At 69.0% G+C, this 324,159-nt stretch carries 310 protein-coding genes, 2 tRNA genes and 4 riboswitches; of the genes, 108 read left to right on the top strand and 204 right to left on the bottom strand.

The window, feature by feature from the left end:
* Positions 1-127 precede the first annotated feature (127 nt).
* From glyA to ACIA8G_RS39815, 8 genes are all read right to left on the bottom strand, one after another.
* Complete coding sequence (gene glyA, locus ACIA8G_RS39850) at positions 128-1,393, bottom strand: serine hydroxymethyltransferase (RefSeq protein ID WP_396423965.1); 1,266 nt, start codon at positions 1,391-1,393, stop codon at positions 128-130.
* Between the two features lie 13 nt (positions 1,394-1,406).
* The gene (gene gcvT / locus ACIA8G_RS39845; RefSeq protein ID WP_396423964.1) at positions 1,407-2,501 is read right to left on the bottom strand and encodes a glycine cleavage system aminomethyltransferase GcvT; all 1,095 of its coding nucleotides are present in this window, start codon (positions 2,499-2,501) and stop codon (positions 1,407-1,409) included.
* Positions 2,502-2,597: 96 nt separating this feature from the next.
* Positions 2,598-2,689, bottom strand: a riboswitch (glycine riboswitch).
* Positions 2,690-2,780: riboswitch (glycine riboswitch) on the bottom strand.
* A gap of 45 nt (positions 2,781-2,825) precedes the next feature.
* Complete coding sequence (locus ACIA8G_RS39840; protein ID WP_396423963.1) at positions 2,826-3,128, bottom strand: DUF3817 domain-containing protein; 303 nt, start codon at positions 3,126-3,128, stop codon at positions 2,826-2,828.
* A gap of 15 nt (positions 3,129-3,143) precedes the next feature.
* Entirely contained in the window at positions 3,144-3,512 is a 369-nt protein-coding gene (locus tag ACIA8G_RS39835) for a hypothetical protein (protein ID WP_396423962.1), read from the bottom strand.
* Positions 3,513-3,794: 282 nt separating this feature from the next.
* Complete coding sequence (locus ACIA8G_RS39830) at positions 3,795-4,289, bottom strand: helix-turn-helix transcriptional regulator (RefSeq protein ID WP_396423961.1); 495 nt, start codon at positions 4,287-4,289, stop codon at positions 3,795-3,797.
* A 161-nt stretch (positions 4,290-4,450) separates the two neighbouring features.
* The gene (locus ACIA8G_RS39825) at positions 4,451-4,633 is read right to left on the bottom strand and encodes a hypothetical protein (protein WP_396423960.1); all 183 of its coding nucleotides are present in this window, start codon (positions 4,631-4,633) and stop codon (positions 4,451-4,453) included.
* Between the two features lie 337 nt (positions 4,634-4,970).
* A complete protein-coding gene (locus tag ACIA8G_RS39820) occupies positions 4,971-6,095 on the bottom strand; it encodes a CaiB/BaiF CoA transferase family protein (protein ID WP_396423959.1) in 1,125 nt (374 codons plus the stop codon).
* On the bottom strand, positions 6,092-7,228 hold the full coding sequence (locus ACIA8G_RS39815) for an acyl-CoA dehydrogenase family protein (protein WP_396423958.1): 1,137 nt from the start codon (positions 7,226-7,228) through the stop codon (positions 6,092-6,094). Before ACIA8G_RS39815 ends, ACIA8G_RS39820 begins: the two co-directional genes overlap by 4 nt.
* Before the next feature lie 106 nt (positions 7,229-7,334).
* Here ACIA8G_RS39815 and ACIA8G_RS39810 point away from each other — a divergent pair, with 106 nt between their 5' ends.
* The 5 genes from ACIA8G_RS39810 (at position 7,335) to ACIA8G_RS39790 (ending at position 11,662) form a co-directional block, all read left to right on the top strand.
* Positions 7,335-7,769 (top strand): GNAT family N-acetyltransferase, encoded by a 435-nt coding sequence (locus ACIA8G_RS39810; RefSeq protein WP_396423957.1) that lies wholly within the window; start codon positions 7,335-7,337, stop codon positions 7,767-7,769.
* Between the two features lie 56 nt (positions 7,770-7,825).
* On the top strand, positions 7,826-9,028 hold the full coding sequence (locus ACIA8G_RS39805) for an acetyl-CoA C-acetyltransferase (RefSeq protein ID WP_396423956.1): 1,203 nt from the start codon (positions 7,826-7,828) through the stop codon (positions 9,026-9,028).
* A gap of 1 nt (position 9,029) precedes the next feature.
* The gene (locus ACIA8G_RS39800; protein ID WP_396423955.1) at positions 9,030-11,060 is read left to right on the top strand and encodes a 3-hydroxyacyl-CoA dehydrogenase NAD-binding domain-containing protein; all 2,031 of its coding nucleotides are present in this window, start codon (positions 9,030-9,032) and stop codon (positions 11,058-11,060) included.
* 76 nt (positions 11,061-11,136) lie between these two features.
* Complete coding sequence (locus tag ACIA8G_RS39795; protein ID WP_396423954.1) at positions 11,137-11,292, top strand: hypothetical protein; 156 nt, start codon at positions 11,137-11,139, stop codon at positions 11,290-11,292.
* Positions 11,293-11,410: 118 nt separating this feature from the next.
* A complete protein-coding gene (locus ACIA8G_RS39790; RefSeq protein WP_396423953.1) occupies positions 11,411-11,662 on the top strand; it encodes a hypothetical protein in 252 nt (83 codons plus the stop codon).
* Between the two features lies 1 nt (position 11,663).
* On the opposite strand, the gene ACIA8G_RS39785 is transcribed toward ACIA8G_RS39790, so the two are convergent.
* Positions 11,664-12,614: an AraC family transcriptional regulator gene (locus tag ACIA8G_RS39785; protein WP_396423952.1), complete on the bottom strand. Its 951-nt coding sequence runs from the start codon at positions 12,612-12,614 to the stop codon at positions 11,664-11,666.
* Between the two features lie 206 nt (positions 12,615-12,820).
* Positions 12,821-13,321, bottom strand: coding sequence for a DM13 domain-containing protein (locus tag ACIA8G_RS39780; protein ID WP_396423951.1), 501 nt, complete (start codon positions 13,319-13,321; stop codon positions 12,821-12,823).
* A gap of 106 nt (positions 13,322-13,427) precedes the next feature.
* On the opposite strand from ACIA8G_RS39780, the gene ACIA8G_RS39775 reads away from it, so the two are divergent.
* Together ACIA8G_RS39775 and ACIA8G_RS39770 are read left to right on the top strand one after the other, a co-directional pair.
* Positions 13,428-13,778, top strand: a complete 351-nt coding sequence (locus tag ACIA8G_RS39775) for a hypothetical protein (protein WP_396423950.1) — start codon at positions 13,428-13,430, stop codon at positions 13,776-13,778.
* Between the two features lie 137 nt (positions 13,779-13,915).
* Positions 13,916-14,302, top strand: coding sequence for a hypothetical protein (locus ACIA8G_RS39770; protein WP_396423949.1), 387 nt, complete (start codon positions 13,916-13,918; stop codon positions 14,300-14,302).
* A gap of 77 nt (positions 14,303-14,379) precedes the next feature.
* Here the strand turns inward: ACIA8G_RS39770 and ACIA8G_RS39765 are convergent, their stop codons facing one another.
* Entirely contained in the window at positions 14,380-15,399 is a 1,020-nt protein-coding gene (locus ACIA8G_RS39765) for a LacI family DNA-binding transcriptional regulator (RefSeq protein WP_396423948.1), read from the bottom strand.
* 83 nt (positions 15,400-15,482) lie between these two features.
* On the bottom strand, positions 15,483-16,505 hold the full coding sequence (locus tag ACIA8G_RS39760; RefSeq protein WP_396423947.1) for a GNAT family N-acetyltransferase: 1,023 nt from the start codon (positions 16,503-16,505) through the stop codon (positions 15,483-15,485).
* Positions 16,506-16,577: 72 nt separating this feature from the next.
* Here ACIA8G_RS39760 and ACIA8G_RS39755 point away from each other — a divergent pair, with 72 nt between their 5' ends.
* On the top strand, positions 16,578-17,777 hold the full coding sequence (locus ACIA8G_RS39755; RefSeq protein WP_396423946.1) for an esterase-like activity of phytase family protein: 1,200 nt from the start codon (positions 16,578-16,580) through the stop codon (positions 17,775-17,777).
* A gap of 88 nt (positions 17,778-17,865) precedes the next feature.
* Here the strand turns inward: ACIA8G_RS39755 and ACIA8G_RS39750 are convergent, their stop codons facing one another.
* The 11 genes from ACIA8G_RS39750 to ACIA8G_RS39700 all read right to left on the bottom strand — a co-directional run bounded on the left by ACIA8G_RS39750 (position 17,866) and on the right by ACIA8G_RS39700 (position 33,725).
* Positions 17,866-19,287 (bottom strand): GH1 family beta-glucosidase, encoded by a 1,422-nt coding sequence (locus tag ACIA8G_RS39750; protein WP_396423945.1) that lies wholly within the window; start codon positions 19,285-19,287, stop codon positions 17,866-17,868.
* A 4-nt stretch (positions 19,288-19,291) separates the two neighbouring features.
* Positions 19,292-20,116: a carbohydrate ABC transporter permease gene (locus ACIA8G_RS39745; RefSeq protein ID WP_396423944.1), complete on the bottom strand. Its 825-nt coding sequence runs from the start codon at positions 20,114-20,116 to the stop codon at positions 19,292-19,294.
* Positions 20,117-20,118: 2 nt separating this feature from the next.
* Positions 20,119-21,018 (bottom strand): carbohydrate ABC transporter permease, encoded by a 900-nt coding sequence (locus tag ACIA8G_RS39740; protein WP_396423978.1) that lies wholly within the window; start codon positions 21,016-21,018, stop codon positions 20,119-20,121.
* Positions 21,019-21,095: 77 nt separating this feature from the next.
* On the bottom strand, positions 21,096-22,358 hold the full coding sequence (locus tag ACIA8G_RS39735; protein WP_396423943.1) for an extracellular solute-binding protein: 1,263 nt from the start codon (positions 22,356-22,358) through the stop codon (positions 21,096-21,098).
* Positions 22,359-22,820: 462 nt separating this feature from the next.
* Positions 22,821-25,337 carry an ABC transporter permease gene (locus ACIA8G_RS39730; RefSeq protein ID WP_396423942.1) on the bottom strand — a complete coding sequence of 839 codons (2,517 nt, stop codon included), beginning with the start codon at positions 25,335-25,337 and terminating at the stop codon, positions 22,821-22,823.
* Positions 25,338-25,344: 7 nt separating this feature from the next.
* Positions 25,345-26,097 carry an ABC transporter ATP-binding protein gene (locus ACIA8G_RS39725; RefSeq protein WP_396423941.1) on the bottom strand — a complete coding sequence of 251 codons (753 nt, stop codon included), beginning with the start codon at positions 26,095-26,097 and terminating at the stop codon, positions 25,345-25,347.
* 119 nt (positions 26,098-26,216) lie between these two features.
* Positions 26,217-29,204, bottom strand: a complete 2,988-nt coding sequence (locus ACIA8G_RS39720; RefSeq protein ID WP_396423940.1) for a helix-turn-helix transcriptional regulator — start codon at positions 29,202-29,204, stop codon at positions 26,217-26,219.
* A gap of 11 nt (positions 29,205-29,215) precedes the next feature.
* Entirely contained in the window at positions 29,216-29,371 is a 156-nt protein-coding gene (locus ACIA8G_RS39715) for a hypothetical protein (RefSeq protein ID WP_396423939.1), read from the bottom strand.
* A gap of 137 nt (positions 29,372-29,508) precedes the next feature.
* Positions 29,509-32,343, bottom strand: coding sequence for a BTAD domain-containing putative transcriptional regulator (locus tag ACIA8G_RS39710; RefSeq protein WP_396423938.1), 2,835 nt, complete (start codon positions 32,341-32,343; stop codon positions 29,509-29,511).
* Between the two features lie 318 nt (positions 32,344-32,661).
* On the bottom strand, positions 32,662-32,844 hold the full coding sequence (locus ACIA8G_RS39705; protein WP_396423937.1) for a DUF397 domain-containing protein: 183 nt from the start codon (positions 32,842-32,844) through the stop codon (positions 32,662-32,664).
* Between the two features lie 32 nt (positions 32,845-32,876).
* On the bottom strand, positions 32,877-33,725 hold the full coding sequence (locus ACIA8G_RS39700) for a helix-turn-helix domain-containing protein (RefSeq protein WP_396423936.1): 849 nt from the start codon (positions 33,723-33,725) through the stop codon (positions 32,877-32,879).
* Between the two features lie 148 nt (positions 33,726-33,873).
* Between ACIA8G_RS39700 and ACIA8G_RS39695 the strand changes: the two genes are divergently transcribed.
* Together ACIA8G_RS39695 and ACIA8G_RS39690 are read left to right on the top strand one after the other, a co-directional pair.
* Positions 33,874-34,191 (top strand): hypothetical protein, encoded by a 318-nt coding sequence (locus ACIA8G_RS39695; RefSeq protein ID WP_396423935.1) that lies wholly within the window; start codon positions 33,874-33,876, stop codon positions 34,189-34,191.
* 379 nt (positions 34,192-34,570) lie between these two features.
* Positions 34,571-36,784, top strand: coding sequence for a SulP family inorganic anion transporter (locus ACIA8G_RS39690; protein ID WP_396423934.1), 2,214 nt, complete (start codon positions 34,571-34,573; stop codon positions 36,782-36,784).
* Between the two features lie 75 nt (positions 36,785-36,859).
* Here ACIA8G_RS39690 and dacB read toward each other — a convergent pair whose 3' ends face one another.
* Positions 36,860-38,389 carry a D-alanyl-D-alanine carboxypeptidase/D-alanyl-D-alanine-endopeptidase gene (gene dacB, locus ACIA8G_RS39685; protein ID WP_396423933.1) on the bottom strand — a complete coding sequence of 510 codons (1,530 nt, stop codon included), beginning with the start codon at positions 38,387-38,389 and terminating at the stop codon, positions 36,860-36,862.
* Complete coding sequence (gene gndA, locus ACIA8G_RS39680; RefSeq protein ID WP_396423932.1) at positions 38,386-39,816, bottom strand: NADP-dependent phosphogluconate dehydrogenase; 1,431 nt, start codon at positions 39,814-39,816, stop codon at positions 38,386-38,388. Before gndA ends, dacB begins: the two co-directional genes overlap by 4 nt.
* A gap of 121 nt (positions 39,817-39,937) precedes the next feature.
* Here gndA and ACIA8G_RS39675 point away from each other — a divergent pair, with 121 nt between their 5' ends.
* A complete protein-coding gene (locus tag ACIA8G_RS39675) occupies positions 39,938-40,249 on the top strand; it encodes a DUF2218 domain-containing protein (RefSeq protein WP_396423931.1) in 312 nt (103 codons plus the stop codon).
* Here ACIA8G_RS39675 and ACIA8G_RS39670 read toward each other — a convergent pair.
* Positions 40,232-40,861, bottom strand: coding sequence for a LysE family translocator (locus ACIA8G_RS39670; RefSeq protein WP_396423930.1), 630 nt, complete (start codon positions 40,859-40,861; stop codon positions 40,232-40,234). The genes ACIA8G_RS39675 and ACIA8G_RS39670 overlap by 18 nt on opposite strands.
* 29 nt (positions 40,862-40,890) lie before the next feature.
* Between ACIA8G_RS39670 and ACIA8G_RS39665 the strand changes: the two genes are divergently transcribed.
* On the top strand, positions 40,891-41,397 hold the full coding sequence (locus ACIA8G_RS39665) for an Lrp/AsnC family transcriptional regulator (RefSeq protein ID WP_396423929.1): 507 nt from the start codon (positions 40,891-40,893) through the stop codon (positions 41,395-41,397).
* 7 nt (positions 41,398-41,404) lie between these two features.
* Here ACIA8G_RS39665 and ACIA8G_RS39660 read toward each other — a convergent pair whose 3' ends face one another.
* From ACIA8G_RS39660 to pyk, 4 genes are all read right to left on the bottom strand, one after another.
* Positions 41,405-42,295, bottom strand: a complete 891-nt coding sequence (locus tag ACIA8G_RS39660; RefSeq protein ID WP_396423928.1) for a nucleotidyl transferase AbiEii/AbiGii toxin family protein — start codon at positions 42,293-42,295, stop codon at positions 41,405-41,407.
* Between the two features lie 32 nt (positions 42,296-42,327).
* Positions 42,328-43,041, bottom strand: coding sequence for a type IV toxin-antitoxin system AbiEi family antitoxin domain-containing protein (locus tag ACIA8G_RS39655; protein ID WP_396423927.1), 714 nt, complete (start codon positions 43,039-43,041; stop codon positions 42,328-42,330).
* A 70-nt stretch (positions 43,042-43,111) separates the two neighbouring features.
* Positions 43,112-44,023, bottom strand: coding sequence for an acyl-CoA thioesterase II (gene tesB / locus ACIA8G_RS39650; protein WP_396423926.1), 912 nt, complete (start codon positions 44,021-44,023; stop codon positions 43,112-43,114).
* 83 nt (positions 44,024-44,106) lie between these two features.
* A complete protein-coding gene (gene pyk / locus ACIA8G_RS39645) occupies positions 44,107-45,531 on the bottom strand; it encodes a pyruvate kinase (protein ID WP_396423925.1) in 1,425 nt (474 codons plus the stop codon).
* A gap of 64 nt (positions 45,532-45,595) precedes the next feature.
* Here pyk and ACIA8G_RS39640 point away from each other — a divergent pair, with 64 nt between their 5' ends.
* Positions 45,596-45,937: a VanZ family protein gene (locus ACIA8G_RS39640; protein ID WP_396423924.1), complete on the top strand. Its 342-nt coding sequence runs from the start codon at positions 45,596-45,598 to the stop codon at positions 45,935-45,937.
* Here ACIA8G_RS39640 and ACIA8G_RS39635 read toward each other — a convergent pair.
* Entirely contained in the window at positions 45,888-46,532 is a 645-nt protein-coding gene (locus ACIA8G_RS39635) for a DUF2461 domain-containing protein (protein ID WP_396423923.1), read from the bottom strand. The two genes, ACIA8G_RS39640 and ACIA8G_RS39635, sit on opposite strands and share 50 nt — an antisense overlap.
* Positions 46,533-46,607: 75 nt before the next feature.
* Here ACIA8G_RS39635 and ACIA8G_RS39630 point away from each other — a divergent pair, with 75 nt between their 5' ends.
* On the top strand, positions 46,608-48,527 hold the full coding sequence (locus ACIA8G_RS39630; protein ID WP_396423922.1) for a helicase-associated domain-containing protein: 1,920 nt from the start codon (positions 46,608-46,610) through the stop codon (positions 48,525-48,527).
* 3 nt (positions 48,528-48,530) lie between these two features.
* Here ACIA8G_RS39630 and ACIA8G_RS39625 read toward each other — a convergent pair whose 3' ends face one another.
* Both ACIA8G_RS39625 and ACIA8G_RS39620 read right to left on the bottom strand, forming a co-directional pair.
* Positions 48,531-49,658, bottom strand: coding sequence for a sensor histidine kinase (locus tag ACIA8G_RS39625; protein WP_396423921.1), 1,128 nt, complete (start codon positions 49,656-49,658; stop codon positions 48,531-48,533).
* Between the two features lie 8 nt (positions 49,659-49,666).
* Positions 49,667-50,326 carry a response regulator transcription factor gene (locus tag ACIA8G_RS39620; RefSeq protein ID WP_396423920.1) on the bottom strand — a complete coding sequence of 220 codons (660 nt, stop codon included), beginning with the start codon at positions 50,324-50,326 and terminating at the stop codon, positions 49,667-49,669.
* 136 nt (positions 50,327-50,462) lie between these two features.
* Here ACIA8G_RS39620 and ACIA8G_RS39615 point away from each other — a divergent pair, with 136 nt between their 5' ends.
* From ACIA8G_RS39615 to ACIA8G_RS39600, 4 genes are read left to right on the top strand one after another with little or no spacing between them, the layout of a single operon-like run.
* Positions 50,463-50,993 carry a hypothetical protein gene (locus ACIA8G_RS39615; RefSeq protein WP_396423919.1) on the top strand — a complete coding sequence of 177 codons (531 nt, stop codon included), beginning with the start codon at positions 50,463-50,465 and terminating at the stop codon, positions 50,991-50,993.
* Positions 50,990-52,060, top strand: coding sequence for a peptidoglycan-binding protein (locus tag ACIA8G_RS39610; RefSeq protein ID WP_396423918.1), 1,071 nt, complete (start codon positions 50,990-50,992; stop codon positions 52,058-52,060). The genes ACIA8G_RS39615 and ACIA8G_RS39610 overlap by 4 nt, the downstream gene beginning before the upstream one ends.
* A gap of 14 nt (positions 52,061-52,074) precedes the next feature.
* The gene (locus ACIA8G_RS39605; protein WP_396423977.1) at positions 52,075-52,785 is read left to right on the top strand and encodes an ABC transporter ATP-binding protein; all 711 of its coding nucleotides are present in this window, start codon (positions 52,075-52,077) and stop codon (positions 52,783-52,785) included.
* Positions 52,778-53,992: an ABC transporter permease gene (locus ACIA8G_RS39600; RefSeq protein WP_396423917.1), complete on the top strand. Its 1,215-nt coding sequence runs from the start codon at positions 52,778-52,780 to the stop codon at positions 53,990-53,992. Before ACIA8G_RS39605 ends, ACIA8G_RS39600 begins: the two co-directional genes overlap by 8 nt.
* A gap of 52 nt (positions 53,993-54,044) precedes the next feature.
* On the opposite strand, the gene ACIA8G_RS39595 is transcribed toward ACIA8G_RS39600, so the two are convergent.
* On the bottom strand, positions 54,045-54,380 hold the full coding sequence (locus tag ACIA8G_RS39595; protein ID WP_396423916.1) for a hypothetical protein: 336 nt from the start codon (positions 54,378-54,380) through the stop codon (positions 54,045-54,047).
* 328 nt (positions 54,381-54,708) lie between these two features.
* On the opposite strand from ACIA8G_RS39595, the gene ACIA8G_RS39590 reads away from it, so the two are divergent.
* Together ACIA8G_RS39590 and ACIA8G_RS39585 are read left to right on the top strand one after the other, a co-directional pair.
* Positions 54,709-55,305: a MerR family transcriptional regulator gene (locus ACIA8G_RS39590; RefSeq protein WP_396423915.1), complete on the top strand. Its 597-nt coding sequence runs from the start codon at positions 54,709-54,711 to the stop codon at positions 55,303-55,305.
* Positions 55,306-55,368: 63 nt separating this feature from the next.
* Positions 55,369-58,230, top strand: a complete 2,862-nt coding sequence (locus ACIA8G_RS39585) for an NACHT domain-containing protein (RefSeq protein ID WP_396423914.1) — start codon at positions 55,369-55,371, stop codon at positions 58,228-58,230.
* Positions 58,231-58,245: 15 nt separating this feature from the next.
* Here the strand turns inward: ACIA8G_RS39585 and ACIA8G_RS39580 are convergent, their stop codons facing one another.
* Together ACIA8G_RS39580 and ACIA8G_RS39575 are read right to left on the bottom strand one after the other, a co-directional pair.
* Positions 58,246-59,070: a DNA/RNA non-specific endonuclease gene (locus tag ACIA8G_RS39580; protein ID WP_396423913.1), complete on the bottom strand. Its 825-nt coding sequence runs from the start codon at positions 59,068-59,070 to the stop codon at positions 58,246-58,248.
* Between the two features lie 84 nt (positions 59,071-59,154).
* Complete coding sequence (locus ACIA8G_RS39575) at positions 59,155-59,604, bottom strand: hypothetical protein (protein ID WP_396423912.1); 450 nt, start codon at positions 59,602-59,604, stop codon at positions 59,155-59,157.
* A gap of 226 nt (positions 59,605-59,830) precedes the next feature.
* Here ACIA8G_RS39575 and ACIA8G_RS39570 point away from each other — a divergent pair, with 226 nt between their 5' ends.
* Positions 59,831-61,027: a CHRD domain-containing protein gene (locus ACIA8G_RS39570; protein WP_396423911.1), complete on the top strand. Its 1,197-nt coding sequence runs from the start codon at positions 59,831-59,833 to the stop codon at positions 61,025-61,027.
* Between the two features lie 87 nt (positions 61,028-61,114).
* On the opposite strand, the gene ACIA8G_RS39565 is transcribed toward ACIA8G_RS39570, so the two are convergent.
* Genes ACIA8G_RS39565 through ACIA8G_RS39555 form a run of 3 tightly spaced genes read right to left on the bottom strand, consistent with a single transcriptional unit; the run spans position 61,115 to position 63,403 of the window.
* Positions 61,115-62,443, bottom strand: coding sequence for a SulP family inorganic anion transporter (locus tag ACIA8G_RS39565; RefSeq protein ID WP_396423910.1), 1,329 nt, complete (start codon positions 62,441-62,443; stop codon positions 61,115-61,117).
* A gap of 11 nt (positions 62,444-62,454) precedes the next feature.
* Complete coding sequence (locus ACIA8G_RS39560) at positions 62,455-63,033, bottom strand: carbonic anhydrase (RefSeq protein ID WP_396423909.1); 579 nt, start codon at positions 63,031-63,033, stop codon at positions 62,455-62,457.
* A 55-nt stretch (positions 63,034-63,088) separates the two neighbouring features.
* On the bottom strand, positions 63,089-63,403 hold the full coding sequence (locus ACIA8G_RS39555) for a hypothetical protein (RefSeq protein WP_396423908.1): 315 nt from the start codon (positions 63,401-63,403) through the stop codon (positions 63,089-63,091).
* 248 nt (positions 63,404-63,651) lie between these two features.
* Here ACIA8G_RS39555 and ACIA8G_RS39550 point away from each other — a divergent pair, with 248 nt between their 5' ends.
* On the top strand, positions 63,652-67,251 hold the full coding sequence (locus ACIA8G_RS39550) for a TIR domain-containing protein (RefSeq protein ID WP_396423907.1): 3,600 nt from the start codon (positions 63,652-63,654) through the stop codon (positions 67,249-67,251).
* Positions 67,252-67,261: 10 nt separating this feature from the next.
* Complete coding sequence (locus tag ACIA8G_RS39545; RefSeq protein ID WP_396423906.1) at positions 67,262-68,164, top strand: phosphate/phosphite/phosphonate ABC transporter substrate-binding protein; 903 nt, start codon at positions 67,262-67,264, stop codon at positions 68,162-68,164.
* Between the two features lie 102 nt (positions 68,165-68,266).
* Here ACIA8G_RS39545 and ACIA8G_RS39540 read toward each other — a convergent pair whose 3' ends face one another.
* The 3 genes from ACIA8G_RS39540 to dctA all read right to left on the bottom strand — a co-directional run bounded on the left by ACIA8G_RS39540 (position 68,267) and on the right by dctA (position 76,171).
* Entirely contained in the window at positions 68,267-69,772 is a 1,506-nt protein-coding gene (locus ACIA8G_RS39540; protein ID WP_396423905.1) for a glutamate synthase subunit beta, read from the bottom strand.
* The gene (gene gltB, locus ACIA8G_RS39535; RefSeq protein WP_396423904.1) at positions 69,765-74,288 is read right to left on the bottom strand and encodes a glutamate synthase large subunit; all 4,524 of its coding nucleotides are present in this window, start codon (positions 74,286-74,288) and stop codon (positions 69,765-69,767) included. The genes ACIA8G_RS39540 and gltB overlap by 8 nt, the downstream gene beginning before the upstream one ends.
* Before the next feature lie 533 nt (positions 74,289-74,821).
* Positions 74,822-76,171, bottom strand: a complete 1,350-nt coding sequence (gene dctA, locus ACIA8G_RS39530; RefSeq protein WP_396423903.1) for a C4-dicarboxylate transporter DctA — start codon at positions 76,169-76,171, stop codon at positions 74,822-74,824.
* 112 nt (positions 76,172-76,283) lie between these two features.
* Here dctA and ACIA8G_RS39525 point away from each other — a divergent pair, with 112 nt between their 5' ends.
* The gene (locus ACIA8G_RS39525) at positions 76,284-77,183 is read left to right on the top strand and encodes a TAXI family TRAP transporter solute-binding subunit (protein WP_396423902.1); all 900 of its coding nucleotides are present in this window, start codon (positions 76,284-76,286) and stop codon (positions 77,181-77,183) included.
* On the opposite strand, the gene ACIA8G_RS39520 is transcribed toward ACIA8G_RS39525, so the two are convergent.
* The 3 genes from ACIA8G_RS39520 to lgt are packed head-to-tail and all read right to left on the bottom strand — an operon-like array spanning position 77,173 to position 80,283.
* A complete protein-coding gene (locus tag ACIA8G_RS39520) occupies positions 77,173-78,522 on the bottom strand; it encodes a sensor histidine kinase (RefSeq protein WP_396423901.1) in 1,350 nt (449 codons plus the stop codon). The two genes, ACIA8G_RS39525 and ACIA8G_RS39520, sit on opposite strands and share 11 nt — an antisense overlap.
* 59 nt (positions 78,523-78,581) lie before the next feature.
* A complete protein-coding gene (locus tag ACIA8G_RS39515) occupies positions 78,582-79,244 on the bottom strand; it encodes a response regulator transcription factor (RefSeq protein WP_396423900.1) in 663 nt (220 codons plus the stop codon).
* A 4-nt stretch (positions 79,245-79,248) separates the two neighbouring features.
* A complete protein-coding gene (gene lgt, locus ACIA8G_RS39510; RefSeq protein WP_396423899.1) occupies positions 79,249-80,283 on the bottom strand; it encodes a prolipoprotein diacylglyceryl transferase in 1,035 nt (344 codons plus the stop codon).
* Positions 80,284-80,604: 321 nt separating this feature from the next.
* On the opposite strand from lgt, the gene ACIA8G_RS39505 reads away from it, so the two are divergent.
* Complete coding sequence (locus ACIA8G_RS39505) at positions 80,605-81,753, top strand: FAD-dependent monooxygenase (protein WP_396423898.1); 1,149 nt, start codon at positions 80,605-80,607, stop codon at positions 81,751-81,753.
* A gap of 13 nt (positions 81,754-81,766) precedes the next feature.
* Here ACIA8G_RS39505 and ACIA8G_RS39500 read toward each other — a convergent pair whose 3' ends face one another.
* The 6 genes from ACIA8G_RS39500 to ACIA8G_RS39475 all read right to left on the bottom strand — a co-directional run bounded on the left by ACIA8G_RS39500 (position 81,767) and on the right by ACIA8G_RS39475 (position 87,856).
* A complete protein-coding gene (locus ACIA8G_RS39500) occupies positions 81,767-82,327 on the bottom strand; it encodes a Uma2 family endonuclease (protein ID WP_396423897.1) in 561 nt (186 codons plus the stop codon).
* Between the two features lie 615 nt (positions 82,328-82,942).
* On the bottom strand, positions 82,943-83,734 hold the full coding sequence (gene trpA, locus ACIA8G_RS39495; protein WP_396423976.1) for a tryptophan synthase subunit alpha: 792 nt from the start codon (positions 83,732-83,734) through the stop codon (positions 82,943-82,945).
* Complete coding sequence (trpB, locus tag ACIA8G_RS39490) at positions 83,731-84,951, bottom strand: tryptophan synthase subunit beta (protein ID WP_396423896.1); 1,221 nt, start codon at positions 84,949-84,951, stop codon at positions 83,731-83,733. The genes trpA and trpB overlap by 4 nt, the downstream gene beginning before the upstream one ends.
* A gap of 33 nt (positions 84,952-84,984) precedes the next feature.
* Positions 84,985-85,794 (bottom strand): indole-3-glycerol phosphate synthase TrpC, encoded by an 810-nt coding sequence (trpC, locus tag ACIA8G_RS39485; protein ID WP_396423895.1) that lies wholly within the window; start codon positions 85,792-85,794, stop codon positions 84,985-84,987.
* 132 nt (positions 85,795-85,926) lie between these two features.
* Positions 85,927-86,328 (bottom strand): hypothetical protein, encoded by a 402-nt coding sequence (locus ACIA8G_RS39480; protein WP_396423894.1) that lies wholly within the window; start codon positions 86,326-86,328, stop codon positions 85,927-85,929.
* Positions 86,318-87,856, bottom strand: coding sequence for an anthranilate synthase component I (locus ACIA8G_RS39475; RefSeq protein ID WP_396423893.1), 1,539 nt, complete (start codon positions 87,854-87,856; stop codon positions 86,318-86,320). Before ACIA8G_RS39475 ends, ACIA8G_RS39480 begins: the two co-directional genes overlap by 11 nt.
* Before the next feature lie 55 nt (positions 87,857-87,911).
* On the opposite strand from ACIA8G_RS39475, the gene ACIA8G_RS39470 reads away from it, so the two are divergent.
* A complete protein-coding gene (locus ACIA8G_RS39470) occupies positions 87,912-88,505 on the top strand; it encodes a TetR family transcriptional regulator (protein ID WP_396423892.1) in 594 nt (197 codons plus the stop codon).
* Here ACIA8G_RS39470 and hisI read toward each other — a convergent pair.
* The 3 genes from hisI to hisF are packed head-to-tail and all read right to left on the bottom strand — an operon-like array spanning position 88,502 to position 89,975.
* Positions 88,502-88,852 (bottom strand): phosphoribosyl-AMP cyclohydrolase, encoded by a 351-nt coding sequence (gene hisI, locus ACIA8G_RS39465; protein WP_396423891.1) that lies wholly within the window; start codon positions 88,850-88,852, stop codon positions 88,502-88,504. The genes ACIA8G_RS39470 and hisI overlap by 4 nt on opposite strands.
* Complete coding sequence (locus ACIA8G_RS39460) at positions 88,849-89,220, bottom strand: hypothetical protein (RefSeq protein WP_396423890.1); 372 nt, start codon at positions 89,218-89,220, stop codon at positions 88,849-88,851. Before ACIA8G_RS39460 ends, hisI begins: the two co-directional genes overlap by 4 nt.
* Positions 89,217-89,975 carry an imidazole glycerol phosphate synthase subunit HisF gene (hisF, locus tag ACIA8G_RS39455; RefSeq protein WP_396423889.1) on the bottom strand — a complete coding sequence of 253 codons (759 nt, stop codon included), beginning with the start codon at positions 89,973-89,975 and terminating at the stop codon, positions 89,217-89,219. Before hisF ends, ACIA8G_RS39460 begins: the two co-directional genes overlap by 4 nt.
* Before the next feature lie 45 nt (positions 89,976-90,020).
* On the opposite strand from hisF, the gene ACIA8G_RS39450 reads away from it, so the two are divergent.
* Both ACIA8G_RS39450 and ACIA8G_RS39445 read left to right on the top strand, forming a co-directional pair.
* A complete protein-coding gene (locus tag ACIA8G_RS39450; RefSeq protein ID WP_396423888.1) occupies positions 90,021-90,398 on the top strand; it encodes a PPOX class F420-dependent oxidoreductase in 378 nt (125 codons plus the stop codon).
* A gap of 56 nt (positions 90,399-90,454) precedes the next feature.
* Positions 90,455-91,156, top strand: a complete 702-nt coding sequence (locus ACIA8G_RS39445) for a Clp protease N-terminal domain-containing protein (protein ID WP_396423887.1) — start codon at positions 90,455-90,457, stop codon at positions 91,154-91,156.
* Here ACIA8G_RS39445 and priA read toward each other — a convergent pair.
* The 5 genes from priA to ACIA8G_RS39420 form a co-directional block, all read right to left on the bottom strand.
* On the bottom strand, positions 91,122-91,853 hold the full coding sequence (gene priA / locus ACIA8G_RS39440; protein WP_396423886.1) for a bifunctional 1-(5-phosphoribosyl)-5-((5-phosphoribosylamino)methylideneamino)imidazole-4-carboxamide isomerase/phosphoribosylanthranilate isomerase PriA: 732 nt from the start codon (positions 91,851-91,853) through the stop codon (positions 91,122-91,124). The two genes, ACIA8G_RS39445 and priA, sit on opposite strands and share 35 nt — an antisense overlap.
* A gap of 9 nt (positions 91,854-91,862) precedes the next feature.
* Positions 91,863-92,498, bottom strand: coding sequence for an imidazole glycerol phosphate synthase subunit HisH (gene hisH, locus ACIA8G_RS39435; RefSeq protein WP_396423885.1), 636 nt, complete (start codon positions 92,496-92,498; stop codon positions 91,863-91,865).
* Positions 92,499-92,507: 9 nt separating this feature from the next.
* Positions 92,508-93,320: a hypothetical protein gene (locus ACIA8G_RS39430; RefSeq protein ID WP_396423884.1), complete on the bottom strand. Its 813-nt coding sequence runs from the start codon at positions 93,318-93,320 to the stop codon at positions 92,508-92,510.
* 169 nt (positions 93,321-93,489) lie between these two features.
* Positions 93,490-94,383 carry a transketolase family protein gene (locus ACIA8G_RS39425; RefSeq protein WP_396423883.1) on the bottom strand — a complete coding sequence of 298 codons (894 nt, stop codon included), beginning with the start codon at positions 94,381-94,383 and terminating at the stop codon, positions 93,490-93,492.
* Complete coding sequence (locus tag ACIA8G_RS39420; protein ID WP_396423882.1) at positions 94,383-95,045, bottom strand: thiamine pyrophosphate-dependent enzyme; 663 nt, start codon at positions 95,043-95,045, stop codon at positions 94,383-94,385. The genes ACIA8G_RS39425 and ACIA8G_RS39420 overlap by 1 nt, the downstream gene beginning before the upstream one ends.
* A gap of 73 nt (positions 95,046-95,118) precedes the next feature.
* Here ACIA8G_RS39420 and soxR point away from each other — a divergent pair, with 73 nt between their 5' ends.
* The 7 genes from soxR to ACIA8G_RS39385 all read left to right on the top strand — a co-directional run bounded on the left by soxR (position 95,119) and on the right by ACIA8G_RS39385 (position 98,835).
* Positions 95,119-95,565 (top strand): redox-sensitive transcriptional activator SoxR, encoded by a 447-nt coding sequence (soxR, locus tag ACIA8G_RS39415; protein ID WP_396423975.1) that lies wholly within the window; start codon positions 95,119-95,121, stop codon positions 95,563-95,565.
* A gap of 49 nt (positions 95,566-95,614) precedes the next feature.
* Complete coding sequence (locus ACIA8G_RS39410; protein WP_396423881.1) at positions 95,615-96,139, top strand: RNA 2'-phosphotransferase; 525 nt, start codon at positions 95,615-95,617, stop codon at positions 96,137-96,139.
* On the top strand, positions 96,136-96,741 hold the full coding sequence (locus ACIA8G_RS39405) for a class I SAM-dependent methyltransferase (RefSeq protein WP_396423880.1): 606 nt from the start codon (positions 96,136-96,138) through the stop codon (positions 96,739-96,741). Before ACIA8G_RS39410 ends, ACIA8G_RS39405 begins: the two co-directional genes overlap by 4 nt.
* A 75-nt stretch (positions 96,742-96,816) precedes the next feature.
* Positions 96,817-97,143 (top strand): hypothetical protein, encoded by a 327-nt coding sequence (locus tag ACIA8G_RS39400; protein WP_396423879.1) that lies wholly within the window; start codon positions 96,817-96,819, stop codon positions 97,141-97,143.
* Positions 97,133-97,687, top strand: coding sequence for a DUF6879 family protein (locus ACIA8G_RS39395; RefSeq protein ID WP_396423878.1), 555 nt, complete (start codon positions 97,133-97,135; stop codon positions 97,685-97,687). The genes ACIA8G_RS39400 and ACIA8G_RS39395 overlap by 11 nt, the downstream gene beginning before the upstream one ends.
* 14 nt (positions 97,688-97,701) lie before the next feature.
* The gene (locus ACIA8G_RS39390; protein WP_396423877.1) at positions 97,702-98,520 is read left to right on the top strand and encodes a helix-turn-helix domain-containing protein; all 819 of its coding nucleotides are present in this window, start codon (positions 97,702-97,704) and stop codon (positions 98,518-98,520) included.
* A 57-nt stretch (positions 98,521-98,577) separates the two neighbouring features.
* The gene (locus ACIA8G_RS39385; RefSeq protein WP_396423876.1) at positions 98,578-98,835 is read left to right on the top strand and encodes an AMED_5909 family protein; all 258 of its coding nucleotides are present in this window, start codon (positions 98,578-98,580) and stop codon (positions 98,833-98,835) included.
* 10 nt (positions 98,836-98,845) lie between these two features.
* Here ACIA8G_RS39385 and ACIA8G_RS39380 read toward each other — a convergent pair whose 3' ends face one another.
* From ACIA8G_RS39380 to hisD, 5 genes are read right to left on the bottom strand one after another with little or no spacing between them, the layout of a single operon-like run.
* On the bottom strand, positions 98,846-101,521 hold the full coding sequence (locus ACIA8G_RS39380) for a TIR domain-containing protein (RefSeq protein WP_396423875.1): 2,676 nt from the start codon (positions 101,519-101,521) through the stop codon (positions 98,846-98,848).
* Between the two features lie 24 nt (positions 101,522-101,545).
* Complete coding sequence (locus ACIA8G_RS39375; RefSeq protein ID WP_396423874.1) at positions 101,546-101,701, bottom strand: hypothetical protein; 156 nt, start codon at positions 101,699-101,701, stop codon at positions 101,546-101,548.
* Complete coding sequence (gene hisB, locus ACIA8G_RS39370; RefSeq protein WP_396423873.1) at positions 101,701-102,300, bottom strand: imidazoleglycerol-phosphate dehydratase HisB; 600 nt, start codon at positions 102,298-102,300, stop codon at positions 101,701-101,703. Before hisB ends, ACIA8G_RS39375 begins: the two co-directional genes overlap by 1 nt.
* Entirely contained in the window at positions 102,297-103,403 is a 1,107-nt protein-coding gene (locus ACIA8G_RS39365) for a histidinol-phosphate transaminase (RefSeq protein WP_396423872.1), read from the bottom strand. Before ACIA8G_RS39365 ends, hisB begins: the two co-directional genes overlap by 4 nt.
* Positions 103,400-104,716: a histidinol dehydrogenase gene (gene hisD / locus ACIA8G_RS39360; protein WP_396423871.1), complete on the bottom strand. Its 1,317-nt coding sequence runs from the start codon at positions 104,714-104,716 to the stop codon at positions 103,400-103,402. Before hisD ends, ACIA8G_RS39365 begins: the two co-directional genes overlap by 4 nt.
* A 134-nt stretch (positions 104,717-104,850) precedes the next feature.
* Between hisD and ACIA8G_RS39355 the strand changes: the two genes are divergently transcribed.
* A complete protein-coding gene (locus ACIA8G_RS39355) occupies positions 104,851-106,146 on the top strand; it encodes a M14 family metallopeptidase (RefSeq protein WP_396423870.1) in 1,296 nt (431 codons plus the stop codon).
* Here ACIA8G_RS39355 and ACIA8G_RS39350 read toward each other — a convergent pair.
* The gene (locus ACIA8G_RS39350) at positions 106,130-107,251 is read right to left on the bottom strand and encodes an aminotransferase class V-fold PLP-dependent enzyme (protein WP_396423869.1); all 1,122 of its coding nucleotides are present in this window, start codon (positions 107,249-107,251) and stop codon (positions 106,130-106,132) included. The two genes, ACIA8G_RS39355 and ACIA8G_RS39350, sit on opposite strands and share 17 nt — an antisense overlap.
* Positions 107,252-107,278: 27 nt before the next feature.
* Here ACIA8G_RS39350 and ACIA8G_RS39345 point away from each other — a divergent pair, with 27 nt between their 5' ends.
* Complete coding sequence (locus ACIA8G_RS39345) at positions 107,279-107,767, top strand: hypothetical protein (protein WP_396423868.1); 489 nt, start codon at positions 107,279-107,281, stop codon at positions 107,765-107,767.
* A gap of 10 nt (positions 107,768-107,777) precedes the next feature.
* Entirely contained in the window at positions 107,778-108,269 is a 492-nt protein-coding gene (locus ACIA8G_RS39340; RefSeq protein WP_396423867.1) for a hypothetical protein, read from the top strand.
* On the opposite strand, the gene ACIA8G_RS39335 is transcribed toward ACIA8G_RS39340, so the two are convergent.
* Positions 108,262-109,761, bottom strand: coding sequence for an ABC transporter substrate-binding protein (locus ACIA8G_RS39335; protein WP_396423866.1), 1,500 nt, complete (start codon positions 109,759-109,761; stop codon positions 108,262-108,264). The two genes, ACIA8G_RS39340 and ACIA8G_RS39335, sit on opposite strands and share 8 nt — an antisense overlap.
* 25 nt (positions 109,762-109,786) lie before the next feature.
* Here ACIA8G_RS39335 and ACIA8G_RS39330 point away from each other — a divergent pair, with 25 nt between their 5' ends.
* Genes ACIA8G_RS39330 through ACIA8G_RS39320 form a run of 3 tightly spaced genes read left to right on the top strand, consistent with a single transcriptional unit; the run spans position 109,787 to position 111,439 of the window.
* Positions 109,787-110,560 (top strand): carbon-nitrogen hydrolase family protein, encoded by a 774-nt coding sequence (locus ACIA8G_RS39330; protein WP_396423865.1) that lies wholly within the window; start codon positions 109,787-109,789, stop codon positions 110,558-110,560.
* A gap of 5 nt (positions 110,561-110,565) precedes the next feature.
* Positions 110,566-110,973, top strand: coding sequence for a cupin domain-containing protein (locus tag ACIA8G_RS39325; RefSeq protein ID WP_396423864.1), 408 nt, complete (start codon positions 110,566-110,568; stop codon positions 110,971-110,973).
* A gap of 40 nt (positions 110,974-111,013) precedes the next feature.
* On the top strand, positions 111,014-111,439 hold the full coding sequence (locus tag ACIA8G_RS39320) for a hypothetical protein (protein WP_396423863.1): 426 nt from the start codon (positions 111,014-111,016) through the stop codon (positions 111,437-111,439).
* On the opposite strand, the gene nadC is transcribed toward ACIA8G_RS39320, so the two are convergent.
* Genes nadC through nadA form a run of 3 tightly spaced genes read right to left on the bottom strand, consistent with a single transcriptional unit; the run spans position 111,410 to position 114,872 of the window.
* Positions 111,410-112,243, bottom strand: coding sequence for a carboxylating nicotinate-nucleotide diphosphorylase (nadC, locus tag ACIA8G_RS39315; RefSeq protein ID WP_396423862.1), 834 nt, complete (start codon positions 112,241-112,243; stop codon positions 111,410-111,412). The two genes, ACIA8G_RS39320 and nadC, sit on opposite strands and share 30 nt — an antisense overlap.
* The gene (locus ACIA8G_RS39310; protein WP_396423861.1) at positions 112,240-113,853 is read right to left on the bottom strand and encodes an L-aspartate oxidase; all 1,614 of its coding nucleotides are present in this window, start codon (positions 113,851-113,853) and stop codon (positions 112,240-112,242) included. Before ACIA8G_RS39310 ends, nadC begins: the two co-directional genes overlap by 4 nt.
* On the bottom strand, positions 113,853-114,872 hold the full coding sequence (gene nadA, locus ACIA8G_RS39305) for a quinolinate synthase NadA (protein ID WP_396423860.1): 1,020 nt from the start codon (positions 114,870-114,872) through the stop codon (positions 113,853-113,855). The genes ACIA8G_RS39310 and nadA overlap by 1 nt, the downstream gene beginning before the upstream one ends.
* A gap of 100 nt (positions 114,873-114,972) precedes the next feature.
* Between nadA and ACIA8G_RS39300 the strand changes: the two genes are divergently transcribed.
* The 4 genes from ACIA8G_RS39300 (at position 114,973) to ACIA8G_RS39285 (ending at position 118,565) form a co-directional block, all read left to right on the top strand.
* Positions 114,973-115,641: an NUDIX domain-containing protein gene (locus ACIA8G_RS39300; RefSeq protein ID WP_396423974.1), complete on the top strand. Its 669-nt coding sequence runs from the start codon at positions 114,973-114,975 to the stop codon at positions 115,639-115,641.
* Positions 115,642-115,651: 10 nt separating this feature from the next.
* Positions 115,652-116,332 (top strand): LON peptidase substrate-binding domain-containing protein, encoded by a 681-nt coding sequence (locus ACIA8G_RS39295; protein ID WP_396423859.1) that lies wholly within the window; start codon positions 115,652-115,654, stop codon positions 116,330-116,332.
* Positions 116,333-116,601: 269 nt separating this feature from the next.
* Entirely contained in the window at positions 116,602-117,846 is a 1,245-nt protein-coding gene (locus ACIA8G_RS39290) for an MFS transporter (RefSeq protein ID WP_396423858.1), read from the top strand.
* Positions 117,843-118,565: a putative hydro-lyase gene (locus ACIA8G_RS39285; RefSeq protein WP_396423857.1), complete on the top strand. Its 723-nt coding sequence runs from the start codon at positions 117,843-117,845 to the stop codon at positions 118,563-118,565. Before ACIA8G_RS39290 ends, ACIA8G_RS39285 begins: the two co-directional genes overlap by 4 nt.
* A 65-nt stretch (positions 118,566-118,630) precedes the next feature.
* On the opposite strand, the gene ACIA8G_RS39280 is transcribed toward ACIA8G_RS39285, so the two are convergent.
* From ACIA8G_RS39280 to bioD, 4 genes are all read right to left on the bottom strand, one after another.
* On the bottom strand, positions 118,631-119,221 hold the full coding sequence (locus tag ACIA8G_RS39280) for a DUF2567 domain-containing protein (RefSeq protein ID WP_396423856.1): 591 nt from the start codon (positions 119,219-119,221) through the stop codon (positions 118,631-118,633).
* A 13-nt stretch (positions 119,222-119,234) separates the two neighbouring features.
* Positions 119,235-119,423, bottom strand: coding sequence for a hypothetical protein (locus tag ACIA8G_RS39275; RefSeq protein WP_396423855.1), 189 nt, complete (start codon positions 119,421-119,423; stop codon positions 119,235-119,237).
* The gene (gene bioB, locus ACIA8G_RS39270) at positions 119,423-120,439 is read right to left on the bottom strand and encodes a biotin synthase BioB (protein WP_396423854.1); all 1,017 of its coding nucleotides are present in this window, start codon (positions 120,437-120,439) and stop codon (positions 119,423-119,425) included. Before bioB ends, ACIA8G_RS39275 begins: the two co-directional genes overlap by 1 nt.
* A 69-nt stretch (positions 120,440-120,508) precedes the next feature.
* On the bottom strand, positions 120,509-121,228 hold the full coding sequence (bioD, locus tag ACIA8G_RS39265) for a dethiobiotin synthase (RefSeq protein ID WP_396423853.1): 720 nt from the start codon (positions 121,226-121,228) through the stop codon (positions 120,509-120,511).
* Between the two features lie 36 nt (positions 121,229-121,264).
* On the opposite strand from bioD, the gene ACIA8G_RS39260 reads away from it, so the two are divergent.
* Entirely contained in the window at positions 121,265-121,507 is a 243-nt protein-coding gene (locus ACIA8G_RS39260; RefSeq protein ID WP_396423852.1) for a glutaredoxin family protein, read from the top strand.
* Here ACIA8G_RS39260 and ACIA8G_RS39255 read toward each other — a convergent pair.
* From ACIA8G_RS39255 to dnaE, 3 genes are all read right to left on the bottom strand, one after another.
* On the bottom strand, positions 121,480-122,682 hold the full coding sequence (locus tag ACIA8G_RS39255; RefSeq protein WP_396423973.1) for an adenosylmethionine--8-amino-7-oxononanoate transaminase: 1,203 nt from the start codon (positions 122,680-122,682) through the stop codon (positions 121,480-121,482). The two genes, ACIA8G_RS39260 and ACIA8G_RS39255, sit on opposite strands and share 28 nt — an antisense overlap.
* A gap of 64 nt (positions 122,683-122,746) precedes the next feature.
* Positions 122,747-123,952: a cytochrome P450 gene (locus ACIA8G_RS39250; protein WP_396423851.1), complete on the bottom strand. Its 1,206-nt coding sequence runs from the start codon at positions 123,950-123,952 to the stop codon at positions 122,747-122,749.
* Between the two features lie 68 nt (positions 123,953-124,020).
* Positions 124,021-127,533 (bottom strand): DNA polymerase III subunit alpha, encoded by a 3,513-nt coding sequence (gene dnaE, locus ACIA8G_RS39245; protein WP_396423972.1) that lies wholly within the window; start codon positions 127,531-127,533, stop codon positions 124,021-124,023.
* A 269-nt stretch (positions 127,534-127,802) separates the two neighbouring features.
* On the opposite strand from dnaE, the gene ACIA8G_RS39240 reads away from it, so the two are divergent.
* Positions 127,803-128,648: an AsnC family protein gene (locus tag ACIA8G_RS39240; protein ID WP_396423850.1), complete on the top strand. Its 846-nt coding sequence runs from the start codon at positions 127,803-127,805 to the stop codon at positions 128,646-128,648.
* A 30-nt stretch (positions 128,649-128,678) separates the two neighbouring features.
* On the opposite strand, the gene ACIA8G_RS39235 is transcribed toward ACIA8G_RS39240, so the two are convergent.
* The 4 genes from ACIA8G_RS39235 to ACIA8G_RS39220 form a co-directional block, all read right to left on the bottom strand.
* Positions 128,679-129,563, bottom strand: a complete 885-nt coding sequence (locus ACIA8G_RS39235; protein WP_396423970.1) for an RluA family pseudouridine synthase — start codon at positions 129,561-129,563, stop codon at positions 128,679-128,681.
* Between the two features lie 41 nt (positions 129,564-129,604).
* Positions 129,605-130,300, bottom strand: a complete 696-nt coding sequence (gene lspA, locus ACIA8G_RS39230; protein WP_396423849.1) for a signal peptidase II — start codon at positions 130,298-130,300, stop codon at positions 129,605-129,607.
* A 23-nt stretch (positions 130,301-130,323) separates the two neighbouring features.
* Positions 130,324-131,655, bottom strand: coding sequence for an aminotransferase class V-fold PLP-dependent enzyme (locus ACIA8G_RS39225; protein WP_396423848.1), 1,332 nt, complete (start codon positions 131,653-131,655; stop codon positions 130,324-130,326).
* Between the two features lie 35 nt (positions 131,656-131,690).
* Positions 131,691-131,805, bottom strand: a riboswitch (SAM riboswitch).
* Between the two features lie 74 nt (positions 131,806-131,879).
* Entirely contained in the window at positions 131,880-133,367 is a 1,488-nt protein-coding gene (locus ACIA8G_RS39220; RefSeq protein ID WP_396423847.1) for a potassium/proton antiporter, read from the bottom strand.
* 125 nt (positions 133,368-133,492) lie between these two features.
* Between ACIA8G_RS39220 and ACIA8G_RS39215 the strand changes: the two genes are divergently transcribed.
* A complete protein-coding gene (locus ACIA8G_RS39215) occupies positions 133,493-134,425 on the top strand; it encodes a M28 family metallopeptidase (RefSeq protein WP_396423846.1) in 933 nt (310 codons plus the stop codon).
* Here ACIA8G_RS39215 and ACIA8G_RS39210 read toward each other — a convergent pair.
* Positions 134,398-135,000 carry a TetR/AcrR family transcriptional regulator gene (locus tag ACIA8G_RS39210; protein ID WP_396423845.1) on the bottom strand — a complete coding sequence of 201 codons (603 nt, stop codon included), beginning with the start codon at positions 134,998-135,000 and terminating at the stop codon, positions 134,398-134,400. The two genes, ACIA8G_RS39215 and ACIA8G_RS39210, sit on opposite strands and share 28 nt — an antisense overlap.
* Positions 135,001-135,031: 31 nt before the next feature.
* Here ACIA8G_RS39210 and ACIA8G_RS39205 point away from each other — a divergent pair, with 31 nt between their 5' ends.
* Positions 135,032-135,490: an SRPBCC family protein gene (locus ACIA8G_RS39205; protein WP_396423844.1), complete on the top strand. Its 459-nt coding sequence runs from the start codon at positions 135,032-135,034 to the stop codon at positions 135,488-135,490.
* On the opposite strand, the gene ACIA8G_RS39200 is transcribed toward ACIA8G_RS39205, so the two are convergent.
* From ACIA8G_RS39200 to ileS, 3 genes are all read right to left on the bottom strand, one after another.
* The gene (locus tag ACIA8G_RS39200; protein ID WP_396423843.1) at positions 135,472-136,449 is read right to left on the bottom strand and encodes a hypothetical protein; all 978 of its coding nucleotides are present in this window, start codon (positions 136,447-136,449) and stop codon (positions 135,472-135,474) included. The two genes, ACIA8G_RS39205 and ACIA8G_RS39200, sit on opposite strands and share 19 nt — an antisense overlap.
* A gap of 159 nt (positions 136,450-136,608) precedes the next feature.
* Positions 136,609-137,745 (bottom strand): trypsin-like serine protease, encoded by a 1,137-nt coding sequence (locus ACIA8G_RS39195; RefSeq protein WP_396423842.1) that lies wholly within the window; start codon positions 137,743-137,745, stop codon positions 136,609-136,611.
* Between the two features lie 439 nt (positions 137,746-138,184).
* The gene (ileS, locus tag ACIA8G_RS39190) at positions 138,185-141,289 is read right to left on the bottom strand and encodes an isoleucine--tRNA ligase (protein WP_396423841.1); all 3,105 of its coding nucleotides are present in this window, start codon (positions 141,287-141,289) and stop codon (positions 138,185-138,187) included.
* Positions 141,290-141,543: 254 nt separating this feature from the next.
* On the opposite strand from ileS, the gene ACIA8G_RS39185 reads away from it, so the two are divergent.
* Together ACIA8G_RS39185 and ACIA8G_RS39180 are read left to right on the top strand one after the other, a co-directional pair.
* Entirely contained in the window at positions 141,544-141,888 is a 345-nt protein-coding gene (locus ACIA8G_RS39185) for a DoxX family protein (protein ID WP_396423840.1), read from the top strand.
* Positions 141,885-143,045, top strand: coding sequence for a BTAD domain-containing putative transcriptional regulator (locus ACIA8G_RS39180; protein ID WP_396423839.1), 1,161 nt, complete (start codon positions 141,885-141,887; stop codon positions 143,043-143,045). Before ACIA8G_RS39185 ends, ACIA8G_RS39180 begins: the two co-directional genes overlap by 4 nt.
* Before the next feature lie 5 nt (positions 143,046-143,050).
* Here the strand turns inward: ACIA8G_RS39180 and ACIA8G_RS39175 are convergent, their stop codons facing one another.
* Positions 143,051-143,941 carry a hypothetical protein gene (locus ACIA8G_RS39175; protein ID WP_396423838.1) on the bottom strand — a complete coding sequence of 297 codons (891 nt, stop codon included), beginning with the start codon at positions 143,939-143,941 and terminating at the stop codon, positions 143,051-143,053.
* Positions 143,942-144,176: 235 nt separating this feature from the next.
* Between ACIA8G_RS39175 and ACIA8G_RS39170 the strand changes: the two genes are divergently transcribed.
* Positions 144,177-144,572, top strand: coding sequence for a hypothetical protein (locus ACIA8G_RS39170; protein WP_396423837.1), 396 nt, complete (start codon positions 144,177-144,179; stop codon positions 144,570-144,572).
* Between the two features lie 197 nt (positions 144,573-144,769).
* On the opposite strand, the gene ACIA8G_RS39165 is transcribed toward ACIA8G_RS39170, so the two are convergent.
* The 8 genes from ACIA8G_RS39165 to ftsZ form a co-directional block, all read right to left on the bottom strand.
* Positions 144,770-145,210 carry an ester cyclase gene (locus ACIA8G_RS39165; protein ID WP_396423836.1) on the bottom strand — a complete coding sequence of 147 codons (441 nt, stop codon included), beginning with the start codon at positions 145,208-145,210 and terminating at the stop codon, positions 144,770-144,772.
* On the bottom strand, positions 145,197-145,709 hold the full coding sequence (locus tag ACIA8G_RS39160; protein WP_396423835.1) for a hypothetical protein: 513 nt from the start codon (positions 145,707-145,709) through the stop codon (positions 145,197-145,199). Before ACIA8G_RS39160 ends, ACIA8G_RS39165 begins: the two co-directional genes overlap by 14 nt.
* Positions 145,710-145,724: 15 nt before the next feature.
* Positions 145,725-146,540, bottom strand: a complete 816-nt coding sequence (locus ACIA8G_RS39155; protein WP_396423834.1) for a DivIVA domain-containing protein — start codon at positions 146,538-146,540, stop codon at positions 145,725-145,727.
* 47 nt (positions 146,541-146,587) lie between these two features.
* Positions 146,588-146,863 carry a YggT family protein gene (locus tag ACIA8G_RS39150; RefSeq protein WP_167977901.1) on the bottom strand — a complete coding sequence of 92 codons (276 nt, stop codon included), beginning with the start codon at positions 146,861-146,863 and terminating at the stop codon, positions 146,588-146,590.
* 18 nt (positions 146,864-146,881) lie between these two features.
* Entirely contained in the window at positions 146,882-147,538 is a 657-nt protein-coding gene (gene sepF / locus ACIA8G_RS39145) for a cell division protein SepF (RefSeq protein ID WP_396423833.1), read from the bottom strand.
* A 67-nt stretch (positions 147,539-147,605) separates the two neighbouring features.
* On the bottom strand, positions 147,606-148,304 hold the full coding sequence (locus tag ACIA8G_RS39140; RefSeq protein WP_396423832.1) for a YggS family pyridoxal phosphate-dependent enzyme: 699 nt from the start codon (positions 148,302-148,304) through the stop codon (positions 147,606-147,608).
* Entirely contained in the window at positions 148,301-149,005 is a 705-nt protein-coding gene (gene pgeF / locus ACIA8G_RS39135) for a peptidoglycan editing factor PgeF (protein ID WP_396423831.1), read from the bottom strand. The genes ACIA8G_RS39140 and pgeF overlap by 4 nt, the downstream gene beginning before the upstream one ends.
* Before the next feature lie 119 nt (positions 149,006-149,124).
* The gene (gene ftsZ, locus ACIA8G_RS39130; protein WP_396423830.1) at positions 149,125-150,435 is read right to left on the bottom strand and encodes a cell division protein FtsZ; all 1,311 of its coding nucleotides are present in this window, start codon (positions 150,433-150,435) and stop codon (positions 149,125-149,127) included.
* Positions 150,436-150,758: 323 nt separating this feature from the next.
* Here ftsZ and ACIA8G_RS39125 point away from each other — a divergent pair, with 323 nt between their 5' ends.
* A complete protein-coding gene (locus tag ACIA8G_RS39125; RefSeq protein WP_396423829.1) occupies positions 150,759-151,631 on the top strand; it encodes an RICIN domain-containing protein in 873 nt (290 codons plus the stop codon).
* Here ACIA8G_RS39125 and ACIA8G_RS39120 read toward each other — a convergent pair.
* Together ACIA8G_RS39120 and crtI are read right to left on the bottom strand one after the other, a co-directional pair.
* Entirely contained in the window at positions 151,628-152,122 is a 495-nt protein-coding gene (locus ACIA8G_RS39120; protein ID WP_396423828.1) for a DinB family protein, read from the bottom strand. The two genes, ACIA8G_RS39125 and ACIA8G_RS39120, sit on opposite strands and share 4 nt — an antisense overlap.
* 27 nt (positions 152,123-152,149) lie before the next feature.
* A complete protein-coding gene (gene crtI / locus ACIA8G_RS39115; protein WP_396423827.1) occupies positions 152,150-153,565 on the bottom strand; it encodes a phytoene desaturase family protein in 1,416 nt (471 codons plus the stop codon).
* Positions 153,566-153,659: 94 nt separating this feature from the next.
* Here crtI and ACIA8G_RS39110 point away from each other — a divergent pair, with 94 nt between their 5' ends.
* On the top strand, positions 153,660-153,782 hold the full coding sequence (locus ACIA8G_RS39110) for a hypothetical protein (protein WP_396423826.1): 123 nt from the start codon (positions 153,660-153,662) through the stop codon (positions 153,780-153,782).
* 276 nt (positions 153,783-154,058) lie between these two features.
* Positions 154,059-154,418, top strand: coding sequence for a hypothetical protein (locus tag ACIA8G_RS39105; RefSeq protein ID WP_396423825.1), 360 nt, complete (start codon positions 154,059-154,061; stop codon positions 154,416-154,418).
* Here ACIA8G_RS39105 and ACIA8G_RS39100 read toward each other — a convergent pair.
* The 8 genes from ACIA8G_RS39100 to ACIA8G_RS39065 are packed head-to-tail and all read right to left on the bottom strand — an operon-like array spanning position 154,415 to position 164,567.
* Complete coding sequence (locus ACIA8G_RS39100) at positions 154,415-155,164, bottom strand: cell division protein FtsQ/DivIB (protein WP_396423824.1); 750 nt, start codon at positions 155,162-155,164, stop codon at positions 154,415-154,417. The genes ACIA8G_RS39105 and ACIA8G_RS39100 overlap by 4 nt on opposite strands.
* Positions 155,161-156,543, bottom strand: a complete 1,383-nt coding sequence (gene murC / locus ACIA8G_RS39095; RefSeq protein ID WP_396423823.1) for a UDP-N-acetylmuramate--L-alanine ligase — start codon at positions 156,541-156,543, stop codon at positions 155,161-155,163. The genes ACIA8G_RS39100 and murC overlap by 4 nt, the downstream gene beginning before the upstream one ends.
* Positions 156,540-157,643: an undecaprenyldiphospho-muramoylpentapeptide beta-N-acetylglucosaminyltransferase gene (gene murG, locus ACIA8G_RS39090; RefSeq protein ID WP_396423822.1), complete on the bottom strand. Its 1,104-nt coding sequence runs from the start codon at positions 157,641-157,643 to the stop codon at positions 156,540-156,542. The genes murC and murG overlap by 4 nt, the downstream gene beginning before the upstream one ends.
* Positions 157,644-157,674: 31 nt before the next feature.
* The gene (gene ftsW, locus ACIA8G_RS39085; RefSeq protein WP_396423821.1) at positions 157,675-159,138 is read right to left on the bottom strand and encodes a putative lipid II flippase FtsW; all 1,464 of its coding nucleotides are present in this window, start codon (positions 159,136-159,138) and stop codon (positions 157,675-157,677) included.
* Positions 159,135-160,499, bottom strand: a complete 1,365-nt coding sequence (gene murD / locus ACIA8G_RS39080) for a UDP-N-acetylmuramoyl-L-alanine--D-glutamate ligase (protein WP_396423820.1) — start codon at positions 160,497-160,499, stop codon at positions 159,135-159,137. The genes ftsW and murD overlap by 4 nt, the downstream gene beginning before the upstream one ends.
* A 2-nt stretch (positions 160,500-160,501) precedes the next feature.
* The gene (mraY, locus tag ACIA8G_RS39075; protein ID WP_396423819.1) at positions 160,502-161,587 is read right to left on the bottom strand and encodes a phospho-N-acetylmuramoyl-pentapeptide-transferase; all 1,086 of its coding nucleotides are present in this window, start codon (positions 161,585-161,587) and stop codon (positions 160,502-160,504) included.
* A complete protein-coding gene (murF, locus tag ACIA8G_RS39070) occupies positions 161,584-163,044 on the bottom strand; it encodes a UDP-N-acetylmuramoyl-tripeptide--D-alanyl-D-alanine ligase (protein WP_396423818.1) in 1,461 nt (486 codons plus the stop codon). The genes mraY and murF overlap by 4 nt, the downstream gene beginning before the upstream one ends.
* The gene (locus ACIA8G_RS39065; RefSeq protein ID WP_396423817.1) at positions 163,041-164,567 is read right to left on the bottom strand and encodes a UDP-N-acetylmuramoyl-L-alanyl-D-glutamate--2,6-diaminopimelate ligase; all 1,527 of its coding nucleotides are present in this window, start codon (positions 164,565-164,567) and stop codon (positions 163,041-163,043) included. The genes murF and ACIA8G_RS39065 overlap by 4 nt, the downstream gene beginning before the upstream one ends.
* A 263-nt stretch (positions 164,568-164,830) precedes the next feature.
* Between ACIA8G_RS39065 and ACIA8G_RS39060 the strand changes: the two genes are divergently transcribed.
* Positions 164,831-165,985, top strand: a complete 1,155-nt coding sequence (locus ACIA8G_RS39060) for an RNA-guided endonuclease InsQ/TnpB family protein (protein ID WP_396423816.1) — start codon at positions 164,831-164,833, stop codon at positions 165,983-165,985.
* Between the two features lie 284 nt (positions 165,986-166,269).
* Entirely contained in the window at positions 166,270-167,019 is a 750-nt protein-coding gene (locus tag ACIA8G_RS39055; RefSeq protein WP_396423815.1) for a universal stress protein, read from the top strand.
* 15 nt (positions 167,020-167,034) lie between these two features.
* Here ACIA8G_RS39055 and ACIA8G_RS39050 read toward each other — a convergent pair whose 3' ends face one another.
* From ACIA8G_RS39050 to mraZ, 5 genes are all read right to left on the bottom strand, one after another.
* Positions 167,035-168,120, bottom strand: a complete 1,086-nt coding sequence (locus tag ACIA8G_RS39050; RefSeq protein WP_396423814.1) for a putative glycoside hydrolase — start codon at positions 168,118-168,120, stop codon at positions 167,035-167,037.
* 309 nt (positions 168,121-168,429) lie between these two features.
* Positions 168,430-170,340, bottom strand: a complete 1,911-nt coding sequence (locus tag ACIA8G_RS39045) for a peptidoglycan D,D-transpeptidase FtsI family protein (protein WP_396423813.1) — start codon at positions 170,338-170,340, stop codon at positions 168,430-168,432.
* Positions 170,340-170,921 carry a hypothetical protein gene (locus tag ACIA8G_RS39040; protein WP_396423812.1) on the bottom strand — a complete coding sequence of 194 codons (582 nt, stop codon included), beginning with the start codon at positions 170,919-170,921 and terminating at the stop codon, positions 170,340-170,342. Before ACIA8G_RS39040 ends, ACIA8G_RS39045 begins: the two co-directional genes overlap by 1 nt.
* On the bottom strand, positions 170,918-171,871 hold the full coding sequence (gene rsmH / locus ACIA8G_RS39035) for a 16S rRNA (cytosine(1402)-N(4))-methyltransferase RsmH (RefSeq protein WP_396423811.1): 954 nt from the start codon (positions 171,869-171,871) through the stop codon (positions 170,918-170,920). The genes ACIA8G_RS39040 and rsmH overlap by 4 nt, the downstream gene beginning before the upstream one ends.
* 165 nt (positions 171,872-172,036) lie before the next feature.
* Entirely contained in the window at positions 172,037-172,468 is a 432-nt protein-coding gene (mraZ, locus tag ACIA8G_RS39030) for a division/cell wall cluster transcriptional repressor MraZ (protein WP_109633654.1), read from the bottom strand.
* A 404-nt stretch (positions 172,469-172,872) separates the two neighbouring features.
* Here mraZ and ACIA8G_RS39025 point away from each other — a divergent pair, with 404 nt between their 5' ends.
* From ACIA8G_RS39025 to ACIA8G_RS39015, 3 genes are read left to right on the top strand one after another with little or no spacing between them, the layout of a single operon-like run.
* Positions 172,873-173,922, top strand: coding sequence for an AAA family ATPase (locus tag ACIA8G_RS39025; RefSeq protein ID WP_396423810.1), 1,050 nt, complete (start codon positions 172,873-172,875; stop codon positions 173,920-173,922).
* 2 nt (positions 173,923-173,924) lie between these two features.
* Entirely contained in the window at positions 173,925-175,190 is a 1,266-nt protein-coding gene (locus ACIA8G_RS39020) for a DUF58 domain-containing protein (protein ID WP_396423809.1), read from the top strand.
* A 1-nt stretch (position 175,191) separates the two neighbouring features.
* Positions 175,192-177,657 carry a transglutaminaseTgpA domain-containing protein gene (locus ACIA8G_RS39015; RefSeq protein ID WP_396423808.1) on the top strand — a complete coding sequence of 822 codons (2,466 nt, stop codon included), beginning with the start codon at positions 175,192-175,194 and terminating at the stop codon, positions 177,655-177,657.
* An 80-nt stretch (positions 177,658-177,737) separates the two neighbouring features.
* On the opposite strand, the gene ACIA8G_RS39010 is transcribed toward ACIA8G_RS39015, so the two are convergent.
* Positions 177,738-178,133 (bottom strand): DUF3040 domain-containing protein, encoded by a 396-nt coding sequence (locus tag ACIA8G_RS39010; protein WP_396423807.1) that lies wholly within the window; start codon positions 178,131-178,133, stop codon positions 177,738-177,740.
* A gap of 279 nt (positions 178,134-178,412) precedes the next feature.
* Between ACIA8G_RS39010 and ACIA8G_RS39005 the strand changes: the two genes are divergently transcribed.
* Together ACIA8G_RS39005 and ACIA8G_RS39000 are read left to right on the top strand one after the other, a co-directional pair.
* A complete protein-coding gene (locus ACIA8G_RS39005; RefSeq protein ID WP_396423806.1) occupies positions 178,413-178,919 on the top strand; it encodes a hypothetical protein in 507 nt (168 codons plus the stop codon).
* Positions 178,919-180,457 carry an alkaline phosphatase D family protein gene (locus tag ACIA8G_RS39000; protein ID WP_396423805.1) on the top strand — a complete coding sequence of 513 codons (1,539 nt, stop codon included), beginning with the start codon at positions 178,919-178,921 and terminating at the stop codon, positions 180,455-180,457. Before ACIA8G_RS39005 ends, ACIA8G_RS39000 begins: the two co-directional genes overlap by 1 nt.
* Positions 180,458-180,778: 321 nt before the next feature.
* On the opposite strand, the gene ACIA8G_RS38995 is transcribed toward ACIA8G_RS39000, so the two are convergent.
* On the bottom strand, positions 180,779-183,928 hold the full coding sequence (locus tag ACIA8G_RS38995) for a S8 family peptidase (protein ID WP_396423804.1): 3,150 nt from the start codon (positions 183,926-183,928) through the stop codon (positions 180,779-180,781).
* A gap of 239 nt (positions 183,929-184,167) precedes the next feature.
* Between ACIA8G_RS38995 and ACIA8G_RS38990 the strand changes: the two genes are divergently transcribed.
* Positions 184,168-185,673, top strand: coding sequence for a M48 family metalloprotease (locus ACIA8G_RS38990; protein WP_396423803.1), 1,506 nt, complete (start codon positions 184,168-184,170; stop codon positions 185,671-185,673).
* 17 nt (positions 185,674-185,690) lie between these two features.
* Positions 185,691-186,788: a DUF4034 domain-containing protein gene (locus tag ACIA8G_RS38985; protein ID WP_396423802.1), complete on the top strand. Its 1,098-nt coding sequence runs from the start codon at positions 185,691-185,693 to the stop codon at positions 186,786-186,788.
* Between the two features lie 290 nt (positions 186,789-187,078).
* Here the strand turns inward: ACIA8G_RS38985 and ACIA8G_RS38980 are convergent, their stop codons facing one another.
* The 3 genes from ACIA8G_RS38980 to ACIA8G_RS38970 all read right to left on the bottom strand — a co-directional run bounded on the left by ACIA8G_RS38980 (position 187,079) and on the right by ACIA8G_RS38970 (position 190,227).
* Positions 187,079-187,738 carry a hypothetical protein gene (locus ACIA8G_RS38980; protein ID WP_396423801.1) on the bottom strand — a complete coding sequence of 220 codons (660 nt, stop codon included), beginning with the start codon at positions 187,736-187,738 and terminating at the stop codon, positions 187,079-187,081.
* Positions 187,739-187,824: 86 nt separating this feature from the next.
* Positions 187,825-189,099, bottom strand: a complete 1,275-nt coding sequence (locus tag ACIA8G_RS38975) for a DNA polymerase IV (protein WP_396423800.1) — start codon at positions 189,097-189,099, stop codon at positions 187,825-187,827.
* A gap of 33 nt (positions 189,100-189,132) precedes the next feature.
* Positions 189,133-190,227 carry an amidohydrolase family protein gene (locus ACIA8G_RS38970; RefSeq protein WP_396423799.1) on the bottom strand — a complete coding sequence of 365 codons (1,095 nt, stop codon included), beginning with the start codon at positions 190,225-190,227 and terminating at the stop codon, positions 189,133-189,135.
* A gap of 12 nt (positions 190,228-190,239) precedes the next feature.
* On the opposite strand from ACIA8G_RS38970, the gene ACIA8G_RS38965 reads away from it, so the two are divergent.
* The gene (locus ACIA8G_RS38965) at positions 190,240-191,550 is read left to right on the top strand and encodes a glutamine synthetase (protein ID WP_396423798.1); all 1,311 of its coding nucleotides are present in this window, start codon (positions 190,240-190,242) and stop codon (positions 191,548-191,550) included.
* On the opposite strand, the gene ACIA8G_RS38960 is transcribed toward ACIA8G_RS38965, so the two are convergent.
* The 6 genes from ACIA8G_RS38960 to ACIA8G_RS38935 form a co-directional block, all read right to left on the bottom strand.
* Entirely contained in the window at positions 191,531-192,106 is a 576-nt protein-coding gene (locus ACIA8G_RS38960) for a sigma-70 family RNA polymerase sigma factor (RefSeq protein WP_396423969.1), read from the bottom strand. The two genes, ACIA8G_RS38965 and ACIA8G_RS38960, sit on opposite strands and share 20 nt — an antisense overlap.
* A gap of 167 nt (positions 192,107-192,273) precedes the next feature.
* Positions 192,274-192,984, bottom strand: a complete 711-nt coding sequence (locus ACIA8G_RS38955) for a sigma factor-like helix-turn-helix DNA-binding protein (protein ID WP_396423797.1) — start codon at positions 192,982-192,984, stop codon at positions 192,274-192,276.
* An 86-nt stretch (positions 192,985-193,070) separates the two neighbouring features.
* Positions 193,071-193,637, bottom strand: a complete 567-nt coding sequence (locus ACIA8G_RS38950) for a sigma-70 family RNA polymerase sigma factor (RefSeq protein ID WP_396423796.1) — start codon at positions 193,635-193,637, stop codon at positions 193,071-193,073.
* An 85-nt stretch (positions 193,638-193,722) separates the two neighbouring features.
* Positions 193,723-194,439 carry a methyltransferase domain-containing protein gene (locus tag ACIA8G_RS38945; protein WP_396423795.1) on the bottom strand — a complete coding sequence of 239 codons (717 nt, stop codon included), beginning with the start codon at positions 194,437-194,439 and terminating at the stop codon, positions 193,723-193,725.
* Positions 194,436-195,005, bottom strand: a complete 570-nt coding sequence (locus ACIA8G_RS38940) for a sigma-70 family RNA polymerase sigma factor (RefSeq protein WP_396423794.1) — start codon at positions 195,003-195,005, stop codon at positions 194,436-194,438. The genes ACIA8G_RS38945 and ACIA8G_RS38940 overlap by 4 nt, the downstream gene beginning before the upstream one ends.
* 111 nt (positions 195,006-195,116) lie before the next feature.
* Entirely contained in the window at positions 195,117-195,836 is a 720-nt protein-coding gene (locus ACIA8G_RS38935; RefSeq protein WP_396423793.1) for a class I SAM-dependent methyltransferase, read from the bottom strand.
* A 33-nt stretch (positions 195,837-195,869) separates the two neighbouring features.
* On the opposite strand from ACIA8G_RS38935, the gene ACIA8G_RS38930 reads away from it, so the two are divergent.
* Genes ACIA8G_RS38930 through ACIA8G_RS38920 form a run of 3 tightly spaced genes read left to right on the top strand, consistent with a single transcriptional unit; the run spans position 195,870 to position 198,740 of the window.
* The gene (locus ACIA8G_RS38930; RefSeq protein ID WP_396423792.1) at positions 195,870-196,715 is read left to right on the top strand and encodes a ParA family protein; all 846 of its coding nucleotides are present in this window, start codon (positions 195,870-195,872) and stop codon (positions 196,713-196,715) included.
* The gene (locus tag ACIA8G_RS38925) at positions 196,708-197,469 is read left to right on the top strand and encodes an Fpg/Nei family DNA glycosylase (protein ID WP_396423791.1); all 762 of its coding nucleotides are present in this window, start codon (positions 196,708-196,710) and stop codon (positions 197,467-197,469) included. The genes ACIA8G_RS38930 and ACIA8G_RS38925 overlap by 8 nt, the downstream gene beginning before the upstream one ends.
* 32 nt (positions 197,470-197,501) lie before the next feature.
* Positions 197,502-198,740: a cytochrome P450 gene (locus ACIA8G_RS38920; protein ID WP_396423790.1), complete on the top strand. Its 1,239-nt coding sequence runs from the start codon at positions 197,502-197,504 to the stop codon at positions 198,738-198,740.
* On the opposite strand, the gene ACIA8G_RS38915 is transcribed toward ACIA8G_RS38920, so the two are convergent.
* Both ACIA8G_RS38915 and ACIA8G_RS38910 read right to left on the bottom strand, forming a co-directional pair.
* The gene (locus ACIA8G_RS38915; RefSeq protein ID WP_396423789.1) at positions 198,737-199,162 is read right to left on the bottom strand and encodes a hypothetical protein; all 426 of its coding nucleotides are present in this window, start codon (positions 199,160-199,162) and stop codon (positions 198,737-198,739) included. The two genes, ACIA8G_RS38920 and ACIA8G_RS38915, sit on opposite strands and share 4 nt — an antisense overlap.
* The gene (locus ACIA8G_RS38910; protein ID WP_396423788.1) at positions 199,155-199,724 is read right to left on the bottom strand and encodes a GntR family transcriptional regulator; all 570 of its coding nucleotides are present in this window, start codon (positions 199,722-199,724) and stop codon (positions 199,155-199,157) included. Before ACIA8G_RS38910 ends, ACIA8G_RS38915 begins: the two co-directional genes overlap by 8 nt.
* Before the next feature lie 100 nt (positions 199,725-199,824).
* On the opposite strand from ACIA8G_RS38910, the gene ACIA8G_RS38905 reads away from it, so the two are divergent.
* Complete coding sequence (locus ACIA8G_RS38905) at positions 199,825-200,802, top strand: quinone-dependent dihydroorotate dehydrogenase (protein WP_396423787.1); 978 nt, start codon at positions 199,825-199,827, stop codon at positions 200,800-200,802.
* Here the strand turns inward: ACIA8G_RS38905 and ACIA8G_RS38900 are convergent.
* The 10 genes from ACIA8G_RS38900 to ACIA8G_RS38855 all read right to left on the bottom strand — a co-directional run bounded on the left by ACIA8G_RS38900 (position 200,783) and on the right by ACIA8G_RS38855 (position 210,375).
* Positions 200,783-202,006, bottom strand: coding sequence for a glycosyltransferase (locus tag ACIA8G_RS38900; RefSeq protein ID WP_396423786.1), 1,224 nt, complete (start codon positions 202,004-202,006; stop codon positions 200,783-200,785). The two genes, ACIA8G_RS38905 and ACIA8G_RS38900, sit on opposite strands and share 20 nt — an antisense overlap.
* Before the next feature lie 171 nt (positions 202,007-202,177).
* Positions 202,178-203,362 carry a uracil-xanthine permease family protein gene (locus tag ACIA8G_RS38895; protein ID WP_396423785.1) on the bottom strand — a complete coding sequence of 395 codons (1,185 nt, stop codon included), beginning with the start codon at positions 203,360-203,362 and terminating at the stop codon, positions 202,178-202,180.
* A 235-nt stretch (positions 203,363-203,597) separates the two neighbouring features.
* Complete coding sequence (locus ACIA8G_RS38890; RefSeq protein ID WP_396423784.1) at positions 203,598-204,419, bottom strand: hypothetical protein; 822 nt, start codon at positions 204,417-204,419, stop codon at positions 203,598-203,600.
* Between the two features lie 34 nt (positions 204,420-204,453).
* Positions 204,454-205,305, bottom strand: coding sequence for a PspA/IM30 family protein (locus ACIA8G_RS38885; RefSeq protein ID WP_396423783.1), 852 nt, complete (start codon positions 205,303-205,305; stop codon positions 204,454-204,456).
* 334 nt (positions 205,306-205,639) lie between these two features.
* Entirely contained in the window at positions 205,640-206,062 is a 423-nt protein-coding gene (locus ACIA8G_RS38880) for a helix-turn-helix domain-containing protein (RefSeq protein ID WP_396423782.1), read from the bottom strand.
* 102 nt (positions 206,063-206,164) lie between these two features.
* On the bottom strand, positions 206,165-206,641 hold the full coding sequence (locus tag ACIA8G_RS38875; protein ID WP_396423781.1) for a CinA family protein: 477 nt from the start codon (positions 206,639-206,641) through the stop codon (positions 206,165-206,167).
* Positions 206,638-207,216, bottom strand: a complete 579-nt coding sequence (gene pgsA / locus ACIA8G_RS38870; RefSeq protein ID WP_396423780.1) for a CDP-diacylglycerol--glycerol-3-phosphate 3-phosphatidyltransferase — start codon at positions 207,214-207,216, stop codon at positions 206,638-206,640. Before pgsA ends, ACIA8G_RS38875 begins: the two co-directional genes overlap by 4 nt.
* A complete protein-coding gene (gene rimO / locus ACIA8G_RS38865; RefSeq protein ID WP_396423779.1) occupies positions 207,213-208,613 on the bottom strand; it encodes a 30S ribosomal protein S12 methylthiotransferase RimO in 1,401 nt (466 codons plus the stop codon). Before rimO ends, pgsA begins: the two co-directional genes overlap by 4 nt.
* Before the next feature lie 39 nt (positions 208,614-208,652).
* A complete protein-coding gene (locus ACIA8G_RS38860; RefSeq protein ID WP_396423778.1) occupies positions 208,653-209,255 on the bottom strand; it encodes an RloB family protein in 603 nt (200 codons plus the stop codon).
* Entirely contained in the window at positions 209,185-210,375 is a 1,191-nt protein-coding gene (locus ACIA8G_RS38855) for an ATP/GTP-binding protein (RefSeq protein WP_396423777.1), read from the bottom strand. Before ACIA8G_RS38855 ends, ACIA8G_RS38860 begins: the two co-directional genes overlap by 71 nt.
* A gap of 145 nt (positions 210,376-210,520) precedes the next feature.
* On the opposite strand from ACIA8G_RS38855, the gene ACIA8G_RS38850 reads away from it, so the two are divergent.
* The 7 genes from ACIA8G_RS38850 to ACIA8G_RS38820 all read left to right on the top strand — a co-directional run bounded on the left by ACIA8G_RS38850 (position 210,521) and on the right by ACIA8G_RS38820 (position 215,587).
* Positions 210,521-211,021, top strand: a complete 501-nt coding sequence (locus tag ACIA8G_RS38850; protein WP_396423776.1) for an amino-acid N-acetyltransferase — start codon at positions 210,521-210,523, stop codon at positions 211,019-211,021.
* A gap of 63 nt (positions 211,022-211,084) precedes the next feature.
* On the top strand, positions 211,085-211,936 hold the full coding sequence (locus ACIA8G_RS38845) for a MerR family transcriptional regulator (RefSeq protein ID WP_396423775.1): 852 nt from the start codon (positions 211,085-211,087) through the stop codon (positions 211,934-211,936).
* On the top strand, positions 211,920-212,711 hold the full coding sequence (locus ACIA8G_RS38840) for a hypothetical protein (protein WP_396423774.1): 792 nt from the start codon (positions 211,920-211,922) through the stop codon (positions 212,709-212,711). The genes ACIA8G_RS38845 and ACIA8G_RS38840 overlap by 17 nt, the downstream gene beginning before the upstream one ends.
* A gap of 94 nt (positions 212,712-212,805) precedes the next feature.
* Positions 212,806-213,216, top strand: coding sequence for a hypothetical protein (locus ACIA8G_RS38835; protein ID WP_396423773.1), 411 nt, complete (start codon positions 212,806-212,808; stop codon positions 213,214-213,216).
* Positions 213,213-214,367: a YcaO-like family protein gene (locus ACIA8G_RS38830; protein WP_396423772.1), complete on the top strand. Its 1,155-nt coding sequence runs from the start codon at positions 213,213-213,215 to the stop codon at positions 214,365-214,367. The genes ACIA8G_RS38835 and ACIA8G_RS38830 overlap by 4 nt, the downstream gene beginning before the upstream one ends.
* A gap of 3 nt (positions 214,368-214,370) precedes the next feature.
* On the top strand, positions 214,371-215,036 hold the full coding sequence (locus tag ACIA8G_RS38825; RefSeq protein WP_396423771.1) for a nitroreductase family protein: 666 nt from the start codon (positions 214,371-214,373) through the stop codon (positions 215,034-215,036).
* An 83-nt stretch (positions 215,037-215,119) separates the two neighbouring features.
* The gene (locus ACIA8G_RS38820; protein ID WP_396423770.1) at positions 215,120-215,587 is read left to right on the top strand and encodes a phospholipase; all 468 of its coding nucleotides are present in this window, start codon (positions 215,120-215,122) and stop codon (positions 215,585-215,587) included.
* On the opposite strand, the gene ACIA8G_RS38815 is transcribed toward ACIA8G_RS38820, so the two are convergent.
* On the bottom strand, positions 215,588-217,972 hold the full coding sequence (locus tag ACIA8G_RS38815; protein WP_396423769.1) for a DNA translocase FtsK 4TM domain-containing protein: 2,385 nt from the start codon (positions 217,970-217,972) through the stop codon (positions 215,588-215,590).
* A gap of 64 nt (positions 217,973-218,036) precedes the next feature.
* Between ACIA8G_RS38815 and ACIA8G_RS38810 the strand changes: the two genes are divergently transcribed.
* Complete coding sequence (locus ACIA8G_RS38810) at positions 218,037-218,864, top strand: lysophospholipid acyltransferase family protein (RefSeq protein ID WP_396423768.1); 828 nt, start codon at positions 218,037-218,039, stop codon at positions 218,862-218,864.
* Here the strand turns inward: ACIA8G_RS38810 and ACIA8G_RS38805 are convergent.
* Both ACIA8G_RS38805 and ACIA8G_RS38800 read right to left on the bottom strand, forming a co-directional pair.
* Positions 218,761-219,441 (bottom strand): hypothetical protein, encoded by a 681-nt coding sequence (locus ACIA8G_RS38805; protein WP_396423767.1) that lies wholly within the window; start codon positions 219,439-219,441, stop codon positions 218,761-218,763. The genes ACIA8G_RS38810 and ACIA8G_RS38805 overlap by 104 nt on opposite strands.
* 48 nt (positions 219,442-219,489) lie before the next feature.
* Complete coding sequence (locus ACIA8G_RS38800) at positions 219,490-222,267, bottom strand: BTAD domain-containing putative transcriptional regulator (RefSeq protein WP_396423766.1); 2,778 nt, start codon at positions 222,265-222,267, stop codon at positions 219,490-219,492.
* 138 nt (positions 222,268-222,405) lie between these two features.
* Here ACIA8G_RS38800 and ACIA8G_RS38795 point away from each other — a divergent pair, with 138 nt between their 5' ends.
* Positions 222,406-223,020 (top strand): class I SAM-dependent methyltransferase, encoded by a 615-nt coding sequence (locus ACIA8G_RS38795; RefSeq protein ID WP_396423765.1) that lies wholly within the window; start codon positions 222,406-222,408, stop codon positions 223,018-223,020.
* Here ACIA8G_RS38795 and atpB read toward each other — a convergent pair.
* The 8 genes from atpB to thyX all read right to left on the bottom strand — a co-directional run bounded on the left by atpB (position 223,017) and on the right by thyX (position 230,154).
* On the bottom strand, positions 223,017-223,820 hold the full coding sequence (gene atpB, locus ACIA8G_RS38790) for a F0F1 ATP synthase subunit A (protein WP_396423764.1): 804 nt from the start codon (positions 223,818-223,820) through the stop codon (positions 223,017-223,019). The two genes, ACIA8G_RS38795 and atpB, sit on opposite strands and share 4 nt — an antisense overlap.
* A 59-nt stretch (positions 223,821-223,879) precedes the next feature.
* Positions 223,880-225,559 (bottom strand): ribonuclease J, encoded by a 1,680-nt coding sequence (locus tag ACIA8G_RS38785; protein WP_396423763.1) that lies wholly within the window; start codon positions 225,557-225,559, stop codon positions 223,880-223,882.
* Positions 225,556-226,452, bottom strand: a complete 897-nt coding sequence (dapA, locus tag ACIA8G_RS38780; RefSeq protein ID WP_396423762.1) for a 4-hydroxy-tetrahydrodipicolinate synthase — start codon at positions 226,450-226,452, stop codon at positions 225,556-225,558. Before dapA ends, ACIA8G_RS38785 begins: the two co-directional genes overlap by 4 nt.
* A 19-nt stretch (positions 226,453-226,471) precedes the next feature.
* Complete coding sequence (locus ACIA8G_RS38775; protein WP_396423761.1) at positions 226,472-227,083, bottom strand: TIGR03085 family metal-binding protein; 612 nt, start codon at positions 227,081-227,083, stop codon at positions 226,472-226,474.
* Between the two features lie 23 nt (positions 227,084-227,106).
* Positions 227,107-227,520 (bottom strand): hypothetical protein, encoded by a 414-nt coding sequence (locus ACIA8G_RS38770; RefSeq protein WP_396423760.1) that lies wholly within the window; start codon positions 227,518-227,520, stop codon positions 227,107-227,109.
* Between the two features lie 10 nt (positions 227,521-227,530).
* Positions 227,531-228,970, bottom strand: coding sequence for a serine/threonine-protein kinase (locus ACIA8G_RS38765; protein ID WP_396423759.1), 1,440 nt, complete (start codon positions 228,968-228,970; stop codon positions 227,531-227,533).
* 72 nt (positions 228,971-229,042) lie between these two features.
* On the bottom strand, positions 229,043-229,444 hold the full coding sequence (locus ACIA8G_RS38760) for an ACT domain-containing protein (RefSeq protein WP_396423758.1): 402 nt from the start codon (positions 229,442-229,444) through the stop codon (positions 229,043-229,045).
* 5 nt (positions 229,445-229,449) lie between these two features.
* A complete protein-coding gene (gene thyX / locus ACIA8G_RS38755; RefSeq protein WP_396423757.1) occupies positions 229,450-230,154 on the bottom strand; it encodes an FAD-dependent thymidylate synthase in 705 nt (234 codons plus the stop codon).
* A gap of 69 nt (positions 230,155-230,223) precedes the next feature.
* On the opposite strand from thyX, the gene ACIA8G_RS38750 reads away from it, so the two are divergent.
* Together ACIA8G_RS38750 and ACIA8G_RS38745 are read left to right on the top strand one after the other, a co-directional pair.
* Positions 230,224-230,745 (top strand): toxin-antitoxin system HicB family antitoxin, encoded by a 522-nt coding sequence (locus ACIA8G_RS38750; protein ID WP_396423756.1) that lies wholly within the window; start codon positions 230,224-230,226, stop codon positions 230,743-230,745.
* 5 nt (positions 230,746-230,750) lie between these two features.
* The gene (locus ACIA8G_RS38745) at positions 230,751-231,644 is read left to right on the top strand and encodes a DUF4097 family beta strand repeat-containing protein (protein ID WP_396423755.1); all 894 of its coding nucleotides are present in this window, start codon (positions 230,751-230,753) and stop codon (positions 231,642-231,644) included.
* Between the two features lie 28 nt (positions 231,645-231,672).
* Here the strand turns inward: ACIA8G_RS38745 and ACIA8G_RS38740 are convergent, their stop codons facing one another.
* From ACIA8G_RS38740 to ACIA8G_RS38725, 4 genes are all read right to left on the bottom strand, one after another.
* Positions 231,673-232,167 (bottom strand): hypothetical protein, encoded by a 495-nt coding sequence (locus ACIA8G_RS38740; protein ID WP_396423754.1) that lies wholly within the window; start codon positions 232,165-232,167, stop codon positions 231,673-231,675.
* 18 nt (positions 232,168-232,185) lie between these two features.
* On the bottom strand, positions 232,186-232,794 hold the full coding sequence (locus ACIA8G_RS38735; RefSeq protein WP_396423753.1) for a TetR family transcriptional regulator: 609 nt from the start codon (positions 232,792-232,794) through the stop codon (positions 232,186-232,188).
* A 5-nt stretch (positions 232,795-232,799) separates the two neighbouring features.
* Complete coding sequence (locus ACIA8G_RS38730) at positions 232,800-233,786, bottom strand: aldo/keto reductase (protein WP_396423752.1); 987 nt, start codon at positions 233,784-233,786, stop codon at positions 232,800-232,802.
* Between the two features lie 74 nt (positions 233,787-233,860).
* Complete coding sequence (locus ACIA8G_RS38725; protein ID WP_396423751.1) at positions 233,861-235,066, bottom strand: winged helix-turn-helix domain-containing protein; 1,206 nt, start codon at positions 235,064-235,066, stop codon at positions 233,861-233,863.
* A gap of 61 nt (positions 235,067-235,127) precedes the next feature.
* Here ACIA8G_RS38725 and ACIA8G_RS38720 point away from each other — a divergent pair, with 61 nt between their 5' ends.
* Together ACIA8G_RS38720 and ACIA8G_RS38715 are read left to right on the top strand one after the other, a co-directional pair.
* Positions 235,128-235,670: a GNAT family N-acetyltransferase gene (locus ACIA8G_RS38720; protein ID WP_396423750.1), complete on the top strand. Its 543-nt coding sequence runs from the start codon at positions 235,128-235,130 to the stop codon at positions 235,668-235,670.
* Between the two features lie 56 nt (positions 235,671-235,726).
* Positions 235,727-236,239 carry a hypothetical protein gene (locus ACIA8G_RS38715; RefSeq protein ID WP_396423749.1) on the top strand — a complete coding sequence of 171 codons (513 nt, stop codon included), beginning with the start codon at positions 235,727-235,729 and terminating at the stop codon, positions 236,237-236,239.
* A 174-nt stretch (positions 236,240-236,413) separates the two neighbouring features.
* On the opposite strand, the gene ACIA8G_RS38710 is transcribed toward ACIA8G_RS38715, so the two are convergent.
* Entirely contained in the window at positions 236,414-237,289 is an 876-nt protein-coding gene (locus tag ACIA8G_RS38710) for an SRPBCC domain-containing protein (protein ID WP_396423748.1), read from the bottom strand.
* Positions 237,286-237,828, bottom strand: coding sequence for a helix-turn-helix domain-containing protein (locus ACIA8G_RS38705; protein WP_396423747.1), 543 nt, complete (start codon positions 237,826-237,828; stop codon positions 237,286-237,288). The genes ACIA8G_RS38710 and ACIA8G_RS38705 overlap by 4 nt, the downstream gene beginning before the upstream one ends.
* A gap of 65 nt (positions 237,829-237,893) precedes the next feature.
* Between ACIA8G_RS38705 and ACIA8G_RS38700 the strand changes: the two genes are divergently transcribed.
* Complete coding sequence (locus ACIA8G_RS38700; RefSeq protein WP_396423746.1) at positions 237,894-238,355, top strand: DNA topology modulation protein FlaR; 462 nt, start codon at positions 237,894-237,896, stop codon at positions 238,353-238,355.
* 5 nt (positions 238,356-238,360) lie between these two features.
* On the opposite strand, the gene ACIA8G_RS38695 is transcribed toward ACIA8G_RS38700, so the two are convergent.
* The 18 genes from ACIA8G_RS38695 to rimP all read right to left on the bottom strand — a co-directional run bounded on the left by ACIA8G_RS38695 (position 238,361) and on the right by rimP (position 258,184).
* Positions 238,361-238,798, bottom strand: coding sequence for a hypothetical protein (locus ACIA8G_RS38695; protein WP_396423745.1), 438 nt, complete (start codon positions 238,796-238,798; stop codon positions 238,361-238,363).
* The gene (gene dapB, locus ACIA8G_RS38690; RefSeq protein ID WP_396423744.1) at positions 238,795-239,532 is read right to left on the bottom strand and encodes a 4-hydroxy-tetrahydrodipicolinate reductase; all 738 of its coding nucleotides are present in this window, start codon (positions 239,530-239,532) and stop codon (positions 238,795-238,797) included. Before dapB ends, ACIA8G_RS38695 begins: the two co-directional genes overlap by 4 nt.
* Positions 239,529-240,821, bottom strand: coding sequence for a M16 family metallopeptidase (locus ACIA8G_RS38685; protein ID WP_396423968.1), 1,293 nt, complete (start codon positions 240,819-240,821; stop codon positions 239,529-239,531). Before ACIA8G_RS38685 ends, dapB begins: the two co-directional genes overlap by 4 nt.
* A gap of 104 nt (positions 240,822-240,925) precedes the next feature.
* A complete protein-coding gene (locus ACIA8G_RS38680) occupies positions 240,926-243,172 on the bottom strand; it encodes a polyribonucleotide nucleotidyltransferase (RefSeq protein WP_396423743.1) in 2,247 nt (748 codons plus the stop codon).
* 228 nt (positions 243,173-243,400) lie between these two features.
* Positions 243,401-243,670, bottom strand: coding sequence for a 30S ribosomal protein S15 (gene rpsO / locus ACIA8G_RS38675; RefSeq protein WP_045318466.1), 270 nt, complete (start codon positions 243,668-243,670; stop codon positions 243,401-243,403).
* A 238-nt stretch (positions 243,671-243,908) separates the two neighbouring features.
* Positions 243,909-244,388 (bottom strand): helix-turn-helix domain-containing protein, encoded by a 480-nt coding sequence (locus tag ACIA8G_RS38670; RefSeq protein WP_396423742.1) that lies wholly within the window; start codon positions 244,386-244,388, stop codon positions 243,909-243,911.
* A gap of 84 nt (positions 244,389-244,472) precedes the next feature.
* Entirely contained in the window at positions 244,473-245,405 is a 933-nt protein-coding gene (locus ACIA8G_RS38665) for a bifunctional riboflavin kinase/FAD synthetase (protein WP_396423741.1), read from the bottom strand.
* Between the two features lie 51 nt (positions 245,406-245,456).
* The gene (truB, locus tag ACIA8G_RS38660; protein ID WP_396423740.1) at positions 245,457-246,344 is read right to left on the bottom strand and encodes a tRNA pseudouridine(55) synthase TruB; all 888 of its coding nucleotides are present in this window, start codon (positions 246,342-246,344) and stop codon (positions 245,457-245,459) included.
* 11 nt (positions 246,345-246,355) lie between these two features.
* The gene (locus ACIA8G_RS38655; RefSeq protein WP_396423739.1) at positions 246,356-247,681 is read right to left on the bottom strand and encodes a nitrate/nitrite transporter; all 1,326 of its coding nucleotides are present in this window, start codon (positions 247,679-247,681) and stop codon (positions 246,356-246,358) included.
* Between the two features lie 110 nt (positions 247,682-247,791).
* A complete protein-coding gene (locus ACIA8G_RS38650; RefSeq protein ID WP_396423738.1) occupies positions 247,792-249,093 on the bottom strand; it encodes an MATE family efflux transporter in 1,302 nt (433 codons plus the stop codon).
* An 870-nt stretch (positions 249,094-249,963) separates the two neighbouring features.
* Entirely contained in the window at positions 249,964-251,097 is a 1,134-nt protein-coding gene (locus tag ACIA8G_RS38645; protein WP_396423737.1) for an ROK family protein, read from the bottom strand.
* On the bottom strand, positions 251,094-252,080 hold the full coding sequence (locus ACIA8G_RS38640; RefSeq protein ID WP_396423736.1) for a bifunctional oligoribonuclease/PAP phosphatase NrnA: 987 nt from the start codon (positions 252,078-252,080) through the stop codon (positions 251,094-251,096). The genes ACIA8G_RS38645 and ACIA8G_RS38640 overlap by 4 nt, the downstream gene beginning before the upstream one ends.
* A 115-nt stretch (positions 252,081-252,195) precedes the next feature.
* Complete coding sequence (gene rbfA, locus ACIA8G_RS38635; RefSeq protein ID WP_396423735.1) at positions 252,196-252,645, bottom strand: 30S ribosome-binding factor RbfA; 450 nt, start codon at positions 252,643-252,645, stop codon at positions 252,196-252,198.
* A 13-nt stretch (positions 252,646-252,658) separates the two neighbouring features.
* On the bottom strand, positions 252,659-252,955 hold the full coding sequence (locus ACIA8G_RS38630) for a DUF503 domain-containing protein (protein WP_396423734.1): 297 nt from the start codon (positions 252,953-252,955) through the stop codon (positions 252,659-252,661).
* 69 nt (positions 252,956-253,024) lie between these two features.
* Complete coding sequence (gene infB / locus ACIA8G_RS38625) at positions 253,025-256,195, bottom strand: translation initiation factor IF-2 (protein WP_396423733.1); 3,171 nt, start codon at positions 256,193-256,195, stop codon at positions 253,025-253,027.
* A gap of 76 nt (positions 256,196-256,271) precedes the next feature.
* On the bottom strand, positions 256,272-256,523 hold the full coding sequence (locus tag ACIA8G_RS38620; protein ID WP_396423967.1) for a YlxR family protein: 252 nt from the start codon (positions 256,521-256,523) through the stop codon (positions 256,272-256,274).
* 126 nt (positions 256,524-256,649) lie between these two features.
* On the bottom strand, positions 256,650-257,663 hold the full coding sequence (gene nusA, locus ACIA8G_RS38615) for a transcription termination factor NusA (protein WP_396423732.1): 1,014 nt from the start codon (positions 257,661-257,663) through the stop codon (positions 256,650-256,652).
* A complete protein-coding gene (gene rimP, locus ACIA8G_RS38610; RefSeq protein WP_396423731.1) occupies positions 257,660-258,184 on the bottom strand; it encodes a ribosome maturation factor RimP in 525 nt (174 codons plus the stop codon). The genes nusA and rimP overlap by 4 nt, the downstream gene beginning before the upstream one ends.
* 128 nt (positions 258,185-258,312) lie before the next feature.
* On the opposite strand from rimP, the gene ACIA8G_RS38605 reads away from it, so the two are divergent.
* Positions 258,313-258,756: a hypothetical protein gene (locus ACIA8G_RS38605; protein WP_396423730.1), complete on the top strand. Its 444-nt coding sequence runs from the start codon at positions 258,313-258,315 to the stop codon at positions 258,754-258,756.
* A complete protein-coding gene (locus ACIA8G_RS38600) occupies positions 258,753-259,181 on the top strand; it encodes a ferritin-like domain-containing protein (RefSeq protein WP_396423729.1) in 429 nt (142 codons plus the stop codon). Before ACIA8G_RS38605 ends, ACIA8G_RS38600 begins: the two co-directional genes overlap by 4 nt.
* A gap of 59 nt (positions 259,182-259,240) precedes the next feature.
* Here the strand turns inward: ACIA8G_RS38600 and ACIA8G_RS38595 are convergent, their stop codons facing one another.
* The 4 genes from ACIA8G_RS38595 to ACIA8G_RS38580 are packed head-to-tail and all read right to left on the bottom strand — an operon-like array spanning position 259,241 to position 262,397.
* The gene (locus ACIA8G_RS38595; RefSeq protein ID WP_396423728.1) at positions 259,241-259,996 is read right to left on the bottom strand and encodes a hypothetical protein; all 756 of its coding nucleotides are present in this window, start codon (positions 259,994-259,996) and stop codon (positions 259,241-259,243) included.
* 25 nt (positions 259,997-260,021) lie between these two features.
* The gene (locus ACIA8G_RS38590; protein WP_396423727.1) at positions 260,022-260,975 is read right to left on the bottom strand and encodes an aminotransferase class V-fold PLP-dependent enzyme; all 954 of its coding nucleotides are present in this window, start codon (positions 260,973-260,975) and stop codon (positions 260,022-260,024) included.
* Positions 260,968-261,432 (bottom strand): DUF4442 domain-containing protein, encoded by a 465-nt coding sequence (locus tag ACIA8G_RS38585; RefSeq protein ID WP_396423726.1) that lies wholly within the window; start codon positions 261,430-261,432, stop codon positions 260,968-260,970. The genes ACIA8G_RS38590 and ACIA8G_RS38585 overlap by 8 nt, the downstream gene beginning before the upstream one ends.
* 11 nt (positions 261,433-261,443) lie before the next feature.
* A complete protein-coding gene (locus tag ACIA8G_RS38580; protein ID WP_396423725.1) occupies positions 261,444-262,397 on the bottom strand; it encodes a glycosyltransferase in 954 nt (317 codons plus the stop codon).
* A gap of 32 nt (positions 262,398-262,429) precedes the next feature.
* On the opposite strand from ACIA8G_RS38580, the gene ACIA8G_RS38575 reads away from it, so the two are divergent.
* Entirely contained in the window at positions 262,430-262,987 is a 558-nt protein-coding gene (locus ACIA8G_RS38575; protein WP_396423724.1) for a sugar O-acetyltransferase, read from the top strand.
* Between the two features lie 4 nt (positions 262,988-262,991).
* Complete coding sequence (locus ACIA8G_RS38570) at positions 262,992-263,399, top strand: YjbQ family protein (protein WP_396423723.1); 408 nt, start codon at positions 262,992-262,994, stop codon at positions 263,397-263,399.
* On the opposite strand, the gene ACIA8G_RS38565 is transcribed toward ACIA8G_RS38570, so the two are convergent.
* Positions 263,295-264,254 (bottom strand): ABC transporter permease, encoded by a 960-nt coding sequence (locus tag ACIA8G_RS38565; RefSeq protein ID WP_396423722.1) that lies wholly within the window; start codon positions 264,252-264,254, stop codon positions 263,295-263,297. The genes ACIA8G_RS38570 and ACIA8G_RS38565 overlap by 105 nt on opposite strands.
* 121 nt (positions 264,255-264,375) lie before the next feature.
* Between ACIA8G_RS38565 and ACIA8G_RS38560 the strand changes: the two genes are divergently transcribed.
* Positions 264,376-265,308, top strand: coding sequence for a hypothetical protein (locus ACIA8G_RS38560; protein ID WP_396423721.1), 933 nt, complete (start codon positions 264,376-264,378; stop codon positions 265,306-265,308).
* A 1-nt stretch (position 265,309) separates the two neighbouring features.
* On the opposite strand, the gene ACIA8G_RS38555 is transcribed toward ACIA8G_RS38560, so the two are convergent.
* Positions 265,310-268,297, bottom strand: a complete 2,988-nt coding sequence (locus ACIA8G_RS38555; RefSeq protein ID WP_396423720.1) for a BTAD domain-containing putative transcriptional regulator — start codon at positions 268,295-268,297, stop codon at positions 265,310-265,312.
* 787 nt (positions 268,298-269,084) lie between these two features.
* On the opposite strand from ACIA8G_RS38555, the gene ACIA8G_RS38550 reads away from it, so the two are divergent.
* Positions 269,085-269,327, top strand: a complete 243-nt coding sequence (locus tag ACIA8G_RS38550) for a hypothetical protein (protein WP_396423719.1) — start codon at positions 269,085-269,087, stop codon at positions 269,325-269,327.
* 43 nt (positions 269,328-269,370) lie between these two features.
* Positions 269,371-271,938, top strand: a complete 2,568-nt coding sequence (locus tag ACIA8G_RS38545) for a BTAD domain-containing putative transcriptional regulator (RefSeq protein WP_396423718.1) — start codon at positions 269,371-269,373, stop codon at positions 271,936-271,938.
* 239 nt (positions 271,939-272,177) lie between these two features.
* Here the strand turns inward: ACIA8G_RS38545 and ACIA8G_RS38540 are convergent, their stop codons facing one another.
* A complete protein-coding gene (locus tag ACIA8G_RS38540; protein ID WP_396423717.1) occupies positions 272,178-273,923 on the bottom strand; it encodes a proline--tRNA ligase in 1,746 nt (581 codons plus the stop codon).
* 155 nt (positions 273,924-274,078) lie between these two features.
* Here ACIA8G_RS38540 and ACIA8G_RS38535 point away from each other — a divergent pair, with 155 nt between their 5' ends.
* Positions 274,079-274,444 (top strand): VOC family protein, encoded by a 366-nt coding sequence (locus tag ACIA8G_RS38535; RefSeq protein WP_396423716.1) that lies wholly within the window; start codon positions 274,079-274,081, stop codon positions 274,442-274,444.
* Positions 274,445-274,852: 408 nt separating this feature from the next.
* On the opposite strand, the gene ACIA8G_RS38530 is transcribed toward ACIA8G_RS38535, so the two are convergent.
* Entirely contained in the window at positions 274,853-275,818 is a 966-nt protein-coding gene (locus tag ACIA8G_RS38530; RefSeq protein WP_396423715.1) for a GNAT family N-acetyltransferase, read from the bottom strand.
* Positions 275,819-275,904: 86 nt separating this feature from the next.
* Here ACIA8G_RS38530 and ACIA8G_RS38525 point away from each other — a divergent pair, with 86 nt between their 5' ends.
* A complete protein-coding gene (locus ACIA8G_RS38525; RefSeq protein ID WP_396423714.1) occupies positions 275,905-276,657 on the top strand; it encodes an SAM-dependent methyltransferase in 753 nt (250 codons plus the stop codon).
* Here the strand turns inward: ACIA8G_RS38525 and ACIA8G_RS38520 are convergent.
* The 3 genes from ACIA8G_RS38520 to ACIA8G_RS38510 all read right to left on the bottom strand — a co-directional run bounded on the left by ACIA8G_RS38520 (position 276,658) and on the right by ACIA8G_RS38510 (position 278,163).
* A tRNA-Lys gene (locus ACIA8G_RS38520) sits at positions 276,658-276,729 on the bottom strand. It lies immediately after the preceding gene.
* Positions 276,730-276,736: 7 nt separating this feature from the next.
* Positions 276,737-276,809 (bottom strand) — tRNA-Gln (locus ACIA8G_RS38515).
* 16 nt (positions 276,810-276,825) lie between these two features.
* The gene (locus ACIA8G_RS38510; RefSeq protein WP_396423713.1) at positions 276,826-278,163 is read right to left on the bottom strand and encodes a hypothetical protein; all 1,338 of its coding nucleotides are present in this window, start codon (positions 278,161-278,163) and stop codon (positions 276,826-276,828) included.
* 60 nt (positions 278,164-278,223) lie between these two features.
* Here ACIA8G_RS38510 and yaaA point away from each other — a divergent pair, with 60 nt between their 5' ends.
* The 4 genes from yaaA to ACIA8G_RS38490 all read left to right on the top strand — a co-directional run bounded on the left by yaaA (position 278,224) and on the right by ACIA8G_RS38490 (position 283,238).
* A complete protein-coding gene (gene yaaA / locus ACIA8G_RS38505; RefSeq protein ID WP_396423712.1) occupies positions 278,224-278,952 on the top strand; it encodes a peroxide stress protein YaaA in 729 nt (242 codons plus the stop codon).
* A gap of 196 nt (positions 278,953-279,148) precedes the next feature.
* Positions 279,149-280,114 (top strand): serine protein kinase RIO, encoded by a 966-nt coding sequence (locus ACIA8G_RS38500; protein WP_396423711.1) that lies wholly within the window; start codon positions 279,149-279,151, stop codon positions 280,112-280,114.
* Between the two features lie 234 nt (positions 280,115-280,348).
* A complete protein-coding gene (locus tag ACIA8G_RS38495; protein WP_396423710.1) occupies positions 280,349-281,887 on the top strand; it encodes a DEAD/DEAH box helicase in 1,539 nt (512 codons plus the stop codon).
* 118 nt (positions 281,888-282,005) lie between these two features.
* Positions 282,006-283,238 carry an MFS transporter gene (locus tag ACIA8G_RS38490; RefSeq protein WP_396423709.1) on the top strand — a complete coding sequence of 411 codons (1,233 nt, stop codon included), beginning with the start codon at positions 282,006-282,008 and terminating at the stop codon, positions 283,236-283,238.
* Here the strand turns inward: ACIA8G_RS38490 and ACIA8G_RS38485 are convergent.
* The 15 genes from ACIA8G_RS38485 to ACIA8G_RS38415 all read right to left on the bottom strand — a co-directional run bounded on the left by ACIA8G_RS38485 (position 283,151) and on the right by ACIA8G_RS38415 (position 299,839).
* A complete protein-coding gene (locus ACIA8G_RS38485; protein WP_396423708.1) occupies positions 283,151-284,053 on the bottom strand; it encodes a ricin-type beta-trefoil lectin domain protein in 903 nt (300 codons plus the stop codon). The two genes, ACIA8G_RS38490 and ACIA8G_RS38485, sit on opposite strands and share 88 nt — an antisense overlap.
* An 83-nt stretch (positions 284,054-284,136) precedes the next feature.
* Positions 284,137-285,345, bottom strand: coding sequence for a uroporphyrinogen-III C-methyltransferase (gene cobA / locus ACIA8G_RS38480; RefSeq protein WP_396423707.1), 1,209 nt, complete (start codon positions 285,343-285,345; stop codon positions 284,137-284,139).
* A gap of 51 nt (positions 285,346-285,396) precedes the next feature.
* Entirely contained in the window at positions 285,397-286,110 is a 714-nt protein-coding gene (locus tag ACIA8G_RS38475) for a PIG-L deacetylase family protein (RefSeq protein WP_396423706.1), read from the bottom strand.
* The gene (locus ACIA8G_RS38470) at positions 286,103-286,999 is read right to left on the bottom strand and encodes a cation diffusion facilitator family transporter (RefSeq protein ID WP_396423705.1); all 897 of its coding nucleotides are present in this window, start codon (positions 286,997-286,999) and stop codon (positions 286,103-286,105) included. Before ACIA8G_RS38470 ends, ACIA8G_RS38475 begins: the two co-directional genes overlap by 8 nt.
* A gap of 76 nt (positions 287,000-287,075) precedes the next feature.
* Positions 287,076-287,852 carry a S1 family peptidase gene (locus ACIA8G_RS38465; protein ID WP_396423704.1) on the bottom strand — a complete coding sequence of 259 codons (777 nt, stop codon included), beginning with the start codon at positions 287,850-287,852 and terminating at the stop codon, positions 287,076-287,078.
* A 123-nt stretch (positions 287,853-287,975) separates the two neighbouring features.
* Positions 287,976-289,346, bottom strand: a complete 1,371-nt coding sequence (locus ACIA8G_RS38460) for a M36 family metallopeptidase (RefSeq protein WP_396423703.1) — start codon at positions 289,344-289,346, stop codon at positions 287,976-287,978.
* 103 nt (positions 289,347-289,449) lie between these two features.
* Positions 289,450-290,706, bottom strand: coding sequence for a cobalamin biosynthesis protein (locus ACIA8G_RS38455; RefSeq protein ID WP_396423702.1), 1,257 nt, complete (start codon positions 290,704-290,706; stop codon positions 289,450-289,452).
* Entirely contained in the window at positions 290,703-291,527 is an 825-nt protein-coding gene (locus ACIA8G_RS38450; RefSeq protein WP_396423701.1) for a hypothetical protein, read from the bottom strand. Before ACIA8G_RS38450 ends, ACIA8G_RS38455 begins: the two co-directional genes overlap by 4 nt.
* Complete coding sequence (locus ACIA8G_RS38445; protein WP_396423700.1) at positions 291,527-292,561, bottom strand: SAM-dependent methyltransferase; 1,035 nt, start codon at positions 292,559-292,561, stop codon at positions 291,527-291,529. Before ACIA8G_RS38445 ends, ACIA8G_RS38450 begins: the two co-directional genes overlap by 1 nt.
* Before the next feature lie 30 nt (positions 292,562-292,591).
* Positions 292,592-293,968: a cobyrinate a,c-diamide synthase gene (locus ACIA8G_RS38440; RefSeq protein ID WP_396423699.1), complete on the bottom strand. Its 1,377-nt coding sequence runs from the start codon at positions 293,966-293,968 to the stop codon at positions 292,592-292,594.
* A complete protein-coding gene (cobO, locus tag ACIA8G_RS38435; protein WP_396423698.1) occupies positions 293,965-294,579 on the bottom strand; it encodes a cob(I)yrinic acid a,c-diamide adenosyltransferase in 615 nt (204 codons plus the stop codon). Before cobO ends, ACIA8G_RS38440 begins: the two co-directional genes overlap by 4 nt.
* A 12-nt stretch (positions 294,580-294,591) precedes the next feature.
* Positions 294,592-296,493 (bottom strand): putative cobaltochelatase, encoded by a 1,902-nt coding sequence (locus tag ACIA8G_RS38430; protein ID WP_396423697.1) that lies wholly within the window; start codon positions 296,491-296,493, stop codon positions 294,592-294,594.
* Positions 296,494-296,530: 37 nt separating this feature from the next.
* A riboswitch (cobalamin riboswitch) is annotated at positions 296,531-296,667 on the bottom strand.
* A gap of 16 nt (positions 296,668-296,683) precedes the next feature.
* Positions 296,684-297,823 (bottom strand): MFS transporter, encoded by a 1,140-nt coding sequence (locus ACIA8G_RS38425; RefSeq protein ID WP_396423696.1) that lies wholly within the window; start codon positions 297,821-297,823, stop codon positions 296,684-296,686.
* Entirely contained in the window at positions 297,796-298,755 is a 960-nt protein-coding gene (locus ACIA8G_RS38420; RefSeq protein WP_396423695.1) for a threonine aldolase family protein, read from the bottom strand. The genes ACIA8G_RS38425 and ACIA8G_RS38420 overlap by 28 nt, the downstream gene beginning before the upstream one ends.
* A gap of 22 nt (positions 298,756-298,777) precedes the next feature.
* Positions 298,778-299,839, bottom strand: coding sequence for a hypothetical protein (locus ACIA8G_RS38415; protein ID WP_396423694.1), 1,062 nt, complete (start codon positions 299,837-299,839; stop codon positions 298,778-298,780).
* Between the two features lie 43 nt (positions 299,840-299,882).
* On the opposite strand from ACIA8G_RS38415, the gene ACIA8G_RS38410 reads away from it, so the two are divergent.
* Entirely contained in the window at positions 299,883-301,076 is a 1,194-nt protein-coding gene (locus ACIA8G_RS38410) for an 8-amino-7-oxononanoate synthase (RefSeq protein ID WP_396423693.1), read from the top strand.
* Here the strand turns inward: ACIA8G_RS38410 and ACIA8G_RS38405 are convergent.
* Complete coding sequence (locus ACIA8G_RS38405) at positions 301,030-301,488, bottom strand: GNAT family N-acetyltransferase (protein WP_396423692.1); 459 nt, start codon at positions 301,486-301,488, stop codon at positions 301,030-301,032. The two genes, ACIA8G_RS38410 and ACIA8G_RS38405, sit on opposite strands and share 47 nt — an antisense overlap.
* A 13-nt stretch (positions 301,489-301,501) precedes the next feature.
* The gene (locus ACIA8G_RS38400; RefSeq protein ID WP_396423691.1) at positions 301,502-302,233 is read right to left on the bottom strand and encodes a S1 family peptidase; all 732 of its coding nucleotides are present in this window, start codon (positions 302,231-302,233) and stop codon (positions 301,502-301,504) included.
* A gap of 121 nt (positions 302,234-302,354) precedes the next feature.
* Between ACIA8G_RS38400 and ACIA8G_RS38395 the strand changes: the two genes are divergently transcribed.
* A complete protein-coding gene (locus tag ACIA8G_RS38395) occupies positions 302,355-302,990 on the top strand; it encodes a LysE family translocator (RefSeq protein ID WP_396423690.1) in 636 nt (211 codons plus the stop codon).
* A gap of 3 nt (positions 302,991-302,993) precedes the next feature.
* Here ACIA8G_RS38395 and ACIA8G_RS38390 read toward each other — a convergent pair whose 3' ends face one another.
* Positions 302,994-303,902: a hypothetical protein gene (locus ACIA8G_RS38390; RefSeq protein ID WP_396423689.1), complete on the bottom strand. Its 909-nt coding sequence runs from the start codon at positions 303,900-303,902 to the stop codon at positions 302,994-302,996.
* A 51-nt stretch (positions 303,903-303,953) separates the two neighbouring features.
* Positions 303,954-304,400: a GNAT family N-acetyltransferase gene (locus tag ACIA8G_RS38385; protein ID WP_396423688.1), complete on the bottom strand. Its 447-nt coding sequence runs from the start codon at positions 304,398-304,400 to the stop codon at positions 303,954-303,956.
* A 53-nt stretch (positions 304,401-304,453) separates the two neighbouring features.
* On the opposite strand from ACIA8G_RS38385, the gene ACIA8G_RS38380 reads away from it, so the two are divergent.
* Entirely contained in the window at positions 304,454-306,667 is a 2,214-nt protein-coding gene (locus ACIA8G_RS38380) for a tetratricopeptide repeat protein (protein WP_396423687.1), read from the top strand.
* Here the strand turns inward: ACIA8G_RS38380 and ACIA8G_RS38375 are convergent.
* The 3 genes from ACIA8G_RS38375 to ACIA8G_RS38365 are packed head-to-tail and all read right to left on the bottom strand — an operon-like array spanning position 306,648 to position 309,204.
* Positions 306,648-307,370 (bottom strand): S1 family serine peptidase, encoded by a 723-nt coding sequence (locus ACIA8G_RS38375; protein ID WP_396423686.1) that lies wholly within the window; start codon positions 307,368-307,370, stop codon positions 306,648-306,650. The two genes, ACIA8G_RS38380 and ACIA8G_RS38375, sit on opposite strands and share 20 nt — an antisense overlap.
* A 22-nt stretch (positions 307,371-307,392) precedes the next feature.
* Positions 307,393-308,166, bottom strand: a complete 774-nt coding sequence (locus ACIA8G_RS38370; RefSeq protein ID WP_396423685.1) for a S1 family peptidase — start codon at positions 308,164-308,166, stop codon at positions 307,393-307,395.
* A 15-nt stretch (positions 308,167-308,181) separates the two neighbouring features.
* Positions 308,182-309,204: a M48 family metallopeptidase gene (locus ACIA8G_RS38365; protein ID WP_396423684.1), complete on the bottom strand. Its 1,023-nt coding sequence runs from the start codon at positions 309,202-309,204 to the stop codon at positions 308,182-308,184.
* Between the two features lie 69 nt (positions 309,205-309,273).
* Here ACIA8G_RS38365 and ACIA8G_RS38360 point away from each other — a divergent pair, with 69 nt between their 5' ends.
* From ACIA8G_RS38360 to ACIA8G_RS38340, 5 genes are all read left to right on the top strand, one after another.
* The gene (locus tag ACIA8G_RS38360; RefSeq protein WP_396423683.1) at positions 309,274-310,167 is read left to right on the top strand and encodes an alpha/beta hydrolase; all 894 of its coding nucleotides are present in this window, start codon (positions 309,274-309,276) and stop codon (positions 310,165-310,167) included.
* Between the two features lie 34 nt (positions 310,168-310,201).
* Positions 310,202-312,076, top strand: a complete 1,875-nt coding sequence (locus ACIA8G_RS38355; RefSeq protein ID WP_396423682.1) for an ABC transporter ATP-binding protein — start codon at positions 310,202-310,204, stop codon at positions 312,074-312,076.
* A complete protein-coding gene (locus ACIA8G_RS38350; protein ID WP_396423681.1) occupies positions 312,073-312,705 on the top strand; it encodes a CatB-related O-acetyltransferase in 633 nt (210 codons plus the stop codon). Before ACIA8G_RS38355 ends, ACIA8G_RS38350 begins: the two co-directional genes overlap by 4 nt.
* An 85-nt stretch (positions 312,706-312,790) precedes the next feature.
* On the top strand, positions 312,791-314,671 hold the full coding sequence (locus tag ACIA8G_RS38345) for a patatin (RefSeq protein ID WP_396423680.1): 1,881 nt from the start codon (positions 312,791-312,793) through the stop codon (positions 314,669-314,671).
* Positions 314,672-314,796: 125 nt separating this feature from the next.
* The gene (locus ACIA8G_RS38340; protein ID WP_396423679.1) at positions 314,797-315,825 is read left to right on the top strand and encodes a hypothetical protein; all 1,029 of its coding nucleotides are present in this window, start codon (positions 314,797-314,799) and stop codon (positions 315,823-315,825) included.
* Here ACIA8G_RS38340 and ACIA8G_RS38335 read toward each other — a convergent pair.
* Complete coding sequence (locus ACIA8G_RS38335; RefSeq protein WP_396423966.1) at positions 315,798-316,592, bottom strand: SAM-dependent methyltransferase; 795 nt, start codon at positions 316,590-316,592, stop codon at positions 315,798-315,800. The genes ACIA8G_RS38340 and ACIA8G_RS38335 overlap by 28 nt on opposite strands.
* 158 nt (positions 316,593-316,750) lie before the next feature.
* On the opposite strand from ACIA8G_RS38335, the gene lon reads away from it, so the two are divergent.
* Positions 316,751-319,102, top strand: coding sequence for an endopeptidase La (lon, locus tag ACIA8G_RS38330; RefSeq protein WP_396423678.1), 2,352 nt, complete (start codon positions 316,751-316,753; stop codon positions 319,100-319,102).
* Between the two features lie 57 nt (positions 319,103-319,159).
* On the opposite strand, the gene ACIA8G_RS38325 is transcribed toward lon, so the two are convergent.
* The 4 genes from ACIA8G_RS38325 to ACIA8G_RS38310 form a co-directional block, all read right to left on the bottom strand.
* On the bottom strand, positions 319,160-319,636 hold the full coding sequence (locus ACIA8G_RS38325) for a hypothetical protein (RefSeq protein ID WP_396423677.1): 477 nt from the start codon (positions 319,634-319,636) through the stop codon (positions 319,160-319,162).
* Positions 319,637-319,702: 66 nt separating this feature from the next.
* Positions 319,703-320,176 carry a hypothetical protein gene (locus tag ACIA8G_RS38320; RefSeq protein WP_396423676.1) on the bottom strand — a complete coding sequence of 158 codons (474 nt, stop codon included), beginning with the start codon at positions 320,174-320,176 and terminating at the stop codon, positions 319,703-319,705.
* A 17-nt stretch (positions 320,177-320,193) separates the two neighbouring features.
* Positions 320,194-320,643, bottom strand: a complete 450-nt coding sequence (locus ACIA8G_RS38315) for a hypothetical protein (RefSeq protein ID WP_396423675.1) — start codon at positions 320,641-320,643, stop codon at positions 320,194-320,196.
* Between the two features lie 66 nt (positions 320,644-320,709).
* Positions 320,710-321,390 carry a polysaccharide deacetylase family protein gene (locus tag ACIA8G_RS38310; protein WP_396423674.1) on the bottom strand — a complete coding sequence of 227 codons (681 nt, stop codon included), beginning with the start codon at positions 321,388-321,390 and terminating at the stop codon, positions 320,710-320,712.
* A gap of 182 nt (positions 321,391-321,572) precedes the next feature.
* Between ACIA8G_RS38310 and ACIA8G_RS38305 the strand changes: the two genes are divergently transcribed.
* From ACIA8G_RS38305 to ACIA8G_RS38295, 3 genes are all read left to right on the top strand, one after another.
* On the top strand, positions 321,573-322,100 hold the full coding sequence (locus ACIA8G_RS38305) for a YbhB/YbcL family Raf kinase inhibitor-like protein (protein ID WP_396423673.1): 528 nt from the start codon (positions 321,573-321,575) through the stop codon (positions 322,098-322,100).
* Positions 322,101-322,211: 111 nt separating this feature from the next.
* Positions 322,212-323,585: a mycothione reductase gene (locus ACIA8G_RS38300; protein ID WP_396423672.1), complete on the top strand. Its 1,374-nt coding sequence runs from the start codon at positions 322,212-322,214 to the stop codon at positions 323,583-323,585.
* A 64-nt stretch (positions 323,586-323,649) separates the two neighbouring features.
* Positions 323,650-324,063 (top strand): hypothetical protein, encoded by a 414-nt coding sequence (locus tag ACIA8G_RS38295; RefSeq protein ID WP_396423671.1) that lies wholly within the window; start codon positions 323,650-323,652, stop codon positions 324,061-324,063.
* Positions 324,064-324,159 lie beyond the last annotated feature (96 nt).

Genomic DNA, 324,159 nt, shown 5'->3' with positions numbered 1-324,159 from the left:
CGCTGACCCTGCGACAACGAACTTCCTGGATGCACCAAACCGCTCCCCGAAGAGTCGGAACTGGATTCCCAGTCCAACTTTCGGGGAGCGGTTCAAAGTCCCGGTGGCGCCCCTTTTCAGGTCCAGCTCAGAGCGTGGAGTACAGCGGGTGCTTGGCCGCGAGCACCTCGACCCGGGAACGCAGCTCCTCCACCGCGGCCCCCGGCTTCAGCGCCTCGGCGATGACGTCGGCGACCTCGGCGAAGTCCACCTCGCCGAACCCGCGCGTGGCCAGCGCCGGCGTGCCGATCCGCAGACCCGACGTGACCATCGGCGGACGCGGGTCGTTCGGGACGGCATTGCGGTTGACCGTGATGCCGATCTGGTGCAGCACGTCCTCGGCCTGCTTGCCGTCGAGCTCGGAGTTCACCAGGTCGACGAGCACCAGGTGCACGTCCGTGCCACCGGTCAGCACCTTCACGCCCGCGGACGCGACGTCCGCCTGCGACAGGCGGTCGGCCAGGATGCGCGCGCCTTCCAGCGTGCGGCGCTGGCGGTCGGCGAACTCCGGCGAGGCGGCGTGCTTGAACGCGACGGCCTTGGCGGCGATCACGTGCTCCAGCGGACCGCCCTGCTGGCCGGGGAACACCGCGGAATTGATCTTCTTGGCGATGTCCGCGTCGTTCGACAGGATCACGCCACCGCGCGGGCCACCGAGGGTCTTGTGCGTGGTGGTCGTGGTGACGTGCGCGTGCGGCACGGGCGACGGGTGCAGGCCGGCGGCCACGAGGCCCGCGAAGTGCGCCATGTCGACCATCAGGTAGGCCTCGACCGAGTCCGCGATGCGGCGGAACTCGGCGAAGTCCAGCTGGCGCGGGTACGCGGACCAGCCGGCGACGATCAGCTTCGGGCGGTGCTCCTGCGCCAGGCGCTCGACCTCGGCCATGTCGACGCGGCCGTCCGAGTCGGCGACGTGGTACGGCACGACGTTGTAGAGCTTGCCGGAGAAGTTGATGCGCATGCCGTGCGTCAGGTGACCGCCGTGCGCGAGGTCCAGGCCCAGGATCGTGTCGCCGGGCTGCAGCAGCGCGAACATCGCCGCTGCGTTGGCCTGCGCGCCCGAGTGCGGCTGGACGTTCGCGAAGCCCGCGCCGAACAGGTCCTTGATGCGCTGGATGGCCAGGCGCTCGACGACGTCGACGTGCTCGCAGCCGCCGTAGTAGCGGCGGCCGGGGTAGCCCTCGGCGTACTTGTTGGTCAGCACCGAACCCTGCGCCTGCAGGACCGAGACCGGCGTGAAGTTCTCCGAGGCGATCATCTCGAGCGTGCCCTGCTGGCGCGCCAGCTCGGCCGCGACGGCCTCGGCGACCTCGGGGTCGTACTCCGCGAGGGAAGCGTTGAACTGGTCGGACATCTGGAAGAACTCCCTACTTGGCGCGCTTGTAGAACGGAAGTGCGACGACCTCGACCGGCTGCTTCTTGCCGCGGACGTCCACCAGCAGTTGGGTGCCGGGCTCGGCACTCGCCTTCGTCACATAGGCCATGGCGACCGAGTAGCCGAGAGTCGGGGACAGCGCGCCCGACGTCACCTCGCCCACCACCTCGTCGCCGTTCAGGACCGCGTAGCCGTGGCGCGGGGCGCGGCGCTCGGGGGTCTTCAGTCCGACCAGGACCGAGTCCACACCGGACTCCGCGACCTTCGCCAGTGCGTCCCGGCCCACGAAGTCGCCGGGCTTGTCGAGCTTCACGACACGGCCGAGGTTCGCGTTGTACGGCGTCAGCGACGTCGTGAGCTCGTTGCCGTACAAGGGCATTCCGGCTTCGAGACGCAACGTGTCGCGGCAGCCGAGGCCGCACGGCTTGAGCTCGTGCGCCTCACCGGCCTCCAGCAATGCGGCCCACACAGCGGGGGCGTCGGCGGGCGCGACGAACAGCTCGAAGCCCTCCTCGCCGGTGTAACCGGTGCGCGCGAGCAGCGCGCCGACACCGGCCACCGTGGACGGGTAGGAGGCGTAGTACTTGACCGTCGAGAGGTCCGTGTCGGTCAGGCCCGCGAGGATCTCGACCGACTTCGGGCCCTGGATCGCGATCAACGCGTAGTCGGTCGACGAATCCGTGACGACGGTGTCGAAACCGGCGGCGCGCTCGACGAGAGCCTCGTGCACCACGGCGGCGTTGGAGGCGTTCGCGACGACCATGAACTCCTCGTCGCCGAGGCGGTAGACGATCAGGTCGTCGAGCACGCCGCCGTCCGCCTGCGTGATCATCGTGTAGCGGGCCTTGCCGACGGCCAGCGCCGAGATGTGGCCGACCAGCGCGAAGTCGAGGGCCTCGCCGGCCTGGGCTCCGGTCAGGACGATCTCACCCATGTGCGTGAGGTCGAACAGGCCCGCGGTGGTGCGCACCGCGTGGTGCTCGGCGAGCTCGCTGGAGTAGCGCAGCGGCATCCGCCAGCCCGCGAAGTCGGTGAACATCGCGCCGAGCTGCTCGTGCTCGGCGTTCAGAGGCGTGAGGCGGGACATCAGAACGCTCCTCCAGGGTGCGCCGAAGAGCCGGACCAGGCCGGCTGAGGCAACAGAAGAATGACACGGTCCATCGGAGACTCCTCACTAGAGCGAGCCTCCCCCTCTGTCATGAGCCTGAGAGCTTCGCCACCGGAGTGGCTTGCACCGTGGGCGAGGCTGCTGATGAGCCTGCTTTCCAGAGTTGCCTTCGTCGCGCGGTACCTGTGCCTGAGAGATTCCGGGGAGGGATTGCTCCTTCGGCGCCCCGAGTGAAGGGGTCTCTTCCGCGCGACATCGACGGCCGTGTTCAGTTGTCAGCCCCAGACGCTAGCAGGCCAAACGTCACAGCGGCACGCCCTGCGCAGTCTTCTCGACCACCTTGCGCTCCGCCCAGAAGGACAGGAACGGGACCGTCCCGGCGAGCAGCACGAGTGCGGTGCCCTTGAGCGACCAGCGCAGCTTGAGCGCCAGGTCGACGGAAATCACCAGGTAGATGGCGTACAGGAAGCCGTGGACCGGACCGACGACCTTCATCATCTGACCCATGTCCGCGGCGTACTTGAGCACCATGGCCACGCACAAGAGCAGCAGGAAGACACCGACCACGTAAGCCATGACCCTGAACCGGGTCAACGCACCCTTCATCTGCCCGCCTTCACCTCAACGACCGTCCCGCGCGTTGAGGTCCGCGAGCATGCGGTTGTAGGCCGCGAGCTCCGCGTCTTCAGGATCGTCGAAATGCTCAACAGGCGCGGGTTTGACGGCAACAACCGTAGCCACCGGCTCCGGAGCAGGCGCAACCGGATCCTCGTCACTTCGCTGACGGGCCAGCCGGCGGAAACGCCACACCATGAAGGCCGGGAAGAGGCCGAAGAGCGGCCACTGGAGCACGTAACCGAGATTCTGGAACGTGCCGCTGGCGGACTCGAAGCGCTGCCACTGCCAGTACGCGAGCCCGCAACAGGCGATCAGTGCGACCAGGCAAGCAAACCCGATCAACACTCGCTGGGGAGTAAGGAGGCCGCGCACGACCTCCAGACTACTTGGGTAGGGCTCCCGCCTCCGAGAGCCTGCCCCGCGAAACATCTGGGTCCCGATTCACTTGGGTAGGGCTCCCGCCTCCGAGAGCCTGCCCCTCAAATCACCTGGGTCCCGAATCACCTGGGTAGTGCCTCCGCGTTGGAAGGCCGACCCGGTTGGGGGTCCGGGGGCTTGCCCCCGGCTGGGGTGTGGGGGCTCGGCCCCCGCTAAGCACCGAGAAACGAACTCCCGCGAGCGCGTTCCGCGAGCACACCTCGCCCACCGTTCGTTTTACGCCACACCGTCCCGGCGCTGCCTCTGCAGACGTGCGACACACCAGGCCGCGGCAGAGCCACGACGAAGGTGCTGAAGAACCGTCATCGGTCCCAGGCGCCTCCCGAGATCGGCAGGGGACAGGCCCGCAGCGCGGTAGTCGAGCGCGCGCTGGTCCAACGGGCTGATGCCCGCGTCCCACCACTGCTCGGCCTCGCTGACGTCACCGACCAGCTGCCAGTAGCTCGCCGCGGCAGCGAGCAAAGCCTCGGGTGCCTCCGGCGCCCGCTTGCGCATCGCGGCCACGTAGGCCGGATCCGCCGAGTCGACCTTGACCAAGCCACGCGACGACCCGCCCCTGCCTCCCCGCTGCACGGGGATGCCTGGCGCCGAGGGGGGAGCCTCAGCGAGCCACGCGTTCTTGATCCGGTTCACCTCCTGCATCTCTGCATCATCAGACCGTTCAGCCGCCCACTGCTGCAACAGCTCGTGGACCCCGGAGTCCTCGACCATCCATGCCTCCTCGTCGGTCGGGGATCGGCCATTGCAGCGGAAGGTATTCGGTAGGTCTGACAATCGCCAGACCCTGAATCCCCAGAACACCCGTTACCAGTGCGTGATTGGCCTCTTTCCACCCATCCGGTCCAACGCGGATGACCGAGGATCACCCAGAGTCACTGCCCGATGGGGGTCCCCACGGCGAAGAGGCTCCTGATGAACGTGATGATCGACTCCGCGCCCTGACGCAGCCAGCCGAGGACCTGCTGCACGGCAGACGCAGACTGCTCGGGCTGGGTGATCAGGAGGAACAGCACCAGCGCGACGCCCGCCAGCACTAGCACCTTCTTGAGGTTCACAGGTACCTCTCCGTCCATGTCGTTCACAGGTGAGGCGGCGGACCGCCCGTGTCACCCGTCATGGTCCCTCATTCACCCTTGCGATGAACAACGACCACGCCCAACTGGTCCTAAGATCCACCAACCACGCACGCCTGCACCGCGGCCAACGTCACCCGAATGGCGGCTCAAGAGGCCCGCTTCCAGCGCCGATGTCCTGGGCACGAGGTGAATACGGAGACCCTCGCATCCCACAGCTTGGACCAGACACTGTTGAACCGGGCCTCACCCGGATGCCGACCACCAGGCATCACGCTCTGTCATCGCGTGCTGTCCTTATTAATACGCACCCGAGCGTTCATCCAATTACTCCTGCCCGCCGCAGTTCCATAATTTCGGCGTCCGCCACACCCATGTCGGCAAGCACTTCCGCGGTGTTCATTCCGGTCTTCACCGGAGGCGTCGGAACCGTCGTCGGAGTGCGGTCGAACCGAGGTGCCGGCGCGGGGTGCAGCGCACCGGAGACGTCCACGAAGGTGGCACGCGCCGCGTTGTACGGATGCCGCGCCGCCTCGCCGGGGGTCAGCACCGGCGCCAGGCACGCGTCCGTGTCCCGCGCGAGGTCCGCCCACTCGTCCCGCGTCCGGGTCTTCACCGCCGCCGCGATGCGTTCTCGCAGTTCAGGCCAGTTCGCCGGGTCGTTGCGGGTCGGCGCGTCCTCGAGGCCCAGCACCCGCACCAGGTCGGCGTAGAACTTCTCCTCCAGCGCGCCCACGGCCACGAACCGCCCGTCCGCGGCCTCGTAGACGTCGTAGAACGGCACGCCGCCGTCGAGCATGTTCTCGCCGCGCCCGCCCGGCCACATGCCCGCGGACCGCATCCCGTGCAGGAAGGTCGTCAGCAACGCCGCCCCGTCGACCATGGCGGCGTCGACGACCTGGCCACGTCCGGAGCGCTCGCGTTCGTACAGCGCGGCCAGCACGCCCACGGCCAGCAGCAGCCCTCCCCCGCCGAAGTCACCCAGCAGGTTGATCGGGAACGAAGGCGGTCCACCGGCCCGTCCGAGAGGTTCCAGCGCACCCGCGACGGCGATGTAGTTGATGTCGTGGCCGGCCCGGTCGGCGAGCGGCCCGTCCTGGCCCCAGCCCGTCATGCGTCCATATATAAGGCGCGGATTGCGGGCGAGGCACTGCGCCGGCCCGATGCCCAGCCGCTCGGTCACGCCCGGCCGGAAGCCCTCCACCAGCACGTCCGAGCGTTCGACGAGGCGAAGCACCAGCTCAGCGCCCTCTGGGCGGCGGGTGTCGATCGCGACCGAGCGCCGGTTGCGGGTGAGGAAGTCGCCGGGGACCGTCGAGTGGCTGCCCGGCTTGTGCACCTGGATCACGTCCGCGCCCAGGTCGGCGAGCACCATGCAGCCGAACGGCGCGGGTGCGAGACCGGCGAGCTCGACCACGCGAAGCCCTGCGAGCGGCCCGGTCACAAGGACCTCGCGATGATTTCCTTCATGATCTCGTTCGTGCCGCCGAAGATCCGCTGCACGCGAGCGTCGGCCCAGGCACGGGCGATCGGGTACTCGTTCATGTAGCCGTAGCCGCCGAAGAGCTGCACGCACTCGTCGACGACCTTGCCCAGCCGGTCGCTGGCCCACCACTTCGCCATCGCCGCCGTGGGCACGTCGAGCTCACCGCGAAGGTGCTTCTCGATGCACTCGTCGATGAACGCCCTGGTCACGGCCGCCTCGGTGGCGCATTCGGCGATCTTGAAGCGGGTGTTCTGGAACTTCATCAGCTCCTTGCCGAACGCCGTGCGCTCCTTCACGTACTTCAGCGTCACGCCGACGGCCGCCTCGATGCCCGCGATCGAGCACACGCCGATGATCAGGCGTTCCTGCGGCAGCTGGTGCATGAGCTGGATGAACCCGAGGCCCTCCTGATCGCCCAGGAGGTTGGCGACCGGCACCCGCACATCGTCGAAGAACAGCTCGGCGGTGTCCTGGCCCTTCATGCCGACCTTGTCGAGCACGCGGCCACGCCGGATGTCGTTCTCCACGACGATCAGCGAGATGCCCTGCGCGCCCTGGGCCGGGTCGGTCTTGGCCACCACGATGACGAGGTCCGCCTGCAGGCCGTTCGTGATGAACGTCTTCGAGCCGTTGATGACGTACTCGTCGCCGTCGCGAACCGCCCTGGTGCGGATGCCCTGCAGGTCGGAGCCCGCGCCGGGTTCGGTCATGGCGATGGCACCGACGTACTCGCCGGACGCGAGCTTGGGCAGCCAGCGCTGCTTCTGCTCCTCGGAGCCGTACGCGTTGAGGTAGTGGGCGACGATGCCGCTGTGCACGCTGTTGCCCCAGGCGCTGTCACCGGCGCGTGCCTGCTCCTCGAGCAGCACGGCCTCGTGTGCGAACGTGCCGCCGCCGCCTCCGTACTCCTCGGGGATGCTCAGGCACAGCAGCCCGACCTCGCCCGCGCGGCGCCACAGGTCGCGGTCGACCTGCTTCTGCTCGGCGAAGCGTTCGGCGTGCGGCGCGACCTCCTTCTCCAGGAACGTGCGGGCGAGCTGGCGCAACTGGTCCAGGTCGCTGTCCATCCACCGCGATCGACGCTCTGCCATGGCTCCCACGAAACCACCCGGCAGTGATCCACGCCATGACCGCCGCGCCTCCTAGTCACCCGAAAAAGTGAGCGAAATTCCCACCTCGTCGGAGAGACTGCTCCGCATGCAGATCCACCAGGTCACGCCGGACGAGTGGCGGCTGTGGCGCGACATCCGCCTGGAGGCCCTGGCCACCGACCCCGACGAGTTCGGGTCGACGCTGGCGCGCGAGGAGGAGTACTCCGAGCCGGACTGGCGAAACGGGCTGGTCGACGGCGTGAAGCTGGTGGCACTCGACGGCGAACCGGTCGGGATGGTGGCGGGCACGCCGGAGCCCCACGGCCTCTACCTCTACTCGATGTGGGTGCGCGACTCGCACCGCGGGCGCGGGGTCGGTGAGGCGCTGGTCCGCGAGGTGCTGGCGTGGGCGTCCGCCGCGGGCTGGCGGCTCGTGCGGCTGCGGGTGTGGGACGACAACCTGCCTGCCCGGCGGCTGTACGAGCGGCTCGGCTTCGTGGATTCGTTCGAAGCCGAGCACATGGAGTTCTTGATGAGCTAATCGGTCACCCTCCACGGTCATGGCGAGGTCGAGTGAGCGGCCCTAGCGTGGGTGCCATGAGCGAAGCCTTGATCTTCGACGCGGTGCGCACGCCGCGCGGTAAGGGGAAGCGCGGGTCGCTGCACAGCGTCAAGCCCGTCGCACTCGCCGCCGGTGTGCTGCGCGCGCTGTCCGAACGCAACTCTCTCGACACCTCCGCGGTGGACGACGTCGTGTTCGGCGTCGTGTCACCGCTCGGCGAGCAGGGCGGCGACATCGCCCGCACCTCCGTCCTGGCCGCGGGCTGGGACCAGCGGCCGGCGGGCGTGCAGCTCAACCGGTTCTGCGCGTCCGGCCTGGAGTCGGTGAACCTCGCCGCGGCCAAGGTCGCGTCCGGGTTCGAGGACCTGGTGGTGGCCGGTGGCGTCGAGTCGATGTCGCGCGTGCCGATGGGGTCCGACGGTGGCGCCTGGGCGATCGACCCGCAGACGAACTTCGACCTGTCGTTCGTGCCGCAGGGCGTGTCGGCCGACCTGATCGCGACGCTGGAAGGCTTCTCGCGCACCGACGTCGACGCGTGGGCGGCCCGGTCGCACGCGCGTGCCTTCGAGGCGCAGAAGAACGGGTTCTTCGAGCGTTCCGTGGTGCCGGTCGTCGACCAGAACGGGACCGTGGTGCTCAAAGAGGACGAGACGATCCGTCCCGAGTCCACTGTGGAGTCTCTGGGCCGGCTGAAGCCCAGCTTCCAGTTCCACGGCGACCTCGGCTACGACTCCGTGGCGATCGACCGCTACCCCACCGTCGAACGCATCGACCACGTCCACACGCCGGGCAACTCGTCGCAGATCGTCGACGGCGCCGCCGCGATGCTGATCGGTTCGGCGGCGGCGGGCAAGGCTCTCGGGCTGACACCGCGGGCGCGGATCGTGTCCGTCGCGGTGGTGGGGTCCGAGCCGACGATCATGCTGACCGGGCCGGCGCCGTCCGCGCGCAAGGCTCTCGACCGGGCCGGGCTCTCGGTCGAGGACATCGACCTGTTCGAGATCAACGAGGCCTTCTCGTCCGTGGTGCTGAAGTTCCTGCGGGACATGGACATCCCCGAGGACAAGGTCAACGTCAACGGCGGCGCCATCGCGCTGGGCCACCCGCTGGGCGCGACCGGCTGCATGATCCTCGGAACGCTGCTGGACGAGCTGGAGCGCCGGGACCTGCGCCGTGGCCTCGCCACGCTGTGCGTGGGCGGCGGCATGGGTATCGCGACGATCATCGAGAGGGTCTGAGATGCCGTTCCACTACGACAAGGACGCGGACGGCATCGTCACCCTGACGATGGACATGTCCGGCTCCGCGAACGTCATGAACACCGAGTACGGCGAGCTGATGGGCGACGCGGTCACCAGGCTCGAGGGCGACGAGATCACCGGCGTGATCATCACGTCCGCCAAGAAGACGTTCTTCGCCGGCGGCGACCTGAACGTGCTGATCGCGATCACGCCGGAGAACGCCGACCAGGCGCTGGAAGGCGTCGAGGAGCTCAAGTCCCAGCTGCGGCGGCTGGAGAAGCTCGGCAAGCCGGTCGTGGCGGCGATCAACGGTTCGGCGCTGGGCGGCGGTTTCGAGATCGCGCTGGCCTCGCACCGCCGGATCGTGCTGAACGACAACGGCATCCGCATCGGCCTGCCAGAGGCGACGCTGGGGCTGCTGCCCGGCGGCGGTGGCGTCACGCGCATGGTGCGCCTGCTGGGCGTGCAGAAGGCGTTGCCGTTGCTGATGGAGGGCAAGCAGCTGCGGCCGGAACGCGCGCTGCAGGCCGGTCTCGTGCACCAGGTGGTGGAGACCCGCGAGGAACTGCTCTCCGAGGCACGCGCGTGGATTCTGGCGAACCCGGCGCCGGTGCAGCCGTGGGACGTGCAGGGCGCGGGTGTGCCGGACCTGAAGTTCGCTGACCCCAACAGTTATGGGCTCCTGGGTGCGGCTCCTGCCGTGCTGCGCAAGAAGTCGCACGGTGCGTACCCGGCGCCGGAGAAGATCATGGCGGCGGCGGTCGAGGGTGCGTACGTCGACTTCGACACCGCGCTGAAGATCGAGGGCCGCTACTTCGTGGAACTGGCCTCCGGTCAGGTTTCCAAGAACATGATCACGGCGTTCTGGTTCAACCTCAACGAGGTCAACGGCCGGGCGTCCTCATCTGGCAAGCGCGTGGCGAAGCTCGGCGTGCTGGGCGCGGGCATGATGGGCGCCGGAATCGCCGAGGTGTCGGCAAAAGCGGGCATCGAGGTGGTTCTGAAGGACGTGACCCTCGAAGGCGCGCAGAAGGGCGCTCAGGGTCTGGAAGGCATCAAGCCGACCGACTCCGACGACGACCTCGCCGGGTGCGACCTGATCATCGAGGCGGTGTTCGAGAACCGCGAGCTGAAGAACAAGGTGCTGGCGGCCGCGGAGGCGCAGTCGCTGCCGGACGCGGTGATCGCCTCCAACACCTCGACGCTGCCGATCACCGGGCTCGCCGCCGCGGTGCCGGACGCCGAGCGGTTCATCGGCCTGCACTTCTTCTCGCCCGTGCCGAAGATGCGGCTGGTCGAGATCATCCGCGGCGAGAAGACGTCCGAGGAGACGCTCCAGCGCGCGCTGGACTACGTGCGGCAGATCGGCAAGACGCCCATCGTCGTCAACGACTCGCGCGGCTTCTACACCTCGCGCACCTTCGCCACGTACGTGGTCGAGGCGATCACGATGCTGGCCGAGGGCGTGGCTCCGGCGTTCATCGAGAACATCGCGCGCAAGGCCGGCATGGCGGTCGGCCCACTGGCCGTCTCGGACGAGGTGACGCTGTCGCTGCAGCTGAAGATCCACGACCAGACGCTGGCCGACGACCCGTCACTGGTGGCGGACAGCGCGGCCTACGACCTCATCCGCGAACTGGTCGGGCTGGGACGCACCGGCAAGTCCGGCGGCGCGGGCTTCTACGAGTACCCGGCGGACGGGTCGAAGAAGTTCCTGTGGCCGGAGCTGACCACGCGGTACGTGAAGGCCGACGCCGGGGTGTCCGAACAGGACGTCCGGGACCGGCTGCTGTTCAGGCAGTCGCTGGAGACGGTGCGGTGCCTGGACGAGGGCGTGCTGACCTCGGTGGCGGACGCGAACATCGGCTCGATCTTCGGGTTCGGCTTCGCGCCGTGGAGCGGTGGCACGCTGCAGTTCATCAACTCCTACGGCGTGCAGGCGTTCGTGGAGCGGGCGGACTACCTGGCGGACACGTACGGGGAGCGGTTCCGGCCGCCGGCCTCGCTGCGGGAGCGCGAACGATTCTGAGGTGGCGTGAATGCGGCCGTCACAGCGGCGGCCGCCTGCTACGTTCGCGGAAATCGTCGAGGATTTGGGGGACTTCATGAAGACGAGGATCGCGACGCTCGGAGTTGCGCTGCTCGCGTTGGCCGGACCGGTTCCGATCGACGTGACGGACTGCTGCGCCAGCAGGCCGGGCAAGCCCGCGGACGTGGTCGCGCAGGCCACCCAGGCCGTGGACGACGCCTGGGAGTGGTGAGTCGAAGGCGATCGTTTTGAGGTTTTGGCAGGGTTTTTGAGCATGGGGATGCTCATGCGGCCGCCCTCGGGCGGCTGCATGATCCTTTCGTCGATCAACTCGATGAGGGGGAATCCTCGTGAAGAAGACACTCGTCACGCTCGCGGTCACCGGTGCCGCGCTGCTGGCGTTGGGGGGACAGGCGCTGGCCGACACGCCACAGCCGATCCCGCCGTTCTCGCCGACGCCGATTCCGGCAGCCCTGGGTGACGAGGGCGACCCGCCGGGTCGCGCTCACCCGTTCCCGATTCCGGCGTTCACGCCGGGTCCGGTCCAGGCGGGAGAGCCAGGCCCGCTGCCAGCTACCGGTCAGCTGCCGGTTCCGGCCTGAGTCAGGCGCGGTAGGAGCCGGGCGACGACCCGGTCCACCGCTTGAAAGCCCGGTGGAAGGCGCTCGCCTCGGAGAACCCGAGGCGCAGCGCCAACTCCTCCACCGACTCACCGCCGCGCACCAGCGAGGCCACCGCCTGGTCGCGCAGCAGCTGTTCCCGCACCTCGCGGAACGACGTCCCCTCGGCCGCCAGCCGCCGCCGCAGCGTGGGCGCCGAGACGCCCAGCCGGGCCGCCACGGCCTCGAGCCCGCTCGCCCCGCTGCCGAGCAGCCTGCGCACGTGGCCCGCCGTGTCCGCGCCGTGGTCCCTGCGCGACAACAGATCCGCCGGCGAGTGCCGCAGGAACCGGCGCAGCGCCGCCTCGTCCTGCACGACCGGCATGCGCAGGAACCTCTGGTCGAACGAGATCGCGGTGGCCTGCGCGTCGAACGTGAGCGGGCAGCCGAAGATCAGGTGGTACTCGGCGGCGTGCGCGGGTTCCGGATACGCGAACGTGGCTTCCTGCAGCGGAATGCGGCGGCCGATCAGCCAGGACGAGAACCTGTGCCACAGCACCAGGAGCGACTCGGTCAGGAAATGATCAGGGTCGCCGGGCACGTGCAGCGAGAAGCGGCCGTCGGTGAGCGAGAGTTCCAGCGGTTCGTCGAAGAGCGCGTAGAAGGTGAGGCCGCGTCTCAGCGCCGACTCCAGGTCCGGGCAGTGGACGGCGAGCAGGCACATCATCGGGAACGTGCCGCGCTTCGACGGACGGGGGCCGAAGCCCATGAACTCGTCGTCGAGGATCTCCCAGAGGGTCTGGATGAGCCGCGTGTACTGGGCCGGGGTGACGCGGGCGCGATCGTCGGCGAGCAGGCTGGCCGGGATGCCCGCGCCGGCGAGGACGTCGGACGGCGACGGGCAGGCGCGCAGGGCCGCGCGCACGTAGTGGATCGCCACGGTCCGGGTGTGCACGAACCACAGTAAAACGCCACCGGCGGTGACGCGGCTCCGGGGAGAGTTGGAGCCGCGTCACCGCCGGCGAAGGCCCACCCAGTGAGCCGTGCTCCTTGCCAATGGGGCATCCGCCCGCCCACCGGCAAGGGACGATGGTGTTGCGTCCTGTTCTTCACGCTATGTGGTCTAGACCAGGAAAGTCAATAGCGCGAAAAGAGCAGCGGTCAGGTTTGTTCCAGCGGCGCCACCGCGAAACCCGCGGAGAACCGCTGACACCAGATCACGACACTCCGAATGGCGGACAGGTCCACGCCGGCGGGAATTTCGTACACCTGGTCGCCACGATTTCCCTTCAACTTGCCAAGACTGGTGAATCCCTGACCAAATGTTTTCTCGGACGAGCCCGAAGCGTGCGGCGAGAGGTAAACGTACAGGTCAGGGCCGTCACTGGTGGCCAGCGACGCGAACTGGACCGAATGCCCGCCGCCGGGGAGTTTGATGAGGCTCGCCTTACCGGTGGTGGCGTGTTCAAGTGAGCGCCACTCACCTGTCGCGACCTCTTCCGGCGTTTCGGCCGGAGCCGGCGCGGGCGTTCCGGCAGATGCACCAGAGGAAGTCGTGGACGTTGCCACGGGTCCGGCAGGCACGAGCAACGCGTCGTGCGTTTCGCGGACCGTGAACAGTCGCCACGGCTGGAACAGGTACAACCCGACCCCGAGCGCCACGACCAGGACGACGGCGACGGGAATCAGGAATCGGCGATGCGGCATACCGAAAATACTGGGGCAAACCGTGCCGAAAAGACCTTACGGAGTTGTTAGGGTCGCTGCCGTGGCGACGCAGGCGAGGATCGGCCAGGCCGTGCTCGGTGTCCTGATGGTCGGCTGCGCTCTGTCGGGCCTCTTCCCCAGACCGGTGCCACTGCTCTTCGCCGTCGCCGCGATCGGCACGGCCAACGCCGCGTTCCCGTTGATGCGCGTGTTCGGCTCGGCTCTGCTGGGCGGCGTCGCGGCCTCGAGCATCGCGCTGTCGACCGTCCCGTTCGTGACGTGCTCCTCGGAACGCTTCACCGAGGTGTTCACCTGCTCGGGTGACGCTCCGACGTGGCATTTGACCGGAACCGTGCTGGTGGCAGGCCTTTCTGGTGCCAGTTTGGTCCTTGCCCGGATCACAGTTCAGTGACAGCGATCACTCAACCGGGGGCGTCAAGGCGCCGATAAGGCAAGCAGGTGAGCGTTCTCCTGCGACCGGCCTTCCGGGTAATCTGCCGAGGAGCGTAATCGCCTGACTTCCAACCGTGAGCATTGAGGAGGACTGCTGTGCGCGCACTGTGGGCCGCAGGTGGCTCCGCTGTGCTCGGGTCCGCGTTGCTCGGGGTGCTGGTCGGCATGGCGATCCACGGTGTCGGCGACGAAGATCCGCTGAGCCGGACACCCGCCTCCAGCTGGGTCACCTCGACCTCGAACACCCCGGCGAGCTCGACCGAGAGCTCCGCCCCGAGCAGTGCACCGCCGAGCAGCACCAGCAGCTCGGCACCGAGCACGCAGCAGACGCCGAAGAAGACGACCCCACCGCCGGCCGCGACGAACCCCGAGCCGCCACCACCGCCGAACCCGCCGGCGACGGCCACGCCCACGTCGTCCGGGTGGCCGTGCAGCCCGCTCAACCCGCTGCCGCCGCCCACCTGCAAGAACCTGAGCCCCTGAGCCCGCCTGCAACTTTTGGCGCGAAAAGCACGTTCGGGCCGTCTAGCGGCACCAACGTGCTTTTCGCGCCAAGTCGCTCAGGCCGACTCGCGCCGCACCAGCGTCGTGGGCAGCATCTGCTTCTTGGTCTTGACGGTCTCGTCGCGCAGCAGCTTCATCAGGTGCTCGACCATGTGCTTGACCTGCTCGTCCGAGTCCTGCCGCACACTGGTCAACGGCGGTGAGGTGTGCTCGGCGATGGCCACGTGGTCGTCGAAGCCCACGACCGCGACGTCCTGCGGCACCCGCTTGCCCGCCTCGTGCAACGTCTCCAGCGCACCGGCGGCCATGAGGTCCGACGCCACGAACACGGCGTCCAGCGAAGGCATCTTCGCCAGCAGCGAGGACATCGCCTTGCGACCGCCCTCGCGCGTGAAGCCACCGTCCTCGGTCAGCTTCGCGGCGGCCTTGTCGTCGAGGTTGAGCGCCGACTTGAAGCCGTTCAGGCGGTCGATCGCGGACAGCTCGTCCAGCGGACCGGACACGTGCACGATCTTCTTGCGGCCGAGCGACTTGAGGTGCGCGGTGGCGAGCACGGCGCCGCCCTCGTTGTCGTTGTCGACGAGGTGCATGCCGCGCAACGATCCCCAGGGCTTGCCGGCGTAGACCACCGGCAGCGCCAGCTTCTTCACCACGGCGACGAGCTCGTCGTTGCGGTGCGGCGCGAACACCAGCGCACCGTCGACGTGCCCGCCCGCGAGGAAGCGGTGAGCGCGCGCCTGGTCGTCCGACGAGTGCACGAGCATGAGGACCATCTGCACGTCGACGTCGGCCAGCGCGCGGGCACCCGCGCGGATCAGGCGGGCGAAGTGCGGGTCGTCGAAGATCTTGGGCTCGGGCTCGGAGAACAGCACGGCCACGGCGCCGGTGCGGCGGGTCACCAGTGCTCTGGCGGCGCGGTTCGGCTGGTAGCCCAAGGCGAGCACGGCGGCGTTGACCGCTTCCAGTGCCTCAGGACTGACCCGCGGCGACGCGTTCAGCACTCGTGACGCCGTGGCACGGGAGACCCCAGCCCTCGCGGCCACGTCCTCCAACGTCGGACGCGCGTGGTTGGACACGAGCCACCAACTCCTCGATGAAAACCTTTGAGTCGCTGGTCAGCTTAGCGGGAAGCGATCTCCGCGGAGTGTCTACGCGCTGTTCATCGTGTTTTTTCAGCAACATCCGTTGTAATCGGCGCCATCTGAGCACGCCCGCGCGGCTCGATCGACACCCGCAGGAGGCCGTCCTCCCGGCGTGTCGTGGTCGCCAGACCGGCCGCCGCAGCGGTCCGCACCAGCGCGTTCTCCGATGGCAGGCACCACGCGACGAGCTCGGTGAACCCGGCGGCACGGGCGTCCGCGGCCAGTGCGCCGAGCAGTGCCGTGCCGACGCCACGGCTCTGCCACGCATCCTCGACCAGCAGCGAAACTTCGGCGCAGTCCGGCGTGCCGGTGTGGATGAGCTGTCCCAGCGCCACCACCTGGTCCGCGCACTGGGCGAGGATCGTGGTGCCGCGCGGCGGGTTGAGCAACCGGTGCAGCCAGCGGCGCGGCACGGTGCGCATGCCGGAGTGGTAGCGGTTGAACAGAGTCCTCATGGAACAACGGGTGTGCAGACCGGCCACCGCGTCCTCGTCCGCGTTCGTGCCCGGCCGCAGAACCAGTGCCACACCGTCATTGCTGAGCATGCCTCGCATCGCGGGCGCCGGTGCGTCGAGCAGATCGAGCAGGGCCTGCGCCCGCGCGAGTTCGACCTGGGTGAATCTGGACCAGCCGCGCCGCGCCACCATGTCGCCGAGCTGCGCCTGATCGTCAACCGCCTCGCCGTAGGTCACCGAGTCCGCCGCCAGCACCTGGCGCAGTGCTTCGGGAGTCCTGTTCGGATCGGTCAGCGCCATCTTGGCGGCACGCAGCACCGCCGTCGGTTCGTCGACGAGATCACGCACGTCCGCCCTGGTGATGCCCGCGCACTTGCCGCCCTCGCTGCGGATGGCCTCGACGAGGTCCGCGGGCAGGACACCCTCCGCCGCCTGCACGACGATCTCGTCCAGCACTCCGCCGGGAACGGGGATGACGTGCAACGCGAGGACGTTGCAGCCGGCGTCGGCCAGCCGGATGGTGACGCGGGCGAGCGCGCCGGGGCTGTCGCTGAGTTCGAAGCGCATGCGCCAGGTCGTCGTCATGTCTCCAGAATTCCTCGAACCTGTTGCCTGAATGCGAACTGCGGGTAAAACGATCCGCATTAGGGTTCGTGCATGAGGAGAACACTGGCTGTAGGGCTCACCCTGCTCACCGTCACGGCGCTGGCCACACCCACCACGGCCGCGCCGGACACGGCCCGCCAGCAGAAGCCCAAGCAGGCGACGCTGACGAACTTCGCCTTCCTGCCGGCCGTGACCTTCCTGCCCGGCAGCGAGCCGAGCGGCGCGGCACTGGGGACGAACCCGATCAACGGGGTCACGCCGCCGTTCGCCGACCAGCCGATCCAGGGCTTCAGCGGTCTGGTCCGCAACAGCGACGGCACGTTCGACGCCATCTCCGACAACGGCTACGGCACCAAGGCCAACAGCGCGGACTTCCTGCTGCGGATCCACCGCATCGCCCCGGACTTCAAGTCGGGCAGCGTCGACGTGCTCGGCGGCATCACGCTGACCGACCCGAACGGCCACATCCCGTTCCCGATCACCAGGCAGGACCGGGTGATCACCGGCGCGGACATCGACATCGAGTCGATCACCCGGGGCGCGGACGGCAGCTACTGGATGGGTGACGAGTTCGGCCCCTACCTGCTGCACTTCGACCGCGCCGGACGCCTGCTGGCGCCGCCCGCCCCGCTGCCCGGCGTTCGCGCACCGGAGAACCCCGCCGGCAACCCGAACATCGGCGGCAGCAAGGGCTTCGAGGGCATCACCCTCTCCCCCGACGGCAAGAAGATCAACGCGCTGCTCGAGGGCACCGTCGCCGGCGACACGCCGGGAACGTTGCGCCTCAACGAGTTCGACATCGCCTCGAACACCTTCACCGGCACCACGTGGCGCTATCAGCTGGAGGACCCGAACTTCGCGATCGGTGACGCCATCGCCGTCGACAACAACCGGCTGCTGATCATCGAACGCGACAGCGCGCAGGGTGCCGACGCGATCGTGAAGCGCGTCTACCTGGCGGACAAGCGGGACCGCGACTCCGACGGCAAGCTCGACAAGACGATGGTCGCCGACCTGCTGAACCTCGCGAACCCGAAGCACGTCGGCGGGCAGGCCGACCCGTTCAAGTTCCCGTTCGTCACGATCGAGGACGTCACGATCCTCGACGACCGCACGATCGCGGTGCTCAACGACAACAACTTCCCGTCGTCGTCGGGCCGCACGCCGGGCAAGCCGGACAACAACGAGTTCATCACCATCAGGCTCGCGGACAACCTGCACGCCGACCCGCGCGTGCTGCGTCGCCGCTGACCAGGCCGGGAACAAGAGAGCGCTCTCACCTGCGGGCAGAAGTATCCGCAGGTGAGAGCGCCAGGCCCCCTCGGCCCGATCTGGTGAGCTAAACGGGGTAACCGCGTGCGGGCAGGCCGTTGCGCCCGATGATCCGGGACAACGCCACCGCGCTCTCCTTGACGGTCCGCCGCTGCGTCTCGAAGTCGACGTGCACGATCCCGAACCGCTGCGAGTACCCGGCCGCCCACTCGAAGTTGTCGAGCAACGACCACGCCAGGTAGCCGCGGATGTCCGCACCCTGCGAGATCGCCTTGTGCACCGCACGCACGTGGTCGAACAGGTACTTCGTCCGCTCGACGTCCACCACGCGGCCCACCGGGTCCACCACGTCCGGGAACGCGGACCCGTTCTCGGTGACCACCAGCGGAATGCCCGCGGAGTCGCGGGACAGCCGCACCAGCAGCTCGGTGAACGCGTCGGCGTTCTGCTCCCAGCCGAACCCGGTCAGCTCGCCGCGCGGCGGCTGCAGCGTGACGCCGCGCAGGCCCGCGTGCGGACCGGACGGCACGTGGTCCGGGTCGGCCGGCGCGACGCGGGTCGGGTTGTAGTAGTTCACGCCGATCCAGTCGACCGGGGTCGCGATGGTCTCCATGTCACCGTCGCGCACCACGTTCGTCCAGTCGCCCAGCCACGTCGTGTCCTGCAGGACGTCCAGCGGGTAGCCGCGGCCGAGGACCGGGTCGAGCAGGATGCGGTTCTGCAGGCCGTCGACCTTGCGCACGGCCTCCAGCTCGGCCTCCGAGTCACCGTCCGCCCACACCGTGCTGAAGTTCAGCACGATCGAGAGCCGGTGCGACTCGGGTGCCTGTGCCCGGATCGCCTGGGTGGCGAGGCCGTGCGCCAGCAGCAGGTGGTGCGCCGCCTCGAGGGACGCGACCGCGTCGGTGATGCCCGGCGCGTGAATCCCGTTGCCGTAGCCCAGGAACGCGGACACCCAGGGCTCGTTCAGCGTCGTCCAGGCCTGGACCCGGTCACCGAGCCGTTCATGCACGAGGGCGGCATAATCGGCGAAGCGGAAGGCCGTGTCGCGGTTGCGCCAGCCACCGAAGTCCTCCAGGACCTGCGGCAGGTCCCAGTGGTACAGCGTCACCAGCGGCTGGATGTCCTTCTCCAGCAACGAGTCCACCAGGCGGTCGTAGAACGCGAAGCCGCGTTCCTCCACCGCGCCGCTGCCGCTCGGCTGGATCCGGGGCCAGGCGACGGAGAACCGGTACGCGGCCAGTCCCAGTGACGCCATCAGGTCGACGTCGGCCTCGTACCGGTGGTAGTGGTCGCAGGCCGGCTCGCCCGTGTCGCCGGCCAGCACCTTGCCGGGCGTCGCCGCGAACGTGTCCCAGATCGACGCACCGCGACCGTCCACTGTGGTCGCGCCTTCGATCTGGAACGCCGCGGTCGCTGCTCCCCACAGGAAGTCCGGCGGGAAGGTCAGCACCTCCTGCTCGACCTCGACGTCCGAATCGGTCGTCATTCACTCATCCCTTCACCGCGCCCTGCATGATGCCGCCGACGATCTGGCGCGACAGCAGGACGAAGATCGCGATCACCGGCAGCACCGCGATGGAGGCGCCGGCGAGCATCAACGAGTAGTCGGTGTAGTAACCACTGGCCAGCGTCGACAGGGCGACCTGGACCGTCGGGCTGTCGTTGGGGTCCAGCACGATCAACGGCCAGAAGAAGTCGTTCCACGCGGTCATGAACGTGAACATGCCCAGCACCGCCGCCTGCGACCGCACGGCGGGGAAACCGACGTGCCAGAACGTCCGCAGCACCGAGCACCCGTCGACGCGGGCCGCCTCGATCAGCTCGTACGGAACCGTTTCCTCACAAGCCTGGCGCATCCAGAACACCGCGAACGACCCGATCAGCACCGGTACGATCACCGCCTGCAGCGTGCCGTACCAGTCGAGGTCGGACATCAGCATGTACAGCGGGATCACGCCGAGCTGCGTCGGCACCATCGCGGTGCCCAGCACGAGCAGGAACAGCGAGTCGCGTCCCTTGAACCGCAGCCGTGCGAACGCGAAGCCGGCGAGCGACCCCAGCACGACGTTGGAGATCGCCACCGTCGACGCGACGACGAACGAGTTCTGCATCGCGAGCCAGAAGTCGACGGTGTCGAAGACGCGGGTGATGTTCTCGACCAGGTTGCCGCCGGGAATCAGCGGCGGCACCTTCTCGCCGAGGACCGAGTTGTCCTTCGACGCCACGATGAACGAGTAGTACAGCGGGAACACCGACGCCGCGAGCACGGCGACCAGGAACCCGTAGAGCAGCGGTCCTGCCTTCGCGTTCTTCATGATCACCCCTTGCCCGCGATGCGTCGCGTCAGCGTGAAGTTGACGATCGCGACCAGCAGGACGACCAGGAACAACATCCACGCGACGGTGGCCGCGTAGCCGGCGTCGAACAACCGGAAGCCCTTCTCGTACATGTAGAGCACCAGCGTCTGGAACTGCCGGTCGGAGCCACCGGTGGAGTTGTTGGCGGCGAACCCGGGGTCGAACAACGCGGGCTCGGCGAACAGCTGCAGACCGCCGATCGTCGAGGTGACGACGGTGAACAGGATCGTCGGCCGGATCGACGGCACGGTGATCGACCAGAACATCCGCCAGCGACCCGCACCGTCCAAAGTGGCCGACTCGTACATGTCCTTCGGCACCGACTGCATGGCCGCCAGGTACAGCAGCGCGTTGTAGCCGGTCCAGCGCCACATCACCATGGTGGACACCGCGAGGTGCGACGCCCACGTCTCCGCGCGCCAGTCGATCGGATCGATCCCGATCAGGCCGAGCAGGAAGTTCACGATGCCGAAGTCGCGGCCGAAGAACTGCGCGAACACCAGTGCCACCGCGGCGACCGAGATGACGTTCGGGAGCAGCACACCAGCCCGCCAGAACGCGCTTCCGCGCAGGCCCCGGTCCAGCAGCGCCGCGAGGCCGAGTGCGGCCAGCAGCTGGGGCACCGTCGAGAGCACGAACAGACTCAGCGTGTTGAACAGCGCGTTCCAGAACTTGGCGTCGCCGAACAGCTCGACGTAGTTGGCGAGACCGACGAATCCCTGGTTGCCGTCGATCAGCTGCCAGTCGTGCAGCGACACCCACGCCGTGTACACCAGCGGGTAGAGCCCGAAGATCCCGAACACCAGGAAGAACGGCGCGATGATCAGGTACGGCGTGTACTTGGCGTCCCAGCGGCTCAGCCCGAGCTTCGGAGTCTTCGGCGGAGAAGAAGGAACCGAGGCGGCCGGAGCCGCCTCGGTCACAGTGCGCAGAGCCGTCACTTGGCGGCGTCCGTCGCTTCCTTCAACGCCTGCGTCCACGCCTCCGCCGCGGGCTGCTTGCCCTGCTCAACACGCGTGAGAGCGGTGGCGAAGACCGGTCCGACCTTCGAGTCCTTCGTACCGCGGTAGGTCGGCTTCAGCGACTCCGCCGAGGTGGCGAAGATCTGGCCGACCGGCGCCTTGTTGAAGTACTCGTTGACCGTGGCCTGGACCTCGGCGTCCTGGTAGACCTTCGGCTGGCTGGGCAGGTTGCCGGTCTCCTTGAAGATCCGCTTCTGCTGCTCGGGAGCCGTCAGCCACTTGATCAGCTCGTACGCCTCCTTGGGGTGCGCACCCTGCTTCGGGATCGCGAGGAACGAGCCACCCCAGTTGCCGCCGCCACCGGGCGCCGTCGTCACGTCCCACTTCCCGGCCGCCGCGTCGCCGGCACCCGCCTTGATCAGCGCGAGCGCCCAGGCCGGGCAGGTGGTGGTGGCGAACGAACCCTGCTTCAGCGCGACGTTCCAGTCCTGGCTGAACGGCTCGAGGGCACCGGTCTGCTGCTTGGTGCCGAGCGCCGCCGCCGTGTCGAACGCCGTCTTGACCTTGTCGTTCTTCTCCGCGATGTACGAGTCGTCCTTCGCGAAGTAGCCCTCCTCGGTCTGGTCGAGGATGGCCTTGTAGACGTTGCGACCGGTGTCGACGAACTTCACGTTCGGCGTCTTGGCCGTGAACTGCTCAGCGACCTTCGAGTAGTCCGCCCACGTCGGCCACAGCTTCGCGACCTCTGCCCGGTCGGTCGGCAGGCCGGCCGCCTCGAACAGGTCGCGCCGGTAGCAGAGCCCGAGGCTGCCCATGTCCGTGCCCAGCCCCAGCACGAACTCACCGCCGTCAGCCGTGCCCTGGTTCCACTTCCAACCGGCCCACTGGTCCTTGAGGTCCTTCGCCCCGTACTCGGCGAGGTTCACGAACTTGTCCTTGGAGGCGCGGAACTGGCTGACCACGCCCTCCTCCAACGCCACGATGTCCGCGGCACCACGCCCACCGGCGAGCTGAGTCGCCAGCTGGGTGTTGTGCTGCTCCATCTTGACCTTGCGCTGCTCGATCTTGATGTTCGAGTGTGAGGCCTGGTACTCCTCGATGAGCTTGTCGTACCCAAAGTCGGAGAACAGGCCCAGCGACAGCTCGATCTTGCCATCGGCCTCGGAACTCCCGCCGCATCCTGCGGCCAGAACCATCACGAGGGTCGCAGCGACGCTGCCGACCAGCCTTCTGCTCATCCGTCCTCCTCGACGGCGCCTACAACGGCGCTGGTAACTGTGATGAGAGCGCTCTCACACTCAACCGATGAGGCGCGGGTGTCAAGCGGTCGACATCGTTCCGTAACTTTGTGGAGACAGGCAACAAAAACCTGTGCCGGAACGGCGAGCGTCTCGGTTGGACCCGTCCGAAGGCAGGCCGCAAACGCTGAGAGGGACGACCGGGCCCTCGCTCCGGTCGTCCCTCACCCCAGGTAGAGGGGCCGGCGGGCCAAAAGTGACGCGCGCCCCCGAAGATTTTCGCCGACTTCCGGTTGAGGCGCCGATTCGGCGGGTAGCGAATTTCATCCTTTCGTGGAAAACAGCGGAGGCCCGGCGCCCCGACAGCACCGGACCTCCGCCCATCCCCCGGTCGTGCGGCCCCTGTTCCGCACGCCCGACCCTCCCGAGCAGGCTCCCGACGGCCTGCCCGGGCAGGGTGTCCTACGCCTCCGCCATGCCCGCGACCACCGAGTTCCTGGCCGCCCGGCGTGCGGGCAGGGCAGCGGCGATGATCGCCGCGACCACGGCCAGCGCGAGCATGATCCCGATCTGGCCGTACGGGACGGCGAAGCTGATCCGGAACTCCGAGTTGGAGAGCGCCTCGACCAGCAGCCACCCGAACCCGGCGCCGAGCAGCACGCCCACGACCGCGCCGATCAGGGCCATCAGGATCGACTCGACCACCAGCATCAGCCGCAACTGGCCCCTGGTCAGGCCCAGGGCCCTCAGCAGGGCGGACTCGCGGGTCCGTTCCAGCACCGAGAGCGTCAGCGTGTTCGCGATGCCGAACAGGGCGATGATCAGCGCCAGGCCGACGAGGGCCCAGATGAACAGCAGGACCTGGTCGATCTGCGCGTTCAGCTCGGCCTTGGTCTCGGCTGCGGAGTTCAGCACCGCCACCGGCGAGGTCGCGATGACCCGCTCCAGGTCGGCTCGCGCCACCGTGATGTCGGTGCCGGGCGCGAGCTTGACCAGCAGCTTCTGGTAGCCCTTCTGAGGCTCCTTCAGCAGCGCGTTCGCCGAGTTCAGCGTGACGATGCCGGTGCCGTAGCTGTTGTCCTTGATCAGCGCGACGACCTTGAAGTCCTTGCCGCTGATCGTGAGCGTGGAGCCCACGGTGAGGCCGGCCGTCTTGGCGTCCTTCTCCCGCATGCCGATCTCGTTGTCCTTGAGCCCGCTCAAGGAGCCGCTGGTCGTCTCCGGGCGCACCAGGGAACCGATCGCGTCGGCCGGGTAGCCGGTGACGTCGGCGAACTCGAGCTTGTCGGACTCGCCGTACGCGGTGACCACGGGCGCGATCTTCGCGACGTTCTTGACCTTCGCGAGCTCGTCGGTGAACTTCTGGGTCAGCGGCTGGCTGTAGACGTTCGACGTGACCTCGTAGTCGGCCGGGAACCGCTTGTCGACCTGCTCCACCATGGTCGCGCGGCCACTGCCCGCCACCACGGAGACCATGGCGATGATCGTGACGCCGATCATCAGCGCCGCCGTGGTCGCGGCCGTGCGCTTCGGGTTGCGACCCGCGTTGGCCGAGGCCAGCTTCGACGGAACGCCGCGCAGCGCCTTGCCGAACAGGCGGTTCACCACCGGCACGTAGAGCGGGCCGAGCAGCAGGACCGCGAGCAGCAGCACCATCGTGCCGCCGCCGGTGATGAAGAGCGCGGGCTCTTCCTTCTCCTGCTGCATGCCGAAGTAGACGGCGGCGCCGCCGATCAGCGCGATCAAGGTCGCGACGGCGATCCTCACCTTGCCGGTGCGGGCGACGTCGTCGTGGCTGTCCGGCTGCGAACGCAGGGCGGCCACCGGGGCGACCCGCGTGGCGCGGCGAGCGGGCAGCACAGCCGAGAGCACGGTCACGAGGACACCCACACCGAAGCCGGCGGCGATGGTCACCCACGAGATCGGCAGGCGGATCTGGGCGTCTTCGCCGCCGGGGCCGCCGACCGTGCTGATCAGGGCCTGCAAGCCGGCCGAGACGCCGAGCCCGCCGAGGATGCCGAGCACCGAGGCCACAAGGCCCATGAAGACCGCTTCTGCCAGCACGCTGCGGAACACCTGCCCGCGGTCCGCACCGACGCAGCGCAGCAGCGCGAGCTCCTTCGTGCGCTGGGCGACGAGGATGGTGAAGGTGTTGTAGATGACCATGGCCGCGACGACCAGCGAGATCGCGGCGAACGCGAGCAGGAACGTCTTGATCTCGCTCGCGGCGTCACCGACCTGGGCCAGCGTCTCCTGGGTCAGCTGCTCACCGGTCTGCACCTGGTAGCCGGAGCCGACGGCCTTGCTGATGTTGTCGACGAGCTGCTGCTGGGACACGCCGGCCTTCGCCACGGCCACGATCTCGTAGACCCGGTGGTCAGGGACGAGCGCGCGCAGGCCTTCCTGCGACAGCACGACGTGGTCGCTGCCGGACATCGAGCTGCTGCCCGCACCCTGCTGGTAGGTGCCGACGATGGTGTACGTGTGCTCGGCGTCGTCCTTGTCGAGCAGCTTGAGCTTGTCACCGATCTTGAGCTTCGCGATCTGGGCGGTCTTGTTGTCGATCGCGGCCTCGTCGGCCTTGACCGGGAACTTGCCGTCCTTGAGGTTGAAGTCGCGCAGCTTCTCCATCGTCGGCAGCGGCTGGACGAGCGCGTTGCGCGCCTTGCCGTCACCGCCGAGCAGCGCCACGTTGGCGAACTCACGCGCGTCCGCGCCCTCGACGCCCGGCGTGTTGCGGATCTTCTGCAGGAGATCGGCCGGGATGCCCTTCTCCCGCTCGGGGCTGTTCTCCGCGAGGTGCACCGCCGCGTCGACGTTGCGGGCGCTGCGGGCGAAGTTGTCCCTGGTCTGCTCCCCGACCGCGTCGCCGAGCACGAGCGTGCCCGTCACGAACGCGACGCCGAGCGCGATGGCGATGCTGGACAGCACCAGCCGCGCCGTGCGGGCACGCAGGCCCGCAAGGATGGTCTTCAGCATCTTTACCTCACGCCCCCAGGTGCGTGAGCGCGTTGACGACGGACTCGGTGGTCGGCTGGTGGATCTCACCGGCGAGACGGCCGTCGGCGAGCAGCACCACGCGGTCCGCGTAGCTCGCGGCCACCGGGTCGTGCGTCACCATGATCACGGTCTGGCCGAGCTTGCGCACCGACATGCGCAGGAAGTCGAGGACCTCGGCGCCACTGCGGGAGTCAAGGTTGCCGGTCGGCTCGTCCGCGAAGATGACCTCGGGACGGGCGACGAGCGCACGGGCACACGCCACGCGCTGCTGCTGGCCACCGGACAGCTCGGTCGGACGGTGGGTCAGGCGGTCGCGCAGGCCCAGGACGTCGACGATCGTGTCGAACCACTGCCGGTCGGGCTTGCGGCCGGCGAGCTCGAGCCCGAGCAGGATGTTCTGCTCGGCGGTCAGCGTCGGCAGCAGGTTGAAGGCCTGGAACACGAAGCCGACGCGGTCGCGGCGCAGCTTGGTCAGGTCCTTGTCGCTGAGCTTGGTGATCTCGGTCTGTCCGATGTGGATCGCGCCGCCGTTCACCGTGTCCAGTCCCGCGAGGCAGTGCATCAGCGTGGACTTGCCGGAGCCGGACGGGCCCATGATGGCGGTGAAGCGGCCGGCCTGGAAGGCGACGTCGATGCCGTCGAGCGCCCGCACCGCGGTGTCACCCTTGCCGTAGACCTTCACCAGGTTGTGGGCCGCCGCGGCGGTCCGGGTGCCGACCTCGGACACCAGTGCAGACATGTGGCTTGCCTTCCTCACAGGGGATGTTCCTTGATGAGGAAGAAGCTATTTCGAGGCTTTGTGCGCGGACATCAACTCCGCGACGCGTTGCACATCAGCCTGAGGTATGACAACCGGCGCTATTCCAGCAGACCCCGGTCGTACGCGATCGCCACGGCCTCTGCCCGTCGTCCCGCCCCCAGCTTGGCCATGATCCGGGAAAGGTGCACGGAAACGGTCTTCTCGCTGATGTACAGCTCCTCGCCGACCTCGCGGTTCGTGCGCCCGGCCGCGACGAGACCGAGCACCGCGCGTTCGCGCGGGGTGAAGAGGTCGACCTGCTCGCGGGCCGGCTCGTCCGCCCTGAGGGTGATGCGGGCCCGCTTGGCGCACGCCGCCACGGCCTCGGCGAGCGGCACGGCACCCAGCCTGGTCGCCACCTCGTCGGCCTGGCGCAGCTGATCGGCCGCCTCGTCGCGGTGGCTTTCTTTGGAGTCCGCGCCGAGCAACGCCTCCGCCAGCCGCCACCGGCACAGTGCCTGCTCGAAGACGAGCCCGTAGGCGAACCCGTCGACCGCCTCCCGCCACAACCGCGGGTCGCCGGACCCGGTCAGCCTGGACTCCTCCGCCAGTGCGCGGGCCAGCCAGCCGCGGCCCTCCGGACCGAGGGTGCCGGTGCGCGGGACGCCGTTCTCCGCCGTGAGCCTGACGTGTTCGGCGAGCTTGTGCCCCAGTTCGACGGCCTTCGTCTCCGCCTCGGCGTCACGCTTGCGACGTGCCTTCGCCGCGAGGTCTGCGTACCCGGCGACGCCGATCGCGCCGATCCGGATGTCCGCGAGCACCCACGGCCCGCCGAGCTTGCGGGTCCACTCCAGCGCGTCCGCGACCCGTTCGACCGCGAGTTCCGGCCGGCCGCGCCAGAGCGCGAGCTCACCGCCGGTGCCGCCGGTGATCAGCGCGATCTGGGTGTCGCGGTGCCAGTCGCTGCGCAGCTTGGTGATCATCCGCTCGGACGCGGCCAGATCACCGCGCGAGACCGTGAGGTGCGTGCTGGCGGCGGTGAGGCGCGCGAGAACCGTGGAGGACACGGACATCCCCGGCGGCTCGCTCGCCCACTCCGCGTACGCCCAGTCGCCGAGGTAGTAGTGCACGAGGACCTGCAGGATGCGGACTTCCAGGCCGAACATGCTCCAGGTCAGGCCGGTCTCCTGGGCGCGGTCGCCCGCCTGCCGGAAGACCCGGGCCGCCTCGGCCAGCTCGCCCGAGTCGTAGTACATCAGGCCGAAGTAGTACCAGGCGCGCAGCTCGGTGTTGACCGCCCCGACCTCGCGGGCGACCTCGATCGCGCGCTCAAAGCTCGTCCTCGCCTCGTCGTGGCGGTCGGCGTAGTCGTCGAGAAGACCGAGCGTGCCCAGCGCGTCCGCCACGGCTCCCGGCGCGTTGACCTGCCGGCCGTCCTCGATGGCGAGCTCGGCGAACTTCCGTGCCTCCTCGCCTCGCCTCTGCTGACGCAGCAACGACGCCATGCCGGCGAGCACGCGGGCCCTGGTCGGGCTCGGCTCGCGGTCGCGCATCAGCTCCCACGCCCTGGTCGCGACCTGGTGGTGTTCCTGCTCGTTGCCGTCGAGAACCGACAACGCCTGAGCGAGCCTGAGCAGCACCTCGGCCGCTTCCTCCGGCGACTGGCCGTCCAGAGCCTTCTTCGCGCTGCGACCGAACGCGACGGCCCGCTCCGGCTGCCCGGCCGTGCCCGCGACCCAGGAGGCCCTGCGGAGCAACGTCGGTTCGTCCACATCGGACGGACGGTTCGCCTCGGGCACGGCTGTCCACAGGTTGAGCGCCTTTTCCAGGTGCTGCAACGACTCCGCGGGCGCACCGGCCCGTTCGGCCTCGCGGGACGCCTTGATCGACGCAGTCAGGGCCTGGGCCAGGTCGTGGCTCTGGAAGGCGTGGTGAGCCAGTGCCGCGGCGGCACCGCGTTCGTCCAGGTGCTCGGCGATGTGGCGGGCGTACGCGGCGTGCAGCCGCACGCGTTCGCCCGGCAGCAGATCGCCGTAGACGGCTTCCCTGAGCAGGGCGTGCCGGAAGATGTAGACCTCGTCCTCGTTCACGACGAGCAGGTGGTGCTGGACGAGCTCGCGCAACGCGGTGTCGAGCGCGATGTCCGCCATGCCCGCGACCTCGCGCAGCCGGTCGTGGCGGACCCTGCGGCCGCGGACACTGGCCACCCGGACCACGTGCTGCGCTTCGGGGCTCAGGCTTTCGACCCGGCTGAGGAGCACGTCCGCCAGCGCCGAGGGCAACGACTTCTCGTCGCACGTGGCCACCGCGATCAGTTCCTCGGCGAAGAACGCGTTGCCCTCCGACCGTTCCGCGACCTGCTGAACCACGTCTTCCGGGAGGTCGTCGCTGAGGGCTTCGACGAACGTGCGGGCGTCCGCGGCGTTGAACGGGGTGAGGTCGAGGCGTTCCACCGCGGAGAGCCGGACCAGCTCGGACAGCAAGGGGCGCAACGGATGGCTGCGGTGCAGGTCGTCCGCGCGGTAGGTGCCGACGATCAGGATCTTCTGGGAACGCAGGCGGGACAACAGGAATGACAGCAGGTACCGCGTCGAGGCGTCCGCCCAGTGCAGGTCTTCCACGACCAGCAGCACGCGCTGCTGCTCGGAGAGGTCGGTGAGAAGCCCCAGCACGGCGTCGAACAGCTGGAGCTGTCCGACGTCCTGCTCGGGCCTGCGACCGGGGATGAGGCTGGGGGCGATCATGCCCTCGGTGCCGGGTTCGCGTTCCGCCGGAAGTTGCAGCTGGGGCAACAGCATCGCGAGCGCCGGGCGGCTCGCCACATCGCTCTTGAGCGCCCCCAGCGCTCCCAGTGCTTCGGCGAAGGGCAGGTAGGGCAGGCCGGTCTCGCCCGCGTCGAGGCACCGTCCCATGAGGACCAGCGTGTCCTCGGCGCTGGCCGCGAGTTCGTCGATCAGGCGGGTCTTGCCCACGCCCGCGTCGCCCGCCAGGAGGATCGCGCCCGCGGTGCCGTCCCCTGCCTGTGCCAGTGCGGCCCGCAACCGGCGCAGCTCGCGGTCGCGGGCGACCAGCGGGATTCCGGAACCCAGGCGTGCCACGAGTGGCATGCTCGCACAAGTCATGCTTTGGTGCTGCCGGGTTTCTTCGTCGTGGGATGGATCACGCGGCTGATCCACGACGGCGCGCGGTTGTTCGATCGCTGCCAGTTGCACCTGGCGGCGTCGCGTCGGTAGTCGACTTCTGCCTTGATCGCTTCGAGGGTCCATTCCGTCATGACCACGAGGTTCGTCCTGAGGCCTCACCTCAGGCATCAGGCGATCACGCAGCTCTGCCCCGCGAACCCCTTACCCCCGGCTGTCCGGGCGTCTGCAAGTACCACCAACAGCGAGCTGGCGGTACTTGCAGACGCCATCAGCCAACCGACACCGCGCGTGCCCGAGCCAGCCGGGCGCGGATGCCGTCCGCCTCAGGCGCCCCCAGTTCGGTGAACAGCGCGAGCGCCCGTTGCCAGTGCGCCGCCGCCCCCGCCGCCCCGAGCCGGTCGAACACCACTGCCAGCCGGTCGTGCGCCAACGCCTGGTGGTAGGGCGACACCGCCTCGCACGCCACCGCGAGCGCCGTGCGGGCCGAGGACAGCGCGTTCTCGTTGTCCCCCGTCTCCAGCAGGGCCGTGGACAGGTCGACGTGGCACGCCGCCTCGCCGCACTGTTCGCCGACCTCGTGGTACATCCGCAGGGCGACGCGGAGCCACGGCATGGCGTCGTCGAAGCGCTGGGTCGTCAGGTAGAGCAGGCCCAGGTGGTGGTGCGCGTTGGCCTCCGCCCACTTCGAGCCGGCGATCCGCGAGATCTCCATGGCCTCGCGGTAGTGGATCTCGGCCTCCTCGGACCGGCCGAGGTCCTGCAGCGTGCCGGCGACGGTCGTCAGGGCGCGGGCCTGCTGATGAACGTCTCCCTTGCGGCGGGCCACTTCCAGGGCGCCGCGCTGGGCGTGCAGGGCTTCGTCGTAGCGCTCGAACTGCAGCAGTGCCACGCCGAGGTTGAACTGCATGACGAAGCGGGCGTCGTCGTCGTTCAGGGCGATGGCGGCCTGCAGGGCGGCCTCGGTGATGCGCAGGGAGGTCTCGCGCTCGGTGCGCAGCCAGAGGTAGCGGGACAGGGTGTAGGGCAGCTGCCAGGCGTGCACGTGCCAGTCGAACGACGAGGCGTGCTCGGTGGCGGCGATCAGGTTCGCGCGCTCGGCGTCGAACCAGGCCATCGCGTCGGCCGCGCCCGACAACGTTGGCACATGGGCAGGGCGGTGCTCGGGGGCCACGACCACGCTGCCCCGGTTGATCGGCAGCATGCCGTCGGCGAGGTCCGCGCAGTGCAGGTAGTAGTCGAGCATCCGGCCGGTGGCGCAACGGCGTTCGGGCTCGGACAGCTCACCGGCGAGGGTCTTGGTGTAGACGCGGATCATGTCGTGGGCCACGTGGCGGCCCGGTTCGCTGACCGACAGCAGGTTCGCGGCGGTCAGGGCGTCCAGAGCGCGTTGGGCGTCCAGCAACGCCACGTCGCCCATCGCGGCGACCACGTACGAGGTCAGGTCCGCGCCGGGGTGCAGGCCGATGATCGCCAGCAACCGGGCGGGCAACGACGGCAGCGCGCGGCGTGAGGCGTCCAGAGCGGCTCGTACGGTGCCCTCACCGTCCTCCAGACCGAGTGCGGCCAGGCGCCCCTGCTCGTCCTGCAGCTCCTCCACCAGCTCGGCCACGCGCAATCGTGGGGCCACGGCGAGACGCGCCGCCGCGATGCGCAACGCCAGGGGCAGGCCGTCGCACAGCTCGGCGAGTTCGCGCAGCGCGTGGGCCTCGATGTCCGAACGACCGGCGATGCGGCCCAGCACGTCGACGGCGGCGTCGGGGTCGAGCATGTCGAGCTCGATCAGCTTCGCCTCGACCTGGGCGACCAGGCCCACGAGGCGGCGGCGTGATGTCACCACGACGCACGACGGCGCGCCCGGCAGGAGTGGCAGCAGATCGGCCGAGGTGCGCACGTTGTCCAGCATCACGAGCATGCGGCGGTCTGCCAGCAGGGTCCTCAGCAAGGCCGACCGTTCGTCGACGGACACAGGGGTGTCGCCGGCCGGAACGCCGAGAGCGCGCAGGAACCGGTTGAGCACCTCGCCGATCTCCAGCGGCTCCCGGTTCGGGTCGTAGCCGTGCACGTCGACGTAGAGCTGGCCGTCCGGGAACTCCTCGCGCACCCGGTGTGCCCAGTGCAGGGCCAGCGCGGTCTTGCCGACACCCGCGGGACCGGTCACCAGCAACACCGGGCCGTCGTGCTTGTGCAGCTGCGAGTCCATGTACGCCAGCTCGGCGTCCCGGCCGACCAGCGCGATGGGCGCGCGGGGCAACTGCGCGGGCACCGTCACCGGCGCGGGTTCGGGTGCGGAGGCCTGGTGCGGCACGCGGACCGGTGCGCGTTCCGGTTCAGGACTCTCGCCGGCCAGCACCGCCTGGTGCACCCGCCGCAGCTCCGGCCCCGGTTCGACGCCGAGCTCGTCGATCAGCACGCGGCGGGCCTCGCGATAGGCGGCCAGCGCCTCGGCCTGCCGGCCCGCCTGGACCAGCGCCCGCATCAGCAGCCCGTGACCGCGTTCCCGCAACGGGTGCTCGACGACCACGGAACTGAGCTGCGAGACCAGCTCCGGCCCCTGCCCGATCGCGAGCCCCAGTTCGGCGCGTTCCTCCAGCACCGCGAGCCGGCGTTCCACCAGACGGCCGCGTTCGACGTCGCAGAACAGTCCCGAGACGCCACCCAGCGGCTCGGCGCGGAACAGGGCGAGGGCGTCGTCCAGCTCGACCGCGGCACCGGCGGGATCACCGGTCGCCCGCAAGCGGTTCGCAAGCAGCACCTGACGTTCGAACACGTCGAGATCCAGTGCGCCAGGTTCGACGCGCAGCAAATAGCCGTCACCGACCGATGTCAGCAACTCGGCCGGAGCCCGGCGGGCGCGCTGCGGCTCCAGTGCGCGGCGCAGCCCGGCGACGTAGGTCTGGACCAGATTGACGGCGCTGGAGGGCACGTTGTCGCCCCAGACCGCCTCGATGATCTGCCCCCGGCTCACCGGGGTGTTGCGCGCGAGCAGCAGCACCGCGAGCACGGCACGTTGCTTCGCCGCCCCGAGATCTACGTCGTGACCTGCGCGAACGACCCGGAGAAGGCCGAGAACCTCGAACCGCAGGGGCTCCTCGCCGAGTGTCACCGATCTGTCCTTCGCCTGGTGGCCACCTGGAGCTTGAAGATCACTTCAGTCGGGCTCCAGTCGTGCTGTAGAAGGCATTCTTACGCTTAGCGTGTCCAACCAACCACAGACGGCGAGATCAACGGAAACGGAGATCGAGCAGTCGGTACAGGTTGGACCGGACAGCGGAACACCCGCTGCTCCCCATGATCGACGTGGGTCGGCCGGCGTGCAAGGGGCATCCAGCCCGCGGCGGCGGAACGCCGGCCGGCCCACGTCCCCTTACACGAGAAGGCCCCGGCCAGGGGAAACCTGGCCGGGGCCTTCTGCTTGTGCCGATCAGCCGACGAACGCGCCGGTCTTCGCCGCGGCGAGGAAGGTGTCCCATCCGGCGCCGCCGAAACTCAGCCGCGCCCCGTCCGCGTTCTTGCTGTCACGCACAGCCGCGCCTGATGAGACGAGCGCGATCTCCACGCACTCGGGCCCACCGGCGGACGACCGGCTGCTCTTGCGCCAACGCAAGCTTTCCACTGTCTGTTCACTCCCGGTCGCAGTCACGCGAGAGTGCGAGCGATCTCAGTGATCAGGGTTGCCGATTCCCTCGGGTTCAGGGCGGATTTCACCAGACGCTCGAACATCTCGGCGTACCAATGGACGTCTGATTGTTGCTCCAGATAGACGCCGCTCCTAGTGCTTTCGATGTATACCACGTCGGGGTCGAGCTGCTCGGGGAAGCTCAAGATGACGAACGGCCCGTCCATCGCAGCATGACCACCGGCGCTGAACGGCACGACCTGCATCGTGACGTTCGGCAGTGCACCGACCTCGAGAAGACGCGCCATCTGCACGCGCATCACCTCGGCGCCGCCGACGAGCCTGCGCAGGGCCGCCTCGTCGATCACGACGTGCAGGCGCAACGGGTCGTCTTCGCTCAGCAGAGCCTGTCGCGCCTTGCGCAACCGGATCCGCCGGTCGATCTCCGCCGTGCTCGCTTCCGGGAGCACCTGGGAGATCAACGCCCTCGTGTACACCTCACACTGCAGCAGGCCGGGGATCATGAGCCCCTGGTAGGTCCTGATCAAGTCGGCGTCGGCCTCGTACCCGACGTAACGGCCGGGCACGATGTCACCGAACTCGTCCCACCACGCCTTGCGGCGGGCTTCCCTTGCCAGCTGGACCAGTTCGTCGAGGGTGGCGGAGTCCGCACCGTAGGCCGTGAGCATGTCCCGCACATCCCGCGGGCTCACCCCCACGCGCCCTGTCTCGATGCGGCTGATCTTGGAGGCCGAGCACTCCAGGCGCTCGCCCACCTCCTCGATCGTCAGCTCGGCCGCTTCGCGCAGTCGCCTGAGCTCACTGATGAGCCGGCGCTTGCGCAGGGTCGGGCTGCTACCCCGTGGCATCCACACCTCCTGGTCCCGTCTCAGTTTGAGAGCAAAGGAGGAAGCCGCAAAGGGACGTCATCCATTCGTGTACTGCAACTTGCAGATCGCAGGGAGGGCGCGACAGGCTGCATGGGCTGCTTACGTAGGGACTGGAGCTCTGAGCCTGATGGCCGTCACGGTGTTCAGCCAACTGGACAAGTCGCTGCACTCGCACCTGGCCACACTCACAGACCTCGCCCAGCGCGGCGACGACCAGACCGCCCTCGTGCTCGCCAGGGTAGAGCTGCCGAAGGTGGTCGCGGTGGTCAAGGCGTTGCTGGACGAGCACCAGCCCGACGAGCACGGCCGGTGCGCGACCTGCAAGCGAGGCTGGTTCTCGCGGCGGATGCCCGCACCGTGCCGTGCTTACCTCTCGGCGCAGCTGATCCTGACCGTGGTCGGCCAGGAGACTTCGCACGGCAAGCACCTGCGCTCGGTAGGCTGAATTCCGGAACTCGATAGTTCTTCATCTCCGCCCGCGACCTGGGCCGGCTCCGCACCCCCCGACCGGAGCCGGCCCTTCTTGCCGTCACCTCTCGTGACCACGCGGATCAAGATCAACACGGTTGGCTGAAAGATCTGCCACGACACCGATTCCGCCGCCATCATGGTTGGCGACGCGGCCTGATCTCGAACCCGATCGCCTGTGCCGACACGGAGGTGTTCCCGTGCCGACCCCGCATGACCGCGCCGACGCGCTCGCAGCCGTCCGGCCGCGCCGCCTGCTGCCCTTAGAGCCCCTCTAGCTCACTCCCCTCCCCTGCCCTGTGCCTTGTCGCACAGGGCTATGCCGCATTCCACCGTCCTGAGAAAGGGAAGCCGCCGTGAGCCATCTCCAGAGGTCCAACACGGGCGACCACACCCCGCACGGTCCACCGCTGATCCTCAAGCACGACCTGCCCGCGAGCTTCGTGCTGTTCCTGATCTCGATCCCGTTGTCGCTCGGCATCGCGCACGCCACCGGCGCGCCGCTGATGGCCGGGATCATCTCCGCCGTCGTCGGCGGTGTGGTCGTCGGCGCGATCAGCGGGGCGCCGTTGCAGATCAGCGGACCGGCCACCGGGCTGGTGGTGATCGTGGCCGGGCTGGTGGCGCAGTTCGGGTGGGCCGCGACCGCCGCGATCACGCTGGCGGCCGGGGTGGTGCAGCTGGCGCTGGGACTCACCGGCATCAGCAGGCTGGTGATGTCGCTGTCCCCCGCGGTGGTGCACGGGATGCTCGCGGGCATCGGCATCTCGATCGCCGTGGGACAGCTCGTCGTGGTTCTCGGCGGCACGGCGGCGTCGTCGGTGCCCGCGAACCTCGCGCTGCTGCCGGGTCAACTGGCAGGGTCGCACCTCGGGTCCGTTGTGGCCGGTGCGGCCGCGATCGCGGCTTTGCTGCTGTGGCCCAGGGTTCCGCGTGCCTCGCTGGTGCCGGCGCCGCTGGTCGCCGTGGCCGCCGCGACCGTCCTGGTCGTCGTGTCGCACATCGAGGTGGCGCGGGTCGATCTGCCGGACAGCCACGCTCTCGTGTTCCCCGAGATGCCGCAAGGCAGTGCCGGCACCGTGATCACGGCCGTCGTCACCGTCGCACTGGTGGCGAGCATGGAGTCGTTGCTGTCGGCCGTCGCCGTGGACCGGTTGCACGACGGGCCGCGCGCCCGGCTGGACAAGGAACTCATCGCGCAGGGCACCGGAAACGTGCTCGCCGGCGCGCTGGGCGGGTTGCCGATCAGCGGTGGTCTAGCGCGGAGCTCCACGAACGTCGCGGCGGGCGCCCGGACCCGGTACAGCGCGATCCTGCACGGCGGGTGGATCGCGGTGGCCGTGCTCGCGTTCAGCAACGTGCTGGAGCTGATCCCGTTGTCGGCGCTGGCCGGCGTTCTACTCGTGGTCGGGCTGAGGCTCGTGTCGCCGGACCGGATGCGCACCCTGTGGCGGCACCGGGAGTTCCTGGTGTACGCGGGTACCGCGCTCGGCGTCGTCCTCTTCGGACTGCTCGAAGGCGTCGCCGTCGGGCTGGCCATCGCGTTGCTGCGCGCGCTGTACCGGTTGACGCACTGTTCGGTGCGTGTCGAGGGCAACCGGGTGTGCGTGCGCGGATCGCTGGTGTTCCTGGGGGTCGGGCGGCTCGTGCGCGAGCTGCGGCGGCTGCCGTTGAACCAGACCGTGGTGCTGGAACTGCACGTCGACTACCTGGACCACGCTTCCTACGAAGCGATCAACGACTGGCGCGAGGGCTACGAACGGCTCGGTGGCCGGGTGCGCGTCGACGAGGTGCACGACACCTGGTTCGACCGGGCCAACCAAGGCAAACCGGGGCGGCGTAAGACGTTGCCCGGTCCGCTGCCGCGCTGGTTCGCGCCGTGGTCGCACTGGCAGGGCTCGCCGGACTCGGTCCTGCTGCCCGCCCAGAGGTCCTCACGGGAGAGCGATCCCATGCTCCTGGGGATGCACGAGTTCGAGCAGCGCTCGGCGCCGTTGGTGCGGCCGTTCCTGCACGAGCTGGCGCTGCGCGGGCAGCGGCCGCAGCAGCTGTTCGTCACCTGCGCGGACTCCCGCGTGGTGCCGAACCTGATCACCACGTCCGGGCCGGGCGACCTGTTCTGCGTGCGCAACATGGGCAACCTGGTGCCGATGTTCTCGGCGGAGGACAGATCGGTCGGTGCCTCGGTCGAGTACGCGGTCGAGGTGCTCAACGTCAGCACGATCGTCGTTTGTGGACACTCGGACTGCGGCGCGATGAAGGCGTTGGTGAGGGGGTCCGCTGCGCGGGGTTCTCACCTGCATTCGTGGCTGCGCAACGCGGAACCGTCGCTGATCAGGTTCCACGCGCCGACCTCGCCCGGCTGCACCGACCTGCCGGTGGCGGACCGGCTGGCGGTCGCGAACGTGGCGCAGCAGCTGGACAACCTGCTCGGCTACCCGAGTGTGCGGGAGGCGATCGCCGCGGGCACGCTCACGTTGAAGGGCATGTACTTCGACATCTCGAACGCCCGCGTGTACCTGGTCGATCCGGACCGCAACGGCCTGGAACCGGTACCCGCACCAGCCTGATTTCATTGGCGCGAAAAGCACGTTCGGGCCATCTAGCGGCCCGAACGTGCTTTTCGCGCTTAACCCGAACGGGTGCTAGCAGGCGTTGATCCAGGAGCACTCGACGTCGAAGCGTTCCTGGCCGGCCTTGGGTTCCTGCTCACCGGCCGTGCGCTGCTGCGGCACCGACTGGATCTGCGGAGCCGACGGCGTGCCGCCTTCCTCAGCCAGGCGGACCGCGATGCTGTCCTCGATCGTCCTGGGGCTGAAGTTCAGCAGCACGTTGTTCTGCACGACCGAGAACACGAGGTCCCGGTTGTCCCTCGTCTTCACGTAACCGGTCAGCGCCGAAACACCGCTGAGCGACCCGGTCTTGGCCTTGACGTTGCCCGCGGCCGCCGTGTTCTTCATCCGGTTCACCAGGGTGCCGTCCACGCCGGCCACCGGCAGCGACGCCTCCCAGGTGGCGAACCACGGCTTCGACTTCGCCTTGATCAGGATCGACGTCAGGTCGTCCGGCGAGACCTGGTTCATCCGGGACATGCCGGAACCGTCGACGATCTCGACGACGTTCGGGTTGACGCCGAGTCCCGACCACTTGGAGCTCAGCTGGTTGACGCCGTTGCCGAACGACTTGCCCGCCGTCTTGACGAGCACCTCGGCCAGCATGTTGTTGCTGTTCTTGAGCAACGGCGTGATCAGCTGGCCCAGCGACTGCGACTGGTCGGACGCGAGCACGGCCGCACCGGCCGGAGCCGCCGCCTCGCGGACGTCACCGGCGACCTCGATCCCGTTCGCCCGCAACGCGTTGCGGAACACGGACGTGACCAGGGCGGTCGGGTCCTTGACCGTCGACAGCCGCGGCGAGATCTCGGCGTTCGTCGCGCCGCTGACCCGGATGATGTTCGAGCCGTGGTCGCGTTCGATGCTGATGCTGCCGCTGCCCGTGGTCGCCGTGTTCACGACGTGCACGCGGTCGTTCTCCGGCTCGACCGTCACGACGGCCGGGGCGCCCGCCGCGGCGCCCGGCTTGACGCGCACGAGCACCGTGCCGGCGCTGAACTTCGCGTCCGGCGACAGCGTGAGCGCCGAGGTCTCCGCGCTGTACGCGAACGGCTCGTCGTCCCACGCCCAGCCGGTGCCGTACGGCTGCGAGTCGAACGCGGTGTCGTCGATGACCAGCGAACCGCTGACCTTCGTGACACCGCTGTTCTTCAACGCCGTCGCCAGCGCCGCGTACCGCGACTGGCTCATCGTCGGGTCGCCGGTGCCGCGCAGGACGAGGTCGCCCTGCAACGTCGAACCGTTGCGCGTGCCCGACGACAGCAGCTCGGTCTTCCACCGGTAGTCGGGACCCAGCAGGTCGAGCGCCGCCGCCGTCGTCAGCAGCTTCAGGTTCGAAGCGATCTGCTGACGACGCGAGCTCGTCCTCGTGTACACGACATCACCGGTGTTCGCGTCCCGCACGACCAGGCCGACGTCGGCGCCGACGAGCGCCGGGCCGGCCAGGATCGCGTCGAGATCGCGGGTCAGTGCCTCGTTGTCGACTGCTACCGCGCCGCCGCTGGACGTCAGGGTCAACCCTGCCGCCGCAGCGACGACCGCCCCCAGAATTCGAAACTTCACGCTTCCACCTCTGATCGATCACCCGACCACAACGTGTGGAAGCTACCGGGCTTGTCGGTGCGCCTGTACGTATGTGCGCCAAAGAAGTCCCTTTGGCCCTGGACAAGTGCCCCCGGAAGACGCTCCGAGCGCAGGCCGTCGTAGTAGGCCAAAGCGGACACGAAGCCCGGCGTCGGCACACCGGATTCGACCGCACGGACCACAACCCTGCGCCAAGCGGCGTCAGCGTTCTGCACCGCGTCGCGGAAGTAGCCGTCCACCAACAGAGACGCAAGATCCGAGTTCGCGTCGTAGGCCTCGCGGATTCGGTTGAGGAACTGCGCGCGGATGATGCAGCCGCCGCGCCAGATCGTCGCCATCGCGCCGAGGTCGATGTTCCAGTCGTAGTTCTTCGACGCCGCGCGGATCATGTCGAAGCCCTGCGCGTACGCGACGACCTTCGACGCGTAGAGCGCCTGGCGCACGTCGTCGACGAGCTCGGGGTCCGGCTTCGCGACGACCTCGCTGGCGCCGAACGCCTCGCGCACGGCCTTGCGCTGGTCGATGTGGCCGCTCAGGCTGCGGGCGAACACGGCCTCGGCGATACCGGTCGTCGGCACGCCCAGTTCCAGCGCCTCCTGCACGGTCCAGCGACCGGTGCCCTTCTGCTCCGCGGCGTCCTCGATGACCTGCACGAGCGGCGTGCCGTTCGCGTCGACGTGCTTGAGGACCTCGGCGGTGATCTCGACCAGGTACGACTCCAGGTCGCCGGAGTTCCACTGCGTGAACACGTCGGAGATCTCGGCCGGCGCCAGCCCGCCCACGCGGGTCAGCAGGTCGTACGCCTCGGCGATCAGCTGCATGTCGGCGTACTCGATGCCGTTGTGCACCATCTTCACGAAGTGCCCGGCGCCGTCCGGCCCGACGTGCACGCAGCACGGCTGACCGTCCACCTTGGCGGCGATCTCCTCGAAGACCGGGCCGACGTGCTTGTACGACTCGGCGGGACCGCCCGGCATGATGCTGGGGCCGTTGAGCGCGCCCTCCTCGCCGCCGGAGATGCCGGCGCCGACGAACAGCAGGCCCTTCTCCTTCAGCGCGGCCTCACGGCGGCGCGTGTCGGCGTAGTGCGCGTTGCCACCGTCGATGACCATGTCACCGGACTCCAGCAGCCCGCTCAGCTCGTCGATGACGGCGTCGGTCGGGCCACCAGCCTTGACCATGATGATGATCTGGCGCGGCGTCTGCAGGCTGTCCACGAGGTCCTGCAGCGTCTCGGCGCCGACGAAGTCGCCCTCGTGCCCGTGCTCCTCGAGCAGGGACTTCATCTTCGCGGGCGTCCGGTTGTGCACAGCGACTTTGAAGCCGTGACGCGCGAGATTGCGCGCGAGGTTGCTGCCCATGGTGGCGAGACCGGTGACCGCGATACGTGCTTTGCCTTCCGTCATACGCGACAGCCTGCCGTGTTCCGCGCGGTTTCGCGAGACGTCACAGGGTGTTCTCAGACTCCGTTTCGCCAGGTGAACCGCGTCACGCCGCGGTACGTATGGCTAGGCGTAAGTTGGCTTCATGACGGAATTCACGAGCGTGGGTCGCTCGGCGACCGACCGCGCCTCCAGGTACGGCTCGCAGCTGGTGAAGCACTTCACGCACAAGGACCTCGAGGGGTCCTGGGAGGACGGACGCGGTTTCGTCCGGTTCTCCCTGGGACTGGCGGAGTTCACCGCCTCCGACGACGCGCTGACCATGCGCGTCGTGTCCTCATCGGAGGAGGACGTCGCACGCCTGCGGGACGTGGTCGAGCGGCACCTGGTCCGGTTCGGTGTTCGCGACGAGCTCACCGTCGCGTGGGACACGGCCGGCTCAGGCAGCGAGAACTGACGCCGCCATCCCGATGAGAGCGGTACCACACACCCGCTCGAACGCCGCGCGGATCTTGGGCTTGCTCAGCAACGTGCCCAGCTGACGCGCGAGCGGCACCACGACGACCCAGAACGCCGCGAACACCCCGACCGTGACGGCGCTGAGCACCGCCGCCTGCGGCAACGGCGCCGCGTTCGGGTCCATCGCCTGCGGGATGAGGCTCAGGAACGTGAGCATCACCTTGGGGTTCAACAGGTCGCACAGCATGCCTCGCAGGAACACGCTGCTGTCCTTGCGCGGCGGTTCCTGAGCGATGGGCTTGCTCGCGGACCGCAGCGTCATGAAACCGAGGTAGGCCAGGTACACCGCGCCGATCGCCTTGACCACGAAGAGCGCGGTCGGCACGGCCACGACCAGCGCCGAGAGCCCGATCGTCGCCAGCGTCGCGTGGACCAGCAGCCCGGTGATCACCCCCAGCGCCGCCACCACGCCCAGACGCAGGCTGCGCACCGCGTTCCCCATGATCAGAACGAAGTCGGGACCAGGCACGATCGTGATCACCACGAGCGCGAGCAGGAACGACGTCCACGCGATGTGCATGGCACTGATCGTCGTCACTCGTTCGAGCACGGTCCACCTGGTCAGTACGATGTTCGCTTATGCGCGAACAAGCCGAACTCGATTCGGTCGACTGGCACATCCTGGAGGAGTTGCAGAACGACGCGACCCTGGCCAACCGGACGCTGGCGGAGATCGTCGGCCTGGCGCCCTCATCGTGTCTGCAACGCGTCCGCCGGCTGCGCGAACTCGGCGTGATCACCGGGTGCCACGCGGTCGTCGACCCGGCCACGACGGGGCTGCCGCTGGAGGCCGTGATCTCGGTGAACGTGCGGCCGCACACCCGGCCGGTGGTCGCCGCGTTCCGGGCGTTCGTGATGGCTCAGCCGGAGACGCGGTCGATCTTCCACGTGTCCGGGCAGGCCGACTTTCTCGTGCACATCGCGGTCGCGGACTCCACGCACCTGCAGGCGTTCCTGATGGACAAGATCGCGTCACGGACCGAGGTGCGGAACCTGACCAGTTCGGTGGTGCTGGAGCGGGTGGAGACTCGAGCTTTGACGCCTCCGGCGAATCTGCGGCCTACTCACCGTCGCCGGAAGGCTTGATCGCCCGTCACTCCCACCGCAGGCGGTCGAGCCGCCAGGTTCCCGCCGGCGGCTGCTGCTGGAGCAGTGGGGTGATGAAGGCGTCAGCGAGGGATGCGATGCCCCCGAGAGTTCGATGTTCATCGGAGAGTTCCGTGGTCTTGGCAGCTTCCGCTCGATAGCCGGCTGTCCACGAAGGATCCGGCACGACGTACCCGGCGGGGAGCATCAGATGCGTACCCGCCGCGTTGCGGCGGCGCACTTCCGCATGCAACGCCTCATGAGTGGTCGTGCCGTTCAGGCTGGAGTTGCAGGCGATCAGCACCAGGTCCACGAGGTCCTTGAACCTCGTGGAGGGCACCAGTCGTTCGCGATGCCGTTCGTACATCGCCGCGATCTTGTCCGCGACGTGGTCCTCGAGCGGCCACATGCGGATCTCGGGCCAGGGGCTGGAGTCGATGGTGAACGGTGCCGTCAACTGCTCGACGGTGAGCTGTCCGACCGGGTGAAGCTCGGCAGCCACCACATCAACGCTGACGGTGGACAGCTGCCGGAGGCCGAACATGACCTTGAAACGCACTTTGCGGGACGGCCGGTTGGCCGCGGTTTCGCGTGATGTGTCGTGATGGTCGAACCGCAGATGATCGTCCAGTTCGGTCGATGCGGCCGCGATCAACGCTTCGACAGCGCTGTCGACCGTCGCCTCGTCACCGACCCGCAGGAGATCGACGTCAGTCGAGTACCTGGCCCTCGGCCACCGCACCAGCAGCGCCTGACCTCCCTTGAGCACCCAGCCGTCCCTGTCTGCGTGGAAGACACGGGCCAGCAGACGGCGGTGGTAGTAGCGCTCGATGAGCTCACCGGTGGGAACTCCGGTCAGCTTTGAACTGTTGGCCGCACGGCTCTTCAGCGAACTCATGAACGCCTGCGGGCTTGAAGGTGGTTTCGGGGTCACGTTTCTTCAGTTGGCTCGACGCGGGTGGCGATGGGAGAGGGCCGGGTGGCCAGTTCTTGGATGGAGAGACCTATTTGGGCAAGCAGCAGTTCCAGCAGCGCCAGACCGGTCGGGGGCTTGGCACCGTAGGACCGCGCATGAGGTTGGATCCGCTCCGCCAGCACGTCGAGCCGGACCTGCCCGGCTTCGACTGCCTGACGAACAATCGTCGCGATGTGCCCGGCATCGATGTGTCGCCCCAGCAGGTCGTAGATCGTGCGCATGGGCGTGGTGACCGGCAGGCCGTTCAGCACCGTCACATCAGCATCGGTGAGGTCTCCTCGACGCAGCCACACACCCGGATCACGAGTCGTGCGCCGACGCGGAACGGTGATCTCCACACCCGCGTTCACCAGGTCGCCGATGTTGTGCAGTCGTGCTGCGGATTGATGGGAGACGACACCACCGTCTGGATCCAGCTTGGGCCGCGCCCAGCCGGCGACCTCAGGACGTAGCGCAAGCCAAGCTGCTTGTTCGGCGCGCGCATCGGACACCTCGGCAGATGTCGACGCGTACACGCCGCGGCGCACACCGTCCAGGAGTCCAGCAGACTTCAGCCGATGCAGGGTGACATCATCAACTCCGCTGCGCAGAGCCTGTTGCGTCGTGACCATGCCCCACTGCCCGGCGGTGTACTCGCTGAGCTTTTCAAGAGCACGGACCGTGTCCATGCAGCAAATCCTACATCATGATGCAGCGTTTCCTACGCCCTGGATGTAGGAAACGCTGCTTACCAGCGACCTACTCGCCGTCGCCGGAAGGCTTGATCACCCGAATCAGCCCCTCCTGGACCACAGTCGCCACCAACTGCCCATCCCGGGAGAAGAACCGCCCAGTGGCCAGCCCACGATTCCCAGAGGCAGAAGGCGAAGCGGTGTCGTACAACAACCACTCATCAGCCCGGAACGGCCGGTGGAACCACATCGCGTGGTCCAAAGAGGCACCAAGAACCTTGTCCAGTCCCCAGTAGACGCCGTGCCGCGCCAGAACCCCGTCCAGCAGGGTCATGTCCGACGCGTAGGTCATGACGCAGAGCTGCAGCATCGGGTCGTCCGGCAGCTTGCCGTCCGCCTTCATCCACACCCGCGAGGTCGCCGCGCCTGGACCGTCCTCACGCGACTCCCACGGCGGCTCGGTCACGTACCGGATGTCGATCGGGCGCGGGAACTTCAGGTTCACCAGCGAGTAGCCCTCGACGGACTCGCTCCACGTCGGCAGCGACTCCGGGTCCGGCACGGACGGCATCTCGGATGCGTGCTCGACGCCCTGCTCCTCCAGCTGGAAGGAGGCGGAGAGAGCGAAGATCGCCTTGCCGTGCTGCACGGCGACGACGCGGCGGGTCGTGAAGGAGCGGCCGTCGCGGATGCGGTCCACCTCGTACACGATCGGCACGCGCGGGTCGCCGGGCCGGATGAAGTACGAGTGCAGCGAGTGCACGCGGCGTTCCACCGGGACGGTGCGGCCGGCGGCCACGAGCGCCTGGCCCGCGACCTGCCCGCCGAAGACGCGCACCGGCGACTCGGCGGGTGACACCCCGCGGAAGATGTTCTCCTCGATGCGTTCCAGGTCGAGCAACGCGACCAGGTCGTCCACCGCGGATTGGCCGCTGAGACCCGAAGGGCTCGCGGCAACGGCACGGGCAGCCTCAGTCACGTTCAAACACTCCCTAGTGGCATGACCACAATCTTCACCGGGCGCTACGAACGCGCACCCGGTGAAGGTTAGTGCTCACGGCACTACGCGTGGTCGTCCTCCCCCAGCCGGTGCACCCGGATGAGGTTCGTCGACCCAATGGTGCCAGGAGGCGATCCGGCCACGACCACCATGAGGTCACCCGCCGTGTAACGGCCGATCTCCAGCATGGCGACGTCGACCTGGCGGACCATCTCGTCGGTGGACTCCACCCGCGGCACCAGGAACGTCTCGGTGCCCCACGTGAGCGAGAGCTGCGAGCGCACCGAGGCCTCCGGCGTGAAGGCCAGCAGCGGCAGGTGCGTGTGCAGGCGGGCCAGGCGGCGGACCGTGTCGCCGGACTGCGTGAAGGCGACCAGGGCCTTCGCGTTCAGGCGCTCGCCGATGTCGCGGGCCGCGTACGAGATCACGCCTCGCTTGGTGCGCGGGACGTGGGTCAGCGGCGGCACGACGACCGACTCGGTCTCGACGGCCTCGATGATGCGGCCCATGGTCTGCACGGACTCGATGGCGTAGCGGCCGACCGAGGTCTCGCCGGACAGCATCAGGGCGTCCGCGCCGTCCAGCACCGCGTTCGCGACGTCGGACGTCTCGGCGCGGGTCGGGCGGGAGTTGGTGATCATCGAGTCCAGCATCTGGGTCGCGACGATGACCGGCTTGGCGTTCTCGCGGGCGATCTGGATCGCCCGCTTCTGCACCAGCGGCACGTGCTCCAGCGGCAGCTCGACGCCCAGGTCACCGCGGGCGACCATGACGCCGTCGAACGCGAGGACGATGGCCTCGAGGTTGTCCACGGCCTCCGGCTTCTCGATCTTCGCGATCACCGGGAGACGGCGGCTGCCCGAGCGGTCCATGATCTGGTGGACCAGGTCGATGTCGGCCGGCGAGCGGACGAACGAGAGCGCGATGAAGTCCACGCCCAGCGAGAGCGCGAACTCGAGGTCTTCGATGTCCTTCTCGGACAGCGCGGGCACGGAGACGTCCATGCCGGGCAGCGAGAGGCCCTTGTTGTTGCTGACGGGTCCGCCCTCGGTGACCTCGGCCACCACGTCGGAACCTTCTACGTCGACCACCACGAGGCCGACCTTGCCGTCGTCGACCAGGAGCCGGTCGCCGACCTTGGCGTCCTTCGCGAGCTCCTTGTAGGTCGTCGACACGCGGTCGTGCGTGCCTTCGACGTCTTCGACGGTGATGCGGACGATGTCGCCGGTGTTCCAGTCGACAGGGCCCGCCGCGAACCGGCCGAGCCGGATCTTGGGGCCCTGGAGGTCGGCGAGGATTCCCACGGCGCGGCCCGACTCGTCAGCTGCGGCACGGACCATGTCGTAGACCTGCTTGTGGTCGGCATGGCTGCCGTGGCTGAAGTTCATCCTGGCCACGTCCATACCGGCCGCTACCAGGTCACGGACCTTGTCCGGCGTGCCAGTGGCGGGACCGAGGGTACAGACGATCTTTGCGCGTCGACTCACGTCTGCAGAGACTAGCCCTCGTTCCTGGACCGATCCCGAACTACTCCTCGGTAATGTTCAGACAATGGGTCGAGTCCTGCTGTTCGTGACCGCGACGTTGCTCAGTGTCGTCGTTTTGTTCACCCCTGAGTCAGGTGTGCCCACGGCTCCGCCCGGTACGGACAAGGTCATCCACACCCTGCTGTTCGCCCTGCTGGCCTTCACGGGCCTTAACGCGAAGATTTCTCGCATTCTGCCGGTGCTCGTGATCTACGCGGGCGTCTCGGAGGTGCTCCAGGAGCTGATCACGCCGCTGCGCCGCAGCGGTGACTGGCTCGACGCGCTGGTGGACGTGCTCGGCATCGCGCTCGGCTGGTTCATCTGGAGTCGGCTGACACACCGACGTGGTCTTCGCACCACGCGTTGAGGTCCTTCAGCTGCCGCCACGACTTGCGGACGCGGTCCAGGCACCCCGGCTCGTGCAGCACGTCGTCCGGTCCCCACACCTTGCGCACGTAGATCGACCGGTGCCGGAGCAGGTCGAGGTGCGGGTGGTCGTCGGTGAACCCGCGCGGCTTCGACTTCATCACGTCACCGCACAGCTCCCAGCCCTGCTTGACCAGCTTGTCCACGATCTTGCGCAGCAGGATCCCGTGCGCGTCGACCGAGGCGCGGTAGCGCGCGAGCTGGTCCGAGGCCATGTGGAACGACCCGCCGCCGGTCAGCAGGCCCTCGGGGCTGATCTGCACGTAGTACGCGCCGCCGCCGCGACCCTTCTCGATGACGCCGCCGCAGTTCGTCTTGTACGGCGTCTTGTCCTTGGCGAACCTCGTGTCCCGGTACGGCCGGAACACCTTGCCTGGACCGAACTCCTTCTCCAGCGCGGTCAGCAGCGCCTCCATCGGCGCCCGCACGTCCCGCAGGTACGTCTCCTTGTTGTCGTCCCAGTACGCCTTCGAGTTGTCCAGTTCCAAACCGTCGTAGAAGTCGATGGCGTACTCGCCGAACCCGCTGAACGTCACCGGGTCAGCCTAGGCCGATCGCCCATGAGCGTGAAATTCGTTTGAGGACAGACATCCGAGGCCATAATCAGGGGAATGCCACGACGTATCAACGCGCTCGCCTCCTGGCTCCACCAACTCGAGCCGGACGAGGTGAACGCGGTGCTCGTGCGCCGCCGCGACGTGGCTGACCGCTACCTCCGCACGTTGAAGGACCTCGCGACGCAGCTGACCGACCCCGATTCGGTGCACCTCGCCGAGGACGCGCTCGACCAGGGCGCGCTCGACGTGCTCGGCGCGATCGTGGCGCTGGGCAACTCGGGCACCGTCGACACGGTGTGCGCCCGGCTGCGGTGCTCGGCCGGCGACTTCGAAAAGGCCTTCGAGCGACTCAAGCTGAGCGCGCTGGCCTGGCCGGACGGCGCGGCGCTGATCGCGGTGAACTCCGTGCGGGCGAACGGCGCGGTGCGCGGACGGCTGACGTTGCGGCCGCCCGCGCCACGGGTGCGCAGGGCCGCCGCGGTGTCTCCCGTAGTGGCCGCGATGTCCACTGTGGACGGCGTGGTGCGGCTGTTGGCGCACTGCGAACAGGACAGCTTCGACGCGCGCTACACCGGTGGCGTGGCGACGGTGGAGATCCGGCGGGTGGCACGGGCGTTGCGGGTCGCGGACCCGGTGCTGCGGCTCTGGCTGGAGCTCGCGGTCGAGGCGCAGCTCCTCGGCGTGGAACGCGGGCGGTTGCTGCCGACGAAGCACGGCGACGCGTGGCTCGGCTCGCAGCCCGGTCCGCGGCTCGCGGCGCTTGCCGAGGCGTGGCAGCGGATGGACTGGCGGCCGGAACCGGACCAGGCGCGGGCGGCGTTGCGCGACTACACCGGGGCCGCCGGGCTGGCGCTGCGGCGCACCGCGCTGGAGCGGTTCTCGGTGGAGGAAGCGTTCGCGGACGTCAGCGAAGTGGTCGCCGAACTCGTGTGGTCGTGCCCCGCGGTGCACGACCCCCGCGCGACGGCGGCAGTGATCGGTGAGATGGAGTCGCTGGGGCTGGTGGCCGGTGGCGCGCTGACGCCGTTAGGTGCGGCGGTGCTCAAGAACGGTGATGTCGCAGCGGCGGCCACCGAACTGATGCCCGCGGCGGCGGAGAAAGCCGCGTTCCAGACGGACATGACCGCGGTGGTGAACGGGCTGCCGTCACCGGAGCTGAGCGCGACGCTGAACCTGGTGGCGGACCTGGAGGACAACGACGCGGCACGGGTGTGGCGGCTCTCCGCCGGGTCGGTGCGCCGAGCGCTGGACACGGGGTTGTCCGCCGAGCAGCTGCTCGCGAAGCTGGCCGCCGTGTCGGAAGCGTCGTTGCCGCAGGTGATCGAATACCAGGTGCAGGACGTGGCGCGGCGGCACGGGCACCTGACGGTGGCCGATGTGGCGAGCTGCGTGCGGGCGGAGGATTCCTCGCTGTTGCAGGAGATCGCGAAGTCGAAGCGGCTGGCCCCGCTGAAGCTGCGGTTCCTGGCACCGACGGTGCTCGCGTCGGCCCAGCCGATGGCGAACACACTGGTGGCGTTGCGCAAGGCGGGTTACGCGCCGACCGGGGTCGACGCCGGTGATCAGTCCATTGTGGATCGGGTGGAACGGCTGCGGGCACCCGCCCGCGGCGAACGACGCCAGGACACGTGGTGGCGGACCGAGCTGGACGACCTGGAGCTGACTCAGCTCGCCATCAGGCTGGTGGAGCAGGAACGGCCGACCGCCGGGCGGGGTGCGCCGCGCGCGAACGCGGCGCGGATACTGCGCGACCAGAACGTCTTCCTGCGGGACGAAGAGGTGTTCCTGCTCGCGTCGGCGCTGGTCGACGGCGACCGCGTGGAGATCGAGTACGCGAGTGGCCCGCGCATGACCGAGACACACGTGATCATCCCGGCCAAGCACCTCGACGGCGTGCTGACCGCGGAGTGCGAGGACGGTGCGGCCCGCGACTTCACCATCGGCCACTTCCGCAAGGTCGCCCTACCCGCCTGACCCTCACAACACGCGCCACGGCACCGAGAACGCCATCTCCAGCCCACCGCCGCGGCGCGGCACCGCCCGCACCGACCCGCCGTGCGCCTTCGCGATCGACGCGACGATCGAGAGGCCCAGCCCGACACCCCTGCCGGGCCCGGTGCGCTGCTCGCGCAACTGGCGGAACGGTTCGAACAGCCCGCCGACCGCGGCGGCCGGCACCTCCGGGCCGGTGTTGTGCACGTCCAACGCCGATTCCCCGCCGGTGGTGATCGAGACGAGACCACCCCTGTGGTTGTAGGTGATGGCGTTGTCGACGAGGTTGACGACCAGCCGTTCCAGCAGGACCGGGTCACCGGACACGACCTGGGGCGACAACGCCGACTCCAGCCGGACACCGGCGAGCGCCGCGACGTGGCGGCGGCTGTCGACGACACCGCGCGCCACCTCGTCCAGCCGCACCGGCTCCTCGTGTTCCAGCCCGCGGTCGCTGCGGGCGAGCAGCAGCAGGCCTTCGATGAGCGACTCGGTGCGCACGTTCATCACCAGCAGCCGCTCGCACAGGTTGCGCAGGTCCGGCCCCGCGTTCCGGCGCGTCATGGCAATCTCGATCATTGTGCGCTGGGTGGCGAGCGGCGTGCGCAGCTCGTGCGAGGCGTTCGCGACGAACCTTTTCTGGCTGTCGAACGACGCCGCGAGCCGGTCGAGCATCCCGTCGAAGGTGTCCGCGAGCTCGGTCAGCTCGTCTCGCGGGCCCGGCATCCGGATCCGCTCGTGCAGGCTGTCCGCCTCCAGCCGTTGCGCCGTGGCGACCACCTCCTGCACCGGCCGCAGCATCCGCACGGCGGCGAACCACCCCAGCGCCAGCGCGACGACCGCCATCACGGCCAGCGCGACCCCGGACTGGACGACGAGCGTCTGCAACACCTCTTGGCGGTACAGGGAAAGGTCGGTGCCCGAGCTGCCGGCGACGGGCGCCGAGCCGGGGGTGGGCGCGGTGAGGCCGGCATCCGCCGACTGGCCGGGCGGTGCCTCCGTGGTGTCCGGCAGCGCGTTGCGCACCAACAGGTAGTTGGTCGTCAGCAGAATCGCGCCACCGAGCAAGAACAGGCCGCCGCACAGCAGCGCGAGCCGCAGCTTGACCGACATCCTGGCCGCTAGTCGCGCAACTGGTAGCCGACCCCTGCCACTGTGTGGATGATCCGCGGCTCGCCCAGCTTCCTGCGCAAGGTCATCATGGTGACCCTTACCGCGTTGGTGAACGGATCCACGTTGACGTCCCATGCCTTCTCCAGCAGCTCTTCGGCGCTGACGACGGCACCCTCGGCCCGCATCAGCACCTCCAGCACGGCGAACTCCTTGCGCGACAGGTGGACGAACCTCTCGTCCCGGAAAACCTGGTGCCGTCCGACGTCGAGGCTGACGCCGGCGCGGCGCAACACCGGGGGCAACGCCGGTCGTGCGCGCCGGCCCAGCGCCTGCACCCGTGCCAGCAACTCCGCCCAGGCGAAGGGTTTGGCGAGGTAGTCGTCCGCGCCGATGCCCAGGCCGTGCACCCGGTCCGCGACGTCGCCCGACGCGGTCAGCATGATCACGCGCGTGTCGCAGCCGTGGTCGACGATCGCCCGGCAGACGTCGTCACCGTGCACACCCGGCAGGTCCCGGTCCAGCACCACGACGTCGTAGCGGTTCACGGCGATGAACTCCAGCGCCTGTTCACCGTCGCCGCAGACGTCGACCGCCATGGAAGCCTCGCGCAGCCCCTCCGCGACCGCGTCGGCGAGCATCTCCTCGTCCTCGACCACCAGGACTCGCACGTCCAACCCCCTCATTCCCGGCCAAGTGTGCCGCGCGTGGTCATAAGACGGCCATAAGCAACCGCACTTACGGTGGCGGAATCACCCTCCCGGTAGACATTCAGCCATCCGCTGGAAAGGATCCGAGGGGGAAATCATGAAAACTGCCGGTCTGGTCGGCGCGATTGTGCTAGCGACATTGCTGACGACCTCGTGCGCGGACAATTCCAACCCGAATGTCGCGTCCGTGAGCGGCTCGCCGTCCAGCACCGCTCCGGGCGGCGAGGACGCATATTCCAAGTGCATGCGCGAGAACGGCGCCGAGGTGCAATCCCAGGAAATCCCGAACAACGGCAGCGGGCAGGGCACCGCGCAACAGGGCAACCAGTCGCAGGCCGACCAGGAGAAGCAGCGCGCGGCGCACGAGAAGTGCCGCCAGCACCTGCCGGACGGCGGCAACCCGAAGCCGATGAACCCCGAGCAGCTGGACCAGGCGCGGAAGTTCGCCAAGTGCATGCGCGACGAGGGCGTGGCCTACCCGGACCCGAAGCCGGAGGACGGCGGGGACGGTGCCGCGAAGCTGCCGGACGGCGTCGACGTCAACGACCCCGTCGTGCAGGAGAAGCTCCGCCGTTGCTCGGCCAAGACCAACGACAACAACCCCGGTTCGTCCGGCTCGACGAAATGATCGTCGAGCCAGGGCCCTCCTCCGCCAGGAGACGACGGCGGAAACGGGCGGTCTGGATCGCCGTGGTGATGGCGTTCGCGGGGACGGCCGGAGCGGTGACGTTCACCCGGCTGAGCTCCGCGCCGGCCTCGTCCGCGCCACCGGCGCCACCGCCCGCCACCACGCAGGTCACCCGCACGACGCTGACCGACCGGATCAAGGTCGACGGCGATCTGGGCACCGGCGCGCCGGTCGGGGTGGCGGGGCGCCGGCCGGGCACGATCACCCGCCTTCCGGCGCACGGTGAGCAGCTCGAACGCGGAAAGGTGCTGTACGAGGTGAACGCGGTCGGTGTGCCGGTGTTCTTCGGCCCCACGCCGTTGTACCGGGAGATGAGGAACGGCGTCCCGGACGGCGACGACGTGAAGATGCTGCAGGAGAACCTCCTCGCGCTCGGCTACACCGAGCTCGGGGCGGCGAGCGGCAAGTTCGGCCCGAGGACCGCGAGCGCGGTGAAGCGCTGGCAGAAGTCGCTCAAGGCCGAGCAGACCGGCGTCGTCCAGCCGGGCGACGTGATCGTCGTAACCGGCCCGGTGCGGGTGCACGCGGTGACCGCACAGCCCGGCGCGCCCGCCGAGGGTCCGCTGATGACCGTGACCGGCCTGGATCGGCTGGTGTCGGTGGAGCTCACGCCGGCGCAACGCCGCCTCGCTCGGGTGGACGCCAAGGTGAAGGTGTATCTGCCGGGCGGGAAGGAGACAGCCGGCACGGTGCGCGAGGTCGCCGTGAAAACCGTTGAGGACAAACCCAAACCGTTCGCCACGGTCACGCTGGACGACTCGGCGCTGGCGGCGTCGGCCGAGCTGGGACGGGTCACCGTCGAGTTCGACGGCGAGAAGCGGGAGAACGTGCTCGCCGTGCCCGTGCAGGCACTGCTGGCCCTGCGCGAGGGCGGCTACGCGGTCGAGGTCGTGGACGGCGGGAAGAGCCGCTACCTCGCGGTGCGGACCGGGATGTTCGCCGGCGGGATGGTGGAGATCACCGGCGACGGTGTCAGCGAGGGCCTGACGGTGGTGACGACGTCATGACCGCTGTTCTCGAGCTGACCCCTGTTCTTGAACTGACGGGGGTGTCGAAGACCTATCCGGGCGGGGTGCGGGCGTTGCGGCCGTGCGACCTGCGGGTCGACGCGGGCGAGATGCTCGGCATCGTGGGGCCGTCCGGGTCGGGCAAGTCCACGATGCTGCACCTGATGGGCACGCTCGACCGGCCGTCGACGGGCACGGTGCTGGTCAACGGCCACGACACCGGCAAGCTCACGGACCGGCGGCTGTCCGCGCTGCGTGCGTGGTGGATCGGCTTCGTCTTCCAGCAGTTCCACCTCACCGAGGGCTTCACCGCGCGGGAGAACGTGATGGCGGCCCTGGTCTACCGAGGCGTGCCCGCGCGCGATCGCGGCCCGGCGGCCGACGAGGCGCTCGCCCGCGTCGGACTCGCCCACCGCACCGACCACCTGCCTGCCGAGTTGTCCGGTGGCGAGAAGCAGCGGGTCGCGATCGCACGGGCGCTGGTGAACAGGCCGAGCATCGTGCTGGCCGACGAACCGACCGGCAACCTCGACACGAGGTCGGGCGCCGACGTGCTGCGCCTGCTGCGTGAGCTGCACGCCGACGGCACGACCATCGCGATCATCACCCACGACGTGAAGATCGCGGCGAGTCTGCCGCGACAGGTTGAGATGCTCGACGGTGAGCTGCGGACGGACACGGTGCGGCCGGACGTGCGGCCAGACATCGGGAGCGACCATGGCTGACATCCCGCTCCCACGCGCCACCCGGCTCCCGCTGCCCGACGTGCTCCGCCTGGGCACGGTAGGCGTGCGAACCCGTCCGGTGCGCACGGTCCTCGCCGCACTAGGCATCGCGATCGGCATCGCCGCGCTGATCGCCGTGGTCAGCATCCCGGCGTCGAACCAGGCGGCTCTGCGCGCACAACTCGCCGCGCTCGGCCCCAACCTGCTGACGGTCGTGCCCGGCACGGACGTCGCCGGTGGCGGCAAGGCGAAGCTGCCCGCGGTGGCGGTGGACATGATCCGGCGGATCGGGCCGGTGCGGTCGGTGAGCGCGACCGGCGACACCGACGCGACCGTGCGCCGCACGGACCTGGTGCCCGCACAGGAGACCGGCGGGCTGAGCGTCAAGGCGGCCAGGCTCGACCTTCTGCCGGTGCTTGGGGGATCCGTGCGGACCGGGCGGTTCCTCGACCAGGCGACCGAGGCCTTCCCGGTGGCCGTGCTCGGGGCACGGGCCGCACGGATGCTCGGCACCGAGCTGAGGCCCGGACTGCCCGCGCCTGCGGTGTGGATCAAGGACCGGTGGTTCACCGTGATCGGCGTGCTGCACGCCAACCCGCTCGCGTTCGAGGTCGACAACGCGGTGCTGGTCGGCTGGCAGGCGGCGCGCGACCACCTCGGGTTCGACGGCACGCCGGGCGAGATCTACGTGCGGGCCGACGACCACGCGGTCGAGGCCGTGAAGGCGGTGCTCGGCCGCACGGCCAACCCCGGGAGCCCCAACGAGGTGCTGGTCAGCAGGCCGTCCGACGCGCTCGCCGCGCAGCAACTCGTCGAACAGGCGTACTCGGGGCTGTTCGTCGGGCTCGGCGGGGTGGCGTTGCTGGTCGGCGGGATCGGGGTGGCGAACACCATGGTCATCTCCGTGCTCGAACGCCGCCGCGAGATCGGGCTGCGGCGCGCGCTCGGTGCCAGCAGGCGGCAGATCAGCGGTCAGTTCCTGGCAGAGGCCGTCGTGCTGGCCGGCATCGGCGGCGGAATCGGCCTGCTGATCGGGGTGGCGGCGACCGCCGTCTACTCCGCGTCGCAGGGCTGGCCTGCCGTGCTCCCCCTGGTCGCTCTCGCGGGCGGGGTGGGTGCGGCCGTTGTGGTCGGCGTACTCGCCGGTGTTTATCCGGCGGTGCGGGCGTCGCGGCTCACCCCCACCGAGGCGCTGGCGACCACCTGAAAAACCGCACCCCCGGCGGAAGAACGCCGGGGGTGCGGTCGGGTGTACCGGATCAGCCGGCGCTCTGGAAACCGAACGACAGGAGCCGGTAGCCGCCGCAGTCCACCCAGAGGTGCCAGCGACCGGGGCCGACCCACGGGGTGTAGTACGTGCCACCGTTGGAACACCTGCCCCACAACCGCACGTAACCGCTCCACACGGTGCAGTAGGCGTCGACCCGGTACGCCGTCGCGGACCAGTTGCAGCTCCAGACGGCCTGGATTCCGGCCTGGTCCCCGCTCTGCTGGACGGACTGCGACACCACGGCCGGTGCGGCGGTCGCGCCCGCGGCGTTCATCGTCGCGACGCCACCGAACATGGCGAGCACGAGCAGCAGAACGCTCGTCATTCGCTTGATTGCGGACATCTGACTTCCCCTCATGTGCTTGTTCGCGGCAGAACACGGGAAAGCCTCATCCGAACAACGCCCTTATCCCAGAAGTGGAACGAAAAACTTCCACACGACTTCGCTTAGCACAACCGAACACAATGACACAGCAAAGGAAGTAGGTCCTTCCATTTGATCATTCAAGGGGCCAGGAACAACTTATGCCCGTCTTATAAACGCGATGCGAGACTTGTTCCTCAGGGGCGGGCCCGCAGTTGTGCTATTCGCCAGCGGGCTTTGGGACAACAGGGGGAAGCTCAATGCACCAAAGCTGGGAGTGGTGCCGGTAATGTCAGACCGCGCCGCCAGACAGATGACGATCGACGAGTTCGCCGCCGAGATCGGCATGACCACCCGCACCGTCCGCTCGTACCAGGCGCGTGGCCTGCTGCCGGCGCCGAACCGCCAGGGCCGTTCGCCGATGTACGACGACTGCCACCTGACGCGCATGCGGACCGTGCTCCGATTGCAGCACCGGGGGCTGCCACTGGAGGCGATCCGGGCGCTGCTGGCACCGGATCTCGTGCTGCGCCAATTCCTCCCCACCGGCGACGTGCTCGTGTGCGCGTTGCGGCAGAACCCCGAGCTGTTGCGCGCCGCGATCGACAGCGGGGTCGTCACGCGGTTGCCCGACGGGTCCCTGGAACTGCGCAACGCACGTGCCGTTCTCGCCGCCGCACGCAAGGGTGCGTCGCTCGGCCACACGGTGAGCGTGCTCGTGCAGGCCGTGTCCGTGCTGCAGCCGCATGCGGAATCGGCACTTGCCGAAGTACAACGATCCGCTCCCTCCGTGCCACCGGAGAACCTCGCGGAGCTCGTCGTGGAGGCGTTCCGGCTCGCGATCACGGCGGTCGCGGGCCGCGGTGTCTCGCGCACGGCATCATGAATTCCTGGTTGCCGGTATTGGAATTGCCGATGCCGGGGCGTGGCGCGTGGAGATACTGACGGTGTGGCCGACCCGTTTTCCGCCGGACTGCTGATGCTGCTGGAGACCGTGCTGGAGCGTGTGCTGCTCGGTCTCTTCGACGTGGTTCACAAAGGCGCCAAGAACAAGCGACGTCAGCGCGAGCTGACGCGGCCGGGACCGCTGGTCGAACGGGTGAGCGCCGAACTCGCCCGCGGTGAGCTGAGCTCCGTGGAGCAGCACGAGTGGCAGGCCGCCGTGGCCGCGGTGCGCGAGTCCTTCGAGGCATCGCTGCCGCTGCGCGAGGACGAGGCGCTGCGGGTGATGCTGACGCCGGAGGCGCTGCGGACGTACGTGCTGTCCCGGTCGGCGGCAATCCGCCGGGCGGCAGGACTGTCGGAGTCGGCGACGGCCGTCTACGACGCGTTGCTGCTGCGGGTCTGCGTCGCGGTCGTGGAACTGGTGTGGTCGCAGCCGGAGTACGCGCGGCGGCTCGCGGTGGAGATGTTCCGGATCAGCCGGGCGACCGCGGCGGCTGTGGCGCGGCTGGCCGATCAGCAGCAACTGGCACTGGTCACGGCACATCGCGACTTCGAGGACCGGTACGCGGAGCAGGTCGCGCTGGCGCTGGGCGGGCTGGAGCTGTTCGGGGTGTCACGCGGACGGCCGACGCGGCGGCACTCGTTCGACTCCTCGTACGTGTCGCTGGCGGTGGCACGGGTCGGCGACACCGACGAGCTGACCGGTGCCGGCCTGCCGGTGGCGGCCGCGCTGGCGGACACACCTCGGGTGCTGATCCGGGGTGGCGCGGGCGCAGGCAAGACGACGTTCCTGCGCTGGCTGGCCATGAACGCGCTGGGCGAGACGCGGACCTCCGGCAACGAATGGCTCGGGCTCGTACCGTTCTTCGTGCCGCTGCGCCAGTTCACGTCGCTGCCGAAGCCGGAGGAGTTCATCTCGGCGATCGCCTCGATGATCGAGGAGGAGAAGCCGGCGGGGTGGGTCACCGCCCGGCTGAAGGAGGGGCGCGCACTCGTCCTGATCGACGGCGTGGACGAGCTGGTGTGGGAGCGGCGGGCCGAGGCGCGGCAGTGGCTCGAGAAGCTCGTGAACGCCTATCCGGATGCCAGGTACGCGATCACCACGCGTCCGGCCGCAGTTCCGGAGGACTGGCTGGAGGACGTCGAGTTCGCCGCGTTCGACCTGTTGCCGTTGAGCGACAAGGGTGTGCGCGACTTCGTGGAGGCCTGGCACACCGCGGCCCGCGACGAGCCCGGCCTGACCCGGGACGCGCGGGTGTGGCTGACCGACTGCGAGGTGCGACTCGTGTCGACGCTGGCGAAACGGCCCGACCTGCGGCGGCTGGCGTCGAGCCCGTTGCTGGCCGGCCTGTTGTGCGCGCTGCACCAGGACCGGAACATGCACCTGCCACGCGATCGGCGGTCGTTGTACGAGGCGGCTCTCGATCTGTTGCTGGTGCGGTGGGACGAGGACCGCGGGCTCGCGCTGCCGTCGTTCTCCAAGGAGGAGCAGCTCGTTCTGTTGCAGAGGTTCGCGTACTCGCTAGTGCGCAACCGGGAGCTGATGGTGCCGCGAGAGGAGGCGGTGCATCGGCTCGGGAACGCGATGCGCGGGCTGCGGTCGCACGACATCGACCCGGACGACGCGATGCAGCGGTTGCTCGAACGCGCCGGGTTGCTCCGGGAGGTGTCCGCCGAACGGGTGCAGTTCGTGCACCGGACGTTCCGGGACTACCTGGCGGCCAAGGAGGTCGTGGACGCCGGCGACCTGAACCTGTTGGTGGACAGGGCACATCTCGACGAGTGGCACGACGTCGTGGTGATGGCCGTCGCGCACGCCCGGCCGCGCGAACGCGCTCGCGTGCTGATGGACCTGTTGGCCGGCAACGACGACACGCGCAAGGACGAGCGCGGGCGGGACAAGCTGCGGCTGCTCGCGCTGGCGTGCCTCGACCAGGCCGACGTGATCGAACCGGAGACCGCGCGGCTGCAGGTGATCTCCGCCGCGGCCTCGCTGATCCCGCCGAAGAGCTTTGCGCACGCCGACGCGCTGGCCGAGGCCGGCTCGTTCGTCGTGGATCTGCTGCCGGGTCCGGAGGCCGCGGAGGAAGCCGCGTACATCGTGCGGACGCTGGCCAACATCGGCGGCGAGGCCGCGTGGGAACGGATCGCGGAGTTCGTGGCCGTGGATCACGCGATGGTCATCGACGAGCTGCTGCGGGCGTGGCGGAACACCCCCGACGCGGAGAACTACGCCCGCACCGTGCTGTCCAAAGTGGACTTCGGTGACCGCAGGGTCGACGTGCGGGGCTGGCACCGGATCCAGTTCATCTCACACCTTGAGAAGCTGCGGCACGTGCGGTGCATCGGCAACATCAACCCGCTCGACCCGCTGGCCGCGATGCCGTCACTGCACCGGCTGGAACTGTGGCAGAACGAGGTGATGCGGGACCTCTCGCCGTTGGCCGCTTCACGATCGCTGCGAGAGCTGCACCTGAGCCGGTGCCGTCCGCTCGGGCGGATCGACCTGTCGCCGGTGGCCGGCCTCGACGAGTTGCACCTGCACTTCAGCCGGGTCGACCTGGAGTCACTGGAGGGTGGCTCAGTGCGCCGCCTGCAGATCCGCGACTCGGCGACCGACGAAGGGCTGGCCGCGCTCCCGGCGTTGCCCGCGTTGCGCGAGCTGGCGATCGACCACCGCCCGCCCTATCCGCTGGCGGGGCTGGAGCGGTGGCCGACCATCACGACGCTGGAGGTGTTCGGCGTGCCGGCAGCGGACGACCTGCGCGCGCTGCCGGCGTTGACAGACCTCGTCGTGCACCAGCCGGAATCGTTGGCCCGGCTGGAAGAACTGCGCGGAAAGCTGCCGGGCGTGCACATCACGTGAGGCCCGGCGGGCACCTCACCACTGGATGTCGGCGAGGCTCCCCAACGGCTTGCGCTCGGACTCGTCGAGCAGCTGCACCGACGCGGTGTCGGCGGCGTGCAGCTCGGCCGGGAAGGTGAAGCCGGTGCGCTTCTCCAGCTCGGTCAGCGACACCTGGAACACGCGGAACTCATCCAGGTCGAGAGCCTCGGCCAGAACCAGGTTCTGCGTGAGCAGGAACGCGCTGCACCGCAGCTCGCCGTTCACCACGAACGCGATGGCCTTGTAGAACTCGCGCGGGATCGCGACGCCGCGGAACACCCGGTCGTCGGCGTTGAAGACCGGGCCGCCGTAGACGCTGACCTTGAGGTTGTCCACGTCGACGTCCTCGAGCACCGCGTCCTCGAGCCTGCCCCAGAGCCCTTCCTTGGTGCTCTGGTTGAAGTCGTCCATCTGCGGCGTGATGTTCGTGAAGAAGAACGAGTCCTTGTTCGCCTTCTGCGCCTCCGCCTTCGGGCCCCAGCACAGGTCGGCGCGGCGCGCGAGGTGGCCGCGGTCGAGCCTGTTGTCGCGGTAGAGCTCGTCGCCGGTCTGGAACTCCGCCGGGATGCGCGGGTCCTTGATGAACGGGATGTTGGTGCGGCTCAAGGCTTTCATCTCGGCGCCGTCGATGTTCCACGCGACCCAGATCGCGAACTTGCGCGACTTGCTCATCGCGAGCGAGAAGTGCGTGTAGTCGATCGTGGTCGAGCCGTTCAGCTCGACCGCGTCCGCGGCACCTGCCTCGGTCAGCACCGGGCTACCGGCGGCGGTGCCGAGGAACTCCGCGTCAAAACCGATCTTCACGGCTGTACTGGTCATGTGTCTCCCCCTACTGGTACATCCTCAGGGTCGACACTTCCCATGGGCCCGTTACCCGGATACACCCGAATGGCCCAGTGTTCATCAGCTCTTCTTGACCAGTTTGCCGTCCGCCGCGATCGCGAACCACTCGTCGTCGACGCCTTGGCCGTTCACATCGCCCGCGACCTGGTCTCCCACGTAATAGTACAGCGGCCACTTTCCGTACACGGCCTGAGAACTCTCCTCGATCTGGGAGACGAGCTTCGCTTCCGCACCGTCTTTTGCCGCCACTGCGGACTGAGCGGTGAGCGCGGGCCAGACGGCGATGCAGTCGGCGTCGCACGCGCTGGACTTGTCTTCGTCCTTGGTGAACGCGTAAAGCGTCCGTCCCGATTGGTCGACCAGGATCGGGCCGAGGTCGGACTGCGCGATCTTCACCTCGACGTTGACCGGCACCTCCTGCTGCGGAGTTGCCTGTGGCGCCTCGTTTCCGCAGGCAGCCAGCCCCGCGAGCAGTGCGGGCAGCAGCAGAATTCCCATACGTACGCGCATCTTCGTCTCCTAGCGGTGTGTCCTGTTCCACCGTCGACACGTACGAGGAGGTCGTTCGGTTCACTAACGAACGAGTTGAACCGAATCCGATCGGCATCCGTGTTGGTGGCGTCGGGTCCGCCAGACCCCCCGACTCCCACTGCGGAGCCTTGGAGTACATCCCATGTATGTCAACAAAACCGTCGCTGCTGCATGCCTTCTGGGCGCCACGCTCGGGCTAGGTGTGGTGACACCGGCGTCCGCCGCCCAGGACGCCGTGACCGTGAAGATCACGAACACCGTCGGCTACGAGGCCTCACTCTGCGCCGCCGACCAGCTGGAAGGCCGGTGCCTGGACGGCGCCAAGAAGGGCGAGTCGCGCACCTTCACCGTGAAGCCCGGCCGCGGCCAGATCGAGGTCCGCGTCGTCGTCAAGGGCGGCGGCTCTGCCTTCGAGTTCTTCACCGCCGACGGCCCCACGCTCAACATCGATGCCGGTGGCAGCGCGGAGAAGCCGACCGCGACGAAGGCCGGTGCCGGCAACGGCGGCGAGCACGGTGGCCACAACCCGTCTCCCACCCAGCCCACCCAGCCCGCGCCGACCCAGCCGGCACCGACGCAGCCCGCCCCGGCTCCGGTGAAGGGCAAGCCGTTCTTCTTCTCCGCCGACCTCGACGGCAAGCAGGAGGTCCCGATTCCCGGCGGCCCCGCCGTGGGTGACGCGGACGGGTCCGCGAAGGCCCTGGTCGAGGTGCGCGGCAACCGCGTGACGTTCGCGCTGAACTGGAAGAACACCGCCCAGCTCACGCTCGGCCACATCCACCAGGCCGCCGCCGGTCAGAACGGCCCGGTGAAGGTCAACCTGTTCACCTCGCCGATGCCGGAGACGCTGAACTCCGCCGCCGGTCAGACCGTCATCGACGCGAACCTGGCCGAGGAGATCCGCAAGAACCCGGCCGGGTTCTACGTGAACCTGCACAGCACCGACCGGCCGGGCGGCGCCGTCCGCGCCCAGCTCAAGCCGCTGGGCAAGAACGTGAACCCGCTCGACATCATCAAGGGCGGCAAGCTCCGCGCGTTCTCGAACGGTCGCAACGAGGTCCCGGTCGAGGGCGGCCCGAAGGTCGGTGACCCGGACGGTCAGGCCATCTCGTTCGTGCAGCCCGCCGGCACCGGCGTCGACTTCTCGCTGGCGTGGGTGAACATCGACGCGCCGACCCTCGGCCACGTCCACCAGGGCGCCAAGGGCGTCAACGGCCCGGTGAAGATCACGTTCTTCGGCACCGCCGTGCCTGCCGGCATCTTCGCGGTGTCCGGCACGGTCGCCGGCGTCGACAAGGTGGCGCTGGACGCGCTGAAGAAGTCGCCGAAGGACTTCTACTCCAACATCCACACGGCGACGTTCCCCGGCGGCGCGGTGCGCGGCCAGTTCACCTCTCACTAGTACCGACCGCTCACCAGAGACCAACTGAATGAAGGCGCCGCGACCGCGACCCCCACGGTCGCGGCGCCTTGCCTTATCCCCCGGGCTTTATCGGCCGACCAGTTCCACGGTCCGGCCCGCCCGGCGGGACTCGTCGACCCACTGGTCGATCGCCTGCCCGCAGGCCTGGTCGAGGTGCCGGACCCCGCTCAGATCCATCAGCACGTGCTTCCGGTCGACCCGGTCCAGGGCGTCGAGCAGCCGCGGCAGCCGCAGGAACGTGGCGTTGCCGCGCAGCGCGACCCCGTCCGGCGTCACGACGACCGACAGCCGGGACACGTCCCAGGCCGTCTTCACCACCGCGGCCAGCAGGCCGGCCAGCGTGCCGGTCAGCAGGTCCGTGGCCACGACGAGGCCGGCGGTCAGGACCAGGACGGCCCCTTCCGCCTTGTCGGTGCGCCACAACGCGACCACACCCCGAAGACCGAGCAGTTTCCAACCGGCGTGCACCAGCACCGCGGCGAGCACAGCGACCGGGATCAACGCCAGCAGCCCCGGCAGCAGCACGACGAACAGCAGCAGCCACACGCCGTGCAGCACGCGCGACGCCCTCGTTCGCGCACCCGCGGACACGTTGGCCGCACTGCGCACGATCACCGCCGTCATGGGCAACGCGCCGAGCAGGCCGCAGATCGTGTTGCCGACACCTTGTGCGACCAGCTCACGGTTGTACCGCGTGCGCGGACCGCCGTGCATGCGATCGACGGCCGCTGCGCTGAACATGCTCTCGGCCGAGGCCACCAACGCGAACACCACCGCGGTGCCCAGGACTCCGGTGCCCAGCAACGAGAAGTCCGGCAGGTGCACGTCCGACGACAGCGTGCCGACCGAGATTCGCGCCACCGGCGAGGCGAAGACCGCCGCCAGCGCGGTGCAGACGACCACGCCCACGAGCACGCCCGGCACCACGCGCAACGGAGTCCGTTGCCACAACAGCATGATCACGACGGTGAGCAGGCCGAGCGCCAACGCCACCGGCGACACGACCAGGGCCTTCGACTGGCCCAGTACCAACACCAACCCGATACCGGCGAGCATACCCTGCACCACCGACGGTGAAATCGCGCGGAACCACCGGCCGCACCTCGCGAGGCCCAGCGCCACCTGGATCAGCCCGGCGCCCAGGACGATCACGCCCAGGGCCTGGATCCCGTGCTGGGCAACGGCTTCCGCCACGAGCACGGTGAGACCCGCCGCCGGTCCGCTCACCTGCATGGTGCTGCCCGGCAGCAACCCGACGACGATGCCGCCGACCACACCGGTCACGACACCGAGCTCGGCGGGCACCCCGGACGCCACCGCCACGCCTACGCACAGCGGCAGCGCCACGAGGAACACCACGACCGACGCACCGAGGTCGGCCCAGTACCTCTTCATCGCCAGAACCCTTACAGCGGCAGGAAAGCGTGCTCGGCGCAGGCGGAGACCCCACCGGTCTCGATGTCGTAGAACCAGCCGTGCACCCGCAACGAACCGTCCGCGACCCGTGAGGCGACGAACGGATAGTCCTGCAGCACACGAAGTTGCGCGCGGACGTGCTCCTGCCCCTCGGTCCGCATGGCGGGATCAGCATGGCCGCTCGGTGGTTTCCGCCCAGGGCGCAACCAGCCGCGCATCGCCGGCAGGTGGTCGATCGCGGCGCCGTTCAGCGCGGTGACGGCACCGCAGTGCGAGTGGCCGCAGACGACGATCTCGCTGACCCCGAGTTGCAGCACGGCGAACTCGATCGTCGCCATCTCGCTGGACGGCCTGGTCAGCGAATACGGCGGGATGACGTTGCCCGCCGTGCGGAGTTCGAACAACGAGCCCGGTTCCGCACCGGTGATCTCGGCGGTCACGATGCGCGAGTCGGCACACGTGATGAACATCGTGGTGGGCTGCTGACCGGCGGCGAGACGGCGTCCGGCGGCGCGGGAACGTGATGCCGCGTGTGCGCGGGCATGCTGAACAAAGCGATGGAAGTCCATGGGAGTCCCTCACTGCTAAAGGAAAGTGTTCGGTTGACCGGAAAACGGGGACCGATCAGTTCCTGAACACCTGCAGTGCGGGAGGTGTGCGCCAAACCGCTATCGGTTCGGCGGCGGACACCAGCACGACGCCGGCACCGGCACGCGGCACGAGACCCATCACCGCGGACGGCCTCGTCACGCCGGCCACGCGCTCGACCGCGGTGGCCGGCACGCGCAGCCTGCTCGTCTCGCGCTCCTCGCGGGGCGCTTCCTCCTTGGGCACAGAGGTCTTGGCCTTCGGCGGCGGCGCGCCGATCGACACGGGTGTGACGGCCGGTGCCAGCACAGCGCACAGGGCGATCACGACAGCAAGCAGAACGCTGCGCATGCTCACCCCCCGACCGAGTTGATCTACGAGTATCAGTTTCGCCCGAAGTGGACAAGCTTCGCGATATACGAGACTGAGTTCGCCCGTATCCAGCACCAGATTCACCCGAAAGGGATTCCAAGTTCACGGAAACGTAAGTATGCAAAGCGTGATCGTCCCGCGTTCCAGATGTGCCAATAAGTGGACAACCGGTACCCGTCCCCTGCGTGCTGTGCACAATCGGTGACCGAATGCCAAAGGAGGCCGTCGTGGCGAGGGTTTTCATCAGCCACGCGACGCAGAACGTGGCGATCGCGCGACAGATCCGTGACTGGCTGGACCGCGATCACGAGACGTTCCTCGAAGTGCACCCCGACGACGGGATCCAGGTCGGCGAGGCGTGGCGCGAACGACTGCACCACGAACTGCGCAAGGCGGACGCCGTGGTCTGCGTCGTCAGCAAGGCGTCGATCGCGTCGAGCTGGTGCACGGCCGAGGTGGCCATCGCGGACGCGCTGGGCTGCCTCCTGCTGCCCGTGCAGACAGCGGACGACGTCATCCACCCGCTGATCAGGCACCTCAACCACATCCCGCACGCCACCGCGCGCGAGCACCTCGAGAAGGCGTTGCGGCAGTTCGACGCCGGCGGTCGCAAACTCGCGAAGGACCAGGAACCGTTCCCCGGCCTGGACGCGTTCACCACAGCCCTGAGCGCCGTCTTCTTCGGCCGCGACCAGGAGACCCGCGCCCTCGCCCGCAAAGTCCGCCGCAGCCCCGGTCTGCTGACCGTCGTCGGCCCGTCGGGGTGCGGCAAGTCGTCACTGGTCAGGGCCGGTCTGCTGGCCCAGCTGGCGGACGACCCGCGCTGGCTCGTCATGCCGCCGTGGCTGCCGGGCAACGATCCGCTCGACGCGCTCGCCCGCGCGGTGCGCAAGACCGCCGAACGCACCGGCCTCGACTGGTCCCCGCAGGAGGCGAGGGACCGGCTCCTCCGCGACGGGCTGCGCGGGGTGGCCCGGGAACTCGTCGACGAGGACCGCAGGCTGCTGATCACCATCGACCAGGCGGAGGAGCTCTTCACGCGAGCCGGCGAGGACGAACGCCAGGTGGTCGCGAAGATGCTCAAGGACGCGCTCTGCGACAACGTGCGGGTGATCGCCACGCTCCGGTCGGAGTTCCTCGACGACCTGCGGACGTTGCCGGAACTGGGCGGCGTCCACATCGGCAGCTACGTGCTGGCACCGCTCGCGCGCGAGGTGCTGAACGTCGTGATCACCGGACCGGCCAGGGTGGCCGGGCTCAAGGTGCACCCGGAGCTCGTGGCACGCCTCGTCGAGGACACCGCGAGCGGCGAGGCGTTGCCGTTGCTCGCGTTCACGCTGCAGCACCTGGCGATGGGCGTGTCCAGAGGCGGCACGCTCTCCAGCGAACGGTACGAGCACCTCGGCGGTGTGCACGGTGCGCTCGCACGCCACGCCGACGACGTGCTCGACAGCGCCGTCGCGGAAACCGGTCTGAGCAACGAGGAACTGCTGTCCCGGCTGGCGAACCTGGCCACGCTCGACCTCACCGGCCGGCCGACCCGCAAACGCGTCAACCTGGCCCAGCTCGACGACACCGCCCGCACCGCGCTGGAGGTGTTCGTCCGGCACCGCCTGCTCACCGCGAGCGGCGACAAGCAGGGCCGCTGGATCGGCGTGGCGCACGAGGCGTTGTTCACCGAGTGGCGACCGCTGCGGTGCGCGATCGACGAGCGTCAGATCGGCCTGCGCGCCGCCCAATCGGTCGAGCTCGACGCCTCGCAGTGGATCGAGGGGGAGACCGCGGACCACCTGCTGCTCAACGAGGACACGTTCGCCGCCATCAAACCGCTGGTGGCCGACGACGACCTCTCCCCGGACGCCCGCAGGTTCCTGGTCACGAGCCGCGACCGGATCCACGCGCTGCAGACACAGCGGCGGCGGGACCGCAGGCGCACGGTCAGCTGGCTGGCGGTGTTCCTCGTGGCGGCCGTCGGCGCGGCCGGACTCGCCGCGGTCCAGTGGAGCACCGCCAGCGCCGAACGCGACACGGCGACCGCCCGCGCGCTCATCGCGCAGGCGCAGGTCGCGCGCAACTCCTCGCCACAGCTCGCGTTGCGCCTCGGGATGGCCGCGCACGAGCTCGCCCTCAGCTCGGACACGAACACCGAGCTGGTCAACACGTTGCTCACCACGCGGTACGGCGGCTCGTTCGGCGAGACCACGTCCGCGGTCGCGTTCGGTCCCAGCGGGCACACTGCCGTCGTCGGCAGCACGGACGGCACAGCGAGCCTGTGGGATCTCAGCGACAAACCCCGGCGGCTTGCCCGCGAGTCCGTCACCGACGCGGCGGTCACCTCCGTGGCGCTCGCCCGCGACATCGCCGCCATCGGCAGCTCGGACGGCTCTGTCCTGTTGTGGGAAACCGGGAACACGTCACGACGCCACCGTCTGCCGGCCGGGCAACCGGTGACCTCGGTGGCGTTCAACGACACCAGGACGCTGCTCGCGATCGGCCGCTCGGACGGCACCACCGCGCTGTGGTCGCTCGGTGCCGAACCGGCGCAGCTCGGTGAGCCGTTCCAGCGCCAGGGCGCCGGGGTGTCGTCCGTGGCGTTCGCCGGCACGAAGATCGCGACCGGCAGCCACGACGGCACCGTGGTGGTGTGGGACATCAGCTCACCGGCGAAACCTGTTGCGAGCGAGCCGCTGAACGACACCGTGCGCAAGGCGGTGACGTCGGTGGGGTTCAACGACGACGGAACCCTGCTGGTCGCCGGCGGGTCGGACGGCGTGACCACGCTGTGGCGCCTGGCCGACCGGACGCACACCCGGCTGACCGGCCACAGCGGTGTCGTCTCGTCGGTCGCGTTCTCCCCCACCTCCCCCGTGCTGGCCGCCGGGAGCCACGACGCCACCACGGTCCTGTGGGACATCAGCTCGCCGGCGCAACCGAGGCAGCTCGGCGATCCGCTGGTGGGACAACGAAGTGCGGTGTCGTCGCTGGCGTTCTCACCAGACGGGCTGCGACTCGTCACCGGCAGCGCCCGCGGACCGGCGATCGTGTGGGAGATGGCCGACCGGCCGCGCCGGATCGGGTTACCGCTGACCGGGCACGGCATGCTGGTGAAGTCCGTCGCGTTCGACGACGGCACCACGCTCGTCACCACCGGATCGGACAACCGGCAGATCCGCTGGGACGTCGGTTACCCGTACCAGCCGAAGAAGATCAGCGAGGGCGTCGCAACCTCGCGGCTGTACTCGTTGGCTTCGCACGGCGACATGGACGCGACGGCGGGCGGCGACAACACCGTCGTGCTGTGGAACGTCCCGAGCCGCACGCCGATCGGGAAACCGTTGGCAGGAAACCACAACAGCGTGAGCGCGGCCGCGTTCTCGCACGACGGCAAGGTGCTCGCCGCGGGCAGCACCGACGGCACGACGATTCTGTGGAACATCACCGATCCCGGCCACCCGCTCCCGATCGGCCAGCCGTTCGGCCAGAACAAGCAGGTGACCGCGCTGGCGTTCGCACCGGACGGCACCAAGCTGGTCGCGGGCACCTCGACCGGCAGCACCCTCGTCTGGGACATCACCGACCCGAACCAGCCCCGCCAGGTCGGCCGTCAGCTCGACGGCCACCGGATGGCGGTGAACTCCGCCGCCTTCGCACCCAGCGGCGCCGTGCTCGCGACCGCGGGCTCGGACGGCACCACGGTCCTGTGGGACATGGCGTTGCTCGACGACGTCATCGCCCGAGCGTGCGGGGTCGCGGACGGTGGCCTCAGCCGCCTCGAATGGCAACAGCACCTGCCGGCGCTCGACTACCGCGACACCTGCGCTCATTAGGAGACCCGCGATGAAACGCGCACTTCTGGCAGTCCTGGTGCTCGCCGCATGCCAGCCGCCTCCCGGCGACGCGGCACCCGCCCAGCAGACCCTGGTGTTCAGCGGCGTCCCCACCGCCAGCTCGATCACGACCCAGCAGACGTTCCTGCCGATCATCACCATGCTGCGCCGCGAGACCGGCGTGGAGATCCGCGTACAAGAGCCGACCACCTACGAAGCGCTCGTCGAAGGCATGCGCGACGGCTCGATCGACATCGGCGCGTTCGGCCCGCAGTCCTACGTCGTCGCCCGCGAACGCGGCGCCCGCATCACCCCGGTCTCCGCGCAGGTCAAGGAAAAGGGCGCGCCACCGTCCTACCGCGGCTTCGGCATCACCCACCCCGACTCGGGCATCCGTTCCCTGCCCGACCTGCGCGGCCGCAAGGTCTGCTACGCGGACCGCCTGTCCACCGCCGGGTACCTCTACCCGAGCGCAGCCCTGCGGGAGATCGGCATCGACCCGTTGCGCGACACCGTTCCCGTGTTCACCAGCGGCCACGAGGCCACGGTGCTCGCCGTCGCCAACAAGCAGTGCGACGCGGGCTTCGCGTTCGACGAGATGGTCGACCGGCACCTGGTGGAACGCGGCCAGATCCAGCCCGGCCAGCTGGTGAAGATCTGGACATCGGGCCTGATCCCCGGTGCACCGCTCGCGGTGGCGGACGACCTGCCCGAACCGCTGCGGCAGCGGATCGTGTCGGCGTTGCAGAGCAAGGCGACCGCGGACTACCTGCGCGCCAACGGGTTCTGCCAGGGTGAGTGCCCGGTCGGGGACGCCACGGCGTGGGGGTATTCAGGGGTCGATGACTCGTTGTACGAGCCGGTGCGGGCGGCGTGCCGGCGGGTCGGCTGGAACTCCTGCACGCCGGGTTAGCCGACCGGCCGCATGCCTCCTCGGCCGCGAAAAGGCGAACGCCCCGCGCGACTCCGTTGTCGCGCGGGGCGTCATGCTGCTGCCGGTGGTCGGACGCCGTTGTCAGACCACAGCGAGCGGAAGCTGGTTCGGAATAACGGGTGAAGGCAGGTTCGACGAGCCCGTGAGGTAGCTGTCCACGGCGTTGGCCACGGACCGGCCCTCCGCGATCGCCCACACCACAAGGGAAGCACCGCGGTGTGCGTCGCCGCAGACGAACACGCCGGGCGCGGTCGTCTGCCAGTCCGAGCCGCACGAGATCGTGCCGCGCGACGTGAGAGAAATGCCCAGATCGTCGAGCAACCGCATGTGCTCGACGCCCTCGAAGCCGATCGCCAGCAGCACCATGTCCGCGGGCAGCAGCTCGACCTCGTCGGACAGCGGCACCACCGAGCGGCGGCCGGACGAGTCCTTCTCGACGCGCACCTGCTGCAGTTCGATGAAGCGCACGTGACCGTCTTCGTCACCCACGAAACGCCGGACCGCCACGGTGAAGCGGCGTTCGCCGGCCTCCTCGTGCGCCGGGTAGGTGCGCAGGATGTGCGGCCACACCGGCCACGGCGAGCGGTCGTCGTCGCGCACGGTGGGGGGCATCGGGTACTGGTCGAGCTGCGTCACCGACAGCGCGCCCTCGCGGGTCGCGGTGCCGTAGCAGTCGGCGCCCGTGTCACCGCCGCCGATGACGATGACGTGCTTGCCGGCAGCCGAGAACGACGACGGGCCGTCACCCTCGACCGCGCGGTTCGCGGGGACCAGGTGCTCCATCGCGAGGTGCACGCCCTTGAGCTCGCGCCCGGGAGTCGACTTGTCGTCCCTGCCGCGCAACGCACCCAGGGCCAGCACGACCGAGTCGAACTCGGCGCGCAGCTGCTCGACGGTGATGTCCACGCCGACCTCGCAGCCGGTCACGAACTTCGTGCCCTCCGAGCGCAGCTGCGCCAGGCGGCGGTCGAGGACCTTCTTCTCCATCTTGAACTCGGGGATGCCGTACCGCAGCAGGCCACCGAGCCGGTCGTCCCGTTCGTACACCACGACCTCGTGCCCGGCACGGGTCAGCTGCTGGGCGGCGGCGAGTCCGGCGGGACCGGAGCCGACGACCGCGACGCGCTTGCCGGAGGACACGGTCGCCTGGGACGGCTGCACGTAGCCGTTCTCCCAGGACATGTCCGCGATGGTCTCCTCGACCCGCTTGATCGCGACGGCACCGCCCGCGTCGTGCGAGATCGACAGCACGCAGGCCGCCTCACACGGCGCCGGGCACAACCTGCCGGTGAACTCCGGGAAGTTGTTGGTGGCGTGCAGGCGGTCCGAGGCGAGCTCCCAGTCGCCGCGGCGCACCAGGTCGTTCCACTCGGGGATCAGGTTCCCGAGCGGGCAGCCCGCGGTTCCGCTGTGGCAGAAGGGAATGCCGCAGTCCATGCACCGCGTGGCCTGCGTGCGGACCTCGGTGTTGCGCTCGGCGGGAGTCTGGTCGAGGTAGACCTCGTTCCAGTCCTGCAACCGGTCCGGCTTCGGACGCTTCGGTGCGTCCTTGCGGGTGTGCTTCATAAAACCCTGTGGATCAGCCACGAGACGCCTCCATGACAGCCGCGTCAACGTCCCGGCCCTCGGCGCGCGCGAGACGCATCGCGTCCATCACTCGCTGGAAGTCGCCGGGCATGACCTTCGTGAACGCACCGGCTCGCCTCGTCCAGTCACCGAGCAGCGAAGCGGCGACCGCGGAACCGGTCAGCTTCTGGTGCTTGGTGATGGCGATCTTGAGCCAACGCAGGTCCTCGGCGTTGAGGCGCTGCAGTTGCACCATCTCCTGGTTCACCGACAACGGGTCCAGGTCGAGCACGTACGCGATACCGCCGGACATGCCGGCCGCGACGTTGCGCCCGGTCGGCCCGAGCACCACGGCCCGGCCACCGGTCATGTACTCGAACGCGTGGTCGCCCACGCCTTCGGCCACCAGGGTCGCGCCCGAGTTGCGGACGCAGAAGCGTTCGCCGACACGGCCGCGCAGGAACACCTCGCCGGACGTGGCGCCGTAGCCGATCACGTTGCCCGCGATCACCTGCTCCTCGGCGCGGAACGGCGCGTCGTCGTGCGGCCGGACGATGATCCGCCCGCCGGACAGGCCCTTGCCGACGTAGTCGTTCGCGTCGCCGACCATCTCCAGCGTGATGCCGCGCGGCAGGAACGCGCCGAGCGACTGGCCGGCCGACCCGGTCAGCTTGATCCGGATCGTGTCGTCCTCGAGGCCCTCGCCGCCGTAGCGGCGGGTGACCTCGGCGCCGAGCAGCGTGCCGACGGTGCGGTTGACGTTGCGGACCGGCAGCTCCAGGTTGACCTGGTGCGCGTCCTCCAGCGCCGCCTCGGCGAGCTGGATGAGCGTGCGGTCCAGGGCCTTGTCCAGGCCGTGGTCCTGGTCGCGGATCTTGCGCTTCGCCGTCGGGTACGGGGTCTGCGGCACCTCGAAGACCGGCTCCAGGTTGAACCCGTCGGTCTTCCAGTGCTCGATCGCCTCGTTCTTGTCGAGCAGCTCGGCGTGGCCCACGGCCTCGTCGATCGTGCGGAAACCCAGCTCGGCCAGCAGTTCGCGGGCTTCCTGCGCGATGAACTCGAAGAAGTTCACGACGTGGTCGGCCTGGCCGGTGTAGCGAGACCGCAGGTCGGGGTTCTGCGTGGCGACGCCGACCGGACAGGTGTCCAGGTGGCAGACGCGCATCATCACGCAGCCCGCGACGATCAGCGGTGCCGTGGCGAAGCCGAACTCCTCGGCGCCGAGCAGCGCGGCGACCACGACGTCGCGGCCGGTGCGCATCGCGCCGTCGACCTGGACGGTGATGCGGTCGCGCAAACCGTTGAGCAGCAACGTCTGCTGGGTCTCGGCGAGGCCGATCTCCCACGGCGTGCCCGCATGCTTGAGCGAGTTCATCGGCGAGGCGCCGGTACCGCCGTCGTAGCCCGAGATCAGCACGACGTCCGCATGCGCCTTGGCGACACCCGCGGCGACCGTGCCGACACCGATCGACGAGACGAGCTTCACGTGAACCCGCGCCTGCTCGTTCGCGTTCTTCAGATCGTGGATGAGTTGCGCCAAATCCTCGATCGAGTAGATGTCGTGGTGCGGCGGCGGCGAGATCAGGCCGACGCCCGGCGTCGAGTGCCGGGTGCGCGCGATCCACGGGTAGACCTTGAAACCGGGCAGCTGGCCGCCCTCGCCGGGCTTCGCGCCCTGCGCCATCTTGATCTGGATGTCCGTGGCGTTCACGAGGTACTCGCTCGTGACGCCGAATCGGCCACTCGCGACCTGCTTGACCGCGGAACGGCGCTCCGGGTCGTACAGGCGCTCGCGGTCCTCGCCGCCCTCGCCACTGTTGGACCGGCCGCCGAGCCGGTTCATCGCGATGGCCAGGGTCTCGTGCGCCTCGGCCGAGATCGAGCCGTACGACATGGCGCCGGTGTTGAAGCGCTTGACGATCGAGCTGACCGGCTCGACCTCGTCGATCGGGATCGGCGTGCGGCCCTCGGTGCGGAACTTGAACAGGCCGCGCAGCGTGCCGCCCTGCCGGGAGATGCGCTCGACCTCCGCCGTGTACTGGCGGAAGACGTCCTCCTTGCGCGTCTTCGTGGCGTGCTGCAACAGGAACACCGTCTCCGGCGTGAACAGGTGCAGCTCGCCCTCGCGACGGTAGGAGTACTCGCCACCGACCTCGAGCCTGCGGTGCGAGCGGTCGGTCGGGTTGTCCGGGTACGCGCGGCGGTGGCGCAGCGCGACCTCCTCGGCCAGCACCTCCAGCCCGACACCGCCGAGCTTGGACTGCGTGCCGCTGAAGTACTCGTCGAGCAGATCGTTCGACAGGCCGACAGCCTCGAAGATCTGCGCCGCGGTGTAGGCACCGACGGTCGAGATGCCCATCTTCGACATGATCTTCAGGACGCCCTTGACGAGCGCCTTGACGTAGTTGCGGATCGCCTTGTGCGCGGGCACACCGGTGATCGCGCCCTGGCTGATCAGGTCCTCGATCGTCTCGAACGCGAGGTACGGGTTCACCGCGGCGGCGCCGTAGCTCAGCAGCGCGGCGACGTGGTGGACCTCGCGGCAGTCGCCGGACTCGACGACGAGCGCGACGCGCAGACGTTCCTTGGTGCGCACCAGGTGGTGGTGCACCGCGGAGACGAGCAGCAGCGACGGGATCGGCGCCATCCGGTGGTCGGAGTCGCGGTCGCTCAGCACGAGCGTGCGCGCACCGTTCGCGATGGCCTCGGAGGCCTCGCGGCGAACGCGTTCGACGGCCTGCGTGAGGGCCTCGCCGCCACCGTCCACCTCGTACAGTCCGGAGAGGACGGTGCAGGCGAAGCCGGGCAGGTCGCCGTCGTCGTTGATGTGGATGAGCTTGGCGAGCTCGTCGTTGTCGATGACCGGGTAGTCCAGCGTGACGTGGCGGCACGACACCGGGCCGGGGTCGAGCAGGTTCTGCTCAGGACCCATCACGCGCTTGACGGACGTGACGATCTCTTCGCGGATCGCGTCCAGCGGCGGGTTCGTGACCTGCGCGAAGTTCTGCACGAAGTAGTCGTAGAGCAGCCGGGAACGCTGGCTGAGCGCCGCGACCGGGGTGTCGGTGCCCATGGAGGCCAGCGGTTCCATGCCCATGATCGACATGGGCGTGAGCAGGATCCGCAGCTCCTCCTCGGTGTAGCCGAAGGTGAGCTGGCGGCGCACGACCGACTCGTGGCTCTGCACCACGTGCTCGCGGTCCGAGAGGTCGGCCAGGTCGAGCAGACCGGCGTGCAGCCACTCGTCGTAGGGCAACTCGGAAGCAAGGCGCGACTTGAACTCTTCGTCGTCGACGATGCGTCCCTCGGTGGTGTCGACGAGGAACATGCGGCCCGGCTGGAGCCGGCCCTTCGCGACCACCTGGTCGGACGGCACGTCGAGCACACCGGTCTCGGAGGCCAGCACGACCCGGCCGTCCACGGTCTGCCACCAGCGCGCGGGACGCAGGCCGTTGCGGTCGAGCACCGCGCCGACGAGCTCGCCGTCGGTGAACGTGACGCAGGCGGGGCCGTCCCACGGTTCCATCAGGCTGGCGTGGAACTGGTAGAACGCACGGCGCTTCGGGTCCATCGTGGCGTGGTTCTCCCACGCCTCCGGGATCATCATCAGCACCGCGTGCGGCAGGCTGCGGCCGCCGAGGTGCAGCAGCTCCAGCACCTCGTCGAAGCTCGCGCTGTCCGACCCCTCGGGGTCGCAGATCGGGAAGAGCCGCGCGAGGTCACCGGGAACGAGGTCGCTCTCCAGCAGCGCCTCACGGGCGCGCATCCTGTTGCGGTTACCGCGAACCGTGTTGATCTCACCGTTGTGCGCGACGAACCGGAACGGGTGCGCGAGCGGCCACGACGGGAAGGTGTTCGTGGAGAAACGGCTGTGCACCAACGCGATCGCCGTGAAGAGGCGCTCGTCGTGCAGGTCGGGGAAGAACGCCGGCAGCTGCTCGGTCGTCAGCATTCCCTTGTAGACGATCGTGCGCGCGGACAGCGACGGGAAGTAGACACTGCCCTCGTGCTCGACGCGCTTGCGAAGACAGAAGGCCAGGCGGTCCAGCGCGATGCCGGCCTCGTCGCGGGTGCCCTTGACGAACAACTGAGCGAAATGCGGCGCCACCGACATCGCGGTCGGGCCGACGTTGGCCTTCTCCGGGTCGGTCGGCACATCACGCCAGCCGAGAACGACGAGGTTCTCCTCTTCCGCGATGCGCTCGATCTCCTGGCGCGCTTCTTCGCGTTCTTCGGACTCAAACGGCAGGAATGCGATTCCCGCCGCGTACTGCCCGCGTTCCGGGAGGTCGAATTCGACGACCGCTCGCAGAAACTCGTCGGGCAGCTGCAAAAGGATGCCCGCACCGTCGCCCGACGTGGGCTCGGCACCGGCGGCACCTCGGTGCTCCAGGTTGGCAAGCGCGGTAAGAGCATCACTCACAATGCCGTGCGAACGCCTGCCCTGGATGTCGGCCACCATCGCAACGCCGCACGCGTCGCGTTCATCAGCGGGGTCGTAAAGACCCTGGGGGCCGGGGATGGCGGAGAAGATCACTGCGCAGACCTCCTTCGTCGTCCTCGCTAAAGAACAAAGTCCTCGTGCTCAGACCTCGTACCAACAGGTGGGAGCACGGGACGACGATGGCCCGCGTGTTGACGCGACTTTAACAGCCGCGAAACCCAGGGACACCCGCCAATGGGTGATCTAGGTCATGGATGTGTAACGATTCCCCGGAGCGGAGCGACATTGCGGCCAACGTCGGCGTTCGTTACAGCCGGGTTAGCGTAACCGAACGTTCAACATCGGCCAGCCCGATGAGAGCTGCGTGACATTCACGGTTTGACAGTGGTTCCGCTGGGTATCGGCGCGTTTACGCAGGTTGCACCACTGTCGTCCCAGTTAGCGGACGCTCACTCGAAACCGGCTGCAGCCGATCGGCCACTGTCCACGCCATTGTTGACGGCCAAACGAAACCGAGACCCGGTTCTTCCCGCGCCGCATGCGGGAAGAACGAGGCCTCGGCATACATGGAGGTCGTTGGTCTCGTGACCGGAGGCGGGGAGAGACGCCCCCGGTCACGGACGTTCCTAGTGAGCCGCAGCAGGCTCTTTCTCTTCGCCGTGCTGCTTCGACAGCAGGTCGTCCACGTCGACCAGGTCGGGGTTGTCGAGCACCTCGCGCAGGCGGTCCTTGTCGAGGCCCTTCTGCCAGGCGGCGACGACCAGGGAGCCGACACCGTTGCCGATCACGTTCGTGATGGCGCGGGCCTCGGACATGAACCGGTCGATGCCGACGATCAGCGCGATGCCGACCGCGGGGATGGCCGAGTGGGCCTCGAAGGCCTGCAGCGACGCGGCCAGCGTGACCAGGCCGGCGCCGGTGACGCCCGCCGCGCCCTTCGACGCGATGAGCATGAACAGCAGCAGGCCGATCTGCACGCCGAGCGACACGTCGTGACCGGTGGCCTGGGCGATGAAGATCGCGCCCATGGTCAGGTAGATGCAGGTGCCGTCGAGGTTGAACGAGTACCCGGTCGGGATGGTGAGGCCGACGACCGACTTCTGCGCACCGGCCGCCTCGAGCTTGACCATCATGCGCGGCAGCACCGACTCGCTGGACGAGGTGCCGAGCACGATCAGGATCTCGTCCTTGATGTAGCGCAGGAACTTGAACAGGCTGAAGCCGGCGACACGCGCCACGATGCCGAGCACCACGACGATGAACAGGATGCAGGTGGCGTAGAACGAGCCCATCAGCCACACCAGCTTGCCCAGCACGCTGCCGCCGAACTTGCCGACGGTGTAGGCGATGCCGCCGAAGGCACCGATCGGGGCGACGTACATGACGAGCTTGATGATGCCGAACATGACCTTGGAGAGGGTGTCCATCGCGGACACGACCTTGGCGCCGCGCTCACCCATGCCGGCCACCGCGATCGCCACCAGGATCGCGACGACGAGCACCTGGATCAACTGACCGTCGGTGAAGGCGCTGACGAACGACTTGGGTACCAGGCTGAGGATGAAGCCGGTGACACCGGTCTCCGCCGTCGAAGCGGACTTCAGCGTGGCGTCGGCCTGGCTCGCGTTGAGCGCGATCTCGCCGCCGTGGTGACCCGGCTGGACGATGTTCACGACGATGAGGCCGATGGCGAGCGCCACCGTGGTCATCGCGGTGAAGTAGAGGATCGTCCGCAGTGCGAGCCCGCCCGCCTTGGCGAGGTTGCCGAGCCCCGCGATGCCGACGATGATCGTCGCGAAGATGGTCGGCGCGATGACGACCTTGACGAGGTTGACGAACAGGTCGGCGAGCCACTTCATCTCGGACGCCTGTTTCGGGAACAGGAATCCGACGGCGGCGCCCAGCACGATGGAGACCAGCACCCAGAAGTAGAGGTGCTTGTAGATCGGTTTGCGCCCTGTGGTGGTGGTCGCCACGGTTCCTCCTCGAACTTCGTGTTGGGTAGTGAGGGTGAGCCGCGCCACGACCAGCGACAAGGCGACACACGGAAACTTCAGACAGCTCTGACGTAACGGCTAGTCTTTGTGTGTGTCGCTCAGCCGTCGCACACTTCTGCTAGGCACCGCCCTTGCTCTGACCGGGTGTACCCAGCGCAGGGTCGAAGCACCCGCCGAACTCGTGCTGGCCACCGGGCCGGAAGGCGCGGTGTTCCGCGAGGTGGGCGGGGCACTGGCGGCCGCGCTGGCCGAGCAGCTGCCCGGTACGAAGGTCACCGCGATCCCGACGGCTGCATCGGTTGAGAACCTCCAGCTGCTGCGCTCAGGTGAAGCCCAGCTCGCGCTGTCCTCTTTGGACCCCATCGACGAACCGCAGAGCGTCCGCGCGGTCGGCAGGCTCTACGACAGCTTCATGCAGATCGCGGTGCCGACGAAGTCGCCGATCCAGCGGTTCAGCGATCTTGCCGGCAAGCGGATCTCGTTGGGCCCCAGCGGCTCCGGCACGGAGTTCACCGGCGAGCGGATGATGAGGTTCTTCCGGCTGTCCGCAATGGACGAACGCATGGCGCACGCGGTGGCCTCCCGCCGGGTCGCGGACGGATCGCTGGACGCGATGCTCGCGCTGACCGGCATCCCGACGCCCGCGATCACGGACCTCAAGGGCAACGTGCGGCTGATCGACATCCCGGAGGAGGCGGTGAAGTTCGCGACCCAGTACCCCGGCCCGTACATCCCGGCGACCATCCCCGCCGCGACCTACGAGGGCGTGCTGGCGAACAAGACGTTCGCGGTGCCGAACCTGCTGCTGGCGCGCGAATCGCTGAGCGCGGACGTGGTGGAGGTCGTCACCCGCACGGTGTTCACCGAGACGGCGCGGATCGTGGAGGGGCACCCGGAGGCGTCGCGGATCAACGTCCGCACCGGCATCGCCACCGGCCGGGTCCCGTTGCACGACGGTGCCGTGCGGTGGTTCCGCTCCGTCAAGCGCTGAGGGCGATCCGGACGTCCAGGCCCGGCCCCGCGTCGTGCAGGGTGAGCGTGCCGCCGGCCGACTCGATCAGCTCGGTGCAGATGGCGAGCCCGAGCCCGGTGCCCGCGATGTTCTGGTGCTTGGTGGCACGCCAGAACCGGTGCAGTGCCAGCTCCCGTTCCTCGTCGCTCAGCCCGTCGCCGTTGTCGACGACGTGCAGCTCGCCGGGTGTGCCGGTGAGCCGGACCTCGGTGGCGTTGGCGAGCCGGATGGCGTTGCTGACCAGCTCGTCCAGCACGCTGCCGAGCCCGCCGGGCGGTTCCTGCATGGTGAGGCCGGCCGGCACGTCGATCTTCAGGGTGATGCCCGCCTTGCTCGCGAGCGCCTGCCAGGCCGGCCGGTGGGTCGCGAGCAGCTGGTCGATGTCGACGGGCTCGGTCTTGCGGGCGCTGTCGAGGCGGGTCGCGGCGAGCAGCGTGTCGAGCACGCGGCCCATCTCCTCCGCCTCCTCGACGGCGATCTGGTGCGCTTCCTTGCCGAGTTCGCCGTCGACGTGCGGCTCGAGGTTGTCGACGGCGAGCCGCAGACTCGCCAGCGGGTTGCGCAGCTGGTGCGACGCGTCGGCCACGAACGCCCTCTGCCTGTTCAGCGCCCTGCCGACGACGTCGACCATGGTGTTGAAGCTTCTCGCGAGCCTTCTGAGCTCCGGCGGTCCGCCGACCTCGTCCGCCCGCACGTCGAGGTTGCCCTGGGCGACGGCGGCGGTGGCCTCGTCGAGCCTGCGGACGGGCCTGAGCACCCACCGCGACATGGGCCAGGCGGCGGCGACAACCGCGAGCATCGGCGCGAGACCTGCCAAGGCCATGAGGCCCCACTGACGCAGCACCTCGGTCCTGAGGCCGCGCGTCTGGGAGATGGTGACGACGGCGGCCACCACCTCGCTGTCCCGTCCGACGGGCTCGACCACGATCATCGGACCGGTGCGCCACGGCCAGCCCGTGTAGGAGGGCTTGGGCTGGATGCCGTTCAGCGCCTCGTTGAGCGCGGGCGCGACCGCGGCGTCGTTGCTGGGGTTGAAGCCCTGCCTGGACGACAGCAGGATCCGCTTGTCGGCGCTGACCAGGGCCACCGGGATGTCGTAGAGGCGGTCGTAGACCTGGATCTCCTGGCTGAGTGCCTCGAGCCGGTCCGACTGCAGCCCGCTCTCGCCGAGCGAGGCGAACCTGCTGGCGTCGCCCAGACGATCGAGATAGGTGGTCTGGGTCTCCCGCTGCACCACTGCGGACGCGAGCGGGATGCCGAGCGCCGCGACGAGGGCGACGAGCAGCGGGACCATGATGACGAGGAGTCGGCGGAGCATCAGCGGTGATTGTTCCGCAACTGCCTGTGGATGTCTCTCGGAGCTACATCACCCCGAAGTCAGACGACCAGCCGGTAGCCGACCCCGCGGACCGTCTCGATCTTGATGTGTCCGCCGAGTTTGCCGCGCAACGCCGCGATGTGCGTGTCGAGAGTGCGTGACGGCGCCTCCCAGTGCGCCTGCCACACCTGGTCCGTGATGAAGTCGCGGCTCACCACCTCGCCCTTGCGGGTGGCGAGGAGGGCGAGCAGGTCGAACTCCTTGCGGGTCAACGACAGGGGCTCGCCGGCCAGCGTGACGGCACGCGTCGAGGTGGTGATCCGGAGAGGACCGACCTCGATGGAGGTCTCGCTCTCCGGTCCGGCGCGGTGCGCGCGCGTACGCCGCAGCACAGCCTCGATGCGCGCCAGCAGCTCGGACGTGCCGAACGGCTTCACCACGTAGTCGTCGGCGCCCGCGCGGAGACCGAGCACGCGTTCGCGCTCCTCGCCGCGCGCGGTCACCGTGATCACGGCGGTGCCCGGACGGTGCCGCAGCTCGCGCAGCACGTCCAGGCCATCGCCGTCGGGCAGGCCGAGGTCGAGCAGAACGACGTCGGCGGGCGCGGCACGCAGCGCGTCGGCGGCCGTGGCCACCCGATGCACCTCGTAGCCGGCGTGCCGCAACGCGGTCAGCAGGCCTCTGGCCACCCGGTCGTCATCTTCGACGACGAGCACGCGCACAGGGTCACTCCGGTTTCACGGACTCCGGGGAGTTCGTCTTCTCGATGTTCTTGTCGTCCTCGACGACCGCGTCGGTGACGCCCTTGTCCTCGGCCTCGTCGGCCTCGCCGGCCTTGTCCGCGGTTTCGGCCCTGTCCGGGGCTTCGACCGGCGTGTCCCCGTCGGGCTCGGCACCGGCTCGCAGCGCGGCGACGTCCTCACGCTCGCCGCGCGACTTGGCGACGAGGAAGTAGGCGACCGCGCCGATGAAGACCAGCGCGGACACGAACACGTTGACGCGCTGACCGAAGATCAGCGTCGCCTCGTCCGTGCGCATGATCTCGATCCAGAACCGACCGGCCGTGTAGCCCGCGACGTACACCGCGAACGCCCGGCCGTGGCCCAGGCGGAACTTCTTGTCCGCCCACACGACCAGCAGGGCGACGCCGAGGTTCCAGATCAGCTCGTAGAGGAACGTCGGGTGCACGATCTGGATCGGCGTGTGATCGATCGCGACGCCGGCCAGCGCGTCCTCACGACCCTCCTGCGTCACGCGGCGGTAGATCTCCAGACCCCACGGCAGGGTGGTGTCGCCGCCGTAGAGCTCCTGGTTGAAGTAGTTGCCCAGCCGCCCGATGGCCTGCGCCACCACGATGCCGGGCGCCAGGGCGTCCGCCATCGCGGGCAGCGGGATGCCCTTGCGGCGGCAGGCGATCCACGCGCCCACGCCACCGAGCGCGATCGCGCCCCAGATGCCGAGGCCGCCGTTCCAGATCTCCAGCGCCGCGAGCGGGTTCTTGCCCGGCCCGAAGTACTTCTGGTTGTCCGTGATGACGTGGTACAGCCGTCCGCCGACCAGGCCGAACGGCACCGCCCACACGGCGATGTCGGTGACCTCGCCCTTGATGCCCCCGCGGGCTACCCAGCGGCGCTCACCCCACCAGATGGCGACGATGATCCCGGCGATGATGCACAGCGCGTAGGCACGGATGGGGAGCGGACCGAGGTACCACACACCGCGGTCGGGGCTCGGAATCGTGGCCAGAAGGGCGTCCAACACGGCGCCCACCGTACCGGTCGGCTTGTGGGCGTCTCGTTCGGACGCGCGATCGTCAGAGCTTCGTGACCTTCGTGTGCCGTGATCACCTGCCTTTCCCTCGTGTTTCGCCAGCGTCTCGCGGGTGTCTCGCCCGTGTTCCGGCCAGTGATCCGCCGGTGATCCGCCAGTGTTCCGCCGGTCAGACGGTTGCGGCGCGTCGTCGATCACGCCGCGTGCCGGCCGTTACGGCACTAGGTGGGTTCGTGACCTTCTTAGGGGGTTCGTGATCGCGAAGCCGAGATACTCGGACCGGTCTGTGGGCGGTCTCGCGAAAGGTCGGACATGACGGTCCTGGTGGTCGGCGGCGGTATCGGAGGCCTGGCGACGGCGCTCGGGCTCGCACGGGCCGGGCATCGCGTGACAGTGCTCGAGGCTGCGGCGGTGTTCGAGGAGATCGGCGCGGGCATCCAGGTGGGACCCAACGGGTTCCGGATGCTCGACGCACTGGGGGTCGGGCCGGCGGTGCGGTCACGAGCCGTGCACGTGGACGAGTTACGCCTGCGATGTGGTGTCTCGGGTTCGTTGATCGCCTCGCTGTCCCTGGGCTCCGGCTTCCAGGAGCGGTTCGGCACGTACGCGGTGGTGCATCGCAACGACGTGCTGACGCCGTTGCTCGATGCCTGTCAGGACAACGAGTTCGTCGATCTGCGGGTGAGCAGCGGTGTCGAGTCGTACACACAGGACTCCTCCGGGGTCGTGGCGGTGCTGCGGTCAGGGAACGTGGTCCGCGGGTCGGCTCTGATCGGCGCGGACGGACTGCGTTCGGCAGTGCGGCGGCAACTCGTCGGCGACGGGGATCCACCCGTGTCCGGGCACACCACGTTTCGCGCGGTCATCCCGGCTCACGAAGTGCCACGCGCGTTGAAGGACAACGTCGTCACGCTCTGGGCCGGACCGCGCTTCCACGTCGTCTGGTACGTGATCGCCGGCGGGCGGTACGTGAACCTGGTGGCCACCACGGACAACGGCGCCACCGAGCCGATGACCGGCAAGCCGGTCGAGCACGCCGAGGTCATGCGACATTTCACGCCGTTGTGCGAAGACGCCACGCGAATCATGGAGCTGGCCGACGAGTGGCGCGCATGGGTGCTGTGCGACCGGGCGCCGATCACGTCCTGGCAGGACTCACGAGTGGTGCTGCTCGGAGATGCCGCCCACCCCGTGCTGCAGTACGCCGCCCAGGGTGCCTGCCAGGCGCTGGAAGACGCCGTGTGTCTCTCGTCGGTGTTCGACCCCCGCGACGTGGCCGGCTCTTTTGCGCGGTACGCGTCGCTCCGCATGGAGCGCACCGCGCGCGTCCACCACGCCTCACGCCTGATGGGCAGGGAGGTCTACCACCCAGCCGGTTCCGCTGCCGCGGCCCGTGACGCGATGTTCGCCTCGTGGACCGTCGACGACCTGCACGAACGGCTGGAGTGGCTGTACGGCTAGAACTTGATGGTGACTAGAACTTGATGGTGACCGGGAACGGCCGCTCGGTCTGCAGCACACCGTTGTCGCTCTTCGCGATCTCGACGTACTCCTCGCCCTGGAGTTCGAGGAGCGTGGCCTCGACGACACCCGGCTCAGGGTCGACCATCAGGTAGTACTGAATGCCCGCCCTGGCGTACAGGCTGCGCTTCAGACCCTCGTCGTTCAGCCGAGTGCTCGGCGAGAACACCTCGCCGACGAGCACCACGTCGGACACCGGGAACATGACGCCCGCTTCTCGTGGCCGCACGACCGTGAAGTCCGGGATCACCAGACGCCCGCTGGAGAGCAGGACGTTCAGCTCGATCGTCGTCTGGAAGTACTCCGGACAGGCAGCGCGCAGGGCGGCCGCCGCATCGAACACCAGGTTCTGGTGCCGGTAGGAACCGAGCGGGCTCACCAGAAGCATCCCGTCAACGAGCTCGACGCGCTGACTGTTGTCTTCCGGCAACGACAGGACGTCGTCGAGCGACCAGGGACCCACGTGCCTGGGCAACAGGTAGTCGGCCGATGCCGTCTCTGCTGGAGCCGCCACTGGGCATCACCTCCGAAAACCGCCCGGCGAACACCAGTGTGGCACGCCGGGCGAATGGCTGGCTTGTGCATGACGCCACGATCGCAGGCCGGACCGACAGTCAAAGGGGGTTTTGGGGCCAACCGACCAACATTCACTCGATCAGGTGTTCGAATCTGTGTCATGCTCTTGGAGGAACCTCGATGAGCCGAAAGGAGGCCGCTCTCCCCACAACTGAATACCCGCCATCCCGACAACCACTCGATGGCGAGCACAGTGTTCAACCGCTAGATCTGTTCGACAGTTCAACCGCGCCACCCGACAACTCAGGTGAAGCCGACGCTGCAGAGCCGGCTTCACCGACGGGGTCACCGGGCCGCAAGGTCACTGGGCCACACGGTCACCGGGCCGCAGGCTCAGGTGCCCACGGGGTCAACGGCCACGGGGTCAACGGCGCCAGGCTCAGCAGCCCGCAGGGCCAACGGCACCAGGCTCAGCAGCCCGCAGGGCCAACGGCACCAGGCTCAGCAGCCCGCAGAGCCAACGACCCCGGAGTCAACAGCCACAGGATCAGCAGCCGCAGTCGATGCACTCACCGGACCGACAGGCGACGGCCCGGCGAGCAATCACAGCGACTCAGACCGTGGCAGCAGCCGAACGCACACCCTTGGCGAGGTCAGCGGTCAAAGCACGCACAGCCCCATCCCCCTCGGCCACAGCGGACACGAACGCCGACCCGACGATGACCCCGTCCGCGAACGCAGCCAGCTCGGCGGCCTGTGCACCGGACCGCACGCCAAGGCCGACACCGACCGGGATCGAGGTGTGCTCACGCACCCGCGCAACCAGCTCGGGAGCCGCGGAGGACACCACGTCGCGGGCACCCGTCACGCCCATGACCGAGGTGGCGTACAGGAACCCGGAGGAGGCACGCGCGGTCATCTCGATGCGCTCGGACGTCGACGACGGCGCGACCAGGAAGATGCGGTCCAGGCCGTGGGCGGCGGACGCGGCCATCCAGTCGTCGGCCTCGTCCGGCACGAGGTCGGGCGTGATGATCCCGAGGCCACCGGCGGCCGCGAGGTCACGCGCGAAGGCGTCCACGCCGTACTTCAGCACGGGGTTCCAGTAGGTCATGACGACGGCGCGTCCGCCGGCTTCGGACACGGACGACACGACGTCGAACAGGTCGCGCACCCGGAAGCCTTCGCGCAGCGCCTGCTCGGCGGCCGCCTGGATGGTGGGGCCGTCCATCACCGGGTCGGAGAACGGCAGGCCGACCTCGACCAGATCGCAGCCCGACTCGACCATCGAACGGAGGTAGTCCTTGGAACCTGAGACCGTCGGGAAGCCCGCGGGCAGGTAGCCGATCAGCGCCGCACGCGACTCCGCGCGCGCCGTGGCGAAAACGTCTGCCAGCGACATCAGGCCTGTCCCCCGTCCCCGAGGCCGAAGTACGCAACGGCCGTGTCCATGTCCTTGTCCCCGCGACCCGAGAGGTTCACGACCAGCAGGCCGTCAGGGCCGAGCTCCGGTCCGAGCTTCAGGGCGCCGGCGAGGGCGTGCGACGACTCGATCGCCGGGATGATGCCCTCGGTGCGCGAGAGCAGCGCGAACGCCTCCATGGCCTCGGCGTCGGTCACCGGGAAGTACTCGGCGCGGCCGATGTCCTTCAGGTGCGAGTGCTCCGGGCCCACGCCGGGGTAGTCGAGGCCGGCGGAGATCGAGTGCGCCTCGGTGATCTGGCCGTCCTCGTCCTGCATGACGTACGACATCGCGCCGTGCAGCGAACCGGGGGTGCCGGCGGTCAGCGTCGCGCCGTGGCTGCCGCTGTCGATGCCCGAACCACCGGGCTCGACACCGACCAGGCGCACGTCGGCGTCGTCGATGAAGCCGTGGAAGATGCCGATCGCGTTCGAACCGCCGCCGACGCACGCCACGACGGCGTCCGGGAGACGGCCGGCCTTCTCCAGGATCTGCTCGCGCGCCTCGATGCCGATGACGCGGTGGAAGTCGCGCACCAGCAGCGGGAACGGGTGCGGGCCCGCGGCCGTGCCGAGCAGGTAGTGGGTCTCGTCGACGTTGGCGACCCAGTCGCGCAACGCCTCGTTGATCGCGTCCTTGAGCGTCCGGGACCCGGACTTCACCGGGATGACCTCGGCGCCCAGCAGGCGCATGCGGGCGACGTTGAGCGACTGGCGCTCGGTGTCGACCTCGCCCATGTAGACGACGCAGTCGAGGCCGAGCAGCGCGCAGGCCGTCGCGGTCGCGACGCCGTGCTGGCCCGCGCCCGTCTCGGCGATCACGCGCTTCTTGCCCATGCGCTTGGTCAGCAGTGCCTGGCCGAGCACGTTGTTGATCTTGTGGGAACCGGTGTGGTTCAGGTCCTCACGCTTGAGGAAGACGCGCGTGCCCGCGTGCTCCGCGAACTTCGGGGCCTCCGTCAGCAGGGACGGACGGCCGGCGAAGTCGCGCAGCAGGCGCTTGAACTCGTTGACGAAGTCCGGGTCCAGGCGCGCCTTGTCGTACTCGGTGGCCAGCTCGTCCACCGCCGCGATCAGGGCCTCCGGGACGAACCGGCCGCCCCACGGGCCGAAGTGGCCACGTGCGTCGGGATCGTGCGGCGTGGGCGTGAACTGGCCCATCGGGTAGCTCCTCTGGCGCTGTTGTCGACTGCCCTATCGGCTGGGCCGGGGGCACGCGGGGTGTGAACCCGCTGTCACGAGCTTGTTCACGGCGGCCTTGGGGTCGCCGCTGGTCACCAGGCTCTCGCCGACGAGCACCGCGTCAGCGCCCGCACCTGCGTAAGCCATCAGGTCACCGGGACCGGTCACACCCGACTCGGCGATCTTGATCGTCTCGAAGGGTAGTCCAGGGGCGATGCGGCCGAAAACGTCTTTATCGATCTCCAGCGTGTGGAGGTTGCGCGCGTTCACGCCGATCACCGTCGACCCCGCCTCCAGCGCACGGTCCGCCTCCTCGGCGGTGTGCACCTCGACGAGCGCCGTCATGCCGAGCGACTCGACCCGGTCGAGCAGCGACACCAGGGCGTTCTGCTCCAGCGCGGCCACGATCAGCAGCACCAGGTCCGCGCCGTGCATCCGCGCCTCGTGCACCTGGTACGGCGCGACGATGAAGTCCTTGCGCAGCATGGGGATCTTCACCGTCCTGCGGACGGCGTCGAAGTCAGCCAGCGAACCGCCGAACCGGCGCTGCTCGGTGAGCACGCTGATGACCGACGCGCCACCCGCCTCGTACGCCGAGGCGAGCTCGGCCGGCTCCGGGATCTCCGCCAGCGAGCCCTTGGAGGGGCTGCGGCGCTTGACCTCGGCGATGACACCCACGTTCGGCCCGCGCAGCACCGACATCACGTCGAGCGGCGGGGCAGTCCTCGCCGCGCGCTCCTTGACCACGTCGAAGGACAACTGAGCCTCGCGAGCGGCGAGATCCTCACGCACACCTTCGAGGATCGACTCAAGAACCGTCACAGTGTTGCTCCCCTTCCCGCTATGGGGATGCTAACCCCGGCGGAGTAACGCCCCAGCCACCGGGGGTTCCGTGTCAACGCAGCTAGCCGAGGTTGTGCGCCTGTCACATGCGTGAACGTGGGCGAATGATCTTCACTCGTTCGAGGATGGCCCGCCGGGGGCCTTATCGTCGGTTGGATCATCGCCTCGCTCCAGCGCGCGCCACATGTCCGTCTCGGGGTCGTGCGGGCGGGCCTTCTGCCCGCCTACCCCGATCTTCGGCATTCGAGCCCCCAGCGCTACCTGAAGCGCGCCAGAGGCCACCACGAGCACGCTTGCGGCGATCGCGAGCCAGTGGCCCTGAAACGCCGAGGCGATGCCCACGCCGACCAGCAGCACGCCGAGGATCCGGCGGGCCAGGCCGCTGACCGCCACCACCGCGGCGACGGAGGCGAGACTCAGCAGCGCCAGCGGCACGGAGCCCGCGCCCCAGTAGGCGCCCGCCGCACCCACGAGCAGGAGTGCGGCGATCCACAGTGGACGGCTACCGGTCAACGGCCGGGGCCATCGTCTGCGCGGTGGCGATCGCTGCCAGCACCGCGCCCGCCTTGTTCAGGCACTCGTTGTCCTCGGCCAGCGGGTCCGAGTCGGCCACGATGCCGCCGCCTGCCTGCACGTACGCCACGCCGTCCCGCACCAGCGCGGTGCGGATGGCGATGGCGGTGTCCGCGTCGCCGGCGAAGTCGAAGTAGCCGACCACGCCGCCGTAGAGGCCGCGCCGCGTGGGCTCCAGCTCCTCGATGAGCTCCATCGCACGCGGCTTGGGCGCACCGGACAGGGTGCCGGCCGGGAAGCACGCGGCGACCGCGTCGTAGGCCGTCTTGCCCTCGGCGAGCTCACCGGTCACGGTCGACACGATGTGCATGACGTGGCTGTACCGCTCGACCTTGAAGAAGTCGACGACGTGCACCGAGCCCGGCTTGCACACCCGGCCCAGGTCGTTGCGGCCGAGGTCGACGAGCATCAGGTGCTCGGCGCGCTCCTTGTGGTCGGCGAGGAGGTCCTTCTCGAGCAGGGCGTCCTCCTCCGGGTCCTCGCTGCGCCAGCGGGTGCCCGCGATGGGGTGAGTGGTCGCCTTGCCGTCGCGCACCGTCACGAGCGCCTCCGGGCTGCAGCCGACGATGTCGAAGCCGTCGAGGCGCAGCAGGTACATGTACGGGCTGGGGTTCGAGGTGCGCAGGACCCGGTAGATGTCGAGCGCGTCCGCGTCCGTGTCGATCTCGAACCGCTGCGACACCACGACCTGGAACGCCTCGCCGGCCCGGATGGCCTCCTTGGCCTTCTCGACGGCCGCGAAGTGCTCGGCCTGCGACCGCTTGCGCCGGAACTCCGGCTTGGGCCTCGAGAACACCGCGGTGGTCGGCGGCGCGGGCGTGTGCAGCGCCGTCGTCATCTCGTCGAGGCGGCGCACCGCGTCGTCGTACGCCTCGTCGACGCGCTCGGGCGAGTCGTCCCAGTTGATGGCGTTCGCGATGAGCGTGACGGTGCCCTCGTGGTGGTCGAGCGCGGCGAGGTCGGTCGCCAGCAGCATGACCAGCTCGGGAATCTTCAGGTCGTCCTCGGCGATGTTCGGCAGCCGTTCCAGCCGCCGCACCGCGTCGTAGCCGATGTAGCCGACCATGCCGCCGGTCAGCGGGGGCATGCCGGGCAACGGGTCCGTGCGCAGCACCTCGATGGTCTCGCGCAACGCCAGCAGCGGGTCGCCACCGTCCGGCAGGCCGACGGGCCGCGTGCCCGTCCAGAACGCCTCACCGCCGGTCGCCGTCAGCGCCGCCGTGGACCGCACGCCGATGAACGACCACCGCGACCACGAGCGCCCGTTCTCCGCCGACTCGAAGAGGAACGTGCCCGGCCGATCGGCCCCGAGCTTGCGGTACAGGCCGACAGGGGTCTCCGCGTCCGCCAGCAGCCTGCGCACCACCGGAATCACCCGGCGGTTCACCGCCAGCTCCCGGAACTCCTCGCGCGTTGGGCTCACGGCCCCCAGACCAGCGGCGGCCACAGCCCCGATGACGCTCACCATGCCGTCAATTGTTGCATAAATTCAACATCTGTTGAACTATGGCCCTGTGGAGCAAGTGAACCAGAAACGACGCGGGCGTCGCGCCGCGGGCGAAGACACCAGGGCCGCGCTCATCGCCGCGGCCCGCGAGGTGTTCGTCGAGAAAGGCTACGACGGCGCCACGGTACGCGCGATCGCCGCCAAGGCGGGCGTCGACGCCGCGATGGTCAACCACTGGTTCGGCGGCAAGGAGGGCCTGTTCGCCCAGTCCGTGCTGCAGCTCCCGTTCGACCCGGCCGAGATCCTCAAACGCCTGCTCGACGGCCCGGTCGAGGAAGCGGGCGAACGCATCATCCGCACGTTCGTCACCGTGTGGGACGCGACCGGTGGCGGCACGTTCGCCGCACTGATCCGCAGCGTCACCAGCCAGCCGGAGGTGGCGGGCGCCCTGAAGTCGTTCCTGATCAACGCGATCTTCAAGAACGTGCTCGCGGAGATCGGCGCCGAGCAGCGCGAGCTGCGCGCCACGCTCTGCGCCACCCAGATGGTCGGGCTCGGCATCGTCCGGTACGTCGTCCACTTCGAACCGCTGGCGTCGACGGATCTGGAGACGGTCGTCAAGGCGGTCGCGCCGAACCTGCAGCACTACCTGACCGGCGACCTGAGCTAGGCGTCGGCGAGCAGCACCGTCGCGTCGAAGCACGTGCGGTCACCCGTGTGGCAGGCGGCGCCCACCTGGTCGACGGTCAGCAGCAACGTGTCGCCGTCGCAGTCCAGCCGCACCTCGTGCACGTACTGGGTGTGCCCGGAGGTCTCGCCCTTCACCCACAACTGCTGACGGCTGCGCGAGTAATAGGTCGCGCGGCGCGTGGTCAGCGTGCGGTGCAGCGCCTCGTCGTCCATCCACGCCACCATGAGCACCTCGCCGGTGCCGCGCTGCTGGGCCACCGCGCAGACCAGGCCGTCCGGGGTGCGCTTGAGCCGCGCGGAGACGGCGGGATCGAGCGGGCTGCTCAACGGGGTCCTCCCAGGTGTTCGCGAGCGGGCCCGGTGTTGAGCAGGACCACTCCGTAGATGTGCACGGCGGACAGCACCCCGGACGCGACGCGGGCCCACGCCGGACCGTCGGCGAGCGCGATCACCAGGTGCAGCAGGGCGACGAGGATGAACACGATCATCGCCGGGTAGTGCACGAAACGCAGCCGCAGCAACAACGCCGCCGCCACGGGCAGTTCGACGAGGGCGAGGAACGACGGCAGCTTGAGCACGTTCGCGTCGCCGGTCGACCGCCACAGGAACAGCCCGACCACGAAGAACACCAGCGCGCCGCCGAACGCGACCGCCGAGGCCACCCGGACCTCGACCGGCGTCCGGAGGGTCGTCATCGCACCACCACGCCGGCCTGGCGCAGGCCGTCCTTGACCTCGCCGATGCGGAGCTGTCCGAAGTGGAACACGCTGGCGGCGAGCACGGCGTCCGCGCCGGCGGCCACGGCGGGCGGGAAGTGGTCGACCGCACCGGCGCCGCCGCTGGCGATCAGCGGCACGTCCACCTCGCGCCGCACCAGCTCGATGAGCTCGAGGTCGAACCCGGCCTTGGTGCCGTCGGCGTCCATCGAGTTCAGCAGGATCTCGCCGACACCCAGCTCCTGGCCCTTGGCCGCCCACGCGATGGCGTCGATGCCCGTGCCGGTGCGGCCGCCGTGCGTGGTCACCTCGAAGCCGGTGCCGCCGGGCACGCGCCGCGCGTCGACGGAGAGCACGATGCACTGCGCCCCATAGCGCTGCGAGCACTCGCGCAGCAGCTCGGGCCGTGCGATGGCAGCCGTGTTGAGGCTGACCTTGTCCGCGCCCGCGCGCAGGAGCTTGTTCACGTCCTCGGGGCTGCGCACGCCGCCACCGACCGTGAGCGGGATGAAGACCTGTTCTGCCGTGCGGCGCACCACGTCGAACGTCGTCTCGCGGTCACCGCTCGACGCGGTCACGTCCAGGAACGTCAGCTCGTCGGCGCCCTCGGCGTCATAAACCCTGGCGAGCTCGACGGGATCGCCCGCGTCGACGAGGTTGGTGAAGTTGACCCCCTTCACCACCCGGCCCCGGTCGACGTCGAGACAGGGGATGACACGGACCGCGACTGACATGCGCGAAAGCCTACAAGCAGCGCTTCAGGACTACGCTGCGACACCATGATCACCGAGTTGGGCGAGGGCCAGTACCTGCTGCTGACGACGTTCCGCAAGGACGGCACCGCGGTGCCCACACCGGTCTGGGTCGTGCCGGGCGATGGTGACGTGATCTACGCGTGGAGCGCCAGGGACACCGGCAAGGTCAAGCGGATCCGGCGCAGCGGCGACGTGGAGATCGGTCCCTGCGACTTCAAGGGCGCGCCGAAGGGCGAGTCGATCAAGGCGCACGCGACGCTGCTGGACGACGACGCGAGCGACGTCGTGCGGGCGAAGATCGTGAAGAAGTACGGCGTGTCCGGGTGGCTGACCATGTTCGGCAGCAAGCTGCGCCGCGGCCGGACCGGGACCGTCGGAATCGAGATCACGCCTGCCGTGTGATCAACACCGTCAACCCGAGGTTGACCCGCCGCTCAGCGTCAACCTAAAGTTGACGCATGATCCAGCTGACCGATCTCATCGTCACGGTCGCCAAGGAGGCCGACGACGCGCTCACCCGCCTGGCGAGAGCGGTCGAGATGAGCGGGCAGCTCACCGAGCTCGGCGACCACCTGATCGGGCATTTCGTGGACGAGGCGCGCCGTGGCGGGGCGAGCTGGGCCGAGATCGGCGAGAGCCTCGGCGTGACCAAGCAGGCCGCGCAGAAGCGGTTCGTGCCCAGGGAGTCGCCGGAGCTGAGCAAGCCGTCGATGGAGCGCTACACGCAACGCTCCCGGCGGGTCGTCGCGCTGGCCAAGCACCACGCGCGGTTCAGCGAGCGGATCGGCACCGAACACCTGCTGCTCGGCTTGCTCGACGAGTCGGGCGGGCTCGCGGCCAAGACGATCGCGAAGCTGGAGTCCGGCGACGGCAGCACGCGGATCGCCGTGCTGCACCGGCTCGACAACGAGGCGAAGCAGCGGCCAGAGAAACAGCCGTACTCGACGCACTGCAAGAAGGCGCTCGAACTGACCGTGCGCGAGGCACTCAGGATGGGCCACATGTTCATCGGCACCGAGCACATCCTGCTCGGCGTGTTGCTCGCGGAGGACGGCACCGCGGCCGACGTGCTGCACACCACCGGTGTCACGCACGCGGCCGCGGCCGCTCACATCGAGAAGATCATCAACGGACCGCAGCAAGCGCTTCCGGGAGCGTGAACGCACCGGCGTACAAGGCTTTGCCGATGATCGAGCCCTCGACGCCGTCGCGCGACAGCTTCGACAGCGCGACCAGGTCGTCCACAGTGGACACACCACCGGACGCGATGACCGGGGCGTCGGTGCGGGCGCAGACCTCGCTCAGCAGCTCCAGGTTCGGGCCCGTCAGCGTGCCGTCCTTCGACACGTCCGTGACCACGTAACGGGTGCAGCCGTCACGGTCCAGCCGGTCCAGGACCTCCCAGAGGTCGCCGCCGTCCGACGTCCAGCCGCGGCCCTTGACCCGGTGGCCCTGCTCGGTGATGCGCACGTCCAGGCCCACCGCGATCTTCTCGCCGTACGCGGCGATGGCCTTCGCGCACCACTCCGGGTCTTCGAGCGCGGCCGTGCCGAGGTTCACGCGGGCGCAGCCGGTGGCCAGCGCGGCCTCCAGCGACGCGTCGTCGCGGATGCCGCCGGAAAGCTCCACCTTGACGTCCAGCTCGCCGATGACGCGCGCCAGCAGCTCGCGGTTCGACCCGCGCCCGAAGGCCGCGTCGAGGTCGACCAGATGGATCCACTCCGCGCCGTCGCGCTGCCACTGCAGCGCCGCGTCCAGCGGTTCGCCGTAGTTCGTCTCGGTACCGGCTTCGCCCTGCACGAGCCGGACGGCACGACCGTCGGCCACGTCAACAGCGGGGAGGAGTGTGAACGTCACCCGGCCAGCCTAGTTGACGGACTTCAGCCAGTTCTCCAGCAGGTGCGCGCCCGCGTCGCCGGACTTCTCCGGGTGGAACTGGGTCGCCCACAGCGGCCCGTTCTCGACCGCGGCGACGAACTCGTCACCGGCGTGGTCCGCCCACGTGACGAGCGGCGGCTTGATGTGCTCGGCCGGCTCCAGCTCCCACCTGCGCACGCCGTAGGAGTGCACGAAGTAGAACCGGGTGTCCTTGTCGAGCCCCGCGAAGAGCTGCGAGCCCTCCGGCTGACGGACCGTGTTCCAGCCCATGTGCGGCACGATCGGCGCTTCGAGCCGCTCGACGGTGCCGGGCCACTCGCCGCAGCCCTCGGTCAGCACGCCGTGCTCGATGCCGCGCTCGAACAGGATCTGCATGCCCACGCAGATGCCGAGCACCGGCCGGCCACCGGCGAGTCGCTCGCCGATGATGCGCGCGCCGCGGACCGAGTTGAGGCCCTCCATGCACGCCGCGTACGCGCCGACACCGGGCACGACCAGGCCGTCGGCGTTGCGCGCGGCCTGCGCGTCCGAGGTCACCTCGACATGGGCGCCGACCCGCTGAAGCGCGCGCTCGGCCGAGCGCAGGTTGCCGGAGCCATAGTCAAGTACGACGACGCGTGCCACGTGACCAGGCTAGTCGGTCGGTGCGGCACCCTGCGTCACCGGTATGACCGGCAACACGGTGTTGATCGGCTTCGCGCCCACCGCGCGTTTCCTGAACATCGAGGCCACCAAGAAGTACGAACCGGCCAACAGGGCCAGGACGAGCTTCAGCCAGATCGGCGTCGTCACCACCAGGATGAAGACCAACGCGGCCACAGCACCCCAGAGGTACAGCCGCTCCACCCACATGGGCAGGCGCGGCGAGGCCAGCGGCTCCAGCCACGTGTCCGCGCGGCCCTGATCCACGAGCTCGGCGACCTGAGCCACGTCCGGCAACCCGAGCGCGCGGAACAACTTCGGGATCACGCCGGCACCCGCGCGGTAGTCGCGCACCAGAGCGTCCACCACGATGACGGCGGCCTGCGGCACCGTCTTGGTGAGCCGCTCCACGATGGTGGTCTGCGTCTTCGCATTGTTGCTCTGCTCGAGCATCCAGCCGAGCGAGCGGTTGTACAGGCGGCCGAACCACCCGAACTGGCTCGCCTCCTCGATGAGGCGCTGCGCCGGCTTCTTCTCACCCCAGGTCCAGCCGCGCGAGATCGCTCCGATGGACGGGTAGACGACCGCGGCCTCCGCGTCCCACACAGCGACCAGCGCGGGCGTGGGCGAGATCTTGCGCAGCCTCATCACGAGGGCCAGCGCGTCGAGCTGCCTGGCGGTCGGCGACACCAGCAGCACCGTGCCGGACTGCACCGGCACAAGCGCCGCAGGGCCCACGTTGCCGCCGTACATGGCCTGCTGCAGCTCGGCGGCGTTCAACGGGGTCCAGATCAGCATTCTCACGCGCAACATCATTCCTCCTCGGCGGTGCGGGCCCGTGCCGACATGCCAAGAAGGACAGATGGGCTCCGCACGACCGGGCATCTTGCCCGATCGTGCGACCCCATCACCCCTAAACGGCGCGAGAAGGCGCGCCGGTCCAGTCATCCCCCATGACTGCGAACATGTTTCTTCACCCCCTGAAGAAACTCCGCACAGCACTCCCCAACCCGACCACGTCGAGATCATGCGCGGCGTCATGATCCTCAGCTGTGCCGTAGTTGCGGAGTTCTGCGTGTCGTTTGACGCCTATAGAACGAACGCGGTGTGGGATTTGTTGCAGTGTTTCGGAAATCAGATGAGATGAAGTTCCCTCGAGGTACGGCTCGACCACCAGCACGTCGGCGTGGTCGGTCTCGGCCACCGCCTTGCGCAGTCCGTCCGAGTCGAACGGTCGGATGGTGGACGCGTACAACACCGTGACATCGGCGTTTTCCGATTCCACCGCCTTCACCACGCGGTCGAGCATCGGTCCGACCGCGAGCACCACACCGCGTTTTCCGTGACGCAGCGCGGTGAATCCCTCACCCACCGGATACGCCTCCGTGTTCTCGTGCAGCGAAAGCCTGACGTAGACCCGGTTGTCTCCTTTCAGCGCCTGCCGAAGCAGGGGCGTCACCTCGTCCGGATGACCCGGCACGTGCACGGTCCAGCCGGGCAGCGTGTCGAACAACGCGACGTCGCCCGGCGACTGGTGGGTGCGTCCCCACACTGGATCGTCATAGGACGCACCGATGCTGACGAACACCGCACCCACGTCCTGATGCCCGATGTCGAGTTTGATCTGCTCGTACGGCCGTTCGACCAGGAAGGGCGCATAGCTGTGCACGACGGGACGCAGCCCGGCCAGCGCCAGGCCGCCCGCGACGCCCACCATGGTCTGCTCGCGGATCCCGACGTCGACGACGCGTTCGTTCTCCTGCGGGAACTCGTTGCTGGAGATCACCGCGGTCACGACGGCGATCCGCGGGTCGGCGGCGATCTCGTCGTTGACCGTCCTGACGAAGGCCTGGCGCATCGTGGTCATCAGCAGCTCTTCTCGATCTTGGCGACGACCGCGTACGGGCGGTCGTGCGGCGCGGTCAGTGCGGTGAAGATCGCCTCGTGGTCGCGGCCGTCGACCTCGGCGGTCTGCCAGCCCTCGACGGCGAAGCGCCGCGCGATGCCGCCGGGCCAGCCGTACATCGCGGACTGGTTGTCGATCACGATCGCGATCAGGTTCGCGACCCCCAGCCGCGCGGCCACCGCGATCGCCTCGTGGTTGCTGCCCTCGTCCAGCTCACCGTCGCCGACCAGCACGAACGTGCGTCCCCTGCTCTTCGCGACCCGCTGCCCGATCGCCGTGCCCACCGCGATCGGCAGGCCGTGGCCGAGCGACCCGCTGCTGATCTCGACGCCGGGCACCAGCATCCGGTCCGGGTGCTGGCCGAGCGGGCTGTCCCAGGACGTCCAGTCGTCCAGAATGGACTCTTCGATGAACCCCTTCTCGGCGAGGACCGCGTAGTACGCCATCGGTCCGTGCCCCTTGGAGAGCAGGAACCGGTCGCGGTCGGGATCGCCGACGGTGGCCGGCGTGACGTTGAGGATCTTGTCGTAGAGGACCCAGAGCACGTCGATCGTGGAGGCGGCCGCCCACTCGTGCTTCTCGTCCCCGGTCATCCTGGCGAAGAGCTCTGGTATCCGTTGCATGCCACCAACTGTTCAACCTCGACCATGCTGGAGGTCAAGCGGTTACCATGATCCGGTGAGCAAGTTGCCGGAAATGCTGACCATCGGCCAGGTCGCCGAGCGCAGCGGTGTCCCGCACACCGCCCTGCGCTTCTACGAGGACCGCGGCCTGATCGCCTCCCTGCGCACCGCGGGCAACCAGCGGCGCTACCAGCGCTCGGTGCTGCGCCGCCTCGCCTTCATCCGCACCGCGCAACGCGTGGGCCTGACCCTGGAGGACGTCCGCGACGCGCTCGCGCAACTCCCCGACGGCCGCACGCCGACGAAGTCCGACTGGGAACGCCTCTCCCGCTCGTGGAAGACCGAGCTCGACGCACGGATCGACGCGCTGTTCCGGCTGCGCGACCGCCTCTCCGGCTGCATCGGCTGCGGCTGCCTGTCGCTGCGCAGCTGCGCCCTGCAGAACATCGACGACGCGCAGGCCGAGAACGGCCCCGGCGCGCCACGCCTGAAGCCGGCCCTGGAGGGCGGCACGGGCTGACGGCCTGCCGGAAAAATCGCTCGACGTGCCGTGCTTTCCTGGGGTGGACATGAACGAAGAAAGAATGATCAAACTGTCGAAGCGGATGTCCAAGGCGCTCCGGCACCAGCCGACGCGCGTCGGCCTCACCCTCGACCCGGCGGGCTGGGTTCCGCTCGCCGACCTCCTTAACGCACTCGGCGTCGCAGAGGACGAGCTGCGCGAGGTCGTGAACAAGAACGACAAGCAGCGCTTCACCATCGAAGGCGACCGCATCCGCGCGAACCAGGGCCACAGCGTCGAGGTGGACCTCGGCCTGCCGGTAGCGGTGCCGCCGGACGTGCTGTTCCACGGCACCGTCGAGCAGTACCTCACCGACATCATGCGCGACGGCCTGCGCCCGATGGCACGTCACGACGTGCACCTCTCCCCCGACCGCGAGACGGCACGACGCGTCGGCGCACGCCGCGGCCGCCCGCTGATCCTCGCCGTCGACGCCAAGGCGATGCATGAGGAGGGCCACGAGTTCCGGCTCAGCGCCAACGGCGTGTGGCTGACCCAGCACGTCCCGGCCCAGTACCTCACCCGGTTGTGAAGCGCATCGTCGAGGCCGGCTACGACACCATCGCCGAGACCTACCTCAGCTGGTCCGCGAAGATCGCCGACGACCCCCGCGCGCACTACCTCGCGGAGCTCGACAGCCGCCTGCCGGACCGCGCGAAGGTCCTCGAACTGGGCTGCGGCGCCGGCGTCCCGAGCACACGAGCCCTCGCCGAACGCCACGACGTCCTCGGCATCGACCTGTCACAGCAGCAGCTGGACCTCGCGAAGACCAACGTGCCCAGCGCGAGGTTCGAGAAGGCCGACATGACGGCGCTCGACTTCCCTGACGGCACGTTCGACGGCATCGCCGCGTTCTACTCGATCCTGCACGTGCCGCGCGCCGACCAGCCCCGGCTCTTCGCCCGGATCGCGCGCTGGCTCCGGCCGGGCGGGCTGTTCCTGGCCTCGCTGGGCACCGGCACGCCGGACGTCACCGAGACCTGGCTCGGTGTGGAGATGTTCTTCGGCAGCAACACCCCTGAGCGGAACCGGGCGCTGCTCGGCGAGCACATGGAGATCGTGGTCGACGACCTGGTGACCATGCACGAGCCGGAACCGGCCACGTTCCACTGGGTGCTCTGCCAGACCGGGTGAACTATGCAAGAACACGTTGACTAGCGCGCCGCCGCAGGGACACACTCGCCGATGAACCGGCGAAAGGGTCATCGAATGAAGCTGGCCTTCCTGCGTAGCACGTGCGGCAACGAGCGCACCTGCCCCAACATCAACCTCAGTGACCGGAACACTGTGGTGGTCCAGGGCTACGTCGTGAACGAGTCCGCCGTGGAGATACCCCTCGCTCTGGTACCTGAAATCGTTGCACAGCAACAGCTCGATCCACGTCTGACGTTGACGGAGCACGACACCGTCCTGGTGCACGGACAGCCGGTCACTGACCTCGAAGCCCTGCAAGCCCTCGATCCGCCTCACGGCGAAGCCGCGGTGGAGGTTCCGCTCAGCACATTTCCACCGGAGGTCCTGGCCAGTGCTCGATGAGAACGAACTCGGCGCGTACATCGATCGACATTTCACGAGCACGTTGTTCCGCCTGGAAACCCTCGACCTCTACGACGTGAGCAGCAACGGGGAGGACTTCCGCCGCTACGTCGCCGGCGAACCTGGTCCCGACATGCACCGCAAGGGCCGGTGGATGGATCACATCCGCAGCGAAGTCGCCCGCGGCCTGCACACGTACCGCGTGCACGTTGTCCACGGCCCGCTGACCGACTACCTGCGCTACGAGTTCGAATGGGACTACGTCCACAACGCCGCAGCAGGCGAACACATCCGCATCCTGGACCTCACCGAACAGCCAAGCCCAGAAGGCCTTGTGTCCGAAGACTTCTGGTTGATCGACGAAGATCACGCAGTCGTGATGCGGTACGACAGCGAAGGCCGATTTGAGCGCGGCGAGATCGTGCAGGAAGGTCAGTTGGCCGAATACCGTCACGCGCGCGACGCGACATGGGCAGTAGCCGTGCCGTTCGCGGACTACTGGAGGGAGCATCCGCAATACTGGCGGGATCCGCCAGCCGCCTGACACATAGGAACGCCGTGAAGAACTCGAACCCGTTGTCCGACACGTTGCGCGCATTGCGCATCGAATCCGGGCTCTCGGGAGCCGAGGCCGCACGTCGCGCCGGACTCAGCCAGTCCAAGGTCAGTCGTGCCGAAACGGGATCGTTCCTGCCGTCCGAGGAAGAGATCGTCGCACTGTGCCGGGTGTACGGCGCACCGGCCGAAGCCGTGGACGACCTCATCGAGATGACCCGTGAGCTGCGCGACGAGACGACATCCGCGCGAGTAGTCCTGCAGCGGGGCGGGTGGTGGATGCAGCAGCGCATCGGCAAGCTCGAATCAGCCGCTTCCCGCATCCTCTCGTACTCGACCAGCACCGTGATCGGACTTCTTCAGACGAAGCCGTACATCGAAGCGCTGTTCGGTGAGGCCCTGAGCGAAGAGGATCGTGATCGCACCGTTGCCGCACGTCTGCAACGTCAGGAACTGCTGGACTCGCCACGCGAGTTCCTCTGCGTGATGACCGAGGGCGTGCTGCGCTGGAACATGGGCGGCGCCGCGGTCATGGTCGAGCAACTGGATCACCTGATCGTTCAGTCCCAGCGGCCCAACGTCCGCGTAGGGCTCATCCCGTGGACGACTCCGGCCTTCGTACCCGCGGGCAACCCCTTCACGATGTACGACACTCGGGCCGTCTTGCTCGGCACGCAGACCGCGACAGCGCTCATCACCGACGAGGACAACGTCGCCGAGTACACGGCCCACTGGGCCGAGATCGAGCCGCTCGTCTCGTGGGGCGACGAGGCACGCGCCATCGTCGAACGGGTCGCCGCCGACTATCGCACCCTCCTCTGAGCAACATCGCCCGATCGGGACTTGACGCTATGCAATATCAGCTTGCATAGTTTGTTCATGCGGCAACAGACTGACTTCTGGGCGATGGCGATGACCGCAACGACGTTGCAGGAAGCACACGAGGTTCTGAGCAGGCTGGAGCCGCCGCCCAGTTCCCCGTCAGCCACCAGGCGGGACTACCACCTGCGCAGTGTGGCGGTGTACGAGCGGATCGCCGATGTCGACCGGGGGCACCACCACGAAGCGCTCTACTGGGTCGGTCGTGAGCAGCGAAAAGCGGCTGAACACGCCGTTTCCCCACGCTCACACAGCTGAGATCGGGTGCTCACCCGCAGGTGAGGTCCGCGGGCGGCGCCGTGCCGACGTACCGCCGCCACTCGTCCCCGGTCAGATCACGCCCGGCGGACGCGCAGGCCGCACGCACCCAGTCATCCGGCGCCAGGTCCCAGGAGTACAGGTGCGACCTGGACACCGCCGTAACGAGCTTGTGGTCCCCGTTGAACGCAACGCCGATCCGCCCGAACCGGCCCCGCTGCTCGGCCAGCCGCACCTGGCCGACGAGCTCGCCGCTGACCAGGTCGGTCAGCACCAGCACGCGGTCTCTGCGCAGCTGCGCGAGCAGCGAACCGTCCGGACTGCCGGTGACTCCCGCGAGATAGCTGGAATCGCGCGGCACCGTCCGGCGCAACGATGATCCGCGGGCATCCCACACCTCGACGGACTCCTCGCGCTGGACGAGCAGGCTGTCGCCGGCGAACGTCACGGCGGCGGCTGGGCCGCCGGGGACGTCGCGCACCTCGCCGGTCGCGGTGTCCACTAGTGCGGCGGCGTCACGCGTCACGACGGCCACCAGGGCGGCGTCGCTGCTCACCGCGGCGAGATGACCGGCCGGTGGCCAGCCGATGAGGTTCAGCTCGCGTCCCAGGGGAATCGTGCGCGCGGAGTCGTCCTTCAGGACCTGGACGTCGCCCTTCTCGTTCACCGTGACCAGCCGGTCGTCCGCGGTCACGCCCATCGCGATCAGGACCTCGGCGGTCACCTTCGCCTGCCACTCGCCGGCCTGGCGAAGACCGTGCGGGTCCCAGACCTCGACCCTGCCCTGCGGCAACGTCACGAACAGGAGCCTGTCGCCGGCCGCATTCCACACCACCGGGCCGGCCACCCGGTCCGGGCTGACGGTGGCGATGTCCGCGCCGGTCGCCAGTTCCTCGCCCACCGACACCGCGACCTGCCCGTGCGACGCCGTGAGCCACGGTGCCGGGCAGGCGCTGCACACCACCGGAACCTGGGTCGGCAGCGCGGCACCGATGCGGGTGTTGCGGGTCAGGTCCCACAGCACCAGGCGGTCGCCGGAGGCGGACACCAGGTGGTCGTTGTCGCCGAGGAACTCTACGAACGGTGTGTCGCTGTTGCCCTCGAGCCGCACCAGCTCGCCGGTGACCTCGCCCTTCATGTCGTAGACGAAGATCGTTCCCGCGTCCGCGACGGCGGTGCGCGTGCCGTCGTTGGTGATCGCCACGGCGGCGGGGTCGGCTCGGCCGGCGGGCACCTTCGCGTCCTGCGTGTTGTGGTCGAAGGCGGGCTGGTTCGTGCGCCACAGGCGGGTGTCGCTCTCGCTCGAATAGCCGAAGTGATCGCCGTTGGCCGACAGACCGACCCAGAAACCGTTGGCGGGCAACAGGTATCCCTGCACGGACGACGCTACGTCGAGGGTGGCTGGTGAACGGCGGACCCAGTCGGTGTAGCCGATCTCGAGGAGCGTGTCCTCGGTGGGCAGTCTCATCCCGAGCAGTTCCGCCGAGACGTCCTCCCGCTCGGCCACCTGGCCCGTCTGTCCATTGTGGAGGTATCGCTTGGCGCGGCGGGAACCGTCGCCCAGCTCCTTCTCCGCGTACACGGCGGTGAGCCGGCCCGACGGCGACACGGCGACCTCACCGGCCGAGGAGTAGTCCCCCGTGCCGATCACCTTGGTGCCAGCGGTGTCCCAGCGCAGCGCCGAACCCCCGGCGTGCGCGGCGACCACCCCGCCGTCCGCGCTCGTGCTCACCGAGGTCACCACGGCCTCGGCGACCTTCTGCTCGGAGCGCCGGCCTCCTGCCAGGTCCCACCGCACCACGCGTCCGTCCCGCGTGCCCGCCACCGCGACCTTGCCGTCGGCGGAGGCAGCCAGCGCGGACACCTCGCCGCCGACCGGCAGGTAGCGATCGAGCTGCGGCGACGCGGTCAACGCCTCGAACAGCGCGGCGCGCGTCTGCCCGTTCGGCTCGACCCGGTAGGCCTCGGCCGCGAGCACCTGGCTCGCGGCGAGGTCCGTGCGCAGGTTCGCGACGGCGGCCGACGCGAGACCGCGGGCCGTGGCGGTCCTGGTCTGCGCGACCGCGTCGTTGCGCTGGCCCACCGCGATCAACGCCGCGACGAACACACCGACGGCGAGCACTGCGAGAGCCGTCACCCCGCCGCGTGCCAGCCGCACGGTCTTGCGGTGCTGCTGGACGTGCTCGCCGACCAGGTCGTCCTTGGGGATGCCGCGCACGGCGCTCGCGATGTCGGCGACGCACTCCCTCAGCCGCGGGTTCGACTCGTCGACGTGGTCCACGTCGCGCAACCAGCGCAGGTCGACCCAGCGTGGTTCCTCGCCCAGTGCTTTGCGCACCGCGGGCGGCACGGACTGGGCGTACTCACCCGAGCTCAGCACCACGAGAATCCGCTGGGCGGACCGGTGCTCCAGCCACCACTCCAGCTCGCGGTTCACCCACTGCGACGCGGCAGCCTCCGGGGAGGCCATCAGGATCAGCCACTGCGACCGGCCGAGCGACTGCTCGATCGACGTCCACAGGCCGGGGTTCGCCGAGAGGCTCGCGTCGTCGAGGAACACCCGCGCCGCGCGCAGCCGGTACCAGGGCTTGGCGAACCGCTGAACGCCGCGCTGCAGCGCCGGGGCGAGCGCGCCGTCCAGAGCCCGGCTGTACGAGATGAACGCGTCGTATTCGGGCTCGCTCACCCGACCGATTCTGACGGTTCGGGACTAAATGAGCCAGAGCACGGCGCCGCCGACGGCGAGCACGATGAGCACCAGCAGGACGATCGCCATGAACTTGGCGGTCTTCCACGTGGCGTAGACGCCACCGGCCATGAAGCCCGCGAGGGCCAGCAGGCCGATGACGACGACTTCCTTCGGCATCAGAGCACGCCCTTGGTCGACGGAACGCCGCCGACCCGCGGGTCCGGCTCGGTCGCCGTGCGCAGGGCGCGGGCGATCGCCTTGTACTCGGCCTCCGCGATGTGGTGCGGGTCGCGGCCGTATTCCACGCGCACGTGCAACGCGATCTGCGCGTGGAAGGCCAGCGACTCGAACACGTGGCGGTTCAGCACGAACGGGTAGTTCCCGCCGATCACGAACGAGTTGAACTGCTCCGGCTCGCCGCGGTGCACGGTGTACGGCCGGCCCGAGACGTCGACCGCGGCGTGCGCCAGGGTCTCGTCCATCGGAATCCAGCAGTCGCCGAAGCGGCGAATGCCCTTCTTGTCCCCCAGCGCTTCCCGCAACGCCTGGCCCAGCACGATCGCGATGTCCTCGACCGAGTGGTGCGCGTCGATGTGCGTGTCACCGGTGGCGCGGACGATCAGGTCGAAGCAGCCGTGCACGCCGAACGCGGTGAGCATGTGGTCGTAGAACGGCACGCCCGTGTTGATCTCGACCTGGCCGGAGCCGTCCAGGTCGATCTCCACGTAGACCGACGACTCCTTCGTTGTGCGTTCCACCTTGCCAACGCGACTCACCGGCTGACCTCCTTGCTGGCCGCGAGGAAAGCGTCGTTCTCCTCGGGCGTTCCGATGGTCACCCGCAGGTGACCCGCGATTCCGACGTCCCTGATGAGCACGCCGTGGTCCAAATAGGACTTCCAGGTGTCCCGCGCGTTCTCGAACCAGCCGAACAGCACGAAGTTCGCGTCCGAGGGCACGACCTGAAAACCCAGGTCCGTCAACGCGGACACCACTCGGTCACGTTCCGCGGCCAGGAGCGCCACCGAACCCAACGTCTCGGCCGCATGCCGCAACGAGGCCCGCGCGGCCGCCTGCGTCAACGACGACAGGTGGTACGGCAGGCGCACCAGCTGCAGCGCGTCGACCACGGCTGGAGCCGCCGCCAGGTATCCCAGCCGCCCACCGGCGAAGGCGAAGGCCTTCGACATCGTGCGGGAGACGATCAGCCGCGAGCCGTACTCGTCGAGCAGCTCGATCGCGCTCTCCTGCGGGGAGAACTCCGCGTAGGCCTCGTCGACGACGATCATGCCCGTCGTGGACGCGATCAGCAGGCGCAGGTCGTCGAGCGGGATCGACTGCCCGGTCGGGTTGTTCGGCGACGTCACGAAGACGACGTCCGGCCGCGTCTCGGCGATCACCGCGGCGGCCTTCTCCACGTCCAGCGAGAAGTCGGCACGGCGCGGCGTCGGCGACCACTCGGTGCGGGTGCCGGCCGCGATGATCGGGTGCATCGAGTACGACGGCTCGAAGCCCAGCGCCACCCGCCCGGGACCGCCGAACGCCTGCAGGATCTGCTGGAGGATCTCGTTGGACCCGTTGGCGGCCCACACGTTCTCGGCCGTCAACGGCACCGAGGTCGCCTCGGCCAGATAAGCCGCCAGGTCCTCGCGCAACGCCACCGCGTCGCGGTCCGGGTACCGGTGCAGCTCACCCGCGATCTCCGCCACCGCGGCCACCACATCAGCCGCGAGGGCGTCCGTCGGCTCGTACGGGTTCTCGTTGGTGTTCAAGCGATACGGCACGTCGAGCTGCGGCGCACCGTAGGGCGTGCGGCCGCGCAGGTCCTCGCGCAGGGGCAGGTCCGAAAGCTCCACCCGCGCGCCGACGACTGGCTTCATCGAGAGAACCTCGCTGTCACAGCTTGTCCGTGCGCGGGCAGGTCTTCTGCGTTCGCGAGGGCGACGACCTTGTCCGCGACCTCGCGCAGTGCGTCCTCGGAGTAGTCGATCACGTGGATACCGCGCAGGAACGTCTGCACGGACAGCCCGGACGAGTGCCGTGCACAGCCACCGGTCGGCAGCACGTGGTTCGAGCCCGCGCAGTAGTCGCCGAGCGACACCGGCGAGTGCGCACCCACGAAGATCGCGCCGGCAGACCGGATCCGCGCCGCCACCTCACGGGAGTCGCGCGTCTGGATCTCCAGGTGCTCGGCGGCGTACGCGTCGACCACCCGGACGCCTTCGTCCACAGAGGACACCAGGACGGTGGCGGACTGCTTGCCGCCCAGCGCCGTCCGGATCCGCTCGACGTGCTTCGTGGCACCGACCTGGCGCTCCAGTTCGGCGTCCACGGCGTCCGCCAGCTCTTCGGAGTCGGTCACCAGCACGGAGGCGGCCAGCGGGTCGTGCTCGGCCTGGGAGATCAGGTCGGCGGCCACGTGCACCGCGTCGGCGGTGGCGTCGGCCAGGATCGCGATCTCGGTCGGGCCAGCCTCGGAGTCGATGCCGATCAGGCCGCGCAGCAACCGCTTGGCCGCCGTCACGTAGATGTTGCCGGGACCGGTGACGACGTCGACCGGAGCCAGTTCACCACCGTCGGTGTCCACGCCGCCGTGCGCCAGCAGCGCCACGGCCTGAGCACCGCCCGCCGCCCACACCTCGTCGACGCCGAGCAGTGCGGCGGCGGCGAGAATCGTCGGGTGCGGCAGGCCACCGAACTCGGCCTGCGGCGGCGAGCACACCACCAGCGACTCGACGCCGGCGATCTGCGCGGGCACGACGTTCATCACGACCGTCGACGGGTAGACCGCGAGGCCACCGGGCGCGTAGAGACCGACGCGCGCGACCGGCACCCACTTCTCGGTCACGGTGCCGCCGGGCACGACCTGCGTCGTCGTGTCGGTGCGGCGCTGATCAGCGTGCACGCGCCGGGTGCGTGCGATCACCTCTTCCAACGCCTCGCGCACGGCCGGGTCCAACGAGGACAAAGCAGACGAAATCTCCGAAGCGGGCACACGAACCGAAGCAGGACGAACGCCGTCGAACTTCTCCGTGTACTCCAGAACGGCCTCGACACCGCGCTCAGCGACCGCGTCCACCACGGGACGCACGTGATGCAGCACCGCGTCCACGTCCACCTCGGCGCGCGGCACGATGGCGCGCAACTGAGCGGGAGTCGTGGTGCGACCTCGCAGGTCGATGCGGCTGAGCATGTCTTACAGGGTAGTTCCTGCCGAATTCTGTCAACGGTCAGCCCGCTAACGGCGCTACCTCACCCAGTGACGCGACAGCCACGCTCAGTCGTTGCACCACTCCGTCGTAAACCCCTGCTGATGATGGAGGAACGATGTTCAGTAAGCGCCGCGGCAAGATCGCCGCAGTGCTCGCCGTCTGCCTGCCCGTGCTGGTCGCGGGCATGGCGGCGCCGAGCACCGCCGACTCCGGCCGCTACCTGCTGGAAGTCACCGCGAACACGTCGGCCGAACGCACCCAGGTCGCCCAGATCGGCGTGGACGTGCTCGGTGCGACCAAGCTCACGACGGTCTCGGTCGTCGCGGACAAGTCGCAGTACCGCGCCCTGCAGGCGACCGGCCTGCCGGTCAAGTACGTCGGCGACTTCGAGCAGCAGCTCAAGGACCTCGGCAAGGTCGACTTCAAGGACCCGCAGCCCGGCCAGATCGGCACGCAGGACTTCCCGTCCGGATACGCGGGCTACCACAACTTCGCGGAGATGACGGCCGAGCTGCAGCAGACCGTCCGCGACCACCCTGCCCTGGCGAGCCTGCGCAGCATCGGCAAGAGCTTCCAGAACCGGGACATCTGGGCCCTCAAGATCAGCGACAACGTCGCGACCGACGAGAGCGAACCAGAGGTCATCTTCACCTGCAACCAGCACGCCCGTGAGCACCTGACCGTCGAGCAGTGCCTGCAGATCATCAAGCGCTACACCGACAACTACGCCACCCCGGCGATCAAGAACCTGGTGGACAGCCGCGAGGTCTGGTTCATCCCGATGGTCAACCCGGACGGTGTCGAGTACGACATCGCGACCGGTTCGTTCCGCGGCTGGCGCAAGAACCGCCAGGGCAACGGCACCGACCTCAACCGCAACTGGGGCTTCAAGTGGGGCTGCTGCGGCGGTTCCAGCGGCAGCACGACGTCGGACACCTACCGCGGCCCGTCGGCGTTCTCCGCGCCGGAGACCAACGTGATCAAGAACTTCGTGAACTCCCGCGTCGTCGGTGGCGTCCAGCAGATCAAGACGAACATCGACTTCCACTCGTTCTCGGAGCTCGTGCTGTGGCCGTTCGGCTACACCACCGCGAACACCGCACCGGGCCTGGACGCGACCGAGGAACGCGCGTTCCGCACGCTCGGCCAGCAGATGGCCGCCACCAACGGCTACACGCCGGAGCAGGCGAGCGACCTGTACATCACCGACGGCAGCATCGACGACTGGATGTGGGGCCAGCACAAGATCTGGTCGTACACCTTCGAGATGTACCCGAGCGGCGGCGGCCTGAACAGCTTCTACCCGCGCGACACGGTCATCGCGGCGCAGACTGCCCGCAACGACCGTGCCGTCGACCTGTTCGTCAGCTACTCGGACTGCGTGAAGCGCGTCATCAACGTGAGCTGCTGACGCGGTCCACCGCCTGATCGATCTCCTCCGGAGTGACGAAGTAGTGCGGGGAGGCCCGCACTACTTCGTCCAGGCCCCGCCTGGACATGTCGATCAACGTCGAGCCGGCCTGCGAGACCGTGACGGCGACCTTCCTGTCCCACAGCCGGTCTTTCAGCTCCATCGCCGGCACCGAATCGGACGTGAACGTGACGATGCCGGACTGCCGTTCGCCGAGGTCCTGCACGGTGATGCCGGGCACCGTCCGCAACCCCTCGCGCAAACGCTTGGCACGGTCCGCGACCTCGGCCTCGATCACGTCCAGCCCCTTGTCCAGGGCATAGCGCGCAGCCGCGATCAGGCCCAGCCGATCGGCGACGTTGCACTCCCACAGCTCGAACACCCGCGCGTCGGAACGCAGCCGGTACTCCTGCTGCCCGGTCCACTCGCCGCTGTGCAGATCGACGAGACGCGGCCACAGCCTTTCCCGCACCTCGTCGCGCACGACCAGCGCGCCCGTGCCGCGAGGGGCGCGCAGCCACTTCCTGCCGGTGCACGACAACATGTCGTAGTCGAGCCCGCGCAGATCGAGCTGCCCGGTGGACTGACAGGCGTCGAGCAGCACCAGCGCGCCGACTTCACGCGCACGAGCGGTGATCTCGTTGACCGGATTGATCAAGCCGCTGTTCGTGGGCACGTGCACGAGCGAGATCAGCTTGACTCGGTTGTCAAGGTTCAGAGCGTCGACATCGACCTGTCCGTGGATGTCGGAAGGGATGACCTCGACGATCGCGCCCGTCTCCTCCGCACGCCGCAGAACCGGGATCGCATTGCCAGCATATTCGGCCTCGGTGACAAGAATTCTGTCTCCGGCCGAGAGCGGCACCGCGTCGAACGCCGCCAGCCAAGATCGAGTTGCACTGTCCGTGAAAGCGACCTCGGACGGGCGACACCCGAAGAGCTCAGCGAGCACCCCGTAGCCCGCCTCCAGGTCATCACGGCGTTCGGCGGCGGCGCGATAGCCGCCGATCTCCGTTTCTCGTTTGAGGTGCCCGATTACCTCGTCCACGACCGGGGCAGGTGGGATCGAGGAACCGGCGCTGTCCAGAAAGATCAGGTCGCTCACCTGCCCAACTGTGCCACCATCGGGTGCATGGGGGATCGTTCGTTCGGTTACAGCGCCCAGGTTCGGCCGTTCCTGTGGGTCTTCCTAGTGCTGACACCCGTGGAGATCCTGCTCGTCGACCTGCTCATCCCGTGGCTCTGGCTGCGTGCCGTGCTGCTCGCTTTCGGGTTGCTGAGCGCACTGCTGCTCGCCTGGCTGCTGTGGATGCTCTACAAGTTCAAGCACGAGGTCGACGACGAGTACCTGTGGCTGCGGTACGCGCGTGAGTTCGAGTACCGCATTCCGTTGGCAGCCATCGAAACCGTGACGCACGGGCTGACCAGCCGGTCGCTGAGCAGGACGCGGTCCGTTGTGGACGACACCCTCGTGCTGGAGATCTCCAGCTCCACCAACGTTCTCGTGCGCCTCAACGCACCGCAGGAGATCGACCTCGGCAGGCGCGGCGTGCACGAGGTGACGAAGATCGAGTTCTGGGCCGACAACCCCGACGACGTGGTGCGCGCGCTGCGGAAATAGGCTCCGCCGCATGGTGGAGATCCCCTACGGCAAGCGCATGCGGCCGCGGTACTGGCGGTTCCTGATCATCACGGCGATCGGTATCGCGTTGGTCGCGTTTGCCCTGGACATCCCGTGGCTGCTCATCACGCTGATCGCGCTCGGCGTGCTCAACACCATCGTGTGTGTAGGCGCGCTCTACGTCCTGCAGAAGCAGCCGCACACGGTCTCCGACGACGAGCTGCGGTTGCGGCAGCTGGGGTTCTTCGACTGGCGCATCCCGACCGCGGATCTCGGTGCCGCGCAGATCGCCGAACGCTCCCACAAGGGGCAGCGCAGCGTGGAGGTGATCGGCGGCGCGCTCGTCATCCAGTCGCTGACCAGGACGAACGTGTCCGTGCCGTTCCGCGAGCCGCAGCTCGTCAACCTCGGCAAGACGGGCGTGCAGCGGGTCGAGCGCGTCGACTTCTGGGCGGACGCCCCGGAACTGGCCGTCCGCGCGATCAACGCCAGGACTACTTAGGCTCCCACTTGTCGAGGTTCCACCACGGACCCCAGGCCAGCGCGCCGTAGGAGTTCGGGTCGACCACGGCCTGATACCCGTTCCACGCGTCACGCATCACGTACGCGTGCTCCGGGAACACCAACACGACCATCGACGGTGCGGCGACGAAGGCCTGCTGGAAGAGCTTGTACGCCACCGCCCGCTGGGCCGGGTCGATGAGCTTGCGGCCGTTCTCCAGCGCCGCGTCGGAGGCCGGGCTGCCCTGGCCGCGCAAGCCGTAGAGCATGAGGTCGGGGTCGAACGGCGAGCCCTCGCCGTACAGCAGCGCGTCCTGAACCATCCGCGGCCGGATCGCGTCCCACGACAGGCCGGCGAGCTGCACGTCGACGCCGACGGCCTTCGCGTCGGCCGCGAACGCCGTGGCCAGGTCGGCCCGCAGGTCGTCGCCGAGCGGGTACATCAGCGTGAAGCGGGCGGCCACGCCCTCGCGCACCCGGATGCCGTCCTGGCCGGCGACCCAGCCGCCCAGGTCGAGCTGCCTCGCCGCTTCCGTCTTGTCGAAGCGGAACTTCGCGGTCGGGTCGAACTCCTCGGCCAGCGCGTCCGGCACCGGCGTGTACGCGATCGTGCCCTTGCCGTCCAGCAGGCTGTCGATCATGCCCTGGCGGTTCGCGGCGAAGTTCAGCGCGAGGCGGATGGCGGTGTTGCCGGTGACCGGGTGGCCCGCGGGCAGCGTCACGGCCCGGTAGTCGGCGCTGCGGTGGTACTGGACGAGCGTGCGCGACCGGCTGGTGAACGTCGCCGCGATCTTGGGCGGCAGCACCGTGCCGTCGAACTCGCCGTCCTGCATCCGCCGCGCCCGCTGGTTGTCGTCGGTCACGAAGACGACGGTCAGCTTCTTGACCTTGGGCGTGCCGTCGAAGTAGCCCTCGTTGGCCTCCAGCAGCAGCCGGTCGCCCTTCTTCCAGTCGGTGACCTTGTACGGGCCGGTGCCGACGGGCTGGCCGGTCGCGTTCGCCTGCTCGCTGGGCAGGACGCCGAGCACCAGCAGGTGCGGGAACGCGGCGTGCTGCTGGTTGAGCGCGAACCGCACGGTCGACGGGTCGAGCTGCTCGACGCCCTTGAGCGTGCCGAACCGGTCCTTGACCGGGTTCTGCAGGGCCGCCTGGTAGGTCGCCACGACGTCCTCGGCCCCGAACGTGCTGCCGTCGGTGAACTTCACGTCCCCGCGGAGCTTCACCGTCCAGCTCAGCCCGTCCGCGGCCGGTTCCGGCAGGTCCGCGGCCAGCTGCGGCTTGAGCGTGCCGTCCTGGCGGTGCTCGACGAGCCCGTCGTAGATCTTCGACACGCCCTGCGCGCCGTAGCCGAGCAACGGGTTCAGCGTCGTCGGCTCGTCGCGGTCGGCGAGCACGATCGACGTTCCGTTCGAGCCGCCGTCCGGGCTGGGTGTGGCGGTCTCGGTGCAGGCCGCGACGGTCAGCAGTAGGACGAGGAGCAGTGGGGAACGCACAGTGCCGGACCCTACAGTGATGCGCATGCGCATCGCTGTGAGTCAGATCAGCTCCACCACCGATCCCCGGTCCAACCTGGAGCTCGTCCGCGACGCGGTGCGCAGGGCCGACGGCGCGCGGGTGGTCCTGCTGCCCGAGGCGACGATGTGCCGTTTCGGCGTGCCGCTGGGCCCGGTCGCCGAGCCGCTGGACGGCCCGTGGGCCTCCGCGGTGCACGAGATCGCCGCGCAGCACGACGTCGTGGTCGTGGCCGGCATGTTCACGCCCTCCGGTGACCGCGTCACGAACACGATGCTGGTGACCGGGCCGGACCTGCACCTCGGTTACGACAAGATCCACCTGTTCGACGCGTTCGGCTTCCAGGAGTCGCGGACGGTCGCCCCCGGTTCGGAGCTCGTCACGTTCGATCTCGACGGCGTCACCCTCGGCGTCGCGACCTGCTACGACATCCGCTTCCCCGAGCTGTTCCGCGGGCTGGCGGACAAGGGTGCGTCGGCGGTGCTGGTCGGGGCGTCGTGGGGCGCGGGACCGGGCAAGAAGGAGCAGTGGGAGCTGCTGGTGCGGGCGCGCGCGTTGGACTGCACGTCGTTCGTCGTGGCGTGCGGCCAGGCCTACCCCGGTGACCTGGGCTCTTCCGCCCCGACGGGGATCGGGTACTCGACGATCGCCGATCCGTTCGGGAACGTCGCCCTGCAGCTGTCCGACCAGCCGGAGGTCTCGGTCGTCGACATCGACCTCGCCGCGGTGGAACAAGCACGGGAGGTCCTGCCGGTGCTGGCGAACCGACGGCTACGTTGACCTTCATGCGCATCGTTTCGGCTGTACTGGCCGCGTTGTTGTTGATGTCGGGGGTCGCACACGCCACGCCGTCGCGCGGCGTGACGGGGAAGATCCTCGCGCAGTGGACGGTGGGCGACCGCGACTTCGTCGTCCGCGAGATCACCATCGAGGCCGGTGGCAGCACCGGCTGGCACCACCACGACGGCACGTTGTACGCCGTGGTCAAGAAGGGCGTGCTGACGCGGACCCTCGCGGACTGCACCACGAACTTCGTGCACCACCGCGGGGACACGCTGATCGAGGACCCGAACCACGTGCACATCGGGCGCAACCTCGGCACGTCGCCGATGGTGCTGGAGGTGCTGTACGTGAACCCGACCGGCACGCCGTTGTCGCGCGACGAGCCGAATCCGGGCTGTTCGTTCGAATGACCTTGACCTCCAGCTAACTGGAGATCACAGGATCGGGGGCATGACACTTCCAGTCCTGCCCTCGTTCGTCCGCGACCGCACGGAACTCGACGGCTTCAAGCTCTACCGCTCCGGCGGCCCGAACGGTGCCAAGAAGGTCGGCTGCGTCGTGCTCGTCACGATCGACACCGACGACGAAGCCACCGCGCGGGCGTGGGTCGACTCGGTGTTCGTCGCGCTCTCGAGCGAGCCGAACCCGCACCCAGGTGGTATCTCCGCCGCCTTCCACATCCGGGAGGACGGCAAGCAGGTCATCAACTACGCGGAGTGGGTCAGTGCCGAGGACCACGCCGAGGCGCTGTCGGACGGCAACGGAGTCGGCTCGGTCACCACTGACTGGCGCCGGGTGCAGAACTTTCCCGGCGTCCGTCAGGGTGGTTTCGTGCGCTACCAGCCGCTAGCGCAGGTCCAGGCCGAGGTCGAGTGACGGGCTGGAGTGCGTGAGGCCACCGACCGCGAGGTAGTCCACGCCGGTCTCGGCGTACCGGCGGGCCACGTCCAGCGTGAGTCCGCCGGACGCCTCCAGCTTCACGTTCTCCGGGCTGCGCTTCACGGCCTCGGCGCACTGCTCTGGCGTGAAGTTGTCCAGCAGCACCAGTTCCGCGCCCTCGGCGATCGCCTCGTCGAGCTGCGTCAGGCTGTCGACCTCGACCTCCATCAGCAGCTCGGGCGAGTGCGCACGGGCCGCGCGGATCGCGGCGCCCACCGAGCCGGCCGCGGCGACGTGGTTGTCCTTGATCAGGATCGCGTCACCGAGTCCCATCCGGTGATTCACGCCGCCGCCGCACCGGACCGCGTACTTCTGCAGCAGCCTGAGCCCTGGCAACGTCTTGCGGCTGTCGCGGACCTTCGCGCCGGTGCCCTCGATCGCGTCGACCCAGCGGGCGGTCTGCGTGGCGATGCCGGAGAGGTGGCAGATCAGGTTCAACGCCGTGCGTTCGACGGTGAGCAGGCCACGAGTGCGGCCGCTCAGCACCAGCGCTGGTTCGCCGGGCACGGCCTTGTCGCCATCCTCGGCCTCGTGCAGCACCTCGACATCGTTGAGGTAGCGCTGGAAGGCCGCCTTGGCGATCTCCACACCACACAACACACCGGCCGCGCGCGGAGTGATCTCCGCCGTGGCAACGGCCTTCTCCGGCACAGTGGCCAGCGTCGTGGCGTCCAGGCCGTAGCGGAGGTCTTCCTCCAAAGCGAGCTGGATGACCCGGTTCGCGTCGTCCCAATCGATCATGCGACACCCTCAGCGAGAACAGGATCGGCCAGCACCGGCTGGCCGGTCGGGGTGAGCCGGACGAGCTGACTGCGTTGCCACATCTCGGAACGCTCCGTGTAGTCCGTGCGGACGTGGCAGCCGCGAGACTCGGTGCGTTCCTGAGCCGCCGCGATCAGGGCACGGGCGGCCATCGTCAAAGCCGCGTCCTCGACCAGTTCGCGCGACTCCAGCTGCTTGTCCACAGTGGACACGTCGAGCACCGAGCCGACGACCGCGAGGCCCTCGGCGTCCCTGCCGATCGCGGCGTAGCGGGACATCACGCGCTGGAGCAGGTCGCGATCGGCCACCGGAGCCGTCGGCAGCACCGGGTCCACCGAGCGAGCCGGGGCGAGCATCCCGACGGCGAGGTCCGCCGCCACGGCCTCCGCGGCACGGGTGCCGCAGACCAGGCCTTCGAGCAGGCTGTTGGAGGCCAGGCGGTTCGCGCCGTGCAAGCCCGTGCGGGCTACCTCACCGACGGCGTACAGACCGGTCACGCCGGTGCGGCCGTCGACGGTGGAGACCACACCACCGCAGGCGAAGTGTGCCGCCGGGGCAACGGGAATCGGGTCCACGGCCGGGTCGATGCCCACCGTCACGCAGGCCGCGTACACGGTCGGGAAGCGGGTGGCCATGTCGTGCAACGCCGTCGCGTCCAGGAAGACGTGGTCGTCGACGCCACCGGGCTCGAGCGCCATGTGCCGGGTGATCGCGGCGGCCACGACGTCGCGCGGGGCGAGGTCTTCCAGCGGGTGCACGCCCTTCATCACGCGGGCACCGGTCGCGTCGACCAGCACGGCACCCTCGCCGCGCACGGCCTCGGTGACGAGCGGGCATCGGCCACGAGCGCCGCGGCCGGTGTAGAGCACGGTCGGGTGGAACTGGATGAACTCGACGTCGGCCGCGAGCGCACCGGCCCGCAGCGCGAGCGCCAGGCCGTCACCCGTCGCCACGGACGGGTTCGAGGTCGCCTGGTACATCTGGCCGAGGCCCCCGGTCGCCAGCAGCACGGCCGGTGCGGACAGCACGCCGGGCACGCCGTTGCCGTCGAGCACCAGCAGGCCGCTCACCGCGCCCAGCGGCGTCTTGACGGCGTCGACCGCGACGTGGTTCTCCAGCAGGGGAACCCGTCCGTCCACAGTGGCCTTGAGCAGCGCGCGCTCGACCTCGGCGCCGGTCGCGTCACCGCCCGCGTGCACGACGCGGAACGCGCTGTGGCCGCCTTCGCGGGTGCGTTCCAGCAGACCGCCGGGCTTCGCGTCGAACACCGCGCCGCGCTCACGGAGCCGGGCGACCGCCGCGGGCCCGTCCGTGATGATCGCGGCGACCGCGGCGTCGTCGCAGAGGCCGGCGCCCGCCGTCAGCGTGTCCTCGATGTGCCGCCCGACGGAGTCGCCGGGGTCGTGCTGGTCCGCCATGACCACCGCGACGCCGCCCTGCGCCCAGCGCGTGTTGCCGTCGTCGCCGGCTGCCTTCGTCACGACCAGGACGCGAAGTCCCAGCTCACGGGCGCGCAGCGCGGCCGTGAGGCCCGCCACCCCCGTGCCGACCACGATCAGGTCGGCCCGCGCCTCCCAGCGCGCGGCCATCACTCACCGCCGCCGGGCTTGCCGATCTCGATCATGCGCTGCACCGCACCCTGGGCGTGCTTGGCGGTCTCCAGGTCCACGTGCACCTCGTCCAGGCCCTCGCGCACGCACCGCAGGAGCGCGGCCGGGGTGATCATCTTCATGTAGGTGCACGACGCGCGGTCGTTGACGGCGCGGAAGTCGATCTCCGGGGCGGCTTTGCGCAGCTGGTGCAGCATGCCGATCTCGGTCGCGACGAGCACCTTGGTGGCCTTCGTGCTGCGGGCCGCGGTGATCATGTCGCCGGTCGAGAGGATCTTGACCTTCTCCGCCGGGACGATGCCCTCGCCGCTCAGGTACAGCGCGCTCGTCGCGCAGCCGCACTCCGGGTGGATGAACAGGTCCGCCTCCGGGTTGGCCGCAGCGCGCTCGGCCAGCTCGGGGCCGTTGATGCCGGCGTGGACGTGGCACTCGCCCGCCCAGATGTGCAGGTTCTCGCGGCCGGTCTCGCGCTTGACGTGCGCGCCAAGGAACTGGTCCGGGCAGAACAGCACCTCGCGGTCGGCCGGGATCGACGCGACGACGTCGACGGCGTTCGAGGACGTGCAGCAGATGTCCGTCTCGGCCTTCACCTCGGCGGTGGTGTTCACGTAGGACACCACGACCGCACCGGGGTGCTCGGCCTTCCACTCGCGCAGCTGCGCGCCGGTGATCGAGTCGGCGAGCGAGCAGCCCGCGCGCTCGTCCGGGATCAGCACGGTCTTCTGCGGCGCCAGGATCTTCGCGGTCTCGGCCATGAAGTGCACGCCGCAGAAGATGATGGTCTCCGCGTCGGACTGCGCCGCGATGCGGGACAGCGCGAGCGAGTCGCCGGTGTGGTGGGCGATGTCCTGGATCTCGGGAAGCTGGTAGTTGTGCGCCAGGATGACGGCGTCCCGCTCCTTCGCGAGGCGCAACACCTCGTCCCGCCACGCGGCGTCCGGCTCGACTCCACCGAACACGCCTGCCGCGGTTCGCTCCACAGTTGCGGTAGCGACCATCGCTGCCTCCTCGATCCCAGGTTTTCGCCTTATGGTCGAAAACGTCGCCGATAGTATCAGCCGAGTGGCGGGCGTGGGGCACGAAGTTCTGGCAGCTGTGCTGCGGGTGAGAGGTGCGTCACTCCAGGTCATGCTCTGGGAGCGCGCACGGGAGCCACACGCTCACCGCTGGTCGTTGCCGGGTGGAGAGCTGCGGGTGGACGAGGACGTGGAGACCTCCATCCGCCGTCAGCTGGCGGAAAAAGTCGACGTGCGACAGTTGTCACACGTCGAACAGCTCGCCGTTTTCAGCGCCCCGGACCGCGTACCGGGGCCCCGCGTGGTGGCGACGGCGTTCCTCGGACTGGTGCCTTCGGACGTCGATCCGGAGCGACCGGCGGACACCGAGTGGCACTGCGTGGACACGCTCCCTCCAATGGCGTTCGACCACGCCTCGATCGTCCATCGAGCGCGGAATCGGCTGGGCTCGAAGCTGTCGTACACGAACGTGGGTTTCGCCCTGGCGCCACCGGAGTTCACGATCTCCCTGCTGCGCGACCACTACTCGGCCGCACTGGGCTACCGGGTGTCGGCGACGAACCTGCAACGGGTCCTGTCGCGGAGGCTGTTGCTGGAACCGACCGGCGGCACCGCTCCCCCCGGCCCGTCCGGCGGCCGCCCGGCCGCGTTGTTCCGGTTCAGCGCCAAGGGAATCAAAGTCACCGACCCGTTCGCCGTGCTGAGGCCACCGGCGTCCGGCCGTCCGGCGGGCGGGAGTGGCAACCCGTAACGTGGGACGCGTGGCAGAGACGCTCCCGCTCTTCCCCCTGGGCACAGTGCTGTTGCCAGGGGCGTCTTTGCCGTTGCACATCTTCGAGCCGCGCTACCGCCAGCTCGTCGTCGACCTGATGACCGGGTCGCTGTTCGGCCGCACCTTCGGTGTCGTGTGCATCAAGGAGGGCTGGGAGGTCGGCGCGGACAACGTCCGCTCGATGCGGGACATCGGCTGCTCCGCCGACCTGCTGGACGCGCGACCGCAGCCGGAGGGCCGCTTCGACATCGTCACGCGCGGCGTGCGGCGCTTCCGGTTGCTGGACGTCGATTCCACGACCGCGCCGTACCTGCTGGGCCAGATCGAGTACGTGGAAGACGCTCCCGTGCCCCAGGCGGCGCTGGAGGTCGTGCCGATCCTGGAACGCGGCGCGCGGGCGGCTCATGAGCGGTACTGCGGGGCGGCGTGGCACCGGGAGGACTGGTCCTCGCCGGCGGACGACGTCGACGTCGGGGCGTTGTCGTACCTGCTGGCCGCGGACTGCCTGCTGCCGGTCGAGGATCGGCAGCGGCTGCTGGAGGAGAGATCGCCGGCTCGGCGGTTGCGGCTCGTCCGGCGGATGCTGCACCGCGAGACCGGGATCCTCAGCGCCCTGAAGGCCGTGCCCGTGCCGCTGACCGAGTTCGGTCACGTGCCCAGCCCGAACTGACCGCCGCTCCAGGCGTCTGCAAGTACCACCAACCCAACATCAACAGGCCTGCAACTACACCCAACTTGTTCGGCGCACACCGAACAAGTTGGGTGTAGTTGGCGACGGTTCGATCATGAGTTGGTGGTACTTGCAAACGCCATCAGGAGGAGGCGGGCGGAGCCGATTGTCGGATCGTGGGATTGTGGTCTTGTGGGATTGTTGAACAATCCTTACTCTGAGGGCCACATCACACTCGACCACTCCTCCACCACGCTGCGAGGTGTCCCATGAGCACGTCCACAACTGAGGACACAGGCCGTTTCGCCTGGTTCCGCAGTCTCGGCACGAAGGGCAAACGCGCCTTCATCGGCGCGTTCGGCGGCTACGGGCTGGACTCCTACGACTACTGGGTCCTGCCGCTGAGCCTGGTCGCGATCACCGGCTACTTCGGCCTCACCAAGGCGGAAGCCGGTCTTCTCGGCACGAGCACGCTGCTCATGAGCGCCATCGGCGGCGCGGTCGCCGGCGTGATGGCCGACCGGTTCGGCCGCTCCAAAACGCTGATCATCACGGTCGCGGCGTACGCGTTCTTCACCGTGCTGTGCGGGTTCGCGACGAGCTACGAGACGTTGCTGGTCTTCCGCGCGCTGCAGGGCCTCGGGTTCGGTGGCGAGTGGGCCGCGGGCGCGATCCTCGTGGCCGAGTACTGCAAGCCGAAGTACCGCGGGCGCACGGTGGCGTTCATCCAGAGCGCGTGGGCGGTCGGCTGGGGTCTCGCGGTCGTCGTCAACACCCTCGTGGCCTCGCTGGCCGACCCGAGCTGGTCGTGGCGGATCATGTTCTGGACGGGTGCGCTGCCCGCGATCCTGATCTTCTACGTGCGCCGCAACGTGGACGACGCACCCGAAGCGAAGGCGCAGACCCACCAGAAGGGCACGTTCCCGAAGATCTTCCAGGGCGGCCTGCTCAAGACCACGCTGTTCGCCGCGCTGCTCGCCACCGGTGTCCAGGGCGGGTACTACACGCTCGCGACGTGGCTGCCGGCGTTCCTGCAGACCGGGCGCGGCCTCACGATCATCGGCACGGGCGGCTACCTCGCGTTCCTCATCACCGGCGCGTGGATCGGGTACGTCAGCGGCGGCTATCTCACGGATTACCTGGGGCGCAAGAAGACCTTCGTGCTCTTCGCGGTCGCCAGCGCGCTGCTCATCGTCGCCTACACGCAGATTCCCAACGGCGCCAACACGTTGGTGATGTTCCTCGGCTTCCCGCTCGGCTTCTGCATGTCGGCCATCTTCAGCGGGTTCGGCAGCTACCTGTCCGAGCTCTACCCGACGCACCTGCGCGGCACCGGGCAGGGCTTCACCTACAACTTCGGGCGGGCGTTCGGCGCGGTGTTCCCCGGCCTGGTCGGGTTCATGGCCGACCGGCTGGGCATCGGCGGTGCCATGCTGTTCGGTGCGGCGGCGTACGGAATCGCCGTGGTGGCGCTGATCTGGCTGCCGGAGACGGTGAACAAGGAGCTCGAATGACGACCGCGGGACAGGCGCCGGGACAGGCGCAGGCCAACCTGATCGCCATCCCGAAGGACTGGGCGTACGACTTCCTGCTCTTCACGCACCGCAACCCCAAGCCGTGCCCGGTGCTGGACGTGCTCGACGCCGGTGAGACGGTCAGCGCGCTCAAGCAGGACGCGGACGTGCGGACCCACGCGCCGCGCTACCGGATCTGGGAACACGGCGAGCTCGTCGCGGAGCCGGAGGACGCGACCGAGTACTGGCGCGACGACCTGGTGACGTTCCTGATCGGCTGCAGCTTCACGTTCGAGACGGCGCTGCGCAGCGCCGGAGTGCCGCTGCGGCACGTGGATCAGCGCAGGAACGTCTCCATGTTCGTCACGGACATCCAGTGCCGTCCCGCCGGACGGCTGCACGGGCCGATGGTCGTGTCGATGCGGTGGATTCCGGAGTCCCTTGTGGACATAGCGCACAAGGTCACCGCCCTGATGCCGTCGGTGCACGGGGCACCGGTCGGCGCCGGCGATCCGCGGATGCTCGGGATCGACGACGTGCACGCGCCGGACTTCGGGGACACCGTCGAGCCGGAACCCGGTGACGTGCCGGTGTTCTGGGCGTGCGGCGTGACTCCGCAGGCGGTGCTGATGAAGTCCAGGCCGCCGTTCGCGATCACGCACGCGCCGGGTCAGATGTTCGTCACCGACATGCCGGACTTCGCCTACCGGGTCGGGTAACCCGCTAAAGCCATGAGGGTGACCTTCATGGACCTGAGGTCCATGAAGGTCACCCTCATGGCAATTCAACCGAGGCGCCGCCCCAGGTCGTCCAGGCCATTCCACGCCGCACAGCAACCGTAGGCGAGCGCGGCCGCCAGCGGCCACGCCAGAACTCCCCACCACGTCTCCAAAGCAGGCGCGACGAGCAGGGTGTCGTTCGGCTTGATCGTCGACGGCATCGGGTACTTGCCGGCGGCCAGCGAGCCGCCGAAGTACTGCGCGAACCACGCCGCCGCGAGCGAACCGGCCGTCATCGCGAGCATCACGACCGGCCCACGCCGTTGCCGCAGCAGCCACACCGCGATGCCGGTGATCGAGCCCGCGCCCAGACCGATCAGCACGAACACCATCAGCGCGTCGAGCCGGTGGTAGCTCTCCACACCGATCGGGTAGAGCTTGTTGTCCTGCGGCGACACGATCTTGAGCTGCCCCGGGGCGAGCCACGACCACAGCAGCGCGGCGGGAATGCCGGCCGTGAACGTCGTCAGCAGCACGGCCAGGCCGGGCAGCAGATCCCGCTTCACCACGACCTTCGGCCGCGGCCGGATGTAGTGGTAGACGTACAGCGGCTCCGGCACGGGTTCGATGCGCACCGGCGCTGCTTTCTCGTCCATTCGCGAGAGGTTACTACCGAGCAGAAGTGATCTCACCGTGGCGGCTGCAGCGCGCCGTCCAGCCGTCCGGGGTCACCTGGACGACCATCCGGCGCGCGCACGCCGAGCAGTACCGAGGAGGGTCGATCATCGACAGCCGCTGTCGGCAGAACGAGTGGTCGACCTCATCCTCGGCCTTGCCACAAAAGGAGCAGTAGTTCATCAGAAGGTCTGGCTCAGCGCCTTGATCGGCATGGACAGTTCCTCGAGCATGTCGAGGTCCTGCTGGGCCGGCCGGCCGAGGTTCGTCAGGTAGTTGCCGACGATGATCGCGTTGATGCCGCCGAGCATGCCCTGCTTCGCACCCAGGTCGCCGAACGTCAGCTCTCGGCCGCCCGCGAACCGCAGGATCGTGCGGGGCAGCGCCAGCCGGAACGCACCGACCGTGCGCAGCGCCTCGGCGCCCTCGACGACCGGGTAGTTCTCGTAGGGCGTGCCGGGGTTCGGGATCAGGAAGTTGAGCGGCACCTCGTCCGGCTCCAGCTCGGCGAGCTGCACGGCGAACTCCGCGCGCTGCGCCAGCGTCTCCCCCATGCCGATGATGCCGCCGCAGCAGACCTCCATGCCGGCGTCGCGGATCATCCGCAACGTGTCCCAGCGCTCCTCCCAGGAGTGCGTGGTGACGACGTTCGGGAAGTGCGAGCGCGCGGTCTCGAGGTTGTGGTTGTAGCGGTGCACGCCCATCGCCACGAGCTCGTCGACCTGCTCCTGCGTGAGCATGCCGAGCGAGCACGCGATCTGGATGTCGTTGCCGTCCGCGCGGATCGCCTTGATGCCGTCGCGGACCTGCGAAAGCAGCCGCTTGTCCGGGCCGCGCACGGCCGCGACGATGCAGAACTCGGTCGCGCCGGTGTCCCTGGTCTGGCGCGCCGCGCGGACCAGGCCGGGGATGTCGAGCCACGCCGAACGCACTGGCGACGGGAACTGGCCCGACTGCGAGCAGAAGTGGCAGTCCTCGGGACAGCCACCGGTCTTCAGCGAGACGATGCCCTCGACCTCGACCTCGGGGCCGCACCAGCGCTCGCGCACCTCGTGCGCCAGCGCCAGGAGCTGGGGGACTCGATCTTCTGGCAGCTCGAGCACCTTCAGCACCTGAGCCTCGGTGAGCCCAACGCCTCGTTCGAGCACCTGCTCACGAGCCTCGTCGAGCACGTCGATCTGTTCCGGTGCTGCGGTCACGGTGTCTCCTCCTCTGTGGCCTGGCGAGCAGTCTGCCTCACTGAATCCTTCATCGTGGAGCGACGTAGGTCACTGGACCGCGAACTGAGCCGCGAACGTTTCCGGGTCGAACTCGCCGCCGAACCACGGTGAGAACGATCGCCTGGCGACGGCGAGGAAATCCACAGAACCGAGCTTGGTCACACCCTGCGGCAGCGCCCCCAGCAAGGGCGCACCGGCTTCCTCCGGCAGATCGATCAGGTTCGTCAGTGAGGCGAGGTCCGGGTGCAGCGGCCAGCTGCCCACCACCACGCCGAGCGATTCGATGCCACGCCGCCGCAGCGCCTCGGCGGTCAGCGCGGTCGTGTTCAGCGTCCCCAGGCCCGCCTGCGCCACGATCAGCACCGGCGCGTTCACCGCCCACGCGATGTCGGCCAGGGTCGAGCCGCTCTCGTCGAACCGGACCAGCAGCCCGCCCGCGCCCTCGACCAGCACCAGGTCGTGGGCGGCGTCGAGCTCGGTCACGGCGGAGGCGACGTCCTTGGGATGCACGGTGGCCATCCCGGCCCGTCGCGCGGCCGTGGCCGGGGCCAACGGATCGGGGTATCTCGCCAGCTCACGGGTCGTCACGTCACCCGCCAGCCGGGCCACCTCGGCCACATCACCCGGCTCACCGGGCAGCAGGCCGGTCTGCGCGGGCTTCAGCACCGCGACCCGCCTGCCTTCCGCCCTGGCCAACGCCGCGATGCCCGCGGTGACGGCAGTCTTGCCGACCTCGGTCCCAGTTCCCGTGATCACCAGCACGCTCACAGGCAATCACCCTATGCGCTCACATACCGTGACTGCATGGCTGAGCAACCGATCGTGATGTACGGCGCCGAGTGGTGTGGTGACTGCCGCCGGGCCAAGTCGTGGCTGACCCGCAACAACGTGCCGTTCACCTACGTCGACGTCGAGCACGACGACGAGGCGCGGGACCGGGCGATCGAGATCGCGGGCCGCAAGAACATCCCCGTCGTCGTGCTCCCGAACGGTGACTTCCTGGTCGAGCCGACCGACACTCAGCTCGCCGCCGCGATCACGCCCTGACAGATCGTGGCGACGTCGTCGTCCGTGCTGACGAACGGCGGCATCGTGTAGATCAGGTCGCGGAACGGCCGCAGCCACACGCCGGCGTCCACGGCCGCTTTGGTCGCTCGTGCCATGTCCACGGGCTCATGCAGCTGCACGACACCGATCGCGCCCAGCACGCGCACGTCCTTCACACCGGGCAACGCGCGTGCGGGTGCGAGGCCCTTCTTGAGGCCGTTCTCGATGCGGGCGACCTCGCGCTTCCAGTCCTGCGACAGCAGCAGGTCGATCGACGCCAGCGACACCGCCGACGCGAGCGGGTTGCCCATGAACGTCGGCCCGTGCGCGAGCACCGGCACCTCGCCCTTGCTGATCCCGTCCGCCACCCGTGACGTGCACAAAGTCGCGGCCATCGACAGATAACCGCCGGTCAGCGACTTGCCGACGCACATCACGTCCGGGCTGACGTTCGCGTGGTCGGCACCGAACAGCTCACCGGTGCGGCCGAAGCCCGTGGCGATCTCGTCGAACACCAGCAGGACGTCGTGCGTGTACGCGAGCTCACGCAGAACGTGCAGGTAGCGCGGGTCGTGGAACCGCATGCCGCCCGCACCCTGCACGACCGGCTCGACGATGATCGCGGCGAGCTCACCGGCGTGTTCCTCGATGACGTCCGCTAGGTGCTGCACGTACGCCGTGTCCATCTCGGCCGGCGGGGCGTCTGCGAACACCTGGACCGGCAGGATTCCACGCCACAGCGAATGCATCCCGCCCTCGGGATCGCACACGGACATGGGGTTGAACGTGTCGCCGTGGTACCCGCCGCGCCACGTCAGCAGCCGGTGCTTCTCCGGCCGGTTCTGCGAGCGCCAGTACTGCAGGCACATCTTGACCGCGACCTCGACCGACACCGAGCCGGAGTCGCACAGGAAGACGTGCTCCAGCCCCGCGGGCGAGATCTCGACGAGCTTCGCGCAGAGCCGGATGGCGGGCTCGTGCGTGAGCCCGCCGAACATCACGTGACTCATCCGGCCGAGCTGCTCGGTGACCGCGGCGTCCAGCACCGGGTGCCGGTAGCCGTGGATGGCCGCCCACCAGGACGACATCCCGTCGACGAGCTCACGGCCGTCCGCGAGCGTGAGCCGGACACCCTCGGCCGAGCTGACGAGCAGCGGCTCCTGGGTGCCCGGCATCGGGCCGTACGGGTGCCAGACGTGCGCCTGGTCGAGCTTCAGCAGGTCGTCCACCCGCCGAAGATTAAGCGAGGCGGACCGGAAGCGTGTGCAGACCGCGGATCAACGTGCTGTCCCGCCACACCAGCGTCTCCGGCTCGGCGGCCAGCGTGAGGTTGGGGAACCGCCTGAGCAACGCCGTGAGCGCCACGTCGAACTCCAGCCGGGCCAGCGGTGCGCCCAGGCAGAAGTGGATGCCGTGCCCGAACGCGACGTGGCCCCGCGCGTCGCGGGTGACGTCGAGCTGGTCGGCGTTCGCATAGCGGTCCGGATCCCGGTTGGCCGCGACCAGCGACACCATCACGAGCTCCTCCGCGGGGACCGTGACGCTGCCCAGCTCGATCGGCACGGTGGTGTAGCGGAAGGTCGCGATGTTGACCGGCCCCTCCAGCCGCAGGAACTCCTCCCCCGCCGCCGGGATCAGCTCGGGCCGGTCCTTGAGGATCTGCAACTGATCGGGGTTGCGCAGCAGCGCGAGCACCGCGTTGCCGATGAGGTTCACCGTCGTCTCGTGGCCGGCGACGAGCAGCAGGAACGCCATCGACACCAGCTCGTTGCGGTCGAGGCGGTCGCCGGAGTCGTCGGCGTGCACGAGCGCGGAGAAGAAGTCGTCGGTCTGCTCGGCCGCCGCGATCCGGTCGACGTGCTCGAACAGGAACTGGGCCATCGCGGCACCGGCCTGCGCGATCTGCTCCTGCGTGCCGTAGGACAGCAGCTGGTTCGACCACTCGCGGAACTCGTCGCGGTTGTCGATCGGGATGCCGAGCAGCTCGCAGATCACCGTGATCGGCAACGGGAACGCGAAGGCCTCCAGCAGGTCGACCTCCGTGCCGTCGGCCATCTTCGCGATCAGCTCGGCGGCGATCTCCTCGACCCGCGGCCGCATCAGCTCGATCCGGCGGGCGGTGAACGCCTTGGTCACGAGCTTGCGCAGCCGGGTGTGACCGGGCTGATCCATGTTGAGCATGTGCACGGTCAGCGCCTGGTCGAACATGCGCCGGTCGGTGTCCGGCGGTGAGTGGCGTTCGAAGATGTGGCGGCCGTCGAGGATGTTCTTGCTGATCCTCGGGTCGGTCAGCGCGACCTTGGCCTCTTCGTAACGAGTCACGAGCCAGACCTTGAGTCCTCGCGGCAGGAGGACCTCTCGCACGGGCCCCTCGGCACGCAACATGTCGTGCACTTCGTGCGGGTTCTGGACGTAGTCGGCGGGCAACTGGGTGAGAGTCGTCACCTCACCCAGTTAACCCCGTTTACTACTCGCTCGCCACCAAAAGTCGAGCATTCCTCCACTGGCGAAAGTCACCGCTGGATGGTGATGCCCCGGATGGTCTTGAGATCACCGAAGAACGACGGCGTCGGCTGGACCCGGTAGTTGTCCACCACCAGCATTTCCTTCGACTTGTCGCGCTTCTGGACCTCCAGATGCACCGCGACGTGGCCCTCGTGCGACTTGAGCGTGATCTTGAGCTCCTCGACCAGCTCGGGCGTCAGCATCTTGGTGGTGAGCCCGAGGACGACCGGCGGATCCGCGTCGGGATTCAGCTCCGCGTCGCTGATGTCGAGCGGGACGACACCGTCACCGAAGATCGCCATCTTGTCCTCGCGCCAGTTCACCCGCCCCTTCACGCACACGGCGGAGTCGAGCTCCAGATCGTCGCGAAGCACCTCGTAGGACTTCGGGAAGAACAACACCTCGATGGACGCGTCCAGGTCCTCGATGACGGTGATCGCCCACGGCAGGCCGTTCTTGTTCACCCGGCGCTCGATCGACGAGATCATGCCCGAGACGATCAGCTCGCCTTCCTTGGGCGGATCGTCGAGCACGACCGCGATCGGCCTCGGCGCGAACTTGCGCAGGATCCGCTCGGCACCGTCGAGCGGGTGCGAGGACACGTACAGCCCCAGCATCTCCTTCTCGAGGCTGAGCATCTGCTTGCGCTGGTACTCGTCGGTGCCGAACTTGAGGTGCGCCAACGGTGACGTGCTGTCGTCCTGCTCGTCACCGCTGTCGGCGCCGAACAGGTCGAACTGGCCTTCCGCTTCCTTGCGCTTGATCGGGACGACGGCGTCGACCGCGTCCTCGTGCACCTGGATCAGCGACAGCCGCGTGTTGCCGAACGCGTCGAACGCACCGGCCTTGATCAGCGACTCGATCACGCGCTTGTTGCACGCGACGAGCTCGGACTTGTCCATGAAGTCCGTGAAGGACGTGTAGGCGCCCTTCTCCTTGCGGGTCTTGATGATCGACTCGACGACGTTCGCGCCGACGTTGCGGATCGCGCCGAGACCGAAGCGGATGTCCGTGCCGACCGCACCGAAGCGCAGCGCCGACTCGTTGACGTCCGGCGGGAGGACCTTGATGCCCAGGCGGCGGCACTCGGCGAGGTAGACCGCCGACTTGTCCTTGTTGTCACCGACCGACGTGAGCAGGGCGGCCATGTACTCGGCGCGGAAGTTCGCCTTGAGGTACGCCGTCCAGTACGAGATGAGGCCGTACGCGGCGGCGTGCGACTTGTTGAACGCGTAGCCGGCGAACGGGAGGATCGTGTCCCACAGCGCCTTGATCGCCTCGTCGGAGAAGCCGCGCGGGTCGTTGCGCATGCCCTGCTGGAAGCCCTCGAACTCCTTGGCGAGGACCTCGGCCTTCTTCTTGCCCATCGCCTTGCGGAGCACGTCCGCGCGGCCCATCGAGTAGCCGGCGACCTCCTGCGCGATGAACATGATCTGCTCTTGGTAGACGATCAGGCCATGCGTCTCGCCGAGGATGACCTTGAGCGGTTCCTCGAGCTGCGGGTGGATCGGCTTGACTTCCTGGCGGCCGTTCTTGCGGTCCGCGTAGTCGTTGTGCGCGTTCACACCCATCGGACCGGGCCGGTACAGCGCGCCGACCGCGACGATGTCCTCGAACGTCGTCGGCTGCATCCTGCGCAGCAGGTCGCGCATCGGCCCGCCGTCCAGCTGGAACACGCCGAGCGTGTCACCGCGGCCGAGCAGGGCGTAGGTCTCCGGGTCGTCCAGCGTGAGCTTGTCGAAGTCCGGGACCGCGTCCTTGCCGCGGTTGGCCTCGATGTTCTCGATGGCGTCGCCCATCACCGTGAGGTTGCGCAGCCCGAGGAAGTCCATCTTCAGCAGGCCGATGTTCTCGCACGACGGGTAGTCCCAGCCGGTGATGAACGAGCCGTCGTCGCGGTACCACAGCGGGATGGAGTCGGTGAGCGGGTCCTTCGACATGATCACCGCGCAGGCGTGCACGCCGGCGTTGCGGATCAGGCCCTCGAGACCGAGCGCGGTGTCGAAGATCTCCTTGACCTGGGAGTCGGTCTCCAGCAGCGACCGGACCTCGGCGGCCTCGCCGTAGCGCGGGTGGCTCTTGTTGACGATGCCGTTGAGCGGGATGTCCTTCGCCATGATCGGCGGCGGCAGCGCCTTGGAGATCTTGTCGGCGATCGCGAAGCCCGGCTGACCGTGGTGCACGCGCGCCGAGTCCTTCAGCGCCGCCTTGGTCTTGATGGTGCCGAAGGTGATGACCTGCGCGACCCGGTCCGCGCCGTACTTCTCGCTGGCGTAACGGATCATCTCGCCGCGACGGCGGTCGTCGAAGTCGATGTCGATGTCGGGCATGGCGGTGCGCTCGGGGTTCAGGAACCGCTCGAACAGCAGACCGTGCGGGATGGGGTCGATGTTCGTGATGCCCATCGCCCACGACACCGCGGCACCCGCGGCCGAACCACGGCCGGGACCGACCCGGATGCCCACGCTGCGGGCGTAGTTGATCAGGTCGGCGACGATGAGGAAGTACGCCGGGAAGCCCTTGTCGATGATGACCTGGGCCTCGAAGTCACAGCGCTTGATGTACTCCTCGGGGACTTCCTGGCCGGTGAACCGCCACTCGAGACCGCGCCGGATCTCCTTGCGGAACCACGAAGCCTGGTCCTCGCCCTCGGGGACCTCGAAGTTCGGGATGCGGTCCTTGACGCTCCAGATGTCGGCGTAGGACTCGATCTTCTCGGCGACGAGCAGCGTGTTGTCGCACGCCTCCGGCAGGTCCTTCCAGATCTGCCGCATCTCCTCGGCGGACTTGAGGTAGTAGCCGTCGCCGTCGAACTTGAACCGGTTCGGGTCGGTCAGCATCTTGCCGGACTGCACGCACAGCAGGGCCGAGTGCGTGTCCGCCTGGTCCTTGGTGACGTAGTGGCTGTCGTTGGTCGCGAGCGGCGGGATGCCGAGCTTCTTGCTGATCTCCAGCAGCTCGTCGCGAACCCGGCGCTCGATCTCGAGGCCGTGATCCATCAGCTCGAGGAAGAAGTTCTCCGCGCCGAAGATGTCGCGGTAGTCGGAGGCGGCCTGGTAGGCCTCCTGCACCTGGCCGAGCCGCAGCCGGGTCTGCACCTCGCCGGACGGGCAGCCGGTCGTGGCGATGATGCCCTCGGCGTGCTCGGCGACGAGCTCGCGGTCCATCCGGGGCTTGTAGTAGTAGCCCGTCTTGCTGGCCTCGGTGTGCAGCCGGAACAGGTTCCGCAGACCGGTCGCGTCCTTCGCCCACATGGTCATGTGGGTGTACGCACCGGCACCGGAGATGTCGTCGCCGCGCTGGCCGGGGTCGCCCCAGGCGACCGGCTTCTTGTGCAGGCGGTTGTGCGGAGCGAGGTAGGCCTCGATGCCGATGATCGGCTTGATGCCGGTCTTGGTGGCCGTCTGGTAGAACTCGTCGGCCCCGTACATGTTGCCGTGGTCGCTCATACCGACAGCGGTCATGCCGAGCCGCTCGGCCTCCTCGAACAGCGGGGCCACCTTGGCCGCACCGTCGAGCATCGAGTACTCGGTGTGCACGTGCAGATGCACAAACGAGTCCGACACCGGCAACCCCCTTGTGTAGCAAGCGTTTTAGCGCGAACAAGGGACGAAGACGTCCTGGCGCCGGTCGAGCCTACAGGCCCTGCCGGGCGCCGGGTGCGACCGGCGCGCGGGTGGCGCCAAACCGCCTGGTCACATCATGGGCGTGAGGTGGCTCGCGGAGGCCTTGATCTCGATCCGGCAGGCGATGACGCGAAGATCTCACCCGGCAGGTAGCGTTTCAATTCGTGGTGGCCCCTGATCCCGTAGACGCTCGCCTGCTCGCCGTTCTAGCCGAGTCGGGCCGCGCCGCTGTGCACGAGATCGCCCAGCGCCTCGGCATGGATCCACGCGAGGCCGCCATGCGCCTGATCACCCTGTCCGGCAGCGGTCTCCCGCTGTTGGTGGGTGTCGAATGCGACCCCAACGGCGTGCGCCGGGCCCTCGCCAACGCCGCCGCCTACGGCAACTACATGGGCCCACCGCCGTCCGGTGGCTACGCGGTGCACCAGAGCGGTCCCCACCACGTGAGCGGCCCGCACCAGGTCCCGTACGGCCCGCAGGGCCCGTCCAGCCAGCCGTTCCCGGCCCAGCCTCAGCCCCAAGCGACCTGGGGTCCGCCGCAGTCGGCCGGCTGGGTGCGCGCGGACCAGCCGCAACCCAGGCCCGTGTCCCGCACCGGCAAGGTCGGCACGTCCCTCGAGGCGGACAGCCTGGAAGGTGCCCACCTCTCGATCCAGCTGGTGGAGGTCGTCGACCCGGCGGACTTCCTGTTCACCGCGGCGGGCTACAAGCTGGCCGAGGGCGAGCGGTCCGTGGTCGTGCACACCGAGGTGACGAACACGTCGCAGGTGCCCTACACCTCGCTCCCGGACATGTACCTGGTCCTGGTCACCAAGACCGGCGAGACCGTGACGAAGGCCCCGGTGTCCCTGTCCTCCCGCCCCGCGCACAAGCTGGGCGTGCAGCCGGGCGAGACCACCGGCGGGCACACCGTCTTCGTGCTGCCGGACGCGACCGAGGTCATCCAGGTGCGCTGGAGCGTGCGGCCCGAGGTCGACCTCAACACGCTCGTCTGGACCGTCGAGGACTAGTGCCGGGCCGACCGGGCCCGGCAGCCGCGATCAGCCCTCTTCGCGCAGCTTCTCCAGCGAGGCGGCCAGGTCAGCCGGGTACTCCGACGTGTAGGTGACCCACTGCCCGTCCGCCGGGTGGTGGAACCCGAGCTGCCGTGCGTGCAGCCACTGCCGCGACACCCCGAGCCGCTTGGCCAGCGTCGGGTCGGCGCCGTACGTCAGGTCGCCGACGCACGGGTGGTGCAGCGCCGAGAAGTGCACGCGGATCTGGTGCGTGCGCCCGGTCTCCAGGTGCACCTCGACGAACGACGCCGCGCGGAACGCCTCGATGACCTCGTAGTGCGTGATGGACGGCTTGCCGTCCTGCATCACCGCGAACTTGTAGTCGTGCTTCGGGTGCCGGTCGATCGGGGCGTCGATCGTGCCCTTGATCGGGTCCGGGTGGCCCTGAACGATCGAGTGGTACACCTTGTCGACGGTCCGCTCTTTGAAGGCGTGCTTCAAAGCCGAGTAGGCCGACTCCGACTTGGCCACGACCATCACACCCGTGGTGCCGACGTCGAGCCGGTGCACGACACCCTGCCGCTCGGCAGCCCCGGAGGTGGCGATCCGGTGCCCGGCGGCGGCCAGGCCACCGACGACGGTCGGGCCGGTCCAGCCGGGCGACGGGTGCACGGCGACGCCCACCGGCTTGTCGACGACGATGATGTCGTCGTCCTCGTGGATCACGACGAGGCCTTCGACCGGAATCGCCTGGACGGTGATCGGCTGCGGCGGGGCCGGCAGAGTGATCTCCAGCATCGCGCCGGCGACCAGCCGATCCGACTTGCCGACCACCCGTCCGTCGATCAGCACGTCGTCCGCATCGGCGATGCCGGCGACGACGGTGCGGGACAACCCGAGCAGTTTGGCGAGGCCCGCGTCCACACGCATGCCGTCCAGCCCGTCGGGAATCGGCAGCGTTCGGTATCCGCTCACGCCTCGACCTTTTTCTCTTTGTGGACCGTCCCGTCGTAGTCGTGCTGCATTAGCGCCAGCACCACGATCGTCGCGCCACCGCAGACGATCGCCATGTCAGCGACGTTGAACACCGGCCAAACGCGGCCGAACGGGTCGAACAGCGAGAGGAAGTCCACCACGTGGCCGCGCAGCGGACCCGGCTCGCGGAAGATGCGGTCGGCGAGGTTGCCGACGGCACCGCCCAGCACCAGGCCGAGGCCGATGGCCCAGCCCTGGGAGCGGAGGTTGCGCGCGATCCAGAGGATGAACCCGACGACACCCAGCGCGATCAGCGCGAGGATCCACGTCCAGCCCTCGGCCAGCCCGAAGGCGGCACCGGGATTGCGGACGAACGTCAGGTAGAGCACGCCACCGAACAGCTTGATCGGCTCGGCATCCTCGAGAAAGGCCACGGACAGGACTTTTGTGAGGATGTCCAGGACCAGCACACCGGCCGCGAGCACGGCGAGCAGGTGCACTCTCGGCTCCGGCAGCGACCCGGTGATCGAGAACTCGGCAGCGTCGTCGTCCTCGGAAGGCTTCGTTTCCGCAGCCTTCTCCGGTTCGGCGTCCGCCTCGGGTTTCGGTTCCTCGACCACCTCAGGCTCGCCGGCCTGCTCTTCAGCAGGCTTGGCGGCGGCCTTCTCGTCGGCCTTGGACTCGTCACTCACCAGGTCATTGTCCACGACCGGGACTACGCGAGGAACGGCGGCAGGGTTCGGCTGTCGTCCTCGGGCACCCAGCGGCCGTCGCGCTGCGTGTAAGTCCACTTGGGACCTTCGGTGACGAGCGTGCGCAACGCCGCCACCAAACGGTCCACGTGCTCGGCCGTCGTACCGAGGCCGATCGACGCGCGCACAGCGCGTTCTTCGTTCGAACCGGCCTGCTTGACCAGGCGGCCGACGATCACGTGCGCGCAGAACGCGCCGTCCCGCACACCGATGCCGTACTCGGCGGAAAGGGCCGCCGCGAGGAAGCCCGCGTCGAAACCGGCGATGGTGAAGCTCACGACGCCCACGCGGTCGGCGTCGGTCAGGATCGACAGCTCCCGGAAGCCGGGAACCGTGCGCAGGCCCTCACGCAGGCGCGTGAGCAGCTCCTGCTCGTGCGCGATGGTCTGCTCCCAGTGCCGCGAGAGGATCTCGCAGGCCGCGGCCAGCGCGTGCACGCCGACGACGTTCGGGCTGCCCGCCTCGTGCCGCTCCGGCACCTTCGACCAGGCAACGCCCAGGCGGTCGCCGTGATCGGTGACCTTGGCCGTGGCGCCGCCGCCCACCAGGTACGGCTGGGCCTGCTGCAGCCAGTCCGCGCGGCCCACCAGCACGCCGGCACCGAACGGCGCGTAGATCTTGTGACCGGAGAACGCGATGTAGTCGACGCCCAGCTCACGGGCGTTGATCGGGCGGTGCGGGGCGAGCTGCGCCGCGTCCAGCGCGACGCGGGCACCGTGCGAACGCGCGACCTTCGCGAGCTCGGCTACCGGCCACAACTCGCCGGTGACGTTGGACGCCCCGGTGACGATCACGAGCCGCGGACCGACCGGGGCGGCGGTCAGGGCCCGGTCCAGTGCCGCGAGGGCCGCACCGGACGACGTAGGGGTGGCGATCCGCTGCACGTTGGGACCGCGCCAGGGCAGCAGTGCCGCGTGGTGCTCGCTGTCGAACAGCACCACGGCCGTGCCCTTGGGAACGCTGCGTGCCAGCAGGTTCAGCGAATCGGTGGTGTTGCGGGTGAAGACGACGGCGTCGGAGGAGTGCGCGCCGACGAACTTCCGCACGCGGTCACGTGCCTGCTCGTAGACGCGGGTGGAGACCTGGGAGGCGAACCCGGCGCCGCGGTGCACGCTGGCGTACCAGGGCAGCAGCTCGTCGACGGCGTCGCGGACCTCCTGCAGACACGGCGCGCTGGCCGCGTGATCGAGGTTGGCGTACGTGACGCGCTCTCCGGTCACCAGCGGAATCCGCAGGTCGGAACCGACGACAGCGGGAACCGAAGCGGTGGTGTTCGGGGTGATCGCGAGCGTCATCGAGCTGCCTCCTGCGGCCTGGGGGCCTGACTGGAGGCCCGCGCTTGACCGGCGCCCTACGCGCCGGACCAGGTCCTCACCAAGGGCACCCCACCGCGGTAGGAGGGTTGCCGGCCAGCAAGCTTGGGCTTGACGCTGGCTCTCATGACCTGCCGATGACGTTAGCGGACCCTCACAACACGCGTCGAGAGCCGATCACATGGTGAGAAGCCTCGGAAACCGAGCTAGTCCCCGGTCTCGCCCTTCCACCGTGCGTAGCGACCGGCGCGGTCCACGGCTCGTATCCGCCGCTCAGCGGCATCGCGCGCCTCTTCGGTGGTGACGATGAGCAACTGGTCCTCGGTCTGCAGCCTGGTCGTCGGCTGTGGCGTGAAACTCTTTCCGCCGCGCACCACGAGGCTCACCGTGGCGCCGCTGGGCAGCCGCAGTTCGGACATGTAGACGCCGTGCAGCTTCGACCCGCGCTGGAGGTGGACCTGCAGCAGTTCGGCGCCCAGCTCGTCGAGCGGCGAGGAGTCGACCTGCACCTCCTGCGCTTCGCCCGAGCGCACCAGACCGAGACGCCGGGCGAGGAACGGCAGCGTCGTGCCCTGCACCACCGTCAGCACGATGACCAGCACGAACACCGCGTCTACCAGCTCGCGCGCACCCTCGACGCCCTGGATCAACGGGATCAGCGCGAAGACGATCGGCACCGCGCCGCGCAGACCTGACCACGAGAGGAACGCCTGTTCGCGCCACGGCACCTTGAACGGCAGCGCGGCGAGCATCACGGACAGCGGCCGCGCCACGAAGGTCAGCACGACACCCGCGATCAGCGCGGGGAACAGCACGTCGAGCAGCCGCGAGGGAGAGGCGTAGAGGCCCAGTAAAACGAAGAGCCCGATCTGCGCGAGCCAGCCGAGGCCCTCGGCGAAGGAGAGGGTGTCGGCGCGGTGCGGCAGGCGGGCGTTGCCGAGGACGAGCGCGGCCACGTAGGTGGCGAGGAATCCGGAGGCGTGCAGCAGGTCGCCCGCCGTGTAGGCCATCACGCACACCGCCACCGTGGCGAGCGGGTACAGGCCGGTGGCGGGCAGCGCCGCGCGTCTCAGCCCGGCGCCACCGAGCCAGCCGAGCGCGACACCGATGAGCGCGCCCGCGGCCAGTTCGTAGAGCACCAGCAGCGGCGCGGTCCAGGTGATCTCGTCCGCCGAGGCCAGCAGCACGACGGCGATGTAGACCGGCGCGTCGTTGAGACCCGACTCGAGCTCCAGCGCGCCGGTGAGCCGCGGCCCCACGCCCAGTGTCCGCAGGACGCTGAAGACGGCGGCCGCGTCGGTGGACGACAGCACCGCGCCCCAGAGCAGCGCCATCCGCCAGTCGAGGCCGAGCAGGTGGTGCAGTGCCGTTCCGGTGATCGCGACACTCACTGCAACGGCCACTGTGGACAGTGCGACGCCTAACCACAGCGAGGTCTTCACGGCCTGCCAGCGGGTCGTGAGCCCGCCCTCGGTCAGGATCAGCACGAGGGCCGCGATGCCCAGCGACTGGGTGAGGTCCGCGTCGTCGAAGTGGATGCCGAGCACGGACTCGCCGAGGACGACGCCGATGCCCAGGTACAGCAGGAGTGAGGGCAGGCCGAGGCGGATCGACACCCGCACCGCGATCACGGAGACCAGCAGGACGGCGGCGCCGATGCCCAGAACAAGCGTGACGTCACCCACCTGGACCATTCTGATTGATCACCACCGAAATGGACGAATCCGACGCGACAACCCGACGTTCGCACCTACCGGGCTCATGCACAGTGGAGCATGTTGATCAGTGGCTCAATCCCTACCCTGCACGGAGTTGAACCATGAGGATCCTGATCGCGCTGGCGGCCGCCTTGATGGTGACCGGAACCACAGCAGCGCAAGCGGCCGCTCCGGCGGTCATGGCCGCCCCCAACATCTCGGTGGCCAACGTCCAGTCACACCTCAACCAGTTCCAGTCGATCGCGAACGCCAACGGCGGCAACCGCGCTCACGGACGTCCGGGGTACCTGGCCTCGGTCAACTGGGTGAAGAGCAAGCTCGACGCGGCCGGCTTCGTCACGCGGGTGCAGTCGTTCACCTACGGCGGCGCCACCGGCTACAACCTGATCGCGGACTACCCCGGCGGCGACGTGAACAACATCGTCATGCTGGGCAGTCACCTCGACAGCGTCACCGCGGGCCCCGGCATCAACGACAACGGCACGGGTTCGGCGTCGATCCTGGAGGTCGCTCTCCAGATGAAGGCCACCGGCTTCCAGCCGGCCAAGCACGTGCGGTTCGGCTGGTGGGGTGCCGAGGAGCGCGGCCTGATCGGCTCGACCAACTACGTGAACTCCCTGTCGGCGACCGACAAGTCGAAGATCAAGGCGTACCTGAACTTCGACATGACGGGCTCGCCGAACCCCGGCTACTTCGTCTACAGCGCCTCCGGTCAGCCCTCCGGTTCGCTGGCGCTGCAGCAGCGGCTGCAGGCGGGCTTCACGTCGATCAACGTCCAGACCGAGCTGACCAGCGTCGGCGGCCGCTCCGACCACGCGGCGTTCGCCCGCGCGGGCATCCCGATCGGCGGCACGTTCACCGGCGCCGAGGGCCGCAAGACCGCGGCTCAGGCGCAGAAGTGGGGCGGCACGTCCGGCCAGGCCTACGACCGTTGCTACCACGCCTCCTGCGACACCACGTCCAACATCAACGTCCCGGCGCTCGACCGCAACGCGGACGTGATCGCCTACACGTTGTGGGCGACCGCGGTCTGATCTCGCGCGGCCTGATTCGTGGCTAGTACCTGCACGGCCTCGTCGAGCACCGGTTCGACGAGGCCGGGCAGGGTCGCGTACATCTGCACCTGCCCCAGGTAGAGGCTGAACGCGATCAACGCGCGCTTCCTGGCGTGCTCAGCGTCGAACCCCAGCTCTTCGAACAGCTCCCTCAGGTACCCGAGCCTGCGCTCCGTCACCCGGTGCAGCACCGGCGCGATGACGGGATCGTGCGCACCCTGCTGCAGGGCGAGCTCGACGGACCCCTTGCGACTGCGGTCGAGCACCGTGCCGAACAACGTCCTGAGCTTGTCCAGCGGCGTCGCCTCCGCCTCGACGAGCTCGATCACGGCCTCGGTGTGCTCCCGCTCCCACCGCTCGACGGTGGCTTTGAGCAGCGCCTCCCGGTTCGAGAAGTGGTGGTAGACGCTGCCCTTCGTCGCCCCGGCGCGCGCCGCGAGCGGCTCGATCGCCACGGCCGGGAGCCCGCCCTCGGCCAGCGCTCTCAGCGCTATCTCAGTCCAGTCGTCACGAGATCGCCGCACCACGGTTCCGTACGCTACCGTATGTTTCATGAACATACGCCAGCGTATGGAAGGGGGAAGCATGATCAGGAACGTGCACTCCAGGGACCTGGGCGTCCCGGCAGGCCCGTTCGTCGAGCGCGTCCAGGAGCTCTGGCCACCGGCCTGGGGCACGCAGGAGTTCGACCGCCCGCTCGGGGTCGGCGCCGACGGCGGCCACGGCCCGATCCGCTACCGGTGCGTGGCGTTCGAGCCGGGCTCGTCGATCACGTTCGAGTTCACCGATCTCTCCGGCACCCACACGCTGTCGGCCTCGGGCACCGTGCTGCGGCACGAACTGGTCGGCGACTTCGGGTTCGTCGCGTGGCTGCGCTGGGTCGTGGCGATCCGCTGGCTGCACGACGCGTGCCTGGAGGACCTCCTGGACGGCTTCGAACGCGCAGCGGGCCGGGAACCGAAGTCCCCGGCCCGCTGGTCCTGGTGGGTGCGCCTGGTGCGGCGCGCGTTCATCCCGCGCCGGCGTCAGCCGCAGCGCGCGTAACGCGGAACCTGGTTGTCGTTCCCAGGCCGGTAGCCGTAGCCGTAGACAGCGCCGCTCTCGTCCACCGCGTCCGGCCAGAGGTCGGCGGTCACCGGGACGTACTCGCCGGGTGATCGCCACAGCCCCACGCCGTCTCCCGCGGCCTGACCGAGCACCTCACCCGCCGCGTTGGAGTCGTACACGTCGGCGAGTTCGGGAATGGTGCGCACGATCTTGCCGTCCAGTCCCCACTCGACGACCGTGCGTCCCTCGAGCGGCTCAGCGTGGACCGACGTGCCGAAGATCCGGCCGCCGCTGATGGACTCCACGTAGGCCGAGTAGTCGCCGGGCAGGGGCTCCAGCCTGGTCTGGTTGCCGTTGCGGTCCCAGACGTGGCTGATGCGCCGGCTGAGCGGCCCCACCTCCTGCGCGACGACGTTGCCCTGGTCGTCGAAACCCTTCACGAACCGCACGAGGCCGTTGCGGGTGCCCGGCAACTCCCTCGGCGTCGTCGATCCGGGCTCCCACACCAGCAGCGGGCCGTACAGGCTGTACGGGCCGGACTGGCCGGCGGCCGCACCCGAGTTGTTGATGTGGCTGGCGATCGCCTGCGTCTTGCCGGTCGCCGGCTCCAACTGCTCCCGGACACCGTTCTCGATCCGGAACGGGAGGCTGTCCGACATGCCCACCACCGTGCCGGAGTTGTTGACGTCGAACACCTTCGCGCTCTCCGGGTGGACGCCGTGCACCACCCCGTCGCGCCAGACGACCGTCGCGTTCTGGTGCTGGGAGTGGTAACCCTCGCCCAGCACCCACTCACCGTTGTCCGACGAGCCGGAGACCCTGATCCCCGAGAACCCGTCGGCCAGTGGCAGATCCGTCGTCACCCAGGTGCACGCGGCCTGCGCCTGCGCCGCACCTGGTGCTGCCAGCGCCACGGCTAGTGCCGCGGCCATCCCCAACTTGCTCAGCCTCTGCACGCACTTCCCCCATCACGTTTCGGCGGTGGCTCGCCACCACGTTAGGGGCGCGGACTCACGCTTCGCTCACACCTTCGCGACAGCGGGCGCAGGACGAAGGGGGCCGGCGCCTGATCGGCACCGGCCCCCTTTACGTCAAGCACTGTGAAGGCGCGTCAATCAGCCCGTCGTAATGGTGACGCCGTAGTGGTTGGCCGCGTCCACAACCGGCTGATAGTAGGAATAGAAACCGGTGGCCCCGGCGCCGCGGTTCCACCCGCATTCGGCGTCAGTCGGACCGCCCGACGTCAAACCCTGCGCGGTGTTGCCGGAAATGTAGGCGCCGCCGCTGTCGCCGCCCTCGGTGCACACGGTGGAGCGCGCCAGGCCGTTCGTCGAGACGGACTGGCCGCTGTAGCGGACCGACTGGTCGTAGTGCGTGATGCTGCCGCAGGTCCAGCCCGTCGTGTTGCCCGCCTTGCAGATGGCCGTGCCCACCGGCGCCTTCGACAGGCCGGTGATCGACACGGTGCTGCCGTTGCGGGTGTCCACGTAGCCACGTGGCGTGTCCTCGGCGTCGATGCTCATCAGCCCCATGTCGACACTCGGGAACCGGGTGGCGACGCCCTTGCCGATGTGGGTGCCGTTCGCGTCGAGGATGTCGGGGTTGCCCACCACGCAGTGGCCGGCCGTGAGCATGACCTTGGCACCACTGGAGTTCGTGCCGGTGAAGCCGAGCGAGCAGTTCGTGCCGGGCACGAGGTCCATGATCTGGCCGGGCACCACGTCCGCCTGCGGGGCGAGTGCGGCACCGGCCCGTTCGACCACGACACCGTCCAGCGCGGACAACTTGCCTGCCAGCGCGCTGGACGCGTCCGCCGACACGGTCACCACGACGCGGTCCTGCACGATGTCGGGACCCCACGACTGAACCTGGGCCAGATCCGCCCCGAGCACCTGCTCCACCTGCGCAGACAGGCGCTTCAACGCCTGCTCGCCGCGGACACCGGTGCGCGGCTTGAGACCCGCGGAGGCCACCCGGCCGGCGTCGGACGTCGTGACCACGAGCGCTCCGTCGCGGTCGAAGTAGGCGCCATCGGTCGGCACGCCCTGGGCCTGCAGGCCGGCCAGAGCGCGGGACAGGTTCTGCTCGCGGTCCAGCCGGGCGATCGCCTTGCCCGGCGTCGTGCCCAGGTGGGCCGCCAGGGCCTCGACCATCGCGGGCTCGTACCGATCGGCGGACGCGGCCGGGGGCAGCAGGACGGCTCCGGCCGTGACACCTGCCAGCAGCAGGGCGCCTTGCAGACGCATACGCATTTCGTTCTACCTTCGTCGCAGGGTGACTGGGGTTCGCTCATGAATCCAAGAATTGCTCTTGGGTAGCGAGAAGCTAACTTCCAAATGAAGAGCAGAACACCTGCGAAAGTAGGTCCACGTCTCAATTCGACGCGTAAAACGAAAATCCCGCACTTATCCGCAAACGTTTTCAGCCCGTTTCACGCCCGACTATCACGTTCGCATTTGTTTTTCCACCGAAGCGAGGTCGCCTGCCCTAACGGGCGACCTCGCCTCCCTCAAGTCACGCGCAGCGTGCGTGGATCGGGTGGCACCGGCGTCGACGAACTCCGAAGCGATGTCCGGTTGCGCACCGTCCGGACCCCGGCCGAGCACGTCACCCGACGCGGTCTGACACTTTTCGGCGGCAGACATGGCACGGGGCCGCTGTCAGCAGACAGCGGCCCCGGCACAACGGGAATCAGACCCGTGCGACAGCCACCTTCACCCGAGCACCGTCACCGACGGTGCCCTCCGAGGTCCCGGCTCCGAACACGACCTCCGAGGTCAGCGTCTCGGCCTTCACGAACTCCAGGTGCGGCTCGACCGCGGCCCGCACCTCGGCCGGCAACTCCAGCGTCAGCGTGATCCGGTCGGACACGTCCAGCGCCGCGTCCTTGCGCGCCTGCTGCACCACCCGCACCAGGTCACGCGCGACGCCTTCAGCCTCCAGCACCGGCGTCACCACGGTGTCGAGCACGACGACACCGGCACCACCCGGCAGCGCCGACGTGGCGGCCGGATCCGTTGCCACCAAACGCTGTTCGTACTCACCCTCGAACAGCTCGACACCGGCGGCGACCACCTGACCGTCCACAAGGGACCAGTCGCCGGCCTTGACGGCCTTGATGACCTTCTGCACGTTCGGCCCGAGCCGGGGACCGGCGGCACGCGCGTTCACGACGAGCTGGAACTGCCCGTAGGCGTCGACGTCCGTGGACAGCGACACCTCCTTGACGTTGACCTCGTCGCGCACGATCTCGGCGAAGTCCTCCAGCGAACCGGCCGTGGCCGACGCGACGGTCAGACGCGCGAGCGGCAGCCGCACGCGCAGCTTGTTCGCCTTGCGCAACGACAACGCCGTCGAGCAGACCGACCGCACCTCGTCCATCGCCGCCACCAGGGCGTCGTCCGCCGGCACGTCCGACACCGACGGGAAGTCCGTCAGGTGCACCGAACGCCCACCGGTCAGCCCCCGCCACACGACCTCGGTCGTGTACGGCAGCAACGGCGCCATGACGCGCGTGACGACCTCCAGCACGGTGTGCAGCGTGTCGATCGCGTCCTGGTCACCGGACCAGAACCGCCCGCGCGACCGCCGCACGTACCAGTTCGTCAGCACCTCGAGGTACTCGCGCGTCAGCTGGCACGCACCCGAGATGTCGTAGACGTCCATGGCAGCCTGGACATCGCGCACCAGGTCGTGCGTCTTCGCCAGCGCGTACCGGTCCAGCACGTGCTCCGAGTCGACCCGCCAGGTGCCCTCACGCCCGGAAGCGTTGGCGTACAACGCGAGGAAGTACCACGAGTTCCACAACGGCAGCACCGCCTGGCGCACCGCGTCCCGGATGCCGCGCTCGGTCACCACCAGGTCGCCGCCGCGCAGGATCGGCGAAGCCATGAGGAACCACCGCATGGCGTCCGACCCGTCGCGGTCGAAGACCTCGTTGACGTCCGGATAGTTCTTCAGCGACTTGGACATCTTCTGACCGTCGTCACCGAGAACGATGCCGTGCGCCACGCAGTCGCGGAACGCCGGCCGGTCGAACAACGCCGTCGCGAGCACGTGCAGCGTGTAGAACCAGCCACGCGTCTGCCCGTTGTACTCGACGATGAAGTCGCCGGGGTAGTGGTTCTCGAACCACTCCGCGTTCTCGAACGGGTAGTGCACCTGCGCGAACGGCATCGAGCCCGACTCGAACCAGCAGTCGAGGACGTCCGGCACGCGCCGCATCACCGACTCACCCGACGGGTCGTCCGGGTTCGGGCGGGTCAGCTCGTCGATGAACGGGCGGTGCAGGTTGTCCGGGCGCACGCCGAAGTCGCGCTCGATCTCGTCCAGCGAGCCGTACACGTCCGTGCGCGGGAACGCCGGGTTGTCCGACACCCACACCGGAAGCGGCGAGCCCCAGAACCGGTTGCGCGAGATGTTCCAGTCACGCGCGTTCTCGAGCCACTTGCCGAACTGGCCGTCCTTGATGTGGCCGGGCACCCAGTTGATGTCCCCGTTGAGCTCGACCATCCGGTCCTTGAACTGCGTGACCGCGACGAACCACGCCGACAGGGCGCGCTGGATCAACGGGCTCTGGCAACGCCAGCAGTGCGGGTACGGGTGGTCGTAGGTCTCGTGGCGCAGCAGCAGACCGGCATCCTTCAGATCCCGGATGATGGTCTTGTTCGCCTCGAAGACGTGCACGCCCTCGTACGGCGCGACCTCGGCGGTGAACGTGCCGTCGGAGGCGACCGGCACGACGACCTCGATGCCCGCCGCGTCCGTCACGACCTTGTCGTCCTCACCGAACGCCGGTGCGATGTGGACGATGCCGGTGCCGTCGTCGGTGGTCACGTAGTCCGCGGTCAGCACCTGGTGCGCGTTCTCACGGCCCACGAAGAAGTCGAACGGCGGCAGGTACTTCTTGCCGACCAGGTCCGACCCCTTGTAGCGGGCGACGACCTCGGGCTCCTCGCCCAGCTCACGCGCGTACGCCGCGACCCTGGCCTCCGCGAGCAGGTACTGCGAGCCGTCAGTGCCGACGACGGTCACGTAGTCGACGTCCGGGTGCACGGCGGCCGCGAGGTTGCTCGGCAGCGTCCACGGCGTGGTCGTCCAGACCAGCGCCTTCTCACCGGACTCGAGGCGCAGCGCCACCGTGACGGCCGGGTCCTGCCGGTCGCGGTACGCGTCGTCCATCTTGGTCTCGGTGTTGGACAGCGGCGTCTCACAACGCGTGCAGTACCACAGGACGCGGAAGCCCTCGTAGATCAAGCCCTTGTCCCACAAGGCCTTGAACGCCCACATGACGCTTTCCATGTAGTCGAGGTCGAGCGTCTTGTAGTCGTTGTCGAAGTCGACCCAGCGCGCCTGGCGCGTGACGTAGTCGCGCCACTCCTCGGTGAACTGCAGGACGGAGGTTCGGCACGCCTCGTTGAACTTCTCGATGCCGAGCTGCTCGATCTCGCTCTTGTGCTTGATGCCGAGCTGCTTCTCCGCCTCGTACTCGGCGGGCATGCCGTGCGTGTCCCAGCCGAACCGGCGCTCGACGTGCTTGCCGCGCATGGTCTGGTAGCGCGGCACGACGTCCTTGACGTAGCCGGTCAGCAGGTGCCCGTAGTGCGGCAGACCGTTCGCGAACGGCGGGCCGTCGTAGAAGACGAACTCGTTCGCGCCGTCGTCGCCGACCGGGTTGCGGTCGATGCTTGCCTGGAAGGTCTGGTCGCCCTTCCAGTACCCGAGCACACCCTGCTCGAGGTTCGGAAAGGACGGCTGTGCCGGGACCTCGTTCGCTCCGGCCCTGGGGTAGGCCATCTCCACTGCTCCTCGCGGTCATAAGGACACGCGAGGACGACACGCCGATGTGGCTCGGCGGGCCGCGGTACCACCCCGCTTGCTCACCCCTGCGCTTGCGAACAGGGCGAGCCTCTCGTTCTTCGGCTGTGACGGGCCGGTCCCGTCCGGTTCTACTGAGGCTCTCGCCCGTTCTTCCGGAGGCTCCCCGGTGATGGCCGGATCGGTGCCTGTAGCTACAGGGTAACGGTTGGCGCAAACCGTATGCTCACGCGATGACGTTGACCATCGCGTTGTCGATCGTGCTGGCCGTGCTGTTCGTGGCCACCGGCGCGGGCAAGCTGTTCGGGGCGAAGGCGTCACTCGAGGCCCGCGACCACTTCCGGATGAACGGGTCGCTCTGGCGGACCATCGGTGCACTGGAGTGGGCGGGCGCGGCAGGTCTGGTCGTCGGCCTGATCACCTGGCAGTGGGTGGCGCACGCGGCCACCGTCGGGCTCGGGCTGCTGATGGTCGGCGCCACGATCACCAGGCTGAGGTACGACTCGAAGCCGAAGGGCATCGTCGTGGACCTCGCGCTGCTGGCCCTGCTGATCACGCTGCTGTTCCTGGAGCGGTGAACCCGCCACCCGAGTTCCGGCTCCTCGGCCCGCCAGAGGTCCGGCGCGGCACCGCACTCGTCGACGTCGGTCACGCCCGCCAGCTGAGCGTGCTGGCGGCGTTGCTGGTGGACGTGAACCAGGTGGTGAGCGTCGAGAAGGTGCTGTCGCGGGTGTGGGGCGAGGCGCCGCCGCGGCAGGCCAAGGCGGCCCTCTACAGCTACGTGTCCCGGCTGCGGTCGGCGCTGGACGGCGTCCCGATCGTGCGCCGCTCCGGCGGCTACGTGCTGGAGGCTGATCCGGCGACCATCGACCTGCACCGCTTCCGGTCTCTCGTCGCCGCCGGACAGCCAGGCGACGCCATGGCGCTCGTGCGCGGCGAACCGTTCGAGGGGCTGCACGGCCCGTGGTTCTCCGGTCTGCGCGAAACGCTGGCCGGCGAGATCACCGCCGCCGAACTGGACCACATCGACTCCCGCCTGGCCGCGGGCGAGCACCGGAGTCTGGTCGCCGAACTGACCACACGCACCACCGAACGCCCGCTCGACGAACGGCTCGCGGGTCAGCTGATGCGGGCGTTGATCGGCGCCGATCAACGGTCCGACGCGCTCACGTGCTACTCGCAACTGCGCCACCGGCTGGCGGACGAACTCGGCCTCGACCCAGGCCCGGCCCTGCGCGACCTGCACGCGTCCCTGGCGCAACGTCCACAGTGGAGCCCCCGCCGGCTTCCCGCACGACCGGCGGGTTTCACCGGCATGGAGGTCCAGCTCGCGGCACTCGACCTGGACGGACCGATCGTCACGATCACCGGCCCGGCGGGCACCGGCAAGACGTGGCTCGCGCTGCACTGGGCCCACGAGCACGCCGCCGGCTACCCGGACGGCCAGCTGTTCGTGGACCTGAACGGCTCCGACCCCGCCGACGTCGTCCGCGCGTTCATCACCGCCCTGGGCACCGGCCCGGACGGCATCCCACCGGAACCGCACGCGCAGACAGCGCTCTACCGCACGTTGCTCGCAGACAGGCGAATGCTGATCGTCCTCGACAACGCCGCCGACACCGCACAGGTCGTTCCGCTGCTGCCGGGAACGCCACGGTGCCGGGTCGTCGTCACCAGCCGTGAACGGCTACCGGGTCTCGTGACCGCACACGGCGCACGCCCCGTCGTGCTCTGAGCGGCTCAGCTACCGGCGCTGACCTCGGCAACAGTGGTGCTCCTCCGGGATCGCCTGCGGAGCACGACCACTACGGCAAGCACGAGCAACACCACGCCGCCCGCGATCGGCATCAGCCAGCGTTCGAGGAAGGTCGGTGCCGCCCTGTTCTCGCGGACGAACGCCCGCACCTGATCCCGCAGCGCCCCGTCCTCGACCAGCTTCGCGAAGCGCGCCGAACCCGGCACGATCTCCAGCCTGGCGTTCGAGGCAGCGCCCGCCACCTGCCGCGCGTGGTCTGCCAAGCGCGTGTCCTCGACGTCTTCGCTCTTGGACTCGATCACGTCGTCCTGCGCGGCAACGATGAACGACGGCACCTGGACCGCCCTGATGCCCGTCACCGCGTCGAGATCGGCGCTGCTCGTGTGGAAGCCCTCGAACGGGGTGAGCAGGAACATCCCCCTCAGCCCGGGGACCTTCTCCGCCACCGCGGCGATCGCGGCGGCACCGGTGCCGGCTCCGCCGGCGATGATCGAGGAGACACCGCGACTGTCGAGCTCCCGCGCGGCGCCGAGCACGTCGAGGTCGTAGGAGTGCCTGTTCTCCCGGAGGCGCAGGCTGCGCATCTCGTAGAGCAACACCTGGTGGCCGTCGTCCGCGAGCTGGCGCGCCAAAGGCAGCCACTCGCAGACGGTCTCCGTCTGGGTGTGTGCGAGGAGGACTCCGCTCGATCCGCTGCCGAACACCAGACCGGGCAGCTCGACACCGTCCTCGGCCTTGAAGGTGATCGCATCCTCGCGCAGGTCGGCAGGGACGCACTGGTGCAGCTCGGTCTTCGGCTGGGCGGTCACCGGGGCGGCACCGGCCAGGACGAACACGGCGACCACGATGGCGCTCAACGCGGATCTCAGCGACATGGGGTTTTCTTAGCGCGCCAGTGGACTGCTCGTCCGCGAAACGGACACTTTGCACAAGTTCAGGCGGAACGGCTCCTGAGTAGATCCACGCATGCCCGCCGGCCTCGGGTTGCGCCAGACTCGCCCCAAGACCATCTACCTCGGGGGGACAAAGATGCGTGTCTTAGCTTTGACCTGTGCTTTTGCGTTGTTGGCCGCCGGCACGGCCTCCGCAGCGGAGGAACCTTCCCGCTTCGTGTTCGACGCCGAAGCGAACGCCTTCCCCATCACCGCGACCTCGGGCGACTGGACGGCCCCGCTCTCCGAGATCCGCGTGGGACAGCGGGTGTGGGACAACAACACCCTCCGCGTGTACGCCGAGAACAACGAGCTGCAGACCTACTACGTGGTCGAACTGTCGCGCCACGACGGCCAGCCGATCACCCCTGGCACCTACACCGACCAGAAAGCGCTGGTCATCAACAAGAGCCTCGGCTGCTACGACAACACGGCGGACTTCACGGTCGAGCGCCTCGACATCGACGCCGAAGGGCTGCTCACCGCGTTCGACGGCGCCGTCGAGCACCGCTGCGGCCCGGAGCCGGACAACGCGCTGCGGGTGAAGGTCCACTTCGTGCGGGGTGACGCCTGATGCGCACCGCGCATCTGGGACTCGGACCCCGGCTCGCGTCCGACCGAGGGCCGTTCCGGCACCTGGACGCCGCCGGAGCTGTTCTCGGTGTACGAGAACCAGCGGGTCGTACGGCGACGACGGCCGGATCTCGGAGTTCGACGGGGCTGTCGAGCACCACTACCGGGACGAGCCGGGCACCACGTTCCGCGCGAAGCTCAGCTACCGGCGTTGATCGCGCCGAGCTGCTGAAGCATGCCGAGATCGTCGCGCACGGCCCAGTGCTCGACGATCTTGCCTTCTCGCAGCCTGAACATGTGCGCGAGCTCGACGGACACCTCGCCGCTCGCCGGAGTGGGCACGCCGCGGAATCCGGGCGCCTGCCAGGTGCCCTCCCGGCGGCCGTAGACCACCACGAGATCACCGTCGCCGATGAAGTGCTGCTCGACCCACCGTTGGTCCGGCTGGGCACCGAGCGAGAACCCGAGCACCGTTTTGAGGTTCTCGACGCCGCGCTGACGTTCGGGCACCGCCGCGTGATTCATCACATCGGGTGAACAAAGCTCGTCAGCGAGGTCGAGCCGGCCTTGGCCCACGACCTCGTCGAGGAACCGGCGGATGACGGCCTTGTTGTCAGGCGCGTCGTCAGGCGTGGTCATCGGAGGCCCCCTCGCGGGTTGCGCGGTGGCGGGACACGAAGGTCGCGTCAGGCCGGCACACGGCGCAGGGCGTGAACTGCAGTTGGCGTGCCTCCTGCACCGGGAGGCCCAGCGTGGGCCTCCCGGCGAGCCAGGAGCACGAACTCAGGTGATACCGGGGCCGCTCGTCCAGCACCCGCACCTCGTCCACCAGATCGGCCACGACGAGCATGTCCGCCGCGTCGGTGTCCTCTTCCGGTGGTTCCTCGTCAGCGGGCGGCGTGTCGGCTACCGCCGAAACCACTACCCGTTGATCATCAGCTACAGCCAGTTGATCTACACTCTGCGCGTCGGCAGCGGGGTCCCCCGGTCGCCGTCGCCACCAGTCCCAAGCAAGGACCAGGGCGGCGAGCACGCTCGCGCCTACGGATGACCACGCCCAGATCGTGTTGGACGTGGTCAGCGCAGGTACGAGCAAGCCGAGAGCAGCCAGCACCAGAAGTAGAACTACGAAGAGCACCTAATGAACAGTAGTTCAGCCCGCTTCGGCGCGTGCGCCGAAGGAGTAGCCCTGGGAACGGCCGTCCGAGGGCGCGGCCGGGCCGCGGTCCTGGAGGTCGCGCAGGGACGACTCGAGCATCGTCTTCAGTCGCGTGCGGTACTCGCGCTCGAACGTCTGCAGCTTGTCGATCTGCTTCTCGAGCGTGTTCTTCTCCTGGGTGATGTTGCCCATCACCTCAGCGTGCTTGCGCTGCGCGTCACGGTCCAGCGCGGTGGCCTTCTCACGGGCCTGCCGCTCCAGCGTCTCGGAACGCGTGCGCGCGTCGTTCAGCATGGTCTCGGCACGCGTACGTGCCTCGTTGACCATCGTGTCTGCCTTGGCGCGGGCCTCGGACAGCAGCTGCTCAGACTTCGTACGGGCCTCGGACAGCATCCCGTCCGCTTCGGCCTTGGCCTCACCGGTGAGCCGGTCCGCCATCTCCTGGGCAAGGCCCAGGACCTTCGCGGCCTGCACGTGGTGGTCTCCGCCACCACCGGGGGACGTCTGCTCCAGCACCGACGGCGGCGGGACCGGCGCCAGGCGGCGCGGCTCCTCCACCGGCATACGGCTCGTCACGGGGCCGGACGAGGCCTTCGCACGCGCATCGTCGAGGTCAGCGCGCGCAGTCTCGAGCTGCTGGTCGAGCTGCTCGACCTGCTGACGGAGGTCGTTGTTCTCCTCGATCAAGCGGGCGAGTTCGCCCTCAACCAGGTCGAGGAACGCGTCCACCTCGTCCTCGTTGTAGCCCCGCTTGCCAATCGGCGGCTTGCTGAATGCAACGTTGTGCACGTCAGCGGGGGTCAACGGCATCGGATCACCTCTCGCACTCCTGGGCTGCGGTCATCCCCGGTTCCCCGTCACCTGGGATCTGCAACTTGCATCAAAATGATAACGAGCAGCCACAGCACAATAATCGATAGGTCCAGCCCGACCCCACCGATCCGCACAGTCGGGATCACCCGACGCAGTGCGCGGACCGGTGGGTCGGTCACGGTGTATACGGTCTCAAGCGTCACGGCCACGCCGCCCGCGGGGCGCCACTCCCTCGCGAACGTCCGCACCATCTCGACCACAACACGCGCGGTCAGGAACAGGGAGAACGCGAAGAGGACGTAGAAGATGACGAGACGGATCGGGTCCACGGGTCAACTCTAACCGTGGTTGCCGAACCCGCCCTCGGCCAGCTTCCTGCGGTCCTCCGCCGTGACGTCAACGTTCGGCGGTGAGAGAAGGAACACCCTGCTGGTGATCTTGTCCATGGACCCGCGCAAAGCGAACGCGAGGCCGGCCGAGAAGTCGACGAGACGCTTGGCGTCCGCGTCGTCCATGTCGGTCAAGTTCAAGATCACCGGGGTTCCGTCGCGGTAGTGCTCCCCGATCGTGCGCGCCTCGCTGTAGTTACGGGGGTGAAGCGTGGTGATGCGCGCCAACGGGTTGCTTGCCGGCTCGGCGACAGGACGCAGCCTGCTCACGGGCTCGCGCTGCGGCTCGACCGCGAGTGCGCCGTGCACCGGTGGTGCCTCGGCGCTCCAGCGTCGCGTGCTCGAGGGGCTGCCCCCGCGCCGCGGCTCCGGCTCGTAGTCGTCCGACTCGTCGATGTCGGTCCGGTACCCGGAGCCCGAGAGCTCCGACCGGCCCGGCGTGAACACGCGGTTGCGCCGCGGGTAGGGGTCGTAGTCGTCGGCCTCGGCCGCGTACTCGGACCGGTAGTCGCCGTAGCGTCCGCGGTCGTCGTCGTAGCCGGGGTCGTCTGCGTACTCGGCGGGGACCATCCCGAAGTAGGCCTTCAGCTTGTGCAACGCGCTCATTCCAGCCCCTCCTCCGCGACTTCCCCACCTTAGGGACGGTGCGGACGGCCCCGAGGTTCCCGACAACCTACGGCGAGATTAACCGCCGCCTGCCGAGCAACGCCGTTCCGACACGCACACAGGTCGATCCGTGCGAGATGGCATCTTCCAGGTCTCCGCTCATCCCCGCTGACACCCGGGTGGCAGTGGGATGATCATCACGTAGGCCTGATACCACTGATGCCAACGCCTCAAACGCCTGCGATGACTTCATCGTCAGCGGTGCGACGGTCATCGCACCTCGGAGAATAAGATCACCCGAACGAGTGATCGCGCCAGCCAGTTCGGGAACGTCCGGCACCGCACACCCGCCCCGCGACGTGTCTCCGTCAATGCTGACCTGCAACAACACGTCCAGCCTGATGCCTTTCGCGTGCGCGGCCTTCGCGAGCGCCTCGGCCAGCCGGACGCTGTCGACCGAGTCGACCTGGTCCGCCCACTCGACCACCGACTTCGCCTTGTTCCGCTGCAATCGCCCGACCATGTGCCAGCGCGCCTCGGTCAGGTGTCTCAATTGGCCGACCTTGACCGAGGCGTCCTGATCCCGGTTCTCCGCGAAATTCCGGAGTCCGAGTCCGTAAAGGATCTCCACATCACTGGCCGGCCAGGTTTTCGTCACCGCCAGCAACATCACTTCAGAAGGATCACGCCCCGCCGCCGCACACGCGTTGTCGATGCGCTCCCGCACCTCGGCGAGGTTTTCCTTCAACTCCTCTTCCCGATTCACGGCTCGATCCAAATGACCGACGCGAGCCTGCCGGTGGGAGCCTCTCGGCGATGGCTGAAGAGATCCTTCTCCTCGAAGGTGCAGCGCGGATCCACCCCGATCTTGCCGACCCCCGCACTGGCGAGCTGGGTCCACAGCCCCGCCCGCAAATCCAGCGCGGGCGTGCCTTTGCGGGACTTGGCGGCACTGCCGGGCAGGTGCTTCTCGACATCTTTCTGCATGTCAGCGGGCACCTCGTAGCAGTCGCCGCACACCGACGGCCCGAGCAGAACCTCGACGCGCTCCAGCTCGGCCCCCAGCGCCATCATGGCCTTGAGCGCCTCGACCACGACGCCGACACGCGCGCCGACACGCCCAGCGTGCACCGCGCCGATCACGCCGGCCTCCTGATCACCGAGCAACACCGGCACGCAGTCGGCCGTCAGCACCGCCAGCGCGAGGCCGGGCTGTTTCGTCACGACCGCGTCGGTGGCCTCGAGCGGCGCGGCCTGCGGGCCGTCCACCACCCCGACGGTCCGGCCGTGCACCTGCTCCATCCAGACCAACCGGTCCGGCGTCAGTCCGATCCCCTCGGCGAGGCGGGCGCGGTTCGCGAGCACCGCCTTCTCTTCGTCCCCAACGTGGTCACCCAGGTTGAAGGTGTCGAAAGGGGCCTTGGACACGCCACCGGCGCGGGTGGTGACAACTCGACGAATGCGCACGCCCACACCCTAGTTCTCACCCACGACAAGCCCTGGCACCCCACCGGCGGCCCCCCGAAAAGAGAGAACCCCCTGAGAACCCGAAGGTGCTCAGGGGGTCCGACAAGATCGTCGAAGCCTCACCGCCGCATGAACGGCGGCACATCCACCTCGTCATCCGGGTCCTCGGTGACCGGAACCGGCCGAGACGGCAACGACCCGTTCTGCGACAACGACCGGGGCACCGAAGGCACGTAACCGTTGCCCTGCGCGGGCGAAGGCTGCGGCGGCACCGTGGTGGCCGGCGGAGCAGCGTGCTGCGGCACCTGATGCTGCGGAACCTGATGCTGCGCAACGGGGTGAGCGACTGGCGGCGGTGCCTGCACGACGGGAGGCGGAGACTGCACGACCGGCGCCGGCTGGGCTACAGCCGAGGCAATCGGTCCGGCAGCGGTCCGAGGCGGTGAGGACAACGCCGTCGGCTCCAGCTTCTTGTGCGTAGGGCCGCCACTGTCAAAACCCGCCGCGATCACCGTGACCCGGACCTCGTCGCCCAAAGAGTCGTCGATGACCGTACCGAAGATGATGTTCGCGTCCGGGTGCGCGGCCTCCTGGACCAGCGAGGCAGACTCGTTGATCTCGAAAAGCCCCAGGTCGGAGCCACCGGCGATCGACAGCAGCACGCCGTGCGCACCCTCCATCGAGGCCTCCAGCAGCGGCGAGTTGATCGCCTTCTGCGCGGCCTGGACGGCACGGCCCTCGCCTCGGGCCGAACCGATGCCCATCAACGCCGAACCCGCGCCGGACATGACCGACTTGACGTCGGCGAAGTCCAGGTTGATCAGACCGGGGGTCGTGATCAGGTCGGTGATGCCCTGGACACCGGACAACAGCACCTCGTCCGCGGAGCGGAAGGCGTCCATGAGGCTGACACCGATGTCGCCGAGCTGAAGCAGCCGGTCGTTGGGAATGACGATGAGCGTGTCGCACTCGTTGCGCAGGGCCTGGATGCCGTCCTCGGCCTGCTTGGCGCGGCGCTTGCCCTCGAAGGAGAACGGGCGCGTCACGACGCCGATGGTGAGTGCGCCGAGCTTGCGAGCGATCGAGGCCACCACCGGCGCGCCGCCGGTGCCCGTGCCGCCGCCCTCGCCGGCGGTCACGAAGACCATGTCGGCCCCCTTGAGGACCTCCTCGATCTCCTCGCGGTGGTCTTCGGCGGCCTTGTGCCCAACCTCCGGGTTCGCGCCGGCACCGAGGCCGCGGGTCAACTCGCGGCCGATGTCGAGCTTCACGTCGGCATCAGACATCAGCAAGGCCTGGGCATCGGTGTTCACCGCGATGAACTCGACGCCCTTGAGCCCGACCTCGATCATGCGGTTGACGGCGTTGACACCGCCACCACCGATGCCGACGACCTTGATCACCGCGAGGTAGTTGTGCGGGGGCGTCATCGGATCCGCCTTCCTGATCGTGGTCCGTGCTGTGGTGCTGGGTGTGATGCACCCGGATTGAAACCCTCAACCTCTGCTCGAGGCTCAGAGTTATGTCAACCCCATATGTTCCTGCTGGACGGTAAGCACCGGCGGTGCGTCGGTCCAGCAGCCACGCCGTAGGGTCCCAACACTGTGCGCTACTACTCCCCGGTCGTGCCGTCAAGCAGTACGCACGGCGCAGAGCACGGCGCACCCCAAGCGTAGTCGGACCTCGAATCAGAGATCGTCTCGGCCGGTGCTATCCGCGGTTTCTTGTCAGGGGTGCCCGCTAGCTTGGACTCATGGGGATGAAAAAGCTGTGCGTCGCCCTCGTGGCGATCGCACTGGGGGCAGTGACGGTCGCACCCGCGAGTGCGGCGCCGGAAGGCAACGAAATCATCGAAATCACGAGCGTCGCGAGCGGTCAGTGTCTGCAGCTCGATCGTCCGGGCCGATATGCCTCGCCTGTGCTCGCCTCCTGCGTCGAGGAGCCGATCCAGCGCTGGGAGAAGGTCCCGGTCGGCGGCAAGAAGTACCTGCTGCGCAACCTCGAGAACCGCCAGTGCCCCGACGAGTCGGTGGCCCTGGGGGCCTGGTGGTGTGACGACGAGGCGGCGACGCAGTTCGTGCAGCTGATGGCGGACAGGGCCGGCACCGTGCGGCTCTTGTTCGGCTCAGGCTTCGCCGACACCACGCGCGGCGTGCAGGTGAAGGACTTCGCCGACACCGACGAACAGCGCTGGCGGGTGCGGCAGACGGGTACGGCGCCGGTGCCGGCGGACACCGCGGGACGGGTCGTGCGCATCGCGAGCGTGGAGGGCATGGGCTGCATCGGTGTCCGGGCCGAGCGCCAGATCGAGGTCACGCCGTGCTCCGACGTGCCGGCCCAGAAGTTCCAGCGCGTAGAACTGGGCAACGGCAGCACCGCGCTGCGCAGCGTCCTGACCGGCACTTGCGTCGCGACGAAGCTCGGTACCGTGCAGCTGTCGCCGGACTGCAACCCGGCCGCGGCGGAACAGGGCTGGACGTTCGAACCGAACAAGACCGGCGCCACCCGCATCCGCATGTCCGCCGGCCAGCGCTACCTCACGCCCATGAGCTCCGGCGAGATCTACATCTCCGCCCGCGAGACGGAGTACAACACCTGGCAGAGCTGGGAGGTCACGGCCGCCTAGTCTCCGGTTGATCCGTCCAGCAGTTCCCTGACCACGTCCAGATGACCGGCGTGCCGGGCGGTCTCCTCGATGACGTGCGCGAGCACCCATCGGGCCGAGACCGTCCGGTCACCCCGGAACGCCACCTCGGCATCGAGATCCAGCCCGGCGAGGACCTGACGGCTCACCGCGCACTGCGCCTGATAGTCCGCCAGGAACCCGGCAAGCGTCTCGCCCTCCTCGACGCGCCAGTCCGCGTCCGGGTCTTCCATCGTGTACGGAGCACGCGAAGGACGTCCGGCCAGCATCACCTCGAACCAGTGGTGCTCGGTCCACCGCACGTGCTTCACCACACCGGCCGCGGTGGTGAGCTTCGACGGCAACACCGGGCGCGCCGCGTCGTCGTCCGGCAGGCCTTCGACCTTCAGCTCGATCGTCGCGCGCAGGTAGTCCAGCAGGGCCGTGTACGTCGCACGCTCATCGGCGGCAAGTGGTGGTGCGGTGCGTGTCATGCGGCGCAGCCTGCATGAGCGTTTTGCCTACCGCATCGCATTTATCCGCTGGGCCGCGAGCCGTCCGGAGATCAGCACCGGCGGCACCCCGACGCCCGGCGTGGTCCCCGCGCCCGCCAGCGCCACGTTGGCGGCGCCCCGCACGACGTTTCGCGGCCGGAACGGACCGGTCTGCGCGAAGGTGTGCGCGAGCCCGAACGGCGTGCCCGCCGCGTTGCCCCAGTCCAGCGGCGTCACGAGCCGCTCGTCGACCACGGAGGCACCGAACCCGGAGAGGCCCCGCGATTCCAGCGTCCGCACCAGTTCGTCGCGGTACCGGGGGCCGACGCGACGCCAGTCGATCGGCCCGGTCCGCAGGTTCGGGCAGGGTGCCAGCACGTAGTGCAGCCCGTCCTGCGCGTGCGTGACCAGCAGCGACGGGTCCGACATCAACTGTCCCCTGTGGACGATCTCGGCGAACGTGCTCCGCCACGCCGCCCCGAACAGGATGTTGTGGTGCCCGAGGTCCCACGTGCGGTTCGTCGCGGCGTGCAGCACCACCGCGGACGGCGACCACCGGTGCGGCAGCACGCGACGCGGCTGAAGCCCGAGCAGGCGGTACGCGTCCGGTAGCTCACAGGCCAGCACCACCGCGTCGCACGGGATGCGCTCCTGCGCGGTGTGCACGGCCACGACCCGATCCCCACGCCACTCCAGCCGCGTGACCGTTTCCCCGCAACGGAAATCCGCGCCGTGCTTCTGCCCGGCGGCGGCGAGCGCGGCCGGTACCGCACGCATCCCACCGCGCGGGTAGTACACGCCCGCGATGGTGTCCATGTACGCGATGACCGCGTACGCCGCGAGAGCCTGCTGCGGCGGCACACCCGCGTACAAAGCCTGGAACGAGAACAACCGGATCAGCCGCTCGTCGCGCAGGAACCTTCGCAGCTGAGGCTCCAGCCGCCCGAACCCGCCGAGCCGCGCGAGCCGGACGAGTTCCGGCCGCACGAGGTCGAACGGTGAGTCGAAGTTCGCCCCGATGAAGTGCTCCCGCTGCACCGCGTACAGCTCGCCCAGCCAGCGCCGCAGTTCCCGGTACCCGGCCGCTTCCCTTGCGCCGCAGACGTTGCGCACCTCCTCCTCCATCGCGGAGGCATCGGTGTGCACGGCGATCCGCGTCCCGTCGGCGAACCGCGCCTGGTAGGCCGGATCGACCCGGTCCAGCGTCAGCCAGTCCGAAAGCCGTTCCCCCACCGATGAAAACGCTTCTTCCAGGTACTCCGGCATCGTCAGCACGGTCGGCCCGCTGTCCGCGGTGAACCCGCCGACCTGGACCGTCCCGGCACGACCGCCGGGGAGATGAGCCTTGTCCAGCACGGTGACCTGATGTCCCGTGCCCTGCAGGTGCAACGCGGCCGACAGACCGGCGAGGCCGGCGCCGACCACCACCACGTGCCCTGCCATGCGTACTTCCTTCGGGTGACAACGATCAATACGGCTAATGCCGCGCGGAGCAATCCGATGAGCACGGTAGTCGTTCACTTCGAGGAGGCCCGTCTTGGCACCCGCACCCGCGTCCGTGCGTTCGCTCGTCATCGAGGCGATCGTGTTGGAGCTCGTCACAAGCAGGTTGGGCAACCTGTTCGTGCGGGTCGCGACAGCGCTCAAGCCAGCCGGGTGACCTGCGAACCTCTGGAGATCTTCGTGTGCTCCCAGCCAACTCCTCGATCCCCGTACCGGCGTCCCCGCCGGTACCCGACGCCGTCACGGCCACCGGCACCGCGGCCGTGAGCCAGGCGCGCCGGCACCAGGGTCGTTGGCGCGTCAAGCCGCAATCGAGCAAAGGACCACTGTGGAACCTCCTCCACCTCCCCCGCCGGTCCCGCCGCAGCAAGAGCTACCACAGGTCGCACCGCCGCCAGCCCGGACTTCGAGACTGCTGATCGGGATCTCGACCGTGGTACTGCTCGCGGTCGGTGGCATCGGGTTCGGCTTCGGCCGAGCCTCAGTGGACTGGGGCTCACCGGACACCTTCGCGGTTGACGGCAGCATGACCGTGAACGGTGTCTGCGGATCAGGTGGCTACAGCGACATGCGCGACGGCGCACAGGTCGAGATCGTCAATCAGGACGACAAAGTACTCGGCGTCTCCACCCTCAACAGGGGTGAGAGCCAGTGCTTCTTCACCTTCACCGTGAGGAACGTCCCGACCGGCGAGCGGCTGTACGGCGCGAGCACTGGCAACTCGAACCGCGGGGTGATCTGGAAGACCGAGCAAGAGGCGATGGCCGAAGGCTTCCACCTCACGCTCGGCTAGGAGACCGTGGCGAGGTCCGGCGACGACACGTCGAAGTACAGGCCGGGCCGGGTCAGCAGCACCATCAGCACGGCGCCCTTGCGCGGCGTGTCCTCGGAGCTGCCCCACTTCACCACGCGGTTGCCGGTCAGCGTCAGCTTCACGTCGGCACCGGACGTCGCCGACACCTGCAGCACGTCGGGCCGCAGCTTCTCCGGCAGTTCGTTCACGACCCCGACCACGGCGCGAGTGGCCGGGTCCGCGGACGACGGGGTGGCGAGCACGAGTTCGGGCACACCCGGCGCCGCCGCCGGCAGGACCGCGTAGTCCTTGCCGGTGGCGTCGACCAGGTGGAAGCCGTCCGGCAGCTTCACCGAGCCGACCGGGACGCGTTCGGCGATCAAAAGCCGGACCGTGCCGGGCAACTGCCGTTCGACCTCGATGGTCGCGATGCGCGGCACGGCGGCGACGCGTTCGCGGATGCCGCGAAGATCCAGGCGCACCAACGGAGAACCGAGCTCGATCGCGGCGGCGCTGCGGACCTCGTCCTCCGTCAGCACGACGGAGCCGTGCACATCAACGTGGCGCACACCGAGCAACGGTGTGAAGAACACGCTGTACGTCAAGGCGATGACCGACAACAACGTCAGCAACGCCACCAGGCGCCGGCGCAGGATGACCCTGCGCCGGGCCCGGTACTCAGGACTCTTCGGACGCCGGTTCGCGGGGCGAACTCGCGTGGACCTGCCGCGAACCGGGGCGCTCATGCCTGCTCTTTGCCCGACAGGGCGCTGACGATCTCGGGGCCGAGCATCGTCACGTCGCCCGCGCCCATGGTCACCACCAGGTCGCCCTCCCGCACCAGCGACGCGACCAGCGTCGGCACGCGGTCGAACGACGGCTCGTAGTGCACGGAAGCCGTGACCTGCTCGGCGATCAGCCCGCCGGTGACACCCGGCTCCGGCTCCTCGCGAGCGCCGTAGACGTCCAGCACCACTACCTCGTCCGCCAGCGACAACGCGGCGGCGAACTCGGTCGCGAACGTGCGCGTACGTGAGTACAGATGTGGCTGGAACACCACGATGACCCGGCCGGCACCCGCGACCGGACGCGCCGCACGCAGCTGTGCGTCGACCTCGGTCGGGTGGTGGGCGTAGTCGTCGTAGACGGACACGCCACCGCCGCGGCCCTTGAACTCGAACCGCCGCCGCACGCCACCGAACGCCGCGAGGCCTTCCAGCAGCCCGGCCTGATCCGCGCCGAGCTCCAGACCGGCCAGCAGCGCCGCGATCGCGTTCAGCGCCATGTGCTCACCCGGCACCGCGACCCGGACCTCGACCACGGCGCCGTCGATCTCCACCGACGCCAGGCCACCGTTGTCGGAAGGCTTGTAGTCGACGAGACGCGCGTCCGCGGCGGCCCGCCCGTACTCGCGCACCCGGATGCCGCGGGACCGTGCCTCCGCGATGAGCCGGACAGCGCCCGGATCGTCCGCACAGGACACCAGCACGCCGCCGGGCACGATCCGCTCCAGGAACGAGTCGAACACCGCCGTGTACGCCTCGACCGTGCCGTGGTGGTCGAGGTGGTCGGCCTCGACGTTCGTCACGACGGCGACGGACGGCGAGAAGAACAGGAACGAGCCGTCGGACTCGTCGGCCTCGGCCACGAACACGCCGCCGGTGCCCTGGTGGGCGTTCGCGCCGGACTCGTTCAGGTCACCGCCGATCGCGAACGACGGGTCCACCCGGCAGTGCTGCAACGCGACGGTCAGCATCGACGTGGTCGACGTCTTGCCGTGCGTACCGGCAACACACACGACCCGGTGCTCTTCCATCAACGCGGCCAGGGCCTCGGCCCGGCGCAGCACCGTGATGCCGCGCTCGCGCGCCGCCGCGTACTCCGGGTTCGAGTCCTTGATCGCGGTCGACACCACGACCTCGGTCGGGCCGCCGTCGAACTGGTCGAGGTTCGCGGCGTCGTGACCGACGGCGATCCGCGCGCCCTGGGCGCGCAGGGCCAGCACGGTCCGCGAGTCCTTGGCGTCCGAACCGGACACCTGCACCCCGCGGGCCAGCAGAATGCGGGCGATACCGCTCATGCCGGCACCACCGATGCCGACGAGGTGAACGCGGTCGAGGCTCACTTCTTGATCACCTCCAGCACCCGGCGGGCGAGAACCTCGTCCGCCTCGCGACGGCCGGTTCCCAGCGTCGCCTCCGACATCTGCGCCAACCGGCCGCGGTCGGCCATCAGCGGCACGACCAACGACGCCACCTTCTCCGGCGTCAGTTCCTCATCTGGCACCAGCAGGCCACCACCGGCGGCCACGACCGGGCCGGCGTTCAGGGCCTGCTCACCGTTGCCGTGCGGCAGCGGCACGAACACGGCGGGCAGGCCGACGGCCGACACCTCGGCGACGGTCATCGCGCCCGAGCGGCACAGCACGGCGTCCGCGGCGGCGTACGCGAGGTCCATCCGCTCCAGGTACGGCACCGGCACGTACGCGGGTGCGCCCGGAACCTGTTGCACCGCAAGGGTGTTCTTCGGTCCGTGCGCGTGCAGCACACCGACGCCCGCCTGCGCGAACGCGGTGGCCGCGCCCGACACGGCGTTGTTGATCGAACGCGCGCCCTGCGAGCCACCGAACACCAGCAGGATCGGCGCGTGCGGGTCCAGCCCGAAGAAGCGGCGGGCCTCGTCACGCAGTGCCGCGCGGTTCAGCGTCGTGATCGACTGGCGCAGCGGGATGCCGATGATCTCCGCGTCGGTGAGGCCGGAGTCCGGCACCGCCGCCGCGACGTGCGCGGCGAACTTGGCGCCGACCTTGTTCGCAAGGCCCGCCTTGGCGTTCGCCTCGTGCACCACGATCGGGATGCGGCCGCGCGCGGCCAGGTACGCCGGCAGCGCCACGTAGCCGCCGAAGCCGACGACGACGTCCGCGCCGACGCGCTCCAGCACCTCGCGGGTCTGCTTCACCGCGCTGCGCACGTTCAGCGGCAGCTTCAGCAGGTCCAGCGTGGGCTTGCGCGGCATCGGCACCGGCGGGATCAGCTCCAGCGGGTAACCACGGGCCGGCACGATCTTGTTCTCCAGGCCGCGCTCGGTGCCGAGAGCGACAACGCGTGCGTCCGGTCGCAGTCGCATGACCGCATCGGCCAGCGCCAGTGCCGGCTCGATGTGTCCCGCGGTGCCACCACCCGCGACCACGATGCACGGACCACTGGGGGCAGGGTGCCCGGTCAAGACTTCCTCCGGATTTGTTTTGGCAAAAGCTTCAGTTGTATCGCCCGCGACCGCGGGTCGAACGGCCTTGTTCGGTCCGGCCCTTGCTCTGCCGCGACTCGCGGCGACGGTACTCCGAGGGCGGAGCGGACCTCCCAGCCATACGACGTTCGTCCACCACCGGAAGTTGCTGTGTGCGCCGTCCCGGTGCGCGCGGCGGCGTCGACGGGCGGACGGGCTTGCGCTTGGGCGGCGGCCGGTACGCCTCGGGCGCGGGCAGCCTGAGCAGCCCGCCGACCCGGCCGGGACCGAGCGAACGCAGTGCCGCGACGGCCTCCGGTTCGTGCCGGGCGCAGTTCGCGAGGATGCCGAAGACCACCATGGTCGTGACGACCGAGGTGCCGCCGGAGGAGATCATCGGCAGCGTGATGCCGGTGACCGGCAGCAGCCGCACGACGTAGCCGATGTTGATCGCGGCCTGCGCGACGAGCCACACCGTCAGCGTCGCGGACACGATCCGGATCCACGGGTCGGTGTTGCGCGACGCGATCCGCAGGCCGACCCACGCGAGCCCGCCGAACAACGCCAGCACCAGCGCGCACCCGACGAACCCGAGCTCCTCGCCGATGACGGCGAAGATGAAGTCCGACTCGACGTTGGGCAGGTACCGCCACTGCGAGCTGCCCTGTGCCAGCCCCTTGCCGAAGAGGCCGCCCTCGGCGAGCGCGAACATAGCCTGGCGAGCCTGCAGACCGGCGCCCTGCGGATCGGCGTCGGGGTTGAGGAACGTCGACACGCGTTGCAACCGGTACGCGGCACCGATCGCGAGCACGACGGCACCCGCCACCGCGCCACCGGCGATCACGCCGAACAGCCGCATCGGCGCGCCCACGAACCACAGCATGCTGATCAGCACCACGCCGAGCGTGATCGTGCCGCCGAGGTCGGGCTGCAGCATCACCAGTGCGAACACCAGCATCGCGACCGGCACGACCGGCACCAGCAGGTGCCGGTACTGCGACAGGAGCGCCCGCTTGGTCACCAGCACGTGCGCGCCCCACAGCGCCAGCGCGAGCTTGACCGCCTCGATCGGCTGGAACGAGATCGGCCCGACCGTGAACCACGACCGGGCGCCACCGCGGACATCGCCCAGCGGCGTCAGCACCAGTGCCAGCAACAGCACACCGATGCCCATCGCCGCCGTCGAGAGATGCCGCAGCCGCCGCAACGGGAACCGCAGCACCAGCCAGAACAACACCGCGCCGATGCAGACGTAGATCAGCTGCTTCTGGAACACGCTGTACGCCGACACACCGGAGGCGACCTGGCCGGGCGCCGACGCGGACAGCACCATCACCAGGCCGAGCACGGTGAGCATGCCGAAGATCGCGAGCAGGAGGTGGAAGTCGGCGAGTGGGCGGCCCAGCCACGCGGTCAGGCCGCCGCGCAACGACGCGATGCGCCCCGCAGGACGCACCTTGCGCTTCGGCCTCGCCTTTTCCGCGACGGCAGTCATCGTCCGATGAGCTCCTGCACCGCGGCCGTGAAAGCCTGCCCGCGATGGGCGTAGTCGGTGAACATGTCCATCGACGCCGCCGCGGGTGCGAGCAACACGGTGTCACCCGGCCTCGCCAGGTCCTGAGCGGCACGCACGGCGGTGGTCATGGGCTCATCGTCCCCTGTGTCAAGCACACGAACGGGGACATCCGGCGCGTGTCGCGCCAAGGCGTCCGCGATGACCTGGCGGTCCTGACCGATCAGCACCGCGCCGCGCAACCGGTGCGCCTCGGTGCGGACCAACTCCTCGACCGACGCGCCCTTGAGCAGGCCACCGGCGATCCACACGACGCTGTCGAACGCCCGCAACGACGCCACGGCCGCGTGCGGGTTCGTCGCCTTGGAGTCGTTGATGTACCGGACATCGCCGTCGATCGCGACGAGCACCGCGCGGTGTGCGGCCGGTTCGAACGCTTCCAGGCCCTCGCGCACCGCCTCGGACGGCACGCCGTACGCGCGCGCCAGCGCCGTTGCGGCCAGTGCGTCGGCGATGCCGGGCGGACCGGCCGGGCGGATCTTGGCCACCTCGATCAACGGCTCGTCGTCGGCGAACGCCCGGTCGACCAGCCAGCCGTCACGCACCCCGAGCTGTCCCGCGGAGGGCTCGTGCAGGGTGAAGCCGACGCGATCACGGGCGGGCGAGTCCTCCAGCAGGTCGACGACGCGGTCGTCGTCGAGCCAGCCGATCGCCACGTCACCGGTGAGGACCTGGGCCTTGGCCTGCGCGTACGGCTCCATGCCGCCGTGCCAGTCGAGGTGGTCCTCCGCGAGGTTGAGCAAGGCGCCCGCCTGCGGACGCACCGACGGTGCCCAGTGCAGCTGGAAGCTCGACAGCTCGACGGCCAGCACCCGGCGGCCGGCCAGCAGCGCGTCCACCACGGGCAGGCCGACGTTGCCGCACGCCACGGCGTCCGCGCCGGCGGCGTGCAGGATCGACTCCAGCATGCCGACCGTCGTGGTCTTGCCGTTCGTTCCCGTCACCGCGAGCCACACCGGCGGGTCGGCCAGTTCGGCGGCCATCCGCCAGGCCAGCTCGACCTCGCCGATCACCTCGATGCCCGCGGCCGCCGAAGCGGCCAGCAACGGGCTGGACGGCTGCCAGCCGGGGCTCGTCACCACCAGCGAGGTGCCGGCGGGCGGCTGGGTCAGGCCGGGCACCAGCTCGACGCCTTCGAGCATGGTCTCCAGGGCCGTCAGCCGTTCCTGCGACATGTCCGTGACGATGACCTCGGCGCCCGCCGCGAGCAACGCCTCGGCGGCGGACCGGCCGGTCACTCCAGCACCAGCGACCAGCACCTTCGTTCCGGCCAGCTTTGTCATACCTAGAACCCGCCCGTCAGCCACTCGCTGTAGAACACGCCGAGACCGAACATGCAGCAGATGCCCGCCATCAGCCAGAACCGGATGATGACAGTGGTTTCCGCCCACCCGGCGAGTTCGAAGTGGTGGTGGAACGGTGCCATGCGGAAGAGCCGGCGCCGGGAGGAGCGGAAGACCGCGACCTGCAGCGCCACCGACAGGGCCTCGACCACGAACAGACCACCGATGACGATCATCAGCAGCTCGGTGCGGGTCGCGATCGCGAGACCGGCGACCAGACCGCCTAGAGCGAGCGAACCGGTGTCACCCATGAAGATCTTGGCCGGTGCGGCGTTCCACCACAGGAAGCCGATGCAGCCCGCCATCGCCGCCGCGGCGATCACCGCCAGGTCCAGCGGGTCGCGCACGTCGTAGCAGCCGGAGACGGCGTAGGTGTTGCAGTTGTAGCGGAACTGCCAGAACGAGATCACCACGTAGGTGCCGAACACCATCGCCGACGAGCCACCGGCCAGGCCGTCGAGGCCGTCGGTCAGGTTCACGGCGTTCGACCACGCGGCGACCATGCCGTAGCAGAAGACGATGAACCCGATGACGCCGAACGAGACCACCGGGATGTCGCGGACGAACGACAGGTTGACCGACGCGGGCGTCAGGCCTTCCTTGTTCGGGAACTGCAGCACGAGGATCGCGAACGTGATGGTCGCGATGAACTGGCCGACCAGCTTCGCCGTCTTGTTCAGGCCCAGGTTGCGCGCCTTGCGGATCTTGATGAAGTCGTCGAGGAAGCCGACGAGCCCCAGCGACGTCGTCAGCATGAGCACGAGCAGGCCGGACGCCGTCGGGGTCTGCCCGGACGCCGAGGCCGACATCGAGTTCACGAGGTGCGTGCCGAGGTAACCGGCCCACATCGCGACCAGGATGGCGAGGCCACCCATGGTCGGCGTGCCGCGCTTGGTCTTGTGGTGCTGCGGGCCGTCCTCGCGGATCTCCTGGCCGAAGCCCTGACGGGAGAAGACCTTGATCAGGTAGGGCGTCAGCAGGATCGACACTGCCAGTGCGATCGCTGCCGCGATCAGGATGCTCTTCACTTGGTTCCTGCCTCCAGCAGGGCCTCGGCAATGCGCCACAGGCGGTAGGCGTTGGATGCCTTGACCAGCACGACGTCACCAGGCCGGATTTCCGCGCGCAGCAACGCGATCGCCGCGTCCGCGTCCGGCACCAGGACGGATTCCTCTCCCCAAGATCCTTCCAGGTGCGCGCCCTGGTGCATCGCGCGGGCCGCGTCACCGATGACGACGAGCTTGCTGATGTCCAGGCGGACCGCGAGGCGGCCGATCTCGTCGTGCTCGCGCACCGCGTCATCGCCCAGTTCGGCCATCGGGCCGAGCACGGCCCAGCTGCGGCGGGCGGGCGTCGTGGCGCGCGAGATCGTCGCGAGCGCCTTCAACGCCGCCCGCACCGAGTCCGGGTTCGCGTTGTACGCGTCGTTGATGACCGTCACGCCATCAGCCCGGTCGGTGACCACCATGCGGTGCGCGGAAACCCTCTGCGCGCTGCCGAGCCGCTCGGCGACCTCGGCGGGCGTCGCGCCCAGCTCGAGTGCGATCGCGGCGGCGACCAGCGCGTTGGAGACCTGGTGCGGGCCGTGCAGGGCCAGCTTGACCTGTGCGTCGCCCTGCGGGGTCTTGAGCGTGAAGCTCGCGCGGGCCTGCTCGTCCAGCTCGATGTTCTCGGCGCGGACGTCGGCCTTCGAGTTCTCACCGACGAGCACGACCTTGGCCTTGGTGCGGCTCGCCATGCCGGCGACCAGCGGGTCGTCGGCGTTGAGCACGGCGATGCCGTCCTCGGGCAGTGCCTCGACCAGCTCGCCCTTGGCCTGCGCGATGCCCTCGCGGGAGCCGAACTCGCCGAGGTGCGCGGTGCCGACGTTCAGCACGGCGCCGATCTTCGGCGGGGCGATCTCGGTGAGGTTCGTGATGTGCCCGATGCCCCTGGCGGACAGCTCCAGCACCAGGAAGCGGGTGTCCTCGGTCGAGCGCAGCGCGGTCCACGGGTGGCCGAGCTCGTTGTTGAACGAACCGGGCGGCGCGATGGTCTCGCCGGTGGGGCTCAGCACCTGGGCGATCAGGTCCTTCGTGGACGTCTTGCCCGCGGAACCGGTGATGCCGATGATCGCGAGGTCCTTGAGCCGGTCGGTGACGTGGCGGGCGAGCTTGGCCAGCGCGGCCAGCACCGCGGCGCCCTCGCCGGTCTTGTCGCCCGCGAGCACGTAGGCTCCTGCGTGCTTGGTCTCCACCGGCGGCGCGATCACCGCGGGGGCGTCGACCTCGCGGCCGGCCAGCACACCGACGGCGCCGGAGGCGACCGCCTGGGCGGCGAAGTCGTGGCCGTCCACCCGTTCGCCCGGCAACGCCAGGAACAGGCCGCCCTCGGTGATTTTGCGGGTGTCGAACTCGATGGAGCCCGTGACCACCGGGCTGCCGTCGGTTGCGTGCAACCGTCCGCCGACGATCTGTGCGATCTCGGCGAGCGTGAGTGCGATCAACGGTGCGCCTTTCTGATCGCGGCGGTCAGCGTCTCGACGTCCGAGAACGGCTGGATCACGCCGGCGATCTCCTGTCCCGTCTCGTGGCCCTTGCCGGCCACGACGACGACGTCGCCCGGTTCTGCCAGCTCCACGGCCTTCTCGATGGCGAGCCTGCGGTCGCCGATCTCCAGCACCTCACCCCTGTCCGGGGTCGCGAGGGCGCCTTCGAGCATGGCGGCCCGAATAGAAGACGCTTCTTCGCTGCGCGGGTTGTCATCGGTGATGATCAACACGTCGGCTCGTTGCGCGGCTGCCTCACCCATCAGCGGGCGCTTGGCCCGGTCCCGGTCACCACCGCAGCCGAGCACGATGATCACCCGGCCCTCGGTCTTCGCGCGGACGGCGTCCAGCGCGAGCGCGACGGCGGCGGGCTTGTGCGAGTAGTCGACGACGGCGGTGAAGCCCTGGCCCTCGTCGATGCGCTGCATGCGGCCGGGGACCTGGACGTTGCCGAGACCCTCCTGGATGGCCTCGGCCGGGATGCCTTCCGCGTGCAGGCAGGCGATCGCCAGCAGGGCGTTCGCGATGTTGAAGCTGCCGGCGAGCTGGAGGTGGATCCGGATGTCGCCGTCGGGACCGTGCGCGGTGAACGTCTGCTCACCGGTCGGCGACACCTCGACGTCACTCGCGGTCCAGGTGGCGGGCTTGGTGGTGGCGACGGTGATCGTGCCGTCCTTGACCAGCCGGGGACCCCACTCGCCGTCGACGCAGACGATCTCCTTGCGCGCCCGGCCGTCGAACAGCTGCGCCTTGACGTCGAAGTACTCCTCCATGGAGGAGTGGAAGTCGAGGTGGTCCTGGCTCAGGTTGGTGAACGCGCCGACCTCGAACTCGGTGGCGGCGACGCGGCCCAGCTCGAGCGCGTGGCTCGACACCTCCATCGCCACGTCGGTGATGCCGCGTTCGGCCATGACCGCGAACAACGCCTGCAGGTCGGGCGCCTCCGGCGTGGTGTGCGAGCTGTCGAGCTGCTCGTCGCCGATGCGCGTGCCGACCGTCCCGATGAGACCGGTCCGCTTCTTCGCCGCGCGGAGCACGGACTCGATCATGTACGTGGTGGTGGTCTTGCCGGACGTGCCGGTGACGCCCCACAGCTTGATCTTGGTCGACGGCCGGCCGTAGACGTGCGCGGCGAGCAGACCCACGACCTCGCGCGGACGCGGGTGGATCAGCACGGCCACGTCCTTGAGCGCGTCGCGCGCGGCACCGGCCTCGTCGGTGAGCACCGCGACGGCACCGTTCGCGATCGCCGTGGCGGCGAAGTCGGCACCGTGCACGCGGGCACCGGGCAGCGCGGCGTAGAGGTCTCCGGGCACCGCGTGCTGTGCACGCAGCGTCACCCCCGTCACCTGGACGTCGGCATGCGCTGGCCTGGTCAGGTGCACGTCGGCGGCCGCGGCGAGAGCAGCCACGGACACGGGTCGGATGCTGGCGGGGCGGGGCGGGGCGGTCGCGACCTTGCCCTCGAGCTTGGCAGGCACGGGCAAGAGGCTACCGGCGTACACGGAGTGGCCGGGCGGCGCGTTGGCAATCGGGTGATGATCTGCGCCGATGGGCCGTTCGAGTGGCTCTTTCCAGTGCTCTGGGGCGGCGCAATCGCACGAGCCCCGGCCGTTTGTGGCTGGAAGAAACGCGACTGTGGTTCCGCGCCCCATGGCGCCGCGAGGAAGGCCGTGGCGCTGGGATGTGAGGTTGTCCGAACCCAGGCGGCTTCGTCGAACGCGTGTTCGGTACGGTCGGTCGGGTGAAACTCGTCGTGCAGATCAAACTGCTGCCGACCGCCGAGCAGGCGGCGGCGTTGTGGTCAACTCTGCTTGCGTGCAACCACGCTGCATCTGACGTGTCGCGGGTGGCGTTCGAGACCGGCGCGTTTCGTGAATACGCGCTGCGCAAGCCCACCTACGCCACGCTGAAAGCGCGAGGCTTGGGAGCGCAGGCCGCCCAGCATGTGATCAAGAAGGTCGCAGACGCTTACGCCACGTTGCACGCGAATATCCGTAACGGCAACCTTGGTCCGGTCGGCAGCAGGCGGCGGGTGAGAGCGGAGTCGAAGCCGATCGGATTCCGCCACGATGCGGCGCAGCCGTTCGATGACCGCTGCTTGTCGTGGCAGTGCGACGCGGGCACGGTGTCTATCTGGTCTGTCGTAGGCCGGGTGAGGAACCTGCGGTTCACGGGTTCGCCAGATCAACTCGCGACACTGCGGGCGTATCGGCGGGGAGAGTCGGACCTGGTACACCGCGACGGCAGGTGGTTTCTGGTCGCCACCTGCGACATCGAGGAGAAGCCCGAGTTCGACCCCGTCGACTGGATCGGGGTCGACCGGGGCATCGTGAACTTGGCCACCACCTCGGACGCCGACAACTTCCAGGGGCGCGGTCTGCGGCGTTATCGGCGCTGGCATGCCCGAAAACGCGCTGAGCTGCAGGCCAAGCAGACGAAATCGGCGCGGCGCCGGTTGAAACGCCGCAGCAAGCGTGAAGCCCGGCACGCGACACACGTGAATCATCGGGTTGCGAAGCAGGTTGTGGCTGTTGCCGAACGCACCGGTCGCGGTATCGCCCTGGAGGATCTGGGCGGTATCCGTGACCGGGTCACGGTCTCCCGGCACCAGCGAGCCACACTCACCACCTGGCCGTTCCACCAACTCGAACAGCACATCCGCTACAAAGCCCGGCGCGCCGGGGTACCGATGCTTCTCGTCGACTCCCGGTACACCAGCCAAATGTGTCCGCGGTGCGGACACACCGAACGCGCCAACCGTCCCACCAGGGACCACTTCCACTGTCGCCGATGCGGTCTTGCTGGACCCGCCGACGTCGTCGCCGCCGTGAACGTCCGAAACCGGGCACGGTCGGCGTGGGTACACGTCAACGTGCCCGACCCGATGACTGTCTGAACAGCCATCGGTAGATGCGGCCCGCACACGCGCAGCCAGCCGTGGACGAGGAACGCAAGCAACGCCCACCGGGATCGAGCCTTCAACCTCGACCCTTCAGGGCCGAGTAGTTGACGGGTGAGCCCGTCCGGCCGAACAAGTTCCTGCCCGCTTTGTGACTTCCGGCCCTGTGGCCGGTTGTGCGTGCGCGGTGAGGTAGAGGACGGCAGGAGGCGGTAATGAGAACAACCACGGCGGTGGAACCCAGGAGATTTTCTTTCTGGGCACCGGATTTCAGTCGTTCCGTGACAGTCGGGGTAGACACGTCGGAGACCGCTTATCACGCGTTCGAGTGGGCCGCGCGGCACGCGTGGTCGCTCCGCACAGACCTCCAGGTGTACCTCGCGGACCCCGGTGACACGACGGTCCAGCGAGTGCTCGAACGACTCCCCATGCTCACCGCCCACTTCCGGCCGAGCGGTGACGACCCGGTGGCCGCACTGGTGAGGGCGTCGGACTCCAGCGCGACCTTGGTCTTGGGGTGCAAGGGTGAACAGCACCGCAGCCTGGGTCTGGGCTCCCTCGTCCTCCCGGTGTTGCGCCGCGCGCGGTGCGGAGTCGTAGTGGTGCGCGGACGGCCCCCGGCGATCCGTGGCGAGTACGGCTGGATCACCGCCGCTGTCGGCGGGTGCGAGGACCCGGTCGTGCTGCGGCGCGCGGTCGAGCTCTGCCGCACCCGCCGCGCGCAGCTTCGCCTTCTGCACGTCCACCCACCCGCCCAGCACGGCGTGTCCGTGCCACGCGACGAGGCCGCCGTCCGGCGCGCCGTGCTCTTCCTGCGCACGACCGCGCCCGAGCTGACGCCCGAGGTCCTCATCGAGTCCCGGCATCCGCACGAGGCCCTCGCCGAGTTGGATTCCGACCTCGTCGTCGTTGGGCGGGGTGGGCAGCACGACGGCGTTGGGTTGATCACGCGGGCCGCGCTCTATCACGCCTCTTGCCCGGTGTTGGTGGCTCGGCCCGAGCCGATGCACGACGACCGGGTGATGCCCTGACGAAAGCCGGGTCGGTCAGCAGGGCTTGCGGAGGACGGCTCCGGTCGTGCCCTTCAGGGACACGGAACGGACCGAGGCGCCCTTCGCGTTCGTGTGGGCCTCGTCCAGCCGCACGGTGACCGCCGCACTGCCCGTCTTGTTCGCGTTGACGACGACCGTGCCGCACGCGAAGTCGCGCTGGAACACGTTGTTCGCCACCGGGCGGTGCGGGCCGTCCGGCGCGCCCATGTCCCAGTCGTACTCGGCGCGCCACGGGGAGGCGTTGTCGTAGCGGTCGGTCTCGTTGATCTCGGAGATCGCGGCGTTGTCGCCCTTGGCCAGCAGGTAGCTCGCGAAGGCGTAGCGGAACGGCTGCTCGGCACCGCTGTGGTGCGGCTGCACCCAGGTGATCTTGCCCTTGGCCTCGTTGGCGGCGATCTGGGCGACCTGCCGGCTCCAGCCCTGCGGGTACTCGGAGAGGAGGTCCTGGTCGCTGAAGGTCAGCCACCACTCGTCGAAGCCGCCGTCGAGGTGCTCGACGTAGGTGTCCCACGCGCCGTCGTAGAGGCGGGCGTTCGACAGGTTGGCGACGGTCTTCAGGCCCGCGTCGACGAACTTCTGCCGGGTGTTGGCGAGCATGGACCGGTAGGCGGCCCGCATCGAGTCGTCGGTGCGGTAGTTAGCAGGGCAAACACCCTCGTGGTACGTGTCGCAGGCGAACAGCGCGTTGTCCATGAACACACCGTCGAAGGCCTTGCTGGACGCGATCACGTTGTCGGCCCAGGCGTTCTGGTAGCCGGTGTTGCCGACGTCCATCTGCCAATGGCCGTCATATCCTTCGTATTCAAAACGTTGACCGTTTTGATCGAAAAGGAACCACTCAGAGTGGTTCTTGGAGGCATCGCAGTATCCGACGCCGGTAGGGAGATCACGGTCGTCGGCACCGTTCTGGCACGCATAGCTGCGCGTCGAGGACAGGTCCTTGTAGACGTAGAGCTGGATCTTCGGATTCGCGGTCTTCAGCTTCGCGGCAAGATCGGTTTCCCAGGCGTTGAGCACCACGTACGACCGTCGCTGCGCCTCGAGGTTGATCATTTGATCGCTGGCCGGCGTGCTGTTCATGTGCAGCCAGTAGGACTTCGCAGTCCATTCTTCTCCTGCTTGAGCTGCGGGAACCAGTGACACCAACACCGTTGTCACCACCGCGACCAATGAGATCAACTTTCCGGAGGAACGCACGACAAACCCCATCTCGCCTACTACGCCGGTTTCGGAGTATTAGACGTGATGAAATGCGTCTCATTAGAAAACTGTGCCGTGCGATATTTCACTGTCAAACAATGAAATTGCTCATTGCCACGCCTGGGTGTGTCTCAGATCACTTGCCAAATCGGGTCGCGTCACCAAGAATGCGCGACCCCGTCAAATGATCTACATCTGCAGCTGGACGTACGGCGTCTGCTCGGCCGACATCGGCACCTGGAAGCGCTGGGTCAGGTAGGTCGCGATGTCGTGGAACAACGGCGCGGCCGAAGCGCTGAACTGGGTGCCGTGCGGCGCGTCGAGCATGATGCCGACGACGTAGCGCGGGTTGTCCGCGGGCAGAACGCCGGCGAACGTGATCCAGTACTGCGACTGGGAGTAGCACTTGCAGACCGGGTCGATCTGCTGCGCGGTGCCCGTCTTGCCCGCGATCTGGTAGCCGGGCAGAGCGGCCTGGCGACCGGTGCCGTTCTGGTCGGAGTCGCGGGGGTCGACCTGCGTCACGGAGCGGAACATGTTCCGGACGGTCTTCGCGGTCTCCGGCGACACCACCCGGACGCCCTCGGGACGCTGCTTCTCCGCACGAGACCCGTCCGCGCCGATCTCCGCGCGGATCAGGCGCGGCGGCACGCGGACGCCGTCGTTCGCGATCGCCTGGTACATGCCGGTCATCTGCAGCAGGGTCATCGAGAGGCCCTGGCCGATCGGCAGGTTGCCGAAGGTCGAGCCCGACCACTGGTTCAGCGGCGGCACGAGGCCGGACTCCTCGGTGGGGACGCCGGACTGGGTGCGGCGGCCGAGGCCGAACTTCTGCAGCATCTCGGCGTAGCGCTCCTTGCCGACCTCCTGGGCCGCCAGCAGCGTGCCCACGTTGGAGGACTTGGCGAAGACGCCGGTGAACGACATCGGGACGGTGCCGTGGGTCCACGCGTCCTTGATCGTGCGGTCGGCGACCTTCAGCGAGCCCGGCACCTGCAGCACGTCGTCCGGCTTGAACAGGCCGTACTCGACGGCGGCTGCGGCCGTCACGATCTTGTTCACCGAGCCGGGTTCGAACGACGCGGAGACCGCCCAGTTGCGGAGCTGGTCGTCGGAGGCCTTGCCGAAGTCAGTCGGGTCGTAGGTCTTGTCGTTGGCCATCGCGACGATCTCGCCGGTGCGGCTGTCCAGCACGACCGCGGAAGCGTTCTTGGCCCCCGACTTCCTGCCGTACTCGGTGACCATCTTCTGCACGGCGTACTGGGTGTCGATGTCGATGGTGAGCTCGAGGCTCTTGCCCGGCTGCGACTTCACGAGCTCGCGTTCGGTGTTCGGGATGACGAGCGTGTCGTCGCCGGACATCGTGTCGACCACGCGGCGGCCCATGCGACCGGCCAGCAGGTTGTCCTGGGCGTTCTCCAGACCGAGGATGCCCTGGGTGGTCGGCGGCTTCTCGTCCTGGCGCCAGTTGGCGGCGCCGATGATGTTCGACGCGAGGTCGCCGTTCGGGTAGATCCGCTTGGAGCGGTACTCGGAACCGATCTCCGCCGGGAACTTCTCGACGATCATCGCGGCCTTGGCCGGCTCCGCCTCGCTCACCAGGACCTCGTAGCTGATGTCCTTGACGAGCTGCTGGTAGACGGTCTCCTCGTCGGTCTTCTCGCCGTTGACCTCCGGCCCGAGGGCCGCCGATATGAACTTCGCGACCTCGCGCATGTGGTCCTCATAAGAGACCGGGTACTGCGCGGGGTCCTTCTCGCGGGCGGCGTCCCAGGTCTTCCTGGCCCGCTGCGGGAGGATGTAGAGCGCGCGGACCTCGATCGAGAACGCGAGCTGGTTGCCGTTGCGGTCGAGGATCGAGCCCCGCTCGGCGGGGATGTTCTGCCGCGTGGTGCGCTGCATCTGCGCCTGCTCCGAGAGCTCCTTGGCCTCGATGCCCTGCACCTGCACGAGCTTCACGCCGGCGACCAGCAACGCGCCGATCAGCAGCACCCGGCCGATCGCGAGGCGCAGCCGGCTGTTGCCGCCCAGGCGCGCGGTCGGGCGGGGGGCGCGCACCGACAACGGCCGGCGCGGCCCCCTCTGCTGTGGTCCGGGCATCAGCCACCCGCCGGAGGCGTCTGACCGGCCGGCGGCTGCTGGCCGGCGGGCGGTGCGGGCGTCTCCGAGGACGGCGGCGGCGGTGGGGGCGGAGGCGTCGACTTGGTCGGCGCGCTCGGCTTGCCGAACTCCTCGATCGAGCCGTCCGGGTTCTGCCGCAGCCGTGCCGGGTTCGACGGCTCGACCAGGCCCATCTCGCCTGCCCGGCGAGCGAGGTCGATCGGCGACTCGAGCAGCGCGACCTCACGGCGCAGCTGCTCGACCCGCAGCGTCAGCTTCTCCGCCTCGGCCTTCGCCTCCTGCAACCGGTACGTGTCGGCGGCGGCCTGGGTGGAGAAGTACATGATCCCGGCGACGCCCGCGCCCAGCACGAGCATCACCAGCACGACGAACGGCGCCTTCGAGGCCTGCTTCTGCAGCGGCGCGGCGGCACCACCGCGGAGGTTCTGGGCGCGCTGGGCCCTGCGGGCGTAGGCGCGCTCGGCACCGGCGGAACGCCGCCGTGCGCGATCGGTCTCTTCGCGCTGCTCCTTCGAGGGGTCCCGGGGCGACGGCCCACCGACCCGTGCGGGTGCCGTCATCGCGGATCTCCGATCCGTTCCGCCGCCCGCAGCCGCACCGGGGCCGCACGCGGGTTGTCCTCGATTTCCTGCTCCGACGCGACCTCCGCGCCCTTGGTGAGCAACTTGATCTCGGGTCCGTGCCCTGGCAGCTCGACCGGCAGGCCCTGCGGCGTCTTCGACTTCGCCAGCTCCGCGAACGCCTGCTTCACCATCCGGTCCTCGAGGGACTGGTACGACTCCACGACGATCCGCCCGCCGATGCCCAGCACGCCCAGCGCTGCCGGGAGGGCCAGTCGCAACGACTCCAGCTCGCCGTTGACCTCGATCCGCAGCGCCTGGAACGTGCGCTTCGCCGGGTGCCCGCCCGTGCGCCGCGAAGCCGCGGGCACGACGGCGTAGAGCAGCTCGACGAGCCGGCCCGAGTTGGTGAACGGCTCCTTCTCGCGTTCGCGCAGCACCGCGGAGGCGATCTTGCCCGCGAACCGCTCCTCGCCGTAGGTCGAGAGGATCCGCGCGAGATCGCCGTGCGCGTAGGTGTTGAGCACGTCCGCGGCGGTCATGCCGGTGCCCTTGGACATCCGCATGTCGAGCGGCGCGTCCTTCGAGTACGCGAACCCGCGCTCTTCCTCGTCCAGTTGCAACGAGGAGACGCCGAGGTCCATCAGCACACCGTCCACGTGCGACAGTCCCAGCTCGTCGACGGCGTCGTCGATCTGGTCGTACGTGACGTTGACGAGGTGGACGCGGTCACCGTGGCGCGCGAGACGCTCGCCGGCCATCTCGATGGCCTGCGGGTCGCGGTCGAGCCCGATGAGGGTCAGCTCGGGGTGGGCGCTCAACAACGCGTCGGAATGACCGCCCATGCCGAGCGTCGTGTCGACGAGGACAGCGGGCTTGCCGGAAAGCGCTGGAGCGAAGAGTTCCAGGACGCGGTCCAGCAGCACCGGTACGTGCCGCGGCTGATCCATCGTCCCTCTACTCCCCTGATGCGCGTTCGGGTGACGTCAGGTCCCCGCCCGCCCGTCGAACCTGGCGCCGGGGAAGGTGCGCCAGGGCCGATAGTCGAGCGGACCGAGGCCTCACGGCACCCGAATCGCGATTGAACATCCGGCCTGTTGCTCGGCTGACCGCCATCAGAAGACGCCCGGAATGACCTCCTCGCGAGCCTCGGCGTAGCCGTCCTCATGCTCTTCGAGATAGGTCTGCCAGGCCTGCGCGTCCCAGATCTCCATCCTGGTGAACGCGCCGACGACCACGCACTCCTTGGTCAGCCCGGCATACCGGCGCAGTTCCGGTGCGATCAGAACGCGGCCCTGACCGTCCGGACGCTGCTCGTCCGTACCTGCGAACAGATACCGCTGGTAGGCGCGTACGGCGTCGTTGGTGAACGGCGCCTCGGCGACCTTCCTCGCCATCTGCTCGAACTCAGCCCGGGGAAACACGTACAGGCAGTGGTCCTGGCCTTTGGTGACCATGAGACCTCCCGCCAGTTCGTCCCGGAACTTCGCAGGCAGTGTCAGCCGACCCTTGTCGTCCAGGCGCGGGTAGTGAGTGCCGAGGAACACGGCAGCCACCTCCCTCACCGGGCGACGGACCGGCAGTGGAGCCCCCGTCTGCCCCACCGGCCGCCACAGTACCCCACTTTTCACCACAGTCAACGCTGAAACAGGTGTTTACACACCAACTCGTGACTCGTTTTCCCAGGTAGATGCAGTGGGGAGGCGTGGGGGGAGGGTGGGGGAGCTGGTCAGGCTCCACCTTCGCGGGTGAGGATCGCGCCAGGATTTGCCACCCGATCGGCCTAGAAAAATCCGCCAAAACCGCGTGCCGCCCCGCAAAGGTGGGGGAAGGTGGAACCTGGTGGAGCGAACCCGATGTAGCCCGCAGGTGTAGGGCACTTAGCCGTGGTTTGACACACTGCGTGAAACGCTCACACGTCCGTGTTCCGGACACGGCTGCTGGAGGTTTAGTGACGCCGGGAAGCCCAAGCGCGAACAGTCACGCGCCGGTCGATCAGGTTCTGGGAGAGTTGCACGGCGCCGTTCAGCGGATCGCCGCGAACGTCGAGCGGGTGCTCGTCGGTAAACCAGACGTGGTCCGCCTCGCGCTCGTGACGCTGCTCGCCGAGGGGCACCTGCTGGTGGAGGACGTGCCGGGTGTCGGCAAGACCTCGCTGGCGAAAGCGCTTGCCCGTTCCATCGACTGCACGGTGAGCCGCGTGCAGTTCACGCCCGACCTGTTGCCGAGCGACATCACCGGCTCGTCGATCTACAACCGGCAGGAGAACGACTTCGAGTTCCGGCCGGGCCCGATCTTCGCGAACATCGTGGTCGGCGACGAGATCAACCGCGCCTCCCCCAAGACGCAGTCGGCGCTCTTGGAGTGCATGGAGGAGCACCAGGTCACGGTCGACGCCCACACGTACCCGCTGGGCTCGCCGTTCATGGTGATCGCGACGCAGAACCCGATCGAGATGGAGGGCACCTACGCCCTGCCGGAGGCGCAGCGCGACAGGTTCACCGCGCGCGTGTCGATCGGCTACCCGGACCCGGCGGCCGAGCTCGCGATGGTCGACGAGCACGCCGGCCACAACCCGATCGAGGACCTGCGGCCCGTCTCGGACGCGGCCCAGATCCTGCGGCTCATCAAGGCCGTCCGCCAGGTGCACCTCTCCACCGAGGTGCGCCGGTACGCCGTGGAACTGGTGTCGGCCACGCGCCGGCTGCCGGAGCTGCGGCTGGGCGCGTCGCCACGGTCCACATTGCACCTCGTGCGCGCCGCACGAGCACAAGCCGCCCTCGCGGGCCGTGACTTCGTGGTGCCCGATGACATCCACGCGATCGCGATCCCGGTGCTCGCGCACCGGCTGGTGATGACGGCGGAGGCGCAGGCCGCGCGCCGGTCCCCCGCCGAGCTGATCAGGGCATTGCTGCAGCGGGTGCCCGTGCCGACGGCCGCGCTCGACCCGAGTGCCGCCTTCGTTCGCAGCATCAACAACAACGCAGGGACGCCACGCTAACGATGCGAACCGCACTTTCCGGTCTGACCACCCGCGGTAGATGCTTGCTGGCCGCGGGGTTCGCCGCCGGAGTGTGCGCCGCGGTGCTGAACGAACGCGACCTGTTGCGGGTCGCGGCCTTCGTGATCGCGCTGCCACTGCTGGCAGCCTGGCTCGCCACGCGGGCACGGGTGGGTTTGCACGCCAACCGCTTCCTCGCGCCGAGCCGGGTACCGGTCGGGGCGGCGTCCGAGGTGAAGCTGGATCTGCGCAGCACCGGCAGGCTGCCCACGGGCGGGCTGATGCTCGAGGACACCGTGCCGTACGCGCTGGGCGCGCGGCCGCGGTTCCTGGTGGAACGGTTACCGCGCAACACACCCACGACGTTGCGCTACCCGCTCAAGCCGGTGATGCGCGGCATCCAGCAGGTGGGTCCGCTGATGGCGCGGATCACCGACCCGTTCGGGCTGGCGGAGTTCGACCGCGAGCTGGCCGGCCGGTCACGCCTGGTCGTCGTGCCGCGCGTCGTCCGGTTGTCGGGTCTGCCCGGCGGTTCGGGCATGGGCGCCGGTGACGACGGTTCCGTGCGGCTGCGGGCGGGGCAGGGCGAGGACGACGCGGTGGTGCGGCCGTACCGGCAGGGCGATGACCTGCGCAAGGTGCACTGGCGGTCCACGGCCCGGCGCGACGAGCTGATGGTGCGCGTCGAGGAACGTCCGTGGCGCGGCGGCACGACGGTGCTGCTGGACCACCGGGTGAGCGCGCACCGGGGCAGCGGCCCTACGGCGTCGCTGGAGTGGGCCATCTCGTTCGTGGCGTCGATCTGCCTGCACCTGCACCACTTCGGTCACCAGGTGCGCCTGGTCTCCGAGGACGGCCGGGTGCTCGCGGGCGGCTCGCAGGACGGCGGGCACAGCGGCCACGTGGTGCTGGACTCGCTCGCCGCGCTGCAGGCCTCGCACCGGCGTGAGCTCTCCGGCGGGGTCGATCCCGGCGCCGGCCAGGAGATCATCGCGGTGCTCGGCGGCGTGTCGCCGACATCGGTGGAAGAGCTGATCCGGTACCGGCCGCGCGGCATGCGCAGCCTGGCCGTGTTGCTGGACGTGAACGCCTGGGCCGGTGGCACGGACACCTCCGCGCCCGATCCTGACGACGCACGGCGGTTGCTGGGCGGCGCGGGCTGGGGTGTGGCGGTCGCGAAGCCGTCGGCGTCGATGCAGCAGGTGTGGCAGGAGTTGTGCGCCTCGGCTGGCAACCGGGGGCCGTCCGTGCGCTCGGAGGTGGGCTGAGATGGGATCGCGTTCCGCTCCCGCGAAAGGCGCGGAGCCCGAGTGGTTCACCTCGGCGACACCGTGGATCGCGGCGCTGGCCGTGCTGTGCGCGTCGACCGCGCTGGCCGGTGTGATCGAGGGCGACCTGTGGCTGGTGCGCATCGGCGTGGTGATCGTCGCGATCACGGTGACCGGCGCGTTCCTGCGGGCGACCCGGCTGACCCCGCCGCTGGTCGCGATCGCCCAGGTCTTCGTGCTGTTGTGCCTGCTCACGGCGTTGCACACGCGGTCGGGCATTCTGCTTTTCATCCCCGGCCCTGAGGCGTTCGGCGAGCTGGGGAACGTGCTCGCGGAGTCCGTCGCGCAGGTGCAGACCGGGGTGCCGCCGGTGCACGCGTCGCCGGCGATCCAAGCGCTCGTGGTGCTGGCGATCGGCCTGGTCGCGGTGCTGGTGGACACGCTGGCCGTCGCGGCCGCGGCCCCGGCGGCGTCCGGGCTGGTGCTGCTGTGCGTGTTCGCGGTGCCGGCGTCGCTGGCCGACGAGATGCTCCCGTTCTGGACGTTCATCCTCGGCGCGGCGGCGTTCGCGATGCTGCTCGCGGTCGACGGCCAGCACCGGCACGAGGCGTGGCGCGGCAGGCTCGGGTCCGGGTCGGCGAGCGGGACCGGTGGCTCCGCGACGACGGTGGCGAGCATCGCGATGGTGATCGCGTTGATCGTCGGGGCGGGCTTCACGCTCGTCGGAACGGTCGGGCGGCTGCCCGGTGGCGGCACCGGTGCCGGCGGCAAGGGCGGCATCGGGCTGAGCGAGATGACGTCGTTGCGCGGCATGCTCAACCGCGGCAAGACCGCCGAGGTGTTCTACGTGCGCGGCATGTCGGAGCAGTCCTACATGCGCGCGTCCACGCTGGCGCGCTACGTGCCGAACAAGGGCTGGGAACGCGGCAGCGACCCCGGTGGCCAGCCCGCGCGCGGTGACCTGCCGCTGCAGCCCGGCGACCGGGGCGAGGGCAAGAACACCCGGATCAGCATCGAGCCGCGTGACTGGCGGAGCTTCTGGCTGCCGACCTACGGCGCCGTCCGCCGCATCGACACCCCGGACGACGACTACCGCTTCGACGCGAAGAAGGGCGTGATCTTCACGCAGCGCGAGCGGGAGCCGGAGCCGTACGAGATCGACACGGTGCTGTCGACGCCGACGAAGCAGGCGCTGCGGATGGCGTCGGGGCCGAAGAACCTGGTCGACTCCGAGTACTACCGGTTCGAGGGCGTCGAGCAGGAGGTGGTCGACCTCGCGAACAAGATCGTGGCGGGTGCCACCAACGACTTCGACAAGGCCGCCGCGCTGACCGCGTTCTTCAACAGCCCGACCACCGAGTTCCAGTACAAACTCGAGACCAAGGGCGACGTCACCAAGGACGCGCTGACCGACTTCGTGACCAAGGGCAAGGTCGGCTACTGCGAGCAGTTCGCCTCCGCGATGGCCGTGATGGCCCGCGTGGTCGGCCTGCCGTCCCGCGTCGCGATCGGCTTCACCGCCGGCATCGCCTCCGCCGACAACTCCTACCGCACGATCAGCACGGACGACGCGCACGCGTGGGTCGAGATCTTCTTCCCGAACCACGGCTGGATGACCTTCGACCCGACCCCGGTCAACGACGGCCGCGGCATCGTGCCGCCGTACCTGCGCGACCAGGCGCAGGGCGACGAGGAGGTGCCGTCCGCCTCGACGACGACCCAGCCGACCGCGTCGTCCGCGACCGGATCGGCCCAGCCGTCGGCCGCGGCCGACGGCACCGAGGGCGACCAGGGCCAGCAGCAGCTCGCCGACACGGGAACGCCGCAGTGGCACATCTGGGCGTTCTGGGCAGCGGTGGGGCTGGCAGTGGTGCTGAGCGGGATCGCGCTGCTCACGCTGCTGGGTGCGGGTCTGAGCGGCGTGCCGTGGGCACGAAGGCTCATTGTTCCCGCCGTGGCGGGGCTGTGGCTGCTCACCGCCGGACTGGCCACGGCGATGGTGTCGTGGTGGCTCGCGATACCTCTGGTGCTCATTGGACTGCTGCTCGCGCCCCTGCTCGTGCGGTCCGTGCGAAGGCACAACCGTCTACTCGCGGTGGCGGCGCTCGGTCCGGGAGCGGCGAACGCGGCGTGGAGCGAGCTCATGGCCGAGTCGATCGACCGGGGCGCGCCGGTGCCCTCTGCCGAGACGATTCGGATCGCCGCCCGGCGCCTGGCGCGCGAGCACAACCTGGACGACGCGGGCCGGGAAGGGCTGCGCGTGGTGATCGGGGCGATCGAGCGGTCCTGGTACAGCGCCAACCGCGCGGCAGATCCGGCTCTGCCGGGCGCGCTGGCCGCGGTACGACAGTCGTTGCGACAGAACGCGCCGCTGTCGTTGCGGGCCCGGATGTTCCCGAAGTCGGTGCTGAAGCCGGCACCCGCGCCGGTGGCCGACGCGGCGGACCGGGAACCGGCTCCGGTCTAGGACGTGCCGGTCTCAGACGAGCAAAGCGAAGGGCCCGCTCCCTGCTGCCGGGGACGGGCCCTTCGCTTTGGCCTGAAGGTCTACTGCTCCTCGTCGAACCGCCGACGGAAGCGCTCCTCCATCCGTTCGGAGAACGAGCTGCGGCTGCGAGCGGGCTTGCCGTCTTCCTCTGTCCCCTCAGCCACCTGGTCACCGCGACGCAACGTAGTCAGGGTGATGAGCACGCCGAAGAACATGAGCAGGAAGCCGAAGACGCTCACGACGGGGATGCCGACGATCGCGAGCTTCGGGAACATCACGCCGGCGACGAGCGCCGCCACACCTGCCACGAACAACACGATGCCCTGTACTCGGCGTCGCTTGGACGGCCGCCGCAATTTGGCGCCTCGTACGGTGGATGCGAACTTCGGGTCTTCGGCGTAGAGCGCGCGCTCTATCTGATCGAGCAGTCGCTGCTCGTGCTCGGAGAGTGGCATCGTTCCTCCTCCGGCACAGTCGCGGGCGCCGGGTGTTCTCGGTTTCCGCCGAACCCGGCGGACGGCCCACCCTGGGGACGTCACCCTCCAGGATACGATCCGCGCGCCCCGGCGACTACCCAGTCGGCCTTCTCATACGGTCGGTTCTGTCACCATCATCCTCCTGGGGCAGTGGTGAGGCCCTCGTGAGGCACTCTCGCGGGCCTTGTGGCCGTCAATTCACATCGCGTTCCGCTGAATGATCCGGCCGGGAAAGCCCGGCTTGCTCGGATCTGTGTCATGACCGATCTCATCGTCAACGGTGACGCGGAGCAGGGCCTATCCGGCTGGCTCACCGTCACTGGCACCCCCGTCGCACTGCGGTACGACACCGGCCAGGGGTATCCGGGACCCGGTGACCCCGGCCCGTCCCAGCGCGGCACGTCCTTCTTCGGAGGCGGCAACACGCCCCTCAGCACTCTGCGACAGAGCGTGACGTTGCCCAGCCAGCCGTCTCAGTTCGCGGTATCCGCCTGGCTGGGCGGCTACGCCTCGCAGCAGGACGGCGCGCGACTGTCCGTCGAGTTCCTCGACGCGGCCGGCACGCCACGCGGCCTGGTCGTGCTCGGCCCCGTGACGGCGGCGGAACGCAACAACCGCACCGGCCTGCTCGAGCGGTCCGCGCGGGGCACCGTGCCGCCGGGCAGCCACACCGCCGTGGTGATCCTGCAAATGACCCGATCCGGTGGCGGCACGTCCAACGACGGCTACGCGGACAACATCTCGTTCACGGTCGGAGGCCTCTGATGCTCAACCGACGTGATCTGCTGCGCGCCGCAGCCGCCGCCGGCGCTCTCGGCACGGTGTGGCCGCTGTCCGCGGGTTTGTCGCCGGCCGAGGCCCAGGCGGCCGCTCAGGACCTCGGCGCGTCCTGGGATCCCGCGCCGTTCACCCTCGGCGTCGGGTCCGGTGACCCGTTGCCTGAGAGCGTTCTCCTGTGGACGCGGCTAGCCCCGGAGCCGCTGGCGTTCGAGCAGCCGCTGCCCGAGATCGTCGAGGTCGGGTGGTCCGTGGCCACGGACCGCGCGATGCAGTCGCGGGTGGCGAGCGGAACCGTCGCGGCCTCGAACCTGTTGGGGCACAGCGTGCACGTGCCCGTTCAAGGCCTACGACCCGGTCAGACCTACTACTACCAGTTCAACGCACTCGGCAAGACCAGCCGCGTCGGCCGCACGCGCACAGCACCCTTCGGACCCATCAGCCGCGCGCGCTTCGCGACGGCGAACTGCCAGGCGTTCCACGACGGCTTCTACGCGGCCTGGGCCGGGATCGCCGCCGAGAACGTCGACTTCGTCGTGCACCTCGGCGACTACATCTACGAACACGGCACAGTCGGCGGCGCACACGTGCGTGATCACGAGGGCCCGGCCGTGCTGTCCCTTGCGGACTACCGCCGCCGCCACGCCTTGTACAAGGGCGACCCGTCGTTGCGCGACGCCCACGCCGCGCACCCCTTCTTCCTCACGTGGGACGACCACGAATGCGTTAACGACTACAGCGGCACCGAGGGCGCGGCCCCGTTCGTGAAGCGCCGTGCCGCGGCCTACCAGGCGTGGTACGAGCACCTGCCGATCCGTTCGGGCAGCGCGCTGGAACCGCAGATCTACCGCCGGCGCCAGTGGGGCGACCTGCTCGACCTGACCGTGCTAGACCTGCGGCAGTACCGGTCCGCGCAGAACCTGCCCGCCGGCACGATCCTGGGTGCCACGCAGAAGCAGTGGCTGCTGGACGGGATCTCGTCGTCACGCGAGACGTGGCAGGTGTGGATCAACTCGATCATGCTGTCGCAACTCGCCCGGCCGGGCGGCGGCTACTACTTCACCGACCAGTGGGACGGGTTCCTGGCCGAGCGGCGTGAGGTGCTCGGGTACGTCGCGACCACAGGCATGCAGGACCTGGTCGTGCTGACCGGCGACTGGCACTCGGCGTTCGTCGACGACGTCCGGCCGGACTTCGCGGACACGTCCTCGCCGGTGATCGGTACCGAGTTCACCGCGCACTCGGTCACGTCCGGGGCGTACTCGCCGGAGTGGAACGCGACCAACGGGCCGGTGATGGGTGGGGCGAACCCGCACCTGAAGTACTTCGAGGGCAACAGGTACGGGTACGACATCTACGAGGTCACGCCGCAGCGGTGGTCCACGCACATGCGGGTGATCGGGGATCGGCGTGATCCCGCGTCGCCTGTTTCGACGCTGACCACGTTCCACGTCGATCGGGGGAAGGCCGGGAGCTACGAGGATCCGGCGACGGCGGGCTCTCCCGCGCAGTACCGGCGCCCGTGAAAAGTGTCAGACCCGCTGAGTAAGCTCGAATTCGGGGGTTCCCAGGCCCTGTGAGGCCGGATGGCGGGCCCCCGAATCCGATGCTAGTCAGCGGGTCTGACACCACCAGACCTGCTGCGCCGCAACCGTTGTGGCGGGGACGGCAGCGCGTGGAGCGACGCCCGACGCTGGACACGCGGCCCGCTCCTGCCGAACACCTCGTCCTGCGGTAACCAACGAAGCACGAGGCGCCCGCCAGGAACATCCTCGCGGGCGCCTCACCTGGCCCCTTGATCAGGAGGCCACTACACACCAGTCAGCGGGTCTGACGTCCTCCGTTGGTCAGGCCGCGATCTTGTAGGCGCGGATGATCGTCACCTCACCGGTGTTGCCCGCCGCGTCCGTGGTCTTGGCCCGCAGCGAAGCGAACTTCGCGTCCTTCTGGTGCTGCACGACCGCTTTACCGCCGGACACCGGCACCTGCTTCCAGGTCGCGCCGTCGTCGAACGACACCTCGACGGTGACGCGCTTGACCTTCGGCGTGTTCGCCTGCTGCTCGACCTTCAGCGGGACGACGAGCACACGGCCGTGCGCGGTGTCCTTGTCGTCGAGCTTGGGCAGGAACCGGACCACCGAGAGCGGCAGGTGCGTGATGTCGGTCGTGTGCTTGGCCTTGAACGTCCAGGCACCGCTGACCTTCGTGGACACCTCCGCCGCGCGGCTGTGCTCCATCTCGGCCCGGTACGAGCCTTCCGCTGCCGGGACGTCGAAGATCCCGAACGGGCGGTCCGACTCGCCGACCTTGGTGCCGTTGTGGAACAACGAGGTCTTCGCGGTTCCGGTGCCGGCCCTGCCCTCACCACCGTTGCTGTCGGTGAAGAGCGGGACCCGCACGCCGATCTGGTCCTCGAGCCGCGCGAGGCCGAAGCCGGGCGCGTCCGGCACGGACGGGCCGAGGATCGCCGCGCCGAAGGTCTGCGCGTACTTCTTGCCTCCCTTGAAGGAGCGCGACGGGGTCTCGGCCGAGTACTCGTTGGCGTTGTCCGGCGTGGTGCGGTCGTAGACCCAGCTCCACTTGCCGCCGGTGGTCGTCACGTAGTCGACGGCGTGACCGTTGTCGGGCACCTGGGCGAACCAGCCCCAGCCACCGCTGCCATCGGTCGGGTTCGGCATCACGGCGATGCTGTGCCGGTAGCCCTCGCCGGCCGCGCGGAACTTGCTCGACACCTCGGCGAGTTCGTTCGCCTTGGCCGCGCGCTCGTAGCCGGTCGGGAAGTTCTTCTCGGTGTACATCAATCGATAGCTGACCGGTGTCTTCTCGTCGCGCGGCGTGCCCTGGAACTGATCGGCGATCGTCGTCGTGAGGCCCGGCACGTCCGGACCGATCTGGGCCGTGTACGCCTTGCCCGCGAGGCCGTCGAAGAACGCCCAGCCGGAGCTGGAAGGCCTGCCGGCCACCAGGGTGGTGTACGAGACGGTGCCGATCATGCCCTTGGCCCCGGCGTCGGGTGTCTTCAGCGCCACCGGCTTGGCCTTGCGCGCGTCGACGGTGACCGATACCTGGCCGGACACCACGAACTTGGGCTGCACCTGGAACAGCACCTTGTTGTCCGGCGTGAGCACGGCACTGTCCAGGATGTACTCGCCCTTGGGCAGCCGGACGGTCTTGGCCTGCGCCGAGTATCCCTTGCCTGTCTTGGTGTTGAGGAAGGACGTGCCGTGCTGCGCCGCCGGGTTGCCGTCGCCGTCGAGCACCGTGACGCCGATGTCGTAGCTCTCGACCTCGCGGTTGACACTGATCAACGTGCGCGTGCCATTCGACGCGACGAGCGCACCGGTGTAGGCACCGTCGGGCGCGTTCACCTTGGTGTCGGCGGTGATCGTGGCCTTGGCCTCGCCGCCGGCGGGGACGGTGAGCTTGGCCGGGGACACGGCGAACAGACCGGCGGGCGAGGGCTTGCCGTCCGGTCCGGTCACGTCGACGCTCAGGTCGAGCGTCAGGGGTTCCTTGCCCGCGTTGCGGTAGGTGACCTCGCGGACGACCTTCTGGTCGTCGTCGTGCGGCCACTGCTGGACACCGAAGTTGATGTTGGCCGGCTCCGCGATCACCTGCTGCGCCAGCATCTTCGGCACGTCCACCCGGCCCGTGCCCTGGTCAAACGGCTTCAGCGCCGGGTTGGCCTTCGCCGACGCCATCACGGTCGCCTTGAGCCGCGCGCCGGTCCACTCCGGGTGCTGCTGCTTGAGCAGCGCGACAACGCCCGCGACGTGCGGGGTCGCCATCGACGTGCCGGACATCGCGACGTGGCCCTGCGTACCGGCCTCGGCCGCCACGATGTCGACGCCGGGCGCGGTCACGTCCGGCTTCACCGCACCGTCCGCGGCCGGGCCGCGGCTGGAGAACGGCGCGATGCCGTCGTTGCGGTCCACGGCACCAACGGTCAGCGCGGACTCCGCGCTACCCGGCGAGCCGATGGTCTCCGGCCGTCCCGAGTTGCCCGCCGCGATCACGAACAACGCCCCGGTGTCACGGGAGATCCGGTTGACGGCCTCCTCGATCGGGTCGATGTCGGGGGTGTCCCCGCCGCCCAGGCTCATGTTGATGACGTGCGCGCCCTGCTCCGCCGCCCACTGCATGCCGCCGAGGATCGCCGACTCGGTGCAGCCTCCCGGCTGACACACCTTGCCGTCGAGAATGTCGGCATCCGGCGCGACACCGCGGTACGTCTCGCCCTTGCTGGCGATCGTCGACGCGACGTGCGTGCCGTGGCCGACCTCGTCGGTGTTGTCCGGCGAGGTGGTGAAGTTCTTCTCGGCGACCTGCCTGCCCTGCAGGTCCGGGTGCTTCTCGTCGACGCCTGTGTCGAGGACGGCGACCTTCACGCCCTTGCCGGTGACCCCGGCCTGCCACGCCTCGGGCGCACCGATCTGCTTGGTGCTGCGGTCGAGCGTCACCTCGCGGACGCCGTCGAGCCACACCTTCTCGACCGCGCCGCCGCGCAGCGCCTCCCACGCGCTGCCCGACTTCTCGGCCGTGCCCGTGACCAGGTCGGCCACAGACCCCTTGGCGCCCAACGCAGTGACGCCGTTCGATCGTGCGCCCGCCGCCGGCCGCACGATCACCGGCACCGTGGTGCGGCGCGCGTCGTCGTAGCCGAACTCGATCAGCGACGTCACGTCGAACAGTCGCGGGTCGAGCTTTCCACCGGCCACCAACTGCATCGCGTCCGCGGGCACGACGTGCTGATGCCCGTTCTGCGTGTAGGTCCGCACCGCGAGCTTGCCGCGGCCCGGTCCAGGCACGTACCGGACGACCCGGCCGCCGGCCAGGTCCACCCGGTCACCGGTGATCAGCGTGACGCTGTGGTCACGCTCTCCCGCCGGCCGTTCCGGCTCCTGCGCATGTGCGACGGCCGCCGTCGTGGTGACGAGGCCTGCCGACAACGCAAGCGCGGTGATCCCCCGACGGGCACCTCGCTGTCCTGCTCTCACTAGGTCCTCCAGTGCTCGATGAGGCGGCCCGAGTGACCGTACGGACACCGTGCGTCACGCCGCCTCCGACTGAAGGCCAGAGCTGCCGATCCGGATGTCATCCCGCAGAGGTACGGGGAGTGGCCGATCGACTGGTTGACATACCCGCCGTTGTTTCGACGTTGAGTCGTGACCGTCCTTGATGCACACTCCTTTCTGCCGCCGTATGCCCGCGGCACTGGGGGAAGGTCGCTTTACTGATGCGTGTTTCGATTCGTGCTGCCATCGCTGTGGCGCTGCTCGTCGGCTTCTACGTGCTCGCCTTCGGGCTGATCGGCGGGCTCCTCGCGCTGGAGACGTACGCCCTGATCAACCGGCCGTTCGTCGGCCTGAAGCTCGCGCTGTTCGTCGTGCCGGTGGTGTTCGCCCTGGCCAAGGGCCTGATCTCGCTGGAGCGCCGCACGCAGGACGAGGTGCCCGGCACCCTCGTCACGCCCGCGGACCAGCCAGCACTCTGGGACCTCGTCCGCCGCCTGGCGCAGGACGTCGGCACCCGCCCGCCGGACGAGATCCGGATCCTCGCCGCGGTGAACGCCGGCGTCGCCGAGGACACCCGCTTCCTGGGTCTGCGCGTGCTGAAGCGCAGGATGTTCATCGGCGCTCCTCTGCTCACCTCCTTGACCGAGAAGCAGCTCATCGCCGTGCTCGCCCACGAGCTGGGCCACTACGCCAACAAGGACACGCGCCTGGCCGGCGTCGTCGTCTCCGGCCGCAACGCCATGCTCCGCGCCGGTTCGCACATGGACGCCGAGCACTGGTTCCAGCGCATGATCGCCAAGCTCTTCCTGGCCTACGCCAAGCTGTACCTCCGTGTCTCCCAGGCGATCAGCCGGCGCCAGGAGTTCGCCGCCGACCGCTTCTCCGCCACGCTCGCCGGTTCGTCGGCCGCCGCGTCGGCGCTGCGCGAACTGCCGGTGATCGACGCCGCGTGGGACCTCTTCACCGAGCGCCACCTGACCGTCGCGTGGGAACTCGGCTACCTCCCCACGACGTTCTTCGACGGCTTCGCCCGCCTGCGCACCTCCCCGGAGCTGCACGAGAAGCTGGAGGAGATCCGCCAGCACCCGTCCGACCCGGACCGCGGCCCGTACGACTCGCACCCGCCGCTGCAGGACCGCATCGCCGCGATCGAGGCCCTCAACGCCGAGCCAGAGTCGGGCTGGGGCGACCGGCCCGCGCTGGAGCTGCTCGCCGACCCGATGCCCCTGCTGGACGCCGCCGTGCTCAACACCCTGGTGTCCGACGCCGCTGCCAAGGAACGCGTCGACTGGGCCACGCTCAGCCACATCGGCGCCCGCGCCCGCGTGGTGCACGGCACCGAACGCCTCCTGAACGCGGCCGCCGAGGCGATGGACCAGCCGCCGTCATTGACGACCGTGCTAGCCGCCCTCGACGCCGGCAAGCTCGCCGACCTGGGCTCCTACGAGCCGGGCAACCAGCAGGCAGGGGCACGTGCCCGCCGCGAAATGGCTCGCGGCGAGGTGCTGCCCGAACTCTCCGCCCTGGTGGCGCTGGCGTTCTCCGACGCCGGCCTCGCTCACTGGGAGCTGGACTGGCTGGGACGAACCACGTTCGTCACCTCCTCTCACGACTTCGACATGGCCGATCACCTGGAAGCCGCGGTCGCCGACCACGGCAGCACTTCAGGCCTGCGCACCGCGCTGGCCGTAGCCGGTGTCGCCCCCGACTACCGCCCCGCGCACTGAACTGGAGAAGACCCGTGGTGCTCTCACTTCTCTTCAAGCCCAAGGAACTCCTCACCGTCATCCGCCTGATGCGCGAGGCCAAGCGCCTCGGCGTCGAGATCGACGACCTCCCGCCGGAGGTCGTGGCAGCCCACGTGCTGCCCAAGACCCACCCCGAGCGCTACGGCCTGGTCCCCGACGCCGAGGTGACCACGAAGACGCCGATCGAGGACCTCGCCCTGGCCGCCGTGAAGGACGACGTCCGCGCCGGCAACTGGGAGAACGCCGCCGACCTGGCCGCCGCCTCCTACGGCGACTGGGACCGCCGCCAGCGCGTGACGTGGGCCCTCGCCGACCTCGCCGCGAAGGACGACGCGTGGCTCGCCGCCTGGCAGGCCGCCCGCCCCGCCGACCCGCACTGGCTCGTGGTCCACGCGATGTCGCTCGTGGCCCTGGCCTGGGACATCCGCGGCAGCGCTTCGGCTTCCGAGACCACCCGCGAGCAGTTCGAGAACTTCCACCGCGTGCTGTTCGAGGCCCGCGAGGCCGCGGGCGCGGCAGCCGCCGTGCTGCCCGAGGACCCGACGCCGTGGAACACCATGCTGACGCTCGCCCGCGGCCTGCAGATGGACCACGACGACTTCCGGGCCATCTGGAACGAGCTGATGGCCCGCGACCCGTTGCACCACAACGGACACGCGCAGGCTCTGCAGTACTGGTGCCGCAAGTGGCACGGCTCCAACGAGGAGGCGTTGGCCTTCGCGCTGGAGGCCGCGGCCAAGTCGCCGAAGTTCCTCGGCCTGCCGTTGCAGGCCGCCTACGAGGCACAGAGCACCGACCCGGACATGTGGAAGTCGCCGCAGGTCGTTGGTGCGCTTGATGCATTGCTGGAGCGGCTGGCCGATCAGGGTGCGGACACCTACTCGGTTCGGGATGACCGCGGGTACGCCGCCTATGCGTTGATCGAGTTGGAGCGGTTCGAAGAGGCTGTTGGGCAGTTCCGGGCTTTGGGGGCTTTGGCGGATGCCGGGCCTTGGGATTACTACGGGGACCCTCGGCTCACGTTCTTGAGTTTGCGCGGGACTGCGGTCAAGGCTCTCGGCAAGGGCAAGGGAGTCAAGGCTCCCGCTCGGTAGGGGTTGGGGCGGCTCCCTTCCTGGAGGTCATGCGTCAGCGGTCGTCAGGTGCGTCGGTCGTTGGCGGACAGGTGGTTCGTGAGTGCCGGTGCGGTGGCGGCCGCCGGTTGCGTTCAGCCAGAGCGGTTCGGGTGCGGCCGTTGTCGGCCGTTGGGCTGGCGGCAGCGGTCAGGGGCGCGGGCGGTGGACGACGGCCGCATTGGGCAGCAAGGCTCCGCCCCGTCAAGACGAGCCAGCACCGGAGCGGCCGTCGCGCCCATGAAGCAGGTTGCCGGTGCAGGGCAACAGGATCAGCCGATCGCCAGCGGCACGCGGGCCGGCGGCAGAGCCAGCGGGCGGCGTTCCCGCACAGCTCGTTCCAGCTGCCGGGCAGGCGATTCGCCCAGAACCTTGCGAGCGTGAGCGGTACCCCTGGGCGGCGCCAGGGCCAGTTCGTCACGCAAGGCCGGGAGCCCTACGTAGTGGCGTGCTTCCTCCAGGATGGCCTCGATCTCGGCCATCGACTTGGTGCGGCGGACCGCGTCGATGGCGGCGCGTTCCAGCGGGGCGATGTGGAAGCCCCTGCGCAGCACCGGTTTGGGCAGGCGTTCGGTGGTCTCCAGGTACAGGTGGCCGAAGCCTCGGCGGGCCGTGCGCGGGGCCAGCACGTGGATCGCGCCGGGGCGTGGGACCGCGGCCTTCATGCCGTGCAGGTAGAGGGCGTCGAAGGCGGTCAGCATGGCGCCCTTGCCCGCGTACATGAGGGCTGCCTGCACCAATTGTTCGCGCGGGGGCGGGTCTTTGCTCCCGAGCAGCAGGATGCCGGGGAACGGGCTCTGCCACGGGCCGCCGGGGTGGCAGCGCGACTTGATGAGGCGAACCGGGAGTCCTATGTGGAGCAGGGCTGCCACTGGGACCACGCGGTGCAGGAACAGGGTGCCGAGTGCTTCCAGGTCGATGGGGTGGCGCATGGGTTCAGGGTGCACCTGGTGGGGGTGGGCGGGAAGCGGGTGGAACGGAAGCTGTGGATAACTCACGGGTTGTGGACAACTCGCGATCACTCGGGCTTCGGTTCGAACTCCGCTGTCCTTTCTGGACTGTTGCTGAGCAGGGAGGCTGGGCGCACGGCTAGTGAGCCGAAGCGGGAACGGGCCTGGTCAGCGGCTTGATCGGCTTCGCGCCAGCCGTTCTCGGGGGCGGCGAAGATCAGTTGTTCGGCGGAGTCGGCGTTGTCAAGGCCCTCTAGCCGGACGCCGATCAGGCGGACCGCGCCGGGCGGGACCTGGGTGTCGAGAAGCTCGGTTGCGACGCGGTAGATCTCCTGGGTCACGTCGGTCGCCGCCGGGAGGGTGCGCGAGCGGGTGATCGTCGTGAAGTCGGAGAAGCGGACCTTGATGGACACCGTGCGGCCGCGCAAACCCTTCAGGCGCAACGAACCTGCCGTGCGCTCGGACAGGCGCAGCAACTCGCGGCGCAGCAGCGCGCGGTCGTGGTGGTCGGCCTCGAAGGTCTCCTCGGCGCCGATCGACTTCTCCCGCGTCACGGGCACCACCGCGCGGTCGTCGACGCCCTGCGCCAAGGCGAACAAGTGCTCGGCCAGGGCCACGCCGATCATCTTGCGCAACCGCGGCAGAGGCACCGCGGCCACGTCGGCGACCGTTGCCAGACCCTTTTCTTCAAGGCGTGCAGCGGTTTTCGCGCCCACGCCCCACAATGCCGAGACGGGCAGCGGGTGCAGGAAGTCCAGCGTCGCAGCAGCAGGCACGACCATCATGCCGTCGGGCTTGCACATGCCAGAGGCGAGCTTGGCGAGGAACTTCGTCGACGCCACACCCACCGAGCAGCTGACGCCGTGATCGGCGAACACCCTTGACCTGATCAACTCGCCCACGCCGCCCGGCGTGAGACCGAGGCGGCGAAGCGCGCCGCCGACGTCCAGGAACGCCTCGTCCAGCGAGAGCGGCTCCACCAAGGGGGTGATGTCGCGGAAGATCGCCATGACCCCGCGCGACACCTCCTGGTAGAGGTCGAACTGCGGCGGCAGGTACACGGCGTTCGGGATCAGCCGGCGGGCGTGCGCGGTCGGCATCGCGGACCGCACGCCGTATTCGCGGGCGAGGTAGTTGGCCGAACACACGACACCGCGCCCGCCGACACCACCTACTACGACGGGTACAGAAGCGAGCTCTGGGCGTTCGCGGATCTCCACCGACGCGTAGAAGGCGTCCATGTCCACGTGCAGCATCCGGCAGCCCGTGTCGTCCGGCCAGACGCCGTCACGAGCACGGAACCGGTCGCGCAGGCCGCGTGGCAGGTTCGCACTGCGACCCATGAACACCCCTTCTCGAACACCTGTTCTAGCAGTCTACAGTTTGTACACACGCGCGGCGTTCTCCGACGCGATGAGTCGCGCGATCCGGTGCGCGTCGTCCTCGAGAAACGCGTCGCGGCGCAGCCCATCGGACAGGAAGTCCGACAACGCGCGCCGGAACAGCAACGCGCCGAGGTAGTACAACTCAGGCAGGCCGAACGCGTCGGACGAGAACAGGAACTTCCCGTACGGCACGATCTCCAGCGCCTCAGCCAGCACGCGCGGCGCCTGATGCCCCAGCCCGTGCGTCGTGAGCCCGAGGTCGCAGAACACGTGCGGGAACACCTGAGCGAGGTACCCGGCCTGCCGGTGGAACGGGTAGTTGTGCAACAAGAGCACCGGCACGCCAAGAGAAGCCGTCGCGCGCAGGAACGGCGTCAACAACGACGGATCGCAACGGTGCAGATCGATGTCCGAGTCGCCGTAGCCCACGTGGAACTGCAACGGCAGACCGGCGTCCAACGCCTCCCACGCCAGGAACGAGATCACCACCGGGTCGGCCAACCGCCCCGACCAGGCCGACACCGCCCGCTCGACCTCCGCATCAGAGGGTCGCGAACCCGGCAACGAGAGCCCCACCCGGTACGCCGCAATGGATTTCGCCCCAACGGCACCGCAAGAAGCCAGCCGCGACCGCACCGCGTCGGCGAACTCGGCAGGAGACACCGAAGGACGTAGCTCCTCCGCCAGGTGCTCCAGCCGCACGATCGAGTGCGCAACAGCCCCGGCCAGCGACGTCAGCTCCTCCGCCGACAACAGCCGATCAGGCTGGAACCCGCCGTCCACCAGGAACGTGTGGATCCCGGACGCCATCAGGAACGTCCGCGACACCTCGGTGATGTGCAGCGAGTTCCGCCGTTCGAGGTACGCCTCCGGCGTCGCGTGCCGGGGCAGGTCCAGCAGCGGAGCACACCATCGCCGCACCGCGAACCCGACCGCCGAGTCGAAGAACGACCCGCCCAGTGGTGAGACCGCGTCGGCCTCCAGCAGCAACGACTCGAACTCCTCACGTGTGCTGTCGGTGCGCAACACGCCGTGGCAGTGGTGATCTATCAGCCCGAGTTCGGCGACGAACGGCAGAATGCCCATAACCTTAGGATCGTGGACTCTGCGGAACGGGACCAGCGGTTCGACCGGGCGACAGAACTCTTCGACGGGCTGAACGCCAGGAACGTGAGCGTCGTGGCGCTCACCTGGGTGGACAACAGCGGCATCACACGCACCAAGTCCGTGCCTCTGCGCAGACTGGCGCACGCGGCAGCACACGGCGTGGGCGCGTCACCGGTGTTCGACGTCTTCCTGTTCGACGACTGGATCATCCAGGGCCGGTTCGCCGGCGGCCCGGTCGGCGACCTGCGGCTGCACCCCGACCTCGACCGCCTCACGGTGCTCGCCGGCCAGCCGGGCTGGGCCTGGGCGCCCGCCGACCGCCACTACCAGAGCGGCGTCCCCTACCCGATGGACCAGCGCCTCCAGGCCCACAAGGCCCAGGAGAACCTCGCCGCGCAGGGCCTCACCGCCAAGGCCGGCTTCGAGATCGAGTGGTGCGTCGGCAAGCCCGACACCGACGACTGGGTCCCCGCGACGAGCGGCGCCGCCTACGGGCACGCCCGCCAGGTCGAGCTGTCCGACTACTGCGTCGACCTCCTCAACGCCCTGGACCAGCAGGACGTCGAGGTGCTCCAGTTCCACCCGGAGTACGCCGCCGGTCAGTTCGAGATCTCCACCGCACCCGAGGCCCCGGTCGCCGCAGCCGACACGTCGGTGCTGGTCAGGGAGACCATCCGCGCCGTCACGATCCGGCACGGCCTGCGCCCGTCGTTCTCCCCGAAGGTGGTCAACGGCGGCGTCGGCAACGGCGGCCACCTGCACGTGAGCATCTGGCGCGGCGACACGAACCTGTTCGCCGGGTTCCAGGACGAGGCGAAGCAGTTCACCGCGGGCGTCCTGAGCCACATCCGCGCGTTGTGCGCGATCGGCTGCCCCTCTCTCGCGAGCTACCTCAGGCTTGTTCCGCACACGTGGTCAGCACCGTTCGTGGCGTGGGGCGAGGAGAACCGCGAGACATCGCTGCGCCTGATCCAGGACAACCTGGAGATCAAGTGCTTCGACCTGACCGCGAACCCGTATCTCGTCGTCGCGGGCGTCATCGCGGCGGGCCTGGACGGCATCGCCGCCCAGACGAGCCTGCCGGAGGGCCTCAACGTCGACCCGGCACTGCTCGACGACGTGCCGCGGCTGCCCACGTCGCTCAAGGAAGCGGTCGAGGAGTTCGAGAAGGACGCCGTGCTCACCGAGGCGTTCGGCAAGGAGCTCGCGGGCACGATCGCCGACGTGCGGCGCGGGGAAATGGAGCGGTACAAGGACGCGAGCCCTCAGGGCATCGCCAACATCACTCGCTGGCGTCACTGATCGTCTTGCGCAGCCGGGTCAGCGCCCGGTGCTGAGCGACCCGCACGGCACCGGGCGTGGAGCCCACCGCCTCGGCCGTCTCCTCCGCCGACAATCCCACCACCACACGCAGCACCAGGATCTCGCGCTGCTTCTCGGGCAGCACGCGCAGAAGCGTCGCCATCTCTTGAGAGAGCTCGACCTGCATGGCCCGCTGCTCAGGTCCCGCCGAGACGTCCACCGACTCGGGCAGCTCGGACACCGGTTCCGCGCGGTTGCGCTGCGCCATGCGGTGCGCGTCCGCCACCTTGTGCGCGGCGATGCCGTAGACGAACGCGAGGAACGGCCGACCCTGGTCACGGTAGGACGGCAACGCCCGCAGCACGGCCAGGCAGACCTCCTGTGCGACGTCATCGGCAGACGCGTACGAACGCTCTCCATGCCCGACCCGCGCCCGGCAGTACCGCACGATCGACGGCCTGATCGACGCGAGCAGACGCGCGATCGCCTGCCTCTCCCCCGCCAGCGCCCCCGTGAGCGTCTCGTCGGTCGCGAGCGGCGCCCGCGGCGGATCCACCGGGGTCTCCCCACCCGGCAGGCGCGCGGCCCGGTCGACGAGCGCCAAGACCGAGCCCCCGTCCGCACGGCCGGCGAGCCCGGCGGCACCTTCTCCACCGACCGACGACGAACCGATGGCGTGCTCGGGGACCTTGCGGTGCAGACCGACTGAGAACTCCACGCAGATCACCGTTCCCTGTCCGTGTGCCTGCGCGCGGCAAGACGTGCGCGCCGGAGTCGTGCCTCGACACCACGGGGCGTGAGCCGCATCAGCTCGGCGATCTCCGCATGCGAGTAGTTCTGGTCGTGCAGGAAAAGCAGCGTGCGGCTGTCCTCGCTCAGCTCGGCGAACACCGCGTCCACCGCGGCCCGCGCCACGACGATGTCCTCAGGCGCTCCGGTGGCCTCGATCTGCTGGAGCCGCGACCACGAGTCCATCAGCTGCACGTCGCGCCAGCCGTTGACGCGCGTCTGCCAGCGTCGGTAGACGTTGGGGAACGCGAGCACGCACGCGTTGACGAAGTACTCGTTCAGCGGCTGACCGTGCTCGACGGACCACCGCTTGCCGATCAGACCGTTGTCGCGGAAGTAGACGAAGCCCTCCCACACGGCCTCGTTCGCCAGCTCACCGACCTCGTCGGGTGGCACCGTCTGCTGGTGCAGGTGATGGCCGTGCTGCCCGCAACGGGCGAACATGGAACCGGAACGAACAAGGCTTGTAACAATCGTCAGTCCATACCCGAGAAGCCGACGAAGGTACTCGTCCCAGACCGGCCCTACCAGCCCAGACTCGCGGAAGAACCCGACGAACACCTCGTCCATGCGCAGCCGGTCGGCGGCGAGCGCGTGGAAATGCCGAACGACGTCCGCAACAGACGGCGTGCGCTCGATCGGCATGGACTCGGTTCCCAACGTAGGCGTTTGGTCGTTCTGCCATTAGGTATGTCGCACGAAGGCGCTTAACCCACGCACCCAAACGAAGTTCACCCGATCGGAACACTCGCCGCGGCGATCTCTTTGCGCAAACGTCCGAGAGCACGGTGCTGAGCAACGCGCACAGCGCCCGGCGTCGAGCCGACGGCCTCGGCGGTCTCCTCCGCCGACAGACCCACCACCACGCGCAGCACCAAGATCTCGCGCTGCTTGTCGGGCAGCAGCCGCAGCAGCTTGCCCATGGTCCCGGAAAGCTCGTCCTGGAGGACGAACTCCTCGGGTCCGTCGAGCCGGGACGGACCGTCCGGAACGTCTGCCGTTGGCTCCGCACGGTTACGAGCGGAGGCACGGTGTGCATCTGCCACCTTGTGCGCGGCGATGCCGTAGACGAAAGCGAGGAAGGGCCTGCCCTGCTCGCGGTAGTTCGGCAGGGCCGTCAGCACGGCCAGACAGACGTCCTGGGCGACGTCGTCCGCGGTTGTCGCGGAACGCCCTACGCGCGCACGACAGTACTTCACCACCAGCGGTCGCAGGTGGCGAATTAGCTGGTCAGTAGCCCTGTGGTCACCGCGCACGGCCAGGCTCACCAGTTCCGCGGATAAAGCCGAACTCTCCATCCGAAGCGTCCCCTCTTTGACGTCCCGGAGAGGAGACGTGCGACACGTCACTTCTTATGCGGAAAGTAGGGGTGACTTTCGAACGTCACCCGTTTGCAGCAACCATCAGCGGTTGGTAATAGGCGTGGAGCAACCACTCCGAGTAACCGAAACCAGCGCGTTCCACCAATTCGGTGACTTCGTGACGGGTAATCGCCCAATATCGTGCCTTACCCACGACGACCCTCCACGAGTCCGCCTCGTGCAGCCGGAACATCTCCAACTCGTACTGATCGCCGTCCCAGTGCCAGAGCTGGAACCACACGACGCGGCCTGGACCGACCGACGGTGGCGTCGACAACGGCCGTTCGCGGCGCAGGGTGTCGTAGTCGCGGGTCGAGATGATGAGCCGGCCACCGGGCCGCAGCACGCGCCGCATCTCTCTCAGCGCCCTCATGAAGTCATCCGAGGTCAGCAGATGCGGCAGTGCGTTGTCCGCGGCGAGCACGACGTCGAACGAATCGTCGGCGAACGGCAGCGAGCGCATGTCCGCCGCCGACACGGGCAACGAGACGCCACGCGCAGACGCCTCGGCAACGGCCCGAGAGGCCGCCATGGGGCTCAGATCGGTGCCGACGACCTCATAGCCGCGCATCGCCAGACCGATCGCCTGCGTACCGATGCCACACGCACAGTCCAGAACGCGCGCGCCGGCCGGGATGAACTCCGCGAGCTGCGCCGCCTGCCGCGCCATCGACGCGTCCCAGTCCGGGAACATCAGGTCGTACGTCCCGGCCAGTCCGTCGTAGAAGGCGCCGGTCAAATCAGCTCCTCGACCCCCACGGACGACCGCAGCTTCGCCAGCGCCCGGTGCTGAGCCACCCGCACGGCCCCCGGCGTCGAGCCGACCGCCTCGGCCGTCTCCTCCGCCGATAGACCGACCACGACGCGCAGCAGCAAGATCTCGCGCTGCTTGTCCGGCAGCCCCTCCAGCAACCGGCCCAGCCGCACCGAGAGCGACCCGAGCAGCGCGTACGCCTCCGGATCGACGGCCTGCGACGGCCCGTCCGGCACCTCGGCGACCGGCTCGGAGCGGTTGCGCGCGGACACCCGGTGCGCGTCCGCGACCTTGTGCGCGGCGATGCCGTAGACGAACGCCAGGAACGGCCGGCCCTGCTCGCGGTAGGTGGGCAACGCCGTCAGCACCGCGAGGCAGACCTCCTGCGCGACGTCGTCCGCTGACGCGTACGCCCGTTCGTTGCGTCCGACGCGCGCGCGGCAGTACCGCGAGACGAGCGGCCGGACGGAGGCCAGCAGCCGTTCGACGGCGCGCCGGTCACCCGCGACGGCCTCGTTCACCAACGAGGCCAGCAGGTCCGAACTTTCCATGGCGTTGGTCCCTACGTCGGCAGCGGAGACTCTATCTTTCGCCGCAAAATCGTTTGGGACCACTCATCAGGGGCACAAACGTCCCTAATGCAAACGCTTTCAGGCGGCTTTTCAGGCGGTACGGCGGGCCAGCACGTGCAACCGGGCGGCCACGTCGCGCAGGGGAGACCGCGTCGCGGCGGCCAGTTCCAGCTCGGCGAGTGCCTCGGCGGCACCGGGGTTCGTGTCCAGCACCACGCCGGGCACGAGATCCGAAACGATGCCATGACCTTGCAGGAGCTCGACAGAAAGCCCCGCCTCCAGGACCAGCTTCTCAAGTCCTGGGACGTCGAAGCGGCGCTGCAGCGGATCACGCGTGCCTGCCAGTTGGCCCGCGTCGTCGTCCAGCAACCGCCGCGCGTCCACGATACGACCGGCGATCGCGCGGTGCAGGATCGCCGCGAACCGGTTCGCCACCAGCACGGACACCGCGCCGCCCGGCGTCACGGCCGCGGCCAGCGCGCTCAACGCGGCCGGTGCGTCGTCCACGACCTCCAGCAGGCCGTGCGCGAGCACCAGATCGGCCTCACCAGCGGGAACGCCCAACGCGTCCGTGTCGCCCTGGACCGCGTTGATCGTGACGCCGGCCTCGCGCGCACGGGTGTTCAGGGTGGCCAGGGCGTTCGGCGACGGCTCGACGACCGTGACCACACAACCCGCGGCGGCGAGGGGTACGGCCCACACGCCGCTGCCACCGCCGACGTCGAGCACGCGCGGTGGCTCACCACCCCTGCGCTGACGTGCAGCAGCCAGTTCGGCGTCGAGCACCCTGTGTACGGCGTCCGGTCGCATGGCAATAAGAGTAGGAGACCCTAGAGTAGGTCCGTGCATACGGTGTCCGTGCTCAGCCTCAAGGGAGGCGTCGGCAAGACGACGGTGGTCCTCGGCCTGGCCTCTGCCGCTCTCCGCCGTGGTGTTCGCACGCTGGTGATCGACCTCGATCCGCAGTGCAACGCCACGTCGACGCTGGAGCCAGAGGAGTCCAAGGCGAGCATCTACGACGTCCTGCAAGACCCCTCCGAGGAGAACGTCGAGCAGGCGATTCGCCCGAGCAAGTGGGGCGACGGCATCGACGTGCTGTCCGGGTCGGAGGACGCGGAGCTGCTCAACCACCCTGATCCGAACGAGTCCCGGCTGCACCGGCTCAAGGACGCCCTGCGCACGTTGCGGGAGATGTACGACGAGTTCCCGTACCAGCTGGTGCTGCTCGACTGCCCGCCGTCACTCGGCCAGCTGACCCGCTCCGCGCTCGTCGCGGCGGACCGCGCGCTGCTGGTCACCGAACCGACGATGTTCGCCGTGGCGGGCGTTCAGCGGGCGTTCGAGGCGGTGCAGAACGAGCGGGAGCACAACAACGCCGACCTGCAGCCGCTGGGCGTCGTGGTGAACCGGGTGCGGCCGCGGTCGCACGAGCACCAGTTCCGCATCGACGAGCTGCGCGACATCTTCGGCCCGCTGGTGATGCCGGTGGCGCTGCCGGACCGGCTCGCGGTGCAGCAGGCGCAGGGCGCGTGCATGCCGATCCACGAGTGGGGCACGCCGGGCGCCCGTGAGGTCGCGCTCGCCTTCAACCTGCTGCTCGCCCGCATCCAGCGCATCTCCCGCAGCCGGCGCCGGGCCGTGCACCACGACTTCGACGACGACGAGATCCAAGAGGCGGTGGATGCCTGAGGGTGACACCGTTTTCCTGGCCGGCCACCGGATGCACGAGGCGCTGGCCGGGAAGACGCTGCGGCGCGGCGAGCTGCGCCACCCTCGACTGTCCACACTGGACCTGGCGGGTCTGGACGTGGCCGGTGTCCGCACGTACGGCAAGCACATGTTCACCCGGTTCTCCGACGGCAACAGCCTGCGCAGCCACTTCCGGATGGACGGCGCGTGGCACCTCTACCGCCCCGGCGAGCGCTGGCGTCGTCCCGCGCACCAGGCCCGTGCGGTCTTCGAGGTGGACGATCGGCAGGCCATCGGATTCGCGTTGCACGACATGGAGTTCATTCCGACCGAGCACGAAGATCGATTGATCTCGCATCTCGGACCTGATCTGCTGGCACCGGAATTCGACGCCGCTGAGGCCGTTCGGCGGTTGACTGCCGATCCGTCGCGGCCTATCGGACTCGCATTGTTGGATCAGCGGATCATGGCCGGTGTCGGAAACCTCTACCGCGCGGAAGTTTGTTTCCTGCTGGGCGTTCTGCCCACGACATCGGTGTCATCTGTGAACGCCGCGCGGGCAGTCGCGTTGTCGCGCAAGCTGTTGCAGGCGAACCAGTGGCGGCCGGAACAGATCACGACGGGCGACCGGCGCGTTCAGCACTACGTTTACGAGCGCACCGGCAAACCCTGTTTGCGGTGCGGCACAAGAGTCCGATCGGACGAGATTGACACCAGATTTGTGTACTTCTGCCCAAAATGCCAGTCCGGTTGAACCGCGACGCTCACGGAGCCGTGTCCTCGCATATGGCGGTCAATCTGGATGCCCTGCGCCCCGGCTTCACCGATGACCCGTACGCGGTGCTGAAGAGCCTGCGCGAAGCAGGCCCCGTGCACCGGGTCGAGACCTTCGGCGTGCCGATGTGGCTCGTGACCCGCTACCCCGACGTGCGCGCCGCGTTGGACAACCCAGTGCTGTCCTCACACGGCTCCGCACTCGCCGAACCCCTGCGCGGGCATCCACACTTCGCCTCCTGGTGGTTCGGCGACCTGTCGCACCACATGATGAACAGCGACGGCCCCGACCACACCCGGCTGCGACGTGCGGTGTCGAGCGAACTAACCCCACGCCGCATCGCCGCGCTGCGCCCCCGCATCGAGCAACTCGCGTCGTCACTGGCCGACGCCTTCACCGACGCGGGGCAGTGCGACCTCATCTCGGACTTCGCGGCACCGCTGCCGATCACCGTGATCATGGAGTTGCTCGGCGTGCCCGGCGTCGACCAGGAGAACTTCCGGTACTGGTCGGACGTGGTCACCGGCCTGGCCGACGGCGACGCGTCCTCGGCCCGCGAGGAGGCCTCCGGCTACCTGCGCGACCTCGTGGCGCACAAGCGGACGTCCGGCGACGACGACCTGATCGGCGCGCTGGCCCGCCTGCAGGGCGAGGTGGCGCTGACCGACCGCGAGCTCGCCTCGCTGGCGTTCCTGCTGCTCGTGGCCGGCTACACGACCGCGGTCGACCTGGTCGGCAACGGTGCGCTGGCGTTGCTGCGCCACCCGGAACAGCTCGAACTGCTGCAGCGCTCGTCAACGCTGCTGCCCGGCGCCATCGAGGAGTTCCTGCGGTTCGACGGCCCGACCTCGCACCTGCTGCGGTTCGCCGCGCAGCCGGTCACAATCGGCGGCGTGCAGATCCCGGCCGGCGACGTCGTGCTGCTGTCCATCGCCTCCGCCGAGCACGACAGCGCGCGGTACCCGCGGGCGGACCAGCTCAACATCGAGCGGGCGGATCGGCAGCACCTCGCGTTCGGGCACGGCATCCACTTCTGCCTCGGGGCGCCTCTGGCGCGGCTGGAGGGGGAGATCGCGTTCCGGACGCTGCTGGCTCGGTGTTCGGGGTTGGCGCTGGACACCTCGCAGCCGTTGGGGTGGCGGGTTTCGCTGGGCAGCAGGGGGCTGCGGTCGTTGCCGGTGACTTTCCGGACCAAGCCGACTGTGCCGCTGGATGAGCAGGCGACCATCAAGGTGCCCAAGCCGCTCTAGCGACGCCGGTTGCGCAGCTCTTCGAGTTCCTGTCGCGCCTCGTCGAGGTGGCCTGCTTCCATCAGCCGCACGAAGTGGTGGGCCAGTCCGGACGGCATCGGCAACAGCTCTTGGAAACCCCGCCGCAGCTCCGCCGCGATCAGCTGCTGCTCAGCGGACAGGTCGACGTGCAGGTCGAAGTATCCGGCGGTCTCCAGGACCTCGACCCAAAGGCCGATGTCACCTGCTTCCGGCTCGTCAGCCCAGGCGACCTTCGGCTCGAGGCGTCTGATCGCATTCTCGACCGGGTTGCCCACCGCCACGCAGACAGCCAGCGTCACGTCGTAGTAGGGCCTGTGTGGCCGCCACAGCGCGATGAACGCCTCTTGCGGCGTCGCTCCGCCTGCGAGCAGTGCGCGCGCTTCCTCCGCGAGGTCATGCAAGCGCGTAATTAGGTACCCCCGCCCGCCACAGGTTCAGCTCGTAGGTCAGGCGCCGGTTGGTCGGCACCATGGTCATCACGCTGACCTCGATCGGCGTTCCATCTTCAGCCATCGCCGTGCGGAAGAGGATCAGGACCCACTGCATGTCGTCCAGTTCGAGCAACACACGTTCCTCGTCGGTGGCAGGGCGGGTCGACACGTCCTCGCGGATCCGATGCGGACGCCGTCCGAGGTTGGCTAGGACAGTCGGTGCACCACCTCGGACCTTCCTCGGCTCGGCGAGCGGAGTGCCGCTCGCGACAGCCAGCGGGTAGTAGGAGTCGGTCAGCTCGAACGGCTGGTCATCGAGAAACATCGTGCGACGTCGCACGATGGCCGACTCACCATCACCGAGACCTAGGGCGCGTGCGACGTCGCTGGGTGGGAGGACCTCCCCGACCTCCCGCAACTTCTGGGTGCCGCGGCGTCCTTGAGCAGCTGCCTCCTCTGCCCAGGCATCGGACCGGGGGCCGGTACGCGGCGTCAGGTAAGGCGCCGAGACGTCTGTCCAGGTCGACTCCACAACATCACCCTACGGCGGAACGCCGACCTGTCGCAGCTGCGACGCCGCCTGGCGAGCAGCCCTGTCCAGCACGGCTGAGCTGGCGTTATAGGCTGCCCCCGTGGTCTACAAGCAGGTGGTTCGCAGGGCGTTGTTCGGAATGCACGGCGGCGACGCGGAGCGGGTCCACGAGACCACGCTCAACGCCATGGCCCGGCTCAGCCCGCTGGCCAAGTTCGCGCGCAACCAGAACAACCCGCGCACCGTCTTCGGCGTCACGTTCCCCAACCCCGTCGGGCTCGCGGCTGGCCTGGACAAGGACGGGCGCGCGCTGCCGGCGTGGGCCGCGCTCGGGTTCGGGTTCGTCGAGGTCGGCACGGTCACCTGGCACGCGCAGCCCGGCAACCCGAAGCCGCGGCTGTTCCGGCTCAGGGAAGACGAAGCGATCATCAACCGGATGGGTTTCAACAACGCCGGGGCGCAGGCGCTGGCCGCCAAGCTCGCCAAGACGCCCTTGAAGGCGCCGCTGGGCATCAGTCTCGGCAAGTCCAAGGTCACGCCGGTCGAGGACGCGGTCCAGGACTACCTGAACTCGCTGGACGCCCTGAAGGACCACGGCGACTACTACGCGATCAACGTCAGCTCCCCCAACACGCCGGGGCTGCGCAGCCTGCAGGACAAGGGTGCGCTCACCGAGCTCGTCCAGGCGCTGACCGCCGCCACGGACAAGCCGATGCTCGTCAAGATCGCGCCGGACCTCACCGAGGACGCCATCACCGAGGTCATCCAGGTGTGCCTGGACAACGGCATCAAGGGCCTCATCGCCACGAACACCACTCTCGGCCGTGACAACCTCAGGAGCCCACACCAGAACGAGACCGGCGGACTCAGCGGCAAGCCGCTCACCCAGCGGGCGAACGAGGTGGTGCGGTTCATCACCCGCACCAGCGAGCTGCCGGTCATCGGGGTCGGCGGCATCGCCTCGGCGGACGACGCGAAGCGGATGATCGATGCCGGCGCGAGCCTCGTGCAGATCTACACCGGGTTCATCTACGAGGGGCCGGGGCTGGTCTCGAGGATCAACCGGGCGCTGAGGTGAGCGTGCGCTCGACGTGTTCCCAGCGGCCTGCCGGGCGGTAGCCGCGCAGCACGGTCAGCAGTGAACGCAGGACCGCTACGAGGTCCACGAACACGATCACCATCAGCAGCGGGTAGGCCAACGGCGCGAGGGCGAGCAACGCGGCCTTGGCGCGCCACGGCTCGGTGAGGTCGCCTACGACGGTGAACACCGCTACGCCCGTGTAGACCGCGCACAGCAAGAGGATGCCGGTGAACCAGCCCGTCTGGAGCGTCGCGCTGATGACCACGTACACGAAGAGGGGCTCGAACAGCACGAGCACCTCCCCCGCCGCCGTGTACGGCAGGTGCAGCCACGAGAGCAGGCGTGAGCAGGACGTGCCGAAGAACAACGAGCGGTGCTTGTAGAACGCCTGCAGGCGCCCGAACTTCCACCGGAACCGTTGCTTCAGCAGGCCGCGCAACGACGGCACGGCCTGGGTGTAGGCGATGGCGTCGGCCGCGAAGATGATGCGCCAGTCGTAGTTGCCGTGCAGGGACAGGATCTTCATCGAGAAGTCGATGTCCTCGGTCATCGTGTCGGTGTCGAAGTAGCCGCACGCCCGCACGATCGACGTGCGGAACATCGAGCCGACACCACCGATCACGTACTCGCAGTTGAACACCGTGTAGCCCTGCTTCAGCCGGTGCACGACGGCGTACTCCAGCCGCTGCACCCACCCCAGCACGCCGCGCTGGCCGCAGATCTTCACGTTCGCCGCAGCGGCTAGCACCACCGGGTCGGCGAAGTGCGCGACCATGCGGGCGACCGCCGAACGCGACAACGTCGAGTCGGCGTCCAGCACCATCACGAGGCCGTCGCCGACCAGGTGCATGCCGGCGTTGATCGCCGCAGCCTTGCCCGCGTTCGGTTGCGAGACAACACGAACACGTGAGCCGAAGCCCTGCAACGCGGTCACCGTGCCGTCGGTGGAGCCGTCGTCGACGACGATCACGGACACGTCGGCGTAGGAACTGTCCAAAACGGACCGGACCGCCCGCCCGACGCACAGCTCCTCGTTGTAGGCCGGGATGACCACCCAAACCGTTGGCGTGTAAGGAACTGAACGCGCGCGATACAACGAGAGGTCGTAGAGGTCGGCCGCCACCAGAACGACGCACACGCGCACCACGCCGATCATCGCCAGCGGCACCATCAGCCACGTCAGTGACGTCAGTGACGTCATCGGCGGTGGCGCAGCAGTCGGATGCGGGACGCGATCAGACTGCCCGCGATGATGACGCAGGCCATGAACAACACCACGTAGTACGCGGCGACCATGGTGAATCTCCCTCCGTGGACCGGAAATTGGATCGGTCCGATGTGGAGGGAGCAAAACCACACAAAGGTGTGATGGTCAGTTACGCCGCGCAGCCCGGAGCCAGCGCATCACCGGATGCAGGATCACGACGAGCAGCGAGCCCCACACCATGCCGCCCATCTGCAGGTCGCCGATCTTGATGGTCAGGTCGCCGACACCGGCCACCAGCGCCGCGCCGCCGACCATCGCGTTCGCCGGGTTGGTCAGGTCGACCCCGCGGTCCATCCAGATCCGGACGCCGACCAGCACGATCAGGCCGTACAGCACCAGCGTGCAGCCGCCGAGGACGCCCTGCGGGATGGTGCCGAACAGCGCGATGGCCTTCGGGGAGAACGCCAGCGCGACGGCGAACACACCGGCGAACGCGAACGCCGCGGTCGAGAACACGCGGTTCACGGCCATGACGCCGATGTTCTCTGAGTACGTCGTCGTTCCGACGCCGCCGCCCAGGCCGGACAGGGCGGTCGACAGGCCGTTCGCGATGATCGCGTCGCCGGCGCTGCCGTCGAGGTTGCGGCCGGTCAGTGCGGCGACGGCCTTCACGTGCCCGACGACCTCGGCCACCAGGACGATCACCACCGGCAGCATCAGCAGCACCACGGACGGCCGGAGTTCGGGCTGGTACAACGTCGGCAGGCCCACCCACGGGGCGTTCCGCAGCGCCGCGAGCCGGTCCGCGGGCACGGCGCCGAACGCCAGACCGCCCATCCAGACCGCCACGAAGCCGATCAGGACCGAGAACCGGAATACCAAGCCGCGGCCCAGCACGCCGGCCACCAGGATCACCACGGTCGTCAGAGCGGCCAGCAGGGGCTGCTCGGCGAAGTTCGCGGTGGCCTGGTTCGAGAGGTTCAGACCGATGATGATCACGACGGCGCCGGTGACGACCGGCGGCATGACCGACTCCAGCAGCCGCACGCCGAGCGCCTTGACCGCGATGCCGACGACGATCACCAGCAGGCCCGCGGCGACCACACCGCCGAGCTGGGCCGCGATGCCCTGTTCACGGGCGGCGACCAGCGGTGCGACGAAGGCGAAGGACGAGCCCAGGTAGCTCGGGACGCGGTTCTTGGTGATCACCAGGAACAGCAGCGTGCCCAGACCGGAGAACATCAGCGTGGTGGCAACGGGCAGACCGGTGGCGGTGGGCACGAGCACCGTTGCGCCGAACATGGCGACGAGGTGCTGCACACCGAACCCGATGGTGAGCGGCCAGCTCACCCGCTCCTGCGGCGCAACGGTTTCACTGTCGGTAATCCGACCGTCCCCGTGCACGGTCCACAACGCCACGCACTGCCTCCCGGCAACCCAGCCGATCTTCCCGCAGACCGGCCCCGGAATCCTGCCACGCCATGTAGTGACTACGGCTAGATAACGGTCTGATAATCACACGATTGCCGTAAAGATCTCTAGAGAGAACCGCCGAATAGGCGCACGCGATCACAGAGAGTTACATTCAGTACGCTGAATAGCCTGAGACGTCTCGCATCGCCGACGCGAGACCTGCCATGTGGTCGGTGGCATCGTCCAGAACCGAACGCGGGTCCTGGAAGCTCGTGCTCGCCGCAAGCGCCTGACCTGCGGCCGCCACCAACGCACAGTAGCGGTCCACGCCGTCCGCCAGTTGGATCCTGAGCACCCGCACGCCCTCGACCAACGGCGTGCGCTCCAGCGGCGCCGCGGTGTCCCGCGCCCGTTCCACGGCCTGGAGCTGCGCGGACACGGCACGGATGGCCGTGGAGGCCTCCTGGGCGGTCTGGCGGGCGTGCTGGACGGACTCGGTCGGCATCGTTGTGAGCATCGGCGAGTCGAGCTGGCGCAGCAGGTCGTTCATCGCGTCCTCGGCGCTGTGCAGCTTCTCCATCGGTACGCGCGCCGAGGAGATGTGCGCGGGCAACGGCGGCCGTGGCGCCGGAGGCGGAGCCAGCGCCAGGCGCTGACGGGCGGCGCCGATCTCGCGCAGCTTGAACCCGCTGCGCACGGCCAGTAGAGCGGGCACGGCCGCACCGATCGTGCCGCTGACTGAGGCCCACGTGCCGAGCACGCCGGTGAAGCCGAAGACGGCGAGCGTGCCGAAGATGGTGATCAGAGCGAGCCAGAACGTCAGCACGGCGTTGGTGCGCTTGCGCTTGCGTTCGAGCTTGGCGCGCGGGTCGTTCCACTTCTGGAGGCGGTACCGCGCCTGCTCGGCCAGCGGGTGGCCCTGGAGCGACGCACCCAACTCGTTGACGACCTTGCGGACGATCTCGTTGTTGGGACGGTTTCTCCAGGGCTCCATGATCACCTGCTGACTCCTCCTGTGCCGTCCTGCCTCAGTTCTGGGCGGGCGGCACCTGCTGCTGCGTGGTCTTCTGCTCCTGCTGCACGCGCTGCGCGATCTCGGCCTGGATCTGCGCGGCCGCGCTGTTGCCGGCCGTCACCTGCGGCGGCGTGGTCGTCTGACCGCCGTGCATGGACGCGCGGATCTGCTCCAGTCGCGAGGAGCCGGCCATCTGCGTGGTCGAGGCCTGCACCTCGAGCATCCGGCCCTGCACCGAGTTCTGGGCGAGCTCGGCGGACCCGAGCGCGGTCGCGTAGCGCTTCTCGATCTTGTCGCGGACCTCTTCCAGCGACGGCACGTTGCCGGGCGCGGCGAGCTCGCTCATCTGGGTCAGCGACGCGGAGACCTGCTCCTGCATCTTCGCCTGCTCCAGCTGGCTGAGCAGCTTCGTGCGCTCGGCGATCTTCTGCTGCAGCATCATCGAGTTGCGCTCGACCGCCTGCTTCGCCTGAGCGGCGGCCCCCAGCGACTGGTCGTGCAGCGTCTTGAGGTCCTCGATGCCCTGTTCAGACGTGACGAGCTGGGTCGCGAAGCCCTGCGCCGCGTTCTCGAACTGCGCGGCCTTCTGCTCGTCGCCCTTCGAGCGCGCCTCGTCGGCGAGCACGAGCGCCTGACGTGCGGAGGCCTGCAGCTTCTCGACGTCGCCGAGCTGCCTGTTCAGCTTCATCTCCAGCTGCCGCTGGTTGCCGATCACGGCCGCGGCCTGCTGAGAAAGCGCCTGGTGCTGACGCTGCGCCTCCTCGATGGCCTGCTGGATCTGCACCTTCGGGTCAGCGTGCTCATCGATCTTCGATGAGAACGCCGCCATGAGGTACTTCCAGAACTTCACGAACGGACTGGCCATCTCCTACGCCTGCCTTCTCGGTGCCGGTGTTGGATCCATCGTCTCAATTGTGCGTCGGCGGTTCCACCAAGACGGGGAGATATCCGGGAACACCCTGACCCACCCCTGGACTTAGGAAAACACGCCTGACGGCGTCCAATCCTGCCCGCACCCGCGCCCACGGACACGGTGACCCCACGCGCCGTGGCCAAGCCGTTGCCTGCGGGATCGTTGCCTGTTGAACGTGCGAGTCCCCCAACTTGTTGCAGCGAGTGACGTGTTGGGGGCCACAAATGCCAGCGACCCCGCTCACCTGCAGGTAAGCGGGGCCGGAACGACTTGGTTGAGGGCAGTCTTATGCCGCGACGACGGCTTTCGGGCTCTCCCCGATCTTGCTCGTGAGCCGGTGACTGAGCATCGGCTGCAGGCGCAGGTCGGACAGGTCGTCCGAAAGCGTGGACGGCAGCACACGGCCACCCTCCAGCTTGCCGCGCTCCGCACGACCGTCGGGGACGGTGTCCGGCACCGTGTCCGGCGTCTGCTGGACGGCGCCGATGTCGGAGGCGACGTGGTGCAGCAGTTCGGACAGCGGCAGCTCTAACGCGTCACAGATGGCCGCGAGGAGCTCGCTGGACGCCTCTTTGCGGCCGCGCTCCACCTCGGACAGGTACCCCAGGCTCACGCGGGCGGTCCGAGAGACCTCGCGCAGCGTGCGGCGTTGGTTGGTGCGGGCATGGCGAAGTCGATCACCGATCGCCTCGCGTAGCAGCACGGTCATCGCGCGCCTCCTTCCGGCCGGCCGTGTCCCTACGTTACCGATCGACACCGACAACGGGCACTGACTTCCGAACACGTCCGCCAAGGGCGAACGAACGCGGAGTCATCCTTTGTTCCCGTCCCCGGCCATCAGCAGGTAATCCGACAGCAGGACCAGCGCTTTTTCCACAGCTGTGAAACGCACCGCTTTGCGGTCGCCACTCACCGTGATTGTCCGCACTGTGGACACTCCAGGCCCGCTCAAGCCGATGTGGACCGTTCCTGGAGCGACTCCATCTTGCGGATCGGGGCCGGCGACCCCGGTGAGCCCGATCCCCCAGTCCGATTTGCACCGTTTCCGGGCTCCCTCGGCCAGTTGGATCGCGACGTCGGGATGCACGGCTCCGTGCTCGTCGAGCAACTGCTGATCCACGCCGGCGAGCTCGTGTTTGAGCTCGGTGGCGTAGACGATCAACCCACCGCGGACCACGGCACTCGCCCCCGGTGTGTCGACGATCGTCGCGCACAGCAGACCCGCGGTCAGCGACTCGGCCGTGGCGACGGTCTGGTTTCTCGCTTTGAGCAACTCGACGATGTTCATGCCACCGCTCGACCTGCCCTCGCCTTCAACTTGAACGCCCGGATGACGTAGTCGATTCCCGTCACGATCGTGAGGATCAGCGCCGCGGCCATGACGACCCACGCGATGAACTGCAGCACGTCGTTCTGCGGGAGCACGAACAGGCCGATGGCGATGATCTGCGCCAGCGTCTTGGCCTTGCCGCCGCGGCTGGCCGGGATCACGCCGTACCGGATCACCCAGAACCGCAGCAGCGTCACGCCCACCTCGCGCACGGCGATGACGATCGTGATCCACCACGGCAGCACGTCGAGCATGCTCAGCCCGACCAGCGCCGATCCGGTGAGCGCCTTGTCCGCGATCGGGTCGGCGATCTTGCCGAAGTCGGTGATCAGCCCGTGCTTGCGGGCGAGCGTGCCGTCGATGTGGTCGGTGAAGCTCGCGACGGCGAAGATCCCGAACGCGATCAGCCGCCACGTGGTGTCGAAGCCACCGGCCTCGAAGAGGGAGAACAGGAAGACCGGAACGAGCGCCAGCCTCGCCATGGTGAGGATGTTGGCGACGTTGAGCAGCGGGACCTTCCTGGCCTCTGTCATGTCGCGATGACCTCTACGACCAGGTCGACGCCCTCGGAGTCGACCACACGGCAACGCACGAGGTCGCCACGCTTGAGGCCCTCGGCGTCGATCACGATGCACTCGCCGTCGACCTCGGGCGCCTGGTGCTCGGCCCGGCCGACGCAGTCGCTCTCCTCGTCCTCTTCCTGCTCGATCAGCACGACGACCTCGGAGCCGACCCGGTCCTCGGCGCGCTGGCTGGTCAGCTCCTCGACGAGGTTGCCGATGCGCTGGACGCGCTCGGCGATGGCGTCGGCGTCGAGCTTGCCGTCGAGGTTCTCCGCCTCGGTGCCGTCCTCGTCCGAGTAACCGAAGATGCCGACAGCGTCGAGCCTGGCCTCGGTCAGGAACCGCTCCAGCTCCTGCAGGTCCTCCTCGGTCTCGCCGGGGAAGCCCACGATGAAGTTGCTGCGGATGCCCGCCTCGGGGGCGTGCTCACGGATCTGCCACACGAGCTTCAGGAAGCTGTCGGTGTCGCCGAACCTGCGCATCCGCCGCAGCACGTTCTCGGCGGAGTGCTGGAACGACATGTCGAAGTAGTTCGCGACCTTCTCGGTCTTCGCGATGGCGGCGACGAGGCTGGGCTTGGTCTCGGCCGGCTGCAGGTAGCTGACGCGCACGCGCTCGATGCCGGGGATGGACGCGAGCCGGGGCAGCAGCTGCTCCAGCGCACCCTGCTCCCGCGGCAGGTCCTTGCCGTAGCTCGTCGAGTTCTCACTGACGAGGAACAGCTCCTTCACGCCGTTCTCGGCCAGCCACATGGCCTCGGCCACGACCTCGTCCGGGTGCCGCGACACGAACGCACCGCGGAAGCTCGGAATGGCGCAGAAGCTGCACCTGCGGTCACAGCCGGACGCGATCTTCAACGGGGCCACGGGGGCGTCGTCGAGCCGCTTGCGCTGGACCTTGGGCCCCCAGCCGTGGCCGGGCACCTGCACGTCGGCCGCCGCCTCCTGGCGCTTGACCGGCGTGATCGGCAGCAGCGTGCGGCGGTCCACCGGCACGTGCGACTCGATCGCCTTGCCGTGCAGCACGTCGTTGAGGCGCTCGGCGAGGTCGTTGTACTGGTCGAAGCCCAGGACCGCGGCCGCCTCCGGGAGGCTGTCCGCGAGCTCCTTGCCGTACCGCTCGGCCATGCACCCGACCGCGACGACCTTGGCGCCGGTGTCGGACGCGGCGAGCAGCGTGTCGACCGAGTCCTTCTTCGCCTGCTCGACGAAGCCGCACGTGTTGACGACGACCACGTCCGCGTCTTCGTCCACCAGCTCCCAGCCGCCCTCGCCGAGGCGCCCGGCGAGTTCTTCGGAGTCGACCTCGTTGCGGGCACAGCCCAGGGTCAGCAGCGACACGCGTCGCGGAGTGGTGGGAGAAGACACGGCGCTCAGCGTAACCGGCCGAGGTGTCAGACCTTGAATTCAGTGCTTCAACAGCACCTCGACGAGGCGCCACACATCGGTTGACGGGTTGCCTGGCCCAAGCTTCTTGGCCCGCGCGATCGCTACCTCCACTCCAGCGTCGAACCTTCCGAAGTCGAGCTTCTTGTCATAGCCGGGTACGTGCTTGGCCAACAGTGGGCGAGCAGCCTTGTAGTTGGCGACGTAGGCATTGTGGTCGGCAAAGTGCAACAACAGCCAGAGCTCGAAGCACGGTTCCGACACCGCCAGCTCCACGGCGTTCGTCTGAGCAAGGGTCTTCGCTGCCTCGATGTCGAAGTCGTCGACATCCACAACACACCACACCGCGTCGTACTCGGCTTCATTGAAGATCTTGTTCGCGTACCGGACGAGGTTTCGCGGGGAATCAGTCTTGTGCGTGACCTCGATCAGAGCACGACGCACCCGCCTGAGCCCGGAGAAGTAGTCCGGTTCGGTTCGTTGACCGCCGCAGACAACGAGAATGCGGCCAGGACGATCTCCACGCCACCGCGGACGTCGCCCGGCCGAGTTCTCACGCGGACTCACTGTCACCTCGAACTGCCGCAGCGAAATCTTCCTCGAAGAACGTGGGCACAGCGCCATATCGACCAGCCAGGTAACGACGTTCCAGGTTTTCCTCGTTGCGCGGCTTGAAATCCGTGAGCGGATAGATGTCGCTCGCCCCAGTATCGTCCTTTTCCGCGAACCAGACCTCGTCACGATCGAGAACCTGATCCAGATAAGGAGGGTGCAGCAATGTCGCGTCGTGCGTGGTGAAGATCAACTGAGCATCATTGGCGTTCGTGGCCGGATCGTGGAACAACCCGACGAGGCGCGCAGCCAGAAGCGGATGCAGACTCGTGTCGAGCTCGTCGATCACGAGCGTGCGGCCGTCCCGCAGCGCAGCTACCACCGCGGGCAACATGCTCAGCCACGAACGCGTACCTGCCGACTCATCAGCCAGATCGAAGCGCTCGTCACTGACACCGTGGCGCAGCTCCACCCGGACCTCGACGTCAGGAGCCAAACCCTCCTCGACGGTCAGCACATCCGAGATCCCAAAATCTGCAGCACGCGCCAGCGAAATAACCTCATTGCGCACGGCCGAATCACCTTGCAGAAATTCAATAATTCCCGCCTCGTCCACCGATCCAACGTCCAGCCGAAACAGGAGACGAGAGGTAAACCACTTGTAGACCGTAGCCAGAGGCTCGACGGTCGACTTACCGGCGAAGCTCAAGAAAAGCCCCTCCGGGTTCATGAAGTCGACAGCGTCATCCCAAAAGGACTTCCGGTCAAGCTTGGCACCGAACTTGAAAGCACCACCCGCGCGCTCGAACAGCACACGCCTGCGTTTCTCCGGATAGCTGTACAGCCACTCCTCTCGGACGTGACTGTCATCAATCTCGAACCCATAGGTGTATCGGACGCCATCAAGCACGAGCTCGACAACGAAAACCGACGACCGGCCACGCGCCTCCGGGTCGAGCTTGAACGGGTGGCGCGGTACACCTGCCCCGGACTTCCACACACCGAACGAGTCCCGCACGGCTTCGGCCATGAACCGCAGCCCGTCGAGCAGGTTCGACTTGCCGGAGGCGTTCGCGCCGTAGATCGCCGCGACCGGCAGTACGAGCCGATCCTTCGAGTAGGTGGGCATGAGCAACAACTCATGCTCGTCACGAAACGAGCGATGGTTGCCCAGGCGGAAGCTCCTCAGCATCTCAACACACCTCCTGCGGTCTCTCTCAGGCTGTTCTGCGCAAGTAAACCGCACAGATCGCCTTCTAGTCGCATCCAGATCCACACTCCACCACTCGGAACGCTGCCGGTCACCCCGTCGGGCAGCAGGCTCATACTTGGCGATCGTGACCAGTGGGGTAGTCGTGCGGCGCGCCCGCACCAGCGATGTGCGCGCCATCAGGGCGTTGATCGACGGGTACGCCGGCAAGGTCCTGCTGGCCAAACCGCTGGTCACGCTGTACGAGGCGGTCCAGGAGTTCTGGGTGGCCGAGGACGACGGCGAGCTGCTCGGCTGCGGCGCCCTGCACGTGATGTGGGAGGACCTGGCCGAAATCCGAAGCGTGGCCGTCTCCCCCATGGCGCTCGGCAGGGGCGTGGGGCACCGGATCGTGGCGCAACTCATCGCGACGGCCAAGGAGCTGCAGCTCGCGCGGATCTTCGTGCTGACGTTCGAGACGCGGTTCTTCGCCAAGCACGGGTTCGTGGAGATCGAGGGCACGCCGGTCAGCCCCGAGGTCTACGAGGAGATCATGCGGTCGGTCGACGAGGGTGTCGCCGAGTTCCTCGACCTCAGCTACGTGAAGCCGAACACGCTCGGCAACAGCCGGATGCTCCTGGAGTTGTAACTCTTCGAGTAATTACTCGAAGAGTCTTGACTCGACGAGCCAGGGCGCGCCAGGATCAACGCCGTGCCCGAATCGCTGACCGTCGACGAGCTCGCCACCCGGATCGGCCTGCCCAGCAGCACCATTCGCATGTACCAGACGAAGGGTGTGCTGCACGCGCCGAGACGGCAGGGGCGCGTGGCGTTCTACGACGCCTCGCACGTCGAGCGGTTGACGTTGGTGCAGCGGTTGCAGCAGCGGGGGTTCTCGCTGCCGGCGATCGCCGAACTCATCACGGCACGCGAGAAGGGCGAGTCGGTCGCCGCGGTTCTCGGCATGGGGGAGACCGAGGGGCCCGACGACTGGGTTCGGATCAAGGTGCGCGACATCAAGCACCTGATTCCGATGGGAGATGTCCAACCGCGACTCCTCCTCCGGGCTATGCGGTTGGGCTTGGTGCGGTGGAAGTACGGCTGGCCGCACGCGCGTCGCTGGGCACTCGAAGCGGGCGGCAGGCTTGCCGGCCTCAGGGTGCCCAGCGATGACGTCATGGACAGCTTCACGCGCCTGCGCACGGCGACCGACGCGGTGGCGGCGGACTTCGTGCGGTTGTTCGAGCGGCAGTTCTGGCCGGAGCTCGCCCGCAAGGCCGGTGACGAGAACCAGCTGGAGAACGTGCGGGCGTTGCTGGTCGAGCTGACCTACACGGCGGAGACCGCCGTGGTGGGGACGCTGCGGGAGTCGATCCGGGACGCGGCGGAGGAGTTCGCGTCACGGCACGGGCTGCTGCCCAGCGAGGACTACCAGCCGGCGTGGGCGGAGCAGCCGCTGCCGCCGATCGCCGAGAACCTGATGGATCCGGCGGGAGATCTGCCGAGCGAGCAGGAGATCGAGAGTTTCCTGCTGAGGGGGGACGAGGATGAGCCTGGTCGCTGATCCCGCCTGGCACGCCCAGATAAGAGACGAAGGCCTTGTCGTCTACGCGGGGGCCGACCTCGCATACCTGATTCCAGACCTGCCCAGGGCGGTGGCCGTGGCGCTGGCCGGCCTGTTCGAGCCAGTTTTGAGGGGAGTGGCTCGAACGGTCGACGAGAGCCGGTTGGGGGAACCGGTTCGCCGGCACGTGGCCCAGCTGAGGACCCTGGGCGCTCTCCGCCCGGCGGGGTTGCCCGCCGATGACGCGTTGCCGATGGGGGTCGGTACCCGCGTCGTCGGTGAAGCACCCGCCGGGCTGGTGGAGCGGTTGCCGCACAACGACGATCCGGACCTCTTGCTCGTTGTGCGGACCACCGGCACGCTGCTCGACCTGGTCGAGGTGGCGCGCGAGACGAAGGTCCCGCACCTGTTGCTGGACCTCGCGTACCACCACACGTCCGCGATCGGGCCCTTCGTGGTGCCCGGTGCGGGTGCGTGCCTGGCGTGCCTCGCGGTGCGGGCGGGGCGGCGGTGGGGGGATCCTCCGCCTCCCCGGCATCCGGCGGCGATGACGTACGACTTCCCGATCTCGCTTGCGCTGCAGGCGATCCAGAACATCCGCACCGGCTCGCTGGCGCTGCTCGACGCGGTCGTGACCGTCAACCTCGACGAGTTCACGACGACGCGCGAGAGCGTGCTGCCCGCGGCCGGGTGCGAGGTCTGCCCGAAGGTGGAGTTCGGGCGGGTGTCACTTCCTTGGGGGGACCATGAACGCGACAGCAGTACGGTTACCTGACCAGTTCTCGCCCGGTGCGGCCGCTGCCAACGCCGCCACACCCACTTGTTGCTGCTGTTGTTGCTGTTGCGCGGTTTCCTCGGTCGGCGCGGCCGTGCACATCCCGGCAGCCCTGTACGAGGACACCAAAGAGCTCGAGAAACCGCGCAGCCTGCTGGTGCTGCCCGCCGCGATCTACCCGCTCCTCGTCATCGTGCTGCCGATCGTCACGTGGGGTGCGATCTTCGACCTGCACTGGGCCTGGTGGGTCGGGGGCTTCGTGCTCGCGCTGGTGTGGGCGCTCGCCGCCGGGTCCATCTCCACCTCGCCGAAACCTTTCGGCAGCGCGCGGCGACTGCTCGGCTGGGCCCTGCTGTGGTGTCTGGAGCCGTTCGTCGTGCTGTTCATGCTGGGACCGATCGCGAGCGTCGACGTGATAGCCGCGTGGGTCGTCGGCGTGCTCTACGTCGGCGGGGCGCTGGGTCTCGGGTACTGGATCTTCCGGCACTACCGGAGGAAGCGGTGAAGACGGTCGCGGAGGCGCTGATCGAGCGCGCGGTCGGCTGGCGGCAGGGTGTGGTGTCGCAACTGCAGCCCGTGCCGCACAGTCTGTCCGATGTGGACGTCGAGGGCTGGGCGGCCGTGCCGGAGCCGTTCGCCACCGGCGGCACTTCCGGTGGCACGTCGAGGATCGCGGCCGTGGCGGAGGCGCTCGAACGGCATGCCGCCGCGCGGGCACCGCTGGAGATCGTCACGGACGGGCCGTGCTGGCCGCTGGAGCACTTCAGCCTGCACACGGTCGAGCAGCGCGTGCACCCGAACTACCGCTACCGCAAGGGATACGTCGACACGAAGTACACGCGGGCGTGGACGTTGCCCGGCAACGAACCGATCCGCGTCCCCGCCGGGCTCGTCGGCCTCGACGCCGGCTACGGCCTGCCCGCGACCTCGTCCGGACTCGCCGCCGGGCCGTCCACCACGAGCGCGCTCCTCAGGGCCACCCAGGAGCTGGTCGAGCGCGACGCGTTCACCACGACCTGGCTGCATTCCATTGCACCGCAACAAATCCCGGCCGACCTTCCGAACGGAGCGCAGGCGTTCGACCTCACGCCCGCCTACAGCCCGCACCCGGTGATCGCCGTCGCGGGATCGCTGCCGATCGCCGGGAGGCCGCGGCCCACGCTCGGTCTCGCCTGCCGGGCCACGGTCGAGGAGGCCCTGCGCAAGGCTTACGAGGAGTGGGTGCAGGGCACGGTGTTCATCGAGGTGTGGCTGGCACGCAACGGCGACGAGCCGATCGGCGAGGTCACCGACTTCGACAAGCACGCCGTGTACTACGCGACGCGCCCTGACGAGTGGGACGCGCTGCCGTGGTGGAGGGGCTTCGAGACCGACCCGCCGCAGGACGCCGAAGCCCTTGGCACCAAAGAGGAACTGACCGAACTGGTGCACGCTCTCGACCGCCGCGGAGTCCGGCTCGCCTACCGGGAGCTGACCACGCCGGAGCTGTCGGCCGTGGGCCTGCACTGCGTCCGCGTGCTCTCCCCCGACCTGGCGCCGCTGCACTCCGACCACCGCTGGCCTCACCTCGCCGGCCGCGCGCGAGAGCTGGACTGGCGCTACCCGCACGCCTCGCCGGGCGTGTTCCCCAATCCCGCACCGCATCCGCTGGGGTGACCGATGTTCGACGACTTCTGGGCCGCGAGCCGGTTCTCGCCGCTGCACCAGCGCAGGCTCGGCGACCGGCTGCGCGACTTCCGGCCGCAGCCGCCGTTGATCGACCCGCTGGAGCTGCCTGCCGCGCCTCGACCGCTGCCGAAGCCCAAAGACCGGCTGCAGAGGCTGTTCCAGAACCGGAAGAGCTCGCGGGAGTTCGCCGGCACGCCGTTGACGGACAAGCAGCTCGGCACCATCCTCGGCGCGCTGGGAGACAACAGCTTCCCCTCCGCCGGCGGCCTGAACCCGTTGCGCTGCTACGCGTTCTTCAACGGCCGGGCGGTCCGCTACGACGTGCGACGGCACGCCCTCCAGGACATCGGCCCGGCGCCGGAGGACCTGGCGGAGATCCTCGGCACGCCCGAGGTGCCCCCTCTCGCGATAGTGCTTGTGTTAAAAGACAACGAGGCGTTCGAGAAGTACGGAGAGCGAGCAGGACGGTTCGGCCTGATCGAAGCCGGAGCCGCCGCCCAGAGCATCTGCCTCCGTTTGGCGGAGCAGAAGCTGGGCGGCTATCTGCTCGGCGGAGTAGCGGACAACGAGATGCTTCACGCACTTGGCCTACCGCGCGAACTTCGTGTGGCCACAGCGATCGCATGCGGTCACATCGCTAGGGACATGATCACCTGACGTTCATCAGATCGTGTCTACCGTGGACAGTCGATCACCCGCTACAACTTGGCGAGACCCTGCTCACATCCGAGGAGCTCGCCATGTCGAAGACCCTGCGCTCGGCATTCGTGGGTGCCGCCGCGTCCTTGGCCCTGATCTTCACAGGTGCACCGGCCCAGGCCGTGGACATCGTTGCGGTGACCGACGAGTACATCTTCACCAAGACAGTCAGCCAGTTCACCGCACTGCGCGCACAGCAGCCCTTCCCCGGCCAGCTCGACTGGTCGTCGGACGGCTGCTCGTACTCGCCGGACAACCCCTTCGGCTTCCGGTTCCTGCCGGCCTGCCACCGGCACGACTTCGGCTACCGCAACTACAAGCGGCAGTCGCGGTTCAACGAGGCGAACCGGCTGCGCATCGACAACCGCTTCAAGTCCGACATGTACGGGATCTGCGGCGGCAGCTGGACGTGCAAGCGCACGGCCGACCTCTACTACAAGGCCGTGCGCGAGTTCGGCGGCAGCAGCGCTTCGACCGCCACCTCGATCCAGCAGGCCGGACTGAACTGACTACTCGTCCTCGTCGACGTCGGCGGGGCCGCCTCCGCGCATCAGGTAGACCACCGAGTCGAGCTCGTCCGGTTTGATCAGCACCTCGCGTGCCTTCGAGCCCTCGGACGGACCGACCACGCCACGGGTCTCCAGCAGGTCCATGAGGCGCCCCGCCTTCGCGAACCCCACGCGCAGCTTGCGCTGCAGCATCGACGTCGAGCCGAACTGCGACGTGACGATCAGCTCGGTCGCCTGGATGAGCAACTCGAGGTCGTCGCCGATGTCGGCGTCGACCTCCTTCTTCTCGGCGGCCTTCTGCGCCGTGACACCGTCGGTGTACTCGGGCTGCGCCTGGTTCTTGGTGAACTCGACGATCGAGGAGATCTCCTCGTCGCCGACGAACGCGCCCTGGATGCGCACCGGCTTCGAGGCGCCCATCGGCAGGTACAGGGCGTCGCCCATGCCGATCAGCTTCTCCGCGCCCGGCTGGTCCAGGATGACCCGTGAGTCCGTCAGGGACGACGTCGCGAACGCCAGCCGGGACGGCACGTTCGTCTTGATCAGGCCGGTGACGACGTCGACCGACGGCCGCTGCGTCGCGAGCACCAGGTGGATGCCCGCCGCACGCGCCTTCTGCGTGATCCGGACGATCGCGTCCTCGACGTCGCGTGGTGCGGTCATCATCAGGTCCGCGAGCTCGTCGACGATCGCCATGATGTACGGGTACGGCCGGTAGACGCGCTCGGAACCGGGCGGCGCGGTGATCTCGCCGGACTTCACCTTGCGGTTGAAGTCGTCGACGTGGCGCACCCGGTTGACCTGCATGTCCTGGTAGCGCTGCTCCATCTCCTCGACGAGCCACGCCAGCGCGGCCGCGGCCTTCTTCGGCTGCGTGATGATCGGGGTGATCAGGTGCGGGATGCCCTCGTACGGCGTCAGCTCGACCATCTTCGGGTCGATCAGGATCATCCGGACCTCGTCCGGCGTCGCGCGGGCGAGCAGCGACACCAGCATCGAGTTGACGAACGACGACTTACCGGAACCCGTGGAGCCCGCGACCAGCAGGTGCGGCATCTTCGTCAGGTTCGCGGTGACCATGTGGCCCTCGATGTCCTTGCCGAGGCCGATCACCATCGGGTGCGTGTCCTTGACCGTGGACGGCGCGCGCAGCACGTCGCCCAGCCGCACCATCTCGCGGTCGCTGTTCGGCACCTCGATGCCGACCGCCGACTTGCCGGGGATCGGCGCCAGCAGGCGCACGTTGTCCGTCGCCACCGCGTACGCGATGTTCTTGGTCAGCGCGGTGATCTTCTCGACCTTCACGCCGGGGCCGAGCTCGACCTCGTACCGGGTGACCGTCGGGCCTCGGGTGAAGCCGGTGACCTGCGCGTCGATCGAGAACTGGTCCAGCACACCGGAGATCGCCTCGATCATGAGGTCGTTCGCCTTGCTGCGGGTCTTCGGCGCGTCGCCGTCCTTGAGGACGTTCGGCGGCGGCAGCTGGTAGGCACCCTCGACCGCGCGCACGGCCATCGCCGGAGCCTTCTTCTCCTTGGGCTCCTTGGCAGCCGGCTTGGGCGCCTCCGGTTCCTCCAGCGGCAGCTCGGCCTGCGTCTCCTCCTCGGCGGGCACCGCGGCCTGGCGGCGCCTGCTGGGCCGGCGCAACCGGACGGGCTTCGGCTCCTCGGCCTCTTCGTCCTCGGCCTGCTCCTCGTCGTCCTTCTTCGCACCGGGGTGCAGCAACGAGCTCAGGCGTTCGGGCAGCTGGCGGATCGGCGTGTGCGTCACGACCAGCAGGCCGTACGCGAAGATCAGGACCAGCAACGGCCCGGCGACCCACGGCGTGAGGCCCTGCGCCAGGAACCCGCCGGCGAGATACCCGAGCGCACCACCGGCGGTGCGGCGTTCGATCGGGTCCATCGGCAGCCCGCCGACGAGGTGGAACATGCCGAGCACGCCGATCGCGACGAGCAGCGAGCCGATGATGTAGCGCGGCCGCGCCTCCGGCTTCGGGTCCGTGCGCATCAGCGTGATGCCGATGCCGAGCAACAGGACCGGCACGAACACCGCGGGGAACCCGACGGAGCTGCGCACCGCGACGTCGACCCACCCGCCGACCGGCCCGCCCGCCTGCCACCAGACGCCGGCACCGGTGATCACGGCGAGCGCGATCAGCAGCAGCCCGAGTCCGTCGCGACGGTGCTCGGGATCAAGGTCCTTGGTGCGGCTGACGGTGCGCACGATGCTGCCGACACCACGTCCCAAGGCGCCCCACACAGCGCTGATAGCACCGCTACTCTTGCGTGGAGCGGGCTTGCGGGACGCGGTGGACCGCGCCCGCGGCTTGGCAGCTGTTTTGCCGCGTGACGTGGTCTTGCGTGAAGTCCCTGTACGCCCGGCCATGTGTATAAGGTAGTCCCTCGCGTCTCACCAGCATCATTTGCAACTGGGACGCTTTCCGGTCCTCATGGTTCCCCGGATCCGCTACGGCGTCGTCTCGACACGCCGTACGCTGCCCGCCGTGTCCACACCGCTTTTCTGGCGCGTGCTCATGGTGATCGACCGGGGCCTCATCGCGCTGACCGGCAAGCTCGAGGTATCGGGCGACATCCCGCCGGAGCTCATCGGCAAGCCCTTGCTGCTCGCGTCCAACCACATCGGCAACCTCGACCCGATGGTCCTCATCGCGGCCTGCCGCAAGATCGGCGTCAACCCGCGCTTCATGCTCGCCGGCGGCCTGCTGGACGCGCCGATCATGGGCCCGGCCCTCAAGGCGTGCGGCCACCTGCGCGTCGACCGCGCGTCCGCGAACGTCGGCGAGGCCATGCACCGCGCCGTCGAGGCGTTGCAGAAGGGCGGCGACCCGATCGCCGTCTACCCCGAGGGCAAGATCAGCCTGGACCCCGGCATGTGGCCGGAGCGCGGCAAGACCGGCGTCGCCCGCATGGCGCTCGGTGGCGGCATCCCGGTGGTCCCGATCAGCCAGTGGGGCGCCCACGAGGCGGTGTACTGGGGCAACCTGCGGGTCAGCGGCTGGAAGGACTTCCTGCCCTACCTGACGTCGTGGCTGTCGTCGGTGCGGCGCCGCCCCGTCCTCAAAGTGCACTTCGGCAAGCCCGTAGAACTCTCGGACCTGAACGCCGAGACCATGGGCGACGCCCGCCGCGCCCACGAGCGGATCATGCGCGCGATCACCGAGGGCCTCGTGCCGCTGCGGCTGGACGAACCGGACCTGCCGAAGTTCCACGACCCGACCCGCCCGACGACCGGCGCGAGCCCGTGGCGGCCCGCCTGACCGAGTACCCGATCACCGTGATCAGCATGAGGAACGGCATCGGCCAGCCCGTGTAGAGGCTGATCGCGAAGTCGGCCGCGGGGATCGCCAGTGCCAGCAGGAACGTGGTCGCGCTCGCCGTGGGCAACTTGACCTTCGGGTCGGCCCACGGCGTGCGGCCCCACGGCTTGGCGACGCTGAGCCAGGTCTGGAACGCGATCGCGCCGATCATGAGCGCCGTGCCGACGGGCATCCACGCGCTGTGGTGACCTTCTGCGGCTTGGTGGAGGTTGCCGCTGAGGATGAAGATGCCGATGTAGAGCTGGCTGATGGTGATCACGAACTTCCCGAGCACCCACCAGTGCCGGAAGTAGCCCCACGGTGTCGTCGCGCTGAGCATGAAGCCGGTGAACGCGCTGGTGTTGGCCATGATCGCGAGCACCTGGTGGTCGAGCACCCGTGCCATCTTGAAGGCGTTGAGGTCGCTCGTCTTCATGCCGTAGAGCAGGAGGGTCAGCAGCGCCACGGCCTGGCTGAGCCAGCCCACGGAGGTGACGACGTGCAGCCACACCAGGAGGGTTCTCGCGCTTTTCTGCATGATGTGTAGCTTGCCTACATGTCAGGCCGCGCACATCGGGGATCTCCCTTAGAGGCTCGCCAACTCGTGCAGCCGCGCCCGAACTTCCGGCGTCAGCGGATGGTCGTAATCCTCGTAGATCGCCAACGCCTCCAGCAGATGCGTCCGCGCCACATCCGGCTGCCCAGCGCTCGTCTCACCCAGCCCGTGCAACGCCTCCGCGAGGCTCTTGCGGTCACCCAGCACCCGCAGGAACTCCAGCGCGTGCCGGAACGAGTCGCGGGCCTCGACCCGCGCGGCCGACTTCAGCTGTGCCCAGCCGATGCTGACCAGGGCCATCGCCTTGCCGTGCACGGCGTCGTGGGAGTCGAAGAGCTCGAAGGCCGTGCGGGCGGAGGCCAGCGACGACTCGTACTGGCCGGCCGAGCGCAGGATGTCGCTGAGGAACAGCCGGGTGCCACCCTCGCCGAACCACGAGCCGACCTCGGCGTGCCCCTCCAGTGCCTCGCTGAACCTGTCGACGGCCAGGTCGAACTGACGCAGGCCGCCGTAGGCCATGCCGAGGCCGGTGAGGCTCCACGCGGCACCGACCGCGTCGCCTATCTCGCGGCGGATCGACAGCGCGCGGTCGAAGAGTTCCAGGGCGTCGGCGAAGCGCTGGCCGCGGAAGGCGGACAGGCCCAGGCCGTGCACCGCCCACGCGCGCGCGGCCTGATTGCCGTCGCGGGCCGCGGTGCGTTCGGCCACGCGGTACGTGCGGGTCCAGTCGTCGAGTGCGCTCGAGACAATGAAGTAGTTCCACAGGGCGACCGGGATCTGCCACGCCGTCGGCGAGTGCTGGTCGTCGGCCAGCCGGGAGACGGCCAGCAGGTTCGAGGACTCCTTGCGGCACCAGGTGAACGCCTCGTCGTGCGAGCTGAAGTCCTGAGTGGACAGTGGGGGCAGCAGGAACGACGGGTGGTCCGGCGGCGAGATGACGGTGCCGGCGGCGTTCGCGGTGTCGAAGTACCACCCGAGCAGGCGTTTCACGGCCTCGTCGCGGCCTTCCGACGACTCCTCGGTGGCGCTGAGTTCGGTGGCGTACAGACGAAGCAGGTCGTGCAGGCGGAACCGGCCGCGGGCCACCTCCTCCAGCATGTGCCCGCCTGCCAGCACGTCCAGCAACGTTCGCGCGCGGGACGCGGGCACGCCGACCAGCGCCGCCACCGCGGGCAGGCTGATCTCGGCGCCCGGATGCAGGCCCATCAGGCGGAACATCCTGGCCGCGTCCGGTTTCAGGGCCAGGTACGACCAGGAGAACGCCGCGCGGACGGCCGTGTCCTCGTCGTCGCCCGTCGCCAGCACGTTCAACCTGTCGCGTTCGTCGGCCAGGTCGCCTGCCAGGTCGGCCAGCGTCAGATGGGGTCGGGTGACCACCCGTTCGGCCGCGATGCGCACGGCCAGCGGCAGGTGGCCGCACAGTTCGACGAGCTTCGCGGCCGCGAAAGGTTCGGCGGCGACGCGGTCCGCGCCCACCGCGGAGGTCAGCAGGGCCAGCGCTTCGTCGCGGGTCAGGGTCGACAGCGTCACCGTGTGCGCGCCGTCGCGCGCGACCAGTCCGCCGAGGTGGTTGCGGGAGGTCACCAGCACCATCGACGAGGAACGGCCTGGGAGCAGCGGGCGCACCTGCTCGGCGAGACGGGCGTTGTCGAGCAGCACCAGGACCCTCTTGCCCGCCAGCACGCTGCGGTACAGCGCGGACTTCGCGGGCAGGTCGTCCGGGATGCGTTCGGCCGGCACGCCGAGGCTCTGCAGCAGCTGGTGCAACGCGGCGGCGGGCTGCACTGGCGGTGCGGACGCGTCGAACCCGCGCAGGTCGACGTGCAGCTGGCCGTCGGGGAACCGGGAGGCGACCTGGTGCGCGAACCGGACGGCCAGCGCGGTCTTGCCGACGCCGCCGGTGCCGGTGATCGCGACCAGCACCGGGGAATGGTCGTGGGGCACGACCTCGGTGAGCTTCGCGAGTTCCTTCTCGCGGCCGGTGAAGTCGCGGATCTCGTGCGGCAGCTGCACCGGGACCAGCACCGGTGCCACGGGGACCGGTTGCGGGTCGTGGCGGCCGACGAGCAGTTGTTCGTGGAGCTGACGCAGTTCCGGGCCGGGCTCGATGCCGAGCTCTTCGATCAGCAACCGGCGTAAGTCCGTGTAGACGGCCAACGCCTCGGCCTGCCTGCCGCCGCGGTACAGAGCGGACATCAGCAGACCGTGCAACCGCTCTCGCAGCGGATGCGCGCTGATGAGAGTGGTGAGCTCCCCCGCCACCTCCGTCTCACGCCCAACGGCGAGCATCAACGCGGCGCGCTGCTCCACGGCCGTGAGGCGCAGTTCGGCGAGGCGCGCGCGTTCCACCGCGGCGAACGGTCCTGGCACACCGTCCAGTGCGAGGCCACGCCACAGGCCCAGCGCGGCGTCGAACGCACTGACGGCCTCGGCCGGCTTGTCCCGCAGACGGCTCGCCTCGTCCAGATGCGCGCGGAACTGGGCGACGTCACTCACGTCTGAAGGCAGTCTCAGCAAGTATCCAGCGTCCGTCGAGAGCAGCACCGAACTCGGCGCGCGCGAGGCCCTGTCCGGCTCGAAGAGACGGCGCAGACCAGCGACGTAGGTGTGGATGCCGTTGTCCGCGCTCGCCGGCGGATCGTCGCCCCAGACAGCGTCGATCAGTTCGCTGCGGGACACGACGTGGTTGGCGCGCAAGGCGAGCACCGCGAGCACGGCTCTCTGCCGCGGCGGCCCCAGCGTGAGGTCCTTGCCGTTCACCGTCGCCGCGAGCGCGCCCAGCATGCTGACGCGCAACTCGTTCTGCACCCTTTGTCTCACTTCGTCGCTGTCCGCGTTCAGTTAGCAACCTACCGTCAGTTTTCGTCCAGAAGCCATCCAGAGTCCGTGCAGAGACCTTCTCCACACTTCACATCAGGTGGATTGGGCCGAAATGAGGGGGCGAACATGAACGCGGCCGAGGTGTTCGACACGTTAGGACTGGAGTACCAGCGAGCCTGGTCGCACCAGCCCGCACTGCACGGCACCCTCGCCTGGTTCGCGGCGACGCAGCCCTCGGGCTCGCGCGTACTCGACATCGGCTGCGGCACCGGCGTCCCGGTCGCCCGCACGCTCGCCAAGGCGGGCATGAAGGTCACCGGCCTCGACGTCTCCCCGGTGATGGTCGACATCGCGACCGAACAGGTCCCGGACGCGGCGTTCCACAAGATCGACATCCGCGACTTCGAGTCGCCGCCCGGTTCGTGGGACGTGATCTGCGCGGTCTTCTCGCTGCTGCAGATGTCCCAGGCGGAGATCATCCAGACCCTCGGCCGCGTGTCGGCGTGGCTGCGGCCCGGTGGCCACTTCTTCCTGGCCACCGTGGCCATCGACGTCGAACAGGTCCGCCTGCCCTGGATGGGCCAGGAGATCGAGGTGTCCTCGTTCTCCGAGGACAGGTTCGAGGAGCACCTCGGCAACGTCGGCCTGCGCGTGGTGCGCCGGAGCCGTCCGGTCTTCACGCCGTCCTACCCCGGCGCCATGCCGGAGGAGTCGCTGCACCTGGTGTGCCAGCGCCCTTAGTGCTGTTCGGCCAATGCGCGGCCGATGAAGTGTGCCGAGAGCGTCGCGAAGATGTACGCCTGCAACACCTGGATCAACGCCTCCAGGAAGGTGATCGCGATCGCCAGCCCGAAGCCGAGCGCGGAGATCGGCTTGAGCCAGATGTTGCTCTGCAGCAACAGGAACTCGCCGCCGAGGGTGAACACGAGCACCAGCAGGTGGCCCGCGAACATCGCCGCGAACACCCGGATGGCGAGGTTCACCGGGTCGAAGAAGAACTTGAGGATGATCTCGGTCGGGATCAGCAGTCCCCACAGCACCGGCTTCGGCACGTCCGGGATGATGAACTGGTTGCGCAGGTAGCCGCGCAGCCCGAACTTCCTGATGCCCACGTAGTGGTAGAGCGGGAAGATGATGATCAGCGCCACCGCCGCCGGGAACCCGATGTGCGTGAACGACGGGAACTGGACCAGCGGGATCAACCCGTAGAGGTTGTTCACCAGCACGAAGCAGAAGATGCTGACGATCAGCGGCACGTAGGGCGCGAACTCCTTCGCGCCGATCTGTTCTCGTGCGATGGAGTTGCGCCCGAAGTCGTAGACCGACTCGGCGGCGAACTGCCAGCGGCTCGGTACGAGCCTCAGCTTCCTGGTGGTGGCCAGGAAGAACACCACGATGATCACGACCGAGAGCACCAGCAGCACCATCGGCTTGGTGATCTCGAGGTTGTACGGCAACCCGAACGGCTCACGCCAGGTGAAGATCGGCGGAAGGAATACGTCGTCTTTGCCTGGTGGGTTGAAAACAGGACTGTCGGCCATGGGCGTCCCCCTCGTCCAAGGTCTTGGGTTCAAACCTTATCGGACGAGGGGGAGCCAGATCACACCGGGATAACGGTCGGAACGATCATCGGCCGGCGGCGGTAGGTCTCCGCGACCCAACGGCCCACGACGCGGCGCACGGCCTGTGCGATGCGGTGCGTGTCGGCGATGCCCTCGGCCTCGGTCCGCGCCAGTTCCATCTCCACCAGCGGCACGACCGCCTCCAACGCCTTGGGGTCGTCGGAGAAGCCACGCCCGGAGATCGTCGGCGCCGTCACCGCACGCCCCGTCGTCCTGTCGATGGCGACCGAGATCGAGATGAAGCCGCCCTCGCCCAGCACCAGCCGGTCGGACAGCGTCGACTCGCCGACATCGCCCACGGACAGACCGTCGACGTACACGTGCCCGACGACGACACGGCCGGAAACCGCGGCCTTGCCGTCGATGAGGTCCACGACGACGCCGTCCTCGGCGATCACGACGTGGTCCTCGGCGACACCCGTGGCGACCGCGAGAGCCGCGTTGGCCCTCAAGTGCCTCCACTCGCCGTGCACCGGCATCACGTTGGACGGCCGGACGGCGTTGTACAGGAACAGGAGCTCGCCGGCCGGTGAGTGGCCGGAGACGTGCACCTTGGCGTTGCCCTGGTGCACCACGGTCGCGCCGAGCTTTGCCAGCCCGTTCACGACGTTGAAGACCGCGTTCTCGTTGCCGGGGATGAGCGACGACGCGAGGATCACCGTGTCACCGGCGCGGATCGAGATCTGCCGGTGCTCGCCGCGGGCCATGCGCGACAACGCCGACAGCGGCTCGCCCTGCGACCCGGTGGAGACGAAGATGACCTCGTCCTCCTCCATCCGCATCGCGACGTCGAGGTCGACGAACAGCCCGTCCGGCACGTTCAGGAAGCCCAGCTCGGACGCGATGCCCATGTTGCGCACCATCGAGCGGCCGACGAACGCGACCTTGCGCTTGTACTGCACGGCGACGTCGAGCACCTGCTGCACGCGGTGCACGTGCGAGGCGAAGCACGCGACGATGACGCGCTGCGACGCCTTGCGGATGACGTTCTCCAGCACGGGCCCGATCTCGCGCTCGGGCACCACGAAACCGGGCACCTCCGCGTTCGTCGAGTCGACCAGGAACAGGTCCACGCCCTCGTCGCCCAGGCGGGAGAAGCCCGCGAGGTCGGTCAGGCGCCCGTCGAGCGGCAGCTGGTCCAGCTTGATGTCACCGGTGTGCAGCACCAGACCCGCGGCGGTGCGGATGGCGACGGCCAGCGCGTCCGGGATCGAGTGGTTGACGGCGAAGAACTCGAGTTCGAACGGCCCGTGCGAGCGCCGCTCCCCCTCCTTCACCTCGACCAGCTTCGGGTTCTGGCGGTGCTCCTTGCACTTGGCCGCGAGCAGCGCCAGCGTGAAGCGCGAGCCCACGACCGGCAGGTCGGGGCGCAGCTTCAGCAGGAACGGCACGGCACCGATGTGGTCCTCGTGGCCGTGGGTCAGGACGATCGCCTCGATGTCGTCGAGACGATCCTCGATGGCGCGGAAATCGGGCAGGATCAGGTCCACGCCCGGTTGGTCGTCTTCGGGGAAAAGAACGCCGCAGTCGACCACGAGCAGCCGTCCGGCGTGCTCGAAAACGGTCATGTTGCGGCCGACCTCGCCAATTCCGCCGAGTGCGACGACGCGGAGGCCGCCTTCCGGCAGTGCGGGCGGCAATTCGGTCGATTGGGTCACGCGTTGACTCCCAGTTCGGCCGCGATGGCCTCGATGTCTTCGGCGGCGGCCGGCACAAGCGGCAGACGTGGGTCACCCACGTCCAGTCCGCGCAGGCGCAGCGCAGCCTTCGTGTACGTCACGCCGGGAACCCGGCGGAAGGGTCGCAGCAGCGGCAGCAGCGACTCGTGGATTTCTTTTGCCCGGGCCACGTCTCCGGATTCATACGCATCAATGAGGTCCCGCAGGCGGTCGGCCGCGAGGTGGCCGATCACGCTCACGAACCCGACGGCGCCCACGGACAGCCACGGCAGGTTCAGCGGGTCGTCTCCCGAGTAGTAGGCGAGATCGGTGCTCGCGATCACCCGGCTGCCCGCGTGCAGGTCGCCCTTGGCGTCCTTCACGGCGAGGATCCGCGGGTGCTCCGCCAGGCGCAGGAGCGTGTCGACCTCGATCGGCACGACCGCGCGCGGCGGGATGTCGTACAGCATCACCGGCAGCTCGGACGCGTTCGCGACGGCGGTGAAGTGCGCGAGCAGGCCCTCCTGCGGAGGCCGCGAGTAGTACGGCGTCACGACGAGCGCGCCGTGCGCACCCGCCTTCTCGGCCTGCTGCGCGAGGTGGATGCTGTGCGCCGTGTCATAGGTGCCCGCACCGGCCACGACGGTCGCCCGGTCACCGACCGCCTCCACGACGGCCGTGATCAGCGCGGCCTTCTCGCGGTCCGTGGTCGTCGGGCTCTCACCGGTCGTGCCGTTCACGACCAGCCCGTCGTTACCCAGGTCCACCAGGTGTTTCGCCAGTTCCTGCGCCTTGGCGAGGTCGACCTCGCCACGAGCGTCGAACGGCGTGACCATAGCGGTGAGAACGCGGCCGAACGGGCGGTTCGGCGCTGCGTACGAACTTCCGGGCATGCGCAGAAACTACCCGAGTTCAGACACTTCGGTTCAACGACCGCACGCGTTCCACCGCGTCGGCGTCGCCGCTGTATTCCACGCGGACCTGGTCACGCCCGAACGCGAGCATCACCAGCTCCGACGTCTCACCCGTGATCACCACGCCGTTCGCACCCGGCTTGGCGACGAAGTGCTCGCCGTCAGGCCGCACCAGCGTCACGCCGACCGGGGACGAGCGGTATGTGAACTTGGCCGTGAACGGCAGCAGCTTCCACAGCGCGTTCTCGCGGCGAGCGTCGTACGGCCGTGGCTCCCAGTCGGCCTGTGCACGGCGCACGTCCTCGTGGTGCACGAAGTACTCGGTCGCGTTGATGTACGCGTCGAGGGGCTGGATCCAGAACGGCGGCGTGCGCACCAGGTCGAGCAGCTCGCCCCACGCCTTGTGCGCGTAGTCCTGCTGCACCTTCTCCGCCCACCTCGCGAACGGCTTGAGCAGGATGCCCGGCGCGGTGTCCGGGCGGCGCTCGCGGATCGCGAGGTGTGCGGCGAGATCCCTGTTCGTCCAGGTGCCGCACAACGTCGGCGCGTCCGGGCCGAGCTCGGTCATCAGGTCGACAAGGGCCTTGCGCTCATGGCGGGCGAGACTCACCCCACCATTGCACCACAACCGGGTCAGGACTCGTTCGGCTTGTAGCAGTCCTTGAAGCCGTCCGGCTTGGCCGAGTTGTCGGCGAGCAACTTGACCACCTGGTCGCGGTTCAGGTTCTCCGGATAGCCGGGCCAGTCCGGTTCCTGCCCCTTGACGTGCAGCTCGTCGAGCCAGTAGCCGGTCTGGCCGGAGGTCTTGGCGAACTCCAGGTCGCAGCCCTTGACCCGCACCATCACCTCGATGGTCTTGTCCGCGGACTTGATCGTCCGCTTGCCGATCTTCTTGGACTTCTTCTCCTTCTCCGTGCTGGGCTGGCCGGGGTTGGTGAACCCGGCGGCCTTGAGCTCGGTGACGAACTTGTCCTCGTTGCTCGCGCAAGCCGACAGCGCGGCCGCACAGCCGAGGGCCAGCAGGACGGAGATGATCCTTCTCTTCACGCCCGGCAGACTAGTTGTCCTTCTTCGCGCTGATGGTGCTGTTCATCTGACTGCCGTCTTTTTTGCTCGCGACGCAGTAGATGCGGCGCTGCGCGTTGTCGTTCTTGTCCTTCTTCCACGCCGTCTCGGTGGGGATCAGCGTGCTGAGCTTGAGCCCCGCGCCGTCCTTGATCCACTGGGACTTCAGCGTCAGCTCGCAGCGGGAGACGCCGAGGGTCTTCAGCGCCTCGGCCCCGGGGTAGGTGGCGTCGGGCAGGTTCGACTGCACCGGCAGCGTCTCCACGGCGTCGAACACCTCGAAGTCGTGCGCCTTGTCGCACTCCTCGCGGCTGTCCGAGTCGAGCTGCTTGGTAGGCGCGACCTGGCCGTTTCCGCACACGTTCTCGGAAAGGCCGAAGACCGGGACCTCGCCGCCCTCGCCGTACGTCAGCGCGTCACTGCTGCCACCACCAGGCGTCGTGAACCAGCTGTGCGCGTAGATACCGCCCGTGAACGCCAACGCGGCGACGAGCACGGCGCCGACCAGCGTGAGGATGCGGTTGCGCTTCTTCTTCGCCGGGTCGACGGCCCTGGTCTGCTGGTACTGCTGGGTCTGAGCCGGCGGAATTCCGGTGGGCGGCGTCGGCTGGTTGCCGATGCTGGCGAGCATCGCGCGGGCCTGCGGGCCGGACAGCCGGGCGTTCGGGTCGGCGATCAGCAGACCGGTGATCACCGCGCTGAGCACGCCGGTCGCGCGGGTCAGCCGCGGGGTCTCGCTCATGATCGCGTGCAGCGTGGAGGCCGTGGAGGAGCGCTCGAACGGGCTCCAGCCCTCGACGGCGTAGCAGAGCGTGGCGCCCAGGGCCCACAGGTCGGACGCGGGGCCCGCCTCGTGGCCGTGGATGCGCTCCGGCGACATGTACGCGGGCGAGCCGATGAGGCTGCCGCTGGTCGTCAGGCGCGGGTCGTCGACGGCCTGGGCGATGCCGAAGTCGGTGAGCTTGACCTTGCCGTCCGGGCGGACCATCAGGTTGCCCGGCTTCACGTCCCGGTGCACGATCCCGGCCTGGTGCGCGGCCTCCAGCGCGGACAGCGACTGCAGCGCGATCGAGACGACCTGGTTCGGCGGCATCGGGCCGTGCGCGCTGATCAACGTCGACAGCGTCGCCGCCTCGACCAGCTCCATGATGATGTAGGTCGTGCCGCCCTCGTTGATCGCGTCGAAGACGGTCACGACGGCGGGATCGTTGAGCTTGCCCGCGGTGCGCGCCTCACGCAGAGCGCGCTCTTCGAGCACACGGCGTTCCTCGTGCGCGATGCCGTCGGGCAGGTGCAGTTCCTTGATCGCGACGAAGCGCCCGATGTGGCGGTCCTGAGCCCGCCACACAATGCCCATGCCACCGCGGCCGAGCTCGGCCACCAGGGCGTACCTGCCCGCGATGACGCGCGGTTCGACAGCCTGTCCGTGCAACGTGCGCTCCTACACCTGGTGAGCCGGGGGGCGTTGACGGTACTTCAGACCCGCCACATGGGTGATCGGTTCCTACGCTTCCGGCGCTACTACCAGTTCGTGACCTGCGGCACGCAACGCCAGCACGGCGCGGCCGAGGTCCGTGTGCTTCACCAGCAGGTGGTCGGTGTCGTACGTGGACACCGCGAAGAGCGAGACGCCGGCGGCTGCCAGCTCGCCCGCGAGCGCGGCCATGATGCCGGTGAGCGTGAACTCGAGCGGCCCGCGCACGGTGAGCAGCCGCCAGCCCTTCTCGGCCGTGTCACTGCCGATGGCGAACGACGAGGGCGCGATGATCGACACCTCGTCCGGGGTCCTGGTCACGGACACCAGGACTTCGGTGAGGTCGAGCAGCCCGGTGGGGACCGGAGCGTCCGGTGCCAGGCGCGTGACGGTGTATTCGCCGGGGCGGACGTCCACGATGAGCCGCTTCATGCGCGTCAGCCTTCAACCACCAGTGGGCTGGAAGCAACTTCTGTGCCGTCCGGGAGTGTCGAGATGACGAAGTCCGCGAACGCGTTCGGCGCCGCCTTCGTCAGTTCGCGCAGGCAGGCGATGGCGAGCTCGCGCAGTTCGACGTTGATGTGCTCGGTCGCGCGCATCGCCACGAAGTGCCGCCACGACCGGTAGTTGCCGGTCACGACGATCTCGGTGCCCGTCGCGTTGGGCAGCACGGACCTGGCGACCTCCCGCGCACGCCGGCCGTTGACGGTCCTCTCGAGACCCTGGAGCAGGTCTTCGTACGCCTTGAGGCTCGCCTCGGTCGCGGCGATGAACCGCGCGTGCAGCTCGGGGTCGTTCCTGATCAGGGCCGGCTCGACGACGTCGGTCGGGTCGGTGCGCTGGGAGAGCTGCGAGTACGAGAAGTGCCGGTGCCGGATCAGCTCGTGGGTGAGCGACCGGGGCAGCTCGGTCAGGTAGAGCGTGGCGCTGCCGTGCTCGAACGCGGCGAGGTGCCCGACGTCGAGCAGGTGGTGCAGGAACGTCGCGTTGGTGTTCGTCTTGGGGTTCGAGCGGTCCCAGGACTGGTAGCAGGCCCGGCCGGCGAACTCGACGAGCGCGGCGCCGCCGTCCGCGTCGGTCGTCCACGGCACGTCGTCGGGTGGGATGAACTCGGTTTTCGCCACCAAGCGCACTCTCGGCATGACCCCGGACAGTAGCCCTGATGTCAGGTGGTGGTTGCACGACGTCGAGAGTGACGTCATAGTGGTGTCATGGATCTGTCGCCGTACATCGCGTCACTGCGCGAGGACCTGGCGACGGCCGCATCCGCGGGGGACGAGAACACCCGTCGAACGGCCGCCGCACTGTCCGCAGCGCTCGAGCCAGCCGCGCGACTGGCAATCATGAACGCACTGGCTGACCTGGCCGCTGAGGTCACCGCCTCGCTGGAAGGCCAGGTCGTGGAGGTTCGACTGGCCGGCCGGGACGTCCAGGTGGTCGTCACCGGGTCCGCAGAACCGGAGCAGGAGCCCTCCCCGCAGCAGGAGATGCCGAACTTTGGCGCAGGTGACGCCACCGGTGACATCAGCCGCATCACCCTGCGCATGATCAACGAGCTGAAGTCGAAGGCGGAGGCCGCCGCGGCCCAGCAGGGCGTGTCGCTGAACTCGTTCATCCAGCAGGCCGTGGGTGGCGCGGTGCAGGGCAAGCACAAGCACTGGCAGAAGCAGCAGCACAAGGGGTGGAGCGGCGGCGGCTCGGGCTCGCGCGTCCGCGGATGGGTCCAGGGGTGAGCGGGATGACCGAACCGTCAGGTGTGGTGCGTCAGCAGAGCTTCGAGTTCGCGGGCATCGCCGAGATCGACATCTCGCTGCTCAGCGGCAGGGTGCAGGTGCACCTGGTCGACGATCCCGGCGTGCACGTCGAGGTCAAGCACGACCCGACCGCGGGCAACTCGTGGACCGAGGGCCTGTCCAGCGTGCTGAGCTGGGTCAGCGGCCAGTTCGGCCCGGACAAGGGCGGCCCGGCGCTCGCGAGCCCGGAGGACGCCGTCCGCGAGGCCCGCGTCGAGCTGCTGGGCAACCGCTTGCGCATCGAATCGTCGAAGGCGTTGCCGTTGCGCGCGGTGCCGCTCTCCGTGGTGGTGACGGCGCCCGTCGGGTCGCACGTGACGTCACGGACCGGTGCTGCTGACGTCATCGTGACGGGCGGTGCGGGCCGGATCGACCTGAACACCGGCACGGGCACCGTCTCGGCGGACCGCGCGGCCGGCGAGGCCAAGGTGAACTCGGGCGCCGGCACCGTGCGGCTCGGCACGATGCTGTCGTCGTTGAAGGCGAAGACCGGCAGTGGCGACGTCGAGGTGTCGTCCGTGGGCGGCAGCTCCACGCTCATCACCGGAACCGGCGACGTGTGGCTGGGCGCCGTGCAGAGCGACGTCATGGTGCGCAGCGGCAGCGGCGACCTGACCGTGGCCGACGCGGCCAAGGGCGACATCCAGCTGGGCACCGGTTCGGGCAACATCCGCGTCGGCATCCGGCCGGGCACGCTGGCCCGCGTCGACCTGGTGTCGACGTCCGGTGTCGCACGCAGCGACCTGGACGTCTCGGTCGAGCCCTTGGGCGAGGCCACGTTGAACGTCACCGGCCGCACGGGCAGCGGCAACGCGCTCGTGACCGCCGCCACCAGCTGACCGGGGGGTCGGGTAGGGACGTCCCCGGTCACGGCTCCTGGAACGGTTTGGAGCCGCCGGGGACGTCGTCCGGAAAGATCGGGCAGCGGATCTCGCCGGTCAGGAACTTCCTGACGAAGCTCGAGAAGTTGCCGTCGAACGACCAGCTCTGCCGCAGGTCCGTGATCACCACGGTCCACTCGTCCGGCTCGCCACTGGTGTACCAGAGGCAGTAGTCGCCGTTGAGCGTCGTGCCCCAGGGCAGCAGGCCGGGAACGTCGGGGTGCACGCGCAGCCCCGGTTGCCTGCGCAGTGCGCGCAGGAGCTTGGGAGCCTGCGCCATCCAGTTCATGAACCCGGCACGTGCCGTGGGATGCAGGATCCGGACGTATCCACCGACGATGAGCGGCGGATAGGCCTCCGCGAGATGCACGTAGTCGCTCGGGAGCTCGGTACCTGCCCGTGCGGTGACCGCGTCCCAGTCAACCGGGTCAGGACGCCGTTCTGGCGCTCCCAGCAGATCGATCCACTCGTCAGGCGGCACCGTTCACCTCCGTGACCCTCAAGCATCGCCTGTGGCACTCGGAATTCGGTTGTACCGCAGTCCAGCGATGACCAGTGAGACGACAGCGTCGAACGCGGCCTGAATGTGAGGATTCCCCCACTCCTGAGCGTGCGCAGGGTGATGGAACTTCTCCGTCGCGTCCCACACCGCCTGCGCCGTCACGTCCACGTCGTCCGTCACGAACTCCTGGGTTTCCACTCCCGCCGAAATGATGCGCGCGACGAGCCCGACCATGTGCCCGACGTGGTACTCGGGGATGGCGTTGCTCTCCTTGACCAGCACCTGGAACGTCGCGAACAGCTCCGGGTCCTCGGTGTGCCCGTGCCGCTTCTTGTCGAACAACGCCTGCAGCCAGTTCCGCAGGGTCTCCGCCGCGGTGAGGCCCTGGTCGAAGGCCGGCGCCATCTCCTCGTGGACCGCGTCGAGCCAGCGCCGGGTCACCGCCTCCCGGAGCGCGGCCTTGGTCGCGAAGTGGCGGTAGACGCTGCCGTGGCTGACCCCGAGCACCTTGGCGACGTCGACCACCGTCGCCTTGGCCGGGCCGTACCTGCGCAGCACCTCTTCGGTCGCCGCGAGGATCGCCTCCGCGGTCAACGCCTCCGCCACGTCACTCACCTCTCGCTGTCCAGCAAGGCCATCTGCGCGGTCGCGTACCGCGTGCCCGCGACGGCCCCAACAGGAACAACCGCCTCGATCTCCTGCAATTCCTGCTCGGTGAACGTCACGTCGACGGCACCGATCGCCTCGGTCAGCCTCGCACGCTTGGTGGTGCCGACGAGAGGCACCAGGTCCTCTCCGCGCGCCGCGACCCACGCGATGGCGAGCTGCGCGACCGTGACGCCCTTGCCGGCGGCGATCTCGTTCAGCTTCTCGACGAGGCCGATGTTGTGGGCCAGGTTGTCGCCCTGGAACCGGGGCGTGTGCCCGCGGAAGTCACCCGGCGCGTACCGGGTGGGCGGTGTGGCCGAGATCAGGCCGCGCGACAGCACCCCGTACGCCGTGATGCTGATGCCCAGCTCGCGGGTGGTCTGCAGGATCTCCTCCTCGATCCCCCTGCTGAACAGCCCGTACTCGATCTGCAGATCCGCGATGGGGTGCACCGCGTGGGCCCTGCGGATCGTCTCCGGACCGACCTCGCTCAGCCCGATGTGCCGGACCCTGCCCTTCTCGATCTGCTCGGCGATGGCGCCGACGGTGTCCTCGATCGGCACGCTCGGGTCGAGCCGCGCGGGCCGGTAGATGTCGACGTGGTCGGTGCCGAGCCGCTGCAGCGAGTACGCGAGGAAGTTGGCCACCGCGACCGGCCGGGTGTCGATCCCGACGAACGAGCCGTCCGCGTCCCGCATACCCCCGAACTTCACGCTGAGCTGCACCTCGTCGCGACGGCCCTGGATCGCCTCGCGGACGAGCAGCTCGTTGTGGCCCTGGCCGTAGAAGTCACCGGTGTCGAGCAGCGTGACACCGCCGTCGATCGCCGCGTGGATGGTCGCGATGCTCTCGGCCCGGTCGGCCGGGCCGTAAGCGTTGGACATGCCCATGCAGCCCAGGCCGATGGCGGACACGACCGGGCCGGTGGCTCCGAGCTGACGCTTCTGCATGACGAACTCCTCATCTCTCGATGAGTTCGACAATGCACTATCAACTGACAGATTTCAACATCTGTCAGCTGTCATCAGCTCGCGGCGGCAAGTTCGGCAGCGAGATCTCCCTTCTGCACGACGAGCACGTCCTCCAGCCCGAGCCACTCGGCCATGTGCGCCAGCTCGCCCGCCAGCTCCGAGGCGACCCTCGCCCGGTCGACCCCCTCCTCCGCGAACGCCGACTGCACCCGCAGCACCCCGGCCGCCCGGTCGGCCTTGATGTCCACCCGCGCCACCAACTGCCCGTCCAGCAGGAACGGGAACACGTAGTACCCGTGCACCCGCCGCGGCTCCGGCACGTAGATCTCGATGCGGTACCGGAACCCGAAGATCCGCTCGGTCCGCGCCCGCTCCCAGATCAGCGGGTCGAACGGGCACAGCAGCGCCCGCCCCTGCACCCGCCGCGGCGCCTTCGCCTCGACGTGCCGATACCCGGCCCCGCGCCAGCCGTCGACCGACACGGGCTCCAGCACCCCGTCCTCGACCAGCGAGGCCACCGCAGCCTGCGACCGCCGCGGGTCGAGCCGGTAGTAGTCGCGCAGATCCGGCTCGGTGGCCACGCCCAACGCCACCGCGGACCGCGTGATGAGCTCCCGCGCACCCTCCTCGGGCGTCCACTTCTGCGCCAGCACGTCCGGCGGGATGACGCGCTCGGTGAGGTCGTACAGCCGCTCGAAACCCTTGCGCGTGCCGGTGGTGAGCACGCCGACGCCGAACAGGACCTCGCACACCCGCTTGACCTCGGACCAGTCCCACCAAGGCCCCTTCGACCGCCCGGAGTCGCCGACGAGCGCCTTCTCCAGCGCGCCGGCGCCGATCGGGCCGAGCTCCTTGATCGCGGCCAGCACCTCGTCGACCAGCTGCGGCGACCGTTCGAGGATCGCCTGGTAGTTCTGCCACCACCCGCGCTTCTTCGCGCCGGAGTGGAACAGCGGCCAGTCGAGCACCGGCACCAGCGACGCCTCGTGCGCCCACGTCTCCACCAGCATGCGGGGCTTGCGCGCGGAGTGCGTCCACGCGGCCTCGTCCAGCAGCGTCGGCTCGTAGGCGCCCAACCGCGAGAACAGCGGCATGTAGTGCGCGCGCACCGCCACGTTCACGGAGTCGATCTGCAACAGCTGCACCCGCGACAGCACCTTCTGCAGGTGCCTGCGAGAGGCAGCCGACGGCCTCGCGTCGGTGAAACCCTGCGCGCCCAGCGCGATCCGGCGGGCGACGTCCGCACTAATCCTCTGCACCTCGTGGATGCTGCCACGCACCCCTGACAATTCTCCGACAGTGCGCCGATAAGCTGCGGTTATGGCCGACGCCGGCGTGCACACCGCCACCGCTGCTGACCTCGCGGAGATCATCCGCATCCACCGGGAGACGTGGCGCCTCGCCTACGCCCAGCTGCTCCCCCAGGAGGTGCTGGACACGCTCGACACCGACGAAGCGTGGGCGCTGGCCGTCCAGAGCGGCGCGGTGCTGGCCGCGACCGAGGGCGACTGGACCGTCGGTTTCGTCGTGGCGAGCAAGGCCCCGGACGACGAGGTGGCCAAGGCAGACGGCACGTTGCCCCCGGACGCCGCCACAACGGCACTGCTCAGCGTCCTGGTGGAACCCCGCTGGGGGCGTCGCGGCCACGGCACCCGGCTCGTCGCCGAGGCCTGCGAGAAGCTGACCGAGGCGGGTGCGACGCGCGGCATCGCGTGGGTGCCGGAGGCCGACAAGGCGTCGCGGAACTTCTACGAGCGGATCGGCTGGGCGGGGGACGGCACGGTGCGCACGCTGGACGCGGGAGGGCGTCCGTTGCGCGAAGTGCGGGTGTCCGGGCCGCTGGCCGTACGCCTCGCCCCCTAGCTCAGGCGCGGGTCACGCGCGAACCAGCACTGCATAAACCCTGTAGCCTCGGCCGGGTGCTCGCCCTAGTAGGCCTCACCTTCGGGGTCGCGCTCGGCTCGTCACTGCTCCCGTTCATCAGCATCGAAGCTTGGGTGCTGGGACTCTGCACACATTGGCCAGGCGTTTCGTTCTGGATCGTCGGCCTCGTCGTGGCCGTCGGCCAGGTGCTGGGCAAGCTCCTGTACTTCTACGCGGCCCGAGGCGACATCCAGCTGCCGAAGTTCTTCCACCGCAAGAAAAAGGAAAACGCCAAGCCGTCGCTGTTCCAGCGCTGGTTCGGCCCAGGCACCCGCGTTCACCGCTGGTACGACTGGGTGCACGCGAAGTGCAAAAAGCACCCGAACTGGATGGCGGGCACGCACGCGGTGAGTTCGCTGATCGGGGTGCCGCCGTTCATGGCCACGAGCGTCCTGGCCGGGCTCGCCGGCATGTCCACGGCGATGTTCATCGTGACCGGCATGGTGGGCCGCTTCGCCAGGTTCAGCTTTCTCGCGGCCTCACCCGCCATGGTCATGGCCTGGTTCTAGTTCTTAGGCCCAGACGATCGACGCCGTCACGGAGAAGGCGATCAGGAGCGCGGCAACGGTGACTCGGGCTGAATCAAGCACGTGTCCGACGGTATCGACCGTTCGCCGACGAATGCCAGGCGCAAACGGGTGAGAACCGGATGATCTGGCTCTCACCCGCCGAATGACGCCCGATTATTCGAGAACGAGGGCTCCTTCGGGCATCCCGGGAACCTCGAACGAATGCCACATGGGCCGCCAGTCGGACAGCTCCAGCATGCGCTTCATGTCCGCGAACCCGCTGAGCCAGCCCATCCACGAGCCGTACGGCGGTTCGGCGGCGTCGAACCCGCTCTGCACGAACGTCAGCCGCGTCTTCCCGCCCGACTCGGCCAGCTCCCACGACGACACCACGCCGTCGGGGAACTCGATCGCGAAGCGGCTCTCGTCCAGCGCGATGACCTTCGCCGGGTTCGGTTCCTCCGCGAAGCTCCCCATCGCCCACCGGCCACCGACGTGCGGCTCGATCTCCATCCGCGCCCCGAACCACCGCGCGAACACGTCCTCGTCCGTCAGCGCCGCGATGATGTCCGCGGGCGGTGCCGCGATGTCGGTCTCGAAGCGCTGCTCGGGCGTGCTGAAGTCGCAGAACCCGAACACCGGGCGCCCCTCGACGTGCTCGACGAGGTTCGCCAGGACCAGCGGCCAGAACGTCTGGACGACGCCGGCCCGCGATTCGTCCTGCACGCCCTCGCCCCACTCGGGGAACGGCGACTGCGACACGGCGACCACCGTCTCACCGCCGCGCTGCTCCACGCCGAGTTCGATCGTGTAGTCCGTGCCGTGCAGGAACCACGAGAACTGCACCGACTTGTCGCCCGTGCCGAGCAGCTTCTGCCGCCCTCGCTCTCCCTCCGGCGTGTAGCGCCCCCAGAACTCGAACGTCCCCTGCTCCAGATCCACGTGCGCGTGCTCGGCGAGCCAGACCTGCAGCTCCTCGGCCCTGGTCAGCGCCTGGTGGATCCTCTCGGCCGGCGCCGTCGTGCGGACGCGGACGATTCCCGTGCTCATCGGTCGTCTCCCTTCGGGTAGCAGGCCAGCGCGATGCGGAACGCATCCCCCTCGGCGCCGCCATATCGGGTGAAGAGGTCCTGCAACGTCGTCTGCAACTCGGCCAGGAACCGCGGCCGGTCCTCCGGCTTCACGCGAATCTCGCCGGACACGCCCACGGACGGCAACTCGGACCCGCGGTCCAGCGCCGCCACGTCGACCTGGATCTGCTCGGCCAGGTCGACCAGGTGCCCCAGCACCAGTTCGTCCCGCGCCCCGATCCGGCCGACCAGCCGTGGCGACAGCCAGTACGACCGCGCCACCGCCTGGTACAGCCCCTCGTGCACGCCGCGCACCTTGCGCTCGGCGACCTGCGTCGCCAGCCCGGCCTTGACCAGCTGCTTGACGTGGTAGTGCACGCGTTGCGGCGTCTGGTCCAGCACCTCGGCGACCTCGGTGCACGAACGCGGCGCGGCGAGCTGCCGCAGCACCTCCACGCGCTGCGGCTTGAGCAGGGTCTCGGCCTGCTCCATCCGGTCCAGGTAGATCACGTCTCTCATCGCAAAAACAACTTTGAACGTTCAAAGCTTTTTTGTCAATGGCGCTGCCCGCTACCTTCTTCGCAATGAAGAGAGTCGTCATCCTCGGACGTGGCGGAGCCGGCAAGTCGACCCTGGCCCGCCGCCTCGGAGCCGCCACCGCGCTTCCGGTCGTCGAACTCGACAAGCACTTCTGGCCGGAAGACCTCACGCCGATCCCCAAGGACCGCTGGGTCATGATCCAACGCCGGCTCGTCAGCGAGCCGGCGTGGATAACCGACGGCGACCTCGGCCCCTACGACGTGCTCGAGGTGCGGCTCGCGGCCGCCGACACCGTCATCGTGCTCGACTTCTCGGTCTGGCGGTGCGGCTGGCGCGCCCTGCTCCGCTCACGGGAGAACATGGCGTTCTGGCGCTGGATGATCGGCTACCGGCGCAACAGTCTGCCCCTGGTCAACGCCGCGATCGCCGAGCACGCCGGCCACGCGGACGTCCGCGTGCTCCGCAACCCCCGCGACGTCGAGAAGCTGCTCGCCCAGGCATCCTGACAAGATCAGGAGTGCAGCTCGATGGCCTTCTTCATCGTCTCCCGCGCGCGCCCGCGATCCCCGGCGACGTCGTAGGCGAAAGCAAGCCGGAACCACACCCGCCAGTCCTCGGGGGCAGCCTCGACCTCGGCACGCCGCTCCTCGAACCAGGCGTCGGCGGCGTCCCGATCAACCCGCCCGGACGGTCGCCGAGGCAGGTGGGAGACGTCCGGCAACAGCCCGTCGGCGTCGAGCTCGCGCGCCATCTTCTCGGTCTCCCACCCGAACCGCAGGTTCGAGTACACGAGCCACACACCGAGCAACGGCAGGATCAGCACCCCGATGCCGAGCAGCACTCCCACGACATCGCCGGTGCCGATCAACGCGATCGCACGCCCTGCCAGCAGGACGAAGTAGACCGCGAGAGCCGCGATGAGCAGCCCGACGGTGACCCGGACCTTCACAGGTCCAGGTACTTGTCGAGACCGACGGCGAGCCCCGGCCGGGACACGATCTCCCGCACACCCAGCACCACGCCGGGCATGAACGACGTCCGGTGCAACGAGTCCTGACGAATCGTCAGAGTCTCGCTCTCGCCACCGAAAACGACCTCCTGGTGCGCGATCATCCCGGAGATCCGCAACGAGTGGACCCGCACGCCGTCGACGACGGCGCCACGAGCACCCGGCTCCTCCTGCGTGGTCGCGTCGGGCATCGGATCCATGCCCTCACGCGCCGCCGCGATCAGCCGCGCGGTGTGCGCGGCCGTTCCCGACGGGGCATCGGCCTTGCGCGGGTGGTGCAGCTCGATGATCTCCGCCGACTCGTAGTAGCGGGCCGCGATCTCCGAGAACCGCATCAGCAGCACGGCACCGATGCCGAAGTTCGGCGCGATCAGCACACCGACAGAGGGCCGGTCCGCGAGCAGCGCGGCCACAGCGTCCAAACGCGACTGATCGAACCCGGAAGTGCCGACGACACAATGGATTCCGTTGGCAACGCAGAACTCGACGTTGCCCAGCACCACGTCGGGGTGCGTGAAGTCGACGACGACCTGCGCCCCCGAATCCACGAGCGCGGTCAGCGGGTCGTCGGCGTCGATCTGCGCCACGACCTCCATGTCCTTCGCGGCCTCGACCGCGCGGACGACCTCGGCGCCCATGCGGCCCCGCGCGCCGAGAACTCCGACGCGAATCATGCAATCACCTCGTGTACCTGGTCGGGCAGATCGTCGGCGTGATCGTAAGGGCCGACCACCGCGGCGGCGACGGGACGGCGCAGCAGATCACGTGCGAGCACGGCCACTTCTTCCGCGGTGACCTCGTCGATGCGTGCCAGCGTCGCCTCGACGCTCAGGTGGTCGCCGTAGTTCAGTTCGCTCTTGCCGATGCGCGACATGCGTGAGCTGGTGTCCTCCAGCCCGAGCACCAAAGCGCCGCGCAGTTGTCCCTTGCCCCGCGCCACTTCCGCGTCCGAGAGCCCGCCACGCGCGACGTCCACGAGCACCTCGCGGATCACGCCGGCGGTCTCGCCCAGCCGATCCGGCTGGCAGCCCGCGTAGACGCAGAACGTGCCGGTGTCCGCGTACAGGCCGACGGACGAGTACACCTGGTAGGCCAGGCCCCGCCGCTCGCGGACCTCCTGGAACAGCCGGGAGCTCATGCCGCCGCCGATGGCCGCGTTCAGCACGTTCAGCGCGAACCGCCGCTCGTCGTGGCGATCCAGGCCGCGCATGCCGAGCATCATGTGCGCCTGCTCGGTGTCGTCGGTGTGCAGCACCAGTTTCCGGGGAGCCGCGATGCGCGCACGCCCGGCCCTGGGTGCGACCGCGCCGCCCTCCCGCGACAGCCGGTCACCGATCGACTTGCGCACCAGACGCATCACGTGCGCGTGCTCGATGTTGCCCGCGACCGCGAAGACCATGCGCGGCAACGTGTAGCGCTTCTTGTAGAACGTGTAGAGGTTGTCCCTCTCCATGTCCTGAATGGACTTTTCGGTGCCCAGCACGGGACGTCCCAGCGCGTGCTCGCCGAACATCGCCTCGATGAACGCGTCGTGCAGCAGGTCCTCGGGGTCGTCGTCGCGCATCGCGATCTCTTCGAGCACGACACCGCGCTCGGTCTCGAAGTCGCGCGGACCGCAGATCGCCTCGAACACCACGTCCGACACCAGGTCCACCGCGAGCGGCAGGTCCTCGTCCAGGACGTGGGCGTAGTAGCAGGTGTGCTCCTTGGCGGTGAACGCGTTCAGCTCGCCGCCGACCGCGTCGATCTCCTCGGCGATGGCCGCCGCCGTTCGCCGTGCGGTGCCCTTGAACAGCAGGTGTTCCAGGTAGTGCGCGGCACCCGCGACCTCGGGCCGTTCGTCACGGGACCCGATCTGCACCCACAGCCCCACCGAGGCGGACCGCACGCCCGGGATGCGCTCGGTGATGACCCGCAGGCCGGAGGGCAGCATGCTGCGCCGCACCTCGGAGCCCGCGGACATCTCCAGCACCCGCGTGCTGCCCGGCCGCTGGAGGTGCCCCAACCGTCCGGTACGCGGACGGCCGCGGGTGGATGCACCCGCGGCCGTCGCTTTGTCGTTCACGCTCACTGCGCGGGAGCCGCCTCAGCGGCCTCGGTGGCCTCGACGGCCTCCGGGGCGTCGGCCGGCTTCGCGGCGTCGTCGTCCGACACCACGATCAGGCTGATCTTGCCGCGCTGGTCGATGTCGGCGATCTCGACGCGGAGCTTGTCGCCCACCTTGACGACGTCCTCCACCTTCGCGATGCGCTTGCCGTTGCCCAGCTTCGAGATGTGGACGAGACCGTCCTTGCCGGGCAGCAGCGAGACGAACGCGCCGAACGCCGCGGTCTTCACCACGGTGCCCAGGAAGCGCTCGCCGACCTTCGGCAGCTGCGGGTTCGCGATCGCGTTGATCATGCCGATCGCGGCCTCGGCCGAGGGGCCGTCCGCCGCACCGACGTAGATCGTGCCGTCGTCCTCGATGGAGATGTCGGCACCGGTCTGCTCGGTGATCGAGTTGATCATCTTGCCCTTCGGGCCGATGACCTCGCCGATCTTGTCGGTCGGGATCTTGACCGACGTCACGCGCGGCGCGAAGGCGCTCATCTCGTCCGGGTCGGAGATGGCCTCGGCCATGACCTCCAGGATGGTGTAGCGCGCGTCGCGGGCCTGGCCCAGCGCCGCCGCCAGCACCTCGGACGGGATGCCGTCGAGCTTCGTGTCGAGCTGCAGCGCCGTCACGAACTCCTTGGTGCCCGCGACCTTGAAGTCCATGTCGCCGAACGCGTCCTCGGCACCGAGGATGTCGGTCAGCGCCACGTAGCGGGTCTCACCGTCGACCTCGTCGGAGACGAGACCCATCGCGATACCGGAGACCGGCGCCTTCAGCGGGACACCCGCGTTGAGCAGCGACAGGGTGGACGCGCAGACCGAGCCCATCGACGTCGAGCCGTTGGAGCTCAGCGCCTCGGAGACCTGACGGATCGCGTACGGGAACTCCTCGCGCTTCGGCAGCACGGGCATGATCGCCCGCTCGGCCAGCGCGCCGTGGCCGATCTCGCGGCGCTTCGGCGAACCCACGCGGCCGGTCTCACCGGTCGAGTAGGGCGGGAAGTTGTAGTGGTGCAGGTAGCGCTTGTGCGTCTCCGGAGCGAGCGAGTCGATCTGCTGCTCCATGCGCAGCATGTTCAGCGTGGTGACACCCAGGATCTGGGTCTCGCCGCGCTCGAACAGCGCCGAGCCGTGCGTCCTCGGGATGATGGCCACCTCGGCGCCGAGGTCACGGATGTCCGTGAGGCCACGGCCGTCGATGCGGACGTTGTCGCGCAGGATGCGCTGGCGGACCAGCTTCTTGGTCAGCGAGCGGAACGCGGCGCCGACCTCCTTCTCGCGACCCTCGAACTGCTCGGCCAGCTTCTCCAGCGTGGCGGCCTTGACCTCGTCGAGCTTCGACTCGCGCTCGGCCTTGCCCGCGATGGTCAGCGCCTGCGCCAGCTCACCGGAGGCGGAGGACTCGACGGCCTCGAACGCGTCGGCCTGGTAGGCCGGGTACGTCGGGTACTCGCCGGTGGCCTTCGCGGCGACCTGGGCGAGCTGCGCCTGGGCCTCGCAGAGGACCTTGATGAACGGCTTGGAGGCCTCGAGGCCGGCGGCCACGACCTCCTCGGTGGGGGCGGTCGCGCCCTCGCCGATCAGGTCGATCACGTTGTCGGTGGCCTCGGCCTCGACCATCATGATCGCGACGTCGCCGGAAGCGACCACGCGGCCCGCGACGACCATGTCGAACACGGCCTTCTCGAGCTGCTCGTGGGTCGGGAACGCCACCCACTGGCCCTCGATCAGAGCGACGCGGACGCCACCGATCGGGCCGGAGAACGGCAGGCCCGCGAGCTGCGTCGACGCGGACGCGGCGTTGATCGCCACGACGTCGTACAGGTCCTTCGGGTTCAGGCTCATCACCGTGATGACGACCTGGATCTCGTTGCGCAGGCCGTCCACGAACGACGGGCGCAGCGGCCGGTCGATCAGGCGGCAGGTGAGGATGGCGTCCGTGCTCGGACGGCCCTCACGCCGGAAGAACGAGCCGGGGATGCGGCCCGCGGCGTACATGCGCTCCTCGACGTCCACCGTGAGGGGGAAGAAGTCGAAGTGCTCCTTGGGGTGCTTCGACGCCGTCGTGGCGCTCAGAAGCATGGTCTCGTCGTCCAGGTACGCCACCACGCTGCCGGCGGCCTGACGCGCGAGGCGCCCGGTCTCGAAGCGGATGGTGCGCGAGCCGAACTTGCCGTTGTCGATAACGGCAGTCGCCTCGTGGACCTCGATGTCCGTCATTTACTTGTTACTCCTCGTCTTTTGGACACCGCACACGCGTCTTGACGAGGCCGGTCTTCGATCGAAGTCTCCTGGGGCTCTTCCACCAGGAGGCCACTACCGAGGACCGGCGATAACTGCTTCGCGCGATGCGGGCCCTGTTTTTGCCTCTTTGCAGCCGGGGATCTGTATACACCCGGCTGTGCGCCGAGGGGGAGTGACCGGCCGGTCACTCCCCCTCGGCAAGTATCACCTGCGCAGACCGAGGCGCTGGATCAGCGCGCGGTAGCGGTTGATGTCCACCTTGGTCAGGTAGTTCAGCAGACGGCGGCGACGGCCGACCATCAGCAGAAGACCACGGCGGGAGTGGTGGTCGTGCTTGTGCTGCTTGAGGTGCTCCGTGAGGTCGGCGATGCGCTTGCTCAGCAGAGCGACCTGCGCCTCGGTCGAGCCGGTGTCGCTGTCGTGCAGACCGTACTCACCGAGGATGGACTTCTTCTGATCCGTGGACAGTGCCACTAGGTACTTCTCCTACTTCGTTCAGGTCCGTGCGGCCCCGCCCGCCGAATTGCTGGCCGGGGTAGCCGGTACTGGCCGCCACGGACCGCAGCCAGACCCAACTGGGAAGGTTATCAGGCGCGATGGTCAGCGGCGCGCTGACGTGCGCAACCCCACCCGCGCGACGGGTGCGTGACCACCGTCCGCGCTGCTGAATCCCATTGTGGTCGGCACGGCCGGCCGTGCCAACTGATTTAGCTCACCTGGTCGCGGCGCGAATGGCGCGGCGGAACAGCTCGGCGAGCGCGGGGAACTCCTCGTGCAGCATGTCCGCGGCCTGCTGGAGCTCGGTGCGGTCAGCGACCCGGCGCAGCACCGGATACGCGACGCTCTCGTCGCCGTTGACCGGCAGGGAGTCGCGGGACACGGTCGGCTTGGACTCGCGCACGTCGTCGAGCGCCCGCTGCAACGCCTCCGGCGCCCCGGTCGCGACGTCCGGCGTGAGGACCTTGCGCTCCAGCATGATCATCCGCGCGAGCACGGCCGGGTTGCCGATCTTGGCGCGGCGGCCGCTCATCACCTGGCTGAGCATCGGCGCGCTGATTCCCAGCACGTCCGCGAGCTGCGCCTGAGACACGTTGAAGGCCACGACCAGCCTGCGCACCCGGTCACCCAGAGGCTCCCCGTACCACTCCCTCTGCAGGGCGAGGTTGCGCTGAACGATCTTGTGGTCCTCCACGTTGGCCTCTCCCGTAGCCCGTACTCCGACTCGCATCCTGCCAGCAGGCCGACACCCCCACGCCCGCTTCGCCCAATCTGACGGTCACGACTCGGCCAGCAGTTCCCTCGTTCGGTCTACATCTCGATGCATTTCTTCGAGCAGTGCCTCAACGGAGTCGAACTTCACCATCTCGCGCAGCCTCTCGACGAAGTCCACCGCGACCCGCTGCCCGTAGTAGTCCTCGTCCACGTCCAGCACGAACGCCTCGACCCGCCGCTCCCGCCCGGAGAACGTCGGGTTCGTCCCCACGCTGACAGCGGCCTTGAGCTTTTTACCCGCGGAATCGGTGAACCAGCACGCGTAAATCCCGTCAGCCGGAACGGCAGCGAACTTGGGAGTCGAGAGATTTGCGGTCGGGAATCCCAGATCCTTCCCGCGCCCGTCCCCCTTGACGACGATGCCTTCGAGCCGGTGCGGCCTGCCCAGCGCCTCTGCCGCGGCCTTCACGTCCCCTGCGTCGATGCACGCGCGGATGTAGGTCGACGAGTAAGTCACCTCGTCAGCGGACACAAGATCAGCCCCCTCTGTCACGAATCCGAACCGCTGCCCGAGCTGGCGCAGCATCGCGACGTTACCCAACGCTTTGTGCCCGAAGGTGAAGTTCTCACCTACTACAACGGCGGCCGCGTGCAGCTTCTCGACCAGCACCTCGTGCACGAACTCGTCCGCGGGCATGCGGGAGGTCTCGAGGGTGAACGGCACCACGACGAAGTGGTCGACGTCGAGCTCCTCCACCAGCTCCGCCCTGCGCCGCAGCGTGGTGAGCTGCGCGGGGTGGCTGCCGGGTCGCACCACCTCGGACGGGTGCGGGTCGAAGGTCATCAGCACGCTCGGCAGGCCGCGCTGCTTCGCGAGGTCCACGGCGCGGCCGATGAGAGCCTGATGGCCTTTGTGGACACCGTCGAACACCCCGATGGTGACCACGCAGCGGCCCCAGCCGCCGGGAAGGTGATCTAGTCCGCGCCAGCGTTGCACGGAGATCAGCCTACGTCGGCGACCCCTGCCGCTGCTTGCCACCTCAGCGGCTCATCCGGCCGGGCTCAGCACCACGACGGGCTTGCACGCGTTGCCCTCGTCCTTGGCCAGCGCGATGACGTGCCCGTCCGGCCCGAACACGCCGTACGTGCCCTCGAACCCACCGGCGCTCAACCGCTGCCCGTGCGACAGCGCGGACGCCTCCACCGGGTCGATCTCGCGGCGCGGGAACGCCGTGGCGACCGCGGCGTCGAGGTCCAGCGACAGCTCCGGCGACTCCTCGAGCTGCTCCAGCGTCTTGGCGACGCGGAGGTCGAACGGGCCGACCCTGGTGCGCCGCAACGCACCCAGGTGCCCGCCGACACCGAGCGCGGCACCCAGATCACGGGCCAGCGCACGCACATAGGTGCCGGAGGAGCACTCGACCATCACGTCGAGCAGGACCGTCTTGTCCTCACGGCGCGTGAACAGCACGTCGAAGCGATGCACGGTCACCGGCCGTGCGGGGATGTCGACCTGCTCGCCCGCGCGCACCCGTGCGTAGGCGCGCTTGCCGTCGATCTTCACCGCGGACACGGCCGACGGCACCTGCTGGATCGGGCCGCTCAGCTTGGCGATCTCGGCCGCGATGGCGTCGTCCTCGACCCCAGATGCGTCCACAGTGGACAGAACCTCGCCCTCGGCGTCGTCCGTGGTGGTGGACGCGCCGAGCACGATGGTGGCGAGGTAGGCCTTGCTGTCGAGCGCGAGGTGGCCGAGCAGTTTCGTCGCGCGCTCGATGCCGAGCACGAGCACGCCGGTCGCCATCGGGTCCAGCGTGCCGGCGTGCCCGACCTTGCGGGTGCCGAGAATCCTGCGCACGCGCGCCACCACGTCGTGCGAGGTCATGCCGTCCGGCTTGTCGACGACGACCAGGCCCGGTGCAACAGAAGGTTTCACGGCCGGAGAGCTTAAGCGACGTGCAGAGCGTCCCAACGGCGGCGCCGCAACTGCACCGGCACCGTCTCACCGCGGTCCTCGGCCTCGAACACCGCGGCACGCGCGCGGCGCCACCACACGAGCATCCGCCAGGCGCCGAATGCCAAGACCACCACCAGGAAGCTGAACGCGACCCGGAAGGCCGTGGCAGGGGCGAGCACGCCCTCGACCACGTCCAGCAGCACACCGACACCAAGCGCGGCGACCGTGACGGCGAGGAAACCACCGACGTTGACCAGACCGCTCGCGGTGGACTGCCGGTGCGACGGGTTGTAGTCGCGCGCCAGCGCGAAGGCGACACCCGACATGGGCCCGCCGACGGTCAGCACGAGGAACACGACGGCGATCACCGGCACCGGCACGTGCCCGCCCGGCCACAGCAGCAACACGCCCCACCCGGTGAACGCGAACGCCAGGAACCAGCCGGCCATCGGCATGCGCCACTCGGGGTTGCGCGAGAACAGCGCGCCGATGATCGGGCTCGACACGATCGCGCCGATGACGAGCAGCCCGAGCGTGGACGACGCCGCGTTGGCGGACATGCCCTGCGCCTGCACGAGATACGGGTAGCCCCACAGCAGGCCGAGCACGGCGGGCGTCGACATGGTGCTGAAGTGCGCCCAGAACCCGAGCCGCGTGCCGGGCACGCTCCACGCCTGCCGCACCTTCGGCCAGATCCGCTTGAGCGGCACAGGTTCCGGCTTGGGCGCGGTGAAGTCGTGCGGCACGTCCCTGATGCGCGCGAACGCTACGACGGAGTACAGCGCGGTGACGCCGCCGGCGATGAGGAACGCCCACGTCCAGCCGATCGAGCCGAGCATGAGCGTCAGCGGCACGGTGGCGATGAGGTTGCCGATCCCGCCGAGCGCGGCCGTGACCGAGACGACGAGCGAGTACTGCCGCGGCGGGAAGTGCGCCGCCACGAGCCGGATCACGCTGATGAACGTCATCGCGTCACCCATGCCCAGCACGGCCCGTGCGACAAGCCCGAGCCCGTACGAATCAGCGACGGCGAAAAGCAGCTGGCCGGTACCCATGAGCAACGCGGCGACGGTGAGAATCCGTCGCGGCCCGAAGCGGTCCACGAGCAGGCCGGTGGGTATCTGCATGAGGGCGTAGACGCCGACCTGCAACACGGTGAACACACCGAGCTGGGCGGGCCCGAGCCCGAAGCGCTCGCTGGCTTCCAACCCGGCCACGCCGAGCGTGCTGCGGTGGAAGACGGCGGCGAAGTAGACGAAAACGGCGGTGGTCCAGATCAGCCACGCAGTGCGGGTGGCGCGATCGACGACCGGCAAGGCGACACTCTCCCCAGGTCGGAGGCGGGCAGACATTAGTTACATCGCCTAAACAACCTTCTTGGTAACGATTTCATGCCGTGAGGTCGAACACAGCGCCCGTTCGGGCGTCACCTGACCGCCCCCTCGACGGCCCACTCCCCCGACCGCGTGCGCCACACCACCGCAACGAGTCGCAACACCATGAACGCCGACAGCCCGGTCCAGATCCCGGCAAGCCCCCACCCGAACGCGTACGAGGCCCACACCAGCGGCAGGAACCCGATCACCGCGGACCCGAGCGTCGCCGTCCGCATGAACTTCACGTCCCCGGCCCCCAGCAACACCCCGTCCAACGCGAACACCACGCCCGCGATCGGTTGCAGCGCAACGAAGAACCACCATGCGTTAGGAATCTCGGCCAGCACGCCCGCATCAGACGTGAAGGCGCGCGGCAACACCGTCACCAGCGCCGCGAACAGCACCCCAAGCCCGATCCCGAACACCAGCCCGTAACGCGTGACCTGCCAGGCAAGCTTCTCGGCCTGCTTAGCTTTTGACGCCCCCAACGCCGCCCCAACGAGCGACTGCGCGGCAATAGCCAGCGAGTCCAACACCAGCGCAAGGAACGTCCAAAGCTGCAACACGACCTGATGCGCCCCCACGGCCGCAATGGACGTCCGCGCCGCCACCGACGCCGCACTGATGAAGCACGCCTGGAACGCCAAACTGCGCAACACCAGATCACGCCCCATGCCAAGCTGCGCGCGCATGGCCCCCCAATGCGGCGTGAGCGGCACACGTTCCGCGAACAGCGCCTTGAAGAAGAGCCCCGCCGACAACACCTGAGCCACAACATTCGCGACCGCGGAGCCCTCCAACCCCCAGCCCGCGCCGTACACGAGCGCCGGGCAAAGCACCGCGCTGATGCCGTTGCCGACCAGGATGTACTTCAGGGGCCGCTTGGTGTCCTGAACACCGCGCATCCACCCGTTGCCGGCCATCGTCACGAGGATGAACGGCGCCCCGAACAACGCAATGCGCACCCACTCGACAGCCGCATCCGCCACGGCCCCACCACCCGCGAGCAACCCCGCCAACGGCCGCGCGAACACCTGCCCAAGCACCACCACGAGCACCCCGGCCGCCAACGCCAGCCAGGTCGCCTGGACGCCTTCCTTGACCGCCTCGTCGCGCCGACCGGCACCGTGCAACCGCGCCGTGCGCGCCGTCGTGCCGTACGAGAGGAACGTCAGCTGCGTCGACACCTGGGTGAGCAGCACCCCGCCCAGCGCGAGGCCGGCCAGCGGCAGTGCCCCCAGGTGCCCGACCACCGCCGTGTCGACTAGCACGTACAACGGCTCGGCGGCCAGGACGCCCAGCGCCGGCACTGCCAAGCCGATCACCCGCCGTGCGGGAACCCGATCCTCCACCTGACGAACCTACGGTCTGGGGAAGGGCTTCCTGGGGTTTAGCGATGGAAAGCACTTGGGCTCGGGGTGTGCGCGGCTCTGGGGGCAGGTTCGGTGTGGGCACCGGGGCACCTGGGCGCCGGGGCACCTGGGCACAGAGGCACCAGGGCTCGGCGGCACCAGGGCTCGGCGGCACCAGGGCTCGGCGGCACCAGGGCTCGGCGGCACCAGGGCTCGGCGTCGCTAGGCACGGCGCCACAGGCACGGCGCTGGGGGTCCGTGCTACCCGCGCTTGGTACCACCCCCAGGCGCGGCGCCAGGCCTCGCGCCACCAGACACAACCGGGCTCCACACCGCCAAGCGCGCCGCCAAGCGCGCCGCCAAGCGCGCCGCCAAGCACGACACCAGCCCCGGCACCGGGGCACGGGGCACCAGGCGCGGTCTCACCAGTCCCGGCACCGGAGCTCCACCCCACCAGGCACGGCCTCACCAGTCCCGGCATCGGGGCACCACCCCACCTGGCACGACACCAGTCCCGGCACCGGTGCACCACCCCACCTGGCACGACACCAGGCCCGGCACCGGGGCTCCACCCCACCAGGCACGACACCAGGCCCGGCACCGGGGCTCCACCCCACCAGGCTCCACGCCACCAAGCACATGGTTCACCAAGCTCGGCGTCACCAAGCTCGATACGACACCCGCCCGCTCACCGCGCGCAGGCCCGCACTCCTACCGCCGACGCATCCCAAGCCCAAACCCCACACCACCCCGACCCAGCCAGCCCACAACCAACCCCGCCCGCTCACCCCGCGCTTCCTCATCCAGCGAGATCCGCAGACCAGCAGATCAGGACACCCACCCCACCAAGTTCACCCGATCAGGGGCGACCTAAGCCTGCTGAGGCAGCCCAAACACCTGCTCCCGAGCCACCGCCAAAGCCGAATGCAACGCCCCAGACCGCACCGGATTAGCAGTGAGCTGCGCCAACTGCACCGAAGTACGCGGCACAACCAGCTTCAACAACTCCACCGATACCAGCTCGCACAACGCCTCACCACCAGCCTGCGCCACCCCACCCGACAGCAACACAAGCTCCGGATCGAGCACACAAACGACGTTCGCCAACCCCAAAGCGATCCTACGAGCGAGGTCCGACAGAAAAGCGCGACCTTCGGTCCCCGCGGTCAGCGCGTGGGCGACCGCCTCCAGACCCGAGGGCGCATCGATGCCGTGCGAAGCCGCCAGCTCCACGATCGCGTCGCAGTCCACCTGGTCGCCGTAGCGGCCGCCGGGCACCTGCATCGAGTCGACCTCGCCGGCGCCTCCTGTGACGCCGCGCAGCAGCACGCCGTTGATGACCACCGCCGAGCCGATCTCGTCGGCCGGCCAGAACAGCACGAAGTTCTTGACCCCGACCGCGCGGCCGGAGCTCATCTCCTCCAGCGCGGCGAGGTTGATGTCGTTCTCGATCGACACCGACGTGCCCAGGAGCTCGCGCAGCGTCGAGGGCAGGTCGACGTCCACCAGACCGGGCAGGTGCGGGGCGAAGCCCAGGTGGCCGGTCGACGGGTCCACCGCGCCGGGCGTTCCCACCACGACGTGCGAGAGCGCTTCCAGGGTCAGGCCGGCCAGGGCCGCCGTCTTCTGCACTGTCTCGCGGAACGCCTGCAGCGTGTGTTCCTTGGGCATCGGCGCGCTGTGTTCGGCCAGCAGCGATCCGGTGATGTCCGCGATCACGACGTCGATCAGGTCCGGCGTCAGCGCCACCGCGGCCACGTAGCCGACGCCGCCGTTGACTGCCCACATCTGCGCGCGCGGGCCTCGGCCGCCGCCTCGTAGGCCGGTGCGGACGACCATGCCGTCTTCTTCGAGCCTTGCGAGCAGTTGGGCGGTCGCGGGCTTCGACAGGCCGATGACCTCTTCCAGCTCGGCCCGCGTCATCGAGCCGCTGCGCAGCAACGTCTCGATCGCCGCTCGGTCGTTGATCTCCCGCAGCAGTCGCGGGCTCCCTGTCCGTGTCATGACTCCACCTGCTCCAACGCGCCCTTCAGCGCGGCAACGACCTGCTCCGCGGTCCCGTTGAAGGTGAACCCGGCCGCCAGCCGGTGCCCACCACCCCCGAGTACCTGCGCCACCTCGCGCACGTCGACCCGGCTGACGGCGCGCAGGGACACCGACCAGAACTCCGGTCGCAACTCCTTCAGCACCGCGGCCACCTCGGCCTCGGAGGTGGAGCGCACGACGTCGATCACGCTCTCCACCTCTTCGCTGCGCACCTCGAGGGTGTCGTCCTGGCCCACCACCGCGTGCACGAGCCCGAGTCCGCCGGCGGCCTGCTGGTCCAGTTCGGCCTTGGCCAGCACGCGCGACAGCATGCGCAGGTACGCGAACGGGTGCGCGTCCATCAACGGCCGTGTCACCGCATAGGCGTCCACGCCGGTCTCAAGCAGCCTCGCGGCGGTGTGGTGAGCGTCCGGCCCGGCCTTGCGGAAGCCGCCGGTGTCCGTCACCAGGCCTGCGTAGATGCAGCGGGCGATCGGCTCGTCGATTTCGACGTCCATCTCGTCGAGCAGCTTCAGAGCGATCAACGCCGTCGCCTCGGCGTGCTCGTCGATGCAGTGCACAGTCCCGTAGCGGGTGTTCGACACGTGGTGGTCGATGACGATGACCGGCCCGGTGGCCTGCGCGACCCGCCCGGCCAGCGGGCCGAGCCTCTGCAGACTTCCCGTGTCCATGACGACGAGCAGTTCCGGCGCCTCCGGCACCTCGTCGCGGTGCACCAGGAGACCGGCCGTGTCCAGCGCCTTGAGCGATTCCGGCACGTCCTCGGGCTCGCCGAACGCCACCCGCACGGCTACCCCGCGCCGATGCAGCGCGAGCCCCACCGCCAACGCACTCCCGAGCGTGTCCGCGTCGGGGTTGATGTGACTCAGCAGGGTCACATCACGGGCGCCGGCCAGCAACCGCGCGGCCTCGGCAATGGTGGTGCTCAGGTCGTCTGCCACAGGGAGACGTTAGCCGTTCACCGTCTCAATTTGCTGCAGGGCACCCCTTAAACAGGGTAGTTTCCATCCCATAGACAGACCAAAGGGACCGCCCAGTGTGGACGGTCCCGTCTGCTCAGTCCTCGTCTTCGGCCTCACGCGGCGCCTTGTACGGGTCCGCTTCCCCCGAGGGAGAAGCGCCGGACGCCAGCCGGGCGACCTCGGCATCGGCCGCCCGAGCCTGGGCCAGCAGCTCTTCCATCTTCCGAGCCGTGTCCGGCACGGTGTCCGTCATGAACGTCAGCGTGGGCGTGAACCGGACCCCGGTCTGCTGCCCCACCATCGAGCGCAGCACACCCTTGGCCTTCTCCAGAGCAGCAGCTGCCCCGGCGAGGTCGGGCTCGGAGTCCAGGCGCTCGCCCAGAACCGTGTAGTACACCGTCGCGTCGTGCAGGTCCCCGGTCACCTTCGTGTCGGTGATGGTGACCCGAGCCAGACGAGGGTCCTTGACCTCATGCTCCAAAGCCGAAGCGACGATCTGTGAGATCCGCTTGGCGAGCTTGCGGGCACGTGCCGTGTCGGCCACGAGCCTCCCCTTCCTAGTCGTCCTCCGGCCCGACGAAACGAGTCCGGGCGGAGAGCAGTTCCAGTTCGGGACGTCCGGCGACCAGCCTTTCACAGGCGGCCAGGACGTCCCGGACATGTTCCAGGTCAGCGGCGACAGCCGCTACCCCGATCAGACCGCGCCGATGCAGGTCGAGATGACCGGCCTCGGAGACAGCGACCTCGAAGCGCTTGCGCAGTTCGGCCACGAGAGGCCGCACCACCGAGCGCTTCTCCTTCAACGAGTGGACGTCACCGAGCAACACGTCCAGTTCCAGAGCCCCCACGTACATGGGCAAGATCCTCCAGCGAAAAGGGGTGCGGAGCCACCGTTTAAAATGGCTCCGCACCCCATCAGAACGCTAGGCGCGCGGCTTCTCGCGCATCTCGAAGGTCTCGATGATGTCCTCGAGCTTGAGATCGCTGTAGTTGCCGAGCGTCAGACCACACTCGAAGCCCTCGCGGACCTCGGTGGCGTCGTCCTTGAACCGCTTGAGCGAGCTGATCGGGAGGTTCTCCGCGATCACCTTGCCGTCACGGATCAGGCGAGCGCGCGCGTTGCGGCGGATCTCGCCCGACAGGACCATGCAGCCTGCGATCGTGCCGACCTTGGAGGACTTGAAGACGTCCCGGACCTCGGCGCGGCCGAGCTGGACCTCCTCGAACTCCGGCTTGAGCAGGCCCTTGAGGGCGGCCTCGATCTCGTCGATGGCCTGGTAGATGACCGTGTAGTACCGGACGTCCACGCCCTCGCGGTTCGCGAGCTCGGTCGCCTTGCCCTCGGCCCGGACGTTGAAGCCCAGGACGATGGCGGAGCCGGCCACGGCGAGGTTGATGTCGCCTTCGGTGATGCCACCGACACCGCGGTGGATCACGCGAAGCTCGACGTCGTCGCCGACCTCGATCTTCATGAGCGCGTCCTCGAGGGCCTCGACGGTACCCGAGTTGTCACCCTTGATGATCAAGGTGAGTGCCGAAGTCTCCTTCAGCGCGGCGTCCAGGTCTTCCAGGCTGACGCGCTTGCGCTTCGCGGCGTTGGCAGCGTTGCGGGTGCGGGCCTGACGACGCTCGGCGATCTGGCGGGCGACGCGGTCCTCGTCGACGACGAGGAACGAGTCACCGGCGCGCGGCACCGAGGTCAGACCGATGACCTGCACCGGACGCGACGGGGTCGCGACGGTGACGTCATCGCCGTGCTCGTCGACCATGCGGCGGACACGACCGTACGCGTCACCCGCGACGATCGAGTCACCCACGCGCAGCGATCCGCGCTGGACGAGCACAGTGGCGACCGGACCGCGACCGCGGTCGAGGTGCGCCTCGATCGCGACACCCTGGGCCTCCATGTCCGGGTTGGCCCGGAGGTCCAGCGAGGCGTCGGCGGTCAACAGGATGGCCTCGAGGAGGCTGTCGATGTTGATGCCCTGCTTCGCGGAGATGTCGACGAACATCGTGTCGCCGCCATATTCCTCGGCGACCAGTCCGTACTCGGTCAGCTGCTGACGGATCTTGGAGGGGTTCGCACCCTCCTTGTCGATCTTGTTCACCGCGACCACGATCGGCGCGGAGGCCGCCTGGGCGTGGTTGATCGCTTCCACCGTCTGCGGCATCACGCCGTCGTCAGCGGCGACGACGATGACCGCGATGTCGGTCGCGTTCGCACCACGGGCACGCATGGCGGTGAACGCCTCGTGACCGGGGGTGTCGATGAAGGTGATGAGCCGCGGGTTGCCCTCGAGCTCGGTCTGCACCTGGTACGCACCGATGTGCTGGGTGATGCCACCGGCCTCGCCCTCGTGCACCTTCGCCTTGCGGATGGTGTCGAGGAGTCGCGTCTTACCGTGGTCGACGTGACCCATGACGGTCACGACCGGCGGACGGATCTGGAGGTCGTCCTCGTCACCGGCGTCTTCGCCGTAGGTGATGTCGAACGTCTCCAGCAGCTCGCGGTCCTCCTCCTCGGGGGACACGACCTGCACGACGTAGTTCATCTCGGAGCCGAGCAGCTCCAGGATCTCGTCGGACACCGACTGGGTCGCCGTGACCATCTCGCCCAGGTGGAACAGCACCTGCACGAGCGACGCCGGGTTGGCGTTGATCTTGTCGGCGAAGTCGGTCAGCGAGGCACCGCGCGGCAGGCGGATCGTCTCGCCCTGCCCCTTGGGCAGGCGGACGCCACCGACCGAAGGCGCCTGCATGTTGTCCATGTACTCCTGGCGCTTCTGCCGCTTGGACTTGCGTCCACGACGCGCCGGACCACCCGGACGACCGAAGGCACCAGCGGTACCGCCGCGGCCAGCGCCGCCGCCACCACCGGGACGACCGCGGAAACCGCCGCCACCACCGGCCGGGGCACCGCCACCAGCGCCGCCACCGCCACCAGGACGGAAGCCACCGCCACCGCCACCGCCGCCACCGGGACGGAAGCCACCGCCACCGCCACCGCCGCCACCGGGACGGAAGCCGCCACCGCCGCCACCGCCACCGCCGCCACCAGGGCCGCCGCGGAAGCCGCCACCGCCGCCGCCCCCACCGGGACGACCGCCGCCACCGCCGCCGCCACCGGGACGGCCACCGCCGCCACCGCCAGGACCAGGACGGTTACCGGCCGGACGACCCGGCATCATGCCGGGGTTCGGGCGCGGAGGCATGTTGCCGGGGTTCGGGCGAGGACCGCCCTGACCGGGACCGCTCGGACGCGGGCCGCCCTGACGGTCGCCACTGGGACGGGGACCGCCCTGACGATCGCGATCGCCACCGGGACGCGGGTTCGCCGGGCGCGGGTCGCCGGGCTTCGGGCCGGACGGCCGCTCGCGGTCGCCACCACCCTGCTCGGGACGCGGGCCGGGACGAGGCCCCGGACGCGGCGAGGGAGCGTTGCCGCCACCCACACCGAAGGGGTTGTTGCCCGGACGCGGGGCACGCGGGCCGGCAGGCTTGGGAGACTGCGGGCGCGGCGGCACCACGGACGGGGACTGCGCACCAGCCGACGCGGCCGGAGCCTGCGGCTGCTGCTGCGGAGCCGGGCGCGGGCCCGGACGCGGGTTGCTGCCCGGCTTGGAGCCGGCGGCCGGAGCCGCCTTCTCGGCGGCCGGAGCCGGCGCGGCAGCGGGTGCCGGAGCCTGGGCCGGCTGCGGAGCGGGTGCCGCGGGAGCCGGGGCCTGCGCGGCAGGAGCTGCCGCAGCGGGCTTGGGCGCCGGCGGGCGCGGGCTGGCCGGCCGCGGGCCAGGAGTGGCCTTCGGCGCGGCGGGCGCCGCTGACGTGCTGTCGGCCGCTGCGGGCTTCGCCTCCGCCGGAGCGGCGGGGGCGGCAGCAGCGGGTGCGGGTGCCTTGGGCTTCGGGGCGGCCGGCTTGGGAGCCGACGGCTTCGCCTTGGCTTCGTAGGCATCACGAAGCCGCCGGGCCACGGGGGCCTCGACGGTGGAGGATGCCGACTTGACGTATTCGCCTTGTTCGGCGAGCTTGTTCAGAACTTCCTTGCTCGTGACGCCGAGCTCTTTCGCGAGCTCGTGCACGCGGGCCTTGCCTGCCACTGCTCTCCTCTGTTGTGAGGCCGGCGGGCAAGTCCCATCGACCTCGTCTTAACGTCGCGCGTTCATGTCTTCAGCTTCACGGCTGACTCATGACGGGTCGACCTGCTTCCTTGTTTCCAGTTACCTGCTGGCCGCGGGGCTGTCCCGTGGCCAAGTGTTGCTCCATGTGCTCGCGCAGCGAAGCGACGTCGAGTGATCCCTGGACCCGCAGGGCCCGTGGGAACGCCCGTCGCCGCTCGGCGTTGCGCAGACATTCGAGATCGAAATGCAACCAAGCACCCCGACCAGGAAGCCGCCTGTGGAGGTCCGGAACTACCGAACCGTCCACCGCGACCACACGCAGCAGCTCAGAGGGCAACGTCCGAGTGCGGCATCCAATGCACGTACGAACAGGGCCGATGTGTTGGGTGACCGAACCCGACGTTGAACCGTTGATGAGTCTATCCCCTGGAGCTCATTCGGCCGAACTGGATGTGACCGCACCGGCGGCCGGGGCTTCCGCATCACTGCGGATGTCGATGCGCCAGCCGGTCAGGCGGGCGGCCAGGCGGGCGTTCTGCCCCTCCTTGCCGATCGCCAGCGACAGCTGGAAGTCCGGCACCACGACCCGCGCCGTCTTGGCACGCTCGTCGAGCACCCGCACAGACACAACCTTGGCCGGGGACAAGGCATTCCCGACGAACGTGGCGGGGTCGTCCGAGTAGTCGATGATGTCGATCTTCTCGCCACCGAGCTCGTGCATGACGTTGCGCACCCGAGCGCCCATGGGGCCGATGCACGCGCCCTTGGCGTTCACGCCGGAGACCGTCGTCTTGACCGCGATCTTCGAACGGTGACCTGCCTCACGTGCCACGGCGGGGATCTCGACCGTGCCGTCCGCGATCTCCGGGACCTCGAGGGCGAACAGCCGCCGCACGAGGTTCGGGTGCGTCCGCGAGAGAGCGATCTGCGGACCACGAGCGCCGCGAGAGACGCTCACGACGTAGCACTTGATGCGCTCGCCGTGGTTGTACTGCTCGCCCGGCACCTGCTCGGCCGGCGGCAGCACCCCCTCGGTGTCGCCGACCTGCACGACGACCATGCCGCGGGCGTTCGCGCGGGCGTCGCGCTGCACGACACCGGCGATGATCTCGCCCTCCTTGGCGGCGAACTCACCGAACGTGCGCTCGTGCTCGGCGTCGCGCAGACGCTGCAGGATGACCTGCCGCGCCGTGGTGGCCGCGATGCGGCCGAAGCCTTCGGGAGTGTCGTCCCACTCCTCCTGGACCGCGCCGTCCGGACCCAGGTCCTGCGCGATCACGCGGACGACACCGGTCTTGCGGTCGATCTCCACTCGCGAATGCGCGTGGTGCCCTTCGGTGTGCTTGTAGGCGGTCAGCAGTGCTGACTCGATCGCCTCGAGAACCGTTTCGAAGGGGATGTCCTTTTCACGTTCGATCGCCCTGAGGGCGGCGATGTCAACGTTCACCTCGGCTCCTCCTTCGGTGCTTTCCGAGTGAGCCGAGCCAGTTCCTCGACCGGCGGCTGCTTGAACTCGATCTCCATGACCGCGCGTTCGATGTGTCGGTACTCCACGCGCTTCAGCTCGCCCTGGCGCAGCAGCTCGACCCCGGTCTCGTCGCACTCGCCGACCCGGCCGAACCACTCGGCCTGCTCGGCTTGCTTGATCTTCACGAGCCGGAGGTGCGCGCGCTTCCAGTGCCGCGGGTGCGTGAGGGGCCGGTCGACACCCGGTGAGGTGACCTCGAGGGTGTACGGCCCGTTGATGAGGTGGTCGTGCGCGTCGAGGGCGGCGGAGACCACTCGGCTCGCCTTGGCGACCTCGTCGAGCCCGATCCCGTCTTCGCCGTCCACCACGACCTTGACCAGACGGCGGCGCCCAGCCTGATTCACGTCGAGCGCGTCGAGGTCGAAGCCGGCGGCTTCGAGAGCTTCCCGCACAACGGGTGCTAGCTGCGCGGAAAGCTCTCCGCGCGGCGGGCTGGACACGTGGTGTCTCCTTCAGTTCGAACGCATGAAAACCCCGGCCGACGGTGTTTCGGCGGCCGTGGACGCTCAGACTATCTCTTTTGCCCGCCTCCCACCGCGCCGCACGGCTGCTGGCAATATGGGTTCACGTGATCTCCGATTCGGTCAGCCGCCGCCGCGTGCTGTTCGCGGTGGCCGCCGCACCGCTCGCCGTTGCGTGCACCACAAAGCCTCCACCACCTCCGCCGCCGGACCCGTTGTCGGCGCTGGCGGCTCAGGCCCGTGCCGACGCCGTGCTGGCCACGACGCTCACGACCGTGCCCGTGGCCGCGGAGATCGCCAAGGCCCGCGAGACGCACGCCCGCCTGCTGCAGGCCGAGGTCGACCGCGAACGGCCACCGCTGTCCTCGACCGTCCCGCCGGTGCCCACCACCCCGCCCACGCCACCGGATCCGCTGGCGGCCCTGCGCACCGCGCTCGACGACGCAGTCCGCGACGCCTCGATGGTGGTCGCCTCGCTGCCCGCGTACCGGGCAGGACTCGCCGGATCGGTGGCCGCCGGCTGCGCCTCGCTGCGGGAGGTGCTCGCATGAGCGTGGACGCCGTTCAGACCGCGCTCGGCACCGAGCACGCGGCGGTGTGGACGTACGGACTGGTGTCGGCCTTCCTCGGCAACCAGGCGGCCGCCGTCGCGGAGGGCGCGAACGCCCACCGGGCCCGCCGGGACCTGACCGAGCGGTGGCTGAAGGACCACGGCGCGACGCCGAACCCGCCCGCCGCCGCCTACCTGCCACCGTCCCCGGTCTCGGACGGGCCGTCCGCGCTCGCGGCGCTGGCCGCCGCCGAGCAGGACACCTGTGCCGCGTGGCGGGGCGTGCTGGAGCGAACCGACGAACCCGGGCTGCGGACGTCGGCGCTCGAGGCGCTGACGACGGCCGCGGTGCGGGCGACGCGGTGGCGCAAGATCGCGGGGACCAGCCCGGCGTCCATCACGATGCCGGGCGTGGCCTCGGGCTGACCGCAGGGCACGCGGGGACGTTGCGTGCTCTACAAGTGCACGAAAGCTCCCCGCGTGCGCTAGGCGAACGAGGACGCGAGTCTGAGCGCGTCCGCGGAGACCTTCTTCATCTCCTTGTTGTGGGCGAGGGCATCTGTGCCCCTGACCGGCGAGTCCGACTCGACGATCACGACCGCCTGGTCGCGTTGCTCGGAGGCGTACCCGCCGTTGGCCAGCGTGGTCAGCGGCGGCACGCTGATCGCCTTGTCCAGGACCAGGTCCTTGACGTTGCCGGTGCCGTCCTTCTGCGTCAGCTCCCTGAGCTGCCTGGCCTCGTCCGCCGTCCGCATCTTCACCACGGACACCGACGAGTACACGGTCCGGCCGTCCGGCAACTTGGCCGTGTAGAACGCACGCGTCAACTGCAGGCACGGGGTCGTCTTCAGGAAGGCCCCCGTCTGTCCCGACGCGTGGGCCGCGCAGTCGCTGTCCTTCACGGGATCCGGCAACTGCGGCACGGTGGTGAACTCGAACTCACCGGCGGTCTTCTGCGGCGTCGCCTGCGGCCGGTCGACCGGGTCCGACGGCTGCAGCACCCACCACACGAACCCCGACACCACCGCGACGCCGACGAGCGCCAGTGCCTTGCCCAGCCACGTCGTCTTGCGCTGCGGCGCGGGAGGCGGCACGGGCAGCTGCCCCTGGCGGTTGTCCATGATCGACTGGAGCTTCAACAGCTCGTCGGCCGGGTAGAGCGGCGCGGTGTCGGTCGGCCTCGGTGGGAAGCGGGGCAGGTTCTGGGTCACCTCTTCAGGTGACTGGCGTGGTTCCGACACAAGGACCCACGGTAACGGACGGCGGTCAGTCAAGCGCTGCGAGCACCCGATCAACGTCCTCGATCGTGTTGTAGATGTGACAGGCGAACCGCGTCCGACCTGCGCGAACCGACGACACGATGCCCGGAATGGGCGGTACGCCCGCTGAGACGATGGCCGAACCAGACCTCGGCTGCCCCAGCCCGGTCAGCAGCCGATCCGTCAGATCGAGGCAGTGCGCGCGGACGGCTTCCAGGTCCAGCGACGCCACCCATGGGAGCGCTACCGAGGCACCTACGTGGGCGAACCAGGTCGGCGAGAGGTCGAACCGCCGAGCGTCCGAACGGAGCACCAGCTCGGTCCCGTAGTTCTCCTCGGTGCTGTACCAGTTCGGCGCCAGCGGCCCGAGGAACTCCATGCGGTCCGGCCGGACCGCCATCCACGCCGCGCCTTTCGGAGCCATCAACCACTTGTACGAGACACCGACGACGAAATCGGCCCACGCCAACGACAGCGGCATCCACCCGGCGGCCTGCGAGACGTCCAGCAGCACCGGTTTGCCCGACGAGCGCAACGCCTCCAGGTCCGCGATCGCCCCGTCCGCGGACTGCACCACGCTCACCGCGACCAGATCGCATTCGTCCACTGTGGACACGATCTTGTGGCCGGCCGCGACGAACGGCAGCGTGACGCTGGTGAACTCGCCGTCCACGACGAAGACCTTCGAACCGGCCGGCAACGACCGGGCGACCAGCGAGGCGAACTGCGAGACCGTGGCGCCACACGCCACCGAGGTCGCGGGCACCCCGACCAGCCGGCCGAACGCCTCGCGCGAGATCTCGACCGCCTCGTTGAACGAGGACGACGTGTCCTCGCCGCGCCGCCACCGTTCGTGCGCAGCCGCCACCGCGTCGGCGACGTGCCGGGGCGGCACCCCGATGGACGCCGTGTTCAGGTAACCCGGCTGGACGTCGAAGACCGCGCCGAAGGCTTCACGCATGCGCGAGCTGCTTGTCGCGCTTGCGTCGCGCGTAGACCTGCTTGCGCACCTTGGCGATCACGGTCCCATCCTGCCCGACGACGTCGGTGTCGAACCAGACCAAGGACTTCTCACCGGAACGCGTCTGCGAAAGCACCTGGTCGACGTGCTCGTCGGTCAGCCGGAACTCGGCGTACACGGTGCCGCGGCCCGGCGCGACGAACTCGATCTCACCGGCCTGGTCCCACACCACGTGGTCGCGGCCGATCTGGTGGAACAGCAGCAACATCCAGAACGGGTCGGTCATCGCGAACAGCGACCCGCCGAAGTGCGTGCCGACGTAGTTGCGGTTCCAGGGGCGCAGACGCATCCGCACCCGTGCGTACCGGTAGTCCGGCGAGATCTCCAGCACGCGGATCCCGGCGAACAGGAACGGCGGCCACAGGTTCATCCCGAAGCGCAGGCGGCTTGCCTTCATAAAAAACAGTGTTACACAACGTCCGCCAGCATGTCTGCAACAACAGCGGGCGAAGGCATGTGACGTATCTCCCGCGCCACCTGACCAGCGGCTTCCCGGTACGAGGAGTCCACAAGCAACAGTCGCGCACTCTCCGCGATCAGCCCGGCACTGAACGCTTCCGGCCGCACCGCCGCACCCGCCGAGACGAGCGCGGCCGCGTTGCCGAACTGGTCGGCCCCCTGCGGCAGCACGACCTGGGGAACCCCCGCCGCCAGCGCGCCCAGCATCGTGCCGCTGCCACCGTGGTGGACGACGACATCCGCGTACCGCAGCACCTCCGCCTGAGGCAGCCACGGGTGCACGGTCACGTTCGGCGGCACGGCGGTGAGCTCCACCCGTGGCGCGGCGACGACCACCTGCGCGTCGGTGAGCTTCCCGAGACCCACGACGGCCTCGGCGAGCAGCTCCCGCGTGCCGAACGCGGTGCCGAGCGTCAGGTAGATCAGCTTGCCGGCGGTGCGCACCGGAACCTCGCCGGGTGGCGAGAAAGGCACCGGCCGCAACGGAATCCGGTCCTCCCCGAGGAACGCCCGGTCCTGCAACGAGGGCGGGCAGATGTCGACGTGCCGCCCGCCGACCGGCTTCACGAACCCGATGTTGTCGGGGAACATCCGCCCGAACCCGTGCCACAGCGCGGAAAACCCCCGGCGCCGAGCCTCGGACACGACCTCGGGCACCGCCCACTCGCCGATCACGAGATCCGGCAGCAGGCGCTCCAGTTCCGGCGCGATGTCCTCGGCGTAGATCTCCCCGAACACGAACCCCGGCCGGAACGGCCGCAACCCCAGCTTTCCCAGCACCCGGTGCATTTCCTCGCCGACGGCGAAGTGCACCTCGTGCCCCGCCTCGCGCATCGCGACCGCCAGCGGGATCAACGGGTAGGTGTGGCCGACGGAGGCCATGCTGGCGAAGATCACGCGCATGAAGTGAATGTACGCGCGGAATACTGCGGGCCATGGGAACCAACCGCGACAAGATGATCAACGGCGAGCCCTACCTCGCGATGGACCCCGAGCTGGAGCTCGACCGGCAACGAGCCTGGCGCGAGATGAACCGCTACAACGCGCTCGAGCCCGGTGACTACGAAGGCATGGGCGCGATCCTCAAAGACTTCGTCGCGGAGATCGGCGAGAACACCGTCCTGCTGCCACGCCTGCAGATCGAGTACGGGTACAACACCCGCATCGGCTCGAACAGCTTCATGAACTACGACGGGATCATCCTCGACTGCGGCCCGGTCACCATCGGCGACAACGTGATGATGGGCCCGCGGGTGCAGCTGCTGACGGCGTTGCACCCGATCGAGGACCACGAGGCGCGGGTGGCGGGCTGGGAGACCACCGCGCCGATCGTCATCGGGGACAAGGTGTGGTTCGGCGGCGGTGTGATCGTGTGTCCCGGTGTCACCATCGGGCACAACACGGTGGTCGGCGCCGGCAGCGTCGTGACGCGTGACCTGCCTGATCACGTGCTCGCGGTCGGCAACCCCGCGCGGGTGGTTCGTAGTATCTGACTCCATGCGCAGCGAGGAGATCCAGGTCCGCACCGGAGCCGAAGAGGTCGTGTACGACCTCACTCGGGACTGCGAGCGGTTCCTCAGCAGCGAGAACGGCGACGGCCTGCTGCACGTGTGGGTGCCGCACGCGACCGCCGGCGTGGCCATCATCGAGACGGGCGCGGGCAGCGACGACGACCTGCTGACCGCGCTCGAACGCATCCTGCCCCGCGACGTCAGGTGGCGGCACCGGCACGGCACCCCTGGCCACGGCCGTGACCACGTGATGCCCGCGCTGGTGCCGCCGTACGCGACGATCCCGGTACTAGGCGGTGTGCTGGCGCTGGGTACCTGGCAGTCGATCTGCCTCGTCGACACGAACGTCGACAACCCCGTCCGGACCGTCCGCCTGAGCTTCCTTGCCGGCTAGCGCGAGCACGAGACCGACGAGCGCGATCCCGCCGAACACCCACCACTCGGTGCCGATGGACCCGCCGTACATCAGGCTGCGCAACCCTTCGGTGGAGAACCGGAACGGCGTCCAGGACCACAGCACCGCGCGGTACACCGGGTTGAGCAGCTCCGGCACCTGCCCCGCGACCGCGGGTGCCATCAGGTAGAGCAGACCGAGCACGCCCATCGCGCGGATGCCGAGGTGCTTGAACAACCCGGCCTGCAGCAACGCGAACGACACGGCGACCGCCAGCAGGAAACCGAGCGCGCCCGCGGTGAACGTGACGCCCCACCAGGCCAGCAACCCGGCCACCGAACCGACGGTCAGCACGGCGGCCGTCAGCGACGACACCAGCCGCAACCGCCGGCCCTTGAGCACCACGAACAGCAGTCCGGCGACCATGCCACCGACCCACAGCAGTGCCGAGGCGGCGAGCGGCGCGGTGCGTTCGGCGGCGGACACGGCCTGGGTCTCGATCTTCACCGGCAGCCCGGCACCCTGCGCGACACCGGTCAGCACCTGCTGCGCGACCTGCGTGCCGGACGGGTTGACGGCCGGGTTCAGCCGGATCGTCGCCTGGCCGGGCGCGATCTCCAGGACGCCGTAGACCTCCTTGTCCGCCAACAGGGTCCGGGCCTGGTCGGCGGACACGACTCTGAGATCCACCTCCGCCGAATCGGCGGCCTGCACCCTCTCGGCGATCGGCGGCGGTGCCACGACCGCGAGCGGGACATCGTGCGGGTGCACGGTCGCCTGCACGCCGAACGTCAGCAACCCCAGGAGAAAAGCCACCGCCGCGCCTGCGACAGCGGTGACCAGCGCAGTACGCATCACGGGCCTCCAAAGTTCATCAGTCGTTGAATTCTATGGGCAGGACGCTACGCCCGACACGCACCGGAAGTCAACGCTTGATGAATTAAGGTCTGTCAGACCCACCAGGTACCGTTTGCGCGTGACTTACCCAGGTGGCGGCGGACAGGGCGGCTGGAACGACCAGCAGGGCTGGGGCCAGCAGCAGGGCGACCACCCGACCGGTGGTTACCAGACCGGCGGCTACCCCGGCACCGGCGGTTTCCCGCAGCAGGGTTACGGCGGTGCGTACGGCGGCCTCGGCGTGTACGGCGGGTTCGACAACGAGCCGCCGAAGAAGAGCAAGAAGACGCTCTTCCTGGTGCTCAGCGCGGTCGTGCTCGTGCTGCTGGTCGGCGGCGGCCTGACGTGGTTCCTGCTCTCGCGCGACTCCGGGGATCCCGGCGCGCAGAACGACCCGTCCACGCCGCAGAGCGCCTCGGCGCAGCCGAGCGACCCCGCCTGCGGCAAGAACGACGGCGTGACGTGCGTGCAGACCAGCCTCGGGTACACCTACGAGGTCCCCAAGAGCTGGGAAGTCATCGACGGGGCCAGCATCCCGGTCGAGAAGTACGACGGCATCTCGCTGACCGGCATCACCACGTACGGCGACTACAAGTGCGAGGACAAGCCGTACACGAAGGGCACCAACGGCGGCGCGCTGCTGCCCAAGGGCGACCTCAACAAGACGGCCACCGAGTTCACGAAGTCGCTGGCGACCCAGTACTACTCGTCGGGTGGTCAGCCCCAGGTGACGCTGACCGAGCCCAAGCCGGTGAAGATCCAGCACACGCAGAAGGACGGCAAGAAGGTCGTCGTCGACGGCGTGCAGGTCGACGCCACCGTCACCCAGTCGGCCAACAAGTGCCTGGCGAGCAAGGGCATGGTCAAGGTCATCATGCTCAACGGCAGCAACAAGCTGCACGTGCTGGCGATCAACGGCGACCTGGAGGGCGGTGGAGGCGGCACGACCCCGCCGCTGCCCAAGGAGGCCGAGCTGCAGAAGATGATCGACTCACTGGTGCCGACGACCTGAGCTAGCGCGCCCCGCCGTTGGACGGAACAGCGGCGGGCAGCGGGTTCTCCGCCGTGATCTTCTCCAGCACGGCCAGCGCCTTGCTCTCCCACAGCGCGAGCCGCAGCTCCTGGAACGTCATCATCGCCTGCTCCACGATGGCGATCGCGTGGAACGTCTCGCCGCGCTGCGACACCAGCTGCGCCAGGTCGAGCCGGATCCGCGCGGCACCGACCCGGTCGAGGTTCTCCTCGCACAACCGGATCGCGCGCCGCAGCAGCCGGCCGGCCTCGGCGAACATCCGCATCCGGCCGTGGATCAGGCCGAGCGAGTGCAGCGCGTAGCTCTCCCCGACGGTGTCGCCGGACCGTTGCACCATGCCCAGCACGGACGTGATGAGCTGCTGCGCCTGCTCGTAGCGGCCCTGCACCAGCATCGCGCCGCCGAGCCGGTACAGCACCTGTGCCTCGACGCGCGGGCTGGAGATCTCCCGGCACATGCCGAGAGCGCCACGCAGTTGTCCCACCGCGAGTTCGTGCTCACCGCGGTCGAGCGACAGCTGCGCCAGCTGAGACACCACGTACGCCTGGCCGACGACGTCGCCAACACGCTTGAAGCCGACCAGCGACTGCTCGAAGATCCGGGTGGCGAGCTCCGGGCGGCCCTCGTTGTACTCCAGCAGACCGAGATTGCGCCGCACCAGCGCGAGGCCGTGGGCGTCGTCGAGCTCGGTGAAGAGCTCCAGCGCGGGTTCCAGCGCGGCGCGGGCGGACTCCATCCGCCGTTGACTGTGGTGCAACGACCCCAGTGAGCACAGCATGGCCGCGGTGCCGCGCTTGTTACCCGCCTTGCGCACCGCGTCCAGCGCGCGTTCGTGGGTCTGCTGCCAGTCGTCGAGGTAGCTGCGGGTCTCGAACAACGTCACGAGCGTCATCGCGAGGTCCCAGCACAGCTCGTCCAGGCCCGCGTCGGCGGCCTGCAGCACGGCCGCGCAGATGTTCGGCCGCTCGCTTTCCAGCCAGCCCAGCGGGTCGTGCAGCACCTGGTCCAGGTACGGGGCGTGCGGTTGCCAACGTTGACCATTGCCGTGCAGGACCGTGAAATCACCGCCGTACAGGCGTTGGTGGGCCTGCTCCGCCATCGCGAGCCAGCCGCCGGCGACGCGTTCCACCGCGGCCAGCTGGGTGGCCGGGGACTCGTGCACCGCGAGCTGTTCCTTGGCGAACAACCGGATCAGGTCGTGGAACCGGTATCTCGGCAGGCCGGTGATGTCGCTGCCGACCACGTCCAGCAACTGTGCGTCGACGAGGCGTTCCAGCAGGTCGAAGCCGCGGTGGCGTTCGTCGTCGGTGAGCGCGCTCGCCGTCCACACCGGGAGGCTTTCCGCTTCCAGCAACGACATCAGCCGCATCACCCGGCACGTGTCGGGTTCCAGGCCGTCGTAGGTCAGCGACAGGCTGGCGCGTACGACCATGTCGCCGTGCACGAGCTCGTCGAGCCGGTGCCGTTCGTCGGCGAGGCGGCCGACCATCGACGCGAGGGTCCAGTGCGGGCGGGCGGCCAGCCGTGCGCCGATGATGCGCAGCGCCAGTGGGAGCCCTCCCACGACGTCCACCAATGCCGCCGCCGCAACGGGTTCGCTCGCCAGGCGCTCCGTGCCGATGATGCGTCCCAGCAGTTCCAGGGCGTCGTCGGAGTCCATGAAGTCGACGTCGACCAAATGAGACCCGGCGAGGCCGGTCAACCGGGTACGGCTGGTGACGACGACACCGCACGTCGGTGAACCCGGCAACAACTGGTGCACCTGGGACTCGCTGCCCGCGTCATCGAGCACCACCAGCACACGGCGGTTGGCGAGCATGCTGCGGTACATGTCCGCGCGCTCGTCCACACCGTCCGGCAACGTCGACCCGACGGCGCCCAACGCCGACAGGAACCGCCCGAGAACCTCGGCCGGTGTGGCCGACTGGGCCTGGGTGCCGCGGAGGTCGCAGTAGAGCTGGCCGTCCGGGTAGGTCTCCGCGGCGACGCGGTGCGCGACGTGCACCGCGAGAGCGCTCTTACCGATGCCCGCTTTGCCCGAGATGTTCACCACGGGCATGGTCATGTGGTCGCCGGACAGCACCGTCTCGGCACGTGCCACGACGTCCTGGCGGCCGATGAAGTCCGAGATGGTCGCCGGAAGCTGGTGTGGTGACACGACGTTCTGCACGGTGACCGGGACCGACTTCTCCTGGTCGAGGCGCAGCACCTCGTCGTCGGTCAGGATCGCGGTCTCCAGCTTGCGCAGCTGGTCGCTCGGTTCGAGGCCGAGGTGTTCGATGAAGAGGTCGCGGCCGGAGCGGTAGACGTCGAGCGCCTCAGACTGCCGGCCGGAGCGGTACAGCGCGAGCATGAGTTGACCGCGCGGGCGTTCCCGCAACGGGTACTCGGTCACCATGCTCTGCAATTCACCGATGAGCGCGTGATGCCTGCCCAGCAACAACTCGATGTCGATGCAGTTCTCCAGCACCGACAGGCGTTTCTCGTCCAGGCGAAGTGCTTTGTTCTGCAACGTCGCCGCGGCGCCACCGAGTGCGGGTCCGCGCCACAGGCCCAGTGCCCCGCGCAGGATCGCGGACGCCTCTTCCATGCGTCCCTGACGGACGGCGGCGTCGGAGTCGGCCACACGGCGTTCGAAGAGGAAGTTGTCGATCCGGTCGCCGGCGACTCGCAGCAGGTAGCCGGGCTGCCGGGTCTCGATCTGGGCCTCGACGTCGACCCGCGCGAACTCCCGCCGGAGCGCGGACACGCAGATCTGGATCTGCGCCCGTGCGGTCGACGGCGGTGTGTGTTCCCAGACCAGGTCGATCAACTGGTCCATGCTCACGACGCGGTTGGCCTCGAGCAGCAGGGCGCCCAGGATCGTCTGCTGACGTCCCGGGGGTACCTGAACCTGCTCCTCGGCGCCGATTACCTCGATCGGGCCGAGCAGCTTGAAAATCAGCTTCTCATCAGGGGCGGAGCTCATGACCGACGACCCCTCGCGCCTTTACCTCTCGCAAAGCCCCAACACCTCACGCTCCGGACGATTACCGCGACGGACTTTCCGTGACGGAATTGCATTTACGGATGCGGCTTACTCGCGTTAGTGCAATTCGGCCGAAGAAGCGGAAAAAGGCACTCCAGGGCGACACCTCAAGATCGGGTTACAATATGAAAATGTTTCACATCCCGTGTTTGACCTCCCGTTGGCGACAACTGCAGACGGTCACTCGCATGGGTGATGATCTCCGAAGTTAGTCTCGTCGGAGAAAACTGTCAAGATCCTTCTTGTGTATCGGGTAACGATCCACCATAATGCGCCCGATCTCAATAGGCATCTCATTTGGACCTGATCAGATCGGGAACAACGGGGCAGATCAAGTTGTACGTCCGCCCCAGAATTCCGGCTCCGGTGGCCAACTTCACGGCGATCGTACGTCATGCCGCCAAGCAGCCTGAACGCCTCATCGCGACTACTCCGAGCGGCACAAGCCGTTCGTTCGGATCGCTAACCGCACCCAACCATTGCGGTACACCGCACCTAATTCCGCGGATAAGCAACCACCCTGCGTAGTAACACCAGTTTGCTGACCGCACGCTCAGCTATTCCGGTGTCTCAATTGGTCACTTCAGCGCCGCCATCACGGCCGATTGATACGCGGTGGGTACGCGATAGAGCCGCGATGGGCGGCACTTCTAACTTCCTTCTCAGACGCCGCTCGAAGACGTCTCCAGCACAACTCAAGCCTAGGTCCAAGCACGAGGAGGCCGACATGATCCGCAAGATGACCGTTGCCGCTCTGGTTCTCTCCGCAGTCCCCGCGGCCCTGGCACTCTCGCTCTTCTCCGGTACCGCCCAGGCCGACCCCGACACTCCCTGGATCGGGTCGCCCCCGAGCATCGGCGTGACGAGCGACGACACACCGTGGCTCAAGGGCCTCATCCCGTCCGACGGCGACACGCCGTGGCAGCAGCACATCAAGGTGCCCGCGGACGGCGACACCCCCTGGCGCTGATCACTCCGCTTCGTCCGGATGACCACCCAAGGAGGCCAGAACCATGCGATTCCACCTGCTGGGCTCACTCGAAGTCCTCGATGACGACATGCCCGTGCCGCTGGGCGGAGTCAAGCAGCGCGCGGCTCTGGGTTTCCTCCTGCTGCACGCCAACCGAGTGGTGGCGACCAGCAAACTGCTCCAGGCGCTGTGGTCGCGGGACGTCCCGCCCACCGCGCGCAAGATGCTCCAGAACGCGGTCTCCGGACTGCGTGGCGTTCTCACCCCACACGGCAGCGGCCCGGAGGGTTCCGCGCTGCTGCTGACCCACGCGCCGGGGTACCTGCTGCGCGTGGACCCGAACTCCCTCGACCTGTCGCGCTTCCAGCAGCTCACCGAACAGGGCCGGAACGAACTGTCCACCGGCAACTGGCCCGCAGCCGCGAAGGTGCTCCGCAAGGCACTGAGCTTGTGGCGCGGACCGGTGCTCGCGGATCTCGCGGAGACCGGCATCAACTGGCCGGAGCTGACCGCCATCAAGGACTGGCGGCTGGCGACGCAGGAAGACTGCTTCGAGGCGGAGCTCGCCTGCGGCAGGCACTACGAGATCATCGGCGAGCTGGAGTCGTTGATCGAGGTCGAGCCGTATCGCGAACGGCTCAACGGACAGCTGATGCTCGCGCTGTACCGGTGTGGCCGGCAGGTGGACGCGCTGAGCGTCTATCGCCGCACGAGGGCGGCGCTGGTGGAGGAACTCGGCCTGGAGCCGGGCCGTGAGCTCCAGGAACTGGAGCGCGCGATCCTCGACCACGCCCCCGCGCTGGACCTTCCTCCGTCGGTGCAACGCAGGCACCTGCTCGCCGTCGGTCAACCTTCTCCCGTTTCCGCCCCGGTGATCATCACGCCGCCCGCGCCGCGTGCTCCAGAGCCCGCTCTGCCGGCGATGGACGTGGACGTGACGATGGTGGAGCGCAAGCTCGTCAGCGTCGTGATGGTGTCCGCCCAGCTCGGTCTCGCGGCCGGCGACGGCGACCCCGAAGACGTCGACACGGTGCACCAGGAAGTCTCTTCTGTCGTACACGCTGAGGTTTCGCGCCTCGGCGGAGTTGTTGGCGGCAACGTCGGCTCCGTGTTCCTGGCGATGTTCGGTGTGCCGCGGACTTCGGAGGACGACGCTGACCGCGCCGTGCGTTCGGCGTTGGCGATCCGCGACCGTCTTTCTGCTGTCGCGGACGTGCAGATCGGTGTGGCCACCGGCGACGCGCTGGTTCGCCTGCCGTCCGCCGGTGCTCCTACCGCGACCGGCGTGCTGCTCGACCAGTGCCGTCAGCTGATGGCGCTCTCTCCGCTCGGCGCTGTCCGCGCCTGCACGGCGAGCCGTGACGCCAGCACTTCCGTGACGTGGGCGGACGATCCCGCAACCACCGGTGGCTGGCAGGCTGTTTCGTGCGTGTCCCCGCGTGGCGCTACCCGGCGCTCGCAGGCCGCTGTGCCGTTCGTCGAGCGCGAGCGCGAACTGTTCGTGCTGCAAGGGCTTCTCGACGAGGTTCGCACGCGCCGCCGGCCGCACTTCGTGACCGTGCTGGGTGAAGCCGGCGTCGGCAAGACGCGGCTGGTGTGCGAGCTGGCCGGTGCCTGCACCTCGTCGAAGGTCATCGCGTTGCGCGGCACCGCCACGGCTTTCGGCGACGACCACGGCTACGGTCCGCTCTCCGATGTCGTCCGCGGCTTCGCTTCACCCGAGACGCTGCGGGCCGCTATTTCCTCGTTGGTCGGCGTCGGCGAGCTCGCGGACAGGTTGCACGCCAGCCTGGCCGGTCTGGCCGAGCCGCACTCCGCCGTGCCCGCGGACTTCCCGTCGTGGCGCCGTTTCCTCGAGGAGATCGCCGACTCCGGCCCGTTGGTCGTCCTCCTGGAGGACGTGCACTGGGCCAACGACGTGGTGCTCGACTTCGTCGAGGAACTCAGCGAGCACGCCGGTTCCGTACCGCTGCTGGTGATCGCCACGGCCCGTCCCGAACTCCTGCAGCGTCGCCCGTCGTGGTTCGGCGGCAAGCGCAACGCCACGACCATCAGCCTGGAACCGTTGTCCCACAACGGAACTCGCAGCCTGCTGAACTCGCTGCTGGAGACCCGCGAACTGTCCGCCGAACTCTGGCAGGCCCTCGTCGGGTGCGTGGGTGGCAACGCGTTGTTCGCCACCGAGTACGCCCGCATGGTGTCCGACCCACGCATGCCGTGTCTGCAGAACGACGGTGCGCTGCCGGTCCCGCCCTCGGTCCGCAGCGTGATCACCGCTCAGCTGGACTCGCTGCCGTTCGCCGTGAAGGCCGTCCTGCAGGACGCCGCCGTGGTGGGCGACCTCGTCTCCCCCGGCGCCGTCGCCGCGACCGGCCGGCACGAACCCGGCGACGTGGCCAAGGCCCTGGAACTGCTGGAACAACGCGACTTCCTGCGCCGTCAGGGTCGCAACAGCGAGACGGGCGAGATCGAGTACGGCTTCCGGCACGCTCTCGTACGCGATGTCGTGGCTGACCAGTTGCCACGCGCCGTGCGTGCTCTCAAGCAGGAGCGTGCGGTGGCCTGGTTCGAGGCACCGGAGCTGGACCTCACCGACCGCCGCGCGGGCTGACCCCCGCTGCGGAGAAACGCTGAACGCCGGGTAGCGCACCCACCCCCAGCGCGCTACCCGGCGTTCAGTTCGTTCAGTGCCGTGACCGTCGGCCTTTGCCCCGTATTTTCGGTGGTCAGACGGGTGCATCGTGGTGCCGGCCCCGCGTCCTCGTACTGGTTGTACGGGGGCGCGGGGCCGGTGCCGCGAGGCGCCCTGCTGAGCGCCGGAAGACGCGGCAAAGGCTGGCGGTCACGGCACTAGCTCCTGATGAGACCGACCAGGTGGTCGACGACCTCGGCGACCGGCACCTCGACGCGCTCGCCCGACTTGCGGTCCTTCACCTCGACGACGCCGTTGGCCAGGCCACGCCCGACCACCAGGATCGTCGGGATGCCGACGAGCTCGGCGTCCGCGAACTTGACGCCGGGGCTCGCCTTGCGGTCGTCCAGCAGTACCTTCACGCCCTTGGCGTCGAGCTGCTTGGCGAAGTCCTCGCCGGCCGCGACGAGCGTCTCGTCCTTGCCGGCGACGACCACGTGCACGTCGGCGGGCGCGACGTTGCGGGGCCAGATGAGGCCGCGCTCGTCGTAGGACTGCTCGGCGATGGCCGCGACCAGCCGCGACACACCGACGCCGTAGGAGCCCATGGTGATGCGGACGGGCTTCGAGTCGGGGCCGAGCGCGTCCAGCGAGAACGCGTCCGCGTACTTGCGGCCGAGCTGGAAGATGTGGCCGATCTCGATGCCGCGCGCGGCGACCAGCACACCCTTGCCGTCGGGCGACGGGTCGCCCTCGCGGACCTCGGCGACGTCGATGACGCCGTCCGGCGTGAAGTCGCGGCCGGCGACCAGGTCCACCACGTGGTGGTCGGCCTTGTCCGCGCCGGTCACCCACGCCGTGCCGGTGACGACACGGGGGTCGGCGAGGAATCGGATGCCGTTCGCCTGGATCGCGCCCGGCCCGATGTACCCCTTGACCAGGAACGAGTTCTTGGCGAAGTCGGCCTCGTCGACCATCGCGACCTCGGCCGGGCTGAGCGCGGCCTCGAGGCGCTTGAAGTCGACCTCGCGGTCACCGGGGACGGCGACGGCGAGCAGCGTCCAGTCCTTCTGACCCGGCTGCTGCACCTTGACCAGGACGTTCTTCAACGTGTCCGCCGCGGTGAACTTGCGGTCGGTGTTCGCGTTGAGGAAGTCCACCAGCGTCTCGATGGTGGGCGTGTTCGGCGTGTGGTGCACCTGCGCGGCGGGCTTGTCGTCGATCGACTGGGCCGCGGGCGCGGGCGTCGCGACGGCCTCGACGTTCGCCGCGTAGCCGGACTCGGTGCTGCGCACGAACGTGTCCTCACCCGTCTCGGCGACGGCGAGGAACTCCTCGGACGCCGAGCCGCCCATCGCGCCGGACGTGGCGGAGACGATCACGTACTCCAGGCCGAGCCGGTCGAAGATGCGGATGTAGGCGTCGCGGTGGTTCTGGTACGACTCGCTCAGACCCTCGTCGGTGAGGTCGAACGAGTACGAGTCCTTCATCAGGAACTCGCGGCCGCGCAGGATGCCCGCACGGGGACGCGCCTCGTCGCGGTACTTGGTCTGGATCTGGTAGAGCGTGACGGGGTAGTCCTTGTAGGAGCTGTACTCACCCTTCACGGTGAGCGTGAACATCTCCTCGTGCGTGGGGCCGAGCAGGTAGTCGGCACCCTTGCGGTCCTTGAGCCGGAAGAGGTTCGGCCCGTACTCCTCCCACCGGTTGGTGGCCTCGTAGGGCTCCTTGGGCAGCAGGGCGGGGAACTGGATCTCCTGCGCGCCGAAGGAGTCCATCTCCTCGCGGACGACGGCCTCGACGTTGCGCAGCACCCGGAGTCCCAACGGCAGCCAGGAGTATCCGCCCGGCGCGACACGGCGGACGTAGCCGGCGCGCACCAGCAGCTTGTGGCTGGGCACTTCGGCGTCGGCCGGGTCCTCGCGAAGCGTGCGCAGGAACAGCGACGACATCCTGGTGATCACGGTGGGTACTCCTCATTTCACGGCTGTTGGAGCAGCGTACTGGTTGCCCGGCTGACGAATTCGAACTGTCGGCCCGGCAGGCCTGTTTTGGTGGATTTAAGGGGTCTGAGCTGCGTAAACCAAAATTGTCAGACCCCCTGAGTAGCGTCCCTCCCATGTCCATGACCATCGGAATGATCACCATCGACACGGGCGACGCCCGCAAGCTCGCGTCGTTCTGGACGGCCGCGCTGAACACCACCATCCAGGAGGACTGGGGCGAGTTCATCGTCCTCGCCCCGAACAACGAACACGGCCCCGCCATCGGCATCCAGCAGGTGCCGGACGCCACGCCGGGCAAGAACCGCGTCCACTTCGACGCCCACGTCCCCGACCGCGCCGCCGAGGTCGCCCGGCTGGTGTCGCTCGGCGCCACGGAGATCACGGAGCACAACGTCCCCGGCCTGAACTGGACGGTGCTGGCCGACCCGGACGGCAACCAGTTCTGCATCGGGCAGCCGGACGAGCCGGAGTCCCACTAGTCGTGCGCCGGGCCGGGCTGGCGCCTGATCACCGCCATCTCGGCCCACCCGCACCTGACCACCAGGAGCCGCCATCGTCCTTGTACTGCCTGCCGTCGAGCTGGCCAGCATCTCACCGGTCGAGCGCGACAGCCCCGGACCCCCGCAGCCTCACGTCAGGCGCGACCACGTCCGGACCGCGCCCCCGGCAACCACGGGTGACCAAACTCAGGCCGTCGCTTGAGATCGGCTCGCCCTCCCAGCGACACGCCGGCCACCACGGCTCCGCGCCGTCGCTCGAGGGTTGAGCTCAGCTTCCCCGCACGCAAGGCCCAACCCAACGCGGGCCACCGCCGGTCGGCCACGAGCCGAGCCACCCTGCCAGCCACCCCGGCCAGCCGTCCCGGCCTAGCCACCCGTCGGGTCGGCTCAAGCGAGGTCGATCGGCAGCCCGTAGTCGATCCACGTCCGCACCACCGAGAACCCCGCCCGCTCGTAAACCCCGAGCGCGGGAGTCGAGTTGCCCGTGTCCACCGACAACCCGGCACGGTCATACCCCCGCGCACGAGCCTGGCCCAACGTCCAGCTCAACAGCGCCGAGGCCACACCACGGCCGCGGTGCTCAGCGAGGGTGCCGACATCACCGATCCACAGTTCGCGCACGCCGGTCGCCTCTTCGATGGCCGGGTAGTGACGCGACAACACGAAGCTGACCACCGCACCAGACGCGCGCTCCAGCGCGAGAAAGGAGTCATCGGGGACGAACCTCTTGCTGTCCGTGAAGGACGATGCCCACACCTCGGGGCTGCGTGAGATCGGAGCCCAGTGCGCGGCGAAGGCCGCGTTGCACACCAGGCGGGTCTCCTCGTTGCGGGAGGCGGAGAACGGCACGATCTCGTAGCCGGCCGGGATCGGCACCTGGGCGAGTGACTCGCCCAGTGCCACCTCCATCTCGTAGAAGCGGCGGTCGGCGGTGAAGCCGAGCGACTCGACGAGTGCGAGATGGCCCGCGGAGCTGCCGTCGACCATGGCGCTCGTGACGAGCGGCAAGGTCGGGTAGCGCTCCAGGTGCAGCGGGCGCGTCATGGTCACCAGGCGCGACAACAGCTCGCGGCCGATGCCCTGGCGGCGAAACGCCGGGTGCACCACGCCTTCGAGTGCGGCGCGGTGGGTGCCCTGCGGGTCGGGGCGGACGTTGACCAGGCCGTAGGCGGCGAGGGTGTCGCCCGCGAGGACGGCCAGGGATCCGTGCGGCAGGTTCCGCTCGCCGAACGTCTCGGCGAAGTCCTCTTCGGACAGGACTTCACCGGTGTCGTCGACTGCCTCGGCCGCGCCGCACAGCGCGGTCACCGCTGGGATGTCCGCTGTCGTGAGCGGGCGCCACACGAGTTCCACGCCGATTGACGCTACGGGGAGGTGCTGCCACCAACAACTGAATATGGTGTTGCCGGAACAGGCCGCCGACGCCATCCTGCGCAGCGATGACAAATCCAGAGATCACACCGCTGTACGAGGACGTCACGTTCCACGGGCCGTTGTCCGAGGAGCGGGCCGCCCGCCTGATCCGCATGCTCGCCCCGCTCGACGGTGCGCACGTGCTCGATCTCGGGTGCGGCTGGGCCGAGTTCCTGCTGCGGCTGCTCGAGGCCGCGCCCACCGCCACCGCGACGGGCGTCGACCTCAACAAGGTGGACATCGCGCACGGGCAGGCCAACGCCCAGGCACGCGGTTTGGCTGACCGCATCGACCTGCAGGTCGCCGATGTCGGGGCGTGGCAGGCCGGGAAGCCCGCCGACGTCGTGATCGTCAACGGCGCCAGCCAGGTGTGGGGCGGAGATCCGTTGGTGCACACGGAGAACGCGCTCACGGAGGCCAAAAAGCTGCTCAAACCCGGCGGGAAGTTGTTGCTGGGCGAGGGTTTCTGGGAACGCGAGCCGAGCGACGAGCAGCTCGCCGCCATGCCGGTGCCGCGCGATCAGTACCGGTCGCTCGCGGGCCTGGTGGACTTCGCGCTCGCGCACGGGTACCGGTTGCTCGCGGCGGAGCAGGCGAGTCAGGACGAGTGGGACGTGTTCGAGAACAGTCACGGTCTCGCGTGGGAACGCTGGCTGCTGGGCAACCCGGACTCCCCGCACGCCGCGGAGATCAGGGCGAAGGCCGACCGCCAGCGCACCTACCGCTTGCACGGCTGGCGCGGCACGGTCGGCCTCGCGTACCTGATTCTTCAGGCGTAGGGAACACGGCCGGGCTCGAACCGGCGTCCGTCCGGATCAAGAGCCGGAGCTCTACCACTGAGCTACGCGTTCCACGACGTTCGGCGGGCCGGGCTCGAACCGGCGTCCACCCGGTCCCAGAGCCGGGCGCTCTACCACTGAGCTACCACCGAACGTCGTACAGCCTGCTCAGCCGGAGACGTCCTGTCCACCGAATACCGCGGTGTTCAACGGCTTGCCGCTGAACACCCGGGCTCGGCGCAACGTCATGGCCCACAACGGATCGGACACGGCGACGCCGTGCACCAGCTCCGGGGTCGGCCGGAAGCGCGCGATCATGCGGTGCGTGCGCGGTGCCGTCCAGGCGGCGCGTTCCGGGTCGACGCCGTGCTCGTGACACGCGGCTTCGACGTCGGCGCGCGTGCACGTCGCCGTGCCGTCGAGCACCTCCCACGGCAACGGCAGGCGTGCCCACACCGAGGTGTCCGGGTGCAGGCCGCCGCCCGTCTCGCGGTGCCACCAGGCGAGGTCGGCGGCCATCACGCGCATCGCCTTGCCCGGACAGGCGTCGTCCAGCAGCGCCTGCAGGCCGGCCGCGTGCAGGCAGCCGATCCAGGCGGTGCGGGCGGCGTTGTACGCGCCAGCGAAGGCGTTCCAGGTCGACGAGTCGACGCCGGACCGCACGATCATGGTCGCCCGGTCGATGTCGGCCGAGCGCCACAGGCGGGCCAGCGCCGCGGCCGCCGACCTGGTCGCCGCGGACCACCTGCCGAGCAGCTCGCCGAGCTGTTCGGCGGACAGGTGCCGCAGGACGTCCCAGGCCGGGTGGGCCAGCGCGATCATCGCCCAGTCGGTGCGGTCCCCGCGCGCCTTGCAGCGCGCGAACAGGACGTCCGCGACCTGGTCGAACGGGTTCTCCCGGCCCGCGAGCGAGAACTCGCGGCGCAGCTTGCGGCGCGCGGTGTAGTACGCGACGAAGCAGGCGGCGTCGACGTCCGCGCGGAAGCGGTCGCGGTCGATCACGCCCACGAACCCCGCGGACGCGCGCAGCGTGGCGCCGCGCAGTTCCTGCGCGCGCTCCAGACGGCCGGCCTTCGCCGTCAGCCTGCGCAGCATGCGGAAACGGCGGTTGTACTGGCGCTTCGACAGCTCGATGCCGGTGGCGGCACGGGCTTCGCGGTTCAGCCGGTCGGCGAAGAAATCGGTGCGCGACGGGTCCCAGTCGATCTCTGCCCCGGCGAACGACGCGAACTCCAGCACCGACAACGGGTCGTCGGCGTCCACGGCACCCTCCACACCGAACACGCGGCGCGTCGCGGCGATCTGACGCGCGGCGCCGACCGGGCGGGAGTAGTCGTCGCTCATCCCCGAGAAGCCGTGCCAGCGGCTCGCGTGCGCCGCCACGTTGCCGATCACCGCGCGTTCGCGCCGTGTCGGCTGGGGCAGCGTCTCCAGCACGAGGGCGGCCACGTCCTCCGGGCGTGGCCGTGCGTCGAGTGAGCTGTGCAAGCGGTCCAATGCGTCCACGCATTCCAGAGCACCACGCAGGTCCAGCGGTTTTCGGGCGTTGCCCTACGCTTGCGAACCGTGCTGGTGCTGCTTCCCCCGTCGGAGACCAAGGCGATCGGCGGCGAGGGTGCGCCGCTCGATCTCGACGCGCTGTCGTTCCCCGAGCTCAACCCGGTGCGCGACAAGCTGGTGTCGGCGCTGGCCGACCTCGCGAAGGACGTCCCGGCGAGCCTCAAGGCGCTCGACATCTCCGAGCGCCAGGTCGACGAGGTTCATCGCAACGCGGCATTGCGCACGTCCGAGACGACGCCCGCGCTCCGCCGCTACACCGGCGTCCTCTACGACAACCTGGACTTCCCGACGCTGAAGAAGGCCGAGATGCAGCGCGCCTACCAGCGGCTCGCCGTCGCGTCGGCGCTGTTCGGGGTGATCCGCGGCGGCGATCCGGTGCCCGCGTACCGGCTTTCGGGCGGCAGCGTCCTCCCGTCGCACGGCAGCCTCCGCACGCTGTGGAAGCCGGCGCTGGAGCCGGTGCTCGGGGAGGCCGACGAGTTCGTCGTGGACATGCGGTCCGGTGCCTACTCGAGCCTCGCGAAGATCCCGCACGCCGTCGTCGTCCGGGTGATCACCAGCGAGGGCAAGGTCGTGAGCCACTTCAACAAGGCGCACAAGGGCCTGCTCGCCCGCGCCATCGCCGCCAGCAGCGCCGAGCCGAGTGACCTGAAAGGCCTGGTCAAGCTCGCGCAGAAGGCCGGGATGCGGCTCGTGCCGACCGGCGAGAAGACCGCGGACCTGATCACCGATTAATTCGGTTGCGAGCCCTGAACCCGGCAGGGCACTCTTCTCCCCGAAGCGTTGGAAGAGGAATGAGGAGGTGCGTCGTGTCAGAGCCTGTCGCGGACGTGGCACCGACCCGTCCTTCCGCCCTTCGCGCCTGATCAGCATCGTTTGATCGCAGAGCGCCAGTGGGGCGGTCCCCTCCGTCCTCTTGGGAGACCCCACCGTGCGCGAGCACGATCTTTACGCACGCTACGAATCTGCTTTCGATGGCGCCGACGACATCGTGCGGCGCAACAGAAAGCGCACCAAACATGCCGACGACGCGGAACCCACGCGTCGCGGCCGCATGACAGAAGAAGAGAAGCTGCGGGTCGCTCGACTGCGCGAGGACCAGCTCAGCGCGGCGGACACCCCCGAGGACGGCGACCGCTGGTCCACGTGGGGCGATGCCGACCAGGGGCCCAAACCGCATCCGGGCTGGCTCGTCACCGAGCTGGCCGCGGTGGACCGCGAGCTGGGCATCGTGAAGACCGGCAAGGAGGCGGACGTCTTCCTGCTGGAACGTGCGATGGGCGAGAAGGCCTGCCTGCTCGCCGCCAAGCGCTACCGCAGCAACGACCACCGGATGTTCCACCGCGACGCGGGATATCTGGAAGGCCGTCGGATGAAGAAGTCCCGTGAGACGCGGGCGATCGCGAACCGCACCGCGTTCGGGCGCAACCTGATCGCGGAACAGTGGACGGTCGCGGAGTTCGCCGCGCTCTCCCAGCTGTGGCAGATCGGCGCACCCGTGCCGTATCCGGTGCAGCGCAGCGGTACCGAGCTGCTGCTGGAGTTCATCGGTGACGAAGAAGGCAACGCGGCACCACGGCTCGCACAGACCCGTCCGGACGAGGACGAGCTGCTCGACCTGTGGCGTCAGCTGGTCAGCACGTTGATGCTGCTCGCGGAGGCGGGCCTCGTCCACGGCGACCTGTCCGCGTACAACCTGATGGTCCACGACGGCAGGCTGGTCATGATCGACCTGCCGCAGGTGGTCGATCTCGTCGCGAACCCCCGTGGGCGGGAGTTCCTCGACCGCGACGTCCGCAACGTCAGCGGCTGGTTCGCCTCGCGCGGCCTGCCGCCGGAGATCGCAGACCCGTCCGCGCTGGTAGCAACGCTGCTGGACGTGGCAGGTATGGGGTGAGTCACGTTGCGCGTCCGGCCGTGTCCAACGACACTGCCGGGCGCGCAGGACGTGACCATTGATCAGCTAGACTGTGCTGTACACCGATGAAGGCTTGACGGCCGTTGACCGGTGTTTCCACCCACTCATCAGCGGCGTGACCATCACGCCGGGCCCGTCCTTGTGATCGGCACCGCGGTAGCGCGCGGGGCAGCCTCGAGACGTGCCATGTCCCGGAGGTTTGTTTTGCCATCAATGTCCGAAGGCCGTTCCGAGCACGCACAAAGCCGCAGGTCACCGCGGCGCCGCTCGGGCCGCCAGGGCAATTCCTCGCGTCCGCAGCAGCGGGTCGAGGAACCGATCGTCGCCGAGCCGTTCGAGAGCACGTTGCCGGAAGGCCCGCTGCCCTCGTTCTCCGAGCTCGGCCTGAGCGACCCGATGATCCGCTCGCTCGCCGCGAACGAGATCACCGAACCGTTCCCCATCCAGGCCGCCACCCTGCCCGACTCGCTGGCCGGCCGTGACATCCTCGGCCGCGGCCAGACGGGCTCCGGCAAGACGCTGGCGTTCGGTCTCGCCATGCTGACCCGCCTCGCGGGCGGCCGCTCCATGCCGCACAAGCCGCGTGGCCTGATCCTCGTCCCGACCCGTGAGCTCGCGATGCAGGTGGAGACGGCGCTCATGCCGCACGCCCGCGCCCTGGGCCTGTGGTGCCGCGTGGTCGTCGGCGGCACGTCGTTCCCGCGCCAGATCGAACACCTGCGCCGCGGCGTCGACCTGCTGATCGCCACGCCGGGCCGTCTGTCGGACCACGTCCGCCAGGGCACCTGCGACCTCGGCTCGGTCGAGATCACCGCGCTGGACGAGGCCGACCAGATGGCCGACATGGGCTTCATGCCCCAGGTCCGCGCGATCCTGGACCTGACCCCGCAGGACGGTCAGCGCCTGCTGTTCTCCGCGACGCTCGACGGCGACGTGGACAAGCTGGTGCGCCAGTACCTGCACAACCCGGTGACGCACTCGGTGGCCCCGGCCACGGCGAGCGTCACGACGATGGAGCACCACCTGCTGTTCGTGTCCGCTGAGGACAAGCAGAACGTGGTGACCGAGGTGGCCGCGCGCGAGGGCCGCACGATCATGTTCGTGCGCACCAAGCACCACGTCGACCGCCTGGCCAAGAAGCTCCGCTCGGTCGGCGTCCACGCCGGCGCCCTGCACGGTGGCAAGGCGCAGAGCGCCCGCACCCGCGTGCTCGGCGAGTTCCGCGAGGGCACCACTCCGGTCCTGATCGCGACCGACGTGGCCGCCCGCGGCATCCACGTGGACGACGTCTCGCTGGTCGTCCACGTCGACCCGCCGGCCGACCCGAAGGACTACCTGCACCGCGCCGGGCGCACCGCCCGCGCCGGTCAGTCCGGCACGGTCGTCACCCTGGTGACGCACGACCAGCGCCGCGCAGTCCAGGGCATGGCGACCCGCGCCGGCATTCGTCCCGAGAGCACGAAGGTGCGCCCCGGTGACGACGACCTCGTCCGCATCACGGGTGCCCGCACCCCGAGCGGCGAGCCGATCGTGGAACGCGAGAAGCCGGCCCGCCGCAGCGGCGGCGGTGGCGGCGCGCGCCGCTTCGGCGCCCCGTCGGCCGGTCGCGGTGAGTACCGCGGCGGCTCGGGCCGCAGGTCCGAGGGCGGCGAGCACCGCGCCGGTCCGCGTCGGTCGGACCGCAGCGAGGGTGGCCGGACCTTCGGCCGCACCGCCGGCACCGGTCGTCCGCGCCGGACGCCGCAGCACTGACCCAGCGCTGATCCAGCACTGACGCTGAAGGCCGTCTCCCCCACGTCGGGGGAGGCGGCCTTCGTCGTGCGCGGGCGCCTTCTGCGGGGTCCACGCCCTCACCCACGTAGGGTGCGGCATGGGGCGGAACTGGTACCTGCTGTGGACCGGCAGCGCGATCTCGGCACTGGGCGACGGGATCTTCCTGGCCGCACTCCCCCTCCTGGCCGCCACCCTCACCCAGGATCCAAAACTGGTAGCGGGCGTCAGCTTCTTCGGCACGCTCCCCTGGCTGCTCGCCGCACTCCCAGCAGGCGCGGCCGCTGACCGCTACGACCCCAGGAAGTTGCTCATAGGCGCGCTCTGGGTGCAGGCCGCACTCCTGGCGGTGCTGGCCACGTTCCACAATGCACACATCGGCTTCCTGTACGGCATGGCATTCCTCATCGGCACCGCCGAGAACCTGCCGCGCGCAGTCGGCCAACCGCTCATCAAAGCCACCGTCGACGACCACCTGCTGGAGCGAGCGAACGGCCGGCTGTTCGCGTCGCAGGCCATTGCGCTGCAGTTCGTGGGACCACCGCTGGGAGGGTTGCTGTTCGCGGTTGCGGCACCGGGGCCGTTTTGGGTGAACGCGCTGACGTTCGCCATCGGAGCGGTGCTGGTCACCAGGATGCGGACCAAGCCGACGAAGCGAGCAGAGCGAGGAAAGGTCCTCGAAGGCTTGCGGTGGCTGAAGAACCACAAGGCGCTGCGAACGATCACGGTGATCACCGCGACGGGAAACCTGTGCATCGCGATGACGATGGCAACGCTGGTGCTGTTCGCTCAGCAACGGCTCGGGCTCACCAACGCGGGCTTCGGGGCGTTGCTCGCGACGCTTGCTTGTGGCGGGGTCGCGGGTGGGCTGCTCGCGGAGCGGATTCTCGCGAAGCTGACGCCGCGCACCACTGTCACGGTGACCGTGGTGCTGATTCCGTTGATGTGGCTGGGGATTGCCACGATCGCGTACGACCTCAAGACCGTTGCGGCGTTCGCGGTCGTCAGTTCGTTCTGCACGGCGGTGTGGGGTGTGGCCACGTCGGTGTTGCGGCAACGGACCGTGCCGACCCATCTGCTCGGCCGCGTCAGCAGCGCGCAGACGCTGATCACCTGGGGTGTTCAGCCGGTCGGCGCGCTGCTGGGCGGGCTCATCGCGGGGTCGTTCGGGTTGCTGGCGCCGTGGTTCGTGGCGGTTGCGCTGCGAACGGTGGTGGGGCTTGTGGCCCTGCGGCCGCTACGTGCTCACTGGCCGGGCGCGGCCTTGAACGTCCACTTGGCCACGGTTCCCGAGCACGACGCCGCGGTCACCTTGCCCGAGGAGTCCCGGTAGCACTTGGTGTTGTGCTGCATGTCCGAGATGGTCTTGTTCGGGTTGATGGACCACTGCTGGGAGGGGCCGCCGTCGCACTTCTTCAGCACGACCTTGCCTGACGACAGCGTGGTGCACTGCTGGGGCGAGCCCTGCTCCATGAACGCGCCGTGGAACTTGAACTGCTGCGCGGCCGAGCCGTTGCAGGTCGCGGTCGACAGCTGCTGGCCGGGGGCGCCCTGCAGGCACTTGCCGGTGGAGTCGTTCTTGTACTCGCCGTTGGTGGTCTTCGGCTTGGCACCGCCGTAGCACTCACCGGTGGAGGTGTTGAAGATCGGCGTCGGGTCCACCGTCAGGTTCGACGGCGGGTTGAGGATGGTCTCCTCCATCACCGGCTTGCCGTCGTCGTGGTAGTTCGTCAGCGCGTCTTCGCAGTCGATGGCGTTCATGGCGTTGCCGCCCTTGCCGCCGATCCACGCGTCGAAGTGCCACAGCTTCGGGCCGCCGTTGGGGCCGTTGCCGTCCCAGTCCTGCTCACAGGAAGAACAGGAGTCCTCCATGATGAAGTACTTCTTCACGCGCGGGAAATAGATCTTCGTGCCCGGCCTGGCTTCCTTGCTGGACGTCGCGAACGTGATCGGGTCCGCGTAGGTGCCCTTGCCGCCGGCCGTGTTGTGGAGCCCCGGATAGGCGATGTCGCCGCCGGGAGGCGTGTTGTCGTACCAGCCGTAGAAGGTCCAGAAGACCTGTTGTGGTGCGGCTGTCGCTGGTGACGAAGCGAACAAACCGGACATCATCAGCACAATGCCTGCCGCCACAGACAAAACGCGTTTCATGCGTACCTCCGCAAGAACCGGTGAACTCAGGGCGGCGTGATTGCAGAGTTCACCGGTCTGGCGGTTTTTGTAAAGGAACTTACCTAACTATTTGCTGAAGCAATGTCGGCGACCGGGCCCACCACGATGATCGCCGGCGGACGAACCTCCCAGGTCTCCATGTCCGCGGCCAGCGAGTCCAAAGTGGACCTGAAGACGCGCTGGGCGGACGTGCTGCCTTCCTGGATCACCGCGACGGGGGTCGAGCCGGGACGGCCCTCCATCAGCGCCGTGGCGAACACACCGGCGCGTTCGACCGCCATCATCAGCACGACGGTGCCCTGCAGGCGTGCGATCGCGGGCCAGTCCACCAGCGAACGCGGGTCGTCCGGCGCCACGTGCCCGGAGACGACGACCACCTCGTGTGCCACTCCTCGGTGCGTCACCGGCACACCGGCCAGTGCCGGAACGCCGAACGCGGACGTCACGCCCGGCACGACGGTGACCGGGATACCGGCCTCGGCGCACGCCAGCAGCTCCTCGAAGCCGCGCCCGAAGACGTACGGGTCGCCGCCCTTCAACCGGACGACGAACTTCCCCTCCTTGGCGCGGTCGATCAGCGTCTGGTTGATGAAGTCCTGCGTGGCCGCACGGCCGTACGGGATCTTCGCGGCGTCCACGACCTCGACGTGCGCCGGCAGTTCTTCCAGCAGTTCGCGCGGCGCCAGCCGGTCCGCGACCACCACGTCCGCGTGGGCCAGCAAACGCTTGCCCTTCACCGTGATCAGCTCGGGGTCGCCGGGACCGCCGCCCACGAGGGCCACCCCGACCGGCGGAGCCGCCTGGTCGGCGATGCGGCCGTCGCGCAGGGCCGCCACGAGACCGTCCCGCACCGCGGCGGAACGGCGGTGCTCACCGCCCGCCAGCACACCGAGCACGAGTCCGTCGTGCGTGCCGACGGCCGGCGTCACGGCCGTGCCCTCGACGGCGATGTCCGCGCGCACGCAGAACACCCGCGCGGCCAGCGCCTCGTCGCCGATCTGCGTGTTCACCTCGACGTTCGAGGTGCAGGCCACCACGTACCAGGCGCCCTCGACGTCACCTGGCTGGAAGCGCCGCTGGTGCCACGTCAGCTCGCCCGCGTCGACCATGCCCTGCACGGCGGGGGTGACGGACGGCGACACGAGCTCGACGGCGGCGCCGCTGGCGATCAGGCGGGGAAGACGGCGCTGCGCGACCGTGCCTCCGCCGACCACGAGGACGCGCCGGCCCCGCAGGTCGAGGCCGGCCAGGTAGTGCTGTTCAAAGGGCATGCGTAGAAGCATCCACACCGGACACGTCGTGTCCACCCGAAGGGAACATCGTCACAGGCTCAACAACTCGAACGAGGTCGCCCGCACCCCGCCGAACCGCCGTCCCACGGCCTCCGCCATCGAGCGCAGGAACGGCTCGGGATCGGCCATGTCGCCGCTCAGCGCAGCGAGATACGCCTTGTGGGCGCGCAGGGATGCCACCGAAGCGTCGAACGAGTCGGTGATGTCCACGGCGTGCGTGGCCAACGGTGAGGACGCCGCCGCCACGTACCGAACCCCGTTCCACGGCTCCAGTCCGAGGTCTTGGAAAATCCACCGGTTGCCCGCATCCCGCACCGCGTCGACGGCCGCCCGGCCGACCGCGATGTGGTCCGCCATGTTCACCCCACCGCCAGGCCAGGTCTCCCGGAAGTTGCCGGTGATCACGACCTCGGGCTTGAACCGGCGGATCGCCGCCGCGATGTCACGCCGCAACGGCACCCCGTACTCGATCACGCCGTCCGGGTGGTCCAGGAACTCGACCTCGGTCACGCCGACCGCCGCGCAGGACGCGATCTGCTCCTCGACCCGCAACGGAGCGCAGACCGCCGGCTCCATCGTGTCGATCCCCGCCTCGCCCCGGCATGCCAGGAGGTACGCGATCCTCTTGCCCTGAGCGGTCCACCGCGCGATCGCGCCCGCACCGCCGTACTCCATGTCATCGGGATGAGCGACGACGACCAGAGCGCTCGACCAGTCCTCCGGCACAGCTTCCAGATCAGCCATGCCCCGCAGGATGCGCGTGCACGTGGGCACGCTGCAACCGATGCACCGCGTGCCTGAGGCGATGTTCGACGTCGTGCGAAATCCGATGAGCCTCGGCCACCGAGATCTCCGGCGAGACCACCACCGTCAACTCGGCCAGCTGGCCGTGCCCGGACCAACGCAGCCGCACGTCCTCCACGGCGAGCACGCCCGGCGTGGCACCCGCGACCTCCGACGCCTGCCCCACCACGGAGGGATCGGCCGCGTCGAGCAACCGCCCGAACACCTGCCGCCCCGCGTCGATCAGCACGATCCCGATCAGCACCGCGACCACCAGGCCGACCAGCGGGTCGACCCACCACCAGCCGAGCCACGAGCCGAGGGCCGCGGCGAGCACCGCGAGCGACGTGTACCCGTCCGTGCGGGCATGCAGGCCGTCCGCGACCAGCGCCGCCGACCCGATCCGCCGGCCGACCCGGATGCGCCAGCGCGCCACGAACTCGTTGCCCGCGAACCCGACCAGCGCGGCCACCGCCACCGCCGGAACGGCCGAGACCGGCCGCGGATCGACCAGTCGCGAGACCGACTCGACGGCCGCGAACACGGCGGAGAACGCGATCAGCACCACCACGAGCACGCCGGCGAGGTCCTCGACCCGCCCGTAGCCGTACGGGAAACGCACGGTCGCGGCCCGGCGGCTGAGCCAGAACGCGATGCCCAGCGGCACGGCCGTCAGAGCGTCGGCGAAGTTGTGCACGGTGTCGGCGAGCAACGCCACCGACCCGCTGAACACCACGACCACGGCCTGGAACACCGCCGTCGCCATCAGAACGGCGAACGACCACCACACCGCCTGCTGAGGATCGGTGTGGTGGCCGTGACCGTGACCGTGTCCATGCCCCAAGCCCATGACAGCAGACGCTACCGCGAATTCGTCCACTGTGGACTAATGCACAGCTTTGCCTACTGCCAGGTGCTTGCTGCTGCTAGAGCTGTGCGGTGATGACCGAGTAGTAGGGAGCGATCCTGCCGTACACACCGGGGTAACCGGCTGCCGCGCAGCCACGGCCCCAGGACGTGTCACCGATGAGCTTGCCACCGAACACCAGCGGGCCACCGGAGTCGCCCTGGCAGGTGTCCACGCCACCCTGCGGGAAGCCCGCGCACACCATCGAGGTGTTGCTGTACTGCGGGTACGCGGTCTTGCAGGTCGAGTCGGAGGTCAGCGGCACGTTGGCCTTCAGCAGGTACCGGGAGGCGGAACCGCCGGAGGACGTGGTGCCCCAGCCGAGGATCAGCGCCGAGTTGCCCGCCGCGTAGAGCGCGGTGTCCTGCGGCGTGGCGAGCGGCAACGTGGCCGAGTTGATGTTGCGGTCCAGCGTCAGCACCGCGACGTCGAAGCCGGCGGTCGCGGTCGTGTAGCTCGGGTGCACCCAGATCCTGGTCACGTTCGCGACCGTGCCCGCGGTGCTCTGCTTGTCGTCACGTCCGTGCACGACGCGCGTGCTGGCCGGCGTGCGCCCCTTCACGCAGTGCGCGGCGGTGACGACCTTGTTGGCCTTCGTCAGCGTGCCTCCGCAGAACTGCGATCCGGCGGTCGACGCGAGGAAGACGACCCACGGGTACGTGGCGGTGCTGGCCCGCGTGCCACCGACGACCATGGGCGACACGTCGCCGGCGTTGGCCGCGGGGGCTACGAAGAAGATGCTCGCGAGAGCGGAAACAATGACGGACACGATCAGGCGACGCAGGGTTTTCGCCATGTTGCCAGTCCTTCCCGATGACGCTGTGTGTGCAGGGTGTCGAGCGGCGGCACACACAGCGTCACGGGAGGATCTTTAGTCACACAAGAGCCAAGAGTCTGACTTGTCCGGCTTCACAGTTGACTAACCGATTTCACGCGCCTTGAAAGCCGCCTGCACAGTGGCGGCGTCGGCGTCACCGTAGAGCTTCTTGGCTGCGGCGACAGTCGCTGCGGCGGCCGCCGCGAACGTGGTCGAAGGCGCGTACGAGAACTGGCCTTCCAGCACGATCTTGGCCGCCTTGTCCCTGCCGAACGCCTTGTAGACGTCGAACAGGGCGCGTGACCAGATCTGACCGTCGTGGTGGACGGAACCGTTGCGGTCGGAGTACTTCAGCTCGGTGTCCGTGCGGCGCAGGCAGTGCGGCGTCTCGGTCGTGTAGAACGTCGCGTCCCAGTCCATGATGCACGCCAGCGGCACCGTGGCCGTGTCCTTCGCGTCGCGCGAGGACATGATCAACGCCCACCAGTCGCCGAAGCCCTCACCGATCGAGCCCGCCTCCGTGGTGGAGCCGAAGCCCGGCACCTGGGCGTCCTGGATCGCGTGGCCGAGCTCGTGCCAGACGACCTCGACGTCCTCGGCGTCGTCGACGCCACCCGTGCCGAAAGTGATCTGGTCCTTGTTGGGGTCGTAGAACGAGTTGTCGTCGCTCAGGCCGAGCGTGGTGATCTTCTGCGCCTCGTTGTTGATGTTCTTGAAGCCGAGGCCCTGGATGTACTTCTGCGCTTCCGTCACGCCCCAGTAGGCGTTGACCTGCTCGAAGAAGTCGTTGCTGCGCTTGTAGTCGAACTTGTTGCTCTTGTTGTACGCGAGCTTGCTCTTGGCACCGTTCAGCAGCGCGTACTTGCCCTTGAGGTAACCCGAACCGTCCAGATCGGACAGCGTGACCGACCGGTACGCGGCGGCGGGCACGGCCGAGTCGGCGTCGTTCGCGTCGGCCAGGCTCTGGTTCTGCTGCGACGCAACGGGATTCGGGCTGAACACCTTGCCGGTGCCGTCCACGTGCTTGACCAGGCTCTCCGACTTCACGACGGCACCGGACTCCGCGTGCACCAGGGTGCGCTCGGATCCCTTGCCGTTGTCGGAGATCACCTCGTAGACGAGACCCGTACCGGGCAGCACCGAGAGCTTGGTGTTCTCCGGGACACCGGTCGACCTGGTCCTGGCGTGGTCCTCGGTGACGGCGGGCGTCAGGTCCACCGCGCCGACCGCGAGCCTGCCGTCGTCGACGGTCTTCGCACCGGTCGCTTTGTCGAGATGCTCGACGTAGTAGGCACCCAGCACGGGTTTTCCGTCGTAGGTCTGCTCGTACCAGGTGTGCGTGGCGGTGAGGGAATCACGGACGGCCAGCAGGCGCAGGCCTTCCTTGGGAGCGGCGGCGTTGGCGTTGAGCGTGAGCAGGGACAGGGCGACGCCGGCCGTGCAGGCCACCGCGACGAGACGACGCGATCTCATGTCGGTCTCCAGTGCTTTCGGGCCCGATGCAGGGGTGGGCCGTGTGCACGCCGACGGTAATCAACAAAACTTGTGGAGAGACCCTACGAAAGACGGAAAACCATTAGCGGTCCCATACTCCGGGAACAACAATTACGTCGGCTTCGACCGGATTGTCCAGCGTTGGCCCGGTTCCCAAAGCGATGAACGCGACCGCCGCACCGAGCGCGGCGAGCTCCTGCGCACCCTCGTGGCGAACCTCGGTGCCCGCCCGCAGCAGTGGCGCGACCGCGTCGATCGCTTCCGGTGCACCGACCACGAACGCGGCGCGGCGGATCTCCGACTCCGCGCGCGGAGTGCGTTCCTCCGCTGCACCGGGACCGAGCCCGACGAGCGCGAGCCGGCCGCGCGGCAACACCCGTGCCGCGGCCACGGTCACGTTGTCCCGCTTGAACTTCTCGGCCGCCAGCTCGACCGGCGCACCCTGCCCGACCGTCTGCGCGCCACGCACCGCCGCCGCCTCCGCGACGCTCGCGGTGCCCAGCGAGTTGCGCACCACCGAACTCGGGTTCGGCACGCCGATCTCGGCCAGCTCGCCGGTGGGGAACGTCAGCAGTTCGGCGGTGTCGCCGTGCCAGAAACCCCAGTCCTCCACGGCATCCACGATGCCGGGTTCCTCGGCTTTGACGTCCGCCGTCGCAAAGGCCTTGATGGCGCGCAGATCCAGCCCGCCCTGCGCGTCCAGCTCCGCCAGCGCGGCACCGACGCTCGTGGCCGAGGCACCCCGCGTCGAACCCACGCCGACCACGAGCGTGCGCGGCACGATCCGCAGCACGTTGTCCTTGGCGCCGGCGGCGCGGTCGTCGATCACGATCATCCACGTCGCGTCCTCGCCCGCCGCGATCACGTTGGGCGGCAGGGCGGGCAGCGGGAAGTTCAACGGGTTGCGCAGCACGACCGTCTCGCCGGCCTCGATGGCCGCGGTGCAGCCCTCGACATCGCCGTCGGCGGTCGCGTCGAGCTGCTCCACGAGCTCGTCCAGCACCGAGTCGATCGACGGGCCGCCGGTCACCACGGCCGTGCGGTCGAGACAGTCGGCGATGTGCCGGGCGAACGCGTCCGCGTCGCCTGCCAGTGCCACCACGAAGTGCGCGTCGACGCAGACCACCGCGGGGTCGGATCCCTTGTCCCGCAACAGGGGTGCGATCAGGCGAACCGCGGTACCCGCGTCCAGGAACAGGACCACAGCACCGAGCCGCGGCCACAGCTTCTGCACGGCGGGCTTGACCGGACCGTCGGGCACGACCGCGTCGGCACCCAGCAGACCGGCCAGATCGGCGGCGTCACCACGTTGTGCGGGGCCGGCGAAGACCCCGATCACTTCTTGGTCCCCCACAGCAGCGTGACCGGGACGGCCGGAGCGAACCCCGAGTCGAGCAGCCGGGAGGCGGTCCAGTGCACGCCCTCCACCTCGTATCCGGCGGCCTGCAACGCGTCACGGGCGGGCACGATCTCGTCCACCCGTTCCGTCGCGACGACCACACGGCGGGCGGACACCGCGGCGCACGCCTTGACCGCGGCAAGGTCACCGCGGCCGACGAACACCGCGTCCGGGCGCGGCAACGAAGGCGCATCCAGCTCGGCTTCCTCGACCCGGACGTCGACACCGTGAGCGGACGCGTTCGCGATGATTCGCACGCACTGCACCGGATCAGGCTCCACCGCGAGCACCGCGGCACCCAGGCGCGCGCACTCCACGGCGACCGCGCCCGACCCCGCCAGCACGTCCCACACCAGGACACCGGGCCGCGGGGCCAGCCTCGCCAGCACGAAGGCGCGGACCTCGGCACCCAGGACGTGCGAGCGGCTGGCGAACGCGTCGTCCGGCAGCGCCCAGTCGTGGCCGAGGAGGAACTCGTTGTCCGCCAAGCACAACACCGCGTCCGGCGCGGTCCAGCGGCGGGTCACCGCGTCGCGCGGGTCGAGCGTGGTGAGCTCGCCGGAGTCCGACACCGTCAGCGTGCGGCGCCAGCCCGCGAGGCCGGCGGCGATCTCGGCGGGGCCGATGCCGTCGGCGAGCTCGACGATCACGGCCGAGCGGGCGCGGCACACGTTCAGCGCCGGGCGCAGGCCGTCCGCGGCATCGACGATCTCGACGGGACGCCCCGCCGCCTGCCGCAGCCGCTCCACCGAGGCTGTCATCAGCTGTTCGGACGCTTGGGCTTACGGGCCGCCGGCTTCTTCTTCTGCGTGGCCGTCGAGGCCCGCACGGTGGGCGGCTTCGGCTTCTCGGCCGCGACCACGGTCAGCTTCGGTTTCGGCTTCGGGTCGGGCTCCTCGGCGGGCTTGCGCACCGACTGCTGGAACTCCTCGACCGCGTTCCACGCCGGGTTGGGCTCGGCCGGAGGAGCGTCCGGCGTGGCGGGGACGGGTTCGTCGGTGCGCGTGGCGATGCGCGTGGCGGCACGACGCGACCAGCGGGTCGGGCGGGCGGCGCGGATCGGCTCGTCCACCGAGACGGTGGCCGACGCCGAAACGCGGCGCGTGGGCGCCTTCACCGCGGCGCCGACCAGGAACAGGGTCGGGCGGTACAGCTTGTGCAGCTTCACCACGGACTCCAGCTCGCCGACCGTGGTCTGCACGACCAGCTCGTCCGGCTGGCTCACCTTGTACGCGACGACGACCGGCGTGGTCTCCGCGTACCCACCGGCCAGCAGCTTCTCCACGAACTGGCCGGTGCGCGCACCCGAGACCGTCGCGGCCATCGTGGTCTGCAGCTCGGCGAACTCGCGGACGAGCTCGCTGCTCTCCGGCGAGATGAGCACGGTCGACGACGCCTCGGTCAGCGTGAGCTCGCGGCCGATCTTCGCCGCGGCGGCGGCCACGACCGACACACCCGGCACGACGTCGACCTCGAGACCCAGGCGCACGCACAGGTCGTGCTGCTCCTGCACACCACCGCCGGTCGCGGCGTCGCCCGCGTGCAGGCGCACGACCGTCTGACGCGACGCGGCGGCACGGCGGTACATGTCCGTGATCTCCTCGGGCGTCACGCGCGAGAAGTCGACCAGTTCGGCGTCGGCGCGCGCGTGGTCGCGGACGCACTCGGCGTCCACCGCACTGGGAGCCCAGATCACGACGTCGGCTTCCGCGATGCGGCGCGCGCCTCGGAGAGTGATGAGGTCGGCGGCACCGGGACCGGCGCCGACGAAGGAGACCCGACCGGTCGTCGTCACGACAGCTCCACAGGGGTTTCGGCGAGAGGCTTAGGCGAAGACCGTACCGTCTGCCACTCCTGCCACGAACGGGTGGCAGGCCCGCACGAACCGGGCTACGGCTTCCGGATCACCGGCCGGGTGCGTGTGGAGGTACGACGCGTGCACGCCACCGACCACGAAACCCTCGGCGACAGGCCGGGAATCGACGCCGCGCCAGTGCCACGCGGGCGGGGTCGAGTGCGGTGTGGACAGCTGCGTGCGGTGGAACTCGTGGCCGGTCACGCGACTGCCGGGCGGGTGCAGCGGCGAACCCGTGGACGCCACGGCGTCCCGGTAGCCCAAGGTCAACTTCGGGGTCATGGACCCGTCTGCGTCGAGCACGCCGCACATCGGATGCCCGTCGAGCGACCGCGCCAGGTACAGCAACCCACCGCACTCGGCGTGGACCGGCGCACCCGATCGAGCGAACCGACTGACGGCCTCGCGCAACTTCACGTTGGCCGACAGGGCTTCCGCGTGCTGTTCGGGGAAACCTCCCGGCAACACCAGACCGGCGGTGCCTTCCGGAAGATCTTCGTCGCGCAACGGATCGACGACCGCCACGGCCGCGCCCGCTGCTTTGAGCACCTCGACGTGCTCGGCGTAGCCGAACGTGAAAGCCGCTCCGCCCGCGATGGCGACCAGTGGCTCACCGGCGACCCGCTCGACCTGCGGTTCCCACGCGGCGACCGCCATCGCCGGCACCGACGACGCCAGCGCCCGCACCGCGTCGAGATCGACGTGTTTGGCCACCGCGGCGGCGATCGCGTCGACCGCGGCGACCGCCTCTGAGCCGTGCTCGGCCGCCGTCACGAGCCCCAAATGCCGTGAGGGCAACGAAAACTGAGTGTCCCTCGGCAACACGCCGAGCACGTCGAGGCCCACCTCGTCGCACGCGGACCGCAGCACCTGCTCGTGGCGTTCCGAGCCGACCTGGTTGAGGATCACGCCGCCGAGCCGGACCGTCGGGTCGTAGCCGCGGAAACCGTGCAGCAGCGCGGCGAGTGATCGACTTTGCCCGCGTGCGTCCACGACGAACAGCACGGGCGCGTTGATCAGCTTGGCGACGTGCGCGGTCGAGCCGACCCCCGCGGTGTCCACCCGGCCGTCGAACAGGCCCATCACGCCCTCGACGACCGCGATGTCGCAGCCCTTCGAGCCGTGCGCGAAGAGGCCGGGGATCCGCTCCTCGCCGACGAGCACCGGGTCGAGGTTGCGCCCCGGCCTGTTCGTGGCGAGCGAGTGGTAGCCGGGGTCGATGTAGTCGGGGCCGACCTTGAACGGCGCGACCCGCGACCCGGCCCGGCGCAACGCGGCCATGAGGCCCGTCGCGACCGTGGTCTTGCCGCTGCCCGAGGCGGGGGCCGCGACGACCAGCCGATTCACCACTCGATCCCCCGCTGTCCCTTCTGGCCGGCGTCCATCGGGTGCTTGACCTTGGTCATCTCCACCACGAGGTCGGCTGCGTCGATCAACTTCTCCGGCGCGTACCGGCCGGTGATCACCACGTGCTGGTGGCCGGGGCGGTCGGCGAGCGTCTGGACGACCTCGTCCACGTCGATCCAGCCCCAGTGCAGCGGGTAGGTGAACTCGTCGAGCACGTAGAAGCCGTGACGTTCGGACCGGAGCCGGCGCTGGATCTCGTGCCAGCCTTCGAGTGCGGCCGCGGCGTGGTCGTCCTCGGTGCCCTGCTTGCGTGACCAGGACCAGCCCTCGCCCATCTTGTGCCACTCGACGGCGCCGCCCTCGCCGGTCTCCTCGTGCAGCCGGCCGAGCGCCTTGAACGCGGACTCCTCGCCCACCTTCCACTTGGCGGACTTCACGAACTGGAACACGCCGATGTCCCAGCCCTGGTTCCAGCCGCGCAGCGCCATGCCGAACGCGGACGTCGACTTCCCCTTCATCTCACCGGTGTGCAGCATCAGCAACGGCCGGTTGCGGCGCTGCCGGGTGGTCAGGCCGTCCTTCGGCACCTCGGTGGGTTGTCCCTGTGGCACTGGGGTTTCTCCTTAAGCCGCGCGGACCACGCCAGCGAGGTGGTCGGCGCTGAGCTGGTCGAGCCGGACGCAGGTGCCCTGGAGCGCCTCGGCGATCTTCTGCGCGAGGCCGAGCCGGATGTGGCCCTGTTCGCAGTCCACGACCACGACCGCGGTCTGCTCGAGCAGGCCCGCCGCCTTGATCGCGTCCTTCATCGGGTCGCCGCCGAGGCCGCTCGAGGTGGCGCGGCCGTCCGTCAGCAGCACCACGAGCGGGCGCTTCTGCGGGTCGCGCAGCCGTTCGATCTCCAGCACCCGGTGCGCCTTGAGCAGCCCGTCCGCGAGCGGCGTCCTGCCACCGGTGCGCATCTTCTTGAGGCGCGTCGCGGCCGCGTCCACGGACGTCGTCGGGGGCAGGGCGACCTCGGCGGTCTGGCCGCGGAACGTCACCACGCCCACCTTGTCGCGCCGCTGGTAGGCGTCGCGCAGCAACGAGACGACCGCGCCGCTGACGGCCGACATCCGCTGCCGCGCGGCCATCGAGCCGGAGGCGTCGACGACGAACAGGATGAGGTTCGATTCCTTGCCCTCGCGGACCGCCCTGCGGAGGTCGGCGCCGGTGAGGACGAGCCCGGGACCGCTGCGGCCACGTGCGTTCTGGTGCGGTGCCGCGTTCGTCAGCGTGTCGACGAGGTGCAGCCCGTTGCCGTCCACTTTGGAGGAACGGACGATCCGGCCGGTGCGGGCGCGGGCCCTGGAACGCTTGCCCGGCGCGCCTTCCCCGACACCGGGGACCTCCAGCAGCCGCGCCTTGAACGCGGGCGCGGGTTCCGGCGCGGGCCGGTCGTTGGGCGCGTTCCCGTTGCCCGCCGGGCCTTCCTGCGGTTCGGGCAGCTCGCCACCACCGGGACCGTCGTCGTCCGGTCCCTCTGGCTCTTCGGCGTGCTCGGCGGCCTGGCGCATCGCGTCCTCGAGCTGCTGCTCCTCGATACCCGGCTCGTCGAACGGGTCACGCCGCCGCCGGTGCGGCAGCGCGAGCCGGACCCCGACCTCGACGTCCGACTCCTCGACCTGCTCGCTGCCCCGCCACGCGGCGTGCGCGGTGGCGGCACGGGCGACCACGAGGTCCGCGCGCATGCCGTCGACCTCGAAAGCCGCGCAGACAGCGGCGATCCGGCGCAGCTCACTGTCCGGAAGGGACACCGCCTTGAGGTTCTCCCGCGCGGTGGTGATCTGCTGCTTGAGCTTGGCGTCCTCCGCCGCCCACTGCCCGGCGAACGTCACGGGGTCGGCCTCGTAGGCGAGCCGGCGCCTGATCACCTCGGTGCGGATGTGCACGTCCCGCGCGGCCTTGACCGCCACGGTCAGCCCGAACCGGTCGAGCAGCTGCGGCCGCAGCTCGCCCTCCTCCGGGTTCATCGTGCCGACCAGCAGGAACTGCGACGGGTGCGACACCGAGACGCCTTCGCGCTCGACGTGTGCGCGCCCCATCGCGGCGGCGTCGAGCAGCAGGTCGACCAGGTGGTCGTGCAGCAGGTTGACCTCGTCGACGTAGAGCACGCCCCGGTGCGCGGCGGCGAGCAGTCCCGGTTGGAACGCCCGCACGCCCTCGGTCAGCGCCTTCTCCAGGTCGAGCGACCCCACCAGCCGGTCCTCGGTGGCGCCGACGGGCAGCTCGATCAGCCTCGCGGGCCGCCGTTCGATCCGTTCGTGCGGCGCGTCCGGGCAGTCGGTGGTGCCGGGCGCGCACCCGAAGCGACAGCCTTCGGAGACTTGGAGTTCCGGCAGCAGCGCGGCCAGGGCACGCACGATCGTCGACTTCGCGGTCCCCTTCTCGCCGCGCACGAGTACGCCGCCGATGCCGGGATGCACGGCGTTCAGCAAGAGGGCCAGCCGGAGGTCGTCGTGACCGACGACAGCCGAAAAGGGGAACATGCTCGGCGAAGTCCTTCCTCGGGTGTCCACGCCCGCGGTCGGTGATCAAGAGGGGGACGAGTTCCTGACTCCCGGTTTCTCCAGATCCGGTCACAGTCGCGGGACGGCGCCGGATTCGCACCGGCTTCCTCGTACACCCCTCACAGCCCCGGCATCGTCGCATTTCGCCGGGGACGGACCAACCCCGCAGTCAGGTGGCCTTCACGACAGAGCGCTCCGCCGACGCGCTGACCCCGATGATCACCAGCGTGATCACGACCCCGATGAGGATCGCGGTCGACGCACCGGACAGCTCCAGCGCCACCGCCGAGATCGACGCGGACCCGCCGTACCCGATCCCGGCGAAGGCGTACATGACCGAGTACGCGGCCGCGTGAGCGTGCGTCGGCAGGCGTTCACGCAGGGAGAGGCTCCGCGACACCATCGCCCCTGCCTGGAACAACCCCGCGAACAGCAGACCGACGGTGATGCCCGGCAGACCTGGCAGGAAGACCGTGATGCCGATGCACAGCGCCATGCCGACGAGCAGCACCAGGCTGTGCAGCCGCACCGACCCAGGCCAGGTGCGCAGGCCGTAGATCAGCGCGCCGGCCGCGCAGGCGAGCGCGAACCAGGTGAGCATCGGCCCCGACCAGCCGTAGGCGATGCCCCGTTCCTCGAGCAGCGCGGGCAGCATCAGCTCGGTCGCCGCGAACAGCGCGTTCGACGCCGAGCTGGTGAGGAAGATCGGCCACGCGGCGAGCAGTGACCGGCTGATCGGCGCGGTGACGCGTTCGGGTTCCGGCAGCCACCCCAGTGTCACTGCCGCCACCAGCAGGAACGCGGCCGCCACCAGCATCGGGGCGCCGGGGTGGATCAGGAACGACAGCGCCGCGGCCAGCGCGGGTGCCGCCGCCCACACGATCTGCGACAGCACGGCCTCGGCGCTCAGCGCCCGTGCGACCTTCTCCTCCCGCACGAGCGAGGTCAGCATCGCGCGGGTGCCGCCGGGCGCGGCCGCCGGTGCGGCTCCGGCGAGGAACACCAGCGCGAGCAGCACCACCCCGTCGGCGAACGGCGTCGCGGCGAACGCGAGTGCGCCGACGACCAGACCCGCCGGCAGCTGGCGGCGGGAGCGGCCCAGCCGGGCGCCGAGCACGGAGGCGCCCACGATCTCGCCGATCACGTACACCGCGGTCGCGATCGCGCCGAACGAGAAGCCGCCGGTGCCCGCTCGCCCTAGGAACACCAGCGAGATCGGTGCCATCGCGACGGGCAGGCGGCTGCCGACCGCGACCAGGCCCCAGAGCCAGAGCTGCCGGGTCACAGCAGGCCGGTGAAGTGCTGCCAAGCCTCCCGGACCTCCTCGCCCGTCCACTCCAGCGCCGGACCGGCAACAGTGACCTCGGTCTTGGCCAGCCGCCCATCCCGCCAGAACTTCCCGAGGAACTTCCCGCTCAGCTCAGTCAGCCGAGCCGGGTCACCCGGCAGGTGCAGCGAGAACTGGTGCGTGTGCGGCTCCGGCTGCCCCATCGCCTCCGCCACGACCTTGGCGTGCGCCACGTAGGAACCCAACCGAGGCAGCACGGTGTCCAGGCCGTGCAGCGCGGAGAGCGCGGCGGGCCACTGCTGGAACAGCATGCCGCCGTACCGGTGCCGCCAGACCCGCGCCTGGTCGACGAAGTCCTGGGTGCCAGCCAAAGCCGCCCCCGAGATGCCTTCCAAAGACTTGTAGAACGACACGTAGACCGAGTCGAACAGCCCGGCGATCTCCTCCAGCGGCTTGCCCAGCCCGTACGTGCTCTCCCACAACCGCGCGCCGTCGAGGTGCACGACCGCGTCCCGTTCGCGGGCGGCGTCGACGACCGAGGTGAGCTCGTCCCGGGTCGGCAGGATGAAGCCGGCCTCGCGGTCGGGTACCTCGACCAGCAGCGTGCCGAACGGCTCGGGGCAGGTGGCCACCTCGTCGTTGCCGACCTTGATCGGGCGAAGACCGGACAGCACGGTCAGCGCGTCGTCCTCGTGGGTGATCGGGTGCGCCTGCGGGTGCATCGCCACGATCGGGTTGTGCGTGCGGTCGGCCCAGCACTTGAGCGCGATCTGCTGCGCCATCGTCCCCGTCGGCACGAACAACGCCGCCTCGGTGCCCAGCAGCTGCGCTACCCGCGTCTCCAGCGCGCCTACCGGGCCGCCGTCGCCGTAGCGGTCCGGATCCACGTCCGGGACCGGGCCGAGCGTCTCTAGCAGCGTCCTCTTGGTGACTCCGGAGAGCTGACGGTTCATCACCCAGGCATCAAACCTCAGGTCAACGACTCACGGCCACCGACTTAGGCGCGCGGAACGACAGGAGGTTCAGCCACTCGGGAACTCCACCGTCCAACCGCAACGACGGCTCGTGCGTGGCGACGGTCCGCAGCACCACCGCTGCTTCCAGCCGCGCCAGCCCGGCGCCGAGACAGAAGTGGCGCCCGTACCCGAACGCCAGGTGCCGAGGGTCGTTCTCCTTGCCGCTCAACAACAACACGAGCTCAGCACCGGCAGGCACCCGCACGCCGGACAGCACGACCTCACGGGCCGTGAGGCGCCGCCAGGTCACCACGGGCGTCTCCGTCCGCAGCACGTCCTCCACGAACGACTCCGCCACGCCAGGCGCAGGCAGAGAAGACCACAACGAACGGTCCTGCAACGCACGCCGCAACGCCGTGGACAACAACTGAGTCGTCGTCTCCTGACCGGCGATCAGCAGGAAGTAGCAAAGGCCGGCGGAGTCCTCAGCGGAGACACCGGCATCGGCCAACGCGCAGAACAGCTCTCCGTCCCGCGCGTGGTAGCGCTTGATCAGCCACTGGTGGAAATCGCCGACGTCGTCGACGAGCTCCATCTGCCGCTCGACGGAGATGTCTCCCCAGAAGAACTCCAGCGACCCGGTGCTCCACCGCTTCAACGTCGGGATGTCGACGTTCTCCAGCCCCAGCAGGTCCATCAGCACGATCGCCGGCAGGTCCCACGCGAGCGAGCGCACGAGATCCGTGCCACCAAGGCGTTCCAAAACGAGGGAACGGATGCGAGGCTCCGCAGCGGCGACGCGGGCCGGCGTGAAGAACGACGCCACCAGGCGGCGCAGGCCGGCGTGCGACTCCGAACCGTTGTTCGCGAGCGTCGGCGGCAGCGAGAAGCGGGCCCTCACCAGGGCGCGCAGGGCAGCGGGCGCCACCGGGGTGACGGCGGTCAGTGCGTTGTCAGGCAGAAAAGTCAGCGGATCGGCGAGGACCGCGCGCACGTCGTCGTAGTCCGACACCACCCAGCGGCCGTCGCAGAACTGCACCGGTGAGGTGAGTTCGGCGCGCGTGAAGGTGAACAGGTCCACGAGCGGCACGCTAGTCGGCGGATGGGAGACTCAGTCGGTGACCGTGAGCACAACTGAGGCGATTTCCAGTGGTGGTGAGTCGACGTTCGACTGGATCGACGTCCGCGCTGAGGCGCGCGCCAAGGCGGGTCTGACCCGGCGACTGCGCCCGCGCACCGCCGACTCCACGGACCTCGACCTCGCCAGCAACGACTACCTCGGGCTCGCGAAGGACAAGCGCGTCGCGGGTGCCGCGGCGGCCGCCACGCTGAAGTGGGGCGCGGGCTCCACGGGGTCACGCCTGGTCACGGGCTCGACGGAGCTGCACGCCGAGCTGGAGTACGAGCTCGCGAACTTCTGCGGCAGCCAGTCGGCGCTGGTGTTCTCCAGCGGCTACGCGGCGAACCTGGGCGCTCTCACGGCGCTCACCGGACCCGGCACGGCGATCGTCGCCGACCAGCACATCCACGCCTCGCTGATCGACGGCACGCGGCTGTCCAAGGCGGACGTCGTCGTCGCGGACCACTGCGACGTCGGCAAGGTCCGGCACGCGCTGGAGACCCGCGGCAAGCGGCGCGCGATCGTGGTCACCGACTCGGTCTTCAGCGTCGACGGCGACATCGCGCCGCTCAACGAACTGCACGAGGCCTGCCGCGCGAACGGCGCCGCACTCGTCGTCGACGACGCGCACGGCCTCGGGGTCGTCGGCCCCGGCGGCCGGGGTGCCGTGGCCGCGGCGGGCATCATCAGGGCGCCGGACGTGATCACGACGCTGACGCTGAGCAAGTCGCTCGGCGCGCAGGGCGGCGCGGTGCTCGGCCCGAGCCGGGTGATCAAGCACCTGATCGACACCGCGCGCACGTTCATCTTCGACACCGGCCTCGCGCCGAGCAGCGCGGCGGCGTCCCTCGCGGCGATCAAGATCCTGCGCGAGGAGCCGGACCGTCCCGAGCGGGCGCTGACCGTGGCGCACGACCTGAGCCACCGCTTGAAGGAAGCCGGTTTCCAGGCCAGCACGCCCACCGCCGCCGTGGTCAGCGTGCGGGCACCGAGCCCGGAACAGGCGTTCCAGTGGGCCGAGAACTGCCGCACGAACGGCGTGCTCGTCGGCTGCTTCCGGCCGCCGTCGGTGCCGGACCAGATCAGCAGGCTGCGGCTCACCGCGCGCGCCGATCTGACCGAGGCCGACATCGAGCGCGCGGTGCGCGTGATCAGTGAGTGCGCCGCATCCGCAGGTGTGGAATCCCGTCCTCGATGAACTCCGCACCCTCGGGCACGAAGCCGAACGACGCGTAGAAGTCCACGACGTACGTTTGCGCGTCCAGCACGCACTGCACGTTGCCGACGTCAGCCAGAGCCGCCTGCATCAGCCGGCGGCTGAAACCACGGCCACGAGCCATGCGCGCGGTGGCGACGCGGCCGATGCGGAACGTGTCGCCGGGCTCCTCGGTGAGCCGCAGGTACGCGAGCGGTTCGTGCGATCCCTCGGCTTCCAGCCAGAAGTGCCGGGTCCCCTGTTCGAGATCACGGCCGTCCACATCGGCGTAGACGCAGTTCTGCTCGACGACGAAAACGTCCTGACGCAGCCGCAGGATCGCGTACAGCTGGGTGGGGCTCAGATCGAGTCCCCACTGCCGTCGCAGGGTGGCGGGAAAAGGAGTGGTTCGCACCGCACCTTGGATATCAGAAGCCGAGCGTCGACCGGTAGTGCGTCAGCCGGGTGTAGACGCCCGGCTCGTCCGGCCGCGCGCACCCCCGTCCGAACGAGACGACGCCCGCGAGCCTGCCCCGCACGACCAACGGCCCGCCCGAGTCACCGGTGCACGCGTCGCGGCCCCCACGACCGGCGCACAGCATCGCGCCGGGCCGGAAATCCGGTTCCTTCGCGAGGCATTCGGCGTCGGACAGGATCGGCACCGTCACCTTGCGCAGGGTCATGGCGGGCGGGGTGTTCTCCGCCGTGCGGCCCCAGCCGAGCACCACGCCGTCGTCGCCCGCGTCGCCGAGCGCGATCGTCCGGTACGGCAGCGGCCGGGCGAGCGTCAGCACCGCCACGTCGTCGCCCTTGGTGACCTCGCGGTAGTCGGGGTGCCGCCAGATGCTCGCGACGGACGCCTCGACGCCTTCGCCGGTCCGCAGGTCCGTGCGGCCGGCGATCACCCGCAGGTGCTCGGCCGGGCGCTGGTTCTTGCCGAGCACGCCCTTCAGCGTCGCGCAGTGCGCTGCCGTCATGACCTTGTCCGGGGCGACGAGCGCGCCACCGCAGATCAGCTGGCCGTCCGGGGTGGTGATCGCCACAACCCACGGGGAGTCCGCAACCCGCGCGGGTGTCCCCCCAACGATCGCATCAGCCGGTGAACCACCGCTGACCAGCGCGATCACCGCTACCAGCACGGCAAGTCGCTTACCCCTCACGGACCACTCCTCGTTGCTCCAGGTGGACGATCGGTCACCAACCGTAGCGATCGCGCTAGGACGACGTCAAAACCGGAGATTCTCGTGTTAGTGTCCCGTCAGGCCGAAGATTTTACGGCCAGTGGCACAGATCACGGGGGTATCGACGGTGTTGTTCGACTTCGGCCAGGTTCCGGCCTTCCTCATCGCGTGCGCGGTCGTCATCGTGACCCCCGGTGTTGACGCGTTCTTGTTGCTGCGCACGTCGTTGCGCTCCGGCACCCGCGCCGGACTGCTGGCGCTGGCGGGCATCCACTCGGCCGCCGCGGTCCAGGTGGCGCTGGTGATCTCGGGCCTCGGCGTGGTGCTCGCGCAGTACCCGATGGTGCTCACGGCACTGCGCTGGATCGGTGCCGGCTACCTGCTCTACCTCGCGGTTTCCATCACGCGAGGGCTGATCAAGCGCTCCGGCGGCGAGCCGGAGGAGGTCATGAGCAACCGGCCGTTCCGGCAGGGCTTCCTGACCAACATCACGAACCCGAAGATGATCCTGTTCTCACTGGCGTTCCTGCCGCAGTTCATCGGATCGGGTGAACCGGCACCGCAGCTCGCGATGCTCGCCGTCGTGTTCCTCGGACTCGCCGCCGTGTGGGAGCTGATGATCGTGCTGGCCGCTTCACGGGTGGCCGGTCGGCTGCACCGGCCCGGTGTGACGACCGCGCTCGACGCGGTGTGCGCGGCCGTCTTCCTCACCATGTCCGTCGGGCTGGTCCTCTAAGGCTCACGCGAGGCGGAGATACCACCTCTGATGCTGCGAGCTCGGGCCGAAGGGGTCTTTCTCGAACAGCATCAGGCGCGGATCGCTGGGCGTGAGGTAGGTGCCCTTGGCCACGTTGCGGATCAGGTGACCGCCGAACAGATCCGGCCCCTCGAGCCGCCACTGCTGCGCCGGATCGGCCACCGCGCAGTTCCCGAGCAGGTCGACGTCGTACCTCGTCGCCGGCTTCGGGCGCAGGCAGACATCGCCCGCCCGCAGCTGGAACGCGCCGCCGCCCAGCTCGACCCGCTGGAACGCCGAACCGGGACACGAGCCCACACCCGCGCCGTCCGCGCAGGCAGCCACCCCTTCGACTGTCCCCCGCCCCGAGCTCTCCAGCGTCACGAGGGCACCGGTGGTGTCGGACAGTGGCGGCACGCTGCCGACCTCGGTCACCACCCACCGCTGGTGGTCGGTGTCCTCCGGGTCGTTGGGGATGATCTTGAGGTCGGGGATGAGGTCGTAGATGACCGTGTCGGCGTACGCGGACAACCCGCCGACCTTCAGCTTCGTCGCCCCGGACGCGTCGGACACCAGTTCCCAGCGCTGGTACCTGTCGGTCTCGTCGCACGGCTCGGTGAGCAGGGACTGCCCGCCGTCGACGCACCACCGGTTGGCGACGTTGCGCAGGTGGAACTGGCCGTTCGGCAGGCCGACCCGCTCGAACCGCTGGGTCGCGGCGCCGGTGCAGCCGGCCATCTCGAGCTGGAAGTACTCGGGCGCGCCCGCCGTCATGCACTGGCCGCGCGCCACGTTCTTCAGCTCGATGATCGGGTTCCCGGCGGGCTCGGCGCTCGCGGAAACGGTGGTCATCGCCCCCAGGGTGAGCGCGGCCGCGATGGCGGCGACGACACCCGATGATCTTGCAGTCATACCCGCACGCTACGGAGCACGGACCGGTGCCCGCCGGGGTTTTCCAGAAGGTCAGGCCGTCCGGACGCGCAGCTTGGGCACCATTCGGCCGGGGATCGAACCCGACGGGCTCTCCCCGATCCGCTCGGCGCCCATCCTGAGGTAGAAGCCCTCGGCGTACGGGTCCGAGTCGACGTCGAGGTGCTCGTGCCCGGCGGCGGCAGCGGTGGTCATCGCGTGCTCGAACAGGAGCCGGCCGAGGCCGGTGCCGATGTGGTCCGGGCGCACCCACAGGTTGCCCAGCTCACCGGCCGGAGGCTCACCGTCGAGGCTGTAGAAGCCGATCACCGCACCGTCTGCTTCGGCGACCACGATGTGCCGTCGCACCACATCGTCCGCGGTGTAGGTCAGCTCATCCCGGACCGCTGCCAGGAACTCCTCGTCGTAGCCCCAGTGGGCCTTGGCGGCCTGCGCGACCTCGCTCACCACGCCCGCGTCGTCCGGCCTGGCTCGCCGCATCGTCACCATGCTCGTCAGGCTCGCACGTTCGAAAGATCTCTACGATCGAATTTGTGGCGGATCGACTGCAGGCTCTACGCGACGCGCTGACCGCGCGCCCTGGCGAGCCCGTGTCGTTCGACGTCCTGGTCGCGGAGGTCTGGCCGGACGAGGCACCGATGCACCCTCGCGCGGCGCTGCGCACGCTGGTCAGCAGGCTGCGCGCCACCGAGCAGGTGATCACCGAGCCGACCGGGTACCGGCTCGTGCCCCGGCCGCCCGCGCCCTGCCAGCTGCCCGCCGACCTGCCGGACTTCGTCGGCAGGAAGGAGGAGATCGCGAGGCTGGAGCTGGTCGACGCGCCGGTGCGGGCGATCACCGGCCTGCCCGGCGTCGGCAAGACGGTGCTCGCGATCAAGGAGGCGCACCGCCTGCGCGAGCGGTTCCCGGACGGGCAGCTGTACGTCAACCTGCGCGGCTACTCCACCGGCCCGTCGATGACGGTCGACCAGGCACTCGCGCGGTTCGTGAAGGCGCTGGGCGGCGGGCAGAACGACGACTACCGCGAGCTGCTGCGCAACCGGCGGGTGCTGGTCGTGCTCGACAACGCGACCGCGGACGTGATCGCGCCGCTGCTGCCGGACACGCCCGGCTGTGCCGCGTTGATCACCAGCCGGCCGGATCTGCCGATGTTCGCGCAGGTCAAGCTGGGCGTGCTGGCCGACGAGGAAGCCCGCGAGCTGCTCAAGGGCATGCGCGTCGACGGGGACACGAGCGAGCTGATCGCGTTGTGCGGGCGGCTGCCGCTGGCGTTGCGGATCGCCGGCGCGAACCTCGCCGGGCGGCACCTGCCGGACTACGTCGGGGAACTCCGCGAGCACCGGCTGGCGGCGTTGGAGATCGAGGACGACGACACGGCCGTGCAGGCGACGTTCGACCTCTCCTACCGGAAGCTGTCGGCACGGGCGCGGCGGACGTTCGACTTCCTCGGCGCGGTGCCGGGCCCCGACCTCCCGCGCGGCCTCGCCGACACCGCGATCGACGAGCTGGTCGCCGCGAACCTGGTGCAGCGCAACGGCGATCGCTACCAGCTGCACGACCTCATGCGCCTCTACGCCCACGCACGGACCACAGTGGACGACCGGCGCGCGGTCTTCGAGTGGTACCTCAAGCGCGCGGACGGGGCCGATGCCGAGCTGAACGCCGGCTTCACGCGCCTCCTGCCGGCCGGGCCTGACCGCGTGCCGTTCGCGAGTCGCGAAGAATCGATGGCCTGGTTCGAGACGGAACGGCTCAACCTCGTCGCACTCGCCCAGGACCAGCCCGACGCCGCGCTGGTCGTGGCGCTGCGCGGATATCTGCTGCTGTCCGGGTACTACGCCGAGCTGCGCACGATCGCCGACGCCGCGCTCGCCGGGGAGACCGGGCAACGAGCGGCGGCCATGCACGTGTGCCTGTCGTACCTCGACTGGCGGTCCGGCGAACACCTGTCCGCGATCCGGCACTGCGAGCAGGCGATCACCGAGTTCCGCGCCGCCGGGCGGGAGGCGGAGCAGGCGACGGCGCTCAACATCCTCGCCGGCATCTATCACGACATCGGCGAGCTCGACCTGGCCCGCGAGCACCTCAGCAGAGCGCTCGAGCTGTACGGGCCGAACTCGATGCGCGCGCAGCTCATCGGCGGCCTCGGCAACCTCGGGCTGCTGGAGCTGGAGCTCGGCCGGCTCGACTCCGGTGAGGAGGCGCTGCGCCGGTCCGTGGCGCTCGCCAGGGAGATCGACGACATCCAGCACACGTCGAACGGGCTCAACAACCTCGCGGTGGTGCTGGCGGCCCAACGCCGGTACGAGGAGGCCGCGGCGGCGTTCCGCGAGGCGCTGGAACTGTCGCAACAGCACCGGATGCGGCCGGTCGAGATGTCCGCGCGGATCGAGTACGCGGAGCTGCTCATCGCGACCGGCAGGCCGGAGGAGGCCCGCGAGCACGCCGAACGCGCGCTGGAACTGGCCGGAGACGACGACCTGTTCATCGAGGTCGACGCGTGCCTCGTGCTCGCGGAGGTGAACCGTTCGATCGCCGAGTTCGACGCCGTGCTGCAACGCGCGAGGGACGCCGAGTTCCGCATCATCGAGGTGCGCGCGCTGGCGGGCAAAGCCGCGTTGCTGCACGAGCACGGCGACTCCGCGGCGGCGATCGCGTTGTGCGACAAGGCGATCGAACGGGCGGAGAGCGCCGGGCTGCGTTACCGGGCCGATCTCGTCAGGGCACTCAGCTCAGGTATGTCGTGACCCGCGTGTAGACGCCGGGCGTGTTCGGCCGCGCGCACCCGATGCCCCACGAGACGATGCCCGCGAGCCTGCCGTCGACCACGAACGGGCCGCCGGAGTCGTCGATGCACGCGTCGACACCACCCTCCGGGTAACCGGCGCAGAACATGGCCTTCTCGTCGTACCGCACGTACGCCGCGGCGCACTGGTCATCCGCCATGATCGGAATGGATGCCTTGTGCAGCAACGGACTCTTGTTCGTGTCGCCCTCCGCCAGCCGGCCCCAGCCGTACACGACGCCGACCTTGCCCGCCGCGTACGCCGCCGTCGTCGCGGCGATCGGCAACGTCGCGTACGGCATGGGGTCCGCGAGCCTCAGCAACGCGATGTCCTTGCCGCGTGAGGGAGTCGAGTAACCGTCCGCGATCTGGTACCTGCGCGCGACCGACGTGCTGCCGCCGTCGGTGCGGAGATCGAGCCTGCCACCGACGACGGTGATCGCGCCGGGTTGCCGGCCGTGGACGCAGTGCGCGGCGGTCACGACGAGATCGGCCGCGACGAGCGCGCCGCCGCAGAACTGATAGCCCGACGACGTCGTGAGCGCGACCATCCAGGGTGCCTCACCGGCATCGGTCACCGGCGTGCCACCCACGACTCTGGCATCGCCGTGGGCCGGGGTCACCGTGATCACGAGCAACGCCAGAACCGCGGTCAGCAGACGCATGGAACCCACTGAACCGAGGGGTCTAGCGCTCGACAACTCCAGTCGGCAGAGCATCCACGACCGAGTGAAGATCCTTCGAGTACCGGGCGACCCGGACGTAGACGCCGGGCTTGTTCTTCCGCGCGCAGCCCTCGCCCCACGACGTGATGCCGACGAGTTTGCCGTTCGCGACCAACGGCCCGCCCGAGTCGCCCTGGCAGGTGTCGACCTTGCCCGCGGCGAAACCGGCGCAGAACATGTCCGACCGCACGAACTGCGGATAGGTCTCCTCGCAGAAGGCGTCCGGCAGCACCGGGAGCGTCGCCTGCAGGAGGAAGCGGGACGTCTTGCCGTTCTCGCTGGTCCGGCCCCAGCCCAGCGCCCTGAGTTCGGTGCCGGGCTGGTAGAGGGCCCGGTCGGTCAGGTCGGCGATGGGCAGCGGGGGGTACTCCAGCGGCTTCTTGAGGGTCAGCACCGCCACGTCCTCGCCCTCGTCCGCGGCGCTGTACTGCTTGTGGATCCAGATGTCCGCGGGCGTGACCGAGACCCCGGAGTCGCGGTCCTGCTTGTCCTCGCGGCCGGCGACGACCCGCAGCTCACGCGGTGAGCGGCCCAGCGCGCAGTGCGCCGCGGTGAGCACCTTCGTCGGCGCGACGATGGTGCCACCGCAGAACTGGGCCCCGTTGTCGTCCGTGAGGTAGACGACCCACGGATTGACCTCGATCTTGGCCCGCTCACCGCCGATGATCTGTTCACCGGCGGTGGCGGTCCCACTTGTGATCAACAGCGCCAGGAGAGCTACCGCGAGTCGTCTCATGACTCCACATGGTAGCTACTCGGCTGGGCCATTCGGACTAACTTTGCTCCAAACCTTGCCCGCCGCGCCCATGACGGACTCGCCGATGTCGTTGATCGTCTTGATCAACGGGTCGGCGGAGTTGCTCATGGACTCCTTGTACGACCGGGCGGCGGACTTCACGTCGTCCGTGAGGTTGGTCGCCGGCCTGTCGTCCTCGCGGCGCGCGTACGTGCCGGTCAGGATCTCGCGGTACTCCTCGCTCGCCGACCAGCGCTGCAGCTCGGCGGCCCGAACCACGACCAGCGGGTGCGAGCGGTGCTCGGTGTGCAGGAGCTTGAGGAGGCTGTCGCGGATGTCCTCGACCTCCTCGTACTCCTTCGCCTGAGCGAGGAACGACGCGATGTCGACCTGCCCGCCGAGGTCACCCGCCAGCGCGAGGTGCGTGCGCAGCGCCGCCTGCGGGTCCTGGCAGGCCAGCAGGCCGGCCCGGTCGCAGGACAGCTCGGTCTTGCGCTGCCACTCGCGCAACGCGGCGATGACGCCGCGCATGGCGATGGCGCCCGCGGGCACCCAGGCGAACGACGTCGTCAGGTCGATCAGCCTGCGCAACAGCGTGTTGTAGAGCGCGTGGCCCGACATCACGTGGCCCGTCTCGTGACCGATGAGGAAGCGCAGCGACTCGTTGTCGAGAAGGTCGACCGCGCCGGTGCTGATCACGATGAACGGCTTGTCGATGCCATAGGTGAAGGCGTAGGCCTGCGCGCTGCGCTCCACGTAGAGCTCAGGCGCCTCGTCGAGGTCGAAGGTCGCCGCCACCTCGTTGCGGATGCGGTCGAGCTGCGGGTACTGCTTCGGGCCCACCCGGACCGAGGAGGCGACCTGAAGCAGGCGCTCACCCCGTTCGGAGAAGGCTCCGGCGACCGCCTTGAGGATCGGTGCCACGGCGGGCACCGCCCTCAGCACCGCGAGGGCGCCTCGGTCGGCAGGATGTTCATAGGCGCGTGGGCTGATGCCCAGGAACCGCACCCTCGATGACTGCTCAATATCCCCCGTCACTCCCCCAGGTTAGACACGATCCGGACAAGGCTGCACGAAATCTGACCTGGACCGTTGCAGACTGGCCCGGTGAGCGACGAAGACACCACTGTTCTGCCGTTGCGCGGCGGGGCCTCAGCGACCCTGGTCCGCCGCCGTGCCGTCGAGGCCGACCGCGGGGCGATCCTCTACGTGCACGGCTTCGCCGACTACTTCTTCCAGGAGCACGTGGCCGAGCACTACACGGCCCAGGGCTACGACTTCTACGCCGTCGACCTGCGCGGATACGGCAGGTCGCTGCGCGATGGCGAGGTGCCGAACTACACGACGGACATGGCGGTGTACTTCGAGGAGATCGACGCCGCGGTCGCCGCGGTCCGTGAAGAACACTCGCGGGTCGTGCTGATGGGCCACTCGACCGGGGGCCTCACCACGTCGTTGTGGGCGCACGAACGCCGCTCCAGCGACCTGATCAACGCCCTGGTGCTGAACAGCCCGTGGCTCGACGTCGTCGAACCACCGTTCGTGCGCCAGGTGGTGCGGCTGCTCGGGCAGATCGCGCCGAAGGTGAAGATCCGCGCGAACCTCGGCGAGGCGTACGGCGACTCGATCCACAACTCGCGCAAGGGCGAGTGGGACTTCGACCTCAAGTGGAAGCCGCTCGCGGGTTTCCCGGTGCTCGCCGGGTGGATCCGGGCGATCCTCGTGGCGCAGGAGAAGGTCCACAACGGACTCGACGTGCGGGTGCCGGTGCTGCTGCTGCACTCCGACAAGAGCATGTTGAACGCCAAGGAGTGGAGCGAGGACGTCGCCAGGGCCGACGCGGTGCTGGACGTCGAGGGCATGAAGAAGTGGGGTCCGAAGATCGGACCCTCGGTCAAGGTCGTGGAGATCAAAGCCGGTCTGCACGACCTGTTCCTCTCGCCTGAGCCAGTGCGTGCGGCGGCTCTGGCGGAGGTGGACGAGTTCCTCAAAACCGCTTGACCTGTACGTAGGTCGAAGTTCGAGACTGGTGCTCATGAACATCGACTTCAACGCCTGGTACGCGCTCGAGAGCGCTATGCAGGACGAGAAAAATCGCCGCGTGAGCCGGGCGACGTTGAAGCGCGTCGCCCGGTTCGCCCGCCCACAGCAGCGGGCCATCTTCGCGCTGCTGGCCACCAGTTCGGTAGCGGCCGTGCTCGCCGTGGCCTCGCCGGTGCTGGCCGGACGGGTCGTAGACACCATCATCGGCGGCCGTGATCTGGGGCTGGTCGTGTGGCTGGCGCTGGCGATCGCGGGCGTGGCGGTGCTGGAGGCCGGTTTCTCGCTGGCCGAGCGGTGGCAGTCGTCGCGCGTCGGCGAGGACCTGATCCTGCGGCTGCGACAGTCGGTCTTCGACCACGTGCAACGGATGCCGATCGCGTTCTTCACCCGCACCAGGACCGGCGCGCTGGTGTCGCGGCTGAACAACGACGTGATCGCGGCGCAGCGGGCGTTCTCCGAGACGATCTCCGGCGTGGTCACGAACATCATCGCGCTGGTCCTGACCCTGATCGTGATGCTGACGCTGTCGTGGCAGGTCACGCTGCTGGCGATGGTGCTGCTGCCGATCTTCCTGATCCCGGCGCGGCGCATGGGCAGGCGGCTCGCGTCGATGCACCGCGAGGCAGCGGACCTCGACTCCGCGATGACGACCCAGATGACCGAGCGCTTCTCGGCGCCGGGCGCGACGTTGATCAAACTGTTCGGCCGGCCCGCGTTGGAAAGCATGGAATTCGGCGCGCGGGCGAGGCGCGTGCGTGACATCGGAGTGCGAACCGCGGTGGCCCAGTGGCTGTTCCTGGTGGCGTTGACACTCGTGTCCGCGCTGGCGTTGGCGCTGGTCTACGGCCTGGGCGGGTACTTCGTCTTCGCCGGTCAGATGGCACCGGGCACGATCGTGACGCTGGCACTGCTGCTGACCAGGCTGTACGCGCCGTTGACGGCGTTGGCCGGCGCACGGGTGGACGTGATGACCGCGCTGGTGTCGTTCGAGCGCGTCTTCGAGGTGCTGGACCTGCCACCGTTGATCAAGGAGAAGCCGGACGCCGTGTCCGTGCCGGACGGCCCGGTGTCGGTGGAGTTCTCCGACGTCCGCTTCGCCTACCCGTCCGCGGACAAGGTCTCGCTGGCCTCGCTGGAGGAGGTCGCGACACTCGACACCCGAGGCGGCGACGAGATCCTCGGCGGAATCTCCTTCGTAGCAGAACCGGGTTCGCTCATCGCACTGGTCGGCGCGTCGGGCGCGGGCAAGTCGACGATCGCGTCTTTGGTGCCACGCCTGTACGACGCGGACTCCGGTCTGGTCCGACTGTCCGGTGTGGACGTAGCCGACCTGTCGTTCGACTCGATCCGCGAGACCGTGGGCATGGTGACGCAGGACGGACACCTGTTCCACGAGTCGATCGGCGCCAATTTGAGGCTCGCGGCGCCCTCCGCATCCGACGAGGAACTGTGGGACTCCTTGCGCCGAGCCAGGTTGTTCGACCTGGTGTCGTCGTTGCCCGACCAGCTGGACACCGTGGTCGGTGAGCGCGGATACCGCCTCTCCGGCGGTGAACGGCAACGCCTGACGATCGCCCGTCTGCTGCTGGCCAAGCCACGCGTGGTGATCCTGGACGAGGCAACGGCCCACCTGGACTCCCGTTCGGAAGCGGCGGTGCAGGAGGCGTTGGTCGAGGCGCTGGCCGGACGAACGTCCCTGGTGATCGCACACCGGCTCTCCACGATCCGGGCGGCGGACCAGATCCTCGTCGTGGATCGCGGGCAGATCGTCGAGCGTGGTACGCATGAGACGTTGCTGGCACTGGAAGGCCACTACGCCAAGTTGTACCGCACGCAGTTCAGCGAAGAGCCGATCGGAGCACCGTGACCATCCCCTCGCCGGACAACCTCTACCCGTTGCCGGACATAGCGCGCACGGTGCTGCTCAAGCCGTTGGTGAAGAACCCGCAGATCGAGATCGGCGAGTACACCTACTACGACGATCCGCACCACGCTTTGCAGTTCGAGCAACGAAATGTGCTCTACAACTTCGGCCAGGAGAAGCTCATCATCGGCCGCTACTGCGCGCTGGCCGAGGGCGTGCGGTTCATCATGTCCGGCGCCAACCACCGCACCGACGGTGTGTCCACGTTCCCGTTCACGATCTTCGGCGGGGTGTGGGGTGAGAGGACGCTCGACATCGAGTTGGGGGCACCTAGTCGTGGCGACACGGTGGTGGGTAACGACGTGTGGATCGGTTACAACTGCCTGATCATGCCTGGCGTGCGCATCGGCAACGGCGCGATCATCGCTTCCGGTTCGGTGGTGGTGTCGGATGTTCCCGCGTACGGGGTGGTCGGTGGGAATCCGGGCAAGCTGTTGAAGAAGCGGTACAGCGAGGCTGAGATCGAGGTGCTGGAACGGGTTGCTTGGTGGGATTGGCCGGTGGAGAAGGTGACCGAGCACGTGCGCGTGATCATGACGGGCACGCCGGCGGATCTGGCCGCCTTGGCCTGATGGCTTCTCAACGACCCGAGATCGATTGGATGGCGTCCGAGTGAACTTTCACGACGCCCGGCCCTGATCACGCCACCATGAGCACATGGAGTACGACCGCTACTGCGACCTGACGATGCGCGGCGGCACAACCAGCGGAGTCGTCTATCCGCTCGCCGTCGCATCGCTGGCACGCCACTACGAGTTCAAGCAGATCGGCGGCGCCTCCGCGGGGGCGATCGCCGCGGCGTTCACAGCGGCTGCCGAACGCGGCCGCGCACAGGGCGGGTTCGAGAAGCTGACCAAGCTGATCGACTGGTTCACGTCGGGCTCGGGTGCGGAGCGGTGGCGCATGGCGCAGCTGTTCCAGCCCACCGAGAAGACCCGCGCGCTGTACCGGATCGTCGTGGCGACCATGCAGAAGCGCGAGACGACCGGGCGTAGTGCGGTGTCGTGCCTGTTCTTCGCGTTGCTGGGCGCGGTCGGGCTGCGAGCCAAGGCGGCGCTGGCGATGATGACGCTGCTGTGGCTCGGCGGGCCCGTGCTGTGGTCGGCCTGGCTCGCGCCCACGGTGTGGCCGCGGTGGCTCGCGGTGCTGGTGATCGCGCTGGCGCTGGCCTGCGTGCCGTTGGTGTTGTGGCGGTTGAGGAACTCCCTGCCGTGGCCTGCTTGGTTGTTCATCGCCGTGCCGTTGGTGCTGGGATTGGCTTTCTCGCGGCACTTCGCGACGGCGGCGGTCGTGCTGCTGGTGTGGCTGGTGCTGACGTTCGCGGCGGTCTCGGCGTTGACCGTCACCTACGTGCTGGCCATGCAGGCGTACATGAGGAACAACGCGCGGTCCATCCACTTCGGACTCGTACCGGGTACCGGTGACTTCACGCCGTCGTGGCTCGACCGGCTGGCCGGGGTACCCCGCTCAACCGGGGTGCCGCCGTTGGCCGACTGGATCGCTGACCAGCTCGACGAGTTGGCCGGGACCGATCACGCGTTGACGTTCGGGGATCTCGGCGACATCAACCTCGTGCTGATGACCACCGACCTGTCCGAGGGGCGGCCCTACCGGTTGCCGTGCGCCGAGGAGTGGGAGTACTGCGAGGAATGCCTCGGGTACGTCCTGCCGCGCCGGGTCGTCGAGCAGCTCAACGGTGCCCGCGCGGACCGGAAATGTCCGCTGCACCCGGCCATGCCGTTGCTGGCGTTGCCTTCCCGGGACCGGCTGCCGGTCGTGCTGGCCGTGCGGATGAGCCTGTCGTTCCCCGGCCTGATCGCCGCCGTGCCGCTGTGCCGCGACGGCCAGGTGCACTGGTTCTCCGACGGCGGTATCACCAGCAACTTCCCGATCCACTTCTTCGACTCGCTGCTCCCCCGCTGGCCCACGTTCGGCCTGAGCCTGCAGTCGTACCCGCCCGGCGACACCACCGAGGTGTGGCTGCCGGAACAGGACGCGTCGACCTCCGGCAGGCACTACGCGCCGCTGACGTCGATGCCGAGCTTCCTGTCGTCCATCCTGAACACCTTCCTGGACTGGCGCGACACCATGCAGTCCGCGCTGCCCGGCTACCGCGGCCGCATCGCCCACGTGCGCCAGGCCGACGACGAGGGCGGCGCGAACCTCTTCATGCCGCCCGCCACGATCCGCCGCCTCGCGTTGCGCGGCCAGCGTGCCGGCGACCTGTTGCGCGAGCGGTTCGCGCAGCAGCAGGAGACCGACCGCTACCGCTGGATCCGTCTGCGCATGGCGATGCGCGAGTACCAGGAGCTCGGGGTGCAGGCCTCGGAGCGCGAGGCGATGTACGACGAACTGCTCGAGCGGTTCCAGATTCCCGAGGCGCTGCACGAGTGGTTCCGCACTCCGCCGGCCGATGGTGATCCGTACCGGGCGGAGATCTCGGTGGCGCTCGACCACGTTGGGCGGTTGAAGGACGGCGGGCCGTTCGACGGGGTTCCGCCGGTGGATCCGGATTTGCGGCTGACTCCGCCGGAGTAGGCGCGCTAGCCTCAGAACATGACGCGATTTAGCCACCCCCGACCAGCGTGGGTGGCGCGCGCCTGATTCCCGTCGGTCGGGGGACTCCGAACACCCCAAGAGACCGAGCAGAAACGGGAAACCCCATGTACCGCACCGATGAACTAGTGCACGCCCTAACCGTCCGCGACCTCACCGACCCGACCCAGGGCCCGCACGCGATGCAACGGCTGATCACCGACCTCAAAGCAGCCCTGGACACCCCGAAGGAAGTCCGCCACCACCCGCTAGTACCGGTGGAACACAACTACGAACATCTCGGCTACCCGAAAGACGCGATCACCCGGGACGCCCGCTACACCCGGTACGTCAGCGAGACATGCATGCTGCGCAGCCACACCACAGCGATGATCCCGCCAGCGCTCAAAGACGCGACACCGGACGTCACGCTGCTGTGCCCCGGCCTCGTCTACCGCCGCGACACCGTCGACCGCCTGCACACCGGCACCCCGCACCAGCTCGACATCTGGCGGATCTCACGCACCCAAGAACCGTTGGAAGCACTCATCGAAACTGTCGTGAGCACCCTGCTGCCCGGCAAGCGCTACCGCACGATCGACGCCAACCACCCGTACACCACGCACGGCAAGCAGATCGACGTATGGCACGACGGCCAGTGGGTCGAGGTCGGCGAGTGTGGAAGGGCCGCGAAACACGTCCTCAAGCACCACCCGCACGGCCTGGCGATGGGGCTGGGACTGGACCGGATCCTCATGCTGCGCAAGGGAATCCCGGACATCCGCCTGCTGCGCAACACCGATCCCCGCATCGCCACCCAGATGCTGGACCTCGACAAGTACCGGCCGATCTCCCGGCATCCGGCGGCGATCAGGGACATCTCGGTCATGGCCGGCCAGCACGAGGACGCGGAGACGCTGGGTGACAAGATCCGCGCGCTCGTCCCGGAGGACGTGGTCGAGGAGATCGCGATCCTGAGCGAGACGAGGACCGAAGACCTGCCGGCACACGTCCGGCAACGGCTGGAGGCCAGGCCAGGTCAGAAGAACGTGCTCATCCGCGTGACGATGAGGGCGCCGGAACGCACCCTCACCGACCGCGAGACGAACGAGATCCGGGACCGTCTGCTTCAGGGCTTGCGGGCGACGGCGCCGTAGATGCTCGTGTAGTCCTCGAAGGAGTCCGGGCGCCAGTCGTTGACCGCGACGATGCCCGGCTCCAGCAGCTCCATGCCGTCGAAGAACTTGTTGACCTGCGCGTGCGTGCGCATGGTGAGCTGGTTGTCGGAGCTGCTGTAGATCTGGGCGACCTGGGCGGCCTCGGCCCGCTCCTCCTCGGTGAGCTGGTCCCAGGTGGCGTGCGTGATCGCCAGGTACGAGCCGGACGGGAAGGCGGACAGGTACTCGGCGACCTTGGTGTACGGGTCGTCGGCGTCCGGGACGAAGTGCAGGGCCGCGATGATCAGCACGCCGATCGGGCGGGAGAAGTCGAGCAGTTCGCGGGCGCCCGACAGCACGGTGGAGGTCGCCCTCAGGTCGGCCAGCAGGGCGTTGGCGTGCGGGTTGTCGGCCAGCAGCGCGTTGCTGTGCGACACCGCGACGGGTTCGACGTCGACGTACACCACTCGGGCGGACGGGTTGTCGTGCTGGGCGATCTCGTGGACGTTGCCCACGGTCGGGATGCCCGAGCCCAGGTCGAGGAACTGGTCCACGCCCTCGGACACGAGGTGGCGGACGACCCGGCGCAGGAACGAGCGGTTCGCCTGCGCGCTCTGCGCGACGCCGGGGAAGATCTGCTCCACCTGCTTGGCGGCGGCGCGGTCGGCTTCGAAGTTGTGCGAGCCGCCCAGGTAGTAGTCGTACATGCGCGCGACGCTCGGACGCGTGACGTCGACCGTGGACGGCACCCACTTCAGCTCTTCCATCACGGGCGCATCCTCGCTTGTGCGTACACGGGTGTCCACCGCCAGCAGTGCGAAGAGCGGTCGTGTCGGGGCTGCTCGCTGACAGCGAACACGTCGGGGGAACACCAGCTCGCTCCACTTGGTTGAGCGGTACAGACTCAACTTTGGAGGGTGACGAGATGGGCGAGACTCTGGCCCTGCCGGTACTGCCGCTGGACGACGTCGTGGTGCTGCCCGGCATGGTGGTGCCGATCCGCATCTCCGGTGCGGAGGCGAGCGCCGAGGCCCGTGCGGCCGTAGACGCCGCCACGACCGCGGCTGATCATCAAGTGCTGCTCGTTCCACGTCTGGACGGGAAGTACGCCTCGGTCGGCACGCTGGCCGAGATCGAACAGGTGGGCCGCCTGCCCGGTGGCGAACGCGCCGCCGTCGTACGCGGCACCAAGCGCGTGCGCATCGGCACGGGCACCACGGGGCCGGGCGCGGCGCTGTGGGTCAACGCGACGATCGCGGACGAGTCCGTGATCACCGACCGGACGCGGGATCTCGCGAAGCAGTACCGCGCTCTCGTGACGAACATCCTGCAGACGCGCGGCGCGTGGCAGATGGTCGACTCGGTTCAGCAGATCAGCGACCCGTCGGCGCTGGCCGACCTCGCGGGTTACGCCTCGTACCTCGACGAGAAGCAGAAGATCTGGCTGCTGGAGACCTCTGACGTCACCACGCGGCTGGAGAAGCTGCTCGAGTGGGGTCAGGCGCACCTGACCGAGCTGGACGTCAACGAGACGATCGCCAAGGACGTCAAGGAAGGCGTGGAGAAGCAGCAGCGGGAGTTCCTGCTGCGCCAGCAGATGGCCGCGATCCGCAAGGAGCTGGCCGAGCTCGACGGCAAGCCCGCCTCCGAGGAGGCCGACTACCGGGCCCGCGTCGAGGCGGCCGAGCTGCCCGAGAAGGTCGCCAAGGCCGCGCTCGCCGAGGTCGACAAGCTGGAGCGCACCTCCGAGCAGTCCCCCGAGGTGGGCTGGATCCGGACGTGGCTCGACACGGTCCTCGAGATCCCGTGGAACGAGCGGACCGAGGACGAGTACGACATCAAGGGCGCGCGGGAGATCCTCGACGCCGACCACGCGGGCCTGGACGACGTGAAGCAGCGCATCACCGAGTACCTGGCCGTGCGCAAGCGTCGTGCCGACCGCGGCATGGGTGTCGTCGGCGGGCGTCGCTCCGGTGCCGTGCTGGCGCTCGTCGGGCCTCCCGGTGTCGGCAAGACGTCGCTGGGCGAGTCCGTGGCACGGGCGATGGGCCGCAAGTTCGTGCGCGTGGCCCTGGGTGGCGTGCGGGACGAGGCCGAGATCCGCGGTCACCGCCGCACGTACGTCGGTGCGTTGCCCGGCCGGATCGTCCGCGCGATCAGCGAGGCCGGTTCGATGAACCCGGTCGTGCTGCTCGACGAGATCGACAAGGTCGGCTCCGACTACCGCGGCGACCCCACGGCGGCGTTGCTGGAGGTGCTGGACCCGGCGCAGAACCACACGTTCCGCGACCACTACCTGGAGGTCGAGCTCGACCTCTCGGACGTGGTGTTCCTCGCGACCGCGAACGTGCTGGACTCGATCCCGGCGCCGTTGCTCGACCGCATGGAACTCGTGCAGCTGGACGGCTACACCGAGGACGAGAAGGTCACGATCGCCAGCGACCACCTGCTGCCGCGCCAGATCGAACGCGCCGGTCTCACCACCGAGGACGTCACGTTCGAGAAGCCCGCGCTGCACCAGCTGGCCGGCGAGTACACGCGGGAAGCCGGTGTGCGGCAACTGGAACGGGCTCTCGCGCGGATCCTGCGCAAGCTGACCGCGAAGGTGGCCCTGGGCGATCTGGAGCTGCCCGTCACGGTCGACCAGCCGTCGCTTAGGTCGTACCTGGGCAGCCCCAAGAACACCCCGGAGTCGGCGGAACGCACCGCTGTTCCCGGCGTGGCAACGGGTCTGGCCGTCACGGGTGTCGGTGGGGATGTGCTCTTCATCGAGGCATCGCTGGCGCCCAAGGACACCGGCGCGTCCGGCGTGACGCTGACCGGTCAGCTGGGCGACGTGATGAAGGAGTCCGCGCAGATCGCGTTGTCGTACCTGCGTGCGCACGACGACAAGGCCGATGCGCTGGCCGACCGGGGTGTGCACATCCACGTCCCGGCGGGCGCGGTGCCGAAGGACGGGCCGTCCGCGGGCGTCACGATGACGACGGCGCTGGCGTCGTTGCTGTCCGGCCGCCCGGTGCGCCCGGATGTGGCGATGACGGGTGAGATCTCGTTGACCGGCCGGGTGCTGCCGATCGGTGGCGTGAAGCAGAAGCTGCTGGCCGCACACCGTGCGGGCATCACGACCGTGCTGCTGCCTCAGCGCAACGAACCCGACCTGGACGACGTGCCGGAGTCGGTGCGGGAGCAGCTCACCGTGCACTTCGTCTCGGACGTGTCCGAGGTGCTGGAGCACGCGTTGTCCGCCAAGGAGACTGCCGCAACCGTTGCGGCGTGAGTAGACCCCTCGTGGGGGCAGTAGCGGCGACTACTGCCCCCACGAGGCTTTTCCTAGCTACAGCCCAACGTCGATGACGAGCCGGTTCGGGTTCGTCAGCGTGAACACCCGGTGCCACGAGTTGGCGTTGCCGTAACCAACGGCGATGCCGAGCGTGGCTTCGAAGTCGCACGTGAGCGCGACACCGCGGACGTTGCTCAAGCCCGGCGTCGCGAAGTTCTGCGACCCGGTGTACGTCAGGTTCCCGTTGTCGTCGTGCGCGGCCGCACCGATCAGAGTGACCGACAGAATCTCCTGGATCCCGCCGCCCGCAACGGTGATCGGGTTGCCGGACGCGCAGTGCGACACGCTGGTGACCTCGCTGACCCGGTGCTCGGTCGGCAGGCCGGACAGGTCCAGGACCACCCGGCTGAAGCCGGCGTGCTGCCCGGTCCTGATGTTCGACAGCGTGGGCGTGCTTTGCGCCGACGCCAGCGGCGCCAGCGTGAAGACCGCGAGTACCGCGACCAACACCGCGGCAATACGTCTGTACATCTTGCAGCCCCCTCTCCAGGGCTCACTTGCTGCTCAGTTAGACGTGTGACTCAGGCCACAGTTGCGTCAGCGGTACGAGTAGACGTCGATGACGAGCCGGTCGGGGTTCGTCAGCGTGAAGACCTTGTGCCACGAGTCCGGGTCGTCGTACCCGATCGCGATGCCGAGCGTCGCCTCGAAGTCGCACGTGAAGGCGATGTTCTTGACGTTGGTCAAGCCCTGCGGCACGAAGTTGCGCGGCCCGGTGTACGTCGGGTTGAAGTTCTCGTCGTACGTCGCGGCGTAGTGGATCATCGTCTCGAGGATCTCGGTCCCCTGCACGGGAATCGGGTTGCCCGAGCCGCAGTCCGCGACCGCGGTGACCTCCCGCTGCACGCGGTCGTGCGGCTGCCCGTTCAGGTCGAGCACGATCCGCTCGAAATTGTTGTGCACGCCGGTCCGGATGCCGGTGAGCTGAGCCGGGCCGCTCGCCGACGCGGCCGGGGCGAACGTGAACACCGCGAGCACTGCGAGCAGCACCGCGGTCAGACGCTTCTTCATCTGACCCCCTGCGAACGTCAGCTGTTGGTGATGTCGACCACGACACGGGTCGGGTTGTCCAGGAACGAGATCTTGTACGCCCTGCCCTTCGTGGCGTAGCCGATCGCGAAGTCCAGGTGAGCCTCGAAGTCGCACGTGTTCGAGACGCTCCTGACCTTGGCGAGGCCGGGCGTGTTGAAGGCGCGCGGCCCGGTGTAGTTGTGCGCGTTCGCGGGCTGCATGCTCACCACGAGGAACTCGTCACCCAGCGCCGAGATCGGCTTGCCGGACGCGCAGTGCTCCAGCTGGGTCGTGCGGTACTCGGACACGCTCGGCCGCGGCCCGTTGAAGTCGAACACCACCCGGTCGAACCCGGCGTGCAGCCCGGTCCTGATGTTCGTCAGCTCGTTGCCCTCGGCCGCCGACGCGGCCGGCACGATGCTCATCGCCATCCCCACCGCGATGAGCGCTGCTGCGATTCGCCTCATCCTGCTTCCCCCTCTTCCAGGATCACTGTGTTGATATCGCACAGCAGGCGCCCCAGGTTGCCTCGACTACCCCAGGAAGTCCTCGAGCGGGACCGGCGTGAGCCCGTCCTGCTTCGCCCGGTTCAGGAACGCCGTGAAGTCCTCGACGAACGTCGTGCGGAAGTGCATGAGCACGATGTCGCCTGGCTTGAGCTTGTCGCCCTGCTGGAACTGCACGCGCCCGTCGTTGACCGCGGCCGTCCAGTTGACGAGCGCCTTGAACCCGCAGCTCGCGGCCGCCTTGCGGGTGGTCGCGTCGTAGTTGCCGAACGGCGGCCGGAACAGCGTCGGGCGCTTGCCGTAGTCGGCGGCGAGGAAGTCGGCGTTGCCGCAGATCTCCTGCTTCTGGAAGTCGAACGGCTTGCCGAGCAGGTTCGGGTGGTTCGTCGTGTGGCTGTGGATCGTGGCGGGCAGCTCTTTGAAGTAGTTCTTGTGCCCCTCGGCGTACTTGGTGTTGAGGAACAACGACGGCCACACGCCTGCGTTGATCATCAACTCGCGTGCCTTCGGATGCTGCACCGAGCCGTCGTCGATCGTGATGAACACATATGGCTTGTCCATCGGGATGTGCGTGACCACCGGCACCATGCCGTCCACGATCGCGGGCGCCTTCGCCTGCGACGTGCCGTACGCGTACGCCGGCTCGAACATCCGTTTGGGCTTCTCCGGCGTCGTTGTCGTCGGCGTGGGCGACGACGTCGTGAGCACGGGCCCCTCTTGCGGCTGCGTGGGCGGCTGTCCGCATGCCACCACCCCGGCAACCAGCACAAACGCAGCGATGAGCCGCAACCTCGACATCAAAATCTCCCCCTCCACGCGGAAGACGCCGCGCAGGCCCTCCTGGTTGCACGGAGATAGGCTCGAACTGATCACAACGAGGAGGAGTTCCGATGAGCCTCGAGCGCCCAGTCGCTCCCGACCCCTACCAGCTGCTCCCCCAGGTCGGCACGTTCGACGTCACCTCCACCGACGTGCGCGACGGCGAGCAACTCCCCGATGCCCAGGTCTTCGCAGGCGGCAACACCTCACCCCAGCTGTCCTGGTCCGGCTTCCCCGCCGGAACCCGCAGTTTCGTGGTCACCTGCTACGACCCCGACGCCCCCACCCCCTCCGGCTTCTGGCACTGGGTGGCGGTGAACCTCCCCGCCTCCACCACCTCATTGGACACCGGCGCGGGAGCCTCCGACGCCACACTTCCGGGTGAGGCATTCCACGTCCGCTCCGACTACAGCACCCGCGCCTTCGGCGGCGCCGCCCCGCCCAAGGGCGACCACCCGCACCGCTACTACTTCGTCGTCCACGCCGTCGACGTGGACGCACTCGACGTGGACGCCGATGCCTCGGCCGCCGTCGTGAGTTTCAACCTCGCCTTCCACACGCTGGCGCGCGCGATCATCACGCCGACCTACCAGCACTGAAGCCCGGCCTCTGCCCGGCGCACCCTCCGCGGGTGCGCCGGGCATCGTCGTAAGGGCCAGGTAAGACATCACCTGGGAACACCTCACCGGCCCAAGTGGTTGGATCGACACGTGAGGCACTTCGACCTGGTCATCATCGGCACCGGCTCCGGCAACTCCATTCCGAACGACGCGATGGCCGACTGGCAGATCGCGATCCTCGAGAAGGGGACCTTCGGCGGCACCTGCCTGAACGTGGGCTGCATCCCCACCAAGATGTTCGTCCACACCGCGGACCAGGCCGCAGCGCCTGCGAACGCCAAGAAGCTCGGCGTGGACGCGCACCTGGACGCGGTGCACTGGCCCGAGATCCGCGACCGCATCTTCGGCAGGATCGACCCGATCGCCGAGGGAGGCCGCAACTGGCGCGCCAACGAGAACGCGAACGTCACGGTCTACGAGGGCACGGCGAAGTTCCTCGACGCCCGCACCATCGACACCGGAACCGGCGAGACGATCACCGCCGACCGCATCGTCGTGGCCGCGGGCAGCCGCCCGACCGTCCCCGCGGTGGCCGACCTGGAAACGACCGGCTTCCACACCAGCGACAGCGTCATGCGCCTCGACGAGCTTCCCGAGAGCCTGATCATCCTGGGCAGCGGCTTCATCGCGGCCGAGTTCGCGCACGTCTTCAGCAGCTTCGGCGTCAAGGTCACCATGATCGCCCGGTCGAACCTGCTGCTGCGCCACGAGGACCTGGAGATCGCGGAGCGGTTCACCGAGGTCGCGAAGACGAAGTGGGACGTCCGCCTGCACCGCAAGACCACCCGCGCCGAGAAGACCGCGACCGGGGTCCGCCTCCACCTGGAAGGCCCCGACGGCGAGGAAACCGTTGAGGCGGCACAGCTCCTCATCGCGGTCGGCCGCCAGCCGAACACCGACCTGCTCGACGCGGCCAAGGCCGGCCTCGACCTGCACGACGACGGCCGGATCAAGGTCGACGCCTTCCAGCGCACCAGCCAGCCGCACATCCTGGCGCTGGGCGACATCAGCTCGGACTACCAGCTCAAGCACGTCGCCAACCACGAGTCCCGCGTCGTGCAGCACAACCTGCTGAACCCGGACGACCAGATCGAGAGCGACCACCGGTTCGTCCCGGCCGCGGTGTTCTCCAGCCCGCAGATCGCGAGCGTCGGCCTCACCGAGGAAGAGGCGAAGGCCAAGGGCATCCGGTACGTGACCTCGAGCCAGGCCTACGCGTCCATCGCGTACGGCTGGGCGATGGAGGACACGACAGGCTTCGCCAAGCTGCTCGCGGACCCGGCGACCGGGCAGCTGCTCGGCGCGCACATCATCGGGCCGCAGGCGTCGACGGTGATCCAGCCGCTGATCCAGGCCATGAGCTTCGGGCTGGACGCGAAAACGATGGCGCGCGGGCAGTACTGGATCCATCCGGCGATGCCCGAACTGGTCGAGAACGCGCTTCTCGGCCTGCCATTGGACTGAAGGCCTCAAGCGACAGGGACTTCCGCCGCTGCCGGGAAAGCGGTCAACCGACAACCATGCAGCGATGGCTGACAGAGTCCTCGTCGCGTACACCTCGAAGATCGCCGCCACCGACGAGATCGCCGAGATCATCGGCACCGAGCTCGCCGGCTGCGGGCTGAGAGTCACCGTGCTCGCGGTCGCGGCCGCGGAGACCCTGCACGGGTTCGGTGCGGTGATCCTCGGCGACGCCGCGGCCCGCGATGCGCATCGATTTGTGCGCCGGCACAAGGTTCCCCTCAAACACACGCCCATGTGGTTGTTCCACCGGGGCGCGCCGCCCGTACCGACCGACGTCACCCGCATGGTGCGCAAGCTCGGCGCCAGCGGGCCGATCAGCTTCGGCGGTGCGGCACCGGACTGGGACCGGGCGAAGGCGTGGGCCCGCTACCTCGCCGATCAGCTCACGGTGCTGCACCGCGGGTTCGTCTCGAACTAGGTGTACCTGGCCAACACGTTGGTGACGGTGTGTCGGCTTGATCATGGGTGAGGCCTCCGGGTGCGGTGGTGATTGCGAAGTCAGTCACCACAGCCG

The organism is Lentzea sp. NPDC051213, assembly GCF_044455585.1.
Lineage (GTDB): Bacteria > Actinomycetota > Actinomycetes > Mycobacteriales > Pseudonocardiaceae > Lentzea.
This window is presented reverse-complemented; position numbering and strand designations above follow the sequence as displayed.

Coding starts and splice junctions, on each gene's coding strand:
- glyA (WP_396423965.1), bottom strand. CDS start 1,393: ATGTCCGACCAGTTCAACGCTTCCCTCGCGGAGTACGACCCCGAGGTC.
- gcvT (WP_396423964.1), bottom strand. CDS start 2,501: ATGTCCCGCCTCACGCCTCTGAACGCCGAGCACGAGCAGCTCGGCGCG.
- ACIA8G_RS39840 (WP_396423963.1), bottom strand. CDS start 3,128: ATGAAGGGTGCGTTGACCCGGTTCAGGGTCATGGCTTACGTGGTCGGT.
- ACIA8G_RS39830 (WP_396423961.1), bottom strand. CDS start 4,289: ATGGTCGAGGACTCCGGGGTCCACGAGCTGTTGCAGCAGTGGGCGGCT.
- ACIA8G_RS39815 (WP_396423958.1), bottom strand. CDS start 7,228: ATGGCAGAGCGTCGATCGCGGTGGATGGACAGCGACCTGGACCAGTTG.
- ACIA8G_RS39810 (WP_396423957.1), top strand. CDS start 7,335: ATGCAGATCCACCAGGTCACGCCGGACGAGTGGCGGCTGTGGCGCGAC.
- ACIA8G_RS39805 (WP_396423956.1), top strand. CDS start 7,826: ATGAGCGAAGCCTTGATCTTCGACGCGGTGCGCACGCCGCGCGGTAAG.
- ACIA8G_RS39800 (WP_396423955.1), top strand. CDS start 9,030: ATGCCGTTCCACTACGACAAGGACGCGGACGGCATCGTCACCCTGACG.
- ACIA8G_RS39795 (WP_396423954.1), top strand. CDS start 11,137: ATGAAGACGAGGATCGCGACGCTCGGAGTTGCGCTGCTCGCGTTGGCC.
- ACIA8G_RS39760 (WP_396423947.1), bottom strand. CDS start 16,505: ATGACGACGACCTGGCGCATGCGCTTCGAACTCAGCGACAGCCCCGGC.
- ACIA8G_RS39755 (WP_396423946.1), top strand. CDS start 16,578: ATGAGGAGAACACTGGCTGTAGGGCTCACCCTGCTCACCGTCACGGCG.
- ACIA8G_RS39750 (WP_396423945.1), bottom strand. CDS start 19,287: ATGACGACCGATTCGGACGTCGAGGTCGAGCAGGAGGTGCTGACCTTC.
- ACIA8G_RS39745 (WP_396423944.1), bottom strand. CDS start 20,116: ATGAAGAACGCGAAGGCAGGACCGCTGCTCTACGGGTTCCTGGTCGCC.
- ACIA8G_RS39735 (WP_396423943.1), bottom strand. CDS start 22,358: ATGAGCAGAAGGCTGGTCGGCAGCGTCGCTGCGACCCTCGTGATGGTT.
- ACIA8G_RS39730 (WP_396423942.1), bottom strand. CDS start 25,337: ATGCTGAAGACCATCCTTGCGGGCCTGCGTGCCCGCACGGCGCGGCTG.
- ACIA8G_RS39725 (WP_396423941.1), bottom strand. CDS start 26,097: ATGTCTGCACTGGTGTCCGAGGTCGGCACCCGGACCGCCGCGGCGGCC.
- ACIA8G_RS39720 (WP_396423940.1), bottom strand. CDS start 29,204: ATGCCACTCGTGGCACGCCTGGGTTCCGGAATCCCGCTGGTCGCCCGC.
- ACIA8G_RS39715 (WP_396423939.1), bottom strand. CDS start 29,371: ATGACGGAATGGACCCTCGAAGCGATCAAGGCAGAAGTCGACTACCGA.
- ACIA8G_RS39700 (WP_396423936.1), bottom strand. CDS start 33,725: ATGCCACGGGGTAGCAGCCCGACCCTGCGCAAGCGCCGGCTCATCAGT.
- ACIA8G_RS39695 (WP_396423935.1), top strand. CDS start 33,874: ATGGCCGTCACGGTGTTCAGCCAACTGGACAAGTCGCTGCACTCGCAC.
- gndA (WP_396423932.1), bottom strand. CDS start 39,816: ATGACGGAAGGCAAAGCACGTATCGCGGTCACCGGTCTCGCCACCATG.
- ACIA8G_RS39675 (WP_396423931.1), top strand. CDS start 39,938: ATGACGGAATTCACGAGCGTGGGTCGCTCGGCGACCGACCGCGCCTCC.
- ACIA8G_RS39665 (WP_396423929.1), top strand. CDS start 40,891: ATGCGCGAACAAGCCGAACTCGATTCGGTCGACTGGCACATCCTGGAG.
- ACIA8G_RS39660 (WP_396423928.1), bottom strand. CDS start 42,295: ATGAGTTCGCTGAAGAGCCGTGCGGCCAACAGTTCAAAGCTGACCGGA.
- ACIA8G_RS39655 (WP_396423927.1), bottom strand. CDS start 43,041: ATGGACACGGTCCGTGCTCTTGAAAAGCTCAGCGAGTACACCGCCGGG.
- ACIA8G_RS39640 (WP_396423924.1), top strand. CDS start 45,596: ATGGGTCGAGTCCTGCTGTTCGTGACCGCGACGTTGCTCAGTGTCGTC.
- ACIA8G_RS39630 (WP_396423922.1), top strand. CDS start 46,608: ATGCCACGACGTATCAACGCGCTCGCCTCCTGGCTCCACCAACTCGAG.
- ACIA8G_RS39625 (WP_396423921.1), bottom strand. CDS start 49,658: ATGTCGGTCAAGCTGCGGCTCGCGCTGCTGTGCGGCGGCCTGTTCTTG.
- ACIA8G_RS39615 (WP_396423919.1), top strand. CDS start 50,463: ATGAAAACTGCCGGTCTGGTCGGCGCGATTGTGCTAGCGACATTGCTG.
- ACIA8G_RS39610 (WP_396423918.1), top strand. CDS start 50,990: ATGATCGTCGAGCCAGGGCCCTCCTCCGCCAGGAGACGACGGCGGAAA.
- ACIA8G_RS39600 (WP_396423917.1), top strand. CDS start 52,778: ATGGCTGACATCCCGCTCCCACGCGCCACCCGGCTCCCGCTGCCCGAC.
- ACIA8G_RS39595 (WP_396423916.1), bottom strand. CDS start 54,380: ATGACGAGCGTTCTGCTGCTCGTGCTCGCCATGTTCGGTGGCGTCGCG.
- ACIA8G_RS39590 (WP_396423915.1), top strand. CDS start 54,709: ATGTCAGACCGCGCCGCCAGACAGATGACGATCGACGAGTTCGCCGCC.
- ACIA8G_RS39580 (WP_396423913.1), bottom strand. CDS start 59,070: ATGACCAGTACAGCCGTGAAGATCGGTTTTGACGCGGAGTTCCTCGGC.
- ACIA8G_RS39575 (WP_396423912.1), bottom strand. CDS start 59,604: ATGCGCGTACGTATGGGAATTCTGCTGCTGCCCGCACTGCTCGCGGGG.
- ACIA8G_RS39565 (WP_396423910.1), bottom strand. CDS start 62,443: ATGAAGAGGTACTGGGCCGACCTCGGTGCGTCGGTCGTGGTGTTCCTC.
- ACIA8G_RS39560 (WP_396423909.1), bottom strand. CDS start 63,033: ATGGACTTCCATCGCTTTGTTCAGCATGCCCGCGCACACGCGGCATCA.
- ACIA8G_RS39555 (WP_396423908.1), bottom strand. CDS start 63,403: ATGCGCAGCGTTCTGCTTGCTGTCGTGATCGCCCTGTGCGCTGTGCTG.
- ACIA8G_RS39545 (WP_396423906.1), top strand. CDS start 67,262: ATGAAACGCGCACTTCTGGCAGTCCTGGTGCTCGCCGCATGCCAGCCG.
- ACIA8G_RS39520 (WP_396423901.1), bottom strand. CDS start 78,522: ATGCTCCGCCGACTCCTCGTCATCATGGTCCCGCTGCTCGTCGCCCTC.
- ACIA8G_RS39505 (WP_396423898.1), top strand. CDS start 80,605: ATGACGGTCCTGGTGGTCGGCGGCGGTATCGGAGGCCTGGCGACGGCG.
- trpB (WP_396423896.1), bottom strand. CDS start 84,951: ATGGGCCAGTTCACGCCCACGCCGCACGATCCCGACGCACGTGGCCAC.
- ACIA8G_RS39475 (WP_396423893.1), bottom strand. CDS start 87,856: ATGGTGAGCGTCATCGGGGCTGTGGCCGCCGCTGGTCTGGGGGCCGTG.
- ACIA8G_RS39460 (WP_396423890.1), bottom strand. CDS start 89,220: ATGACGACCCTCCGGACGCCGGTCGAGGTCCGGGTGGCCTCGGCGGTC.
- hisF (WP_396423889.1), bottom strand. CDS start 89,975: ATGTCAGTCGCGGTCCGTGTCATCCCCTGTCTCGACGTCGACCGGGGC.
- ACIA8G_RS39450 (WP_396423888.1), top strand. CDS start 90,021: ATGATCACCGAGTTGGGCGAGGGCCAGTACCTGCTGCTGACGACGTTC.
- ACIA8G_RS39445 (WP_396423887.1), top strand. CDS start 90,455: ATGATCCAGCTGACCGATCTCATCGTCACGGTCGCCAAGGAGGCCGAC.
- ACIA8G_RS39425 (WP_396423883.1), bottom strand. CDS start 94,383: ATGACCACGATGCGCCAGGCCTTCGTCAGGACGGTCAACGACGAGATC.
- ACIA8G_RS39420 (WP_396423882.1), bottom strand. CDS start 95,045: ATGCAACGGATACCAGAGCTCTTCGCCAGGATGACCGGGGACGAGAAG.
- soxR (WP_396423975.1), top strand. CDS start 95,119: ATGCTGACCATCGGCCAGGTCGCCGAGCGCAGCGGTGTCCCGCACACC.
- ACIA8G_RS39410 (WP_396423881.1), top strand. CDS start 95,615: ATGAACGAAGAAAGAATGATCAAACTGTCGAAGCGGATGTCCAAGGCG.
- ACIA8G_RS39400 (WP_396423879.1), top strand. CDS start 96,817: ATGAAGCTGGCCTTCCTGCGTAGCACGTGCGGCAACGAGCGCACCTGC.
- ACIA8G_RS39385 (WP_396423876.1), top strand. CDS start 98,578: ATGCGGCAACAGACTGACTTCTGGGCGATGGCGATGACCGCAACGACG.
- ACIA8G_RS39375 (WP_396423874.1), bottom strand. CDS start 101,701: ATGCCGAAGGAAGTCGTCGTCATCGGCCTGCTGGCCCTCGCGGGCTTC.
- ACIA8G_RS39365 (WP_396423872.1), bottom strand. CDS start 103,403: ATGAAGCCAGTCGTCGGCGCGCGGGTGGAGCTTTCGGACCTGCCCCTG.
- hisD (WP_396423871.1), bottom strand. CDS start 104,716: ATGCTCAGCCGCATCGACCTGCGAGGTCGCACCACGACTCCCGCTCAG.
- ACIA8G_RS39355 (WP_396423870.1), top strand. CDS start 104,851: ATGTTCAGTAAGCGCCGCGGCAAGATCGCCGCAGTGCTCGCCGTCTGC.
- ACIA8G_RS39345 (WP_396423868.1), top strand. CDS start 107,279: ATGGGGGATCGTTCGTTCGGTTACAGCGCCCAGGTTCGGCCGTTCCTG.
- ACIA8G_RS39340 (WP_396423867.1), top strand. CDS start 107,778: ATGGTGGAGATCCCCTACGGCAAGCGCATGCGGCCGCGGTACTGGCGG.
- ACIA8G_RS39330 (WP_396423865.1), top strand. CDS start 109,787: ATGCGCATCGCTGTGAGTCAGATCAGCTCCACCACCGATCCCCGGTCC.
- ACIA8G_RS39325 (WP_396423864.1), top strand. CDS start 110,566: ATGCGCATCGTTTCGGCTGTACTGGCCGCGTTGTTGTTGATGTCGGGG.
- ACIA8G_RS39320 (WP_396423863.1), top strand. CDS start 111,014: ATGACACTTCCAGTCCTGCCCTCGTTCGTCCGCGACCGCACGGAACTC.
- nadC (WP_396423862.1), bottom strand. CDS start 112,243: ATGATCGATTGGGACGACGCGAACCGGGTCATCCAGCTCGCTTTGGAG.
- ACIA8G_RS39310 (WP_396423861.1), bottom strand. CDS start 113,853: ATGGCCGCGCGCTGGGAGGCGCGGGCCGACCTGATCGTGGTCGGCACG.
- nadA (WP_396423860.1), bottom strand. CDS start 114,872: ATGGTCGCTACCGCAACTGTGGAGCGAACCGCGGCAGGCGTGTTCGGT.
- ACIA8G_RS39290 (WP_396423858.1), top strand. CDS start 116,602: ATGAGCACGTCCACAACTGAGGACACAGGCCGTTTCGCCTGGTTCCGC.
- ACIA8G_RS39285 (WP_396423857.1), top strand. CDS start 117,843: ATGACGACCGCGGGACAGGCGCCGGGACAGGCGCAGGCCAACCTGATC.
- ACIA8G_RS39280 (WP_396423856.1), bottom strand. CDS start 119,221: ATGGACGAGAAAGCAGCGCCGGTGCGCATCGAACCCGTGCCGGAGCCG.
- ACIA8G_RS39275 (WP_396423855.1), bottom strand. CDS start 119,423: ATGAACTACTGCTCCTTTTGTGGCAAGGCCGAGGATGAGGTCGACCAC.
- ACIA8G_RS39260 (WP_396423852.1), top strand. CDS start 121,265: ATGGCTGAGCAACCGATCGTGATGTACGGCGCCGAGTGGTGTGGTGAC.
- ACIA8G_RS39255 (WP_396423973.1), bottom strand. CDS start 122,682: ATGCCGGGCACCCAGGAGCCGCTGCTCGTCAGCTCGGCCGAGGGTGTC.
- dnaE (WP_396423972.1), bottom strand. CDS start 127,533: ATGCTCGACGGTGCGGCCAAGGTGGCCCCGCTGTTCGAGGAGGCCGAG.
- ACIA8G_RS39235 (WP_396423970.1), bottom strand. CDS start 129,563: ATGCGTGTGGACGCGGGCCTCGCCAAACTGCTCGGGTTGTCCCGCACC.
- ACIA8G_RS39225 (WP_396423848.1), bottom strand. CDS start 131,655: ATGACGCTCGCGATCACCCCGAACACCACCGCTTCGGTTCCCGCTGTC.
- ACIA8G_RS39220 (WP_396423847.1), bottom strand. CDS start 133,367: ATGGTCCAGGTGGGTGACGTCACGCTTGTTCTGGGCATCGGCGCCGCC.
- ACIA8G_RS39215 (WP_396423846.1), top strand. CDS start 133,493: ATGAGGATCCTGATCGCGCTGGCGGCCGCCTTGATGGTGACCGGAACC.
- ACIA8G_RS39210 (WP_396423845.1), bottom strand. CDS start 135,000: ATGAAACATACGGTAGCGTACGGAACCGTGGTGCGGCGATCTCGTGAC.
- ACIA8G_RS39205 (WP_396423844.1), top strand. CDS start 135,032: ATGATCAGGAACGTGCACTCCAGGGACCTGGGCGTCCCGGCAGGCCCG.
- ACIA8G_RS39195 (WP_396423842.1), bottom strand. CDS start 137,745: ATGCGTATGCGTCTGCAAGGCGCCCTGCTGCTGGCAGGTGTCACGGCC.
- ileS (WP_396423841.1), bottom strand. CDS start 141,289: ATGGCCTACCCCAGGGCCGGAGCGAACGAGGTCCCGGCACAGCCGTCC.
- ACIA8G_RS39185 (WP_396423840.1), top strand. CDS start 141,544: ATGACGTTGACCATCGCGTTGTCGATCGTGCTGGCCGTGCTGTTCGTG.
- ACIA8G_RS39175 (WP_396423838.1), bottom strand. CDS start 143,941: ATGTCGCTGAGATCCGCGTTGAGCGCCATCGTGGTCGCCGTGTTCGTC.
- ACIA8G_RS39165 (WP_396423836.1), bottom strand. CDS start 145,210: ATGACCACGCCTGACGACGCGCCTGACAACAAGGCCGTCATCCGCCGG.
- ACIA8G_RS39155 (WP_396423834.1), bottom strand. CDS start 146,540: ATGCCGTTGACCCCCGCTGACGTGCACAACGTTGCATTCAGCAAGCCG.
- sepF (WP_396423833.1), bottom strand. CDS start 147,538: ATGAGCGCGTTGCACAAGCTGAAGGCCTACTTCGGGATGGTCCCCGCC.
- ftsZ (WP_396423830.1), bottom strand. CDS start 150,435: ATGACGCCCCCGCACAACTACCTCGCGGTGATCAAGGTCGTCGGCATC.
- ACIA8G_RS39125 (WP_396423829.1), top strand. CDS start 150,759: ATGGGGATGAAAAAGCTGTGCGTCGCCCTCGTGGCGATCGCACTGGGG.
- ACIA8G_RS39120 (WP_396423828.1), bottom strand. CDS start 152,122: ATGACACGCACCGCACCACCACTTGCCGCCGATGAGCGTGCGACGTAC.
- crtI (WP_396423827.1), bottom strand. CDS start 153,565: ATGGCAGGGCACGTGGTGGTGGTCGGCGCCGGCCTCGCCGGTCTGTCG.
- ACIA8G_RS39100 (WP_396423824.1), bottom strand. CDS start 155,164: ATGAGCGCCCCGGTTCGCGGCAGGTCCACGCGAGTTCGCCCCGCGAAC.
- ftsW (WP_396423821.1), bottom strand. CDS start 159,138: ATGACTGCCGTCGCGGAAAAGGCGAGGCCGAAGCGCAAGGTGCGTCCT.
- murD (WP_396423820.1), bottom strand. CDS start 160,499: ATGACAAAGCTGGCCGGAACGAAGGTGCTGGTCGCTGGTGCTGGAGTG.
- ACIA8G_RS39050 (WP_396423814.1), bottom strand. CDS start 168,120: ATGAACAGCACGCCGGCCAGCGATCAAATGATCAACCTCGAGGCGCAG.
- ACIA8G_RS39045 (WP_396423813.1), bottom strand. CDS start 170,340: ATGCCCGGACCACAGCAGAGGGGGCCGCGCCGGCCGTTGTCGGTGCGC.
- ACIA8G_RS39040 (WP_396423812.1), bottom strand. CDS start 170,921: ATGACGGCACCCGCACGGGTCGGTGGGCCGTCGCCCCGGGACCCCTCG.
- rsmH (WP_396423811.1), bottom strand. CDS start 171,871: ATGGATCAGCCGCGGCACGTACCGGTGCTGCTGGACCGCGTCCTGGAA.
- ACIA8G_RS39020 (WP_396423809.1), top strand. CDS start 173,925: ATGCGAACCGCACTTTCCGGTCTGACCACCCGCGGTAGATGCTTGCTG.
- ACIA8G_RS39015 (WP_396423808.1), top strand. CDS start 175,192: ATGGGATCGCGTTCCGCTCCCGCGAAAGGCGCGGAGCCCGAGTGGTTC.
- ACIA8G_RS39010 (WP_396423807.1), bottom strand. CDS start 178,133: ATGCCACTCTCCGAGCACGAGCAGCGACTGCTCGATCAGATAGAGCGC.
- ACIA8G_RS39005 (WP_396423806.1), top strand. CDS start 178,413: ATGACCGATCTCATCGTCAACGGTGACGCGGAGCAGGGCCTATCCGGC.
- ACIA8G_RS39000 (WP_396423805.1), top strand. CDS start 178,919: ATGCTCAACCGACGTGATCTGCTGCGCGCCGCAGCCGCCGCCGGCGCT.
- ACIA8G_RS38990 (WP_396423803.1), top strand. CDS start 184,168: ATGCGTGTTTCGATTCGTGCTGCCATCGCTGTGGCGCTGCTCGTCGGC.
- ACIA8G_RS38980 (WP_396423801.1), bottom strand. CDS start 187,738: ATGCGCCACCCCATCGACCTGGAAGCACTCGGCACCCTGTTCCTGCAC.
- ACIA8G_RS38975 (WP_396423800.1), bottom strand. CDS start 189,099: ATGGGTCGCAGTGCGAACCTGCCACGCGGCCTGCGCGACCGGTTCCGT.
- ACIA8G_RS38970 (WP_396423799.1), bottom strand. CDS start 190,227: ATGGGCATTCTGCCGTTCGTCGCCGAACTCGGGCTGATAGATCACCAC.
- ACIA8G_RS38955 (WP_396423797.1), bottom strand. CDS start 192,984: ATGCCGATCGAGCGCACGCCGTCTGTTGCGGACGTCGTTCGGCATTTC.
- ACIA8G_RS38950 (WP_396423796.1), bottom strand. CDS start 193,637: ATGGAGAGTTCGGCTTTATCCGCGGAACTGGTGAGCCTGGCCGTGCGC.
- ACIA8G_RS38940 (WP_396423794.1), bottom strand. CDS start 195,005: ATGGAAAGTTCGGACCTGCTGGCCTCGTTGGTGAACGAGGCCGTCGCG.
- ACIA8G_RS38935 (WP_396423793.1), bottom strand. CDS start 195,836: ATGCGACCGGACGCCGTACACAGGGTGCTCGACGCCGAACTGGCTGCT.
- ACIA8G_RS38925 (WP_396423791.1), top strand. CDS start 196,708: ATGCCTGAGGGTGACACCGTTTTCCTGGCCGGCCACCGGATGCACGAG.
- ACIA8G_RS38920 (WP_396423790.1), top strand. CDS start 197,502: ATGGCGGTCAATCTGGATGCCCTGCGCCCCGGCTTCACCGATGACCCG.
- ACIA8G_RS38900 (WP_396423786.1), bottom strand. CDS start 202,006: ATGACGTCACTGACGTCACTGACGTGGCTGATGGTGCCGCTGGCGATG.
- ACIA8G_RS38890 (WP_396423784.1), bottom strand. CDS start 204,419: ATGGAGCCCTGGAGAAACCGTCCCAACAACGAGATCGTCCGCAAGGTC.
- ACIA8G_RS38885 (WP_396423783.1), bottom strand. CDS start 205,305: ATGGCCAGTCCGTTCGTGAAGTTCTGGAAGTACCTCATGGCGGCGTTC.
- ACIA8G_RS38880 (WP_396423782.1), bottom strand. CDS start 206,062: ATGACCGTGCTGCTACGCGAGGCGATCGGTGATCGACTTCGCCATGCC.
- ACIA8G_RS38875 (WP_396423781.1), bottom strand. CDS start 206,641: ATGAACATCGTCGAGTTGCTCAAAGCGAGAAACCAGACCGTCGCCACG.
- pgsA (WP_396423780.1), bottom strand. CDS start 207,216: ATGACAGAGGCCAGGAAGGTCCCGCTGCTCAACGTCGCCAACATCCTC.
- ACIA8G_RS38860 (WP_396423778.1), bottom strand. CDS start 209,255: ATGGCGCTGTGCCCACGTTCTTCGAGGAAGATTTCGCTGCGGCAGTTC.
- ACIA8G_RS38855 (WP_396423777.1), bottom strand. CDS start 210,375: ATGCTGAGGAGCTTCCGCCTGGGCAACCATCGCTCGTTTCGTGACGAG.
- ACIA8G_RS38840 (WP_396423774.1), top strand. CDS start 211,920: ATGAGCCTGGTCGCTGATCCCGCCTGGCACGCCCAGATAAGAGACGAA.
- ACIA8G_RS38825 (WP_396423771.1), top strand. CDS start 214,371: ATGTTCGACGACTTCTGGGCCGCGAGCCGGTTCTCGCCGCTGCACCAG.
- ACIA8G_RS38820 (WP_396423770.1), top strand. CDS start 215,120: ATGTCGAAGACCCTGCGCTCGGCATTCGTGGGTGCCGCCGCGTCCTTG.
- ACIA8G_RS38815 (WP_396423769.1), bottom strand. CDS start 217,972: ATGGCCGGGCGTACAGGGACTTCACGCAAGACCACGTCACGCGGCAAA.
- ACIA8G_RS38810 (WP_396423768.1), top strand. CDS start 218,037: ATGGTTCCCCGGATCCGCTACGGCGTCGTCTCGACACGCCGTACGCTG.
- ACIA8G_RS38805 (WP_396423767.1), bottom strand. CDS start 219,441: ATGCAGAAAAGCGCGAGAACCCTCCTGGTGTGGCTGCACGTCGTCACC.
- ACIA8G_RS38795 (WP_396423765.1), top strand. CDS start 222,406: ATGAACGCGGCCGAGGTGTTCGACACGTTAGGACTGGAGTACCAGCGA.
- atpB (WP_396423764.1), bottom strand. CDS start 223,820: ATGGCCGACAGTCCTGTTTTCAACCCACCAGGCAAAGACGACGTATTC.
- dapA (WP_396423762.1), bottom strand. CDS start 226,452: ATGCCCGGAAGTTCGTACGCAGCGCCGAACCGCCCGTTCGGCCGCGTT.
- ACIA8G_RS38760 (WP_396423758.1), bottom strand. CDS start 229,444: ATGAAGCGGCTCATCGTGGACGTCCGCCCCGGCGAATACACCGTCACG.
- thyX (WP_396423757.1), bottom strand. CDS start 230,154: ATGCCGAGAGTGCGCTTGGTGGCGAAAACCGAGTTCATCCCACCCGAC.
- ACIA8G_RS38750 (WP_396423756.1), top strand. CDS start 230,224: ATGGATCTGTCGCCGTACATCGCGTCACTGCGCGAGGACCTGGCGACG.
- ACIA8G_RS38745 (WP_396423755.1), top strand. CDS start 230,751: ATGACCGAACCGTCAGGTGTGGTGCGTCAGCAGAGCTTCGAGTTCGCG.
- ACIA8G_RS38730 (WP_396423752.1), bottom strand. CDS start 233,786: ATGCAGAAGCGTCAGCTCGGAGCCACCGGCCCGGTCGTGTCCGCCATC.
- ACIA8G_RS38720 (WP_396423750.1), top strand. CDS start 235,128: ATGGCCGACGCCGGCGTGCACACCGCCACCGCTGCTGACCTCGCGGAG.
- ACIA8G_RS38710 (WP_396423748.1), bottom strand. CDS start 237,289: ATGAGCACGGGAATCGTCCGCGTCCGCACGACGGCGCCGGCCGAGAGG.
- ACIA8G_RS38705 (WP_396423747.1), bottom strand. CDS start 237,828: ATGAGAGACGTGATCTACCTGGACCGGATGGAGCAGGCCGAGACCCTG.
- ACIA8G_RS38700 (WP_396423746.1), top strand. CDS start 237,894: ATGAAGAGAGTCGTCATCCTCGGACGTGGCGGAGCCGGCAAGTCGACC.
- dapB (WP_396423744.1), bottom strand. CDS start 239,532: ATGATTCGCGTCGGAGTTCTCGGCGCGCGGGGCCGCATGGGCGCCGAG.
- ACIA8G_RS38685 (WP_396423968.1), bottom strand. CDS start 240,821: ATGTCCGCGGGCTCCGAGGTGCGGCGCAGCATGCTGCCCTCCGGCCTG.
- ACIA8G_RS38680 (WP_396423743.1), bottom strand. CDS start 243,172: ATGACGGACATCGAGGTCCACGAGGCGACTGCCGTTATCGACAACGGC.
- ACIA8G_RS38645 (WP_396423737.1), bottom strand. CDS start 251,097: ATGACACGGACAGGGAGCCCGCGACTGCTGCGGGAGATCAACGACCGA.
- ACIA8G_RS38630 (WP_396423734.1), bottom strand. CDS start 252,955: ATGTACGTGGGGGCTCTGGAACTGGACGTGTTGCTCGGTGACGTCCAC.
- ACIA8G_RS38600 (WP_396423729.1), top strand. CDS start 258,753: ATGAGCGTGGACGCCGTTCAGACCGCGCTCGGCACCGAGCACGCGGCG.
- ACIA8G_RS38590 (WP_396423727.1), bottom strand. CDS start 260,975: ATGCGTGAAGCCTTCGGCGCGGTCTTCGACGTCCAGCCGGGTTACCTG.
- ACIA8G_RS38585 (WP_396423726.1), bottom strand. CDS start 261,432: ATGAAGGCAAGCCGCCTGCGCTTCGGGATGAACCTGTGGCCGCCGTTC.
- ACIA8G_RS38580 (WP_396423725.1), bottom strand. CDS start 262,397: ATGCGCGTGATCTTCGCCAGCATGGCCTCCGTCGGCCACACCTACCCG.
- ACIA8G_RS38575 (WP_396423724.1), top strand. CDS start 262,430: ATGGGAACCAACCGCGACAAGATGATCAACGGCGAGCCCTACCTCGCG.
- ACIA8G_RS38570 (WP_396423723.1), top strand. CDS start 262,992: ATGCGCAGCGAGGAGATCCAGGTCCGCACCGGAGCCGAAGAGGTCGTG.
- ACIA8G_RS38565 (WP_396423722.1), bottom strand. CDS start 264,254: ATGCGTACTGCGCTGGTCACCGCTGTCGCAGGCGCGGCGGTGGCTTTT.
- ACIA8G_RS38555 (WP_396423720.1), bottom strand. CDS start 268,297: ATGAGCTCCGCCCCTGATGAGAAGCTGATTTTCAAGCTGCTCGGCCCG.
- ACIA8G_RS38550 (WP_396423719.1), top strand. CDS start 269,085: ATGATCCGCAAGATGACCGTTGCCGCTCTGGTTCTCTCCGCAGTCCCC.
- ACIA8G_RS38545 (WP_396423718.1), top strand. CDS start 269,371: ATGCGATTCCACCTGCTGGGCTCACTCGAAGTCCTCGATGACGACATG.
- ACIA8G_RS38535 (WP_396423716.1), top strand. CDS start 274,079: ATGTCCATGACCATCGGAATGATCACCATCGACACGGGCGACGCCCGC.
- ACIA8G_RS38525 (WP_396423714.1), top strand. CDS start 275,905: ATGACAAATCCAGAGATCACACCGCTGTACGAGGACGTCACGTTCCAC.
- ACIA8G_RS38495 (WP_396423710.1), top strand. CDS start 280,349: ATGTCCGAAGGCCGTTCCGAGCACGCACAAAGCCGCAGGTCACCGCGG.
- ACIA8G_RS38490 (WP_396423709.1), top strand. CDS start 282,006: ATGGGGCGGAACTGGTACCTGCTGTGGACCGGCAGCGCGATCTCGGCA.
- ACIA8G_RS38485 (WP_396423708.1), bottom strand. CDS start 284,053: ATGAAACGCGTTTTGTCTGTGGCGGCAGGCATTGTGCTGATGATGTCC.
- cobA (WP_396423707.1), bottom strand. CDS start 285,345: ATGCCCTTTGAACAGCACTACCTGGCCGGCCTCGACCTGCGGGGCCGG.
- ACIA8G_RS38475 (WP_396423706.1), bottom strand. CDS start 286,110: ATGGCTGATCTGGAAGCTGTGCCGGAGGACTGGTCGAGCGCTCTGGTC.
- ACIA8G_RS38470 (WP_396423705.1), bottom strand. CDS start 286,999: ATGGGCTTGGGGCATGGACACGGTCACGGTCACGGCCACCACACCGAT.
- ACIA8G_RS38465 (WP_396423704.1), bottom strand. CDS start 287,852: ATGGCGAAAACCCTGCGTCGCCTGATCGTGTCCGTCATTGTTTCCGCT.
- ACIA8G_RS38460 (WP_396423703.1), bottom strand. CDS start 289,346: ATGAGATCGCGTCGTCTCGTCGCGGTGGCCTGCACGGCCGGCGTCGCC.
- ACIA8G_RS38450 (WP_396423701.1), bottom strand. CDS start 291,527: ATGACAGCCTCGGTGGAGCGGCTGCGGCAGGCGGCGGGGCGTCCCGTC.
- ACIA8G_RS38430 (WP_396423697.1), bottom strand. CDS start 296,493: ATGTTCCCCTTTTCGGCTGTCGTCGGTCACGACGACCTCCGGCTGGCC.
- ACIA8G_RS38420 (WP_396423695.1), bottom strand. CDS start 298,755: ATGAACCGTCAGCTCTCCGGAGTCACCAAGAGGACGCTGCTAGAGACG.
- ACIA8G_RS38390 (WP_396423689.1), bottom strand. CDS start 303,902: ATGACTGCAAGATCATCGGGTGTCGTCGCCGCCATCGCGGCCGCGCTC.
- ACIA8G_RS38385 (WP_396423688.1), bottom strand. CDS start 304,400: ATGCGGCGAGCCAGGCCGGACGACGCGGGCGTGGTGAGCGAGGTCGCG.
- ACIA8G_RS38375 (WP_396423686.1), bottom strand. CDS start 307,370: ATGCGTCTGCTGACCGCGGTTCTGGCGTTGCTCGTGATCACGGTGACC.
- ACIA8G_RS38370 (WP_396423685.1), bottom strand. CDS start 308,166: ATGAGACGACTCGCGGTAGCTCTCCTGGCGCTGTTGATCACAAGTGGG.
- ACIA8G_RS38355 (WP_396423682.1), top strand. CDS start 310,202: ATGAACATCGACTTCAACGCCTGGTACGCGCTCGAGAGCGCTATGCAG.
- ACIA8G_RS38345 (WP_396423680.1), top strand. CDS start 312,791: ATGGAGTACGACCGCTACTGCGACCTGACGATGCGCGGCGGCACAACC.
- ACIA8G_RS38340 (WP_396423679.1), top strand. CDS start 314,797: ATGTACCGCACCGATGAACTAGTGCACGCCCTAACCGTCCGCGACCTC.
- ACIA8G_RS38335 (WP_396423966.1), bottom strand. CDS start 316,592: ATGGAAGAGCTGAAGTGGGTGCCGTCCACGGTCGACGTCACGCGTCCG.
- lon (WP_396423678.1), top strand. CDS start 316,751: ATGGGCGAGACTCTGGCCCTGCCGGTACTGCCGCTGGACGACGTCGTG.
- ACIA8G_RS38325 (WP_396423677.1), bottom strand. CDS start 319,636: ATGTACAGACGTATTGCCGCGGTGTTGGTCGCGGTACTCGCGGTCTTC.
- ACIA8G_RS38320 (WP_396423676.1), bottom strand. CDS start 320,176: ATGAAGAAGCGTCTGACCGCGGTGCTGCTCGCAGTGCTCGCGGTGTTC.
- ACIA8G_RS38315 (WP_396423675.1), bottom strand. CDS start 320,643: ATGAGGCGAATCGCAGCAGCGCTCATCGCGGTGGGGATGGCGATGAGC.
- ACIA8G_RS38305 (WP_396423673.1), top strand. CDS start 321,573: ATGAGCCTCGAGCGCCCAGTCGCTCCCGACCCCTACCAGCTGCTCCCC.
- ACIA8G_RS38295 (WP_396423671.1), top strand. CDS start 323,650: ATGGCTGACAGAGTCCTCGTCGCGTACACCTCGAAGATCGCCGCCACC.